This is a genomic window from Microbacterium sp. RU1D, from assembly GCF_900156435.1.
In the GTDB taxonomy this organism is placed as follows: Bacteria; Actinomycetota; Actinomycetes; order Actinomycetales; family Microbacteriaceae; genus Microbacterium.
In genome coordinates this window covers 1,141,730-1,591,991 of sequence record NZ_FTPQ01000001.1, presented here as the reverse complement: position 1 = coordinate 1,591,991, position 450,262 = coordinate 1,141,730, and the positions used below count along the sequence as shown (strand labels likewise).

Annotated in this window: 424 protein-coding genes, 2 tRNA genes, 1 pseudogene and 2 riboswitches (2 of these 429 cut by a window edge); of the genes and pseudogenes, 183 read left to right on the top strand and 244 right to left on the bottom strand. The window is 71.1% G+C overall.

Going from position 1 to position 450,262, the window contains the following annotated elements; translation table 11 throughout:
• The 8 genes from B0B15_RS07300 to prmC all read right to left on the bottom strand — a co-directional run.
• On the bottom strand, positions 1-562 hold the 5' portion of the coding sequence (locus B0B15_RS07300) for a F0F1 ATP synthase subunit delta (protein ID WP_076674609.1). The gene continues 227 nt to the left of window position 1, outside the view; only the first 562 of its 789 coding nucleotides appear in the window; the start codon lies at positions 560-562; the stop codon falls past the left edge of the window.
• Entirely contained in the window at positions 562-1,122 is a 561-nt protein-coding gene (locus B0B15_RS07295; protein WP_076674607.1) for a F0F1 ATP synthase subunit B, read from the bottom strand. Before B0B15_RS07295 ends, B0B15_RS07300 begins: the two co-directional genes overlap by 1 nt.
• A 34-nt stretch (positions 1,123-1,156) precedes the next feature.
• Positions 1,157-1,390: a F0F1 ATP synthase subunit C gene (gene atpE / locus B0B15_RS07290; protein ID WP_043360904.1), complete on the bottom strand. Its 234-nt coding sequence runs from the start codon at positions 1,388-1,390 to the stop codon at positions 1,157-1,159.
• A gap of 45 nt (positions 1,391-1,435) precedes the next feature.
• Positions 1,436-2,248, bottom strand: coding sequence for a F0F1 ATP synthase subunit A (atpB, locus tag B0B15_RS07285; RefSeq protein WP_083708905.1), 813 nt, complete (start codon positions 2,246-2,248; stop codon positions 1,436-1,438).
• A gap of 212 nt (positions 2,249-2,460) precedes the next feature.
• Entirely contained in the window at positions 2,461-2,949 is a 489-nt protein-coding gene (locus tag B0B15_RS07280) for a Cg1360 family ATP-synthase-associated protein (RefSeq protein WP_076674604.1), read from the bottom strand.
• Positions 2,946-4,121 carry an MraY family glycosyltransferase gene (locus B0B15_RS07275; protein WP_076674603.1) on the bottom strand — a complete coding sequence of 392 codons (1,176 nt, stop codon included), beginning with the start codon at positions 4,119-4,121 and terminating at the stop codon, positions 2,946-2,948. The genes B0B15_RS07280 and B0B15_RS07275 overlap by 4 nt, the downstream gene beginning before the upstream one ends.
• Positions 4,118-4,861, bottom strand: coding sequence for an L-threonylcarbamoyladenylate synthase (locus B0B15_RS07270; protein ID WP_076674601.1), 744 nt, complete (start codon positions 4,859-4,861; stop codon positions 4,118-4,120). The genes B0B15_RS07275 and B0B15_RS07270 overlap by 4 nt, the downstream gene beginning before the upstream one ends.
• Positions 4,862-4,912: 51 nt before the next feature.
• The gene (prmC, locus tag B0B15_RS07265) at positions 4,913-5,806 is read right to left on the bottom strand and encodes a peptide chain release factor N(5)-glutamine methyltransferase (RefSeq protein WP_076674599.1); all 894 of its coding nucleotides are present in this window, start codon (positions 5,804-5,806) and stop codon (positions 4,913-4,915) included.
• A 161-nt stretch (positions 5,807-5,967) separates the two neighbouring features.
• On the opposite strand from prmC, the gene cysK reads away from it, so the two are divergent.
• From cysK to B0B15_RS07250, 3 genes are all read left to right on the top strand, one after another.
• Positions 5,968-6,906 carry a cysteine synthase A gene (cysK, locus tag B0B15_RS07260; RefSeq protein ID WP_076674598.1) on the top strand — a complete coding sequence of 313 codons (939 nt, stop codon included), beginning with the start codon at positions 5,968-5,970 and terminating at the stop codon, positions 6,904-6,906.
• A gap of 1 nt (position 6,907) precedes the next feature.
• On the top strand, positions 6,908-7,477 hold the full coding sequence (gene epsC, locus B0B15_RS07255) for a serine O-acetyltransferase EpsC (RefSeq protein WP_076674596.1): 570 nt from the start codon (positions 6,908-6,910) through the stop codon (positions 7,475-7,477).
• Between the two features lie 188 nt (positions 7,478-7,665).
• The gene (locus tag B0B15_RS07250; protein ID WP_076674595.1) at positions 7,666-9,066 is read left to right on the top strand and encodes an amidase; all 1,401 of its coding nucleotides are present in this window, start codon (positions 7,666-7,668) and stop codon (positions 9,064-9,066) included.
• A 3-nt stretch (positions 9,067-9,069) separates the two neighbouring features.
• Here the strand turns inward: B0B15_RS07250 and B0B15_RS07245 are convergent, their stop codons facing one another.
• The 7 genes from B0B15_RS07245 to lysA form a co-directional block, all read right to left on the bottom strand.
• A complete protein-coding gene (locus B0B15_RS07245; RefSeq protein ID WP_076675270.1) occupies positions 9,070-9,666 on the bottom strand; it encodes a GrpB family protein in 597 nt (198 codons plus the stop codon).
• Positions 9,667-9,735: 69 nt separating this feature from the next.
• A complete protein-coding gene (prfA, locus tag B0B15_RS07240; protein ID WP_076675269.1) occupies positions 9,736-10,812 on the bottom strand; it encodes a peptide chain release factor 1 in 1,077 nt (358 codons plus the stop codon).
• 32 nt (positions 10,813-10,844) lie between these two features.
• Positions 10,845-13,028, bottom strand: a complete 2,184-nt coding sequence (gene rho, locus B0B15_RS07235; protein ID WP_076674593.1) for a transcription termination factor Rho — start codon at positions 13,026-13,028, stop codon at positions 10,845-10,847.
• Positions 13,029-13,180: 152 nt separating this feature from the next.
• Positions 13,181-14,113, bottom strand: coding sequence for a homoserine kinase (thrB, locus tag B0B15_RS07230; protein WP_076674591.1), 933 nt, complete (start codon positions 14,111-14,113; stop codon positions 13,181-13,183).
• On the bottom strand, positions 14,110-15,192 hold the full coding sequence (gene thrC, locus B0B15_RS07225; protein ID WP_076674590.1) for a threonine synthase: 1,083 nt from the start codon (positions 15,190-15,192) through the stop codon (positions 14,110-14,112). Before thrC ends, thrB begins: the two co-directional genes overlap by 4 nt.
• Position 15,193: 1 nt before the next feature.
• On the bottom strand, positions 15,194-16,561 hold the full coding sequence (locus B0B15_RS07220) for a homoserine dehydrogenase (protein ID WP_076674588.1): 1,368 nt from the start codon (positions 16,559-16,561) through the stop codon (positions 15,194-15,196).
• Positions 16,558-17,988 (bottom strand): diaminopimelate decarboxylase, encoded by a 1,431-nt coding sequence (gene lysA, locus B0B15_RS07215; RefSeq protein WP_076674587.1) that lies wholly within the window; start codon positions 17,986-17,988, stop codon positions 16,558-16,560. Before lysA ends, B0B15_RS07220 begins: the two co-directional genes overlap by 4 nt.
• Positions 17,989-18,293: 305 nt before the next feature.
• Here lysA and B0B15_RS16490 point away from each other — a divergent pair, with 305 nt between their 5' ends.
• Entirely contained in the window at positions 18,294-19,397 is a 1,104-nt protein-coding gene (locus tag B0B15_RS16490; RefSeq protein WP_076674584.1) for a P-loop NTPase family protein, read from the top strand.
• Between the two features lie 114 nt (positions 19,398-19,511).
• Here B0B15_RS16490 and B0B15_RS07200 read toward each other — a convergent pair whose 3' ends face one another.
• From B0B15_RS07200 to B0B15_RS07175, 6 genes are all read right to left on the bottom strand, one after another.
• Complete coding sequence (locus B0B15_RS07200) at positions 19,512-20,282, bottom strand: LmeA family phospholipid-binding protein (RefSeq protein ID WP_076674582.1); 771 nt, start codon at positions 20,280-20,282, stop codon at positions 19,512-19,514.
• 2 nt (positions 20,283-20,284) lie between these two features.
• Positions 20,285-21,949, bottom strand: a complete 1,665-nt coding sequence (gene argS, locus B0B15_RS07195; RefSeq protein ID WP_076674581.1) for an arginine--tRNA ligase — start codon at positions 21,947-21,949, stop codon at positions 20,285-20,287.
• Between the two features lie 128 nt (positions 21,950-22,077).
• Positions 22,078-22,887: a transglutaminase-like domain-containing protein gene (locus B0B15_RS07190; RefSeq protein ID WP_076674579.1), complete on the bottom strand. Its 810-nt coding sequence runs from the start codon at positions 22,885-22,887 to the stop codon at positions 22,078-22,080.
• Positions 22,888-22,965: 78 nt separating this feature from the next.
• The gene (locus B0B15_RS07185; protein WP_076674577.1) at positions 22,966-23,445 is read right to left on the bottom strand and encodes a hypothetical protein; all 480 of its coding nucleotides are present in this window, start codon (positions 23,443-23,445) and stop codon (positions 22,966-22,968) included.
• Positions 23,442-24,587, bottom strand: a complete 1,146-nt coding sequence (locus B0B15_RS07180; RefSeq protein ID WP_076674575.1) for a serine/threonine-protein kinase — start codon at positions 24,585-24,587, stop codon at positions 23,442-23,444. The genes B0B15_RS07185 and B0B15_RS07180 overlap by 4 nt, the downstream gene beginning before the upstream one ends.
• Before the next feature lie 33 nt (positions 24,588-24,620).
• Complete coding sequence (locus B0B15_RS07175) at positions 24,621-24,875, bottom strand: DUF6458 family protein (protein ID WP_076674574.1); 255 nt, start codon at positions 24,873-24,875, stop codon at positions 24,621-24,623.
• Between the two features lie 280 nt (positions 24,876-25,155).
• On the opposite strand from B0B15_RS07175, the gene B0B15_RS07170 reads away from it, so the two are divergent.
• Entirely contained in the window at positions 25,156-25,353 is a 198-nt protein-coding gene (locus B0B15_RS07170) for a DUF2188 domain-containing protein (protein ID WP_076674572.1), read from the top strand.
• Positions 25,354-25,406: 53 nt separating this feature from the next.
• On the opposite strand, the gene B0B15_RS07165 is transcribed toward B0B15_RS07170, so the two are convergent.
• The 3 genes from B0B15_RS07165 to B0B15_RS07160 all read right to left on the bottom strand — a co-directional run bounded on the left by B0B15_RS07165 (position 25,407) and on the right by B0B15_RS07160 (position 26,282).
• Positions 25,407-25,479, bottom strand: a tRNA-Arg gene (locus tag B0B15_RS07165).
• Positions 25,480-25,581: 102 nt separating this feature from the next.
• Positions 25,582-25,752, bottom strand: a complete 171-nt coding sequence (locus B0B15_RS16485; RefSeq protein ID WP_176776586.1) for a hypothetical protein — start codon at positions 25,750-25,752, stop codon at positions 25,582-25,584.
• Positions 25,753-25,832: 80 nt separating this feature from the next.
• On the bottom strand, positions 25,833-26,282 hold the full coding sequence (locus B0B15_RS07160) for a hypothetical protein (protein WP_076674570.1): 450 nt from the start codon (positions 26,280-26,282) through the stop codon (positions 25,833-25,835).
• A 99-nt stretch (positions 26,283-26,381) separates the two neighbouring features.
• Here B0B15_RS07160 and B0B15_RS07155 point away from each other — a divergent pair, with 99 nt between their 5' ends.
• A complete protein-coding gene (locus B0B15_RS07155; RefSeq protein ID WP_076674568.1) occupies positions 26,382-26,777 on the top strand; it encodes a DUF5684 domain-containing protein in 396 nt (131 codons plus the stop codon).
• 17 nt (positions 26,778-26,794) lie between these two features.
• On the opposite strand, the gene B0B15_RS16190 is transcribed toward B0B15_RS07155, so the two are convergent.
• The 4 genes from B0B15_RS16190 to B0B15_RS07135 all read right to left on the bottom strand — a co-directional run bounded on the left by B0B15_RS16190 (position 26,795) and on the right by B0B15_RS07135 (position 28,444).
• A complete protein-coding gene (locus B0B15_RS16190; protein ID WP_076674566.1) occupies positions 26,795-27,187 on the bottom strand; it encodes a hypothetical protein in 393 nt (130 codons plus the stop codon).
• A gap of 102 nt (positions 27,188-27,289) precedes the next feature.
• Positions 27,290-27,643 carry a hypothetical protein gene (locus B0B15_RS07145; protein ID WP_076674564.1) on the bottom strand — a complete coding sequence of 118 codons (354 nt, stop codon included), beginning with the start codon at positions 27,641-27,643 and terminating at the stop codon, positions 27,290-27,292.
• 70 nt (positions 27,644-27,713) lie between these two features.
• Positions 27,714-27,851 carry a hypothetical protein gene (locus tag B0B15_RS16480; RefSeq protein ID WP_176776585.1) on the bottom strand — a complete coding sequence of 46 codons (138 nt, stop codon included), beginning with the start codon at positions 27,849-27,851 and terminating at the stop codon, positions 27,714-27,716.
• Positions 27,852-27,889: 38 nt separating this feature from the next.
• On the bottom strand, positions 27,890-28,444 hold the full coding sequence (locus B0B15_RS07135; RefSeq protein ID WP_076674561.1) for a MarR family winged helix-turn-helix transcriptional regulator: 555 nt from the start codon (positions 28,442-28,444) through the stop codon (positions 27,890-27,892).
• 115 nt (positions 28,445-28,559) lie between these two features.
• Here B0B15_RS07135 and B0B15_RS07130 point away from each other — a divergent pair, with 115 nt between their 5' ends.
• From B0B15_RS07130 to B0B15_RS16475, 3 genes are all read left to right on the top strand, one after another.
• Positions 28,560-28,937 carry a DUF7882 family protein gene (locus B0B15_RS07130; protein ID WP_076674559.1) on the top strand — a complete coding sequence of 126 codons (378 nt, stop codon included), beginning with the start codon at positions 28,560-28,562 and terminating at the stop codon, positions 28,935-28,937.
• A gap of 1 nt (position 28,938) precedes the next feature.
• On the top strand, positions 28,939-29,280 hold the full coding sequence (locus B0B15_RS07125) for a hypothetical protein (protein WP_076674557.1): 342 nt from the start codon (positions 28,939-28,941) through the stop codon (positions 29,278-29,280).
• 169 nt (positions 29,281-29,449) lie between these two features.
• The gene (locus B0B15_RS16475) at positions 29,450-29,599 is read left to right on the top strand and encodes a hypothetical protein (protein ID WP_176776584.1); all 150 of its coding nucleotides are present in this window, start codon (positions 29,450-29,452) and stop codon (positions 29,597-29,599) included.
• Between the two features lie 60 nt (positions 29,600-29,659).
• Here B0B15_RS16475 and B0B15_RS07120 read toward each other — a convergent pair whose 3' ends face one another.
• The 5 genes from B0B15_RS07120 to B0B15_RS07100 all read right to left on the bottom strand — a co-directional run bounded on the left by B0B15_RS07120 (position 29,660) and on the right by B0B15_RS07100 (position 34,843).
• Complete coding sequence (locus B0B15_RS07120; RefSeq protein ID WP_076674556.1) at positions 29,660-30,724, bottom strand: spore photoproduct lyase family protein; 1,065 nt, start codon at positions 30,722-30,724, stop codon at positions 29,660-29,662.
• Between the two features lie 15 nt (positions 30,725-30,739).
• The gene (locus tag B0B15_RS07115) at positions 30,740-31,564 is read right to left on the bottom strand and encodes a DNA-formamidopyrimidine glycosylase family protein (protein WP_076674554.1); all 825 of its coding nucleotides are present in this window, start codon (positions 31,562-31,564) and stop codon (positions 30,740-30,742) included.
• A gap of 2 nt (positions 31,565-31,566) precedes the next feature.
• The gene (locus tag B0B15_RS07110; RefSeq protein WP_076674552.1) at positions 31,567-33,048 is read right to left on the bottom strand and encodes a phytoene desaturase family protein; all 1,482 of its coding nucleotides are present in this window, start codon (positions 33,046-33,048) and stop codon (positions 31,567-31,569) included.
• Entirely contained in the window at positions 33,045-33,548 is a 504-nt protein-coding gene (locus B0B15_RS07105; RefSeq protein WP_076674551.1) for an SRPBCC family protein, read from the bottom strand. The genes B0B15_RS07110 and B0B15_RS07105 overlap by 4 nt, the downstream gene beginning before the upstream one ends.
• A 137-nt stretch (positions 33,549-33,685) precedes the next feature.
• On the bottom strand, positions 33,686-34,843 hold the full coding sequence (locus tag B0B15_RS07100) for a sensor histidine kinase (protein ID WP_256334217.1): 1,158 nt from the start codon (positions 34,841-34,843) through the stop codon (positions 33,686-33,688).
• A gap of 129 nt (positions 34,844-34,972) precedes the next feature.
• Between B0B15_RS07100 and B0B15_RS16470 the strand changes: the two genes are divergently transcribed.
• On the top strand, positions 34,973-35,254 hold the full coding sequence (locus tag B0B15_RS16470; protein WP_176776582.1) for a hypothetical protein: 282 nt from the start codon (positions 34,973-34,975) through the stop codon (positions 35,252-35,254).
• Between the two features lie 64 nt (positions 35,255-35,318).
• Here B0B15_RS16470 and B0B15_RS07090 read toward each other — a convergent pair whose 3' ends face one another.
• From B0B15_RS07090 to B0B15_RS07065, 5 genes are all read right to left on the bottom strand, one after another.
• Positions 35,319-36,635 carry a hypothetical protein gene (locus tag B0B15_RS07090; protein WP_083708902.1) on the bottom strand — a complete coding sequence of 439 codons (1,317 nt, stop codon included), beginning with the start codon at positions 36,633-36,635 and terminating at the stop codon, positions 35,319-35,321.
• Positions 36,636-36,764: 129 nt separating this feature from the next.
• Positions 36,765-37,088, bottom strand: a complete 324-nt coding sequence (locus B0B15_RS07085; RefSeq protein WP_076674545.1) for a DMT family transporter — start codon at positions 37,086-37,088, stop codon at positions 36,765-36,767.
• Between the two features lie 13 nt (positions 37,089-37,101).
• A riboswitch (guanidine-III (ykkC-III) riboswitch) is annotated at positions 37,102-37,165 on the bottom strand.
• Between the two features lie 328 nt (positions 37,166-37,493).
• Positions 37,494-38,354, bottom strand: a complete 861-nt coding sequence (locus B0B15_RS07075; RefSeq protein WP_076674541.1) for a CPBP family intramembrane glutamic endopeptidase — start codon at positions 38,352-38,354, stop codon at positions 37,494-37,496.
• A complete protein-coding gene (gene trmB, locus B0B15_RS07070; protein WP_076674539.1) occupies positions 38,351-39,076 on the bottom strand; it encodes a tRNA (guanosine(46)-N7)-methyltransferase TrmB in 726 nt (241 codons plus the stop codon). Before trmB ends, B0B15_RS07075 begins: the two co-directional genes overlap by 4 nt.
• Before the next feature lie 104 nt (positions 39,077-39,180).
• Positions 39,181-40,014, bottom strand: a complete 834-nt coding sequence (locus B0B15_RS07065) for a DUF3097 domain-containing protein (RefSeq protein WP_076674537.1) — start codon at positions 40,012-40,014, stop codon at positions 39,181-39,183.
• 131 nt (positions 40,015-40,145) lie between these two features.
• On the opposite strand from B0B15_RS07065, the gene B0B15_RS07060 reads away from it, so the two are divergent.
• The 4 genes from B0B15_RS07060 to B0B15_RS07045 all read left to right on the top strand — a co-directional run bounded on the left by B0B15_RS07060 (position 40,146) and on the right by B0B15_RS07045 (position 44,426).
• Positions 40,146-42,251 carry a TPM domain-containing protein gene (locus B0B15_RS07060; protein ID WP_091366356.1) on the top strand — a complete coding sequence of 702 codons (2,106 nt, stop codon included), beginning with the start codon at positions 40,146-40,148 and terminating at the stop codon, positions 42,249-42,251.
• Between the two features lie 89 nt (positions 42,252-42,340).
• Positions 42,341-43,096, top strand: a complete 756-nt coding sequence (locus tag B0B15_RS07055) for a PspA/IM30 family protein (protein WP_076674533.1) — start codon at positions 42,341-42,343, stop codon at positions 43,094-43,096.
• A 65-nt stretch (positions 43,097-43,161) separates the two neighbouring features.
• Positions 43,162-43,974, top strand: a complete 813-nt coding sequence (locus B0B15_RS07050; protein ID WP_076674531.1) for an arginase family protein — start codon at positions 43,162-43,164, stop codon at positions 43,972-43,974.
• Positions 43,971-44,426 (top strand): Fe-S oxidoreductase, encoded by a 456-nt coding sequence (locus tag B0B15_RS07045; RefSeq protein WP_076674529.1) that lies wholly within the window; start codon positions 43,971-43,973, stop codon positions 44,424-44,426. The genes B0B15_RS07050 and B0B15_RS07045 overlap by 4 nt, the downstream gene beginning before the upstream one ends.
• A 255-nt stretch (positions 44,427-44,681) precedes the next feature.
• Here B0B15_RS07045 and B0B15_RS07040 read toward each other — a convergent pair whose 3' ends face one another.
• The 3 genes from B0B15_RS07040 to B0B15_RS07030 form a co-directional block, all read right to left on the bottom strand.
• Complete coding sequence (locus tag B0B15_RS07040; protein ID WP_076674527.1) at positions 44,682-45,146, bottom strand: SIP domain-containing protein; 465 nt, start codon at positions 45,144-45,146, stop codon at positions 44,682-44,684.
• A gap of 69 nt (positions 45,147-45,215) precedes the next feature.
• Positions 45,216-45,929, bottom strand: coding sequence for a tyrosine-protein phosphatase (locus B0B15_RS07035; RefSeq protein WP_076674525.1), 714 nt, complete (start codon positions 45,927-45,929; stop codon positions 45,216-45,218).
• On the bottom strand, positions 45,926-46,510 hold the full coding sequence (locus B0B15_RS07030; RefSeq protein WP_076674523.1) for a carboxymuconolactone decarboxylase family protein: 585 nt from the start codon (positions 46,508-46,510) through the stop codon (positions 45,926-45,928). The genes B0B15_RS07035 and B0B15_RS07030 overlap by 4 nt, the downstream gene beginning before the upstream one ends.
• 171 nt (positions 46,511-46,681) lie before the next feature.
• Here B0B15_RS07030 and B0B15_RS07025 point away from each other — a divergent pair, with 171 nt between their 5' ends.
• From B0B15_RS07025 to B0B15_RS06990, 8 genes and pseudogenes are all read left to right on the top strand, one after another.
• On the top strand, positions 46,682-47,632 hold the full coding sequence (locus B0B15_RS07025) for an alpha/beta fold hydrolase (RefSeq protein WP_076674521.1): 951 nt from the start codon (positions 46,682-46,684) through the stop codon (positions 47,630-47,632).
• Between the two features lie 155 nt (positions 47,633-47,787).
• On the top strand, positions 47,788-49,299 hold the full coding sequence (locus B0B15_RS07020; RefSeq protein WP_076674519.1) for an ABC transporter substrate-binding protein: 1,512 nt from the start codon (positions 47,788-47,790) through the stop codon (positions 49,297-49,299).
• On the top strand, positions 49,296-50,246 hold the full coding sequence (locus tag B0B15_RS07015) for an ABC transporter permease (RefSeq protein ID WP_076674517.1): 951 nt from the start codon (positions 49,296-49,298) through the stop codon (positions 50,244-50,246). Before B0B15_RS07020 ends, B0B15_RS07015 begins: the two co-directional genes overlap by 4 nt.
• Positions 50,243-51,112, top strand: coding sequence for an ABC transporter permease (locus tag B0B15_RS07010; RefSeq protein WP_076674515.1), 870 nt, complete (start codon positions 50,243-50,245; stop codon positions 51,110-51,112). Before B0B15_RS07015 ends, B0B15_RS07010 begins: the two co-directional genes overlap by 4 nt.
• A pseudogene (locus B0B15_RS07005) lies at positions 51,109-51,882 on the top strand (ATP-binding cassette domain-containing protein); the annotation flags it as partial. The gene B0B15_RS07010 and the pseudogene B0B15_RS07005, both read left to right, overlap by 4 nt.
• Before the next feature lie 194 nt (positions 51,883-52,076).
• A complete protein-coding gene (locus B0B15_RS07000; RefSeq protein ID WP_076674513.1) occupies positions 52,077-52,868 on the top strand; it encodes an ABC transporter ATP-binding protein in 792 nt (263 codons plus the stop codon).
• 117 nt (positions 52,869-52,985) lie between these two features.
• Positions 52,986-54,044, top strand: coding sequence for a M4 family metallopeptidase (locus B0B15_RS06995; RefSeq protein WP_076674511.1), 1,059 nt, complete (start codon positions 52,986-52,988; stop codon positions 54,042-54,044).
• Positions 54,031-54,366 (top strand): protealysin inhibitor emfourin, encoded by a 336-nt coding sequence (locus tag B0B15_RS06990; protein ID WP_076674509.1) that lies wholly within the window; start codon positions 54,031-54,033, stop codon positions 54,364-54,366. Before B0B15_RS06995 ends, B0B15_RS06990 begins: the two co-directional genes overlap by 14 nt.
• Positions 54,367-54,399: 33 nt before the next feature.
• On the opposite strand, the gene B0B15_RS06985 is transcribed toward B0B15_RS06990, so the two are convergent.
• The 4 genes from B0B15_RS06985 to B0B15_RS06970 all read right to left on the bottom strand — a co-directional run bounded on the left by B0B15_RS06985 (position 54,400) and on the right by B0B15_RS06970 (position 56,876).
• Positions 54,400-55,011 carry a GNAT family N-acetyltransferase gene (locus B0B15_RS06985; protein WP_076674507.1) on the bottom strand — a complete coding sequence of 204 codons (612 nt, stop codon included), beginning with the start codon at positions 55,009-55,011 and terminating at the stop codon, positions 54,400-54,402.
• A gap of 67 nt (positions 55,012-55,078) precedes the next feature.
• Entirely contained in the window at positions 55,079-55,765 is a 687-nt protein-coding gene (locus tag B0B15_RS06980) for a uracil-DNA glycosylase (RefSeq protein WP_076674505.1), read from the bottom strand.
• Positions 55,762-56,247: a phosphoribosyltransferase gene (locus B0B15_RS06975; RefSeq protein ID WP_076674503.1), complete on the bottom strand. Its 486-nt coding sequence runs from the start codon at positions 56,245-56,247 to the stop codon at positions 55,762-55,764. The genes B0B15_RS06980 and B0B15_RS06975 overlap by 4 nt, the downstream gene beginning before the upstream one ends.
• Positions 56,248-56,327: 80 nt before the next feature.
• On the bottom strand, positions 56,328-56,876 hold the full coding sequence (locus B0B15_RS06970; RefSeq protein WP_076674500.1) for a hypothetical protein: 549 nt from the start codon (positions 56,874-56,876) through the stop codon (positions 56,328-56,330).
• 346 nt (positions 56,877-57,222) lie between these two features.
• Between B0B15_RS06970 and B0B15_RS06965 the strand changes: the two genes are divergently transcribed.
• Positions 57,223-58,308, top strand: a complete 1,086-nt coding sequence (locus B0B15_RS06965) for an AAA family ATPase (protein ID WP_076674498.1) — start codon at positions 57,223-57,225, stop codon at positions 58,306-58,308.
• Positions 58,309-58,338: 30 nt separating this feature from the next.
• Here the strand turns inward: B0B15_RS06965 and B0B15_RS06960 are convergent, their stop codons facing one another.
• From B0B15_RS06960 to B0B15_RS06790, 35 genes are all read right to left on the bottom strand, one after another.
• Positions 58,339-58,647 (bottom strand): HU family DNA-binding protein, encoded by a 309-nt coding sequence (locus B0B15_RS06960; RefSeq protein WP_176776581.1) that lies wholly within the window; start codon positions 58,645-58,647, stop codon positions 58,339-58,341.
• Positions 58,648-59,104: 457 nt separating this feature from the next.
• The gene (locus B0B15_RS06955; RefSeq protein ID WP_076674493.1) at positions 59,105-59,533 is read right to left on the bottom strand and encodes a flagellar assembly protein FliW; all 429 of its coding nucleotides are present in this window, start codon (positions 59,531-59,533) and stop codon (positions 59,105-59,107) included.
• Positions 59,530-60,417: a flagellar hook-associated protein FlgL gene (flgL, locus tag B0B15_RS06950; protein WP_076674490.1), complete on the bottom strand. Its 888-nt coding sequence runs from the start codon at positions 60,415-60,417 to the stop codon at positions 59,530-59,532. Before flgL ends, B0B15_RS06955 begins: the two co-directional genes overlap by 4 nt.
• Positions 60,418-60,431: 14 nt before the next feature.
• Positions 60,432-61,838 carry a flagellar hook-associated protein FlgK gene (gene flgK / locus B0B15_RS06945; RefSeq protein WP_076674488.1) on the bottom strand — a complete coding sequence of 469 codons (1,407 nt, stop codon included), beginning with the start codon at positions 61,836-61,838 and terminating at the stop codon, positions 60,432-60,434.
• A gap of 4 nt (positions 61,839-61,842) precedes the next feature.
• Positions 61,843-62,325: a flagellar export chaperone FlgN gene (gene flgN / locus B0B15_RS06940; protein WP_076674485.1), complete on the bottom strand. Its 483-nt coding sequence runs from the start codon at positions 62,323-62,325 to the stop codon at positions 61,843-61,845.
• Positions 62,326-62,457: 132 nt separating this feature from the next.
• Complete coding sequence (gene csrA, locus B0B15_RS06935; RefSeq protein WP_076674483.1) at positions 62,458-62,706, bottom strand: carbon storage regulator CsrA; 249 nt, start codon at positions 62,704-62,706, stop codon at positions 62,458-62,460.
• 92 nt (positions 62,707-62,798) lie between these two features.
• On the bottom strand, positions 62,799-64,859 hold the full coding sequence (locus B0B15_RS06930; protein ID WP_076674480.1) for a flagellar biosynthesis protein FlhA: 2,061 nt from the start codon (positions 64,857-64,859) through the stop codon (positions 62,799-62,801).
• Between the two features lie 43 nt (positions 64,860-64,902).
• Positions 64,903-66,006, bottom strand: coding sequence for an EscU/YscU/HrcU family type III secretion system export apparatus switch protein (locus tag B0B15_RS06925; RefSeq protein WP_076674477.1), 1,104 nt, complete (start codon positions 66,004-66,006; stop codon positions 64,903-64,905).
• Positions 66,003-66,764 carry a flagellar biosynthetic protein FliR gene (locus B0B15_RS06920; RefSeq protein ID WP_076674475.1) on the bottom strand — a complete coding sequence of 254 codons (762 nt, stop codon included), beginning with the start codon at positions 66,762-66,764 and terminating at the stop codon, positions 66,003-66,005. Before B0B15_RS06920 ends, B0B15_RS06925 begins: the two co-directional genes overlap by 4 nt.
• Positions 66,761-67,039, bottom strand: coding sequence for a flagellar biosynthesis protein FliQ (gene fliQ, locus B0B15_RS06915; protein WP_076674472.1), 279 nt, complete (start codon positions 67,037-67,039; stop codon positions 66,761-66,763). The genes B0B15_RS06920 and fliQ overlap by 4 nt, the downstream gene beginning before the upstream one ends.
• Positions 67,036-67,860, bottom strand: coding sequence for a flagellar type III secretion system pore protein FliP (gene fliP / locus B0B15_RS06910; RefSeq protein WP_076674470.1), 825 nt, complete (start codon positions 67,858-67,860; stop codon positions 67,036-67,038). The genes fliQ and fliP overlap by 4 nt, the downstream gene beginning before the upstream one ends.
• Before the next feature lie 116 nt (positions 67,861-67,976).
• The gene (locus B0B15_RS06905) at positions 67,977-68,408 is read right to left on the bottom strand and encodes a flagellar biosynthetic protein FliO (protein WP_076674467.1); all 432 of its coding nucleotides are present in this window, start codon (positions 68,406-68,408) and stop codon (positions 67,977-67,979) included.
• The gene (locus B0B15_RS06900) at positions 68,405-69,061 is read right to left on the bottom strand and encodes a FliM/FliN family flagellar motor switch protein (RefSeq protein ID WP_076674465.1); all 657 of its coding nucleotides are present in this window, start codon (positions 69,059-69,061) and stop codon (positions 68,405-68,407) included. The genes B0B15_RS06905 and B0B15_RS06900 overlap by 4 nt, the downstream gene beginning before the upstream one ends.
• Positions 69,058-69,954, bottom strand: a complete 897-nt coding sequence (locus tag B0B15_RS06895; RefSeq protein ID WP_076674463.1) for a flagellar motor switch protein FliM — start codon at positions 69,952-69,954, stop codon at positions 69,058-69,060. The genes B0B15_RS06900 and B0B15_RS06895 overlap by 4 nt, the downstream gene beginning before the upstream one ends.
• 29 nt (positions 69,955-69,983) lie before the next feature.
• On the bottom strand, positions 69,984-70,796 hold the full coding sequence (locus tag B0B15_RS06890) for an OmpA/MotB family protein (RefSeq protein WP_076674460.1): 813 nt from the start codon (positions 70,794-70,796) through the stop codon (positions 69,984-69,986).
• The gene (locus B0B15_RS06885; protein ID WP_076674458.1) at positions 70,793-71,596 is read right to left on the bottom strand and encodes a motility protein A; all 804 of its coding nucleotides are present in this window, start codon (positions 71,594-71,596) and stop codon (positions 70,793-70,795) included. The genes B0B15_RS06890 and B0B15_RS06885 overlap by 4 nt, the downstream gene beginning before the upstream one ends.
• A 5-nt stretch (positions 71,597-71,601) precedes the next feature.
• Positions 71,602-71,820 carry a flagellar FlbD family protein gene (locus B0B15_RS06880; protein WP_076674455.1) on the bottom strand — a complete coding sequence of 73 codons (219 nt, stop codon included), beginning with the start codon at positions 71,818-71,820 and terminating at the stop codon, positions 71,602-71,604.
• A gap of 104 nt (positions 71,821-71,924) precedes the next feature.
• Entirely contained in the window at positions 71,925-73,088 is a 1,164-nt protein-coding gene (locus B0B15_RS06875; RefSeq protein WP_076674452.1) for a flagellar hook protein FlgE, read from the bottom strand.
• Between the two features lie 37 nt (positions 73,089-73,125).
• A complete protein-coding gene (locus B0B15_RS06870; protein WP_076674449.1) occupies positions 73,126-73,569 on the bottom strand; it encodes a flagellar hook assembly protein FlgD in 444 nt (147 codons plus the stop codon).
• An 11-nt stretch (positions 73,570-73,580) separates the two neighbouring features.
• Positions 73,581-75,851: a flagellar hook-length control protein FliK gene (locus tag B0B15_RS06865; RefSeq protein ID WP_076674447.1), complete on the bottom strand. Its 2,271-nt coding sequence runs from the start codon at positions 75,849-75,851 to the stop codon at positions 73,581-73,583.
• The gene (locus B0B15_RS06860) at positions 75,848-76,228 is read right to left on the bottom strand and encodes a hypothetical protein (protein ID WP_076674445.1); all 381 of its coding nucleotides are present in this window, start codon (positions 76,226-76,228) and stop codon (positions 75,848-75,850) included. Before B0B15_RS06860 ends, B0B15_RS06865 begins: the two co-directional genes overlap by 4 nt.
• The gene (locus tag B0B15_RS06855) at positions 76,225-76,650 is read right to left on the bottom strand and encodes a flagellar export protein FliJ (protein ID WP_076674443.1); all 426 of its coding nucleotides are present in this window, start codon (positions 76,648-76,650) and stop codon (positions 76,225-76,227) included. Before B0B15_RS06855 ends, B0B15_RS06860 begins: the two co-directional genes overlap by 4 nt.
• A complete protein-coding gene (locus B0B15_RS06850; protein WP_076674440.1) occupies positions 76,647-77,972 on the bottom strand; it encodes a FliI/YscN family ATPase in 1,326 nt (441 codons plus the stop codon). The genes B0B15_RS06855 and B0B15_RS06850 overlap by 4 nt, the downstream gene beginning before the upstream one ends.
• Positions 77,969-78,595 (bottom strand): FliH/SctL family protein, encoded by a 627-nt coding sequence (locus tag B0B15_RS06845; protein ID WP_176776580.1) that lies wholly within the window; start codon positions 78,593-78,595, stop codon positions 77,969-77,971. The genes B0B15_RS06850 and B0B15_RS06845 overlap by 4 nt, the downstream gene beginning before the upstream one ends.
• 130 nt (positions 78,596-78,725) lie before the next feature.
• Positions 78,726-79,820 (bottom strand): flagellar motor switch protein FliG, encoded by a 1,095-nt coding sequence (gene fliG, locus B0B15_RS06840; RefSeq protein ID WP_256334212.1) that lies wholly within the window; start codon positions 79,818-79,820, stop codon positions 78,726-78,728.
• A complete protein-coding gene (gene fliF, locus B0B15_RS06835) occupies positions 79,817-81,454 on the bottom strand; it encodes a flagellar basal-body MS-ring/collar protein FliF (protein WP_076674435.1) in 1,638 nt (545 codons plus the stop codon). The genes fliG and fliF overlap by 4 nt, the downstream gene beginning before the upstream one ends.
• Before the next feature lies 1 nt (position 81,455).
• Positions 81,456-81,782, bottom strand: coding sequence for a flagellar hook-basal body complex protein FliE (gene fliE / locus B0B15_RS06830; protein WP_076674432.1), 327 nt, complete (start codon positions 81,780-81,782; stop codon positions 81,456-81,458).
• Entirely contained in the window at positions 81,782-82,174 is a 393-nt protein-coding gene (flgC, locus tag B0B15_RS06825) for a flagellar basal body rod protein FlgC (protein WP_076674429.1), read from the bottom strand. Before flgC ends, fliE begins: the two co-directional genes overlap by 1 nt.
• Complete coding sequence (locus B0B15_RS06820; RefSeq protein WP_076674427.1) at positions 82,171-82,518, bottom strand: flagellar basal body rod protein FlgB; 348 nt, start codon at positions 82,516-82,518, stop codon at positions 82,171-82,173. The genes flgC and B0B15_RS06820 overlap by 4 nt, the downstream gene beginning before the upstream one ends.
• A gap of 104 nt (positions 82,519-82,622) precedes the next feature.
• Positions 82,623-82,898 (bottom strand): hypothetical protein, encoded by a 276-nt coding sequence (locus B0B15_RS06815; protein WP_076674424.1) that lies wholly within the window; start codon positions 82,896-82,898, stop codon positions 82,623-82,625.
• A 5-nt stretch (positions 82,899-82,903) separates the two neighbouring features.
• Entirely contained in the window at positions 82,904-83,287 is a 384-nt protein-coding gene (gene fliS / locus B0B15_RS06810) for a flagellar export chaperone FliS (protein WP_076674421.1), read from the bottom strand.
• A gap of 34 nt (positions 83,288-83,321) precedes the next feature.
• Positions 83,322-84,686: a flagellar filament capping protein FliD gene (gene fliD, locus B0B15_RS06805; protein ID WP_076674418.1), complete on the bottom strand. Its 1,365-nt coding sequence runs from the start codon at positions 84,684-84,686 to the stop codon at positions 83,322-83,324.
• 102 nt (positions 84,687-84,788) lie between these two features.
• Positions 84,789-85,613 (bottom strand): flagellin N-terminal helical domain-containing protein, encoded by an 825-nt coding sequence (locus B0B15_RS06800; protein ID WP_076674415.1) that lies wholly within the window; start codon positions 85,611-85,613, stop codon positions 84,789-84,791.
• Positions 85,614-85,759: 146 nt separating this feature from the next.
• The gene (locus tag B0B15_RS06795) at positions 85,760-86,584 is read right to left on the bottom strand and encodes a sigma-70 family RNA polymerase sigma factor (RefSeq protein ID WP_076674413.1); all 825 of its coding nucleotides are present in this window, start codon (positions 86,582-86,584) and stop codon (positions 85,760-85,762) included.
• A 137-nt stretch (positions 86,585-86,721) separates the two neighbouring features.
• Entirely contained in the window at positions 86,722-87,462 is a 741-nt protein-coding gene (locus B0B15_RS06790) for a hypothetical protein (RefSeq protein WP_076674410.1), read from the bottom strand.
• Positions 87,463-87,567: 105 nt separating this feature from the next.
• Between B0B15_RS06790 and B0B15_RS06785 the strand changes: the two genes are divergently transcribed.
• On the top strand, positions 87,568-89,061 hold the full coding sequence (locus B0B15_RS06785; RefSeq protein ID WP_076674407.1) for an MFS transporter: 1,494 nt from the start codon (positions 87,568-87,570) through the stop codon (positions 89,059-89,061).
• A 140-nt stretch (positions 89,062-89,201) separates the two neighbouring features.
• On the opposite strand, the gene B0B15_RS06780 is transcribed toward B0B15_RS06785, so the two are convergent.
• Positions 89,202-89,972, bottom strand: coding sequence for an SDR family oxidoreductase (locus tag B0B15_RS06780; protein ID WP_176776579.1), 771 nt, complete (start codon positions 89,970-89,972; stop codon positions 89,202-89,204).
• Between the two features lie 148 nt (positions 89,973-90,120).
• On the opposite strand from B0B15_RS06780, the gene B0B15_RS06775 reads away from it, so the two are divergent.
• Positions 90,121-91,443 (top strand): bifunctional o-acetylhomoserine/o-acetylserine sulfhydrylase, encoded by a 1,323-nt coding sequence (locus tag B0B15_RS06775; RefSeq protein ID WP_076674401.1) that lies wholly within the window; start codon positions 90,121-90,123, stop codon positions 91,441-91,443.
• Positions 91,444-91,577: 134 nt separating this feature from the next.
• Here the strand turns inward: B0B15_RS06775 and B0B15_RS06770 are convergent, their stop codons facing one another.
• Positions 91,578-92,276, bottom strand: a complete 699-nt coding sequence (locus tag B0B15_RS06770; RefSeq protein ID WP_076674398.1) for an SDR family NAD(P)-dependent oxidoreductase — start codon at positions 92,274-92,276, stop codon at positions 91,578-91,580.
• 116 nt (positions 92,277-92,392) lie between these two features.
• Between B0B15_RS06770 and B0B15_RS06765 the strand changes: the two genes are divergently transcribed.
• The gene (locus tag B0B15_RS06765; protein ID WP_076674395.1) at positions 92,393-93,598 is read left to right on the top strand and encodes a homoserine O-acetyltransferase MetX; all 1,206 of its coding nucleotides are present in this window, start codon (positions 92,393-92,395) and stop codon (positions 93,596-93,598) included.
• A 154-nt stretch (positions 93,599-93,752) separates the two neighbouring features.
• Here B0B15_RS06765 and B0B15_RS06760 read toward each other — a convergent pair whose 3' ends face one another.
• The gene (locus B0B15_RS06760) at positions 93,753-95,000 is read right to left on the bottom strand and encodes an MFS transporter (protein ID WP_076674392.1); all 1,248 of its coding nucleotides are present in this window, start codon (positions 94,998-95,000) and stop codon (positions 93,753-93,755) included.
• A 238-nt stretch (positions 95,001-95,238) separates the two neighbouring features.
• Between B0B15_RS06760 and B0B15_RS06755 the strand changes: the two genes are divergently transcribed.
• Entirely contained in the window at positions 95,239-95,598 is a 360-nt protein-coding gene (locus B0B15_RS06755; RefSeq protein ID WP_143016342.1) for a hypothetical protein, read from the top strand.
• Between the two features lie 7 nt (positions 95,599-95,605).
• Here the strand turns inward: B0B15_RS06755 and B0B15_RS06750 are convergent, their stop codons facing one another.
• From B0B15_RS06750 to B0B15_RS06740, 3 genes are all read right to left on the bottom strand, one after another.
• Positions 95,606-95,941, bottom strand: a complete 336-nt coding sequence (locus tag B0B15_RS06750) for a thiamine-binding protein (protein ID WP_076674386.1) — start codon at positions 95,939-95,941, stop codon at positions 95,606-95,608.
• 145 nt (positions 95,942-96,086) lie between these two features.
• A complete protein-coding gene (locus B0B15_RS06745; RefSeq protein ID WP_091366354.1) occupies positions 96,087-97,394 on the bottom strand; it encodes a glycosyltransferase family 87 protein in 1,308 nt (435 codons plus the stop codon).
• Positions 97,395-97,469: 75 nt separating this feature from the next.
• On the bottom strand, positions 97,470-98,318 hold the full coding sequence (locus tag B0B15_RS06740; protein ID WP_076674383.1) for an ADP-dependent NAD(P)H-hydrate dehydratase: 849 nt from the start codon (positions 98,316-98,318) through the stop codon (positions 97,470-97,472).
• 28 nt (positions 98,319-98,346) lie between these two features.
• Between B0B15_RS06740 and B0B15_RS06735 the strand changes: the two genes are divergently transcribed.
• Positions 98,347-99,405 carry an NADH:flavin oxidoreductase/NADH oxidase gene (locus B0B15_RS06735; protein ID WP_076674380.1) on the top strand — a complete coding sequence of 353 codons (1,059 nt, stop codon included), beginning with the start codon at positions 98,347-98,349 and terminating at the stop codon, positions 99,403-99,405.
• Positions 99,406-99,659: 254 nt separating this feature from the next.
• Here the strand turns inward: B0B15_RS06735 and B0B15_RS06730 are convergent, their stop codons facing one another.
• Entirely contained in the window at positions 99,660-100,715 is a 1,056-nt protein-coding gene (locus B0B15_RS06730; protein ID WP_076674377.1) for a hemolysin family protein, read from the bottom strand.
• Positions 100,715-102,055 carry a hemolysin family protein gene (locus tag B0B15_RS06725; protein ID WP_076674374.1) on the bottom strand — a complete coding sequence of 447 codons (1,341 nt, stop codon included), beginning with the start codon at positions 102,053-102,055 and terminating at the stop codon, positions 100,715-100,717. The genes B0B15_RS06730 and B0B15_RS06725 overlap by 1 nt, the downstream gene beginning before the upstream one ends.
• Positions 102,056-102,211: 156 nt before the next feature.
• On the opposite strand from B0B15_RS06725, the gene B0B15_RS06720 reads away from it, so the two are divergent.
• A complete protein-coding gene (locus B0B15_RS06720; RefSeq protein WP_083708899.1) occupies positions 102,212-103,246 on the top strand; it encodes a glycoside hydrolase family 76 protein in 1,035 nt (344 codons plus the stop codon).
• Here the strand turns inward: B0B15_RS06720 and B0B15_RS06715 are convergent.
• Positions 103,236-104,696: a GMP reductase gene (locus tag B0B15_RS06715; protein WP_076674370.1), complete on the bottom strand. Its 1,461-nt coding sequence runs from the start codon at positions 104,694-104,696 to the stop codon at positions 103,236-103,238. The genes B0B15_RS06720 and B0B15_RS06715 overlap by 11 nt on opposite strands.
• Before the next feature lie 163 nt (positions 104,697-104,859).
• On the opposite strand from B0B15_RS06715, the gene B0B15_RS06710 reads away from it, so the two are divergent.
• Positions 104,860-108,549, top strand: a complete 3,690-nt coding sequence (locus B0B15_RS06710; protein WP_083708951.1) for a multifunctional oxoglutarate decarboxylase/oxoglutarate dehydrogenase thiamine pyrophosphate-binding subunit/dihydrolipoyllysine-residue succinyltransferase subunit — start codon at positions 104,860-104,862, stop codon at positions 108,547-108,549.
• A 336-nt stretch (positions 108,550-108,885) separates the two neighbouring features.
• Here B0B15_RS06710 and B0B15_RS06705 read toward each other — a convergent pair whose 3' ends face one another.
• Genes B0B15_RS06705 through B0B15_RS06685 form a run of 5 tightly spaced genes read right to left on the bottom strand, consistent with a single transcriptional unit; the run spans position 108,886 to position 114,933 of the window.
• Entirely contained in the window at positions 108,886-110,187 is a 1,302-nt protein-coding gene (locus tag B0B15_RS06705; protein WP_076675261.1) for an alpha/beta hydrolase, read from the bottom strand.
• Positions 110,184-112,694: a bifunctional lysylphosphatidylglycerol flippase/synthetase MprF gene (locus tag B0B15_RS06700; protein ID WP_076674369.1), complete on the bottom strand. Its 2,511-nt coding sequence runs from the start codon at positions 112,692-112,694 to the stop codon at positions 110,184-110,186. The genes B0B15_RS06705 and B0B15_RS06700 overlap by 4 nt, the downstream gene beginning before the upstream one ends.
• 36 nt (positions 112,695-112,730) lie before the next feature.
• On the bottom strand, positions 112,731-114,035 hold the full coding sequence (locus tag B0B15_RS06695) for a GNAT family N-acetyltransferase (RefSeq protein ID WP_076674368.1): 1,305 nt from the start codon (positions 114,033-114,035) through the stop codon (positions 112,731-112,733).
• Positions 114,036-114,088: 53 nt separating this feature from the next.
• Positions 114,089-114,331 (bottom strand): zf-HC2 domain-containing protein, encoded by a 243-nt coding sequence (locus B0B15_RS06690; protein ID WP_076674367.1) that lies wholly within the window; start codon positions 114,329-114,331, stop codon positions 114,089-114,091.
• Positions 114,328-114,933 (bottom strand): sigma-70 family RNA polymerase sigma factor, encoded by a 606-nt coding sequence (locus B0B15_RS06685; RefSeq protein WP_076675260.1) that lies wholly within the window; start codon positions 114,931-114,933, stop codon positions 114,328-114,330. Before B0B15_RS06685 ends, B0B15_RS06690 begins: the two co-directional genes overlap by 4 nt.
• Positions 114,934-115,045: 112 nt before the next feature.
• Between B0B15_RS06685 and aroA the strand changes: the two genes are divergently transcribed.
• The 3 genes from aroA to bcp are packed head-to-tail and all read left to right on the top strand — an operon-like array spanning position 115,046 to position 117,927.
• On the top strand, positions 115,046-116,392 hold the full coding sequence (gene aroA, locus B0B15_RS06680; RefSeq protein WP_076674365.1) for a 3-phosphoshikimate 1-carboxyvinyltransferase: 1,347 nt from the start codon (positions 115,046-115,048) through the stop codon (positions 116,390-116,392).
• A gap of 3 nt (positions 116,393-116,395) precedes the next feature.
• The gene (gene rsgA / locus B0B15_RS06675) at positions 116,396-117,457 is read left to right on the top strand and encodes a ribosome small subunit-dependent GTPase A (RefSeq protein WP_076674362.1); all 1,062 of its coding nucleotides are present in this window, start codon (positions 116,396-116,398) and stop codon (positions 117,455-117,457) included.
• Positions 117,454-117,927 (top strand): thioredoxin-dependent thiol peroxidase, encoded by a 474-nt coding sequence (gene bcp, locus B0B15_RS06670; protein WP_076674359.1) that lies wholly within the window; start codon positions 117,454-117,456, stop codon positions 117,925-117,927. Before rsgA ends, bcp begins: the two co-directional genes overlap by 4 nt.
• 63 nt (positions 117,928-117,990) lie before the next feature.
• Here bcp and B0B15_RS06665 read toward each other — a convergent pair whose 3' ends face one another.
• Positions 117,991-118,371, bottom strand: coding sequence for a histidine kinase (locus tag B0B15_RS06665; RefSeq protein WP_076674356.1), 381 nt, complete (start codon positions 118,369-118,371; stop codon positions 117,991-117,993).
• 212 nt (positions 118,372-118,583) lie between these two features.
• Here B0B15_RS06665 and B0B15_RS06660 point away from each other — a divergent pair, with 212 nt between their 5' ends.
• Complete coding sequence (locus tag B0B15_RS06660) at positions 118,584-118,832, top strand: WhiB family transcriptional regulator (protein ID WP_013583608.1); 249 nt, start codon at positions 118,584-118,586, stop codon at positions 118,830-118,832.
• Positions 118,833-119,056: 224 nt separating this feature from the next.
• Here the strand turns inward: B0B15_RS06660 and B0B15_RS06655 are convergent, their stop codons facing one another.
• The gene (locus B0B15_RS06655) at positions 119,057-120,553 is read right to left on the bottom strand and encodes a sensor histidine kinase (RefSeq protein ID WP_076674353.1); all 1,497 of its coding nucleotides are present in this window, start codon (positions 120,551-120,553) and stop codon (positions 119,057-119,059) included.
• Between the two features lie 227 nt (positions 120,554-120,780).
• On the opposite strand from B0B15_RS06655, the gene B0B15_RS06650 reads away from it, so the two are divergent.
• Together B0B15_RS06650 and B0B15_RS06645 are read left to right on the top strand one after the other, a co-directional pair.
• The gene (locus B0B15_RS06650; RefSeq protein ID WP_076674351.1) at positions 120,781-121,062 is read left to right on the top strand and encodes an excisionase family DNA-binding protein; all 282 of its coding nucleotides are present in this window, start codon (positions 120,781-120,783) and stop codon (positions 121,060-121,062) included.
• Positions 121,063-121,199: 137 nt separating this feature from the next.
• Complete coding sequence (locus tag B0B15_RS06645) at positions 121,200-121,628, top strand: Rv3235 family protein (RefSeq protein WP_076674348.1); 429 nt, start codon at positions 121,200-121,202, stop codon at positions 121,626-121,628.
• A 141-nt stretch (positions 121,629-121,769) separates the two neighbouring features.
• Here B0B15_RS06645 and B0B15_RS06640 read toward each other — a convergent pair whose 3' ends face one another.
• A complete protein-coding gene (locus B0B15_RS06640) occupies positions 121,770-122,996 on the bottom strand; it encodes a pyridoxal phosphate-dependent aminotransferase (RefSeq protein ID WP_076674346.1) in 1,227 nt (408 codons plus the stop codon).
• A 135-nt stretch (positions 122,997-123,131) separates the two neighbouring features.
• Positions 123,132-125,933, bottom strand: coding sequence for a preprotein translocase subunit SecA (gene secA / locus B0B15_RS06635; RefSeq protein WP_076674343.1), 2,802 nt, complete (start codon positions 125,931-125,933; stop codon positions 123,132-123,134).
• A gap of 184 nt (positions 125,934-126,117) precedes the next feature.
• Here secA and B0B15_RS06630 point away from each other — a divergent pair, with 184 nt between their 5' ends.
• On the top strand, positions 126,118-127,431 hold the full coding sequence (locus B0B15_RS06630) for a coiled-coil domain-containing protein (protein ID WP_076674340.1): 1,314 nt from the start codon (positions 126,118-126,120) through the stop codon (positions 127,429-127,431).
• A gap of 61 nt (positions 127,432-127,492) precedes the next feature.
• Here B0B15_RS06630 and hpf read toward each other — a convergent pair whose 3' ends face one another.
• From hpf to mtrA, 5 genes are all read right to left on the bottom strand, one after another.
• The gene (gene hpf / locus B0B15_RS06625; protein ID WP_076674337.1) at positions 127,493-128,155 is read right to left on the bottom strand and encodes a ribosome hibernation-promoting factor, HPF/YfiA family; all 663 of its coding nucleotides are present in this window, start codon (positions 128,153-128,155) and stop codon (positions 127,493-127,495) included.
• A gap of 93 nt (positions 128,156-128,248) precedes the next feature.
• Positions 128,249-128,914 (bottom strand): ComF family protein, encoded by a 666-nt coding sequence (locus tag B0B15_RS06620; protein ID WP_076674334.1) that lies wholly within the window; start codon positions 128,912-128,914, stop codon positions 128,249-128,251.
• Positions 128,915-129,001: 87 nt separating this feature from the next.
• On the bottom strand, positions 129,002-130,660 hold the full coding sequence (locus B0B15_RS06615; RefSeq protein WP_076674331.1) for an LpqB family beta-propeller domain-containing protein: 1,659 nt from the start codon (positions 130,658-130,660) through the stop codon (positions 129,002-129,004).
• Positions 130,657-132,342 carry an MtrAB system histidine kinase MtrB gene (gene mtrB, locus B0B15_RS06610; protein ID WP_076674328.1) on the bottom strand — a complete coding sequence of 562 codons (1,686 nt, stop codon included), beginning with the start codon at positions 132,340-132,342 and terminating at the stop codon, positions 130,657-130,659. The genes B0B15_RS06615 and mtrB overlap by 4 nt, the downstream gene beginning before the upstream one ends.
• A gap of 7 nt (positions 132,343-132,349) precedes the next feature.
• A complete protein-coding gene (gene mtrA, locus B0B15_RS06605) occupies positions 132,350-133,030 on the bottom strand; it encodes an MtrAB system response regulator MtrA (protein WP_076674325.1) in 681 nt (226 codons plus the stop codon).
• A gap of 163 nt (positions 133,031-133,193) precedes the next feature.
• Here mtrA and B0B15_RS06600 point away from each other — a divergent pair, with 163 nt between their 5' ends.
• The 8 genes from B0B15_RS06600 to B0B15_RS06565 all read left to right on the top strand — a co-directional run bounded on the left by B0B15_RS06600 (position 133,194) and on the right by B0B15_RS06565 (position 143,620).
• Positions 133,194-134,597 (top strand): DUF7847 domain-containing protein, encoded by a 1,404-nt coding sequence (locus B0B15_RS06600; RefSeq protein ID WP_076674323.1) that lies wholly within the window; start codon positions 133,194-133,196, stop codon positions 134,595-134,597.
• The gene (locus B0B15_RS06595) at positions 134,594-135,250 is read left to right on the top strand and encodes a DUF4129 domain-containing protein (RefSeq protein ID WP_076675258.1); all 657 of its coding nucleotides are present in this window, start codon (positions 134,594-134,596) and stop codon (positions 135,248-135,250) included. Before B0B15_RS06600 ends, B0B15_RS06595 begins: the two co-directional genes overlap by 4 nt.
• Positions 135,247-136,416 carry a DUF4350 domain-containing protein gene (locus tag B0B15_RS06590; RefSeq protein ID WP_076674320.1) on the top strand — a complete coding sequence of 390 codons (1,170 nt, stop codon included), beginning with the start codon at positions 135,247-135,249 and terminating at the stop codon, positions 136,414-136,416. Before B0B15_RS06595 ends, B0B15_RS06590 begins: the two co-directional genes overlap by 4 nt.
• A gap of 158 nt (positions 136,417-136,574) precedes the next feature.
• Positions 136,575-137,504, top strand: coding sequence for an AAA family ATPase (locus tag B0B15_RS06585; RefSeq protein WP_076675257.1), 930 nt, complete (start codon positions 136,575-136,577; stop codon positions 137,502-137,504).
• Positions 137,504-138,805 carry a DUF58 domain-containing protein gene (locus B0B15_RS06580; RefSeq protein WP_076674317.1) on the top strand — a complete coding sequence of 434 codons (1,302 nt, stop codon included), beginning with the start codon at positions 137,504-137,506 and terminating at the stop codon, positions 138,803-138,805. Before B0B15_RS06585 ends, B0B15_RS06580 begins: the two co-directional genes overlap by 1 nt.
• Positions 138,806-138,930: 125 nt before the next feature.
• Positions 138,931-139,953, top strand: a complete 1,023-nt coding sequence (locus tag B0B15_RS06575) for a 3-oxoacyl-ACP synthase III (RefSeq protein ID WP_076674314.1) — start codon at positions 138,931-138,933, stop codon at positions 139,951-139,953.
• Between the two features lie 11 nt (positions 139,954-139,964).
• Positions 139,965-142,664 carry an alpha/beta fold hydrolase gene (locus B0B15_RS06570; RefSeq protein WP_256334203.1) on the top strand — a complete coding sequence of 900 codons (2,700 nt, stop codon included), beginning with the start codon at positions 139,965-139,967 and terminating at the stop codon, positions 142,662-142,664.
• Positions 142,661-143,620 carry an NAD-dependent epimerase/dehydratase family protein gene (locus B0B15_RS06565; protein ID WP_076674312.1) on the top strand — a complete coding sequence of 320 codons (960 nt, stop codon included), beginning with the start codon at positions 142,661-142,663 and terminating at the stop codon, positions 143,618-143,620. The genes B0B15_RS06570 and B0B15_RS06565 overlap by 4 nt, the downstream gene beginning before the upstream one ends.
• A 336-nt stretch (positions 143,621-143,956) precedes the next feature.
• Here the strand turns inward: B0B15_RS06565 and katG are convergent, their stop codons facing one another.
• From katG to B0B15_RS06550, 3 genes are all read right to left on the bottom strand, one after another.
• Complete coding sequence (gene katG / locus B0B15_RS06560; protein ID WP_091366349.1) at positions 143,957-146,215, bottom strand: catalase/peroxidase HPI; 2,259 nt, start codon at positions 146,213-146,215, stop codon at positions 143,957-143,959.
• Positions 146,212-146,673, bottom strand: coding sequence for a Fur family transcriptional regulator (locus B0B15_RS06555; RefSeq protein WP_076674309.1), 462 nt, complete (start codon positions 146,671-146,673; stop codon positions 146,212-146,214). The genes katG and B0B15_RS06555 overlap by 4 nt, the downstream gene beginning before the upstream one ends.
• Before the next feature lie 255 nt (positions 146,674-146,928).
• Positions 146,929-147,924, bottom strand: a complete 996-nt coding sequence (locus tag B0B15_RS06550) for a stage II sporulation protein M (protein ID WP_076674306.1) — start codon at positions 147,922-147,924, stop codon at positions 146,929-146,931.
• Between the two features lie 16 nt (positions 147,925-147,940).
• Here B0B15_RS06550 and B0B15_RS06545 point away from each other — a divergent pair, with 16 nt between their 5' ends.
• On the top strand, positions 147,941-148,771 hold the full coding sequence (locus B0B15_RS06545; RefSeq protein WP_076674304.1) for an RDD family protein: 831 nt from the start codon (positions 147,941-147,943) through the stop codon (positions 148,769-148,771).
• A 145-nt stretch (positions 148,772-148,916) separates the two neighbouring features.
• Here the strand turns inward: B0B15_RS06545 and B0B15_RS06540 are convergent, their stop codons facing one another.
• Entirely contained in the window at positions 148,917-149,123 is a 207-nt protein-coding gene (locus B0B15_RS06540) for a DUF3499 family protein (protein WP_076674301.1), read from the bottom strand.
• A gap of 100 nt (positions 149,124-149,223) precedes the next feature.
• Positions 149,224-149,721: a MarR family winged helix-turn-helix transcriptional regulator gene (locus B0B15_RS06535; protein ID WP_076674298.1), complete on the bottom strand. Its 498-nt coding sequence runs from the start codon at positions 149,719-149,721 to the stop codon at positions 149,224-149,226.
• Positions 149,722-149,809: 88 nt separating this feature from the next.
• On the opposite strand from B0B15_RS06535, the gene B0B15_RS06530 reads away from it, so the two are divergent.
• Both B0B15_RS06530 and B0B15_RS06525 read left to right on the top strand, forming a co-directional pair.
• Positions 149,810-150,739, top strand: coding sequence for an NADP-dependent oxidoreductase (locus B0B15_RS06530; protein ID WP_076674296.1), 930 nt, complete (start codon positions 149,810-149,812; stop codon positions 150,737-150,739).
• A 99-nt stretch (positions 150,740-150,838) separates the two neighbouring features.
• The gene (locus tag B0B15_RS06525; RefSeq protein WP_371113248.1) at positions 150,839-151,270 is read left to right on the top strand and encodes a hypothetical protein; all 432 of its coding nucleotides are present in this window, start codon (positions 150,839-150,841) and stop codon (positions 151,268-151,270) included.
• A gap of 33 nt (positions 151,271-151,303) precedes the next feature.
• Here B0B15_RS06525 and B0B15_RS06520 read toward each other — a convergent pair whose 3' ends face one another.
• The 4 genes from B0B15_RS06520 to manA form a co-directional block, all read right to left on the bottom strand.
• Positions 151,304-152,695 carry a DUF5719 family protein gene (locus B0B15_RS06520; RefSeq protein ID WP_076674291.1) on the bottom strand — a complete coding sequence of 464 codons (1,392 nt, stop codon included), beginning with the start codon at positions 152,693-152,695 and terminating at the stop codon, positions 151,304-151,306.
• The gene (locus B0B15_RS06515) at positions 152,692-155,535 is read right to left on the bottom strand and encodes a glycosyltransferase (RefSeq protein WP_076674288.1); all 2,844 of its coding nucleotides are present in this window, start codon (positions 155,533-155,535) and stop codon (positions 152,692-152,694) included. The genes B0B15_RS06520 and B0B15_RS06515 overlap by 4 nt, the downstream gene beginning before the upstream one ends.
• Positions 155,536-155,653: 118 nt before the next feature.
• Positions 155,654-155,977, bottom strand: a complete 324-nt coding sequence (locus tag B0B15_RS06510; RefSeq protein ID WP_058232110.1) for a WhiB family transcriptional regulator — start codon at positions 155,975-155,977, stop codon at positions 155,654-155,656.
• Positions 155,978-156,120: 143 nt separating this feature from the next.
• Complete coding sequence (manA, locus tag B0B15_RS06505) at positions 156,121-157,284, bottom strand: mannose-6-phosphate isomerase, class I (protein WP_076674285.1); 1,164 nt, start codon at positions 157,282-157,284, stop codon at positions 156,121-156,123.
• Between the two features lie 61 nt (positions 157,285-157,345).
• On the opposite strand from manA, the gene B0B15_RS16775 reads away from it, so the two are divergent.
• Genes B0B15_RS16775 through B0B15_RS06485 form a run of 4 tightly spaced genes read left to right on the top strand, consistent with a single transcriptional unit; the run spans position 157,346 to position 163,052 of the window.
• Positions 157,346-158,746: an O-antigen ligase family protein gene (locus B0B15_RS16775; RefSeq protein WP_076674283.1), complete on the top strand. Its 1,401-nt coding sequence runs from the start codon at positions 157,346-157,348 to the stop codon at positions 158,744-158,746.
• Entirely contained in the window at positions 158,743-160,119 is a 1,377-nt protein-coding gene (locus B0B15_RS06495) for an O-antigen ligase family protein (protein ID WP_076674280.1), read from the top strand. The genes B0B15_RS16775 and B0B15_RS06495 overlap by 4 nt, the downstream gene beginning before the upstream one ends.
• A 51-nt stretch (positions 160,120-160,170) precedes the next feature.
• Entirely contained in the window at positions 160,171-162,084 is a 1,914-nt protein-coding gene (locus B0B15_RS06490) for a glycosyltransferase (RefSeq protein ID WP_076674277.1), read from the top strand.
• A 2-nt stretch (positions 162,085-162,086) separates the two neighbouring features.
• On the top strand, positions 162,087-163,052 hold the full coding sequence (locus B0B15_RS06485) for a glycosyltransferase (protein WP_083708894.1): 966 nt from the start codon (positions 162,087-162,089) through the stop codon (positions 163,050-163,052).
• Between the two features lie 10 nt (positions 163,053-163,062).
• Here B0B15_RS06485 and B0B15_RS06480 read toward each other — a convergent pair whose 3' ends face one another.
• From B0B15_RS06480 to glf, 4 genes are read right to left on the bottom strand one after another with little or no spacing between them, the layout of a single operon-like run.
• The gene (locus B0B15_RS06480; protein WP_076674274.1) at positions 163,063-163,803 is read right to left on the bottom strand and encodes an ABC transporter ATP-binding protein; all 741 of its coding nucleotides are present in this window, start codon (positions 163,801-163,803) and stop codon (positions 163,063-163,065) included.
• Entirely contained in the window at positions 163,803-164,594 is a 792-nt protein-coding gene (locus B0B15_RS06475; protein WP_076674271.1) for an ABC transporter permease, read from the bottom strand. The genes B0B15_RS06480 and B0B15_RS06475 overlap by 1 nt, the downstream gene beginning before the upstream one ends.
• 22 nt (positions 164,595-164,616) lie before the next feature.
• Entirely contained in the window at positions 164,617-166,659 is a 2,043-nt protein-coding gene (locus B0B15_RS06470; protein WP_083708893.1) for an acyltransferase family protein, read from the bottom strand.
• A gap of 7 nt (positions 166,660-166,666) precedes the next feature.
• On the bottom strand, positions 166,667-167,803 hold the full coding sequence (gene glf, locus B0B15_RS06465) for a UDP-galactopyranose mutase (protein WP_076674268.1): 1,137 nt from the start codon (positions 167,801-167,803) through the stop codon (positions 166,667-166,669).
• 164 nt (positions 167,804-167,967) lie between these two features.
• Between glf and B0B15_RS06460 the strand changes: the two genes are divergently transcribed.
• The 5 genes from B0B15_RS06460 to B0B15_RS06440 are packed head-to-tail and all read left to right on the top strand — an operon-like array spanning position 167,968 to position 174,631.
• A complete protein-coding gene (locus tag B0B15_RS06460; protein WP_076674265.1) occupies positions 167,968-169,884 on the top strand; it encodes a DUF6541 family protein in 1,917 nt (638 codons plus the stop codon).
• Position 169,885: 1 nt separating this feature from the next.
• The gene (locus tag B0B15_RS06455; protein ID WP_076674264.1) at positions 169,886-171,082 is read left to right on the top strand and encodes a glycosyltransferase family 4 protein; all 1,197 of its coding nucleotides are present in this window, start codon (positions 169,886-169,888) and stop codon (positions 171,080-171,082) included.
• Positions 171,079-172,275 (top strand): glycosyltransferase family 2 protein, encoded by a 1,197-nt coding sequence (locus B0B15_RS06450; RefSeq protein WP_083708892.1) that lies wholly within the window; start codon positions 171,079-171,081, stop codon positions 172,273-172,275. The genes B0B15_RS06455 and B0B15_RS06450 overlap by 4 nt, the downstream gene beginning before the upstream one ends.
• Positions 172,275-173,402 (top strand): glycosyltransferase family 4 protein, encoded by a 1,128-nt coding sequence (locus tag B0B15_RS06445; protein WP_076674261.1) that lies wholly within the window; start codon positions 172,275-172,277, stop codon positions 173,400-173,402. Before B0B15_RS06450 ends, B0B15_RS06445 begins: the two co-directional genes overlap by 1 nt.
• Positions 173,399-174,631: a lipopolysaccharide biosynthesis protein gene (locus tag B0B15_RS06440; protein ID WP_076674258.1), complete on the top strand. Its 1,233-nt coding sequence runs from the start codon at positions 173,399-173,401 to the stop codon at positions 174,629-174,631. Before B0B15_RS06445 ends, B0B15_RS06440 begins: the two co-directional genes overlap by 4 nt.
• 216 nt (positions 174,632-174,847) lie before the next feature.
• Here B0B15_RS06440 and B0B15_RS06435 read toward each other — a convergent pair whose 3' ends face one another.
• Positions 174,848-175,846 carry a glycosyltransferase gene (locus B0B15_RS06435; protein ID WP_076674255.1) on the bottom strand — a complete coding sequence of 333 codons (999 nt, stop codon included), beginning with the start codon at positions 175,844-175,846 and terminating at the stop codon, positions 174,848-174,850.
• Positions 175,847-176,052: 206 nt separating this feature from the next.
• Here B0B15_RS06435 and B0B15_RS06430 point away from each other — a divergent pair, with 206 nt between their 5' ends.
• Positions 176,053-177,027 (top strand): glycosyltransferase family 2 protein, encoded by a 975-nt coding sequence (locus B0B15_RS06430; protein ID WP_076674252.1) that lies wholly within the window; start codon positions 176,053-176,055, stop codon positions 177,025-177,027.
• A gap of 85 nt (positions 177,028-177,112) precedes the next feature.
• Positions 177,113-179,317, top strand: coding sequence for a glycosyltransferase family protein (locus B0B15_RS06425; RefSeq protein ID WP_076674249.1), 2,205 nt, complete (start codon positions 177,113-177,115; stop codon positions 179,315-179,317).
• A 45-nt stretch (positions 179,318-179,362) separates the two neighbouring features.
• Here the strand turns inward: B0B15_RS06425 and B0B15_RS06420 are convergent, their stop codons facing one another.
• From B0B15_RS06420 to rfbA, 5 genes are all read right to left on the bottom strand, one after another.
• Positions 179,363-180,571: an ABC transporter ATP-binding protein gene (locus B0B15_RS06420; RefSeq protein ID WP_076675248.1), complete on the bottom strand. Its 1,209-nt coding sequence runs from the start codon at positions 180,569-180,571 to the stop codon at positions 179,363-179,365.
• A 5-nt stretch (positions 180,572-180,576) separates the two neighbouring features.
• Positions 180,577-181,443 (bottom strand): ABC transporter permease, encoded by an 867-nt coding sequence (locus tag B0B15_RS06415; protein ID WP_256714467.1) that lies wholly within the window; start codon positions 181,441-181,443, stop codon positions 180,577-180,579.
• Positions 181,444-181,539: 96 nt separating this feature from the next.
• Positions 181,540-183,468, bottom strand: coding sequence for a rhamnan synthesis F family protein (locus tag B0B15_RS06410; RefSeq protein ID WP_076674244.1), 1,929 nt, complete (start codon positions 183,466-183,468; stop codon positions 181,540-181,542).
• The gene (locus B0B15_RS06405; protein ID WP_076674242.1) at positions 183,465-185,432 is read right to left on the bottom strand and encodes a rhamnan synthesis F family protein; all 1,968 of its coding nucleotides are present in this window, start codon (positions 185,430-185,432) and stop codon (positions 183,465-183,467) included. The genes B0B15_RS06410 and B0B15_RS06405 overlap by 4 nt, the downstream gene beginning before the upstream one ends.
• On the bottom strand, positions 185,416-186,291 hold the full coding sequence (rfbA, locus tag B0B15_RS06400) for a glucose-1-phosphate thymidylyltransferase RfbA (protein ID WP_076675246.1): 876 nt from the start codon (positions 186,289-186,291) through the stop codon (positions 185,416-185,418). Before rfbA ends, B0B15_RS06405 begins: the two co-directional genes overlap by 17 nt.
• An 81-nt stretch (positions 186,292-186,372) precedes the next feature.
• Between rfbA and rfbB the strand changes: the two genes are divergently transcribed.
• From rfbB to B0B15_RS06385, 3 genes are read left to right on the top strand one after another with little or no spacing between them, the layout of a single operon-like run.
• Positions 186,373-187,371, top strand: coding sequence for a dTDP-glucose 4,6-dehydratase (gene rfbB, locus B0B15_RS06395; RefSeq protein WP_076674239.1), 999 nt, complete (start codon positions 186,373-186,375; stop codon positions 187,369-187,371).
• Between the two features lie 4 nt (positions 187,372-187,375).
• Positions 187,376-188,797 (top strand): sugar nucleotide-binding protein, encoded by a 1,422-nt coding sequence (locus B0B15_RS06390; RefSeq protein WP_076674236.1) that lies wholly within the window; start codon positions 187,376-187,378, stop codon positions 188,795-188,797.
• Positions 188,794-189,252 (top strand): GtrA family protein, encoded by a 459-nt coding sequence (locus B0B15_RS06385; protein ID WP_083708889.1) that lies wholly within the window; start codon positions 188,794-188,796, stop codon positions 189,250-189,252. Before B0B15_RS06390 ends, B0B15_RS06385 begins: the two co-directional genes overlap by 4 nt.
• Positions 189,253-189,292: 40 nt before the next feature.
• Here B0B15_RS06385 and B0B15_RS06380 read toward each other — a convergent pair whose 3' ends face one another.
• Positions 189,293-189,697 carry a DUF2304 domain-containing protein gene (locus B0B15_RS06380; RefSeq protein ID WP_076674234.1) on the bottom strand — a complete coding sequence of 135 codons (405 nt, stop codon included), beginning with the start codon at positions 189,695-189,697 and terminating at the stop codon, positions 189,293-189,295.
• On the bottom strand, positions 189,694-190,425 hold the full coding sequence (locus B0B15_RS06375; protein ID WP_076674232.1) for a glycosyltransferase family 2 protein: 732 nt from the start codon (positions 190,423-190,425) through the stop codon (positions 189,694-189,696). The genes B0B15_RS06380 and B0B15_RS06375 overlap by 4 nt, the downstream gene beginning before the upstream one ends.
• Before the next feature lie 154 nt (positions 190,426-190,579).
• On the opposite strand from B0B15_RS06375, the gene B0B15_RS06370 reads away from it, so the two are divergent.
• On the top strand, positions 190,580-192,088 hold the full coding sequence (locus tag B0B15_RS06370) for a DUF2142 domain-containing protein (protein WP_076674229.1): 1,509 nt from the start codon (positions 190,580-190,582) through the stop codon (positions 192,086-192,088).
• 109 nt (positions 192,089-192,197) lie between these two features.
• On the opposite strand, the gene B0B15_RS06365 is transcribed toward B0B15_RS06370, so the two are convergent.
• The 9 genes from B0B15_RS06365 to B0B15_RS06325 all read right to left on the bottom strand — a co-directional run bounded on the left by B0B15_RS06365 (position 192,198) and on the right by B0B15_RS06325 (position 202,497).
• Complete coding sequence (locus B0B15_RS06365; RefSeq protein ID WP_256334257.1) at positions 192,198-194,912, bottom strand: hypothetical protein; 2,715 nt, start codon at positions 194,910-194,912, stop codon at positions 192,198-192,200.
• Complete coding sequence (locus B0B15_RS06360; RefSeq protein WP_076674227.1) at positions 194,912-195,445, bottom strand: hypothetical protein; 534 nt, start codon at positions 195,443-195,445, stop codon at positions 194,912-194,914. Before B0B15_RS06360 ends, B0B15_RS06365 begins: the two co-directional genes overlap by 1 nt.
• Positions 195,446-195,506: 61 nt before the next feature.
• Positions 195,507-196,457, bottom strand: a complete 951-nt coding sequence (locus B0B15_RS06355; RefSeq protein ID WP_076674225.1) for a glycosyltransferase family 2 protein — start codon at positions 196,455-196,457, stop codon at positions 195,507-195,509.
• A 59-nt stretch (positions 196,458-196,516) separates the two neighbouring features.
• Positions 196,517-197,620 (bottom strand): glycosyltransferase, encoded by a 1,104-nt coding sequence (locus B0B15_RS06350; protein ID WP_076674222.1) that lies wholly within the window; start codon positions 197,618-197,620, stop codon positions 196,517-196,519.
• The gene (locus tag B0B15_RS06345; RefSeq protein ID WP_371113238.1) at positions 197,617-199,083 is read right to left on the bottom strand and encodes an LCP family protein; all 1,467 of its coding nucleotides are present in this window, start codon (positions 199,081-199,083) and stop codon (positions 197,617-197,619) included. The genes B0B15_RS06350 and B0B15_RS06345 overlap by 4 nt, the downstream gene beginning before the upstream one ends.
• On the bottom strand, positions 199,080-199,547 hold the full coding sequence (purE, locus tag B0B15_RS06340) for a 5-(carboxyamino)imidazole ribonucleotide mutase (protein ID WP_076675240.1): 468 nt from the start codon (positions 199,545-199,547) through the stop codon (positions 199,080-199,082). The genes B0B15_RS06345 and purE overlap by 4 nt, the downstream gene beginning before the upstream one ends.
• Before the next feature lie 119 nt (positions 199,548-199,666).
• The gene (locus B0B15_RS06335; RefSeq protein WP_076674219.1) at positions 199,667-200,800 is read right to left on the bottom strand and encodes a 5-(carboxyamino)imidazole ribonucleotide synthase; all 1,134 of its coding nucleotides are present in this window, start codon (positions 200,798-200,800) and stop codon (positions 199,667-199,669) included.
• A gap of 278 nt (positions 200,801-201,078) precedes the next feature.
• Positions 201,079-201,633 carry a PH domain-containing protein gene (locus B0B15_RS06330; protein WP_076674216.1) on the bottom strand — a complete coding sequence of 185 codons (555 nt, stop codon included), beginning with the start codon at positions 201,631-201,633 and terminating at the stop codon, positions 201,079-201,081.
• Positions 201,634-201,714: 81 nt separating this feature from the next.
• Positions 201,715-202,497, bottom strand: coding sequence for a biotin--[acetyl-CoA-carboxylase] ligase (locus tag B0B15_RS06325; RefSeq protein ID WP_076675239.1), 783 nt, complete (start codon positions 202,495-202,497; stop codon positions 201,715-201,717).
• 148 nt (positions 202,498-202,645) lie between these two features.
• Here B0B15_RS06325 and B0B15_RS06320 point away from each other — a divergent pair, with 148 nt between their 5' ends.
• On the top strand, positions 202,646-204,235 hold the full coding sequence (locus tag B0B15_RS06320; RefSeq protein WP_371113237.1) for an acyl-CoA carboxylase subunit beta: 1,590 nt from the start codon (positions 202,646-202,648) through the stop codon (positions 204,233-204,235).
• Complete coding sequence (locus B0B15_RS06315) at positions 204,232-204,465, top strand: acyl-CoA carboxylase subunit epsilon (protein ID WP_076674210.1); 234 nt, start codon at positions 204,232-204,234, stop codon at positions 204,463-204,465. The genes B0B15_RS06320 and B0B15_RS06315 overlap by 4 nt, the downstream gene beginning before the upstream one ends.
• Before the next feature lie 303 nt (positions 204,466-204,768).
• Here the strand turns inward: B0B15_RS06315 and B0B15_RS06310 are convergent, their stop codons facing one another.
• The 4 genes from B0B15_RS06310 to B0B15_RS06295 all read right to left on the bottom strand — a co-directional run bounded on the left by B0B15_RS06310 (position 204,769) and on the right by B0B15_RS06295 (position 209,073).
• Entirely contained in the window at positions 204,769-205,806 is a 1,038-nt protein-coding gene (locus B0B15_RS06310; RefSeq protein WP_083708949.1) for an MFS transporter, read from the bottom strand.
• Entirely contained in the window at positions 205,803-207,071 is a 1,269-nt protein-coding gene (locus tag B0B15_RS06305) for a sensor histidine kinase (RefSeq protein ID WP_143016338.1), read from the bottom strand. The genes B0B15_RS06310 and B0B15_RS06305 overlap by 4 nt, the downstream gene beginning before the upstream one ends.
• A complete protein-coding gene (locus B0B15_RS06300; protein ID WP_076674207.1) occupies positions 207,052-207,717 on the bottom strand; it encodes a response regulator transcription factor in 666 nt (221 codons plus the stop codon). Before B0B15_RS06300 ends, B0B15_RS06305 begins: the two co-directional genes overlap by 20 nt.
• Positions 207,718-207,810: 93 nt before the next feature.
• Positions 207,811-209,073, bottom strand: a complete 1,263-nt coding sequence (locus B0B15_RS06295; RefSeq protein ID WP_076674204.1) for a class I SAM-dependent RNA methyltransferase — start codon at positions 209,071-209,073, stop codon at positions 207,811-207,813.
• A gap of 246 nt (positions 209,074-209,319) precedes the next feature.
• Between B0B15_RS06295 and B0B15_RS06290 the strand changes: the two genes are divergently transcribed.
• On the top strand, positions 209,320-209,967 hold the full coding sequence (locus B0B15_RS06290) for a Maf family protein (RefSeq protein WP_076674201.1): 648 nt from the start codon (positions 209,320-209,322) through the stop codon (positions 209,965-209,967).
• A gap of 77 nt (positions 209,968-210,044) precedes the next feature.
• Positions 210,045-211,811, top strand: coding sequence for an ATP-binding protein (locus tag B0B15_RS06285; RefSeq protein ID WP_076674199.1), 1,767 nt, complete (start codon positions 210,045-210,047; stop codon positions 211,809-211,811).
• Positions 211,812-212,350: 539 nt separating this feature from the next.
• On the opposite strand, the gene B0B15_RS06280 is transcribed toward B0B15_RS06285, so the two are convergent.
• The gene (locus B0B15_RS06280) at positions 212,351-213,811 is read right to left on the bottom strand and encodes an NAD(P)H-quinone dehydrogenase (protein ID WP_076674196.1); all 1,461 of its coding nucleotides are present in this window, start codon (positions 213,809-213,811) and stop codon (positions 212,351-212,353) included.
• Positions 213,812-213,919: 108 nt separating this feature from the next.
• Here B0B15_RS06280 and B0B15_RS06275 point away from each other — a divergent pair, with 108 nt between their 5' ends.
• The 3 genes from B0B15_RS06275 to B0B15_RS06265 all read left to right on the top strand — a co-directional run bounded on the left by B0B15_RS06275 (position 213,920) and on the right by B0B15_RS06265 (position 217,631).
• Positions 213,920-214,753, top strand: a complete 834-nt coding sequence (locus tag B0B15_RS06275; protein ID WP_076674193.1) for a purine-nucleoside phosphorylase — start codon at positions 213,920-213,922, stop codon at positions 214,751-214,753.
• A complete protein-coding gene (locus B0B15_RS06270; RefSeq protein WP_076674190.1) occupies positions 214,750-216,450 on the top strand; it encodes a phospho-sugar mutase in 1,701 nt (566 codons plus the stop codon). Before B0B15_RS06275 ends, B0B15_RS06270 begins: the two co-directional genes overlap by 4 nt.
• Before the next feature lie 227 nt (positions 216,451-216,677).
• Positions 216,678-217,631 (top strand): type IV toxin-antitoxin system AbiEi family antitoxin domain-containing protein, encoded by a 954-nt coding sequence (locus tag B0B15_RS06265; RefSeq protein WP_076674187.1) that lies wholly within the window; start codon positions 216,678-216,680, stop codon positions 217,629-217,631.
• A gap of 406 nt (positions 217,632-218,037) precedes the next feature.
• Here the strand turns inward: B0B15_RS06265 and B0B15_RS06260 are convergent, their stop codons facing one another.
• A complete protein-coding gene (locus B0B15_RS06260) occupies positions 218,038-219,966 on the bottom strand; it encodes a BglG family transcription antiterminator (protein ID WP_176776578.1) in 1,929 nt (642 codons plus the stop codon).
• A gap of 258 nt (positions 219,967-220,224) precedes the next feature.
• Here B0B15_RS06260 and B0B15_RS06255 point away from each other — a divergent pair, with 258 nt between their 5' ends.
• From B0B15_RS06255 to B0B15_RS06225, 7 genes are all read left to right on the top strand, one after another.
• Complete coding sequence (locus tag B0B15_RS06255; RefSeq protein ID WP_076674184.1) at positions 220,225-220,551, top strand: PTS sugar transporter subunit IIB; 327 nt, start codon at positions 220,225-220,227, stop codon at positions 220,549-220,551.
• Positions 220,552-220,567: 16 nt separating this feature from the next.
• The gene (locus B0B15_RS06250; protein WP_076674181.1) at positions 220,568-220,843 is read left to right on the top strand and encodes an HPr family phosphocarrier protein; all 276 of its coding nucleotides are present in this window, start codon (positions 220,568-220,570) and stop codon (positions 220,841-220,843) included.
• Positions 220,844-220,857: 14 nt separating this feature from the next.
• Positions 220,858-222,543, top strand: coding sequence for a phosphoenolpyruvate--protein phosphotransferase (ptsP, locus tag B0B15_RS06245; RefSeq protein WP_076674178.1), 1,686 nt, complete (start codon positions 220,858-220,860; stop codon positions 222,541-222,543).
• A 101-nt stretch (positions 222,544-222,644) separates the two neighbouring features.
• Entirely contained in the window at positions 222,645-224,309 is a 1,665-nt protein-coding gene (locus B0B15_RS06240; RefSeq protein ID WP_076674175.1) for a PTS mannitol transporter subunit IIBC, read from the top strand.
• 103 nt (positions 224,310-224,412) lie between these two features.
• Positions 224,413-224,850 carry a PTS mannitol transporter subunit IIA gene (locus B0B15_RS06235; RefSeq protein WP_076674172.1) on the top strand — a complete coding sequence of 146 codons (438 nt, stop codon included), beginning with the start codon at positions 224,413-224,415 and terminating at the stop codon, positions 224,848-224,850.
• Complete coding sequence (locus B0B15_RS06230; RefSeq protein WP_076674169.1) at positions 224,847-225,998, top strand: mannitol-1-phosphate 5-dehydrogenase; 1,152 nt, start codon at positions 224,847-224,849, stop codon at positions 225,996-225,998. Before B0B15_RS06235 ends, B0B15_RS06230 begins: the two co-directional genes overlap by 4 nt.
• Before the next feature lie 96 nt (positions 225,999-226,094).
• Entirely contained in the window at positions 226,095-226,862 is a 768-nt protein-coding gene (locus tag B0B15_RS06225; protein ID WP_076674167.1) for an alpha/beta hydrolase, read from the top strand.
• Positions 226,863-227,041: 179 nt separating this feature from the next.
• On the opposite strand, the gene B0B15_RS06220 is transcribed toward B0B15_RS06225, so the two are convergent.
• From B0B15_RS06220 to B0B15_RS06185, 8 genes are all read right to left on the bottom strand, one after another.
• A complete protein-coding gene (locus B0B15_RS06220; protein WP_076674165.1) occupies positions 227,042-228,154 on the bottom strand; it encodes an adenosine deaminase in 1,113 nt (370 codons plus the stop codon).
• A 26-nt stretch (positions 228,155-228,180) separates the two neighbouring features.
• Positions 228,181-229,470, bottom strand: a complete 1,290-nt coding sequence (locus B0B15_RS06215) for a thymidine phosphorylase (RefSeq protein ID WP_076674164.1) — start codon at positions 229,468-229,470, stop codon at positions 228,181-228,183.
• Complete coding sequence (locus B0B15_RS06210; RefSeq protein WP_058231121.1) at positions 229,467-229,868, bottom strand: cytidine deaminase; 402 nt, start codon at positions 229,866-229,868, stop codon at positions 229,467-229,469. Before B0B15_RS06210 ends, B0B15_RS06215 begins: the two co-directional genes overlap by 4 nt.
• A 43-nt stretch (positions 229,869-229,911) precedes the next feature.
• Positions 229,912-231,207 carry an ABC transporter permease gene (locus tag B0B15_RS06205; protein ID WP_076674162.1) on the bottom strand — a complete coding sequence of 432 codons (1,296 nt, stop codon included), beginning with the start codon at positions 231,205-231,207 and terminating at the stop codon, positions 229,912-229,914.
• Entirely contained in the window at positions 231,204-232,568 is a 1,365-nt protein-coding gene (locus B0B15_RS06200) for an ABC transporter permease (RefSeq protein WP_218123542.1), read from the bottom strand. Before B0B15_RS06200 ends, B0B15_RS06205 begins: the two co-directional genes overlap by 4 nt.
• A complete protein-coding gene (locus B0B15_RS06195) occupies positions 232,565-234,085 on the bottom strand; it encodes an ABC transporter ATP-binding protein (protein ID WP_076674160.1) in 1,521 nt (506 codons plus the stop codon). Before B0B15_RS06195 ends, B0B15_RS06200 begins: the two co-directional genes overlap by 4 nt.
• A 164-nt stretch (positions 234,086-234,249) precedes the next feature.
• Entirely contained in the window at positions 234,250-235,356 is a 1,107-nt protein-coding gene (locus B0B15_RS06190) for a BMP family lipoprotein (RefSeq protein WP_256334199.1), read from the bottom strand.
• 194 nt (positions 235,357-235,550) lie between these two features.
• Positions 235,551-236,669, bottom strand: a complete 1,119-nt coding sequence (locus B0B15_RS06185) for a mannose-1-phosphate guanylyltransferase (protein WP_076674157.1) — start codon at positions 236,667-236,669, stop codon at positions 235,551-235,553.
• 228 nt (positions 236,670-236,897) lie between these two features.
• Between B0B15_RS06185 and sdhC the strand changes: the two genes are divergently transcribed.
• The 16 genes from sdhC (at position 236,898) to B0B15_RS06105 (ending at position 253,800) form a co-directional block, all read left to right on the top strand.
• The gene (gene sdhC / locus B0B15_RS06180; protein WP_074615813.1) at positions 236,898-237,332 is read left to right on the top strand and encodes a succinate dehydrogenase, cytochrome b556 subunit; all 435 of its coding nucleotides are present in this window, start codon (positions 236,898-236,900) and stop codon (positions 237,330-237,332) included.
• Positions 237,332-237,790, top strand: coding sequence for a succinate dehydrogenase hydrophobic membrane anchor subunit (locus B0B15_RS06175; protein WP_076674155.1), 459 nt, complete (start codon positions 237,332-237,334; stop codon positions 237,788-237,790). The genes sdhC and B0B15_RS06175 overlap by 1 nt, the downstream gene beginning before the upstream one ends.
• A gap of 46 nt (positions 237,791-237,836) precedes the next feature.
• Complete coding sequence (sdhA, locus tag B0B15_RS06170; protein ID WP_076674153.1) at positions 237,837-239,666, top strand: succinate dehydrogenase flavoprotein subunit; 1,830 nt, start codon at positions 237,837-237,839, stop codon at positions 239,664-239,666.
• Between the two features lies 1 nt (position 239,667).
• Positions 239,668-240,453 (top strand): succinate dehydrogenase iron-sulfur subunit, encoded by a 786-nt coding sequence (locus B0B15_RS06165; RefSeq protein WP_076674151.1) that lies wholly within the window; start codon positions 239,668-239,670, stop codon positions 240,451-240,453.
• 201 nt (positions 240,454-240,654) lie between these two features.
• Positions 240,655-241,854 (top strand): YihY/virulence factor BrkB family protein, encoded by a 1,200-nt coding sequence (locus tag B0B15_RS06160; RefSeq protein WP_083708888.1) that lies wholly within the window; start codon positions 240,655-240,657, stop codon positions 241,852-241,854.
• Between the two features lie 73 nt (positions 241,855-241,927).
• Positions 241,928-242,776: an exodeoxyribonuclease III gene (locus B0B15_RS06155; protein WP_076674149.1), complete on the top strand. Its 849-nt coding sequence runs from the start codon at positions 241,928-241,930 to the stop codon at positions 242,774-242,776.
• A gap of 103 nt (positions 242,777-242,879) precedes the next feature.
• Complete coding sequence (gene trpS / locus B0B15_RS06150; RefSeq protein ID WP_076674147.1) at positions 242,880-243,884, top strand: tryptophan--tRNA ligase; 1,005 nt, start codon at positions 242,880-242,882, stop codon at positions 243,882-243,884.
• 190 nt (positions 243,885-244,074) lie between these two features.
• Positions 244,075-244,671, top strand: coding sequence for a GNAT family N-acetyltransferase (locus B0B15_RS06145; RefSeq protein ID WP_076674145.1), 597 nt, complete (start codon positions 244,075-244,077; stop codon positions 244,669-244,671).
• 12 nt (positions 244,672-244,683) lie between these two features.
• A complete protein-coding gene (locus B0B15_RS06140; RefSeq protein WP_076674143.1) occupies positions 244,684-245,547 on the top strand; it encodes an Fpg/Nei family DNA glycosylase in 864 nt (287 codons plus the stop codon).
• Positions 245,548-245,969: 422 nt separating this feature from the next.
• The gene (ribD, locus tag B0B15_RS06135; RefSeq protein ID WP_076674141.1) at positions 245,970-247,028 is read left to right on the top strand and encodes a bifunctional diaminohydroxyphosphoribosylaminopyrimidine deaminase/5-amino-6-(5-phosphoribosylamino)uracil reductase RibD; all 1,059 of its coding nucleotides are present in this window, start codon (positions 245,970-245,972) and stop codon (positions 247,026-247,028) included.
• A complete protein-coding gene (locus tag B0B15_RS06130; RefSeq protein WP_076674139.1) occupies positions 247,028-247,684 on the top strand; it encodes a riboflavin synthase in 657 nt (218 codons plus the stop codon). Before ribD ends, B0B15_RS06130 begins: the two co-directional genes overlap by 1 nt.
• A complete protein-coding gene (locus B0B15_RS06125) occupies positions 247,681-248,949 on the top strand; it encodes a bifunctional 3,4-dihydroxy-2-butanone-4-phosphate synthase/GTP cyclohydrolase II (RefSeq protein ID WP_076674137.1) in 1,269 nt (422 codons plus the stop codon). The genes B0B15_RS06130 and B0B15_RS06125 overlap by 4 nt, the downstream gene beginning before the upstream one ends.
• On the top strand, positions 248,949-249,422 hold the full coding sequence (gene ribH, locus B0B15_RS06120) for a 6,7-dimethyl-8-ribityllumazine synthase (protein WP_076674135.1): 474 nt from the start codon (positions 248,949-248,951) through the stop codon (positions 249,420-249,422). The genes B0B15_RS06125 and ribH overlap by 1 nt, the downstream gene beginning before the upstream one ends.
• Before the next feature lie 242 nt (positions 249,423-249,664).
• Positions 249,665-250,018 carry a Fe-S protein gene (locus B0B15_RS06115; protein ID WP_076674134.1) on the top strand — a complete coding sequence of 118 codons (354 nt, stop codon included), beginning with the start codon at positions 249,665-249,667 and terminating at the stop codon, positions 250,016-250,018.
• A gap of 273 nt (positions 250,019-250,291) precedes the next feature.
• Positions 250,292-251,743, top strand: a complete 1,452-nt coding sequence (locus B0B15_RS06110; RefSeq protein WP_076674131.1) for an MFS transporter — start codon at positions 250,292-250,294, stop codon at positions 251,741-251,743.
• Positions 251,744-251,934: 191 nt separating this feature from the next.
• Positions 251,935-253,800, top strand: a complete 1,866-nt coding sequence (locus B0B15_RS06105; RefSeq protein WP_083708887.1) for an ABC transporter ATP-binding protein — start codon at positions 251,935-251,937, stop codon at positions 253,798-253,800.
• A gap of 285 nt (positions 253,801-254,085) precedes the next feature.
• On the opposite strand, the gene B0B15_RS06100 is transcribed toward B0B15_RS06105, so the two are convergent.
• Positions 254,086-255,975, bottom strand: coding sequence for a phosphoenolpyruvate carboxykinase (GTP) (locus tag B0B15_RS06100; RefSeq protein WP_076674127.1), 1,890 nt, complete (start codon positions 255,973-255,975; stop codon positions 254,086-254,088).
• 118 nt (positions 255,976-256,093) lie between these two features.
• Between B0B15_RS06100 and B0B15_RS06095 the strand changes: the two genes are divergently transcribed.
• The gene (locus tag B0B15_RS06095) at positions 256,094-257,533 is read left to right on the top strand and encodes a helix-turn-helix transcriptional regulator (protein WP_076674125.1); all 1,440 of its coding nucleotides are present in this window, start codon (positions 256,094-256,096) and stop codon (positions 257,531-257,533) included.
• Between the two features lie 157 nt (positions 257,534-257,690).
• Here B0B15_RS06095 and B0B15_RS06090 read toward each other — a convergent pair whose 3' ends face one another.
• Together B0B15_RS06090 and B0B15_RS06085 are read right to left on the bottom strand one after the other, a co-directional pair.
• Positions 257,691-259,163 carry an NAD-dependent succinate-semialdehyde dehydrogenase gene (locus B0B15_RS06090; RefSeq protein ID WP_076674123.1) on the bottom strand — a complete coding sequence of 491 codons (1,473 nt, stop codon included), beginning with the start codon at positions 259,161-259,163 and terminating at the stop codon, positions 257,691-257,693.
• Between the two features lie 351 nt (positions 259,164-259,514).
• Entirely contained in the window at positions 259,515-261,359 is a 1,845-nt protein-coding gene (locus B0B15_RS06085; protein WP_076674121.1) for an FAD-dependent monooxygenase, read from the bottom strand.
• 96 nt (positions 261,360-261,455) lie between these two features.
• Here B0B15_RS06085 and B0B15_RS06080 point away from each other — a divergent pair, with 96 nt between their 5' ends.
• From B0B15_RS06080 to B0B15_RS06065, 4 genes are all read left to right on the top strand, one after another.
• Positions 261,456-262,160 carry an IclR family transcriptional regulator gene (locus tag B0B15_RS06080; RefSeq protein ID WP_076674119.1) on the top strand — a complete coding sequence of 235 codons (705 nt, stop codon included), beginning with the start codon at positions 261,456-261,458 and terminating at the stop codon, positions 262,158-262,160.
• 189 nt (positions 262,161-262,349) lie between these two features.
• Positions 262,350-264,389 carry a primary-amine oxidase gene (locus tag B0B15_RS06075; RefSeq protein ID WP_076674117.1) on the top strand — a complete coding sequence of 680 codons (2,040 nt, stop codon included), beginning with the start codon at positions 262,350-262,352 and terminating at the stop codon, positions 264,387-264,389.
• A gap of 131 nt (positions 264,390-264,520) precedes the next feature.
• Positions 264,521-265,114: a TetR/AcrR family transcriptional regulator gene (locus tag B0B15_RS06070; RefSeq protein WP_076674115.1), complete on the top strand. Its 594-nt coding sequence runs from the start codon at positions 264,521-264,523 to the stop codon at positions 265,112-265,114.
• 117 nt (positions 265,115-265,231) lie between these two features.
• Positions 265,232-266,188, top strand: coding sequence for an AraC-like ligand-binding domain-containing protein (locus B0B15_RS06065; protein WP_076674113.1), 957 nt, complete (start codon positions 265,232-265,234; stop codon positions 266,186-266,188).
• A 144-nt stretch (positions 266,189-266,332) separates the two neighbouring features.
• On the opposite strand, the gene B0B15_RS06060 is transcribed toward B0B15_RS06065, so the two are convergent.
• Both B0B15_RS06060 and B0B15_RS06055 read right to left on the bottom strand, forming a co-directional pair.
• The gene (locus B0B15_RS06060) at positions 266,333-267,136 is read right to left on the bottom strand and encodes an SDR family NAD(P)-dependent oxidoreductase (protein ID WP_076674111.1); all 804 of its coding nucleotides are present in this window, start codon (positions 267,134-267,136) and stop codon (positions 266,333-266,335) included.
• Positions 267,137-267,153: 17 nt separating this feature from the next.
• On the bottom strand, positions 267,154-267,885 hold the full coding sequence (locus tag B0B15_RS06055) for an SDR family NAD(P)-dependent oxidoreductase (protein ID WP_076674109.1): 732 nt from the start codon (positions 267,883-267,885) through the stop codon (positions 267,154-267,156).
• 156 nt (positions 267,886-268,041) lie between these two features.
• Between B0B15_RS06055 and B0B15_RS06050 the strand changes: the two genes are divergently transcribed.
• The gene (locus tag B0B15_RS06050) at positions 268,042-269,523 is read left to right on the top strand and encodes an APC family permease (RefSeq protein WP_076674107.1); all 1,482 of its coding nucleotides are present in this window, start codon (positions 268,042-268,044) and stop codon (positions 269,521-269,523) included.
• Positions 269,524-269,634: 111 nt separating this feature from the next.
• Entirely contained in the window at positions 269,635-270,453 is an 819-nt protein-coding gene (locus B0B15_RS06045; RefSeq protein ID WP_076674105.1) for a MoaF C-terminal domain-containing protein, read from the top strand.
• 378 nt (positions 270,454-270,831) lie between these two features.
• Here the strand turns inward: B0B15_RS06045 and B0B15_RS06040 are convergent, their stop codons facing one another.
• The 5 genes from B0B15_RS06040 to B0B15_RS06020 form a co-directional block, all read right to left on the bottom strand.
• Positions 270,832-271,836 carry an ABC transporter permease gene (locus tag B0B15_RS06040; protein ID WP_083708886.1) on the bottom strand — a complete coding sequence of 335 codons (1,005 nt, stop codon included), beginning with the start codon at positions 271,834-271,836 and terminating at the stop codon, positions 270,832-270,834.
• Entirely contained in the window at positions 271,833-273,395 is a 1,563-nt protein-coding gene (locus B0B15_RS06035; protein WP_076674103.1) for a sugar ABC transporter ATP-binding protein, read from the bottom strand. The genes B0B15_RS06040 and B0B15_RS06035 overlap by 4 nt, the downstream gene beginning before the upstream one ends.
• Positions 273,396-273,452: 57 nt before the next feature.
• Complete coding sequence (locus B0B15_RS06030; protein WP_076674101.1) at positions 273,453-274,454, bottom strand: sugar ABC transporter substrate-binding protein; 1,002 nt, start codon at positions 274,452-274,454, stop codon at positions 273,453-273,455.
• A 74-nt stretch (positions 274,455-274,528) separates the two neighbouring features.
• A complete protein-coding gene (locus tag B0B15_RS06025) occupies positions 274,529-276,178 on the bottom strand; it encodes an amidohydrolase (protein ID WP_076674099.1) in 1,650 nt (549 codons plus the stop codon).
• A gap of 205 nt (positions 276,179-276,383) precedes the next feature.
• Positions 276,384-277,856 carry an aldehyde dehydrogenase family protein gene (locus B0B15_RS06020; RefSeq protein ID WP_256334197.1) on the bottom strand — a complete coding sequence of 491 codons (1,473 nt, stop codon included), beginning with the start codon at positions 277,854-277,856 and terminating at the stop codon, positions 276,384-276,386.
• Between the two features lie 398 nt (positions 277,857-278,254).
• Between B0B15_RS06020 and B0B15_RS06015 the strand changes: the two genes are divergently transcribed.
• Entirely contained in the window at positions 278,255-279,913 is a 1,659-nt protein-coding gene (locus tag B0B15_RS06015) for a thiamine pyrophosphate-binding protein (RefSeq protein ID WP_076674097.1), read from the top strand.
• A 165-nt stretch (positions 279,914-280,078) separates the two neighbouring features.
• Positions 280,079-280,591 (top strand): hypothetical protein, encoded by a 513-nt coding sequence (locus B0B15_RS06010; RefSeq protein WP_076674095.1) that lies wholly within the window; start codon positions 280,079-280,081, stop codon positions 280,589-280,591.
• An 83-nt stretch (positions 280,592-280,674) separates the two neighbouring features.
• On the opposite strand, the gene B0B15_RS06005 is transcribed toward B0B15_RS06010, so the two are convergent.
• Positions 280,675-282,057 carry an MFS transporter gene (locus B0B15_RS06005; RefSeq protein ID WP_076674092.1) on the bottom strand — a complete coding sequence of 461 codons (1,383 nt, stop codon included), beginning with the start codon at positions 282,055-282,057 and terminating at the stop codon, positions 280,675-280,677.
• A 118-nt stretch (positions 282,058-282,175) separates the two neighbouring features.
• Here B0B15_RS06005 and B0B15_RS06000 point away from each other — a divergent pair, with 118 nt between their 5' ends.
• From B0B15_RS06000 to B0B15_RS05975, 6 genes are all read left to right on the top strand, one after another.
• Complete coding sequence (locus B0B15_RS06000; protein ID WP_076674090.1) at positions 282,176-283,711, top strand: fumarylacetoacetate hydrolase family protein; 1,536 nt, start codon at positions 282,176-282,178, stop codon at positions 283,709-283,711.
• Positions 283,711-284,403, top strand: a complete 693-nt coding sequence (locus B0B15_RS05995; RefSeq protein ID WP_076674088.1) for a GntR family transcriptional regulator — start codon at positions 283,711-283,713, stop codon at positions 284,401-284,403. The genes B0B15_RS06000 and B0B15_RS05995 overlap by 1 nt, the downstream gene beginning before the upstream one ends.
• Positions 284,404-284,495: 92 nt before the next feature.
• Complete coding sequence (gene hpaE / locus B0B15_RS05990; protein WP_076674086.1) at positions 284,496-286,016, top strand: 5-carboxymethyl-2-hydroxymuconate semialdehyde dehydrogenase; 1,521 nt, start codon at positions 284,496-284,498, stop codon at positions 286,014-286,016.
• A gap of 217 nt (positions 286,017-286,233) precedes the next feature.
• Positions 286,234-287,379, top strand: coding sequence for a 3,4-dihydroxyphenylacetate 2,3-dioxygenase (gene hpaD, locus B0B15_RS05985; protein ID WP_076674084.1), 1,146 nt, complete (start codon positions 286,234-286,236; stop codon positions 287,377-287,379).
• A gap of 88 nt (positions 287,380-287,467) precedes the next feature.
• Complete coding sequence (locus tag B0B15_RS05980) at positions 287,468-288,253, top strand: FAA hydrolase family protein (protein WP_076674082.1); 786 nt, start codon at positions 287,468-287,470, stop codon at positions 288,251-288,253.
• Complete coding sequence (locus B0B15_RS05975; protein ID WP_076674080.1) at positions 288,238-289,053, top strand: HpcH/HpaI aldolase family protein; 816 nt, start codon at positions 288,238-288,240, stop codon at positions 289,051-289,053. Before B0B15_RS05980 ends, B0B15_RS05975 begins: the two co-directional genes overlap by 16 nt.
• A 97-nt stretch (positions 289,054-289,150) precedes the next feature.
• Here B0B15_RS05975 and B0B15_RS05970 read toward each other — a convergent pair whose 3' ends face one another.
• The 3 genes from B0B15_RS05970 to glyA form a co-directional block, all read right to left on the bottom strand.
• On the bottom strand, positions 289,151-289,633 hold the full coding sequence (locus B0B15_RS05970) for a hypothetical protein (protein ID WP_076674078.1): 483 nt from the start codon (positions 289,631-289,633) through the stop codon (positions 289,151-289,153).
• 220 nt (positions 289,634-289,853) lie between these two features.
• Entirely contained in the window at positions 289,854-290,735 is an 882-nt protein-coding gene (locus B0B15_RS05965; RefSeq protein ID WP_076674076.1) for a bifunctional methylenetetrahydrofolate dehydrogenase/methenyltetrahydrofolate cyclohydrolase, read from the bottom strand.
• Positions 290,736-291,011: 276 nt separating this feature from the next.
• A complete protein-coding gene (gene glyA, locus B0B15_RS05960; protein WP_076674074.1) occupies positions 291,012-292,286 on the bottom strand; it encodes a serine hydroxymethyltransferase in 1,275 nt (424 codons plus the stop codon).
• 57 nt (positions 292,287-292,343) lie between these two features.
• Positions 292,344-292,429, bottom strand: a riboswitch (ZMP/ZTP riboswitch).
• Between the two features lie 215 nt (positions 292,430-292,644).
• Between glyA and B0B15_RS05955 the strand changes: the two genes are divergently transcribed.
• The 3 genes from B0B15_RS05955 (at position 292,645) to B0B15_RS05945 (ending at position 295,965) form a co-directional block, all read left to right on the top strand.
• Complete coding sequence (locus B0B15_RS05955) at positions 292,645-293,031, top strand: YrdB family protein (protein ID WP_083708885.1); 387 nt, start codon at positions 292,645-292,647, stop codon at positions 293,029-293,031.
• 65 nt (positions 293,032-293,096) lie between these two features.
• Positions 293,097-294,440 (top strand): FAD-binding oxidoreductase, encoded by a 1,344-nt coding sequence (locus B0B15_RS05950; RefSeq protein ID WP_076675223.1) that lies wholly within the window; start codon positions 293,097-293,099, stop codon positions 294,438-294,440.
• A 124-nt stretch (positions 294,441-294,564) separates the two neighbouring features.
• Positions 294,565-295,965 carry a L,D-transpeptidase family protein gene (locus B0B15_RS05945; protein ID WP_076674072.1) on the top strand — a complete coding sequence of 467 codons (1,401 nt, stop codon included), beginning with the start codon at positions 294,565-294,567 and terminating at the stop codon, positions 295,963-295,965.
• Positions 295,966-296,302: 337 nt separating this feature from the next.
• On the opposite strand, the gene B0B15_RS05940 is transcribed toward B0B15_RS05945, so the two are convergent.
• Together B0B15_RS05940 and B0B15_RS16770 are read right to left on the bottom strand one after the other, a co-directional pair.
• Positions 296,303-298,522: an NADP-dependent isocitrate dehydrogenase gene (locus tag B0B15_RS05940; protein ID WP_076674070.1), complete on the bottom strand. Its 2,220-nt coding sequence runs from the start codon at positions 298,520-298,522 to the stop codon at positions 296,303-296,305.
• 114 nt (positions 298,523-298,636) lie between these two features.
• Positions 298,637-298,765 (bottom strand): hypothetical protein, encoded by a 129-nt coding sequence (locus tag B0B15_RS16770; RefSeq protein WP_256334196.1) that lies wholly within the window; start codon positions 298,763-298,765, stop codon positions 298,637-298,639.
• Between the two features lie 130 nt (positions 298,766-298,895).
• On the opposite strand from B0B15_RS16770, the gene B0B15_RS05935 reads away from it, so the two are divergent.
• Positions 298,896-299,348, top strand: a complete 453-nt coding sequence (locus B0B15_RS05935; protein ID WP_076674068.1) for a GNAT family N-acetyltransferase — start codon at positions 298,896-298,898, stop codon at positions 299,346-299,348.
• 313 nt (positions 299,349-299,661) lie between these two features.
• On the opposite strand, the gene B0B15_RS05930 is transcribed toward B0B15_RS05935, so the two are convergent.
• The 4 genes from B0B15_RS05930 to B0B15_RS05915 form a co-directional block, all read right to left on the bottom strand.
• Complete coding sequence (locus B0B15_RS05930) at positions 299,662-301,479, bottom strand: ABC transporter ATP-binding protein (RefSeq protein WP_076674066.1); 1,818 nt, start codon at positions 301,477-301,479, stop codon at positions 299,662-299,664.
• Entirely contained in the window at positions 301,476-303,440 is a 1,965-nt protein-coding gene (locus B0B15_RS05925) for an ABC transporter ATP-binding protein (protein WP_256334195.1), read from the bottom strand. The genes B0B15_RS05930 and B0B15_RS05925 overlap by 4 nt, the downstream gene beginning before the upstream one ends.
• Positions 303,441-303,725: 285 nt before the next feature.
• Complete coding sequence (locus tag B0B15_RS05920; protein ID WP_076674064.1) at positions 303,726-304,223, bottom strand: methylated-DNA--[protein]-cysteine S-methyltransferase; 498 nt, start codon at positions 304,221-304,223, stop codon at positions 303,726-303,728.
• Positions 304,220-306,031 carry an AlkA N-terminal domain-containing protein gene (locus B0B15_RS05915; RefSeq protein WP_256334194.1) on the bottom strand — a complete coding sequence of 604 codons (1,812 nt, stop codon included), beginning with the start codon at positions 306,029-306,031 and terminating at the stop codon, positions 304,220-304,222. The genes B0B15_RS05920 and B0B15_RS05915 overlap by 4 nt, the downstream gene beginning before the upstream one ends.
• A gap of 212 nt (positions 306,032-306,243) precedes the next feature.
• On the opposite strand from B0B15_RS05915, the gene B0B15_RS05910 reads away from it, so the two are divergent.
• On the top strand, positions 306,244-307,671 hold the full coding sequence (locus tag B0B15_RS05910; protein ID WP_076674062.1) for a dihydrolipoyl dehydrogenase family protein: 1,428 nt from the start codon (positions 306,244-306,246) through the stop codon (positions 307,669-307,671).
• Positions 307,672-307,720: 49 nt separating this feature from the next.
• Entirely contained in the window at positions 307,721-308,236 is a 516-nt protein-coding gene (locus tag B0B15_RS05905) for a DUF1697 domain-containing protein (RefSeq protein WP_076674060.1), read from the top strand.
• On the opposite strand, the gene B0B15_RS05900 is transcribed toward B0B15_RS05905, so the two are convergent.
• The 10 genes from B0B15_RS05900 to B0B15_RS05855 all read right to left on the bottom strand — a co-directional run bounded on the left by B0B15_RS05900 (position 308,217) and on the right by B0B15_RS05855 (position 320,450).
• Positions 308,217-309,167, bottom strand: coding sequence for a DMT family transporter (locus B0B15_RS05900; RefSeq protein WP_076674058.1), 951 nt, complete (start codon positions 309,165-309,167; stop codon positions 308,217-308,219). The genes B0B15_RS05905 and B0B15_RS05900 overlap by 20 nt on opposite strands.
• Positions 309,168-309,465: 298 nt before the next feature.
• Entirely contained in the window at positions 309,466-311,076 is a 1,611-nt protein-coding gene (gene purH / locus B0B15_RS05895) for a bifunctional phosphoribosylaminoimidazolecarboxamide formyltransferase/IMP cyclohydrolase (protein ID WP_076674056.1), read from the bottom strand.
• A 65-nt stretch (positions 311,077-311,141) separates the two neighbouring features.
• On the bottom strand, positions 311,142-311,741 hold the full coding sequence (gene purN / locus B0B15_RS05890) for a phosphoribosylglycinamide formyltransferase (protein WP_076674054.1): 600 nt from the start codon (positions 311,739-311,741) through the stop codon (positions 311,142-311,144).
• Between the two features lie 90 nt (positions 311,742-311,831).
• Entirely contained in the window at positions 311,832-313,316 is a 1,485-nt protein-coding gene (locus B0B15_RS05885; RefSeq protein WP_076674052.1) for a cell division protein PerM, read from the bottom strand.
• 40 nt (positions 313,317-313,356) lie between these two features.
• On the bottom strand, positions 313,357-314,217 hold the full coding sequence (locus B0B15_RS05880) for a sirohydrochlorin chelatase (RefSeq protein WP_076674050.1): 861 nt from the start codon (positions 314,215-314,217) through the stop codon (positions 313,357-313,359).
• Positions 314,214-315,353: a uroporphyrinogen-III synthase gene (locus B0B15_RS05875; protein ID WP_076674048.1), complete on the bottom strand. Its 1,140-nt coding sequence runs from the start codon at positions 315,351-315,353 to the stop codon at positions 314,214-314,216. The genes B0B15_RS05880 and B0B15_RS05875 overlap by 4 nt, the downstream gene beginning before the upstream one ends.
• Positions 315,350-316,582, bottom strand: a complete 1,233-nt coding sequence (gene cobA, locus B0B15_RS05870; protein WP_076674046.1) for a uroporphyrinogen-III C-methyltransferase — start codon at positions 316,580-316,582, stop codon at positions 315,350-315,352. The genes B0B15_RS05875 and cobA overlap by 4 nt, the downstream gene beginning before the upstream one ends.
• Complete coding sequence (gene nirD / locus B0B15_RS05865; RefSeq protein ID WP_083708883.1) at positions 316,579-317,028, bottom strand: nitrite reductase small subunit NirD; 450 nt, start codon at positions 317,026-317,028, stop codon at positions 316,579-316,581. Before nirD ends, cobA begins: the two co-directional genes overlap by 4 nt.
• A complete protein-coding gene (gene nirB / locus B0B15_RS05860) occupies positions 317,025-319,556 on the bottom strand; it encodes a nitrite reductase large subunit NirB (RefSeq protein ID WP_371113247.1) in 2,532 nt (843 codons plus the stop codon). Before nirB ends, nirD begins: the two co-directional genes overlap by 4 nt.
• A 456-nt stretch (positions 319,557-320,012) precedes the next feature.
• The gene (locus B0B15_RS05855) at positions 320,013-320,450 is read right to left on the bottom strand and encodes a nitroreductase family deazaflavin-dependent oxidoreductase (RefSeq protein WP_076674042.1); all 438 of its coding nucleotides are present in this window, start codon (positions 320,448-320,450) and stop codon (positions 320,013-320,015) included.
• A gap of 76 nt (positions 320,451-320,526) precedes the next feature.
• Between B0B15_RS05855 and B0B15_RS05850 the strand changes: the two genes are divergently transcribed.
• The gene (locus B0B15_RS05850) at positions 320,527-321,978 is read left to right on the top strand and encodes an NCS2 family permease (protein ID WP_076674040.1); all 1,452 of its coding nucleotides are present in this window, start codon (positions 320,527-320,529) and stop codon (positions 321,976-321,978) included.
• 295 nt (positions 321,979-322,273) lie between these two features.
• Here the strand turns inward: B0B15_RS05850 and sucD are convergent, their stop codons facing one another.
• Both sucD and sucC read right to left on the bottom strand, forming a co-directional pair.
• Positions 322,274-323,176, bottom strand: coding sequence for a succinate--CoA ligase subunit alpha (sucD, locus tag B0B15_RS05845; RefSeq protein ID WP_076674039.1), 903 nt, complete (start codon positions 323,174-323,176; stop codon positions 322,274-322,276).
• Between the two features lie 17 nt (positions 323,177-323,193).
• Complete coding sequence (sucC, locus tag B0B15_RS05840; protein WP_076674037.1) at positions 323,194-324,357, bottom strand: ADP-forming succinate--CoA ligase subunit beta; 1,164 nt, start codon at positions 324,355-324,357, stop codon at positions 323,194-323,196.
• Positions 324,358-324,535: 178 nt separating this feature from the next.
• On the opposite strand from sucC, the gene B0B15_RS05835 reads away from it, so the two are divergent.
• The 3 genes from B0B15_RS05835 (at position 324,536) to B0B15_RS05825 (ending at position 326,683) form a co-directional block, all read left to right on the top strand.
• Entirely contained in the window at positions 324,536-325,426 is an 891-nt protein-coding gene (locus B0B15_RS05835) for an aminoglycoside phosphotransferase family protein (RefSeq protein WP_076674035.1), read from the top strand.
• Positions 325,427-325,514: 88 nt separating this feature from the next.
• A complete protein-coding gene (locus tag B0B15_RS05830; protein ID WP_076674033.1) occupies positions 325,515-326,210 on the top strand; it encodes a helix-turn-helix transcriptional regulator in 696 nt (231 codons plus the stop codon).
• Between the two features lie 95 nt (positions 326,211-326,305).
• On the top strand, positions 326,306-326,683 hold the full coding sequence (locus B0B15_RS05825; RefSeq protein WP_076674031.1) for a VOC family protein: 378 nt from the start codon (positions 326,306-326,308) through the stop codon (positions 326,681-326,683).
• A 39-nt stretch (positions 326,684-326,722) separates the two neighbouring features.
• Here B0B15_RS05825 and B0B15_RS05820 read toward each other — a convergent pair whose 3' ends face one another.
• The 3 genes from B0B15_RS05820 to B0B15_RS05810 form a co-directional block, all read right to left on the bottom strand.
• Positions 326,723-327,325 carry a response regulator transcription factor gene (locus B0B15_RS05820; RefSeq protein WP_076674029.1) on the bottom strand — a complete coding sequence of 201 codons (603 nt, stop codon included), beginning with the start codon at positions 327,323-327,325 and terminating at the stop codon, positions 326,723-326,725.
• Entirely contained in the window at positions 327,322-328,482 is a 1,161-nt protein-coding gene (locus B0B15_RS05815; protein WP_256334193.1) for a sensor histidine kinase, read from the bottom strand. Before B0B15_RS05815 ends, B0B15_RS05820 begins: the two co-directional genes overlap by 4 nt.
• 66 nt (positions 328,483-328,548) lie before the next feature.
• Positions 328,549-328,764, bottom strand: coding sequence for a hypothetical protein (locus B0B15_RS05810; protein WP_076674025.1), 216 nt, complete (start codon positions 328,762-328,764; stop codon positions 328,549-328,551).
• Positions 328,765-328,898: 134 nt separating this feature from the next.
• On the opposite strand from B0B15_RS05810, the gene B0B15_RS05805 reads away from it, so the two are divergent.
• The 7 genes from B0B15_RS05805 (at position 328,899) to B0B15_RS05775 (ending at position 335,618) form a co-directional block, all read left to right on the top strand.
• On the top strand, positions 328,899-329,972 hold the full coding sequence (locus tag B0B15_RS05805; RefSeq protein WP_083708881.1) for a phosphodiester glycosidase family protein: 1,074 nt from the start codon (positions 328,899-328,901) through the stop codon (positions 329,970-329,972).
• Positions 329,973-329,975: 3 nt separating this feature from the next.
• Positions 329,976-331,112, top strand: coding sequence for a bifunctional glycosyltransferase family 2/GtrA family protein (locus B0B15_RS05800; protein ID WP_076674023.1), 1,137 nt, complete (start codon positions 329,976-329,978; stop codon positions 331,110-331,112).
• Positions 331,109-331,762: a DUF4956 domain-containing protein gene (locus tag B0B15_RS05795; RefSeq protein ID WP_076674021.1), complete on the top strand. Its 654-nt coding sequence runs from the start codon at positions 331,109-331,111 to the stop codon at positions 331,760-331,762. Before B0B15_RS05800 ends, B0B15_RS05795 begins: the two co-directional genes overlap by 4 nt.
• Positions 331,759-332,583, top strand: coding sequence for a polyphosphate polymerase domain-containing protein (locus B0B15_RS05790; RefSeq protein ID WP_076674019.1), 825 nt, complete (start codon positions 331,759-331,761; stop codon positions 332,581-332,583). The genes B0B15_RS05795 and B0B15_RS05790 overlap by 4 nt, the downstream gene beginning before the upstream one ends.
• Positions 332,568-334,133 (top strand): carbohydrate-binding domain-containing protein, encoded by a 1,566-nt coding sequence (locus tag B0B15_RS05785; protein ID WP_076674017.1) that lies wholly within the window; start codon positions 332,568-332,570, stop codon positions 334,131-334,133. The genes B0B15_RS05790 and B0B15_RS05785 overlap by 16 nt, the downstream gene beginning before the upstream one ends.
• Positions 334,134-334,311: 178 nt before the next feature.
• Entirely contained in the window at positions 334,312-334,959 is a 648-nt protein-coding gene (locus B0B15_RS05780; RefSeq protein WP_076675218.1) for a hypothetical protein, read from the top strand.
• Entirely contained in the window at positions 334,956-335,618 is a 663-nt protein-coding gene (locus B0B15_RS05775; RefSeq protein WP_256334191.1) for a hypothetical protein, read from the top strand. Before B0B15_RS05780 ends, B0B15_RS05775 begins: the two co-directional genes overlap by 4 nt.
• 101 nt (positions 335,619-335,719) lie before the next feature.
• Here the strand turns inward: B0B15_RS05775 and B0B15_RS05770 are convergent, their stop codons facing one another.
• Positions 335,720-336,085 carry a hypothetical protein gene (locus B0B15_RS05770; RefSeq protein ID WP_076674015.1) on the bottom strand — a complete coding sequence of 122 codons (366 nt, stop codon included), beginning with the start codon at positions 336,083-336,085 and terminating at the stop codon, positions 335,720-335,722.
• A 225-nt stretch (positions 336,086-336,310) separates the two neighbouring features.
• On the opposite strand from B0B15_RS05770, the gene B0B15_RS05765 reads away from it, so the two are divergent.
• The 4 genes from B0B15_RS05765 (at position 336,311) to B0B15_RS05750 (ending at position 339,282) form a co-directional block, all read left to right on the top strand.
• Positions 336,311-336,811 (top strand): small multidrug efflux protein, encoded by a 501-nt coding sequence (locus B0B15_RS05765; RefSeq protein WP_076674013.1) that lies wholly within the window; start codon positions 336,311-336,313, stop codon positions 336,809-336,811.
• Between the two features lie 195 nt (positions 336,812-337,006).
• Positions 337,007-337,570 (top strand): hypothetical protein, encoded by a 564-nt coding sequence (locus B0B15_RS05760; protein WP_076674011.1) that lies wholly within the window; start codon positions 337,007-337,009, stop codon positions 337,568-337,570.
• A 133-nt stretch (positions 337,571-337,703) separates the two neighbouring features.
• On the top strand, positions 337,704-338,435 hold the full coding sequence (locus B0B15_RS05755) for a histidine phosphatase family protein (RefSeq protein WP_076674009.1): 732 nt from the start codon (positions 337,704-337,706) through the stop codon (positions 338,433-338,435).
• The gene (locus B0B15_RS05750) at positions 338,428-339,282 is read left to right on the top strand and encodes an ADP-dependent NAD(P)H-hydrate dehydratase (protein WP_076674007.1); all 855 of its coding nucleotides are present in this window, start codon (positions 338,428-338,430) and stop codon (positions 339,280-339,282) included. Before B0B15_RS05755 ends, B0B15_RS05750 begins: the two co-directional genes overlap by 8 nt.
• Before the next feature lie 40 nt (positions 339,283-339,322).
• On the opposite strand, the gene B0B15_RS05745 is transcribed toward B0B15_RS05750, so the two are convergent.
• From B0B15_RS05745 to B0B15_RS05715, 7 genes are all read right to left on the bottom strand, one after another.
• A complete protein-coding gene (locus tag B0B15_RS05745; protein WP_076674005.1) occupies positions 339,323-340,222 on the bottom strand; it encodes an ATP-grasp fold amidoligase family protein in 900 nt (299 codons plus the stop codon).
• A 106-nt stretch (positions 340,223-340,328) separates the two neighbouring features.
• On the bottom strand, positions 340,329-340,697 hold the full coding sequence (locus tag B0B15_RS05740; RefSeq protein ID WP_076674002.1) for a hypothetical protein: 369 nt from the start codon (positions 340,695-340,697) through the stop codon (positions 340,329-340,331).
• A gap of 109 nt (positions 340,698-340,806) precedes the next feature.
• Positions 340,807-341,571: an alpha/beta fold hydrolase gene (locus tag B0B15_RS05735; RefSeq protein WP_256334190.1), complete on the bottom strand. Its 765-nt coding sequence runs from the start codon at positions 341,569-341,571 to the stop codon at positions 340,807-340,809.
• A gap of 97 nt (positions 341,572-341,668) precedes the next feature.
• On the bottom strand, positions 341,669-341,965 hold the full coding sequence (locus B0B15_RS16765; protein ID WP_076674000.1) for a hypothetical protein: 297 nt from the start codon (positions 341,963-341,965) through the stop codon (positions 341,669-341,671).
• Positions 341,966-342,108: 143 nt separating this feature from the next.
• Positions 342,109-342,567 (bottom strand): HPP family protein, encoded by a 459-nt coding sequence (locus tag B0B15_RS05725; RefSeq protein ID WP_083708880.1) that lies wholly within the window; start codon positions 342,565-342,567, stop codon positions 342,109-342,111.
• Between the two features lie 62 nt (positions 342,568-342,629).
• The gene (locus tag B0B15_RS05720; protein ID WP_076673996.1) at positions 342,630-343,088 is read right to left on the bottom strand and encodes a hypothetical protein; all 459 of its coding nucleotides are present in this window, start codon (positions 343,086-343,088) and stop codon (positions 342,630-342,632) included.
• Complete coding sequence (locus B0B15_RS05715; protein WP_076675213.1) at positions 343,085-345,562, bottom strand: molybdopterin oxidoreductase family protein; 2,478 nt, start codon at positions 345,560-345,562, stop codon at positions 343,085-343,087. Before B0B15_RS05715 ends, B0B15_RS05720 begins: the two co-directional genes overlap by 4 nt.
• A 169-nt stretch (positions 345,563-345,731) precedes the next feature.
• Here B0B15_RS05715 and B0B15_RS05710 point away from each other — a divergent pair, with 169 nt between their 5' ends.
• The 3 genes from B0B15_RS05710 to B0B15_RS05700 all read left to right on the top strand — a co-directional run bounded on the left by B0B15_RS05710 (position 345,732) and on the right by B0B15_RS05700 (position 347,169).
• Entirely contained in the window at positions 345,732-345,941 is a 210-nt protein-coding gene (locus B0B15_RS05710; protein WP_076673994.1) for a DUF1653 domain-containing protein, read from the top strand.
• A gap of 35 nt (positions 345,942-345,976) precedes the next feature.
• Entirely contained in the window at positions 345,977-346,579 is a 603-nt protein-coding gene (locus tag B0B15_RS05705) for a hypothetical protein (protein ID WP_076673993.1), read from the top strand.
• 188 nt (positions 346,580-346,767) lie between these two features.
• Complete coding sequence (locus B0B15_RS05700) at positions 346,768-347,169, top strand: four-helix bundle copper-binding protein (protein WP_076673991.1); 402 nt, start codon at positions 346,768-346,770, stop codon at positions 347,167-347,169.
• A gap of 87 nt (positions 347,170-347,256) precedes the next feature.
• Here B0B15_RS05700 and B0B15_RS05695 read toward each other — a convergent pair whose 3' ends face one another.
• A complete protein-coding gene (locus tag B0B15_RS05695; RefSeq protein ID WP_256714466.1) occupies positions 347,257-347,469 on the bottom strand; it encodes a nuclease in 213 nt (70 codons plus the stop codon).
• 157 nt (positions 347,470-347,626) lie between these two features.
• Positions 347,627-348,091, bottom strand: coding sequence for a MarR family winged helix-turn-helix transcriptional regulator (locus tag B0B15_RS05690; protein WP_256334189.1), 465 nt, complete (start codon positions 348,089-348,091; stop codon positions 347,627-347,629).
• A 46-nt stretch (positions 348,092-348,137) separates the two neighbouring features.
• Between B0B15_RS05690 and B0B15_RS05685 the strand changes: the two genes are divergently transcribed.
• Positions 348,138-349,394: a multidrug effflux MFS transporter gene (locus B0B15_RS05685; protein WP_076673987.1), complete on the top strand. Its 1,257-nt coding sequence runs from the start codon at positions 348,138-348,140 to the stop codon at positions 349,392-349,394.
• A gap of 31 nt (positions 349,395-349,425) precedes the next feature.
• Here the strand turns inward: B0B15_RS05685 and B0B15_RS05680 are convergent, their stop codons facing one another.
• Positions 349,426-350,229, bottom strand: a complete 804-nt coding sequence (locus B0B15_RS05680) for a formate/nitrite transporter family protein (RefSeq protein ID WP_076673985.1) — start codon at positions 350,227-350,229, stop codon at positions 349,426-349,428.
• A gap of 255 nt (positions 350,230-350,484) precedes the next feature.
• Here B0B15_RS05680 and B0B15_RS05675 point away from each other — a divergent pair, with 255 nt between their 5' ends.
• The 7 genes from B0B15_RS05675 to B0B15_RS05645 all read left to right on the top strand — a co-directional run bounded on the left by B0B15_RS05675 (position 350,485) and on the right by B0B15_RS05645 (position 359,778).
• A complete protein-coding gene (locus B0B15_RS05675) occupies positions 350,485-350,736 on the top strand; it encodes a hypothetical protein (RefSeq protein WP_076673983.1) in 252 nt (83 codons plus the stop codon).
• Positions 350,737-350,878: 142 nt separating this feature from the next.
• The gene (locus tag B0B15_RS05670) at positions 350,879-351,967 is read left to right on the top strand and encodes a type I restriction endonuclease (protein WP_076673980.1); all 1,089 of its coding nucleotides are present in this window, start codon (positions 350,879-350,881) and stop codon (positions 351,965-351,967) included.
• Positions 351,968-352,061: 94 nt separating this feature from the next.
• Positions 352,062-353,645 (top strand): DUF6119 family protein, encoded by a 1,584-nt coding sequence (locus B0B15_RS05665; protein ID WP_076673978.1) that lies wholly within the window; start codon positions 352,062-352,064, stop codon positions 353,643-353,645.
• 254 nt (positions 353,646-353,899) lie between these two features.
• Positions 353,900-355,324 carry an MFS transporter gene (locus tag B0B15_RS05660; protein WP_076673976.1) on the top strand — a complete coding sequence of 475 codons (1,425 nt, stop codon included), beginning with the start codon at positions 353,900-353,902 and terminating at the stop codon, positions 355,322-355,324.
• An 11-nt stretch (positions 355,325-355,335) separates the two neighbouring features.
• Complete coding sequence (locus B0B15_RS05655; protein WP_076675210.1) at positions 355,336-357,414, top strand: molybdopterin oxidoreductase family protein; 2,079 nt, start codon at positions 355,336-355,338, stop codon at positions 357,412-357,414.
• Positions 357,407-358,984, top strand: coding sequence for an FAD-dependent oxidoreductase (locus tag B0B15_RS05650; RefSeq protein ID WP_076673974.1), 1,578 nt, complete (start codon positions 357,407-357,409; stop codon positions 358,982-358,984). The genes B0B15_RS05655 and B0B15_RS05650 overlap by 8 nt, the downstream gene beginning before the upstream one ends.
• Before the next feature lie 161 nt (positions 358,985-359,145).
• Positions 359,146-359,778, top strand: coding sequence for a LysE family translocator (locus tag B0B15_RS05645; protein WP_076673972.1), 633 nt, complete (start codon positions 359,146-359,148; stop codon positions 359,776-359,778).
• A gap of 98 nt (positions 359,779-359,876) precedes the next feature.
• Here the strand turns inward: B0B15_RS05645 and B0B15_RS05640 are convergent, their stop codons facing one another.
• Positions 359,877-361,361: an FAD-dependent oxidoreductase gene (locus tag B0B15_RS05640; protein WP_091366334.1), complete on the bottom strand. Its 1,485-nt coding sequence runs from the start codon at positions 361,359-361,361 to the stop codon at positions 359,877-359,879.
• 141 nt (positions 361,362-361,502) lie between these two features.
• Here B0B15_RS05640 and B0B15_RS05635 point away from each other — a divergent pair, with 141 nt between their 5' ends.
• Positions 361,503-362,171 carry a TetR/AcrR family transcriptional regulator gene (locus B0B15_RS05635; protein WP_076673967.1) on the top strand — a complete coding sequence of 223 codons (669 nt, stop codon included), beginning with the start codon at positions 361,503-361,505 and terminating at the stop codon, positions 362,169-362,171.
• 122 nt (positions 362,172-362,293) lie between these two features.
• Here B0B15_RS05635 and B0B15_RS05630 read toward each other — a convergent pair whose 3' ends face one another.
• Genes B0B15_RS05630 through B0B15_RS05615 form a run of 4 tightly spaced genes read right to left on the bottom strand, consistent with a single transcriptional unit; the run spans position 362,294 to position 365,763 of the window.
• Entirely contained in the window at positions 362,294-363,145 is an 852-nt protein-coding gene (locus tag B0B15_RS05630; RefSeq protein WP_076673965.1) for an amidohydrolase family protein, read from the bottom strand.
• Entirely contained in the window at positions 363,142-363,900 is a 759-nt protein-coding gene (locus B0B15_RS05625) for an SDR family NAD(P)-dependent oxidoreductase (protein ID WP_076673963.1), read from the bottom strand. Before B0B15_RS05625 ends, B0B15_RS05630 begins: the two co-directional genes overlap by 4 nt.
• The gene (locus B0B15_RS05620; RefSeq protein WP_076673961.1) at positions 363,897-364,745 is read right to left on the bottom strand and encodes a fumarylacetoacetate hydrolase family protein; all 849 of its coding nucleotides are present in this window, start codon (positions 364,743-364,745) and stop codon (positions 363,897-363,899) included. The genes B0B15_RS05625 and B0B15_RS05620 overlap by 4 nt, the downstream gene beginning before the upstream one ends.
• A 49-nt stretch (positions 364,746-364,794) precedes the next feature.
• Positions 364,795-365,763, bottom strand: coding sequence for an aldo/keto reductase (locus B0B15_RS05615; RefSeq protein WP_076673959.1), 969 nt, complete (start codon positions 365,761-365,763; stop codon positions 364,795-364,797).
• A gap of 58 nt (positions 365,764-365,821) precedes the next feature.
• On the opposite strand from B0B15_RS05615, the gene B0B15_RS05610 reads away from it, so the two are divergent.
• On the top strand, positions 365,822-367,063 hold the full coding sequence (locus tag B0B15_RS05610; RefSeq protein WP_256334188.1) for a mandelate racemase/muconate lactonizing enzyme family protein: 1,242 nt from the start codon (positions 365,822-365,824) through the stop codon (positions 367,061-367,063).
• A 9-nt stretch (positions 367,064-367,072) separates the two neighbouring features.
• Positions 367,073-367,837 (top strand): FadR/GntR family transcriptional regulator, encoded by a 765-nt coding sequence (locus B0B15_RS05605; protein WP_083708878.1) that lies wholly within the window; start codon positions 367,073-367,075, stop codon positions 367,835-367,837.
• 19 nt (positions 367,838-367,856) lie between these two features.
• Here B0B15_RS05605 and B0B15_RS05600 read toward each other — a convergent pair whose 3' ends face one another.
• The 4 genes from B0B15_RS05600 to B0B15_RS05585 form a co-directional block, all read right to left on the bottom strand.
• On the bottom strand, positions 367,857-368,180 hold the full coding sequence (locus B0B15_RS05600) for an L-rhamnose mutarotase (protein WP_256334187.1): 324 nt from the start codon (positions 368,178-368,180) through the stop codon (positions 367,857-367,859).
• A 2-nt stretch (positions 368,181-368,182) separates the two neighbouring features.
• The gene (locus B0B15_RS05595; RefSeq protein WP_256334186.1) at positions 368,183-369,127 is read right to left on the bottom strand and encodes a carbohydrate ABC transporter permease; all 945 of its coding nucleotides are present in this window, start codon (positions 369,125-369,127) and stop codon (positions 368,183-368,185) included.
• On the bottom strand, positions 369,114-369,956 hold the full coding sequence (locus B0B15_RS05590; RefSeq protein WP_256334185.1) for a carbohydrate ABC transporter permease: 843 nt from the start codon (positions 369,954-369,956) through the stop codon (positions 369,114-369,116). The genes B0B15_RS05595 and B0B15_RS05590 overlap by 14 nt, the downstream gene beginning before the upstream one ends.
• Positions 369,957-370,085: 129 nt before the next feature.
• Positions 370,086-371,453: an ABC transporter substrate-binding protein gene (locus B0B15_RS05585; RefSeq protein ID WP_076673951.1), complete on the bottom strand. Its 1,368-nt coding sequence runs from the start codon at positions 371,451-371,453 to the stop codon at positions 370,086-370,088.
• Positions 371,454-371,643: 190 nt separating this feature from the next.
• Here B0B15_RS05585 and B0B15_RS05580 point away from each other — a divergent pair, with 190 nt between their 5' ends.
• The 4 genes from B0B15_RS05580 to B0B15_RS05565 are packed head-to-tail and all read left to right on the top strand — an operon-like array spanning position 371,644 to position 374,952.
• Positions 371,644-372,624 carry a zinc-dependent alcohol dehydrogenase gene (locus B0B15_RS05580; protein ID WP_256714465.1) on the top strand — a complete coding sequence of 327 codons (981 nt, stop codon included), beginning with the start codon at positions 371,644-371,646 and terminating at the stop codon, positions 372,622-372,624.
• Positions 372,621-373,382, top strand: coding sequence for an SDR family oxidoreductase (locus tag B0B15_RS05575; RefSeq protein WP_218123541.1), 762 nt, complete (start codon positions 372,621-372,623; stop codon positions 373,380-373,382). Before B0B15_RS05580 ends, B0B15_RS05575 begins: the two co-directional genes overlap by 4 nt.
• On the top strand, positions 373,379-374,005 hold the full coding sequence (locus tag B0B15_RS05570) for a bifunctional 4-hydroxy-2-oxoglutarate aldolase/2-dehydro-3-deoxy-phosphogluconate aldolase (protein WP_076673947.1): 627 nt from the start codon (positions 373,379-373,381) through the stop codon (positions 374,003-374,005). The genes B0B15_RS05575 and B0B15_RS05570 overlap by 4 nt, the downstream gene beginning before the upstream one ends.
• The gene (locus B0B15_RS05565; protein WP_076673945.1) at positions 374,002-374,952 is read left to right on the top strand and encodes a sugar kinase; all 951 of its coding nucleotides are present in this window, start codon (positions 374,002-374,004) and stop codon (positions 374,950-374,952) included. Before B0B15_RS05570 ends, B0B15_RS05565 begins: the two co-directional genes overlap by 4 nt.
• 60 nt (positions 374,953-375,012) lie before the next feature.
• Here B0B15_RS05565 and B0B15_RS05560 read toward each other — a convergent pair whose 3' ends face one another.
• On the bottom strand, positions 375,013-378,195 hold the full coding sequence (locus B0B15_RS05560; protein WP_076673943.1) for a hypothetical protein: 3,183 nt from the start codon (positions 378,193-378,195) through the stop codon (positions 375,013-375,015).
• Positions 378,196-378,392: 197 nt separating this feature from the next.
• Here B0B15_RS05560 and B0B15_RS05555 point away from each other — a divergent pair, with 197 nt between their 5' ends.
• The 3 genes from B0B15_RS05555 (at position 378,393) to B0B15_RS05545 (ending at position 382,015) form a co-directional block, all read left to right on the top strand.
• Positions 378,393-379,634, top strand: a complete 1,242-nt coding sequence (locus B0B15_RS05555) for an acyl-CoA dehydrogenase family protein (RefSeq protein ID WP_076673941.1) — start codon at positions 378,393-378,395, stop codon at positions 379,632-379,634.
• Positions 379,635-379,784: 150 nt separating this feature from the next.
• The gene (locus tag B0B15_RS05550; protein WP_076673939.1) at positions 379,785-380,966 is read left to right on the top strand and encodes an AI-2E family transporter; all 1,182 of its coding nucleotides are present in this window, start codon (positions 379,785-379,787) and stop codon (positions 380,964-380,966) included.
• Positions 380,967-380,971: 5 nt separating this feature from the next.
• Entirely contained in the window at positions 380,972-382,015 is a 1,044-nt protein-coding gene (locus B0B15_RS05545; protein ID WP_076673937.1) for an ATP-dependent DNA ligase, read from the top strand.
• A gap of 23 nt (positions 382,016-382,038) precedes the next feature.
• Here B0B15_RS05545 and B0B15_RS05540 read toward each other — a convergent pair whose 3' ends face one another.
• Complete coding sequence (locus B0B15_RS05540) at positions 382,039-383,319, bottom strand: MFS transporter (RefSeq protein ID WP_176776577.1); 1,281 nt, start codon at positions 383,317-383,319, stop codon at positions 382,039-382,041.
• Between the two features lie 55 nt (positions 383,320-383,374).
• On the opposite strand from B0B15_RS05540, the gene B0B15_RS05535 reads away from it, so the two are divergent.
• The gene (locus tag B0B15_RS05535; RefSeq protein WP_076673935.1) at positions 383,375-384,331 is read left to right on the top strand and encodes a DUF5937 family protein; all 957 of its coding nucleotides are present in this window, start codon (positions 383,375-383,377) and stop codon (positions 384,329-384,331) included.
• Positions 384,332-384,444: 113 nt separating this feature from the next.
• Here B0B15_RS05535 and ligD (B0B15_RS05530) read toward each other — a convergent pair whose 3' ends face one another.
• The gene (gene ligD, locus B0B15_RS05530; RefSeq protein WP_076673933.1) at positions 384,445-385,470 is read right to left on the bottom strand and encodes a non-homologous end-joining DNA ligase; all 1,026 of its coding nucleotides are present in this window, start codon (positions 385,468-385,470) and stop codon (positions 384,445-384,447) included.
• 114 nt (positions 385,471-385,584) lie between these two features.
• Between ligD (B0B15_RS05530) and B0B15_RS05525 the strand changes: the two genes are divergently transcribed.
• Entirely contained in the window at positions 385,585-386,211 is a 627-nt protein-coding gene (locus B0B15_RS05525; protein WP_076673931.1) for a DUF1684 domain-containing protein, read from the top strand.
• Between the two features lie 78 nt (positions 386,212-386,289).
• Here B0B15_RS05525 and B0B15_RS05520 read toward each other — a convergent pair whose 3' ends face one another.
• The 3 genes from B0B15_RS05520 to B0B15_RS05510 all read right to left on the bottom strand — a co-directional run bounded on the left by B0B15_RS05520 (position 386,290) and on the right by B0B15_RS05510 (position 390,707).
• Positions 386,290-387,402 (bottom strand): SseB family protein, encoded by a 1,113-nt coding sequence (locus B0B15_RS05520; RefSeq protein WP_076673929.1) that lies wholly within the window; start codon positions 387,400-387,402, stop codon positions 386,290-386,292.
• 171 nt (positions 387,403-387,573) lie between these two features.
• Positions 387,574-390,006 (bottom strand): ATP-dependent helicase, encoded by a 2,433-nt coding sequence (locus B0B15_RS05515; protein ID WP_076673927.1) that lies wholly within the window; start codon positions 390,004-390,006, stop codon positions 387,574-387,576.
• Positions 390,007-390,230: 224 nt separating this feature from the next.
• Positions 390,231-390,707: a YflT domain-containing protein gene (locus tag B0B15_RS05510; protein WP_076673925.1), complete on the bottom strand. Its 477-nt coding sequence runs from the start codon at positions 390,705-390,707 to the stop codon at positions 390,231-390,233.
• Between the two features lie 140 nt (positions 390,708-390,847).
• Between B0B15_RS05510 and B0B15_RS05505 the strand changes: the two genes are divergently transcribed.
• Entirely contained in the window at positions 390,848-391,255 is a 408-nt protein-coding gene (locus tag B0B15_RS05505; RefSeq protein ID WP_076673923.1) for a YccF domain-containing protein, read from the top strand.
• A gap of 153 nt (positions 391,256-391,408) precedes the next feature.
• On the opposite strand, the gene B0B15_RS05500 is transcribed toward B0B15_RS05505, so the two are convergent.
• Both B0B15_RS05500 and B0B15_RS05495 read right to left on the bottom strand, forming a co-directional pair.
• On the bottom strand, positions 391,409-392,347 hold the full coding sequence (locus tag B0B15_RS05500) for a hypothetical protein (protein WP_143016337.1): 939 nt from the start codon (positions 392,345-392,347) through the stop codon (positions 391,409-391,411).
• 188 nt (positions 392,348-392,535) lie between these two features.
• Positions 392,536-392,904, bottom strand: a complete 369-nt coding sequence (locus tag B0B15_RS05495; protein ID WP_076673919.1) for a VOC family protein — start codon at positions 392,902-392,904, stop codon at positions 392,536-392,538.
• A gap of 55 nt (positions 392,905-392,959) precedes the next feature.
• Between B0B15_RS05495 and B0B15_RS05490 the strand changes: the two genes are divergently transcribed.
• The 5 genes from B0B15_RS05490 to B0B15_RS05475 all read left to right on the top strand — a co-directional run bounded on the left by B0B15_RS05490 (position 392,960) and on the right by B0B15_RS05475 (position 395,411).
• Positions 392,960-393,397: a MarR family winged helix-turn-helix transcriptional regulator gene (locus tag B0B15_RS05490; protein ID WP_076673917.1), complete on the top strand. Its 438-nt coding sequence runs from the start codon at positions 392,960-392,962 to the stop codon at positions 393,395-393,397.
• 32 nt (positions 393,398-393,429) lie between these two features.
• Complete coding sequence (locus B0B15_RS05485; protein WP_076673915.1) at positions 393,430-394,335, top strand: DMT family transporter; 906 nt, start codon at positions 393,430-393,432, stop codon at positions 394,333-394,335.
• Positions 394,316-394,966: a GntR family transcriptional regulator gene (locus B0B15_RS05480; RefSeq protein ID WP_076673913.1), complete on the top strand. Its 651-nt coding sequence runs from the start codon at positions 394,316-394,318 to the stop codon at positions 394,964-394,966. The genes B0B15_RS05485 and B0B15_RS05480 overlap by 20 nt, the downstream gene beginning before the upstream one ends.
• A gap of 81 nt (positions 394,967-395,047) precedes the next feature.
• A tRNA-Met gene (locus tag B0B15_RS16465) sits at positions 395,048-395,120 on the top strand.
• Between the two features lie 66 nt (positions 395,121-395,186).
• The gene (locus B0B15_RS05475) at positions 395,187-395,411 is read left to right on the top strand and encodes an RNA-binding S4 domain-containing protein (protein ID WP_076673911.1); all 225 of its coding nucleotides are present in this window, start codon (positions 395,187-395,189) and stop codon (positions 395,409-395,411) included.
• A 76-nt stretch (positions 395,412-395,487) separates the two neighbouring features.
• Here the strand turns inward: B0B15_RS05475 and B0B15_RS05470 are convergent, their stop codons facing one another.
• The 3 genes from B0B15_RS05470 to B0B15_RS05460 are packed head-to-tail and all read right to left on the bottom strand — an operon-like array spanning position 395,488 to position 398,278.
• Positions 395,488-396,657 carry a zinc-dependent alcohol dehydrogenase gene (locus B0B15_RS05470; protein WP_076673909.1) on the bottom strand — a complete coding sequence of 390 codons (1,170 nt, stop codon included), beginning with the start codon at positions 396,655-396,657 and terminating at the stop codon, positions 395,488-395,490.
• Positions 396,654-397,124 (bottom strand): hypothetical protein, encoded by a 471-nt coding sequence (locus B0B15_RS05465; protein WP_076673907.1) that lies wholly within the window; start codon positions 397,122-397,124, stop codon positions 396,654-396,656. Before B0B15_RS05465 ends, B0B15_RS05470 begins: the two co-directional genes overlap by 4 nt.
• A 2-nt stretch (positions 397,125-397,126) precedes the next feature.
• Positions 397,127-398,278 (bottom strand): glutathione-independent formaldehyde dehydrogenase, encoded by a 1,152-nt coding sequence (locus tag B0B15_RS05460; protein ID WP_076673905.1) that lies wholly within the window; start codon positions 398,276-398,278, stop codon positions 397,127-397,129.
• Between the two features lie 230 nt (positions 398,279-398,508).
• Between B0B15_RS05460 and B0B15_RS05455 the strand changes: the two genes are divergently transcribed.
• Both B0B15_RS05455 and B0B15_RS05450 read left to right on the top strand, forming a co-directional pair.
• Positions 398,509-399,516, top strand: coding sequence for a helix-turn-helix transcriptional regulator (locus tag B0B15_RS05455; RefSeq protein ID WP_076673903.1), 1,008 nt, complete (start codon positions 398,509-398,511; stop codon positions 399,514-399,516).
• Positions 399,517-399,570: 54 nt separating this feature from the next.
• Entirely contained in the window at positions 399,571-400,200 is a 630-nt protein-coding gene (locus B0B15_RS05450) for a DUF1345 domain-containing protein (protein ID WP_076673901.1), read from the top strand.
• Positions 400,201-400,243: 43 nt separating this feature from the next.
• Here the strand turns inward: B0B15_RS05450 and ykgO are convergent, their stop codons facing one another.
• Positions 400,244-400,366: a type B 50S ribosomal protein L36 gene (gene ykgO / locus B0B15_RS05445; protein WP_056226526.1), complete on the bottom strand. Its 123-nt coding sequence runs from the start codon at positions 400,364-400,366 to the stop codon at positions 400,244-400,246.
• A 78-nt stretch (positions 400,367-400,444) separates the two neighbouring features.
• Between ykgO and B0B15_RS05440 the strand changes: the two genes are divergently transcribed.
• Genes B0B15_RS05440 through B0B15_RS05430 form a run of 3 tightly spaced genes read left to right on the top strand, consistent with a single transcriptional unit; the run spans position 400,445 to position 402,518 of the window.
• Complete coding sequence (locus B0B15_RS05440; protein WP_076675202.1) at positions 400,445-401,440, top strand: GTP-binding protein; 996 nt, start codon at positions 400,445-400,447, stop codon at positions 401,438-401,440.
• Between the two features lie 59 nt (positions 401,441-401,499).
• The gene (locus B0B15_RS05435) at positions 401,500-401,691 is read left to right on the top strand and encodes a hypothetical protein (RefSeq protein ID WP_076673899.1); all 192 of its coding nucleotides are present in this window, start codon (positions 401,500-401,502) and stop codon (positions 401,689-401,691) included.
• On the top strand, positions 401,688-402,518 hold the full coding sequence (locus tag B0B15_RS05430) for a DUF72 domain-containing protein (RefSeq protein ID WP_076673897.1): 831 nt from the start codon (positions 401,688-401,690) through the stop codon (positions 402,516-402,518). Before B0B15_RS05435 ends, B0B15_RS05430 begins: the two co-directional genes overlap by 4 nt.
• A 43-nt stretch (positions 402,519-402,561) precedes the next feature.
• Here B0B15_RS05430 and B0B15_RS05425 read toward each other — a convergent pair whose 3' ends face one another.
• Both B0B15_RS05425 and B0B15_RS05420 read right to left on the bottom strand, forming a co-directional pair.
• Positions 402,562-403,491, bottom strand: a complete 930-nt coding sequence (locus tag B0B15_RS05425) for an NAD(P)/FAD-dependent oxidoreductase (RefSeq protein WP_076673895.1) — start codon at positions 403,489-403,491, stop codon at positions 402,562-402,564.
• A 149-nt stretch (positions 403,492-403,640) separates the two neighbouring features.
• Entirely contained in the window at positions 403,641-404,633 is a 993-nt protein-coding gene (locus tag B0B15_RS05420; RefSeq protein ID WP_091366331.1) for a glycerophosphodiester phosphodiesterase family protein, read from the bottom strand.
• Positions 404,634-404,775: 142 nt separating this feature from the next.
• Between B0B15_RS05420 and B0B15_RS05415 the strand changes: the two genes are divergently transcribed.
• Positions 404,776-405,645, top strand: coding sequence for a Bax inhibitor-1/YccA family protein (locus B0B15_RS05415; RefSeq protein WP_076673891.1), 870 nt, complete (start codon positions 404,776-404,778; stop codon positions 405,643-405,645).
• A 361-nt stretch (positions 405,646-406,006) separates the two neighbouring features.
• Complete coding sequence (ligD, locus tag B0B15_RS05410) at positions 406,007-407,236, top strand: non-homologous end-joining DNA ligase (RefSeq protein WP_076673889.1); 1,230 nt, start codon at positions 406,007-406,009, stop codon at positions 407,234-407,236.
• Here ligD (B0B15_RS05410) and B0B15_RS05405 read toward each other — a convergent pair.
• Positions 407,203-407,760, bottom strand: a complete 558-nt coding sequence (locus B0B15_RS05405; RefSeq protein ID WP_076673887.1) for a TetR/AcrR family transcriptional regulator — start codon at positions 407,758-407,760, stop codon at positions 407,203-407,205. The two genes, ligD (B0B15_RS05410) and B0B15_RS05405, sit on opposite strands and share 34 nt — an antisense overlap.
• A 70-nt stretch (positions 407,761-407,830) precedes the next feature.
• Here B0B15_RS05405 and B0B15_RS05400 point away from each other — a divergent pair, with 70 nt between their 5' ends.
• On the top strand, positions 407,831-408,544 hold the full coding sequence (locus B0B15_RS05400; RefSeq protein WP_076673885.1) for an MBL fold metallo-hydrolase: 714 nt from the start codon (positions 407,831-407,833) through the stop codon (positions 408,542-408,544).
• A gap of 2 nt (positions 408,545-408,546) precedes the next feature.
• On the opposite strand, the gene B0B15_RS05395 is transcribed toward B0B15_RS05400, so the two are convergent.
• The 7 genes from B0B15_RS05395 to guaB all read right to left on the bottom strand — a co-directional run bounded on the left by B0B15_RS05395 (position 408,547) and on the right by guaB (position 416,817).
• Entirely contained in the window at positions 408,547-409,914 is a 1,368-nt protein-coding gene (locus B0B15_RS05395) for a glycosyltransferase (protein WP_076673883.1), read from the bottom strand.
• A gap of 500 nt (positions 409,915-410,414) precedes the next feature.
• Positions 410,415-411,995, bottom strand: a complete 1,581-nt coding sequence (gene guaA, locus B0B15_RS05390; protein WP_076673881.1) for a glutamine-hydrolyzing GMP synthase — start codon at positions 411,993-411,995, stop codon at positions 410,415-410,417.
• A complete protein-coding gene (locus B0B15_RS05385) occupies positions 411,992-412,513 on the bottom strand; it encodes a DUF3817 domain-containing protein (RefSeq protein WP_076673879.1) in 522 nt (173 codons plus the stop codon). The genes guaA and B0B15_RS05385 overlap by 4 nt, the downstream gene beginning before the upstream one ends.
• A 10-nt stretch (positions 412,514-412,523) precedes the next feature.
• Positions 412,524-413,408 carry an SURF1 family protein gene (locus B0B15_RS05380; protein ID WP_083708876.1) on the bottom strand — a complete coding sequence of 295 codons (885 nt, stop codon included), beginning with the start codon at positions 413,406-413,408 and terminating at the stop codon, positions 412,524-412,526.
• A gap of 13 nt (positions 413,409-413,421) precedes the next feature.
• Complete coding sequence (locus B0B15_RS05375; protein ID WP_076673877.1) at positions 413,422-414,537, bottom strand: GuaB3 family IMP dehydrogenase-related protein; 1,116 nt, start codon at positions 414,535-414,537, stop codon at positions 413,422-413,424.
• Between the two features lie 15 nt (positions 414,538-414,552).
• The gene (locus B0B15_RS05370) at positions 414,553-415,239 is read right to left on the bottom strand and encodes a TMEM175 family protein (RefSeq protein ID WP_076673875.1); all 687 of its coding nucleotides are present in this window, start codon (positions 415,237-415,239) and stop codon (positions 414,553-414,555) included.
• Positions 415,240-415,314: 75 nt separating this feature from the next.
• Positions 415,315-416,817 carry an IMP dehydrogenase gene (gene guaB / locus B0B15_RS05365; RefSeq protein ID WP_076673873.1) on the bottom strand — a complete coding sequence of 501 codons (1,503 nt, stop codon included), beginning with the start codon at positions 416,815-416,817 and terminating at the stop codon, positions 415,315-415,317.
• Between the two features lie 310 nt (positions 416,818-417,127).
• Between guaB and B0B15_RS05360 the strand changes: the two genes are divergently transcribed.
• From B0B15_RS05360 to B0B15_RS05340, 5 genes are read left to right on the top strand one after another with little or no spacing between them, the layout of a single operon-like run.
• On the top strand, positions 417,128-418,420 hold the full coding sequence (locus tag B0B15_RS05360; protein ID WP_256334184.1) for a branched-chain amino acid ABC transporter permease: 1,293 nt from the start codon (positions 417,128-417,130) through the stop codon (positions 418,418-418,420).
• 11 nt (positions 418,421-418,431) lie between these two features.
• On the top strand, positions 418,432-419,412 hold the full coding sequence (locus tag B0B15_RS05355; RefSeq protein ID WP_076673869.1) for a branched-chain amino acid ABC transporter permease: 981 nt from the start codon (positions 418,432-418,434) through the stop codon (positions 419,410-419,412).
• Positions 419,405-420,337 carry an ABC transporter ATP-binding protein gene (locus B0B15_RS05350; protein ID WP_076673867.1) on the top strand — a complete coding sequence of 311 codons (933 nt, stop codon included), beginning with the start codon at positions 419,405-419,407 and terminating at the stop codon, positions 420,335-420,337. The genes B0B15_RS05355 and B0B15_RS05350 overlap by 8 nt, the downstream gene beginning before the upstream one ends.
• Entirely contained in the window at positions 420,337-421,116 is a 780-nt protein-coding gene (locus B0B15_RS05345) for an ABC transporter ATP-binding protein (RefSeq protein WP_076673865.1), read from the top strand. Before B0B15_RS05350 ends, B0B15_RS05345 begins: the two co-directional genes overlap by 1 nt.
• 38 nt (positions 421,117-421,154) lie before the next feature.
• Positions 421,155-421,958: a hypothetical protein gene (locus B0B15_RS05340; RefSeq protein WP_076673863.1), complete on the top strand. Its 804-nt coding sequence runs from the start codon at positions 421,155-421,157 to the stop codon at positions 421,956-421,958.
• A 189-nt stretch (positions 421,959-422,147) separates the two neighbouring features.
• Here B0B15_RS05340 and B0B15_RS05335 read toward each other — a convergent pair whose 3' ends face one another.
• The 3 genes from B0B15_RS05335 to groES form a co-directional block, all read right to left on the bottom strand.
• The gene (locus tag B0B15_RS05335) at positions 422,148-423,431 is read right to left on the bottom strand and encodes an ABC transporter substrate-binding protein (protein WP_076673861.1); all 1,284 of its coding nucleotides are present in this window, start codon (positions 423,429-423,431) and stop codon (positions 422,148-422,150) included.
• Between the two features lie 304 nt (positions 423,432-423,735).
• A complete protein-coding gene (rarD, locus tag B0B15_RS05330; RefSeq protein ID WP_076673859.1) occupies positions 423,736-424,677 on the bottom strand; it encodes an EamA family transporter RarD in 942 nt (313 codons plus the stop codon).
• Between the two features lie 154 nt (positions 424,678-424,831).
• Positions 424,832-425,128: a co-chaperone GroES gene (groES, locus tag B0B15_RS05325; protein WP_013583903.1), complete on the bottom strand. Its 297-nt coding sequence runs from the start codon at positions 425,126-425,128 to the stop codon at positions 424,832-424,834.
• A gap of 133 nt (positions 425,129-425,261) precedes the next feature.
• Between groES and B0B15_RS05320 the strand changes: the two genes are divergently transcribed.
• Positions 425,262-426,449, top strand: a complete 1,188-nt coding sequence (locus B0B15_RS05320) for a THUMP-like domain-containing protein (RefSeq protein WP_076673857.1) — start codon at positions 425,262-425,264, stop codon at positions 426,447-426,449.
• A 21-nt stretch (positions 426,450-426,470) separates the two neighbouring features.
• Here B0B15_RS05320 and B0B15_RS05315 read toward each other — a convergent pair whose 3' ends face one another.
• Genes B0B15_RS05315 through tsaB form a run of 4 tightly spaced genes read right to left on the bottom strand, consistent with a single transcriptional unit; the run spans position 426,471 to position 429,188 of the window.
• Positions 426,471-426,920 (bottom strand): hypothetical protein, encoded by a 450-nt coding sequence (locus B0B15_RS05315; protein WP_143016336.1) that lies wholly within the window; start codon positions 426,918-426,920, stop codon positions 426,471-426,473.
• Positions 426,917-427,999 carry a tRNA (adenosine(37)-N6)-threonylcarbamoyltransferase complex transferase subunit TsaD gene (gene tsaD, locus B0B15_RS05310; RefSeq protein ID WP_076675199.1) on the bottom strand — a complete coding sequence of 361 codons (1,083 nt, stop codon included), beginning with the start codon at positions 427,997-427,999 and terminating at the stop codon, positions 426,917-426,919. Before tsaD ends, B0B15_RS05315 begins: the two co-directional genes overlap by 4 nt.
• Positions 427,999-428,556, bottom strand: coding sequence for a ribosomal protein S18-alanine N-acetyltransferase (gene rimI / locus B0B15_RS05305; RefSeq protein WP_076673853.1), 558 nt, complete (start codon positions 428,554-428,556; stop codon positions 427,999-428,001). The genes tsaD and rimI overlap by 1 nt, the downstream gene beginning before the upstream one ends.
• Entirely contained in the window at positions 428,556-429,188 is a 633-nt protein-coding gene (tsaB, locus tag B0B15_RS05300) for a tRNA (adenosine(37)-N6)-threonylcarbamoyltransferase complex dimerization subunit type 1 TsaB (protein WP_076673851.1), read from the bottom strand. Before tsaB ends, rimI begins: the two co-directional genes overlap by 1 nt.
• 74 nt (positions 429,189-429,262) lie before the next feature.
• Between tsaB and B0B15_RS05295 the strand changes: the two genes are divergently transcribed.
• The gene (locus B0B15_RS05295) at positions 429,263-430,216 is read left to right on the top strand and encodes an alpha/beta fold hydrolase (protein WP_083708875.1); all 954 of its coding nucleotides are present in this window, start codon (positions 429,263-429,265) and stop codon (positions 430,214-430,216) included.
• A gap of 18 nt (positions 430,217-430,234) precedes the next feature.
• Here B0B15_RS05295 and tsaE read toward each other — a convergent pair whose 3' ends face one another.
• The 5 genes from tsaE to coaA all read right to left on the bottom strand — a co-directional run bounded on the left by tsaE (position 430,235) and on the right by coaA (position 435,347).
• The gene (gene tsaE / locus B0B15_RS05290) at positions 430,235-430,738 is read right to left on the bottom strand and encodes a tRNA (adenosine(37)-N6)-threonylcarbamoyltransferase complex ATPase subunit type 1 TsaE (RefSeq protein WP_371113236.1); all 504 of its coding nucleotides are present in this window, start codon (positions 430,736-430,738) and stop codon (positions 430,235-430,237) included.
• Complete coding sequence (gene alr, locus B0B15_RS05285; RefSeq protein WP_076673849.1) at positions 430,735-431,856, bottom strand: alanine racemase; 1,122 nt, start codon at positions 431,854-431,856, stop codon at positions 430,735-430,737. The genes tsaE and alr overlap by 4 nt, the downstream gene beginning before the upstream one ends.
• Positions 431,853-432,299 (bottom strand): holo-ACP synthase, encoded by a 447-nt coding sequence (locus B0B15_RS05280; RefSeq protein ID WP_083708873.1) that lies wholly within the window; start codon positions 432,297-432,299, stop codon positions 431,853-431,855. The genes alr and B0B15_RS05280 overlap by 4 nt, the downstream gene beginning before the upstream one ends.
• 133 nt (positions 432,300-432,432) lie before the next feature.
• Positions 432,433-434,283, bottom strand: a complete 1,851-nt coding sequence (gene glmS, locus B0B15_RS05275; RefSeq protein WP_076675196.1) for a glutamine--fructose-6-phosphate transaminase (isomerizing) — start codon at positions 434,281-434,283, stop codon at positions 432,433-432,435.
• A 110-nt stretch (positions 434,284-434,393) separates the two neighbouring features.
• Complete coding sequence (gene coaA / locus B0B15_RS05270) at positions 434,394-435,347, bottom strand: type I pantothenate kinase (RefSeq protein ID WP_076673847.1); 954 nt, start codon at positions 435,345-435,347, stop codon at positions 434,394-434,396.
• A 70-nt stretch (positions 435,348-435,417) separates the two neighbouring features.
• Between coaA and B0B15_RS05265 the strand changes: the two genes are divergently transcribed.
• Complete coding sequence (locus B0B15_RS05265; RefSeq protein ID WP_076673845.1) at positions 435,418-436,347, top strand: Ppx/GppA phosphatase family protein; 930 nt, start codon at positions 435,418-435,420, stop codon at positions 436,345-436,347.
• A 227-nt stretch (positions 436,348-436,574) separates the two neighbouring features.
• Here B0B15_RS05265 and glmM read toward each other — a convergent pair whose 3' ends face one another.
• The 5 genes from glmM to B0B15_RS05240 all read right to left on the bottom strand — a co-directional run bounded on the left by glmM (position 436,575) and on the right by B0B15_RS05240 (position 440,858).
• Positions 436,575-437,930: a phosphoglucosamine mutase gene (gene glmM, locus B0B15_RS05260; protein ID WP_076673843.1), complete on the bottom strand. Its 1,356-nt coding sequence runs from the start codon at positions 437,928-437,930 to the stop codon at positions 436,575-436,577.
• A gap of 14 nt (positions 437,931-437,944) precedes the next feature.
• Positions 437,945-438,415, bottom strand: coding sequence for a 30S ribosomal protein S9 (gene rpsI / locus B0B15_RS05255; RefSeq protein ID WP_058597862.1), 471 nt, complete (start codon positions 438,413-438,415; stop codon positions 437,945-437,947).
• Positions 438,416-438,439: 24 nt separating this feature from the next.
• Entirely contained in the window at positions 438,440-438,886 is a 447-nt protein-coding gene (gene rplM, locus B0B15_RS05250; protein WP_076673841.1) for a 50S ribosomal protein L13, read from the bottom strand.
• A 185-nt stretch (positions 438,887-439,071) separates the two neighbouring features.
• On the bottom strand, positions 439,072-439,833 hold the full coding sequence (locus B0B15_RS05245) for a CPBP family intramembrane glutamic endopeptidase (RefSeq protein WP_083708872.1): 762 nt from the start codon (positions 439,831-439,833) through the stop codon (positions 439,072-439,074).
• A 188-nt stretch (positions 439,834-440,021) separates the two neighbouring features.
• A complete protein-coding gene (locus tag B0B15_RS05240) occupies positions 440,022-440,858 on the bottom strand; it encodes an alpha/beta fold hydrolase (protein ID WP_076673839.1) in 837 nt (278 codons plus the stop codon).
• Positions 440,859-441,010: 152 nt separating this feature from the next.
• Between B0B15_RS05240 and B0B15_RS05235 the strand changes: the two genes are divergently transcribed.
• Together B0B15_RS05235 and B0B15_RS05230 are read left to right on the top strand one after the other, a co-directional pair.
• Positions 441,011-441,496 carry a hypothetical protein gene (locus B0B15_RS05235; protein ID WP_076673837.1) on the top strand — a complete coding sequence of 162 codons (486 nt, stop codon included), beginning with the start codon at positions 441,011-441,013 and terminating at the stop codon, positions 441,494-441,496.
• 167 nt (positions 441,497-441,663) lie between these two features.
• On the top strand, positions 441,664-442,962 hold the full coding sequence (locus B0B15_RS05230; protein WP_076673835.1) for a hemolysin family protein: 1,299 nt from the start codon (positions 441,664-441,666) through the stop codon (positions 442,960-442,962).
• Between the two features lie 76 nt (positions 442,963-443,038).
• Here B0B15_RS05230 and B0B15_RS16460 read toward each other — a convergent pair whose 3' ends face one another.
• The gene (locus tag B0B15_RS16460; RefSeq protein ID WP_176776576.1) at positions 443,039-443,176 is read right to left on the bottom strand and encodes a hypothetical protein; all 138 of its coding nucleotides are present in this window, start codon (positions 443,174-443,176) and stop codon (positions 443,039-443,041) included.
• 110 nt (positions 443,177-443,286) lie between these two features.
• On the opposite strand from B0B15_RS16460, the gene B0B15_RS05225 reads away from it, so the two are divergent.
• Positions 443,287-443,766, top strand: coding sequence for a MarR family winged helix-turn-helix transcriptional regulator (locus tag B0B15_RS05225; protein ID WP_076673833.1), 480 nt, complete (start codon positions 443,287-443,289; stop codon positions 443,764-443,766).
• A 36-nt stretch (positions 443,767-443,802) separates the two neighbouring features.
• Positions 443,803-444,222: an organic hydroperoxide resistance protein gene (locus B0B15_RS05220; RefSeq protein WP_076673831.1), complete on the top strand. Its 420-nt coding sequence runs from the start codon at positions 443,803-443,805 to the stop codon at positions 444,220-444,222.
• Positions 444,223-444,359: 137 nt separating this feature from the next.
• On the opposite strand, the gene B0B15_RS05215 is transcribed toward B0B15_RS05220, so the two are convergent.
• Positions 444,360-445,445, bottom strand: a complete 1,086-nt coding sequence (locus B0B15_RS05215; protein WP_076673829.1) for a PIG-L family deacetylase — start codon at positions 445,443-445,445, stop codon at positions 444,360-444,362.
• A 252-nt stretch (positions 445,446-445,697) separates the two neighbouring features.
• On the opposite strand from B0B15_RS05215, the gene B0B15_RS05210 reads away from it, so the two are divergent.
• From B0B15_RS05210 to B0B15_RS05200, 3 genes are all read left to right on the top strand, one after another.
• A complete protein-coding gene (locus tag B0B15_RS05210; RefSeq protein ID WP_076673828.1) occupies positions 445,698-445,979 on the top strand; it encodes a hypothetical protein in 282 nt (93 codons plus the stop codon).
• A gap of 70 nt (positions 445,980-446,049) precedes the next feature.
• Complete coding sequence (locus B0B15_RS05205) at positions 446,050-446,574, top strand: YbhB/YbcL family Raf kinase inhibitor-like protein (RefSeq protein ID WP_076673826.1); 525 nt, start codon at positions 446,050-446,052, stop codon at positions 446,572-446,574.
• A 9-nt stretch (positions 446,575-446,583) separates the two neighbouring features.
• Complete coding sequence (locus tag B0B15_RS05200) at positions 446,584-446,805, top strand: three-helix bundle dimerization domain-containing protein (protein ID WP_076673823.1); 222 nt, start codon at positions 446,584-446,586, stop codon at positions 446,803-446,805.
• On the opposite strand, the gene B0B15_RS05195 is transcribed toward B0B15_RS05200, so the two are convergent.
• Positions 446,806-447,921, bottom strand: a complete 1,116-nt coding sequence (locus B0B15_RS05195) for a PIG-L family deacetylase (RefSeq protein ID WP_076673820.1) — start codon at positions 447,919-447,921, stop codon at positions 446,806-446,808.
• A 410-nt stretch (positions 447,922-448,331) separates the two neighbouring features.
• Here B0B15_RS05195 and B0B15_RS05190 point away from each other — a divergent pair, with 410 nt between their 5' ends.
• Both B0B15_RS05190 and B0B15_RS05185 read left to right on the top strand, forming a co-directional pair.
• Entirely contained in the window at positions 448,332-449,780 is a 1,449-nt protein-coding gene (locus B0B15_RS05190; protein ID WP_083708944.1) for a sugar transferase, read from the top strand.
• A gap of 76 nt (positions 449,781-449,856) precedes the next feature.
• A protein-coding gene (locus B0B15_RS05185; protein ID WP_076673818.1) for a UDP-glucose dehydrogenase family protein crosses the window boundary here: on the top strand, positions 449,857-450,262 show its beginning. It continues 920 nt past the right edge of the window; the window shows 406 of its 1,326 coding nt (coding positions 1-406); it begins with the start codon at positions 449,857-449,859; its stop codon lies off the right edge, out of view.

The following is a 450,262-nucleotide window of genomic DNA, read 5'->3' as shown; positions in this document are numbered from 1 at the left end:
GGTCGGCCACGATGCGCTCCGCGCGACGGAGGAGAGCGCGGACCCGGCGACCGCGCGCGTGCTCGACGAGCGACGACACGATCAGAGCGGTACCGGCGCTTGCGCGACCGTCGAGCAGCGTCGAGACGAGCGTTCCCTTCGCCGACGCGTCACCGAGGCGACCCCCGAGCGCGAGCTCGAGTTCGCCGTTGGAGGCGACGGTGCGGGAGAACGAGAAGAGCTCCGCCTCGATGTCGCCGGACTCGGCGACCGAGGTGGCCCGCACGGCAAGCTCCTCGAGCCCCTCGACGAACTCCGCGGCGCTCGACCAGCGCTGCTGAGCGGCGCTGGAGAGCAACGCCACCGTGGCGGGGCGGTACGAGGGGCCGAATACGGCGGAGACGAGCCCCGCCCGAGCGTCCGCCGGCACCGACGAGTCGGACAGCGCGCCGCTCAGCTGCGCCGATCCGCTCACGGCGGCCACGGCAGCGAACAGCTCGCGTGCGACGTCGAGATCGACACCCGACGCGGAGGCCAGGGCCTCCGACGTCGCGGTCCGGGCCTGAGTGGTCGCGCTGCCCATTACTTGGCCGCCTTCTCGGAAGCCTCGAGCTCGGCGAGGAAGCGGTCGACCACGGCGTTGGCGCGTGCGTCGTCCGACAAGGTCTCGCCGATCACGTTGCCGGCGAGGTCGACCGCGAGGGTACCGACCTCGGAGCGCAGCTGCACGAGGGTCGTCTGACGCTCGGCCTCGATCTGCGCGTGAGCGCTGGCGGTGATGCGGGCTGCCTCGGACGCGGCGGTCTCCTTGGCCTCGGCGACGATCTTGCGACCGTCCTGAGTCGCGGACTCGCGGATCTCACCGGCTTCGCGGCGCGCCTCGGCGAGCTGCGCGGTGTACTCCTCGAGGGCGGCCTCGGCCTGTCGCTGAGCCTCGTCGGCCTTGGCGATGTTGCCCTCGATGGCAGCACTGCGCTCGTCGAGCAGCTTCGCCATGCGGGGCAGGGCGACGCGCCAGACCACGAAGAGGATGACGACGAAGCACACGAGCGACCAGATGATGTCGTACGCGGCGGGAAGAAGCGGGTTGTGCGCTTCCTCCCCCGCGGGCTCCGCGGCGAGTGTGACAAGAGCGTTCAGCATCCTGTCTCCTTACAGTGAGTCGAGAGCGGCCGGTTCAGGTGAAGATGAAGCCGGTCGCGATACCGATGAAGGCGAGCGCCTCGGTGAAGGCGATACCGATGAACATCAGGACCTGCAGGCGGCCCGCGAGTTCGGGCTGACGGGCGACGCCCTCGATGGTCTTGCCGACGACGATGCCCACGCCGATGGCGGGGCCGATGGCCGCGAGGCCGTAGCCGATCGTGGCGACGTTACCGGTGACCTGGGCGAGAACCGTAGTTGCGTCCACGGGTTTTTTCCTTTCGGTTGGGTGGCTCGGCGTGCGCCGGGCCGCTCAGTGCTCTTCTGCGACCGCGAGCTGGATGTAGACCGCGGTGAGGATCGCGAAGACGTACGCCTGGAGGAAGGCGACGAAGATTTCGAACAGGGTGAAGGCGAGGCCGAAGGCGAGGGAGCCGGCGCCGAGAGCCGTCCACCATCCGCTCAGACCGACCACGAAGAACTGCGTCGCCGAGAAGAACAGCACCAGCATGAGGTGGCCGACGACCATGTTCATCAGCAGACGCAGCGTCAGCGTGACGGGGCGGATGATGAAGGTCGAGAGGAACTCGAGCGGGACGATGATGATGTAGAGCGGCCACGGCACGCCCGAGGGCAGCAGAGCGTTCTTGAAGAAGCCGCCCGGGCTCTTCTTGATACCCGCGTAGATGAAGGTCACATAGGCGACGATCGCGAGGATCAACGGCACCGCGATGACGCTGGTGCCGGCGATGTTCAGGAACGGGATGACACCCGTGATGTTCATGAACAGCACCATGAAGAAGATCGTGGTGAGGATCGGGAGGAAGCGCTTGCCGTCCGTGCGACCCAGGATGTCTTCGGCGATGTTGACGCGGACGAAGTCGAGGCCCATCTCGGCGACGCTCTGGAAGCGGCCGGGGACGATCTTCATGCGGCGCGTGCCGAGGACGAGGAACAGGACCAGCGCGAGCGTCGCCAGCATCTGCGTGAGGTTGATGCGGGTGATCGCGAAGATCGTGCCCTCGAACAGGACCGCGTCGGGGAAGAACTCGGAGATGGAGGGCGGGTGGAACTCCGCACCCGCAGACGCGAAGTTCGTGATCAGGGTCGCAGCTTGAGTGGACAGCGCTGGCTCCAGCTTCGGGGCATCGGTGTGAACCGTTGCGACGATGGTCGGTGACGGTACCCGAAGTGCGAACCTGGAGAAGATTTCCCATCGCGGGCGGGTACTTATGCCACCCTATCAAACTCCCGGCGAATCCATGAGTCCGCAGGGGGTGATCGTCTCGCCGCCGGACTAACGTGCGCGGCGGGGCGGCCGGGTGGGTTATGGGCCCGTCAGGCCCGCAGGTCACCGGCGTCGGGGTCGGTGGGGAGCGTGATGTCGCTGACGCTCGGGATCCGCATGCGCAGCAGCACGACGACGTCGACCGCGAGCGACGCGATGACGCTGACGACCAGGGCGACGTAGAACACCACCGGGTCGACCCAGTCCTGTCCGCGCAGCACGACGATCGCCACGATGAACAGGATGAGCTTGAGCAACCATCCGCCGAGGACGATTCCGAAGAAGATCGGGACGTAGAGCGGGTCTCCGAACCAGCGGTTGGCCACGAGGATGCTCGTCGCGGTGACGGCGAGGAAGATCGCGCTCACGGCCACCCCCGCGAGGGCGCTGCCGAGGCCGCCCGCTCCCCCGACGGCGAAGCCGACGACGGCGCCGACCACTAGGAGCACGGCAGTGACGACACCGCCCCACACCAGGGCGGTGCGCAGGACGGGGGTACTGGAGAGGGGTCGGCGGGGGGCGGGAGGGACGCTGCTCATAAGGGGGACTCCGGTCGGGTGGGTCGGACGCGACGGGAGAACCGTCGCAGACGGTGCGTAGAGGGAAGGAGGGTCAGGACGGCGCACGCGATCACGCCGGTCACGCCGAAGGCGATCCCGAAGGCGTAGTCGCCGGGCCAGCTCTGCTGGGTGCCGATGTACATGAGCAGGAACGCGAGGCTCACCACCGCGGTCCAGCTGTAGAAGATGAGGACGGCATCCCGGTCGGTGTGCCCCATGTCGAGCATGCGGTGATGGAGATGCTTCCGGTCGGGCGAGAACGGCGAGCGACCGGCCCACTGGCGCCGCGCGACGGCGAGACCGAAATCGAGCAGGGGCAGCAGCACGATGACCACCGGCAGCAGGATCGGGATGAAGGCACCGAGCAGCTGGGAGCGACCGATTTTCTCGGGGTCGAGGACCGCCGGATCGAGCTGCCCCGTGATGGCGACGGCTGAACTGGCCATCAGCAGGCCCAGCATGAGGGCACCGGCATCCCCCATGAAGAGTTTGGCGGGCGTCCAGTTCATCGGCAGGAACCCCAGGCACGCACCGACCAGGACGGCCGCGATGAACGACGCCAGGTTGAAGTACGTGCTGGCACCGGTGTCGCGCACGAGGAGGTAGGAGTAGGCGAAGAACACGCCGTTGGCGATGAGGCAGACCCCCGCGACGAGACCGTTGAGCCCGTCGATGAAGTTGACGGCGTTCATCACGACGACGAGGGCGAACACGGTGAGCAGGAAGCTCACCCAGCTCGATCCCACCGTGAGCGCTCCGATGGGGAGCGAGAGGATCTGCAACTGTCCGAACCATGCGATGATCCCGGCGGCGATGAATTGCGCGCCGAGTTTGATCATCCAGTCGAGGTCCCAGAGGTCATCGGCGACCCCGACCAGCACGATGAGCAGTACGGCCCCCAGGAGCGAGAGCACCGGGACCGGGTCCGTCCAGAAGATCGAGAAGTACGGGTTGCGGCTCGACAAGGCGAAAGCCGCGACGACCCCGAGGAACATCGCCACTCCGCCCAGGCGCGGCGTGGGCGTCTTGTGCACATCGCGGTCGCGGATGCCGGGATAGAGCTTGAACCGCAGAGCGAGCTTCCACACCACCCACGACAGCGCGAGCGTGACCGCCGCCGTGAAGAGGATGGTGAGGAGGTACTGGGTCACGGACCCGGAGCCTCGTCATCCGGGGTCGCATCGGCGGGCGCGTCCGCCGGGGTCGGTGCGTCGCGGTCGTCGACCGGGTCGGACTCGAGCAGATCGCCGAGCACCGCGCGGAGCTGTTCGCGCGAGACGGCCCCCTCGCGGAGGACGCGCACCACGGGGTCGGCCCCGCCGACCAGCAGCGTGGCGTCGACGATGGTCGAGGCGACCCCCGTCTCGCTCACGCCGGCGTCGAGGTAGGCGGCGACGCTGTCGCCCAGCATGTCGCGCGCGGCGTCGATGTCGACGGCGGCGGGCATACCGGTGAGGTTCGCGCTCGACACCGCCAGCGGCCCCGTCTCCTCCAGGAGCTCCAGGGTCATCTTCTGCGCGGGCATGCGCACGGCGACGGTCCCGTGGGTGTCGCCGAGGTCCCACGACAGCGAGGGCTGCGCGGGCAGGACGATGGTCAGGCCGCCCGGCCAGAACTCGCGCACGAGGTCGTCGACCGCGGGAGGGATCTCCGCGACCAGGGCGCGCAGCGTGCTGACGCCCGCGACCAGGACGGGCGGCGGCTGCTGTCGGCCCCGCCCCTTCGCTTCGAGGAGGCCCGCGACGGCGCGCGCGTTGAACGCGTCGGCGGCGATTCCGTAGACGGTGTCGGTGGGGAGCACGACGAGTTCGCCTCGGCCGATCGCCTGACGCGCGTGGCGCATCCCGGACAGCAGCTGCGACTCGTCACGGCAGTCGTAGACGGGTGACATGTCGCGCGCCAGTCTAGTCGCGCCGTGCGTGCTGTGCTGTCACCCGGCGCCTCAGGGGCGGATCGCCGTCGTGGCGCGGTCGCGCGTCGTCAGGTCGGGATGAGTGGATGCCGAGCGCCACCCGTCCGCGGTGAGGATGTCGCGGATCGCTGCGCCCTGCCACTCCCCGTGCTCGATCACGATAACGCCGCCGGGGTGCGCGAGGCGCAGTCCCACCCGGCTCAGCTGCCGCACGGCATCCAGGCCGTCGGGTCCGCCGTAGAGGGCCGCGGGCGGGTCGAACAACCGCACCTCGGGGTCGCGCGGAATGGCGTCGTCGGGAACGTACGGCGGGTTGGAGGCGACGACGGAGACCGTGCCGTCGAGTTCGGGGAACGCCTCCGCGAGGTCGATGAACGCGAGGGAGAGATTGTCGGCACCGATCAGGGCATGGTTCTGCTTCGTCCAGACGAAGGCGTCGACGCTGTTCTCCGCGGCGTAGACGCGTGCGTGCGGCACCTCGGTCGCCATGGCGAGCGCGATCGCGCCGCTGCCGGTACCGAGGTCGACGGCGATCGGCGCGTCGGAGGGGACCGCCCGCAGCGCGTCGATCGCCAGCTGGGCGACCATCTCGGTCTCGGGTCGCGGGACGAACACGCCCGGGCCGACGGCCAGCTCCATCGAGCGGAAGGGGGCGCGGCCGGTGAGGTGCTGCAGCGGCTCGCGCGCGCATCGGCGGTCCACGAGGGGGGCGAGGGCAGTGGATGCCCACGCGGGCATGCGGTCCCCGCGGACGGCCGCCGCCTGCACGCCCCCGCGCGACGACTCCAGCACGTGCGCCACGAGCAGCTCGGCATCCACCTGGGGGTCGGTGATGCCGGCGCTGCGCAGGCGGGCGGCGGTCTCACGGACGACGTCTGCGACCAATGCGGCCGTGGGTGCGGGGAGAGGGGCGGTCTCAGGCATGACGGAAGCCCAGCCTAGTCCGGCGCGGTGCCCGCCCCGGCCGCCGTGCGCACGACGGGTGAGGCGATGCGGAACGCGTTGTCAAGAGTCGTCATACGGGCCGCCGTGTTGGAGGGCTCGCCTAAAATGATCGCGTCCCGACCGACGGCGAAAGGCGAGCCATGCCCGGCATCCACTCCGACATCACCTCTGCATTCGGCGACACGCCGCTCGTGCGGCTGAACCGCGTGGCCGAGGGCGCCGGGGGACAGATCCTTGCGAAGCTCGAGTTCTACAACCCGGCCTCGAGCGTCAAAGACCGCCTCGGCATCGCGATCGTGGATGCGGCGGAGGCGTCGGGCGAGCTGAAGCCCGGCGGAACGCTCGTGGAATCGACGAGCGGCAACACCGGCATCGCCCTGGCCATGGTCGGCGCTGCGCGCGGGTACAAGGTCATCCTGACCATGCCGGCATCGATGTCGAAGGAGCGCCGCATCCTGCTCAAGGCGTTCGGCGCCGAGCTCGTGCTCACCGATCCCACCAAGGGGATGTCGCACGCTGTCGACGAGGCCAAGCGGATCGTCGCCGAGACGCCGGGCGCCGTGTGGGCCCGTCAGTTCGAGAACGAGGCCAATCCGGCCATCCACCGCAAGACCACCGCGGAGGAGATCCTCCGCGACACCGAGGGCAAGGTCGACTACTTCGTCGCCGGCATCGGCACGGGCGGCACCATCACCGGTGTCGGCCAGGTGCTGAAGGAGCGCAACCCCGACGTCAAGATCGTCGCCGTCGAGCCCGCCGACTCCCCCGTGCTGACGAAGGGCCACCCCGGACCCCACAAGATCCAGGGCATCGGCCCGAACTTCGTGCCCGCGATCCTCGACCGCGACATCATCGACGAGGTCATCGACGTCGAGTTCGACGACGCGATCCGGCTGGCGCGCGAAACGGCCGCGAAAGACGGCATCCTGGTCGGCATGTCGTCGGGGGCGGCCATCTGGGCCGCTCTCGAGGTCGCCCGTCGCCCCGAGGCGGCCGGCAAGAACGTCGTCGTCATCATCCCGTCGTACGGCGAGCGGTACCTCTCCACGGCGCTCTACGAGCACCTGCGCGAAGACTGACGTGGGGCTCCTCTCCCGCATCCGAGAAGACATCGCCTCCGCCAAGCTCCGCGACCCCGCGGCGCGCGGCGGTCTCGAGATCGCACTGCTGTATCCCGGGCTCCACGCCGTGTGGGCGTACCGGGTGGCCAACCGCCTGTGGCGGCGGGGGCTGCGGTTCCCGGCGCGCGCTCTGTCGCAGGTCACACGCTGGCTCACCGGCGTCGAGATCCACCCGGGGGCGACGATCGGTCGGCGCTTCTTCATCGACCACGGCATGGGCGTGGTGGTGGGCGAAACTGCCGAGGTCGGCGACGACGTGATGCTGTATCACGGCGTGACCCTCGGCGGTCGCCAGCGCGAGGGCGGCAAGCGCCACCCCACCCTGCACGACGGCGTCGCGATCGGCGCGGGAGCCAAGATCCTGGGGCCCATCACGCTGGGCGCGCGCTCCGTCGTGGGGGCGAACGCCGTCGTGACCCGCGACGCCCCCGCCGACAGCGTCCTCGTGGGCGTCCCGGCCACAGCGCGCACGCGGCGCAGCGGCGAGGACACCCGTGCCCTCCTCACGACGCCCGAGTACTGGATCTGATCGCTCCGCTGCCCGGAAGTCGGCCCGTGCGGCGACGCGACCATTGGGCGTTCATGTTCTCCTGGGCTCGTCGCCTCGGTGCACCCCGTCGGGCGGTATCGGCGCCAAGGCCGGAGACCGGACCGCGGGTGTGATCGGCTCGGTGACCTGACGGCGGTCACGAACAGCCCGCGCCGTAGGCTCGGAACATGACCCGACTGCACGATCTGTCGCTCGTCGCCCAGGTCGACGCCCTCCGCCGGGGCGACCTCGCACCGGCGGCACTCACCGCGCACTATCTCGACCGGGCCGAGCGATTCGCCGGTCTCGGCGCGTTCGCCGAGATCTCCCCCGATGCGGCGCGGCGGCGGGTCGCGGAGCTGCCGTCCGCGCCGGACGGAGCGCTCTGGGGCGTCCCCCTCGCCGACAAGGACCTCGTTGCGCGCGCGGGTACGCCCACCCGCTACGGCTCCCGGTCACGTGCCGACCACGTACCCACGGCATCCGACCCCCTCGCGGCCGCGCTCGACGCCGCCGGGGCCGTGAACATCGGCAAGACGTCCACGTCGGAATTCGGACTCACCGGCTTCACCGAGCCGCTCATCCACGCACCGGCGCGTGACCCCTGGCGCCTCACCGCCGGCGCGGGCGGGTCGAGCGGGGGCGCGGCCGTCGCCGTGGCCGCCGGTCTGCTGCCCGCGGCGGTGGGTTCGGACGGCGGAGGGTCCATCCGCATCCCCTCCGCCACCGTCGGCGTGCTCGGCCTCAAGCCCTCGCGCGGGCGCCTGCCCATCGGATCCGGCTTCGACTCCCCCGACGGACTGTCGGTCACCGGGCCGATCGCCCGCAGCGCCGAAGACGCGGGGTTCCTCCTCGACGCACTCGTCGGCCTTGAGGCCTTCCGCTACGCGACAGCGGCGCCGGGCGACGGGCCCTTCGTCGAGGCGGCCCGTCGGGAGCCGCGGGAGCTGCGCATCGGCGTCACGACCGTCTCCCCGTGGGATGACACCGAGCACATCGAGCTCGACCCCGACGCGCGCGCCGCGGTCGACACGGCGACCGCCTGGCTCAGCGACGCCGGACACGCGGTGGCGGATGCCGACTGGCATCCTCGGGGTTACGCGGAACTGTTCCCCGTGCTCTGGCGCGCCAGCGCCGCCCGCCTCCCCCTCACCGACGACGACATGGCTCTCGTCGAGCCCCTCACCGCGTGGCTCGTGCGGGAGGGTCGACGACTGTCGACCCTCGACCTCCTCGACGGTCTGACCGCCGCGCGGGCGTTCGAACGGCGGACGATCGCCGACTTCTCGGCCTTCGACGCCGTGCTCACCCCGGCGCTCGCGCAGTCGCCGCAGCCCGTGGGGTCGTACGCCGGCCACTCTCCGGAGCGGACCTTCGCGATGCAGGTCGAATACGCGCCGTACTCGAGTTTCGTCAACGTCGCGGGGCTCCCGGCGCTGACGCTCCCGGTGACCACGGATGCCGACGGCCACCCCGTCTCGGTGCAGCTCATCGGGCGTCCCGGCGGCGAAGCGGCGCTGCTGTCGCTCGCGGCGCAGCTCGAGCAGCAACGCGGACCGCTCCCCCATCCGCCGATGTGGAACGGATGAGCCTTACCCGGGGAGCAGACCGGCCGCCGCGAACGCACGGGCGTAGATCGCGCGGACGGCGGCCTGCTTGCGCTCGTTGTACGCGCTCATGAGGCCGTCGGCCGCGACCTCGCGCTTGACGCGCGCGTAGAGCGCCCGGTCGGCCGCGTCGGCGCGCAGGTGGTCCCGGAAGAGGCGGTGCCGCGCCGCCTCGGGGCTGTCGAGGGGCCAGACGTGCAGGTGGACGGCCGGCTCGCTCGCGACGAGCATCCGGTGCCCGAGCCACCACGGTTCGCGCACCCGGAGCGTGAAACCCGCGGCTTCGAGAGCGGGGACGTACGCATCCTCGTCGTCGGTGTCGGCGACCGTGAGATCGACGTCGATCACGGGCTTGGCCGCCAGGCTGGGCACCGCGGTCGAACCGACGTGGTCGATGCGCAACGCCCGGTCGTCGAGCGTCCCCAGGATCCGGTCGCGCACCGCGGCGAAGAGCAGCGGCCATGCGGCATCCGGTTCGACGATCTCGATGCGCCGCGCCTGCTCGGGCTCCCCCACCCACGGCGAGGCGCCCGGCGGCGGGGACGTGTCGTCGAACGAGACGATCTGGGCGGCGGTGAGCACCACCCGACCCTACGGCAGCCGAGCCGACCGGCCGCCGCCGCTGTGGGCTCCGTTCGCGCGTGCCGCCGGTCAGCCGTCGGCGAGGGCAGCGAGGCGCGCTTCTTCATCGGCCGTGATCGCCGAGTCGATGATCGGGCCGAGGGCACCGTCCATCACCTGGTCGAGGTTGTAGGCCTTGTACCCCGTGCGGTGATCGGCGATGCGATTCTCGGGGAAGTTGTACGTGCGGATGCGCTCGGAGCGGTCCATTCCGCGAATCTGCGAGCGCCGCGCGTCAGCGGCGACGGCGTCGCGCTCCTCCTGCTGCTTGGCGAGCAGTCGGGCGCGCAGAACGCGCATGCCGGCCTCGCGGTTCTGCAGCTGCGACTTCTCGTTCTGCATCGACACGACGATGCCGGTGGGCACGTGCGTGATGCGTACCGCCGAGTCGGTCGTGTTGACCGATTGCCCACCCGGACCGGAGGAGCGGAAGACGTCGATCTTGAGGTCGTTCGGGTCGATCGCGACCTCTTCGGGCTCGTCGACCTCGGGGAACACGAGCACGCCGGTCGTCGAGGTGTGGATGCGCCCCTGCGACTCCGTCGCGGGGACGCGCTGCACGCGGTGCACACCGCCCTCGTACTTCAAGTGCGCCCACACGCCCTGCGCCGGGTCGGTGGAGGAGCCCTTGATCGCCACCTGGACGTCCTTGTAGCCGCCGAGGTCGGACTCGGTGCGCTCCAGCAGCTCCGCCTTCCACCCCATGGATGCCGCGTACTGCAGGTACATCCGCAGCAGATCGGCCGCGAACAGGGCGCTTTCCGCACCGCCCTCGCCGCCCTTGATCTCCATGATGACGTCGCGGGCGTCGTCGGGGTCGCGCGGGATGAGCAGGCGGCGCAGGCGCTCCTGCGTCTCCGTCACGCGCTCCTCGAGCGCGGGGACCTCCTCGGCGAAGGCGGAGTCCTCACGGGCGAGTTCGCGCGCGGCTTCGAGGTCGTCGGACGCCGCGGTCCACGCCTCGTGGGCCGCGACGATCCGCGACAGTTCGGCGTAGCGCCGATTGACGCGCTTCGCGCGCGCGGCGTCCGCGTGCACGGCCGGGTCGGAGAGCTCCTCCTGAACGGCCTTGTGCTCCTCGAGCAGTCCACGGACCGACTCGAACATCGCGGGCTCCGCCATCGCGCCAGCGCCCCGGGTCAGCGGATGCTGTTGTCGTCACCGCCGCGCGCGGGCGCCGGGATCGACTTCTGCATCTGCACGAGGAACTCGACGTTCGACTGCGTCTCCTTGAGCTTGCCGAGAACGACCTCGAGGGCCTGCTGGGGCTCGAGCCCGGCGAGGGCGCGGCGCAGCTTCCAGGTGATCTTGACCTCGTCGGGCGAGAGCAGCATCTCCTCGCGGCGGGTGCTCGACGCGTTGACGTCGACGGCCGGGAAGATGCGCTTGTCGGCGAGCTGGCGGTTCAGGCGCAGCTCGCTGTTGCCCGTGCCCTTGAACTCCTCGAAGATGACGTCGTCCATCTTCGAACCGGTCTCCACCAGCGCGGTGGCGAGGATCGTGAGCGACCCGCCGTTCTCGATGTTCCGCGCGGCGCCGAAGAAACGCTTGGGCGGGTACAGCGCCGACGCGTCGACGCCGCCGGAGAGTACACGGCCCGAGGTGGGGGCGGCCAGGTTGTAGGCACGACCGAGGCGGGTGATCGAGTCGAGCAGCACGACGACGTCGCGGCCCAGCTCGACGAGGCGCTTCGCGCGCTCGATGGCCAGCTCCGCGACCGTGGTGTGGTCCTCGGCCGGACGGTCGAACGTCGAGGCGATGACCTCGCCGCGGACGGTCCGCTGCATGTCGGTGACCTCTTCGGGCCGCTCGTCGACGAGCACGACCATGAGGTGGACCTCGGGGTTGTTCGTCGCGATCGCGTTGGCGATCTGCTGCAGCACGATGGTCTTGCCCGCCTTGGGAGGCGCGACGATGAGGCCGCGCTGACCCTTGCCGACCGGGGCGACCAGATCGATGATGCGCTGCGTGAGCTTCTCGGGACCGGTCTCCAGGCGCAGGCGCTCCTGCGGGTAGAGCGGGGTGAGGTTGTTGAACTCGACGCGCGCTGCGGCGTCATCGACGGACAGACCGTTGATCGAGTCGACCTGAACGAGGGCGTTGTACTTCTGACGCCCCTGCTGCTCGCCCTCGCGGGGCTGCTTGATGGCGCCGACGACGGCGTCGCCCTTGCGCAGGTTGTACTTCTTCACCTGGCCGAGCGAGACGTACACGTCGCTCGGGCCGGGCAGGTAGCCGGTGGTGCGGACGAACGCGTAGTTGTCGAGCACGTCGAGGACACCCGCGATGGGCACGAGCACGTCGTCTTCGCCGATCTCGGTCTCGAACTCGTCGCCGGTGGTGTTCTGGCCACGACGCTTGTTGCGCTGACGGTTGCGGCTGTTCGCCGACCCCTGCTGCTGCTGGGCCTGCTGGCCGTTCTGCGCGGCGTTGTCGCGCTGGTTGCCCTGCGAGCCGGCGTCGCGCTGACCGCTCTGCGCGGGGGCCTCGGCCTCGTCGGCGGGGGCGGCCGCGGCAGCGCCGTCGTTCTTCTCGGCGGCGTCGGCCTTGTTGCGGTTGCGGTTGCGCGAACGGCTGCGGCCGCGGCCGCGAGCCGGGGTCTCGTCCGCCTGATCGCTCGAGTCGGCGACCGCGTCGGACTTCTCGGCCGCCGTCTCGGCGTCGGCTTCGGCGGGCGTCGCGTCGGCGGCGACGTCGGCCGCGGTCGTGACGGGGGTGGTCGGCTCCTCGACCGCGGCGTCGGCGGCGTCGGGGTCGGCAGCATCGGATGCCGCGGCGTCGGCGGCGGGAGCGTCGGACACCGCAGCCTCGGCCGCGAGGTCCTCTGCGGTAACGGCCTCCGCAGCGGCGTCGGCGGCAGCAGCGGCGGCCTCGGAAGCGGCGGCGTCCGCCGCGGCCTTCTCTTCCGCCGTCGCGCTCTTCGCACGGCGCGGCGCGCGCTTGCGGGGGGCGCGCGCGGGCTTCTCGGCCGGCGCCGGCTCGTCCGCAGCGGGCGCCTCGGCGACCGGAGCGGCGGATGCCGCGGCATCGGCAGCGGGGGCGTCGGCGGCCGGGGCGTCGGCGGCGGCCTCCTCGGCCGGCGCCTCGACGGCATCGGCGGGGAACAGCGCCTCGGGCTGCGCGTCGACGGCGGGCTCCTCCGCGAGGGCCGGGGCCTCAGCGCCATCGGCCTCGGGCGCCTCGTCGGCCTCGGGGGTCTCGGCGGCGGGCGTCTCGGCCGCCGCGGTGTCGGTGCCGTCCGCCGCAGCCGTGGGCTGCTCCTCGGCGGGGTTCTCCGCGCTCTCGGGCGCGTCGACGGGCTGGGTCTCGGAGATGGACTCCACGAGTGCTCCTCAGAAATGAAACGTGATCAGATCGCGCTTCGCCATGCAGAACGCAGACGAAGAGACACCAGCGGTTCGGAAGACTGCAGCCGATACCGGGTTCGCGATGTGTTGCGGATTTCGCAGGTGTGCAGAGGCTCAGATTCGCGAATCTACGCGGAACCCTCTGCGTTTTTCACTGTACCACCCTTGACGTCGACGGCGAGCATGAGCGCCTGCCACGGGGTGTCGACGACGGATGCCATAAGATCTGCCGCCTCGAGTCGCTGTCCCGGCCCGTCGGCGAGCACGAGCACGCTGGGCCCGGCGCCCGAGACGACCGCCGCATACCCCTCGGCGCGCAGCGCCCGCACGAGCCGGTCGGTCTCGGGCATGGCCTGTGCACGGTAGTTCTGGTGCAGCTTGTCCTCGGTCGCCGCCATCAGCAGCTCGGGGCTCTGCGTCATCGCCGCGATCAGCAGCGCCGAGCGCGAGACGTTGAAGACCGCGTCCTCGCGCGGCACCTGCAGCGGCTGCAAGCTGCGCGCGACGGCGGTGGACATCGTGAAGCCCGGCACGAGGACCAGCGGCGACACCCCGCGGTGAACGATGAGCTGCTTGTGCTGGGGGCCCTCGGCATCCATCCAGGCGATGGTGAGACCGCCGAACAGGCCGGGGGCGACGTTGTCGGGGTGGCCCTCCATCTCGGTCGCCAGGCGCAGCAGGTCGACGTCGCCGAAGGCGACCTCTCCCTCGAGCAGACCCTTCGCGGCCAGGATGCCGGCCACCACCGCCGCTCCGGACGAGCCCATGCCGCGCCCGTGCGGGATGACGTTGTGCGCCGTCAATCGCAGCCCGGGGAGGGTGCGACCGACCGAGGCGTAGGTGTGCGCCATCGCGCGGACGACGAGGTGCGACGCGTCGCGGGGGACGTCGGCCGTCCCCTCCCCCGCGACCTCGATCTCGAGGCGGTCGCCGTCGAGCTGCTCGACGACGAGCTCGTCGTAGACGCTCAAGGCCAGGCCCAGGGTGTCGAAGCCGGGACCGAGGTTCGCGCTGGTGGCGGGAACGCGGACGGCGACCCGGCGACCGGGGCCTGAGCTCACGCGGTCACCGGCTGCAGGTCGAGCACGGAGGCGACCTCCGAGGTGGTGGCGTCGACGACGGTCGGCTCGACGGTCGTGCCGTCGGCCTGGCGCAGGGCCCACTGGGGATCCTTCAGGCCGTGACCGGTGACGGTCAGCACGACCTTCGCCCCCGCCGGCACGACGCCCGCCTCGGCGCGGCTGAGCAGACCCGCGACGCTGATCGCCGACGCCGGCTCGACGAACACGCCGACCTCGCCCGCGAGGATCTTCTGCGCCTCGAGGATGCCCTCGTCGTCGATCGCCCCGAACCAGCCGTCGGTGGCATCCCGCGCCTCGAGCGCGAGGTCCCACGAGGCGGGGTTGCCGATGCGGATCGCGCTGGCGATCGTCTCCGGGTTCTTCACGACCTCGCCGCGCACGAGGGGCGCGGAACCGGCCGCCTGCAGACCGAACATGCGGGGCACCTTCGTCGCGACGCCGCGCGCGGCCTCTTCGCGGTAGCCGCGCGAGTAGGCCGTGTAATTGCCGGCGTTGCCGACGGGGATGAAGTGGAAGTCGGGGGCGTCGCCCAGCTGCTCCACGACCTCGTAGGCCGCCGTCTTCTGCCCCTCGATGCGGTCGGGGTTGACCGAGTTGACCAGGTGCACCGGGTAGTGGTCGGCGAGCTCGCGCGCGATCTCGAGGCAGTCGTCGAAGTTGCCGCGGATCTGGATGAGGCGCCCGTTGTGCGCCACGGCCTGGCTGAGCTTGCCCATCGCGATCTTGCCCTCGGGAACGAGGACGGCCGCGGTGATGCCGGCGTGGGCGGCGTAGGCCGCGGCGGAGGCCGAGGTGTTGCCGGTGGAGGCGCAGATGACGGCCTTGGCACCGTGCTCGACGGCGCGCGAGAGCGCGACGGTCATGCCGCGGTCCTTGAACGAGCCGGTGGGGTTCATGCCCTCGAACTTGACCCACACGTCGGCGCCCGTGCGCCGCGACAGCGCCGGGGCGGGGATGAGCGGCGTGCCGCCCTCGCCGAGGGTGACGACGGTGGAGGCGTCGGTGACACCCAGACGGTCGGCGTATTCGCGGAGGACTCCGCGCCAGAGGTGTGCCATGTCAGTTCCCTTCCACGCGCAGCACGGAGACCACGCGCTCGACGACGCCGCTCGCGGCGAGACGCTCGACGGTCTCGCTCAGGTCCTGCTCGCGGGCCTTGTGTGTTCCGATGACCAACCGGGCGGATCCCGCTCCGGTCGTTGAGCCTTCCGCTTCGGTCGCCGAGCCCGTCGAAGCGACGGCATCCGTGGATGCCTCGATGACGGTCTGCTCGACCGTCGCGATCGACACGCGCCCCTCGCTCAGGATGCCGGCGACCGTGGCCAGCACGCCCGGCTGATCGTCGACCTCGAGCGTGATCTGGTAGCGCGTGATGACGTGACCGATCGGTACGGCCGGCAGGTTGGCGCGCGTGGACTCGCCCACGCCGACGCCGCCGGCGATGTGCCGTCGCGCGGCGGAGACGACGTCGCCGAGCACGGCGGAGGCCGTCTGCACGCCGCCGGCACCCGCGCCGTAGAACATGAGGTCGCCCGCGGCCTCGGCCTGCACGAAGACGGCGTTGTTGGCGCCGTGCACGCTGGCCAGGGGGTGGGTGCGCTCGACCAGGGCCGGGTACACGCGCACCGAGATGGACTCGGTGCCGCCCTCCTCGGCGGCCAGGCGCTCGCAGACGGCGAGCAGCTTGATGACGTACCCCGCGTGGCGCGCGGACTCGATCATCGCGGCGTCGATCGAGGTGATGCCCTCGCGGTGCACGGCATCCAGGGGGACCGTGGTGTGGAAGGCCAGGCTCGCGAGGATCGCGGCCTTCTGCGCGGCGTCGTAGCCCTCGACGTCGGCCGTGGGATCGGCCTCGGCGTAGCCGAGCGCCTGAGCCTGGGCGAGGACGTCGGCGAAGTCGGCGCCCTCGGTGTCCATGCGGTCGAGGATGTAGTTCGTCGTGCCGTTGACGATGCCCATGATGCGCACGACGCGGTCGCCGGCGAGGGAGTCGCGCAGCGGCCGGATGATGGGGATGGCACCGGCGGCGGCGGCCTCGTAGTACACCTCGGCGCCGACCTGGTCGGCGGCCTCGAACACCTCGGAGCCGTGCGTGGCCAGCAGCGCCTTGTTGGCGGTGACGACGTCGGCGCCCGACGCGATCGCGTGCAGCACCTGCGTGCGGGCCGGTTCGATGCCGCCCATGAGCTCGATGACGATGTCGCTGCCCACGATGAGCGTCTCGGCGTCCGTGGTGAACAGCTCGCGCGGCAGGTCGGCGTCGCGCTTCGCGTCGACGTCGCGCACGGCGATGCCGGCGAGTTCGAGCTTCGCGCCCGCGCGATCGGCGAGCTCGTCGCCGTGCTTGAGCAGCAGGTCGGCGACCTGCGAGCCGACGGCGCCGGCGCCGAGGAGCGCCACGCGGAGCGTGCGGTAGTCGGTCATTCGGTGTCTCCGTGGGGTGTTGCGGTGGAAGCGGATGGCGGGATCCCGGCGTCGCGCGCGAGTAGATCGGCCACGGTCTCGCCGCGCACGATCACGCGGGCCGCGCCGTCGCGGACCGCGACGACGGGGGGACGTGGCGTGTAGTTGTAGTTGCTCGCGAGCGAGAAGCAGTACGCGCCGGTGGCGGGGACGGCCAGCAGATCGCCCGGGGTGACGTCGGCGGGGAGGTACTCGGCATCCACGACGATGTCGCCGGATTCGCAGTGGTGGCCGACGACGCGCGAGAGCGCCGGGGTCTCGGAGCTCGTGCGCGAGACGATGCGCGCCGAGAAGTCCGCGCCGTAGAGCGCGGGACGGGCGTTGTCGCTCATTCCGCCGTCGACGCTGACGTAGGTGCGCTCGAGGCCCTCGGCCGCGGTGACGGTCTTGACCGTCCCGACCTCGTAGAGCGTCACCCCCGCCTGACCGACGATCACGCGACCCGGCTCGGTGGCCACGTCGGGCATCGGGATGCCGCGCACCGCGCACTCGTCGGCGATCGCGTCGAGGATGCCGTCGGCGATCTCCTCGATGGGCTTGGGGTCGTCCACCGAGGTGTAGGAGATGCCGAAACCGCCGCCGACGTTGAGCAGGGGGATCTCTCCCCCGGCCAGCAGGTCGGCGTGCAGGTCGACCAGGCGCGCGGCGGACTCGCGGAAGCCCGACGAGTCGAAGATCTGCGAGCCGATGTGGGCATGCAGCCCGACGAAACGCAGACTGGTCAGCTCGCGGATGCGCGCGACGGCCGCGTCCGCCCCCTCGAGCGAGAAGCCGAACTTCTGGTCTTCGTGCGCCGTGGCGAGGAAGGCGTGGGTCTCGGCGTGCACGCCGGTGCGGACGCGGACGAGCACGGACTGCACGGCGCCGCGGCGCTCGGCGATCGCGGCGAGCCGCTCGATCTCGATGGGGCTGTCGACGACGACCGACCCGATGCCGACCTCGACCGCGCGTTCGAGCTCGCGCACGCTCTTGTTGTTGCCGTGGAACCCGAGCCGCGCGGGGTCCGCGCCGCCGGCGAGGGCCACCTCGAGCTCGCCGAGGGTGCACACGTCGACCGCGAGGCCCTCATCGACGACCCAGCGCACGACCTCGGTCGACAGGAACGCCTTGCCCGCGTAGTACACCCGGGCCCGGACGCCGTGACGCGTCGCCGCGGCGTCGAAGGCCGCGCGGGCGCGTCGGGCGTGATCGCGCACCTCGTGCTCGTCGAGGACGTAGAGGGGCGTGCCGAAGCGGGCGCGCAGGTCGAACACCGAGACCCCGCCGATCTCGACGGAACCGTCGTCGACGCGACGGGCGGAGGACGGCCAGACGGGCGCGATGAGCTCGTTCGCTTCGGTCGGGGCGGTGAGCCACTCGGGCACGAGCGCGGAGTGCGAGGCGGACACGGAGGAACCAATCGGGTTTTGCGGCGACGCGACGGCCGCGGATCACGGCTCCCACCCCCGCGGAGAGTCACGCGGCGGGCAGTCCCTGCAGTCTACGGTACGGGTTTCGTCCCCTCGGACGACGCGACGTGGAGCACCGCGCCCCGGAGGCCGTGCAACGATGCGATCGGGCGCGCTTCCCGGCGTGCGAGGAGGCGAAGGAGCCGGGCGTAGAGGGTGATGCCGCGGGTGATGAGGGCTCGACGGACCCTGCGCAGCATCGACGAGGGCACGGTCTCCGCCGCACGGGGACCTATGGTGCGGAGGTGCCAGCCCAGACACTGTCCTCGATCGTCGTCGACGCCGTCGGCGCGCCCATCCGCATCGATCTGTCGGGCCTGTCCGCGACCGACCGCGACGCCGTCGTCGGCGCCTGGGACGCCGCCACCCTGACCATCGTCGACGGGGTGGACGCCACCGTGTCGCCGGTCCGGGGCGGCGAGGACGACGAGATGCTGTCGGGTCTGTCGTCCGCGGTGACCCAAGCCGCGATCGCGGCGCGGAGCGGGACGCTGTGGATGCTGCACGCGGCGGGGCTCGCCGCGCCCGATGGCGGCGTCGTCGCACTGGTGGGCCGGTCCGGCGCCGGCAAAACCACCGCCGCACGCGCACTCGCGCGGTCGTGGGGCTATGTCTCGGACGAGACGATCGGTGTGGAGTGCGACGGCCGCGTCCACGCCTACCGCAAGCCGCTGTCGATCATCTCCGGCGACCGCCCGTTCAAGCAGCAGCACTCCCCCGTCACGCTGGGGCTGCGTCCGCTCCCTTCTGCGCCCCTGCGACTCCGACGCGTCATCGTCCTCGACCGCCGGACCCGTCCGACCCCCGCGCGGCTCGTCCCCCTCGACCTGCCGGACGCGCTCGTCGCGTTGGCGCCGCACTCGAGCGCGCTGGCCGCCCTGCCTCGGCCGCTGCACACCGTGGCCACGCTCCTCACGAGGTCGGGTGGGGTGCTGCGGGCCGAATATCACGACGCCGAAGACCTCGTGCTCCTCGTCCGTGGACTCATGACGCAGCAGCCCGGTGGGGCGCCCGGACCCACCACGGGGGAAGACGACGCACTCCCGACGGTGCCGGCGCCCGCCCGCGTGGACACTGCGGCGATCCGTTACCGACGCGTCGCGGTGGTGGACTCGCTCGCTTTCAGCGACGGCCGCGTCGCGGTCCTCACCGCGGAGCACGACGGCCGCGGCACGTTGCGCATCCTCAGTGCGGCCGCATCCGTCGTCTGGCGAGCGGCCGCCGATTCGACCCGCGACGAGGTGTTCGACGCCGCCACCCTCGGACGCCCCGACGCCGAAGCGACCCGGTCGATCGACGGCCTGCTCGCTCAGCTGGTCGAGGCCGGTTTGCTCACCGTCACCGTGTGACACGCATTCCGGGACCCGTCACATCGTGCGACTCGGGCGTTCCCGTGCGGCCCGCCCCGTCATGGAGACGCCACGGGCACGGGCGTCGCGGCGAAAGGGAGAGACCCGACGCGTTCAGCCGCAGGTGCCGTTCGCCTGCAGAGCGGGATCGTTCAGCACACCGCCCGCGACATCGAAGGCCGCGACGAGGGTCTGGCCCTGCACCGTCGCCGAGGTCAGGGTGAGCGCGGAGGGCAGCCGATCGGCGATGCACAACGTCTGCGTGCCGACGACGGCATCCGCCACCGCGCCGAACTGCGCCCGCAGCGTGTCGGCGTCGATCACGTTGCCGGCGAGCTCGAACGACGCCGGGGTCAGCGCGATGTCGCCGTCGGAGGCACCCGGGGTGACCGTCACACCCACCGGGATGCCGACGCCGAACAGCGACAGCTCGCTCGAGAACGTCACGTCGGGGGCCGCGAGCCCGACGGTGCCCGAGGGGAAGTCGGGGATCTGGGCGAGCAGGGCGCGCAGCTGCTCCTCGTCGAGCCGCACCGAGGCGGACCCGCTGTCGGCCGAGGCCGTGCCCGAGACCGGCACGCCCTGCATCTCGACGAGCACGTCGCCGGTCAGCGGGCCGAGAGTCACGTCGTCGGAACGCACGGTGACGTCGTCGAGGCGCCCACTGATCACCTGCGGCAGGACGATGCCGGCCACCGACACGTCGACGTCCTGGTCCTCGGGGATGCCGACGTTCTTCACGACGAGCGATCGCACGGTGTTCGTCACGATCGAGCGGGCGATGAACTCGGCGGCCACGACCGCACCCGCCAGCAGCACCACGATCACGATCAGGACCGCGATCCATCGACCTGTCCTGCGGCGGGGGGCCGTGGCATCCGTCATGGTCACATCCGTTCCGGAGCGCTGACGCCCAGCAGATCGAGACCGTTGCGCAGCACCTGACCCGTCGCGTCGTTGAGCCACAGGCGGGTGCGGTGCACCGGCTCCACGGGGCCGTCGCCCAACGGGATGACGCGGCAGTTGTCGTACCAGCGGTGGTACAGGCCGGCGAGTTCTTCGAGGTAGCGCGCGACACGGTGCGGCTCGCGGACGTCGGCGGCGAAGGCGACGATGCGGGGGTACTCCTGAAGAGCGCCCAGCAGGGCGGATTCCGTCTCGTGATCGAGCAGCTCGGGTGCGAACTCCGACCGGTCGACGCCGGAATCGGCGGCGTTGCGCGCGACGTTGAAGGTGCGGGCATGCGCGTACTGCACGTAGAACACCGGGTTGTCGTTCGTGCGCTTCTGCAGGATCTCGGGGTCGAGCGTCAGCGGCGAGTCGGCGGGGTAACGCGCGAGGGAGTACCGCAGCGCGTCGGTGCCGAGCCACTGCTGGAGGTCGTCGAGCTCGATGATGTTGCCCGCTCGCTTGGACAGTTTGGCGCCGTTGATCGACACGAGCTGCCCGATGAGCACCTCGATGTCCTTCTCGGGGTCGTCGCCCGCAGCGCCCGCGAGCGCCTTGAGGCGGTGCACGTAGCCGTGGTGGTCGGCGCCGAGCAGGTAGATCTTGTGCGCGAAGCCGCGATCGCCCTTGTTCAGGTAGTAGGCGGCGTCGGCGGCGAAGTAGGTGTACTCGCCGTTCGAGCGACGGATGACGCGGTCTTTGTCGTCGCCGAAGTCGGTGGTGCGCACCCACACGGCGCCCTCGTCGTCGAAGACGTGTCCCTGCTCGCGCAGGCGATCGACCGCCTCGTCGACGAGACTCGGCTGTCCGTCGATGTGCGCGTGCAGATCGCGCTCGGAGAACCACACGTCGAAGTGCACGTTGAAACGCGCGAGCGACGCCTGGATCTCGCCGAGCTGAAAGCGGTACGCCAGCTCGGTGGCGACGGCGGTCTGCTCCTCGCGGTCGAGCTCGCGCAGGTCGGGCCGCTCGGCCACGACGCGCTCGGCGAGCGCGGCGATGTAGGCCCCGCCGTAGCCGTCGTCGGGGGTCGGCTCGCCGTGCGCCGCGGCCACGACCGAGCGACCGAAGCGCTCCATCTGGGCGCCGGCGTCATTGATGTAGAACTCGCGCACGAGCGTCGCCCCGCTGGCCAGCAGCACGCGGGCGATCGCGTCGCCGAGGGCCGCCCAGCGAGTGTGGCCGATGTGCAGCGGACCGGTCGGGTTCGCGCTGACGAACTCCAGGTTGATCGTGTTGCCCCGCTGCGACTCGTTCGTACCGAACGCCGCGCCCTGCTCGACGATCGTCTTCGCGAGCGCGCCGGCCGCTGCCGCGTCGAGACGGATGTTGATGAAGCCGGGACCGGCGACCTCGACGCTCGCGACGCCGTCGACGGCCTCGAGCCCCTTCGCGATGTCACCGGCGAACTCGCGCGGGTTGGCGCCCACGATCTTCGACAGCTTCAGCGCCGCGTTGGACGCCCAGTCGCCGTGGTCGCGGTTCTTCGGCCGCTCCAGCGGGAGGTCGGCGGCGGTGAGCCCCGCCGAGGAGCCCTCTCGTCGCGCCTCGGCGAGCGGGGCGATGACGGCGAGCAGGGCTGCGGAGAGGGCTGCGGGATCCATAACCCTGCAATTCTAGGCGGACAGCGATGACCCACCCTGCGTGCCGGCGGAACGCGGGTCGCCGGATGCCGCAGCGCCTGACCGGTCGGCATCCGCTCGCCGTCGAGCGGCGGCCGCGGCGACCCCGCTCAGCCGATCTGCACCAGGGCTTCGTGGTCGTCGGGGGTCGCGGCATCCGGGATCTCGCCGTCGAGCACGGCGTCCACGTGCATGCGCTCCAGGCCCACGTATCCGCCGTGGTAGCTGAGGAAGGCGCAGTCCGCGGCGTCGCGGCCCGTGGCGATGCGCACGAGCGAGCGGCGGTCGGCGAGGCGGGTCGCGTCGACGACATACCAGGCGCCGTCGATGTAGGCCTCAGCGACGGCGTGGAAGTCCATCGGCTCGAGCCCGGGCGCGTAGCACGCGGCGTAGCGGGCGGGCATGTCCATCGCGCGCAGGAGCGCGATGACGACGTGCGCGTAGTCGCGGCAGACGCCCTGCCCGGTCATGAGGGTGGTGACCGCGCTGTCGGTGCCGAGGCTCAGACCCGGGGTGTAGGTGACGGTGGATGCCACGAACGTCGACACCGCGGCCAGCAGTTCCTCGCCCGCGAGCCCGCGGAACTGGCGACGCGCCTGCGCGAACACCTCGTCGGACTGGCAGTACCGGCTGGGGCGCAGGTAGGTGATCGTCTCGAGATCGCTCGTGCGGGGGGTGGGCGCAGGACCGACGACGAGCGCGTCGTACCGCACCGTCAGGGGTCCGGGCTCGCCGGTGATGCGGTGCAGACGGCTGCCCGACTGGTCGACGATCTCGGTGGGCGTGTAGACGCGATCGCCTTGCGCGAACGTCAGGTCCTCGCTCAGAAGGGGGACGCCCTGAGCGGTGGAGATCTGGAAGATGAGGTCGACGGACGCCCCGAGATCGAGGTCGAGTTCAGCGGTCACACGGCGCGGCACCGGGCAATCCTCGCATGGGCTCACGGGCGCCGGGGCCATCGCTCCGGACGGCTGCGGACCGGGGTCTCGTTCGGGCGGTCAGCCGTCTTTCTTCCCCGACCCCTTGCCGTTGCCCGGGCCCTTGTCCTCGCCCGGCTTCTTGTCGGACGGGCCCCCGCCACCACCGTTTCCGCCGTTGCCGTTCCCGGCGTTCTCGTTCCCGCCGGTGTCGTCGACGACGTCCTGCTGGTCGTCGGGTGCGGGCTCCGTCGTCTGCGCGGGCTCGGGGGTGGGCGTCGGAACGAGGCCGGTGAGATCGGCGCGTACCGTCGCAATCCGCGTCAGGATGCCGTCGGCCTCCTCGGGCGTGATCTCGCCCGCGTCGCGGCGGGAGGCGACCTGGGCCTCGAGGGCGTCCAGGCTCGCGAGTGCCGAGGCGTAGTCGCCGGTGGATGCCTGCTCCGCGATGGTCTGCACGTTCTGCTGCCACGCGGTGGGCGCGGCGGGCGGCGCACAGCCGGTCAGGGCGAGGGCTGCGGCCAGCGTCAGGGCGGCGGCGAAGGCGGGACGACGGATCACTGCCCGACCTCCTTCCACAGGTCGTCGATATGCTGGTCGAGCGGCTGGGGCAGCGAGGGCAGGTCCACCTCGGCCGCTCCCCCGGTGCCCGCCGCCACGGCGGCGGTGATTCCGCCCACGGCGAGGACGCCGGCGACGACGGATGCCACGACCACGGCGCGTCGCGGGACGCGGCGCCGGCGGCCCGCCGAGGCGGATGCCCCCGACGTGGGCGCTGCGAGGATGCGGGTGGGGCCGGTGGACCCCGGAACCGCCGACATCCGAGAGGTCGTCCCCTCGCCCGGGGCGGGGACCGGCAGGTCCGACAGCGTCCGCAACGCGACGATGACGCCCCCGGCATCCGGTCGCTCGGCGGGGTCGATGGCCGTCATCCGCTCGAGCACATCGCGCCATGCGGACGGGATGTGCGCGGGGATCTCGGGGGAAGAGACGAGCCGGGCGGCGAGCGCCTCATGCGGGGTGCGGGAGCCGAACGGACGCGACCCGGTGAGGGCCTCCAGCAGCACGAGCCCGAGGGCGTACACATCGCTCGCCAGTGCGGCCGGCATCCCGCGCGCCTGCTCGGGACTCAGGTAGGCGGCCGTGCCGATCACCGTGTCGGCCCGCGTCACCCGGGTCGCCCCGACGAGGGAGGCGATGCCGAAGTCAGCCAGGGTCGCCCGCGGGGAATCCCCCGCGTGCGCGGCGGGTCGCATCAGGATGTTCGACGGCTTCACGTCGCGGTGCACGATCCTCCGGCCGTGGATCACGGCGAACGCTTCCGCGACCTCACGGCCGACACGGGCGGTCTCGGGGCCGGTGAGGCGGCCGCGCGCGATGAGGTCGGTGAGCGTGGGCCCCGCAATGAGTTCCATCGCGAGATACGCGGGCGTCGCGTCCAGTCGCGCGTCGTAGAGGGTGACGAGCGACGGATGCGAGAGCGAGGCGAGCAGGCGGATCTCCGACCGGACGCGGGCCACGTCGGAGGGGTCCGCCCCGTCTCCGTCGATGACCTTGATCGCGAGCGTGCGCCCGAGAGCCGTGTCGACCGCCTCGTACACGCGCGCACGACCGCCCCGGCCGAGGAGACGGCCGAGGCGGTAGCGTCCGTCGAACAGGTCGCCGGATGAGTCGGAGGCGACGGTGCGCGTCGGTTCGGTCATGGGTGTCCTTCCGGGGTGGCGACCCCGGGGAACTCAGACGAGGTCGTCGTTGGACGAGCGCGTGGTCGAGCGGGTGACCTGGGCGCCCCCCGCTCCTTCGGTACGGGTGACCGTATCGGTTTGCCGACGACGCACGAGCAGGACGACGCCGATCAGGAACACGACGACGCCGGCTCCCATCATGATGTAGCCGATCATGCTCAAGCTGACGTAGTCGTTGGGCAGGTTGACGGCGAAGGCGAGGATGGCGCCGATGACGAACAGCGCGATGCCGGCTCCGATGCTCATGGCAGGTCCTTTCGAAGGGGATTTCAGCATCCCAACCGGGGACCGAAGAGCCCGATGGTCTTGACATCGGCCCCGGACAGGGGTTCGTCTCCGGGTGTCGAGGATCGCTTCCCGGGGCGCGGCTCCCGGGACGCCGCGCTTTCTGCGCGGTCGGGGATGGCTCGAGCACGGCGGCGGGCGTTGAGAACCGCCGAGCACGGCCGAGCGCGCGAAGGCCCCGCCGATGCGGCGCCTGTCAAGCCGGTCCGCCGTCCGACGGAGGGGGTGTCTGCTGGATGCCATGAGCCAGAACGACGTGACGACCAGATCGAACCGGGGCCAGTGGGAGAACGCCGTGGAAGGCCGCCCGGAACTGTCGGCGAGCTTCTCGAGCAAGGAGGAGGCGATCGATCAGGGTCGTGTCACGGCCGATGAGCTCGGCTCGCAGCACATCGTGGAGGACGCCGAGCCGACGGGCGCCCCGACCGACGAGGGCTGAATCCACCGGGGAACGTTGGAGACCGCGGTCATCGACCGCGGCCTCGTCACATGTGCCCCCGACAGGAATCGAACCTGCGACCTTTGGTACCGGAAACCAACGCTCTATCCCCTGAGCTACGGAGGCGGACCGGTCCAGGCTATCACCGCACCGGCGGTCGTCCCGACGGACGGGCCCGGGGCCGTGGACCGGTGCTGCGCAGTGCCACCCCGGTCCACGGCATCCGGATCACTCGTCGCCGATGACGCCGATGCCGCTCGCCTGGTGGTCGGCGTTCGGGTCGTCGGAGGACGGCGCCTTCGAGGCCTCGTCGACGTCGTTCTCCTGGCTCGGCTTGACCGTGGGGTCGTCTCCGAGGTCGGACGCGTCGTCGGCCGGGGTGTTCTGCGGGTCGCTCATGGTGTTCCCTTCGTCGAGAGAACCAGCGTCGCAATCCGGCGCGACCCGGCGCACCGGGTTGACCGGGCCCGCGCGGCGTCCTAGTGCCGGAACATGCCCCGGACGCGGCGTGCGAGAGGCAGGTGCAGCAGCACCTCGCGTCCGTCGACGTCGACCGCGACGACGGACCCGCCGAGGCCCCGACCCGGCGTGGGCACGGCCTCGGAACGGACATAGGCCTCGGCGACGTCGACGTAGACGGCGAGCAGCTGTGCGCTCTGGTCCTTCGACGACGACGCATCGACGAGTTGCATGCGGTGGCCGGTGTCGGTCTCGACGGAGAACCAGCGCGATCCGGGCGTCGACACGAGAGCCCACCGCGGACCGCGCGAGAAGCGCGCCCACGCGGCGCCGTCGCGCAGCTCGGTCGACACGTCGAGATCGGCCTGCGCGACCACGAGCACTTCGAGCATGGCGAGCGCCTCGGCGGCCGTGACGTAATCGGCGCGGTCAGCGCTCAAGCCGCCCCACTCGAACCTGCGCTCACCCATGTGCCGGCCTCCTCGTTCAGAGCGTAGACCCGAGCGCTCGCGAGTCGCCGCGTGGGGGAGCAACCTGAGCGTCGACTGGGAGAGCCCTACGATGAGCGCATGCTGACCTCTTCGCCCTCGTCGATCACCGATCAGACCTCGATCTTCGCGCTCGGCGCAACCAACTCCTTCATCGCCCTCGCGGTCTACGTCCTCATGGTGGTCGCCCTCTGGCGCGTGTTCACCAAGGCCGGGCATGCCGGATGGCTGGCCATCATCCCGATCGTCAACCTCGTCGTGACGGTGCGCATCGCCGGCTTCTCGGGGTGGCTGACCCTGCTGTACCTCGTGCCGATCGTGAACATCGTGTTCCACGTCATCGTGCACATCCGCGTCGGCCGCGCCTTCGGCCACGGCTGGGTGTTCTCGCTGTTCCTGCTCGTGATCTTCTACGTCATCGGATATCTCGTCATCGGGTTCGGCGACGACAAATACCGCCCCGAACGCCTGGCCTGAGCCGGGCGGTCGAGCCGTCAGGCGAACCGCAGGCGGTCGTCGGGGTGGAGGCTGCGCAGTGGCACCGAACCGTCGGCGATGGCCCGCAGCGCTCGGGGACTGACCTCCAGCTCGGCCGAGACGCGTTCCACTCCCGCCCCCGACGAGAGCGCGCTGCGCAGTGCCGCCTCGGCCGCGTGGGCGGCCTCGGCGACGTCGTCGGCCGAGCTGCGCACGAACGCGGCGAGCTGCGCCTGCGCATGGCGGATGCTCCGGCGCTGACGCTCCCGGCCGTCTGCGGCGGCGGTCGGGGCATCGATCGTGGGGGCGGTTCGCGGCTGGTCGGGCGACATGGTCTCCACTCCGGGGAAGCGTCCGGCTCGCACGGCCGCGAGCACCTCTCCAGCCTCGCCGAAGGCCGGATGACCCACATCATCCCTGAGGACTATTTCGCTCCTGTGAACGACGGATGCCGCTTCCGCTCGATGGGAGAGAACGCCCCTCCGGGCGACCGGTCATCGCCCGCCCCGCGATCAGGCCCGCGTGGGCTGGTCGAAGTCCCAGTCGATGGGCTCGTCGTCACCGTCGGGGTCGGGCTCGACCGCGCGAAGGTGCGGGCGGGGAAACAGGCGGTGGTTCTTCAGCTCCGCCGCGGCGTGGGCGAAGTCGGGCTCCTCGTCGTCCCAGGCGACGGGCGCGGAGAGGACGTCGTTGCCGACGCCGATCACGAGCTCGGCCTGAGCGACCTTCTTGCCGTCTGTGACGATCGGGATGCTGACGGCCTCGGCCTGACCCTCCTTGGCCACCGCCGCGGTCAATTCGACGAGCGACGCGGCGACGTCGTCGGTGGTCATCACGGTCTCACCGGCATAGGTCACGCATCGCATGACTCCACTGTGCGGTCCGGAGTCATCGGCGCGGGGGTGGGTTGCCCCGGCATCCGCTGTGGGATACGGATCAGTCGCGCCGTCGGACGGAGCCGAACATCGCCTCGTCGAGCTCGAACCAGATCGCGCGAACGGTGTCGAACTCGGCGAACGGTTCCGGCTGAGGGTCGGTGAGGGAGAGGCGGTAACCGCGAGGAAGATCATCCACGTGCTGTCCGTCGCGCGGGCCGCCGACGAGCACGTAGATCACGGAGAATCGACCGCCTGCTTGTCGACGGCGACACCGTCGACGGCGTCACTCATACGGTGCAGGAAGGCGACGACCGCCGCGGACTCCTCCGGCGACATGTCGATGACGGCCGCGAGCATGCGGTCGTGCATGTTGCCGAGGGTCTGCCGCACCTCGGCGTCGGCTCGGGGCGTCGCCGTGATGAAGATGCTGCGTCGGTCTTCGGGATTCGCGGCGCGGGTGATGTGCCCGGTCCGTTCGAGCCGGTCGAGGATCGCGGTGGTCGAGGCCGTCGAGAGCCCGAGGTAGCGCGTGAGCTCACCCGGCCGCACCTGACGGGACGGATCCCGCAGCAGATAACGGAGGACGAGCAGTTCGTTCTCCCCCATCGACATCGAGTCGCGGGTGCGGCGACGCATCGCCACCTCGGCGGCACGATAGATGCGAAGTGCCTCGAGAACGGCTTTGCTCCGTCGCCGACGATCGGTCGGCTCGTCGCCGTACCAGTAGGTGACTTCTTCGTTCGACCCCGTGGGCGCGAGTCCGCGGGACGTGGTTTCGACGTCTGTCATGACACACTCCTCCCCGCTCTTGGTCCCGACTATACAGCGGAAATAATAGTTCGACAAACTAGTTACTAAGCGAGTATGTTCTACACAAAGCTAATCGCTAACGAAGGGAGTTCTCATGGGCCACCTGTTCTATGGCACGTCGACCGAACCGATCCGCATCCCGGACCGTCTCCTCTCGCACCTCAAGGTGGTCATGACGACCAAGCTCCGCCGCAGCGAGAGTTTCACCCTGAGCTGGACCCACGTCGACGGCACCCCCGGCCGCTCCACCCTCTGGCTGCAGCCGGCGATCCCCTTCCGCTTCGTGTTCGACTCCGCGGAGCCCGAGACGCTCGACGCGGCCACCCTGAAGAACATGGCGGACATGGCGAACTCGTCCGCCGGCCTCATCGTCGACCTGCAGGCCGAGATCCCCGCGGCAGGCGCCGCCCGTCCGGCTCCCTCCCGCTCCACTGCCTCTGCACGTGGCCGCTCCCTCTCGGTAGCCGCCTGACATGAGCGCCTCCACCCTCACCCCTACGCCGGTTCCCTCACCGGCCCGCGTCCTCTGGGCGAAGGTCGACACGGGATTCTGGGTCGCCCACCGCGGCGGCGAGTACGACGGTTGCATCGACGCCGTCGCGGGCGGGTTCGTCTCGCGCGACGCCCACGGCGTCCCGATCGGCCGATACGACAGTCTCGACGCCGCGAAGGCATCGCTGCGCTCGACCACGCACCCCGCGAACGTGTCGCGTCGCCGCCGGATGGAACGTGCCTCCGTGGTCGCCGCGACCGCCGTCGGGGGCACGGCCCTCGCGTTCGCACTGACCGCGGGCGCCCTGGCGCCGTACCTGTGAACGGCATGACGGAGGTCGAGCTGCGCGACGACGCCGACGACTTCGAGGACGCGGCGAGTGCGGAATTCGCTGCTCGCTACGGCGTCACTCCCCTCTGACGTCGTCGACCCCCTGGACGCACGGGCCCGGACATGACACTGTCGGCGGTCCACCAACGGATGGAGACCCCATGACGATCGACAACGGACGAGCCGACGACGCTCCCGACGAGCAGTCCAACGGCGCGGGCAGCGAATCCCCCGAGGAAGGCGCGGCCGCTCAGCGTGACGCGGACGAGGCGGCCACGACGGACGACTCCCCCGCCGGCGATATCGGCTGACACGGCGGCACGGTCGGCGCGGCTCCCGGTCGGGAGAGCGCCGGCCGTTGCGTTGTGGTCTCAGAACGCGTAGCGCACCCGGCAGTAGGGCAGTTTCCGGGCGATGAGATCGGACAGCGCCGCGACGCTCTGGGCTTTGAGCGGATGCCGGTATCGCACGTTGACCGCGCCGTTCTGCGACCGCTTCTCCTCCTGGACCGTGGGCGTCCACAACAGTTCCTCGCCCTTGGGATGCCATCCGAGGTTCACGTCGTGCAGGCCCTCGTTGTGCGTGAGGAAGATGACCTCGCACGCGAGCTGAGCCTTCGCCCGCGCGTGCAGTGCCGCGTCGAGCTGGTCGAACAGCTCGCTCCAGTCGGCGAGCCAGGTGGGCGTGAGGATGACCGGCGAGAAGTTGACGTGCACCTCGTATCCGGCGTCGACGAAGTCGTTGATCGCCGCGATGCGCTCCACCATCGGCGACGTGCGCAGGTCGGTGACCCGCGCGGTGTCGGCGGGCATGAGGGAGAAGCGGATGCGGGTGCGGCCCGCGGGGTCCCACTCGAGCAGGTCGCGGTTGACGAACTTCGTCGCGAAGGAAGCCTTGGCCGTAGGCGTCATGCGGAACAGATCGCACACGTCGCGGACGTTCTCGCTGACGAGTGCATCGACGGAGCAGTCGCCGTTCTCGCCGATGTCGTACACCCACGCGTCGGGATCGCACTGGTTCGGCTCGGTCTTCGGCCCCCTCGCCGCGACGTGTCGCGCGAGATGGCGGGTGATCTGATCGATGTTGGCGAAGACCGTGATCGGGTTGCTGTACCCCTTGCGCCGCGGCACGTAGCAGTAGGCGCAGGCCATCGCGCAGCCGTTCGAGAGGGAGGGGGCGATGAAATCCGCCGAGCGGCCATTCACCCGCGTGGCGACGCCCTTCTTCACCCCCAGGACGAGCGCCTCGGTCTTGATGCGCACCCACCGGGCCACGTTGGTCTCGTCGCCGTGCACCTCGGGGATCTGCCAGTGCGAGGCGATCGGCACGATGTCGGCGTCGGGCCAGCGCGCCACGATCTCCCGCCCGCGTTCGAGCTCGAGGGCCGCGTCCTCCGCGTAGATGCGGGTGATACGCAGCAGGTTCTCTCGTTCCACGGCCATCGTCCCGTTCTACTCCGGGGTTCCGACATCGGCGCCCGCAGGCGCCGGCTGGCACCGGGGACACCACCAGGTGCGCCGCTGCTCGGGATCGTTCGCCACCTCGTCGCGCACCCGGACGCGGGTTCCGCAGCGCACGCACGGTCGTCCCGCCCGCCCGACCACCCAGTGCGACGAGCCCTTGCGCCGGTCGCCCGTGGTGACCTGATACATCCCCGGCACCGTCGCCGACACGCGCAGGCACCGCGCGGCGAGCGACACGAGGGCGTCGAGATCGGTCGCGCCGATCGGCGCGAAGGGATGGATGCCGCGCAGGAAGGCGAGTTCGTTGACCCACAGGTTGCCGAGTCCGGCCATCCCGCGCTGATCCAGGAGCGCGGCCACGACGGGGCGGTCCGGGCGGGAAGCCAGTCGACGCACCGCCTCCGCGGCATCCCAGTCCGCGCGGAGGGGGTCGGGACCGAGGTATCCGACGACGTCGTGCTCGTGCGCGGTCGGGACGAGCTCGACGACCGGCAGGTCGAGACCCCACACCTCGCGGCCGTCGTCGAGGCGCAGCCGGACGCGCGCCTTCTCACGCGCCGTGGTCGGGAGGGAGCGACCGGCGCGTGTGATCGTCCACGATCCCTGCATGCGCAGGTGCGTGTGCAGGGTCTCACCGGAGTCGAAGCGCGTCAGCAGGTGCTTGCCGTGCGTGTCGTAGCCGAGGATCGTGCGGTCGGCGAGAGGAAGACCGGCCGCGTTGCCCGCGCGCAGCTCCCCGTCGCGGACGCGGGCCCCGGTCGTCGCGGCATCCAGGCGCTGACGGAGGCGGTAGACGCTGTCGCCCTCCGGCACGGCTAGCGCGCCGCGGGGAGGATCTGGTCGTCGCGCGGCGCGAGGCCGGGACGCAGCCGTGTCCCGAACTCGTGCCGCAGGGCGCTCAAAGCCGCCTGCCACCCGGCGAGGCCGTGGACGCCGGGGCCGGGGCTCGTCGACGAGGAGCACAGGTACACGCCCGTCATGGGCGTGCGCCACGGGTCGGGGCTGTACACGGGCCGCCCGAGCAGCTGGTTCAGGGTGGGCGCCCCGGCCGAGATGTCACCGCCCGGGAAGTTGGGGTTCCACGCGGCGACGTCGACCGCGCTGCGCGAGGTCGAGGCGAGGATCGTGTCACGGAACCCCGGCGCGAACCGCTCGATCTGGCGGACGACGGCCTCCTCGCGATCGGCCGGGCTTCCCGATGGCACGTGCGTGTAGGCCCAGAGCACGTGCGAACCCCCGGGCGCGCGGGTGGAGTCGAACAGCGTGGGCTGAGCGGCCAGGACGTAGGGGGCGTCAGGGAGCTCGCCCCGCGCGACGGCGTTCTCGGCCGCGGCGATCTCGGCGCGCGTGCCGCCGATGTGGATCGTCCCCGAGAGGGCGACGTCGGGATCGGCCCACGGCACCGGCTCCGACAGCGCGAAGTCGACCTTGGCCACACCCCCGCCGTACCGGAACCGCTCCAGCACGCGACGGTAGGCCATCGGCATCCGCTCGCCGGCGAGGCGGATCAGTGCTCGCGGGGTGGTGTCGAGCAGGACCGCACGCGAAGGCGGGAGCTCGTCGAGCGAGGTCACCTCGACACCGGCGTGCAGCACGCCGCCGTGCGCCCGGATGTCGGCGATCATCGCGTCGGCGATCGACTGGCTACCGCCGACCGGGACGGGCCACCCGCGTCCGTGCCCGTAGGTGGCCAGCACGAGACCCGCCCCGCCGGCCGCCAGGCTCGGCTGGTGCAGGATCGTGTGCGCGGAGACGCCCGTGATCATGCTCGGCACCGCTTCCTCCCGGAAGCGCGCGTTCCACCACGGACCGCCCTGCTCCAGAGCCCGGATGCCGAAGAAGAACGCCGCGAGGGGATCACCGGGGATGCGCAGGAGCGCATTCCCCGTGAAGTCGGCGACGCCGCGCAGGTGCTCGACGAGCGGGCGCATGAGCCGCTCGTAGGCGGGACCGTCGACACCCAGTCCCTCGGCCGCGCGCGCGAGGTCGCGGTACGCCAACGCCGCCCGCCCCCCGTCGAGCGGGTGCGCGTACGAGACATCCGGAACGACGAACGGCACCCGGCGGTCCAGTCCGAACTCGCGGAAGAACCACGACTCGAGGGCGAGGGGGTGCACCGCCGACCCCACGTCGTGGAGGAAGCCCGGAAGGGTCAGCTCCGCGGTCGAGGCCGCTCCCCCGAAGGTGGCCGCCCTCTCGTAGACCGCGACCGACAGGCCGGCGCGGGCCAGCGTGACGGCGGCGGCGAGGCCGTTCGGGCCGGAGCCGACGACGATCGCGTCGTACTGTTCGCTCATCGCTGGATCGGCTCCCTCTCGGCGGTGGATTCGCGACCGATCGCCTTAGCGCCGCCGTGAGTGCCGGGGGCTCCGCCTTCCGCCAGGTAGGCGAGGCGGTGCAGCGTCTCGGCGTTGCGCCAGCGGGTGATGGCGTCGAACAGGGTGTCGGGCAGGATGCGGGTGGGGCCCGTCACGGGCTCCTCCTGGATGCGCACGACGCACCCGTCTCCGCGCGGCTTGACGTCGATCGCGACGCGCGCGACGCCGATCGGACCGCCGTGCGGCTCGAGGACGGCGCGGTGCGGCGGATCCCACACGCGCATGATCGTCGTGTCGTTGACCAGCAGCGGCCATGACCCGAACGAGTGGTGCAGCGTCGCGCCCTCCTCGGGCCACGACTCCCCCACGTCGCGCATGCGCGAGGCGCCGACCACCCACAGCGGATACAGCCAGCCGTTCTCGAGCACACGGAAGACGTCTTCCGGCGTGCAGTGCAGCAGACGGACGTTGCGGGCCATGGTCGCTCCTCGTCATCGTCCCGGGACGGGCGGATGCCGGGGGACGACCCCCGACCACGCTTACGGTACGGCCCGTCTCCGACGTCGGTCGCGGTGGTTGCGCCCCGGCGCCTCGGCCGGTATCGCCCCCGGCCGCGTCACGCCGCGGTGGGCAGGACGAACCAGGCGCGCGTCCCACCCGCCGGGGAGGCGTCGAGACCGATTGATCCGCCGTGCGCCTCGACGATGCGGCGGCAGGTCGCGAGACCGATGCCGATACCCTGCACGTCGGCGCCGTGCCCGCGCTGCAGGGGCTCGAAGACCCGCTCGCGCAGGTCTTCCGGCACCACGTCGCCGTTGTCGTCGACGCGGATGCGCCACCCGTCGGGCAGCGTCTCGACGCTGATGCGGACGTCGGGGGTCTTCTCGGACGCGACGGTGAACTTCACCGCGTTGGCGATGAGGTTCTGCAGGAGGACGCGCAGCAGCGTGTCGTCAGCCCGCACGAAGGTCGAGGCGTCGACGGTGACCACGGCACCCGTGTTGACGAGGGCGCCGTCGAGGTCTTCCAGCACCGCGTCAACGGTCTCGGCCACGTCGACCTGCGTCATGTGCGGGCGCGCGCCGCCCATCCGCGCGAAGTCGAGCAGGTCGGTGACCATCGACGTCATGCGGCCCGCCGCCGCCTCGGCGCGAGCGAGGGATTGCGCCGCGCGCGGGGCGTGCGCCATCTCGGGGCTGTCCGCCGCGAGCTCGAGGAAGCCGGTCAGAGCCGTCAGCGGGTTGCGCAGGTCGTGGCTGACCTGCGTCGCGAAGCTCTCGAGCTGCTGGTTCGATTCGAGGAGGTCGCGCTGGACGCGGCGCAACTCCAGCACGTCGATCACCTGATGGGCGAGAAGGTCGAGGGCGTGAGCGCTGGCATCCGAGAGCTCCCCCACCTCGTCGTCGAACACGCACAGCGTGCCGATCGCGACACCCGACGGCGTGATGAGCGGGCTGGAGGCGTAGAAGCGGACGTTCGCGATCTCGCCGGTGACGAAGGCGTTGCGGGCGAAGCGGCCGTCGAGCCGGGCATCGGCCACGACCACGCGGCCCGGGTCGGAGATGACCGCCGCGCACATCGAGTCCTCGCGCTCGCACGAGGCCGCCTGGATGCCGACGGCGGCCACCTGGTGCTGCATGCGGTCGTCGATGATGTTGATGACGGCGGTCGGCACTCCGCACACGGTCGCGGCCAACTCGACGAGTCCCTGGAGGTCGGGTTCGGACGGCTCGCCCACGAGACGGTACTGGGCGATCGCGTCTCGCCTGGTCACATCGTGCGCAGTCGACACGGCATCCCCCCTGGTGTTCCCGCCGAAGAGCCTAGCGGCTGAGGGTTACACCGGGACGGCCGGGAGAGGAAGGGGCTCGCGCGCATCGACCGCGTGGCGCAGAGTCGGCTCATGAGCACCCCGACCTTCCCCCAGACACCGTCCGAGCCCACGGCGCCCACCCCCGCCGAGCCGACCACGCCGGCGCCGTCCGAACCGACCGTGCCGCTGCCGCCCGAGACGCAGCCCGCCCCCGCAAGCGGGACCGGCGACGCCTCGACCACCGGTGACGACGGGGCGGGAGCCTTCGCCGCGGACGACGGCGAGGCGATCGGCTCCGCCGAGACGGTTGCCGACAATGCGGTCGAGGAGGCCGTGGTCGACGCGGTGGACCCGGGCGGCCGTCCCGATTGATCCGGAAGCATGCGAAGGGGGCGATGCCGCATCGGCACCGCCCCCTTCGGCGTTCAGGTGAGGATCACGGGTTGCCGCGCGTCCACAGCAGGAGGATGGCGACGGCCTGCAGCACGAGGCAGCCCACCAGGATGGCGGTCCTGCGCCGCGGCGTCGACGACCACCGCTCGTCGCCCATGAGCGGGGCCATGGGCATGAGCAGGCGGAAGGTGCTCTGCTGCGGCAGGAACACCGCGAAGATGTAGACGCCGTAGCTGAAGCCGTAGGCGACGACCATCAGGCCGAGCTTGCGGACGGGACGCGACCACATCAGCGCCACGAACGCCACGACGAGGGCGATCACCAGCACGATGCCCACGACGCCCAGGTGCGTGCCGGCCTGCCGGAACCACGGGGTGAAGGGCGTGAACTCGTCGTTGCCGACGTAGTCGAGCCACCACCCGAGCTCGGTGCGGATGTACGCGTTGTGCGTGCCGGTGACGAACTGCGCGATGTGGTTCCACGACAGCCCCGCGGCGGCGATCACGAGACCGGATGCCATGAGCGAGGCCCATTCGCGCACCGGGAACGGGTCGACCCGGCGGCGGAAGAAGCGCACGAGGAACACGATGCCCAGGGCCAGACCCAGGGCCAGCACTCCCGGACGTGTGTACGCCGTGATGAGGCCGATGGGCAGGATCCACAGGTAGCGACGCTTGATCGCCAGCAGCATGCCGGCGAACATCAGCAGCATGAACAGGCCCTCGCTGTAGCCGATCACGAAGAGGAACGACATCGGCGCGAAGGAGAAGAACACGACGGCCCACCAGGCCGGCTGCGGCTTGGTGACGGTGCGCAGCAGCACGAAGAGCAGCCAGGTGGCGCCCAGGCTCGCCCCGAGGCTGAGCAGGATCGCGACCGGCTGCCACCCGAGACCCGTCGCCCCGGAGATCACGCGGACCATCGTGGGGAACACGGGCAGGAACGCCCAGTTGTTGGGGAGGATGTCGCCCGAGACGTTCATCGGCAGCGACATCGGATAGCCCTGCGCGGCGATCTGCCCGTAGCGATCGGCATCCCACCCGGTCAGGTAGTCGAAGAAAGTGCCGAGGCGCTCGCTGTCGGGCCCGAAGCCCCACCGCGCCGCCTTGGCGATCGAGTAGAAACCCCACAGGAGGCCGAAGTTCACGGTGCGCGCGATGGCCCACAGGATCAGGATGCGGGTGAACGCCCCGCGTTCGAGGGGGACGATGCCCTCGGGCGTGCGCAGCACATCGCTGGCGTACTGTCGCAGCGCGCGACCGATGCGGGACTCGCGCAGACGATCGAGGCGTCGCGACGGACGCCCGATGACCCTCGACGGTTGCGTCGGGGTGACAAGCTCGCTCGGCGGTGCGCTCACTCGGAACCTTTCACGGGGGAAGACGAGGGCGAGTGACGACGGTGTCTGGCCCGGGGAAGTGCAGTAAGGCGAGATGGTACCGGATCAAACTGACCGTTCCATCCGGTTGACATCCGAGGAAACCCCAGGTCAGTGGGTGTCGCCCACGAGCTTCAGACCGACGACGCACCCGACGAGACCGAGCACCAGCAGCACTTTCACCACCGAGATCGCCTCGGTGCCCGTGACCATGGCGACGACGACCGTCAATGCGGCCCCGATCCCCACCCAGACCGCGTACGCCGTACCGGTGGGGATCTCGCGCATGGCGAGGGCGAGCCCACCCATGGATGCCACGAGCGCCACGCCGAAGATCACGCTGGGCCAGAGCTTGGTGAAGCCCTCCGATCGCCCGAGCGCGGTGGCCCAGACGGCTTCGAGGACGCCGGAGAGGATGAGGATGATCCACGACATGACGGTGCAGCTCCTTGGCCAGTCTTGTCGCTGTCCGGGTACTGATCCCTCGTCCGGGGACGCGGTGGGCGTCCGGTGTCGAGGGTAGCGGGCGCGGCTGGGCAGAACCCGGGCAGTCGATCCGCCTCCGCTCCCGCACCGGCCCCGGCCCGGCCCGGCCCCGGCACGCGATAAACGCTCTCCGTGTCGAGACACGCCGTCGCGCCGCGTGTCTCACGAGAATCGCCGTTTATCGCGGACCACGCGGAGCAGCCGGGCGTCAAGGGCGAGCGGGACACCGGGGGCATCCGGCATCCGGCATCCGGCATCCGGCATCCGGCATCCGGCATCCGGCGTCCGGCATCCGGCATCCGGCATCCGGCATCCGGCATCCGGCATCTGGCATACGGGATCCGGCAGCCGGCGTCAGATCAGGAAGATGGATGCCGCGCCGGGGTTGTGGGCGTGGACGAGCACGCCGAAGACCACGGCGTCGAAGAGCAGATGCACCGTCACGACGTACCAGAGCGAACGGGTCTTGAGGAAGAGGAAGCCCTGCACGATCGCGAACGGGACGGTGAGCAGCGGCCCCCACGCCTGGTAGCCGAGCTCCCAGAGGAACGAGACGAAGACGATCGCCTGCAGCAGGTTCGCGGTGAGGTCGGGGAAGTGCCGCCGCAGCAGCACGAAGACCGTGCAGATGAAGAACAGCTCGTCCCAGATGCCGACGGCGCCGACGCCGACGAAGAGCCGCGCGATGAGGTCGGGCGTGGTCACCGCGGGCCAGTTCATGTAGACGCCGGAGGTGATGAAGTAGAACGGCAGGATCAGGTAGCCCAGGACGATCACGCCGCCCAGCCACGCCCACTGCCACCACGTCCAGCGGCCCCCGCCGCGCCACGGGAAGCGGATCGCGTGGTCACGGTAGACGAACCGCGAGACGACGTAGGGCACGACCACCGCTCCGCCGAGCGCGAGCGTGAAGCGGACGAACGCCGCATCGTCGAGCTCGGCGTGCAGCGGGATCAGGCTCACGATGAACTGGCCGATCGCGACGAGCGAGACGTCGCGGGCGATGCTCGGCTCCTCCCCCCGCGCGAGGGGGACGCCGGCGCGCCGGTCGACGATGACGGCGGATGCCACGGCGAGGGCGAGCAGGACCCACCCGAGCCAGACGATCTGCACGACGAAGAGCGCCGGGGCGGCGAGGCACACCGCGAGCGCCGGGACGAGCTTGGGCGTCCACGTCGAACGCCCGCGGACCGGCGCCGCGGTGTGCGCGGTCACGGTGAGACCCGCGCGTAGGTGAGGTCGCGGATGTCGCGTCCGACGCGCAGGCCTTTGCGCTCGAAGGCGGTCAGTACGCGTCCCTCGAAGCGCTCGGCCCACTCCCCTTCGAACGCCCGCTCGAAGTCGGGGGCCTCGTCGAGCACGTCGCGCATCTGGTCGGCGTAGTCCTGCCAGTCGGTCGCCAGACGCAGGGTCCCGCCCGGGCGTAGCGCCAGGGCCGCGATGCGGGCGAAGTCGGGGGCGACGAGGCGGCGCTTGGTGTGCTTGTTCTTGTGCCAGGGGTCGGGGAAGAAGACCCACAGCTCGTCGACGGATGCCGCCGGCAGCAGGTGCTCGAGCGCCTCCGGCGCGTTGGCCTCGACCAGTCGCAGGTTCTTCACGCCCTCGCGGTCGGCGTCGAGCATGGTGCGGGCAAGGCCGGCGGTGAACACCTCGACGGCGAGGAAGTCTGTGTCGGGGTCGGCGGCCGCGGCCGAGACGATCTGATGACCCTGACCCGACCCGATCTCCACCACCAGCCGGCTCGTGCGGCCGTACACCTGCTCGAGGTCGACGGCCGTCCCCGCCTTGACGCTGGTCGCGGCGGCTGCGCGCTCGACCGGGAGCAGGTAGAACGGCGAGAGCTCAGCCCACGCGCGGTCCTGCGCCTCCGACATGCGGCCGCTGCGGCGCACGAAAGACACCGGCTTGTCGCGGAACACGGGGGCGGTGGCATCCATGTCGTCCAGGCTATCCGCCGTGTGAGGGGTCAGTTTCCGTCGCTCAGCCGACGCCGAGGCGCCAGTTTCCGACCCCTCACGCGAGAGCGAACGCTTGCGGCCGCTCACGGGACGGTCACGAAGTCGATGAGTTCCTCGACCCGGCCGAGGAGGGCGGGCTCGAGGTCGCGGAAGGTCGTCACCCTCGACAGGATGTGCTGCCATGCGCGGGCGGTGTCGGCCTGCTCCTCGGCGGGCCAGCCGAGGGCGCGGCATACGCCCACCTTCCAATCGATCCCCCGCGGCACCTCGGGCCACGTGGCGATGCCGAGGGCGCGCGGGGTGACGCACTGCCAGACGTCGACGAAGGGATGGCCGACGATGCGCACGTGCGCGCCGTGCCGGCCGCGCGCGATCTTCTCCGCGATGCGCGACTCCTTCGAGTTCGGCACGAGGTGGTCCACGAGCACGCCGTATCGGCGCTCGGCGGTGGGGGGCTCGGCATCCAGCTTCTCTTCGAGCAGGTCGACGCCCTCGAGGAACTCGACCACGACGCCCTCGGCGCGCAGGTCCGCGCCCCAGACCTTCTCGACCAGCTCGGCGTCGTGCTTGCCCTCGACGAAGATGCGGCTGGCGCGGGCGGTGCGCGCGCGCTGGTCGGTGACGGCGAAGGATCCGGATGCCGTGCGCGTGCGCCCCTTCGGAGCGGAGGTGGGAGCGGTGAGCACCACGGGCGTGCCGTCGACGAGGAAGCCTCCGCCGAGCGGGAAGAGCCGGCGCTTGCCGAAGCGGTCCTCGAGCTCGACGTTCATCCCGTCGATGCGGGTCACCGCGCCGACGTAGCCGTCGCCCGCGACCTCCACCACGAGATCGGCGGATGCCGCGACCCGAGCCGGGGCGGTGCGTCCGGCCTCGCGCCAGCCTCGCGCGAGCACGTCGGTGCCGTAGCGGTCGTCCATGTGCTGTACCTCCGAGCGTTCGAGCCTAGGCGGCGCACCTGTGCGCTGACAGCGGACGCGCCGCTCCTACCCCGGTGTCGGCGGTCGTTTATAGGGTGGATCCGTTGCGCACCGAAGGGGGATGCATGCGGATGCCGAGAGTGGCCCGGGCGATCGTCGTCGTCTTCCTGACGCTCGTCGCGATTCTGGGGGTGCCGCTGACCGCGGCCGCCGTCCCCCCTCCCTCGCTCGGATCGAGCTACGTCGTCGACCGGGTCGACGCGCTCACCGACGCCCAGGAGGCGGAGGTGCAATCGCGCCTGGTGGCGCTGTCGGAGCAGACCGGCCTCGATCTCTGGGTCGTGTACGTCGACGCCTTCACCGACCCCGCCGACGCGCAGGACTGGGCGAACGACACGGCCAATCAGAACAGGCTCGGGCCCGACCAGTACGTGCTCGCGATCGCGATCGACGGCGACACCTTCTCCTTCTACCTCTCCGGCGACGTCGACGACGGGGAGCTGTCGGCCGCCCAACTGTCGTCGATCGAGCAGGACCGCATCCAGCCGGCGCTGGAAGCCGGAGACGATGCGGGCGCGGCGATCGCCGCGGCCGACGGCATCCGCACGGCGCACGCGCAGTCCGGTGGCAACCTGCCCGCGCCTCCGCCGACGCCCGCCACGGACGGCGGTCCGGCCCTCGGACCGATCGTCGTCGTCGCCGTGCTGCTGCTCGCCATCGCGGGCGTGCTGCTGTGGCTGTTCCTGCGGCGGCGCCGCGCAGCGGCCTCCGCGACGTCGGCGTCCACCGAGACCGTCGCCGACCTCGCCCGCCGCGCCGGCTCCGCCCTCGTCGCGACCGACGACGCCGTGAAGACCAGCGAGCAGGAGCTCGGTTTCGCCCGCGCCCAGTTCGGCGACGAGGCCGCCGCGCCGTTCGCCGACACGCTGGCGCAGGCGAAGGCCGACCTCGACCGGGCCTTCGCCCTCCAGCAGAAGCTCGACGACGACACCCCCGAGACCCCGGACCAGCAGCGCGCCGGGTACGCCGAGATCCTGCGCCTGTGCCAGGCCGCCGACGCGGCCCTGGATGCCAGGGCCGCGGCGTTCGACGAGCTCCGCGCTCTCGAGGCCGACGCCCCGGCTGCACTGCGAACCGCCCGCACCCGCCGCGAGGCCGTCGCCTCGGCCCTCGCCGCCGCGGAGGAGGAGCTCGAGCGCCTGCGCGCTCGGTTCGCCGATGACGCGCTGAGCCCCGTCGCCGACAACCCCGCGCAAGCACGGTCGCGTCTCGATCTCGCCGCGGGGCAGGAGACGGAAGCGGAGGGCGCCCTGGCGGCGGGCCGCACCGGCGAGGCGGCCGTGGCCATCCGCGCAGCTCAGGCAGCCGTCGCCCAGGCCGACACCCTCGAACAAGCCGTCTCCACGCTCGGCACCGCCCTCGACGACGCCGCCCAGCGCGCGGGAGCGCTCGTCGCCGAGATCGAGGGCGACCTCGTCGCGGCCCAGGGTCTGCCCGACCCCGACGGGAGGGTCGCCGCGGCGGCCGCGTCGGCGCGCTCGCAGCTGGACGCCGCGCGCGCCCTGCTGACCGGCGAGCGTCCGAGCCCGCTGCGCGCGGTCGACGGGCTGCAACAGGCGAACGCGACCATCGACGGCGTCCTCGACGCGGCCCGCGACACCGCGGAGCGCGACCGCCGCGCCCGAGCACAACTCGACACCGTGCTCGCGCAGGCGCGCGCCCAGGTCAGCGCCACGGAAGACTTCATCGCCGCCCGGCGCGGAGCCGTCGGCCCGGCCGCCCGTACCCGCCTCGCCGAGGCCGGAGCGGCCCTGGTGCAGGCCGAGCAGTTGCAGACGACCGATCCCGTGGCGGCGCTCGCGGCGGCGCAGCGCGCCGCGCAGAAGGCGGGCGAAGCCGCCTCGCTCGCGCAGAACGACGTGGGCTCTTTCGGGAGCGGCGGCGGTGGTGACCTCATGGGGGCGATCCTCGGCGGCATCGCCATCAACGCGCTCTCGGGCGGCGGGCGGCGCGGCGGGTTCGGCGGCGGGGGCCTCGGTAGCCTCGGCGGCCTGGGTGGCCTCGGCGGCGGCTTGGGCGGGGGACGCTCGCGCTCCGGCGGCGGCTTCGGCGGAGCATTCGGCGGCGGCGGGCTCTCCGGCGGCGGCCGGTCGCGCACCGGCGGGGGACGCGGGTTCTCGGGCGGGGGCGGCGGCGGTCGCAGCCGAGCCGGGGGCGGAGGAGGCCGACGCCGCTGACCCCCTCGCGGCACAGCCGCCGATCACAGAGAATTCGTAGCATTCGACACCAGACTCGACATCGTCGCCCTCAGGAAGGAACACCCCGCATGGCCAAGCAGTCCATCTTCGGTCGCATCTCGACCCTCGTCCGCGCGAACATCAACGCGCTCCTCGATCAGGCCGAGGACCCGCAGAAGATGATCGACCAGCTCGTGCGCGACTACTCGAACTCGATCGCCGACGCCGAGTCGGCCATCGCCGAGACCATCGGCAACCTGCGTCTGCTCGAGCGCGACCACCAGGAAGACGTCCAGGCCGCGGCCGAGTGGGGCAACAAGGCCCTCGCCGCGAGCCGCAAGGGCGACGAGCTCCGCGCCGCGGGCAACGTCGGCGAGGCCGACAAGTTCGACAACCTCGCCAAGATCGCCCTGCAGCGTCAGATCACCGCCGAGGGCGAGGCCAAGGCCGCCGCTCCCACCATCGCCGCGCAGACCGAGGTCGTCGACAAGCTCAAAGACGGCCTCAACGGCATGAAGACCAAGCTCGACCAGCTGAAGGCGAAGCGCAACGAGCTCACCGCGCGCGCCAAGGTCGCCGAGGCGCAGAACAAGGTGCACGACGCGGTCAAGTCGATCGACGTGCTCGACCCGACCAGCGAACTCGGCCGCTTCGAGGACAAGATCCGTCGCGAAGAGGCCCTCGCCGCCGGCAAGCAGGAGCTCGCCGCGTCGAGCATCGACGCGCAGTTCAACGCGCTCGAAGACGTGGGCGAGCTCACCGAGGTCGAGGCCCGTCTTGCCGCCCTCAAGGTCGGCGGCCCGCAGCGCGCGGCGATCGACGCCCCCAGCCCCGACCAGCTCTGATCGACTCCTGAGCGCGCCGTCCGTCCACCGGGCGGCGCGCTCCCGTCTCCCGGCGAGGACACCCCATGGCCCGATTCATCGTCGCCCCGCAGTGGCAGGGCTCGTCGTCGTCGCGCGCGATGCAGCTGATCGACGGGGCCGAGGCCATCGCCGGCGATCTCCCCCGCACCTCGACCACGGTGCTGGCCGCACCGACCGAGGCCGGCGACGCGCAGGGCACGCGGGTCCACCGTCTCAGCGCGCTCGTACGCATGCGCGAACGCATCGAGGAGGCCGTGCGCAGCGCCGACGACCCCGCGATCGTGATCGGGGGCGACTGCGGCGTCGCGCTGGGCGCCGTGTCGGCCGTCGCGGCAGACGATCTCGCCGTGGTGTGGATCGACGCGCACGCCGATCTCCACACCCCCGACTCCTCCCCCAGCGGAGCCTTCCACGGCATGGTGCTGCGCGCCATCGCGGGCGAGGGCGAGGCCGTCCACCGCCTGGAGCCCGGACTCGCCCCCTCCCGCCTCATCCTCGCGGGCACCCGCGCCCTGGATGCCGAGGAGCAGCGGTTCATCACCGAGCACAACGTCCGCGTCGTCGCTCCAGCCGACCTGGCCGATCCCGACGTCCTCGCCGACGCCGTCCTCGCGACCGGCGCTGCGCGGGTCTACGTGCACGTCGACCTGGACGTGCTCGACCCCTCGGAGATGACGGGCGTCGCGCTCGCCGAGCCCTTCGGTGCGCGGACGTCCGATGTCGTGGCATCCATCCGCCGCCTCCGCGAGCGTCTTCCGCTGGCGGGCGCCACACTGACCGAGTTCTCCCCCGCGTCCCCCGCGGCGGCCGTCGACGACCTCGGCACCATCCTCCGCCTGATCGGGGCGCTCGCGTGAGCCCGATCCCCCGCCCGCCGTCCGACTGGCGCGAGCGCGCCGACCGTGCGGTCGCCCGCGGCCGCCGTCTCGATCGGTTCATCCCCGGCTTTCTGCTCGACTCCCCGATCAGTCGCGTCGGCTACTGGTACGGGTGCACCGTGGGTTGGGTCTGGGGGTCGATCTGGAGCACCGGGCGCGTCGAGAAGCGCCAGGGTCTCTGGGTGTTCCGCGGCCTCCCGGCCTGGGCCTTCCCCCGCGGCGGCGTGTGCGTCGGCGGATGCTTCCTGACCGGCGACGACCGACCCACCGACGTGGTCCTCGGGCACGAGGCCGTTCATCGCCGCCAGTGGCGCCGCTACGGCTTCCTCATGCCGCTGCTGTACGCGCTCGCGGGCCGCGATCCGCTGCGCAACCGCTTCGAGGTCGAGGCGGGGCTCATCGAAGGCAATTACGTGCCCCGCGGCACCTGACGCGCGCGCCCCTCTCTCCCGCGCGACCCCGCCTCGCTCACGTCGAGTGTCCAAGACATGCCGCTCGGGCGTCCGGCACTCGGCGTTTCCCGGACACTCGACCCCGTGGGTACGCGCGGCGCCGCAACCCGCGACGGTCCCCGGCACGGCGAGTCCCCATCGAGTGTCCAGGACACGCCGCCGGGGCGAACCCGCCCGTGGCGTGTTCCGGACACTCGACGTCGAGGATGCGGGGGCGCGGGCGCGGGCGGGGCGTCAGCGGGCGGTCGCGAGGCCGAAACGCTCGGGGGTGTGGATCGCGAGCGGCTCGACACCGTGACGCGAGACGAGGTCGTCGACGATCTCGGCGGTGCCGAGGTAGCCCCCGAGCAGGATGACGCGGGTCGCGTCGTCGTCGCAGCAGAGCATCTCGCCCGCCCACCCCGAGACGGCGCGCGCGAGAGCCTGGCCCGGGGCGCAGGCGCGACCCGTGCCGGGGGCGCCGCCGCGGCGCGAACGGTCGAGCCACGCGATGGTCATGCGCGCGGGCGCGGCGACGCGGCCGATCCACGAGGCGTCGGGGACCTCGATGAACACGCGCCCGGTCGAGCAGATGGGCAGCGTCGCGAGCAGCGTCTCGAGCTCGGCGAGAGAGGTCTCGTCGGCGGTCACGAGGTGCTGCACGCGGGTGTGCCGCGACGCGCGGCAGGCGGCGTCGTTGTGCTCGGAGGAGGTGGGCATGATGAGGTCGAGTATACCCCCGACGTAGGGTTGCCTAACCTGTGTTCGTGCTGGTGGTCCACGCGTGGATCACTCCACCAGCACCTCGCGCAGGTGCTCGATCTCGGCATCCGTCATGCCGTGGGCGCACAGATATCCGGCCGCGGACCCGTAGGTGTCGTCGAGGTGCGTCAGCAGGGCGCGCATGGCCCGCGCGGGCGAGCGGGTCGCCAGATCCTCGGCGTGGACGTTCTCGGGGTGCAGCGCGCGGATGGCGGCGAGCACGCGCGCGTTGCGGCCGGCGGGGAGAAGAGCCTCGGTCCGCGCGTAGTCCGCGACGACCGCCTCGGGGTCGACCCCCGCCGCGGCGAGCGCGATACCCACCGTCACCCCGGTGCGGTCCTTGCCGATGGTGCAGTGCACGAGCACGGGCTGATCCACCAGGATGCCGCGGATGGCCGAGACGACGCGCTCGGCGGAGGCGTCGGCGATCTCGGCGTAGAGCTGCTCCAGGCTCAGGTCGCGCGCGAAGAACGACGCCACCGACCCGAGGAAGAGGGGCTCGTGCTGCACCTGCACCGGCAGGTCGTCGAGCCGGCTGGGGTCGTGCGCGAGCTCGCTCTCGTCGCGAAGGTCGACGACCCGGCGGAGGCCCATCGAGCGGAGCGTGTCGATGCCGTCGTCGTCGACCGCGACGAGATTGCCCGAGCGGAACAGCACGCCCTCCCGGGTACGGCTCCCGCCCGCGGGGAGGCCCCCGACGTCGCGGAAGTTGACCGCGCCCGACACCAGCGACCCGCTCACGCGGTGCCGTCCGCGTGCACGTGCGGGGTGCGAGGGGCCGTCGTCGCTGCAGGGGCCGCATCCGTCGCGATGACGGCCGCGGCAGGGGCCGCATCCGTCGCGATGACGGCCGGCGCCGTGCCGCGCGGCGGAACCGGGTAGCGACCCGCGATGGCGACGCGGTTGAAGGCGTTGATGGCCACGAGCACCCAGCTGAGCGCGACGTACTCGGCCTCGCTCAGGATGCCGCCCGCCTGGTCGTACACCTCGTCGGGGATGCCTTCCTCGTGGATGAACGTGAACGATTCCGTCAGCTCGAGCGCCGCGCGCTCGCGCTCGTCGAACACCCCGGATTCGCGCCAGGTCGCGATCTGGGCGATCACGTCGGCATCCAGGCCCGCCTTTACCGCGCCGTCGACGTGCACGCGCACGCAGTAGGCGCAGCCGTTCAGTTGCGACGCGTGGATCTGGACGATCTCGCGCAACCGCGCGTCGATCCCCGCGTCGGTGGCCAGCCGGCCCACCGTCGTGGAGAAGGCGCGCAGCGCCGCGTACGCCTCGGGAGCCGACCTCGACAGGTGCACACGCCGTTCCTCGCCCATGGCGACAGCCTAGGACCGCGCCGGAGGAGCGGCGCGGGAACGCTCGACGACGCCTCGGCATCCGTTCCGCGGGCGATCGCCTCGAGGGCACCGACGAAGAACACGGTGCGTGGTGACGCCGCGCGGCGACGCGGTGGCGATATCCGGACGCCGGATGACAGGCTGGATGCCATGCCCGAGCTCGACGAGTTCTCCTTCCTCCCCGCCCAGGCCGCCGCCCTCGGCGCCCCCGTCCCGACCGTCTCGCGCGTCGATCTCTCGCTCGCGGACGGCCGCCGACTCAGCGGGCTGCGGTGGGGCGACGCTCCCCCGGCGGTGACGCTGTTGCACGGCGCGGGGCTCAACGCGCACACGTGGGACACGACCCTGCTGCACCTCGGGCTCCCGGCGCTCGCGCTCGATCTGCCGGGTCACGGCGACTCGTCCTGGCGCGACGACGCCGCCTACGTCGCGCGCGTCCTCGCCCCCGACGTGGTGAGCGCCCTCCAGACGTGGGCCGCGGGCCCGCAGGTGCTGGTCGGCCACTCGCTCGGCGGTCTCACGGCGGCGGCCGTCGCGGCATCCCGTCCCGACCTGGTGTCACGACTGGTCGTGGTCGACATCACGCCCGGCGTCGACCCGAGTGCCGGGCCGGCCCAGATCCGCGCGTTCTTCGCGGGGCCGACCGACTGGGCGACGCGCGACGAGTTGGTGGAGCGGGCCCTGTCGTTCGGGCTCGGGGGCTCCCCCGAGGCCGCCGCGCGCGGCGTCTTCCTCAACTCGCGCGTGCGCGAGGACGGACGCGTCGAGTGGAAGCACCACTTCGCGCACCTCGCCGCCGCCGCCGCGAACGCGGCCCAGGACGACACGGCCGCGCACCCAGCCGCCGACCCCACCCCTCCGGATGCCGTCCGCGCGGTGCTCGCGAGCACGGGCTGGGACGACCTGGCACAGGTCGAGGCACCGGTGACCCTCGTCCGCGGCGAGCGCGGTTTCGTCACGGCGGCGGATGCCGACGAACTGCGCCGTCGGGTGCTTGGAGCAGACGTCCGCACCCTCTCGACCGGCCACAATGCGCAGGAGGAGGACCCCGCCGCCCTCGCCGCCCTCGTCCGCGAGGTGGTCACCGACACCGCACTCTGAGGCATTCCTACCGACGCGCCGGCACGCGATGTCATACGACGTCGCGCACCGTCACACGCGGCGGTGAGGGAATGCGGGTGAAAGTAGGCTGTTGGCACTCCTGCACGGCATCCACAGCACTCGGATGCCCTCGGCCTGCGAAAGGACACCCCGCAATGCTGCGCCGCACCGCCCTCGCCACGAGCACGCTCCTGATCGGAGCCCTCATGCTCACTTCGTGCACCGGGCCCACCGCCTCGCCCGGACCCACGGGCGACCCCGACCCGAACGCCACCCTCACCGTGCGCCTGTCTCTCGAGCCGTCGAATCTCGACATCCGCCACACCAGCGGCGCTTCGTTGGAGCAGGCGCTCATCGACAACGTCTATCAGGGCCTCGTCACCCGCGACGGCGACCAGGACAACGCGATCGTGCCCGCCCTCGCCACGGCGTGGGAGGTCTCGCCCGACGGGCTCACCTACACCTTCACCCTGCGCGAGGGCGTGACCTTCCACGACGGCAGCGCGCTCACCGCCGACGACGTCGTGACCTCGCTGCAGACCGCCAAGGACGACGCGACCATCCAGAACAGCGCCGACCTCGCCGGCGTCGCCTCCATCGCCTCCCCGGATGCGACGACCGTCGTCGTCACGCTCGCGCAGCCGAACATCGACTTCCTGTTCGCCCTCACCGGTCGCGCCGGGCTCGTCTTCAAGAACGGCGACACGACGAACTTCCAGACGTCGGCCAACGGCACGGGTCCGTTCCGCGTGGAGAGCTGGAACACCGGCCAGAGCCTGACGCTCGCCCGGTACGACGAGTACTGGGGCGAGAAGGCCGGTGTCGCCGAGGTGGTCCTCGACTACATCCCCGACCAGAGCGCCGCCACGAACGCCGCCGTCAGCGGAGACATCGACGTGGCCTTGGAGATCGACCCCGAGCTGCAGAGCCAGATCGAGGGCACCGGGGACTTCACGATCGAATCGGGCCTGACCACCGATAAGGGCACCCTCGCCTTCAACAACGCGAAGGCACCGCTGAGCGACCAGCGCGTGCGCGAAGCGCTGCGGCTCGCGATCGACCACAGCGCCCTCGCCGAGACCCTCATCACCGCGCAGCCGCTGAACGGTCCGATCCCCCCGCTCGACCCGGGATACGAAGACCTCACCGGCAGCATCTCGTACAACCCCGACCGCGCGCGCGAACTGCTCGCCGAGGCCGGCGCCGAGAACCTCGACCTGACGTTGACCATCCCCAACGTCTACCCCGGCACGCTCGCGACGTTCCTCGTGTCGTCGTTCGCCGACGTGGGCGTGACGCTGAAGGTCGACCAGGTGGACTTCTCCACCTGGCTGACCGACGTCTACACCAATCACGACTACGACCTGAGCTTCGTGCGCCACGTCGAGGCGCGCGACTTCGGCAACTGGGCCAACCCCTCGTATTACTTCGGCTACGACAACCCCGAGGTGCAGAGCCTGTACGCCCAGGCGCTCGCGACCACCGACGAGCAGCAGTCCTCCGACCTGCTCGCCGAGGCCGCCCGCATCGTGGACGACGAGGATGCCGCCGACTGGCTGTTCCTCTCGACCCCGCGCACCGCGATCGCGAACGACGTCGCGGGCTTCCCGAAGAACTCGCTCAACGTGCGTCTGCCGCTCGCGGGCGTGACGGTCGCGGCGGAGTGATCCGCTACACGCTGACACGGCTGGGCCTGCTCGTGCTGGGCCTGGCCGTGGCCAGCGTGCTGATCTTCCTCTCGCTCCGGGTGCTCCCAGGCGATGTCGCGCAGTTGGTCGGGGGGACGCAGGCGAGCCCGGAGCAGGTCGCCGCCCTCCGGGAGAGCCTCGGCCTGAACGCGCCGCTCTGGCAGCAGTACGCCGACTGGATCGGCGGCCTGTTCCGCGGCGACCTCGGCATCTCTCTGCTGACGGGGACGTCGGTGGCTTCCGAGCTGCTCGACAAGGCGCAGGTGACCGTACCGCTCGCGGCGATGTCACTCACGGTGGCGCTGGTCGTCGGCATCCCGTTCGGGGTCCTGTCGGCGCTCGGCCGTCGGCGTGCCGGGGGGACGGCGCTCAGCGTGGGCGCCCAGGCGCTCGCCGCGGTCCCGGTCGTCTGGGCCGGCATGATGCTCGTCGTCGTTTTCGCGGTGTGGCTCGGGTGGCTGCCGCCGCAGGGCTTCCCACGCGCCGGGTGGAACGATCCGGCAGCCGCGGTACGCGCCCTCGTCCTGCCCGCACTCACCATCGGCGTCGTCGAGGGGGCGATGCTGCTGCGCTTCGTGCGGAGCGCCACTCTCCAGGCCCTCGGTCAGGACTACGTGCGCACGGCCGCCGCGAAGGGGCTCACCCGCACGCGCGCGCTGCTCAGTCATGGCCTGCCGAACGTCGGACTGTCGGTCATCACGGTGCTGGGCCTGCAGATCGCGGGCATCATCGTGGGAGCCGTGGTCATCGAGCAGCTGTTCACCCTGCCCGGGGTGGGCCGCATGCTCGTCTCCGACGTCGCGGCGCGCGACCTGCCGAAGGTGCAGGGCGAACTGCTCGCCCTGACCGGGGTGGTGCTGATCATCGGCTTCGTGGTCGATCTCGTGCACCGCCTGATCGACCCCCGACAGCGGGAGGTCGCGTGAGCACCCTGAGACGTCTCCTCGCCATCGGCACCGGCCGTTTCGGCATCCTGGTCGTGGGCCTTGTCGTGCTGACCGCCCTCGTCTCCCTCGTGTGGACGCCGTTCGACCCGGGGGCCGTCGACGTGCGGAACCGGTGGGCGGACCCCTCGTGGTCGCACGTCCTCGGCACCGACAACAGCGGACGCGACATCGCCAGCCTCCTGATGGCCGGGGCGCGCACGACGGTCGTCGTGGCGATCGGCGCGGGGATCGTGGCATCCGTCCTCGGCATCGCGCTCGCCGCGCTCGGGGCGCTCACCACTCGATGGATCCGCGAGAGCGTCGCGGTGCTGGTCGACATCCTCGTGGCGTTCCCGGTGCTGATCATCGCGATGATGATCTCCGCGGTGTGGGGCGGGTCGCTCGCGGTGGTGATCTGGTCGGTGGGCATCGGGTTCGGCGTCAACGTCGCCCGCGTGACGCGCCCCGAACTGCGGCGTGTGCTGCACAGCGACTTCGTGCTCGCGGGGCGGGCCGGCGGCCTGTCGACGTGGCAGAACCTCACCCGGCATCTGCTGCCGAACGTGGCGCCGGTGTTCATCGTGCAGCTGTCGTGGGGCATGGCGGTCGCCGTGCTCGCGGAGGCGGGCCTGTCGTACCTCGGTTTCGGCGCTCCGGTCACGCAGCCCTCCTGGGGCGTGCTGCTCAGCGACCTGCAGGCATACATCGCCGTGCACCCCCTGACGGTCGTATGGCCGGGATTGGCGATCACCCTCACCGTGCTTGGACTCAATTTGCTCGGCGACGCGCTGCGCGAAGCCGCCGACCCGACCCTCGCCGAGCGCGCCCCCTCCGCGCGCACGCCGGTACCGGGAGTGGTCGCGTGAGCCTCGCGGTGCACGACCTGCGCATCGAGATCGGTGGCCGTCCCGTCGTGGACGGCGTGACGTTCGACGTGCCCGACGGCGCCCGCGTCGGCCTCATCGGCGAATCCGGTTCCGGCAAATCGCTGACGGCCCTCGCGATCCTGGGGCTGCTTCCCGACGGCGCCCGTGCCACCGGCAGCGTGCGGTGGAACGACCGCGAGATCCTGAACCTCCCCGACGCCCAGCTCGCAGCGCTGCGCGGCGACGACATCGGCATCGTGTTCCAGGAGCCCCGCACCGCGCTGAACCCGATCCGCACGGTCGGTCGTCAGATCGGCGAGTCGGTGCGCATCCACGAGGGCGTCTCGCGCCGGGAGGCCCTCCGTCGGGCGGTCGCCGAGGCCGAACGGGTCGCCCTGCCCGATCCGGACCGGATCGTCGCCCGCTACCCGCACCAGCTCTCGGGCGGCCAGCGCCAGCGCGTCGCGATCGCGATGGCGCTCGCCTGCCGGCCGCGCCTGCTCATCGCCGACGAGCCGACGACCGCCCTTGACGTGACGATCCAGGCCGGCATCCTGTCGCTGCTGCGAACGCTGGTGCAGGATGCCGGCATGTCGCTCGTGTTCATCACGCACGATCTCGCGGTGCTGGCCCAGGTCGCCACCCACGCCGTCGTGCTCGAGCACGGGCGCGTGGTCGAGCAGGGTGCCGTCGACGAGCTGCTGCGCGCGCCGTCGTCGCCGGTCACGCAGGCTTTGCTGCGCGACGCGACGGCGACGCTCTGGCATCCGGAACGATCCGTGCCGCGCACGCCGGCGTCGCCGGTCCCGGATGCGGAGACCCCGGCCGCGCCGGCGGACGGCACCGACTCCGGAACCGGCCCCGGCCGCGGCTCCGGCTTTGGCCGCGGCTCCAGCTCCGGTCCCGGCCCCGGCACCGATTCCGGCTCCGGCTCCGGCTCCGGCTTGGGGACGGTGGGGGCGCCGTGAGCGAGACGCTGATCCGCGCGCGGGGGCTCTCCCGCGACTACCTCACGCCGCGCACCCGGGGCTTCGGCCGCGCCGAGCGCACCGCCGGACTCGTCGACGTCGACCTGTCGGTCACGGCCGGATCCGCGGTGGGGATCATCGGCGAGTCGGGCTCGGGCAAGTCGACGCTCGTCCGCCTGCTCCTCGGCCTCGACGTGCCCAGCGCCGGGAGCGTCGAGGTGGAGGGCCGCGCCGTCGACGCCCGCGGTTCCGCGCGATCGCTGCACTGGCTGCGACGGGCGACGGGCATCGTCTTCCAGGACCCGTACGCCTCCCTCGACCCGCGCATGAGCGTGGAGCGCATCGTCGGCGAACCGCTGTGGGCGCTCGGGATCGACGGCGACCGTCGTGCGCGCGTGCGCGAGGTGCTCGAGCAGGTCGGGCTCGACGCCGAGATGGCGACGCGCTTCCCCCACGAGTTCTCGGGGGGTCAGCGACAGCGCATCGCCCTCGCGCGCGCGATCGTGCATCGCCCGCGCATCCTCGTGGGCGACGAGCCGCTCTCGGCCCTCGACGTCACCGTACGCGCGCAGATCCTGCGCCTGATCGCGCGCCTGCGCGCCGAGGAGCAGCTCACGCTCGTGCTCGTCTCGCACGACATCGGCGTGGTGCAGAGCGTCTGCGACCAGGTGATCGTGATGAAGGACGGCCGCATCGTCGAGCAGGGGCCCACCGAGAAGGTGCTGCTGCAGCCGCAGGCGGCCTATACCCGACGATTGCTCGCGTCGATCCCGACGCTGCCCGCCTGAGGCCCCGCCCCGGACTCCCGTCCGAGGCTCCTCCCCTGCCCGTCTCGAGTGGGAATCCGCCCCCAGGTCGCCCACAAGGGATGCCGCGATGTCGGAGGTCGGCGTTAGCCTCGCCCCATGACCCCCGGTATCGTCCCCCCGTTCCTGCTCGACCGTCTCGCGCAGACCGACGACCCCCGCCTCGCGCGGGCGGCCGCCGCGGCGCGGAAGACCCTGGCCCTGCCGCGCCCACCGCGGCCCACGCGCACGCGCCTGCGCCTCTCGATCGAAGGCGACGCCCTGATCGCCGAAACCGGACCGGCCCCCGATCGCATCGTCTCCGACGCCGCCAACACCGAGAATCTGCCGGGGCGTCGCGTGCGCAGCGAAGACGACGCCCCCACGGGCGACAGCGCCGTCGACGAGGCCTACGACGGACTGGGCGAGACCTACGACTTCTTCTGGGACGCCTTCGCCCGCGACGGCATCGACGCGTCGGGCGGGTCGCTCCTGGCCACGGTGCACTACGGCGACGACTACGACAACGCGTTCTGGAACGGCGAACGGATGGTGTTCGGCGACGGCGACGGCGACGTGTTCGTCGGTTTCACGCGTTCGCTCAGCGTCATCGCCCATGAACTCGGGCACGGCGTCACCGAGGCCGCGGGCGGGCTCGAGTACCAGGGGCAGTCGGGAGCCCTCAACGAGTCGCTGTCCGACGTGTTCGGCGCTCTCGCGGAACAGCATCACCTCGGCCAGCGGGCAGACGAAGCCTCATGGCTGATCGGCGAGGGCATCTTCGCCGCCGCCGTCCAGGGCGACGCTTTGCGGTCGATGAAGGCACCGGGCACCGCCTACGACGACGACGTGCTCGGGAAAGACCCGCAGCCCGGGCACATGCGCGACTACGTCGAGACGGAAGACGACAACGGCGGCGTGCACATCAACTCCGGCATCCCCAACCGGGCCTTCTTCCTCGCGGCGACCGCGCTGGGCGGTTTCGCGTGGGAACGCGCGGGCCTCATCTGGTACCGCACCCTCACCGGCGGTCTGCTCTCACCGACGGCCGACTTCCTCGCCTTCGCGTCGGCGACTCTGCGTACCGCCGCCACGGAGTACGGTGAGGATTCCGAGGAGGTCGCCGCCGTCCGCGCCGCATGGGCCGGCGTCGGCGTCGTGAAGGATGCCGCAGCCTGACACCGACACCGTCGATGACGACGGGCGTCTCATCGTCGTCGTGGTGCGCTCTGGCGGTATCGCGGGCCTGTCGAAGCAGTGGCGCGCCGAAGCCGCGCCCGAACGCGAACCGCACTGGCGGGAGCTCGTCGAAAGCTGCCCGTGGGACGCCGCACCGGCGCCCCCGACAGGAGCCGACAGATATCAATGGCGGATCGAGGTGCACCGGGGCGACACCGCCGTGCATCGCGCCCGCCTCGGCGACGGCCAGATCGACGGGCCGTGGCGCGCGCTCGTCGACGAAGTGCGTCGCGTCGCAGCGGAGCAGCCGTCGGCGCGCTGACCGCGCAGCGCCGCGACCGGTTCGCGGCACCGTTCAGCCGAACAGTTTCCGCCGCTTCTTCTTCGACGGGATGCTCTTCTGCAGGTAGACCACGCCGAGCCAGCGCCCGAACTTGAAGCCCACGCGTCCCATCCGGCCCACCTCGGTGAACCCGAGCTTCTCGTGCAGGGCGATCGAGGCGTCGGCGCCCTTGTCGCTGATGGCGGCGACCATCTCGCGGATGCCGAGGTCCTGACACGCGCCGATGAGCGCCTCCAGCAGCGCCCGGCCGAGACCCTTGCCCGCCGCCGCCTGCCCCAGGTAGATCGAGTTCTCGACCGTATACCGGTAGGCCGACTTCGACTGCCAGGGCTGAACGAGCGCGTAGCCGAGGATCTGGCCGCTGGGCGACTGGGCGACGAGGAAGGGGAGACCGAGCTTGTGCAGGGTGGCGAACTTGTCGCGCCACTTGGCGATCGACCAGGCCTTCTCGTCGAAGGTCACCACGGAATTGCGCACGTAGTAGTTGTATATCTCGCGGATGTCGGGGATGTCGGCCTCCGTGGCCGGGCGGATCTCGAACGAGAACGGCCGCTCGGGTTCGGGCGCGCGCCGCAGATGAGCGGGCAGCCGCCGACGGCTCTTCTCGTACTCCTCTTCCAGCACCCCGCCACTCTACGGGCGCGTCGGTTTCCGGCGTGTGTCCGCCGTCCGCGCCGACGGCGCGCCGTCCTCAGGCCGGGATCCGCCAGTCCACGGCATTCGCCCCCTGCTGCTCCAGCAGGGCGTTGACCTGCGAGAACGGACGCGAGCCGAAGAAGCCGCGGCTCGCCGACAACGGCGAGGGGTGCGGCGACGACACGGTCGCCGTCGAGCCGAGCAGGGGCGCCAGGTTCATGGCATCCCTTCCCCAGAGCACGGCGACCAGCGGCCGATCGCGCGCGACGAGCACCCGGATGGCGTGCTCGGTCACCCGCTCCCATCCCCAGCCGCGGTGGGATGCCGGTTGCCCCGGGGCCACGGTCAGCACCCTGTTGAGCAGCATGACGCCCTGCGCCGACCAGGCCGACAGGTCGCCGTGCGGCGCGGGGGCGATACCGAGGTCGTCGTGCAGTTCGCGGTAGATGTTGGCGAGGCTCCGCGGGAGCGGCCGCACGTGCGGGTCGACCGCGAACGACAGGCCGATCGGGTGCCCGGGGGTCGGGTAGGGGTCCTGCCCCACGATGAGGACGCGAACCGCCTCGAGCGGAGTGCGGAAGGCCCGCAGCACGAGATCTCCGGCCGGGAGATAGGGCGCTCCCTCGGCGCGCAGGCGCTCGCCCAGCGCCGCGATGTCATCGGCGACCGGGGCGAGGGGCTGCACCCACGAAGCGTCGATCAGCCCGGCATCCGCCAGTCCGGCCAGCGACTTCGCCGTCACGCGGCGTCTTCTTCGTGCACCGACCCCTGGTGCGACCACGGGAAGTCGATCCAGAGCGAGGTGTCCTTCCAGGCGTAGTCGGGCTGCACCACGGTGGTCGGCTTGGTGTAGATCACGGCCGAGCGCGCCTCGGCTCCGTGACGATCGAGCAGCTTGATGGCCAGATCGAGGGTGCGGCCGCTGTCGGCGACGTCATCGACGAGCAGCACGCGACGTCCCGTCAGATACGACAGGTCCAGGGCCGGGGGCAGCACCTCGGGGGCATCGAGCACCGTGCCGACACCGGTGTAGAACTCGACGTTCAGCGCACCGCAGTTCTTCACGCCCAGACCGTAGGCGATCGCCCCGCCGGGCAGCAGACCTCCGCGCGCGATGGCCACGACCACCTCGGGGTGGAATCCGTCGGCGACGATCGCGCGGGAGATATCCCTCGTCGCGACCCCGAAGTCGTCCCAGCTCAACCGTTCGCGTTCGTCAGCCACTCGCGGGCCCCTCTCATCGTCTCCCCCACCCTAGAGCGCAGGGGATACCGCTCCCGCCGACGACGCAGGCGTGGGCGCCCCTACGGGCGTGAGCCCACGGGGAGCAGCATCGCCGCGGTTCCGGGGATGTCGACGAAGCCGATGCTCGCCCAGTGGGCCCGACGGGCGGCCAGATCGGCGGGATCGACCACCGGCCCGCCGGCCGAAGGCGGGAACGCCCCCGCGAGCAGGATGGCGATCGTGTCGCCGTCGAAGACGCGCGCGACACCGCGCACGAGCGCGTGACTCACGAGCGATCCGACGGCGGCGTCGTCGACGTCGACGGAGGAGATCACGCACAGGCTGTCGGTGAACAGCGACGACTCGTCGATCATCGAGATCAGCTCGCGATCCGCGAACGCGGATCCGATCGACGACAGGTCGGGCACGGCCTCCCGCAGCTGTTCGGCCCACGACGGGTCGGCGTAATGGACGCGGTGGAGCGTCGCGGCCGTCAGGACACGCGCGCCCGGGTCCGTCTCATCTCCAGAGCGGATGACCGCGTGCCAGACCTCCGGCTCGACCCGTCGCGCGTCGACCCGGACGGTGAGGTGGAGCGCCGTCGCTCCGATATCGGCGTCATCGTGCATGGGCCCCCCAGGGGTCGTCGCGCGTCATCCGGTCGCCGCCCCTCGTCAATCGATCCATCTTCTTCGTTCATCACGCCGCATCTCGCCGGGAAGTCTCGCGGAATTATCCGCATCGTCGGCCGCGCCACTCGGCCCGTTCCCGGCGTCGCCGCGTTTCCTCTCTTTTTCGAGTCGATTCGCGCCCCCCGCGCTCCGCCGACTCGGCAACGCGCCGTCCCGCATTCCTTTACCGCGAATGGTCTCGCGGCGCGCCCACCAAGGCTTACATTAGAAAGTACTCATCTCATTCTTAGGGTATTGACAGCCCTTTCGGAACGCCCCTTCCCCCCTAGAGGAGCACGACCACGTGAGCAGCACTTACATCGAGACCGGCGGTCAGGTCCGGGTCTACGATTCCGCCGTGAAGGCTCACGACCGCCTTCCCCTGGGCACCTATCGCGTGCGTTTCAGCAGCAAAGAGGGTTTCAGCCTCGTGCGCACGGCGGATCTCGCGGTCGGTGCGGAGAAGGTCTACGGACAACGCGAGGCGAAGGTCGACAAGATCTTCCGCACCTATGCCCGACTCGACCGCAACCTGGGCGTGATGCTCTCGGGCAACAAGGGGCAGGGCAAGTCGATGTTCCTGCGCATGGTGGCGGAACGGGCGATCGCGCAGGGGCTCCCCGTGGTGCTCGTGACCGAGGACGCCGACGGCATCGTGGACTTCCTCGACACCCTCGACGAATGCCTCGTCATCTTCGACGAGTTCGAGAAGGTCTTCGCATCCGGTCGTGGCCACCTCGCGGAGCCGAACCGCCAGAACCAGTTCCTCACGCTCTTCGACGGCATGTCGTCGGTCCGACGCATCTACTGCGTGACGGTCAACGACGTGCAGGACGTCAGCCATTACATCGTCAATCGGCCGGGCCGCTTCCACTACCACATGCGGTTCGACTACCCGGGCCCGGACGAAGTGCGGGAGTACCTCGCCGACCAGGCGCCGCACGCCGCGGCGTCGGAGGTCGAGAACGCTGCGCTGTTCTCGCGCCGGGTGAACCTCACGTACGATCACCTGCGCGCGATCGCCTTCGAGATGAACCACCCCGAGGCGAAGTTCTCGGAGATCGTGGAGGACCTCAACATCAAGGCGATCGAACCGAGCACCTACCGCGTCGAGGCGAAGTACCTCGACGGGACCGTCCTGGCCGACGAGTCGGTGCTCAACCTGCACGAGCGCAGCGACGTACAGCGCACGATCGAACTGCGCGGCACGCAGCGCGCGCTGTTCTTCTCCTTCGCCCCGCGGGACGTCGTGTTCGAGGACGACGGGAGCATCTCGATCCCCGTCCACACGATCGACGCGATGGACGAGGACGAGGAACTGCCCGACGAGCTGCCCGCGCGCATTACGCTCACCCTCGTCGGCCAGACCAGCTACTCGTTCGATCGATGACCACGACAGGCAGCCCTCGCGGGCTCCGGGCTATCCGTCCTCGCGGGAGCGGGCCGGGACGGTCACCTTCTTGTTGACCTCGCGGGTCGCGGAGAACTTCAGCACCGCGTAATCGTCGACCTGACCGCGCGCGTGGGCGTCGGCGCGGATGTTCAGGACGACGTTGTGCCCCTTGTGCGGTTGGGCGTAGAACTTGCCGAACCCGGTCAGGGTGACGCGGTTGCCCGCGTTGACCAGCTCGAGGATCTCCTCGAAGATCGCGTCGTAGGCGAGCTGGGTCGTCCGCAGGGACAGACCCGCGCGCTTGGATACTCGCTGGACGAACTCGCGCTTGCTCACCTTGGGCTCTTCGGACCTCGTGACAGGCATATCTCACCATCCATTGCTCTTGCTCGTGAACGAGCGTATGTGTCGATCTCGTGATCGGCCTCGGGGTTGCCAATCACGGACGACGGGTGGACCGTGCTGCGACGCGGACTCGGATCCTTCGGGTGAAGACGCCGGCGGTACGCGTCGTCGCCCGCCGACGCGGCCGTCTCCGCGAACGGGACGGTCGGTCCGGCGGCGCGTGCGCGACGCCGAGCTCGCCGCCGTCGCCCCCTCGGAGTGAGGTCGCCTCCAGCGGGCTGACTCCGCCCCGCGCCCCTTCGGGAGGGCGCACACCGCGTTCGGGTCGCGGTGCTGGGTCGGTTTCTGCTCGTTTTCGTGATGATCCTAGCGCCTGACGGCGCCGCGCGGGGGATTGTTTCCGTTCGGGTTCCCTCCGCGGCGCGAGGGGCTCACGAAGAGTCGGCGATCAGGCCGCACCGAGCTGCGCGCGCAACGGATACGACGTGTCCTCGAAGATGATCTGCGTCGCGGCTCCCGTGCGCTCGTTGACGAGGATGGGCGCGCGCAGGTTCACGAACACCCCCTCCTCCGAGGGATTGGCCACCACGAGCATGCGGACGGCATCCTCATCGGCGCCGATCTCGGCACGCATCCCGGCGGTGATGCGCGGGTGGTAGTCCGCGACCACCGTCGAGGGGTCGACGAGGAACACCCGCACCTCGTCACCCGTCGAGCGCAGCGCGTACAGCCCCTCGGCCCCCTCGATGCGCACGAGACGGAAGGCGGTGAACGGGCCGAGCCCCGGGAGGGATGCCGCGAACTCGACGTCGAGGTCGGTGACCTCCGCGGGGGTTCCGGCGGCGGTCTTCGTGGCGGTCGTCGTCGCGGTGGTCATCGCAGGAACTCCAGGAGGTTGGTCTGCAGGCTCTTGGCCGTCACCTGCAGGGCGGATTGGTAGACGAGCTCGGCGGACTGCAGCGCGATGTAGACCTCGAGGGTGTCGACGTTCTCGACCTCGGCGCGGCGCGCCTCGAGGTCGACACTGACGCTGGTGTTCGCGGCGGACGCCCTCTCGATCTGGGCCTGGCGGGCGCCGGCGACACCCCGGGCCGTCGCGAGGTCCTTCAGGTGCGCGTCGATCGTCGCGAGTCGCGGGCCGACCTCCGCCCCCGCGCGCAGATCCGACGCGATTCCGCGGAGCGCCGCGAAGACGCTGTCGGCACCCTCTCCGAAGACCTGCGCGCCGTCGAGGTCCACGCGCACCTTCTCGCCGTCGGAGACGCGCCGCTCGACCCCCGCGCCACCGGCACCGGAGAACGCGAACGTCGTCGCATCGAAGGCCGAACCGCTGTCGTCCGTCCCCGCGAAGACCGTGCGTCCGAGCACCGTCGTGTTCGCCTGCGCCAACAGCTCGGTGCTCAGGCTGTCGAGCTCGGCGGCGATCGACTCCCGGGCCGACGCGCTCAACGCCCCGGAGTTGGCGCCCTGCGCGGTGAGGTCGCGCGCACGGTTGAGCAGATCGATGCTCGCCCCCAGCGCCGTGTCGGCGGTGGTGACCCAGGCGAGGCCGTCGCTGATGTTGCGGGCGTACTGCGACACCCGCGCCTGCTCGCCGTGCACCCCGAGGATCGCGGCCGCGGCCGCCGGATCGTCGCTGGAGGTGCGGATGGCGCGTTGCGAGGTCGCCTGGTCCTGCAACCGCGCCCGATCGGCGAGGCCGGCCTGCAGGGTGCGCAGCGCCTGCTGATTGACGGTGCTGCTGGTGATGCGTCCGATCATGGCCACTCCGGAAGTCAGCGGCCGACGAGGCCGACGCGGTTGATGAGCAGGTCGAGGGCTTCGTCCACCGCGGTCAGCACGCGGGCCGCGGCCTGGTAGGCGGTCTGGTACTTGAGGAGGTTGATCGTCTCCTCGTCGCCGTCGACCGACGCCTGCGACTGCTGCCCGCTGATCGCCGCGATGGCGCTGCGATCCGCCGTGTCGGCGCGCTGCACGTCTCCCCCGACCGCGACGCCGAAGCCGGTCACGAAGCTCGACCACGTCGCCGACGGACCGGTCGCGGAGGTCCCGAGCACGGAGATGCGGTCGGCGATCGAGGTGTCCAGCGCCCCCGCTCCGGGGGCCGCGAGAGCGAGCTGAGCGAGACCCGTCGGGACGACCCGCAGTCCGCGCGCGGCCGGGCCCGTGGCATCCAGGGAGAAGAAATCCCCGCCGCCGGCGCCCGTCGCGGTCTGCCCGGATCGGTGGATGCCGTTGACGGCGGTGGCGAGCGCGGTCGCCACCGCGTTGTAGGCGTCGGCCACGGCGGCCAGGGTGCCGCCCTCGGATGCCGGCGCGAGCACGCTCAGCGCACCTCCGACCGACCCGCCGGTCACGGCGACCGGGACGTCGGGGCGGTCGGTCCACGAGACGGTCATGCGCGTCGGATCGGTCATCTCGCGCGGTCCCGTCACGGTCAGGGCGCGGCTGGAGTCGCCCGCGACCAGCGCGTTGCCGTCGAGGCGGAGCGTCATCGTGCCGTCGTCTTCGAGGCGCCCGGTGGCGCCGACGACGGTGGACAGCTGCTGGGCGAGCACGTTGCGCTGGTCGATGAGCTCGTTGGCGGAGCGCCCGGACTGCAGAGCCGTGCGGATCTGCCCGTTCAGGGTCGCGACCTGGGCCGCGGTGACGTTGACGTCGGCGATCTGCCGGTCGACCTGGGCGCGCAGGTCGGTCCACTGCCCCACCACGGTGTCGTAGCCCGACGCGATCTGCGCGGCGAGCACTGAGGCGTTCGTCAGGACCACCTGGGCCGCCGCGGGCTCGGGCGTGTTCGCCAGGTCGGACCATCCCGCCCAAAAACGGTTGAGGTTCGCGGCCAGCCCGTCTTTCGTCGGCTCGGCGAGCACGGCCTCTGCGGCGCCCGCCGCCGCGGCGCGTGTCGCCCAGAATCCGGATGCCGACAGCGCGTCGCGCACGCGTGCATCCAGCACCTCGTCGCCGAGCCGCGCGATCCCCGTCACCGCGACCCCGCCACCGACGCTCAGGCCCGACCCCCACGCGGTGAGGGTGCCGGGAGCCGCCACCGACGTCTGATCGATGCGCTGACGGGTGTACCCGGTCGTGGTCTCGTTGGCGATGTTCTGCCCGGTCACGTTCATGCCGGCGCGCGCGGCGGCGAGGCCGGAGGCGGCCACCTGGAGTCCCGCGAAGGTCGACATGCGCTCAGACCTGCACGTCGAGGAGACGGGATCCGCGACCGCCGACGAGCGAGCCGCTCGCGGCGTACTCCCCGGTGGGCTCCCCCAGTCCGGCGATGGTCTCCTGCGTCACGCGCAGAGCCGTGCGCAGATGCTGGTTGACGGTGTTCCTCTTCTGGGCGATCTCCTCGGCCAGGCCGGTCATCACCGCGTGGTGGGAGCCCATGACCTCGCGCCAGGCGTCGGTCGGCGCGATCTCGACGAGCTCGCGCAGCGTGGTGGCCTCCGGAGCGCCCCACTCCGTCGCGACGTCGACGAACATCGTGTCGCGCAGCATCGCCCCGGATGCGAGAGCTTTCGCGACCCGCTCGACCTCAGTCGTGGCGTGCTGGACCCAGCGCGTGCGCCCGGTCGTCACGAGCATCTCGAGCTCCTCGAGCTTGAACAGCATCAGCTCGAGCAGTTCGCGCTGACGCAGCAGCTGCATGCTCAGGTCGGTGGCGGCCACGGGGTCTCCTCGTTCGGGTCGAGTCGTCGTGACAGGTGCACCCGTCACGACAGCCACTATCGCGACGATGCCGTGCGCCAGTAACCGGCGGCGCATCCGACCCGCACCGCGTCGGAGCCGCCGACCGGTGATCTACTCGGCCGGCGTCGACGTGCGCAGCGCCGTCAGCAGAGCGGTCTGCGCGTCGTCGGATCGGGCCGCCGTCAGGGCGTCGTGGTTCTCGGAACCGACCGCGACCACGATCTCGCTGCGGTGGATGCGGGTGTCCCGGGGAGCGTCGATGCCGATGCGGACGCCGGTCGCCGTCACCCCCAGCACGGTGACGGTCACGTCGTCGCCGATCATGATGCTCTCGTTGGGTCGTCGTGTGAGTACGAGCACGTCGGAATGACCGCCTTCCCTGGCTTCTGCGCGGAGCGCCGTCCTGCCGACGAATATACCTTTTCCACTCGATGACGAGCGGATTCAGCGCATCACGCGGAGCCGATTGCGACCTGCTCGAGCCGCACGACGCCCACGACGTCGGTCGCGAACCCGCCGATGGCGGCTTCGTCGTACGACAGGATCGGCATCCCCGCGACCTGCCCCGACACCAGGGCACGTACTCCCTGGCGCAGCGACGGCGCGCACACCAGGATCGGTTCGGCGCCCACGGGATCGAGCTCGCCGACGGTGCGGCGGACGCCCTCGAGAAGCTGCATCGTCGCCTCGGCGCTCAACACGATCTGCGGGCGCCCCTCCACCTGGCGGAGCCCCTCGAGCATCTGCTGCTCGAGCACCGGGTCGAACATGACGACCCGCAGGCGACCGTCGCGGGCGAATCGCGCCGCGATCGCCGGGCCGAGGGCACTGCGCGCGGCCTCGACGAGGGAGGGGATCTCCGTCGAGGACTTCGCACGGAGCGCGAGCGCCTCGTAGATGCGCCCGAGGTCGTTGATCGACACCCGCTCGGCCAGGAGGCTGGCCAGCACCCGCTGCACCACGGCCAGGGGAAGGAGGGTCGGGGTGAGCTCGTCGACGGCCGCGGGATTGGACTGCTTCAGGTGCTCGGTGAGCTGGCGCACGTCCTCGAGCGAGAGCAGCCGGTGCGCGTGCGCGTGCACGATGTCGGAGAGGTGGGTGATGATGACGCTCGAGCGGTCGATGACCGTTGCGCCGGCGAGGTCGGCCGCGTGCGACATCTCGGTGCGCACCCACTTGCCCTCGAGGCCGAACACCGGATCGACGACCGTCGTGCCCGCAAGGCCCTCCAGCCCCGTCCCGAGCGCCAGGACGTGCCCGCGCGGCACGATCCCCCGTCCCGCTTCGACGCCCGCGACGAGGATGGCGTAGGTCTCCGCCGGCAGCTCGACCTTGTCGCGCGTGCGGACCGGCGGCATGAGGGCCCCGAGATCGAGGGCGACCTTGCGTCGCAGCGCCTTCACCCGGGTGAGCAGGTCGCCCTGTCCTCCCGCGGCCAGGTCGACGATGTCGGGCGAGAGCGAGATCTCCAGCGCGTGGACGCGCATCGTGTCCATGAGGTCGTCCGGCCGCTCCGCCGCGGCCTCGACCGCGAGCTGCGCCTGCGCGTCGGCCTCGTCGGCCGCGGCGCGATCCGCGTTCGCCTTGACCCGCGACGCCGCGAAGAGCAGCACGGCGCCGATCGCGAGGAAGGCCAGGAACGGCATCCCCGGGATCAGCCCCATGCCCAGCGCCGCCAGGGCCGTGATGATGAGCGCATTGCGCGACTGGAGCAGCTGGCGCCCGGCGGCGCGACCGAGCTCGGCCTCGGCGTTCTCGCGCGTGACGATCATGCCCGTCGACACGGCCATCAGAAGCGCCGGGACCTGCGTCACGAGCCCGTCGCCGATCGTCAGCAGGCTGTAGGTCTCGAGCGCCTTGTCGATGCTCATGCCGTGCATGGTCATGCCGATGACGATGCCGCCGGCGAAGTTGATGACGAGGATGACGATGCCGGCGATCGCGTCGCCCTTGACGAACTTGCTCGCCCCGTCCATCGCACCGTAGAAGTCGGACTCCGCGGCGACCTCCGCGCGCCGACGGCGGGCCTCCTCGTCGGTGATGAGGCCCGCGTTCAGGTCGGCGTCGATCGCCATCTGCTTGCCCGGCATGGCATCCAGGGTGAAGCGCGCCCCGACCTCCGCGACGCGCTCCGCACCCTTCGTGACGACGACGAACTGTATGACGGCCAGGATGAGGAAGATCACCGCGCCGATGACCAGGGATCCGCTGATGGTGATCTGACCGAAGGCCGCGATGACCTGGCCGGCGTGCGCCTCGCTGAGGATCAACCGCGTGGATGCCACGTTCAGACCGAGACGGAAGAGGGTCGCCACCAGCAGCAGGCTCGGGAAGACGGAGAAGTCGAGCGGTTTCTTGATGAACATCGCCGTGAGCAGGATCAGCAGCGCGAATGCGATGTTCGACACGATGAGCACGTCCAGCAGCGGCGCCGGGATCGGCACGATCAGCAGCAGGATGATCCCCACGACGCCGAGGGGGACGGCGCCCTTCGACAGCACTCCACCGATCATGATCTCCGCTTCCTCCTGGTGTTCCGGTGTCGGCGCGGCGCCGTCACAGGTCGCGCCCGACGAGGGCCGCGGGGGGCATCGTGTGCGTCCCCGCGCGCGAGCCCCTCTTGTTCAGCTGCTGGACGAACGCGAGCACCTGCGCGACCGCGGTGTAGAGGTGCTCGGGGATCTCGTGCCCGACCTCCACCGCCGCGTGCAGGGCGCGCGCGAGCGCGACGTCGCGCACCATCGGCACCTTCTCGCTCTCCGCGCGTTCGCGGATCTTCTGCGCGATGACCCCGGCGCCCTTCGCGACCACCCGCGGAGCGGATCTGCCCGGCTCGTAGCGCAGCGCCACGGCGATGTGCGTCGGGTTCAGCAGCACGACGTCGCTGTCGGCGACGGCCGCGATCATGCGGTTGCGACTCACCGCCATCTGGCGCGCTCGACGCTGCGACTTGATGAGCGGGTCGCCCTCGCTCTTCTTGTGCTCGTCGCGCGCCTCCTGCTTGGTCATGCGCGTGTGCTGGCGGTTGCGCTTCATCACCACGAAGACGTCTATCGCCGCGAGCAGCAGGCCCACCGCCACCGCCACCTGCAGCAGGGTCGCCACTCCCCCGCCGGCGAGCTCCAGGAGCCAGCCGACGGTGTGGCGCCCGCTTCCCATCAGCACCGGGACGAGTCCGGCGACGACGATCCACAGGGCGGCGCCGATGGCGGCCGTCTTCAGCAGCGCCTTCGCACCCTCCCACAGCGCCGCCTTGCCGACGATGCGCTTCAGCCCCGCCACGACGTCGAACTGCTCGACGCGCGTCGGGATGCCGCGGAGGTGGATGCCGCCCTGCGCGATCGCCGTGGCGGTCGTGGCGACCAGCACGACGACGAGCAGCGGAGCGAGCACCTCGCCGACCGTGCCGACGGCGGCGCCGATCGCCTCGACCGCCCGCGCGGGATCGGGGTCACGCGCCACGGCCGCGAGGGCCGCCAGGGGTGCGGACACGGCCCGGGACGCGGCATCCACCGTGGACGGGATCATCACGCCCGCGGCGCCGATGCACACCCACGCCGTGAAGTCCTGGCTGCGGCCGATGTGCCCCTTGCGGATGGCTTTGCGCAGGCGCTCGGGCGTCGCCTTCTCGGTGCGTTCCCCGCTGTCGGTCCCGCTCATCGCGTCACCCCGATCAGCACCTGCGCGGCCTCGCCGGCGAGGGAGGAGACGATGGCGGGCAGGGCGGTGAAGACGAACCCCACCAGCAGCAGGGTCAACGCGATCTTGATCGGGAACCCGAGGGCGAAGGCGTTCAGGGCCGGCGCGACGCGCGAGACCAGCCCCAGTCCGACGTCGGCGAGGAACAGCACGATGAGCAGGGGCCCGGCGATCTGCACGGCGCTCACGAGCATCTGACCGACCGCGTCGGTGAGCACCTCGGCGGGCCGTCCGAGATCGATCGTCCCCGTGACGGAGACGGCGTCGAACGAGCGGAAGAGACCGCCGAGCACGAGCTGGTATCCGTTGGAGGCGAACAGGAGCAGGATCGCGGTCATCTGGAACAGACGGGTGAACTGGGCGCCGTTGACGTTCATCCCGGGGTCGTAGGCCTGGGCGAGCTGGAAGCCGCCGAAGGTGTCGACGAGAAAACCCGCGCTCTGGACCGCGCTGAAGAGCACCAGAACGAGGAAGCCGAGAAGGCTCCCCACGAGCACCTGGCCGGCGAGCGCGAGCAGGAACCCGCCGGTGTCGAGGCGCTGGTACCCGGCGACGACGACGGGCGAGACGGCCAGGCCGAGGCCGACGCCGAGCATCGCGCGGACGCGGAGCGGGATCGCCCCATGGCTGAAGGGTGGCGCGATGACCAGGAACGCCGTGATGCGCACGATCGCCAGGGCCGTGGCCTCGAGCCAGACGAAGTCCAGGGGGATGTTCATCCTCCGCCGTTCAGCAGCGACGGGATCCGCGCGAACAGTTCGTTCGTGAACGCGATGCTCTCGGCGATCATCCAGTTGCCGCACACCAGCAGCGCGATGCCCACGGCGATCAGCTTGGGCACGAACGACATCGTCATCTCCTGCACCTGCGTGATCGACTGCAGCAGCGAGATCGCGAAGCCGACCACCAGCGCGGTGATGAGCAGCGGCGCGCTCAGCTTGGCCGCGAGCATCAGGGCGCTCAGGCCGATGTCCATGACCGCCTCGGGCTTCATCCGGCGCCCCGATACGACTGCACCAGCGAGGTGATGACCAGCCCCCACCCGTCGACGAGGAGGAACAGCAGGATCTTGAAGGGCAGCGAGATCATGACCGGCGGGAGCATCATCATGCCCATCGACATCAGGGCGCTCGAGACGACGAGATCGATGATGAGGAACGGGATGAAGACGATGAAGCCGATCACGAACGCCGCCCGCAGCTCGCTCAGCATGAAGGCCGGGATGAGCGTGTACAGCGGGATGCTGTCGGGCGCGGTCGGATTGTCCATCTGCGCCGCGCGGTGCATCAGGGCGATGTCCTCCTCGCGCGTGAAGTGCAGCATCCACGTGCGCAGCGGCTGCTGGGCCGCGTCGAAGGCCTGACCGAAGTCGATCTGCCCCGAGGTGAAGGGCGTGACGGCCACCTGATTGATGTCGGCGAGCACCGGCCACATGATGAACAGCGTCAGGAAGAGGCTGAGTCCCGCGAGCACCTGGTTCGGTGGGATGGACGGCAGCGACAGCGCGTTGCGGGTGAGCGCGAGCACGACGAAGATCTTCGTGAAGCTCGTCATCATCAGCAGCAGCGCCGGGGCGACGCTGAGCACCGTGATGCCGAGCAGGGTGGTGATGCTGTCGGACGGGGATCCGTTGATCCCGTTGATGCTGATGCCGCCCGAATCCCCCGTCGACGCGGACGCGGCCCGGGCCGTGGCCAGATCGAGAACGCCGGCGAGCACGAGCGCCCCGACGGTCCCGACCGCCCGCTGCGCGAGACGTCGACGCCGCGGCGGGTCGACGCGCGCCGCGACGGCACGGGAGACGGATGCGGGCACGACGGCACTTTCGCGAGGGTGTCGAGGCCGATCCGTAGCCAGGGGTGCGAGCGATCCGTGCTCGCGACCCACTATCGCGACGGTGGCGGCGGGCGTAACCGACGACGCCGCCCCGGTCACGCCGCGGTGCTCGCCCCGGCATCCTCTCCGCGGGTCGCGCCCGCCTCGGCGAGCGAGATGACGTTCTCGGACGCGTCGCCCTCGGCCGCCGGGACCTCCTGGGTGTCGACGACGTCGATGCCCTTCTCGCTCACGCCCAGGACGTACCGGATGCCGCCGAACTCGGCGACGACGAGCTGGGCCTTGGCGCCGAGGGTGGTCCGGGCGACGAGCGTGATCTTCTCCGTCTGGGAGCGCGGGGCCGCCCCGACGCGCGCGCCGGCGAGCTCCCGCAGACGCCCCAGACGGCGCGGCACGAGCGCCGCGAAGGGGCTGCCGCCGGCCGCCTGGCCCTTCTGCAGCCGTCGGCCGAGGAACAGCAGCAGTCCGATGACGGCCGCGAGCGAGACGATCGTGCGCAGCGCCAGGAGCAGTTCGTCGCCGCTCATGCGCTCTCCGCCTGGTCGATGATGCGCTCGACGCGCACGGCGTAGTCGCCGTCGGCCACCACGACGGTGCCGTGGCCGATCAGGCGTCCGTTGAGGGTGATGTCGGCCGGCGAGCCGGCGGCACGGTCGAGTTCGACGACCCGGCCGGGTTCGAGCGAGAGGACGTCTCGCACCGCCATGCGCGTGCGGCCGATCTCGACGACGAGCTCCATCTCGACCCCGGCGATGCGGCTGATGCGCGTGGGGGCCGCCGGCGCGGACGCCGCGGCGTCGTCGATGCGGACGGCCGCGCGCGCGACGACCGAGCCGTCCTCGCGCACGAGATCGAACACCTGGGCGCCGGCGACCGTGAACACCCCCGCCGCGTCGACCTCCTCGCCGTCGCCGAGCGTGCCGGCCCCCAGCACGGCGACGGCCGCTTCGAAGACCGGATGCAGACGGTCGGCGAGGGCGCTCCCGACGGATCCGTCGTCGAGGGTTGCGACGTCGGCGATCTGGATGGCGACGGTGGCTCCGGGGGCCCCGGTGAAGGCGACCGCCACGGCGCGGCCCGTGGCACCCGGGTCGGTGGAGGGGGCGGGGAGCACCGGGAACGCGAAGGGGAGCTTCGCCGCGATCGCGGCGGCCATGGCGGCGGCGTGGAAGGTGCTCATCGGGTCTTCTCCTCGTGGATGGTGGTGATGGTGCAGGCGAGGCGCGAGCCCTGCGCGCCCGGCACCGCGCGGGCGATCGGGGTGCCGCCCACGACGAGTTCGAACGGCTTCGTCTCGGGATGGGCGAAGCGCAGCAGGTCGCCGGGGGCGAGGTCGAGCACCTCGCCGGCGCCGATCACGCGCGGCGTGACGCGCAGCGACACCTCGAGGGGCGTGTCGTTCACCTGGTCGCGCATCGCCCCCTCGCGGTGGGCCGTCGCGGCGTGTCGGTCGCTCTCGGCGAGCTGGTCCACGACGATCGCGGCCGGGAGCATCACCGTCGCCGTGCTGCGCGCCTCGCCCGCGCTCATCGCGAAGCGCGCCACGATGACGGCCTCGCCCGGCGAGATGACCTGCATGTACTGCGGGTTCTCGTGCAGGCCCGAGAAGGTGACGGCGCCCGGCAGCAGCGGGCCCAGGCACGCGCTGAGCAGCTCGAAGGTGCCGTCCATGAGCTGCAGGATGAGCGCCGTCTCGATCGGCGTGAGCGTGCGCGCCTCGATGTCCGCCGCGGGCTTGCCGCCCAGCATCTGCACGACCCACATCAGCGCGCTGTCGAGACCGAACTGCACGACGCAGGGCTCCTCGCGGTCGGCGGTGGAGCCGGCCACCATCGCCGTGGTGGTCGGGAGGGTGTCGGCGTACTCCTGGTACGACACCAGTTCGAGCCCCGCGGGGACGAGGTGGGTGCGCAGGCGCACCTTGGCCGTCAGCTGGGAGGCCCACTGACGCGCGAAGGTCTCGAACGCGGCCTCGAGCTGGCGCGTGTGCTCGCGACCCAGCTGCGCCGGGCGGCTGAAATCGTACGCGGGATAGCGACGGAGGGGGTCGTCGCGAACGGCCGCTGTCGTCATGGCGTGTCCTCCAGGAAGTTCTTCACGGGTCAGCTCTGCGTGCCGGCCTGCACCAGACCGGGGATGAGGGAGCGCACCTGCTCGTCGGCGCCGGAGAGCACGACGATGTCGACGCGACGGTTGGCCGCGAGGTCTTCGGGGCTGTCGCCGGCGACGATCGGCCGCTGGTCGGAGAAGCCCACCGCCTGCACGCGGGTGCCGGCGATGCTCTTCTGCTCGACGAGGTAGCGCGCCACCTTCGTCGCGCGTCCACTGCTCAGCTCCCAGTTGCTCTCGAACGGAGCGACGGCGGCGCGGTGGTCGGCGTGACCCTCGATGCTGATCTGGTTTCCGGAGGCCGCGAGCACGTCACCGATGAGGGCCAGGACGCGATCGGCCTTCTCACTCAGGTCCGCCCGGTTGTCGGCGAAGAAGGTCTCGGCCCCCACCAGCCCGATCTTCAGACCGCGATCGTCGATGACGAAGTCCACCGTGTCCTGCAGACCCTGGGATGCCAGGGCGTCGGTGATCTGCTGACGCATCTTCTCCAGGCCGTCCAGCTCCTGCGCCGCCCGGGCCGCGACGTCGCGCACCCCGTCGTCGTCGAGCAGCTCCGGCGGGATCACCAATCCCTCGGTGAGATCGCCGCCGCCCTCCACCTGGGACTGGCCGAACGCGGCCGCCAGGCCGTTCTTGAGCTGGTCGTACTTCGTCTCGTCGACGACCGAGACCGCGTACAGCACGATGAACAGGCACATCAGGACGGTCACCATGTCGGCGTACGACACGGCCCACCGTTCGTCGGGCTCGTCGTGCGCGGCATCCTCGTGTCCGCGTCCGCCCGCGCGTCGGGCGCTCGTCACGCCGCGTCCTCCCCCGCGGGAGCGGGGTCGGGGCGCGGTTGCTTCTTCTTCGCCGGCGGGGAAGTCGTCATGGCCAGCAGACGCTCCTCGAGCAGGCGGGGCGGGCTTCCCGCCTGGATCGCGAGGATGCCCTCGCACACGAGCGTCATCCGCTCCTGCTCGAGGGTGGCCATGCGGTTGAGGCGACCCGCGATCGGGTTCCAGATGAAGTTGGCCGAGAGCAGGCCCCAGAGGGTGGCGACGAAGGCGGCGGCGATCATGTGACCGAGTTCGTCGGGCTTGCTGAGGTTCTCGAGCACGTGGGTGAGCGAGACGACGGTGCCGACGATGCCGATCGTGGGGGCGTAGCCGCCGAGCGAGGCGAAGAACTTCGCCGAGACCCGGTTGCGGGCCGACTCCGAGTCGATCTCGTCGAGCATGAGGGTGCGCAGGTCTTCGGCATCCACCCCGTCGGCGAGGGCCTGCACGGCGCGACGCGTGTAGTCGTCGGGAGCGGTGTCGAGCTCCTCCTCCAGGCGCAGCAGGCCGTCGGTGCGGGCCTTCTCGGCGTAGCCGACGAGGACCGGGATGACGGCGGCGGGGGTGGAACGCGGGCCGCGCACCATGCGCCCGAGCGAGCCGAAGGCGGTGATCGCGTCACGGAGGGTGTGACTGGCGATGCCGACGCCGATGGTCGATCCCAGCACCAGGATCATCGGCGCGGGCAGGAAGAGCGCGCTCAGCGACGCGCCCTCCATCGTGATCATGGCGTAGAGCGCGCCGAAGGCGGCGACCACGCCGAGGATGAATGCGATGTCCACGTCGGTCAGTCCTGGGCGGCGGATGCCGTGAGCGCGGACGCCGCCGCGAGCACGCGCGCCCGGTAGGCCACGATCCGCGAGATCAGCTCGTCGAGGCTCTCCTCGACGTTGTACACCCGACCGTCGACCATGTGGAGGGTCGTGTCAGGAGACTCGTGAACGCGCTCGATGAGATCGGGGTTCACCGCGAACCGCGTGCGGTCGAGGCGGGTGAGCGTGATCATCGGGGACGGTCTCGGCTTTCACTGCGGGAGGGGACGGTGGGGACTATCGCGACGCGGCCCGCCCGGGGTAACCCGGGCGGGCCGCGTCGATCCGGACCTCGGGGTCAACGCTTGAGGTTGGTCAGCTCCTGCAGCACCTCGTCGCTCGTGGTGATGACGCGCGCGCTCGCCTGGAATCCGCGCTGCGCGACGATGAGGTTGGTGAACTCCTGGGAGAGGTCCACGTTGCTCATCTCCAGCGCGCCCGACAGGAGGGAGCCGACCCCCGCTCGTCCCGCCTCGCCGATCTGCGCCTCGCCGCTGTTCACGCTCGCGCGGTAGGCCGTGCCGCCGACCTTCTCGAGCCCCTCGGCGTTGGCGAAGGTCGCCATGGCGATCTTCGCGAGCGTCTCGGTGCGTCCGTTGCTGAAGGTGCCGACGATCGAGCCGTCGGCCGTGATCGCGTAGGACTTCAGCGTCCCCGCGGCGGCGCCGTTCTGGCCGGTGAGGGCGACCGTGCTCATGTCGGCGAAGCCCGTCACGGCACCGAGATCGACGGCGATGCCGCCGGCGTTCAGCGTCAGACCGGCGGTCTGGCGTCCGTCCGTGAAGACGAGCGCACCGGTGGCACCGCTGACGGGCTCGGTGACGTCCCAGCCGGCCGCCGTGCGCGTGAACGTCAGGCTCAGCGAGGTCTCGGTGCCCTGGGCGTCGTAGACCGCGATGTCGCGCACGAGCTGCGTGCCGACCGCGGCGGTGGAGGGCAGGTTGCCCGTGGCGGTGGAGGCGGTGGTGGCGCGGGCAGCCGAGACGAGGTCCTGCGGGATCGAGATGGTGCCGGGCGCCTGACCGGTGTCGACCACCCCGTTCTGCCCCGACCAGCCCTGCACGAGCGAGCCGTCGGCGGTGACCATCTTGCCCTGGCCGTCGAACGAGAACCCGCCCGCGCGGGTGTAGAGGGTCTCGCCGCCCGAGCGGACCGCGAAGAACCCGTCGCCCTGGATCATCAGGTCGCTGCCACGGCCGGTCGTCTGCGCCGCACCCTGGGCGAAGTTGGTGCGGATGCCGCCGACCTGCACGCCGAGACCCACCTGCGCGGGGTTCTGACCTCCGTTCGCGGCATCCGGGATGCCGGCTTCGCCGACGACCTGCGAGAGCGAGTCCTCGAAGAGCACCGAGGAGCCTTTGAAGCCCGCGGTGTTGACGTTGGCGATGTTGTTGCCGGTCGTGTCGAGCATCGTCTGGTGCGAGCGGAGTCCGGAGATCCCGGAGAAGAGCGAACGGAGCATGGAGGTCTCTTTCGTGTGGGTGGTCGAGCGGTGGAGGTCAGGGGGTGGCAGGGGTGACGGAGGTGATCGCGTCGAGGGCGACGGTGACGTCGCCGATCGTCACCTGCGGGACGGAGCCCTCGAACGACACCTTCGAGACGATCCCCGATGCGGGGGCGCCGGTGGCGTCGAGGTAGCCGGCTCGCTGGCCGATGAGGGCGGTGGCCGCCTGCCGCATGTTGAGGGCGAAGGCCTCGGAGCTGTTGCGGCTCATGGCGGTGAGCTGCTCCATCATGGCCAGCTGGGTCGTCTGCGAGATCATCTGATTGGTGTCCATGGGGGTGGACGGGTCCTGGTTCGTCAGCTGCGTGACGAGCAGCTTCATGAACACCTCGCTGTCGAGCTCCTTCTTCGGGCTCGCGGCACTGGTCGCGGCGCCGGTGGCACCGGTGGTCGCGGTCGCGAACGGGGTCGCTGTCGCGGTGACGGCGTCGACGGTCATGGGGGGTCCTCTCAGGCGAAGATGTCGAGCCCGCCGCCGGCGTCGGCGCGGGGGGTGTCGATGGGCGCGGGCGCGCCGACGAATCGGGGGCGGGTGTCGGCGGACGGGGAGGCGGCGGCGCGGTCGCGCTGGTCGCTGGGGGGATCGCCGGGCGCACCGCCCGACCCGCCGGACGCTCCGCGGTCGGCGGCCCCGCCGTCGCCGGTCCCCACCGCGAGCTGGGCGTGGGGCACGATCGCGGCGAGGTCGCGGCGCAGGTCGGACGCCATCGTCCGCAGGATCTCGCGTGCCGCGTCCGTCGCGCCCGAGAGCTCGACGCGCACCTCTCCCCCTGCGCCGATACGGGCGCGGACCGTGACCGGACCGAGCGCGTCGGGCCGCACGGTGAGGATGAGCTCGTGCGCCCCCGCCGGGCGCTGGGCGAGATGCACGACGGCGGGCACGATCTGCGCCGCGACCGCGCGCGGGGTCGCGGCCTCGGGCGGCACCGGAGGCGTCGCGGCCGACGTCGCGGCGGACGCGGGGACCCACGCCGCGGCTGCGGGGCTCGCGTTCTCGGCGGCGGCGACGGCCGATGCGTGCGGGGTCGGCGTCGCGGAGCCCGTCGCCGAGCGCGGGTCCGCGGGCACGGACGCCGGCGCGGCGGCGGTCGGCGCGCCGGTGCCGCCGGTGGGCGGGGCCGGGGTGGCGTGCGGCCTCGCCGTCGGTTCCGCTGACGGGGCGGGGGGCGGGTCGACGGTGCCCGAGGCCGAGGACGCCGCCGTTCGCCCGGTGGGCGCGGCGTTGTCAGCGGGGGCCGGGGCCGCGGGCCGAGGCGCGGCCTCGCCCGCGGAGGGAGGCGCGGTGGATGCCGGCACGGCGGCGGACGCGACGGATGCCGGAACGGCGGCTGCCGGCGCGGGTCGAGCCGCGGTCTGGCCCGCGGAGGGAGGCGCGGCGGATGCCAGGACGGCGACGGATGCCGGGACGGGCGCGGCCGACGCGCCGGAGGCCGAACCGCCCGAGGCGGAGCCGCCGGACGCCGCGATACCGGGAGCGGCGCTGCCGGACGCCGCGGCCGCGGACGTTGCAGCCGCGGAGGGGCCGGCGGCGGTGGCGGCCGTGGCGGCGGAAGCCGGGGTGCCGGGCGCCGAGGCAGCGGCGGCTCCCCCGCCCGAGATCGCGCCGAGGGGAACAGTGGTCGACGGGAGTCCGGCCGCGTCGATCCCGACCGAGGGGGTGGAGGCCGGCATCCCCGAAGCTGAGCCGTCGGCGCCGGAGGATGCCGTCGACGGCATTCGCACGGACGGGGGCACGGGCTGCGCGACGGCCGACCCGGACACGGAGGCCGCCGTCTCCGCGGATCGCGCCGGGGCGACGGCCGTCTTCGCGGGCGGCGGTGCGGCGGCGGCCTCCCCCGCCGGGTTCGCCGCGGATGCGATGCCGCCGGTGGCGGGGGTGGCGGGGCCGTCCCGGAGCGGACCCGCGTTCGGAGATGGAGCCGGCGGCGCCGCGGCATCCACACCGACAGCGGCATCCCGCGGGAGCGGGGCGAGAGTCGCCTCGGCCGGCATGGTCCGCAGCACCGACGGCCGCCCTCCCTCCGTCGGTGCCGCATCGGGCAGCGCGCGGTCGACGCGGCCCGGCATCGTCCAGAGCACGGGGGGTGCGGTGGCGGCCGCAGCCGACGCGGGATCGGCGGGCGTCGTGCCCCCCGCGGTCCCCGCGGCAGTCGGCCTCTCCGGGATCGCGCCGGCCGTCGTCTCGTCCGGGGTCGATCCGCCTTGGTCCGTCCCCGCGGGCGAGGTCCGGGCAGGCGAGGACGGGACGGGCGGGATTCCGGCGGGCGACGTCCCGGCGGGCGACGCGGCGGGCACCGGCTCGGGCGTCGGCATGACCCACACCGCCGGCATCGTCCGCAGCACCGGGCGTGCGGTCGCCCCCTCCGTCGGGCGCGGACCGCCCGTCTCCGGATCCCCGGCCGACGGGGCGGGAGGTCCGCCCGTTGCGGCCGCTGACGCCACCCGAGCGGATGCCACCACCTCGCTCGCCGCCGGACCGGTCGACGCCGTCGCCGTGCGCGCGCGCTCGGACGTCTCCTCCCACGCCGGGCCCCCGGCATCCGTCGACGGCACGCGCGCGGGTCGCGCGTCGGTCGCCCGCGCGAGCGCGTCGGCTGCACGCGAGAACTCCTCGCCGAAGGCCGATGCGCTCGCTGACGCGGAGCCCGGGGCGGTCGGAGCGGCCGCTCCCGCCGCAGGAGCCGCCGCCGAGGGGGAAGCCGGCGGCACGAGGAGGGTCATGCGCTGCGCCCCGTCGATGTCGCGAGGGCACCGAGCCCACCGGTGCCGGCCGTGCCCGCGGCGAACAGCGTCTGCAGCGCCGCCGCGAGCTCGGCCGGGTTCTGGGCGCGGGGCGCGGCGGACGCGGCGGCGGAGGTCGCCGCCGCGACCGGCGTCGTCGGCGCGGCGAGCTCCCGTGCGGCCGCGGCGGCCTGTTCGAGGAGGTCGGCGAATCGCGTCGCCGCGGTCGACGAGGTCGTCGCCGTCGCGGTGGTCTCCGCACCGCCGGCGACGCCGGTGGTCGGCGCCGCGGCGGTCTTCTCCGCGGCCGCCGGCTGCAGCGACGAGATCTGCCCCGAGATCGCCTCGACGCGCCCCATCACGGCGTCGACGCTCACGCGGCGCTCCCCTCGCCGCGACCCGCGCGCGTGGTGGCGATCTCATCGAGGGCGTTCTGCTCGGTGCGCGCCTCGGTCTCGCGTTCGCGCGCCCGGTGCGTGCCCTCGAGCCGCTCGAGCCCCTTGAGTTCGCGCCGGGCCTCGACGTGCGCCGCCTCGGCGGTGGCCGCGTCGCCGCGCCGCAGGCTCGCGAGCACCTGCAGGTCGGCCAGCGACGCCTGGCCCGCCGCGCGGGCGGCGGCCATGGCCCGTAGGGTCGCGGGATCGTCGATGCGGGTCGACACGGCGGCGAGGCTCGTCACCGCGTGCTGCGCGGCCGACTCCGCCGCGCGCGCCTCGGTGCGCGCCCGGGCGGCGTCCTCCGCCGCGACACGTTCCTGGACGCCGCGCACGCGCAGCAGGCCCGCCAAGGGAAACGTCATGCGTTCATGCCTCCGAAGGTCTCGGTCAAGGCGGTCAGCTGCCGCCAGGATTCGTCGGTCGTCGAGTGCTCGTCGATCGACTGTGTGAGGAACGCGTCGATCGCGCGCTGGTGCAGCAGCGCGGCATCCACCAGGGGGTTCGCCCCGTGCGTGTACGCCCCGATGTCGATGAGGTCGTTCGCCTGACGGCGCGCGGCGAGGACGCTGCGCAGGGTCACCGCGCGCTGCCGCTGGACGGACGTGGTCACCTTGCCGACCACGCGCGAGACCGAACCGAGGACGTCCACCGCGGGGAAATGGCCGCGCACCGCGAGAGAGCGGTCCAGCACCACGTGACCGTCCAGGATGCCGCGCGCGGCGTCCGCGATCGGTTCGTTGTGATCGTCTCCGTCGACGAGCACCGTGTACAGCCCCGTGATCGATCCGTCCGCTCCGGTGCCGGCGCGTTCGAGGAGGGCGGCGAGCACCGAGAACGTGGACGGCGGGTAACCGCGCGTCGCGGGCGGCTCCCCCGCCGACAGACCGATCTCGCGCTGGGCCATCGCCACGCGGGTGAGCGAGTCCATCATCAGCACGACGTCGCGCCCGTCGTCGCGGAACGCCTCGGCGATGCGCGTGGCGAGGAACGCCGAGCGCAGACGGGCCATCGCCGGCTGATCCGAGGTCGCCACGACGACGACCGACCGGGCGAGGCCCTCGGGGCCCAGGTCGTCCTCGAGGAACTCCCGCACCTCGCGGCCGCGCTCGCCCACGAGCGCGATGACGGTGACGTCGGCGGTCGATCCGCGCGCGATCATCGACAGCAGCGACGACTTGCCGACACCCGATCCCGCGAACAGGCCGAGGCGCTGACCCACCCCGACGGGGGTCATGGTGTCGAGCACGCGCACCCCGAGCCCGAGCTGACGATCGATGCGCCGGCGACCGAGCACGCTGGGGGCGTCGTTGCCCAGCGCGACGCGCCGCGCGCCCACGAGCGGCCCCCGACCGTCGATGGGGCGTCCGAGACCGTCGAGCACGCGCCCGAGCAGGGCCGATCCGGTGGGCACGAGCGCCGCGGCGCCGACGTGGTGCACCGACGCTCCCGCCCGAATTCCGGTGAGCGGCGCGAGCGGCATGCAGCGCGAGGTCGCCCCGTCGACCGCGACGACTTCCGCCTCCACGCGTCGACCGCCCTCCGCGCCGATGCCCACGCGATCGCCGACCGCGGCCCGGATGCCGAGCACCTCGACCCCGAGACCGACCACGGCCGTGACCGTGCCCGCGCGCTCCGGTCGCGCGGCGGTCAGCACGCGTCGCCACGACGCGGTGGTGCCGCTCATGCGGACTCTCCCCCGTCGTCGGCGCGCAGCGCCGCGCGGGCACGGGCGACGGCCGACGAGATCCGCGCGTCCACGCGGGCGTCCGCCAGCTCCACGACCGCCCCGCCCGCATCGACGTCCGTCGAGACGACGACCTCCGCCTCCGTCAGGATCGGCGATGCGCCGTCGCGGAGAGTGCGCGCGTCGCGATCGGAGAGGTGCACGCGCACCCACGTCGACACGGGGGCCTCCGCCACGGCGCGGCGCACCGCGTGCGCAGCCGAGCGAGTGGCATCCGAGAGCTCCACGTCGAGGATCGCCTCGGCGAGACCGATCGCCAGCTCCTCGACCCGCTCGGCGTCGGCGGCCACCAGTCTCGCGAGATGCCCGTCCAGGTCGGAGCGGACCGCATCCAGCGCCGCGAGCGCCGTGCGCAGCGCCTCGCGCGTCGCGGCGTCGTGCTGTGCGGTGCGCGCCTCGAGCGCGGCGCGGGAGCGCGCGAGCTCCTCCTCGGCGCGCCGGCGTCCCTCGGCGAATCCGTCGGCGTATCCGCGCACGCGCGCCTTCGCGCTGATCGCGCGGGCATCCGGCGTGCTCCCGCCGAGGCGCGGCGGCACCAGCGGTGTGAAGGTTGCATCGGTCACGGCGGTCACCCGGGGGGTTCTGGGGAAGCCGATCCGTGGCCACGTCGACGAGCGATCCCTGCTCGTGCCCGACTATCGCGACGCGCGCGCACCTGCGTAACCGACGGTGCGGCGGCGGGCACTGGCATCCTCACTCGATGAGCTCGTCGTCGTCTTCGCGCGCGATCGTGATCTCCTCGGCGGCCTCGAGCTCGCGGATGATGCGGACCACCTCGGCGCGCGCCTCGTCGACCTGCCGCATGCGCACCGGCCCGAGCGCCGACGCCTCCTCGGCGAGGTTCTCCCGGTTGCGTTCGGTCATGTTGCGCCGGATGACCTCGCCGACCTGCTCGTCGGCGCCCTTCAGCGCCAGGGCGAGCACGCGCAGGTCGATGCCGCGGAGCACGCGCTGGGCGTCGCGGTCCTCGAGCCGGGAGATGTCGGCGAAGGTCACCATGCGACTGCGCACCTCTTCGGCGAGGTCGTGGTCGCGGTCCTCGAGGCTGGCCAGGAGCGCCTTCTCGAGCACGGTGTCGGAGCGGTTGATGATGTCGACGAGGGGTTGCACGCCCCCGGTCGCCTCGTGCGCCTCGCGCATGCCGAAGATGCCGGTGCGGGCGCGGAGCGACTCGGCGACGACCGCGATCGCCTCCTGCGATGCGGTGCCGAGGGTCGCGATCGCCTGGGCGACGTCGGTGCGCAGCGGGTCCTGGAGCGCCGCGAGGACCGCGGCGGCGCGCTCGGCGCGCAGGTTCGCCAGCACGACGGCGACCGTCGTGGGCATCTCGCCGTCGAGGATCGTCGCGAGCTGGGTCGGGTCGGCGCTGTTGAGGAAGTCGAACGACACGACCCCCTGCGACATCACCCGACCGACCATGCCGACCGCCTTCTCCCGGCCGAACGCGGTCTCGAGCAGCCCGGTGGCGAACTCCTGGCCCCCGCGGCTGACGGCGGATCCCCCGGATGCGATGCGGCGGAAGTCGGCGAGGGCTGCGGCGATCGCCGCCGTGTCGACACCCCCCAGCTGGGCCAGTTCCGCCGCGAGCAGTTCCGCCCGGGCTTCGCCGAGGTGCCGGAGAACTTCGGCGCTGACGTCTCGGTCCATGTTGAGCATGACGATCGCTGCCTTGCGCAGCCCCGACATCGCCGCGACGGCGGGGGCGACCGGCATCACCTCGGTGGCCGCCGTGGGGCTGGCCACGGGCGCGCCGTCCTCCGCGGGTACCCGCGTCTGCAGCAGGCTCATGCCATCGCCTCGTCCATCATGCTCGCGAGGGCCTTGGCGGCGTTCTGTGGGTCGCTCTTGGCCAGGTGCTCGACGTCACGGCGGCGCTGCTCCACGAGCACCTGTGTGGCCTCGGGTTCCTCCTCGATGTCGAGGAGGGTGGGGAGCACCTTGGTCGGCGGGGCGGCCGCGGGCAGCGGGATCGGGTCGGCGAGGCCCTTGAGGCTCTTGAGCTTCTGCTCCTCGGTCTCGGTGATCGTCGAGAAGTATTCGATCGGCCCTTCATCCGTGTAGAGGGTGCGGCGCTTCATCCTGCGCCTCACCAGTAGGGCGACGACGAGGATGATGGCCGCGAGCACGATCGAGCCGCCGATGATCGCCGCGCGCAGCAGGTCGGCCTGCATCTGCGCGGCCTTCTCGGCCTCGGCCGCCTCGAGGGCCGCTTGCGCCGCCGCGGCGCCGGTCTGACTGAACTCCACCATCTCGACCGTGACGGTGTCGCCGCGCTGGGCGTTGATCCCCGCCGCGGTGGACACCAGCGCCTGCACCTGCTCCGCGGTCACGCCGTTCACCGCGCCCCGGTCCAGAGCGACGCTGATCGTCTGGCGGGTGACCTCGCCGGCCGGGGTCATGGTCTTCTCTGTGGTCTTGTTGACCGCGTTGTTCCGCGTGGACTCCTCGGCCTCGTAGTTGCCGCCGCCCGCCGCGTTCGGCACCGCGATGTTGTCGGGGCCCAGGACGCCCGTTCCGGTCCCCTGACCGCCCGTGTAGGTCTCTGTCTTCGTCTGCTCGTTCGACATCACGTCGCCCTCCGGCGCGGTGTAGGTCTCGTCCATCCGCTCCGAGGTCGAGTTCGCGACGTCCGCGGCAACGCTCACGGTGGCGTTGCCCGGACCGACGATGGTCTCGAGCATCTTCGTCACCGTCGAGGCGACCTTGGCCTCGTATTCGGTGGCCTGCGTGTTCGCCGACCCGGTGAGTCCGGTCCCCACGGCGGCGAGCACCTTGCCCGACTGGTCGGTGACCGCGACGTCCTCGGGCGTCATCCCCGGGATCGAGGCGCTGGTGAGGTGCACGATCGCCGCCACCTGGTCGTCGGCGAGCGATCCCCCGCCCTGCGTCTTGACGAAGACCGAGGCGGTGGGATGCCGCTCCTCGGCGACGAACACGCTCTGCTCCGGGATGGCCAGTTGCACGGATGCGGCGGTGACCCCCGACATCGCGCCGATCGTACGGGCGAGCTCCCCCTCGATGGCGCGCTTGTAGGTCACGGACTGTTGGAATTCGCTCGCGGTCACGCCCATCTTGTCCAGCAGCGTGTACCCGCCGCTGGTGTCGCTGGGCAGCCCCGCCGCCGCCGCGGTGAGCCGCTGCGGGTAGACCTGCTCGTCGGGGACGAGGATGGTCGCCCCGCCCTCGGTGAGCTCGTAGGGCACGCCCGCCGACTTGAGCTGCTCGACCACCGCCGACGCGTCGGTCGCGCTCAGCCCCGTGAACAGCGGGCTCATCTGCGGCTTCGACAGCCACGTGCCCAGGGCGATGACGCCCATCACCAGCAGGGCGGCGCCGATGACGGCGATGGTGCGCTGCGCGACCGTGAAGCCGCCCGCGATCTGCTTCGCGCGACCGATGGTCGTCGCAAGGAACGGGGGCATGTCAGGCCTGCATCCTCATGATGTCGTTGAAGGCAGCGACGCCGCGATCGCGCACCGCCACCATCAGGTCGAGGGTCACGCCCGCGCGCGACGATGCCAGCGTGGCCCGGTGGATGTCGTCGAGGTCGCCCGTGACAGCCTGCACGGCGAGCTCGTTCGAGGTGGACTGCAGCTGCTGCAGGTTCTCGACCGCCGCCGTCAGCGAGGCGGCGAACGGTTGCGCCCCCGCGGTGGCGCCCGCGCTCGTCGGCGCGGGGGTCGCCTCGAAGCTGAGAGAGGCGAGTGGGCTCACGCCCCACGCCGCGACGGGGTCGATCGGGGTGCTCATCACGACCGCCCGATCTGGAGCGCGGACTCGTAGGTCGTCTTCGCGCGATCGACCACCGCGGCGTTCGCCTGGTAGCCGCGCTGCGCGAGGATCAGCATGCTCATCTGGTCGCCGAGGTCGACGTTGGGGTACTGCACGTAGCCGTCCTCGTTCGCGTACGGGTGCTCGGGCTCGTAGACCAGGCGCCCCTCGGCCGTCGACTCCTGCACGCCGGTGACGTAGACGCCCGGGCTGCGCGTGCCCTCGGCCACGGTGACGTACTTCTCGCGGAACATGTCCTGCCCCGCCGGGGTGGCGGTGTTGACGTTGGCGATGTTGTCGCTCAGGGCGTCCATCCACTTGCGGTGCGCGGTCAGCCCGGTGCCGGCGATGCCGATGGTGTCGAAGGTCATGCCGAGGCCTGCCCGATCGCCTTGGTGATGGATGCCGCCTGACCGCTCAACGCCTGGGCCGCGAACTGGTAGCGCAGCACCGTGTCGATGTTCGACAGCGTCTCGGTGTCGAGGTTGACGTTGTTGCCGTTGCGCCGGGTGGGCTCGAGCGAGCGCTCCACCGTCGGTGCGACCGTGCCCGCTCCGCTTTCGACGGCGCTGCGCAGGCGCTCCTCGAACAGCACGCGCTTGGCCTGGTAGTCGGGGGTGTTGACGTTGGCGATGTTCTCCGCGATCGAGCGCTGGCGCAGAGCGAGGCCGTCCAGCGCGCTGGACAGGGCGGTTGAGGTGACGGAATCGAGCACGCGGCACTCCGGTCGAAGGGGCGAGCCGATCCGTGGCTGTGTGGTCGAGCGATCCGTGCTCCCCCGCGACTATCGCGACGCGGCGGCGTCGGCGTAACCGGGGATCACCCCTCGACGTCGAGATACACCGGGGCGTCCGGGTGGACCGAGGGGATCCGCCGGATCGCGGCGAGTTCGCGGGCGACGTTCTCGCGCGCGGCCATGAGACCGCTGATGCTGGCGCGCTGGCGCTCCAGCACGAGTCGCACGCGCTCGACGACCTCGGGCGGCGGCGGCCCGGGCGGCTCCTCGACGGGGCCGTCGGCGGGGTCGTCGGCAGCGTCGAGCGAGCGTTCGAACGCGTCGAGCAGCCGGTTCCACGCCGCGAGGTTCGTCGTCACGGGTGTCAGACGGTCGAGACGGCGTCGGCCGCGGCGTGCCAGGCGTCGCGGAGCGGGGCGATGAGGTCGCGGCACTCGCGGGTCGCGTCGGCGTCGTGCGCGACGTTGGCGACGATCAGGCGCCCGGTGATGTAGGTGTACAGCGCCCGCAGCCCGTCCGCGCCGTCCCAGGTGTTCTCGAGCGATCCGCTGAGCTCGGCGACGATCGCCTGCGCGTGCGTGAGGTAGGTGCCGGCGGAGGCCATGTCTCCCCCGGCCTGCGCCGCGGCGGCGCGCTCGACGTCGACCAGCAGCCGGTCGTACAGCATGGTCACGAGGCGCTCCGGCGTCGCGGCGTTCACCTGCTGCTCCAGGTACTCCTGCTTGGCGCGTTCGAGGGCGGTGGGCATGAGGCGTTCTCCTTCTCGAGGGACGGGATGCTGACTACTTCGACGACGGCGTCATCGCCGACAGCTGCGAGGTGAGCCAGTCCGACCGCGACTGCAGGCCCGACAGGCGCACCTCCATCGCGGCGTAGGTGCGCTCGAGGGTGGCCCGCCGCATGTCGAGGCGCAGGTCCATGCGCTCGACCTGCTTCTCGAGCGTCTTGACCTCGCTCTGCTGGCCCGTGATGCGCTGGGTGACGAGACCGTCGTACTTGTCGGAGTACTGCGTCGTGGTGGCCTGCACGCGCGCCGAGACCGCGGCGAAGGCCGCTTGCACGGCCTCCGGGTCGTCGGCCATCGCCTCCGCGAACCGGTCCGCGTCGAACGAGAGCGCCCCGGCCTTGTCGATGCTGATGCCGATGCTCGAGGGCGAGACCCCGTCGACCGGGCTCTGAACGGCCGAGGCGAGGGCCGCGCGCAGCGACCGCACGGTGCTGTCCCCGGTGAAGACCCCGAGCGTCGTCGTCTTGCCGGGTTCGGCGACCGTCGCCTTCGAGCCGTTGTCGATCCGGGTCAGCAGCGTCGCGATCTCCTTCACGAAGGCCGCGGCGGCATCCGACTGCGCCTTCGCATCGGGCGTCACGGTCACGGTGACCGGGTCGGCCGAGACCTTGCTCACCGTGATGTCGATGCCCTCTCCGACGTCGGTGAAGGTGTTCGACGCGCTCGTCACCACCTGCTCGGCGGCCGTCCCGGCGAACAGCCGGATGACGGCATCCGTCCCTTGCGCGAGCACGGCGGCGCCCGGTTCGGTGGAGACGTCGATCGAGGTGGATGCCGCGACCTCGGCCGCGGTGCCCCGCTGCAGGCTGAAAACGCCCTCCGCACCGGTCCGGGTCGAGGTGATCTGGATGCGCGAGAGCGCCGCGCCCTGCGCGTCGCGTCCACCGGGCACGACCGTGGCGGTCACCCCGGCCTTCGCGGCGTTGATCGCCGCGGCGAGCTGCGCGGCCGATCCGCCTCCCGGCGCGAGCTCGGTGACGCTGCCGTCGGCGGCGACCAGCGAGAACGTCCCCCCGAACGCCGAGTCGCCGCCCGCGGCCGTGACCACCGCGTGCGCGCGCGCGAGCGTGTCGACGACGACGTCGGTCGAGAACGCCCGCGCCGTCTCCCCCGCGACGACGGTGACGGCCTCCGCCGAGCTCGTCGCGGTGTACCGGGCGAGGGAGGTGGAGGATGCCGCAGCCTTGGCCTTGTCGGTGAGGGCCTGCAGCGCGGTGTTGAGCGACTGCAGGTTGGAGATGACGCTGTTGCGGTCGGTGATGCGATTCGCCACGAGCGTCTTCGGGATCGCCGCGACGTTGATGAGGGCGTCGATGAGCTCGGCGGTCTTCAGTCCCGAGGCGATGCCGTCGATCTGCATGATCCTGCGTCTCTCTTCCGTCGAGGTCGTGGGGGGTTATGCCAAGACGCCCGGGCGGGAGGTCTCCCCCGCCCGGGCGCCCGTGGCCATCAGCGCTGCGACTCAGCGCAGGAGCTGGAGAACGCCCTGGCCCGACTGGTTCGCCTGCGCGAGCATGGCGGTACCGGCCTGCTGGAGGATGTTCGAGGCGGTGTACTTGACCATCTCGGATGCCATGTCGGTGTCGACGATGCGGCTCTTGGCGGCGGAGAGGTTCTCGGCCGAGACCTGCAGCGAGTTGATGGTCGACTCGAAGCGGTTCTGCACGGCACCGTAGCCCGAGCGGGCGGTCGAGACGTTCACGATCTCGGCGTCGATCGCGGCGATCGAGGTCAGCGCGTTGGCGGCGCTGTCGACGTCGAGGGCCTTGACCGTCGCGCCGAGGCCCGAGAAGTCGGTCAGCGCGACCGCGATCTGGTCCTCGGCCGCCGTGGAGCCGGCGCCGACCTGGAACGTCAGGGTGTCGCCGCCCGAGAGCAGCTTGATGCCGTTGAAGTTCGTGCTCTCCGCGACGCGGGTGAGCTCGTCGCCCAGCGTGTCGAGCTCGGTCTTGATGGCGGTACGCGAGTCGGCGTTGTTCGAGTCGTTGCCCGCCTGCACCGCGAGGTCGCGCACGCGCTGCAGGATCGAGTGCACCTCGGTCAGGGCGCCTTCCGCGGTCTGGATGACCGAGATGCCGTCCTGGGCGTTGCGCGCGGCGACGTTGAGGCCGTTGACCTGCGAGCGCAGGCCCTCGGAGATGGCGAGACCGGCGGCGTCGTCCGCGGCCCGGTTGATGCGCAGACCGCTCGAGAGCTTCTCGAGCGACTTCGAGACGTCGGCCTGGTTGGCCGACAGGTTGCGGTACGCGTTGAGAGCACCGACGTTGGTTGCGATCTGAAGACCCATGTTGTTCCTCCGTGGATGGGATTGTCGTGCGGGGGCCGTCCGTGGCCCTCCATCCCCCACCTTCGCGACGGGTCGGCACCGCCGTAACCGGCGTCGCGGTTTTCCTTCCGCTCGAAACGGGAACCCCCGTTGCGGTCGTCCGCGCGTCAGGCGGGCACGGCGACGACGGGAGCAGCAGCGGCCCCGAAGACGCCGTCGAAGAACGCGGCCTTGGCCTTGGTCGAGCGGTCCGGTTCGGTGCCGTTCTCCCAGGCGTCGAGGGCCTCGCGCATGAGGGTCAGTCCGATGCGGCGCAGTTTCGAGACGTAGGCGTGACTGACGTCGAGGTCGAGCGCGACGTCCTTGACCATGCGCTCCTCGAGGTAGACCCCGCGGATCACCTGGCGCATCTGATCGGGCAGGGCCGCGACGATGCGCTCCAGCATGCGCTGGGTCTCCGCCTGCTCGGCGGCGTGTTCGGGCAGGATGACGCTGTCGGTGAGGTCGACCGCCTGGCGCCCGTCGTCGCCCTCGAAGCGCGCCTCGAAGCTCGTCGCGGTGCGCACCATCTCGTCGAGCAGCTGCATGCGGGTGACGGTCTCGGCATCCAGTCCCGACTCCGCGGCCACCTCCGCAAGGGTGGCGGTGCGTCCCGTGCGCACGCGCACGAGTTCGGTCGCCACGCGGACGCGCTCGATCTTGTCGCGGCTGCGCTCCCCGGCCGGGTCGGCCGCGCGCATCTCGCTGAGGATGGCCCACGTGATCTTCGTGCGCGCGTAGGCGCCGAAGGGCACGCCGCGCGAGGGGTCGTATTCGAGGGATGCCACGGCCAGGCCGAGGTAGGCCGCCGACAGCAGGTCGTCGAGGTCGACGTGCAACGCGGTCCGCGCTTTCTCGACCGCGAGGTACTTCGCCAGGGGAAGGTTCTCCCGCGCGAGTCGCTCGGCTGAGAGGGGCACGTCGGAAACGGCGGCAAGGACGGTGCTCGACATCACGACTCCTGCTGTTTTTGCTTGTTTATGAGCAGAAACTAACACAGAAAGACGAATCGACCGCATCTCGGTTCGCAAGGGCGCCGGACGCCGCGACGCGCGTCGCCGGGAGCACGGACCCGATGCGACGCGACCCGTCAGCGCCGGCCGACCACGCGCAGCTCGACGGTGGCCGTGCTCGCACCCACGAGGGGCATCGCCGTGGCGGCCGGATTCCAGATCACGACCGGCGTGACGGGCGTGACGGCGATCTGGTCCTCCTCGAGCCCGAACCGCGCACGCAGCCCGTGGCGCCGCAGAAGAGTCGCGAAGCGCTCCCACTCGATCCAGCGCCACGGCCGGTCCGCGCTCAGGTGCACGCCCGCCTGCTGCCACGGACGCGCCGGATGCGAGAAACCGCGCAGACCATCCCGACGGGCGCTCGAGGCGCTCCCCGACAGCAGATCCACCCCGAGCGCCTCGCAGCCGCGACGCAGGTCGTCGTCGAGCCGCATGAGCTCGGTGCGGGTGCGCAGGCGCGCGACCGCGGCCAGGGTCAAGACGATCGGATGGTGCCCCAGCGTCCGCACGCGCGTCCAGGTCACGCCCCTGTGGGCGATGAACCCCCGCGCCGCCAGCCACCGGTCGAAGAACGGGTCGGCGAGGGCGGCGTCGAAGCCGCGGCCGGGCGCGCCGCGCTCCGCCGCGAGGCGGTCGGCGACGAGACGGGCACGCAGGTACGGCGACGGCGAGGTCGCGTCGGCGATATGCTGCATCGCGTCACGCGGATCGAGATCGTTGAGCCGCGCGAAACGCTCGAGCATGTCCGCGGTGCTCATTCCGGCCCGCAGGCCCGCCTCTCCCCCGCGCACGGAGGCGCGTCGCGCGTCGAACGTCACGGCGCCTCCTCGAAAATGCACGTTTACGAGTGAAAATAGCACGACCCTGGTGGCCTCGAGAACTACCGCCGAACGTGCGCACGGGCCCGGTGCTACTCTCGCGCCATGTCGCGCGTCTCCGGCGCGGTCGCGAGGGTGCGCTCGTCCGCCCTCGGCGTGACCGCGGGGCTCATCGGGTGGTTCGTGCTGGTCGAACTGGCCAGCGGCATCCTGCAGGGGTTCTACGTGCCGCTGCTACCCGACATCGTCGTGCACCTCGGCATCCGCGACGCCGACGTCAACTGGTTCGAGGCCGCGCAGCTGCTGCTCTCGTCGCTCGTCCTGCCCGTGCTCGCCAAACTCGGCGACATGTTCGGGCACAAGCGCATCCTGCTCGTCTCCGCTCTGGCGACGGCCGCGGCGAGCTGGTGGCTCGTCTTCGCCGACTCGTTCGCCACCTTCCTCGCCGCCTGGGCGCTCCAGGGCTTCTACGTCGTGTGGCTGCCCCTGGAGATCGCCCTCATCTTCGACCGGGGCCGACGCGCCGCGCGCGGGGTCTCGCGCACCCGGCGCGCGGCGGGCCTGCTCGTGGTCGGTCTGCAGGTGGGCGCGATCCTCGGCGCCCTCGCGGCCGGGCGAGTCTTCGCCGCAACCGGGGGCGACCTGCGACTGTCGCTCGCGATCCCCGCGGTCGTGGTCACCCTCGTCTGCGTCGTGATCTGGCTGGGCGTCCCTGAATCCGAACGCGCGGGAGGTGAGCGCCGCCTCGACGTGGGCGGCTTCGCGATCCTCGCCGGGGCGCTGCTGTGCGTCACGGGAGCGCTGTCGTTCGTACGCCTGCCCGACGGCCCGGGTCCCGCCGTCATCGTCGCCCTGCTGCTGGCGGGTGGAGCGTTGGGGGCGGTGTTCGTGCGCCACGAACTGCGTCAGCGCGACCCCGCGATCGACATCCGCGTGCTCCGGCGGCCCGAGATGTGGCCGGTCCAGGCCACGGCCTTCCTGGTCGGCATCAGCCTCCTCGGCGCGCAGGGCCCGCTGGCCACCTACGCCGGAACCGATCCCGCGCTCGGCTACGGACTGGGATTGGATGCCACCGACCGTTCGAACGTGATCGGGGTGTATCTCGTGTCGCTCATCGTCGGCGCGATCCTCTTCGCCATCACCTCGCGACGCGCGAGCCCGCGCATCGTGCTGATCGGGGCGGCCGCCCTCGTCGGCATCGGGTACGCGCTCTTCCTCCCGCTGCACACCACGCTGTGGCAGGTGCTGTTGTGCCTCGGCATCGCCGGCCTTGGGTCGGGCGCCCTCGTCGCCGCGATGCCGGCCGCCGCGGCGGCAGCCGCCCCGCGCGGCCAGACCGGCGTGGCATCCGCCCTCACCAACACCACGAAGACGGTGGGCGGCACGATGTCGTCCGCCATCTTCGGCGTCGTGCTCGCCGGCGGTGCGGGGGCCGCGATCGGCACGGCCGCCCCCTTCGCCGGATACGTCACGGTCTGGATCATCTGCAGCGTAGGAGGGTTCCTCGCCGCGATCCTGCTGTTCTTCGTCCCCAAGGTGGCGTTCGCGGATGCCGAGACCGACGCCCGGGCCACCGCCCCGCGCGGCGACCTCGCGTGACGCTGCTTCGTGCGCACGGCCGGACTTCGCATGCCACTATCCGGCTCGCGCGGGTCACCACAGCTCGTCACGGCACCCCGAGTCCCGCTCCGCGCGGGTTCTCCGCGTCAGCGGGAGTCCGCGCCAGCGGGGAGTCCGCGTCAGCGCGTCGCCAGCGGACCCCGCGCGAGCAGGTGCTGCGCCGACTGCGCGACGGGACGCATCGTCACCAGGTCGAGGTTGACGTGCCCGGGCGCGTCGAGCGCGTAGGCGATCACGTCGGCCACGTCGTCTGCGACCAGCGGGGCCTCGACGCCCTCGTAGAGCTTGTCGGCGGCATCCCGATCGCCGCCCAAGCGGTTGAGGGTGAACTCCTCGGTGCGCACCATGCCCGGGGCGACCTCGATCACGCGTAGCGGCTCGCCGTTGAGCTCCTGCCGCAGCGCATGCACGAGCATCGCCTCGCCGGCCTTCGCGGCGTTGTAGCCGCCACCGCCCGGGTACGCCGTCTGCGCGGCAGTGGAGGTGACGAAGAGCAGATCGGCGTGCCCCTCGGCGTCCGCCGCGCGCCGGAGCGCCGGCAGCAGGGATGCCACGAGCCGCTGTCCCGACAGCACGTTCGCCTCGAACATCCAGCGCCAGTCCTCGGGGTCGCCGTCCTCGACGCGGTCGCTCCCGCGCGCTCCGCCGGCGACGTGTACCAGCGCGTCGACGCCGCCGGTCTCGTCGATCCAGGCGGCGAGCGCCGCCACAGCGTCGGCGTCGGTGAGATCGGCGGCATGGGCGACCACGCCCGTCTCGGCCTCGAGCGCCGCGAGACGCTCGGCGCGGCGGGCGACGCCGACGACCTCCCACCCTCTCGCGCGCAGCAGTCGCGCCGTCGCCTCCCCGATTCCCGAACTGGCCCCGGTCACCACTGCACGTCGCGTCATGGCATCCACGCTACTGCTCCCCTCCGACACGGACGGGCGGCGGTTGTGTGACGGCCCGTGTCCTCCGTGCTTGTCCTGGAATTCACCCGTCTCTACGCTCGCAGCAGGTCAGGGCGTTCGCCCGGCCTCCGGAACCTGAGGAGCAGCAATGTCGGCACCCGAGAACTGGCGTTTCGAGACCAAGCAGATCCACACGGGCGCTCAGCCCGACCCGGTCACCAAGGCGCGCGCCACGCCGATCTACCAGACGACCTCCTACGTCTTCGACAACGCCGATCACGCGGCGAACCTGTTCGCGCTGTCCGAGTTCGGCAACATCTACACGCGCATCCAGAACCCCACGCAGGACGTCGTCGAGCAGCGCGTCGCGGGCCTCGAGGGCGGCACCGGCGCCCTCCTCGTCGCCAGCGGACAGGCGGCCGAGACCTTCGCCGTGCTCAACATCGCCCAGGCGGGCGATCACATCGTGTCGTCGAGCTCGATCTACGGCGGCACCTACAACCTCTTCAAGTACACCCTGGCCAAGCTCGGCATCGAGACGACCTTCGTCGAGAACCAGGACGACCGCGAGGCCTGGCGCGCGGCGGTGCAGCCGAACACCAAGCTCTTCTTCGCCGAGACCATCGGCAACCCGAAGATCAACGTGCTCGACATCCGCGCCGTCGCCGACGTCGCGCACGAGGCGGGCGTCCCGCTCATCGTCGACAACACGATCGCCACCCCCTACCTCATCCGCCCCTTCGAGCACGGCGCCGACATCGTCGTGCACTCGGCGACGAAGTTCCTGGGCGGCCACGGCACCGTGATCGGCGGCGTGATCGTCGACGGCGGCACCTTCCCGTGGTCCGAGCACTCCGACCGCTTCCCGGGCCTCACGACGCCCGATCCCTCGTACCACGGCGCGGTCTACACCCAGGCGGTCGGCGACGGCCTGGCGTACATCATCAAGGCCCGCGTGCAGCTGCTGCGCGACCTGGGCGCCTCCATCGCCCCGCAGAGCGCGTGGCAGCTCATCCAGGGGATCGAGACGCTGTCTCTGCGCATCGAGCGCCACGTGCAGAACGCGCAGGAGATCGCGGAGTGGCTCGAGTCGCACCCCGACGTCGCGAGCGTGAACTACTCGGGCCTGCCCACCTCGCCCTGGTACGCCGCCGCGAACAACTACGCCCCCAAGGGCGTCGGCGCCGTGCTGTCGTTCGAGCTCAAGGGCGGTGTCGAGGCGGGCCGCGAGTTCGTGAACTCCCTCAGCCTGTTCAGCCACCTGGCGAACATCGGCGACGTGCGCTCGCTCGTCATCCACCCGGCATCCACCACGCACTCGCAGCTCACCCCCGAGCAGCAGCTGACCGCCGAGGTCACCCCCGGGCTCGTGCGTCTGTCGGTGGGCCTCGAGAACATCGACGACCTCAAGGCCGACCTCGACCAGGCCCTCGCGGCCGCGCGGCGCCTGTCGGAGGCCGCTCGCGCCTGACCCCATCCGTTCGGACGCCCCGCCCCGGTCTGCCGGGTCGGGGCGTTCGCGCGTATGCCGCGCGCGTGAGGGGTCGAGAAGTGTCGCTCAGCCGCGCGCTCGGCCACAGAAAGCGACCCCTCACACAGCGGCGGTCAGATCTTCTGACGCGGGCGCAGGCTGCCGAGGCCGCCGTCCACCCCGATGACCTGCCCCGTCATCCACGCATTCTCGGGGGCGAGCAGGAACTCCACCGCGCGCGCGACGTCGTCCGGCTCGCCGAGTCGACCGAGCGGATGCATCGCCTCCGACACCTTGCGCGACATGTCGCTCGAGGTGAGCTTCTCCGTGAGGCGCGTCTGCACGAGCCCCGGGGCGACCGCGTTCACGCGCAGCCCGTGCGCCGCGTAGCTCGCCGCGGCCGACAGCGTCAGCCCGATCACGCCGGCCTTGGCCGCCGCGATGCCGTCGTGGTTGGGCAGCCCCGCCAACGCCGCCGCCGACGACACCAGCACCACCGCACCGCCGTCGCGCATGTGGGCGCCCGCCGCCCGTACCGCCGCGAAGGCGGTGGTGAGCGAGGCCGCGATGAGCTCGTCGTACTGCGCGCGCGAGGTCAGATGGGCGGGCTTGAGCAGCATCGAGCCCGCGAACACCGCGATGCCGTCGAGCTCCCCCGCCTCAGTGACGACCTTGTCGACCGCGTCGAAGTCGGTCGCGTCGAGGGTGAAATCCGGGTCGATGCGCGAGGAATCCCGCGCGGTGGTCACGACGCGGTGTCCCGCATCGCGCAGTCGTGTCGCCGTCGCCTGACCGATGTCGCTGGAGGCCGCGATGAGAAGGAAGTTCGCCATGCCGGGATCATGACCACCCCACTCGGGTGCGAACGGGGGCTGGACAACCGGCCTCCGAGTCCTGCGTCGTCGTAACAGACCGCGTGCGTCCACGGACACCGGAGAGAATGGATGCCATGGACTGGCAGATCTCCGAAGACACCGTGCCCTCGGCGCCGGTGACGGAGGCCGATGCCCGCTCACTGCTCGGTCGACCCCCCGCCACCGGCGCGTGGCGCGACGGCGACCCCGTCGGCGACCGCAGATTCGTGTCGTTCGGTCCGTTCGAGACCGAGAACGGCGAATCGCTGCCGCACGTGCGCCTCGCCTACGAGACGTGGGGCGATCTGTCCCCCGCGCGCGACAACGCCGTCCTGATCCTCCACGCCCTCACCGGCGACAGTCACGTTCGCGGCGCCGCGAGCCCCGGGCACGCCACGGCGGGCTGGTGGAGCGACCTCGTGGGCCCCGGAGCCGCGATCGACACCGACCGGTGGTTCGTGGTCGCTCCGAACATGCTCGGCGGATGCCAGGGCTCGACCGGGCCGGCCAGCATCGCGCACGACGGGTACGAGTGGGCCTCGCGCTTCCCCTACCTCACCATCCGCGACCAGGTCGCAGCGCAGGCGGCGCTGGCCGACACTCTCGGCATCGACCGCTGGTTCGCGGTCGTCGGCGGGTCGATGGGCGGGATGCACGCTCTGGAATGGGCGGTGGGGCACCCCGACCGCGTCGCCCGCTCGGCGATCCTGTCGGCCCCGCCGATCACGACCGCCGACCAGATCGCGCTGAACTCCGTGCAGCTGGACACCGTCCGCATGGATCCCCGCTTCGCGGGCGGCGAGTACTACGACGCCGGCGATGGCGACGGCCCCCACCGCGGTCTCGCCCTCGCGCGCCGCATGGCGCTGCTGAACTACCGCAGCCCGACCGAGTTGAACTCGCGCTTCCAGCGCTCGTGGCAGTCGGGGGTCAGCCCGCTCGGACGCGGGGGGCGCTTCGCGGTGGAGTCGTACCTCGATTTCCACGGCAACAAGTTCACCCGCCGCTTCGACGCGAACAGCTACCTGACGCTCGTCGAGGCCATGAACTCGCACGACGTCGGACGCGATCGCGACGGCGTCGAAGACGCCCTCCGTCGCGTCACGGCAACGACCCTCGTCCTGGGCATCGACAGCGACCGCCTGTTCCCCATCGACGGGCAGCACCGGATCGCGCGCGGCATCCCGAACACGCTCGACGGCGACCAGTCCGTCGTCCTGTCCAGCGACTTCGGGCACGACGGCTTCCTCATCGAGACCGCCGCCGTGGCCACGCACCTGCGCCGCCTCTTCGCGACCTGATCGTCCCGGATGCCGCTGCCCCGGCATTCACCCCGTTCCGCCGCCGCCCCACGCCGCCCCCACACCGTCGAGTGTCCGGGACACGCCGGACCCGGTCGGGTCTCCGCGGCGTGGCCTGGACACTCGACCCGGGACGGCGTGGTGCGCAGAGGACTCAGCGCTGCGTCGGGATCGAACCCGTGATGGCGGTCTGCGCGGCCTCGGCCGCCGGCATCCGGTGCGCGGGATGACGGCCGGAGCGGTCCTCGACACGGTAGGACGCGAAGGCCACCGCGAGTCCGCCCAGGGCCAGGACGGCGCCGACCCATGCCGGGGCCACGAGTCCGAGACCCGCGGCGATCGCGAGACCGCCGAGGAACGCCCCGAGGCTGTTGCCGATGTTCAGCGCGGAGTGATTCAGCGCCGCTGCGATGGACTGATTGTCCTCCGCGACGTCCATCACCCGGGTCTGGATCGCGGGGCTCAGGGCTGCCCCGCAGAACGCGACGAGGAAGGCGAACAGCACGAGGCTCACGATCCAGGCGGCGGTCAGAGCCAGACCGACGGATGCCACGCCCAGGGCGACGAGGCCCGCGTACAGCCAGAAGCGCAGATCTTTGTCGGCGAGCGCGCCGCCGACGATGTTGCCGACGGTCATCCCGACGCCCACCAGGACGAGAACGAGCGAGACCGCCCATTCGGGCTGCCCCGCGACGTCGGTGATCATCGGCGCGATGTAGCTGTACATCGCGAAGAACCCGCCGAAGCCGACCGCGCCGATGCCGAGCGCGAACCACACCTGACCGATTCGGAAGACCCGCAGCTCGTCGCGCAGGCGCCTCCCCGGAGATCCCGGGTGCGCCGGGACGAACAGCGCGATGCAGACGGCCGCGAGGGCGAAGATCGCGGTGACCACGGCGAAGGCCGCGCGCCAGCCGACCTGCTGCCCGAGCAGCGTGCCCAGCGGCACGCCCACGACGTTCGCGATCGTCAGGCCGGTGAGCACGAACGCCACGCCCTTCGCGCGGTTGCCCGGTCCGAGCGCGTCGGCGGCCACGAGGGCGCCGATCCCGAAGTAGGCACCGTGCGGAAGCCCGGCGAGGAACCGGGATGCCGCGACCAGCTCGAAGGTCGGGGCGATGACCGTCAGCAGCGTGAAGAACGCGAGCGCCGCCGCGAGCACGATCATGACGCGGTGCCGCGGGAACCGCGCCACCGACCCGGCGATGGTGGGTGCACCCACGACGACGCCAAGGGCGTAGAGCGAGATGAGCCAGCCGGCCTGGGCGATCGCGTCGTCGGGAGACGACGCCCAGACGCCGGGGACGAGCTCGCGGGCGATATTGGGCAGCAGGCCCATGACGACGAACTCGGTCATGCCGATGCCGAAACTGCCGATGGCGAGAGAAAGGAGCGCCCGCATCGCCGCACCTCTCGAGGGAGTCGAAGAGGTCACCCGACGATGCTAGCCGGGTTCGCCCGGTCGACCGAATCGTTTCGAGGCCCGCTCGGAAGGCCCTGCGCCGGTCGGCGGCGCGGGCACCCTCCTCCCCAGACGACGGATCGGCCCATCTCTCCCCCGTCGTGGCGGCGGAGGAATTTCACCCGCTCCGAAGATGGCACTCTCGAACCCCTCACCGCACAATGAAGGGATGCCGGAGATGACCGAACCGCAGGTCTGGGTGCTGATCGGGACCTTCGCTGCCGCCGTCCTGGGAGGCATGACGTTCAGCACGAACCTCATCATGGGCTCGCTCACGAAGGTGATCACCGCGAACACCGACCGCCTGGAGGCGCGCATCGATTCCCTGCGCGCGGAGACGATGGCCGAGAGTCGCGTCACCCGTATGGAGCTGCACAGCGTCGAAGCCGGACTCAACGCCAAGATCGACAGCGTCGAAGCCGGACTCAACGCCAAGATCGACAGCGTCGAGAGCCGCTTGCGCGGTGACCTCGCGCGCATCGACGCCGACGTCGCGGCCCTCACCAAGCGCGTCTGGGCCGACCCTCCCGCGATCTGATCCGATCTCAGTCCGTTCGGTCTTCGCGGCGCTCGAGCGCCTGCTCGAGCCGCTCGACCTTGGCGTCAATCTCACCCGTACGCCCCGGCCGGATGTCGGCCTTGAGCACGAGCGACACCCGCGATCCGTAAGGCATCACGGCATCCGTTGCCGCTTTGACGACCGCGAAGACCTCGTCCCACTCCCCCTCCACCTCAGTGAACATCGAGGTGGTGCGGTGGGGCAGGCCTGACGCGCGGACGACGGCGACCGCCGCGGCCACCGCGTCGTGCACCGAGGCGTCGGGGTTCTCGGCAGCGGCGGTGCCGACGCCGGACGGGGCGACGGAGAAGGCGATGAGCATGTCTCGAGACTACGACGCGGCAGCGGGTGGCGGAACGGAGCGCGGCGGGCTGGATGGCCCAGCGCCGCGGACCGCAACCCGAAATCGGCGCCCGAACGCACCCGCGGCGGCCTGGACGGCCAGCGCCGCGGACGGCACCCCGGGGTCAGCGCCCCGAACGCACCCGCGGCGGGACGGGCCGGCGCCCGGTCACGATCTCGCGCAGACCCGCGGGGGGCCGCACGCGACCGACCGAGACGCGCGCGACGCGCACGATCGCCCACACCAGCAGCACCAGACCGAGGACGTTGCGCACCTCGAGGACGACGACCGGGAACGGGTTGGGGTGGGTGGCCATCAGCCCGTCGTACAGCAGCGGGTACATCCACTGCGTCAATCCCGCGATCACGAGCGTCAGGGCCGCGAAGCCGAACCACCGGCGACGGTCGATCATGAGGCCGAGAACCACCGGCGCGAACAGCCACACGTAGTACTGCGGCGAACCGACCTTGTTCAACGCGATGAACGCCGTCACCAGCGCCAGCGACAGCGGCGGGAACAGCGAGAGGAACGTCGCTCCGTGTCGCAGCTTCCAGACGCCCAGGGCGGCGACCCCCACCATGGTCAGCAGCATGACCGGGGTCATCGCGGCGATGACCGCCTCGGCACCCGGTCCGGTCACCTGGAACGTCAGCACGTCGCCGTCGTAGTAGACCTCGCTCCCCGGGACGTAGAACGCCGCGAGGAACATGTAGAGCCCCCCGACCGGCGCCTCCATCTGGATGCCGCGGGAGGTCTGATCGCCGACGAACCCGAAGACGAAGGGTGCTCCGCCCAGGGCCACCACGGGGATGATCGTCGCGAGCGACACCGCCACCGCGCCCCAGACGAGGGCCAGACGTCGGCGGATGACGACGAGACCGGCCGCGAGGATCGCCGCCGGCCACACCTTCATCCACACCGACACCGACAACAGGACGGATGCCAGGAAAGGGCGCCGCAGCATCCAGATCCCGCCGAGGATGGCGAAGGGAACGGTGATGCCGTCGATGCGGTAGATGCCCACCGGGCCGATGAGCAGGATCGCCGCCAGCCAGAACCACGCGGCGAGCACCCGCCCCCGTGAACGCCCGTCGCCCACGAGCACGACGAAGGCGATGAGGTTGAACAGGGCGACGGTGATCGCCCACGCCGGGGTGTACCCGACCGCCCAGGCGAGGAGCCAGGCGAAGGTCATCGGCAGGAAGGCGAGCTGCGGGTAGATCCACTTCTCGGTGATCCCCGGCCACTGCCAGGTGTCGCTGCGCGTGCACGAGGTCACGTCGATGCCGCCGAAGAGCGCGCAGCGCGACCACGGCTCGTACACCAGGTACACGTCGCCCATGGGTTCGTTCGGCTGCTGGTAGCCGAGGACCCCCACCACGACGTGCACGGCGACGAACACGATCAACAGGGGAATGACACGCCTCAGCACCCCCCGATCCTAAGCGGGCCGCCCGACCGGCCCCCGCCGCGCTCCCCCGCCCGAGCGGCGGGGGAGCATCAACCGTTATGCGATCGAGTCCCGCAGGAGTTCCGCCACGACGCGCGGGAGAGCCCCCGCGACGTCCAGGGCGGTGATCGGACCGCCCCCTTCACCCGCTGCGAGCGAGGCCACCGCACCGGCGCGCCCGTGCAGCCAGGCGGCGGTCGCCGCGCACGCCGCGAGATCGTCGAGACCGGTGCGCCCGGCCGCGATCGATCCGGCGGCGAGCGCACCCAGGACGCCGCCGAGGACGTCGCCGGTGCCGGCGGTCGCGAGCCACGGCGTCCCCGCCGACACCCGGCGGACCCACCCGCCCGCCGCCGCGACCACGGTGACGGCGCCCTTCGACAGCACCACCCCGCCGAAGGCGTCGGCGGTCTCCCGGGCGATGCGCTCGCGATCGTCGGTGGCCGCCTGCGGCAGCCCCAGCGCATCGCGCAGCCGGTCGAGCTCGCGTGCGTGGGGCGTCACGATCACCGGTGCGATGGCCGCCGGGACGAGGTCGAGCGCGCCCGCATCGACCACGACCGGGAGGTCGCCGCGAAGGATGCCGCGCAGCGCCGCGGTCTCGGCGGCGTCGCGCTCCGCGGCATCCGTCCCCGATCCCATCAGCCACGCCTGGACGCGCCCGTCGGCCGTGACCGTCTCGGGGCGACGCTGGAGCACGAGGTCCTGCGCGCGGGCCGGTCCGAGGTAGCGCACCATCCCCGTGCCCGTGCGCCAGGCCGCCTCCACCCCCAGGACCGCCGCTCCGGGGTAGCGGGCCGACCCGGTGCGCACGCCCACGACGCCGCGGGAATACTTGTCGTCGTCCGCCGTTGGCCTCCGCAGTACGCGGGCGGCATCGTGTCCGTCCCAGTCCGTCGCCGTCATGGCGTCACCCTAGAACGCAAAGGTCTCCATGAGCGCCCTCTTCACTCCCCTGTCCATTCGCGGTATCGAGATGCGCAACCGCCTCTGGGTCTCGCCCATGTGCCAGTACAGCGCAGTGGAGGGCGTCCCGAACGACTGGCACCACGTCCATCTCGCGCAGTTCGCCGCGGGAGGGGCCGGCCTGGTGATCGCCGAGGCAACGGCCGTCTCACCCGAGGGGCGCATCTCCCCCCAGGATGCCGGGTTGTGGACCGACGCACAGGCGGAGGCATGGCGGCCCGTCGTCGCCGCCATTCGCGCCCGTGGAGCGGTCGCGGGCGTGCAGCTCGGTCACGCCGGCCGCAAGGCCTCGACGTCGGCGCCCCTCTCCGGCGCGCGCGGCTCGGTCGCCGTCGCCGACGGCGGATGGGGCACGGTCGCTCCCTCCGCCGTCGCTTACGCCGACTTCGCCGCGCCCGCGGCCCTCGACGCCGACGGGATCGAGAAGGTCGTGACCGACTTCGCCGAGGCCGCCCGCCGCGCCGTCGACGCGGGATTCCAGGTGCTCGAGCTGCACGCGGCGCACGGCTACCTGCTGCACCAGTTCCTCTCGCCCCTGACCGACCACCGCGACGACGAGTACGGCGGCTCGTTCGAGAACCGTGCGCGCCTTCTCGTGCGCGTGACCGAGGCCGTGCGCGGCGCCGCACCCGAGGCGGCGGTGTTCGTGCGCTTCTCCGCGACCGATGCCGCCGAGGGCGGCTGGAGCGTCGACGACACCGTCGCCGCGTCCCGACTCGTCGCTGCAGCCGGCGCCGACCTGATCGACGTCTCCAGCGGGGGGCTCGTCCCCCACCAGCGCATCGTGCCCGGGCCCGGCTACCAGGTCGAGTACGCCGCGACAGTACGCCGCGAGACCGGACTGCTCGTCAGCGCGGTCGGCATGATCGACGACCCGGCCCTCGCCGAGAACGTGGTCGCCGACGGGCGCGCCGATGCCGTCATGTCGGGACGGGAGTGGCTGCGCGACCCGCACTACGCCCTGCGCGCCGCCGCCGCCCTCGGTGCCGACTCCCCCGCCCCCGCGCAATACCTGCGCGCCTACTGAGGCTCGTCCTCAGGCAGGGCCCCGGTCCCTTCGACGGGCGCGTCCGGAGTGACTGAACCTGTCGAAGTCATCGACGACGGGCCCCGTGAGCACGCCGACAGAGCAGAATCCGTCCGCGCCCGCAACCAGACGCCGCGCGCACCGGGTGGTCGCCAGTGATCCAGCTGATGTCCATCACCGTCGACGCCGGCAACGAGAGCACCGGATGCCAGGTGGCCGAGGGCCCGTGGCATCCGGTGCTCCGTGCGACGGCGTCAGACGAAGCGGCGTCGTTCCGTGGCGTCCTGTACCTCGCCGACGAGCTCCTCGATGACGTCCTCGAGGAAGAGGATCGCCCGCACGTCGCCGTCGTCATCGCGCACCTGCGCGAGGTGTCGGCCCGAGCGGCGCATGAGCGCCAGGGCGTCCTCGAGGTCGGTGGTCTCCAGCACCGACACCATGTGATGGATGCGTTTTGCCGGGATCGGCCGCGCCATGTCGGCCTCCGCCCCCTCCGCCGCGCGCAGCACGTCCTTCAGGTGCACGTACCCGGTCGGGATGCCCGCAGCGTCGACGATCACGTAGCGGGAGTATCCGTGCTGGGCGACGGCCCGCTCGATCTCGGCGGGGGTCGTCGTCTCGGGCAGGGTCACCAGATCGGCCACCGGAACCGCGATGTCGGCGGCTTTCTTCTCGGTGAACTCGACCACCGCCGTCACCGTTCCGGCGGCGTCGTCGAGCACGCCCTCGCGGCGCGACTGCGTCACGATGGTCGCGACCTCGTCGAGCGTGTAGGTCGACGCGGCCTCGTCCTTGGGCTCCACGCGGAACAGCCGCAGCACGTGGTTGGCCGTCCAGTTCAGCGCCACGATGATCGGGTGGAACGCCTTCGACACCGCCACGAGCGGCGGGGCGAGCATGAGCACGGCACGGTCGGGCAGCGAGAAGGCCAGGTTCTTCGGGACCATCTCGCCGAACACGACGTGCAGGTACGACACCAGCAGCAGCGCGACGACGAAACCGATGACCCCGACCGCGGCCTCGGGCAAGCCGGTGAGCCCCAGCGGCCCCTCGAGCAGGTGGTGGATCGCCGGTTCCGACACGTTCAGGATCAGCAGCGAGCAGATCGTGATGCCGAGCTGGCATGTCGCCAGCATCATCGTGGCGTGCTCCATGGCGTACAGCGCAGTCCTGGCCGCGCGGGACCCCCGGTCGGCGTGCGGTTCGATCTGCGAGCGTCGCGCGGAGATGACCGCAAATTCGGCACCGACGAAGAAGGCGTTTGCCACCAGCAGCACCACCAGCCAGGCGATTCCGGCCCAATCGTTCATCACTGATCACCGCCCTTCGCCGCGCGGACGAGGTCGTCGACGTCCTGCTCCTCCGGGGTGGGCGTGAATTGCACGCGGTCGACGCGGCGCCCGTCCATGCGCTGCACCGCGAGGACGCCGTCGTCGAGGGCGACGGTGTCGCCGACGACGGGGATGCGCTCGAGCGCCGCCATGATGAACCCGCCCACCGTGTCGTAGACCTCGCCCTCGGGCACGCGGACGCCCGCGCGGTCGAGCACCTCGTCGGGACGCAGGTCGCCGGGGAAAGTGACCGACGCGGCCGAGCGAACGACGCCGGCGCGCGAACGATCGTGCTCGTCGAGGACCTCGCCGACGATCTCCTCGACGAGGTCTTCGAGCGTGACGACCCCGGCCGTCCCGCCGTACTCGTCGACGACGATCGCCATCTGGTAACCGCGCGAGCGCAACTCGGACACGAGCGTGTCGAGGTGCACGGTCTCGGGCACGCGCAGCGGTTCGGTGGCGAGAGCGGCCACCGGCACGTCGCCGCGGCGGTCGCGCGGCACGCCGATCGCGGCCTTGAGGTGCACGACGCCGACGATGTCGTCCATCGACTCCCCGTAGACCGGGAACCGGCTGTGGCCCGTTCGCCGCGCAAGCTGCACGACATCGTCGGCGGGGTCGCCCGCGGCCAGCGCGTGCACGCTCGGCCGGGGCGTCATGACGTCCGCGGCGCTCAGGCGCGCGAAGGTGAGGCTTCGATCGAGCAGCGACGCTGTGTCCTTCTCGAGCATCCCGGCGCTCGCGGAGCGCTTCACCAGGCTCGACAGCTCCTCGGCGGAGCGGGCGCCCGACAGCTCCTCCTTGGGCTCGACGCCCATGGCGCGCAGCACGCCGTTCGCACTGCCGTTGAGCACCAGGATCGCGGGCTTGAACACCGCCGTGAAGGCGACCTGGAACGGGATGACGAGCTTGGCCGTCTGGCGCGGGATGGCCAGGGCGAAGTTCTTCGGCACGAGTTCACCCAGGATCATCGACAGCACGGTCGCGAAGCCCACGCCGATGACGGCGGCGAGGCCGACGACGAGCGCCTCGGGCAGCCCCCACGCCTGGAAGGCCGGCCGCAGCAGGTTCGAGATGGCCGGTTCCATCGTGTAGCCGGTGAGCAGTGTCGTCAGGGTGATCCCCAACTGAGCGCTCGAGAGGTGCGTCGAGGTGATGCGCAGGGCGTCGATCGTGAGCGACAGGCGGGACTCCCCGGCGGCGCGACGGGCCTCGAGGTCGGCACGGTCGAGATTGACGAGGGCGAACTCGCTCGCGACGAAGAGTCCGGTCCCCACGGTGAGCAGGAGCCCCACGGCCAGCATGACGAAATCCATCAGGCATCACCCCCGCTCGGGCGTGCGGCGGGAGAGGGTCGTCGGGGCCAGGGTCTACAACTGGGAGGGTCGTCCATCGTGCCGACGATTCTATGGCAGCGGGAGGGTGGCGGTACCCGCCTGCGCAAGACGGCCGGCCTGGGGAGGATGGGAGACATGGATGCCACGTCCCCGGCGCAGACGCGCGCCATGGCGGCCGAGTCGGCCGTCGTCCGCCGCTACGTCCACCGCTACGGCCCGCTCGCGTGGGCGCACGCCGCGACGCCGGGCGTCGACGGCGCCCGAACCTGGCACTACTGGTGGCACGCGCACCTGCTCCACGTCCTCCGCGACGCGCAGGAGCACCGCCCCGACCCGCGCCGCGCACGCCTGCTACGCCGGCTCCACCACGGGATCACGGTCCGGACGCTCGGACGCTGGACGACGCCGTTCTACGACGACGTCGCCTGGATGGCCCTGGCGCTGCAGCGGTACGACGTGCACGACCGCCGTATCGACCACCTCACCCGCCGTCTCGACGACGCGGTCGACCCCGCGGTCGGAGCGCTCCCCTGGGCGGTCGGCAGCGCCCTGTACAACGCCCCCGCGAACGGTCCCGCGGCGATCGCGCTCGCGTGGTCCGCGCACCGCGGTTCGGCCGTCGATCTCGACGCGTGGGTCGCGGCGACCCTCGACGACCCCGAGACGGGGCTCGTGCGCGACGGGGTCGAGCACGGCGTCGTCCGCCCCGAGCTGTGGACGTACAACCAGGGCGTCGCCATCGGATCCGCCCTCGCCCTGGCCGAGGGGGCGCCCGACGCCGACGCCCGAGAGGCGCACGAGGCGCGGGCCGCGTCGCTCGTGCACGCCGTCGCTCGGTGGTGCGCGGCCGACGACGGGCTCTTCCCCGCGGCCGGCGGCGGCGACGGCGGCCTGTTCGCCGGCATCCTTGCCCGCTATCTCGCCGAGGCCGCGCTCTGGTTCGCCGACGATGTGTCGAGCGAGACCCACCGGCCGGTCGCGGACGTCGCCCGCGAGCTCGTGCACCGCAACGCGGAGGCGCTGTGGAACGGCCGCCGCGGCGGAATCTTCCCTGCCGACCCGCGACGCGCCGCGCGCGCGAGCGGCGACGACCTCGACCTGTCCGTGCAGGTCGGTGCGTGGATCACGCTCGAGGCCGACGTCGACCTCGAGCGGGCGTTCACCAGCTGACCGGGAGCGCCTTCCCCTCTTCGTAGCCGGCGGCCGACTGCAGGCCCACCCGCGCCCGGTCGTGGAACTCGGCGACGGTGGCCGCCCCCGCGTAGGTGAACGAGGAGCGCACGCCCGAGGTGATCATGTCGAGCAGGTCCTCCAACCCCGGCCGCTGCGGATCGAGGTAGATGCGCGACGACGAGATGCCCTCGGCGAACAGCTCCTTGCGCGCCCGCTCGAACGGATCGAGCCGCCCGAAGCGTCCCTGCACCGCCTTGGTGGATGCCATGCCCCGCGATTCCTTGTAGAGCAGGCCCGCGTCGTCGCGGCGCAGCAGGCCGGGGGCTTCGATCGTGCCCGCGAACCACGAGCCGATCATGACCGAGGCGGCTCCCGCCGCCAGGGCGAGGGCCACGTCGCGGGGATAGCGGACGCCGCCGTCCGCCCACACGTGGGCGCCGGCGCCGCGCGCGGCTTCCGCCGTCTCGAGCACGGCGGAGAACTGGGGCCGACCGACCGCGGTCATCATGCGGGTCGTGCACATCGCTCCGGGGCCGACGCCGACCTTGAGGATCGTCGCTCCGGCGTCGGTGAGGTCGCGCACGCCCTCGGCGGTGACGACGTTGCCCGCGGCGATCGGGATGCCGAGCTCCAGCGCCGCGACCTCGCGCAGCGCGCGCAGCATCTGCGCCTGGTGGCCGTGCGCGGTGTCGACGACCAGCACGTCGACGCCCGCGGCGGCGAGCGCCCGCGCCTTGCCCGCCACGTCGCCGTTGACGCCGACCGCGGCGGCCACGATCAGGCGACCGTCGGCATCGACCGCGGGGCGGTAGACGGAGTCGCGGAGGGCGCTGCGAGCCGAGAGGGTGCCGACGACGCGGTCGCCGTCCACGACGGGCACGATGTCGACGCGCGCCTCCTCGATGAGCGCGAAGACCTCGCGGGGATCGCCGATGCGCTCCACCGCGATGAGCGGGGCGTCGCGGCGGGCGATGTCGCCGAGCGTGGCATCCGGAAGGGCGGTCGACAGCCGCCGGGCCGCGACGATCCCGCGGAACGCGGCCACGTCGACGACGCCGTCCTCCCGCGCGTCGGCGACGACAATGCCGCGGCCGGCGACCGGGGGCAGCACGAGACGCGCGTCGGCGACGGTCGCGGTGGGGGGCAGCACCAGAGGGGCGTCCCAGGCGACCGGCTGGGACTTCACCCACTCGACGGCCTCGATCAGCTGCGGGAGCGCGAGGTCCTGCGGAAGGACGCCGAGCCCGCCCCGACGCGCGAGGGTGGCCGCGAGGCGCGTCCCCGTCACCGAGTTCATGTTCGCCGAGACGAGCGGGATCGTCGCCCCGCTGCCGTCGCCCGGGGCCAGATCGACGTCGAGGCGGCTGCGCACCTCGGAGTGGCGGGGGACGAGGAAGACGTCCGAGTACGTCAGGTCGACATCGGGCTGCGCGCCGGAGAACTCCATAGCATCCACTCCATCACACCATTCGGAGGGAAAGGCCCCGCCGGAGCCGTGGCCGTCCGCAGATCCTCGGCTAGGCTGGAAGATGCGTTGGACGTTCGACGTCATCGACGGCGACGTCGGCGCATCCACAGGAATCTTCATCGAGGAAAGCAGGCGATCGACTGTGTCGAGCCAGGTGACGGGCGTCGGTACTTCGAGCGAGGGCGAGTTCGGCGCGAACGAGTGGCTCGTAGACGAACTCTACGAACAGTTCAAAGTCGACAAGCACTCCGTAGACAAGGCCTGGTGGCCGATCCTGGAGGCGTACCACCCGGTCGTCGACGGATCCTCGGCCGCCGCTCCACCGCCCGCCGCTCCGCCGTCGGCGTCGGCGTCCGAGCCCAAGCCGGTGACGGCCCCGATCCCCGTGGTGGGGCAGGCGCCCGTCGCCCGCACCACGGCCAAGCCGGCGGCGCCGCAGCCCATCCCGGCGCAGGCCCCGAATGCCGTCCCCTCCGCGGGCTCCGAGAGCACCGAGGAAGACCGCGTGACGGTCCTGAAGGGGATGCCGAAGGCCCTGGCATCCAACATGGACGACTCGCTCACGGTCCCCACCGCGACGAGCGTGCGCACCGTCCCCGCGAAGCTGATGATCGACAACCGCATCGTCATCAACAACCACATGTCGCGCACGCGCGGCGGCAAGGTGAGCTTCACGCACCTGATCGGGTGGGCCCTCATCCAGGCGCTCAAGGAGTTCCCGAGCCAGAACGTCTACTACGCCGAGATCGACGGCAAGCCGTCGGTGGTGGCCCCCGCGCACGTCAACCTCGGCATCGCGATCGACATGCCCAAGCCCGACGGCTCGCGCGCCCTGCTCGTCCCGAGCATCAAGCGCGCCGACACCCTGTCGTTCGGCGAGTTCCTCGCCTCCTACGAAGACCTCGTGCGCCGCGCCCGCACCAACAAGCTGACGCCCGGCGATTTCCAGGGCACCACCGTCTCGCTCACCAACCCCGGCGGCATCGGTACGGTCCACTCGGTCCCCCGCCTGATGCGCGGTCAGGGTGCGATCATCGGCGCCGGTGCGCTGGACTACCCCGCGGAGTTCATGGGTGCGAGCGAGAAGACGCTCAACGAGCTGGCGATCGGCAAGACGATCACCCTCACCAGCACCTACGACCACCGCGTCATCCAGGGTGCGGGTTCGGGCGAGTTCCTCAAGAAGGTGCACGAGCTGCTCATCGGTCAGCGCGGCTTCTACGACGACATCTTCGCCGCCCTGCGCATCCCCTACGCGCCCATCCATTGGGCCGCCGACATCAGCGTCGACCTGTCCGAGCGCATCGACAAGAGCGCCCGCGTGCAGGAGCTCATCAACTCGTACCGCGTGCGCGGCCACCTCATGGCCGACATCGATCCGCTCGAGTACGTCCAGCGCACCCACCCCGACCTCGAGATCGAGTCGCACGGCCTGACCTTCTGGGACCTCGACCGCGAGTTCGTCACCGGCGGTCTGGGCAACAAGCGCGTGGCCAAGCTCCGCGACATCCTCGGTGTGCTGCGCGACTCGTACTGCCGCACCATGGGTGTGGAGTACATGCACATCCAGGATCCGGTCCAGCGCCAGTGGTTCCAGCGCAACATCGAGGTCAAGTACACCAAGCCCGGGCACGACGAGCAGCTTCGCATCCTGTCGAAGCTCAACCAGGCCGAGGCGTTCGAGACCTTCCTGCAGACCAAGTACGTCGGGCAGAAGCGCTTCAGCCTCGAAGGCGGCGAATCGCTCATCCCGCTGCTCGACCAGATCCTGCAGGGCGCGGCCTCGGCGGGTCTCGACGGAGCCGCCATCGGCATGGCCCACCGCGGTCGCCTGAACGTGCTCACCAACATCGCGGGCAAGACCTACGGTCACGTGTTCCGCGAGTTCGAGGGCGCCGTCGCCGTGGGCAGCAAGCGCGGTTCGGGGGACGTGAAGTACCACCTCGGCACCGAGGGCACCTTCGTCGGCGACGCCGGCGACGAGCTCCCCGTGTACCTCGCCGCCAACCCGTCGCACCTCGAGACCGTCGACGGCGTGCTCGAGGGCATCGTGCGCGCGAAGCAGGACCGCAAGCCCATCGGCACCTTCTCGTGGCTGCCCATCCTGGTCCACGGCGACGCCGCGTTCGCGGGTCAGGGCGTCGTGGTCGAGACGCTGCAGATGTCGCAGCTGCGCGGCTACCGCACGGGCGGCACGATCCACGTCGTGGTCAACAACCAGGTCGGCTTCACCACCACGCCGACCGACGCCCGCACCTCGGTGTACGCCACCGACGTCGCCAAGACGATCCAGGCTCCGATCCTGCACGTCAACGGCGATGACCCCGAGGCCGTCGTGCGTGCCGCGGAGCTGGCGTTCCTGTACCGCGAGGAGTTCCACCGCGACATCGTCATCGACCTCGTCTGCTACCGCCGTCGCGGTCACAACGAGGGCGACGACCCCTCGATGACGCAGCCGCTGATGACGAACCTCATCGAGGCCAAGCGATCGGTGCGCCGCCTGTACACCGAGTCGCTCGTCGGCCGCGGTGACATCACCGAAGACGAGTACGAGCAGGCGAAGCAGGACTTCCAGAACCGCCTCGAGGTGGCCTTCGCCGACACGCACGAAGCCGAGACCGGCACCAACCCCGTGATCGCGACCGACGCGGCCGACGAGCCCGCGGTCGGAGCTCCCGAGACCACCGGTGTCTCGCGCGAGGTCGTGCAGCACATCGGCGACGCCTTCGTGAACAAGCCCGACGGCTTCACCGTGCACACGAAGCTCCAGCAGCTGCTCGACAAGCGTCTGGACATGAGCCGGAACGGCAACATCGACTGGGCCTTCGGCGAGCTGCTCGCCTTCGGCTCCGTGCTGATGGAGGGCACCCCGGTGCGCCTCGCCGGTCAGGACTCGCGCCGCGGCACCTTCGTGCAGCGCCACTCGGTGCTGCACGACCGCGACAACGGTCAGGAGTGGCTGCCCCTCGCCAACCTCAGCGAGAACCAGGGGCGCTTCTGGGTCTACGACTCGCTGCTCAGCGAGTACGCCGCCATGGCGTTCGAGTACGGCTACTCGGTGGAGCGCTCGGACGCGCTCGTCCTCTGGGAGGCGCAGTTCGGCGACTTCGCCAACGGCGCGCAGTCCGTCATCGACGAGTTCATCTCCTCGGCCGACCAGAAGTGGGCGCAGCAGTCGAGCGTCGTGCTGCTCCTCCCACACGGCTATGAGGGCCAGGGCCCCGACCACTCGTCGGCACGCATCGAGCGCTACCTGCAGATGTGCGCGCAGGACAACATGATCGTCGCCCGCCCGTCCACCCCGGCGTCGTACTTCCACCTGCTGCGTCGCCAGGCGTACCAGCGTCCCCGCCGCCCGCTCGTGGTGTTCACGCCCAAGGCCATGCTGCGCCTGCGCGGCGCGACCAGCCCGGTCGAGGACTTCCTCGAGGGCCGGTTCGAGCCCGTGCTCGACGACGACCGTGGCAACGACCGTGGCGCCGTGAAGCGCGTGCTGCTCCACGCGGGCAAGATCCACTGGGATCTGCGCGCGGAGCTCGACAAGAACCCGAACCCCGAGATCGCCCTCGTGCGCCTCGAGCAGTACTACCCGGCCCCCGTCGAGGAACTCGCGCGCGTTCTCGCGCAGTACCCGAACGCCGAGCTGGTCTGGGTGCAGGACGAGCCCGAGAACCAGGGCGCGTGGCCGTTCATCGCGCTGGAGTTGGCCGACCAGCTCGACCGCCCCGTGCGTCGTATTTCCCGGGCTTCGGCGGCGTCGACGGCGACCGGTTCGCCCAAGGTGCACGCCGGCGAGCACGCGGCAATCATGAAGGAAGCGCTTTCACGCTGACATCCCGCAGCGCTGACACCCGCTGAGGAGGGGCCCGATCGACGAGAGTCGGTCGGGCCCCTTCGGCGTCGACGCTCGCACGGCCCGCGGGCCGGCGGTTCCCGCGTCGGCCCGCGTGACGAGCGGGACGACTCCCCGTCCGCCCGGCAGCGCACGAGCGACCGCCCCATCCGCGTAGCAGCGCACGAGCGACTGCCCCATCCGCGTGACAGCGCACGAGCGACCGCTCCATCCGCTTGGCAGCGCACGAGCGACCGCCCCATCCGCTTGGCAGCGCACGAGCGACCGCCCCATCCCGGGGGCGCCGCGGCGACGACGCCCCCGGTCGACGACCCGTCAGGGCGACGGCGCCGCGAGGCCGAGGACGGGCGCCATCGCCGGAATGGCGTACGCCAGGCTGCCGTCCAGCGCCTCGCCCGTGTGCCCGGCGCCCTCGACGACGTGGGTGAGCACCGTGAAGCCCGCCGCCTTCGCCGCGTCGGCGTTCGCCTGCTGGCCGGGGCCGTACGTCGTGTCGGCGCTGCCCCAGGTGAAGACGGCGAGGTGCCCGGTGTACGTGCCCGAGGGGGCGGCGGCCATGATCACGGACGGCTTGTTCGCCTGGAAAGCGTTCGCGTCGCCGTTGTAGACGTCGGCCACGGTCTGCGCCACGTGCTCGGAGCCGGGGAACTCGTTGCCCATCACGTCGAGCAGCTGGCCCCACGTGTCGGGGTGCTTCGTCCCGTAGAGCGCGGCGCACGAACCGCCGTTGGAGAACCCGCCGATCGTCCAGTACCGGTGGTCCGTGACGATGTTCAGGTTCTGCTCGGCCCACTGCGGCACGAGCTCGTTGACGTACGTCGACACGGCGCCGTACTTCGCCGAGTCCACGCACGCGGGGTCGAGGTCGGGGGCGGTGAGTTGATCGACGACGATGGCGATGGGGGCCAGGCCCTTGTTCGCCGCCGCGAAAGCGTCGAGCGCCTTCGCCAGGACGGTGGGGTCGGGCGACCCGGGTTGCCCCATCATGAACACGAGAAGCGGGAGAGCCGGAGGGTTCGCGACCTGCGCGGCGGGCGGGAGGTAGAGCGACGCATCCCGCGCGGCGTACTGCCCCGTCGGGATCCTGCTGCTCCCCGTCAGCGCGCTGACGGACCCCTTGGCGGGCATATCGGCCGGGGGCTCCCACGTCTGATACAGCGTCGACGGATCCCCGGCGGCGTCGCCGCGCTGCGGCAGGGATGCAGGATCGAGCGCCTGCACCCCGAGGATCGCGGCCAGATTGTGCGTGACGCCGTAGGAGGCGTTCACCCCGAGCGCGCCGGCGAGCAGAGCGGAGGTGATGGTGAAGACGCCGATGACGCGCCGCAGCCAGGGCCCACGACAGACTCCGACGACTCCGACGGCCACTGCCGCGGCCGCTCCTGTGGCCCACCAGATGGCGCCCGCCGGCAGGGGCCCCTGGAAGGTGTCCATCGCCTCGAGGATTTTCGCGACGACGAACATCACGACCCCCGCGGCCACCGCGATGATGGCGGTGCGGATGATGCGGCGCGGTACCCACAGGGTCACCCCGACGACACCGAGCCCCGCGATCACGGCCGTCATCCAGAGCAGGGGCGAATCGATCAACTCGAACGACAGGATGAATCTGTTCATCGACGCCCCTCCCACGCGGTCTTCGCCAGAGCGACAATCTCACGGCGAGAGGCATCGGGGAGGTATGCGCGGCCGACGGCCGCACCGATCGCGGGGAGTTGCAGCGGGTCGCGGTAGACGAGGGCCAGCGGACGGTAGCGCGGACGGAACTTGCCCTTGAACCGGAACAACGACGCGAACCCGTAGGCCGGCTCGAGCACCTCGGCGAGCCAGCGCAGCAGGGAGCGCAGCGGAGCGGGGTCGCCGTCGACGGGCTCGTCCGGGTCGTCGGCCAGCGGCGCCCCCGACAGACTCAGCACGACGGCACCCTCCGCCTGCAGTTCCAGGGCCGCCTTGGCGATGAGGAACTCCATCATGCCGTTCGGGCCGTCGCTGCGACGACGCATGAAGTCCAGCGTCCACCCGGTGATCTCGCCGTCGGTCCAGCTCGGCATCCAACTGGTGACCGCCTCGATGCGGTCGTCGGGCCCGACGGCCAGCAGGAGTCGCACGTCGCGGTCGCGCAATTCGTCGAGCGACCCGAGCGTGAAGCCCATCTCGGGCAGCGCCCGATCGGCGACCCACTCCTCGTCGATCGCGACGACCTGCGAGGCCTGCGCCACGGTGAGCTCGTGCCAGCGCGCCCACACGGCGGTGTATCCCTCGCGCTCGGCGCGGGTGAGCGGTTGGCGCACCTTCTGCCATGTCTTGCCCGCGAAGGCCAGGCCCGGCAGGTCCATGACGGTCTCGACTCCCACCGGCACGTGCCGCCAGCCCAGCTCGACCAGATCGTCGAGCGTCTCCGCGTGCACGCTGTAGAACGCCGGCGTCCAGCCATGCTCGACGCAGTAGTCGGAGAATCCGCGCAGAGCCTCGGGCCGGCGCCCCGCGGGTGCCAGCGGGTCGGCGACGGCCAGGGCGACGTCGCCGGCCAGGCGGTACGCGACAGCGCACTCGCCGTCCTCCGAGTACCAGTGGCGGTTGCCCTCCCACGTGCCGAGGAACCCGAGGGTGTCGCTGCCGCGACGCAGCAGTTCGCGGTAGTGCGCTGCTCCCCCGGCATCCGGTCGGCGGGCCCGGCGGTACAACCAGAGGATCGCCGCCACCACGATGGCCCAGAACAGCACGCCGATCCACTGGTAGGCGAACAGCGCCGGGCCGTGGTGCGGGAAGGCCGTCCCGCCGCCGGGGTTGGTGAACGCGGGCGGGAAGAAGCGGCGCAGCGTGAGACCGAGCAGGTCGAGCACCGAGAGCTCGCGATCGAAGCTGCGTCGCCCCACGGCTTCGACGACGAACAGCGTCGTCGCGCACGCGAGGAACGCCAGCACGATCACCGCGGCCACGGTTCGCGCCGCGGTCCGGGTGGCACGAACGGTGAAGCGCCCGCGCGCGAGGACGAGGGCCATGGCGAGGGCGAGCGGGATGACGATGGATGCCACCGCCCACAGCACGTATTCCGCGCCGCTGCCGTCGACCCAGGGATCGATGCGCAGCCGCCCGTCCAGCAGCGAGACGAGGGGGAGGACGGCGGAGGAGACGAGGACGAAGAGCGCGAGGATCCACGCAGAGCGACGGCCCTGGCGCAGGCCCCACGCCGCGACCAGCAGGAGGACGAGCGGCGTGATCGCCAGCAGCGCGGGTCCCGCGCCGCGGGTCATGAGCAGCGCGACCTGCTCGTCGCACACCGCCTGCGCCACCGACCCGCACCGGCTCAACAGCTCGTCGTCGTACTGCGTGTAGGCGTCGACCACGAGCGACAGCGGGCCGCGTCCGCCGCCGCTCACAAGCGCGACGATCGGGCCGCTGCCCACCACGGCGGCCAGGAGGGCGAGGAGCGTGCGCGTCTCGCGCGTGGAACTGCGGTGCCACGAACGCCGTTCGCGACCGCGCGCGAGCACGGCCCCCACGCCGAGACCGATCACCGCGGCGGTCAAGCGGTACCAGGAGTCGGCGTCACCCGCGTACAGCGCGAAGAGCGCGAGCAGGGCGAAACCCACCAGGCGCAGACGACGGCGCCAGAGCGTCGGCGCGAGAGCGGAGGCCGCCATCACCACTCCCGCGATCGGCGTCGTGGGGTCGAGCACCGGGACCTCGGCGGCGACGACCGGACGCAGGTCGGTCAGCGTCCAGGCCGCGGCGTGCAGGCCGATGCCGACCGACAACCCGGCGACGCCCAGCGACACGAGCAGCACGCCCGTGCGCCGGGAGCCGAGAAGGCGCTCCGCGTACGCCAGCACGGTGAGCGCCAGCAGCACCGACGACACGGCATCCACCGGGGAATCCGGGATCGCCAGCGCGGTGAGCAGGGTCCACCATCTCCCGCTCGCGAAAGTGGCGAGAGGGCCAGCCCCCCACGCGGATGCATCCTCACCCCACAGCGACCCCGTGGCCGCCGCAGCGGCGATCACGATGACGCCCGCGACGAGGGCGACCGGGTTCTCCCGCGTGTAGCGCCGCAGGATCGCACGCAGGGCATCGAGCCGCGTCGATCCGCGCGGAGCCGTCGGGGAGGGGGCTGCTTCGGACATCGGCGGAATCGTACGGCGGGATTCTATGAAAAAGCGTCAGTACCAGATGTCGAGCAGCGGGATCGCCGCCGGGGCGAAGGCGGCGTCCACAACGGCGATCGCCGACGCCCCGCCGCTCACGAGACCCGCGGAGGCCAGCTCCGTGGCCCGCACCCCGCCCAGCAGGAGCGAACCGAGCGCCCCCACGGTCAGATCGACGTCGACCCTTGCATCCGCGGAGGCGGAGGTGACCTCGGCCTCCCCCGCGTCGTCGATGCGGACGCTCCAGCTCCCGTCGGCGAAGCCGAGCGGGTCGTCCACCCGCAGCACGAGCTCGAGGGGTGCCGCGTACGACCGCGACGACAGGGCACCGGCGACGTCGAGCACGCGCAGCCAGTGATGGTCGGTGAGCGTCGCGGTCACGGCCCGGCGGTCGGCGACCATCCATTGCACCGGAGGCACGGGGGCCTGAAGCCACGCCTTGACCTTGCCCACGAGGTCGTGCTCGATCGCGAAGCGCCACAGCGCGGCGTAGGCCTCGTCACCGTCGGCGAAGATCGCCCGCACGGAGAGGTCGTGGGCGGCGTATTCGTCGGTCTCCGCGAGGGTGTAGACCAGGATGCCGCGCTCCACGTCGTCGACGTCGCGGTAGACGACGGCCCGTACCTTCTCGGCCTCCTTGTCGCCGGGAGCCACTCCTGCCACCCCGCGCCACCGTCCGTCCCACCCGGGAACGGAGCCGGGACGCAGGACCCGGACCCGCTCGTGGATCGCCCGCAGGCGCTCGACGATGCCGTCACGGGCGATGAAGTCGAGCCGGCCCGGTGCGGTGGGCCCCGTCCACCGGGCGCGTCGGGTGTCGACGACCACGTCCGATGCCCAGGCGGCGGGTGAGAAGCCCCAGCGCCCGTAGATCGTGGCCTCCGTGACGGTCAGTCCCGCCAGCGCGAAACCGGCCGCCGCCGCCGTCCGCAGCTCCCCGCCGATCATCGCGCGGGCGATGCCCCGACGACGGTGGGTCGGGGCGACGGTGACCGCGCTGATCGACCAGAGGTCGGCCGTGCGGCCGGGCGAGGTCGTCAGGGTCGACGCCCAGGAGTCGATCGTGCCGACGGGGACCTCGGGCTCGCTGCCGGAGCGGTCGAACACGCCGGTCAGGCGTCGGGTGCGCAGGGTCTTTCGCGAGTGTGCGGCCTCGTCGTCGGTGGACTCCCCGCCGAGGAAGCCACGGGCGACCGCGCGCTGGAACGGACGGAACCCGTCTCCGTCGGCGTCGACCCGGGAGTACTCGAGACCGACGGCCGCGAGGTCGGCGGCGGAGGTGGGGTCGGCGGGCAGCGTCAGGGTGTCGATGGATGCCATGACCCCAGCCTAGGGACCGCCCCCGACACGCGCCGAGCGCTCGCCGGCCGCCGTCAGTGGGTGGACTGAATGGCGCGCAGGCGCGAGAGCACCTGATCGCGCAGTTCGTCGGGAGCGGTCTCCTTGCACGCCCGCGCGACGACCTCGGTCAGGGTGCGCGCCACGAGCGCCTCGTCCTGGCATCCGGGGCAGTTCTCGAGGTGGTCTCGGATGTCCTTGGCCTCGGTCTTGCAGACCTCGTTGCGCAGGTACTCCTCGAGGTCGCGTCGCGCCTTGTCGCAGCCGCAGTCGCTCATTTCGTCTCTCCCGTCGCGGCCTGGATGCCGCGCTCCTTGGCGTAGTCCGACAGCAGGTCACGCAGAAGGCGTCGTCCGCGGTGCAGACGGCTCATGACCGTGCCGATCGGGGTTTTCATGATGTCGGCGATCTCCTGGTAGGCGAAGCCCTCGACGTCGGCGAGGTACACCGCCATCCGGAAATCCTCGGGGATCGACTGCAGGGCGTCCTTGACGACGGAGGCCGGCATGTGGTCGATCGCTTCGGCCTCGGCCGAGCGGGCACTGCTGGCGGTGGTGGACTCCGCCCCGCCGAGCTGCCAGTCCTCCAGGTCGTCGATCGCGCTCTGATAGGGCTCGCGCTGCTTCTTGCGGTACGTGTTGATGTACGTGTTCGTCAGGATGCGGTAGAGCCACGCCTTGAGGTTGGTGCCCTGCGTGAAGGTGGCCCACGAGCCGAAGGCCTTCACGAAGGTCTCCTGCACGAGATCGGCCGCATCGGCCGGGTTGCGCGTCATGCGCATGGCCGCGGCGTACAGCTGATCCATGAAGGGCAGAGCCTGCTCCTCGAACTGTGCGCGGGGCTCCACCTCGAGCGGGCCGGCGTCTGCGGTGTCGTTCATCGCGCGCCAGTCTACGTCGAGTGCCTCGACGGCCACCGGGATGGTCGTCGCGGTGCGGTCGCGCTCCAGAAGTGCGGTCACGTGTCGTCCCCTTTCAGTAGAGTTGGAACCGATGACTCCCCTCGGGTATTCCCCCTCCGCCGCCACTCCCCGCGGCGCGTGGGACGCGCCCGTCGCCGCCCACCCCGTGGATGCCGCGGTCACGGTGCCGGGGTCCAAGTCGCTCACCAACCGCGAGCTCGTGCTCGCCGCCATCGCGGACGGTCCGGGAACGCTTCACGCCCCGCTGCACTCCGACGACTCGGCGCGCATGATCGACGCGCTGCGCGCCCTCGGGGTGGCGATCGAGGAGATCGAGACCGAGTCCCCGTTCGGCCCCGACCTGCTGGTCACCCCGCCGTCGACCTTCGCGGGCGACGGCGAGATCGACTGCGGTCAGGCGGGTACCGTGATGCGCTTCGTGGCGCCGCTGGCGGGCCTGGCCCGCGGCGACGTGCACGTCACGGCGCACGAGAGTGCTCTGCACCGCCCCATGGGGGCGATGATCCGCGCCCTCCGCGACGTCGGCGTCGACATCGACGACGGCGGCCACTGGGCCCTGCCGTTCTCGGTGCGCGGGCACGGTCACGTGCGCGGCGGCGAGGTGGAGATCGACGCCAGTCAGTCCAGCCAGTTCGTCTCCGGGCTGCTTCTCGCGGCGCCGCGTTTCGACGTGGGTCTGCACCTGCGCCACGTCGGCTCCCGCCTGCCGAGCATCCCCCACATCGACATGACGGTCGAGTCGCTCGCCCACCGCGCCGTGCACGTCGAGCGGCCCGCCCCGGGCGAGTGGATCGTTCCGGCCGGGCCCGTGCGCGCCAAGGACGTCCACATCGAACCCGACCTCTCGAACGCGTCGTCGTTCCTCGCGGCGGCGATGGTCACCGGCGGATCGGTCACGATGTCGGGCTGGCCCCTGCACAGCACGCAGCCCGGCGCGCTCCTGGTCGACATCCTCGCCGAGATGGGCGCCCGCGTCAGCCGGCGCGGCGGCGCCCTCACCGTGGCGGCCGGCGACGACGGCATCCTGGGGGTCGAGCTCGACCTCTCCGCCGCAGGCGAGCTCGCCCCGACGCTGTTCGGCCTCGCGGCTTTCGCCGACGGCCCGACCACCCTGCACGGCATCGGTCACATCCGCGGGCACGAGACCGACCGCATCGCGGCCCTCGTCGGTAACCTCCGCTCGCTCGGCGGCGAAGCGCACGAGCTCGAGGATGGCATCCGCATCGTTCCCCAGCCGCTGCACGGCGGCGAGTGGAAAGCGCACCACGACCACCGTCTCGCGACCACGGGCGCCCTCATCGGGCTCCGTGTCCCCGGCGTGCAGATCGACGACATCGGCACGACGGCGAAGACGCTCCCCCAGTTCGCGGACCTCTGGCACGCCATGCTGGGACGGGATGCCGATGCCCGGGGCTGACGCGTGAGCTGGCTCGACGACGCCGACGACGACGATGACTTCGGATTCGACGAGTCGTCGATCCGGATGCGTCCCAACCCCAAGGCCAACCGTCCGCGCACGAAGCGCCGTCCGGCCCACGCCGACGCTCAGATCGCGCGCGTCCTCGGGGTGGATCGCGGCCGATACACCGTTCTCGTCGACGAGGACGGCCCGGACGAGCGGCGCGTTCTTGCGACCCGGGCGCGGGAACTGCGCAAACAGCCCATCGTCAACGGCGACCGGGCCCGCGTGGTCGGAGACCTGTCGGGAGACGAGGGCACGCTCGGCCGCATCGTCGGTATCGAGGAGCGCACGTCGCTGCTGAGACGCAGCGCCGACGACACCGACCAGGTGGAGCGCGTGATCGTCGCCAACGCCGACCAGATGCTCATCGTCGTCGCCGCGGCCGACCCCGAGCCGCGCGAGCGTCTCGTGGACCGGTACCTGGTCGCGGCGCTGGATGCCGGCATCCGGCCCCTCCTCGTGGTCACGAAGACCGACCTGGCCGACCCTGCCGAGTTCCTGTCGCACTTCGCCGGACTCGATCTCCGCGTCTTCACGAGCGCGCAGGGAGACATGCCGCTCGAGACCATCGGCGAGGCGCTCGCCGGTCACGCCACCGTCTTCGTCGGGCACTCGGGCGTGGGCAAGTCCACCCTGGTGAACGCCCTCACCGGCTCCGAGCGGGCGACCGGACACGTCAACACCGTCACCGGCCGCGGCCGACACACCTCGTCGTCGGCGGTGTCGCTGCGGTACCGGGGCCCCGCCGGTTCGGGATGGGTCATCGACACCCCCGGCGTCCGGTCGTTCGGCCTCGGTCACGTCGATCCCGCGCACGTGCTCGGCGCGTTCACCGACTTGGCGGAGGTGGCCGAGGACTGCCCCCGCGGGTGCACCCACCTTCCCGACGCCCCCGACTGCGCGATCGTCGAGGCCGTGGAATCGGGGCGTCTGGGTCCGGGCGCCGCGGCGAGACTCGACTCCCTCCAGCGCCTCCTGACGACGTTCCAGGGCATCGAGCGCTCTAGGCTGGACGGGTGACGAACCTCGACAAGGGCGACACCGCGCCCGATTTCACCCTTCTCGACCAGGACGAACACCCCGTCTCGCTGAGCGATTTCCGCGGGCGCCGCGTGATCCTGTACTTCTACCCGGCCGCGCAGACCCCCGGCTGCACCACGCAGGCGTGCGACTTCCGTGACAGCCTCGCCTCGCTCCAGGGCGCGGGGTACACCGTCCTCGGCATCTCGCGCGACACCCCCGAGAAGCTGCGGGCGTTCCGCGACAGCGACGGTCTCACGTTCCCGCTGCTCAGCGACCCCGACCACTCGGTACACGAGGCGTACGGCGCCTGGGGCGAGAAGCAGAACTACGGCAAGACGATCACGGGTGTGCTCCGCTCGACGTTCGTCGTCGATGAGGACGGCGAGGTCGTCGAGGCGCTCTACAACGTCAAGGCCACCGGCCACGTCGCGCGCCTGCGCAAGACGCTCGGACTTGCCGCCGCCTGATCCGCGCGACTCGACGGCCCCGCCCCGCTGCCCGCGGTCGGCGGGGTCTTCCCGTGTCGGGCATCAGTCTTCGTCGCGGCGTCGCGGCGCCGCAGCGCGCACGGCGAGCACGAGCAGCACGAGACCGATCACGGCCGGTAGCGCGATGAGCAGGGCGATCCCCGGAGAGGCCCACTCCCCCGTGATCGCACCGATCGCAACAGACAGCACGAGCAGCTGCGTGACGATACCGCCCGACCGGCCGGCCGACACGTCGCGCGCAGTGGCCACCGCGAAGGCGGCGACGATCGCGGCGCCGATCACCGTCAGGACGATCAGGGCGATCGAGCTGACCACCGAGTCGGTGTCGCCGCCGATGAGGGCGACGGTCTGCCATCCGGCGAGGGCCAGGATGCCGACGGCCTCGAGGCCGAGAAGGACGGCGGCCGCAAGGCGAATGGGCATCCGAGAGCCTCCCCTACGGGCGCGACCGCGCCCGTTACGATCCGGAAACCTGCCGGTTACCTCTTGATCAGGCGGAATCGCTATGGGAGCATGGAACAAGCCGTGTGCTCCCACAGCGAAGTGGGGCGAGCAATCGCTCGCGTTCCCACCAGGGTACCGGACCCGAATCCCGGTGCCGAATCGTCGAAATTTCTGTTACAAGGAGCACCCCTATGGATTGGCGCGACAAAGCAGCCTGCCTGACCGTCGACCCCGAGCTGTTCTTCCCCGTCGGCAACACCGGCCCCGCGGTCGACCAGATCGAAAAGGCGAAGTCGGTCTGCGCGCGCTGCACCGTCACGGAGGTCTGCCTGCAGTACGCCCTCGAGTCCGGCCAGGACTCGGGCGTGTGGGGCGGTCTGAGCGAAGACGAGCGTCGCGCGCTCAAGCGCCGCGCCGCCCGTGCGCGCCGCGCCTCCTGACGCCGCCTCATCGAAGACGCCCGCCCCTTCGGGGGCGGGCGTCTTCGCGTTGCGGGGAGCCTGATCGGACGCTCCCGCCGCGCCGGGCGTGGCTCGCCGATCGGTACCCGGATCCGGCCGGATCGCGCCGTTGCGGCACTGCTGCGAGCCTGCCCCGCTCGAGACTCCGTACCGCCCGCCCCGAGCCCGCGGCATCCGGAAGAGGATGCCGCGCCGCGGGCGTCTCAGCCGGCAGAGCCGCCGATGTAGCGCAAAGGGATCTCGATGGTCACCTCGGTACCGCTACCCATGAGGGTGTGCCAGTCGATGGTCCCGCCGAGCTCGCCCTGGATGAGCGTGCGCACGATCTGCGTGCCGAGACCGCGACCCACCTGGCCTTCGGGCAGTCCCACGCCCGTGTCGCGAACGCTGACCTCGAGCATTTCGCCGGTGCGCTCGGCGGCGATCTCGACGTCGCCTTCCTGACCGGCGAGACCGTGCTCGACCGCGTTGGTCACGAGCTCGGTGAGAGCGAGAGCGAGGGGGGTGGCGAACTGGCTCGGCAGCGTGCCGAACTTCCCCGTGCTGCGCGTGCGCGCGCGGGTGTTGGGGGCGGCGGCCACCTCGGCCACCAGCTTCAGCACGCGGGCGAAGACGTCGTCGAAGTCGACGTTCTGAGCGAGGCCCTCCGACAGTGTGTCGTGCACCACGGCGATCGCCGACACTCGTCGCATCGCTTGCGTGAGCGCGTCGCGCGCCTCGTCGGAGTGGGTGCGCCGGGCCTGGATGCGCAGGAGCGACGCCACCGTCTGCAGGTTGTTCTTGACGCGGTGGTGGATCTCGCGGATCGTCGCGTCCTTGGTGATGAGCTCCTGCTCCTGATGGCGGATCTCGGTCACGTCGCGGCTGAGCACGATCGCGCCGATCCGCGTGCCGCGGTCGCGCAGCGGAATGGTGCGTAGCGACACCTGAACGCCCCGGGCCTCCATGTCGGCGCGCCACGGCGCGCGGCCGCTCACCACGACGGGGAGGGACTCGTCGACGTCCTGCCGCTTGGCCGGCAGGATGCGCGCCGTCACCTCGGCGAGCGACTCCCCCTCGAGCTCGTCGTCGAAGCCCATTCGGTTGAACGCTGAAAGCGCGTTGGGGCTCGCGAAGGTCGTGATCCCGTCGACGTCGAGACGGATCAGTCCGTCCGACGCACGCGGGGCTCCGCGGCGAGGGGCCGTGGGTGCCGACAGATCGGGGAACTCCGCCGACGAGATCATGCCGAAGAGGTCGTCGGCGCAATCGTTGAAGGTGATCTGCTGCCGCGAGGGCGTGCGCGTCTCGCCGAGGTTCGTGTGCCGGGTCAGCACGCCGACGGTCGTGACGGCGTCTCCCTCGCGAGAGAGCTCGCGCACGATCGGCACCGCGCGCACGCGCGTGGGGGTCTCTTCGAACCAGTCGGGGGATGCCGAGTCGACGATGCGTCCGCTCTGGAACGCCTCGCGCACCTGGGTGCGCCACTGCGGACGGACGCGGTCCCCCACGATGTCGCGGTAGAACAGCGTCGCCGCTCCGCCGGGCCGGGTGTGCGCGACGGCGACGAACGAATCGTCGGGGGTCGGCACCCAGATGACGATGTCGGCGAAGGCGAGGTCGGCGAGCAGCTGCCCGTCGCCGGCGAGGCGGTGCAGCCACTCGACGTCGGCCTCGCTGGAGCGGCCCTGGGCGTAGACGAGTTCGCTGAGTGTCGACACCCCTCCACCCTAGGGGCCGCCCCGCGCCGTCGCGCGTCTCCCCACCCGGGCGCGACCGCGCTGGGTGATCCGGTGTGCGAATGTCTCACGGCTCGGCTGCGGAAGGCTGGCGAAACCCGCTCGCCGACGGCCCCCCTGGAGTCGTCATCGACCCGACGGTCGACCGTCCTGCCGCCTGAGTGCGGGTGAACTCCTAACGCCCGCGGAAAGGGGGACATAATGAGGGGATGCCGGTTGATCCCTCACCCGTAGAGAGATTCGTCGAGCTCGAGCATGTCGCCTCCGCTCTGGCGCTCTCGCCCGATGACGTCGTCGCCCTCGTGCACGAGGGACACCTGCGCGGGGCCGCCATCGGCTCACCCGCTCGATGGCGAATCGACCGCGACAGCGTCGACGCGTACGTCGAGGCCCGGACGGAAGAGGCCCGCCGCGCGGCTCTCTGGCGGCAGTCGCAGGCTGCGAGCTTCCCTGAGCTGTGGGGCCGGGGCGAGGTTCGTCACGGCGACTGAGGATTCCTCCTCCCCACCTCACCCGCCGCATCGGTCATCCACAGCCGACGCATAAGCGCCGCGGCGTATGCCCGCACTCCCCTACTGTCGGCCGCACGTTGATCCGTACACGCCGAATGCGCACGAATGAGGGGACCATGTCATTCGCACCCGATCCCGAGCCGATCCGCCCATCGAGACCCCGTGGCGAGGAGTACTTCGCCCGGCAGAAGACCTCGACCGCCCAGCTGCCGTCGCCCGAGGTCTTCGTGCGCAACATCGTGCGCGGCATCCTCGAAGTCCTCGCCGGGGTGCGCGAGGTCGAGCAACTCGCACGCTGGCTGTCGGAGGAGGTCTACCGCTCGCTCGTGACCCGCGCCAATCTCGCGGCCCGCGCCCGCAGCGCCCGGCGCGTGCCCGCCCGCCGCGACGTGCACGAGATCCGCAGCGTGCACATCTCCTCGCCCGCCGACGGCGTCGTCGAGGCCACCGTCACCGCGTCCGCGCGGGTGAGGACGCGCGCCATCGCCGTCCGGCTGGAGGGGATGGACGGACGCTGGCGCGTGACGGCCCTGGCTCTGCTCTGATCCGCGTCGGCCCGCGTGGCATCCGTCACGATCGTCGACAACCCTCCGCGGGCGCCGCGAGCGCGACGGTCATGGCGCTCCGTCCCGCGAGAAGCGGTCAGCCCCCGTGTTGCCGCGCGGTGCTGACGCTCCTCGACTGCGTCACGGCCGCCAAGACGCGAGGAAGTTGCCGAGCCGTTCGATCGCGTCGCTGATCACGCGAGCCTCGGGCAGCGTCACGATGCGCACGTGGTCGGTGGCCGGCCAGTTGAAGCCCGACCCCTGCACGAGCAGCACGTGCTCGGCGAGCAGGAAGTCGCGCACGAACTGGGCGTCGTCGGGGATCTCGTACACCTCGGGGTCGAAACGCGGGAACGCGTAGAGCGCACCGCGCGGCAGCACGCACGACACCCCGGGGATCGCCTCGAGGCCCTGCCAGGCGGCATCCCGCTGCTCGTGCAGACGACCGGTCGGGGCGATGAGCGCGTCGATGGACTGCACCCCCGACAGCGCCGCCTGCACCGCGAACTGCGCGGGCACGTTGGGGCACAGACGCGTGGATGCCAACAGGTTGATGCCCTGCAGGAAACCCTGCGCGTGCTCCTTGGGGCCCGTGATCGCGAGCCAACCCGAGCGGTAGCCGGCGACACGATACGTCTTCGACAGACCGTTGAAGGTGAGCACGAGAAGGTCCGGTGCGACCGTGGCCATCGGGATGTGAACGGCGTCGTCGAAGAGGATGCGGTCGTAGATCTCGTCGGCCAGGACGAGCAGCGAGTTCTCGCGGGCGATGTCGGCGATACCCTCGAGGATCTCGCGCGAGTACACCGCGCCGGTCGGGTTGTTCGGGTTGATGACGACGATCGCCTTGGTCCGCGGCGTGATCTTCGACCGGATGTCCTCCAGGTCGGGCTGCCACTCGCGCTGCTCGTCGCACAGGTAATGCACGGGCGTGCCGCCGCCGAGGCTCGTCATCGCCGTCCACAGCGGGTAGTCGGGCGCGGGGATGAGCACCTCGTCGCCCTCGTCGAGCAGCGCCTGCATCGTCATCGTGATGAGCTCGGAGACCCCGTTGCCGAGGAACACATGGTCTGGGTCGAGGTGCGGGAACCCGGGCTCCTGCTCGTAGCGCGACACGACCGCGCGCCGCGCCGACAGGATGCCGCGGCTGTCGCTGTACCCGTGCGCATTCGGCACGGACGCGATCATGTCGCGCACGATCTGGTGCGGCGCCTCGAAGCCGAAGATCGCGGGGTTGCCGGTGTTGAGCTTGAGGATCGAGTGCCCCTCGGCCTCGAGTCGGTCGGCCTCGACGAGGGCCTCCCCGCGGATCTCGTAGAGGACGTCTTTCAGCTTGGACGACTGGTCGAGAGGGCGAAGCGGGCTCATCGGTTCAGGATATCCCCGGGCCGATCCGGCCAATCGACACCGGGTGGACCGCCCGCGCCCCGCTCTGCGGACAGTTCGCCCCGGAACGGCGGATGCCGTGCCCCGGCGGGGACACGGCATCCGGGCGGTGCGGGGTTACTTCTTCTTCGCGGCGCGGCGGTCGGCGCGGTTGCCGGGTGCGGCGTCCGCGGGAGCGTCGGTGCGCTGGCCGAAGGCGCCGCGTGCGCCGCCCGCCGGGGCGGCCTCGGCTGTGGGCGCCGACGGCTGCGCCTGACGGAGACGGCTGGTCGCCGCCTGCTGCACCTGACCGCGGTCGTTGCGCACCTCGACCTCGCCCGCATCGTTGGCCGCGGAGTACTCGAGGCGCTGCGTCTCGACCGGCGCGGGCGCCAGGCCCTTCGCCTCGACCTGGGCCGCGGGCTCGCCCTCCACGCTGCGCACCTCGACCTCGAGGTTGTAGAGGAAGCCGACCGACTCCTCCTTGATCTGCCCCATCATCGACTGGAACATCTGGTAACCCTCACGCTGGTACTCGATGAGCGGATCGCGCTGAGCCATCGCCCGCAGGCCGATGCCGTCCTTCAGGTAGTCCATCTCGTAGAGGTGCTCGCGCCAGCGGCGGTCGAGGACCTGGAGCACCACGCGGCGCTCGAGCTCACGCAGGGCCTGCTCGCCGAGCGCCTTCTCGCGGTTCTCGTACGCGATGCGCGCGTCGGAGATGATCTCGCGCTTCAGGCCCTCGGGGGTGATGCGGCCCTTGTTGCCACCCGCCTCGGCGACGACCTCGTCGATCGTGACGCTCACGGGGTAAAGCGTCTTGAGCTCGGTCCACAGGGCGTCGAAGTCCCACGACTCGGTGTGACCCGATCCCGTGTGGTCGTCGATGACGGCGGTGATGGCGTCTTCGATGAAGTGCTGCACGCGGTCGGCGATGTCGTCGCCCTGGAGCATGTGACGACGGTCGGCGTAGATGGCCTCGCGCTGGCGGTTGAGCACGTCGTCGTACTTGAGGACGTTCTTGCGCATCTCGGCGTTGCGCGCCTCGACCTGGGACTGGGCGCTCTTGATGGCCCTCGACACCAGGCCCGACTCGATCGCGACGTCGTCGGGGAAGTTGGTGCGGGCGAGGATCGCCTCGGCGGCGCCCGACTGGAACAGGCGCATGAGGTCGTCGGTGAGCGACAGGTAGAAGCGGCTCTCGCCGGGGTCGCCCTGACGGCCGGAGCGACCGCGCAGCTGGTTGTCGATGCGGCGCGACTCGTGCCGCTCGGTGCCGAGCACGTACAGGCCGCCCGCCTCGGTGACCTTCGCTGCCTCTTCGGCGACGGCGTCGCGCATCGCGGTGTACACGCCGTCCCACTCCGCCTCGTAGGCGTCGGGCGTCTCGACCGGGTCGAGGTTCTTCGCCTTCATCTCCTGGACGGCGAGGAACTCGGCGTTGCCGCCGAGCATGATGTCGGTGCCGCGACCGGCCATGTTGGTGGCGACGGTGACGGCGCCGAGGCGACCGGCGCGGGCGACGATCTCGGCCTCGCGCGCGTGGTTCTTGGCGTTGAGCACCTCGTGGCGCACGCCCTTCTTGGCCAGCAGGCGGGAGAGGTACTCGCTCTTCTCGACGCTCGTCGTACCGACGAGGACCGGCTGGCCCTTCTCGTGGCGCTCGACGATGTCTTCGACGACCTGGGCGAACTTGGCCGTCTCGTTCTTGTAGACGAGGTCGGCCTGGTCCTTGCGGATCATGGGCTTGTTCGTCGGGATCGGGACGACGCCGAGCTTGTAGGTCGACATGAACTCGGCGGCCTCGGTCTCGGCCGTACCGGTCATGCCCGAGAGCTTGTCGTACAGGCGGAAGTAGTTCTGCAGCGTGACGGTCGCCAGCGTCTGGTTCTCGGCCTTGACCGGCACGCCCTCCTTGGCCTCGATGGCCTGGTGGATGCCCTCGTTGTAGCGGCGACCGACCAGGATGCGACCGGTGTGCTCGTCGACGATCATCACCTCGTCGTTCATCACGACGTAGTCGGTGTCGCGCTTGAACAGCGCGATCGCCTTGATCGAGTTGTTGAGGAACGAGATGAGCGGGGTGTTCGCCGACTCGTAGAGGTTGTCGATGCCGAGGTAGTCCTCGACCTTCTCGATGCCGGGCTCCAGCACGCCGATGGTGCGCTTCTTCTCATCGACCTCGTAGTCGACGCCGGCCTCGAGGGTGCGGGCGAGCTTGGCGAACTCGGCGAACCAGCGGTTGGCCTCCCCGGATGCCGGACCCGAGATGATCAGCGGCGTGCGCGCCTCGTCGATGAGGATCGAGTCGACCTCGTCGACGATGGCGAAGAAGTGACCACGCTGAACGAGGTCCTCCTTGCGCCAGGCCATGTTGTCGCGCAGGTAGTCGAAGCCGAACTCGTTGTTCGTTCCGTAGCTGATGTCGGCCTCGTACTGCTCGCGACGCACCTCGGGCGTCTGACCCGCGACGACCGTGCCGGTGGTCATGCCGAGCGCGCGGTAGACGCGACCCATGAGCTCCGACTGGTAGCTCGCGAGGAAGTCGTTCACCGTGATGACGTGAACGCCCTTGCCCGCGATCGCGTTGAGGTAGGCCGGGAGGGCCGCGGTCAGGGTCTTGCCCTCACCGGTCTTCATCTCGGCGATGTTGCCGAGGTGCAGGGCGGCGCCGCCCATGATCTGCACGTCGTACGGACGCTGGCCGAGGGTGCGCTTGGCCGCCTCGCGGACAGCGGCGAACGCCTCGGGCATGAGCTGGTCGAGCGTCTCGCCGGCGTCGTAGCGGGCACGCAACTCGATGGTCTCGTTGCGCAGTTCGTCGTCGGTGAGCTGCTCGTAGTCTTCTTCGAGGGCGCCGGTCGCCTTCACGACGCCCTGCAGGCGGCGCAGGATGCGGCCTTCGCCGGCGCGCAGCAGTTTCTCGAGCGGATTTGCCACGAAGAATCTCCATCTGTCGGGTGCGGCGCCCGCGCGGACGCCGGCCTGCGAACAGGCATACGTTCCTCATGCTATCCGTGTTACCCGTTCGTGACCTGCGAGCATGCCGCAATCCGAAAGTCTCTGTGCGCGCCCGTAGCGAACACACGGCGACGCCCGGGAAACCGCCGCCTAGGATCGAGCCATGGCCGGTTTCTGGGGCAAGAGGAAGCGCGAAGAGCAGGACGCGGCGGACGCCGATCTGGCACGTCGAGCGGAGCTCGCGATCGTCGCCGCCGACGAGCGGGTGCGACTCACCTCCGACGAGCTCGACTTCGCCCGCGCCGAGCTCGGCGACAAAGCGACCGAGGATCTCGCGGCCGCCCTCGACTCCGTCCGCACGCATCTCGCCGAGGCCTTCCGGCTGCACCAGCTGAACCACGACGAGATCCCCGACACCAAGGAGGAGCTGCGTACGCGCAACGCGCGCATCATCCAGCTCTCGGAGTGGGCGGAAGACCTCCTCGAAGAGCGCACGCAGGTGCTGCAGCCGAAGATCGACGCGGTGCGTCGCGCGCCGGAGACCCTCGCGCGCGTGCGCGCCGACCGCGAGCGCCTCGCCGCTCGCATCCCCGGCGCCCGAGAGGTCGTCGATCGCCTCTCCCGTCGGTACAGCGACTCCGCCCTGGCCCAGATCGGCGGCAACCCCGACGAGATCGAGCAGCTCCTCGACTTCGCGGTGCACACCGCGGGCGTCTCGGAGCGTCGCCGTGAAGCCGGTCAGCGAGAGCAGGCCTCCGTCGCCCTCGAGGCGGCGACCGAGGCGGTCCGTCGGGCCGAGTCGCTGCTGGACGCCGTCGACACGTTCGAGATCGAGGCGCTGCGCGCCGAATCCACCCTCGCCGCCGTCGTCGACGACTCGCGCAACGACCTCGTCGAGGCGCGACGGGGGGCGCAGACCCCCGCCGTCACGGCCGCCATGGCGACTCTCCAGCAGGCGCTGTCCGCCTTGCCCGCGTCGGGAACGCGCAGCGATCCCTTCGCCGCCCTGTCGTCGCTGCGTCAGGCCAACGCCGATCTCGACCTCGCCCGCGAGCGCGCCGCCCGCCCGGTGCCGTCGCAGCTGCAGGTCGAGCACGCGATCGACGACGCCGACCGGCAGCTGGCCGTCGCGCGCGGCCTGATCACCGGTCACCGCGGCTGGATCGGGGCCGACGCCCGAACCCGCTTCGTCGAGGCCGAGCGCCTGCGCGCCGGTCTCCCCCTCGGCCCCGTCGCCGAGGACCAGCGCGAGACGGTGCTCGCCACCGCGCGTCGCGCCGGGTCGCTGGCATCCGAGGCCCTGCAGATCGCCCAGCGCGACATCGAGCAGTCCCGCCCGAACGACTGGGGCGGCAACGGGTACGGTCAGGGCGGTGGATACGGCCGGGGCGGCGGCATGGGCGGTGGAAACATGGTCGGCGGCATGCTCGGCGGTCTGGTCATCGGCTCGCTGCTCGGCGACATCTTCGACGGCTGAGCCGTCTCCTGTCACGACGACGCCCCCGGCCTTCCGGCCGGGGGCGTCGTTCCTGTGTGCGTCAGGATGCCGCTGAGACCATCGGCGACGCCTGCGTCGTCAGCTCGATCACGCCGTAGTCCCAGCCCTTGCGGCGGTAGACGACGCTCGGGTGGTCGGTGCGGGCGTCGATGAAGAGGAAGAAGTCATGACCGACCAGTTCCATGCGGTCGACCGCGTCTTCGACCGTCATCCACTCGGCCTCGAATTCCTTCTGCCGGATGACGACGGGGCAGTAGTCCTCCTCCTCGGCGGCGTCCGCCTGCACGGGGACCGATCCGGTGGCGACGGCGCGGAGCACGTCGACGGAGGCGGGTTCGACGTCGATCCCCGCGAGCTCCCCGGTGCCCTTCTCGAACTTCGCGCCGCGCGGGTGGTTGCGGGCGTCGACGCGCTTGTCCTTCGCGCGACGCACCTGCTCCGAGATCTTGTCGACCGCGAGGTCGAGAGCGGCGAACTTGTCGGCATCCGTGGCCTCGGCCCGCACGACAGGGCCCTTGCCGTCGAGCGTGAGCTCGACCGTATCGTCTTCCATCCGGCCGTTGCGATAGGAGCGATGCGTGACCTTGACCTCGAGCATGTTCGCGCGGGGCGCCAAGTGCTCGATTCGGCTGACCTTCTCTTCGACCACCGAGCGGAAACGATCGGTGATTCCGACTCCCACGCCGACGATGTTGGTGTCCATCCGTGACCTCCTTGTTCCGGGTTCCGCCCGGTCTAAGGGCGGAACGTCCGTCGCCTTCAGTCATCCCCACGCTAGTGCCGCAGCACCGCCCTGTCACGTGTCAATCACCTTCGGTTCACCTCCGAGATCGCCGCAACGCGGCGTGTGCGCCAGCGTGACGGCGGAAACCCCGGTCGCGCCCGCCGCGCGCAGCGCCCGGGCCGCCTCGAGCAGGGTGGCTCCCGTCGTCACCACGTCGTCCACCAGGACGACGGGAACCCCCGCGACAGGGCGAGCAGCGAACGCTCCCCCGACGTTCTGACGGCGCGCGTCGCGATCGAGACCGCGCTGATCCCGCGTGGCACGGCGCAGTCCCACGAGCCGCCGGTCGCGGTGGCCCGCGCGGCGAAGAACCAGTTCGACCGGTCGATACCCGCGTCGCCGCAGGGCCGCGCGGGTCGACGGCACCGCGGTGATGAGGGCGTCCGGCGGCACCTCGTGCAGGACCGCTCGGAGGGCGGGAGCGAGAGCGCCGGCGAGCGGGGTGCGCCCCTCCTCCTTCAGTGCCCGGATCACCCGGGCCACCGGCCCGGCGAAGGCGAGGGCGCTCGTCACGGTCAGATCCGGCGCGAGGACGCGGCTCACCGGCCGCGGGACGAGGGCGGCGCGGCATCCGTCGCACACGTCGATGTCGAGGGCCCCGCATCCCGCGCAGGAGACGGGAAGCCAGAAGGTCAGGGCATCACGGACGGAGGACGCGAGCAGGGATGCGAGTTCCATGCCACGATGCTGACCTACGCCGCCACCCCGCGGAGCCCGCAGCGCCTTTTCGTGCAGAGATCGCCGCCTGGGGAGGAGCCGCTGCTCTCAGGACGTGGTGCCCTGCTGCGCCGCCAGGACGCGGATGCCGGAAGCCACGAGCGTCCACGAGCTGCCGCGACGGCTGTAGAGGCGACCCTGATCGTCGAGGACGCGCACGCTGGTGCTGCCAGCCGCGAGGGTTCGGGCACCGTCGGGGGCGGTCGCCTCGGTGCCGCGACCGCCGACGTTCAGTTCGCGCAGCTTGCTCACCCCGTCGACCGTGGCCAGCACGCCCACTGTGGTGTCGTCGAGCCACGCGAGGTCGAAAGCGCCCTGCTGGCTGAAGGACAGCACGTGGGGCGGGCCGAGGTCGACCTCGGTGCCCTCGCGTTCGATGCCGGCCACCCACACCTCGCGCACCCCCGACACGGTGACGATCGCCGCGACCCGCGTGCCGTCGCGGGACACCTGCATCGACACGATCTCCGCGGCATCCGGCCAGGCGTTGCCGACCTCGCGGGGAACCCCCTCGGGGGTGATCGCGCGGACCTGCGTCGGAGCGGCGGCCGGAACGCTCCAGATCTCGCCCTCGCCGTCGATCGAGGGAGCGATGAGACCGGCGCGGTCGTCGAGCAGGAAGGTGCGACCGTCGCTCAGGGCGCTCGCGACGGTGCCCTGCTGCGTGCGAACGGCGGCCAGGCTGCGGTCGGCTTCGAGCTCGACGGCCGTCGGGCTCAGCGACTCCACCGCGTCGGAGAGGCGGTCGATCGGTTCCACCGCGTCTCCGGCGAGCGCTCCGAACACCCCGACCGCAGTGAGCACGGCCGGCGACGGGTCGACGCGGGTGACGCGGACCGGGACCTCGGAGGCGGCGATCGGGGTGCCCTCCACCGTCATCTGCACCTCGTTGATGCCGGCGGTGGTGAGGCTGCGCACCAGTTGGGTCTGCATGCGATCGAGCGTCGTGCGGTCGAGGCTGAGGGCGGCGCGCGGCAGCTGCACCTGCGCGATGCCGTCGGACGACAGCGTCACCGAGCGTCCCACCAGCGACAGCTCGTCGGGGAAGGCGCTGCGGACCGCTCCGGCCAGCCACGCGCTGGGCTGCCCGTCGACGAGCGCGGTCGCGACGCGACTGGCGACCAGGGGGCGCGGGAACCAGCGAACGTCGGGGACGATGAAGCTGTACGAGGGGTCGAAGTACGCCACGGATGCCGACTGGTACACCGTCGGGAAGACCTCTTCGTACAGCACGACCCCGTCGGGCGCGGAGGAGATCCGCCATTGGTCGTCGACGCGCGTCAGCGTGTAGCTCAGGGTCTCGGCCGCACCCGCCGCCGTCGGGGCGTACGCGCCGTCGGCATCCACCGCGGCGATCGCGGTGAGGGCGACCGCGACCGACGTGCCGTCGGCGTTCGGGGTCGCCCGCCGGTCGGCGAGACGGTCGATCGTCACGCGCGAGCGGGGGTCCCACTGCGTGCCGGGAGCGAGGAAGAGCTTCGCGGTGGCCCAGTCGTCGGCGGGGCCGGAACCCGCGCGCAGGAAGCCCTCGACGATCTCGGCGGGGGTCGCGTCGTCCTGCGGACCGTCGGGCACGAAGGCGAACGCCTGAGTGTCGTCGACCTGCGGACCGCGACCGGGGTTGACGTAGCCGGAGGTCGGCAGGCCGGTGCACGCGGTCAGGGCGAGCACGAGCATCAGGCTCAGCAGCGACAGAGCGCGTCTCATGTCGTCCTCCGGATGCTGGGGCGGGTGGAGATCGGCTGCGTGAGGCCGAGCGCTTCGAGCGCCCCGCCCTGCTCGTCGTCCGGCACGAGAGGGAGCGGCGAGCCGGTGACCGGCCTGTCGTCGCGCGGGAGCGTGAGCACGAAGTTCGATCCGCGCCCTGGCTCCGACCAGACCGCGAGGGTCCCGCCATGCAGGCGGGCATCGCCGAGGGCGATCGACAGGCCGAGGCCCGTCCCGCCGATCGTGCGCACGCGCGAGGGGTCCGCGCGCCAGAACCGGTCGAACACGCGCTCGACGTCCTCGTGCTTCATGCCCAGGCCGAAATCGCGCACGCCGAGGGCGACGGCATCCCGGTCGCTGTCGACGGAGACGACGATCGGACGCCCCTCGCCGTGCTCGATGGCGTTGCCGAGGAGGTTCCGCACGATGCGTCGCACGCGGCGCGCGTCCATGTCGACGGGCGTGTAGCCGCCGGGGGCCACCAGCCGCACGTCGGATCCGTGTCCCTCCGCCAACTGCTCCATCGACTCGATCACGTCTTCGGCCAGGTGGGCGAGGCTCGTCGGCTCGCGTTCGAGCTGAACCGAACCGGCGTCGTACCGGCTGATCTCGAGCAGGTCGGTGAGCAGCACCTCGAAGCGCTGCACCTGCGCGTGCAGCAGTTCGGCAGCGCGGGCGGTCACGGGGTCGAACTCCTCGCGCTGGTCGTTGATCATGTCGGCCGCGAGCCTGATGGTCGTCAGCGGCGTGCGCAGTTCGTGCGACACATCCGAGACGAAACGCTGCTGCACGAGCGAGAGGTCGGCGAGCTCCTTGATCTGCGACTCGATGCTGTCGGCCATGGCGTTGAACGAGCGGTTCAGCGTCGCGAGTTCGTCCTCACCGCGGACGGGAAGACGCACGCCCAGGTCACCCGCGGCGAGCTTGGCACTGGTCTCCGCCGCATCCGCGATCGGCGTGGTCACCGACCGCAGCACGAACCAGGCGATCGCGCCGATGAGCACCACCAGCACCAGGCCCACCACCCACAGCAGCACCTGCACGAACGCGAGCGTCTGCGAGGCGCTCGAGAGGTCGTATCCCATGTAGAGCTCGTAGGAATCGACCCCGTCCTCGGCGGGGAAGCGCAGCTGATGGCCGACCAGGATGCCGGGCACGTCACGCCCGTTGTCGGAGGGCAGGGCCACCGACTGCCACCATTGCAGGTCGGGACTCGACTGCACCTGCGTGCGCAACGCGTCGGTGACCAGGCCCGATTCGAACGCGGGGGAGATGAAGGGCTGGGGAGCCAGCGGTGACGGCGGTCCGATGCGGTAGAGGGCGATCAGGTCGCTCGAGGACTGCTGCGAGAGGCGGGTGGCGATGCCGTTCATCAGCGTCTGAGCGGCCGCGGGGTCGGTCGAGTCGACCGCGGCGTCGAGGGTCGCCTGGGCCGCCGCGGTCGCACGCTGCGCTTCGAGGAGCACCTGGTCCTTGCGCGCGGTGAACAGCTCGTTCTGGATGACGAGGGCCATCGCGACGCAGGTGACGAGGATGGTCGCCGCGGTGAGGGTCACCGTGATGACGATCGTGCGGAAGCGCAGCGATCGCCGCCAGAGCGTGGCGAGGCGGTCGCGCGTGCGGCGCCAGTCGCGCCAGTCGCCCAGCCGCGACGGCGAGACGGTGCGCACCGCGCCCGTCATGCGGGCCTCAGGCCACCGCGCCGGCGCGGTAGCCCACGCCGCGCACGGTGGTCACGATCCGCGGGTTGTCGGGGTCGGCCTCGATCTTGGCGCGCAGGCGCTGCACGTGCACGTTCACCAGTCGTGTGTCGGCCTTGTAGTGGTAGCCCCACACCTGCTCGAGCAGCATCTCGCGCGAGAACACCTGCTGCGGCTTCTCCGCGAGCGCCACGAGCAGCTCGAACTCGAGGGGGGTCAGGGCGATCGGCGCGTCGCCGCGGCGCACCTCGTGCGCGGCGACGTCGACGGTGAGGTCGCCGATGCGCAGGGTCTCGTCGGCCGGGGCCTGGGTGGGGCGCAGGCGCGTGCGGATGCGCGCGACGAGCTCCTTCGGGTTGAACGGTTTGACGATGTAGTCGTCGGCCCCCGACTCGAGGCCCTTGACCACGTCGGCCGTGTCGGTGCGGGCGGTGAGCATGATGATCGGGATGCCGGATTCCGCGCGCACGCGCGTGCAGATCTCGATGCCGTCGACCCCGGGCAGCATGAGATCGAGGAGGATGAGGTCGGGCCGCTCCGTGCGCCACGCGTCGACGGCCTGGGCTCCGTCGGCGCAGAACACGGTGTCGAATCCCTCGGTGCGCAGCACGATGCCGATCATCTCGGCCAGCGCGGTGTCGTCGTCGACAACCAGGATCCGTGAAGTCATTCGGGTGTACGTCTTCCGTCTCGAACCCGCTCGGGGACGGGTATGACGCCCCGGATCGGGGCACGTCGTATCGAGAGTAGTCGACCTGCCTGCACGCCAGGCGTGCGTGTCGGAGGTCTGTGACACGATGAGGGCACCGCCATGTGACGAGGAGGGGCCCCACATGACCGCGTACCCGGCTTGGACTCCGGCATCACGCCCGGGGATCGTTCCGTTGCACCCCTACGGGTTCGGCACCATCCTGGGCCGCTCGTTCGTGGCGCTCCGTCACAACCCCAAGGTGCTGCTGGGCTTCGCTCTCATCGTGCAGGCCGTCGCCTACGTCGTGCTCACCGCCGCGGTCGGCGGGGTCGCGATCGCGAGCTTCTCGCGCCTCGACACCGTGCCGGTCGGCGGCGACGACTACGACGCGATCCTCGCCGGCTCCGCCGTGATCACGGCGGCGACGGCCTTCGTCCTCGGCATCGCGACCGGGGCGCTGAGCATCATCGTCCAAGGCGTCGTGGTGGCGGAGGTGGCCCACGCCGTCGTCGCCGAGAAGCCGACCCTCGGGGCCGTGTGGGCGCGCGTGAAACCGGTCGTGTGGCGTCTCATCGGCTACAGCGCGCTGTACCTGTTGGCGACGGTGGTCGTCATCGGCGTGCTCGCCGGAATCGTCGCGCTCCTGGTGATCAACGTGCTGTGGGTGGGCGTCGCGGTGGGCGTCCTGTCCCTGCTGGGGCTCATCGTCCTCTACCTCTGGCTCACACCGAAGCTCTTCCTCGTGCCGTCGGTCATCATCCTCGAGCGCGCGCGCATCTTCCCCGCGATCGCCCGGTCGTGGCGGCTCACGCGGGGCCGTTTCTGGTCGACGCTCGGCGTCGTCGTCATCATCTCGGTGGCCTTCAGCATCGTCGCCCAGATCATCTCGGTGCCCTTCAGCCTGGTCGCGGGCATCGTCCCCGGCATCCTCGCCCCCACCGGCGAAGACCCGACGGGGGCCCTCGTAGGCGTCATCGCCGTCCAGGTCGTCGGGCAGTTCGGCATCCTCCTCGTCCAATGCATCGCGCTGGTGGTGCAGTCCACCTCGGCGGTGCTCGTCTACGTCGACGCCCGCATGCGGGTGGAGGCCCTCGACCACGACCTCGCCACCTACGTCGAACAGCGCGACGCCGGTGCCGCCGACCTCGCCGACCCCTACTTGGTCGGCGTGGGGCGCATCGTGGAGCGTCCGGCTCCGACGCCCGTGGGTGCTCCCCCGGCCTACGCCGGTTACGCCGCTCCGCCGGGTGCGGCGCCGTATCCCCCCGCTCACGGGGTTCCGCAGCCGTACGGTGCTCCCGCCGCGACGCCGGCGCCGCAGCCATACGGTGCTCCCGCCGCACCTCAGGCCCCGCAGCCGTACGGTGCTCCCGCCGCCGCACCGGCCCCGCCGGCATCCCCGGCGCCGTCCGCGACGCCCGGCGTGGACTCGGGGGCACCGAATTCGCCGTCGACCGACGTCCCGCCGCCGACCTCGAATCCGGATGCCGCTTCGAAAGATGCGCCGACCACGTGGGCGGCGCCGGGCTCGAGCGGCGACGCGTGAGCCTCGCCGCGCTCGCCGCCGCCTTCTCGCCCCTGCTGCCCGATCCGGACCAGGCGCGGGAGTGGGCGGAGCGCGAGCTCGCCGACCCCTCGTACCAGGCGGCCGAGCCGAGCATCATCGACCGGGCGGCTCAGGCCGTCGTCCGCTTCCTCGACGACCTGCTGCGCATTCCGAGCACCGACGGGTGGGGTCCGGCCGCGCTCGTCGTGCTGGCGGTGCTCGTCGTGGCGGCGATCGTGGTCGGCATCCTGATCTGGGGTCGACCCCGTCGGAGCGTGCGCGCGGCTCCGGCTGCTCGGGCCCTGTTCGACGACGACGACACCCGGTCGGCCGAACAGCTGCGGGCCGAGGCCGAGGCGGCCGCCCGACGCGGAGCATGGGACGACGCCGTCGTGCTGCGCTTCCGCGCCGTCGCGCGAGGTCTGTCGGAACGGGGTCTGGTCGACCCGCCGCCCGGGGCGACGGTGCGCGCGTTCGCCCGTGAGGCCGGCACGGCCCTGCCCGCCCTCGCGGCCGGGCTCGAGACGGCCGCGACGACCTTCGACGACGTGCGCTACCTGCGCCGTCCGGGAACGGCGGAACGCTACCGCCTCATCGTCGACCTCGACGACGCCGCCGTGCGCACCCGCCCGTCACCGGTGGGCACCACGTGAGCGCCCTGATCGCCGCCCGACCGCGGTCCCGTCGACGCGCCGCGCTCGGGTGGGTCGCCCTCGTCGTCGGTCTGCTGCTCGTGTCGCTCGTCGGCGGGCTCTTCGTCTACGGCGGTTACACCCAGCGGGCGATCCTCGACCCCGAGTCCGCCGGCCCCGACGGCACACGGGCCGTCGTGCGCGTGCTCGAGCAGCAGGGCGTGCGGGTGGTCGTCGCGCGCGACCGAGCCGCCGCGGAACGCGCGCTGGCCGACGGCGAGGCGACGCTCGTGATGCGGGACGCGCCGATGCTCTCCGACGACACCCTGCGCGAGATCGCCTCCCGTGCCCGACACGTGGTGCTGATCGAGCCGCGTTCACGTGCGCTCGACGTCCTGATGAACGGTTCATCGCTCGGCGGGTTCGCCGACGACACGGCCGTCGCCGCCGACTGCGTGACGCCCGCCGCCGCCAACGCCCGGAGCGCGCGGGTCGGCGAGCTCCTGATCGCCGGCGACGACGTCACCGGCTGCTTCCCCGTCGGCGACGAGTTCGGTCTGCTGACCCTCGACACCGGGGGCCGCTCGGTGACCGCCCTCGACGGCCTGTCGACGGTGACCAACGCGGCCCTGCCGCGCGACGGCGACGCCGCCCTCGCGCTCAGCGTGCTGGGCGGGAGCGCCACCCTCGTCTGGTACGTCCCCGCCCCCGGCGACGCCGACCCCGGCACGGCTCCCCCCACGCTCGGCGAACTGACGTCGGACTGGGTGACCCCCGCCATCGTGCTGCTGCTCCTGGCCGCACTCACGGCCGCCGTCTGGCGTGGTCGACGCTTCGGTCCGCTCGTGACCGAGCGCTTGCCCGTGACGGTCCGCGCCAACGAGACCACCGAGGGGCGCGCCCGCCTCTACGCCGGAGCGCGCGACGCCCCGCACGCCCTCGACGAACTCCGCCGCGCCAGCCGCGCGCGCCTCGTGCGATTGCTGGCACTGGCGCCGCGCACCTCGCCCTCCGACGTCGCCGATGCGGTCGCCGAGCGCCTGGGAACGGACCGCTCCCGAGTGCGCGGCATCCTCGTCGACGACATCCCCCGCACCGACCGCGACCTCGTCGCCGCCGCCGATCGACTGCGCGACCTCGAGGAGAGCGTCCGCGTCGCCGTCCGAACCGAAGGGACACCCCGATGACCGAGAGCCCCGAGAGCCCCGAGAACCCCGGCAGCGAGCCGGCGCCCGGCACGACCGCGGCCCCCTCGTCGACCGCGACCCCTCCGGTCGCCGATGACCGCTCGTCCGGAAGCGCCCGCATCGCCTCGACCGACGACCACACGGCCCTCCGCGAGGCCATGCACCGCGTGCGCCTCGAGGTGGGCAAGGCGGTCGTCGGACAGGACGGCACGGTGACCGGACTGCTCATCGCCCTGCTCTCTCGCGGACACGTGCTGCTGGAGGGCGTGCCCGGCGTCGCCAAGACGCTCCTCGTGCGCTCCTTCAGCCGCGCGCTCGGTCTCGACACGCATCGCGTGCAGTTCACGCCCGACCTCATGCCGGGCGATGTGACCGGGTCGCTGGTCTACGACGCCCGCGCGGGCGGATTCGAGTTCCGCCCGGGACCGGTGTTCACCCACGTGCTGCTGGCCGACGAGATCAACCGCACTCCCCCGAAGACCCAGGCGGCCCTGCTCGAGGCGATGGAGGAGCGACAGGTGTCGTCCGACGGCGTGAGCCGTGCCCTGCCCGATCCGTTCCTCGTCGCCGCGACGCAGAACCCCATCGAGCACGAGGGCACCTACACCCTGCCCGAAGCGCAGCTCGACCGCTTCCTGCTCAAGCTCGTGGTCGACCTGCCCGGCCGCGACGCCGAGGTCGCCGTGCTGCGCCGCCACGCGCAGGGCTTCGATCCGCGACGCCTCGACGAAGCGGGGGTCGCGCCGGCCGTCTCGGCGGGCGACATCCTCGCCGCGCAGCGGGCCGCGGCATCCGTCGCCGTCGCCGACGACGTGCTCGGGTACGTCGTCGACCTCGCCCGGGCCACGCGGCAGAGCCCGTCGGTGCAGCTGGGCGTGAGCCCGCGCGCGACGACGGGTCTGCTCGCCGCCGCGAAGGCGTGGGCCTGGCTGGGCGGGTACCCCGCGATCACCCCCGACCACGTGCAGACCATGCTCGTACCCGTGTGGCGCCACCGCATCCGGCTCCGCCCCGAAGCCGAGATCGAGGGTGTCTCGGTGGATGCCATCCTCACCTCCGTTCTGCAGCAGACCCGCGTCCCGATCTGATGTTCGTCACCGGCCGCCTCGCCCTCCTCGTCGCCCTCGGCGTCGTCCCCCTCGTGCTGCTCAGCACCGCGGGGGTGCCGGCGTGGATCGCCGCGGGCGGCTGGGTGCTGCTGTGCGCGCTCGCGATGGTCGTCGACGTGGCGACGGCGGCCGACCCGCGCCGGGTCGAGGTCACGCGCACCCTCCCCGAACGCGCCCTGCGCGACGAACCGGTCGCGGGCGAGCTGCGCGTGCGCAACCTCGGGAGCCGGATGCTGCGGGCCCGCGTGCGCGACGCGTGGCAGCCGACGGCGGGCGCGCCCGAGCAGCGGCTGCGCCTCACCGTGCCGCCGGGCGAGAGACGCGGCGCCCCGCTGCCGCTCCTTCCCCGCCGGCGTGGAGAACTGCGCAGCGCGTTCGTCGTGGTCCGCGCGACCGGGCTGCTGGGCCTGGCGGGTCGACAGGCGAGGATCGACGCCCCCGGACGCATCCGCGTGTTGCCGCCCTTCACCTCGCGGCGGCACCTGCCCTCGCGCCTGGCCCGTCTGCGCGAGCTCGACGGCAACACCACGCTGCAGGTCCGCGGGCAGGGCACCGAGTTCGACAGTCTGCGCGAGTACGTGCGCGGCGACGACGTGCGCTCGATCGATTGGCGTGCGACCGCCCGCGCCGGAACGACCATGCTGCGCACCTGGCGTCCCGAACGCGACCGGCACGTGGTCATCGTGATCGACACCGGCCGTACCGCCGCCGCGCGCGTCGGCGACGGCGTGCGACTGGACGCCGCGATGGAGGCCGCCCTGCTGCTCTCCGTGCTCGCGACGCGCGCGGGCGACCACGTGCACCTCGTGATGTTCGACCGCGTGGCCCGCGCCCGTGTCACCCGCGTCGACGGCGCGCAGCTGCTTCCCGCTCTGGTGGATGCCATGACCCCGGTCGACCCGCAGCTGATCGACACCGACTGGGACGCCGCCTTCGCCCAGGTGCGCAGCCTGTCGGTGCGCCCGGCGCTCGTGGTGCTGCTGACCGCGGCCGACGACCCGGAGGCGGCCCGCGCGTTCCTCGCGTCGTTGCCCGCTGTCGCCGCGCGCTCGCGCCTGCTGGTGGCCACCGCGACCGACGGCCCGGGCGTCGTGCCCTCGCACCGCGACGCCGCCGACGTCTACGCCGCCGCGGCGATCGAACGCGCGCGCCACGACGCCGACCGTGTGCGCGAGGCCGTCATCCGGGCCGGTGGCGACGCGGTCGCGGCATCCGCCGACGACCTCCCTCCCCTCGTCGCGGACCGGTATCTCGCCCTCAAGGCAGCGGGACGGCTTTAGCACACCCAGCCCTCATGCAGCCCGCGACATACGACGCGGCTTATTCTGGGGGGTACCCTTCCGGTCGTCAGCGTGTCCCCTCCGCGCGCGGCCTCGCCGTCTATGCACAGGATGCGGGAGCTCTCTTGCCAGGTAACGCCACCACGCACTTCGACGATGTGGCCCTCGTGTCGGTGGCGAGCGTCTTGCCCAGCCGCGTCACGACGTCGGATGACATCGAGGAGCGTCTGGCCCCGGCGCTGAAGCGTCTCAAGCTCAAGCCGGGACTACTGCGCCGCGTCGCGGGCGTGAACGAACGCCGTAACTGGGCCGAGGGCGAGTCGTCGGACGAGGCGACGATCGCCGCCGGCAAGCAGGCCCTCGCCGAAGCCGGGGTCGATGCCGGTGAGATCGGCCTCATCATCAACACCTCGGTCACGCGCAAGCACCTCGAGCCGTCGGTCGCCGTGCGGCTGCACCACGGCCTGGGTCTGCCGAGCTCGGCCATCAATTTCGACGTCGCCAACGCCTGCCTCGGCTTCATCAACGGCATGAGCCTGGCCGCCGGGATGATCCAGTCCGGTCAGGTGAAGTACGCCCTGATCGTCAACGGCGAGGATGCCGACGAGATCCAGGTGAACACCATCAACCGCCTCGTGCGCGAAGACCTCGACCGCGACGCCTTCATGCAGGAGTTCGCCTCGCTGACCCTGGGGTCGGGCGCGGCCGCGGCCGTCCTCGGTCGCGCGAGCGACCACCCCGAGGGCCACCGCATCGTGGGCGGCGTGACGCGGGCCGCGACGCAGTTCTACGACCTGTGCGTGGGAAGCGTCGACGGCATGTTCACCGACGCCAAGGCCCTGCTCAAAGGCGGACTCGACCTCGTCGTCTCGGCCTGGAAAGAGGCCAAGGGAGAGTTCGACTGGACGGGTATGGACCGCTACGTGACGCATCAGGTCTCGTCGGTGCACACCAGCGCGATCGTGCGTGCCGCGAAGCTCGACCGCGACCGGGTCCCCGTCACCTACCCCGAGCTCGGCAACGTCGGTCCGGCATCCATTCCGATCACCCTGGCCGCCGAGCAGAAGACGCTGCGCCGCGGGGACCGCGTGCTGCTGATGGGAGTGGGCTCCGGCTTGAACACCGGCATGCTGGAGCTGGCCTGGTGAGGTCGGCCCGCGTGACCGGACCCCAGGCCACCCTCCCCCCGGCGGGCCTCCCCGGCCTCGACCCGGCCCTGTCACGCCTCGTGAGCGTGGACGGCGTCCTCGCCGACCGCGGCGCCTCGCGCCTCTGGCACGTGCTCGACACCGGAGACGCCCTGGCCGAGCACGGCGTCGAGCCCCTCGGCACGATCATCGCCGTGCACGGCAATCCGACCTGGTCGTACCTGTGGCGCGCGCTCGTCACCGCCTCGCTCGACCGCGCGCTGGACGGCCGCTCCGCGTGGCGCGTCGTCGCCGTCGACCAGCTCGAGATGGGCTTCTCGGAGCGGTCGTCGCTGCGGCGCACGCTCGCGCAGCGCATCGCCGACCTGGACGCGCTCGTCGAGGCGCTCGGCATCCGGGGGCCCGTGGTCACCATCGGTCACGACTGGGGCGGACCCGTGTCGCTCGGGTGGGCGGTCGAGAACCGCGAGCGCCTCGCGGCCGTGATCGCGCTGAACACCGCCGTGCACCACCCCGAGGGCGCGGACCTGCCGTTCGCGCTGCGCGTCGCGACCGCCCGCGGCATGCTCGCGGCGGGGACGACCGGCACGACCGCGTTCCTCGACGTCACCCTCGCCCTCGCCGACCTCGACCCCGCCGTGCGCTCCGCGTTCCGCGCCCCGTACGCGACCGTGGCCCGCCGCCGGGGCATCGGCGGGTTCGTCGCCGACATCCCGGCGACACCGGATCACGTCAGCACCCCCGCCCTGCACCGCATGTCGGCGGGGCTGCGCGACCTCGAGGTGCCGGCGCTCTTGCTGCGCGGTCCCAAGGACCCCGTCTTCGGCGAGGACCACCTGGACGACCTCACGGAGCGCCTCCCCCACGCCGACGTGCACCGCTTCGAGGGCGCCGGCCACCTGATCGCCGAGGAGCGCCCCTACGCCGACGTGGTGCTCGACTGGCTCGACGAGAAGGTCGTGGATGCCGGTACCCCGGCGCCCGGCGCGAGCCCGGCGGTGACGCGGGGATCTGCAGCGACGCGAGGCGGCGCCCCCGCGCCGCGCGACGCTCCTGCCCCGGCGTCCGACGCCGCCCCCACGCCCACCGGCCGCCTCTGGGACGCCCTCGATGCCCGCCGCGACGACGACGACACCGCGGTGATCGACATGACCACGGCCTCGAGCGACGGGGAGCCGCTGCGCGTGAGCTGGCGACAGCTCTCCGCCCGGGTCGACGAGATCGCGGCGGGACTCGACGCGTTCGGCGTCCGCGCCGGCGACCGCGTCTCGCTGCTCGTGCAGCCCGGCCCGACCCTCACCGCCGCGCTGTACGCGTGCCTGCGCATCGGCGCCGTGGTCGTCGTGGCCGACCGGGGCCTCGGCATCCGGGGTCTGTCTCGCGCCGTCCGCGGTGCCGTGCCCGACGTCGTGATCGGCGAGGTCGCCGGTCTCGCCGCGGCGCGCGCCCTGGGATGGCCGGGGCGCCGCATCTCGTCGGCGTCCCTGCCCGCCGCGACCTCGCGCGCCCTGGGGGTCGAAGCGAGCCTGTCCGATCTCGCCCGCGCCGGTCGCGGACGCACGCTCCCCGCGCCGCCCGCCGCCGAGGCCGAGGCCGCCGTCCTGTTCACCTCGGGTTCGACGGGCCCCGCCAAGGGGGTCGTCTACACGCACGCGCAGTTGACGGCGCTGCGCGACACCCTCGCCGCGCACTTCGCGGTCTCCGCCGACACGGGGCTCGTCACCGGCTTCGCCCCCTTCGCCCTGCTCGGGCCCGCCCTCGGCACCCGCTCGGCGACGCCCGACATGGACGTCTCGGCCCCGCGCACCCTCACCGCCGCCGCGGTGGCGGCCGCCGTGCGCGCCTCCGACGCGAAGATCGTCTTCCTCTCCCCCGCGGCCGTCGCCAACGTCGTCGCCACCGCCGACCGGCTGACGGATGCCGATCACGCGGCGCTCGCGCGCGTGCACACGTTCCTGTCGACCGGGGCGCCCGTGCGCGTCGAGCTCCTACGGGCCGCCCAGGCGCTCATGCCGAACGCCGTCGCGCACACGCCCTACGGCATGACCGAGTGCCTGCTCGTGGCCGACGTCACGCTGCCCGAGATCGAGGCCGCCACGGGCGACCGCGGCGTCTGCGTGGGGCGACCCCTCGGAACGGGCGAGGTGCGCATCTCGCCCCTCGACGCCCGGGGCCGCGCCGCGGACGAGACGACGACGGATGCCGGGGTCACCGGCGAGATCGTCATCTCGGCGCCGCACCTGAAGCGAGGGTACTTCCGCCTCCACCTCACCGACCGCGACGCCCGCCGCGGCCTTCCCGACCGCTGGCACCGCACGGGCGACGTCGGTCATCTCGACGCCGAGGGCCGCCTCTGGGTCGAGGGGCGTCTCCCCCATGTCATCACCACCGCCGACGGGCCGGTCACCCCGGTCGGTGTCGAGCAGGACGTCGAGACCGTCCCCGCGGTCACCCGCGCCGCCGCCGTGGGCGTGGGCCCGATCGGACGACATGTCGTCGTCGCGGTCGTCGAAACAGACGTGCGTCGCCCCGCGCTGGCGTCCCCCGATCTCACCGACGCCGTCCGCGCCGCCACCGCGCAGCCGATCGCGGCCGTGCTCGCCGTCCCGGCGCTGCCGACCGACATCCGCCACAACTCCAAGATCGACCGCTCCCGCGTGGCGGCCTGGGCCGAGCGGGTGCTCGCAGGCGAGAAGACGTCGGCGCTGTGAAGGTCCTCGCCACCGGCGCGTCCGGGTTCCTCGGCCGTGCGGTCGTGCGGGCCCTGCAGCAGGGCGGACACGACGTCCGCACTCTGCAGCGCCGCCCCTCGGGCGTCGACGGCGCCGAGGACCACCTCGGTTCGGTGACGGATGCCGGTGCCGTGGCATCCGCTCTCGAGGGCGTCGACGGGGTCGTGCACCTCGCCGCGAAGGTCTCCCTCGCGGGCGACCCGGCGCAGTTCCGCGCGGTCAACGTGGAGGGCACGCGCACGCTCCTCGACGCCGCGGACGCGGCGGGCGTCTCGCGCATCGTGCACGTGTCGTCGCCGTCGGTCGCGCACGCGGGTCACGCCCTCGCCGGCGTCGGCGCCGAGCCCGCGGATCCGGATGCCGCGCACGGCGAGTACGCCCGCACCAAGGCCGAGGCGGAGCTCCTGGCCCTCGCGCGCGCCGGCTCCGGCACCGCGCTCGTCGCGATCCGGCCGCACCTGGTGTGGGGGCCGGGCGACACGCAGCTCATCGCCCGCGTGGTCGATCGCGCGCGGCGCGGCACGCTGCCGCTGCTCGACGGCGGCACGGCGCTCATCGACTCCACGTACGTCGACAACGCGGCATCCGGGATCGTCGCCGCCCTCGACCGCGTCGACGACGTCAGCGGTCGCGCCTACGTGCTGACCAACGGCGAGCCGCGGCCCGTCGGCGACCTGCTCGCCGGGATCTGCCGCGCCTCCGGCGTCACTCCGCCGCGGTTCAGCGTGCCGGCGGGACTGGCGAAGGCCGCGGGGTCGCTCATCGAACGGGTGTGGGCCGTGCGTCCGGGGCAGGACGAACCGCCCATGACGCGCTTCCTCGCCGAGCAGCTGTCGACCGCGCACTGGTTCGACCAGACCGAGATCCGCCGCGATCTGCGCTGGCGTCCCGCGGTGTCGATCGACGAGGGCCTGCGGCGCCTGTCGCGCGCCTGAGTCCGCGGCATCCGTCCCGCTCGATTCCGCCCTCGTTCTCGCGCCCGTCCTCACCCTCGCGCTCGCCCCTCGCCCCTCGCCCCTCGCGCCTCGCGGATGGCGCGTCCCATGACGTGCACATCCACGCCCCACGCGCAGCACGAGGGGGACACCCCCCCACACCGGCACCCCGACGCTCTACCCCGCCCGCGGACCATGTCCCACAACGTGCGACCCCACGCCCCGCGGGCAAGCACGAAGTGGGACATCACTCATGCCCCGGACGCAGGAAGGCCCGCCCCGCGAGGGGACGGGCCTTCCGGTTGCCGCGACGACCGAGCCGCAGCGGATCCGGACTCAGACCAGGTCGAACCGGTCGAGCTCGGTGACCTTGCGCCAGGCGGCGACGAAGTCGCGCACGAACTTCTCCTTCGCGTCGTCCGAGGCGTAGACCTCGGCGAGCGCGCGCAGCTCGGAGTTCGACGAGAACACAAGGTCGACGCGGGTGCCGATGCCGACCGTTTCGCCCGAACCGTCCTTGGTGCCCTGGAACGCGTGCTTGCCGCTGTCGAGCGGCTTCCACGTCGTGCCGAGGTCGAGGAGGTTGGCGAACACGTCGTTCGTCAGCGCACCGGGGGTGTCGGTGAACACGCCCCAATCGCCGCCGTCCCAGTTCGCGCCGATCGCGCGGAGGCCGCCGACGAGCACGGTCATCTCGGGCGCCGTGAGGGTGAGCAGGTTGGCCTTGTCGAGCAGCAGGAACTCGGCGGGCAGCCGCGCCTCGCGCGAGGCGTAGTTGCGGAACCCATCGGCGATCGGCTCGAGCCAGCGGAACGACTCGATCTCGGTCTGCTCCTGCGACGCATCGGTGCGGCCGGGGGTGAAGGGCACCTCGACCTCGACGCCCCCCGCGAGGGCGGCCTGCTCCACACCGGCGTTGCCCGCGAGCACGAGCAGGTCGGCGATCGAGACCTTCTTGCCGCCCTGCGCCTGCGCGTCGAACTCGGCCTTGATCTTCTCGAGCACCTCGAGCACGGATGCCAGCTGCTCGGGGTTGTTGACCGTCCAGCTCTTCTGCGGCTCGAGGCGGATGCGCGCGCCGTTCACGCCGCCGCGCTTGTCGCTCCCGCGGAACGTGGATGCCGCGGCCCACGTCGTGGTGACGAGCTGCTGCACCGTGAGGCCGCTGTCGAGGATCTGCTGCTTGAGGGCAGCGGCATCCGTCTGATCGATCAGGGGGTGATCGACGGCCGGCACGGGGTCCTGCCACACGAGCACCTCGGCGGGCACCTCGGAGCCGAGGTAGCGCTCACGCGGGCCCATGTCGCGGTGGGTCAGCTTGAACCAGGCGCGGGCGAAGGCGTCCTGGAACGCAGCCGGGTCCTCGGCGAAGCGTCGCGAGATCTTCTCGTAGGCCGGGTCGACGCGCAGTGCCAGGTCGCTCGTGAGCATGCGGGGCTCGCGGCGTCCGGCCGAGTGCGCCTCGGGGACCATGTCGGCTCCCCCGCCGTTGACGGGGCGCCACTGGTGGGCGCCCGCGGGGCTCTGAAAGAGCTCCCACTCGTAGGCGAAGAGGATGTGGAAGAACTCGTTGTCCCAGCGGGTGGGGTGGTAAGTCCAAGTGACCTCGAGGCCGCTGGTGATGGTGTCGTCGCCCTTGCCGGTGCCGTGGCTGTTCTTCCAGCCCAGGCCCTGGTCGTTGATGTCGGCGGCCTCGGGGTTGACGCCCACGTGCGAGTCGCTCGCCGCGCCGTGCGTCTTGCCGAAGGTGTGGCCACCGGCGATGAGGGCGACGGTCTCCTCGTCGTTCATCGCCATGCGGCCGAACGTCTCGCGGATGTCGTGGGCCGACAGCTGCGGGTCGGGGTTGCCGTTGGGGCCCTCGGGGTTGACGTAGATCAGACCCATCTGGACGGCCGCGAGCGGGCGCTCGAGCTCGCGGTTGCCCGTGTAGCGCTCGTCGCCGAGCCAGGTGGTCTCGGGGCCCCAGTACACGTCGTCGTCGGGCTCCCACACGTCGGTGCGGCCTCCGGCGAAGCCGAAGGTCGGGAAGCCCATGTCCTCCAGCGCGACGTTGCCGGCGAGGATCATCAGGTCGGCCCACGAGATCGACTGACCGTACTTCTTCTTGACCGGCCACAGCAGACGGCGGGCCTTGTCGAGGTTGACGTTGTCGGGCCAGCTGTTCAGCGGGGCGAAGCGCTGCATGCCCGCGCCCGAGCCGCCGCGACCGTCGGTCACGCGGTAGGTGCCGGCGCTGTGCCACGCCATGCGGATCATGAGGGGGCCGTAGTGGCCGAAGTCGGCGGGCCACCAGTCCTGCGAGGTCGTCATGACCTCCTTGAGGTCCTGCTTGACGGCGGCGAGGTCGAGCGCCTCGAAGGCCGCCTTGTAGTCGAAGCCCTCGTCGAGCGGGTCGCGCAGGGCGTTGTTCTTCGCGAGGATCTTCACGTTCAGGGACTCGGGCCACCACACGCGGTTCGCGGACCCCTGGGTCGGGTGCGGCAGGGCGCCGGCGGGCTCGCTGTCGGCGGGGGCCTCGCCCACCGGCAGTCGGTTGTCGTCGGGGGCGGCGCCGTCGTGGAAGACGGGGCATCCGTTCAGAGTGTCGCTCATCGGGATCCTCTCGGTTTTTCGGCTTCGGACTTCGCCCGGCAGTCGGGGCACACACCCCAGAACGTCACCTCGGCGGTCTCGATGACGAAACCGCTCCCCTCCGGCACGTGCAGGCACGGCGCCGCGCCGACGACGCAGTTCACGTCGTCGATGCGCCCGCATCCGGTGCACACCACGTGGTGGTGGTTGTCGCCGACACGCAGCTCGAACGTGCCGGAATGACCGGCCGGTTCGATGCGACGGGCGAGACCCGCGTCGGCGAAGTCGCCGAGCGCGTTGTACACGGATTGCTTGCTCGTGCCGGCGAGGGTGCCGCTGACGCGTGAGAACACGTCGTCGGCGGTGGCGTGCGGCCGGGCGCGCAGGGCCTCGAGCACGGCGACGCGCGTCGCCGTGACCCGCAGACCCGCACCGCGGATGAGGGCATCCGCGGGGGCGTCCGGCTGACTGTCGAGCATGCGTCCAGCCTATCTAGTTTTGAGTGAATCAAAAATGACACGCGGGAGAACGCCCGAGAAAGCCGAGACGGCGGCTCGCGCGACGCACCCGTCACGGCCGGGGAGAGCATGCGGATGCCGTCGGCACCGCGAAGCAGGCACTCCCCGGCGGCCGGCCGCAGCACGGCGTCGTGGCCGTCGAACCACGGAGAGGCCCGCGTCGCGCTACCGGCCTCGGGATATCCGCGGCCCCGCCGCCGCGGCATCCGGATGCCGTCAGCCGGCCGTGAGGGTGGGAGTGCCCGCCTCGTACTCGGTGAGGTCGCCGGTCTCGCCCGCGCGGACAGCGCGACGCCCGACCCACAGCATGTAGAAGAGGAAGACGCCGAGGGCCGCAGCACCGATCGCGATCTTGACCGGCCACGGCCACTCCCGCGGCGTGACGAACCCCTCGACGACGCCCGACAGGGCCAGGGCGAAGACGAGCCCCACCGCGACGGTCGCGAGCGAGCGCCCGGCCGCGGCGAGCGCCGCCGCGCGCGTCCGGCGTCCCGGAGCCACCCAGGCCCAGAAGATCTGCAGCCCCGCGGCCCCGGCGACGAAGATCGCCGTGAGCTCCAGCAGGCCGTGCGGGAGGATGAATTGGAAGAACACGTCGGCCCGGTCGAAGGCGATCATGATCGCGGCCGAGGTGCCGACGCCCACCGCGTTCTGCATGATCACCATGAGCGGCCAGAACCCGGTCACCCCGAACAGCACGCACTGCGCGGCGATCCAGGCGTTGTTGGTCCACACCGTGCCGGCGAAGATCGCGTTGGGGTTCTCGCGGTAGTAGTCGACGAACTGCTCGTCGGCGTACCGCTGCAGGTCGCTCTGCGCGCCGAGGGCCGCGACGGCCTGCGGGTCGCCGGAGATCCACAGGGCCACGAGGGTGGCCACGACGAGGAAGAAGACGGTCACGGCCAGCGTCATCCACCGCACGCGGTACAGCGCCGCCGGCAGCTGCAGCAGGAAGAAGCGCGGCAGCTGCTTCAGCACGTTCTCGCGCACGCCGGTCAGGCGCAGGCGCGTGCGCGCGAGCAGGATCGAGACGTAGTCGCCCTGGGGGGTGCGGCCGGCCGAGGTCTTGATGTCGGCCAGGTCGGCGGATGCCGCCCGGTACCGGGTGACCAGCTCGTCGACCTCTTCGCCGCGCAGGCGCCGCCGGCGGCCCAGTTCGTCGAGCCGCTCCCACTCGCGGCGTCGCGCGGCCGTGAGGGCGTCGAGGTCCATGTGGTCAACTGTACGCATGGCATCGACCCCGGTCCCCTCCTCCGCGGTCTCGCTCGTGCACACCACCGCCGAGGAGACGCTCACCGGCGAAGCCGTCGCCCTCGACGTGCAGCCGATCGGTTTCTTCCTCCGCGCGGTGGGCGCCGTCATCGATGTCGTCATCGGGGCGGTGCTGCTGCTGGGCGGCGCCCTCCTGCTGGCCACCCTCGCCGTGCAGGGCTCGCTCCCGGAAGCGGCGATCGGCATCGGCGTGATCACGCTGCTCGTGCTGGTGATGGTGGCGGTGCCGACCACGGTCGAGACGCTGTCGCGCGGGCGCAGCCTCGGCCGCCTCGCCGTGGGGGCGCGCATCGTGCGCACCGACGGCGGCGCCTCGGGCTTCCGTCAGGCGCTCATCCGCGCGCTCACGGGCGTGCTCGAGATCTGGTTCACCTTCGGCGCGATCGCCGCGGTCGTGGGGATGTTCACCCCGCGCGCGCAGCGCCTCGGCGACCTCCTCGCCGGCACCGCCAGCGAGCGCACGCGCACCCCGCGCCTGCCCCTCGAGGCCCCCGGCATCCCTCCGGGGCTCGAGGCGTGGGCCGGGGTCGCCGACGTCTCGCGCCTGCCGGATCGCCTGGCCGCGCGCCTGTCGCAGTTCGTGCGCGGCGCGGACGCGCTCACGCCGGCCGCTCGCGAACGCGTGGCGGCCTCGCTCGCCGAGTCGGTGAGGCCCTTCGTGTCTCCGGTCCCCCCAGTGGATGCCGAGAGCCTCGTGCGCGCCGTGTCGGCGGTGCGGCGCGATCGCGAGTACCGCGCCCTCATCCTCGAGAACGAACGCGCCGCGGCCCTCACCGAGCGCAGCTGAGCCCGTCGGGAGCCACGCTCACGGGCCGCGCCGTCGGGCGTTCGGGGCGCGTTTGCCCTTTCGAGGCGCGAATCTCACGCCCCAAGGAGCAGAACGCGCCCCGCACCCGGAGAACGATGCCGAGCCGCGAAGCGCGCAGCCGACTTCAGGCGCGCAGCGTCTCGTGCCGCACGACGACCCAGCCCTTGGGGACCGACAGGCGGTCGGCGTGGATCGCGCAGAGATCGTGCGCGTGCGGGTCGCTCGCGGGACCGAGGGGGCCGAGGGCCGCCATCTGGTCGCCGTAGTCGTAGGTGAGGGTGCTCATCGCCTCGCGGGCGCATCCCACCTTCGAGCAGAGTCTGTCGCGCATCGCGGTCAGCCTACTCAGCCCCTCCGACACGGCGGCGACGCCGCGCCGCGCATCGCCCGGCGAGCAATCGGCCGCGGGCGCCGGTCGATCGCCGCAAACGTCACGCCCTGCGTCGACGCGGAGCCGCGGATCGCGGCGGATCCGCCCGCAGGTGGTCGGCAGCCCGCTGCAGGATCCGCGCCAGGTCGGCGATGTCCGCGTCGCTGAGCGACGAGAAGAGCAGGCGGTGCAGCGCGTCGATATGCCCGGGGAACACCGCGCCGAGCACGTCGCGTCCCGCGGACGTGAGGACGACCACGACACTTCGCTCGTCGTCGGGCGACGGCGCCCGCGTCACCAGTCCCCGCCCCTCGAGCACCTGCGCCTGGTAGGTCAGGCCGCTGCGGCTGTAGACCACCCGGTCGGCGAGGTCCGTCATGCGCAGGCGCCCGTCGGGACTGTCGCCCAGGGTCGCGAGCAGCTGGAACTGCACGTAGCTCAGATCGCCCGAATCGCGGAGCTGCTTCTCGACCGCGTGCCGCAGCAGGCCGCTCACCTCGGTGAACGCGAAGTACGCCTGGAGCTGGGTGGGGGTGACCTCGGCGGAGTTCCGATCCATGGGGAGATCCTATCTTGCTTCGAGTTCGTAGCAGTGTTACCGTCGGCGTACTGCTTCGAATCCGAAGCAAAAACGGAGAGGACACCCCATGAAGGCCATGCGATTCCATGAAGTAGGCGGACCCGACGTCCTGCGACTCGACGACGTCGAGGTGCCGACACCCGGCCCCGGGCAGGTGCGGATCAAGGTGGCGGCATCCGCCTTCAACGCCGCCGACAACGGCATGCGCGCCGGGTTCCTCCCCATCCCCGTGCGACTCCCCCACGTGCCCGGCTACGACGTCTCGGGCACCATCGACGCGATCGGCCCCGGCGTCGACGGTCTCGAGATCGGTCAGGCGGTGGTGGGCTTCCTCGCGATGGAGACCGACGGCGGCGCCGCGGAGTACGTCGTGGCGCCGGCCGACGCCGTCACGGCGGCTCCCGCGACCGTCGATCTCGTCGATGCGGCGGCCCTGCCCTCGGTGGCACTGACCGCGTGGCAGGCGCTGTTCGACGACGGTGGGATCCGATCCGGCCAGCGAGTGCTGATCGTCGGCGCCGGAGGGGCCGTGGGCGGCCACGCGGTGCGTCTCGCTCGCCGCGCGGGGGCGCACGTCATCGCCACGGCGAGCCCGCGCAGCCTCGAGACCGTGCGTGCAGCGGGGGCCCACGAGATCGTCGACCACACCCGCTTCGCTCTGCTCGACGTCGTCGACGAACCCGTCGACGTCCTGGTGAACCTGGCCCCGCTCGAGCCCGAGGACTTCGCCGCTCTGGTCGACCTCGTGCGCGACGACGGGGTCGTGGTCAGTACCACGGCGTTCATGGCGACCCCCGGCGACGATCGCCGCGGCGTCGACGCCAGGACGGTGTTCGTCCGCCCGGACACCCCGCGGCTCACCGAGATCGTGGCGCTGGTCGACGCGGGGGAACTCTCCGTCGCGGTCGACCGACGCATCGACCTCGTCGACCTTCCTGCGCTCCACGCCGAGGCCATGACCGGGCGCATCGCCGGCAAGGTCGTCGTCGTCCCGTGAGACGACCGCGGGTCGGATTCGGAACCGGCCCGACCCGCGGGGCGTCCGGCGTCCGCCGGATGACCGGGGGTCGGCCGGCGAACGTAGGATGGGCGGATGATGCGTCGTCGATCCCGCGAAGCGCGTCCGGTCGTCCGCCCCTCCCGCCACGGTCGGCACGGCCGCGAGAACCGCAGCCCGGTCGTCCGCCCGCCGCTGCCCCCGATCGACACCCGCGTCGAGCGGTTCGACGTGGCCGTCAGCACGGCGGCGGAGTTCCTGCGTTCTGCGTGGCCCGAGCTGCGCGAGGTCTCGTTCGAGATCGGAATCATGCCCCCGGCGGCGGCCGACGGCATCCCCCGCTGGACGGTGCTGCGCGACGAGAAGCGCATCATCCTGTACCGCGTGCCGATCGAACGCCTCGGTCACCCGCACCACGACGACGACCTGCACCGCCGCATGATGATCGAGGGCGCGGTCTTCCGCGCCGCGGCCGAGTTCCTCGACCGCGACCCCTGGGATCTCGGGCCCGAGCGCTTCCGCTTCCTCTGACCCGCCGAAGCCCGGCCCCGGGTCGCAGGCGGCCTAGGGCAGGACCGTGACCGCCGAGGCCGCGGCATCCGCCGGCCACAGCGGGTACGACGCGAGTGCGCCGTCCGCGGAGTACGACACCGCGGCCCGCACGGGCGCGTCGGTGTCGAGCCGGTAGACCCCGGCACCCACCGGGAGAGCGATGCTCGCCCCGGCGCCCACCGTCGCCGTCAGCGGGTCGCCGCCGTCGGCGGGGGTCAGCGTCACGGTCGCATCGGCCGTGTCACCGGCGATGACGACGGAGGCCCCGACGCCGGACGCGACGGCGACCACGCCGGACGCCGAGAACGCCGGCGCGGCGGCGTACCAGGCGAAGTCCGCGCCCTCGCCGAAGCCCGTGGTCGACCAGGCGGCGCCGACGACGGGCGCCGCGGCCGACACCTCGAGGGTGTACGCCCCGGCCGCCACTCCCGACAGGTCGAGCGAGGTCGGATGCCCCGCCGTAAGTGGGACCGAGCGCGGCTCGGGCGCCGCGGAGGCGGCATCCAAGGGGATCATCGCCACCGTGGCCGTGGTGTCGGCGCCGGGTGAAAGCAGGCGCAGCACGGTTCCCGCCTGGCCCTCCCCGGTCGTCAGCACCTGCACACCGGGGATGACGAGTCGCGCGTCGGCCTGAGCGAGAGGGGCGACCTGATCGCTGCCGCCGGGCAGCAGCACGCGCGTCAGGCTCGCCTGCAGCGAGGCGTGCACGGGGGCACCGGATGCCACGACCCGCACGACCGGGCTCTCCTCGCCCAGCAACAGGCCGGCCAGGGGCACGACGCGCCGTTCGCCGGGCGGGACGACGAGGTTGCTGCCGCCGGGCGGATTGGAGACGCCCTGGGCGCCGTACACCGACAGCTGCACGGTGGCCGGCACGGTGCCCGGATTGGCGAGCACGACGAGGTCGTTCGAGCCGGTCGTGGAGGCGCCGCCGACCAGCCACGACTCCGCAAGAGGCGCGCGGCAGGCGGAAGCGGCGAATCCGGTGAGGTCGTCCGAGACCGCGGTCGCGGATCCGGCCGCAGCCAGCGGCGTCTGCACCGCGTCCTGGGGCGCCGCACGGAAGGCATCGGCGGAGCCGTCGTCGCCGCCCGTCGCCCCGGTCAGCGACGACGTCTGGGCGGAAGCGGAGGCGGGACCGCTCACCACCTGCTGCGCGGCCGCAGCGCTGAGGCTGTTGGCGGCGTCGGCGCTCCTGCCCAGCGCGAGCAGGGGGCCGTCGCAGGCGAGGACGGTGTCGGAGGGAGCCGGGGTGGCCTGCAGCCGGACGGGCTCGGCGGTGTACGCGGGCCAGGGCGCCGCGATGCCGGCAACGGTGCCCACGACGGCCGCGGTGGCCACGGCGGCGCCCGCCACGACGCGGGCGCTCGTGGCGGCGAAGCGGACGAGACGACGATCGCTCATCGTGATCCTCCCGAGATCGGACCGACGGTGCGCGGGGTGCGCCGGGCGACCCGGCGCGACGCGGCGGTGGGCACGGCGAGCAGGAGCGCCACGAGCACCACACCCAGGGAGCCGAGGGTCACCAGCCGCTGCAGTCCCATCTGATGGTCGTCGATGGAGGCGCGGGGGACGACGGTCGTGTTCAGGCGCCACAGGTCGCCGCGCGAGGTCGCGCCCACGGGGTCGAGCAGATCGCGCTGATCGAGCGCGGTCGCCGCCCCCAGGCGCGCTCCGCGGATCACGTCGTCCTCCCCCGCGGGCGCCGACGCCAGCAGCACGAAACCGATGCCGCGGTCGGCCAGGCGCGTCACCACGTCGTCGGCGGACGGGGTGACGAGGTCGGCAGCGAGCGAGGCGAGCTCCTCGTCGGCGACAGAGGCGGCGGTTCGCGTGGCCTGCACGGTGCTCTGCCCCGACAGGGTGGCGCTGTCGCCCCAGACGACGTCGACGCGCATGCCGTCGGCGCGGGGATCGAGCACGATCGTCGCGATGTCTGTGGACCCCCGGCCCTCGGCGGCGACAAAGGCCGGCAGAGTCGACACCGGACCGTTGGTCAGCACCGACCGCCCGCTGTCGGCGGCGGCCGTCTGGGCGGTCAGCGCCGGGGCGACCGCGACGAGCAGAGCCGCCAGCGCGGCCAGGGCGCCGATGGGCCGGAGCACCCGCACGCGCTCCACGATGCCGGCGTCGAGCGCCACGACCGCGGCCCCGACCAGGCCGATCCAGGCGAGGCTCAGCCCGGAGCCCGCCCACACGGGCACGGCGGTCGCGTCGCGGAACGACACGGCCACGCCCACGGCCGCGAAAGCCGTCGCGAGCCCCGCGACCGTGATGACGAGGAGGGCGGATGCCGTGACCCAGCGCGGTGTGAGCACGGCCAGCAGCGCGAGCACGGCGAGGGGTGCGACGAGCAGACCCACCCACCACACGGGCCCGTCGAACACGCCGGCCCAGCCGCCCGGATCCGAGGTCGGGAAGCCCGCGGCCAGGAGCGCCCGACCGAGGGGGTCGGCCGTGGCCTCGGCCCCGGCGTAGGGCACACCCGGATCGGCCAGGAGGGCCCATGGCGTCCCCCGGCGCACCTGCGTCCACACCAGCGGCGCGAAGATCACGGCGGAGGGCACGAGGAGCCACACCACGCGAGCGACGCCGCGACCGGCGACGAGCGCCACCACGATGAGAGCCGCCGACCACAGCACGACGACCGCCGGCGCGAGGGAGGGGGCGCACGCGAGCACGGCGACCAGCAGCAGGGAGGCCGCTCCCGCCGGCGCCCACGAGCGGTGGGCGACGCTCGCGGCGAAGAACAGCCACGGCAGCAGGAGGTGCAGCAGCAGGGCGGCGGGCCGGCCCTCCACGATCGCCGCGAGGAAGGTGGGGGCCAGGGCCCACGCGAACGCGGCGGTGATGCGCAGCAGCGACGACTCGGTCACCCGCGTGGCGGCGAACCACCCCCCGAGAACGGCCAGCGGGAGCGCGAGCACCCACAGCACGACGAACGCCCGCGAGGGATCGCCGGGCGACAGCGTGCCGAGGAGTGCGACGAGCGCCGAGAACGGATCCGCCGGGCCCACGGCATCCAGCCCGAGAGGCCGGGCCCCCCACGCGGCGTCCTGCCAGAGCTGGGCGACGTCGGCGCGGAGCGGCAGGAGCGCTCCCCCGCCCAGGACGGGCCAGGCCAGCAGTGGGGCGAAGAGCGCCGCCGACACGGCGAGCGCGCCGAGGACGGCCCACGCACCGCCGCCGACGAAGAATCGCAGTTCCGAGCGCACGGGCGCGTCGGGGTCGGCACCGTCGGCGTCGAGTCGCAGGCGCATCTGGGTGCGCGAGATGCGCAGCGGCGCGATGCGCGACCACCCCACGGTGCGCACGCTACGGATGCGTCGGCGGGCGCGCGCGACGGCGGCGGGCCGGAAGAGCACGAGGAGCGTCGCCCCCCACTCGGGCAGCACCCGGTACGGCATCTTCGTCACGAGGTGCATCACGGTGCGCCACAGCGCGAGCGGCAGGAACGACAGCCAATGCAGGAAGACCGTCGACGACGGCGCGTACGCCAGTCGGCGGTGCAACTGGGCGGTGCGGGTGGCGAAGGCCCGACGCCGGGCGCGACGGCGACCGCGGGCCATCGCGGCCACACCGTCGCCCGCGACGGCGACGCGCGCCGCCGGCACGAGGGAGACGAGGTGCCCCGCCAGCCGCGCACGCACACCGAGATCGAGGCCCTCGTCGGCGCCGCCCAGGGCGGGGTCGAGCCCTCCCAGCGTCGACCACGCCTCACGGCGCACGAGCATCCCGCGCACGTCCGCGCCGAGCACGTCGGCGTCGCCGTCGTGCTGACCCTGGTCGAGCTCGCCCGCGGCCAGCTCCACCGTGCCGCCGTAGCGGTTCATGCTCACGCCCAGCGACACGATCTCGTCGCGGTCGTCCCACGACACGAGCTTCGGCGCCGCGACGGCGAGCGATGACGACAGCTCGAGCGCTCCGGCGAGGCGCACGAGGGCGTCGGGGTCGGGCGCGGTGTCCTGCGCGAGCAGCCACACGGCGTCGCCGGTGAGCCGCGGGGTCGCGAGCGCGGTCGCCGCGGCGAAGGGGGTTCCGGCCGGTGCGGTGATGACCCCCTCGGCCCCGGAGGAGGCGGCGACCTGCGTCAGGGCGGGGTCGGCGCCGCACAGCACGATGGTCAGCGCGTCGACCGGACGGGTCTGGGCCGCGAGGGCTGCGAGCGTGCGCTGCAGATGGTTCGCGGCGGGCGTGCGTCCTTCGGGACGCACGACGAGGATGGCGTGTACACGGGCGGGCATGACCGGATCAGCCTAAGTGGGCGTCTCCCCGATCGAGGACGCCGCGCCGTCGGCGGCGGGATCGCTCACCGTCGGGTGATCTGCCGCGCGGTTCGCACGCGGCAAGGGCGCGCCGTGATCAGGCGCGGCGCTTAAGCTTGCGACGCTCGCGCTCGCTGAGGCCGCCCCAGATGCCGAAACGCTCGTCATTCTGCAGGGCGTACTCGAGGCACTCGGACTTGACGTCGCACGAGGTGCAGATCCGCTTCGCGTCGCGCGTCGATCCGCCCTTCTCGGGGAAGAAGGCCTCGGGGTCGGTCTGCGAGCAGAGGGCGTCGGTCTGCCAGGCGAGGGTGTTCTCCTCGGTGGCGTCGATGTCTCGGCGGACGCCCGGAACCCCCAGGTCGACCGGATCCACGAACCAGTTGTCCGGGACACCGGACCGGTACTGCGACGTCGCCATATCGTCCTCCGCCTCGTTCAAGCCCCCATGACGCGGTTCCGCGTAGACATAATTACACCCGTGTGATTCGGATTGGTCAAGTCGCGGATCGTAAACCCTCAAGGCCGAGGTGAACCTTTACGATCGCCCACGGCGTGTCGCGGTCACGCCCCCGGCATGGCCACGAAGACCTCGCCGCGACCGTCGCTGGACAGAGGGGTCTCGTCCGGCGTCACGAGCGCGGCCTGTCCGGGCTGCACGCTCACGTGCGCGCCCGACGCGCCGGTGATCGTCGCCTCCCCGGCGACGCCGAGGACGAGCGCGACGCCGCGCAGGTCGAGCGCGCCCGACGCGCCCGCGGCCAGGTGGCCGAGGGCGAAGTCGGCGATCCCCGGCGCGAACACCTCGGCGCCGTCACCCGTCGCCGTCGGCCGCAGGAACGGCGGCTCGGCGGGACGGAAGTCCACGAGCGCCAGCAGCTCGTCCACGTCGATGTGCTTGGGCGTGAGGCCACCGCGCAGGACGTTGTCGCTCGCGGCCATGATCTCCACGCCCAGACCGTCGACGTAGGCGTGCAGGACGCCCGCCGGCACGAAGATCGCCTCGCCCCGGCGCAGCTCGACGAGGTTCATCAGCAGCGCCACCACGATCCCGGGGTCGGCCGGGTAGGCCGTGTGCAGCGAGCGCGTCAGCGCCAGCTCGGCCGCGAACTCCCCCGCATCGGCGGATGCCGCGGCATCCACGATCTCCTGGATCGCGGACGCGTCGGCCTCACCCAGGAGCCACCCGATGCTCCCTCGCAGCGCGTCGGCGGCGTCACCCGTGGACAGGAGGGTCCGCAGGGTCCGCACGGCCGGGGCATCGCCCAGGGCCGCCACCAGGGCGCGGGTGCGCTCGATGTCGCGGAGCCCCGCGAGCGCGGTGAACGTGTCACTGAGCGCGACGATGACCTCGGGCTTGTGATTGTCGTCCTTGTAGTTGCGCTCGCCGGCGTCGCGCGGGATTCCCGCGGTCTCCTCGCGGGCGAAGCCGTCGACGGCCTGCTCCTTCGAGGGGTGCACCTGGATCGACAGCGGCGCCCCGGCGGCCAGCAGCTTCAGCAGGTAGGGCAGCTTCGCGGGCACGCCGTGCTCGGCCGCGAGGGCGGGGAGCCACTGGTCGAGCGTGCGCTCCGAGCCGTCGTGCACCAGGGCCGGCGACCCGGGGTGATCGCCGAACCACACCTCGGCCTCGGGGGCGCCGGAGGGCTCACGACCCTCGAGGTCGGCGATGAGCGTGGGACTCCCCCAGGCGTAGTCGCGGGGGGTGTTGGAGATCGGGATGAGCACGGCGTCAGCCTAGTGGTCCGACCCGGCGGCCCCGGATGCCGCCCGGTACCCTGAGAGCACCATGGCGATGCACACGAACCACCCGGTGTCGGCGCTGCCGACCGCGCCCCCGCGCGAGACGACCGGGCACCTGCTGCTGCGCGCCTGGTGCGTGTTCGTCCTCGTGCTGGCGCTGGGCGGCGTCGGGCTGATCAACGCCGTCGGTCCCGTCGTGACCGCGGCCGTGGTGATCGCCTCCGCCGTGGTCTCGGCCGTCGTCTGGCTCGTGAGCCGGCCTCCGCTGGCCGTGCGCCGGCTGCCGTGGCTGGCCTTCGGATACGTCGCGTGGGCGACGGCGTCGTTGGCGTGGAGCGCGTGGCCGGCGGCATCCGTGCTGACCTGGCTCCTCCTGGCGATCACGACGTTCCAGGGCCTGTTCGTGGGAGCCGTGCTCACCTGGCGCGACGTCGTGCGCGCCGTGGCATCCGCCGCGAAGTGGATCGTGGGGCTCTCCCTCCTGTTCGAGCTGGTCGTCTCGGTGTTCGTGCGCGGACCGGTGCTGCCCGGCTTCGTCATCCCCGACGAGCGCATGGACCCGATCGTCTACTGGTCGCGCGACAACCTCTTCGACGGGGGCCGCATCCAGGGCGTGTTCGGCAACGCCAACCTCCTCGCCGCCGTCATGCTCGTGGCGATCATCGTCTTCGCGGTGCGGCTCGCCGCCGGCGCTCCGCGGCGGGTGCTGTTGGTCGCGTGGATCGCCGTCGCGGCCTTCCTGTTCGTGCGGGCAGGATCGGCCACCGCCTTCCTCTCCGCCGCCTTCGTGGCGCTCGTGCTGGGCACCGTGCTCGTGATGCGCACGGCCCGGCGCCCCGGCGAGCGCACCCGCTGGTACCTCCTGTACGCCGCGATCGGCCTCGGCGGGGGCGCGGTGCTGTGGTTCGGGCGCGACGCCCTGTTCGGCCTGCTCGGCCGCGGCGCCGACCTGACCGGGCGCGAAAGCATCTGGGCCGACGTGATCGCCCGCGCCGACCAGCATCCCCTGATCGGATGGGGCTTCTCGACGCCGTGGATCGCGTCGGAGCCGCTCATCGACGGATGGATCGTCGACCACGGTCAGACCGTCGTGCAGGCGCACAGCATGTGGCTGGACGCCTACCTGCAGCTCGGGGGGATCGGCGTCGTCCTCCTCGCGCTGGTCTACCTGGCGTACGTGTGGCGCTCGTGGTTCTTCGCCGTGGACCGCCCGCGGTGGGACCTCCGCGACGACCGCCCGCACTCCCCGCTCACCCTCCTGCCCACGCTCATCGGCGCGCTCCTCGTCGTGCAGGGGCTGACCGAGTCCGGCCCGCTGCTGCTGTGGGGCTGGATGTTCGTGGTGCTCTTCGGCGCCAAGATCAAGCAGACGCCGCTGGTGGGGGTCGGCCCCGGCGAGCAGAGCATCTCGATGGAGCGCGGCGAACTGCAGAGACCGACCCCGTGAACGCGGAGCCCGACGCGCTCCGCCCTCGCCTGCTCGCCCTCCTGTCCTCGGCGGCGCTCGCCCGTGCGTTCACCCTGACGGTCTTCGCCGCGGTGTTCGGCGGCTTCGCCGTCACCGCCGTCGCGGGTGCTGTCACGCTCGCGACCATCGTCGCGGGCCTGTGCGTCCTGGGCGGGGCGATCCTGTTCGCGCGACGCGCCGAGATCGAGCCGGTGCGCCTGGCCCCCACGACCCTCGTCCTGGTCGTGGCGTGGGCCGCCGCCAGCGTCTTCTGGAGCGGGGCGCCGAGCGTCGCCCTCGCGGGCTGGGCGCAGCTGGCGGGCCTCGCGCTCCTGGCCGTCGTGATCGGCCACGTGCGCGACGCGCTGCAGACGGTGCGCGCGCTCGGCGACGTTCTGCGCTGGCTGCTCGGGATCTCGCTCGGCCTCGAAGTGCTCAGCGGCATCCTCCTCGATCTGCCGATCCCGTTCCTCGGCATCCAGGGGGCGATCGCCGAGCTGGGTCCGATCCAGGGGCTGTTCGGCACGCGCAACGCGCTGGGCTTCGTCACGGTGATCGCTCTCATCACCTTCCTCGTGGAGTTCCGCACCCAGTCCGTCGGCGGCGGCGTTGCGATCGGTTCCGTCGCACTGGGCGGGGCGATGGCCGCGCTGAGCGGGTCGCCGACCGTCATCGTGGTCGCCCTCGTGACCGCCGCCGCGGCGCTCGCGCTGTGGGGCGTACGGCGCGTGCCGGCCGAGCGGCGCCGAGCGGTGCAGGTCGCCCTGGGCGCGGTCGTGGCGGTCGCGGTGGCGGTCGCCTACGCCGCTCGCGCCCCGCTGGTCGCCGCCCTCGGCGCCGAAGACGACCTCGAGGCGCGCACACGACTGTGGACGCGCGTGCTCGGCATCGTCGACATCCGCCCGGTCCAGGGCTTCGGGTGGTTCGGTGCGTGGGACCCCGACGCCGTCCCCTTCGCCCTCGTCGACCTCGCGGACGGGGCCACGCACGCCTCGGCCCTGAACGCCTATCTCGACGTGCTGCTGCAGCTCGGATGGGTGGGTCTCCTGCTCTTCCTGGCGCTGGGCGGCCTCGGCCTCGCGCGGGGGTGGCTGGTCGCCGGCGAACGTCGGGCGGTCGTGCACGCGTGGGCGCCGCTGACCCTCGTCGCCCTCCTCACGGTGTCGCTGTTCGAGAGCTTCACCCTCACCGGCCCCGGGTGGCTCCTGCTCGCGCTGTGCGCCGTGCGGGCGGGGCAGTCCCGCTCGTGGCGCGAACGCCTCGAGCAGCGGATGACGGATGCCGCGGGCCCCGCGATCGACGACCGTCCCGGCCTCAACGACGGGCGTGGTCGCGCGCCCGGCGCTCAGGGCGGTGCCGGTGACGGCGGGTAGACTGCGGGCGGCCCCGCCGAGGCCCCCTCGCCTGAGACGAAAGACCTCTTCGTGACGTACACCTTGCAGAACGCCGTGCTCCCGCTCGACCGCGATCCCGACCTTCTCCCCCTGTACGTCGACCCCGAGACGTGGTCGACGATCGACGAAGAACCGGTGCGGGTCACCAACGTCGCGCAGCTGGGCAACATCCTCGACCGTACGCGCGCACGCATCGTCGCGGGTCGGCGCGTGTCGTTCGGCACCTACTTCAACGCCTTCCCGGCGTCCTACTGGCAGCACTGGACCGCGGTCCGCCAGGTGCGCCTTACCGTGCGCACCTCGGGAGACGCCACGATCCTCGTCTACCGCTCCAACGGAGGCGGGACGAAGCAGCGCGTGGACACACGCGAGGTCCGCGGCGAGGCCACCGAGTCCTCGTTCGACCTCGTGCTCGACCAGTACAGCGACGGCGGATGGATCTGGTTCGACGTCGCCGCCGACCGGGCCGACGCGATGTTCGAGGGCGCCGAGTGGACCACCGAGCAGGAACCGGTGCGCGCGGGCAAGGCGAGCATCGGCATCACCACCTACAACAAGCCCGACTACTGCGTCGAGACGCTCACCGCCCTCGCCGACGCCCCGGGCGCGCTCGAGGTGATCGACCGGGTCTTCCTGATCGATCAGGGCACCGACCTCGTCGCCGACCAGGACGGCTTCGGCGAGGTCGCGGGGCGCCTCGGCGACACGCTGAACGTCGTGCGTCAACCGAACCTCGGCGGCTCCGGCGGCTTCGCCCGCGCCATGATCGAGACCCTGGCGCGCGAGGGCAGCGACTTCGTGCAGCTCCTCGACGACGACGTGCGCATCGAGCCCGAATCCATCCGCCGCTCGGTCGTCTTCGGCCGCTACGCCTCCGTGCCGACCATCGTGGGCGCGCACATGTTCGACCTGCTCGACCGCCCGAAGCTGCACGCGTGGGCCGAGGTCGTCGACGACGCCCCGTTCATGTGGCGCGCGCTCTTCCAGGAGCGCCTCCCCCACGACTTCAGCGTCGCCAATCTCCGCCAGACCCCGCTGCTGCACATGCGCCTCGACGCCGACTACAACGGGTGGTGGATGTGCCTGATCCCCACCAGCATCCTGCGCGAGATCGGCCTTTCGCTACCCGCGTTCATCAAGTGGGACGACGCCGAGTTCTGCGTCCGGGCACGGGATGCCGGTTATCCCACCGTCTCCGTTCCGGGCGTGGCGCTCTGGCACGTGTCGTGGCTCGGCAAGGACGACTCGATCGACTGGCAGGCCTACTTCCACGCCCGCAACCGCATCGTGGCAGCGCTCCTGCACTCGCGCTCCCCGCGGGGCGGGTCCCTCATCCGCCACAGTCGACGCGTCGACCTCAAGCACCTCATGATGATGCAGTACTACCCCGTGGAGCTGCGCCATCGCGCGCTGCGCGACGTCCTCTCCGGTCCCGACCACATGCGGGCGAACCTCGCGACGGCGATGCCCGCGGCCCGCGCCGTCGCGAAGAAGCATCCCGAGACGGTCATCCACAAGGACTCCGGTGTGCCCCTGCGCTCGCGTCGCGGACGACAGGTGTACAAGCGGCTGAAGAGCCACCAGTTCGACAGCCCGACCGGCATCGCCCTGCGCACCTTCACGGCCCGCACCCTCCTCTCGCACTGGTTCCACACCCCGCGCCCCGAGAACGTCGCGCAGCCCGAGGTCGAATTCGGCAAGGGCGATGCCAATTGGTGGCGCGTGCCGCTGTACGACAGCGCCCTCGTGAGCGCCGCCGACGGATCGGGCAAGAACATCTACACCCGCGACCGTGCGATGTTCCGCCGCATGCTCGTCGACAGCTGGCGCCTGCACCGTCGTCTGCAGCGCGAGTGGCCCTCCCTCTCGCGCCGATACCGCCGCGCCCTGCCGGACCTCGTCTCCGAGGCGCAGTGGTCCGCCACCTTCGAGGAGCGTTCCTGACCGTGGCAGCCTTCGACCCGACGACCGCGACCATCGTCGTCGTCACCTACAACCGCACGCCCCTGCTCACGCGGCTGCTCGAGAGCATCGAGCAGATGGACCCCGCGCCCGGCCACCTCGTCATCGTCGACAACGCCTCGACCGACGACACCACCGCGGTCGTGGAATCGTTCCGCGACCGTCTGCCGACGACCCTGGTCTACCGGCGTCTCGAGACGAACACGGGCGGATCGGGCGGGTTCAGCGAGGGTATGCGCGTGGCGTACGACCTCGGATCCGAGTGGATCTGGCTCATGGACGACGACGTCGAGGTCGTCTCCGACGGCCTGGCGCGCATGGGTCGCTGGGCGCCGCGGTTCCGCAGCATCCAGGGTCGTCGCTACGACTCCGACGGCAGCGAGTTCTACTGGCAGTACCGCGTGGCCGAGGCGATGGCGATCCCCATCCCCTTCGCGCCGGCCGGCTTCGACTCCTCGGGCTACAAGCCGATGAACTCGGGATGCTTCGAGGGCATGTTCATCCATCGCGACATCGTCGCGAAGATCGGCCTCCCCGATCCCCGCTTCTTCATCTACTGGGACGACCAGCTCTACGGGTGGCTCGCCTCCCGGCAGACGCCGTCGGTGATCGTGAACGAGTTCGTACTGCGTCGCACCCGCGAGATCAAGCAGTGGGACATGGGCATCCGGCACATGAACGCCTCCAGCGACGCCTACCGGTACTTCATCATGCGCAACCGCGCGTACCTCGCGAAGTACTACCGCGAGCTGGGGGTGTACCGACCGCTGCCGTTCACCACCGGCACCGCGCTCACCTTCGCCAAGGAGCTCATCCGCCTCGTCGTGGTCGAGCGCAAGCTGCGCGGCACGAGCCACCTCTTCCGGGGGCTCCGCGACGGGCGGGCAATCGCGCGCGACACCTCGTGGAAGCCGATGCCCCCGCTCGAGCAGGCGCAGCCCGCCGCGTGAGCGGAGCAGATCACCGCGTGGAGTAGTCGGCGTTGTAGCGGTCGAGGACCTCGGCGATCGGGGCGTCGAGCTTCAGGGCGCCCCCGTCGAGGTAGAGCCCGCGGGTGCAGAAACGGCGCAGGTCCTTCTCGTTGTGGCTGACGAAGAAGAGCGTGCGGCCCGCGGCGAGAAGCTCGTCGATGCGGCGATAGCACTTCTCGCGGAACGCGCGGTCGCCCACGGCGAGCACCTCGTCGACGAGCAGGATCGGCTCGTCCAGCTGCGACACCACCGAGAAGGCGAGGCGCACCTTCATGCCGTTGGAGAGGTGCTTGTAGGGGGTGTCGACGAAGTCGCCGATCTCGGCGAAAGCGATCATCTCGTCGAACCGACGCGCGACCTCGGCGCGCGGCATCCCGTGCAGTCCCGCCGTGAGGCGGACGTTCTCGCGCACCGTGAGGTCGCCGACGAAGCCCCCCGTGATCTCGATGAGCGGAGCGACGCCGCCGTCGACCACGACCCCGCCCTCGTCGGGGAGGAGCACGCCGGCGACGAGCTTCAGCAGCGTCGACTTGCCCTGGCCGTTGCGGCCGACGACCCCGATGGACTCCCCCGGCTGAACGCGGAACGACACGTCGCGCAGCGCCCAGAATTCGTCGGGACGCGAGCGTCGCGCGGATCCCGCGAACAGGTCCTTGAGGCTGCGGCTGCCCCGACGGTTGCGCCGGAAGCGCACGCCCAGCCCGTCGACCTCGATGGCGGGTCGCGTCATCACAGCTCCTTCAGCACGGGACGCTCGAGCCGCGGGAACACGATCAGACCGACGGTCAGGATGCCGAGGCTCACCGCCGCGCCCACGACGACGGTCAGAGGGTCCCACTGGTCGGGGAAGAAGCCCACGCGGTAGAGGGTGAAGATGCCGGCGAGCGGGTTGAACGCCGCGATGTCGGCGAAGGCGCCGGGGAGGTTGCCGACTCCGTAGATGATCGGCGAAGCGTAGAACAGCGCGCGCAGCACGAGCCGCGTGGTGCGCTCGAGGTCGCCGAACATCACGCAGAGGGGAGCGACGATCAGCCCGAGTCCGATCAGCAGGGTCGACTGCAGCAGCACGGCGAGGGGGAACGCGAGCAGCGCCCACGACACCTGAGCCCCGCCGAAGACGGCGAACAGGGCCAGCACCGGCAGCGCGAACAGGAACTCGATGCCCTTGCTGAGCACGATCCGATTCACCCAGATCCACCGCGGGATCGCGGTCGAGCGCACGAGACGGGCGTCCTTCTTGAACGCTTTGGTGAAGTCCGTCACGGCGGAGTTGAACCACACCCACGGCAGCAGCGCCGTGATGAGGAACACGATGTACGGGTCCTCCCCCACCGAGCGGTGGAAGACCTGGGTGAACACGAACCAGTAGATGCCGGTCATCACCAGCGGGTCCAGGACCGACCACAGGTAACCCAGCGCACTCGTGGAGTACCGCACGCGCAGGTCGCGCGCCGACAGCAGCCACAGCGAGTGGAGCGAGCGCCGCACCGATCCGGGGGCGCCGACGGCGGCGGTAGTCACCTCGAAATCCTATGCGGCCGCATCATCCGAGGCTGGACGGAAGCTGCTCGGCGAGCGACGGGCCGAGGGTGCGGGCGTAGGTACGGCTCAGGTGATTGTCGTCCCGGTACACGACCACGTTGCCGACCACGCCGACGCACAGGTCGTCCGGGCAGATCCACGGCGTCAGATCGAGCAGGTCCACACCCGGACGTTCGAGCACGGCAGCCGGATTCTCATCGGCCAGCGAGGCGGCGCGCGGGGTGGCGCACTCGAGCGGGTCGTCGGCGGCGATGACGCAGCCGTACATGTCGAAGGCGAACCGGGGATTGTCGCGCACCGCCAGAACCGGGATGCCGGCATCGCCCATGCGGTCGAGGAACACCTCGATGCCGGGGCGCAGCACTTCGTCATCCTCCCCCGCGTCGGAGCGGGTGACCACGGTCAGCACGGCGTCCGGCACGACCCGTTCGACGAGATCGATCGCCTCCTCGCGCCACGCGTCGCAGCGCTCGTCCATTCCGGGCTCGGCGAGCCCCATCGAGCAGCCACCCTTGATGAGACTGACGACCCCCCAGCCGTTCTCCTCCGCCACGGGCAGAAGCGCCCCGGTGAGCTGCTGCGCGTGCGAGTCGCCGATGACCGCGATCGTGAATCCGGCGCGGGCCGTCCGCGACGTCTCGAAGCACGTCCCGAGCAGGATCTCCGTGTCGACGCTCCAGCGACCCGCGCACGGGTTCTCCAGCTGCACCCACTCGTCGTCGAGCAGGGTCGGCAGGGGCAGCAGTTCGGCATCGGCCGGGATCTCGGCCAGCGACGGGTCGCGCAGGACCGCGGCGCCGGGGTTGTCGCGCAGAGCCTGCGCCTCGATCGCACGCTCCTGCGCCCACGTCGACACCTGCCAGGATCCCAGCGGCACAGCCACCACGCTCGCCGCGACGGCGACGACCGCGACCGGCACCAGGGGCGAGCTGTCCGTCCGACGCCACGCCCGCACGGGACGATCCACCGCCCAGGTGAGGGCACGCGCGAGCAGGAGCGACAGGGCGATGATCGCGGCACCGCCCACGAGGCCGACCTCGGTGCGATCGTTGACGACCAGGAAGGTGACCAGGATCGGCCAGTGCACCAGGTACAACGCGTACGCGTCACGTCCCACCGCCTGCAGCGGGCGCGAGGAGAGCAGACGCGCGGGCCCTCGACCGCCGTCGTCACCGGAGCCCGACACGACGATCGCCGCGGCGCACAGGACCGGCCAGAGCGCGAGGAACCCCGGGAAGCCGCCGCGCACGTCGAGGACCGCGCCGAGGATCAGCAGGCCGGCGAGCCCGGCCCATCCGAGGACGGCCCGCGCGAGTGCGCCGACACGGACATGCGGGAGTGCGACCACCAGGAGCGAGCCGGCGGCGAACTCCCACAGACGTGCACCGGTGTCGAAGTACGCCAGTTCCTGCGCCGTCGCCGTTCGCGCGATTGAATAGGCGAACGACACCGCGAAGACGACGCCGAAGACGACGCCCACGACCCGGTCGGGCGACAGGCCGCGCCGACGCACGATGAGCTGGCAGAGGCCCAGCAGCACGACCCAGAGCACGAACGCCTGCCCCTGGACCGACATCGACCAGAAGTGCTGCAGCGGGCTCGGGATCTCGGTGCGGGCGTAGTAGTCCACCGCATCCGCCGCGAGTACCCCGTTCTGGACGTAGGCGAGGGAGGCCCAGGTCTGGTCCCAGAGGGCGCGCCAGGCGGTGGGCGGATAGGCAATCCAGACGAGAGCGAGGACACCCGCCAGCGTCACCGCCGCGGCGGGCAGCAGTCGACGGAAGATGCCGAGCAGGTGCGGAAGCGGTCGCACGGGGTCCGGCCCCGCCATCCGCCGCACGAAGCCGCGGGTGAGGAAGAACGCCGACAGCATCAGGAACACGTCCACGCCGCCCGAGACGCGACCGAACCACACGTGGTACGTGACGACGAGGAGGATGGCGACGGCGCGGAGACCGTCGACGTCCGCCCGATACGCCCATCGCCCCGCGACCGCCCGTCCGTCGACCGACGGGCGGGTCGGCTGACGCAGCGTCAGACGCACGGACCGGTCACGCGAGCTGGTTGTTCCACATCGACAGCGCCGACCCGATCGCCATGTGCATGTCGAGGTACTGGTACGTGCCCAGACGTCCGCCGAAGTGGACGTCGCTCTCGCCCTTGGCGAGCTCGCGATACGCCAGCAGCCCCGAGCGGTCGTCCGCGGTGTTGACGGGGTAGTACGGCTCGTCGGCCCGCGTGGCGAAGCGCGAGTACTCGCGGACGACGACCGTCTTGTCGGTCGGGTAGCGATCCGCGCGCTCCGGGTGGAAGTGCTTGAACTCGTGGATGCGCGTGTACGGCACGTCGGCGTCGGCGTAATTCATCACGCTCGTGCCCTGGAAGTCGCCGATCGGCAGGACTTCCTGCTCGAAATCGAGCGTGCGCCACGACAGCTCGCCCTCGGCATAGTCGAAGTAGCGGTCGACCGGTCCGGTGTAGACCACCGGCACCTGGCCCACGGTCGCCTTCTTGTTGAGCGGCTGCGACTCGTCGAAGTAGTCGGTCGACAGCTTCACCTCGATGTTCGGGTGATCGGCCATCCGCTCCAGCCACGCGGTGTACCCGTCGACGGGGAGACCCTCCCACGTGTCGTTGAAGTAGCGGTTGTCGTAGGTATAGCGCACGGGCAGCCGCGAGATGACCTCGGCCGGCAGGTCCTTCGGATCGGTCTGCCACTGCTTGGCGGTGTAGTCGCGGATGAACGCCTCGTACAGGGGGCGACCGATGAGGGCGATGCCCTTCTCCTCGAGGTTCGCGGCATCCTTCGCGTCGAACTCGCCGGCGAGTTCCTGCACCAGCGCCTTGGCCTGGTCGGGCGTGTACGCCGCCTGGAAGAACTGGTTGATCGTGCCGAGGTTGATCGGCAGCGGGAACACCACACCCTTGTGGGTCGTGTAGACGCGGTGGACGTACGAGGTGAAATCGGTGAAGCGGTTGACGTACTCCCACACCGTCGGGTTGGAGGTGTGGAACAGGTGCGCACCGTACTGGTGCACCTCGATGCCCGTTTCGGGTTCGTTCGCGGAGTAGGCGTTGCCGCCGATGTGATGACGACGATCGATGACCGTCACCTTGCGGCCCGCGGCGGCCGCGCGCTCGGCGATCGTGAGACCGAAGAAGCCGGAGCCGACGATGAGGAGATCCATGGAGAAGCGGGCTTTCGTGTCGGTGGTGGGGCACGGCCCCGCGGAAGACGTCCATCGATACTACCCGCGCCCCCTGCGCCCACCCGCGGCCGCGCTCAGGGGGCGCGCAGTGACCGTCCGATACGATGACGTGTCGAAAAAGCTGCGGACGGGAACGGAATTCGATGGGTGTGTGGATCGGCGTGATTCCGTCGTACGTGACGGTCGCTCTGGTCCTCCTCGTCCCCGGCCTCGCCGTGATCGCCGCGGGATGGGGCGTCCGCAGCCCCCAGCGGCTCCTGCTCGCGCCGGCCGTCTCGACCACGATCGCGGCGGCGGCGGCATCCGTTGCTCCGCTCGTCGGTCTGCGATGGGGGCTGATCCCCCTTGCGATCATGACGGTCGTGGTCACCGCGATCGCCGTGGTGCTGCGCCGCTTCGCCGGGGCCGAGCCCGGTCCGACCGCGCGGCGGACCGCTCTCGTGGTCGGCGCATCCCTCGCCGTCACCGCCGCGGCCACGGCCATCGTCTACGCGCGTGCCTTCGCCTCGCCCGAGAACATCGCGCAGCGCTTCGACAACATCGTCCATCTGAACGCGATCGCCCTCGCCGTCGAGGCGGGAAGCGCCTCGCCGTTCCAGATCGGATCGACCTCCGACATCGGCTTCTATCCGAACGGGTGGCACGCGCTGACCACCCTCGCGGTCGAGCTGACCGGCGCCACGGTCCCGGTCGCGGTGAACGGTTCGAACCTCGCGATCGTCTCGCTGCTGTGGCCCGCCTCGACCATGGCGCTCGCGGGGGCGCTGTTCGCCCAGCGGCGCACGGCCTACGTGGTCTCCGCGGCGCTGTCGATGGGGTTCGGAGCGTTCCCCGCACTGTTCTTCAACTGGGGCGTGCTCTACCCCAACCTCGTCGGCTACGCGATGGTGCCGGCGGGTCTCGCGGTCGTCGTGACCGCGGTGACCGAGCGCGCTCGCCCGCAGCTGACTCGTTCGCTCCTGTTGATCGCGTTGCTGTCGGGCGGCGTCTTCCTCGGGCACCCCAACGCGTTCCTCAGCCTGCTGGCCTTCGCGGCCGTCTACGTCGTCACCGCCCTCGCCCTGAGCGCCGCGCGCGAGCGCACCCGACGCGCGGTCATCGCCCTCGGCGTCGCGATCGTCGGCTTCGGCGCCGCCGGCACAGCGACCTGGGCGGTGTTCCGCACCAACGCCGAACACTCGGGGTGGGTGCCGTGGCAGGAGCTCGCCCAGTCCATCGGCGAGGGACTGCTCGCCTCGCCGCGGGGGTACACCCCCACGGCCGCCATCACCGTGCTCCTGATCGCGGGATTCGTGACGGCGGTCCGTCGCCCCCGCTGGATGCCGGTGGTCACGACCTTCCTCGTGGCCGTGGCGTTGTTCGCGATCTCGTCGGGGCTGCTCATCGACGACCCCCTCCGCCAGGTCCTGACCAACCCCTGGTACAACGACTCGAACCGCCTGGCCGCTCTGCTGCCGCTCGTCGCCATCCCCGTCGCGACCCTCGGCGCCCTCGCCCTGGTCGATCTCGCGCGAGCATGGGCGCGCCCTCGCCGGGTCCCCCGGTGGATCGCCCCCGTCGCCACGGTGATCGCCGTCGCCACGGTCTTCTCGGTGGTCGCCGGCCCCAACGCCCGCATCGCCCTGCGCCAGGTGACCGAGGCCTACGCCTACACCGACAGCTCGATCCTGCTGACCAGTCAGGAGTACGCCCTGTTGGAGCGGCTGGACGACGAGACGCCCGCCGACGCGCTCATCATCGGCAGCCCGCGCACCGGTACCTCCCTGGCCCTCGCCCTGGCCGATCGCGAGGTCACCCAGCGTCATGTGTTCGGCTCCCCCTCCCCCGAACTGCTCTTCCTCAACACCCGGCTGCGCGACATCGACAGCGATCCCGCCGTGTGCCGCATCGTCGACGACCTCGGCATCGACTACGTCCTCGACTTCGGTCGCCAGGACGTGATGGACCCGGCTGGAGCGGTCGACTACGACGGCATCCAGGACCTCACCCCCGGCGCTCATCTTGAGCTGGTCGACGAGCAGGGGCCCGACGCCCGCCTCTTCCGTATCGAGGGATGCTGACATGGCCCGCGCCACGACCGTCGCGGTCGCCTACGACTGCCTGTTCCCGTACTCCACCGGCGGCGGCGAGCGGCAGTACCGCGCCATGGCCGACGAGTTCGGGCGCGCGGGCCTCGACGTGGACTATCTGACCGCCGTGCAGTGGGACGGCCCCGCGCCGGTCGAGGAGCGCTTCCGCATCCGTCCGATCACGGGTCGGCTGCGCCTCTATTCCGCGGGGGGTGTGCGCCGGATCCCGGCGGCGCTCCGCTATGCCGCCGCCCTGTGGCGCACCCTGGTGCGTCGGCGACGCCGGTACGCGGCGGTCATGGTCAGCGGTCTGCCGATCTTCAACGTCTTCGCCGCCCGCGCGGCGCTGCTCGGGTCGGGCACGCGGCTCGTCGTCGACTACCTCGAGGTCTGGCACCGCCGCCAGTGGGTCGAGTACTCCGGCCCCGTCACCGGCACGATCGCCTGGGTGCTCCAGCGCGCCGCGATCGCGATCACGCCGCTTGCGACGTGTCACTCCCAGCTGAGCGCCTCCCGGCTGCGCGCCGAGGGGCTGCGCAGTGCTCCCCTGGTCAGCCCCGGGCTCATCGACGGCGCCGTCGAGGTCGCCGAGCCCGCTCCCGCGAGCGTCCCGCCCTACGCGCTGTACGTCGGCCGCCATATCCCCGACAAACAGGTGGAGGTCATCCCCGCGGCCGTGGCCACCGCGCGTGAACGCATCCCCGACCTGCGGCTGGTGATCCTCGGCACCGGTCCCAGCTCCGACGCGGTCCGGGCGGAGGTTCGCCGAGTGGGCGGCGAGGCGTGGACGGACTTCCCCGGTTTCGTCTCGGATGCCGAACTCGACACCCTGCTGCATGGCGCCCTGTGCCTCGTGCATCCCTCCCGCCGCGAGGGCTACGGTCTCGTCGTCGTCGAGGCCAACGCCCACGGGACGCCGGTCGTCCTGGTGGCCGGCGAGGGCAACGCGGCCACCGAGCTCATCGACGAGGGAATCAACGGCGTCGTCTCCCCTACCACCGGCCCCGACGACCTCGCTCGCGCGATCCTCGCCGTCGCCGACGAGGGCGACGACCTGCGCCGCTCCGCCCGCGCCTGGTACGCAGACGCCGTGGGCACCCGCACCATCCGCCGCACCGTGGAGGGGATCATGTCGGCGCTGTCGCTGCCGACCCCCGCCACGGTGAAGACGAAAGAAGACACCCCGTGACCACTCCCGCATCGACCGACGTCGAGTTGACGATCCTCATGCCGTGCCTCAACGAGGCCGAAACGCTCGAGGTCTGCATCCGCAAGGCGCAGGGCTTTCTCCAGCGCAGCGGCATCCGGGGCGAGGTCCTCATCTCCGACAACGGCAGCACCGACGGTTCGCAGGCCATCGCCGAGCGCCTCGGCGCCCGCGTTTCGCACGCTCCCCGCCGCGGCTACGGGGCGGCGCTCATCAACGGGATCGAGCAGGCGCACGGCACGTACGTCATCATGGCCGACGCCGACGACAGCTACGACTTCGAGAACCTCGAGCCTTTCGTCGAGCGCCTTCGCGCCGGGGCCGACCTCGTCATGGGCAACCGCTTCCGCGGCGGGATCGCACCGGGGGCCATGCCTCCGCTGCACAAGTACCTCGGCAACCCGGTGCTGTCGTTCATCGGCGAGCTGTTCTTCCGTCCGGGCATCCGCGACTTCCACTGCGGGCTGCGCGGGTTCAACCGCGCGCGCATCCGCCGCCTCGACCTGCAGACGACCGGCATGGAGTTCGCCTCCGAGATGGTCGTACGCGCATCCCTCGCGCGCTACCGCATCGAAGAGGTCCCGACGACCCTGAAGAAGGACGGGCGGTCGCGCCCGCCGCACCTGCGCAGCTGGCACGACGGCTGGCGGCACCTGCGGTTCCTGCTGCTGTTCGCCCCCCGCTGGCTGTTCGTCTACCCGGGTCTGGTGGCGTTCTTCCTCGGCGCGATCGCGGTGGCCGTGCTCGCGTTCGGCGGCGTGAACGTGGGCGGGGTCGGCTTCGACGTAACGACGATGGTCTACGCCAGCGCCCTCTGCGTCATCGGATTCCAATCGCTGTTGTTCTTCTGGCTGACCAAGCTGTACGCCACGCAAGAGGGCTTCCTGCCCACCAGCGAGCGATACCGGCGCATCGTCGCCCGATGGTCCGCCGAGCGCGGCCTGCTGATCGGCGTCGGCCTGTTCCTGCTCGGCGTCGTCATCGGCATCGTGCAGGTCATCCTGTGGGGCTCGCTCGACTTCGGACAGCAGAACGCCGCTCAGGCTGTGCGCATCGCGGTTCCCAGCGCCCTGCTGATCATCCTCGGCTTCCAGACCACGATGATGAGTTTCTTCTCCGGTGTGCTCACGACGCCGCGGCGCGAACAGCGCCCCGAAGCCGTCATCGAGAGCTGATGTCCGAACGACGCGTCCTCGTCGACCTGCTGGGTTTCACCGGGTCGCGCGGCGGCACTGAGACCTACGTGCGCGAGCTCGTGCCGCGCCTGGCGGATCGGATGCCGCGCACACGGTTCGCCGCGATCACCGGTCGCGTCGGCGCGGACCGCGTTCGCTCCTTCTTCCCCGGACAGGTGCAGACACTGTCGTGGGTGGGGGCCGACCCGGCGACGTGGGCGCTCGGCGCCGTCGCCGCGACCGATCCGCTCGCCCGGCGCGCGAGGGCCGACCTGGTGTGGGCCCCCGCGAACTTCGGTCCCGTCCTCCGGGGGATCCCGCGGGTCGTCACGGTGCACGATGCGATCTACGACGAGGTGCCCGGCGGGCTCGCCGAGCGCGCGCAGCGCGTGGTGACCTCGACCCTCATGCGGCGCTCGGCGCGCACCGCCGATCACGTGCTGACGGTCTCTCATGCCGCCGCCGCGAGCATCGCGGACCACCTCGGGGTCTCCCCCCACCGCATCCACGTCGTGCACAACGGCAGCGCCGAACCGCGTCCCGTGACCGACCCGGGCGGCATCCTGGCTCTGTTCGAACTGCCCGTCGCCCGCCCCCTGCTTTTGAGCGTCGGCAACCGCATGCCGCACAAGAATTTCCCCGGCCTCCTCGCGGCTCTCGCGGCGCTGCCGGCCGCCGCTCGCCCGGTCGCCGTCATCGCGGGCAGCCGCCTCCCCGACCCCCTCGCCGCCGATGTCGCCCGCCTTGGTCTCGACGACGACGTCGTCCTCCCCGGATGGGTGAGCGACGAGCAGCTGGAGGCACTGTTCCAGGTCGCGGACCTGTACGTCTGCCCCTCCCTCGTCGAGGGTTTCGGCCTTCCCGTCGTCGACGCGCTGCGCCGAGCGGTGCCCGTGCTCGCGAATGACGTCCCGGTGCTGCGCGAGGTGGGCGGCGACGCCGCCCGCTACGCCGATGCGACGGATGCCGCGGCGTTCGGCGCCGCGATCGCCGATGCCCTGCAGCGGCCGACGGATGCCGCCACCCGCACCGCCGCGCAGAGCTGGGCGTCGCGTTTCACGTGGGACGACGCCGCCGACGCGACGGCTGAGGTGCTGGAGCGCGCGTTGTCGGAGCGGCGCCGGTGAAGGTCCTGCTCGCGCGGCTGATCGGCTTCGGTGTCGCGCCGATGATCGTGGCGGTGGTGCCGCTGCTGGTGCTCCCGATCGCGGCGCGCATCCAGGGCGCCGAGGGGTGGGCGGCGATCGGCACCGGCCAGGCCCTCGGGAGCCTCCTGGCCATGATCTCCAGTTACGGCTGGAACGTCGCCGGCGGCGCGCGCATCGCGATGGCCGAGCACGACGATGCTCGTCGCGAGGTGTACGCGCACAGCTTCTGGTCGCGCCTGGCGGTGTTCGTCGTCGGCGGGGCGGTCACAGCGTCCGTCGCCGCCGCCCTGGTGGGCGGGGCTTTCGGTGGGGTCGCCGCACTCGTCGTCCTGGCGACGGGCCTCACCGGCCTGACCATGTCGTGGTACGCCGTCGGCACCGGCCGCGCGCGCATGGTGCTGTGGTACGAAGCGGTGCCGATGGCCGTGTTCACCGCCGCGAGCGCCGCGGTCATGTCGATCACCGGTCAGCTGATCGCTTACCCCCTCATGATGATCGTCGGGGTGCTGACCGGCCTCGCCGCCCTCCACTTGCACCTCTTCGGCCGCATCGTCCCGCCGTTCCACGCCGCGGGCATCGGACGCAGCTTCCGGCAGAACCTCCCCCTCGCCAGCGCCGACGGTCTGGGCGGCAGTTATACCACCGCTCCCGTCCCGATCGCTCAGGGGGTGGTGGGCACTCAAGCCGCGGCGGAGCTGACCTCCGCCGACAAGCTGTACCGTGTCGGTCTGACCGCGATCCTCATCGTCGGCAACACCCTGCAGAAGTGGGTCCTCGAAGCCTCCTGGGAAGCCGGTCGCACCCGTCGGCACCTGGTGGCCCTCGCGTTGCACCTGGTGGTCGGGGTCGTCGGGCTGCTGGTGCTCGTGCTCCTCGGCCCCTGGCTGACGGCGGCGTTCCTCGGCGCCGAGGTCGCCCCTCCGGCATCCATGTTCCCCGCCTACGGGGTGACGTACCTCATCATCTCGCTGACGACGCCCCTCATTCGCAACGTGCTCGTGCCCGCGGGGCGCAATCGCATCGTGCTCACGGCGATCGTCGCGTCAGCCGCTGTCGGGCTTCCGGCCATGTTCGTCCTGGGCGCGTCCCTCGGCGCGACGGCGATCGTCTGGGGCCTGGCCGTCTCGGAGATCGTCGTGCTCACCGTCGTCGGCACCGCCGCCCTCCAGGAGATCCGGCGACAGCGAGCGCGCGCGGCACGCGGCTGATCCCCCGCCCTCCGCGGCCCCGGGACCGACGGGCCCGGGTCGGGCCGCGCTGCTCCCCCGTCTCGACCGAACCGCCGGCGGATACGGGTCCGCCCGCTTCACGACCGCGGCACCGGCGCGGCGGGCTGTGCTGCTCTGATCCGTCGTCACGCCGGTGGCGCCGGAGGCGGGGGCTCGCGGGCCCGTCCGCACTGTTCTCCAGCGCGACGGCGGGCGTCACGCGCGCCGTCCGCCGGTGAGCTTCCACAAGGCGGCGCCGCTCACGTGGACGATCGCCGTACGGGGCGTGACCTCGCCTCTGCGCACCGCGCCGAGCACGGCGCGCAGAGTCGTCATCGCGCGCCGACGTGCGCCGTAGGCGGCGGCGAGCTCTCGCGCGACGTCGGAGTCGAGGCGGGAGCGCAGCGCGTCCGCCATGGCTTCGGCCCACCCGGCGTTCACCGTGTAGATCGAGCGCGCGAGGGCCCGCGGGCCGCCACCCTCGGCGCGCAGCGCGGCCCGGCGACGACGGATGGTCTCACGCCAGCCCAGGCGCGCGGCATCCGCCTCGCCGAGCACATTCGCCCCGTGCTGCACGTAATCCTGCACGACCCGGTCGACGACGTCGGTTCCGGCGGAGGCGGCCGCGCAAACGGCCAGCCAGTGATCGTGCACCTGGGCCGGGCCCGGGTACGCGGGAAACGGCAGGGCGACCCCCAGCAGTTCGCCGCGGAACACGCACAGGGCCCCCGAGAACTGATTCTCGAGCACGAGCGCCGGAGCGCTCACGACCCGCCGATCCGTGGATGCCGAGACCACGGCACCATCGGGATAGGTCACCACGCGCGCCTGCCCGCTGACCAGGCTGACCCCCTCGAGGGCGGCCACGAGAGTGGCGAGCTTGTCGGGCATCCAGTCGTCATCCTGGTCGCTCAGCGCGACCCACGGCACCCCTGTCGGAACGGCGGCCAGTCCGCGCTCGAAGTTGCGGTAGAAGCCCACGCGCTCGTCGAACCCGATGACGCTGAAGCGCCCGTCGTCGCCCACAGCCGCCGTCGTCTGCGCCCGCACGGCGTCTCTGTCGCCGTCGGCGACGATCAGGCACCGGAAGGTCTGAAGCGTCTGCGCTTGGATCGAGCGCAGCTGCCGCGCGAACAACTCCTCGGGCGGCCGATACGCCGCGAGCACGATGTATCCCTCGGCGGCGGGGGGAACGAAGGAGTCTGCGGAGGTCATGGGCGGCGTGGTCGGGATCCGCTCCATGCTACCGGCGCGGCCGCCCGACGGCCGGACGTGCGAATCCCGGATCGCTGGACACGCGCCCCCCTCCGAGGTGGGCGGTGCTCGTCTCCCCGGCCGGCATCGCCCCCCCGGTAAACTGGACGCTCCCCACCGACCGCACCCCTCGCCCCGGTGGCGTCCCGAGGAAAGGCCGGTCCCGCATGGGCGTCGAACCCGAAGTCGACATCGTGATCCCCGTCCACGGCGGGTGGGAGTTCGTGCGCACCTGCGTGCGTGCCGCCCTGGCGCAGACCGTCCCCGTGACCATCACCGTCGTCGACGACCGCTCCCCGGACGACACCGCCGACCGCATCGCCGAGGCCTTCCCCGAGGTCGAGCTCGTGCGCAACGACGTCAACCTCGGGTTCGCCCGCAGCTGCAATGTGGGCATCTCGGCGGGGAGGGCACGCTTGGTCATGCTCGTCAACAGCGACGTCGTCCTCCGACCCGACGCGGCGGCGGCCGCGATCGCCGCGCTGCCGGACTCCACGGCATCCCGCCTCGGCAGCGGAGCGACCCTGCTGCTCGCACCCGACGGCACCGTCGACTCCTACGGCATCGTCGCCGACGTCACCGGCGCCGGATTCGTGCGCTTCCACGGGGCCGCGCTGTCGGCAGCCGACCCCGTCGACCCGCCCGTGCTCGGCCCCTACGGAGCCGTCGCCGTCTACGACCGCGCCGCCTTGGACGAGGTCGGCCTGTTCGACACCAACATCTTCATGTACGGCGAGGAACTCGACCTCGCGTTCCGGCTGCGCGCGGCGGGATGGGACTGCGTCGCGATCGAAGGTCCGCTCGGCACGCACCTCGGTGGCGCGAGCGCGGGCCGGGAGTCGGCTCGCCAACGCCGCCTGTCGGGCTTCGCGCGCGGATACCTTCTGCGCAAGTACGGCGTCCTCCGCTCGCGCTGGGCGCTGCGTGCCCTCGCCGTGGAGATCGTGGTCAGCGGCGCACGACTCGTCCTGCGCCGCGACATGCTGTCGCTGCGGGGACGGTGGGAAGGGTGGCTCCGCGGCGCCGAGGCGCCCCGCACGGCCCTGCCGCTCGACGCGGTCGACGGCACGATCGGCCTGCGCGAATCGATGCGAATGCGCGGCGACCGGTACTGGGCCGAGCGTCCCACCGCGCCGCGATGACGGCATCCGGATGCCGTCTCGGCGAGACCGACGCGGCATCCGGATGCCGTCTCGACGGGACCGACGCCCTGCCTATAGTCGAAGAGTGCTGACCGCCCTCCGCTCGCGCGTGCGCGCCGCGCGCGATCTTCCTCTCCTGCGACCGCTCGTCGCCCGCGCCGACCGGCTGTGGTGGGCGCGGGTCATCCGTCGCGCCGGCGTCGTCGATCTCGAGTACGTGCGTGCACAGGTGGGACGTCCTCTCGGCGAGGCGGCTGCCGTCCGCCGGTACGTGGACGGGGGCTTCCGCGAGGGGCTGCGTCTGTCGCCGCTCTTCGTCGACACGGCGGTCGGCGACCACCTGCCCGAAGCGTGGCGCGTCCCCGCGCTGTACGCCTACCTCGTCGCCGACCCGCGGGGCCTACAGGTGAGTCCACTTTGGGATGCGGTGGCCTACGGTGCCGCCCACCCGGAGGCGTGGGACGCCCCCGGTGGGCCCCTCGGTCACGCCTGGCGTCGTCGTGAGACGCACTCGCTCCCCCTCGGTCCGCGATCGGAGCCCGCGGCGGCATCCTGGCCCGAGTTGTCGCGGGTCATCGTCGAAGCTGCGCGTCGTGCGCGGGTGGGCGGGGAGGTCGACCCGGCACCGGAGGGTGAGCCGCTGGATCGCGAACTGATCCTCGCGATCGGCCCCGAGGAATGGGATTTCGACGAATCGTTCGCCGAGGCGGTGGCCTTCTCGGACGCGCCCGGCCAGGGCGTCGCGATCGCCGTGCTCGACGACCGCGCGGAGGATTGGACGCTGGCGTCGATGCTGGCGGCCGGACGCCCCCGCGTCCGGATCAGTCGCCGTCGCCATGACGACGCGTCCCTCGCGCTCGACGAACTCGTCGCCTCCTCGCGCGCCGAGGTCGTCGTCGTGCGCGGCCCCAATCAAACGCTCACCGCCGTCGACGCCATGCGTCTCGCCGAGCGCGTCGAGCAGCGTCCCCCCGGCACGCTGCTCGGCCCCGTGTGGCGGGACGGCGACGGCACGATCGCCGCAGCGGGAGCGAGCGCCGACGGACGCTTCCTCGCCGGACATCCGATCGAGGACCTCACCGCCCTCGCTCCCACGACCGACCTCCACGTCCCCGCCCTGGCCGGGAGCACGTTCGCCGCCCGCCGCGCGGACGTCAGCGTCGCCGTCCGGGGTCCCGACGCCGCTGCCCGCCTCGGCGGCCCTGCGATCGTCGCCCTGGACATCGAGACGCGCACGCGCTCGCATGCCGCAGCAGCAGATCTCCCCGCGGACCTGCCCGGCGGCGATGATCTGCTCCTCCGCGCGGGCTGGGAGCGGCTCGACGACGGCCCGCTCCCCCGTGTGCGGCGCCCCCAGCGCCTGATCGAACTGCCCGACGGCGGCCGGGTGCCCGCCCTGCGTTGGGCACTGCGAACGGCAGCGCCCGTGGGTCCCCGCGCCGAGGGGTGGGGCGACACCCACTTCGCGCGCGCCCTGGCCGACGCCCTCCGGCGCCTCGGGCAAGAAGTGGTCATCGACTCCTACGCCGCCCGCACCCGCCCCACACGTCATCTCGACGACGTGACCGTGGCCCTGCGAGGCCCCGAACCGATCGAGGCCTGCGCCACCGGCATCTCGCTGTTGTGGGTCATCAGTCATCCCGACCAGGTCGGCCCTCGCGACGTGGCCGGATTCCACGACGTCTTCGCCGCCTCCGCGCCGTGGGCCGAGGCGACCGGCCGCGACCTCGGCGTGCCCATCACCCCCCTGCTGCAGTGCACCGATGCCACACGGTTCCACCCGGCGGGGCGCCCGCGGGGCACCGATATCCTCTTCGTCGGGACGGCGCGCGGCATCCTCCGCCCGTCCGTTGTCGAGCCCATCCGAGCGGGCATCCCCGTCACCGTGATCGGCCCCGACTGGCGCGGGTGGATTCCCGCCGAGCGCATCGCCGCGACAGGGGTGCGCAACGACGAGCTTCCCGCGCTCTACGAGACCGCCGGCGTGGTGCTGAACGACCACTGGCCCGCCATGCAGGAGCGGGGGTTCATCGGCAACCGCCTCTTCGACGTCGTCGCCGCGGGCGGTCGCGCGATCAGCGACCGGGTCGAGGGCATCGACGAGCTCTTCGGCGGCGCCGTCCGCACGTGGGATACCGTCCCCGACCTGCTCGCCCTGCTCAGCGGCGACCTCGACGCCGTGTTCCCCTCGTCGGCAGACCTGGATGCCGTGTCGGCACGCATCCGCGCCGAGCACTCGTTCGACGCCCGCGCACGGACCCTGCTCGAGGCGGCGCTGCGGCACCGCTGACGCGGTCGTCCCGCCGGCCGCACGCGGGGTGGGGTCTTCCCGCAATTAGCGGAAGCGCACCTCGGCGGGGACGGAGCCGAGCGAGTCGGACCGCCCGTGGACGGTGAATTCCGCGCCCTGCATGAGGGCGTGCGAGGTGGACTCGCTGATGCCGTGCAGGTTGGCGTTGATCCAATAGCTGCCGGGGTTGAAGCGGGCGCCGTCGACGTCGACCTCGATCGTCACCGTCTCGCCCGCGCGGAGAGCCGGGACCGAAGCGCCCAGCATGCTCGTGTTGGAGGCGAGGGCGAGCACACCCGACGACGTGTCGATGCTGAACCCGAGGGCCCACTCGTCGAGCTGGCGGAGCCCTCGCACGGCGATCGCGACGCGGAACGACTCGCCGCTTTGGAAGTCGTTCGAGCGGCGCCCGTCGGCGGCGCGGACGTCGACCGAAACGATCTCAGCGGCCCGGGTGATCTGCTCCGGGCGGTTCGAGACCTTTCCGGAACCCTCCTCGAGCAGTTCGCGGAACCGCTCGACGGCCGCATCGGCCAGTCCGTCGAACGCGACGCGGCCCTTGTCCATCAGGATGACGCGGTCGCAGAGTTCCTCGATCTGGTCGAGCGCGTGCGAGACGATGATGATCGTCCGTCCCTGCCGCTGGAATTCCTTGATCTTGTCGAGGCATTTGCGCTGGAACTGCTCGTCGCCGACGGCCAGCACCTCGTCGACGAGCAGGATGTCGGGGTCCGTGTGGACCGCGATCGCGAAGGCGAGGCGAACGAACATGCCCGAGGAGTAGAACTTCACCTGGGTGTCGATGAAGTCGCCGACGCCCGAGAAATCCAGGATGTCGTCGAAGCTCGCCCGCGTCTCTTCGCGACTCAGCCCGAGGACGGAGGCGTTCAGGTAGACGTTCTCGCGACCGGTGAGATCCGGGTGGAAGCCCGCACCGAGCTCGATGAGCGCTGCCACGCGGCCGCGCTGGCGCACATCGCCCGAGGTCGGCTGGATGATGCCGCCGATGACCTTCAGAAGCGTGCTCTTCCCGGACCCGTTGTGCCCGATGAGGCCGATGGTGTTGCCCGCGCGGATGTCGAGGCTCACATCGCTCAGCGCCCAGAAGTTCTGGCGGTGGCGACGCCCGGCACGACCGAGCGTGACGATGCGCTCCTTGATGGAGGTGTCGCGGCGCACGACGAACCGCTTGGACACATCGGTGAGCACCACGACCTCGGGGCGCACCGCAGGGACATTCACGTCGAACGACATATCGATCACAGTTCCTGAGCGAAGTTGCCCTGCAGGCGCACGAAGACCCGGTGGCTCAGGACGAGCAGGACGAGACCGATGAGCAGAGCGACCGCCATGCGCAGCACGAGGTGCGCGGGCCCCTCCAGACCATAGCCTCCGAGCCAGAACGCCCGTTGGAAGCCGAGCACGGCGAGGGTGAGGGGGTTGTTCGTGTAGACCTCGAGCAGGGTGGGGCTGGTGATGATCTGCTTCGCGAGGTGCCAGGCGTAGAGCACGGGCGAGAGCCACATCAACAGCATCGTGACGACCTCGACGAGGTATTGCACGTCGCGCAAGTAGACGTTCACGGCGGCGAAGAACAGTGCGAACGCCAGGCCGTAAACGAGGATCAGCAGGAGCGAGGGGATCGCGTACACGATCTGCCAGTGCAGCGGCGGCTTGCCCGCGATCACGGTCGCCACCAGCAGCACGCCCAACTGGATCATGAAGTTGAACAGGGCGGACCCCGTCGCAGCGAGCGGGAAGATCTCGCGGGGCATGTAGACCTTCTTCACCACCCCGCCGTTGGCGATGATGGATCCCGTCCCACCGACGGCGATCTCCTGGAAGAGGCTCATGGCGGTCAAGCCGGTGAAGATGAAGATCGCGAAGTCCGGGATGCCCCGCGCCGCGCCTAGGAACTGCCCGAGCACCACGAAGTAGATGCCGAGGAGGATGAGCGGGCGGATGAGCGCCCAGACGAAACCGAGGGCCGAGTCCTTGTACCGAGCCTTGATGTCGCGCTTGACGAGGAGGTCGAGCATCTCCCGACGGGCGAAGATGTCCCGGAGGGTCGTCCACAACGACGCGAACCCGAGCCCCGGGGTGACGCCGACCGTACGCATCGGCATCTCCGCGAGCCGAGCGAAGCGCGCGTTATCCCCGGAGGGTGAAGGACTGGGCATGAGGTCCGATTCTAGTGGGCTGTTCCTGCGGGACGTCTGTGCTCAGCGACGGCGCAGCCGCTGACGTGCGCGCCACAGACGACCGCGCATGCCCTCGCTGCGCGCGAACAGCCGATCGATGCGCGCTGCGGAATCGGGGCGGTGCAGGCGCACCCACATGTCGACGAAATCGCGGAAACGGCCCCACCCGATGTAACCCGCGCGACGCAGGAACTCGATCTGATGCTGGGTGTCCTCCGGCATGGTGGCCGACATCTGATCGAGGTTGTAGTCGAAGGCCGTGTAGCTCTTGGCCAGATAGTCGGGCGTCGCGATGGTCATCGAATGGAAGCCCAGCTCCCCCGCCGCGTACACCGGCATGCGTTCGAGGACGTGGGCGAGACCGCCGTCGACGTAGGCTTCCGCTCCCCCGAACTCGTCGTACGTCCACTCTCGTTCCACCAGGAGGCGCAGGGCCTGCGGCCGGGCGAAGAACATCGACCCGAAAGGTGCGAGCGGCGAGACCTCGTCCAGGGGGACCCGGATGCCGAGTTCCCCGCAGAGCTTCTCCACGCCCGGGCGGTTCGCCCACCAGGCGTGGCCCATCGTGGGGTGACCGAGGTGGACGGTCGGCGGAAAGGCGAGCCCGAGGCCGGGCTGCTGCTGGAACAGCGCGACGACATTGGCAGCCTCGTGCGGACCGTGAAGCAGGTTCTCGAACTGATGGCGGCGGAAGTGCCGACCGACGTTCGCCCCGTCCTGCGGCGTCTTCTTCGAGTGGATCTTGACGACGAGGTCGTACTCGTCCGACAGCAGGATGTCGCGGCATCCGATCAGGAACGCGGCCTGATCGCGGCCGTTGTTGGAGGCCACGACCCGCACCTCGGTCCGGCCCGGCAGGTTGCGCGCGGCGATGATGTCCTCGATGGCGCGTGCGCGTTCGGCATCCGGCGTCGTCACGATGAGATCGGTCACGCCGGGCAGGTATCCCGCGCGGTCGAGGATCTCGTCCGTCATCTCGACGTAGAAGATGTGCGCGAAGACCGCCGTCCGCAACGGCGCCGCCGGGTCGTAGTCGTCATCGGTCGGCGAGAGGACGCGCAGGAGCGCGGCGTCCGCGTTCAACACGCGCGGTTCCACGTTGCGCGCGAGGTCGTCGAAGATGAGCCGCACGGGGTAGCCGCTGCGTTCCGCCGCCTCCAGGGTCCACTTGCCGACCACGGCGACGCGGTCGAGGAAGACCGGCCACTGGAAGAACGGCCGGCGCTTCAGAGTCGGGCACCCCGCCTCGATCAGTTGCTCGGCATACAGCACCGCGTGGTTCTCGATCTTGTCGGTCAAGGTCGGGAAGGCGACCTCGCCGGAGAAGCCCTGCTGCGTGAAGTGCTCCGTGAACACGCCCTCGTGCTTGGTCACGGCGTCGGAGTACGACGTCATCTTCGGCAGGTCGCGCCAGTACGCCACCCACTCGGGCGAGAGGAACATCTGTCGACGCACGGCGACCCAGTACGACTGCAGGTGGTAGGGCAGGTAACCCTCCTGAGTGAAGGGGTGCGGCTCCACGCGCAGGTGGTCCGTCATGCCCCAGAAGTGCAGAGGGTGCCCGTTCATGCGCTCGAACAGCGGCGCGAAGGGCCGGATGGGCCCGAACCAGGTGTCGTTGACGAGCAGAAGCTCGTCGAACTCCTCGAGGCGGTCGTGCATCGCGTCGAGGCCGTGCTTGTAGCCCCAGATGTCGTAGCCCTCGTTGGGGCGCTCGAGCACCACGTCCCCCAGCGCCTCCAGGCGCTTCCGTCCCCCAGCCGTCAGCGGGCCGTTGGAGACGACCACGATCGTGTCGCAGAACTCGCGCATGCGCTCGAGTGCGTACACGACGAAATCCCCCACCTCGCCACGCCGGTCGTAGACGACGTAGACGAGGAGGCGCTTGCCGTCGTCGGGGAAGGTGTCGGCCGGTCGCGTCCAATCGCCGATGAGCTCCGCGGTCTTCACGATGACGCCTCTCGTTCTTTCTCACCGCGTTCACTGCGCAAGCGGGATGCCACTCGGCGAGCGGACGACAGCACACGGTGCCCCCGCAGGGCGATCCGGTACACGGGGCGGAACGCGTCGGCCACGCGGGGATGGTTCGTGCGGACGTACATGCGCACCAGGGCCACAGTCCCGCCGTATCCGGTGTAGCCCGCCCTGTGCAGGAACCCGATCTGCTCGACGGGCCATCCGCGCGTCGTGGAGAACATCTGGTCGACCTTGTACTCCAGCGCCGTGTAAGCGATCTCGGCGTGGGCGTGAGTGAGGACCGTGCGGCAGTAGTAGCCGGACTCCCCCGCCGACGCGCTCACGAGCCGCTCCTGCAGGTGGGCGAGGTGACCATATCGACGCTCGCCCTTCCAGCCGTAGTCGCCGAAGGTCCACCGGCGTTGCGTGAGCGCACGGAACGCCGCGGGGCGTCCGACCCACATGCCGCCGTACGGGGCCAGCGGCGACACCGTGTCGAGGGGAACGCGGATTCCGAGCTGTGTCGCCAGGCGCTGCGCGTGCGGTTCGAGCAGTGCCCACCCACGGCCCATCGTCGCGTAGCCCACGTGGATCATCGGCGGGAAAACGATGCCCAGCCGTTCCTCCTTCTCGAAGAGGGAGAGCAGATTGCGCACGTATCCGGGGCTGTCCAGCAGGTTCTCGAACTGGTAGCGACGGAAATACCGCAGCCGGTTCATGGTCTTCCACGGCGCCCGGCGCATGTGGAGCTTGACGATGAGGTCGAACTGGTCGGACTGGATAACGTCTCGGCATCCGACGAAGTAATCGGCCATGTCGCGACCCGGGCTCTGCGGAGTCACGCGCAGTTCATAGGTGTGCGCGTTCGTCGCCGCCCAGGTCTCGAGGAGGCGTTCCAAGCGCGCCGCGGTGACGCCCTCCGTCGTGGTCACGAAGACGGAGGCGCCCGGCGGGAGGAATTGCAGGCGTCGCAGCACCTCGTCGATCTCTTCGAGGTCGCTGACGTGCACCACCGCGGCCAGCTTCAGCGACGACCCCGCCTCGGGATCGACCGCGCGGCCCGGCAGCACCGAGAGCAGTCCGAGGGTGGTGTTGAGCGCCTTCGGCGGGACGCACCTGGCGAGGCTCGAGCGCAGGACGTCGACGGGGAAACCGCCCTCGCCCATTGAGTGCTCGATCTCGCTGCCGATGATCGCGAAGCGATCGAGGAACGGGGGATAGCTCGTGAACACAGCTCGATCGACGAACGGCACGCCCATGTCGAGCAGGTCCACCGGGGCGAACAGTCCCGGATCGTGCGCGTGCAGATGGGCGGTGTCGTATGCGCGCGCGTGCCGGAAGCCCGCGCGCTCGACCTCGCCGGCCAGGGCGCGCTCGCGCTCGCCGGCGGCCACGCCGTTCCCCCACCAGCGGTGCCACACCGAGCTGTCGAGAAGCGGGCGGCGGATCACGGTCAGGAACCACGGTCGATCGCTCACGGCGGGGAACCCCTCGCCCGGAAATGCCTCTCGCGGAGCGGCGGGCGGCAGCACGTCCCAGACGTCGGCCTCGATCGACGACATCCGATCGAAGAGGGCGGCCACGTCTCCGACCGGGCCGAACCACGAGTCGCCGGTCAGCACGATCTCGTCGACCGTCGGAACCCGGTGACGCACGCGGTCGATTGCGACGGTGTAGGCGTCGGAGGAGAACTCCTCGGACTCCGTCTCAACCGTGTCGTCCACGAGCGCCGCGACGCGACCACGAACATCGGATGCCAGAGCGCCGGGGTGCACGAGGACGATCGTCGACGCGACCCGACGCAGGGCCCGGAGTGCGTGGACCGTCGTCTCCTCGACGCGCCCCGCGGCCCGGACCGCGAACACCACGGCACGCTCGACGGAGGCGCCCGCCGCGCGAGCTTCGGTCGGACCGGCGCTCAGGTGCGTCTCGGCGCCCGCCTCAGCGCTCGGCGCCATGCTCGAGGGCGCTGAGGAGGTAGCGGCCGTAACCGCTCTTGACCAGGGGCTCGGCGCGCTCCCGGAGCTCGTCATCGCTGAGGAAGCCCATGCGCCACGCAACCTCTTCAGGGCATCCGATCGACAGACCCTGACGCTTCTCGACGGTGCGGATGAACTCGGTCGCCTCGCTGAGCGAATCGAACGTCCCGGTGTCGAGCCATGCCGTGCCGCGCGGCAGCAGCTCGACCCGCAGTCGGCCCTGCTCGAGGTAGGCGCGGTTGACGTCGGTGATCTCGAGCTCGCCGCGCGGCGAGGGGGTGAGGTTCCGGGCGATCTCGATCACGTCGTTGTCGTAGAAGTACAGACCGGGGACCGCGTAGTTGCTCTTCGGGTGCTCGGGCTTCTCCTCGAGCGAGACCACGCGCCCCGCGGCGTCGAACTCAACGACCCCGTACGCGGTCGGGTCGGCGACCCGGTAGCCGAACACGACGCCACCGTCGAGCTCGCTGTACTGGCGCAGCCGCGTGCCCATGCCCTGCCCGTAAAAGATGTTGTCGCCCAGTACGAGGGCCACCGACTCCGAGCCGATGTGCTCCTCGCCCAGGAGGAAAGCCTGGGCGAGGCCGTCGGGCGAGGGCTGCACCTTGTAGGTGAGCGAGATGCCGAATCGCGAACCGTCGCCCAGCAGGCGCTGGAACTGCTCGGAATCCTGCGGCGTCGTGATGATGAGGATGTCTCGGATGCCGGCGAGGATCAGGGTCGACAGCGGGTAGTAGATCATCGGCTTGTCGTAGACGGGCACGAGCTGCTTCGAGATGCCCTGGGTGATCGGGTGGAGTCGGGAGCCCGTGCCGCCCGCAAGAATGATTCCGCGCATGGAGGTCATTTTCCCCTATGCGGCTGTGCGCGCCAATCCGCCCCGGAAGAGGCGCAGGAGGACCCCGCTAATCTGGAGCGCATGAGTCGTCTTCTCGTGACCGGTGGCGCCGGTTTCATCGGATCCAATTTCGTGCACCACGTCATCGCGCACACCGACCACTCGGTGACCGTCTTGGACAAGCTCACCTACGCCGGCAACGCGTCGTCGCTGGCGGGGCTTCCCGAGGACCGCGTGCGTCTGGTCGTCGGCGACATCGCCGACGCCGCCGTCGTCGACCCCCTCGTCGCCGAGGCCGACGCCGTGGTGCACTACGCGGCCGAGTCGCACAACGACAACTCGCTGCACGACCCCCGCCCGTTCCTCGACACCAACATCATCGGCACCTACACGTTGCTGGAAGCGGCTCGGCGCCACGACGTGCGGTTCCACCACATCTCCACCGACGAGGTCTACGGCGACCTCGAGCTCGACGACCCGGCCCGCTTCACCGAGAGCACGCCGTACAACCCCTCGTCGCCGTACTCGTCGACCAAGGCCGGTTCCGACCTCCTCGTGCGCGCGTGGGTGCGCTCGTTCGGGGTGCGCGCGACGATCAGCAACTGCTCGAACAACTACGGGCCGTACCAGCACGTCGAGAAGTTCATCCCCCGCCAGATCACCAACGTGCTGCGCGGCATTCGCCCGAAGCTCTACGGAACGGGCGAGAACGTCCGCGACTGGATCCACGCCGACGACCACTCCTCCGCCGTCCTGACGATCCTCGACAAGGGCGAGATCGGCGAGACGTACCTCATCGGCGCCGACGGCGAGAAGGACAACAAGAGCGTCGTCGAGTTGATCCTGCAGATCACCGGGCAGCCCGTCGACGCCTACGACCTGGTCGCGGACCGCCCAGGTCACGACCTCCGGTACGCCATCGACTCGACCAAGCTGCGCACCGAACTCGGGTGGAAGCCGACCTACGGCGACTTCGAATCCGGCCTCGCCGCGACGATCGACTGGTACCGCGAGAACGAGGCCTGGTGGGCTCCCACCAAGGACGGCGTCGAGGCGTTCTACGCCAGCAAGGGGCAGTGACGCGGTGTCGATCGACTTCGGAAAGGCGCTCTCCGCACGGGAGACGACCATCCCCGGCCTGATCCTGCTCGACCTGCCCGTGCACGGCGACTCCCGCGGGTGGTTCAAAGAGAACTGGCAGCGCGAGAAGATGACGGCGTCGACCGTGGATCTGCCCGACTTCGGGCCCGTCCAGAACAACATCTCGTTCAACGACGCGGTGGGCACCACCCGCGGCATCCACGCGGAACCGTGGGACAAGTACGTCTCCGTCGCCACGGGCCGCATCTTCGGCGCCTGGGTCGACCTGCGTGAGGGCGATTCCTTCGGCGCCGTCTTCACCGCCGAACTCGACCCCTCGACGGCCATCTTCGTGCCGCGCGGCGTCGGCAACTCATACCAGACGCTCGAGGCCGATACCGCGTACACATACCTGGTCAACGACCACTGGTCTCCCGACGCCACCTACACCTTCCTCAACCTCGCCGATGAGACGGCCGCGATCGAGTGGCCGATCCCCCTCGCGCAGGTCGAGATCAGCGCCAAAGACAAGGATCACCCGCGGCTCGCCGACGTCATCCCGATGCCGCCGAAGAAGATCCTCGTCACGGGCGCGAACGGCCAACTCGGGCGCGCGCTGCGGGAGGAGTTCGGCGAGCACCCGTGGATCGAGTACGCCACCCGCTCCGAACTCGACCTCACTTCCCCGGGCCTGGACACCGCGCGGCGCTGGCGCGATTACGGCGCGATCGTCAATGCCGCCGCGTACACGAAGGTCGACGCAGCCGAGACGCCCGAGGGCCGTAGCGAGGCGTGGGCTGCGAACGTCACGGCGGTCGCCGCCCTGGCCCGTATCGCGACGGCCAACGGCATCACCCTCGTCCACGTCTCGAGCGACTACGTCTTCGACGGCACGAAGAGCGACGCCTACGGCACCGAAGACGCCCTCTCCCCCCTGGGCGTCTACGGACAGACGAAGGCCGCGGGCGACGCGATCGTTCAGACGGTGCCGCGCCACTTCGTGCTGCGAACGAGCTGGGTCATCGGCGACGGCAACAACTTCGTGCGCACCATGGCGTCGCTCGCTGCCCGCGGGATCGATCCGCGCGTGGTGGACGATCAGATCGGCCGGCTGACGTTCACCTCCGACATCGCCCGCGCCATCCGGGTCGTCCTCGACGCAGACGTGCCGGCCGGGGTCTACAACGTCACCGGACAGGGCGAGCCCGCCTCCTGGTTCGACATCGCCCGCCGCGTCTTCGAACTGGCCGGTCACGACCCCGCACGCGTCACGGGCGTCAGCACCGACGAGTACTTCGCCGGGGCCACCGTTCCCGTCGCTCCGCGTCCGCGCAACAGCGTGCTCGACGCCGCGGGCACGATCGCCGTCGGCATCCCCCTCGGAGACGCCGACGCGCAACTGCGCGCCTACCTCGATCGCGCGTGAGCGGCGACGAGCGCCGGGGGGCGCGGCGCCCCGGCGTCGTCGCCCGGGCGGCTCGCCGCGTGTGGTCGCACAGCGCGGTGCGTTATCTGGTCGTGGGCGGCGGCGCGTTCCTCATCGACGTCGGCCTGCTCGCCCTCCTTCATGACGTCATCGGAGTGCCGCTGGTCGTCGCGACCCCGACGGCGTTCCTCCTGAGCTTCGCCGTCACCTATCTGCTGCAGCGCACCTTCACGTTCTCCTCCGACACCGGTGTGGCATCCAGCGCGGTCAAATACACCGCGCTGGTGGCCTTCAACACGGTGGCGACCACCGGCATCGTCGCCGGCGTCGCCGCGCTGGGACTGCCATGGGTGGTCGGGAAGGTCGTCGCGGTGGGCTCGACGACCGTGTGGAACTACTTCGCCTACCGGTACTGGATCTTCCCCGCGCCACGGCCCGACACCGACGCGTCCTGATAGGCGAGGGCGCGGCATCCCGTCGCCCGGGCGGGGCCGGTCACGGGAGATCGGACTCGATGTGCGGGGAGTCGTCGGCGGCCCGCGCGGATTCGAGATGTGCGATCCGGCGGGTCAGGGCCTCGAGGTCGGCGCGGTTGATGGCGGACTCCTCGGCGAGGCTGCGGATCTCCTCCTCGGCGCGCGAAAGCTCCCACGAGAGGTGCAGAGCGACGCCGACGAGAAGAGCGATCGAGATCGCGAAGATGAGGTTGGCGGGGACCTCGACACCGAGCAGATGCGTCAACTGCACGAGGAGGCCCGGGAAGATCGAGATCACGAGCAGGGCCAAGCCGACGACGAGCCACAACGTCGCGTACTTCTCGCGCAGCTGACGACGCAGAAGCAGGACGACGATCAACCCCAGCACCACGACGGCGAAGGTGACCCCGGCGGCGACGATCACGCGCGCACTCCCGTCTTCGACGCGGCACCGCGCATGATCGCCAGGGACAGGGCGAACACGGAGCGCAGAAGGTAGAGCGAGGCCCCCAGCGGATTCTGGCTGGGGCGGCCCGCGGCGCGCGGACGCATCGCGACGGGGACCTGGACCACGGTCAACCCCGCGTGCACGGCGTTGACGAGCGAGTCGACGGTGTCGCCGAGATACTCTGCGGGGTAGTAGTCGACGTACTGGTCGATGGCCCGGACGTTGGCGGCACGGAACCCACTTGTCACATCGGTCAGCCGGGTGCCGGAAATGCGGGTGAGGACGCCGGCGAGCATGCGCATTGCCCACCGTCTCGGGCCACGCGCGGAGTAATCGCCGACCTCCGCGAATCGAGCGCCGATCGAGATGTCTGCTCTCTCGAGACCGTCGAGCACTGCCGCGATGTCGCGCGGGTTGTGCTGGCCGTCGGCGTCGACCTGGATCGCCCGCGTGTACCCGTGGCGCTGGGCGTAACGGAACCCCGCCCGCATCGCCCCGCCGACGCCGAGATTGAACGGCAGCGACAGGATCGTGGCCCCGGCTTCGCGGGCTCTGACCGCTGTGTCGTCCCGAGAACCGTCGTCGACGACGAGGATGTCCCAGGCTTCGGGCTGGGCCAGGATCTCCCGGATCGTGGGGCCGACGCTCTCGCCCTCGTTCCATGCTGGAACGATGACCAGAGTGCTCGATCGTGCCGCAGACATCGCCCTCATCGTAGCAGCGCCCCTCGCCGCGTCCGCGGGGCGCCGCCGCTGTTCGAGGGGCGATCCGGGTGGTGAAAGCGGCGGCTTGTAGGATCACACGGGTCGTCACCGCCTCCACCCCGACGGCGCAGGGACGCCCAGAAGGATCCACCTCATGTCTGCACTCCTCGCCCGCCTCGCCCTCCCCCGGCGTCCCCTGGTGGACGTTGCCGTCGTCTTCATCGCCCTGCTGGCGATCCTGCTGTCGGGCGCCGCGTTCCTGCCCATCGCCTCCGGCGCCGACGAGGCGGCTCACTACGTCTATGCGGCGGCCGTGGTGCGCGGCCAGGCGGGGACATTGGAGCCCACGCTGCCGGCCCGGTTCTCGAACATGGACGTCTTCGCCGGTTGCATCGCCTTCCATCCCGACGTGACGGCCGCCTGTCAGGGACCGCTCCGCATCAGCTCCACCGCCGAGGTGCTCTCGCAGACGAACGCCGGCCTCTACAACCCCGTCTTCTATCTGTGGACGGGTCTCGGCACCCTGGTCGTGCCCACCGAGTACGGTCTGTACCTCTCCCGGGTCCTGGCGGCCGTTGTCACGGCCCTCTTCCTGGCCTGGGGCCTCTCGCTGCTGCGGCGGTCCTCCCGCTCCCCCCTGCCCGCGCTCGCAGCAACGTTGTTCCTGACGCCGATGACGCTCTACGTCGGGATGGTGCTCAACCCGAGCGCGTGGGAGATCGCCACCCTCTTCGCCGCCACGGTCGCCGGTTTCGCCGTCGCGTGCGGTCCTTCGACGACCGGATGGCGTGAGGCGCACTCCCTCCTGCTCGCCGCCTCGTGCGTGCTCGTGGTCACACGCGGGCTGTCGCCGTTGTTCCTCGCGGTGACCGCTGTCGCGCTGCTCGTCGTGGCCGGAGTCGAGCGCACACGGCGTCTGCTGACCGACCATCGGGCGTGGATCCTCGCCGGCGGCGTCGCCGCGGTCACCGCCTTCAGCGTCCTGTGGGTGCTCGGACACGGGACGAACTACGTCGGGGTCGAGAAGCCGGCCTCGCTCGCGGACGGACTCACGGGCATCTCGGTGTTCTATTCGAACTACCACGAGCAGGTCACGCAGATGTACGGGAACCTCGGCTGGCTCGACCTGCGCAGTCCCAACATCCTGTCGACCTCGTGGGTCCTGCTCCTCGGCGGCGCCCTCGTGTTCTGCTTCGGTCTCGCGACGCGGCGCGCCCGATGGGCCATCCTGATCGCGTTCGGCTCCGCCACGCTCATCCCGGGCGTGCTGTCAGGCCTGCAATGGTCGGGCTACGGCTGGCAGGGGCGCTACACCATGCCGCTCGTCGCCGCCCTCCTCGTCATCGCCGCCTTGGCCGCGGATGCGGGCCCGAGCACGACCCCGATGGATGCCGGCACCCGACGCGTCGTGGGAATGTTGCGCTGGCTGCTGCCGACATTCCTCGTCATGGGAGTGACGATCACGGCGGTGCGCACCGGTCACCGCTATCTGGCCGGCGACACGAGCGCTCTGACGGCCGCCTGGCAGTGGACGCCTCCCCTCGCCGTCCCCGTCCTCGCCGTGGCGTTCTTCGGCGGGCTCCTCGTGCTCACCGGCACCCTCGTGCGGCGCGGGAGCGACCTCGTCGAGCGGGCCCCGAGATCGAGCGTCACCGCACGGTGACCGACCGGCCTGACCGACTGCGCCGGCCGCGGGACGCCGCACAGACCGGGAGGGCCGCTTCGCGGCGCACACGAGCCCAGTGCGAACCGGGGGACGCCGGTCGAGCGATTCAGCGCACGGTGACCGAGAGGCAGCCGAGCGACACCGTGAACCCGCCCTTGTCGTCCACCACGGTCGCGCAGACCTGACGCTTCCCCTTCGTCGCGGTGTATCGCTGTTCGAAGCCGTGGGCGGAACCCGCCGCGGGGAAGGCCGCGCCTACGTCGGGGCGCGATCGATCAGCGCGGACCGTGCGGACCGATCCGTCGATGGAGATCTGCACCGAGACCGGGCCGGCCACGTCGGGGTCGAAGGCCCATCCGCGCACCGTGAGCGCCCCCGTCGCGGCGCTTACCGCGTCGAGCCGCCCGATGGGCGCCCCGGCGACGCCGGTCACCGTCCGGCAGCCGAGCAGCGGGTTCGCCCCCGAGGTGTTGATCGCGTAGATGCACAGGCGAGAGGTGCCCACCGGGATGGGCACCGACGACTGGTACCCGTGTCCGGAACCGTACAGCGGGTAGGCCGCGCCCACGTCGGGACGGCTGGCGTTGGCTGTGAGCACCGACGCCGATGCCCCCACGTAGACGTGCACATCGATCGGTTTGGCGGTGTCGGGGTCGATCGCCCACCCGCGGACGTTCGCGGTCGTCCCGGACACGGTGACCTCGTCGACCGCGCCGATGGGCGTCTTGCCCTCGTCGGGCGTCGTGATCGACCGGCAGCCGAGATCAGTGTCGGGCCCACTGGTATTGACGGCCGTCACGCACACCGTGGAGGGGCCGATGGGGATGTCGACGGTGCGGGAGTAGCCGTGCGTCGCGCCGTACACCGGATAGGCGGCGGCGACGTCCGGCCGCGACGTCTGCGCGGTGACACGCGTGGACTTCCCGTCGACCGAGATGCGGACGGCGATGGGGCGGATCGTGTCGGGGTCGATGGCCCAGCCCGTGACGGTCGCGCTGCGCCCCGAGACGCTGACCGACTCGTAGTTGCCGATGGGTGCGCGGCCCTGATCTCCGCCGGTGACCGAGCGGCAGCCAAGGGTCGTGTTGTCGCCCGAGGTGTTGATCGCGTAGGCGCACACGGTCGTGTTGCCCGCGGGGAGGTCGACGACCTCCGAGAAGCCGTGCTTGTCGCCGTAGGCCGGGTAGGCCTTGGCGATATCGGTCCTCTTGTCATCCGCCGTGAAGGCGCGCCCGACACCACCGACGTAGATGTGCACGGGGATGGGCTTCTGCGTGTCGGGGTCGATGGCCCATCCCCGCACGCGCGCGGTGGTGCCGGCGACGTCGATGCCGTCGATGTAGCCGATGGGCGCCCGACCGATGTCGCGCGAGGCGGGGGTCATGATGCTGCGGCATCCGAGGGTGGTGTTGTCGCCACCCCCGGTGTCGATGCCGTAGACGCAGACCTGTCGGGCATCCAGAGGCACCTTGAGGGTCGTGCTGTACCCGTGCGCCGTGCCGTGGACCGGATAGGGCGTGGCCAGGTCGGCGCGGACGCGACGCGCGGTAACCGCCGTTCCGACACCGTCAACGTAGACGTGCACGGCGATCGAAGCGGCGGTGTCCGGGTCGATGGCCCACCCCGTCACCGTGATCGAGCCCGACGATACCGCGACGGAATCGAGCGCACCGACGGGCGAACCGGTGTAGAACGGCATGTCACGGCATCCGAGCCCGACGTCGCCCCCCTGGCCGGTGTTCACCGCGGTCAGGCACACCTGCCCGCTGCCGCCCGTCGTGACAGGGATGCGGGTGTCGAACCCGTGGCGACTGCCGCTCCCGGGATACGCGGCGCCCACGTCGGGCCGATCGGCGTCGGCGGTGAGAGTCGTGACGGCCCCGGCAAGCGAGACGCGGACCTGGATGGAACCGGACGTGTCGGGATCGATCGCCCACCCGCGTACGCGAATGCCCCCCGGGTACGCCTCGATCGCGTCGATCGAGCCGAAGGGCCGACCGCCCGCCTTGGTCGAGCCGAACCAGTCGGTGAAGGTGCGCCAGAAGTTGCGGTTCCCGTATGCGCTGCACCCGTCGCCCTCACCGTAGAGGTTGCGCAGCGCGGCCTGGTTGGGCACGTACGGGGTGTAGATGTAGAGACCGGCCGTGGCCTGGTTCTCGATGTAGACGCGCTGCGTGCCGCAGCTGGCGGACGGGTTGTACAGGATGTTGTTCCACCGGCCGGCCTGATACCCCCACCAGGTCGGATTGAGGCGGTAGACCTCGAACTGACGGGCGCCGTAGTAGACCTGGTAGAAGAACCCCTGGGTCGAAGGATCGCACGGAGCGGTGTCGGGGCAGCCCTGACCGGTTGCCGCGGAGTAGTTCCATGCCGACGGAGCGGTCGAGGTGACCAGCCCCTGCTCCTTCTGCAGGAGCACGAGGAGCGCTTTCTGGCTGATGCCGCAGGAGAGGGCCACCTTCGCGATGATGGTGGCGGCGCTCTCGTTCGCGGCACCCGCGTAGCCGTTGCAGTACTTGTCGGCCGGGCGGTCGTCGGTGCTCTGCCGATAGTCCTTCAAGCAGGTGTAGCCCGACTGACACGAGCGGACCTTCCCGTCGAGGAAGGTCTGGATCTCCCCCGCCGACATCGCGGCGCCGTCGTAGAACACCGCATCGTCGATGATGCTGCCGGGGTTCCAGTCCGACGCGTCCGCGGCCGCCGCGGCCGGCGCGGGCGCGACCGTGGCCGGGAGCGCGAGCGGCGCTGCCGCGAGGAGAGCGATGGCGCACGCCCAGGAGGCGACGACCGCCGCGACGCTGCGGCGGCGGGAACGACGCATCACGGCGCCGTCTCGATGGTGGTGAGGGCCGATTGCGCCCGGAGGTTCGCGGAGGTGTACGAGACGGTGAACGCCGCGTCCTCACCCTCGGCGACGGGGATGGACATGAGACCGCAGTAGGTGACTTCCTTGCCTTCGTTGGCGGACACCGACACGGTCCGCTGCGACTTCTCGAGGGTCAGGGTGCAGGTGCCGCCGGACTCGGAGATCCCGGGGACCATCGCGGTGACCTCGAGCGACCCGTCGATCACCTCCGAGGTGATGACGAGGATCTCACCGTTGTACGGCGAATCGGTCGCGCTCTCGCTCGGCGCAGGAGAGGGGTCAGCGGTGGCCGTCGGAGAGGGAGAGGCCGTCGCGGGCGCGGAGGGGGACGCACTCGGTGACGCCGTGTCGGACGCGACGGGCGCGGCTCCGGGCGCCGGGGTCGCGCACGCGGACAACGAGATCAGCGCGAGGACGAGGAGTGAGGTCGACGCGACACGCGCGCGCCTCGCGGGAGACGTGACGACGGTGCCGTGGAGGTGCTTCACGCGTTCATTATGCGTTGCCCGAGTGACGGATGGGAATATTGTGAAGGAAGGGGGGCATATGTTAACGCCACCCGAGCCTCCGCCGCAGTCGCCGCATCCGCGACATCACCGGCTGATGCGCATCGATCTCGCGGCGGACGTCGGACGCGATCTCGGTGCGCAGGCGCTTCACGATCCGCTCCGCAGCGTTGTCGAGCGAGCGGTCGACGTGGGCCGCCAGCTCGGCCTGCGACGCGGCGACGAACAGCGGGAGTCCGGCGCCCTCCCGACGCACCCACTCCGCGAGGGCCCGGTCGCGGACGACGGCGTCGTCGCGTGCGTGCTCGGCGGCGAGACTGAACATGCTGTTGGCGTCGAGGCCGTCGGCATCCGGTCGCTGCGTCCAGTAGGCGAGAGCCTCGCCGGGGAGGAAGCCGATGTCGCCGTGGCGCAGGATGCGCAGGTAGAGGTCCCAGTCCTCGACCGCATCGAGGGTCTCGTCGTACCACCCGACCTCGGCGTGCACCGCGCGGCGGTACAGCACGGCGATCGGCACCATCCGGTTGATGCTCATCATCTCGGTGAGCGAAACCCGCTGCATCCCGGCCCAGAACGGGGCGCGGCCCACCTCGACCCAGGCGCCGCCGCGGTCCTCCTCGTACACGATCTCGGTCGGCACCGCGACCGCGGCGTGGTCGGGGTGCCCGTCGAGCCAGGCCACCGTGCGTGCGAGGAAATCCGGATGCCACCGATCGTCGTCGTCGTGGAGCACGACGTAGTCGGTGTCGAGCGCGCGCACGCCCGTGTTGGCAGCGATGCACCGACCGCCCTCCCCGTCGGCGATGTGCACGACCTCGACGTCGGCGAGCCCCGACTCGGCCACGACGCGGTCGACCTCCGCGGCATCCCCGCCGTCGTCCACGACCACGATCCGGCGGTCGGTGTCGGTCTGCGCGGCGATGTCGGCGAGCGCCCGGCGCAGGAACGCGGGGCGCTGACGGGTGCGGACGACGATCCCGACGCGAGAAGGCATGCGTCGAAGCTTAGGGTCGATGCCGCCGCCGCCTCGGGAGCCTCGCGGCACCCCGTCGATCACAGCTCCGCGTGCAGTGCCCAGACGCGCTCGGCCGCGGCGCCCCAGGCGAAGCCCTTCGCCCGGTCCCCGGCGAGCACGCGGAGGCGCTCGGCCTCGTCGCCGAGGGCGCGGGCGAGGGCGTCGCCCAGGTCGCCCGCGGGCCCGTAGGCGGCGGCGTCGTCGAGCACCTCACGGTGCGCGGCGGTGTCGGCGGCGGCGACGGGCACGGCGAGGGCGAGGGCGTCCACGGCCCGCCAGGGCCAGTCGGTGCGCGCGCAGGGCGCGAGGAACGCGGCGGCGTGCGAGAGGACGGCGGCGCGGTCCCAGCGGTCGAGCGAACCGCGGGCGTGCACGCGCGCCTCGGCGAGGCCGGCCGCCGCAGCGATGTCGGCCACAGCGGGCTCTTCCCCCTCGGGCACGTCGAGCACGACCACGTCGCCGTCCCAGCCCGCCGCGACCACGGCGGCGAAGGCCTCGGCAAGCCCATCGGATGCGGCGGTACCCCCGGAGGTCCCGACGAATGTCGAGGGGAGATCGAGGGCGCGCAGGCGCCCGACGGCGTCGGAGGGCACGCGGAGTCCTGCCGCGGGGGCTCCGCCGATCACGCGGACTTTCTTGACCAGCTTGGCCTTGGCCGTCTCGGCGAGTCGATCGGCCATGGCGTGGGTCGGCACGATCACGGCATCCGCGTGCTTCGCCACGCGTGAGAGCAGGGCCCGCGCGGCGAGGCTCTCGGTCTTCGGCAACTCGTCAGGGGTCTCGAACGCCCGCAGGTCCCAGAGCGTCACGACGATCTGATGCGTCTCGTTGACCCGGTCGTGGCGGACCAGCGGCGCGAGTGCCGTGGGCGAGTGGATCAGTCCCTTGCCGATGCCCGGAGCCACGCCCAGCTGCCACGAGGCCGCGAGTTCGCGGCGTCGCACGGCCAGTCGTGTCTCCGACGTCAGCCCGGCGATCGCCTGATCGTCGGCGAGTCCGGGGGCGGGCACGATCGCCGCGACGTCGCATCCGCGCGGAGCGGTCGCGATCAGGGCTTCCGTCAAGGATGCCGAGGCCTCCGCCAGGTCACGGGAGGTCGGGGTGACGAGTTGGTCGAGGACCACACGGAGGGTGACGGTCACGGCGCGGGGCTCTCCGTTCCGGTCGATGGGTGCAGGGCGTCCTTCACCATCTGCTGGACCTGGGCGTAATCGGGGTCGAACTCGTCGACGCCGCCCTCGGGCGTGAGCTCGAGGGTGTTGACCGGCTGATCCTTCGCCTTGAGGGCGAGGCCCACGAGGGTCGGGGCGATGAGGCTCTGCGGCAGGTCGGTCTGGATGATGTTCGTGGTCGACGTGGCCACCTGCTGGAAGTGGGCGAGCACGTTCTGCGGCGTGAACTGGGCGAGGATCGCCTCCTGAAGCTCGCGCTGGCGGCGCATGCGGTCGAAGTCGCTCGTCGTGTAGCGCGAACGGGCGTACCACTGGGCGGTGTCTCCGTCCATGTGCTGCTGACCGGGCTCGATCCACCCGAAGGCCCAGTCGTCCACCGGCTGGCCGTCGTAGGCGGGTCCGCCCTTGGGCAGGCGCTCCTGGACGGTGATGTCGACCCCGCCGAGAGCATCGATGACGTCGGCGAAACCCTTCATGTCGATGAGCACGTAATAGGGGATCTGGATGCCCATGATCCCCTCAGCGGCATCCTTCGTCGCCTCGATCCCGGGCTCGGAGTCGTGCGCCTCGGCGTCGGGGTAGAGGGCGTCACCGTCCTGGCAGATCTCGACCTCGGTCTTGAGCTGGTTGATGCCGCTGCCCCAGCCGCACGTCGCGTTGGCGTAACCGGTGTGCCCGTCGGGGTACTTGTCCTGCATCGGTCCCGGCGCGAAGGGGAAGTGCGGCATGTCGCGCGGGATGCCGGTGATGGTCGTCGCGCCGGTGGCGGCGTCGATGGAGACGACGGAGATGCTGTCGAAGCGCATCGAGTCGCGACCCTCGCCGGAGTCGGCGCCGAGCAGGAGGATGTTGTAGTACCCGTCGGAGGGCGGCACGACCGGCGCCGACTGGGCGAAGATCGTGGAGAACGCGTCGCGGGTGCTGCCCGCGACCTGCGCGGCCCACGCGGCTCCCGAGCCGGTGAGCACCAGCATCCCCACCGATACGACGGTCAGCGCCACGCGCGAGAGCGGTCCGACCTTGACCAGGCGGATGAGGCGCAGGGTGTCGATCGTCAGCACGATCCACAACACGACGTAGCCGACGAGCACGATCTGCACGAGGGTCAGCGGCAGAGGGCGGAACCACGACAGGAAATCAGGGAAGAACGATCCGGTCGCGAGGGTGAACAGGCCGGTGGGCCACAGGATCGCGCCGAGTCCCGCGAGCACGAGCAGCGTCCACAGCGCCAGAGTGGCCCCCAGCCCGAATCGCCCGAGCCGCCGGTTGCCCGCGAGCACCTGGGCCGACCCGGGGATGAGGACGTTCAGCACGACGAGCCACCAGCCGCGGCGGGTCATGACTTCGACGGACGACGCGTCGGGGGTGCGCAGCGGCCGCGCCTCGATCATCGGCGCGTGCGCGCGCGGACGTGCGGGGGCCGCCAGGGTCACAGGGAGTCCTTCAGACGCCGGTTCTTCTCCTCGACCTGAGCCTCGAGATCGCGGGCGTAGGCCTCGACGCGCTCCGCGAGCTCGGCGTTTCCGCTGCCGAGGATGCGCGCTGCCAGGAGACCCGCGTTCTTCGCCCCGTTGATCGAGACCGTCGCGACGGGGATGCCCGCGGGCATCTGCACGATGCTGAGCAGGGAGTCGAGCCCGTCGAGGGTGGCCAGCTGCACCGGGACGCCGATCACGGGAAGGGCGGTGACGGATGCCAGCATGCCCGGCAGGTGCGCCGCTCCCCCGGCCCCGGCGATGATGGCGCGCAGCCCGCGGGCCCGTGCCTCACGGCCATAGCGCACGAGCTTGTCGGGCGTGCGGTGCGCCGAGACGACCTCCACCTCGTGCGGGATGCCGAACTCGGTCAGCACCTCACTGGCGGCGTCCATGACGCGCCAGTCGGAGTCGGAGCCCATGACGACGCCGACCACGGGCGTCTCGGAGGAATGCAGCGGCCGGGTCACCGGTCCAGGCTAGGGCGGCTCGCTGGAAGATCGCGGAACGGCGCGCTCAGGAGTCGCGCTCCGCCGTTCGCTCAGTCGAAGAACGCCGCCGCCGCCCGCCCCTCGTAGACCACGTCGTCGAGATCGTCGCCGACGACGTTGACGTGCCCGACCTTGCGGCCCGGCCGGGGCGCCTTCCCATAAGTGTGGATCTTGGCCGAGGGGTGCGCCGCCATGGCGGCGGGGAACCGCTCCTCGAGCGTGCCCTGCGCCGGCCCGCCCAGGACGTTGATCATGACGGTCCACGGGGCCACGGCATCCGTCGACCCGAGAGGGAGGTCGAGCACCGCGCGCACGTGCTGCTCGAACTGGCTCGTGACGGCGCCGTCCTGCGTCCAGTGGCCGCTGTTGTGGGGGCGCATGGCGAGTTCGTTGATGAGGATGCGCTCGTCGGTGGTCTCGAACAGCTCGACGGCGAGCATGCCGGTCACTTCGAGGCCCTCCGCGACCGCGACGCCGATCTGGGCGGCCACGCGCTGCACGCGCTCATCGGCGCGCGGGGCGGGGGCGACGACCTCGGCGCACACGCCTCCGCGCTGGACGGTCTCGACCACGGGGTAGGCCCGCACCTCGCCGGACGGGCGGCGGGCGACCTGCTGGGCGAGCTCGCGCGTGAAGTCGACGAGTTCCTCGACCAAAAGCGATCCGCCGTTGCCGTCCTCGGCGAGGGCGGCGAACCAGTCGTCCGCCTCGGTCGCGGCCGACACGACACGGACGCCCTTGCCGTCGTAGCCGCCCCGCGGCGTCTTCACCACAGCGCGGCCGCCGTGGGCGTCGAGGAAGTCCTGCAGCCCCGCGGAGTCGGAGACGGCGGCCCAGTCGGGCTGCGGCAGACCCAGCTCCGCCATGCGGGCGCGCATGACGAGCTTGTCCTGGGCGACGCCGAGCGGGGCAGGACCGGGGTGTACGACGACGCCCGCGTCGACGAGGGCGGCGAGGACGTCCTGCGGGACGTGTTCGTGATCGAAGGTGATCACGTCGACGTCGCGCGCGAAGGCGAGCACGGTCTCGGCATCGCGGTAGTCGCCGACGGCGGTCGCCGCGAGACCCGCCGACATGCCCTCCTCCTCGGCGAGCACGCGGATCTCGACGCCCAGCTCGACCGCCGGCGCGATCATCATCCGCGCCAGCTGTCCGCCACCGACCACTCCGACTCGCAGCGCCATGCCGCTCCTTCCGTCGGCATCCATTCTGTCGGGCCTCCCGGGCGGGCGCGAGCCGTGCGTCGGTGCGGCAACGCCCTCGGACGCATCAGCGCTGGCGCCGGTAGCTTCGACGGGCGCGGGCACCCCTGCGCCCCGCCGCCGCAACGGAGGTGCCTGAGCCCGGTGGGTTCGACAGGCTCAGGCACCTCCGTCTCGCCGTCGTGCCCCCGCGTGCCGTGGAGGTCCCTGAGCCGGTCGAAGGGGCCGGGACGCACGTTCGGAGCCCGCAAGCCCCGCCGTCAGAGCCCGACGGAACCCGAGCCGAAGGTCTGGGAATCGCGGTGGGCGAGGATCTGATTGACCTCCACCTGGTCGACCAGCGTCTCGTGCACGAGAACGGCGTGCGGGATGTTCTTCATGCGCAGCGGCGGCTCGACGCCGTTCGACAACGACAATGTGCCCGCTCCCCACAGGCGCTGGAGGATGCCGCGGCGCATCTGGATCGCGTACCCCCGCACGTGGGAGATCTCGCGGTGGGTCGACCCGAAGGGCCCGGAGCGCTCGATGACGCGACGCGTCGTGATGGTCCACGTGTGCGAGAGCCACACGAGGAACGGGATGACGACCAGCAGCAGCACAACGACCGCGGCCGCGGTCAGCAGCATCCAGTTCTCGTACGGGGCGGGGAGGTTGTCGTAGAAGTAGGCCGTCGCCCCGGCGGCCGCGATCAGAACGAGAGCGGACCAGAACAGCCCTCGGGCGTGGGCGTGCAACCGGGCGATGCGCAGTTCGGGCGCGTTCGTTCCCGGCGCCGGCATGCGCGGGCGCCCGATCGAGCTCGACGGCTGGGTCACCCTCTCATTGTGCGACCCCGGGCCCGGCGAGCGCGGCGCACACGCGGGCGGCCGTCGCGACGACCCGCGCCGACGAGCGCGTCAGCGCACGTGGACGACGTCGCCCGCGGCCACCACCGTCTGGAGCGTGCCCGCCGCGACGACGAGGCGGCCGTCGTCGTCGAGACGCTCGGCGCGCCCCTCGAGCGTGGTGCCGTCCGGCATCGACACGGCCACGTCGCGCCCCACCGTCGCGCAGAGCTCCTCGATGTCGCGATGCACGCTCGCGACGTCGCCGGACGCGAGGGCGGAGAGGGTGTCGCGGAGGTGACCGAGGTAGTCGGCCAGCAGGCGGTCGTCGTCGCATTCCGCGCCGATCGCCGGGAACGACGTCGCGGTCGTCACGGGCAGATCGGCGCGGCTCATGCGCGTGTTCACCCCGGCTCCGACCACCACCGTGTCGAACGTCCCCGGCACCGCCTCGGCCAGGATGCCGCAGATCTTGGCGCCGTCGACGAGCACGTCGTTGGGCCACTTGAGCTCGGCGCTACCACCGTGGCCGGTCAGCTGCGCCCGCACCGCGCGCGTCATGGCGGCACCCGCGACCAGCGGGATCCACCCCCGGGACGACATCGGAATGCTGGATGCGTCGACCACGACCGACACGGCGAGCGCCGTACCCGCCGGCGCGGTCCACGTGCGATCGAGGCGCCCGCGGCCCGCGCGCTGGTCGTCGGTCACGAGCAGCGACAGGTGCGGCCACCCGGCAGGATCGGCCGTGACGGCGGCGACGACGTCGGCGTTGGTCGAGTCGGTGGTCGTCACCACCTGGACGCGGGGGCTGATGTCGGCGGTGCGAGGGTATCCGGACGCGGGGATCGGCATGTCCACACCCTAGAGAACCGGCCGCTCGTCGGCATCCGGTTGCGCGCGTCGCCCGAGGTGCTCAGTGGCCGGATGCCACAGCCCGGCGGCGATTCGCTTGTGCGCACCCTCCAACGCCGGTGCCGGTGCGGTCGCTAGGGTGGAAAGCGTGACCGACCAGCCCGATCTCTTCACCACCGCCGGCAAGATCGCGGACCTGCGCAGCAGGTTCCAGGAGGCGGTCGTCGATGCCGAAGCCGCCGCGCGCCAGAAGCAGCACGCGAAGGGCAAGCTCACCGCCCGCGAGCGCCTGGAGATGCTGGTCGACCCGGGCTCCTTCGTCGAGCTCGACGAGTACGTGCGCCACCGCACCACCGCGTTCGGCATGGACAAGTCCCGCCCCTACGGCGACTCCGTCGTCACCGGCACCGGCACCATCCACGGCCGCAACGTGGCCGTCTACGCCCAGGACTTCTCCACCTTCGGCGGGTCGCTCGGCGAGGTGGCCGGCGACAAGATCATCAAGGTCATGGAGCTCGCGCTGCGCAGCGGCATCCCGATCATCGGCATCCTGGACTCCGGTGGAGCGCGCATCCAGGAGGGTGTCGTCGCCCTCGGCAAGTACGGCGAGATCTTCCGCCTGAACACCGCAGCCTCGGGCGTGATCCCCCAGATCTCCATCGTCATGGGACCCGCCGCGGGCGGCGCGGTGTACTCCCCCGCCCTCACCGACTTCGTCATCATGGTCGACAAGACCAGCCAGATGTTCGTCACCGGCCCCGACGTGATCAAGACCGTGACCGGCGAAGACGTCGGCATGGAGGAGCTCGGCGGCGCCCTGACCCACAACACCCGCTCGGGCGTGGCGCACTACCTCGCCGACGACGAGGACGACGCGATCGACTACGCGCGCGGGCTCATCGGGTATCTGCCCGACAACAACCTCGCCGAGATCCCCGTCTACGACACCCCCTTCGAGTTTGAGACGACCGACGCCGACCGCTCGCTCAACTCCGTCATCCCCGACTCCCCCAACCAGCCGTACGACATCCACACCGTCATCGACGGGATCGTGGATGCCGGGGACTTCCTCGAGGTGCAGCCGCTGTTCGCACCGAACATCGTCATCGGGTTCGGACGCATCGAGGGACGCACCGTCGGCATCATCGCCAACCAGCCGTCGCAGATGGCCGGCACGCTCAACATCGACGCGGGCGAGAAGGCCAGCCGCTTCGTTCGCTTCTGCGACGCGTTCTCGGTGCCGATCGTCACCCTCGTCGACGTGCCCGGTTACCTCCCCGGCACCGACCAGGAGTGGACCGGCGTCATCCGCCGCGGCGCCAAGTTGCTGTACGCCTACGCCGAGGCGACCGTGCCGTTGGTCACCGTCATCCTGCGCAAGGCCTACGGCGGCGCCTACATCGTCATGGGCTCCAAGCAGCTCGGCGCCGACATCAACCTCGCCTGGCCGACCGCCGAGATCGCCGTCATGGGCGGTCAGGGCGCGGTGAACATCCTCTACCGCGGCGAGATCAAGCGCGCCGAGGAGGCGGGCGAAGACGTCGCCGCCGTGCGCGCGCGCCTGGCGAACGAGTACACGTACAACGTGGCATCCCCGTTCCTGGCGGCTGAGCGCGGCGAGCTCGACGGCATCATCGAGCCGGCGCAGACGCGCGTATCGATCGCCAAGGCGCTGCGGGCTCTGCGCAACAAGCGCGCGAGCCTCCCCGCCAAGAAGCACGGGAACATCCCGCTGTGAGCGCCGCACCCGACTCCGACCTTCGGCCCGTCGTGGCCGAGGTCGTGCGCGGCACGCCCACCGAGGAGGAGTTGGCCGCGGCGATCGTCGTCGTCAGCGAGGCCTACGTGCGCGAGGTCGCCGAGGCGACGGCGCCCGACGACGCCCCGCGGTCCCGTTGGGAGCTGTCGGCGCGCGGCCTGCGGACGCCCCTGAACCGCGCCGCGGGCTGGAACGGCTTCACCGGCTGACCGTTCGGCCGGGAAGTGTCCCCCGAAATACCTACAGACGGCGGGACGCACCTCGCGAATACTGGAGGAGCTGGAACGCATCACGCGTTCGGTCGGACCGCTCCTTCGAGCCGGATCCGGCCGCACGAACGGTTTTCGGGTAACCGTTCGTCCGGGTGGGGGGCAGGCGACATCGCCGCCCCTCACCCCTCACTCCCCGGTAGCGTCGACGAATCCCCCCATCTGCGTCGGTCAGTCCGACGGGTGAGGGGTGGGGCCGCGGCCGCCCCGCGCACGCGCGGAGTCGAGCAGACGTGCGCGAGGTCAGCGCGGTCGGCGGATCTCCCGCCAGAGGTCGACCTCGTCGTCGTCGCCGCCCGCTCCGTCGCCGCGAGAGCGACCCACGATCGTCACCGCGATCTCGTGGTGGGGCGAGGTGCGGATGATCACGCGCTGAGAGACGGCCTCGCGGAGGACGGATGCCAGCTCGGTGCGGATGACGTCCAGGTCGGCGGCGCGAAGCCCCTCGAGGCCGCCCTCGTCGAAGAGGCTGACCGCCGTACCGCGACGACGAGCCGCCTCGATCTCCGCCCGGACGCCGTCGTCGAGGAGTCGGTTGCCGCGCAGTTCGTCGCGCAGACTGGCCTCGGCCCGACGGGCCGCCTCCTTGTCGGCGGCGCGAAGGTTGCCGCCGTTCTCGATGGTGCGCCCGAGGATCGGCCCCGCCGCTTGCAGCGCACGCTGCACGTGCAGTCGGCGCTCGCGCTGACGCCCGCTCTGGGACGCCTGCCACGCGGAGGCCGCCTGCTGCAGCTCCGCGAGCCGTTCGGCATCCCGCGCGGCGCGATCGAGCGCGATGGTCACGAGCTGCGCCGCGGTGACCCACACGAGCGAACCCACCAGACCCAGGCTGAGGGCCTGCAGGGGGCCCAGCCAGAACGAGGCGGACAGGGTCAGGAGAGCCATGCCCACCCAGGCCACGATCGTGCGGCGGCGCACCATCACGATGGTCATCAGCGCGCCGATCGCCCCGATCACCCACGTGACGAAGGGCTGCGAACGGCCTGCTTCGGTGACCGCGAGGAACGGCGCGTTGGGCACGATGACGGCCGCCAGCAGGGCGAGCGCGACACCCCATCCCGGCAGCTTGGCGGGCGAGCCCACGGGAGAGGAGGAATCCGTGCGCTCGCGGGCACCGATGGCGAAGATCCACAACCAGGTGACGGGGAGGTAAAAGACCAGGGCCGCCACGATCAGCCACCCCCGCTCCACCGTCTCGGGCGAGGTCCAGATGAGGCCGCGCGCCGCGAGGTAGGCGGTGAACGCCAGCCCGATGATCGAGAGCACGGAGCGAACGGTCACCAGCGGTCCCCGCTCTCCCACTCGAGCGTCACCGTCGTGCCGGCGGAGGTCGAGTCGATGTCGCTGCGCCCACCCACGGCCGCCAGGCGCGCGTTGATCGAACCCCGGATGCCCAGACGATCCGCCGGGATCGCGGCCACGTCGAACCCCGGGCCCGTGTCGCGCACGCGGACGGCGACGCCACCGGGGGCACTGTCCCCGGTGAGCTCGACGGTGAGGCCCTGGGCGTCGGCGTGCTGCACGGCGTTGGCCACGGCCTGCATCGCGGCGAGGACGAGCGCTCGCGCCACGCGGCCCGGGACGCGCGGCGTGCCCTCCTCGACCGTGCGGGTCACGACGAGATCGATGCCGAGCTCCCGAGCGGCGACCTCGATGTCGTCGGCGAGGCGCAGAGCGGGCACGGGCTCGTCGCTGCCCTCGAGGGAGTCCTTCTCGGCGTTGGCGAGACGCGTCAGCGCCTCGCGGGCCATGCTGACCGCCAGGGTGCGTTCGCGCGGACTGGACGCGCGTTCCGCGGCGAGGAGGGCTCCCAGCACGCTGTCGTGCATGAGGGCGGCGACGGCGACGCGTTCGTGCTCGGTGGCCGCCGTCGCCGCCGCCGACGCATAGCTGGAGACCGCGACCGCGCGGGCCTGGTCGACGTTGGCGGCGATGGAGCGGTACATCCACCCGAGGGTGAGCAGCACGCTGCCGAGGATGAGGGCGAACGTGACGTCGAGGGCGACCGGCAGCACGAAGTCGGGCTGCCCGCCCGCCTGCAGCAGGCGAACGACGCCGAACAGCAACGGTGTGGCGACAGTCCACACGATCTGCAGCACCAACGGGAACGCCACGATCGTGGAGACGGTGGCGACATTGATCAGGTAGAAGATCCACGGGTTCTCGGTGGGCGCGGGCGCCGGTCCACCGGCCGTCGCAACCGGCCACACCATCAGCGCCAGCACGAAGACGATGGCGAAGACGCCGGAGAACACCCGCGCGAAACGCCCCACGCTGCACGCGATCACCATGGCGAGAAGGGGGAGGAACACCGCCAGCACGAGCGGCGTGTGCCACCCCTCGGCCTCGTCGCCGGGCCCGAAGGCCGCGACGAACGCCTGCGCACCGAGCACGAGGGACCCGGGCCCCACGATGAGGGTGATGACCCGCTCGATGCGCGTCTGGGTGAACGTGCCCTGGTCGGCCTGGCTCTCGCGCGTATGCGGGATCCGCCCCCACGCTTCGCCGAGCACCGACCGCTCCGTCTCAGCCACGGCTGCTGTCATCTGGCGCATCCTGCAGGATGCCGTCTTCCATCGCGCGTCGCAGCAGATCGACCTTGGTGGGGGCCGGACGCCCGACCTCCACGTACTTCACCCTGACCCGGGTGATGTTCTCCTTCGCGGTGGAGTAGGCCACCCCGAGCCGCTCGGCGACCGCCTTGAGGGGAAGACCGGCCGCGTACAGCCGCAGCACCTCGCGCTCGCGCGCCGACAACTGGGCGTCGGCGAAGTCGCGGTCGCCCTCGACGGCGCTGGCCCATTCGACGTTGTCGAGCAGCTCGCCGCGCGCGACGGTGGTGATGGCGCCCAGCACCTCGTGCGTCGGCGACGACTTGCTGACGATGCCGGCGGCGCCGGCGGCGAGGGCCTCGCGCACAGCGCCGGCACGGTCGGCGACGCTGTGGATGATGACGCTCGAACCGTCGCGGACGACGCGATCGACGTTCTCGGACACCGTGGTGCCGTCGCCGAGGGTGAGGTCGAGGACCACGACGTCCGCCGGCGTCTCGGCCGCGGTCTGCCGCCACGACAGGTAGGCCGCGACGTTGGCGCCGGAGAAGACGACCTTCGTGGCTTCCGTGCGCGCGAGGGCGGCCTCCAGCCCGAGTCGGACCGACTCATGGTCATCGATGAGGGCGACGCGCGTCATTGTGTCATCGTATCGGCGCGGCAGCCCCCCGCGCCGGAGGACCTTCTCGGCACGGCGCGTCCCGTCGTCACCGCCCCGGGTCCGGGCTCGGGCTCAGCGCCGCAGGACGGCGACCGCCTCGACGTGGTGCGAGTTCGGGAACAGATCCACACCCCGGATGCCGCGGTCCGCGCGGTAGCCGAGCTCGGCGAAGCTCGCCAGATCGCGCGACAGGGCGACCGGGTCGCACGCGACGTAGACGACCGCCGTCGGTTCGAGGGCGGCGACTCCCTCGACGACGACGCGACCGGCCCCGGCGCGGGGCGGGTCGAGGAGGACGACACCGCGGGCCAGGCGCTCCCGCTCGCGGGCGGAGGCGTCCGCCGTGAGCTTCGCGACGAACCGGTCCACGCGCGCCGTCTCGGCGCGGGCCCCGATCCACTCCGCGAGGTTCTCGCCCGCGTGCTCGGTGGCGCGGGGGTCGCTCTCGACGCTCACCACGCGCGTGCCACTGCCGCCCATCTCCCCGAGGGTCGCCGCGAACAGCCCCACGCCCCCGTACAGGTCGAGATGAGCGGCCTCGGGGTCGAGTCCGCCGAGGGATGCCGTCAACTCCGTCGCGACGAGTGCGGTCAAGGTGCGCGCCGCCAGACGGTGCACCTGCCAGAACCCGCCGGCGTCGACGCGGAACACGCGGTCGCCGACGCGCTCCTCGATCACCTCGGGGGCTGCGGCCGAACGCTCCCCGTCGGGGCGGGGCAGGACGCGGACGCGACCGTCGGCGGGTTGGACCAGATCGATGCGCCCGGGGCGGGCACGACCGGCTCGCACCTCGGCCGCCGCGCGCGCGACGGCGTCGGTGGCCAGGGGCAGATCAGGGGTCTCGACGACGTGGTGCGAACGCGCGGCGAAAGCGCCGACGCGGCCGGCGTCATCGACGTGCAGGCTCACGCGGGTGCGCCATCCCGTGCCGTCGGGTGATTCCGTCTGCGACGCGTCTCCGGCGGCCGCGACGTCGACCGGCAGGTCGAGCCGACCGACGCGCTCGACCGCTTCGCGGATCACCCGCTCCTTCAGCGCGCGCTGGTGCGCGAGGGCGATGTGGCCGAACTCCGCGCCGCCGACGCGCTGGGCCGGATCGACCTCGATGGACGCAGCGCTCCACACGTGCGGCCGCCGCTCGGGCGCGGGGTCGAGCACGTCGATCGCCTCGGCCCGCCAGAACGCCTTCTTGCGGGTGTCGGTGAGCCGGGCGCGGATACGCTCACCCGGCAGAGTGTCGGGGACGAAGACGACGCGCCCCTCGTGCCGCCCGACGAAGACACCGCCGTGGGCGATGCCGGTGATGTCGAGTTCGATGAGGTCGCCGTCGTGCATCCTCCGAGCCTGTCATACGCGGCCGGGAAGCAACCGGGGGCTTCACTGCCGGGCCCGGGGCTTCTCGGCCGGGCCCGGTGGCTTCGACGGGCTCAGCCGCCTCCCGACCCGAGGACCCCGAGCCCGTCGAGGGGTCCGGGACCCACGCAGCGCCCAGTGACTTCGACCGGCTCAGCCACCTGAGGTCTCCGAGTCCGTCGAGGGGTCGGGGCGGTCGGGGCCGCCTCGCGTCGGTAGCGTGGACGCATGCGCGTGTGCTTGGCATCCACTTCCCCCGCCCGACTGATGCTGATGCGCCAGGCGGGGATCGAACCCGAAGCGCGCGCGCCCCGGGTCGACGAAGAAGCGGTGATGGCCGAGGTCGAGGCCGCCGAGGGGCGACGCCTGCCCGCTCCCGAGCACGTGCTCCTGCTCGCGCGCCGCAAGGCGGCGGACGTGGCCCGTCGTCTGCGCGCGGAAGAGCCCGACTTCGACGGATTCGTGATCGGGGGCGACTCGATGTTCGCCCTCGGCGACGAAATCCTCGGCAAGCCGTACACCGCCGAGGCCGCCACGGCGCGCTGGCGCGGGATGCGCGGTCGCACGGGCGTGCTGCACTCGGGGCACAGCGTGTTCCGCCTCTCCCCCGGTTCCGAGGCGCGGGAGGCGTTCGCCGTGGCCGAGGCGTCGGTGACCTTCGCGGCGGACGTCGACGACGACGAGATCGCAGCCTACGTCGCCAGCGGGGAACCGTTGCTGGTGGCGGGCGCCTTCACGGTCGACAGCCTCGGCGGCGCGTTCATCGAGAAGGTCGAGGGCGACCCGTCCACGGTCGTGGGGATGTCGCTGTCGACCGTTCGCCGCCTCGTTCGCGAGCTCGGCGGATCCTGGACGTCGCTCTGGAACCGTTCGTAGACACCCGCACACGTTTCTCGGCGTTTCTTGTCGAGGAGTGTCAAAAGGCGCGCCGTCGCCCTCGCTAGGCTGGACGAATGCCGAAGATCGCCAAGGTCCTTGTCGCCAACCGCGGCGAGATCGCCGTCCGTGTCATCCGCGCCGCCCGCGACTCGGGCAAGGCCTCCGTCGCCGTCTACGCCGATCAGGACCGTGACGCCCTCCACACCCGCCTCGCCGATGAGGCGTACGCGCTCGACGGCGCCACCAGCGCCGACACCTACCTGTCGATCGAGAAGATCCTCTCGGTCGCCCGCCGCTCCGGCGCCGACGCGGTTCATCCCGGATACGGCTTCCTCGCCGAGAACGCCGACTTCGCCCGCGCCGTCATCGGTGCGGGACTCATCTGGATCGGCCCCTCGCCCGACGCGATCGAGGCGCTCGGCGACAAGGTCACCGCGCGCCACGTCGCCGAGAAGGTCGGCGCCCCGCTCGCGCCCGGAACTCCCGGCCCCGTCTCCGGAGCCGACGAGGTCATCGCCTTCGCCGAGCAGGTGGGCCTGCCCATCGCCATCAAGGCCGCCTATGGCGGCGGTGGACGCGGCCTGAAAGTCGCGCGCGAACTCGACGAGGTCGCCGAGATGTTCGAGTCGGCCACCCGCGAGGCCGTCGCCGCCTTCGGCCGCGGCGAGTGCTTCGTCGAGAAGTACCTCGACAAGCCGCGCCACGTCGAGACCCAGTGCCTCGCCGACGCGGCCGGCAACGTCGTCGTCGTCTCCACGCGCGACTGCTCGCTGCAGCGCCGCCACCAGAAGCTGGTGGAGGAGGCCCCGGCCCCCTTCCTCAGCGACGAGCAGAATGCGATCCTCTACTCGGCATCCAAGGCCATCCTCAAGGAGGTCGGCTACGTCGGCGCGGGAACCTGCGAGTTCCTCATCGGCGCCGACGGCACCATCTCGTTCCTCGAGGTCAACACGCGCCTCCAGGTCGAGCACCCCGTGTCGGAGGAGGTCACGGGCATCGACCTCGTGCGCGAGCAGTTCCGCGTCGCCGAGGGCGAGGAGCTGGGCTACGACGACCCCGCCCCCGTCGGCCACTCGATCGAGTTCCGCATCAACGGTGAGGACCCCGGCCGGGGCTTCCTCCCCCAGCCCGGCCCGATCCACGTGTTCAAGACGTTCGGGGGCCCCGGCATCCGTCTCGACTCCGGCGTCACCGCCGGCGACAGCGTCTCGGGGGCGTTCGACTCACTGCTGGCGAAGATCATCGTCACCGGCCGCGACCGCGCCGAGGCGCTCGAGCGCGCCCGCCGCGCCCTCGACGAGTTCGAGGTGGCCGGGATGCCGACCGTGCTCCCCTTCCACCGCAAGGTCGTGCGCGACCCCGCCTTCACGGCCCAGGACGGCGCCTTCGGCGTCTTCACCCGCTGGATCGAGACGGAGTTCGTCAACGACATCCCCGCGTGGGACGGCGAGCTCGACGCCCCCGCCGCCGAGACCGGTCGCCACACCGTCGTCGTCGAGGTCGGCGGCAAGCGGCTCGAAGTGAGCCTGCCCGACCGCATCACCGCCGCGGCCCCGCAGGCCGGCCGTCCGGCCGCCGCTCCCCCGTCCCGTCGCTCGCACGCGGCCTCTCCCGCCGCGGGCGCCACGGGCGACGCGGTGAAGTCGCCGATGCAGGCCACGATCGTCAAGGTCGCGGTCGAGGAGGGCCAGCAGGTCGTCAAGGGCGACCTCGTGGTCGTGCTCGAGGCGATGAAGATGGAGCAGCCCATCCAGGCGCACAAGGACGGCACGGTCGCCTCCATCGATGCGAACCCCGGCACCACCGTCTCGGCCGGGCACCAGCTGCTGCTGATCAGCTGACTGCTCGCTTCGTCACGACGCCGCACTCCTCCGGGGGTGCGGCGCCGTCGTTCGTGCGGGCCGCGCCCGCTCGGCGGGCTACGACGGGCTACGGCGTAGCGGGGGCGGCGGAGCGGCGGGCGGCGGAGGGGCGGAGGGGCGAAGCGGTGATAAACGGCATCCGTGCCGAGACACGCTACGACGCCGCGTTCCTCAGCAGAAACAGCGTTTATCGCGACGGCGGGGCGCGGTCCGGCGGGGCGGAAAGCGGTCCGGCGGGGCGCGGTCCGGCGGGGCGGGACGCGGTCCGGCGGGGCGGGACGCGGTCCGGCGGGGCGGGGCGCGGTCCGGCGCGGCGGGGTCCGCCGCGGCCGAGCGGCGATAAACGGCATCCGTGCCGAGACACGCTACGACGCCGCATTCCTCAGCAGATACAGCGTTTATCGCGTGGGCGGGGCCGCGTCGCCGTCCGGGCCTCGCCACGCGCGTACCCGGAGCCGCCGGGCCGTCGGACGGATGCCGCGAGGGGGCGGCATCCGGAATCGCGGCATCCGGAACGCTCAGTCCTCGCCGGGGTCGTCGCGGTCGACGATGTGCATCGCGCGCGCGGCGTCGGTGATGCTCGACGTCAGCGACGGGTACACCGCGAAGACGCGGGCGACCTGGTCGACCGTGAGACGGCGCTCGACGGCGATCGCGATGGGGTAGATCAGCTCCGAGGCCTTCGGGCCGACGATGACGCCGCCCATGACCGTGCCGCTGCCCTCGCGGGCGATGAGCTTGACGAAGCCGTCGGTGATGCCCTGCATCTTGGCGCGGGGGTTCGCCGAGAGCGGGAGCTTGCGCACCTTGCCAGCGATGCGACCGTCGATGACGTCCTGCTCGCTGAAGCCGATCGTCGCGATCTCCGGGGCGGTGAAGATGTTGGCCGTGATACGGCGGGTCTCGAGCGGGATGACGATGTCGCCGAGCGCGTGGAAGATGGCTTGTCGCCCCTGCATCGAAGCCACCGACGCGAGGGGATAGAAGTTCGTGCAGTCGCCGGCGGCGTAGATGTTCGGCACGGACGTGCGCGCCACGCGGTTCACGCGGATGTGCCCGGATGCCGTCATCTGCACCCCCGCCTGCTCGAGGCCGAGTCCCGCGGTGTTCGGGATCGAGCCCACGGCCATGAGGCAGTGGCTGCCCTCGATCGTGCGCCCGTCCGACAGGGTCACCGTGACGCCGTCGCCGGTGTTGACGACCGAATCGGCACGCGCCTTCGCCAACAGCGTCATGCCACCGCGCTGGAAGACGCGCTCGAGGACGGCCGCGGCATCCTGGTCTTCCCCGGGCAGCACCTGATCGCGGCTCGAGACGAGCGTGACCTTGGCGCCGAGGTTCATGTAGGCGGAGGCGAACTCCGCGCCGGTGACGCCCGAGCCGACCACGATGAGGTGCGCGGGCACGGACTTCATGTTGTAGAGCTGCGTCCAGGTGAGGATGCGCTGCCCGTCGGGCTTGGCCGAGGGCAGCTCGCGGGGCGACGCGCCCACCGAGACGACGAGGGTCTCGGCTTCGACGCGGTCGAAGTCGGTGCCGCCGGCCTCGGTCGACACCACCACGGCGCCGTTGCCGTCGAGACGACCGTGCCCGGAGATGATGCGGACGCCCGCCTCCAGCAGCGACGCGCGCATGTCGTCGGACTGCTGCCGCGCGAGGGAGAGCAGACGCTGGTTGACCGCGGCGAGGTTGATGGCGACCTCGGGAGTCAGCGGCTTGCCGCGGTCGTCCTTCGCGAACAGCTGCACGCCCAGGTCGCTGGCGTTGCGGATGGCGACGGCCGCGTCGGCCGTGGCGATGAGGGTCTTCGAGGGGACCACGTCGGTGATGACGGCCGAGCCGCCGACGCCAGCGCGCTCGACGAGGGTGACGTCGGCGCCCAACTGCGCCGCGGAGAGGGCCGCCTCGTACCCGCCGGGGCCGCCGCCGACGATCGCGACGGACTGCTTGCGCTCGAAGCTCTGCACCATGGCATCCATTCTGTCAGCGCTGGGCGGATGCCGATGCGACACCCGGCTCCCCACGACACGCTGGACGTCGGGAGGCGCCATCTGGCCCGCGGGCGCCGCAGTTTCTAGAGTGGGGGGATGTCCAACAGCACATCTCACCCGCTCGACGACCCGGCCGTCGACCCGTTCGAGGTCGCCGCGGCCGCAGCGGCCGACATCGCCCGACTCTCCGGGGTCGAGCACCACGACATCGCTGTGACCCTCGGGTCGGGCTGGGGCCGCGCCGCCGGACTCATCGGCGAGGAGACGGCGTCGTTCCCCGCGACCGAGGTCACCGGCTTCAGCAAGCCCGCTCTCGAAGGGCACGTCGGCACCCTCCGCAGCGTCCGCACGCCCGGCGGCAAGAACGTCCTCGTGATCGGTGCGCGCACGCACTACTACGAGGGCCACGGCGTGCGTCGTGTCGTGCACAGCGTGCGCACCGCTGCCGCGACGGGTGCGACCACGATGATCCTGACCAACGGCGCCGGCGGCATCCGCGAGACGTGGAAGCCCGGCCAGCCGGTGCTCATCAGCGACCACATCAACCTCACCGCCGACTCGCCGCTCGAGGGCGCGACCTTCATCGACCTCACCGACCTGTACTCGAAGCGCCTGCGCGAGGTGGCGCGCTCGATCGACCCCTCGCTCGACGAGGGCGTCTACACGCAGTTCCGCGGGCCCCACTACGAGACGCCCGCCGAGGTGCAGATGGCCAAGACCATCGGCGGTCACATCGTCGGCATGTCCACGGCGCTCGAGGCGATCGCCGCCCGCCAGGCCGGCATGGAGATCCTCGGCTTCTCGCTCATCACGAACCTGGCCGCCGGCATCCAGCAGACCCCGCTGAGCCATGAAGAGGTGCTCGAGGCCGGCCGGGAGGCCGAGCCCGTCATCTCCGCGCTGCTGGCGCGCGTGATCGGCGCACTGTGAACGCCCACCTCGACGCCGCGCGGGCCTGGATCGCGCAGGATCCGGATGCCGTGACCCGGGCTGAGCTGGAGGAGCTCGTTGCCCGCGTCGAATCGGGGGATGCCGAGGCCGCGGCGGACCTGGAGGATCGCTTCTCCACCCGCCTGGCGTTCGGCACGGCGGGTCTGCGCGGCACGCTCGGCGCCGGTCCCAACCGCATGAACCGGGTACTCGTCGCCCAGGCGGCAGCGGGCTTCGCGGCGTACCTGCGCGAGCGGTCGTCGGGCACTCCGACCGTGGTCGTCGGGTACGACGGGCGGCGCAACTCCGACGTCTTCGCGCGCGACTCCGTGGAGATCTTCGCCGGGGCGGGCCTGAACGCGATCCTGCTCCCCCGGCTGCTGCCCACCCCCGTGCTCGCCTTCGCCGTGCGCCACCTCGGCGCCGACGCGGGTGTGATGGTCACCGCCAGCCACAACCCGCCCGACGACAACGGGTACAAGGTCTACCTCGGCGGCACCGACGAGGGCGCGCAGATCGTCTCGCCCGCCGACGCGGAGATCGCCGCGCACATTCAGCGCATCGCCGACGAGGGAGACGTCACCGTGCTGCCCCGCTCGGTGGGCTACGCCAACGCCCCCGAGTCCGTCGTCGAGGCCTACGTCGCCGCCACGGCATCCGTCGCCCCCGCTCCCGCGGGCGCCGAGGGTCTGCGCTGGGTGTACACCGCCATGCACGGAGTCGGGTGGGAGACCGTCTCGCGGGTGCTCTCGGCCGCCGGATACCCGGAGCCGGTGCTCGTCGAGGCGCAGGTCCACCCCGACGGACGCTTCCCCACCGTGGCGTTCCCCAACCCCGAGGAACCGGGGGCGATGGACCTCGCCTTCGAGACCGCTCGGGCGGCCGACGCCGAGCTCGTGATCGCCAACGACCCGGATGCCGACCGCCTCGCCGTCGCGATCCCCGCCGCCGACGCCGAGGGCGAATGGCGCCGCCTCACCGGCAACGAGATCGGGCTGCTGCTCGGCTGGCGCGCGGCGCGGGACGCGGCGGCGGCGCGGGACGCTGTGGCCGGCCCCGGCGCGGACGCCGGGGACCCGGCATCCCTCGCCTGCTCGCTCGTGTCGTCGCCGGGGCTGCAGGCCGTCGCCGAGCACTACGGACTCGATTTCCACGCGACGCTCACCGGGTTCAAGTGGATCTCGCGCGCGCCCGGGATCGTCTTCGGCTTCGAGGAGGCGCTTGGCTACCTCGTGAACCCCGGAACCGTGCGCGACAAGGACGGCATCTCCGCCGCCGTGGCGCTGCTCGGCATGGCGTCCGCGGCCCGGGCCGAGGGCCGCACGGTCGCCGACCTGCTGCAGGAGTTCCGCGACACGTTCGGCGCGTTCGGGAGCGACCAGATCTCGACTCGGGTGAGCGATGTGAGCGAGATCGCCGGGATCATGGCATCCCTTCGCGCACAGCCCCCGACCGCGGTCGGGGAGGTCGCCGTGGCGAAGGTCGACGACCTGCTGCGCGGTGTCGACGGCCTGCCGCCGGGCGACGTGCTCCGACTGTGGCTCGACGACGGCTCCCGCCTCATCGTGCGCCCGAGCGGCACCGAGCCGAAGCTGAAGCTGTACCTCGACGTGCGCGGCTCGTCGGCCGAGGAAGCCGCGCGGCGCCTCTCCGCGCTGCGCGCCGGCGCCGAGGAGTTGCTGGCGTCGCTGCGCTGAGGCGGGATCGGCTGTGATGCGCTGAGACGGCGGCGGGTGATCCCGGTTTGGGGCGCGATCCGCAGTTCGGGGCGTGAATTTCTCGCCCCGGAGTGCGGAATGCGCCCCAAACCCCGGAATGGTCGCTTTGCGGACGACTCCTCCCCATCGGTGAATGATGCGTACGTCTCCACGGGGCGAACAGTCGAGCGGATGCCGGAGGCCGAACGTCACGCACACTCGAGTTCATGTCCGCGCGTCCTCCGCTCTTCTCCCGCGAGGAGCTGCGGTCGGCCGGGATCGGGCCTGGGCCGATGCGGCGGATGCTGGTGTCCGGCGACCTCGTTCGGCTCCGCCCCGGCGTCTACCTCCGCGTCGACCCCGAGCGGCCACCGACCCCGGAGGAGTGGATCGTCGCACGGGCGCGGGCTCTGGCCCGGACGAGTGCTGAGCCTCCGCTCTTCTCCCACCTCACCGCCGCCGCCCTGCACGGGCTCCCCGTACGGGGTCCGGCCTCACCGAAGGTCCACATCACCGTGCCCCCGGAACGGCCAGGCGCGCAGGCGCTCGTCATCAGACACCGCGGCGAGGTTCCGGAGGAACAGCAGCTGGAGCGCCTCGGCATCCGCTTCACCAGCCTCGAACGCACGATGGCCGATGTCGCGCGCACGGCGCCGTTCGACGTCGCGGTCTGCACGCTCGATGCCGCGTTCCGCCCGGTGACTGCCCCGAAGCCGGGGGTGCACGACCTCACCGCGGCAGAAGGACTCCGCGAAGAAGTGCTCGAGATCGCCGCTCGCTCGGCCCACGGGCGCGCGCGTGCCGCCCGTGCGCTCGGGTTCGCCGACGGCCGCGCCCAGCTGCCGGGCGAAAGCATCAGTCGCATCCGCCTCGTGGAGCTGGGCTTCGCCCGTCTCGACCTCCAGGTACAGGTCGCCGGGCCCTCCGGACAGAAGTACTTCGTGGACTTCGGCCTTGACGATGTGAAGGCATGGGGTGAGTTCGACGGCGAACAGAAGTACCGCGACGAGGCGATGCGGTCGGGTCTCACGCTCGAGGAGGTCCTGCTGCGCGAGAAGCAGCGGGAGGACTGGATCCGAGGGGTCACTCAGCGGCCCTTCGCCCGATGGAAGTGGGCGCACCTGCGCTCGGCTGATGCGCTCGCCCAGCGACTCGCGAGCTTCGGCATCCGCCCGCGTTGAGCCCGGATCGCCCGACGTACCGGGTTTGGGGCGCATTTCGGCGTTCGGGGCGTAAATTCCCCGCCCCGAGATGCAGGATCCGCCCCGAAACGGATGCGTCCAGCGCCCATCCCTCTCCCGCGCCGACGCATCGCGCGGCGCCCTCTCGCCGGGTTTGGGGCGCATTTCGCCGTTCGGGGCATGATTTTCCCGCCCCGAGGTGCAGGACCCGCCCCGAAACGGATGCGTCCAACGCCCATCCCTCCCGCGCCGACGCATCGCGCGGCGCGCTCTCGCCGGATTCGGGGCGCAGTTCGCCGTTCGGGGCGCGAATATCCCGCCCCGAGATGCAGGATCCGCCCCCAACCGCGAGCGGCGGCCGCGGCCGCGGCCGCGGCGGCGGCGGCGGCGGACGACCCGACCCGCGTCAGCCGTCGATCACCGCGACCAGCTCGTCGAGGAACGCGGGGAAGTCCGTCGCGCGGCGCACGATGCGCTGCACGCTGTCGCGCTCGCTGAAGACCTCGACGAACTGCTCGAACACCGTCTGGAAGGCCTCGCGGTCGGTCTCGCTGAACGCCACGAGCGCGACCACCTGCACGCGTCCCTCGCCCCAGGCGATCGAGGGGTCGGCGATGCCGATGGCGATGCGGGTCTGCGTCGCGGTCATCCCCATCGCGTGCGGCACCGCCAGCGCGTCGGTGAACGCGGTCGACGAGATCGCCTCGCGCTCCACCGCGCGGGCCACGTAGGCCTCGTCGATGACCCCCTGCTCCACGAGCAGACCGCCCAGGCGCCGGATGACGCCGGCCTCGCCGTCGGCGGCATCCAGGCCCCGCACGAACGCGCCCGGCGCGAAGTAGCGCTCGAGCTCGTCGCGCAGTCGCGCCAGGCGCCGTCCGCGGCGGATGCGTCCCGCGGCGGCCTGCACCCGCTCGACGTCGGCGCCGGTGAGGAACGGCTGGATGCGCACGAACCGGTCGCCGGGCCGCGGCGGGTCGATGGTGGTGAGCACGAGGTCGGTCTCGATCGCATCCCACGCCGGATCGATGCGCGTCTCGACGCCGACGACCTCGATCGCCTGCCCGAGGGAGCGGTCGACGCTCGAGCGCAACAGCTCGTGCAGCTCGTAGTATCCCGGGCACACGATGGTCGCCGTGAGCAGCTGGTCGGCGCGGCGGCTGCGCTCGAGTCGGCCGCCGACGTGCATGGCGATGTAGGCGATCTCGTCGTCGAGGATCGGGATGCCGAGGCCGTCCTGCAGGCCCTTCGCGATGTAGACGGCGACCTCGAAGATCATCGGGTACGTCGACTTCAGCGAGCGCGTCAGCGGGTTGCGCGACCACGCCTGCTCCCGCGAGCGCGCGAGGAGGTTCTGCACGTGCAGCGCCAGGCGCAGGATGAAGTCGTCGTGCGCGATGTCGACGAGGAACTCGGATGCCGCGTTCTCGACGACCAGCCGCACGGCCGCCTCCACCGCGGGGTCGAGGCGCGCGCGCACGTCGTCGCCGCCCGGCGACCCCGGGGCGACGATGCGCGTGAGGACGAGGGTGGCGAGATGGCGGAGGTCGCCCGAGCCGAGCTGCACGCCGATGTGCTTGACGGTGAGGCGGTCGAGCAGGGCGACGACCGCCGCCGCGGCGTCGGAGGAGTCGCCGCCGGGAGAGCCGAGGGCGCGGTCGCGGGTGGTGCGGTCGGCGGCGATGGCGATGTGCATCACGACGTCGCCGATTCCGATCTCGTTGACGTAGTACCCCAGCGCCCCGAGCTCCGCGACCAGCTCGGCCTTGAACGGACCGAACGCCCGCGCTCCGACCGAGCGCTCACCGAGCGTGCGCCGCAGCGCGTCGAGGTCGAACAGGCCGGCATCCATCTCGTCGTGCGCGAGCTTCGACAGCAGGCGCCGCTGGGCGACCTCGGTTCCGCGCAGACGAGCGGTGGATGCCGAGCGCTCGAGGGTCAGCTCGGTCCCACCCAGCAGGCCACGCACGCGCGACAGGTCGGCCTCGAGCGTGGCGGTGCTCACGTGCAGCGCGTCAGCGGTCTCGAACACGTCGATGCCCTCGGCGGAGTCGAGCAGGCGCCGCACGAGGGTGTGCAAGCGGTCGCGCGGGGTGCCGGCATCCGATCCCGACAAGGAGCGCAGCGCTGCGGCGGCGTCGCCGCCCGCGCGATACCCGAGGGGCCCCGACTCGATCGCGGTGCCGGAGGAGACACGGGCGTTGATCGCGGTGACGTAGGAACGGACGCTGCGCGGCGTGACCCCCAGGGCGTCTGCCAGCGATGCGGCGGTCGACCATTCCCCGTCCCGCAGCAACAGGGCCAGCAGCCGGTCTTGGCGAGCCTTCGTCGTCACGATCCGTCCTCCGCGCCGCCCCCGTGGGCGGTGATCCGTCCATCCTTTCACGCCCTCCCGCGACGGGCGCGGGCGCACGCGATCCGGGTGCGCAAGCGCGCGCATGCACGGGGCAGGCGCGGGAGCACCCGCACGAGCGAGCAGGGTGCGCTCGCGACGGGGCGGGGGCGCGGCATCCACGTTCCGGGGGGTGGGAAACGAACCTGGTTGTCTCCTGTGAGCGAGGTGCGGACAATCGAGAGGAAGAAAGGCCGGTCGATGAGGATCCTCGTGGTGTGTGGAGCGGGTGCGTCGAGCACGTTCGTCGCGCAGCGCGTTCGTCGTGCTGCGCAGGAACGCGGCCTCGATTACTCCACGTCGGCCGGGACCGCCCGGTCCCTGCCGGTCGACCTCGACACCGCCGACGTCGTCCTCGTCGGTCCGCATCTGGCCGCCGACCTGGAGCACATCCGACGGGATGCCGCTCCCCGCGGCGCGACCGTCGTTCTCCTGCCCGACGACGTCTTCGCCGACCTCAGCGGCGCCCGAACCCTCGCCCTGGTCGAGGACGCCCTGCGTCCGCGCCAGACGGCCGACACGACCTGAGCTCGACGGAGAGACCATGCCCCATCTGACCCGCACCGTCCGCATCGGTTCATCGCACGGCCTGCACGCGCGCCCCGCGAAGCTCTTCGCGCAGGCGGCCAAGGAATCCGGCATCCCGGTGACCCTCGCCAAGGACGCGGGCTCCCCCATCAACGCCGCGAGCATCCTCGGGATCATCGCGCTGGGACTGGAGCAGGGAGACTACGTCACCCTCACCGCCGACGGCGACAACGCCGACGCCACGCTCGAGCGCCTCGCCGAGCTGCTGACCACCGACCACGACGCCGAGTAAGGAAGACAAGCACCATGACGGAACTCCGTGGAGTCGGAATCGGACTGGGCGTCGCCCAGGGACCCATCGCGCGCATGGCCGAGCCCCTGCCCGCCCCGAAGGATGCCCAGAGCGAGCTCTCGGTCGACGAGGAGACGGCGCGCGTGCGCGAGGCCGTCGGCGCCGTCGCCCGAGAGCTCGAGGCCCGCGGGGCCCAGGCGGGCGGCGCCGCCCGCGACGTGCTCGAGGCGCAGGCGATGATCGCCGAGGACCCGACCCTCGAAGCCGAGGTCGACAGCCGCCTCGCGGCCGGCAAGACCGGTGAGTTCGCCGTGCACGACGCCTTCGCCTCGTTCCGCGAGCAGCTGGTCGCCCTCGGCGGCTACCTCGGCGAGCGCGCGGCCGACCTCGACGACGTCGCCCAGCGTGTCATCGCCCGCCTGCGCGGCGTCGCGGCCCCCGGCATCCCCGATCCCGGTCACCCGTTCGTGCTCGTGGCGAAGGATCTCGCCCCGGCCGACACCGCCCTGCTCGACCTCGACAAGGTGCTCGCGCTGGTCACCACCGAGGGCGGCCCCACCTCGCACACCGCGATCCTCGCCCGCGAGAAGTCGATCGTCGCCGTGGTCGGCGCGAGCGGCGCGAAAGACCTGGTCGACGGCCAGACGGTGATCGTGGATGCCGCCGCGGGCGTCGTCACGGTCGACCCCAGCGACGACGACCTCGAGCGGGCCAAGAACCGCGCCGACGCCCGCGCCGCCGCGGCATCCGCCCCCATCACCGACGGCGCCCTCGCCGACGGCACGAAGGTGCCGCTGCTCGCCAACCTCGGCAAGCCGGGCGGCGCCGCCGAGGCCGTGGAGCTCGGTGCCGAGGGCGTCGGACTCTTCCGCACCGAGTTCTTGTTCCTCAGCTCCAGCTCGGCCCCCACCGTCGAGGAGCAGCGCGCCGCCTACATCGAGCTGCTGAGCGCGTTCCCCGGCAAGAAGGTCGTCGTGCGCGTGCTCGACGCCGGCGCCGACAAGCCGCTGCCCTTCCTCAACGACGCGCACGAGGAGAACCCCGCGCTGGGCTTGCGGGGGCTGCGCGCCCTCCGCGCCAGCGAGGACATCCTCCGCGAGCAGCTCACCGCCCTCGCCGAGGCGGATGCCGCGACCCGCGCCTCCGAAACGGGCCCCGCCGACCTGTGGGTCATGGCGCCCATGGTCTCCACGGTCGAGGAGACCCGCTACTTCACGGCCCTGGCCAAGGACTACGGCCTGAAGACGACCGGCGTGATGGTCGAGGTGCCCTCCTCCGCGCTTCTCGCCGACCGCATCCTGCAGATCGCGGACTTCGCCTCGATCGGCACCAACGACCTGACGCAGTACACGCTCGCCGCCGACCGCCTGCTCGGTTCGGTCGCGTCGTTCCAGGACCCGTGGCATCCGGCCGTGCTCCGCCTCATCCGCGAGGTCGGGGCGGCGGGTCGTGCCCACGGCAAGCCCGTCGGCATCTGCGGCGAAGCGGCGGCCGACCCGCTGCTGGCCGTGGTGCTCGTCGGTCTCGGCGCCACCACGCTGTCGATGGCCCCGACGGCCCTCGCCGACGTGCGTGCCACGCTTCTTTCCCACACTCTCGACGACGCCCTGCGCATCGCCGAGGCCGCCCTGGCCGCGGATGACGCGGCCTCCGCCCGCGAGGCTGCCCAGGCCGCCTCGTCTCTCGTTCCCACCCCGTAACCCCTTGGGGGTCGGCTCTCGCCGCCCCTCCCGTACGGCGGCGTCAGCCGCTCACCGCCCACCGCGGCCCCGGCCGCATCGCCAGTCAAGGAGACACAGCAATGACGACGACGTCACCCGCCAAGAAGCCGGGAGGAGCACGGATCGCCGTACAGCGGTTCGGCACGTTCCTCTCCGGCATGATCATGCCGAACATCGCGGCATTCATCGCATGGGGATTCATCACCATGCTCTTCATCCCCGCCGGGTTCTTCGGTGCCGACAGCCCCTTCGGCTGGCACTGGGCCCCGGTCGCCGAGATCATCGGCGGTGGCGGTGACGCCGCCGCCATCGGATGGCCCGGAGCGGCGACGGCGCTGACCGAGAACGCCGACGGCGGCACCTACCAGGGCTACGTCGGTCTGGTCAGCGTCATGATCACGTACCTGCTGCCCCTGCTCATCGCCAACACCGGTGGACGCATCGTCTACGGCGCGCGCGGTGGCGTGGTCGCGACCATCGCCGTCATGGGCGTGATCGTGGGTACCAACATCCCGATGTTCCTCGGTGCGATGATCATGGGCCCGCTCGCGGCCTGGATCACCAAGCAGATGGACAAGCTGTGGGACGGCAAGATCCGCCCCGGCTTCGAGATGCTCGTGAACAACTTCTCCGCAGGCATCCTCGGCATGATCCTCGCGATCGTCGGCTTCTTCGCCTTCGGTCCCGTCTTCCTCGGCATCAGCGCGGTCCTCGGCAGCATCGTCGCGTTCCTCGTGCAGTTCAACCTGCTCCCCGTGCTGTCGATCATCGTCGAGCCGGCCAAGGTGCTGTTCCTCAACAACGCCATCAACCACGGCGTCTTCACCCCGCTCGGCATCGAGCAGGCGGCCGACACCGGCAAGTCGATCCTGTTCCTCATCGAGGCCAACCCCGGCCCCGGCCTGGGCCTGCTCCTCGCCTTCACCTTCTTCGGTGTCGGTGCGGCGAAGGCGTCGGCGCCCGGCGCCATCGTCATCCAGTTCCTCGGTGGCATCCACGAGATCTACTTCCCCTACGCCCTCGCCAAGCCGATGACGATCCTCGCGCTCATCGCCGGTGGCGCCTCGGGTGTCGCGGTCAACATGATCTTCGGCGGCGGTCTGGTCTTCCCGGCCGCTCCCGGCAGCATCATCGCCGTGACGGCCGCCGCGGCCGGTGGCGGCGTGGCGAACGTGCTCGTGGTCTACCTCTCGGTGATCGTCGCGGCCGTCGTGACGTTCCTCGTCTCGGGCGTCATCCTCCGCGCCTCGCGCAAGCGCGACCAGGAGGCCGAGGGCGACAGCTTCGCCGCCGCCATCGACCAGACCGCGGCCAACAAGGGCAAGGAGTCCTCCACCCTCGGAGCCCTCCGCACCCGCGCCGCCGGCACCACCGGTTCGGGCACGACCGAGTCGGCCGACCACGACGTCGACGCCGCCCTGGGCGGCCTCGAGGGCGGGGTCGCCACGAAGCAGCTGAACACCATCGTGTTCGCCTGCGACGCCGGCATGGGCTCCTCGGCCATGGGCGCGAGCGTCCTGCGCAACAAGATCAAGAAGGCAGGCATCGACGGCGTCACGGTCACCAACCAGGCGATCGCGAACCTCGACGGCTCGGCCGACCTGGTGATCACGCAGAACCAGCTCACCGACCGCGCGAAGGCGCAGTCGCCCGACTCCGTGCACGTCTCGGTGGACAACTTCATGAACTCGCCGCGGTACGACGAGGTCGTGGAGATGGTCCGCGCGCAGCACGAAGCCAAGTAACCCCTAGCACGCCAGGGGCCGGAGCGTCAGCCCGGCCCCTGGCGTCTTCCCGTCCGGCCCGTGTTTTGCGAGGCTGGACAGCACGACGAGAAAGGCGAGAACCATGTCGAACGTCCTCCGCATCGAATCCGTCCGCATCCACCCCGGAAGCGCCACCCGCGAGGAGGCGATGAAAGAGGCCGCCGACCTGCTGCAGGCCACGGGATCGGTGACCGCCGACTACTTCGCCGCCATGCAGCAGCGCGAAGAGACGGTGTCCACCTACATGGGCAACGAACTCGCCATCCCCCACGGCACCAACGAGACCAAGCAGGCCATCCTCGAGTCCGGGCTGTCGGTCGTCCGCTACGACGGCGGCGTCGACTGGGGCGGGGAGCCCGTCACCTTCGTCATCGGCATCGCCGGCAAGGGCGACGAGCACCTCGAGATCCTGTCGCAGATCGCGATCCTGTTCTCCGAGGAGGACGACGTCGCACGGCTGAAGGCCGCCTCCTCCCCCGAGGAGCTCTACGAGGCCCTCGCGGGTTCCGTCAACGCATGAAGGCCGTCCACTTCGGCGCGGGCAACATCGGCCGCGGCTTCGTCGGCCTCCTGCTGCACGAGGGCGGCTACGACCTCGTCTTCTCCGACGTCTCCGCGGCGCTGGTCGCCGCCATCAACGACGCCTCGTCGTACACCGTGCACGAGGTGGGCGAGGGCGGCGTCGACAAGCAGGTGACGAACTTCCGCGCGATCGACAGCTCGGTGGATGCCGAGTCCCTGGTCGACGAGATCGCCACCGCCGACGTGGTGACCACCGCCGTGGGTCCCACGATCCTGAAGTTCGTGGCGCCGCACATCGTCGCCGGCCTCGCCCTGCGCGACCCGTCGCTCGCGCCCCTGCAGATCATGGCGTGCGAGAACGCCATCGGCGCGACCGACCAGCTGCGCGAGCACGTCATCGAGCTCTCCGGCGAATCGTGGGACGCCCTGGCATCCCGGGCCGTCTTCGCGAACACCGCGGTCGACCGGATCGTGCCCGCGCAGGCCCAGGGCGGCGTCGACGTCACGGTCGAGCCCTTCTACGAATGGGCGATCGAGCGAGGACCGTTCGGCGACGCCCCGCCCCACATCCCCGGCGCGCACTTCGTCGACGACCTCGAGCCCTACATCGAGCGCAAGCTGTTCACCGTCAACACCGGACACGCCACCACCGCGTACTTCGGCGCCCAGGCGGGTGTCGAGCGGATCTCCGACGCCCTCGCCGACCCGGCGATCGCGGCGAAGGTGGAGGCGGCGCTGGAGGAGACCAGCGCCTTGCTGGTGCAGAAGCACGAACTGGATGCCGGCGTGCAGGGGGAATACCGCGCCACGATTCTCCGCCGTTTCCGCAACGACGCCCTGCCCGACACCGTGTGGCGCGTCGGCCGTCAGCCGCTGCGCAAGCTCTCGCGGCACGAGCGCTTCGTCGGCCCCGCGGCCGAGGCGATCGAGCGGGGCCTGAGCGTCGACGCGCTCGTCGCCGCGATGGCCGCCGCCCTCGAGTTCCAGGATGCCGAGGACGCCCAGGCCGTCGAGCTGCAGCAATTGCTGCGCGAGCGCGACGCCGAGGCCCTCACCGCCGAGGTGACCGGTCTGGACGCCGGGCACCCGCTCTTCGGTCGGATCGTCGAGATCGTCGCCGCGCGACAGGCGGCCCTCTCCGCCTGAGCACCTCGACACCGCCGACGTGGTCGCCCCCGGGCGGAGCGTCGGCGGTGTCGTGTTTCCGCGCGGCACGACGGGCCCGGAGATACGCTCGAGAGCGTGAACGACAGCACCGTCCCCTCCCCCGCTCCGCGTCGCCGTCGTCGATGGCTGCGCTGGACCCTCGGCGGCGTGGGCGCTCTCGTGGTGCTGCTGGTCGGCGGCATCCTGATCTACAGCCAGGTCGGGGTCATGGCCGCCGAGCCGGGCCCCCTCGCCGAGGCCGAGGCGGACCCCGGGCTGACGATCACCGACGAGGGCGCGGGGATCGTTCTCTCCCCCACCGCCGGTGCGACCGGCCAGGGACTGGTGTTCATCCCGGGCGCCAAGGTGCAGGCCGAGGGCTACATCGCCACCCTCGCCGGCACGGTCGTCGACGACGGCGTCACGGTCGTGATCACGAAGCCGTGGCTGAACCTGGCCTTCTTCGACCCGCGCCCGCTGTCGACCTTCACCGACCTCGCGCCCGACGTCTCGACCTGGGCGGTGGGCGGGCACTCGCTCGGCGGGGTGCGCGCCTGCCAGCTCGCGACCGACGCCGACGCTCTCGTGCTCTTCGCCTCGTACTGCGCGAACGACCTCTCGGCATCCGGGCTCCCCGTCCTGAGCCTGTCCGGTTCCGAGGACGGCCTGTCGACGCCGCAGAAGATTGCGGATGCCAAGGGCGAGCTGCCCGCCGGCACCACCTTCGTCGAGATCCCCGGCGCCTCGCACGCGTCGTTCGGCGCCTACGGCCCGCAGCCGGGCGACGGCACCCCCACCGCCGATCCGGCGGAGGTCGACCGCGTGATCGCCGAGGAGCTCGCCGGTTTCCTGCCGCGGCCGTAAGGGGCCTGCCCCGTCCCTCGCCCTTCCACGACCTCGAGTGTCCAACACACGCCGCGAACCGGGTGCGTCGAGCGGCGTCTCGTGGACGCTCGGCACGCAGGGCGGCAGCACGGGGACAGGACCCCGAGGACGACGAAGTGGCGCGCACCCGCGGGTGCGCGCCACTCGAAGCCCGCGCGTCAGCGCTGGAAGCCCTCCGAGATGATCTCGATGAGCTCCTCGCGCTCCTCGACGGGGAGGAAAGCACCCGCGGCGGCGTTGAGCTGGAACGCCTCGAGATCGTCGAGGTCGTACTCGAACGCCTGGGCCAGCAGACCCAGCTCGCGGGTCAGCGTCGTCGCGCTCATGAGGCGGTTGTCGACGTTCACGGTCACCGAGAAGTCGAGCTGATACAGCAGGTCGAACGGGTGGGCGTCCATCGTGTCGCCCCACGCGGTGACCGCGCCCGACTGCAGGTTCGAGGTCGGAGACAGCTCGAGCGTGATCTCGCGGTCGCGCACCCAACGCGCCAGGTCACCGAAGGTGACCTGCACCTCCTCGCCCTCGCGCGAGACGACGTCGAGGTCGTTGGCGATGCGCACGCCGTGTCCGAGACGCAGGGCGCGTCCGTCGATCAGCGCGGAGCGGATGGATGCCAGGCCGGCCCCTTCCCCCGCGTGCACCGTCGTGGGGAAGAACTGCTCGGCGAGGTACTGGAACGCGTCGCGGTGCCTCGCCGGGAGGAATCCGTCCTCGGGGCCGGCGAGATCGAATCCCACGACCCCGCGCCCGCGCCACGAGACCGCGAGTTCGGCGATGTCACGCGCGTTGTCGTTGTGCCGCAGAGCCGTCAGCAGTTGTCCGACGCGGATGTCGTGCCCGCGGGCGTCCGCGGCATCCTCGCCCTCTTCGATGCCCTCCTGCACGGCGTCCACCACGTCATCGAGGCTCAGACCGCGGGTCAGGTGCTGCTCGGGCGCCCACCGCACTTCGCCGTAGACCACGCCGTCAGCGGCGAGGTCCTCGACGAATTCCTTCGCGACGCGCACGAGACCCTCGCGCGTCTGCATGACGCCCACCGTGGCGTCGAACTTCTCGAGGTAGTCCTCGAGCGAGCCACCGTCGATGTGATCGGAGAACCAGGCCCCGAGGCTCTTCGCGTCGTCGACCGGGAGGTCCAGACCGATCCCGTCGGCGAGCTCGAGCACGGTCTGCGGGCGCAGTCCCCCGTCGAGGTGATCGTGCAGCGACACCTTCGGGAGGTTCTTCACCTTCACGCCATCGACGCGGAAGTCCTCGGCGGCTGTGACCATGGGGGTGCTCCTCTTGCTGGATGTCATCACGCGGTGATGCGCTCGCGCACGATCGACGTCGCCGCCGGGGCGGTGTCACCGATCTCCCACGCGCCCTCGACGGCGTCCAGGGCGCGCTCGAAGCGCGACTCGTCGTCGGCGGACAGGGTGAACAGGGGCTGACCGGCGGCGATGGCCTGACCGACTGTGACATGCAGGTCGATGCCGGCGGCGTGCACGACGGCATCCTCCGCCCGGGCACGGCCCGCGCCCAGGCGCCAGGCGCCGATTCCGAACGGCAGGGCCTCGATGCGCGTGACGACGCCGGACCGGTCGGCGACGACCGTGTGCGTCTCGCGCGGGGTCGGGAGGGCGGCATCCGGATCGCCGTCCTGGGCGCGGATCATGCGTTTCCACACGTCCATCGCGCGACCGTCGCTGAGCGCGGCCTCCACGTCGGCGTCGGGCCGGCCAGCCAGCGTCAGCATCTCGCGGGCGAGCGCCACAGTCAGCTCGACCACGTCGGCGGGGCCGCCTCCGGCGAGCACCTCGACAGACTCGCGCACCTCGTTGGCGTTGCCGATGGCGAGGCCCAGCGGGGTGTTCATGTCGGTCAGCAGAGCCGTGGTGTTCACCCCCGAGTCGGTGCCGAGGGCGACCATCGTCTCGGCGAGCTCGCGCGCGCGGTCGATGTCCTGCATGAAGGCGCCGGAGCCGAACTTGACGTCGAGCACGAGGGAGTCGGTGCCCTCCGCGATCTTCTTCGACATGATGCTCGACGCGATCAGCGGAATCGCCTCGACCGTGCCGGTGACGTCGCGCAGTGCATAGAGCTTCTTGTCGGCGGGGGCGAGTCCGGTGCCCGCGGCGCAGATGACGGCGCCCACGTCGCGCAACTGCGCCATGATCTCGTCGTTCGACAGCGCCGCCCTCCAGCCGGGGATCGACTCGAGCTTGTCGAGCGTGCCCCCGGTGTGGCCGAGCCCGCGGCCGGAGAGCTGCGGAACGGCGACACCGAAGGCGGCCACGAGGGGCGCGAGAGGCAGCGTGATCTTGTCGCCCACTCCGCCCGTCGAGTGCTTGTCGACGGTGACCTTGCCGAGGGAGGAGAAGTCCATGCGCTCGCCCGACGCGATCATCGCATCGGTGAGCACGCGGATCTGGTCGCGCCCGAGGCCGTTCAGCAGCACGGCCATGGTGAACGCCGACATCTGCGCGTCCATGACGTACCCGCGCGTGTAGGCGTCGACGAGCCAGCGGATCTCGCCCTCGGTGATCGCGCGCCCGTCGCGCTGCGCGCGGATGATGTCGACCGCGTCGTACTGCTCCGCGCTCACCGCGCCGCCTCCTCGAGGTCGCGCGGACCGAAGGCGTCGGGAAGCACCTCGTCGATGGTGCGGATGCCGCTGACGGTCTCGAGCAGCATCCCGGGGATGGCGTGCTCGAACAGCAGCTGCCGGCAGCGGCCGCACGGCATGAGGGTGCGCCCCTCGCCGTCTACGCAGACGAAGGCGACGAGCTGGCCCCCACCCGACATGTGCAGCTCGGACACCAGCCCGCACTCGGCGCACAGCGTCACCCCGTAGGAGGCGTTCTCGACGTTGCAGCCCGAGACGATGCGCCCGTCGGCGACCAGCGCCGCGGCGCCCACCTTGAAGCGGGAGTAGGGCGCGTAGGCGCGGTGCATGGCATCCGTCGCGGCGGAACGGAGTTCGTCCCAATCGATGTCGGTCATCGTGGTGCAGAGGGTCCTCTCGTGAAGGGGGAAGCGGGCCTGGTCAGCCCTTTATGTACGGTTTGCCGGCAGCCGCGGGACCGCGGACCTTTCCGACGAGACCGGCGACGGCGAAGATCGTCACCACGTACGGCAGCATGAGCATGAACTCGCTGGGCACGGGCGATCCGATGACGCCAAGGGTGTTCTGCAGGTTCGACGCGAAGCCGAACAGCAGGGCCGCGAGCGTCGCGCGGATCGGGTCCCACTGCCCGAAGATGACCGCCGCGAGGGCGATGTATCCGGCGCCGGCCGTCATCTCTTTGTTGAACGCGCCGACCGATCCCAGCGTGAAGAACGCGCCGCCGAGGCCGGCGATCGCGCCGCCCAGCGAGACGTTCCAGAAGCGGGTCTTGGCGATGTTGATGCCGACGGTGTCGGCGGCCTGCGGGTGCTCTCCGACCGCGCGCAGGCGCAGGCCCCAGCGGGTGTGGAACAGCCCGACATAGACCAGCGCGACGGTGACGTACATCAGGTAGACGATCACCGTCTGGTTGAACAGCATCGGTCCCAGGATCGGGATGTCGGCCAGGAACGGGATCGGAAGGCGCGGGAAGCGGGGCGGCGAGTTCAGGGTCGCGGCGTTGGGCGCGAGCACCTGCGAGAACAGGAAGCTCGTCAGACCCACCACGAGCACGTTGAGCACGACACCCACGATGACCTGATCGACGAAGTACTTGATCGCGAATGCGGCGAGCACGAACGACACCAGCACGCCGGAGACACCGGCGGCCAGCAGACCGATGAACGGGTTGCCCGTCGCGGTGGCCACGATCGCCGAGGTGAACGCGCCCGCGAGCAGCTGACCCTCGATGGCGATGTTGACCACGCCCACACGCTCGCTGAGCACGCCCGCCATGGCACCGAAGATGAGCGGCACCGAGAGGCTGAGGCCACCGGCGAGCAGGCCGGTCAGCGGGATGACGGAGGTGGTCGCACCCGCGGCCGCCCAGGTGAGGAAGCCCACCATGAACACCAGCGCGAAGATCACCGCGAGCCAGATCGGGGGGCGGCGCCATGCGCGCACCATGAGCACGCTCGCAAGCGTGATGAGTGCGAGCAGCACCGTGCAGACGATGCCGGTGACGACGCCCCCGAGGACCACCTCGGGCAGCTGCAGGAACTCACCGGGGCTCGAGATGCGGAAGACGGCGTCGCCGTCCTGACGGGCGATGACGAACAGCACGGCGGCCAGCACCGTGATGACGCCGTAGACGATGGGCGCCTTCCACCCGACGACGACGGCGGTGTCGAGCGCCTCCGGGGCCGTGGCCTCCGGGCGTGCGGCGGTGGTGCTCACCGGGCCGCCTCCTTCTTCTTGGCGGCGCGCACCCTGGGCTGGCGCGCTCCGGGAGCCGGCAGACGGAAGATCGCACGCACCAGCGGCGGCGCCGCGATGAAGAGCACGATGAGCGACTGAACGACCAGGACGATGTCGACGGGAACGCCGTTGGCGGCCTGCATGGCGAAGCCGCCGGCCTTGAACGCGCCGAACAGGATGCCGGCGACCAGCACGCCGACGGGGGTGGAGCGTCCGAGCAGGGCCACGGTGATCGCGTCGAAGCCGATGCCGGCGTCGATGCCGCTGGAAAAGCCGGTGGTCACCGTGCCGAGCACCTGGTCGACGCCGGCAAGACCCACGAGGCCGCCCGAGATGAGCATGGCGTACACGTACATCGACTTCACGTTGATGCCCGCCACGCGTGCGGCATTGGGGTTGAGACCGACGGCGCGGAAGCGGAAGCCGAGCGAGGAGCGCTCGAGGATCCACCAGACCACGACCACGGCGACGAGCGAGAGCACGAAACCGAAGTGGAGGTTGTACCCGGAGCCGAAGAGGTCGGGGAACACCGCGGTGTCCTTCATCGGCGGAGTGGTCGGATTGTTGGACCCGGGCGCCTGCAGCAGCCCCGGGGTGCGCAGCAGGTAGTAGACGACATAGAAGGCGACGTAGTTCAGCATGATCGTCACGATCACCTCGTGCGCCCCGGTTCGGGCCTTCAGCACGCCGGCGATGCCCGCCCACACGGCACCCGCCACGACACCCGCGACGAGCGCGACGATCATGTGGATGCCCCAGGGCAGGTCGAACGCGAAGGCGACCCAGCCGCCCGCGGCCGCGGCGACGAGCATCTGCCCGCGGCCGCCGATGTTGAACATGCCGACGCGGAACGCCAGGGCGGCACCGAGACCGGCGGCGATCAGCGGCGTGGCGAAGGTGAGCGTCTCGGTCAGCGGACGGATGCCGGTGGCGAACTCGGGACGCCGGAAGTTGTAGATCGCGCCCTGGAAGAACGACGAGTAGGCGCCGGAGACCGACTGCCAGATGGCCGCGAGGGTGTCGCCGGGACGGGCGAAGAAGTACCCCGCCGCGGCCTGCACGTTCTCGTCGGTGGCGGCGATCATGATGGCGCCGACGATCAGCGCCAGGATGACGGCCAGCACCGAGATGATCGCGTTTCCCGTGGCGATCTCGCGGAACGCGCGGCGCCAGCGGTTCTCGTCACCCGCCGGTTCGGAGGCGACCACGCGCGCCTCCGCGGCGGGATCGACGCGGGACTCGCCCTCGAGGGCGAGGTCGGCCTGACCGGCCTCGGCGACCTCGGCGGCCCGGTCGGCGCGTGCAGCGGTCGGGTCGTGCGGGCTGTGCGGATCGCTCACGCCGCGACTCCTTCGTTCTGGGGCGCTTCGCCGGCCATCATGAGGCCCAGCACGTCGCGCGAGGTGTCACCGGGGACGATGCCCACGACGCGGCCGCGGTACATGACCATGATGCGGTCGGCCAGGGCGGTCACCTCGTCGAGCTCGGTGGAGACGACGATGACGGGGACACCGGCGTCGCGCGTCTCGACGACCCGCTTGTGGATGAATTCGATGGACCCGACGTCGACGCCGCGGGTCGGCTGCGCCGCGACGAACAGACGAAGGTCGCGGCTCAGTTCGCGCGCCAGCACGACCTTCTGCTGGTTGCCGCCCGACAGGCGTCCCACGGGGGTCTCGATCGAGGGCGTGCGCACGTCGAACTCGCTGACCTTGTCCCGCGCGAAGTCAGCGAGGGTGGACAGCTGGATGGCCCCGCCCTTCACGAACGGGGCGCCGTCGGCGCGGTCGAGCATGAGGTTCTCGGCGATGGAGAACTCCCCCACCAGGCCGTCTTCCTTGCGATCTTCGGGCACGAAGCCCACCCCTGCGTCGAGGACCGCGCGCACGCTCTGCCCCTTCAACTCGGTCCCGTCCAGGACAATGGAGCCCTCGACGCGGTCCTGCAGCCCGAGGAGCGCCTCCGTGAGCTCGGTCTGGCCGTTGCCCTGCACACCGGCGATGGCGAGCACCTCGCCGCGACGCACGTCGAAGCTCACGTCGTTGACCACGAGCTGGCCGATGGGGTCGACGACGGTGAGATTCGACACCGACAGACCGACCTCGCCGAGCGTCGGCTCCTCCTTCTGCACGGTGAGCTCGACCGCGCGGCCGACCATCAGAGAGGCGAGCTCGGCGTTGGAGGCGCGGGGGTCGGCCTCGCCGACCACCTTGCCGAGGCGGATGACCGTGATGCGGTCGGCGACCTCGCGCACCTCGCGGAGCTTGTGGGTGATGAAGACGATCGAAGTCCCCGAGGCCTTGAGCTGGCGCATGATCGCCATCAGCTCGTCGGTCTCCTGCGGGGTGAGCACGGCCGTGGGCTCATCGAAGACGAGCACCTTGGCGTCGCGCGAGAGGGCCTTGATGATCTCGACGCGCTGCTGCACGCCGACGGGGAGATCGTCGACGAGCGCGTCGGGATCGACGTCGAAGCCGAAACGGTCGGAGATCTCGCGGACCTTGGCGCGGGCTGCGGCGAGGTCGAGACGCCCGCCGACCTTCGTGGGCTCGTGGCCGAGCATGACGTTCTCGGCCACCGTGAAGACGGGGATGAGCATGAAGTGCTGGTGCACCATGCCGATGCCCGCGCGCATGGCGTCGCCGGGGCCGGAGAAGTGCTGGACGGCATCGTCGAGCAGGATCTCTCCTCCGTCGGCCTGGTAGAGGCCGTAGAGGACGTTCATCAGGGTGGACTTGCCGGCACCGTTCTCGCCGAGCAGGCAGTGGATCTCTCCGGCCTCGACGGTGAGGTCGATGTGATCGTTCGCCACCAGGGACCCGAAGGTTTTCGTGATCCCGCGGAGTTCGAGCTTCATGTTCCCGATCCTAAGTTCTGTGGCATCGGACGCGGGAGGCGTCCGACGAGACCGGCCCGCCTCGTGAGCGGATCGGCGTCTGGGGAGGAGGGGGCGCTGACCGCCCTTTCCATGAGGAGGGGAGGCCGGCAGCGCGCCGGCCTCCCCAGGAGAGTGGAGTTCTCTCAGCCGGCCAGGTAGGACTCGACCTTGATCTCGCCGCTGACGATGTCGGCCTTCAGAGCGTCGACCTTCGACGACAGGTCGGCCGGCACGCGGTCGGACCAGTCGTGGAACGGGGCCAGGCCCACACCGTCGTTCTCGAGCGTGCCGATGAAGGGGGCGGTGTCGAACGAGCCCTCGCCCGCGGCGACGATCGCGTCCTTGGTGCCCACGTCGATGCCCTTGAGGATCGAGGTCAGCAGGAGGTCGCCGATGGACGGGTCGGTCTCGTACACGTCGGCGTCGACACCGACGAGCGCGATCTCACGACCGGAGTCCTGGATGGCGACGGCGGCCGACTGGTAGATCGGGCCGCCGACGGGCAGCAGCACGTCGACGTTCTGGTCGATGATCGCCTGCGCGGTCTGGCGCGCGGTGTCGTTGGCCTCGAAGCCACCGGTGAACGAGCCGTCCTTGGCGGTGCGGTCCCAGCCGACGACGCGCACGGATGCGTTGTTGTCGGTGTTGTACTTCTCGACGCCCTGGGCGAAGCCGTCCATGAAGATCGTGACGGTCGGGATGTTCATGCCGCCGAAGGTGCCGACGACGCCGGTCTTCGAGGTGCCCGCGGCCAGGTAGCCGGCGAGGTACGCCGCCTGGGCGGTGTCGAAGATGATCGGCTTGATGTTCGGGGCGTCGGTGGTGCCGTCGAAGTCCTGGTCGACGGTGTCGTCGATCGAGACGTACTGCAGGTCGGGGTTCGCCGTGGCGGACTCCAGCGCCGCGGGGGCCAGCAGGAAGCCGACGGTGATGATGGTGTTGCAGCCCTGGTCGACGAGGTTCTGCAGGTTCGATGCGAAGTCGGTCTCGGACTGCGACTGCACCTCGATGGGCTTCTTCGAGCCGAGTTCGGACGCGGCGGCGTCGAGGCCCTCCTTGCCGAGCTGGTTGAACGACTTGTCGTCGAATCCACCCGAGTCGGACACCATGCAGGGCAGGTAGTCGCTGGCGCCGGCGGCGGCACCACCGGATGCGCCGTTGCTCTCGGGTGCGGCGCCGCAACCGGCGAGCAGCGCCGCGGCGCCGATCATGGCGAGGCCGCTGACGACGGCCTTCTTCGTGGTCTTCACGAATGGTCCTCCAAGACGGATGCCCCCAACGGGTTCGGGGGACGATCCCGTCACGTTACCTACTGTGTCGGCGCGCTTGCGCGCCGGACGGGCTCGCGCGCAGCAATGGTTACAAAGACGCAATCTCGCGTCACGCGACCGCCATACGCGACCGGGAGGTAGACACTGGATGCCACGCGCAGCGGCATCCGGTGTCAGAGGACGTCGCCGCGACCGGTGAGCTTGAGGGCGTCGACGACGCCCTTCACACGCTGGGCGTTCTCGCTGGTGGTCACCAGGAGGGCGTCGGGGGTGTCGACCACGACGATGTCGCGGACGCCGATGAGGCTGATCACGCGCTTGGTCTGCGAGACGACGATGCCGCTGGAGGCGTCGGAGAGCACGCGGGCATCCTCGCCCAGGATGGCAAGCTCGTTGCGACCGCCCGAGGAGTTGAGCTTGGACAGGCTCGCGAAGTCGCCCACGTCATCCCAGTCGAAGTGACCGGGGATGACGGCCAAGCGCCCCTTCTCCGCGGCGGGCTCGGCGACGGAGTAGTCGATGGCGATCTTCTTCAGGCCCGGCCAGATGCGGTCGACCGCGGGGCCGCGGCGGTCGCGGTCGTCCCACGCTTCGGCGAGCTCGAGCAGGCCCGCGTGCAGCTCCGGCTCGTTGACGGCGAGCTCGGCCAGCAGCACGTCGGCGCGGGTGATGAACATGCCCGCGTTCCACAGGTACGCGCGGTCGGAGAAGTACTCCTTCGCGGTGTCGAGGTCGGGCTTCTCGACGAAGCGCTCGACCATGTAGGCCTCGGGGGCGTCGTCGACGATCAGTTCGTCGGACTGCTTGATGTACCCGAAGCCGACGGAGGGTTCGCTGGGCTGGATGCCGATGGTGCAGATGTATCCGGCCCGTGCGACCGCCACCGCCTGTCGGACGGCGAAGTCGAACTGGCGGGTCTGGCGGATGACGTGGTCGGCGGCGAAGGAGCCGATGATGACGTCGGGCTCGCGACGAACGAGGATCGCGGCGGCGAGGCCGATCGCGGCGGAGGAGTCGCGCGGCTCGGACTCGAGGAAGACGTTGTGGTCGGGGACGCCGGGCAGCTCCCGCTCGACGGCGGCGCGGTGCGCACGGCCGGTCACGACCGCGATGCGGTCGGCGCCCGAGAGCGGGGCGAGGCGGTCCCACGTGTCGCGGAGCAGCGTCTGCCCCGACCCGGTGAGGTCGTGGAGGAACTTCGGCGCGTCGGCGCGAGAGAGGGGCCACAGGCGGCTGCCGATCCCTCCGGCGGGGATCACGGCGTAGAAGTCGTCGATAGCGATGTCGGCCATGGCCTCGACCCTACTGGTCGAGCGTCGGGGCGCATTTGCGGCTCATGGCGGGTGAAGGACAGCGTCCCGACGGCCGGGTCGACGGCATCCGAAGATATCTCGATGTCGAGAGAGTCTTAGGCCGCCCTAATCCCCGCCGTTCATAGGCCGGACGTAGTATTCGATGGCGCCCGTGTGACGCTCGGACCCGCGTGGGTCCCACACCGTGTTCGATCAGGGAGGACGACCGTGTCAGCACCAGCACGTGCCACGCCGTCGGTGAAAGAGACCACTTCGAAGAGGCCTCGCGGCACTCTCTACCGCGGCCGTGAGGGCATGTGGTCGTGGGTCCTTCACCGCATCACCGGTGTGGCGATCTTCTTCTTCCTCCTCGTGCACATCCTCGACACGGCGCTGATCCGCGTCTCACCCGAGGCGTACGACGCCGTCATCGGCACCTACAAGAACCCCGTCATGGGTCTCGGCGAGGTGGCGCTGGTCGGTGCGATCGCCTACCACGCGTTCAACGGCCTGCGCATCATCCTGGTCGACTTCTGGCCGTGGGCCACGCGCCACCAGCGTCAGCTGTGGTGGGGCGTGCTCGGCCTCTGGGTCGTCACCATGCTCGGGTTCACCCCGCGCCACCTCATCAACGTCTTCAGCGCCGTCACCGGGAGCCACTGATGTCCGTCGCCCAAGAAGCCGCCACGATCCCCGCCCCGCGCACGCCCGCCGTCCGCAAGAAGGGCGCCAACTACGAGAAGTGGGGCTGGATCTACATGCGCGCCTCCGGCGTGCTGCTGATCGTCCTGATCTTCGGCCACCTGTTCGTCAACCTCATGACGGGCGACGGCATCCACCAGATCGACTTCGCATTCGTCGCGGGCAAGCTCGCCTCGCCGTTCTGGCAGTGGTGGGACGTCCTCATGCTGTGGCTGGCGCTCATCCACGGCGCGAACGGCATGCGCACGATCGTGAACGACTACGTCACGAATGCGAAGATCCGCACGATCCTCGTCGGTTCGCTCTGGGTGTCGGCCGGGTTCCTGATCCTCCTCGGCACGCTCGTCGTCTTCACCTTCGACCCCTGCCTCGGCGTGACCGAGAGCAGCTCCCTGTGGGACGTGTGCCAGGCGGCGTGAGCCGACGGCATCCCTTCCTTCCCCTGACAGCAGAGGTATCTCGCCCGTGAGCACTCAGACCAGCTCGGACTCCATCGTCAAAGACGGCGTCCACTACCACCAGTTCGACGTCGTCATCGTCGGCGCCGGCGGCGCGGGCATGCGCGCGGCCATCGAGGCCGGCCCCGGCGCGAAGACCGCCGTGATCTCGAAGCTCTACCCCACGCGTTCGCACACCGGTGCGGCGCAGGGCGGTATGGCGGCGGCTCTCGCGAACGTCGAAGAGGACTCCTGGGAGTGGCACACCTTCGACACCATCAAGGGCGGCGACTACCTCGTCGACCAGGATGCCGCGGAGATCCTCGCCAAAGAGGCCATCGACGCCGTCATCGACCTCGAGAACATGGGCCTGCCGTTCAACCGCACGCCCGAGGGCAAGATCGACCAGCGTCGCTTCGGCGGCCACACGGCCGACCACGGCAAGACCCCCGTGCGCCGCGCGTGCTACGCCGCCGACCGCACCGGCCACATGATCCTGCAGACGCTGTTCCAGAACTGCGTCAAGCTCGGCATCAACTTCTTCAACGAGTTCTACGTCCTCGACCTCATCACGGTGAAGGATGCCGCCGGCAAGACCCTGGTCGCCGGCGTCGTGGCGTACGACCTCGCCACGGGCGAGCTCCACGTCTTCCAGTCCAAGGCTGTCGTCTTCGCCACCGGCGGCTTCGGCAAGATCTTCAAGACCACCTCCAACGCGCACACGCTCACCGGCGACGGCGTCGGCATCGTGTGGCGCAAGGGCCTGCCGCTGGAGGACATGGAGTTCTTCCAGTTCCACCCGACCGGTCTCGCCGGTCTCGGCATCCTGCTCACGGAGGGCGCCCGCGGTGAGGGCGCGATCCTGCGCAACGCCAGCGGTGAGCGCTTCATGGAGCGCTACGCCCCCACCATCAAAGACCTCGCGCCCCGCGACATCGTCGCGCGCTGCATGGTGCAGGAGGTGGCCGAGGGCCGCGGTGCCGGCCCCCACCGCGACTACGTGCTGCTGGACTGCACGCACCTGGGCGCCGAGGTGCTCGAAACCAAGCTCCCCGACATCACGGAGTTCGCGCGCACGTACCTGGGCGTCGACCCGGTCGTCGAGCCGGTGCCCGTGATGCCGACCGCGCACTACGCGATGGGCGGCATCCCCACGAACATCAAGGCCGAGGTGCTCGCCGACAACGACACCGTCGTGCCGGGTCTGTACGCTGCCGGCGAGTGCGCGTGCGTCTCGGTGCACGGCTCGAACCGTCTGGGCACCAACTCGCTGCTCGACATCAACGTCTTCGGCAAGCGCGCCGGCCGCAACGCCGTCGAGTACGTCAAGACCGCCGACTTCGTGCCCCTGCCCGAGGACCCCGCCGCCGAGGTGCGCGGTCTCATCGAGGGCCTGCGCAACAACAGCGGCACCGAGCGCATCGCGGTCCTGCGCAAGACGCTGCAGGACGAGATGGACAAGGGCGCGCAGGTGTTCCGCACGCACGAGTCGTTGGCTCACGTCATGGACGTGATCGCCGACCTGCGCGAGCGCTATAAGAACATCCACGTCGACGACAAGGGCAAGCGCTTCAACACCGACCTGCTCGAGGCCGTCGAGCTGGGCTTCCTGCTCGATCTCGCCGAGGTCGTCGTCTACTCCGCGCAGAACCGCGAGGAGAGCCGCGGCGGCCACATGCGCGACGACTTCCCGACGCGCGATGACGAGAAGTTCATGCAGCACACCATGGCGTACCTGTCGGGCGACCCCCACTCGTCGCACCCCGCCGATCACATCGAACTCGGCTGGAAGCCCGTGGTCTTCACCAAGAACGAGGCCGGGGAACTGCGTTACCCGCCGCTGGAGAGGAAGTACTGAGATGGCATCCACCGTCATCGAACAGGTCGACACCTCGGACGAGGTCGAGCAAACCCCCGAAGACACGGGGATCCAGTCGTTCCTGGTCACCTTCAACATTCGCCGCTTCGACCCCGAGGTCGACGACGAGCCGCGCTGGGTCGACTACGACGTGGAGCTGTACTCCACCGACCGCGTGCTCGACGCCCTGCACAAGATCAAATGGGAGGTCGACGGCTCGCTGTCGTTCCGCCGCTCGTGCGCGCACGGCATCTGCGGTTCGGATGCCATGCGCATCAACGGCCGCAACCGCCTGGCCTGCAAGACGCTGATCAAGGATCTCGACATCTCGCAGCCCATCTACGTCGAGGCGATCAAGGGCCTGCCGCTGGAGAAGGACCTCATCGTCGACATGGAGCCGTTCTTCGCCTCCTACCGCGAGGTGCAGCCCTTCCTCATCTCGAACTCGAAGCCCGAGGCGGGCAAGGAGCGCATCCAGTCGATCGTCGACCGCGAGGTCTTCGACGACACCACGAAGTGCATCCTCTGCGCCGCGTGCACCTCGTCCTGCCCCGTGTTCTGGACCGACGGGCAGTACTTCGGCCCCGCCGCGATCGTCAACGCGCACCGCTTCATCTTCGACTCGCGCGACGACGCGGGAGATGTGCGCCTCGACATCCTCAACGACAAGGAAGGCGTGTGGCGCTGCCGCACCACCTTCAACTGCACCGAGGCATGCCCCCGTGGCATCGAGGTCACCAAGGCCATCGCCGAGGTCAAGCAGGCCGTCCTCCGCGGCGGCCGCTGACCCCTCCCCTCTCGAACGGCGGGTGCGCTTCGGCGCCCCGCCGTTCTGCGTTCGCGCCGACCTTCTTCCGCGTGAGTCGCCAGAGATCGTCGTTTCTATACCCGCAGATGCGACCGATCGTGGCGACTCACGCGGGGGCGGGCGGATGCCGTGGCCCCGGGCGACGCCGAGCCCTCGGCATCCCTTCAGTAGGCTCGACGGGTGACCGAGACGCACGCCGACCCGCGACCGCTGCCCGCGGTGCGTGACGACGACACGTCGCTGCGCGACCGGCTCGAGGCGGCGCAGGTCGCCGTGCGCGAGCGCCTCGACCAGCCCATCGCGCGGGCTGCCAAGATCGCGCGGTGGTTCCCCATCCGGGTGTGGCGGCACTTCCTGCAGCACAACGGATTCCTGCTCGCCGCGGGGATGAGCTACCAGGGACTCTTCGCGGTCTTCTCGGCGCTCTACCTCGCGTTCGCGGGCGTCGGGATCTGGCTGGGGGGAAGCAAGGCCGCCATCGACGGTCTCATCCGGATCGTCAACAGCTACATCCCGGGGTTGATCAGCGAGAACGGTCTCGTCGATCGCGATCAGGTCGAGGCGGCGGCGCAGGACAGCGGGCGCCTGCTGACGATCACCGGAATCGTCGCCGTGATCGTCGTGGTGTGGACGGCCATCGGCTTCGTCACCTTCACGCGACGCGCGGTGCGCGACACGTTCGGCCTGCCCTTCGACATGCGCAACTACGTGATGCTCAAGGCGCGCGACTTCGTGGCCTCGGTGCTCTTCGGGGTGTCCCTGCTCATCGGAGCCCTCCTGGGATCCATCACCACGGGTGCGGTGGATCTGGTGTTCGGGCTCATCGGCTGGGACAAAGAGACCCTCGGGTGGTCGATCGGAGCCCGCCTGATCTCGCTGATCGTGGCGTTCGGGATCAACACCGTCGCCCTGGCCGCGCTGTTCCGCTTCCTCACGGGAACGACCCTCAGCTGGCGACGCACCTGGCCGGGTGCTCTCGTCGGCGCGACGGGGATGGTGGTCCTCCAGATCGGGGCGGGTTTCCTCTTCGTCTACACCCCGTCGAACCCGCTGCTGTCGACGTTCACGGTGCTCATCGGCTTCCTGCTGTGGTTCCGGTTCATCGGCATCGTCATCCTCGTGTCGGCCGCCTGGATCGCCGTGGCCGCGGGCGACCGCGATGTGCCCCTGCGCTCCCCCGAAGACCGCCGGGCTATGGAGCAGGCGGCGCTGGTCATCGCCGCGCAGGTGGGGGTGCGCGAGGCCGAAAAGGCGCTCGCCCTGTCGCGCTGGCCGTGGCGGTGGCGCGCCCGTCGGCGCCTCGCGGCGGCGGAGAAGGTGCTCGCCCGCGCCGAGGCCGACGTGCCCGCGCCGCGTCGCACCTCGCTCATCCTCGACTGAGGGCCCGCGCGATCGCACGGCGCTGTGCCGTCCAGCCCGGGGCGATGTCGGAGGTCGCGGTTAGGCTCGTCGGGTGGCTCGTTCCGTGCGTATCGTCTCCGTCAACGTCAATGGCATCCGTGCCGCCGTCCGCAAGGGCATGACCGAGTGGCTCGACGCCTCCGGCGCCGACATCGTCGCGCTGCAGGAGGTGCGCGCGTCCGCCGAGCAGCTGGCCGAGGCGCTTCCCGGGTGGGAGATCGTCAACGACGAGGCACTGCAGAAGGGGCGCGCCGGCGTCGCGATCATCAGCCGGCTGCCGGGCGTCGCCACGCGCACGCACCTCGGCCCCGAGCCGCTCGATGCCTCGGGCCGCTGGATCGAGACCGACTTCGACATCGACGGCGAGACCGTCACGATCGTCAGCGCCTACGTGCACAGCGGCGAGGTCGACACCCCCAAGCAGGATGCCAAGTGGCTCTTCCTCGACGCCATGGAGCGCCGGCTCGGCGAGCTCGCGGCCGAGCGCGACCTGGCCCTGGTCGCCGGTGATCTCAACGTCGGCCACCGCGAGCTCGACATCAAGAACTGGCGCGGCAACCGCAAGAACGCGGGATTCCTGCCCCGTGAGCGCGCCTACTTCGACCGGTTCTTCGGCCCGGCCGGCGAGCAGGTGGAGGGCGTCGACGGCTCGACCGGCACGGGCCTGGGGTGGATCGACGTCGGCCGCCGCGCGATGGGCGAGGTCGACGGCCCGTACACGTTCTGGTCCATGCGCGGAAAAGCGTTCGACACCGACAGCGGCTGGCGCATCGACTACCACGTCGTCACTCCGGTCCTCGCCGAGCGGGTCACCGCGTACCGGGTCGATCGCGCACCGTCGTACGACACCCGATGGAGCGACCACTCCCCCGTCATCGTGGATTACACGCTGGGGGTATGAGCGACGGGCGGGCGGGATGCCGCCCGCCGGCTCCTCGGGGACGCGCGCGTTGCCCACGTCGGCCCTGACGTGGGCGGCCCGCCCCGACGCCTAGGATCGAACGGTGACCACCGAGCGCCTCTACTCCGGAATGCAGCCCTCCGCGGACAGCCTTCAGATCGGCAACTACATCGGGGCCCTGCTGCAGTGGCGCGACCTGCAGGACGAGTACGACGCGTTCTTCTCCGTCGTCGACCTGCATGCCCTCACGCAGCCCGGCGACCCCGCCGAGCGTCGCGAGAAGACCCGCCGCACCGCCGCCCAGTACATCGCCGCGGGCATCGAGCCCTCGCGCTCGACGCTGTACGTGCAGTCGCACGTGCCCGCGCACGCGGAGCTGCAGTGGGTGCTGTCGACGCTCACCGGCTTCGGCGAGGCCGGGCGGATGACGCAGTTCAAGGACAAGTCGGCCCGCTACGGCACGGATGCCACCAACGTCGGCCTCTTCACCTACCCGGTGCTGATGGCCGCCGACATCCTGCTGTACCAGACCGACGTCGTCCCCGTCGGCGACGACCAGAAGCAGCACATCGAACTCACCCGCGACCTCGCCGAGCGTTTCAACCAGCGCTTCGGCGAGACGTTCACGGTGCCGAAGCCGGTGATCCAGCGTGAGACGGCGCGCATCTACGACCTGCAGAACCCCACGTCGAAGATGTCGAAGTCGGCCGAGTCCGACGCCGGCGTGCTGTGGCTGCTCGACGACCCCAAGGTCTCCGCGAAGAAGATCATGCGCGCCGTCACCGACTCCGAGGGCGCGGTGCGATTCGACCGCGACGAGAAGCCCGGCGTCTCCAACCTCCTCGTCATCTACTCGGCGCTGACCGGTCGGGAGATCACCGCGATCGAGGACGAGTACGCCGGACGCGGGTACGGCGACTTCAAGAAGGGTCTCGCCGAGGTCGTCGTGAGCGAGTTCGAGCCGGTGCGCGAGCGCGCCCTCGAGCTGCTGGCCGACCCCGCCGAACTGGACCGCGTGCTGGCCGTCAACGCCGGGAGGGCGGCATCCGTCGCCGAGAAGACCCTCACCGACGTCTACGACCGCATCGGGCTGCTCCGCCGCGGCTGATCCCGACCTGCGACGCCCGCCCGCTCCTTCGAGCGGCGGCGGGCGTCAGCGTTCCGCCGGGCGCGAGCGCAGCGGATCCGGAACGCGGCACCGGATCAGGATGCCGTGGCCGATGGCATCCTGGTCCGCGGCGCTTCCGCTGGTCTGCGGCGCGGCTTGCCGGGGTGATGACTCCCGCTAGCGTGGCCGGATGGAGCCGCCGACCCTGCACACCGCCCGCCTGAAGCTGTCCGCGCCTCGGAAGGACGACGTCGCCGCGGTCCACGCCGAGTGCCAGGATGCCGCGATCCAGCGCTTCACGACGGTGCCGTCGCCCTACCTGCGGTCCGATGCCGAGACGTTCGTCGAGCTGACGCGAACATGGTGGGCGGAAGGGTCGGAGGCGACCTGGGCGATCCGGCTCGACGGCCTGCTCGTCGGGATGATCGGCCTCGCGAAGCTCGCGAGCGGTGGTCCCGAGATCGGTTATTGGGTGTCGTCCCGCGTGCGCGGGCGGGGCGTGGCCTCCGAGGCCGCCCGCGCGGTCGTCGAGTGGGCGTTCGCGCCCGATTGCCCCTCGATCGAACGCATCGAATGGCGGGCCGTCGTGGGCAACGTCGGCTCGGCCCGCGTCGCGCGATCGGTGGGCTTCCGCTACGAGGGGCTGCTGCGACGGGCGCACGTCAACTCTCTCGGACGGGCCGACGTGTGGATCGGCGGGCTGCTGCGCGACGACGAACGCACGCCGGTGCCCTGGCCGGCCCTCGGCTCGGGCGCAAGGCCCGTCGCCGATATCGGAGGGGCGTGACACCATGGGCGCATGCCGGAGATGCCTGAGATCGAGGGACTCGTCGAGTTCCTGCGGGATCGCATCACGGGGCTGCGCATCGACAAGGCCACCGTGTCGGCGATCAACGCGCTGAAGACGTTCGATCCGCCGCACTCGGCGCTCGTCGGCGCGTCTGTCACCGGGGCCGAGCGGCACGGCAAGTTCGTCGACGTCACGACGGATGCCGGCATCCATCTCGTCTTCCATCTCGCCAAGGCGGGGTGGCTGCGGTGGTACGACGCGCTGCCCGCGACAGTCATCAAGCCGGGCAAGACCCCCATCGCCCTGCGTGCGGGCTTCGATGACGGGTCGGGCTTCGACCTCACCGAGGCGGGGACGAAGAAGTCCCTTGCCGTGTACGTGGTCCGTGCGCCCGACCAGGTCCCCGGCATCGAGCGCCTCGGGCCCGATCCGCTCGGCGCGGGCTTCGACCGGGCCGCGTTCGGAGGGCTGCTGCAGGGCCGGCGCACCCAGATCAAGGGCGTGCTGCGCGACCAGTCGATCATCGCCGGGGTCGGCAACGCCTACTCCGACGAGATCCTGCACGCGGCGAAGATGTCGCCCTACGCCCTCGCGGCGACCCTGTCCGACGACGAGGTCGACCGCCTCTTCGCCGCAATGACGACGACGCTCACCGAGGCGGTCGAGGCCGCAGGCGGCAAACCGCCGGCGGAGCTGAAGGATGCCAAGCGCCGGGGCATGCGCGTGCACGGTCGACGGGGCGAGGCCTGCCCGGTCTGCAGCGACGAGGTGCGCAGCGTCTTCTTCGCCGACAACTCCCTGGAGTACTGCCCCACCTGCCAGACGGGCGGCAAGCTGCTCGCGGATCGCCGGTTGTCGCGCCTGCTGAAGTGACGGGTGCGATGCACGAGGTCGAGGGCCCTGCGGTCGGGCTTCGACAGGGGGCGGTGACCGAGAGCCGGCGATCGCCGACCTCTGGAAAGGCCCGAGAACGGGCGGTGCGCTGTGGCGGCCTGATGCCGTCAGGCCGGCCGACCTCTCTCGAAACGTCGCCGCATGACGGGGAATGAAACCGCGGATGCCGCGTTGACTAGACTTCGAAGAGCAAACAACGTGCTCCGGGGTCGGTGAGAATCCGAACCGGCGGTGACAGTCCGCGAACCCCTCCGCATCACGCGGCGGGGCCGATCCGGTGGAATTCCGGGACCGACGGTGATGCGAGGGTCTCCCCTCGCTAGTCCGGATAGGAGGCAGCACGGATGGCGCGTCGCGCCTTCCCGCTGGCCCTGCCCCGACGGTGCGGGAAGGACAGGGAAATGGCATCCGCCGTCGAGATCGACGCCATGCGGCGAGCGCTCCAGCTCGCCCGGCGCGGCCCGCGCGGGCTCAACCCGCAGGTGGGCGCCGTGATCCTCTCCCCCGCCGGTGAGGTGCTCGCGCAGGGCTTCCACCGCGGCGCCGGCACCCCGCACGCCGAGGTCGACGCGCTCTCGCAGCTCACACCCGGAGCCGCCCGCGGCGCCACCGCCGTGGTGACCCTGGAGCCGTGCAACCACACCGGCCGCACCGGCCCGTGCGCCCTCGCCCTCATCGAAGCCGGGGTGGGCCGCGTCGTCTACGCGCTCGATGACCCCACCGACGACGCCGCCGGCGGTGCCGACCGTCTGCGCGCGGCGGGCGTCGACGTCGAGGCGGGCGCGGAAGCGGATGCCGCGGAGGAGCTCATCCACGACTGGATCGCCCTACAGCGCACCGGTCGCCCGCACGTCACCGTCAAGTGGGCGCAGAGCCTCGACGGCCGCGCCGCCGCCGACGACGGCTCGAGCCAGTGGATCACCGGGCCCGACGCCCGCCGCGACGTGCACGCGCGTCGCGCGGCGGCCGACGCGATCGTCGCCGGCACCGGCACCGTGCGCGCCGACGACCCGGCCCTCACGGCCCGGGCGGACGACGGCACGCTGCTCGAGTCGCAGCCCGTCCCGGTCGTAATCGGCGCGAGCGAGACGGCTCCGGATGCCGCCGTGCGCCGCCACCCGCGCGAGGCCCTGTTCTACTCGACCCACGACCTCGCATCCGTCCTCGCCGACCTGGCCCGCAAAGGCGTGCAGCGCGTCTTCGTCGAGGGGGGTCCCACGCTCGCGAGCGCCTTCATTCGCGACGGCCTGGCCGACGAGCTGCTCGTCTACGTCGCCCCCGTGCTGCTGGGCGGATCGCGCCTCGCGCTCGGCGACGTGGGCGTACCTTCCATCGCGCACGCGCGGCGGCTGCGCGTGGCATCCGTTCAGACCCTCGGCGACGATCTGCTGTTCGTCGCCGCGCCCCACCCGACCGGCTCGGAAACCGCCGGCACCCACGAGAACAGAGGAGAAGCCTGATGTTCACCGGAATCGTCGAAGAGATCGGCGCCGTCACCGCCGTCGAGCCGTCGGGAGACGGCGTGCGGCTGACGCTGCGCGCCCCGTTGTCGGTCTCGGATGCCGGGCACGGCGACTCGATCTCGGTCAGCGGCGTGTGCCTGACGGTCGTCGACCAGGGCGACGACTGGTTCACCGCCGACGTGATGAAGCAGACCCTCGACATGTCGACGCTCGCTGACGTGGCCGCCGGTCGCGCCGTCAATCTCGAGCGGGCCACCGCCGCCCACGGGCGTCTGGGCGGCCACATCGTCCAGGGCCACATCGACGGTACGGGCGTCGTGCGCGAGGTACGCCCCGGCGCGCAGTGGAGCGTCGTGCGGGTCGGAATCCCGTTCGAGCTCGCGCCGCTCGTCGTCGACAAGGGCTCGATCGCGATCGACGGCGTCTCGCTCACCGTCAGCGCCGTGAGCCCCGCCGACGAGGCCGAGCCGTGGCTGGAGGTGTCGCTCATCCCCGAGACGCTCGAGGCGACGACCCTCGGTCGCGCCGAGGCCGGCACGCCCGTCAACCTCGAGACCGACATCCTGGCCCGTCATGTTCAGCGCATGCTCGCCTTCCGTACGACAGAGAACCCCGCGGCGCCCGCCGCACAGACCGAGAGGGGCTCCGCATGAGCCTGTCCCCCATCCCCGAGGCTCTGGAGGCCCTGCGTCAGGGCCGCCCGATCCTGGTCGCCGACGACGAGAACCGCGAGAACGAGGGCGACGTCATCATCTCGGCTCAGCTTGCGACCCCCGAGTGGCTCGCTTGGACCGTCCGCTGGTCGAGCGGCTACGTCTGCGCGCCCATGCCCGCCGAGTGGGCCGACCGGCTCGACCTGCCGCCCATGGTCGAGGTCAACCAGGACGCCCGCGGCACCGCCTACACCGTGAGCGTGGATGCCGCGTCGGGCGTCACCACCGGCATCAGCGCCGCCGACCGCGCGCGCACGCTGAACGTCCTGGCCGACCCCGAGTCCGTCCCCACGAGCCTGATCCGCCCCGGGCACGTGCTGCCGCTGCGCGCGGTCGACGGCGGCGTGCGCGAGCGCGCCGGGCACACCGAGGCAGCGGTCGACCTCATGCGCCTCGCGGGGCTCGAGCCCGTCGGCGCGATCGCCGAGGTCGTCGCCGAGGACGGCAGCATGATGCGCCTGCCCGGACTGTTCGAGCTCGGCGAGCGCGACGGCATCCCGGTCATCACGATCGAGCAGCTCATCGCGCACCTGAACGACACCGACCCGCTGCCGGCCACGGCGGCGCCGAAACGGCGCGTGAGCCTGCGCGCCGAGTCGAACGTGCCCACCTCGCACGGGACGTTCCGCTTCCTCGCGTACAAGGACCGCGTCACCGGCACCGACCACCTGGCCGTCGTCTCGGGCGACCTGACCGAGGAGGCACCTCTCGTGCGGGTGCACTCGGAGTGCCTGACCGGGGAGGCTTTCGGCTCGCTCAAGTGCGAGTGCGGACCTCAGCTCGACGCGGCCCTCGACACGATCGACCGCGACGGCGGCATCGTCATCTACATGCGCGGGCACGAGGGACGCGGCATCGGCCTCATCAACAAGCTGCGCGCGTACAACCTGCAGGAGCGCGGCATGGACACGGTGGATGCCAACCTGGCCCTGGGCCTGCCCGCCGACGCCCGCGACTACGCCGCGGCCGCCGGCATCCTCACCGACCTCGGTGTCGAGAAGGTGCGCCTGCTGACGAACAACACCGACAAGGTCGCGCAGCTGCGCGGCTTCGGCCTCGATGTCGTCGAGCAGGTTCCGCTGCTCGTGGGCGTCGGCCCGAACAACCACCAGTACCTCGAGACGAAGCGCGACCGGATGGGTCACATCATCGCCGAGGACGACCTGCGCGACGCCCTCGCGCACATGAAGGAAGAGAGCGCCTGATGGCCGGCAGTGGAGCACCCGAAACCGGCGGCGTCGACGCGTCGGGACTGAACGTCGTCGTCATCGCCGGCACCTGGCACGAGGTCATCACCGACGGACTGATCGCCGGGGCGAAGCGCGTGCTGGATGCCACCGGCGCGACCTACCGCGTCGTGCGCGTGCCGGGCTCGTTCGAGCTGCCCGTCGCGGCCAAGGCCGCGCTCGACGCCGGGGCGGATGCCGTGGTCGCGCTCGGCGTGATCATCCGGGGCGGGACGCCGCACTTCGAGTTCGTCTCGTCGGCCGCGACCGACGGCCTCACGCGCGTCGCCCTCGACACGGGCAAGCCCGTCGGGTTCGGCGTGCTGACCCTCGACGACGAGCAGCAGGGCCTCGACCGCGCGGGCCTCGAGGGCTCCAAGGAGGACAAGGGCGAGGAGGCCGCCGACGCGGCCATCCGCACCGCCCTCGTGCTGCGGGAGCTGCGGGGCTGAGACGCTCTGACGACGGGCCCGGCGACCAGTGCGGTCACCGGGCCCGTTCCTGTCGGCGGGAGGGATGGATGTGGCTGAGCCTGTCGAAGCCACCGGGCGTCCGCGGGTCGGGGGGCAGGCCCTTTGACAAGCCCAGGGACCGCGCGCGAAGCTCAGGGACCACACGCGGGGCTCGGGGAGGACCCGCGCGGTGAGGTCTTCCTTGCTGGCGGCGGGGGTGTGGCATCCCTAACCTGACGGGTATGGAGATCCTGCGGAACGTCGTCGTCCTCGTCCACCTCGTCGGGTTCGCCGTGCTGTTCGGCGCATGGGTCGTCGAGGCGGTCGCGCGCCGCGTGCGGGTGACGCCGCTGATGAACTACGCCCTCGTGATCTCGCTCGTGACCGGCCTCGCCCTGTCGGCGCCGTGGGGCCTGGACCACGACCTCAACTACGCCAAGATCGGCATCAAACTCGTCGTGCTGCTCGTGATCGGTGCGCTGCTCGGAATCGGGTCGGCGCGCCAGAAGCGCACCGGCTCCCTCTCCCCCGCGATCTTCTGGCCGATCGGCATCCTGACGCTGCTCAACGCGGGTCTCGCGGTCATCTGGCGGTAAGCGCGGCGAGACGCGGGCGGCGGCGAGCTGCGGCGAGGAGCCGACGCGAAGGGGTGACGGTTCTCAGTCGGCCGGCGGTCGACGCGGAGGGCCACGGCGCGGGACGGACCACGCTCAGCGCGCGCATAGACTGGAGGGTCTAGACGCCCCTCACTCGGGGACGTCGCCGGTGCCCCCGCCCGCGCGCTCTCTCACCACCACCCCCGTGACCGCTGCGTGCCACCGCTGCGCCCCACCCCGGACGCGAACGAAGAATCTTCCCGTCAGGCAGTCATGACCACGTCATCCCCCTCCACCCGTCCGGCTTCGGCCCCGGCGAATCCCCGCTCGCGCGTCATCACCGCGAGCCTCATCGGCACCACGATCGAGTTCTACGACTTCTACGCGTACGCGACCGCGGCCGTGCTCGTCTTCCCGATCCTCTTCTTCCCGACCGGCAACGAGACCACCTCACTCCTGCTGTCCTTCAGCGTCTTCGGCGCCGCAATGGTCGCGCGCCCCCTCGGCGCCGTCGTGTTCGGTCACTTCGGCGATCGCTTCGGCCGCAAGGCGACCCTCGTGGCATCCCTGCTGACGATGGGTGTCGCGACCTTCCTCATCGGTCTGCTCCCGACGTTCAACGAGATCGGCGTGTGGGCGGCGATCCTGCTGCTCATCATGCGTCTCGCGCAGGGCTTCGCCCTCGGCGGCGAGTGGTCGGGCGCGGCCCTGGTGGCCACCGAGAACGCCCCGAAGGGCAAGCGCGCCCTGTTCGGCACGTTCCCCCAGCTCGGCGCCCCCATCGGGTTCATCATCGCCAACGGCATCTTCCTCATCATCAACTTCGCGCTGCCGCACCCCGACGGCACGGCGCAGCGCTCCGCCGAGTTTCTCGCGTGGGGCTGGCGCGTGCCGTTCCTCTTCTCGGCCGTGATGGTCATCGTGGGCCTGTGGGTGCGCCTCAAGCTCGTCGAGAGCGAGTCGTTCTCGAAGGCGGAGAAGAGCGGCGCGATCCGCAAGTTCCCGCTCGGCGAGGTCATCCGCCGCAACTGGAAGCAGCTCATCCTCGGCACGTTCATCATGCTGGCGACCTACGTGCTCTTCTACCTCATGACGAGCTTCACCCTCTCGTACGGCACGAAGCCGACCGCCGAGGGCGCGGCCGCCGCCGCAGAGAAGGCCGGGACCGCCTTCGACGCAGCCGCCTACGTACCGGGCCTCGGGTTCGGCTACACCGACTTCGTGATCATGCAGATCATCGGTGTCGTGTTCTTCGGCGTCTTCACGATGCTGTCGGGCCCGCTCGCCGACCGCTTCGGGCGCAAGCGCCTGCTCATCGTGGTGACCGCGGCGATCATCGTCTTCGGTCTGACCTTCGCGTTCTTCCTGCTGCCCCAGGCCGACGCGACGCTGACGCACGTCTACGTGCAGGCGTTCCTCATCATCGGGTTCCTGCTGATGGGGTCGACCTTCGGGCCCATGGGCGCGGTGCTGCCCGAGCTGTTCCCGACGAACACGCGCTACACGGGTTCGGCGATCTCGTACAACGTCTCGTCGATCCTCGGCGCGGCCCTCGCTCCGATCGTCGCCGTGGCGCTGTGGGCCGCGGGAGACGGCAACCCCTGGCTCGTCGGGGTCTATCTCTCGGCGATGGGCGTGCTGACCCTCATCGCGCTCGTGCTCTCGCCCGAGACGAGAGACGTCGACTACGACGACAACATCGCCGCCGGGGCGACGGCGCCGTAAGGCGGTTCTCGGCGGAACGACGGATGCCACGGGGCCTGGGCCTCGTGGCATCCGTCGTTCCGGGGGCAAGCACTCCTCCTCCCCACGGGCGCTGTCCTCCGGTTTCTCCCCCGCGGTGCTCCGCGGGGGCGAGGCGCATAGCCACGGAAGGTACGGTCGAAGTACCCCGATCCCTTCCTGCGAGGATGAGCATGTCTTCTCCCGTTCCCGCGCGCGGTCGGCGCGGTCGCCGCGTGCCCGAGGGTCCGCGCGCGTCGTTCCGTCAGCTGCTGCCGTTCCTGCTCGAGCACAAGCGGACGCTCGTCGTCGTGGCGGTGCTGAGTATCCTCGGCGCCGGAGCGACACTCGCCCAGCCGCTGCTGGTCGGGCAGGTCATCACGCGCGTGCAGGACGCCGTTCCGCTCGGCGCCCTGGTCTGGCTGCTGGTCGCCTTCGTCGTGCTGTCGTCGGTGATCTCGGGCTTCCAGCACTACCTCCTGCAGCGCACCGGCACGGCGGTGGTGTACTCCTCCCGCCGGCGACTGATCGCCCGCATCCTGCGCCTGCCCGTCAGCGAGTTCGACGCGCGTCGCACGGGCGACCTCGTCTCGCGCGTGGGCACCGACACGACCCTGTTGTACGCCGTCCTGACCCAGGGGTTCGCGGATGCCGTCGGCAACGCGCTCATCCTCGTCGGTGCCGTCATCGCCATGGCGTTCATCGACCCCCTCCTGCTGGGTTTGATCATCGTGGTCGTGGGGGCGTCCCTGGCGCTGGTCGTGCTGCTCAGCACCCGCATCCGATCCGCGTCGGCCGATCAGCAGGCCAAGGTCGGCGAGCTGTCGTCGGGCGTCGAGCGCGCCGTGGGGTCCATCCGCACCATCCGCGCCGCGGGGGCGACCGAGCGCGAGATCGCCACCGTCACCGAGAACGCCACCGCGGCCTACGCCGCCGGCGTGCGGATCGCCCGGGTCTCGGCGCTGATCGTGCCCGTCGCGTTCGTGGCCCTGCAGGTGTCGCTGCTCGTCGTCCTCGGCGTCGGCGGATACCGGGTGGCATCCGGGGCGATCGACGTCGCCTCGCTCGTCACGTTCGTCATCTTCCTGTTCCTCCTCGTGCAGCCGCTCGCCTCGACCATCGGTGCGATCACGTCGGTGAGTCAGGCGCTCGGCGCGCTCGGACGCATCCAGGAAGTACTCGACCTGCCCCTCGAAGACGATGGCGATCGGCCGACCTCGGCCACGCCCGCCCCGGATGCCGCGGCGATCGCGTTCCGCGACGTGCGGTTCCGCTATCCCGACCACGTCGTCAAAGCACGCGAAGCGGCGGCGGCCGAAGCGAGGTCGGTGCTCGCGGGCGCGCACCTCGACTCTTCGGGGCCGTCAGCCGAGACCGACCACGAAGTGCTGCGAGGAGTGTCGTTCACCGTGCCGCGCGGCGCGCGCGTCGCTCTCGTCGGCCCGTCGGGCGCCGGCAAGAGCACCATCCTGTCGCTCGTCGAGCGCTTCTACGACCCCACGGGCGGGGTGATCCTCGTCGACGGCGTCGACGCCCGAGACCTGCCGCGCGACGACCTGCGCGCGCGCTTCGGCTACGTCGAGCAGGACGCCCCGACGCTGGCCGGAACGATCGCCGACAACCTGCGTCTCGCCTCGCCCGACGCATCCGACGCCGACTGCGAACGTGTGCTGCGCGCGGTCAACCTCGGCGACGTGCTCGAACGCAGCCCGCTCGGCGTCGACGCGCCCGTCGGTGAGGACGGCGTGATGCTCTCGGGTGGCGAACGGCAGCGCCTCGCGATCGCTCGCGCGCTGCTCGCGGCTCCCCCGGTGCTGCTGCTCGACGAGTCGACGTCGTCGCTCGACGGCGTCAACGAACAGCGCATGCGCGAGGCGATCGACGCCGTCGCGACCGGGCGCACGCTGCTCGTCATCGCGCACCGCCTGTCGACGGTCGTCGACAGCGACCTCATCGTCGTGCTCGAGGACGGTCGCGTCGTCGGCCAGGGCACGCACAGCGAGCTCGTCGCATCCACTCCCCTGTACCGCGACCTGGCGAAGCACCAGCTGCTGGTGTGAGCTGCTGCGACGGGCCGGGCGCTCCCCCGTGCCGAGCAACCCGACGCGTCGCTCGTGAGCCGTCGATAAACGCCCGGTGCCCCGAGAAACGCCTTCCGAACGCGTTTCTCAGCGCAGCGGGCGTTTCTCGGTGGGAATTGGGTCCGGCGCAGCGGCCGCGCGCCGCGGCGGACCCGCGTTGCTTGCCGGAGACGCACCGACGCCCCTCCCGCGCGCCAAGAACGGGAGGGGCGTCGATTCGAAGGCTCGCCCCTCTGCGCGACACGGCGCGGGGGCGAGCCGGTCTCAGGAGCGCTGCAGGCGGTAGCGCAGCGAGGCGAGCTCGGCGCGCAGTGCGGCCGGGAGGTGCGAGCCGAAGGTGTCGTAGAACTCCTCGGTCAGTTCGGCCTCGGCCAGCCACGAGTCGCGGTCGATCGCGAACAGCTCCTCGAGGTCGGCGGCGGGCAGGTCGAGGCCCGACAGATCGAGGTCTTCGGTGCGCGGCAGGCGTCCGATCGGGCTGTCCACGGCATCCACCTGTCCGTCGACGCGGCGGATGATCCAGTCGATCACGCGGGCGTTGTCACCGAAGCCGGGCCAGAGGAAGCGGCCGTCGTCGCCCTTGCGGAACCAATTGACCTGGAAGATGCGCGGTGCGCGGTCGAAGCGCAGCTTCTCACCGACCTTGAGCCAGTGAGCGAAGTAGTCGCCCATGTTGTAGCCGCAGAACGGAAGCATCGCGAACGGGTCGCGGCGCAGCTCGCCGACGGTGCCCTCCTGCGCCGCCGTCTTCTCGCTCGACACGGTCGAGCCGAGGAAGACGCCGTGCGACCAGTCGGTGGCCTCGAGCACGAGGGGCACATTGGTCGCGCGGCGACCGCCGAAGAGGATGACGTCGAGCGGCACACCGTCGGGCGTCTCCCAGTCCTCGGCGATCTGGGGGCACTGCGCCGCACCGACGGTGAAGCGCGAGTTGGGGTGCGCGGCGGGGCGGCCCGACGCGGGCGTCCAAGGCTTGCCCTCCCAGTCGATGAGGTGCGGGGGCGCCTCGTCGGTCAGTCCCTCCCACCACACGTCGCCGTCGGGACGCAGCGCCACGTTCGTGAAGATCGTGTTGCCCCACAGCGTCTCGATCGCGGTGACGTTGGTCGACTCGCCGGTGCCGGGAGCGACGCCGAAGAAGCCAGCCTCGGGGTTGATCGCCCAGAGGCGCCCGTCCTCACCGGGGCGGATCCAGGTGATGTCGTCGCCGAGCGTCTCGACGCGCCAGCCCGGGATCGTCGGCCGCAGCATCGCCAGGTTGGTCTTGCCGCACGCCGAAGGGAACGCGGCAGCGACGTGGTACGCCTTGCCCTTCGGGTCGATCACGCGAATGAGCAGCATGTGCTCGGCGAGCCAGCCCTCGTCGCGACCGATGACCGACGCGATGCGCAGCGCGAAGCACTTCTTCGCGAGGATCGCGTTCCCGCCGTAGCCCGAACCGAACGACCAGACCTCAAGCGTGTCGGGGAAGTGCACGATGTACTTCTCGTCGTTGCAGGGCCACGCCACATCGTCCTGCCCGGGGGCCAGAGGTGCGCCGACCGAGTGCACGGTCTTCACCCACGGCGCGCCCTGCGCGATCTGCTGCGTGACGGCCGTGCCGACGCGGGTCATCACGCCGATGGATGCCACGGCGTAGGCGCTGTCGGTGATCTGCACGCCGATGTGGCTGAGGGGGCCGCCGACCGCGCCCATCGAGAAGGGGACGACGTACATCGTGCGTCCGCGCATCGAGCCCTCGAAGACGCCGTTCAGCGTCGAGCGGATCTCGGCCGGGGCGATCCAGTTGTTGGTGGGACCGGCATCCTCCTCGCGCTCGGAGGCGATGTAGGTGCGCGACTCGAGACGGGCCACGTCGCCGGGGTGCGAGCGGGCGAGGTACGAACCGGGTCGCCATTCGGGGTTCAGCTTGATGAGCTTGCCCTCGTCGACCATCTCGCGCAGAAGCGCGTCGTTCTCGGCGGCGGAGCCGTCGACCCAGTGGATGCGGTCGGGCGTGGTGAGGGCCGCGACCTGGTCGACCCACGCGGTGAGGGCGGCGAGGCCGGGACCCTCGACGGCCGGCTTCACGCCGTATCCGGCGCAGGCGGGGGCGGCGGCGACCGCGGCGGCGCGGCCGGTGGAGCGGGAAGCGAAGATGTCGGCGAGTGCCATGTCGTTCTCCTCGGTTGAGAGCGAATTCGATGTTCTTCCCCCATGATGCGCGTCTTGTGCCGCGTCTTTCGGAGCAAATCCGGTGTAAGAATTGCGCTTCTTTCGATATGGTCAAGGAATGGCCTCGTCCTTCGAACTCACCACGCTCGGTCATCGCATCCGGCATCACCGGCTCGCGCGCGGGTACACCCTCGACGAGCTCGGCGCGCTGGTCGGCGTGGCGGGGAGTCAGCTGAGCCTGATCGAGAACGGCAAGCGCGAGCCCAAACTCTCGCTGCTGCAGGAGATCGCGCGGGCGACCGAGACCGAGGTCACCGAGCTCCTCTCCCGCGAACCCCCGAACCGGCGCGCGGCGCTGGAGATCGAACTCGAACGGGCGCAGACGAGCCCGTTCTTCCGCCAGCTCGGCATCCCGCCCGTCAAAGTCACCAAGGGCACCAGCGACGAGACCATCGAGGCGGTGCTCGGACTGCACCGCGAACTGCAGAGGCGCGAGCGCGCGACCATCGCGAGCCCCGAAGAGGCCCGTCGCGCCAACACCGAACTGCGCCTGCGCATGCGTGAGACGGCGAACCACCTGCCCGAGATCGAGCGGCTCGCCGAGAAGCAGCTCAAGGCCGCGGGCCACTCGACCGGCGCCCTCACCCACCGCACCGTGAGCATCATGGCCGAGCAGTTGGGCTTCGAGCTCATCTACGTCGCCGACCTGCCGCACTCGGCGCGCTCGGTCACCGACCTCGAGCACGGCCGCATCTACCTGCCCCCGGCATCCATCCCCGGCGGCCATGGCCTGCGGTCGATGGCGCTGCAGGCGATGGCGCACCGCCTGCTCGGACACCGCCCGCCGACCGACTACGCCGACTTCCTGCAGCAGCGGCTCGAGATCAACTACTACGCGGCGTGCTGCCTCATGCCCGAGACCAGCTCCGTGGCGTTCCTCGCGCAGGCGAAGAAGGACCGCAACCTCGCCGTCGAAGACTTCCGCGACGCGTTCGGCGTCACCCACGAGGCCGCCGCGATGCGCATGACCAACCTCATGACGACGCACCTCGGCATCCATCTGCACTTCCTGCGCGTCGACGGCGACGGGGCGATCTCGCGGGTGTACGAGAACGACGGGCTCCCGTTGCCCACCGACGTCACGGGCAGCGTCGAGGGACAGGTCGTGTGCAAGAAGTTCTCGGCGCGATCCGCCTTCGCGGAGCACAACCGCACCACCGAGCACTACCAGTACACCGACACCCCCGCCGGGACCTTCTGGTGCTCGACCCAGACGGGGACGACGAGCGATGGCGACTTCTCGATCACGGTCGGCGTCCCCTTCGACGACGCCCGGTGGTTCCGCGGACGCGAGACCACCAAGCGCGGCATTTCGCACTGCCCCGACGAGTCGTGCTGCCGCCGCCCCGACACCGAGGCCGCGGAGCGCTGGCAGGGCAAGGCCTGGCCGAGCGCGCGCGTGCACCGGCACATGTTCTCGCCGCTGCCGCGCGGCATGTTCCCCGGCGTCGACGACGCCGAGGTGTTCGCGTTCCTGGATCGGCACGCGGACGGCTGACGTCCTCCTCGCGTGAGTCGCCATATCCTGTCGCTTCGCACGGCCCGGGAGCGACAAGATCCGGCGACTCGCACGAGACGGCGGAACGACGGATGCCACGACCCCGGGCCCGCGCGGGGCGCCGGGGGCGTGGCATCCGGTGTGTGCTGCCCCGCGGTCAGGCGTAGGGGTTCGCCGTCAGCGTGTACTTGGTCTGCAGGTACTCGTGGATGCCCTCGTCGCCGCCCTCGCGGCCGAGGCCCGACTGCTTCCAGCCGCCGAAGGGGGCGGCGGCATTGGAGACGACGCCGACGTTGAGGCCCATCATCCCGGTCTCGAGCTTGTCGATCATGCGCTGGCCGCGCGCGAGCGACTCGGTGAAGACGTACGAGACGAGGCCGTACTCGGTGTCGTTGGCGAGGCGCACGGCGTCGTCCTCGTCGTCGAAGGGGATGATCGCGAGCACGGGTCCGAAGATCTCCTCGCGGAGGATGTCGCTGCCGGGCTGCACACCCGCCACGACGGTGGGCTCGAAGAACGTGCCGGGGCCGTCGATGGGCGATCCGCCCGTGGTGACCGTCGCGCCGCGCTCGACGGCATCCCCCACCAGGGTCTTGGCCTTGTCGACGGCGCGGTCGTCGATGAGGGGTCCGATCTGGACGCCGTCCTCGGTGCCGCGGCCGATCTTCATGCCCCGCACGCGCTCGGTGGCACGGCGAGTGAACTCCTCGACGACGCTGCGCTGCACGATGAATCGGTTGGCGGCGGTGCAGGCCTGTCCGATGTTGCGGAACTTCGCGAGCATCGCGCCCTCGACCGCCTTGTCGAGGTCGGCGTCGTCGAACACGACGAACGGCGCGTTGCCGCCGAGCTCCATCGAGGTGCGCAGCACGCCCGGGGCGGCCTGCTGCAGCAGCTTCACGCCGACCGGCGTGGAGCCGGTGAACGAGAGCTTGCGCAGACGCGGGTCGGAGATGATGCGCTCCGACACGGGGCCGGTGTTCGTGGTGGTGACGACGTTGACGACACCGGCGGGGAGTCCGGCATCCTGCAGGATCTGCGCGAAGAACAGCGTCGTCAGAGGCGTGAGGGTGGCGGGCTTGATGACGACCGTGCAGCCGGCGGCGAGCGCGGGGGCGATCTTGCGGGTGGCCATGGCGAGGGGGAAGTTCCACGGGGTGATGAGGTAGCAGGGCCCGACGGCGTGCTGCGAGACGATCATGCGACCGGTGCCCTCGGGGTTGGCGCCGTAGCGGCCCTGGGTGTGAGCGGTGACCTCGCTGAACCAGCGGAGGAACTCCCCGCCGTAGCCGACCTCGCCGCGCGCCTCGGCGAGCGGCTTGCCCATCTCGAGGGTCATGAGCAGAGCGACGTCTTCCTTGCGCTCCTGCAGCAGGTCGAAGGCGCGGCGGAGGATCTCGGCGCGCTCGCGCGACGGGGTCGTCGACCATGACGGGAAGGCGTCCGCCGCGGCATCCATCGCCGCGACGCCGTCGTCGATCGACGCGTCCGCGATCTCGAGTAGGACGTCACCGGTGGCGGGGTCGTTCACGGCGACGGTCTTGCCCGCCTCGGCGGAGCGCCACTCCCCGTTGATCAACAGGCCGGTGGGTACGGATGCCAGCAGTTCGCTCTCGCGCGAATCGGTCATGAATCCTCCTGGATCGGTGTGCGGGGTTCCCCGCCATTCTGCTCAGCCCGCGAAGCGGGGCCGATATACGTCGTGTACAAACCGGACAGCCCGACCGCCGCCGCGGACGGGGCGGTGGCCGCGGGGCGGACGTCGGCGTGTCCGGTCGGGGTGATGCCGGGCGGTCGGGGCGGAGTCCACGGGGAACGGGCACCGCGGCCGACGCGGGCGTGACCGGTGGGGCGCCACGCCACCGCCGATAAACCCTCTTTCTCGCCGGAAACGGGGCAAGGCAGCGTTTCTCGCGACGATCGGCGTTTATCGCGGGGTTCCGCGACGACTCGCGGGGCGGGGGGGGGGGGCACCGGACGCTCAGCTCGCCGGGGCGACCGCGGGCACCGCCATCACCCCGGCGAGGAAGCGCTCGAGGCCGGCGGGGTCGCCGAGCGGCAGCACGTGCGCCACGTACTGGTCGGGACGCACGACGACCACGGCCCCCTCGGCGGCGATGCCGCGCTCGGCGAAGATGTCGGCGCTCGTCCAGGCCGACGGCGCAGCGGCGAACACCTTCTCGAGGTCCGTGAGCCCCAGGGGTCCCGAGCGCGGGCGGAAGAGCGCGGGCACGTCGACGACGTCTTCCCAGCGTCCGGGGAAGATCGCCTTCGCGTCGAACACCGCGTCGAGGTCGGCGCCGTCGGGGGTGAAGCGCTCGACGATGGACCTCGCGGCGGCGGCCCACTCCCCCAGCGCCGAGCCGTCGGCATCCGCGAAGGCGTAGATCCGCCACCGCCCGTCCGCCCGGGCGTGATGACCGAGGTGCACGGCGTTGCCGTCGCACACCCGCACGACCTCGACGCTCTTGAAGCGCTTGCCGACGGGGAATCCGGATGCCAGATCCTGGGCGGGCGCGTCTGCAACGATCGCGGAGGGGGCGTACTGCGTCATGAAGCCGGACGGGAACTCCGCGGTGGCCAGGTAGTAGGTGGCGAGTTCATCGGGGTCGGTGATCTCGCCCGGCTTGCGCGCCATGAGCGAGGACCACTCCCGGTCGAAGTCGATGAGCTGCTGGGCCACCGGTCGACGCTCCTCGTCGTAGGTGCGCAGCAGATCCGCGGATGAGAGGCCCGTGAGCACGTGGCCGAGCTTCCAGCCGAGGTTGAAGCCGTCCTGCATCGAGACGTTCATCCCCTGACCGGCCTTGGCGCTGTGCGTGTGACAAGCGTCGCCGGCGAGGAACACGCGCGGGGCGTCGAGGTCGTCCACGAACCGGTCGGTCACCCGGTGACCCACCTCGTACACACTGTGCCACGCGACCTGCTTCACATCGATCGTGTAGGGGTGCAGGATCTCGTTCGCCCGTCGGATCACCTCCTCGATCGGGGTCTGCCGCACGCGGTGATCGTCGTCGGCCGCGACCTCGCCGAGGTCGATGTACATGCGGCTGAGGTACCCGCCCTCGCGCGGGATGTGCAGGATGTTGCCCGCCGCCGCGTTGATCGCGCACTTGATGCGCCAGTCCGGGAAGTCCGTCTCCACCAGCACGTCCATCACACCCCAGGCGTGGCGAGCGGCCGCCCCGACGTGCGTGCGGCCGATCGCCTGGCGCACGCCGCTGCGGGCACCGTCGCACCCCACGACGTACCGCGCGCGGATGAGGCGCTCGCCCGTGGCATCCGCCACGCGCACCTCGACGTCGTCGTCGTGCACCTCGAGCCCGAGGAACTGCACCCCGTAGTCGGGCACGATGCGCCCGGGACCGTGCGCCGCCGCCTCGGCGAAGTAGTCGAGCACCCGCGCCTGGTTGACGATGAGGTGCGGGAACTCGCTGATCTTGAGGCCGTAGTCCTCGGTGCGGGTCGTCCGGACGATGCGGTCGGGATTCTCGGGGTCGGGTGCCCAGAAGTTCATCCAGCCGATGTTGTACGCCTCGGCGGTGATGCGGTCGGCGAACCCGAAGGCCTGGAAGGTCTCGACGCTGCGGGGTTGGATGCCGTCGGCCTGTCCGAGGGCGAGACGCCCGTCGCGCTTCTCGATCAGACGCGTGGTGAGCTGGGGGAACTGCGACATCTGCGCCGCGAGCAGCATTCCGGCGGGGCCCGATCCGACGATGAGGACGTCGACCTCGTCGGGCAGGCCGGCGGGCCGGTCGACGCCGGTGCCCGCGGCGTTCTGCACGCGCGGATCGCCCGAGACGTAGCCGTGGTGGTGGAACTGCATCGTTTCTCCTGACGTCGATGTCGGGTTGCGGCGCCGTCGGTGCTGTTCTATATTCGAACGTGCCGTTCAGCTATCGAACGAGAGGCTAACCGACACATGCCGCCACGGCAAGACGCCGCTCCGGCCTCGCAGACGCTGAGCCGCGGCATCCGCCTGCTCGAAGAGCTCGCCGACGCGCGCACGCCGCTCTCGATCGACGACCTCGCGGCCCGCGTCGATCTGCACCGCTCGGTGACGTACCGGCTGCTGCGCACCCTCGAGGACCACGGTCTGATCAGTCGGGATGCCGCGGGCGCGGTGCGCCTGGGGACGGGCCTCGCCGCGCTGGCCGCGGGTGTCGCCGCCGACCTGCAGGCAGAGGCGCTGCCCGAGCTCACCGCGGCCGCGAACGACCTCGGGATGACGTGCTTCCTCGTCGTGCTGGACCACGACGAGTGCGTGACGCTCACGAGCGTCGAGCCGCGGCACGCGACGACGACGGTGGCGCAGCGGCCGGGGGCGCGGCATCCGGTCACGCGGGGCGCTCCGGGGCGGGCCATCCTCGCGCAGCTGCCGCCGCGCCGGTGGCCCGACGCCGTCGACGCGCGACTCGCCGCCGAAATCGCCGACGCCGCCGATCGCGGGTGGGCGACGAGCCACGACGAAGTCGTCCCCTCGCTCCGCGCGGTCGCGGTCCCGTTGTCGGTGCGGGGTCGCGAGCCCGCCGCGGTGGCCGCGGTGCACGTGGCGACCGCCCTCGACGATGCGGCGATCGCGGCGCGGTTGGGGGCCGCGGCCGAGGCGATCCGCGGGGCGTTGTAGCCCGCACGAGTCGCCGCAGAGGGGCGCGGCCCTTTTCCGCGAAGCTCGCAGGCCACGTCCGACATCGCCGGCGAGGGCGCGGCGTCACCAGACGGCCGGGGTCGCGGTGCACGCACGGACACGCGGTGTGCGCGCGCAGACAACGCCCGGACGCACGCGCCGGGCGAGAGTGGATGCCGGAGGTCCACCATGCACGATCACGTACACGCTGTCCCCGACCAGGCGATGGAGAACCCCGACCTCGAGCGCGCGGCCGAGGACGCTCCCCCGCAGCCCGCCGGCGCCAGCACGGTCCACCCGCTCGACCCCCTCACCGCGGAGGAGATCGAGCGTACGCGCGACATCCTCGTCGCCGCGGGACTGCTGGGCGAAACCGCGCGGGTGCCCATGCTGCTGCCCGCCGAACCCGATAAGAGGGCCGTGGCCGCGTGGCATCCGGGAGACCCGATCGACCGCCGCGCCGATGTCACCCTGCTCGACTCAGTGACCGGCGAGGTGACCGAGGCGATCGTGTCGATCACCGCAGGTGAGGTGCGCGACTCTCGCCGGTACCCCGCCGACGCCCCGCCGTACGGCCAGCCGCAGTATCTGTTCGAGGAGTACGAGCGGGCCGCCGAGCTGGTCAAGGCCTCCCCCGAGTGGCGCGCCGCGATGGAGCGACGGGGCCTCACCGACCGCATCGACCTCGCGTTCTGCACGCCGCTCGCCCCCGGCTTCATCGGGCGCGAGAACGAGGTCGGGCGCCGCGTCATCCGCTCTCTCACCTTCCTCCGCGACAGCGAGGACGACATCGCGTGGGCGCATCCCGTCGAGGGGCTCATCGTGCACATCGACCTCACCGCGAACCGCGTGATCGGGATCGAGGACGAGGGCGACGTCCCCGTTCCGGCCGGTAGCGGGCGGTACGACCCCGAGGCCATCGGCCCCGCGCGCACGACGCTGAAGCCGATCGAGATCATCCAGCCTGAAGGACCGAGCTTCCACGTCGCGGGCTCTCACGTGACATGGGAGAACTGGACACTGCGCATCGACTTCAACGCCCGCGAGGGGCTCGTGCTGCACGACGTCCGATTCGACGATCGCCCCGTGCTCTCGCGGGCGAGCGTGCCCGAGATGGTCGTGCCCTACGGCGACACGAGCAACACCCGGTTCTGGATCAGCTACTTCGACGCCGGCGAGTACCTGCTCGGCAAGAACGCGAACCACCTCGAACTCGGATGCGACTGCCTCGGCGTCATCCACTACTTCGACGGGCACGTCGCCGACGATCACGGACACGCGGTGCGCATCCCGAATGCGGTGTGCATGCACGAAGAGGACTACGGCGTGCTGTGGAAGCACACCGAACCCGGGCCTGTCGGCTCGCACGTGCGACGCTCGCGCCGGCTGGTCGTGTCGTACTTCGCCACCATCGGCAACTACGACTACGGCTTCTTCTGGTACTTCTACCTCGACGGCTCGATCCAGGTCGAGGCCAAAGCCACCGGCATCGTCTTCGTCGGCGGCGGCGAGCCCGGATCGGTCAACCGGCACGCGCCCGAGATCGCCCCCGGAGTCTTCGCCCCCGTGCACCAGCACCTCTTCTCGGCGCGCCTCGACATGGCGATCGACGGCGACGAGAACCGCCTTTTCGAGGTGGATGCCGTGCGCATCCCCATGGGCGAGGACAACCCCTTCGGCAACGCCTTCACGTGGTCGCACACCCCGCTGCGCACCGAGCGGGAGGCGCAGCGCGAGGCGGATACCTCCGTCGCCCGCGTGTGGGAGGTGCAATCGACGAGCCGCGCGAACTACATCGGCAAGCCCACCGCGTACCACCTGATCCCCGAACCCACGGCCCTGCTGATGGCCGACCCGGCCTCCACCGTCGCCGCCCGCGCGACCTTCGCGACGAAGCACCTGTGGGGCACCGCCTACGACCCCGACGAGCGCTGGCCCGCGGGCCGCTACCCCAACGCGCACGCGGGAGGAGCCGGACTCCCCGCGTACACCGCCGACGACCGCTCGATCGACGGCGCCGACCTCGTTCTCTGGCACACGTTCGGGCTGACCCATGTTCCGCGACCCGAGGACTGGCCCATCATGCCGGTCGACTACGCCGGGTTCTGGCTCAAGCCGTACGGCTTCCTCGACCGCAATCCCACGCTCGACCTGCCGGAGTCGTCGCAGGCCCATTCCGCCGGCGACGACGGATGCTGCGGCGGCGGCGCCTGCCACTGCGCGCACTGACCGTCGCCCGCGGCTGCCCCGTGGCATCCGGACTCCGCTCCCGGACCGGATGCCACGGCGGGTGCGCGCATCGCGGAGCGCGTGTCACGGCCCGGTAGGGTCGGGACGGTCGAGCGAGAGGACGGACGAGCGTGCCCCGACGCGTGGACCACGAAGCCCGACGCCACGAGATCGTGCTGGCCACGTGGCGTCTGATCGCCGAGCGCGGCATCGAGGCCACGACCATGCGGGAGCTCGCCCGCGAGCTGGGACTCGCCAACGGCAGCGTCACGCACTACTTCCCCGACAAGAGCGCGATCATCACCGCCGCGTTCGCGCACGTCTTCGACGCCACGACCGCACGCTTCGAGCAGGCTCGCGCACGGACGGGCGGCACGGGGCTCGCGGCATTGCGGGCGTTCCTCCTCGAGGCGGCCCCGATCGACGAGGAGCGCGCCCTCGAGGCACGGATCGTCATCGCCTTCCTCGAGTACGCCGCCGCCGACTCGGCCCTGGCCGAGATGTTCCGCGGGCTGATGCGGCGGTGGCAGGAGGCGTTCGCGGCCATGGTGGTCGAGGCGCAGGAGCGCGGGGAAGTGCGCGACGGCCTCGACGTGGAGGCCGTGAGCGACGCCATCCTGCACGCGGTGAACGGCATGCAAGCCAACGGGGTGCTGCTTCCCGAGACCGCGCGCGAGGAGCGCATGCGCGCGACCGTCGACGCGCTCGTCGACATGCTCCGCTGAACGGGGCTCTCGCGGCATCCGATACATCGGGGTAATATTCGGGAAACTTTGGTTCTACAAGCGTCGGATAAAAATGATGCGGGAGCCGAATGTCGAGGGAAACGAGGAGGTCTCCCCATGTCGATCGTCACCATTCCCGCCCGATCGGGCGTCACCGCCATCCACGCCGCCGACCTGACCGCGTTCCGCGCCGCGGTCGACGACAGTTTCGTGCCGCTGCACGTCACCGCACCCGACCCCGACCGCTTCCGCGGCACGATCCGCGCGGCGTCGGCCGATGGCATCCACGTGAGTACGGTCGCCGCTTCCCCCCACGTGGTCGAGCGCACACCCGACCTGATCGCGCGCGCCGACGGCCCCGCCGTGAAGATGAGCCTCATGCTCGCCGGAACCGGCCTGCTGATCCAGGACGGCCGCGAAGCGCTCCTGCGCCCGGGAGACTTCGCCGTCTACGACACCTCGCGGCCATACTCGCTGTGCTTCAGCGGCGACTTCCGCACGATCGTGACGATGTTCGCACCCAGCGCCCTTCCCCTGCCGTCGTCGGCCCTCGCGCAGCTGACCGCCGTGCGCGTGCCGGGGGACGGCGGGCTGGGCGGGGTCGTCGCCCCCTTCCTCGCGCAGCTCGGGACCCACCTCGATCAGGTCGCCAGCCCGTCTGGATCGCGGCTGGTGCACACCGCTCTCGACCTGCTCACGACGGTCTACGCGCACGAGCTCGGCAGCGACGTCGCGGCGACCGATCCGCACGCCGCCCTCCGCCGCCGCGTCGAGGAGCACATCGACACCCACCTCGCCTCCCCCGCCCTGGGGCCGGGGACGATCGCCGCTGCGCACTACATCTCGACGCGGCACCTGCACACGCTGTTCCAGGGCCAGGGCACGACAGTGGCCGCGCTCATCCGCTCCCGCCGCCTCGAACGCTGCCGACGCGATCTGACCGATCCGCTGCTCGCCGATCAGTCGGTCTCGGCGATCGGCGCGCGCTGGGGATTCCCGGATGCCGCGCACTTCAGCCGCACGTTCAAGTCGGCGTTCGGGTTCTCACCCAGCGAGTGCCGCGGTGGGCGCTGAGGGCACCACGTCTCCCCTCTGAGGGGGCATGTCGCCCCCCTGTCGCACTTCTGCGGGGCATGTCCCAGGAATGGTCGGCTACGGAAGATCCGGTCGACCAGAAGTGACACGGTCGACCGGCGAGTGTTGATACCGCCCGCGCGATCACATCCCCGCGTGATCGAAAGCGATCGTGGGAACGTCGACGATGTGCGCCCCGCCGTCGGCGACGATCGTCGCGCCGGTGATGTACGACGAGTCCGGGGACGCGAGGAAGCGCACGACCCCGGCGATCTCGTCGGGCTGCGCCGGACGCCCGAGCGGCACGTCGGTGGTCACCGCGGCGTAGGCCGCCGCGCGACCCTCGAGGCCGGCAGCTCGGGCGAAGGCATCCATCTCCTCATCCGCCATGGGCGTGGCGACCCAGCCCGGGCAGACCGTGTTGACCCGGACTCCCTGCCTGCCGTAGTCGCGCGCGAGGGAGCGGGTGAGCCCGATCAGCGCGTGCTTGCCCACGGTGTACCCGGCGACCGAGGGCCCGGCGGCGAGGCCCGCGATCGATGACATCACCACGACTCGCCCTCGGGCCGCGATCAGGGCCGGAAGGGCGGCGCGGACGATGACGAACGCCGTGGTGACGTTGGCGCGCAGCGCCGCCTCCCAGGCGTCGTCGTCGGTGTCGGCGACGGTGGCGAAGCCGTGCCCGCCGGCGTTGGCGACGACGACGTCGAGCCGCCCTCGCTCGTCGAGGATGCGCGCGACCAGCGCCGCGACGTCGGCGGCGCGGGCGGCATCCGCGGCGATCGCGGTTCCCCCGATGTCCGCCGCGACTCGCTCGAGGGGCTCGATCCGTCGACCCGTCACGACGACGTGCGCACCCTCACGCGCGAGTCGTCGTGCGACCGCCTCGCCGATCCCCGTGCCGCCGCCCGTGACGAGCGCTACCTGTCCCCGCAGTTCGTCGTGCATCGTTCCTCCTTCTCCGCTCACGCCGGGAATCCCGACCGCGCGCTCATGCCGAAATCCGACACCCATGTCGCCGCCGACACCGGCCGCAGGCGGGCGGAGGCCAACAGCACGATCTGATCGGCCACCTCGGCCGCCGTCTGCACCGGGTACTCCGCAGCTGCGAAGCCGCTCGGCATCCCGAGATCCCCGCGGCTCATCGGGGTGTCGACGATCGAGGGGCATACAGCGTTGACGCGAATTCCCTCGGGGGCGAGCTCCACGGCCGCGGCACGCGCCAGGTGCAGCAGGGCGGCCTTCGAGGCGCCGTACGGCACCATGCCGGGAGTGGCGACGAGCGCCGAGTCACTCGCCACGATCACGACGGCGGGGGCGTCCGACCGGCGCAGCCACGGCAGTGCCGCGCGCAGGGTGAGGAAGGCGCCCGTCACATTGACGGCGAAGACGCGCTCCCAGTCCGCCGGCGCGGTCTGTCCGAGCGGGGTGCCGACCGGACCGGAGATGCCGGCTGCGAGCACCAGCGCGTCCAGTCCGTCGAGCTCCTGCGCGCACGCGTCCACCGCGGCGGCGGCGGCGTCGGCATCCGTGAGGTCCGCGACGACGCCGTGGTCCCCGATCTCCCGCACCCGCGGGTCGAGGTCGATGGCTCCGGTCAGCGCTCCCTCGGCGGCGAGCGCCTGCACGCAGGCACGGCCGATTCCCCCGGCGGCGCCGGTGACGAGCGCTCTGCGCGCGGTGAGGTGAAGGTCCATGCCGCCATCCTGTTCGCGTCACCGGCGGGCGGCATCCGTCCCTGCGCGGACGCAACAGGCCCCCTCACCGGCGGTCAAGTCCGAAGCAGGTGAGCGGAGCAAGATCGCTGCAACGGGCACCGCTGCCCGCTCGGAACCCGAACCGAAGGACACGCCATGACCGACTCGACCACCGCCGGCTCCTCCACCGCGTTGCAGCGCGGTGCCCTGGGGGTCGCCGGCATCGTCTTCCTCGTCCTCGCCGCCGTGGCACCGCTGACGGGCATCGTCGTCGTCGCGTCGATCGCGATCGCGCTCGGCAACGGCGGCGGCACGCCCGCGTCGTTCCTGATCATCGCGGTGATCCTGTTGCTGTTCGCGGTCGGCTACGCGCAGATGTCGAAGCAGCTGGTGAACGCGGGCGGCTTCTACGCCTTCGTGGTCAAGGGTCTGGGTCGCACGGGCGGACTCATCGCCGGCCTGATCGCCACCGTCGGCTACAACTTCTTCGTCGTGGGCACCATCGGCACGAGCGGCTTCTTCATGCAGTCGATCATCGCCGGGCTCACCGGCTTCGACCTTCACTGGTACGTGTGGGGACTGCTGTCGATCGTCGTGTGCTTCCTCATGGCGCGCACGGGCGTCGACTTCTCGTCGAAGGTGCTCGGTGTCGCCCTCGTGCTCGAGGTGCTGATGCTCGTCGTGTTCGACATCTCGGTGCTCGTGCAGACGGGGTACGACCTCGGCGCCTTCTCCCCCGAGGCCGTCTTCTCGGGCTCCCTGCCCATCGGCCTGCTGCTGGCGGCGACCGGGTTCCTGGGCTTCGAGGCCACCGCCCTGTTCGGCGAAGAGGCGCGGAATCCGCTGAAGACCATCCCCCGGGCGACCTACACCGCGATCGTCGCGATCGGCGTCATCCTCGGCGTCACCACGTGGGCCGTCGTCAGTGCGACCGGCGTCGCCCAGGCGCAGGGCACCGCTCAAGATCACCTCGCCACGGGTGACCTCATCTTCAGCCTGGCGGCCACCTACCTCGGCCCCCAGCTCACCGTCGTCATGCAGGTCCTGCTGCTGGTGAGCCTGTTCGCGGCGATGCTGGCATTCCACAACTCCGCCACGCGGTACCTCTACGCCCTCGGGCGCGCCCGCGTGCTGCCCTTCGCCCTCGCCCGCACCCGTGCGACGGGCGCTCCGCAGCTCGCCGGCATCGTGCAGGCCGCGTTCGCGGCGATCGTCGCGGGACTCTTCGCCCTGGCCGGCCTCGACCCGATTCTCAACCTCGTCCCCGCGATGCTCGGGTTCGGCACGCTCTCGGTGATCGTGCTGCAGGCGCTCGCGGCCCTGTCGATCGTGGTCTTCTTCCGCCGCCGCGGCGACCGTCGGTGGTGGAGCACCGTGATCGCACCGGGCATCGGCTTCGTCGCGCTGTCGATCATCGTGGTGCTGGCCGTCGTCAACTTCGACATCGTCGCCGGTTCCGACGAACCCGCGATCCGCCTGATGCCGCTGCTGCTGGTCGCCGCCGTGATCGGCGGCATCGGCTACGCCGCGTTCCTGCGTCGACGCAAGCCCGCCGTCTACGCCGGGCTGTCCGACGACCTCGAGGCCTTCAACGTGGTCACGGCCGAGAAGGGCAAAGACCCGGTCCCCGGCCTCTGACCCCGGATGCCGCACCCCGCACGTCCGTCCCCGTCGGCCGCACGCGCCCGACCGGGCGGGGGCCACGGCATCCCTCCCCCTCCCCCCTGCCCTCCAGAGAAAGAGATCGCAATGACGACCGACACCCTGAACCTTTCCGACACCCGAACCTGGCTGCCGCTCGACGGGCTCGCTCCCGGCTTCGACGCGGCCAAGGCCGAGCTGACCGACGCCCTCGCGGGGCGCACGTTCACCACCGTGGACGACGAGGGCGCGCGAACGGCGTACCGCTTCGAGACGGATGCCGTGGAGTGGACCGCGACGTCCGAGGCCGGACGCGACGACGTCGAGGTGATCGAGGTCGACGACGAGCTGTACTACGCGCAGTACACGCCCGGGGCTCACCCGGACGTGGCCGTGACCCTCATCCTCGACCTGCGCAGCGGGCACGCGCTGACGGTGGTCAGCACTCTGGGGACGGCGGCGCCCGGGCGCACCGCGGTGCAGATGAGCTTCGCGCCGTCCACCATCGCCGAGCTCGAGGTGCGCGGGGACGCCCCGGCGCCCACCGACGAGCTGATCGGCCGTCGCGTGCTGTGGGTGTACTCGACCGTGCACGCGTACGAGCACGTGTACCTCTCGCCGCACTGGTACTCATGGCACTGCCTCGCGGGCCCCGAGCAGGGCCTCGCAGACACCGACGAGAACACGGTGTGGCGCGTGCGCCCCGGCATCTACGTCTTCTCCTGGCGCGAGAAGGTCATCCCGTGCGGCTCGGTGACGATCGCCGACCACCGCGACCAGAAGGCGCTGCGCGCGCACGGCGTGCTGTTCGGCACCGACGAGTCGGGCTCCGGGGCCACGCACTTCACCTTCGGCGCGCACGGGCGACTGCTGTCGAACACCGTGCACCCGGTCGAGTACGACCCGGCGCGTCCGTTGGAGCGCTGAGGCGCCACCGCTCGAGAGCCGCGTCCCCTCGGGGGCGCGGCTCTTTCGCGTGCCGGGGGGCGGTCGGGGGGGCGAACGGAATCGGGCGCGTTCAACAGAACCGGATGCCACCCCGGCATCCATCCGAATCCGATACGCCGCACCGGTTCCACGGCGCACGACCAGCGGAGGAAGCCTCACGAGCATCGCGTCGGCGACGCACGGCGGAAGCGCAACAGAATGGAATGCACCTCGCAGAATCGGATGCCACCCCGGCATCCATCCGAATTCGATGCGCCGCACCGAACCCCGGTGCACGACGGCGGCGCGAAACCGCCGGAAAGGACTCCGGACACGCGAAAGCCGCGCCCCCTGGGAGCGCGGCTTCGCGAGGACCGGTCAGGCGGCCAGCGCCACCAGCTTCCGCGCTCGGGCGGTGGCGAGCCGCACCCGGAGCACGTGGGTCAGAGCGCTCAGGCCGATCGCCGCGACGAGGGCGAGGCCGCTGGCCACCGCCTGCCAGAACGTCGTGACGCCCAGCAGCACGAGCGAGTTGTTCAGCGCGCCGTAGAAAAGCACGCCCACCACGACGCCGAAGATCGTTCCCTCGCCGCCGGTGAGCGCGACGCCCCCGAGCAGGACGGCGGTCAGGACGACGAGCTCGAACCCGGCGCCGAGCTGCCCGGCCGGGGCGCTGTTGAGGCGGGCCGCGACGATCGTGCCGGCGAATCCCGACATCGCCCCCGACAGCACGAAGAGCGCGAACGGGAGGCGCCGGACCGGGACACCGGAGAGGTACGCCGCCTGCCGGTTGACGCCGACGGCGTAGACGTGGCGACCGGTGGGCGTCAGTGACAGGAAGATCCCGGCGGCGATCAGCAGCAGCGCCGCGATCCACACCGACAGCGGCACGCCCGCGATCGTTCCGACGCCGAGCAGGCCGAACTGGTCGCCGAAGTTGTTCCGCGGCGTCGGGCTGATGAGCTGCGCCACCCCGCGCACCGCCGTCAGCGTGCCCAGGGTGGTGATGAACGAGTTCAACCCGAGCACCGTGATGATCACGGCGTTCACGAGCCCCACCACCGCCCCCGAGAGGATCGCGAGCACGACGGCCACAGCCGGTTGTCCGGCGCCCTTGTCCATGACCAGGGATGCCACCACCCCGCCGAGCGCGAGACTCGAGCCCACCGAGAGGTCGATGTACCCCGCGATGAGCAGCATCGCCACGGGGATGGCGACGATCGCGATGACGGCGCTGTCCTGCAGGATGCCGCGGATGTTCTGCCACCCGAAGAAAGAGTCCGTCGCGATCTGCACACCGATCACGAGGACGATGAGCACGATGAGCAGCGGGGTGCGCACGACGCCCTCGACAGCGGCGCGCAGGAAACGGTTCTCGATCACGGGCGGGGTCCTTCGGTGAGATCGGCAGGAGCGGGGTGGGCGACCGGTCCGGTCGTGGCCTCCGCGGCGGCGGGAGCGGAATGGACGGCCGACAGCAGACCGTCCGCGGTGGCGTGGGCGCCATCGATCTCGTCGATCACCGCCCCCTTCGCGAAGATGAGGCAGCGGTGCGCGAGGTCGACGACCTCTTCGGGCTCGTTCGTGGCGACGATCACACCCATCCCCTGCTCGGCGGCGAGAGTCTTGATCGCGTCGTAGATGTCTTTGCGGGCACCCACGTCGACGCCCTGGGTCGGGTCGTCGAGCAGGATCACCCGCGTGCGGGCGGCGTCGTTGACCCAGCGGGCGAGCAGGATCTTCTGCTGGTTGCCACCGCTGAAGCGACCGGCGGGCAGGTCGGCCGCACGCGGGCGCAGGGCGAGACCATCGGCGATGCGGTCGAACACCCCCCGTTCGGCGCGCAGCGACCGCAGCCCCCACGACCCGAGGCGGCGCATCGCGTCGATGACGGTGTTGTCCTGGGCGGGGAGCGCGGCGAACAGTCCCTCCCGCGCCCGATCGGCCGGCACGAGGGCGATCCCGGCACGCAGCCCCTGCGCGGGTGAGCGAGTCTCGCGCGGCGTCCCGTCGATCAGGAGCGCGCCGCCGGTGCGCGAGATGCGCCCGTACACCGTGCTGAGGAAGCGGGTGCGCCCGGAGCCGACCAGGCCGTAGCAGGCGACGATCTCGCCGGGCGCGACGGAGAGGTCGATCGGCGTGAGCCCGGGTGCCACGAGACCCCTGACCTCCAGCACGGGCGTCTCGCCGCGGCGCGCGGGCACGGGACGCTCGTTCGTCGCGCCGTGACCGTCGCTGATCGCCGCGACCAGCGCGTCGCGCGTGATGGCGGAACCCTCCGCCGACCACACGGTGCGCCCGTTGCGCATCACGGTCGCGGCATCCGCGAGCGCGAGCACCTCGCCGAGCAGATGCGTGACGTACAGGATCGCGATCCCTCGGCCGGCGAGGTCGCGCACGAGGTTACCGAGGCGCGCGGCCTCCGCCCGCGACAGAGCGGCGGTCGGCTCATCGAAGACGATCAGCCGCGCATCGCGCCGCACGACCTTCGCGATCTCGACGAGTTGCCGCTGGCCGATCGGCAGGGTCGACACCTTCGCGTCGGGGTCGATGCCGGTCGCGCCGACGGCGTCGAGAGCCGCGCGCGCGAGCCGGCGCTGCTCGCCGCGGCGGATGAGACCGACGGCCGTGAGCTCCTGACCGATGAAGAGGTTCTCGGCGACCGTCATGTTCTCCAGCAGGCTCAGGTGCTGGTAGATGACGGCGACGCCCGCAGCGATGGAGGTCCGCGGGGTGAGGGCGTCGTGGGCGGCGCCGTCGATGTCGATGGTGCCCTCGGTCGGCGCGACGCCGCCGCCCAGGCACGCGATGAGGGTGGACTTCCCGGCTCCGTTGTGGCCGAGCAGCGCGTGGATGCGCCCCGCCGGGATGTCGAGCGTGACGTCGTCGAGGGCGAGGGTCGCCCCGTACCGCTTCGTCAGGCCGCGCACGGTGACAGACATGTCGATTCCGTTCTCGTCGGAAGGGGGCGGGGCGGGTCACCCCGCCCCGCCGAGAGGTCAGCCGCCGAGCTCGGTGATGTAGCTCGACAGGTTCGGGTCGGAGACCGTGACCACCTGCACGGGGAGGTCCACACTGGCATCCGTCTTCCCCTCGCCGAGGGCGACGGGGATGTCGATGACGTTGTCGACGAGGTCTTTGAGCGAGAAGTAGGTCGCGGCCCGGAAGAAATCCCCCTCCTGCATCTTCTGCAGCAGGAAGAGGTTGGGGTCGAGTCCGCCGACGTACGTCTTCGCGTCGTTCTCGGGCCGTCCCGCTGCCACGAGCGCTTGGTACGCCCCCTGCGCGGCATCGCCGACGGCCGAGACCACGACGTTCACGTTCGGATGCTGCGCGAGCAGCGTCGTGGTCACCGAGAGTCCGTCGTCGGGGGTCACCGCCTGCTGCTCACCGACGATCTGCAGGTCGGGGCCGGTTTCCTTCAGGCCGTCCAGCAGCCCCTGTGTGCGTTCCTGCCCGATCTGGCGCTCGGTCTCGCTCAGCACGATGACCTCGGCGTTCGGCCCGACGTTCTTCAGCGCCCACTCCGCGGCATCCTTCCCCAGGTCGTGACCCGACTGGTAGAAGCTGAATTGCAGGGTGGCGTCCTGGTTGGTCATGTCCCCGCCGTACGTCACCCAGTACTTCCCGGCGGCCCGGTACTGCTGGGCGACCGACTCGAGGCTGGCGGGGTCGACGGGGAACGACACGACCGCGTCGACGTCGCTGCCGAGGTTGGAGGTGAGCTGGCTGACCTGCTTCTGCAGGTCCATCTCGTCGTTGGTGAAGCTGACCTCGACGCCCTTCTCGGCAGCACGCGCCTGGACGATGTCGGTGATGGCGCCGTAGACCGGCAGGGCGGTGAAGGGGTAGTCGAACAGGATCTTCTTCACGGGCCCGCGGTCGGCCGAGGCGGTGGCGCCGGTGCCGGCGTCGTCGGCGGCCGTGGTGCTGCAGGCCGAGAGGGCGAGGCCGGCCAGGGCGACCGTGGCGAGGGCGGTCAGGCGGAGACTGCGCTTCATGATGCTCCTTGCGGTGGGGTGAGTGCTGCGTGGTGGTGCAGGGGGAGGCTTTCGAGCGAGACGGATGCCAGGGGTCAGGGCGTCCACACGCGTCGGCCCGCGAACCACGTCTCGACGGCGCGGGTGTCCACGACGCGCTCGATGTCGACGGCGAAGGGGTTCTGGTCGAGCACGACGAAATCCGCCGACTTGCCCACGGTGAGCGAGCCGGTGACGTCGCCGAGACCCATCGCTGTCGCCGCGTTCACGGTGAAGACCGCGAAGGCCTCCGCGAGGGTCAGCGCCTGCTCGGGCCACAGCGTCCCGGGCGCCCGGCCGAGCGGATCGGCGCGCGTGACGAGCCCCTGGATGCCCTCCCACGGGTTGGGTGAGATGCTGACCGGCCAATCGGACCCGCCCGCGACGAGCACTCCGCGGTCGACGAGGTCGCGGTTGGGCTGAAGGTGCGCGGCCTCGGGCTGGGGGCGGACCTGGGCGATGGCATCCGGGATCACGCCCGGGAACCACAGGAACGGCGAGATGTCGGCCGACACGTCAAGGTCGACGAAGCGCTGCCGGTCGTCGGGGTGCACGAACTGGCCATGGGCGATCTGATACCGGGCGGTCATGTCGCCGCTCGCACGGACGACGGCGATCGCATCGAGCGCGACGCGGACGGCGGCATCTCCCGTGCAGTGGATTTTGGCGCCGAGTCCCTGCGCCGCGGTGCGGGTGAGCCAGTCGGTGAGTTCCGCGGGGTCCATCGTGGTCACGCCGCAGTGCGGGTGGCCGTGGTCCGCGCTCGGCAGATAGGGGGTGAGGAACGCCCCGGTGCGGGTGGGCGGCACGCCGTCGAGCGCGACCTTCACGAAGTCGGGGCGGTGGTGCGGGGTGCGGAACTCCTCGCGCCGCGCCACGAGGGCGTCGCCCACGGGGGTGTTGGCGAAGAGGAATTCGCTCGACAGCAGCGAGGACACGACCCAGGCGTGCAGGTCGCCGTCGACGTCGAGGTCGCGGAGCGCCCCCATGATCTCGACCGTGGCGGCGGCATCCTGGAACGCGGTGATCCCGAAGGAGTGCAGGATCTCGATCGCGCGGGCACTCGCCCGGCGGTAGCGCTCGGGGGTGCGGGCGAGGCTCCGGTCGAGCGCCTCGGTGACCGGCAGGGTCGCCGACTCCATGAGGAGGCCGGTCGGCTCCCCCGTCTCCGCGTCACGGACGATGCGCCCCTGGGCCGGGTCCGAAGTGTCGGAGCGGATGCCGGCTGCCGCCAGAGCCGCGGAGTTCGCGAAGCGATTGTGGTGGCTGTCATCGGTGAGGACCAGCGGACGTCCGCCCGCCGCCACGTCGAATCGCTCGCGGGTCTCGGCGCGGGCGAAGTCGTCGAGCAGCACGCTGCCGAACGCCTCCCCCACGATCCACTCGTCGGGCCCGAGCCCGGCGGCGTACGCGCGGACCGCCTCGAGCACCTGGTCGAGCCCCGCCGTGGGCGCGAAGGCGAGCTGGAAGAGGTCGGCCTCGCCGGCCATGAGGTGGTGGTTGTGCACGTCGACGAGACCGGGCACGACCGTCGCGCCGTCCAGATCGCGGATCTCGGTCGCGGGCCCCGCGGTGGCGAGTACCTCGTCGTCGGTGCCGACGGCGAGCAGGCGCCCGTCCTCGACGGCGAGCGCGGTGGCGCGAGGATGCGAGCGATCGGCCGTGTGGATCACGGCACCGTGCAGGATGAGGTCGGCGACGGTCATGATGCTCCTGGATGTTCGGGTGCCGTCGCGGACGGCGGCGCACGGGATGGAACGGGTCTGGCAGGGCGGATGCCACGGTGCCGGGTGGAGCGGGTGAGTACATCTTCCGCGCACCCGGCGTTTCCGGCTTGACCGCCGATGCCCGGAGGTTGACGCAGGACGCACGACCGCGGCCCGGGCGGGAACAGTCCCGCCCGGGCGCGCGTCAACCGTTGATGACCTGCGGCACGCCGAGCGCCTTGAGCCCCTCGATGCCGAACTCGAGGCCGTAGCCCGAGCCCTTGACCCCGCCGAACGGGATCATCGGGTGCACGCCGCCGTGCGAGTTGATCCACACGGTCCCGGCCTGCAGACGTGCGGCCACGCGGCGCGCCGCGTCGCGATCGCTCGACCACACGGAAGCGCCGAGCCCCACGTCGAGGCCGTTCGCGCTCGCGATGGCCTCCTCCACATCGCTGTATCGGATGACGGGGAGCGCCGGTCCGAACTGCTCTTCGTCGACGAGGGCGACGCCGTCGGCGACGTCGGCAACGATCGTCGTGCGGTAGAACAGCTCGCCGAGATCGGTGGCGGGCTCTCCCCCGAGCACCACCCGCCCGCCGGAGGCCTTGGCATCTTGGACCAGTCGGTCGACGATGTCGAACTGCTGCTTGTTCTGCAAAGGGCCCAGCACCGTGCCCTCGTCGAGACCCCGCCCCATGGGCACCTGCGCGGCGTAGTCGGCGAGCGCCTCGACGACCACGTCGTACACATCGTCGTGCACGTACAAGCGCTTGAGCGCGGCGCACGTCTGGCCCGTGTTGATGAACGCCCCCCAGAAGAGTCCCTCGGCGATCGCGACGGGGTCGACGTCGGGCAGCACGATGCCGGCATCGTTCCCGCCGAGCTCGAGGGTCAGTCGGGCGAGGTTGCCCGCCGAACTCTCGATGATCTTCCGGCCGGTCGCGGTGGAGCCGGTGAACATGACCTTGTCGACGTCGGGGTGAGAGACCAGTCGCGCGCCGGCGTCGCGATCACCCGAGACGGCGATGAGCACGTCGTCCGGCAGCATTTCGGTGATCACGTCGATCAGCGCGAGCACGCTCAGCGGCGTGTACTCGCTCGGCTTGACCACGACGGTGTTCCCCATGCGCAGAGCGGGGGCGATCTGCCAAACGGTGATCATCATGGGCCAGTTCCACGGGCCGACCGCCGCGACGACGCCGAGCGCGCGGTAGTGCAACTCGGCGTACACCTGGCCGTCGTCGACGACCACCTCGGGCTTCAGCTCGGTGGCCGCGGCCGTGCGCAGCCACGCGGCGCACGCGCCCACCTCGAAGCGGGCGTTGGGGCCGTCGAGCGGCTTGCCCTGCTCGCGGGAGAGCAGGCGGGCGAGCGGCTCCGCGTTCGCCTCGATCCGGTCGGCCGCGGCCCGCAGCAGACGGCTCCGCTCCTCATGTCCGAGGGCGTCCCACGCGGGCTGCGCCGCACGGGCGCGGGCCACGGCGGCGTCGACATCCGCCACCGTGTGCACCGGGGCCCGGCCGATCACCTCGCGAGTGGCGGCATCCGGGATCTCCCGGCCCTGCCCCTCCGGGGCCTGCACACGAGCGAGAAGGGCCGCGTCGTCGGCGTCCGTCGACGCGGAGGCGGAGGCCTCGACCTCGGGATCGACCAGGGCGGGGGTGGGGTCGGACATCTCGGCTCCTTCGGTTCGAGTCCAGGGCCGTCGTGAGGGCCCGTTCCGTCAGCTTCCGCCCGCCGTGCGCGAGGCGCTTGACCGCGCGCGCGCGACCCATGACCCGGCGCGCCGGGTTGCCGGTGCACCGGGCGGATGCGCGGTCGTGGGCCGCCGCCGCGAACGCCCCGGAGCGAGCAGACCGGCCCCTCGCGTCCGTCGCGGAGAGCCGGTCGGCATCGTGCGAGCAGCGCGCACCGCCATCGCGGTCGACGCGCGGCGACGACAGGCTGCCCCTATACTCGATCCCGTCAGGCGCACGAGGTCGTGCGTCGCTGCTCGAAAAAAGGGCACGTAGCGGGTTTCCGCGAGACACATACGGCATCCCTCCGTCTCCGTCTCGAAAGGCCTCCTTCGTCATGCCCACCGTCTCCGCGCACGTCGCGCACACCCTCGCCCGCCACATCGACACCGTCTTCGGTGTCATGGGCAACGGCAACGCCTACTTCCTCGACGCGCTCGGCCGCGACACGACGTCGGGTTTCATCGCGGTGCGTCACGAGGCCGCCGGGGTCGTCGCCGCCGACGCGCACTATCGCGCGTGCGGGCGCCTCGCCGCCGCCACCGCGACCTACGGCGCCGGCTTCACGAACACGCTGACGGCCCTGGCCGAGGCCGTACAGGCGCGAACGCCCCTCGTCCTCATCGTCGGCGACGAGCCCACCTCGGGGCCCCGACCCTGGGGCGTCGACCAGATCGCCCTCGCCGCCGCCGTCGGTGCGCGCACCTACACCGTGGGCCACCGCGACGCCGCCGCCACCATCGTCATCGCAATCGAGCACGCGCTCACCTACCGCCTGCCGGTCGTCGTCGGCATCCCGTACGACGTCGCCACGCGCGAGGCCGGTCCGATCCCGGATGCCACGGTCCCCGGCGCCGCGCCCCAGGTCACGCCGGAGCATCCGCCGCTCGACGCCTACGCCGACGGCGTGATCGACCAGATCGTCGAGGCCCTCGCCGCCGCGGAGCGCCCCATCCTGCTCGGCGGACGCGGCGCCTGGCTCGCCGGCGCCGGCGCGACGCTCGACGACATCGCGGCCCTCACCGGAGCCCTCACGACCACCAGCGCGCTCGGGCGCGGCCTGTTCTCCGACCCGGCGCGCGATCTCGGCGTCGCGGGCGGGTTCGGCGCCCCGGGGGCCATGGCGCTCGTGCACGACGCCGACGTCGCCGTGGTCTTCGGCGCGGGACTGAACCAGTTCACCATGCGCTTCGGCGAGCTCTTCGCCCCGGGTGCCCGGGTGTTCCAGGTCGACCTCGCGGCCACGGCCACCCACCCGCATGTGGGGGGATACGTGCGGGGGGATGCCGCCGACGTCGCCGGCGAGATCGCCCGACGTCTGCGCACGCGCGGCGCGACCCCGTCGACCTGGGGCAACGGTCTCGACCTCGCCGCCGCTCGGCGTCAACCTGAGGGCCAGGGCCTCGGCCCGGACGGACGCCTCGACCCCCGCACGGCCGCCGCCCGCCTCGCCGACCTGCTCCCGGAGGACCGGGTCGTCGTGCACGACGGCGGGCACTTCATGGGGTGGTCGAACATGTACTGGCCGGTCGAATCCCCCGACCGCATGCTCATGGTCGGCACCGCGTACCAGTCGATCGGACTGGGTTTCCCCAGCGTTCCGGGCGCGGCGATCGCCCACCCCGAGTCGACCGTCGTGCTCAGTACCGGCGACGGTGGCGGTCTCATGGCCCTCGCCGACCTCGAGACGGCGATCCGCGTGGCCGGCGGCCGCGGGATCGCGGTGGTGTGGAACGACGCGCAGTACGGCGCCGAGGTTCTCAACTACGGCGTGAAGGGCCTGCACCCCGACCCCATGCTCATCCCCCAGGTCGACTTCGCGGCCGTCGCACGCGGGTTCGGCGCCGAGGGCGTGGTGGTCGAGGATGCCGACGACCTCGAGGCCCTCGCATCCTGGGTCGCCCGCGGGCCCGAGGACCGCGGCTTCCTGCTTCTCGACCTGCGCGTGAGCGCGGCCGTGGTCGCCCCGTTCTGGGAGGAGATCGCAGCGCGCTGACCAGCGGGACGCCTCGCTCATGCGTGCGCGCGCCTGTGCTGCGCGCGCATGATCGAGGTCCGCCTCTGTCGCGCGGCGGGCGACGTTTCCTACGGTCGACCGCATGCGCACAAGCCGACCGTCCCTCTCGGACATCGGGCACCATCCGGATACCGGTGCCCGGCGATGACGGCGCACCTGCTCCTGCACGCGGCAGCCCTCGTCTGCTCTGTCATCGCCTCCTGCTGCGCGACCTCGGGTCCGCTGCCGCAGCGTCGGGAGCGCGTTCTCGCGTCGGTGCTCATGACCGCCGCGATGCTCGATGGGGCTGTGCTGCACGTCGCTCCGCCGATCGCGTGGGCGGGCGTTCTCGTGGCAACCGCGATCATCGTGAGCGCCGGCCGCCGGGTGCGCGCAGGGCGCGGCGGAGACGGCGTATACGGTCCTTCGGGGCTCGTCGTGATGGCGGCCCTCGTCGCCTCCTCCGCACACGGTGTCGCCGTCCCGGTCGCTGCCCACCCCGCCCACGCACCGGCGTCCGGGCCGGCCGCTCTGCTCGCGGTGTGCGCGGCCCTCGCCGTCGTCCACGTCGCGGTATCCGTGCAGCGCGCGCGCCACAGAACGGCGCGCCGAGACCGCGCGCATCATGCGGCGATGGGCGGGTCGACGGCCCTGATGACGATGACGGCGCTGCTGTGAACGGCCCGCTTCGCGGCGGCCTCGCCGCGAACGCCGAACGGCCCCGCCGCGCCGGAGCGCGACGGGGCCGTGTGAAACGGAACTCAGACCTTCGACAGACCCCGTACCGGGCTCACCGCCTGCTCGGCCTCGTGATCGGGACCGAGCGGGATGCCGCTGCGGTCGCGCAGCAGCAGGGTGGCGATCGCACCGAGCACGACCATGCCCGCGAGGTACCACGTGACCGACATGGTCGACCCGGTCGCCTTGACCAGCGCCTCGGCGATGGTGGGCGCGAACGCCCCGCCCAGGATCGCGCCGAGCGCGTACGAGATCGACACTCCCGAGAAGCGGTTGGATGCCGGGAACAGCTCGGCGTACAGCGCCGCCTGCGGCCCGTAGGTGAGACCGAGCCCCACCGTGAGCACCACGAGTCCGAGCGTGAGCAAGGCGATGTTCGCAGTGTTGACCAGGGGGAACAGCAGGAAGACGCCGATCAGCAGCGCGGCCCATCCGATGAGGTAGGTCGTACGACGGCCGATGACGTCGCCGATCCAGCCGCCGACCCAGGTGAAGACGAGCCAGGACACCGCCGAGATCGTCACCGCGCCGAGCACGTCGGCGGTCGCGAGGGCCACCGGACCGTCCGGGTTGGTGGCATAGCGCTGGATGTAGCCGCCGGTCGTCATGTAGCCCACGGCGTTGTTCCCGGCGAACACCAGGGCGGCGATCACCACGAGCAGCGCGTGCGTGCGGAACAGCTGCACGATCGGCATCCGGGTCTTCTCCTTGCGGTCGGCGAGTTCGACGAACACCGGGCTCTCCTCGACCTTCCGTCGCACGTAGAAGCCGATCAGGATCAGCACGAACGACAGCAGGAACGGCACGCGCCAGCCCCACGCCAGGAACGCGTCGCCCGGGGCGATCACCGCCATGAGCGCGAGCATGCCGCTCGCCAGCAGCAGACCGAGTGGAACGCCCAGCTGCGGCGACGCGCCGAAAAGACTGCGCTTGGTCTTGGGGGCGTGCTCGACGGCCATGAGCACCGCACCGCCCCACTCGCCCCCGGCCGAGACGCCCTGCAGCACACGCAGCAGGATCAGCAGGACGGGGGCCGCGACGCCGATCGCCTCGTAGGTCGGCAGGACGCCGATCAGCGTGGTCGACGCGCCCATGAGGATGAGCGTGATCATGAGCACGACACGGCGGCCGTACTTGTCGCCGAGGTGCCCGGCGAGGAAGGCGCCCAGGGGGCGGAACAGGAAGCTCAACCCCACCGTGAGGAACGAGAGGATCTGCGCGATGCCGGGCCCGGCGGGGGCGAAGAAGAGCTGCCCGAACACGAGTCCGGCGGCCGAGGCGTAGAGGAAGAAGTCGTACCACTCCACGGTGGTGCCGACGACGGTGGCGAAGACCACGCGGCGCCGGTCACCGGCGGTGGAGATGGTGCCGGTGGGGGTGAATCCCGGGGATGGGGGGCGAGACATGGAGAGCTCCTTTGACGGCGTCGTCGAACCGCGACGTCTCTGTCGGGGGTGAGAACGGGATGCTTGCTCCCGCCGTTCGGGTCATATACGATTTCGAATACGACGCAAGGGAGCTTCCATGACCGACACCGACCCCCGGTTCGCCGCCCTCGGCGCCCGTCCGGGCAAGATCGTGGCCGTCCATCTCTCGTACGCCTCGCGCGCCGACCAGCGCGGACGCCGCCCCGCCGCCCCCTCGTACTTCTTCAAGCCGTCGAGTTCCCTCGCCGCCTCGGGCGCCGAGATCGAGCGTCCCGCGGGCACCGAACTGCTCGCCTTCGAGGGCGAAATCGCGCTCGTCATCGGCGAGCCCGCGCGGTGGGTGACCCCGGATGCCGCCTGGTCGCACGTGGCATCCGTCACCGCCGCCAACGACTTCGGCCTCTACGATCTCCGCGCGAACGACAAGGGCTCGAACGTGCGCTCGAAGGGCGGCGACGGGTATACCCCGCTCGGTCCCGTACTCCTCGACGCGCGCGAGGTCGACCCCTCCGACCTGCGGCTGCGCACGTGGGTCAACGGCGAGGTCGTCCAGGACGACACCACCGCCGGCCTCATCTTCCCGCTCACCCAGATCGTGGCCGACCTCTCTCAGCACTTCACGCTCGAGACCGGCGACGTCATCCTCACCGGAACCCCCGCGGGATCGTCGGTCGTCTCGCCCGGCGATGTCGTCGAGGTGCAGGTGGATGCCGGCCCCCTCTCGACCGGACGCCTGCGCACCACGGTGATCGAGGGCCGCCGCTCCTTCGACGCCGCGATCGGATCGCTCCCCGCGGTGGACGACACCCAGCGCGTCGAGGCGTGGGGATCGGCGGATGCCGCGGCGGCCGGCACGAGCACCGGGGATCGTCCAGAGGCAGGACGATCCGAGGACGCACCCCCTGTCCTCGCCGGATCTTCTGTCCTCGAAGGCCGCTCCTCCCTCTCCCCCGCGCTGCGCGAAAAGCTGTCGCGCGTCCCCGTCGCAGCCCTCAGCGGCCAGCTGCGCAAGCGCGGCCTGAACGACGTCACGATCGACGGCGTTCACGCCCTCACCCCTGGCAGCCACTTCGTCGGCACCGCGCGCACGCTCCGCTTCCTCCCCCACCGGGAAGACCTCTTCGCGGCGCGCGGCGGCGGCCAGAACGCCCAGAAGCGCGCGTTCGATGCGGTGGAGGAGGGCGAGGTGCTGGTCATCGAGGCCCGCGGCGAGCGCGGCTCGGGCACGCTCGGCGACATCCTCGCGATTCGCGCCCATGCCCGCGGCGCCGCCGCGATCGTCACCGACGGCGGCGTGCGCGACGCCGAGGCCGTGGCCGCGGTCGGCATCCCCGTCTTCACCGCCGGCCCGCACCCCGCTGTGCTCGGCCGGCGTCACGTGCCGTGGGAGACCGACGTCGCCGTCGGCTGCGGCGGCACCACGATCGAACCCGGCGACATCCTCGTCGGCGACGGCGACGGCGTCATCGTCGTCCCGCCCGCGCTCGCCGAGGAGGTGGCCGACGCCGCCCTCGCTCAAGAGGAGGAAGACGCGTGGATCGCCCGCCAGGTGGCATCCGGTCACCCCATCGAGGGGCTGTTCCCGATGAACGCGGCCTGGCGCGCCCGTTTCGAGAAAGAGGGCGACGCCTGATGCATGCCGACACGTCGACGCCCTCGCGCAGCAAGTCGCAGCAGGCCTACCACTGGATCAAGCAGCGCATCGCGTCGCAGGAGTTCACGCCGGGTTACCGCCTCGTGCTCGGCTCGATCGCGGGTGAACTCGACATGAGCGTCGTCCCCGTGCGCGAGGCCATCCGCCAGCTCGAGGCCGAGGGCCTGGTGATGTTCGAGCGCAACGTCGGCGCGCGCGTCTCGATGGTCGACGACACCGCGTACCGCTACAGCATGCAGGCGCTCAGCCTGCTCGAGGGGGCCGCGACCGCCTTGTCGGCGCGCGCGCTCACCGCCGACGACGTGCGCCGCGCGCGATCGGTCAACGAGCTCATGGTCGAGACGCTCGAGCACTTCGACCCGCGAGCGTTCACCGCGCTGAACCAGGAGTTCCACGCGATCCTGTTCGAGAAGTGCGCGAACCCGCGCATGCTCGATCTGGTTCAGGCCGAGTGGGCGCGTCTCGGTCACCTGCGCGACTCCACCTTCAGCTTCGTGCCCGGTCGTGCCGCCGAATCCGTGCGCGAGCACGAGAACATCCTCGTGCTCATCGAGACCGGCGCCCCGCTCGCCGAGATCGAGAAGGTCTCGCGGCGCCACCGCTCGGCCACCCTCGACGCCTACATGATCCACGAGCACCCCGACCAGGTGCTCGGCCTCCCCGCATTCTGAACCCGGATGCCGTCATCCCCGCGCCCCGACGACACCGACGTCGCGGACCGCACTCCACCCGGCATCCACCCCTCTTCACCGAAGGAGCACCCATGACCACTCCGCTCACCACCGCCCGTCGCATTCCGGCGGATCTGCCCGAGCACATCCAGCACTACATCGGCGGATCCTTCGTCGATTCCGTCGACGGCGACACCTTCGACGTGCTCGACCCGGTGACGAACCAGACGTACCTGCGCGCCGCAGCCGGCAAGAAGGCCGATATCGACCTCGCCGTGGCCGCCGCCCGGAAGGCGTTCACCGAGGGTCCCTGGCCCCGGATGCTTCCGCGCGAGCGCTCACGCGTGCTGCACCGAATCGCCGACATCGTGGAGTCACGCGACGAGCGTCTCGCCGAACTCGAGTCATTCGACTCCGGCCTTCCGATCACGCAGGCCCTCGGTCAGGCCCGCCGCGCGGCCGAGAACTTCCGCTTCTTCGCCGACCTGATCGTCGCCCAGACCGACGACGCCTTCAAGGTGCCCGGCCGTCAGCTCAACTACGTCAACCGCAAGCCGATCGGTGTCGCGGGCCTCATCACGCCGTGGAACACGCCCTTCATGCTCGAATCGTGGAAGCTCGGACCCGCGCTCGCGACCGGCAACACCGTGGTGCTCAAGCCGGCCGAGTTCACCCCCCTGTCGGCATCCCTGTGGGCGGGCATCTTCGAGGAGGCGGGACTGCCCGAGGGCGTGTTCAACCTCGTCAACGGCCTCGGCGAAGACGCCGGCGACGCGCTCGTGAAGCACCCCGAGGTGCCGCTGATCTCGTTCACGGGCGAGAGCAGCACCGGGCAGCTGATCTTCGCCAACGCCGCGCCCTTCCTGAAGGGCCTGTCGATGGAGCTGGGCGGCAAGAGCCCCGCTATCGTCTTCGCGGATGCCGACCTGGATGCCGCGATCGACGCGACCATCTTCGGGGTTTTCTCGCTCAACGGCGAGCGCTGCACCGCGGGCAGCCGCATCCTCGTGCAGCGCTCGGTGTACGACGACTTCGTCGCGCGGTACGCCGCGCAGGCCGACCGTGTGAAGGTCGGCTTCCCCGACGACCCGTCGACGGAGGTCGGCGCGCTCGTGCACCCCGAGCACTACGACAAGGTCATGTCGTACGTCGAGCTCGGCAAGACCGAGGGGCGCCTGGTCGCCGGTGGCGGCCGCCCCGAGGAGTTCCCCGAGGGGAACTTCGTGCGCCCGACGGTCTTCGCCGATGTCGCGCCCGACGCGCGCATCTTCCAAGAGGAGATCTTCGGGCCCGTCGTCGCGATCACGCCCTTCGACACCGACGAGGAGGCTCTCGCCCAGGCGAACAACACGCGGTACGGCCTCGCGGCCTACGTGTGGACGAACGACCTGAAGCGCGCGCACCTGTTCGCACAGAACGTCGAGGCGGGCATGGTGTGGCTGAACTCGAACAACGTCCGCGACCTGCGCACCCCCTTCGGTGGGGTGAAGGCCTCGGGCCTCGGCCACGAGGGCGGCTACCGCTCGATCGACTTCTACACCGACCAGCAGGCCGTGCACATCACCCTCGGCGGCGCCCACAACCCGACATTCGGCAAGGCGTCGGGGCACTAGGACCGGTCCTGCGACCTCGCGGTGGCTGAGCTCGTCGAAGCCACCCTGGTCCCTTCGACTGACTCACGGAACCCCCGCCAGCACGGTGGCTGAGCCCGTCGAAGCCATCCCGACCCAAAAGAACCCCCGGTCCCTTCGACAGGCTCCGCCGCCACCGGCGGCCGAGCCTGCCGAAGCCACCCCGACCCACCGACTTCCCCACGCAAGGACGCGAGCCATGACGAAGCACACCGAAGAACAGAAGACCTCCTCCGGCTTCTGGGTGACCCAGGAGGCCCCGATCGTCTCCGACCACCCCATCCCCACCCCGACCGCCCCCGCGCCCGACATCCTGCGCTGCGCCTACATGGAGCTCGTGGTCACCGACCTCGCGGCATCCCGGGTCTTCTACGTCGACGTGCTCGGCCTGCACGTCACCGAAGAGGACGACGAGGCGATCTACCTCCGCTCGACCGAGGAGTTCATCCACCACAACCTCGTGCTCCGCAAGGGGGAGGTCGCCGCGGTCGCGGCGTTCTCGTACCGTGTGCGCTCGTCCGACGACCTCGACAAGGCCGTCGCCTTCTACACGGAGCTCGGCTGCGACGTGCGCCGCGAGCCGAACGGCTTCACCAAGGGCATCGGCGACTCGGTGCGCGTGGTCGACCCCCTCGGCTTCCCGTACGAGTTCTTCTTCGACACCGAGCACCAGGAGCGCCTCTCGTGGCGCTACGACCTGCACTCCCCCGGCGAGCTCGTGCGTCTCGACCACTTCAACCAGATCACGCCCGATGTGCCCCGCGCGGTGAACTTCATGCAGTCGCTCGGCTTCCGCGTGACCGAGGACATCCAGGACGAGGAGGGCACCGTCTACGCCGCGTGGATGCGCCGCAAGCCCACCGTGCACGACACCGCGATGACCGGCGGCGACGGCCCGCGCATGCACCACGTGTGTTTCGCGACGCACGAGAAGCACAACATCCTCGCCATCTGCGACAAGCTCGGCGCCCTCCGCCGATCGGATGCCATCGAGCGCGGCCCCGGCCGGCACGGCGTCTCGAACGCGTTCTACCTGTACCTCCGCGATCCCGACGGCCACCGCGTCGAGATCTACACGCAGGACTACTACACCGGCGACCCCGACAACCCGGTCATCACGTGGGACGTGCACGACAACCAGCGCCGCGACTGGTGGGGCAACCCCGTCGTCCCCAGCTGGTACACCGAGGGGTCGCTCGTGCTCGACCTCGACGGCATCCCGCAGCCGGTCCGCGCGCGCGAGGACTCGAGCGAGATGGCCGTGACGATCGGCGCGGACGGCTTCAGCTACACCCGCGCGCCCGAAAGCCGCAGCGACGAGTTCAAGCTCGGTAACCAACTTTGACCCCCGCGAGTCGCCAGAATACGTCGCCCGAACACGCCCGAAGGCGACACTTTCCGGCGACTCGCGCGTCACCCGACGGAGGAGACACATGCTCACCGACGCACAGATCGACGCCATCGCCGCCGAGCTCGCCGAGGCCGACCGCACCCACGCGGTGATCCCGCGCATCACAGCGCGGTATCCGGATGCCGTGGTGGAGGACTCGTACGCCATCCAGGGCCGCTGGCGCGACACGCAGATCGCCGCCGGTCGCACGCTCGTGGGGCGCAAGATCGGCCTCACCTCCAAGGCGATGCAGCAGGCGACGGGTATCACCGAGCCCGACTACGGCGTGATGTTCGACGACACCGTCTACCGCTCGGGCGATGAGATCCCGGTCGCGCTGTTCTCGAACGTGCGCATCGAGGTCGAGCTCGCCTTCGTGCTGAAGACCGCGCTCGAGGGCCCCGACTGCACGCTCGACGACGCCCTCGCCGCGATCGACTACGCCGTCCCCGCGCTCGAGGTGCTCAATTCGCACATCGAGCTCGAGGGTCGCACGATCGTCGACACCATCAGCGACAACGCCGCATACGGCGCGATGGTGCTCGGCGATGCGCGCAAGCGCCCCGACGAGATCGACCTGCGATGGGTGCCCGGCGTGCTGAGTCGCAACGGAGAGATCGAGGAGACCGGGGTCGCGGCGGGCGTCCTGGGCCACCCGGCCACCGGAGTCGCGTGGCTCGCCAACAAGTTCCACCAGCACGGCGCGCGACTGGAGGCGGGCGAGATCATCCTGGCAGGATCGTTCACGCGCCCGATGTGGGTGTCGCAGGGCGACGACGTGCTCTGCGACTACGGACCGATGGGAACCATCTCGTGCCGCTTCGTCTGAGCCCGACCTTCCGCGCCGCCCTCGCGGCATCCGACCGGGCCCTCGCCGGGATGTGGGTGTGCTCGGGCAGCGCGACCGTGACCGAGATCGCGGCCGGGGCGGGCCTGGACTGGCTGCTGATCGACATGGAGCACTCGGCGATCTCGCTCGAGACGGTGCTGGTACAGCTGCAGGTGGCCGCCGCGTACCCGGTGGCCCCGGTCGTGCGCGTGCCGTGGAACGACCCGGTGCTCATCAAGCAGGTGCTCGACGCGGGAGCGCAGAACCTCATCGTGCCGATGATCTCGTCCGCCGACGAGGCTCGGGCCGCCGTCGCGGCCACGCGCTATCCGCCGGCCGGAATCCGCGGGGTCGGCAGCGCCCTCGCCCGCAGCGCCCGCTGGAACCGCGTCGACGACTACCTCGCCACCGCCGCGGAGCACGTCTCGCTCACCGTGCAGATCGAGACGGTCGCAGGCGTCGCCGCCGCGGCCGACATCGCCGCCGTCGAGGGTGTGGATGCCGTCTTCGTCGGCCCCTCCGACCTGTCGGCGTCGATGGGGCTCCTCGGGCAGCAGTCGCACCCCGACGTGGTCGCGGCGGTGCACGCGGTGTTCGCCGCCTGCCGGGATGCCGGGACCCCGGTCGGCGTGAACGCGTTCGACCCGGCCGTGGCCGAGGCCTATCTCGACGCGGGCGCCGACTTCGTCGCGGTGGGCGCCGACGTGGCGCTGCTCGCGCGGGCGTCGGAGGCGCTCGCGACGCGCTTCGTCACCTCACGCGCCTCCACAAAGCCCGCGGGTGAGCGCGAGAGCTACTGAGCGACGCTCGACCGAAGCGGCTCGGCCCCCGAGCTCGCACGGCTTACGGCGAACGCGGAAGGGCCGGACGATCCCGTCCGGCCCTTCCGTCGTGAGGTCAGTCCTCGTCGTCGTCGTCCTCGTCGTCATCGCCGACGATCTCGATGTCCTCGACGTCGAGCTCGGGCGTCAGCTGCACGTGCACGAGAGCGTCGGGGAACGACGTCTGACCCGCGAAGACGACGATGATCGCGTCGGCGAACACGCCCACGCCGATCGCCTCGAGGTCGGTGCGCAGATCGACGTCGGCGTCGAGCTCGCCGTCGTCGAGGGCGTCCTCGATGTCGCTCGCGACCTCTTCGACGATGGCGCGCCAGCGCTCCTCGCTCACCGAGAGGATGTCTTTGAGGCCGGTCATGATCGCGTCGAGGTCGGGCTCGTCGTCCTCATCGATCTCGGGGTCGAGGTCGACCTCGACCTCCACACCGGCGGCGTCGAGGTGACCCGCGCCGATGACGCTGTCTTCGTCGATCTGGGCGTCGTCGAGAAGGCCGCTCTCGGTGACGCGGCGGAGGAGGTCGTTCAGCACGGACTCAGTCATACGAGAACTCTGACACGTCCCGACGGCCCGCGCCTCCCCCATTGCGCGCGACGCTCCGTGTGTTCAACCGGCGGCACGCCGTGGTTCACCGTTCGGCGGTGGCGGGGGGCCTTTGCGGATGCCGTCCGCCCACCTGACCGCGCCCACCGGCCCGCTGGGAACCGGGCCGCACCCGACGGCCGGCCCGGTCCGGCTGCACGCGGGCCACCCCGCGACCGCGTCAGGCCGAAACGCGCTCCGCCGCCTCGACGACGTTCGTCATCAGCAGCGCCACGGTCATCGGCCCCACCCCGCCCGGGTTGGGTGAGAGGAAGCCGGCCACCTCGGCCACGTCGGGGTGCACGTCGCCGTACACGCGCGACTTCCCGGTATCGGGGTCGGTCTCGCGCGTGACGCCCACGTCGAGAACGGCCGCGCCGGGCTTGACGGCCTCGGCGCGCACGACGTGCTTCACGCCCGCGGCGGCCACGATGACATCGGCCTCGCGCAGGTGCTTCGCGAGGTCGGTCGTGCCGGTGTGGGTCAGGGTGACGGTCGCGTTGATCTCGCGGCGGGTCAGCAGCAGGCCGATCGAGCGGCCGATGGTGACGCCGCGGCCGACGACGACGACCTCCTTGCCCTTCAGGTCGTAGCCGTTGCGCAGCAGCAGCTCGATCACGCCGCGCGGGGTGCAGGGCAGCGGGGTGTGGATCGGCGCGTTGACGTTGAGCACGAGACGGCCGAGGTTCGTGGGGTGCAGGCCGTCGGCATCCTTCGCCGGATCGATGCGCTCGAGCACGCGATCGGTGTCGATGTGCTTCGGAAGCGGCAGCTGCACGATGTAGCCGTGGCAGTCGGGGTCGGCGTTGAGGCGGTCGATGACGGCCTCGACCTCCTCCTGCGTGGCCTCGGCGGGCAGCTCGACCTGGATCGAATTCATACCGATCGCCTCGGACTGCTTGTGCTTCATGCCGACGTAGAGCTGCGAGGCGGGGTCGGCCCCCACGAGCACCGTCGCGATGCCCGGGACGACGCCGCGCTCGCGCAGAGCGGCCACCCGCTCGGTGAGCTCGGCCTTGATCGCCGCGGACGCGGCCTTTCCGTCCAGAATCGTCGCCGTCATGGCATCCCTCGTTCTGTATCTGTCGTTGGTGTTGTGGCTGTGACGCCGCCGCTCCGCACCGCTGCGGCCTCCGCCCCCGCGATAAACGCTGATCCTGTCGAGACACGCGGCGTCGCACCGTGTTTCGGGAAGATGAGCGTTTATCGCGTCCTGTGCCACGCAAATGCCGGGCGTGGACCCGCGGCGGGAGGCGGGGCCCGGATGCCGGGACCCCGGCGCCGCGCGGCGCCGGATGCCGGGGCGGAGGCGCACACGCGACCCCGCCCCGGCCGGGACTCACTGCTGCAGGTCGGGGTACAGCGGGAAGGCCTCGGTCAGCGTCGCGACGCGCGCTCGCAGCGCCTCGACGTCGGCGCCGGGGATCAGCGCGAGGGCGATGATGTCGGCGACCTCGGTGAACTCCGCGTCTCCGAAGCCGCGGGTCGCGAGCGCCGGGGTGCCGATGCGCAGACCCGAGGTCACCATCGGCGGGCGCGGGTCGTTGGGCACGGCGTTGCGGTTGACGGTGATGTGGATGTCGTGGAGGAGGTCTTCGGCCTGCTTGCCGTCGATCTCGGCCTCGCGCAGGTCGACGAGCACGAGGTGCACGTCGGTGCCGCCCGAGCGCACGGCGATGCCGGCGTTCTTCACGTCGTCCTGGGTGAGACGGTCGGCGAGGATCGCGGCTCCGCGCAGGGTGCGCTCCTGGCGCTCCTTGAACTCCGGGGTCATCGCGAGCTTGAACGCGGTCGCCTTGGCGGCGATGACGTGCATGAGCGGGCCGCCCTGCTGGCCGGGGAAGACCGCGGTGTTGATCTTCTTCGCCAGGTCTGCGTCGTTCGTGAGGATGAGACCCGAGCGGGGGCCGCCGATGGTCTTGTGCACGGTGGTCGAGACGACGTGCGCGTGCGGGATCGGGCTCGGGTGCACGCCCGCGGCGACGAGACCGGCGAAGTGCGCCATGTCGACCCACAGCAGGGCGCCCACCTCGTCGGCGATCGCGCGGAAGGCGGCGAAGTCGAGCTGGCGGGGGTACGCCGACCAGCCCGCGATGATGACCTTCGGCTTGTGCTCGACGGCGAGGCGACGCACCTCGTCCATGTCGATGACGCTGGTCTCGGGGTCGACGCCGTAGGCGACGATGTCGTAGAGGCGCCCCGAGAAGTTGATCTTCATGCCGTGCGTCAGGTGACCGCCCTGGTCGAGGGCGAGGCCGAGCAGCGTGTCTCCGGGACGCGCGATCGCGTGCAGCACGGCGGCGTTCGCCGAGGCGCCGGAGTGCGGCTGGACGTTGGCGAACTCCGCACCGAACAGCGCCTTGGCCCGCTCGATGGCGAGGGACTCGGCGACGTCGACCTCTTCGCACCCGCCGTAGTAGCGGCGACCGGGGTAGCCCTCGGCGTACTTGTTGGTCAGCACCGAGCCCTGCGACTGCAGCACCGAGACGGGGACGAAGTTCTCCGACGCGATCATCTCGAGGAAGCCGCGCTGGCGGTCGAGCTCGCGCTGGAGCACCTGGGCGATCTCGGGGTCGACCTCCGAGAGAGGGGCGTTGAAGTACGGATCGGTCATGCGATCTCCTTGACGATGGTTCCGGATGCCGCGGACTCGGCGAGTCCGCGGAGATACCGCATCGACCCAGGCGTGCGGTCGAATACCGTCAAGCGGTCGCTCCCCGGTGGTGTCCCACCTCAACGCCAGTCGCGACGGTGCCACTTTAGCGGGAAAAGCCGTCGCCGCTCAGCGTGTCCCGGCATCCACCGTTCCTCCACAGGTTCCGTCGGCAGCGGAGGTGGCTGAGCTCGTCGAAGCCACCGGAACCCGCGCAGTCCGGATCCTTCGACGGGCTCAGGGACCCGGTTGCGCCCCGTCGGCTCGACACCGAACGATCCCGGATGCCGCCGCCCGGGCCCCCGCGTAAAATGGCGGGGTGACCGACTCCCCCCACGTCCGCGCGCAGGCGCCCCTCGCTCCCGGCATGCGCCCGCGGCCGACCGCGGTCGAGATCGGCAGCGTCGTCTGCGGGCTCTTCGCGTTCGTGACCCTCGCCATCTGGGGCTTCACCGCGTGGCCCCTGCCGTGGAACATCGTGGCCGGTATCGGCGCGCCCGCTCTGGCCGTGATCGTATGGGCGCTGTTCGTCTCGCCCCGTGCCGTGCTCGCCGTGCACCCCTTCGTGCGCGCCATCGTCGAGTTGTTCGTCTACGCCGCGGCGACCGTGGCGTGGTGGAGCATGGGCCAGGCCTGGATCGGGCTCGGCTTCGCCATCGTCGCCGTGGTGTTCGGCGCCCTGAACGGCCGTCGGCGCCTGGCGTGACCTCCGCGACGGCGGGTTCCGAGCCGTCTCCGCGCGGGCAGAGCGCGGCTGAGCGCACTCTCGCGCTGCTTCGTGCCGAGCTCGGCGCGCGCGTCGACACCTCTCCGGGAGCGCTCGAGGCCGCTCGGGCCGACAAGTCCGGGCACGCCGCGGACGGCCTGCCACTGGCGGTCGTGCATGCGGCATCCGTCGCCGACGTCCAAGCGGTGATGCGCATCGCGACCGCCACGCGCACGGCCGTCGTGCCGCGCGGAGCGGGGACCGGGCTCGCCGGCGGCGCGAACACCGGCGGCGGGGAGATCAGCCTGTCGGTGCGGGCGATGGACCGCATCGTCGAGGTGCGCCCCGACGATCTGCTCGCGGTCGTCGAGCCCGGCATTCTGAACGCAGATCTCAACGCCCAGCTCGAAGCCCACGGCGTCTGGTGGGCGCCCGACCCGGCGAGCCGGGCCATCTCCACCGTCGGCGGCAACATCGCCACCGGCGCAGGCGGTCTGCTGTGCGCCAAGTACGGCGTGGTGCGCGACGCGGTTCTCGGCGTCGACCTCGTGCTCGCCGACGGACGCCTCCTCCACCTCGGCCACCGCAGTGTGAAGGGCGTGACCGGGCTCGACCTCACCTCGCTCGTCATCGGGTCCGAGGGCACCCTGGGCGTGGTCGTGGGTGCGACGCTCAAGCTCCGCCGCCTCGTCGAGGGCGAGCGCGTGACCCTGACGGCCCTGTTCGACGGCGTGCGCGCCGCCGCCGTCGCGTGCGCCGCGGTCACGGCATCCGGAGTGCAGCCCGCGATCATGGAGCTGATGGATGCCAGGAGCCTCGCGGCCGCGCATCGCCTGCTGGCGCTCCCGGCTCCGCCCGCGGGGGCTGCGCAAGTGACGATCCAGACCGACGGCCCCGTCGCCGTCGACGAGGCACGCGAGATCGCCGCGGTGCTGGCCGGCGCGGGCGGACGCGTGTCGGTCGCCGCCGACGCCGCCGAGGGCGAGGAACTCCTCGCGGTGCGACGGTCGATGCACCCCGCGATGGAGACCCTCGGCACCACCCTCATCGAGGACGTGTCGGTTCCGCGCAGCGCCCTCCCCGACATGTTCGACGAGATCGCTCGCATCGAGCGGCAGTACGGCCTCGTCATCCCCGCCGTCGCCCACGCCGGCGACGGCAACCTGCACCCGAACTTCGTCTTCGAGGGGCCGGAGGTTCCTCCCGTGGTGTGGGAGGCCGCGGAGGATCTGTTCCGTTCCGCCCTCGCCCTCGGCGGGACCCTCACCGGCGAGCACGGGATCGGCGTGCTCAAGCGGCGGTGGCTCGCCGATGAGCTGGGCGACGATCAGTGGGCCCTGCAGCGCGACATCGCCCGCGTCTTCGACCCGCTCGGCATCCTGAACCCCGGCAAGGTCTTCGCGCGCTGATGCGCGTTTCCCGGCCGGCGCGGCCGCGTCGCGCCGGGGGCGTGATCAGACCGTGATATTGCTCAGGGCAGACGCGCAGCGCGCGCCCTTAGCATGGGAAGACTGACTTCCGGGGGGTTTGAAGATGACCGACGGCGCACCTGGCACCGACGGCGCGACGTACGCCTGGGCTCCCGCCGAGCCCAAGCCGCGCAAGAACCGCTCCGGCCTGTGGATCGGCATCCCCGCCGGTGCCACGGCCGTGGCTCTGATCGCCGCCTCGCTCGTGCTGATCGCCCCCGGGGCCTCGGTCGCCGGCGTGCAGATCGGCGGACTCACGGCTGGCGCCGCCGCCACGGCCATCGAGTCGCGTCTCGCGCAGACGGCCGTCACGGTCGAGAGCCCCGCGGGTGAGGTCGTCGTCACCGGCGCCGACCTCGGCGCGACCGTCGACGCGGCCGCCCTCGCCGACAAGGCGTTCGCCGACAACCCGATGTGGAAGCCGTCGTCGTGGTTCCCCCAGGGAACGGGCGTCGCGGTGCAGATCGACGAGGAGGAGGCCGCCGCCGCATTGCGCGACAAGGCTCCCGGCGCGTACCGCGCACCCGTCGACGCGACCGTCGCCTACGACGCCGGATCGCAGGCGTACGTCACCACTCCCGCCGAGGCCGGCGAGGGCATCGATGGCGCCGCGATCGCCGCGGCCCTGCAGTCGGCCTTCGACGCCGGCACCCCTACGACCACCGTCGAGGCCACGCTGGTGCCCGTCGACGCCCCCGTCTCCACCGACGAGGCGGCCGCCGCGGTCGGCACGCTCAACGGCATCCTGGACTCGGCCGGCTTCTACGTCGGCGACGAGCGCACCGTCACCGTCGACCGCGCCACCGCCGCCTCGTGGCTCACCGTCACCCCCGACGGCAAGGGCGCGTTCGCGATCTCGGCCGACGAGGCCGCCATCCAGAACACGGTTGCGGGACTTCCCGCGGCGGTCGACCGCGGCGCTGTCGATGCCGACGTGATCGTCGACACCGCCGGCGACGTCATCCACACCATCACCGAGGGTCAGACCGGCCGCTCGCTCGCAGACACCGCCGGCGTCGCCGCGTCCTTCGCGTCGCAGCTCGCCGAGGGCAACGGACGCTTCGCCTTGACGGTGGACGAGACGCCGTTCGAGACGACCAAGACCGAGCGACGCATCGACGTCAACCTCAGCACGCAGACCACGACGCTCTGGCAGAACGGGCAGGTGTACCGCACCTACACGATCTCGTCGGGAGCGGGCGACCACGCCACCCACACCGGCGAGTTCCGCATCGGCTGGAAGACCGCGATGCAGGACATGGGCTGCGTCCCCGGCTACGACTACTGCACGAAGGACGTCCCCTGGGTCGCCTACTTCAACGGCGACGAGGGCTTCCACGGCACGTACTGGCACAACAACTTCGGCACACCGATGAGCCACGGCTGCATCAACATGACCATCCCGCAGGCCAAGGAGCTCTACGACTGGGCGTACCGTGGCACCGAGGTGTCGGTCCACTACTGAGCCCGGATCCCTTTTCGAGGGGCGGATGCCGATCGGCATCCGCCCCTCTTTCTCCGCGTGAGTCGCCAGATTCCGTCGCTTCGGGGTGCGCCCAGGCGACAATCCCGGGCGACCCACGCGCATCACGGGTCTGTGCGAGGGGTCACGAAGTGCTGCCCCAGTCGCTGCCGAGCGACACTCGTCGACCCTTCACGCTCAGGCGGGACGGCCGGGAGCAGGCGTGAGGTGCCAGGAAGTATCGCCTCGGACACTGCCCGGCGACACTTCGTGACCCCTCACGCGGGCAGAGAAGAAGGGGCGGATGCCGGGTGGCATCCGCCCCTTCCGGGTTCGGGGCTCAGCGCAGGGCGTCGACCACGGCGTTCAGCGTGGCCGAGGGGCGCATGACCTTCTCGACGAGAGCGGTGTCGGGGCGGTAGTAGCCGCCGATCTCGGCGTGGTGACCCTGGACGGCATTGAGCTCGGACACGATGGTCTGCTCCTCCGCTGCCAGCTTCTCCGCGACCGGGGCGAAGACGGCGGCCAGGTCGGCATCCGTCGTCTGCTGCGCCAGCTCCTGCGCCCAGTACAGGGCGAGGTAGAAGTGGCTGCCGCGGTTGTCGATCGTGCCGAGGGCGCGTCCGGGCGACTTGTCGTTCTCGAGGAACGTGCCGGTCGCGGCGTCGAGCGTCTGCGCGAGCACGCGGGCGCGGTCATTGCCGGCGGTGTCGGCGAGGTGCTCGAGCGAGGCCGCGAGGGCGAAGAACTCGCCGAGCGAGTCCCAGCGGAGGTAGTCCTCCTCGACGAGCTGCTGCACGTGCTTGGGAGCCGAGCCTCCGGCTCCGGTCTCGAAGAGGCCGCCGCCCGCGAGCAGCGGGACGATCGAGAGCATCTTGGCGCTCGTGCCCACCTCGAGGATCGGGAACAGGTCGGTGAGGTAGTCGCGCAGCACGTTACCGGTGACCGAGATCGTGTCCTCGCCGCGACGGATGCGCTCGAGCGAGTACCGCGTGGCCTCGGCCGGAGCGAGGATCTCGATCGTGAGGCCCTCGGTGTCGTGGTCGGCGAGGTACTCGTGCACCTTGGCGATGAGGTTGCGGTCGTGCGCGCGCGTCTCGTCGAGCCAGAACACGGCCGGAACACCGGTCGCGCGGGCGCGCGTGACGGCGAGCTTCACCCAGTCGCGGATGGCTACGTCCTTGGTCTGCGTCGCGCGCCAGATGTCGCCCGTGCCGACCTCGTGCTCGAGCAGCACGTCGCCGTTCGAGGCGACGACCTGCACGCGACCGGGGGCCGCGATCTCGAAGGTCTTGTCGTGGCTGCCGTACTCCTCGGCCGCCTGCGCCATGAGGCCGACGTTCGGCACGGAGCCGATGGTGGCCGGGTCGAGCGGGCCGTTGGCGATGACGTCCTCGATGGTGGCCTGGTAGACACCGGCGTAGGAGGAGTCGGGGATGACGGCGAGGGTGTCGTCCTCTCCCCCGTCGGCGCCCCACAGCTTGCCGCCGTTGCGGATGAGCGCCGGCATCGACGCGTCGACGATGACGTCGGAGGGCACGTGGAGGTTGGTGATGCCCTTGTCGCTGTTGACGTACGACAGGCGGGGGCCGTTCTCGAGCGCCGAGCGGATCTCGGCCGCGATGGCGTCGCCGCCCTCGACGTTCGACAGGCCCGCGAGGATCGAGCCGAGGCCGTCGTTGGGCGTGAGACCCGCGGCGGCGAGGGCGTCGCCGTGACGATCGAACACGTCGGCGAAGAACGCCTTCACGACGTGACCGAAGATGATCGGGTCGCTGACCTTCATCATCGTGGCCTTGAGGTGCACCGAGTAGAGCACGTCGTCGGCCTTCGCCTGCTCGAGCGTGTCCGCCAGGAACGCATCGAGAGCCGCGGCCGAGAGGAAGGTGGCATCCACGATCTCGCCCTGGAGGACCTTGAGGCCCTCCTTGAGCGTCTTCACGGTGCCGTCGGCGGCGATGTGCTGGATCGTGAGCACGTCGTCGTCGGCGATGACGACCGACTTCTCGTTCGAGCGGAAGTCGTCGTGGCCGAGGGTCGCGACGCGGGTCTTCGAGCCCTCGCCGAACGCCTTGTTGCGGTGCGGGTGCTTCTTCGCGTAGTTCTTCACCGCGAGGGGCGCGCGGCGGTCGCTGTTGCCCTCGCGCAGCACGGGGTTCACGGCCGAGCCCTTGATGCGGTCGTAGCGGGCCCGCACGTCCTTGTCTTCGACGCTCGACGCCTCGTCGGGGTAGTCGGGGATGTCGTATCCCTGCGACTGCAGTTCGGCGATCGCGGCCTTGAGCTGAGGGATGGATGCCGAGATGTTCGGCAGCTTGATGATGTTCGCCTCGGGCAGCGTCGCGAGACCGCCGAGCTCGGCGAGGGCGTCGCCCACCTGCTGCTCGGGGGTGAGGCGCTGCGGGAAGGCCGCGAGGATGCGGCCGGCGAGCGAGATGTCGCGGGTTTCGACGTCGACGCCCGCCTGCTTCGTGACGGCCTGCACGATGGGCAGGAACGACGCGGTGGCGAGTGCCGGCGCCTCGTCGGTGTACGTGTAGATGATGGTGGAATCGGGCACGTCAGATCTCTCCGTAGAGGCGGCCAGGGTTGCCACCCAGCCTATCGCACCAGGGCAAAGTCTCTTGATGTCGAGATAGTTCTGCGCCGTGAGCCTCCGTCGCGTGCACCCCGTTCAGGCGCGGATGCCGTGCTCCGGGGCCGCCTTCGGGTGCGCCATGGTGTCGCGGGGAAGGTCGGCGACGCGCATCCACCCCGGCCCCTCGATCCGAGGGCGCGCGGGCGGCGGGGTGGCGGCATCCATCGATCCACCCTACGGCGGGTGATCGGGGCGGGACGGATGGAGGGCGGGCGGGCTCGGACACCGTGACACCGAACGCATGCGGTGGCATGCGATCTTGGGCGCGGGAGGACGGTGCCGCTAGCCTGGGCGCATGGCTGACCTGCGTCTCGTCGAACTGTCCGCCGCCACCATCGTGGCCGTGAACAACCTCTCGCTCAAGCCCGGCCAGGAGCAGTTCCTCGCTCCGGTCAGCTACGGCATCGCCGCGACCGTGATGAACCCGTCGACTTCGTGGCAGCGCGTGGTCCTCGACGGTGACGAGGTCGTCGGCTTCGTCAGCGCCAACTTCGACAGCGAAGCGCCCGAGGAGCACTTCCGCTCCGTGCTGTGGCGCATCAACGTCGACGCCGACGACCAGGGCCGCGGTGTGGGCAGCTTCGCACTCGGGCAGCTCCTGGAAGAGGCGCGCCGTCGCGGCATGGACCACGTCGACGTCATCTACGAACCCGGCGTCGGCGGCCCCGAGGCCTTCTTCCAGCGCGTGGGGTTCGAGCCCGTCGACGAGACGGAGTACGGCGAGGTGATCGCGCGCGTCCGCGTGTGAGGGGAAGGATCTCTGCTTCTCGGGTGAGCGTCGAGCTCCCGGGCGCTCCTGGAGCACGCTGGTTCTGAGGGTGTTCCCATGACCGGACCGTGGTTCTCCATCGCCTTCGGAGTCGCGCTCGCGGCTCACAGCCACGTTCAGCGGGGCTCACCCCGCCGTGGGGGAACATCGCCACCACGACCATCCTGCTTTTGGCGGCCGCGGCATCCATCCTGCGGGGCGTCCTCGACCTGCGAACTCGCCGCCGCACTCCGCGTGACTGACGACGGATGCCACGCCCCGGCGGGGACGTGGCATCCGGTGCGCACGCGGGTCAGACGAGCGATTCGCGCCAGGCCGCGTGCAGCTGGGCGAATTTGCCGGTGCCGGCGATGAGGGCGGCGGGGGCGTCGTCCTCGATGATCTGGCCGTGCTCCATGACCAGCACGCGGTCGGCGATCGCCACCGTCGACAGGCGGTGGGCGATGATGATGGCCGTGCGGTCAGCCAGCAGCGTCTGCAGCGCGTCTTGGATGAGACGCTCGCTCGGGATGTCGAGCGAGGCCGTGGCTTCGTCGAGGATGAGCACCGCGGGATCGGCCAGGAACGCGCGCGCGAACGAGATCAGCTGGCGCTGACCCGCCGAAACGCGGCCTCCGCGCTTGTTCACGTCGGTCTCGTAGCCGTCGGGGAGCTTCTCGATGAACCCGTCGGCACCGACCGCCCGGGCGGCGGCGCGGATCTCGTCCATCGTGGCGTCGGGCTTGCCGAGCGCGATGTTGTCGGCGACCGTGCCGCTGAACAGGTACGCCTCCTGCGTGACCATCACGATCGCGCGACGCAGATCCTTCGGGTGCAGGCGACGCAGATCGACGTCGTCGAGCGTGACGGCGCCCTGCGTCGGGTCGTAGAAGCGCGAGATGAGCTTGGCGAGCGTCGTCTTCCCTGCCCCGGTGGTGCCGACGAGGGCGATCGTCTGGCCGGCGGGGATGTCGAGCGTGAAGTCCGGCAGGATGACGCGACCCTCGGTGTATCCGAAGGTGACCTGGTCGAAGCGGATGTGCCCGCGGGCGCTCCACAGGTCGACGGGGTCGGTCGGGTCGGGAACCGTCGGTTCCTCCTCGAGCACGCCCGACACCTTCTCGAGGGCGGCCGTGGCGGACTGGTACGAGTTCAGGAAAAATGCGACCTCCTGCAGCGGCGAGAAGAAGTTGCGCACGTACAGCACAGCGGCCGTGAGCACACCGATCTCGAGCGGACCGGCGATGACGCGACCGCCACCCCACAGCAGGACGACCGCGACCGACACGGCGGCGACCGCCATGATCCCCGGCTCGAAGGTTCCGAAGAGACGGATCGACCGCATGTTCACGTCGCGGTAGTCGCCGGCGAGCTTGCCGAACTCGGCGTCGTTGCGGGGTTCCTTACGGAACGCCTTCACCGCGCGAATGCCGGTCATGGTCTCGACGAACTTGACGATGACCTGGGCACTGATCACGCGCGACTCGCGGTAGATCACCTGCGAACGCGAGTAGAACCACCGCATCAGCAGGTACATCGGGATGCCCATCACGGTGAGGATCAGACCCGACTGCCAGTCGATGAGGAAGAGCGCGCCGAGGGTGAACAGGCCGTAGAGCACGCCGGACACCAGCTCGTTGAGGCCGCCGTCGAGCAGTTCTCGGATGGTGTCGAGGTCGCTCGTCTGGCGCGAGATGATGCGTCCCGAGGTGTACGACTCGTGGAACTCGAGGCTGAGCTTCTGCGTGTGCAGGAAGATCCGCTTCCGCAGGTCGAGCATGATCGCCTGCGTCAGGCGCGCGGCGACGACGACGTACCAGCCGATCAGCACGGCACCGCCGATACCGGCGAGCAGGTACACGCCGACGACGCCGTAGGTCGGCATCCAATCGCTGCGGTCGATGACGGCGGGCAGGGCATTGTCGATGCCGTAGGCGATCAGCGCGGGGCCCGCCACGCGAAGCGCGGTGGAGACGACGAGCACGGCCGCGGCCAGCACGAGCTGCCACCGCAACGGCGAGACGAGAGATCCCAGCAGACGGAGGGAACGCTGCCGGATGGCCTTGCTCTCGGCGCGCGTGTAGTCGGAGCGATCTTCGCCACTGGTTCCCGAGACGGTCGCGGTGCTCATCGGGTCGCCTCCTTCTCGGTGAGGGCGTCGGCGGACTGGTCGGCCGCGGCGGCGCCGACGGCGGAGTCGGGCGGGGTGGGGGCGTCTCCGGCGGATGCCGCGGGGCGGCGCGAACGTGCCGGGGAGACGGTGTCGTCGGACGGGATGACGGGGATGGCACCCGTGCGCGTTTCGCGCTCGGCCTCTTCGAGACTCGAGATGACGTACCGGTAGTGCTCGCTCTCGCGCAGCAGGTCGGAGTGGGTGCCGACGGCGGTGACGCGCCCGTCCTGCAGCAGCGCGACGCGGTCGGCCAGGGTGACCGTCGACGGACGGTGCGCCACGACCAGCGCCGTCGTCTCGCTGAGGACCTCGCGCAGGGCGTCTTCGACCAGGGCCTCGGTGTCGACGTCCAGCGCCGACAGCGGGTCGTCGAGGACGAGCACGGCGGGGCGGGCCGCGACAGCGCGGGCGAGCGCGAGTCGCTGGCGCTGGCCGCCCGAGAGGCTCAGTCCCTCTTCGCCGATGATCGTGTCGACGCCGTCGGGCAGGTCGTGGACGAAACGGGCCTGCGCGACCTCGAGGGCTTCGCGGAGGATCTCCTCCGCCTCGGGCGAGCCCGGGGCGAGGTCTTCCCGACCGAGGAGCACGTTGTCGCGCACCGTCTGCGAGAACAGCGTCGCGTCTTCGAAGGCCATCCCGACGTGGCGCCGCAGCTCGGCGAGCGACAGATCGCGCACGTCGACGCCGTCGAGCAGCACGCGCCCGCCCGTCACGTCGTAGAGCCGGCCCGGCAGGGTGGTGAGCGTCGTCTTGCCGGAGCCGGTGAGCCCGACGAGGGCCATCGTCTCGCCCGGACGCAGGGTGAGGTCGATACCGTCGAGCAGATCGGGCTCGGTGGCGGCGGCATCCTGGTACCGGAAATGCGCGTTCTCGAAGGTCAGCTCGCCGCGGGGGGTGGCGATCGAGCGCGGATCCTCCGGGTCGACGATCGTGTTCTGCTCGTCGAACACCTCGAAGATGCGGTCGGTCGCGGTGCGCGCGTCGAGCAGGAACGAGAAGAGGAAGCCGATCGACTCCATCGGCCAGCGCAGCACGGTCGCCATGGCGAAGAAGGCGACGAGCTCGGCCACCTGCAACTGCTCGAGCTGCGTCAGCACGATTCCCGCTCCGAGGCACACGGCGAAGGCGATGTCGGGCAGCAGCACCAGCCAGAACCAGATCCAGCCGACCGCGCGGGCCTTGTCGATCTCGGTCTCACGCAGCGACTCGGCCTGGCGCGTGAACTTCTGCAGCGCGTGCTTGCCGCGGCCGAAGGCCTTGAGCACGCGGATGCCGTGGACGCTCTCTTCGACGGAGGTCGCGAGGTCGCCCGCCTGGTCCTGGCTCTGGCGGGTGAGGGCCCCGTAGCGCTTCTCGAAGCGGAATCCGACGTAAATGACGGGGGCGGACGTGACCAGGAACAGCGCACCGAGCAGCCAGTGCCAGCGGAAGAGCAGCACGGCGCCGATCGCGATCGTCAGGAGGTTGACGACGAGCAGGATGACACCGAAGGCCAACCACCGGCGAAGCATGCTGATGTCCTGCATCATGCGCGAGAGGAGCTGCCCCGACTGCCAGCGGTCGTGGAAGGCGACGGGCAGGCGCTGCAGGCGTGAGTAGAACGACTGACGCAGGTCGTACTCGACCTTCGTCGCCGGCGCGAGCACGAACCAGCGGCGCAGCCACACCATGGCCGCCTCGGCGAGACCGAGGGCGAGTACGACGAGCGAGCCCCATACGAGCGCTATCGGGTCGAGGGAGGCGATGGGGCCGGCGACGATCTGCTCGAGGACGAGCGGGATGGCGAGGGCGAGCAGACTCGCGATCAGCGCCGTGACGGCGCCGGCGATCAGCCGCGGGAGGACGGGCCGAGCGATCGGCAGCAGACGCGCGAGCGCGCGCGGAGTGGACAGACGGGGTGTGGACGAAGAGGGTGTCATGATCCTCGTGGGGTCGAAGCGGGCGCCGGGATCGGGCGCGGACAGGGAAGCCGAAGGCGCGACGAAGACCGTCGGTCGGGGCGCAGCGGAGGCGCCGGAGCGCGGACGCGGGCCCTAGGGGCGTCGGCCGGGACGCGCAGCGACGGAGGACGCGGCGGCCGGGGCGACGGGGGCGTCGATCTGGTCCATGGCATCCTCCTTGATCTGGTGAAGCCATCGCCGGGGGAACGACAGCCCTCCAGAGTAACCCTGTGAGAACGCTGAAGGCAAGGGTGTCTTCGGCGCTCAGGCCGCCGCTTCGCGCGCGAGCAGGCGCCGCTTCACGTCGGTGCCCCACGCGAAGCCGCCCATCGTGCCGTCGCCCCGCAGCACCCGGTGGCACGGGACGAACAGCGCGACCGCATTGCGGGCGCAGATGGATGCCGCAGCCCGCACCGCGGTGGGAGAACCCAGCGCCGTCGCGAACCCGGTGTAGGTGAGGGGCGCACCGGGGGCGATGCGGCGCAGGCCCTGCCACCCGGCCAACTGCAGGGCCGTGCCCTGCTGGGCGACCTCGACGTCGTCGATCGCTGCGAGGTCGCCCGCGTAGTACGCCCCAACGGCCTCGGCCGCGGCGGTCCGCCCCTCGGACACCTCGTCCGGTCGACGGTCGGGTCGGAGGCGCGCGAGGACGGCCTCGGGATCGTCGGTCCAGCCGGACACGATCACGCGGTCGGCGTCGTCGGCGAGGATCGCGAAGGCACCGTCGGGGGTGTCGACGAACTGCAGGGTGGCCGTGGTCATGCGGGGGTCTCGCTTTCTGCGTCGGGGAGGGTGGTCGAGCCGGGGCGGGGTGCGGGTGCCGCGCGCACGGCCTCAAGGCGGGGTGTCGCGGAGGCGGATGCCGCGCGCACGGCCGCCGCGGACGCGGACGCTGCATCGCGGGCCGCGGTTGCGCGGGGACCGTGCGGCGCGGGCGCCCCGGACGCGCCGGGCGCGGGAGCCGCGGCATCCGGGGCAGGGGCGACGTCGTCGAACGCCACGGTGATGCCGTTCGCGACGACGTCGACGGCCGCCGCGCGGCGACGCGGCCGGGTGACAGCCGCCGTGGCAGCCGTCTCGGCGGGCGAGCGCCACGCCTGCGTCACCGGGGCGGCGTACCAGTAGTGCGCCATCGCGTAGCTGCGCCAGGGAGCAAGTCGCTGCGACCACGCGGCGAATCCGGCCGGGTCGGAGGGCAGGCCGAGCTGCGCCGCGCCGGCGCGCGCCGCGACATCGCCGGGCAGGAGCACGTCGGGGTCGCCGAGCACGCGCATGCGCACGTAGTCGGCCGTCCACGGACCGATCCCCCGCATCGCGAGGAGGCGCTCCCGCTGCTCGGCGCCGTCGTCGCCGGGACCGATCTCGAGCGATCCGTCGGCGAGGGCTCCGGCGGTCTCGACGATCGCGCGCATGCGCGCCGCGGGTCCGCGCAGGACCTCGAGGCCGCGCTCGGCGATGACCGCGGGCGGCGGGAACAGCGTCATCGGCTCGGGCGCCACGCTCGCGGGCTCGCCGAGCTCCGCGGCCAGTCTCCCCTGCATGGTGCGGGCCGAGGCGACGCTGATCTGCTGGCCGATCATGGCGCGCAACAGCATCTCGTCGGCATCCATCGCCCCGGGGACGCGGACACCGGGGATGGCCGCCACCGCGGGGGCGAGTTCGGGATGCCGCGCCAGAGCGCCGTCGATCGCGAGCGGATCCGCGTCGAGATCGAAGAGTCGCCGGACCCGCGCGATGAGGGTGCCGAGGTCGGCGAGAGCCGTCAGGCGCGCGCGCAGACGCAGCTTGCCGTCATCGGCGCGGCGTACCTCGAACCACGCGGGCCCGCCGGGCAGCCTCAGCACCCGGGCGAAGGACCGGTCGTCGCCGACCTCGACGCCGGGGATCGCGTGTGCGCGCATCCACCCGAAGAGCCCGACCGTGTCGATGGGGCCCCGCACCGGCAGGGCCAGGTCGATCTCGCCGGCCGCTGCCTCGCTGCGCGCGGTCGCGGACCGCCGGGAGCGCAGGGCGCTGGGTGTCATGCCGAACACCTCGCCGATCGTGTCGGTGAACTGACGGATGCTGGAGAAACCGGCCGAGAAGGCCACATCGGCCGACGACAGATCGGTGCCCACGAGCAGGGCCCGCGCGGTGTGGGCGCGGTGAGCCCGCGCGAGGGCGAGGGGCCCCGCGCCGAGCTCGGCGGTGAGGAGCCGCGTGAGGTGTCGCGACGAGTAGCCCAGGCGACGGGCGAGACCCGGAACGCCCTCGCGGTCGACCACCCCGTCGGCGATGAGGCGCATGGCCCGGGCCACCACGTCTTGGCGGACGTCCCACAGGGGCGAACCCGGAGCGGCCTCCGGAAGGCACCGCTTGCACGCGCGATAGCCCGCCTCGTGCGCCGCCGCGGACGTGGCGTAGAAGGTGACGTTCTCCTCCTTCGGGGTGCGCGCGGGGCAGCTCGGCCGGCAGTAGATGCCCGTCGATCGCACAGCCGTCACGAACTGCCCGTCGAAGCGGCGGTCGCGAGACTGGATGACGCGGTAGCGCTCGGGGAAGTCCGGCGCGTCGACGGCGGTGGGGGTCATGGCATCCACCCTGCCACCGACCTCCGACATCGGCTGGCGGAAATCGGACACGGCCGTTGGGAGTTGTCGGATGCCGTGCGGGGTGGGCCGGTGAGCTGCGGCCCGTAGCCAGGGCGACGGACGAAGGCCGGGACCACCATGCACGTCTCGGGACCACCGGGCCACCACCGCAACCCCTCCCCGATGTCGGGGGCCCCCGCTAGCGTGAGGGCATGAGCGAACGCGAATACGACCTCATCGTCATCGGTGCGGGCCCGGTCGGCGAGAACGTCGCCGACCGTGCCGTGCAGGCGGGCCTCACCGCCGTCATCGTCGAGTCCGAGCTCGTCGGCGGCGAGTGCTCGTACTGGGCGTGCATGCCGTCGAAGGCACTGCTACGCAGCGGCGCAGCCCTGCGCGCCGCGCGCGACGTCGACGGCGCGAAGCAGGCGGTCACGGGCGGCCTCGACGTCGAGGCGGTGCTACGACGCCGCGACACGATGACCAGCAATTACGACGACTCGGGCCAGGTGCAGTGGCTCCAGGGGGCGGGGATCGACCTCGTCCGCGGTCACGGAACCCTCACCGGCGAGAAGACGGTGCGCGTCACCGCCGTCGACGGCAGCACCACCGACCTCGTCGCCCGGCACGCCGTTGCGGTGTGCACCGGGTCCGCAGCGCTCCTCCCCGACATCCCGGGGCTCGCCGACGTCTCCCCCTGGACCAGCCGCGAGGCTACGGCCGTCGAGCAGATCCCCGGCTCCCTCGCGATCATCGGCGGCGGGGTCGTCGGCGCCGAGATGGCCACGGCCTTCGACAGCCTCGGCGCACAGGTCACGATCATCGCCCGTTCCGGGCTGCTGGGCGGCAACGAGCCGTTCGCGGGTGAGCTGGTGGCGTCGTCGCTCCGCGACCGTGGGGTGGTGGTGAAGACCGGCGCCGACACGACGAACGTCCGCCGCGGCGACGACGGACAGGTGGTACTCGAGCTCTCCGACGGATCGACGGTCACAGCCGACGAGGTGCTGGTCGCGATCGGACGCACACCCCGCACACAGGACCTCGGACTGGATGCCGTCGGCCTCGCCCCCGGCGAGTGGCTCGACGTCGACGACACCCTCCGCGTACGGGGCTCGGACTGGCTCTACGCGGTCGGAGACGTCAACCACCGTGCGCTCCTCACTCATCAGGGCAAGTACCAGGCACGCGCCGCCGGTGACGTCATCGCCGCCCGCGCGAAGGGCGACGAGGTCGACGACGCCCCGTGGGGTGCGCACGTCGCCACGGCCGACCACGACGCCGTGCCCCAGGTCACGTTCACCGATCCCGAAGTGGCATCCGTCGGTCTCACCGCCGCGAAGGCTGAGGAGAAGGGCCTGAACGTCAAGCTGCTCGACTACGACCTGGCGAGCATCGCCGGTTCGAGCGAGCAGTCCGACGCCTACGTCGGCAAAGCCCGCGCGATCGTCGACCTCGACCGGGGCGTGATCGTGGGGGCGACCTTCGTCGGCCCCGACATCGCCGAGCTGCTGCACTCCGCCACGATCGCCGTCGTGGGCGAGGTGCCCGTGAAGCGACTCTGGCACGCGGTGCCGTCGTACCCGACGGTCAGCGAAGTGTGGTTGCGGCTGCTCGAGACGCTGGGCCGCGACTCGGCATGATGAGGGGCCGCCCGTCCTCCGTCGTCGTTCGGGCAGGGAGGGTCGCACCGTGCCGCGTGCCGTCGCGTTGATCCGCGGAGTCGGTGGTCCGACGGCGCTGAAGATGCCCGCGCTGCGCGAGGTGTTGGCATCCGCCGGTCTGGGCGACGTCGAGACGCTGCAGGTCGCGGGCAACGTCGTCCTCGACGACGGTGGCCGCTCCTCCGGCGAGCTCGCCGAGACGATCCGCGACGCGGTCCGGGGCGCCTTCGGCTTCGACCTGCCCGTCATGGTGCGCACGCACCGCGAACTCGCCGACGCACGGGCTCGCAATCCCTGGGCCGAGGCCGCGGAGGGGCGGTGGGTGCAGACGGTGTTCCTCGACGTCGCGCCGACGACGCCGCTCGAGCTGCCGCCGGGCATTCCCGAAGACGCCGTCCTCGACGGCCGCGAGGTCTTCGTCCGCTATCCGGAGGGCATCGGCGGCTCGAAGCTGCAGGCGGGATGGTTCGAGAAGCGACTCGGTGTCGTCGGCACCGCGCGCAACAACAACACCGTCGCGAAGCTCATCGAGATGAGCGCGTGAGCGCAGCGGCATCCGTCACCTCGTGAGGCCGCGCGGCCGTGCGTGCGGTGGAGCGCTGGCGGACCGTCACGGCGATCGCCGCGCACACGATCACCGCGAGGCCGCCCCCGACCGTGACCGCGGTGAGTCGCTCGCCGAGCAGCAGAGCCGCCCAGGCGAGGGAGAGTACCGGCTGGGCGAGTTGCAGCTGACTGACGCGGGCCATCGGCCCGATCGCGAGACCTCGGTACCAGGCGACGAAGCCGAGGAACATGCTGACCACGGCGAGGTACGCGAACGAGCCCCACGCAGCAGGATCCGCGGTGACCGGCGTGCGCATCGCGGAGACGACCGTGAGGCCGACCATCACGGGGCTCGACAGCACCAGGGCCCACGAGATCGTCTGCCAGGCGCCGAGTTCGCGGGAGAGCACTCCCCCCTCGGCGTACCCCACCGCGGCGGCGGCGACCGCGCCGAGCAGCAGCAGGTCGGAGGCGTGCAGGCCACCGGCTCCCCCGGCCACAGCGAAAGACACGGCGACGACGGCCCCGATCACCGCCGTGATCCAGAACGCCCACCCCGGGGACTCCCGCGTGCGGATCACCGCAGCCACCGCGGTGGCCGCGGGGAGCACGGCGATCACGACGGCACCGTGGCTGGCCGGTGCCGTGGTCAGGGCAAACGAGGTCAACAGCGGAAAGCCCAGCACCACTCCCCCGCCCACGATCGCGAGGCGCGCGACCTGTCGGGATGACGGGATCCGCGCCCGTGTCACCGCGAGGGCGACGCCCGCGATCATCGCGGCCACCACCGCGCGCCCCGCTCCTACGAAGAGCGGATCGAGCTGCGCGACGGCGATACGGGTGAAGATGACCGTGAACGAGAAGGCGAGCACGCCAAGGCCGCCCCACGCGAGGCCGCGGCGGGCCACGGATCCGGACGCTTCCTGCATGCGACAACTCTGGGGTGTGCGTCTTCCGCGGCGCGCGGTCCACTCGCCGTCGCGTGGCATCCGCCGGTCGGTGATCCGCCGGCGCGGTGCCGTGCGCTACGTCCCGTCTCCGAGTGCGCGGGAGTGTTTTTTGGGGCGCGTTTCCGAGTTCGGGGCGGTATTCTCACGCCCCGAACGGCGAAATGCGCCCCAAACCCGAGCTCGCGCACCTCGCCCCGCCCCGCGCACGCGACGGCGCCGCCGCAACCGACGTCACTACGGCGCCGGAACGCTCGACCCGCGCGCAGGGCCCGGTGCGTCAGTGGAAGAAGTGACGCTCCCCCGTGAAGAACATGGTCACCCCGGCGGCGCGCGCGGCGTCGACGACCTCGGCATCCCGCACCGATCCGCCGGGCTGGATGATCGCCGAGATGCCGGCGTCGATCAGCACCTGCGGGCCGTCGGCGAAGGGGAAGAAGGCATCGGATGCCGCGATCGAACCGTGGGCGCGGTCGCCCGCGCGCTCGACCGCGAGGCGGCACGAGTCGACGCGGTTGACCTGACCCATGCCGATGCCGACCGTGGCCGAGGCCTGGGCGAGCACGATCGCGTTGGACTTCACGGCGCGGCACGACTTCCACGCGAAGATGAGGCTCTCCATGTCGGCCTCCGCGGGACGCTCGCCCGAGACGAGCTCCCAGTTCTTCGCGACCGACTCGATGTCGTCGGGGAAGCGGTCGGCATCCTGCAGCAGCAGACCGCCCGAGACCAGGCGCACGTCCATGCGCTCCTGCTGCCAGTCGGTGGGCAGCTGCAGGACGCGGAGATTCTTCTTCAGCTTGAACACCTCGAGCGCCTCGGGCTCGAAGTCGGGCGCGATGATGACCTCGGTGAAAATGTCGCGGAGGTTCTCCGCCATCTTCAGCGTCACCGTGCGGTTGGCCGCGATCACGCCGCCGAACGCCGAGACGGGGTCGCACTCGTGCGCACGCAGGTGAGCCGAGGCGATCGGGTCGAGGGCGTTGGGGGCGGCGACCGCGATGCCGCACGGGTTGGCGTGCTTGATGATCGCGACGGCGGGCTTGACCATGTCGAAGGCCGCGCGCAGCGCCGCATCGGCGTCGACGTAGTTGTTGTACGACATCTCCTTGCCCTGCAGCTGCGTGGCCTGGGCGATACCGTGTCCGCCGACGCGCGTGTAGATCGCCGCGCGCTGGTGCGAGTTCTCGCCGTAGCGCAGCGTCGACAGGCGCTCGGCCTGGATCGTGAGGTGCGCGGGCAGGTCGATGTCGTCACCGAGCGTGCCCTCGGCGAACCACGTCGACACCGCGGTGTCGTACGCGGCGGTGTGCGAGAAGGCGCGCGCGGCGAGCTCGCGGCGCTGCACGAGGCTGGTGCCGCCCTGGGTCTGCAGCGCCTCGATGATCGCGGGGTACGACTCGGGCGAGACGGCGATCGCGACGTTGGCGTGGTTCTTCGCCGACGCGCGCACCATCGCGGGGCCGCCGATGTCGATCTGCTCCACCACGTCGTCACCCTCGGCACCGGATGCCACGGTCTCGACGAACGGGTAGAGGTTCACGACCACGAGCTCGAAGGGGCGGATGCCGAGATCTCCGAGCTGCGCCTCGTGCGAGGCCAGGCGCAGGTCGGCGAGGAGACCGGCGTGCACGTTCGGGTGCAGCGTCTTCACGCGCCCGTCGAGCGACTCGGGGAACCCGGTCACCGCGGAGACGTCGGTGACCTCGTACCCGGCCTCGCGCAGCAGCGTGGCGGAGCCGCCGGTCGAAACGATCTCGACGCCCGCGGAGGCGAGGGCCTCGCCGAGGGCGAGCAGACCGGTCTTGTCGCTCACCGACACCAGCGCGCGGCGGATCGGGACGATGTCGCGGGGACGGTAGTCGGCGGGGTCGTGGCGGGGTCCGGCCATGGCGTTCGGCTCCTGTGTCTCGAGTCGGATTCGGGTGCGAGACGGGCCGGCGCCCGCCACGCGGGTCAGGCGGTTCGGGATGCCGCGACGGCGAGGTCGAGCTCGCCCTCGGCGATGCGGCGCACCACGTCGATCAGCAGTCGGCGTTCGACGGGCTTGATGCGCTCGTGCAGGGAGTCCTCGTCGTCGCCGGGCAGCACGGGGATGCGCTCCTGGGCGAGGATCGGGCCGGTGTCGACGCCGGAGTCGACGACGATGACGCTCGCCCCCGTCTGCTCGACGCCGGCGGCGAGCGCGTCGCGCACGCCGTGCGCGCCCGGGAATTCGGGCAGGTAGGCGGGGTGGGTGTTGATGATGCGCGGTTCCCACGCCGCGACGAGGTCCGCCGGCAGCAGACGCATCATGCCGCTGAGCACGACGAGGTCGGGGTTCCAGACGGCGAGCTGGGCCCCGAGTTCCGCGCCCCATTCCTCGCGCGACGCGAAGGTGCGGAACGGGACGAGGAAGGTGGGGGTGCCGAAGTGCTCGGCGTGCGCGAAGCCCTCGGCCTCGCGATCGGCACCGACCGCGACCACGCGCGCCGGGAAGTCGGGAGCGGAGGCCGCCTCGAGCAGGGCGCGGAGGTTGGAGCCGGTGCCGGAGATGAGGACGGCGACCGTGAGCACGGAGGTCAGTCTACGCAGGTGCGCCGGAGCGCGCCGAGCGCGGGCGAGAGCCCGGGGAGTGCCGGCCGCACCTCATGGTCACGGGTCGGCTCAGCGCCGGCGTCCGTCGCCGTCGGGATCGGCCCACGCGGCGCGGATGCGCGCCCGCACCTCGTCGTCGCCGGCCGCGGACGGGTCGGCGTCGTCGGGACCGCGGTAGGCGCTCGGCCACACGTCATGCGCGATTCCCGTGCCCGGGGCAGACAGGGCGGGGGTGGGGCCCGTCGCGTGCTCGTCGTGGTCGAACGGCATCCGTTCGCGCGAGGGGAACGAGAAGGCGGGGACCTCGTCGCGCCGGTCATGGGCGACGCCGATGTCGTCGACCTCGTCGGCGGCGGCGCCGAAGCGCGGGCTGAGCAGCAGGATCGCGAGGCCCACGAGCACCTCGATCCCGAGTGCGAGGGCGAGGGGGCCCGGCTGCGGACCCGTGTCGGAGAGGCGACCCGGCCCGATCGCTCCGCGGGAGGCGAGAGCGGCGAGCGCGCCGACGCCGCCGGTGAGGACAGCGACGGAGAAAGCCACGACCAGCCGCGGCGCCATCGGCTCGGGGTCGACGGTCGCTGGCATGCGCGAGCGGAGGATCCATCCGGCCAGCGCCCCCACGGCCACCGGGAGCAGCACGAGCAGAAGAAGCCACGACGACGTCGAGTCGGGCACGGCCCCGAGCACCGGGATGCCGGGCAGGGCGCCGACCTGCGTCGCAGCCGGGGTCACGGCGGTGTCGGTTCCGAGTGCGAATCCCGGGCCCGCCGTGAAGGCGACGGCCCACAGCACGAGCGTGGGGAGGTACACGAGCTGCCCGAGCGCGATGACGGTCGCGCCGATGCCGTCGGCGTTGCTGGCCTGGAAGAGCCCGATGACCTGCGTGGAGCGCGCGATGAGACCGGCGACCACGACGACGCCGCCCACGGCGACCAGGCCCAGCGTGGTGAGGGCGAGTCCGCGCAGCACGAGTCCGGGCACGGGCGCCCACGCCGTCGGCATCCGTTCGATCCATCCCCTGACGGCGTCGACGGGGCCGTCGTCGCCCACGCGCCAGGCGCCGATGACCGCGCCGATGAACGACGGGACGAGGAACAGCATCGCCGGCAGCAGGATCGACAGCCACGTCTCGGATGCCACGAGGTCGGCGTTCGAGGTGAGCGCGACGACGCTCGCGAGGGCGGCGAACACCAGTGAGCCCGACACCCATCCGGTGAGGGCGGCGCCGGCCTCGCCCGCGCGGACGCCGGAACGGGCGGCGAAGAGGGCGGTGAAGGCCGCGAACGCCAGGGGGGCGAGAGAGAGGGTGAAGGTCGCGAACGACGGGTCGATCCCAGTGGCGGCGAGGTACGCGTCGGGCAGGGTCACCGTGACGGGCACGAGGTGGCCGAGGTGCCACACCGCGGCTGAGGCCGGCCACAACGCGCCCCAGTCCGGGGCGCCCAGGCCGAAGACCCACAGCAGCGTGAGCGGGGCGAGCACGACGGCGATACCGCCCGCGGCGGCCAGGACGGCGTCGAGGGCGGCCAGGAGGGCGACGAGGAGGCGATGCATGGGCGAGAGCGACCCTACCCGCGCCGTCTCGGAGCGCCGCTCAGGCGCGGCGGCGAGCGCGCGAGAAGAGGTTGCGCATCCGCGCGAGCAGGCCGCGCGGCGAGCCCGCCGAGGATCCTGAGCCCGTCGAAGGGTCCGCACCCGCCGTACCACCGGAGGCTCTGACAGGCTCAGCCACCTCCGGGGCGTCGCGCACGGCGGCCTCCGCCACCCCGGACGCGCGCACCGCGCCGCGCGCGGCAGCCCACCGCTCCCAGACGACCGTCGCCAGGCGCGGGTCCGCGCCGATCGGCGCCGAGGTCAGGTCGGCCTCCGCCTTCTCGATCACGCGCGAGAAGTGCCCGGGCGCCAGCACGTAGCTCGCGGCCACCGTGCGCCTGCCCTCCGCGCGCGCCGCGTGCACGGCATCCGGGATCCGGGGCTCGGATGCTGCGGCGTACGCCGTGACGACGGGACCGGTGATCCCGGCATCCGTCATCAGCTCCGCCATCCGCTCGACGTCGACGACCGCGCCGGGGCGCGTCGACCCCGCGGCGGCGAGGACGACCGTGTCGCCCTCCGCGGCCCCGGTCGCGCGGACCCTGTCGACGAGGATCTGGGCCAGCACGGGGTGCGGCCCCAGAGCGGGAGCCACCGGCAGGCCGCCGGCGGCCTCCACGAGGTCGACCTCGGTGTGGTACCCGGTCGACAGCAGCAGCGGCACGATGACGATGTCGTCGGTGCGCTCGCGCGCGGCGGCGACGACATCGGTGACGAAGGGGCCGTGCACGTCGACGTAGGCCTCGTGCACCTCGACGCCCGCGGGGGCGGTGGCTCGCAGCACGGCGAGCAGCTCGCGCACGACGACGCGCCCCTCCTCGAACCTCGATCCGTGGGCGCAGGCGATGAGCACAGCGGTCACGCGTCCTCCTCATCGATGATGTCGAGCCGGTATCCGCGCTTGTAGACCGTGCGGATGAGATCGATGCCCCCGAGCGCCTCGCGGGTGCGCGCGACGGCGACCTCGACCGCGTGCCCGCTCGCCTCGGCGTTCGGCAGCGCGGCGATCAGGTCGGCGCGCGAGACGACCGCCCCGGGGTTGCGGGCGAGTGCCCGCAGGATCTCGACACCCGTACGCGGCAGAGCGGTGAAGACACCGTCCAGCACGATCCCCGTCGACCGGATGCCGAGCCGCCCGACGCTCGTGCGCAACACGTCCGCGCCGGGACCGCCGTAGTGCGTCACGACGGCGCGCACGAGAGCGCCGAGGCGCCCGCGGTCGGGCACGAGCGGCTCGATGCCGACGTCGCGCAGGGGACCCGCGGTGATCGGGCCGACGGCGGCGACGAGCACGCGACCGTCGGCCGCGCGGGCGGCGACGCCCTCGAGAGCCTCGGCGCGGTCGGCGGCCAGGATCCACTCGCGCGCCGCGGGCGCCGACGTGAACAGCACGGCATCGATCTCCCCGCGCGCGACCTGACGGGTGGAGGCGGCGACGACCTCGGGATCGGGCGGTGGCCCCCACCGGTAGATGGTCAGGCTCGTGACGCGTGCGCCGGCGGCCTCGAACGCCTCGTCCAGGCCGTCGGCCCCCGAGCCGTGGTGCTGCACGGCGACGTGCAGCCCCTGCACGCCCTCGGCGACAAGGAAGTCGCGCAGTTCCGCCGAGGTCTCGCTCTCGGCGACCCAGTCGGCGTCGAACCCCGCCTGCTGAATCGCTCCGCGCGCCTTGGGACCGCGGGCGACGATGCGCGCACGGTCCATGACGACGCTGAGCTCGTCGTGCAGCCCCGCTTCGTCGGCCGTCTCCATCCATCCGCGGAACCCCACGCCGGTGGTGGCGACGACCACGTCAGGCGGGTCGGTGACGAGCCGCCGCGTCTGGGCGATGAGGTGCTCGTCGTCGACGTGCGGCACGATGGTGAGCGCCGGCGCGACGCGCACGCGCGCCCCGTGCCGTTCGAGCGCGGCCGACAGCTCCCCCGACCGGCGGTCGACCGGAAGCAGCACGGTGCAGCCCTGCAGCACCGTGCTGATCGTCCGCGCGGGCGTCGTCACCCGATGCCCTCCCCGTGCGCCACCGCGACGGGCAGCAGCAGGTCGGCCCGGGCGACTTCCCCGAACACGAGCACCGCGGGGTTGGCGAGGCGGTAGGTCTCGGCATCCTGGATCGCGGTTCCGAGGGTGGTACGAATCGTCCGCTGCGCGGGCGTGTGGCCGTTCTCGACGAAGGCGACGGGGCGGTCGTCGGGAGCCCCCGCGGCACGGGCAGCCGCAACGAACCGCGGCAGGGCGCTCACCCCCATCAGCGCGACGACGGTGGCGGTGTCGTCGCGCAGGGCGGCGAGCGTGGCCTCGCCGGGCGTCTCCTGACCGTTCACGAGGTGAAGGGTACCGGCCACGCCACGATGCGTCACGGGGATCCCGGCCGCCGACGGCACGGCGATCGCGCTCGAGATGCCCGGCACGACCTCGACCGGGATGCCGGCTTCGCGGCACGCCACGACCTCTTCGCCGCCGCGGCCGTAGACGAACGGGTCGCCGCCCTTGAGCCGAACGACACGCAGGCCGCGCGCGGCCCGCTCGACGATCAGGGCGTTGATCTCGTGCTGCGGCACGGGGTGGTGCTGCGGGCGCTTGCCGACGTCGATGAGCTCGACGTCGTCGCCGAGCTCGGCGAGCACCCCCGTGGGCCCGAGCCGGTCGTGCACGACGACGTCGGCTTCGGCCAGCAGCGCACGCGCGCGCACGGTGAGCAGGTCGATCGGACCGGGGCCGCCGCCGACGAGCGCCACACTCCCCACAAGCGGGCGGCGTCGGCGGCGGAGCGGAAGGGCGCCTTCGGCGAGGCGCTGGGCGATCGCATCGCGCACGGCGACGCTGCGGCGGGGGTCGGCGCCGACGGTGGAGACGACCCCGACCATGACGTCGCCGCTCGTGGTCTCGGCCGCAAGGCGCGCGCTGCCCTTGCCCCCGTGGCCCGCGTTGACGCACCACACGCGGCGGGCCTCGGCCGCGGCGACGACGTCGGCATCGACGGATGCCGACCCGGTGGCCGTGTGGCAGAACCAGGCGTCGTCGAGGTCGGCGGCGGCGAAGTCTCGGGCGTGCCACTCGATGTCGCCCGCCGCGGCGAGAGCGGCGAGGCCGTCGGTGGCGACGGGGGCGACCAGGCGCACCCGGGCGCCGGCGGCCCGTAGGCGCGCGATGCGCTTTTCGGCGACCGCGCCGGCGCCCACGCACACGACGAGCCGGTCGGTGAGGTCGAGTCCGGCGAGAGCGATCATCGGGGGTCTCCTTCTGCGGTCACGAGCTTCACGAACACGTCGCCCTCGGCCACGGCCACCGGGTGCACGGCGACCGTCAGCGGCTCCTTGCCCTGCGTGTCGAGGCACGCGCCGGTGCGCAGGTCGAACACCTGCTTGTACATCGGGGAGGCCACGGTGGGCACGCCCCCGCGGTCGCCGACGATTCCTCGGGAGAGCACGGCCGCGCCGCTGAACGGGTCGATCTGGTCGGTCGCGTACAGGCGCCCGTCGAACGTGCGGAACAGCGCGATCTGCCGGCCGTCGACGAGGGCGGCGGCCCCGCGCTCGACCAGCAGGTCGTCGACGCGGCAGACGCGGGTCCAGCCTCCCGGCGCCTCCCCCGCTGCCACGGGCACTGCGGGCGCGCGGCCGGTCGTCGCGGCGGGAGTCTCGGCATCCATCGTCACGGTCTCCAGGATCGTCATGAGCGCACCGCCAGGGTCGTGCCGCCGATGAAGACTTCGCCCGACGACCGCTCCTGCGCGGTGGCGGGGCGGGCCTGGCCGCGCTCGGCGACGTAGGCCAGCGAGGGGTCGGGCGTCTCGGGGGCGTTGACGAAGCTCTCGAAGCGCCGCAGCTTCTCCGGGTCGGCGAGGGTCGCGGCCCATTCGTCCTCGTACGCGTCGATGTGGGATGCCATCGCCCGGTCGAGGTCGTCGGCGATGCCGAGCGTGTCGTCGAAGACGACGCCCCTGAGCGCCTCGAGCCCGCCCTCGTATTCCGCGGCCCAGGGCGCGGTGCGCTGCAGCCTGTCAGCGGTGCGGATGTAGAACATGAGGAAGCGGTCGATGGCCCGCAGCAGGCCCGCGTCATCGAGGCCCTCGGCGAACAGCACCGCGTGGCGCGGGGTGAAGCCGCCGTTGCCGCCGACGTAGAGGTTCCAGCCGGCCTCGGTCGCGATCACCCCGATGTCCTTGCCGCGGGCCTCGGCGCACTCGCGCGCGCAGCCCGAGACGCCGAACTTGAGCTTGTGCGGCGAGCGGAGACCGCGGTACCGCAGCTCGAGCTGCACGGCCATGCCGACCGAGTCCTGCACCCCGTAGCGGCACCACGTCGACCCCACGCACGACTTCACCGTGCGCAGCGACTTGCCGTAGGCGTGCCCCGACTCGAATCCGGCGTCGACGAGGCGCTTCCAGATGTCGGGCAGCTGGTCGAGGCGCGCGCCGAACAAGTCGATGCGCTGACCGCCCGTGATCTTCGTGTAGAGCCCGAAGTCGCGCGCCACCTCGCCGATGACGACCAGCCCCTCGGGCGTGATCTCCCCGCCCGGGATGCGCGGAACGACGCTGTAGCTGCCGTCGCGCTGGATGTTCGCCATGACGTGGTCGTTCGTGTCCTGCATCGTCGCCAGCTCGCCGGCGAGCACGTGCTCGGAGTACAGGCTCGCGAGGATGCTCGCGAGCGCCGGCTTGCAGATGTCGCAGCCGCGGCCGATGCCGAAGCGCTCGACGATCGCGGTGAAGGTCTTCAGACCCGACACCCGCACGGCGTCGAAGAGCTGCGCGCGAGTGAACGAGAAGTGCTCGCACAGTCCGTTCGACACGTCTTTCCCGGATGCCGCCAGCTCGGTCGCGACCAGCTTCTTCACCAGCGTGAAGCACGAGCCGCACGCCGCCCCGGCCTTTGTGCACGCCTTCACCTCGGCGGCATCCGCGCAGTCGTGCTCGGTCACCGCGCCGCGGACGGTGCCGGCCGTGACGCCGTTGCACGAGCAGACGATCGCGTCGTCGGGGAGGTCGCCCTGCGGGGCGGGGGCGAGGTCGGACGGCATGAGGTACGCGGCCGGGTCTCCCCCGAGCGCCCGGCCGACGAGGGGGCGGAGCGAGGTGTAGGCCGAGGCGTCGCCGACCAGGATGCCGCCGAGCAGCGTCTGCGCGTCGTCGCTGAGCACGAGCTTCTTGTAGACGCCCGACACCGGGTCGGCGTAGGTGACGTCGAGGGCGTTCGGGGTTTCGGCGAACGCGTCGCCGAAGCTCGCGACCTCGACGCCCGAGAGCTTGAGCTTCGCGGAGGTGTCGAAGCCGTCGAACACAGCCTCTCCGCCGAGCAGGCGGGTCGCCGCGACCTCGGCCATCGCGTAGCCGGGGGCGACGAGGCCGATGCACTGGCCGCCGAAGCTCGCGACCTCGCCGATCGCGAGGATCGCGGGGTCGGACGTGTCGCAGCCCTTGTCGATGACGACGCCGCCGCGCGGGTCGACGGCGAGGTCCGCGGTGCGCGCGAGCTCGTCGCGGGGTCGGACGCCGACGGTGAACACGACGATGTCGACGGCCTCCCACGTGCCGTCGCGCAGCTCGAGCCCGCAGACGGCGCCGGAGGTGTCGGCATCCACCCGGGTCGTGACCGAGCTCGTGCGCACCTCGATGCCGCGCGCCTCGATGAGCCGCTGCAGTGCCTTCGCCCCGCCGAGGTCGAGCTGCGCGGACATGAGTCGCTCGTTGGACTGGAGCACGAACGGCGAGACGCCCTCGGCCTGGAGGGCACCGGCGGCCTCGAGGCCCAGCAACCCGCCGCCGACGACCGCGCCGCGCAGGGGGCGACCGAGCTGCGCCGAGCGCTTCGCGACCCACGCGCGCATGCCGGCGACGTCGTCGAGCGTGCGGTAGACGAAGCAGCCCCTGTGGTCGAATCCGTCGAGGGCGAGGCGCGCAGCGTAGGAGCCGGTGGCGAGAACGAGGCGGTCGTAGTCGTAGGTGGAACCGGCGGCGGTGGTGACGGTGCGGGCCGCGCGGTCGATCTTGACCACTCGCGCGTCGGTGCGCACAGACACCCGCTCGTGGTCGAGCACGGCGGGGTCGAGGGCGAGGTCTTCCGGCGTCTTGCCGCCGAAGATCCCGGTCAGACCGACCCGGTCGTACGGGCTACGGGTCTCGTCGCCGAGCACCGTGATGGACCAGCGGCCGTCGGTGTCGCGGCTGGTGAGGCTCTCGACGAAGCGGTGGGCCACCATGCCCGCGCCGACGACGACGACGGAGCCGGATGACGCGGGGTGGAGCACGTCGTCACCGTATGCGGCGGACTTTGCGCGGCGGTCAGCGGCGTGTTTCGTTCCGGTTGCGGGGTTCGAGCGGGCCATGCCCCGACGCTAGGCAGCCGAGGTTTCCCCCGCCCGCGCCGCGGCGTTACCCCCGGCGAACGTTTCCCTCACGCGGCGGCGAGGGCGGTGTGAGGTTTGGGTCACGGCATCCGCCCCCACCCGTACCGGGCTTTCATCGAGTGTCCAAAACACGCGGACGATGTGTGGGAACGTCCGGGTTTCGTGGACACTCAGCGTTGCGTCGGTACCCCGCAGGGCGCCCCGAGCGCACGGGAACGACGCCCGAGTATTCAAGACACCCGAGCGCATTTCAGAACGTCGGGGTGTCTTGGACACTCGATGTCACGCGGGCACCCTGCGCGCAAGGTGTCAGTCCACCGGCTCCAGCACGAACAGCTCGATGCGCCGCTCGGTCTTCTTCTGGTACTCGTCGTAGTCGGGCCAGACCTCGGTCGCGTAGCCCCACCACTCCTCGCGCTCGGCCCCCTCGGCCTGGTGCGCGTCGTATTCCTTCTTCACGTCGCCGTCCTGCAGGGCGACGCGAGGGTTCTTCACGAGGTTGTAGAACCACGCCGGGTGCTCCGGAGCGCCACCCTTGGATGCCACGACCGCGTACTTCCCGTCGTGCTCGACGCGCATGAGGGCGGTCTTGCGCAGGCCCCCCGTTTTGGCGCCGACGGTGGTGAGGACGATGATGGGTACGCCCCGCAGTTCGGCGGACTCCTGGCCTCCCGAGGCCTCGAACGTCTCGGCCTGCTGGCGGGCCCACTCGCTGGTGCTGGGCAGATACTCTCCTGAGAGCGACATGTCTCCCACGATACGTCGGCGTCTTCCCCTCCGGTCCTCACCCTCCCCTGTTTCCCTCCCGTTTCCTGGAGCCTTCATGAGCGCTTCCGCTCCCGAGACCACGGCCGCCCCCGCACCGAAGAACCGCCTCGACAGGTTCTTCGAGATCACCGCCCGCGGCTCGACCGTGAGCGCCGAGGTGCGCGGCGGCGTCGTCACCTTCGTGACGATGGCGTACATCGTCATCCTGAATCCGATCATCCTGTCGGGTACCCCCGACGTCTCGGGCAACGCACTCGGGTTCCCGCAGGTCGCAGCCGTCACCGCCCTCACCGCGGGCGTGATGACCATGCTGTTCGGCCTGGTGACGCGCCTGCCGTTCGCCTTCGCCGCGGGCCTGGGCATCAACTCGTTCCTCGCCGTCGGCATCGTCGGCGAGGTCACCTGGCCCGAGGCGATGGGGCTGGTCGTCATCAACGGCCTCATCATCGTGCTGCTCGCCGTCACGGGCCTGCGCCGCATGATCTTCGAGGCGGTGCCCCTCGCGCTCAAGACCGCGATCACCGTCGGCATCGGCCTGTTCATCGCCTTCATCGGCTTCGTCGACAGCGGTCTGGTCACCTCGACCGGGCTCAGCTCTCCCCCGGTCGGTCTCGGCGTGGGCGGCTCGATCGCGACGATCCCCACCGCCCTCTTCGTGCTCACCCTCGTCATCACCGCCGTGCTGCTCGTACGCAAGGTCAAGGCGGCGCTGCTGATCGGTCTGCTCTCGGGCACCGTGATCGCCGTCATCGTGGAGGCCGTGATGGGCCTCGGCGCCAAGGCCGACGGCAACCCCGGCGGCTGGGGCCTCAGCGTGCCGACGCTGCCCTCGCAGTGGGTGAGCCTGCCCGACCTCTCGCTCGTCGGCCAGGTCGACCTCGCCGGATCCTTCGGCCGCATCGGCATCCTCGCCGCCCTCATGCTCGTGTTCACGCTCGTCTTCACGAACTTCTTCGACGCGATGGGCACGATGACCGGCCTTTCGCGCGAAGCCGGGCTCGCCGCCCCCGACGGCACCTTCCCGCGCCTGCGCTCCGCGCTGGTGATCGAGGGCATCGGCGCCGTGGCCGGGGGCGCGACCTCATCGTCGTCGAACACCGTCTTCATCGAGTCGGGCTCCGGCATCGGCGAGGGAGCCCGCACGGGACTGGCGAACGTCGTCACCGGCGGACTGTTCCTGCTCGCGATGTTCTTCACTCCGCTGACGAGCATCGTGCCCACCGAGATCGCCGCCGCGGCCCTCGTCATCGTCGGCGCGCTGATGATGGCGCAGATCCGTCACGTCGACCTCAGCGACATGTCGGTCCTCATCCCGGTGTTCCTCACCGTCACCGTGATGCCGCTGACCTACTCGATCGCGAACGGCATCGGCGCGGGCTTCGTCAGCTGGGTGCTGATCCAGGCGCTGTCCGGCCGCGCCCGCCGCGTGAGCCCCCTGCTGTGGATCGTCGCCGCCGGCTTCGTGATCTTCTTCGCCCGCGGTCCGGTGGAGGCGTTGCTCGGCTGAGCGTTGCTCACAAGGGGGGCCCGGATGCCATGGCATCCGGGCCCCCCTTGCGTCTCTGCTGCCGCGGGCGGCGCGGGGGCACCAGACGGCGCAGACGGCACCGAGACCGCATCCGCTCGCCGAGACCGCACCCGCTTGACGCCCATCCCGTGCGTGCTCGGCAATCGCCTGCGGTCTCCGACGTCGTAGCGCGGGGCGCCGGGCGCGGCGCCGGCAGCCGACGGACGCCCAGCCCGGCCCGGGCAACGCGAAAGGGCCCGGATGCCATGGCATCCGGGCCCTCAGAAACGAAACGTCAGAGCGCTTCGATGATCTCGCGCATCAGCGACGCGGTCTCGGACGGCGTCTTGCCGACCTTGACGCCGGCGGCCTCGAGGGCCTCCTTCTTCGCCTGGGCGGTACCGGCGGAGCCGGAGACGATGGCGCCGGCGTGGCCCATGGTCTTGCCCTCGGGGGCGGTGAAGCCGGCGACGTAGCCGACGACCGGCTTCGTGACGTTCTCGGCGATGAACGCGGCGGCGCGCTCTTCGGCGTCTCCACCGATCTCGCCGATCATCACGATGGCCTTGGTCTCGGGGTCGGCCTCGAAGGCCGCGAGGGCGTCGATGTGCGTGGTGCCGATGACCGGGTCGCCGCCGATGCCGATGGCGGTCGAGAAGCCGAGGTCGCGCAGCTCGAACATCATCTGGTAGGTCAGGGTGCCCGACTTCGACACGAGGCCGATGGGTCCCTTGCCGGTGATGTTCGCGGGGGTGATGCCCACGAGCGCCTCGCCGGGGGTGATGATGCCAGGGCAGTTCGGGCCGATGATGCGGGTCTTCTCGCCCTTCGACTTCGCGTACGCCCACGCCTCCGCTGTGTCGCCGACGGGCACGCCCTCGGTGATCACGACGAGGAGGGGGATCTCGGCGTCGATGGCCTCGACCATCGCGTCCTTCGTGAAGGCCGGGGGCACGAACGCGATCGACACGTCGGCGCCGGTCTCGCGGATGGCCTCTTCGACCGAGGCGAAGACGGGGAGCTCGACGTCGTTGCCGTCGGCATCCTTGTGCGAGACGGTGGTGCCGGCCTTGCGGGCGTTCACGCCACCGACGACCTGGGTGCCGGCCTTGAGCATGAGGGCGGTGTGCTTGGTGCCCTCACCACCGGTGATGCCCTGGACGATGACCTTGGAGTCCTTGTTGAGGTAGATCGACATGTTTCTGTCCCTATCCCTTACGCGTTGGCCAGTTCGGCGGCCTTGTCGGCGCCCTCGTCCATACCGGCGGCGAGGGTGACGAGCGGGTGGTTGGCGGCGGCGAGGATCTCGCGACCCTCTTCGACCTGGTTGCCGTCGAGGCGGACGACGAGCGGCTTGGTCGCGGTGTCACCGAGGATCTCGAGGGCCTTCACGATGCCCTCGGCCACGGCGACGCACGAGGTGATGCCGCCGAAGACGTTGACGAAGACGCTCTTGACCTGCTCGTCGCCGAGGATGACGTCGAGACCGGCGGCCATGACGGTCGCCGAGGCGCCGCCACCGATGTCGAGGAAGTTGGCGGGCTTGACGCCGCCGTGCTTCTCACCGGCGTAGGCGACGACGTCGAGGGTGGACATGACCAGACCCGCGCCGTTGCCGATGATGCCGACCTGGCCGTCGAGCTTGACGTAGTTGAGGTCGTGCTGCTTGGCCTTGGCCTCGAGGGGGTCGGCGGCATCCTTGTCTTCGAGCTCTTCGTGCTCGGGGTGGCGGAAGCCGGCGTTCTCGTCGAGCGAGACCTTGCCGTCGAGGGCGATGATGTCGCCGTCCTCGCTCTGGATGAGGGGGTTCACCTCGACGAGGGTGGCGTCCTCGCCCTTGTAGACGTTGAAGAGCTTGACGAAGACGTCGGCCACCTTGGGGGCCAGCTCGTCGTCGAACTTCGCGGCCTTGGCGATCTCGAGGGCCTTCTCGGGGGTGATGCCCTCGAGCGGGTCGACCTCGACGCGGGCGAGGGCCTCGGGACGCTCGACGGCGAGCTCCTCGATCTCCATGCCGCCCTCGACGCTGGAGAGCGAGAGGTAGGAGCGGTTGGCGCGATCGAGCAGCACCGAGAAGTAGAACTCCTTGGCGATGCGAGCACCGGCGGCGACCATCACGCGCTTGACGACGTGACCCTTGATGTCGAGGCCGAGGATGGCCTGGGCCGCCTCGAACGCCTCGTCGGGGTTCTTCGCGACCTTCACACCGCCGGCCTTGCCGCGGCCTCCGGTCTTGACCTGGGCCTTGACGACGACGACACCGCCGAGCTTCTCAGCAGCCGCCTTCGCCTCCTCAGGGGTGTCGGCGATGATGCCGGCGAGCACCGGCACCTCGTACTTTTCGAACAGATCACGTGCCTGGTACTCGTAGAGATCCACGGACAATCCTTCGCTGGGCGATCGGTGGTGGGAGGAGGCGAAACTCTCTCGATATCAAGAGATCTGCGCCAATCGTCCACCCTACCCGACGGGGGTGAAAGGCCTCGACGCCTGCCCCGTCGAATGGAGGGATGCCGGATGCCGTGCCCGACGGAACGGTCTGTGAGAGGTTCGACGCATGCATCCGCCACGTCGTCCGTTCCCCGCCCGGGACGCCATCGACGCAGCCCTCGTCGGGGCGCTCCTGCGCGAGCAGATGCCCGCCTGGGCGGAGCTTCCCGTCGTCGCGATCGCTTTTCCGGGCAACGACCACCGCACCTTCCGCGTCGGGGACGGCCTGATCGCGCGTCTTCCCGCGGACCTCGACTACGTGCCGCAGGTGACGAAAGAGCAGGCGATCCTGCCCCGTTTGGCCCCGTCTCTGCCGTTGCCCATTCCGACCGTCGCCGGTGTCGGTCGAGCCTCGGCGCTGTTCCCTGCGCCGTGGTCGGTCTACGAGTGGATCGACGGGGAACGGCCGGATGCCGAGCGCGTCCGCGACGACGTGATCCTCGCGGAGGACCTCGGCTCCTTCCTCTTCGCGCTGCAGCGCATCGACACCGCAGGGGGACCCACCCCAGGGCAGCACAGCGCGTTCCGCGGGGATCCCGTCTCGCAGTGGGATGAACAGGTGAGTCGTCGTCTCGCGTTGCTCGATCCGTCCGCGAGGGACCGGGCGGTCGGCCTATGGCGGGACGCCCTGGCCGCCGAGTTCTGCGGGCCTCCGGTGTGGGTGCACGGCGACGTCGCCATCGCGAACCTCCTCGTCGACGATCAGCTCGTCCTCTCCGCCGTGATCGACTTCGGGTGCGCCGCGGTCGGCGACCCCGCGTGCGACACCGTCATCCACTGGACGCAGTTCCGCGGCGCCGCGCGACGAGCGTTTCGCCGTGTGCTCGACGTCGACGATGCGACGTGGGCGCGCGGAGCGGGGTGGACGCTGTGGAAAGGTCTGATCATGCTGACGAACAACACCCCCGGCGAGAGGGCATTCGCGGCACGGGTGCTGGAGGAGGTGCTCGCCCCCTGAGCGGAGACGGCCCGCGGTCGAGAAGGAGCGCGGCCCAGGCGGTCATCTCGACGCGAGCGACACCTCCGGATCGGCGGATGATGGGTCAGTGAACCGAACCGATCGTCTCTACGGCTTGGTGGAGGAGCTCCGGGCGGTCTCGCCGCGGCCGCGGAGCGCTCGGCGTCTCGCGGAACGGTTCGAGGTGTCGGTGCGGACCATCGAGAGGGACCTCGCGGCGCTCCAGCGGGCGGGGCTGCCGATCTGGGCGGAGCCGGGCCGGACCGGGGGGTACGTCATCGATGCGTCCGCGACGCTGGGCCCGGCCGGCTTCACCCTCGATGAGGCCCTCGCGGTGCTCATCGGGCTCGGTGCGCTGGGACGCAGTCCGTTCCGTCATTCCGCCCGCACCGCCGCTCGGAAGGTGCTCGCCATCATGCCGGACGACGAGGCGGCACGAGCCCGTGCGCTCGCGTCGCGGGTACATGTCCTCGAGGGCGAGGACGACGCCGACGTCACCGCGGCGTTCGCCGCTGCCCTCCGCTCGGACCGGGTGGTGCGCCTCCGCTATCGGGATGCGAGCGGCGCCGAGTCGACACGCGACGTCGAACCTCTGGGGTCGGTCGCCAAGGACGGGCACTGGTACCTCATCGCGTGGTGCCGGCGGCGCGACGGGGTCCGGGCGTTCCGGGGCGACCGGATGCTGTCGCTCGACCTGACGGATGAGCGGCCGCCGCGCCGCGCTCTCCGTGCTGCCGACCTCGAGATCTCGTACGGGCGTCTGCGATCCGTCATCGACGATTGATCCGCGACGCGAATTCCGCAAACACCGACAGGACGGTGTCGCCACGGTCGGCGAGGGTGGTGCTGTCATCCCATCGACTCCCCCGAAGGATTCCCATGTCATTCGCCTCCATCCGTATCGTCACCGACGACGTCGACGGTCTCGTCGCCTTCTACGAACGGGTCATCGGTCGGCCGGCCGAACGCCCCTCCCCCGTCTTCGCGCAATTCAGCGGCTCCGGCGCGAATCTCGCGATCGCGAGCGCGGAAACGGTCGCGATGCTCGGCGGCGCCCTCACCCCCGCGGCGAACCGTTCCGTCATCGTCGAGTTCGAGGTCGCCGATGTCGGCGCCGCGTTCGCCGCCCTCGCGCCGACCGGCGACGATGTCGTCCTCGAACCGACCACGATGCCGTGGGGCAATCGGTCCGCGCTGGTCCGCGACCCCGACGGCAACGTCGTCAATCTGTTCAGCAGGCCCGCTCCCGCCGCGTGAGTCGCGGCCCCTTGTGGACGCCGACCCTCGCGGCATCCTTCAGACCCACCCCCGCTCGCGCGCGTGGATCGTCGCCTGCTGACGGCTCGCGAGCCCGAGCTTGCCGAGCACCGACGAGACGTGATTGCGCACCGTCCCGGGTGACAGGTGCAGCACGGCCGCGATCTCGGCGACGGTCTCGCCACGGGCACCGGCGCGCAGCACGTCGAGCTCCCGATCGGTGAGGGGGCTGCGCTCGTCGCTGAGCGCGTCGGCCGCGATCTCGGGGTCGACGTAGCGGCGGCCCGCCGCCACCTCGCGGATGACCGCGGCCACGTCATCCGCCGGTCGCGACTTCGGGAGGAAGCCGTCGACACCGGCCCCCAGCGCGCGGCGCAGGACGCCGGGTCGCGCGTGCCGCGTGACGATGACGCACCGCGAGGGCACGCGGCGGCGGATGCGTGCGGCCGTGTCGACGCCGTCGAGCCCGGGCATCTCGAGGTCGAGCAGGCAGACGTCGGGGCGCAGGCGTTCGGCCTCGGCGAGCGCGGTCTCCCCGTCCCGGCACTCGGCGACGACGTCGAGGTCGTCCTCCAGGCGCAGGAGGGCGGCGAGCGCGGTACGGATCATGTCCTCGTCGTCGGCGATGAGCACGCGGATCATGCGGAGACCTCCTCGGGCACCCGGACGGTGAGACGGAAACGGTCGTCGAGGCGGGTGGCATCCATCGATCCGCCGATGGCTCCCACGCGCTCGGCGATCCCGGACAGGCCGGCCCCGTCGCCCACCGTCGAGGTCGACGCGCGAGCGTCGTTCTCGACGACGAGCACCCATGCCCCCTCGTGACGGGCGAGGGAGAGGGATGCCGAGACCCCGCCGCCGTGCTTGAGCACGTTGGTGGTGGACTCGCGCACGACGGGACCGAGCACGTCGGCGGGGGCGCGGTCGGCGGCGGTGTCGACGAGCAGCTCGACGGTCAGACCGGCGGCGCGCAGCAGGTCGGCGGCGTTGGCGAGCTCGTCGGGCAGCGGCACCCCGCGGAAGCGCGCGGCGAGGTCGCGCGTGCCCCGGCGGGCGTCGTCGACGCTGGCGCGGGCCGCGCGCACCTGCTCGACGGCGGCGTCGGGGTCGCGCGGCATCATCTTCTCGGCGAGCTCGAGCTGCAGCGCGATGACCTGCAGGTGGTGGCCCTGCAGGTCGTGCAGGTCGCCCGCGAGGCGCAGGCGTTCCTGCGCGGCGGCGAGTCGCCCCTCGGCGCGACGGGCGCGGTCGAGCTCGCGCACGATGTCCCACCACCACAGCGACGTCGCCGTGAGCACCGGGAGCAGGGCGACGAAGAACGGCAGCGTGAACACCGCGATGTAGCCTTGCGGGTTGACACGGGTGGCCTCGATGAACCACACCACGACGATCACCACGATCGACAGCACCGCGAGCCGCAGGCGCACCCCACCGTGCCATCGGACCAGGCACAGCGTCTGCGCGACGAGGCCGACGCCGAGCAGCACCGACCCGGCCGATACGGCCATCGCGACCGCCGCCGCGACCCCGAGCGCGAGGAGCGGCCAGACGGGCCGGCGCACGGTGTCGTCGGTGTCGTCGAGCGGCTCGCGGCGGTAGCGCACGAGAAGCAGCACTGCGGAGGCCGTCGACCCGGCGACCCCGGCCAGGTTCAGCGCGAGGGCTGCCGGGGTGCCGCCGACGAACACCGCGAACGTCCAGATGAGCGCCGCGAAGACGTGCAGGAACAGGATCGACGACGCGGTGTACCACCACGTGACGCGCACGTCTCGGGTGTAGGCGGCGGTGGGGGTGCTCACCCCGGCCACTGTACGGCCGTGACATTCGTCACGGGTGCGGGCGGCCCCCATCGGCCGGTGGCGCGGTCAGCGCGTCGACCGCGGCCCGCCGCTCCGGCGGTTGATCGCGTAGACGATCGGGGTGAGCACGGCCAGGATGGCGAGCGCCCCGAACAGGATGAACGAGGTGTCGTGCTGCATGATCAGCTCGGCGATGATGTAGCCGATGGCGGCGGCAAGGGCGCTGTAGAACGCCTTCAGCCACTGACGCGCGGTGGACGGGGTGGCGAGGTGGTCGGTCACGGCGGACTCCTTCGGTAGGTGCTGCGAACCTATCGGGCTTCCGAAGGATTACTCACAGACCTTGCATAACTGTTCTTGGCGGCGGATAGGGGCAGCCCCAGGCGCGGTGAGGGCGCCGCGCCTTTCCTTGAGCCATGCACCCCGCAGACCGCTCCCCCGACACCGACCCGATCGGCACGGCGACCGACACCGGCGCGACCGACGCCGGCGCGACCGGCACCGGCGCGACCGACGCCGGCGCGACCACCGCCCCGCCCGCCCGCCGGGTGGCCCGGCGCACGTTCCTCACCGCCGGACTCGCCGCCGTCCTCGGCGCGGGCGGCGCGGCGTGGTGGGCAGCCGATCGCTTCCTCATCCCCCACGTCGAGGTGACCGACGTCGCGGCCTATGAGGCCGAGCACTCGAGCGTCTCGACGAGTACCGGAACGACCGCCGGCGATACGTCCGCGACCGCCCCGGTCGTCACCGACTCCACCTTCGACGACGGTTCCACGTCGGTGACGCTCGCGACCATGACGACGGGCACGGGTTCGAACACGGTCACGTACTACGTCGCCGACGTCATCCTGAGCGATGCCACCGCCCTGCGCTCGGCCTTCGCGAACAACCAGTTCGGCGAGAACATCACGCAGACCACGAGCGAGATCGCCGCGGCCAACGGTGCGGTGTTCGCGATCAACGGCGACTACTACGGCTTCCGCTCCACCGGCATCGAGATCCGCAACGGCGTGGCCTACCGCGACGAGGGGGCGCGCGAGGGTCTCGCGTTCTACGCCGACGGCCGCGTCGAGGTGTACGACGAGACGCAGACCTCGGCCGCCGAGCTCGTGGCATCCGGGGTCTGGAACACACTGAGCTTCGGCCCCGCGATCGTCGAGGGCGGTCAGGTCGTCGACGGCATCGACAGCGTCGAGGTCGACACGAACGTCGGCAACCACTCCATCCAGGGCGACCAGCCCCGCACCGCGGTCGGCGTCATCGACGATGACCATCTCGTCTTCGTCGTCGTCGACGGCCGCCAGGAGGGCTACAGCGAGGGCGTGACGCTACCGGAGCTGGCCGACATCATGCTCTCGCTCGGCGCGACCACCGCCTACAACCTCGACGGCGGCGGCTCCTCGACGATGTACTTCAACGGTCGGGTCGTGAACTCGCCCTCGAACGGCGGCGAGCGCGGCACCAGCGACATCCTCTACGTGGCGGGCTGAGCGGTGTTCGTGCTCATCCCGGCGTTCGAACCCGGACCGCGTCTGCCCGATCTGGTCGCCGCGCTGCGACGCGCCGACCCCGACCTCGAGGTCGTCGTGGTGGACGACGGCAGCGGCCCCGTCTTCGCCCCGATCTTCGAAGCGAGCGGCGACGCGGGCGCTCGCGTGCTGACCCACACCGCGAACCGCGGCAAGGGAGCGGCCCTGAAGACCGGTCTCGCGCACATCCGCAACCGGGACCCGGATGCCGACGTCGTCACCGCCGACGCCGACGGTCAGCACACGCCGACCGACGTGTGCCGGATCGCCGATGCCCTTCGCACGGATGCGGCCACCGGGCGCAGCGCGCTCGTGCTCGGAGTGCGCGCCTTCGACGGCGCGGTCCCGCTGCGCAGTCGCCTCGGCAACGCGGTCTCTCGCGGTCTGTTCCGTCTCGCCACCGGCCGTCGGCTGAGCGATACGCAGACGGGTCTGCGCGGCATCCCGTCCGACCGCATCGCCTGGGCGCTGCGCATCCCGGGAGAGGGTTTCGAGTACGAGCAGCGGATGCTGCTGCGCCTCGCCCCCGATCTCGTCGCGACGCACGAAGTACCCATCGACACCGTCTATCTCGACGACAACGCGTCGAGCCATTTCCGTCCCGTGCGCGACTCGCTGCGCGTGCTGCTGCCGGTGCTGCTGTTCGCGGCGTCGTCGCTGGTCGCGTTCGCGGTCGACACCGTGGCGCTGCTGGTACTGCAGGCGCTGACCGGGTGGCTCGTGCCCTCGATCATCGCGGCGCGCGTGCTGTCGGCGACCGCGAACTTCGTGGTGAACCGCCGCGTCGTGTTCCGCGCGCGGGGCGGGCCGATACGCGGGCAGGCGGTGCGGTACGGCGTGCTGGCCCTGGCGCTGCTCGCCTCGAACATCGCCTGGATGTCGTTCCTCACCGACAACGGCCTGGCGTTGCTCCCCGCAAAGGTCGTCACGGAGGGCGTGCTGTTCATCCTCAGCTACGGCGTGCAGCGATCGCTCGTCTTCCCCCGGCCGGATATGGATGCGGATGCCGTGGACCGCGGCGACCCGCCGATCTCGCGGCCCGACGGCGCCGGGCACCCGGCATCCGTCTCCCCCCTCACCCCCACAAGGAGTTCCTCATGACCGCCACCGCCCTGATCCTCGCCGCGGCCGACCTCGTCGCCGCCGTCCTGCTGAGCGCCGTGTATTTCCAGCGCCATCGGCGTCGCGACCTCGTCGTCGCCTTCCTCGGCGTCAACGTCGGCGTGCTGGCCGTCGCCTCGGTGCTCGGCACCGCCGAGGTGGCGCTGGGCCTCGGGCTCGGCCTGTTCGGCGTGCTGTCGATCATCCGTCTGCGCTCGAGCGAGATCACCCAGCGCGAGGTGGCGTACTACTTCGCCGCCCTCGCGATCGGGCTCATCTGCGGCCTGCCGCACACCGACCTCTCGACGCCCCTGCTGCTGGTCGGTCTGATCGTGGCCGTCCTCGCCGTCGCCGATCACCCGCGCCTGCTCGCCCGCGCCCGCCACCAGACCGTGCACCTCGACCGGGCGATCGCCGACGAGGCCGAGCTGCGCGTCGAGCTCGAGCGCCTCCTCGGCGGCGAGGTCACCGCGCTCACCGTGCAGCAGCTCGACCTCGTCGACGACACCACCCTTGTCGACGTCCGCTACCGGGTGCGCCCGGGCTCGACGCCTCGCGCGGTCGACACGGGTCTCGCATCCCGCCTCGAGACGACCCCGAGCGCACACGGCGACTCGAGCTTCGCCGACCTGATCGGGGGCACGCGATGACCGCCCGCGACCGCGCCGGTGCGGCCATCGCCGCCCTCCCGGCGATCGGGCTCGACGCCCTCACCACGGACGCCGCCCTCCTCACCCGCGTCGACCGCAAATACGTCGTCCCGCTCGAGGCCACGGCATCCCTCCTCGAGGCCCTCTCGCAGGATGCCGGGGCGCCGGCCGCCCTCGAGATCGGCGGCGAGCGCGAACTCGCCTACCGGTCGGTGTACTTCGACACCCCCGACCTGCTGAGCTTCCGGCTGGCCGCCCACGGCCGACGGCGCCGCTTCAAGCTGCGCACCCGCACCTACGTCGACACGGGCGCCGCCTACCTCGAGATGAAGACGCGCGGAGCGCGCGGCCTCACCCGCAAGGAGCGCGACGCCTACGACCTCGATGCCGCCGATCGGCTCACCACCGCCGCGCGCGACGAGGTCGCCGATGCCCTCGAGGCGATCGGGGTGGCACCGTCACGTGCCGACGACCTCGACGCGCGCCTGCAGACGCTGTACCGGCGCACGACGCTGCTGCTGCCCGGCGACACGCCCTCCCGCGCGACGTTCGACCTCGACCTGCGCTGGATCGACGCCGACGGGCCGGGGTTCACGCTCCCGCGCTTCGCGATCGTCGAGACCAAGTCGCCCGGCCCGGCCGGCGCCCTCGACCGCGCCCTGTGGCGCGCCGGCCACCGCCCGCAGCGCGTGAGCAAGTACGCCACGGGCCTCGCCGCGCTGCGCTCCGACCTTCCCCGCAACCGCTGGACCCGCGTGCTCTCGGGTCCCTTCGCTTCCGCCCGCACCTCCCGAAAGGACCGCCCATGCGCCGCCGTCTGATCCCCCTCGCCCTCCCCCTGGCCCTCGCGGGCCTCGTGCTCGCCGGGTGCGCCGTCACCGCGCAACCCGGCCCGACGACCTCGACCACCACGGACTCCCGCGTCGAGTCGAGCGCCGAGACCATCGCCGACGTCGATTCCACGATCCCCGCCGCGGCCGCCGAGCTGCTTGCTGCGAACGCGGACGGCACCGTGGTGCGCGACGACGAGTGGAGCATCGACGATGCCGAGACGGTCACCCTCGCCGGATCCACCGCGTCGAGCGATTCCGCGGGCGTCACCGTCGACGGCTCGATCGTCACCATCACCGCCGCGGGCGTCTACCGCCTGACGGGCGCGCTCGACGGGCAGGTGGTCGTGGCCGCGCCCGACGACGCGCAGGTCGTGCTCGTGCTCGACGGCGCCGAGATCGAGAACGTCACCGGTTCGGCGATCCAGGTGGTCACGGCCGACGACGTCGCGATCGACCTCGCCGCGGGCTCCTCGAACACGGTCACCGCCGCGAGCTCCGCCGACGCCGACGCGAGCGCCGCGATCTACGCCGACGCCGACCTGACGATCTCCGGGTCGGGCTCTCTCGTCGTCACCGACACCGGCAACGACGGCATCTCGGCCACCGACGATCTCGCGATCATCGGCGGCACGATCACAGTGGATGCCGCCGACGACGCGCTCCGCGGAAAGGACTCCCTCATGGTCGAGGACGGAACGCTCACCCTCACGGCCGGGGGTGACGCCCTCAAGAGCGACCAGGAGGAGGACGCCACCCAGGGCTACGTCTGGATCGCCGGCGGCATCATCGACGCCACCGCGGCCGACGACGGCATCGACGCGTGGACCGACGCCCTGATCACGGGCGGCACCCTGTCCCTGGCGACCGAGGATGACGGCATCCATTCCGAGACGGCGCTGGCGATCTCCGGCGGCGAGGTGACGATCAGCCGGTCGTACGAGGGCATCGAGTCGGCCGACATCCGCATCGCCGGCGGGGTCACGCGCGTGACCTCGTCCGACGACGGCGTGAACGCGTCGGGCACCGCGACCTCCGGCGTCGGCATGGGCGGCGGCATGCAGGACTCGGGCGAGACCGTCTCGATCTCGGACGGCACCCTGGTCATCGACGCCGACGGCGACGGCCTCGACTCCAACGGCTCGATCGAGATGACCGGCGGCGACGTCACCGTCTTCGGCCCCACCGCCCAGAACAACGGCGCGCTCGATTCGAACGGCGGCATCACCGTGACCGGCGGCACCCTCGTGGCGATCGGCAGCACCGGCATGGCCGAGTCCCCCGAGGAGTCGTCGGCCCAGGGGTGGCTCGCCGCGACCGCCTCGGGTTCCGCGGGTTCGACGGTGCAGATCCAGGATGCCGACGGCACCGTCATCGCCGAATACACCGCGACGAAGGCCTTCGGATCGGTCGTGTTCTCGTCGTCGGCCATCACCGACGGCCAGTCCTACACAGTGACCGTCGACGGCACGTCGACCTCGGTCACCGCCGGCGAGGCCGCCACGGGTGGGATGGGAGGCGGCATGGGCACACGACGCTGAGACGTCACGGTCGAGGGCCGCGACCCGGGGTTTCCTCCCCGCGGGTCGCGGCCCTCGCTCGTCTCCCGCCGATCCGCTGCGCGCCTCTCGCGTCAGCCACCCACCCCTGACCGATGTCATGCCGGGTCGTGACACCGCGACACTGCCGCTCCGGGCCGTCGGCGAGTGCGATGGGAGCATGTCCTCCCCCACGTCTGCGCGCACGTCGTTCTGGCGTCGCCCGTTCGCCCTGATCCGCGCGCACCGCCGCGCCTACGCCACCATCACCGCCGCGACCTACGGGCTGCTCGTCGCCGGCTTCGTCGCCGGTCTGCTGTTCCCGGCGCTTCCCGCCGCCCGCGCGGCAGCGCTCGAAACCGATGGGACCAGCGACCTCGTGACCGCGGTCGCCTCCTCGGCGCCGCTGTTCGCCCTCGTCATCCTCGCCGTGAACGTGCTGCGGCTGAGCCTGCTCACCATCGTCGTCCCCTCGCTCGTCGTGCCGTTCGCGGGGCTGGCGTTCTTCGGCTTCTGGGTCGCCCAGACCGGGATCACGCTCGTGCAGAGCACGCCCGTGGGCTGGGTGGCGATGATCCCGCACACCCTCACCGTGCTCATCGAGCTGCAGGCGTACGCCCTCCTCGCTCTCGGCGCCTTCCTCCTCGGCCGCGCGTGGCTCCGCCCCGCTCACGTGGGCGCGCCGACCCGCCGCGCCGGCTACCTCCACGGGTTGCGCGAGCTCGGCATCCTGTCGCTTCCGGCACTCGCCCTGCTCGTGATCGGAGCCGTGTGGGAGGCGTACTCGCTGCGGTACCTGGTCTTCCCGCTGAGCGAGATCCTGCTGTGACCGTCTCGCGCCGCCGTTCCTTGCGCGCACGCCTCGTCGAGCGACGCGCGCGGGCCGGAGACGGCCGGCCCCTCGCGCCGTTCCGGTGGTGGCAGGTGCTGAGCCGCTCGCAGCTGTCGATCTCGATCCCGGATGCCGACGGCTCCACGCCCGTCTACACGGTGGACGTACGTCAGCTCGGCGACGGCGCCGACGGCGTCGTCCGCGCGCGCCTGTACCGCGACGGCGCCCTGTCCGCTGTCTCGCGTCTGCCGGCGCGGTTCGCCGTGCCCGGCGGCCACATCGAGGTCGCCGCCGGCACCTACGGCCTGCGCCGCTGCCATCTCGTCCCGGCCGTCGGCCCGAAGCGCCAGCTCACCCCGCATCCCCGCTCCGCGGAGGGGCGCCGGGCGTCGTTCGACCGCGATCATCCCCGCGCGAGCCGTGTGGTCGGCATCCTGTCGCTCGTGCTCGTGGTCGGAGGGGTGGGCATCGCCGTCCCGCAGCTGCTCGAGACCCTCTCGCAGCTTCCGGTGATCGTCGAGAACGTCGGCACGTTCACCGCGCCGCTGCGTCTTCCCCCCGCGGTGAACGTGGGCGTCACCGTCGTGGTCGCGCTGGGCAGCGTCGAACGCGCGCTGCGCCTGCGCTCGTCGTGGCTCGACGATCTGGCCACCTGAACCCGAGCGCCGGCGCTCGTCTCCACGCCCACGGCATGGCCCGGCCGTCGAGGTGCCGGCCTCACGCGCGGCCGACGGACGGGCTCACAGGAACGTGCGATTCAGCTCGCCGTGCCCGAGTCGCCGGTCGAACCGTCGGTGCTGCCGTCGGTGCCCTCGTCGGTGCTGCCGCCCGGGCCGCCCTCGCCCATCTCGGGAGGCGTGCCGTCGCCGAAGTCGGGGCGCTCGCCGCCCATCTGCGGAGGGGTGCCCGTGCCGAAGCCGGGCATGTTCCCCGAGGTCGCGGCGCTCGCGGCGGCGGCGTTGCCGATCGCGAAGCCGGCGCCGCCGCCGACGACGAGGCCGACGACGAGCGCGCCGGCACCGATGCCGGCGACGAGACGTCGCGTGAAAGGGGGCCGACGCTTCGTCGGCGCCTGTGCGGCGTCGGCGGGCGGCGTGGTCGGAACGGGGTCGATGGTGCTCATGCCGCCGAGTGTGGACGGCGCACCCTCACGGCGCCCTGCGCATCGCTATCGGTTCGCTATGGCTGCGCATCGGGCAGGTCGCGCGGCGCATGACATTCGTCACGGACGCCTCCGCGCATCCTCCCGAGCTGTCGTGACACCGCGACACTGCCGCGGCGAGACCGTCGCGAGTGGGATGGGATCACCGCGGAACACCCCGCGGACCCGTCCCCCCAGGAGTCCCCGATGTCCCATCCCGTCACCGACCTCGTCCTCGGCTTCCAAGGCCTCGTCGCCGATGTGCCCGACCTCGTGCAGCCGCTCATCGTCGCGCTGGCGGGTGCCGTGCCGTTCATCGAGGGAGAGGGGGCCGCCGCGATCGGGATCATCGGCGGCATCCATCCCGTCATCGCCGCCCTGGCCGGCGCGATCGGCAACCTGCTGTGCGTCGCGGTCGTCGTGCTCGCGACCTCGCGCGTGCGCACCGCCGTCACGACCCGTCGCGGTGCCCCCGAGAAAGCTCCGACAGCGCGTCGGGAGAAGTTCGAGAAGGCGTACCACCGCTACGGAACGCCCGGGGTCAGCCTGCTCGGCCCCCTGCTGCTGCCCACGCAGTTCACCGCTGCGGCACTCACCTCGACCGGGGTTCCGCCGCTGCGTGTGCTCGGGTGGCAGGCGCTCGCGATCGCGCTGTGGACGACGGTCATCACGGCGATCGCGCTCGGCCTCATCCGTATCGCCGCCTGAGTCGCCGATCGCTGCGGACGGATGCCGGGCCCCGCTCCCCCGCCGCGACCGCCGCGCGAGGTCATCCTCCAGACGTATCCGGCCGCGACTCGCGGCCGATGGCAGGCGGTCGCGGCGGAATGAAGCTGATGGAGGGCCGGGAACGAGCCCGGTCGACGTCGCCCGCCGGGCCACGCATCAGCTCCAGGAGGAACCATGAACACCCGACGCATCATCGCCGCGATGTCGGCTCTCACGCTCGCGACCGGTCTCGCGGTCGTCACGACCGCCGCGTCCGCCGCACCCAGCGCCGAGCCGACACTCCCCGCGATGGACGCCCCGTTGCTCTCGCAGAGCGCGGGCCCCTACACGGGTAAGTGGAAGGTCGCCGGCGGGTCGCTCGAGGAGTCCTTCGAGCTCGACGGCGCCACGATCGCGAACGGCACCACCGCCCTGCGCGGCGATCTCGCCGCCGACCAGGTCGTGTCGTTCGGCTATGTCGCTGGTTTCGGTGACCCGGCGACCGGCGCCGAGTACGCCCAGCTCAGCGGCCAGGCCGGCTCGGACATCACGGGAGTGAGCGTCGTGAGCGCCTCGGGCGTGCGCACTGCGGCGAGCCTCGTCGACGGCGTATGGGGCGCCGTCTGGCCGGCCGGTGACAGCACCGACGAGTTCGGCGCCGCGCGCATCGAAGTCAGCACCCCCGCGGGCACCACGACCGTGTCGACCGACGACGTCGACGTCATCGCGGCCGACCAGCGCGCCGCCGACCAGGGCTGAGGCCGGAGGTCCCGATCGCCCGCGCGGCGGTCGGGACCGCGCGGTGCGGCGGCTGCAGCACCTCTGCAGTCACCGCGCCCCACCGCTGTCAACGCCCGCGCGCCGATCGCCCTGTTCGACCTACCGTGCCGCCATGGCAGTGAATCGACTCTGGCTCGTCCGACACGGGGAAAGCGAAGGAAACGTCGCCGCATCGAAGGCGGAGCGCGAGGGCTCACCGGTCATCGCGCTCGACGCCCGCGACGCCGACGTCGAGCTCTCGCCCATCGGCCGTGAACAGGCCGAAGCGCTCGGTACCTGGCTGCGCGGCGTCGGATCGACCGTCGATGAATACTGGGTCTCGCCCTACCGCCGTGCCCGGCAGACCCTGGCGATCGCCCTCGCCGACGAGCGGGCGGCATCCCGCGCCCTCGTCGATGAGCGCCTGCGCGACCGCGAGCTCGGCATCCTCGACCTGCTCACCTGGAAGGGCGTCGAAGAGCTGCACCCGGAAGAGGCCGCGCGTCGACGCCACCTCGGCAAGTTCTTCCACCGCCCGCCGGGCGGGGAGTCGTGGGCCGACGTCGCCCTGCGGCTGCGCTCGTTCCTCGGCGAGGCCCTCGACCGGCCGGGATCGACGGCGGTCGTCGTGGCCCACGACGCCGTCATCATGCTGATGTTGTACGTGCTGCTCCCCCTCGACGAGGCGAAGCTGCTCGCCTTCGCCTCCACCCACACCGTGCGCAACGCGTCGGTGACCGAACTCGTGCGCGGCGACGACGGGTGGGAACTCGTCACCTTCTCGGTGGTCGACCACCTCGAGAGCCAGGGCGCCGATGTCACCGTGCACTCCGGAGAAGACGAGGCGGGAGAACACGATGCCTGACAAGACCGCGCCCGAGAAGACCACGCCCGAGCCCGTCACCTTGGCGTTCCTGCGCGAGTGGGGCGTGCCCGACCCGGGCGGATCGAAGAAGTCGCGCGGGCAGCTCGTCGTGGTCGGCGGGTCGCGCCGCTCCCCCGGCGGCGTGCTGCTGTCGGCCGAGGCGGCCCTGCGCGTGGGCGCGGGTCGCGTCGGCATCGCGGCGCCCGCCGAGATCGCCGCCACCCTGGGACCTGCGATGCCCGAGGCCGGCGTCTACGAGCTCCCCACCGGTTCCGATCCCGTCGACGAGTCGCTGGGCTCGGCGATCGAGGCGGCGGATGCCGTGCTCCTCGGCCCCGGTTTCGACGACCCGGATGCCACCCGCGCGGCGCTGCACGCCGTCGCCGCGGCCGGGGTTATGCGGCTCGTGCTCGATGCGTTCGCGCTCGGCATCCTGCCCTCGTTCGATCGGGGCGTGCTGCCGTCCGACCTGCTGATCAACGCGAACGAAGAAGAGGCCGAACTCCTGCTCGAGCGCGCCCTCGACCGCGATCGAGCTGCCGACGTCTGCGAGATCGCCGAACGCTACCACGCCGTCGTGCACTGCTTCGGCACGGTCGCTCACCCCGACGGGCGCTGCTGGCAGGCCGAACCCGGCGGGTCGGGCCTCGGCACGGCGGGCAGCGGCGACGTCCTGTCGGGCGCCATCGTCGGCTTCGCCGCGCAGGGGATGGGTGCCGAGCGCGCGGCCGTCTGGGGCGGATGGACGCACGCACGCGCCGGTGACAGGCTGACCGATCGCGTGGGCATCGGCTTCCTCGCCCGCGACCTGCTCCCCGAGTTGACCGCCGTCGTGCACGAGAGCTGATCACCGCATCACTCCGGCGACGTGCAGGCGTGTCTGCCCGTCAGGTGTAGCGGCGGGGAACGGTCCAGGGGCGACCGAACTCGGTGTCGTAGGCCTCGGGGTCGAAAGGGCTGTCTCCCCCGGCGGGGAAGCTGGTCAGTTCGCCGAAGACGATCCGGCCCTCGACGTCGTACAAGTCGACGCGCACGAAGTCGGTGGCCTCTCCCAGCTTCTCGGCGAGGCGGATCATCTCGTCCCAGTGCGCCGGGCGCTCTCGCTCCGGATCAGCCCAGGGCGGGCCACCGCTCAGGGGAATCCGTTCCCCGTCGGGGCGATAGAAGTCCTGGGTTCGGCGGCCGAAGCGGCCGCTGTCGACCTGGATGAAATGGCACCGACCGTGGAAGACGAAGAATTTGACGTCGTCCGGGATGCCGCCGTCGGAGCCGGCGAGGAACTCTTCCACGATGATCCGCCGCGGAACACGCCCGTACACCCATTCCCTGTTCGGGCCCTGGCCGTACAGCTTCGTGAGCCATCCTTCCGCGATGGCGGCGATCTCCCCCGGGGTGACGACCCCAGGTCGCACATGCCGGTAGACCCATCCCCAGCGCGCCGCGGGGAGACGGGCGTCTGACGACGCCGTGGGAGAGACGACGATCGCGGCACCGCTGCCGTGGGTGGGTTTCACCACGTACGCCCCCGGCCAGTCGACTCGAAGCAGCTCACGGGCGTCGTCGACGATGGCGTAGGCGCGAGGAAGATACTGTTCGCCGATGACCTCGGCGACGTAATCGCGCACAGCCGCCTTGTCGGCGAAGGTGACGACGATCCCGCGATGATCGCGCAACATCTTGTAGCGCACTTTCTCGCGGAACGTCACGGGCCGACGCGTCCTCCACAGCCGTACTGCCCGCACGAGCCGACTGCGTTCGCGCCACTTCACACCGTCTACGTTCGCCATCTTCGATATCTCCGCGGGTCGTCCAGGGGCGATGACGGACCTTCCCGCCGGCGCGGGCGGACAGGACCGCACCCGCTCGCCTCGCCCTCGCCGACGGTCGGTGCCGTCAGTGTCGACCGCTCTCGCGGTCCCACTCGAGCGATCGGTACTGAAGGTAGGTGCAGAGGTTGGCGGCGACAACGATCTCAGCCCCGAGCGCGCCCATCTCATGCGGCGGAGCCGTCAGATCGTTCGGTCGAGCGGTAAGGGTCATCTCCCACGACGGGTCGTCGAAGCCGCGCGGCTCCATGTAGATGCTGGCGTTGGCCTTGCGCAGCCGCATGATGACGAGGCCGGTGTCGTTCGTGCGTTCACCGTCCTGCTGAGCGACGACGACGTCGGCCCCATTGCTGTTGCCCGCCGCGAGGAAATCATCGACCCATTCCTGGAGAACGGCGGCGTCACGGCGAGGCGGGAAGGGTATTTCCTCAGTCACACTTCATCCTCGCATCGAAACCAGTACGACGGAATTTCCGGGGCAGAAAGCCGCGACCCGCGAATCATCTCGAGGCGAAAGCCACGGGGTGGCGTCCGGGGCGGACCGTTCACCGCAGAGGGGTGCTCACCTTCGCCGCGACGAAGGCCCGAATCCGCTCCGCCGATGCCGCGGGCGCGGTGAACTGCGCCAGGTGACGGTGGCCCGGGACCACCGCCACCACGCCATCGGCCGCCCGCGCGGCCAGCCGCTTCGCCCAAGCTTGTCGCGCGATCGGGTCCGTTCCTCCCCGCAGGACGAGAAGGGGCACCGTCAGCGTCGCGACGCGGTCTTCGATGGGGTAGCTCAACATGTGCCGGGTCTGGCGAACGTACCAGGCGGGTCCGCAGCGCGCATAGTCGGTGAAGACGATGCCGTTCACGCGCGGCGGTTCGAGCGCGGAGTCCCGGAACAGCAACGCCGCCTGCGTCAGAGGACCGCGCCGTTCGCTGTCGGTCACGGGCCCGAACGTGACGACACCGGCGACGAGATCGGGCCGCCGTACCCCCAGCTCGACCGCCCACTGCGCCCCCATCGAGTGTCCGACGACTACCGCGTCCTGCACGTCCAGCCGATCCAGCACGAGGCCGAGGGCCTCCGACACCTCCCGGATGCCGGGATTTCCGCGCGGCTTGGGGAGCCCGGCGTAGCCGGGCAGGTCGATCGAGTGCACCTCGGCATCCGCCGCTAACTCCGCGTGCAGCCGCGCGAGGTAGCGGTGCGACATGCCGATGCCGTGGAGGAGGACGTAGGTCGGCGCGTTCGCGCGAGGGGTGGAGAGTGCTCGGAAGGCGAGGTCGTCCACCGCGTGAAGCAGGGGGGCGGGGTGGGTCACGCCGGTCAGCGTATGGCCGATGGATGCGACCTTGTGCGAGGGTTGCGTCGCAGCCCCGCTCTCCCTTTCGGGCGTCCCGGCCGGGCGGTTACCGTGTTCAGGCGAGATGGCGCTCGCGCGCGACGCGGATCGACCGGCGCCACCACGGCTCCTCGCCCGCGGGCGCGCAGTGGTCGTCGTGCGCCGCGATGTGGCCGTCCCACAGCGCCTCGGAAACCGCCCGCAGGTCGGCACCCACCGCGACCACCCGCGCATCCTCATCGAAAGCGCTCCAGACGCCGTCTGGATCCTGACTGACATATCCGAACAGTCGATGCGCGCACGCGCCCATCACGAAATCGTCCTCGACGCGCTTCCACGTCGGACGCAGGTGTGCATTGGTCAGCGAGAACATCGGCCGCTCCTTCGCGTGCCAGGGTCTGAGGTGTCCAGAATCCTGTCACTCAGGAAACGCACAGGTAAGCGAAGCTGCGCATTCCGGTCCATTCATTTCTTTCTGCGGCCGGGTCTGCGCGGCGCGGGTCAGGGAGGTGCCCGTCACCCGTCCGTTCGCCGCCCCAGCAGCACCCTGTTCAGCCCCCACCCCGCCACCGTGACAAGGACGATCGCGCCGGCCATGGCGAGCAGTTGCGACGGTTGGGTCAGGATGCCGAGACTCACGATCAGCGTCGTGGCGCCCGCCGGCGGGTGCGGGGTTTTGAGCAGCGTGAGAATCGCCGTGGTGATCGCGACAGAAAGGGCCCCTGCAGCGAGGGAGGTCGGCGTGAGACCCCCGGAGGGCGCCGGCGGCTGCCCGTTCAACCCGAGGACGTAGAAGCACACGGCGCCGACGACGAGCCCCACGGCGTGACCCACCAACGCGTTCCGCGGTCGTGACGACGGAGACTCCGGTGACTCGAAGAACAGCATCACGGTCGGGCCCAGGCTGGGAAACAGCCAGGGCTGCCGGGTGGCGAGGCCGACGGCCCCGGCGAGCGCGAGGACGACCAGTGACATCGCTCCTGCGTAAAGGGCCGCACCGCTCGGCCGCTTCCGCAGCCGGGAACCGACGGGCTTGCTCACGACGCCACCAGCAACGCCTGCGGGGCGGCCTGCTTCAGACGGGTCGAGAGCCAGTCCTGCTGCGTCTTCGTCTGCGCCTCGCAGTCGTCGATGATCGCCAGCAGGTCCTCGTCGCGCAGGGCGAGTGCGGCCTGTTTCACCACCGTCCACGTCGTGTCGACGAAAGCGACGAGAGCGTGCAGGTCCTGCAGGTCGCGAAGGAGCCCGAGCGGGCCGCCGCGACTCTCGCTCATGGCCTCGGCATGGAACCGTTCCGGCTCGGCATCCGGTTCCTCGCCATAGCGCTCGACGACCGGTGCGAGCCTGCGGACGTGATCGTCGCACTGCTGCGCCAGGGTGTGCGAGAGATGGAAGACGTCGGGTTCGTCGCCGTGGCCGTCGGCGAGTTGCCGGAACGACTGCGCGAGCACGTCCTCCCCGGCGTGCAGCAGCCCGAGATATGACGCGAGGTTCATGACTCCTCCCCGGTGGCGATCTGCGGCGGCTCGACAGGGTGCAGCGATTCATGCGCCTCTCCCTCGGCTCCGCCGATGGTGGCAGGGACCAGCGACGGATCGGCGGGACGCGACGCCGTCGTCGTCGGCGCGGGTGCCGGGCCCGTGGCATCCGCGATTTTCTCGACCTGCACCGCAGCGACCTTGAAGATCGGCTGCTTCGAGACCGGGTCCCATTCGGTCATCGTCAGCTCGTTGGCGGCGGTGGGCTGCCCGTCGGGTCCGGTGCGCCCGTCCTCCCAGTATCCGTAATGGAACGGGGCGAAGACGCAGCCGTCGCGCACCTGGCCGACCCGCGCGGGAACGACGATCTCCCCGCGCGCCGACCGGACGCGCACGAGATCGCCCTCGTGGATGCCACGCTCCGCGGCATCCGTCCTCGACAGTTCGAGCCATGCCGAGGGGGCCGCCTTCTGCAGCTGGCGCGTCCGTCCGGTCTTGGTGCGGGTGTGGAACTGGTAGACCGTGCGACCGGTCGAATACTGCAGCGGGTACTCCTCGCTCGGCGTCTCGTGCGGCGGGTTGTAGGCGGCGGCCTTGAGGATCGCGCGGCCGTCGACGCGCATCGCCTCGTAGTTCGTGGCGCCGACCGTTGCGCCGGTGAGCAGGTCGTGACCGAAGGTCTCGGCACGGTCGACGTCGGTGGGGAAGACGCCGTCGCCGTACAGGCGCACGGTTCCGTCGGGGTGCTCGTCGTTGCACGGCCACGGCACGCCGCTTCCACCCCGGAGCTTGTCGTAGCTGAGGCCGGTGTAGTCGCAGAGCCGCCCGCGAGTGCACTCCTGCCACGCGCGGAATCCGTCTTCGGGCCCGATCCAGTCCAACAACGGGGCACCGTCGAGACGGCGGAAGTCCATGCGCCGGGCGTAGTCGAGGAAGATGTCGAGGTCGCTGCGCGCCTCGCCCGGCGGCTCGACGGCCTTCTCCGACAGGTGCACGGTGCGGTTGACGTTCGTGAACGTCCCTTGCTTCTCGCCCCACCCTGCGGCGGGGAGCACGACGTCGGCGAGCATCGCCGTCTCGGTGAGGTAGAGATCCTGCACGACGAGGAAAAGTTCGGGCTTCGCGAGAATGCGCCGGATCCGCTCGGACTGCGGCATCGAGACGGCCGGGTTGGTGGCCTGCACCCACAGGAACTCGATGCTGCCCTGCTCGGCGTAGCGGAAGATCTGCATCGCGTGCGTCGGCGGCGACCAGTGCGGGATCGTGTCGACGTGCACGCCCCACAGCTCGGCCAGCTGGCGCACGTGCTCCGGGTTCTCCCAGTTGCGGAACCCCGGCAGGTCGCCGTCCGCGCCGGCCTCGCGCGCGTTCTGCGCGGTCGGCTGCCCGTTCATCTGCAAAATGCCGGCCCCCGGCCGCCCGATCCTGCCGGTGAGCAGGTGCAGGTTGTTGACCTGGCACGCGGATGCCGTGGCATCCGACGCCTGATAGAACCCCTGCAGCACGGTCGACAGCACGCGCGGCGAGTCGGCGAAGATCCGGGCCGCGGCGCGGACGTCGTCGGCATCCACCCCGCACGTCTCGGCGACGGCCTCGGGCGTCCACGGCTCGACGGTGGTTCGCAGGTCGTCGAAGCCGATCGTGTGGGCGGCGATGTAGTCGTCGTCGATCCGGTCGTTCACGACCAGTTCGCGGATGAGCCCGTTCATCAACGCGAGGTTGGTGCCCGGGCGCACGGCGAGGTGCACGTCGGCGCGCCGGGCGACCTCGGTCAGCCGCGGGTCGACGCACACCACGCGCGGCGGGTTCGGCCCGGCGAGCCGGTCGAGCACCCGCGTCCATAGCACGGTCTGCGTCTCGGCCATGTTGTGACCGAAGAGGAAGATGGCGTCGCACTCGTCGATGTCGGCGTAACTGCCCGGTTGCCCGTCCGACCCGAAGCTTTCCTTCATGGATGCCGCCGCGGTCGCCGTGCAGAGCCGCGTGTTGCCGTCCATGTGGGGCGTGCCGAGGCCGGCTTTGCCGACGATGCCGAGGGCGTAGTACTCCTCGAGGAACAGCTGGCCCGAGCTGTAGAAGCCGTGGGTGAGCGGGCCCTTCTCTTCAAGAAGTCCTTTGCTGCGCGCGACGATGCGCGACATCGCCGTGTCCCAGTCGGTCTCGACGAGCTCGCCGTTCTCGCGGACCAGCGGGCGGGTGAGCCGGTCGGGGTTGTCCATCCCCTGCCAGCTGCCGAAGAGTCCCTTCGGACCCAGGCGCCCGTGGTTGACGATGTCCATCGGGCGACCGCGCACCCCCACCATCCGCCCGTCCTTCACGGCGATGTCGGTGCCGCACCCGTTGCTGCACAGCACGCACGCGGACTGCACCCACCGGTCGACGTCACCCTCCGTGAGCTCGTCGGCCAGCTTCAGGTCGACGCGCACGGGCCACCGCTCCCCCTGCGCGAACGGCGTGCGCGTGCCCCAGATGTGTTCGATGCGATCGATCATGATCACGTCCTCCCGGTCGGCGGCGACGGTAGGACCGCTTCGACGAACGACGCAGTGCCTCGACAGGGGGTGGAGGCCGTGCCAAGGTTCGCTCGTGTCGGCAGGGCCGCTCCCGCTGGCAGACTCGGATGCCGGAACCGTGCGCGCGGCGCGGGGAGAGAGGGGCGGAATGGATATCGAACCCGGCATCTACGAACATTTCAAAGGGCAGCGCTACGAGGTGTTCGGCATCACCCGGCATTCCGAGACGGAAGAAGTCTTCGTCTCGTACCGCAAGCTCTACGACGACTATTCGCACTGGGTGCGACCGGTCGAGATGTTCACCGGGTCCGTCGAGCGCGACGGGTATTCCGGTCCTCGATTCCGGCGTATCGCGTAACGCTCCGCGGCGACCTCCCGTGCGAGAGTGACGACGTGAAACTGTATTCCGACTTCGCGGCGCAGCGTGTGCGTCAGGTGACGGTCGACGTCGTCGCCCTCGTCCTCATCGCGGTGAGCGTCGCGACGGGGATCGCCGTCTTCTCCGCGGTGAATGAACTCGCGCGATTCGGCCGCGACATGCAAAGCGCGGGAGCGGATTTCCGTTCGTCGATGACCGATGTCGGCGACCGGCTGAGCGGCGTCCCCCTCATCGGGTCGGGTATCAGCGCCCCCTTCGACACCGCCGGATCCGCGGGCGACACCCTCGCGTCGGCCGGTCAAACGCAGCAGGACCTGGTGCTGCAGGCCGCGACGGTGCTCGGCATCGGCGTCGCGGGCCTGCCGATCCTGATCGTGCTGCTGGTGTGGCTCCTGCCCCGCCTGCGCTTCATCACGCGGGCCACCCGCACTCGCGCGCAGCTGCGCGCCGGTCTGGACTCCGACCTCCTGGCACTCCGGGCACTCACCCATCAGAAGGTGGCCGCCATTGCAAAGGTCCATCCCGACGCTCTCGGCGCCTGGCGGCGCGGCGACCGCGAGGTCGTGCAGCGGCTCGCCGGCATGGAGCTGAGGTCGGTCGGCATCCGGGTTCCGTGAAGGCATCCTCTGCCCGCCTCGCATCGCCCGCACGACGGGGCTCGGCTTCTCCGTGAAGAGCCCGTACACGACCTGATGAACCCGCTGCGGGTGCTGTCGACCGCCGCGGCGCTCGGCGTAGCATGCGGTAACGCCGGAGTCCTCCACGGCATCCGGTCCTCCGTCACGACGAGCACACGGGAGAAGCAATGGACACCATGGAAATGATGAAGTCGATGGACATGGGCGAGATGACCATGGACATGGATGCCATGCAGGAATGCATGCAGTCGCTGAACGCCTGCGCGATGGCCGCGGCGATGTGCGCCGGCAGCGACATGATGCACGGGGCCGAGATGGCGACGTGCTGTGCCATGTGCTCGAACATGGTCGAGATGGCGCAGGCGACGATGCACATGATGATGCGTCCGGCCGGGATGAACATGGACGTGATGAGCGCCATGATGACCGCCTGCATGACCATGGGCAAGGCGTGCGCCGCCGAGTGCCGCGCTCACGCCGACATGGACGAGATGTGCCGCTACTGCGCGATGGCCTGCGACGACATGGTTATGAAGTGCGAGGCCATGATGACCTCGATGAACGCCTGAATCGTCTTCTTCGCGCGGCCGCTGACGTCTCGTCGGCGGCCGCTCGGCTATCTGGCGGTCGCGGTCGAGGACGACGCCGCCGACGCCTTACGCGACGCGCGCGGTCGTGGTGATCGCGGCCGCGCTGAGCAGTTCTGCGACCGGGTGGTAGGCCACCGGCTCCCCCACCGCGATGTCGACCGCGGGACCGACGACCCGCAGTTCCGTCGTCGCGCCGTTCAGCAGCGCGACGGTCACGGATGCGCCGTCGGCGGCGATGACGAGGCCGTCCCACCAGGCGGAGGGGTTCGAGGCTGCCATGCAGCGCTGGATCGGGTGGACTGTCGACGAGATCGTGCGGGACATGGCTTCACCTGCCTTCGGAGGGGTTGGTGAATTGAAGCTACGGGATGCCGCGGGGGCGGGCGATCCGGGACGTAGCGGGGCGTAACACCGGGGCGGCGCCTCCCCGGGGGCCTCAGTGGGGGGTCGGCGTCGCGTCGTCGCCGCGCCGTAGTCCGCCCTCCACGCGCGCGAGCAGGGCGGCCGCCGCCTCCACCCCGGCGTCGTCGCCATCGAGTGCCGAGCGCAGGCGGTCGACCCAGAACGCGTGGAGCTTCCGCACGCTCTCATCCGCCAAAGCGGTGGGCAGCAGTCGTACTGCGCGCGCGTCATCCGGCGCGGTCTGACGCTCGATCATGCCCTTCGCGACGAGCGAGCGCAGCGCGACGCTGCAGTTGCTGCGCTGCAGCGCGGTGGCCCTGGCGACGGCGCTCGGCGAGGCGCCGGGGTTGTGGTGCACCCACCGCATCACGAGGGCTTCCGTGCCGGTGAGCGGAACGATATCGGGCGCCTGCGGACCGTTCGGGTCGATCTCGCGGGCGATGCGCATCACGACGTCGGCGAACTCGGCAAGGGCACCGTCGGAGATCGCGGGAGGCACGGGCCGACTGTACCAGCCGCGCGCAGTCAGTTATGCTTTCATAACTATGACGACTGACACCGACTCCGTGCGCACCGAACCGGCATCCCCGTCGAAGGGCATCACGACGCCGCTCCTGCTGGTGCTCGGACTGTTGAGCGCCGTCGCCCCCTTCGCCACCGACCTCTACCTGCCGGCCTTCCCTCAGATGACCACGGAGCTGGCAACGTCGGCCACGACTGTGCAGCTCACGCTGACGGCGTTCCTCCTCGGTGTGACAGCCGGGCAGCTCGTCTTCGGCCCCCTTTCCGACCGCTTCGGTCGCGTCCCGCCCCTCGTCGCCGGAGCCGCGCTGTGCGTGCTCGCGAGCGCGGTCGCCGTCTTCGCGCCGAACGTCGCCGTCCTCGTCGCCGCCCGCCTCTTCCAAGGCCTCGGCGGAGCCGCCGGGATGGTGATCGGCCGCGCGGTCATTTCCGACCTGTCGACCGGCAAAGCCGCCGCGCGCGCCTTCTCGCTCATGATGATCGTCGGGGGCGTCGCCCCGGTCGTCGCTCCGCTCCTCGGGGGTCTGCTCACTGCACCGATCGGCTGGCGCGGTCTGCTCGCGATCGTCCTGGGGCTGTCGGTGGCGATGCTCGTCGCCGTCCTGGCGGTGGTGCGCGAGACGCTCCTGCGCAGCCGCCGTGACGCGCTGCGCGCCGAGCGGGTGGCATCCGGATCTCCCCTCCGCGCATTGCGGTCGCGGACGATCCTCGGCTACACGGCGGTGTTCGCGTTCGGGTTCGCGGTGATGATGGCGTACATCTCGGCGTCGCCGTTCGTGTACCAGAACATGCTCGGACTCGATACGGCCGTCTACGGGCTGCTCTTCGGCCTGAACGCACTCGCCCTGGTGGTCGTGAGCGCGCTGTCGTCGAAGCTCACCGCCACCCGTTCGGTCGAGAGCGTCCTGACGCTCGGAATCGCGCTCGTCACCGCGTCGACCATCGCCTTCGCGCTCCTCGTCTTCTCCGGAGCCCCGGCGTTCTGGCTCACGGTGCCGCTCTTCACCGCCGTCGGGTCACTGGGTCTGGTGTTCGGAAACGCCACCGCTCTGGCGCTCAGTGCCGTTCCGCAGATCGCCGGCAGTGCCTCTGCCGTGCTCGGAGCGCTGCAATTCGGGCTGGCCGCGCTGGTGTCACCGCTGGTGGGTCTGGGCGGCGAGACCACGGCGGCGCCGCTCGCGATCGTCATGGTTGCGGCCGCGGCGATCGCGGTCGTCGCCTTGGCGGTGACGCGACTCGCGGAGCGGTCGGCCAGGACGCACAGCGCGACGGCGCAGTGACCCTTTGGGGGAACGGGGATGCCGCCCTACCTCACGACGCGCGACGGTCCTCCAGCAATTCCTTGGTGCGCAACAGACGGAGAGCCGTGACGAGCACGAGCCCGCCGAGCACGTTGAAGAGCAGGACGTATCCGAACCATCCCAACCACTGCAGGTAGGTGATGTCGGCGCCCGACTGGATCGCTCCGAAGATGAGCAGCGAATCCAGGATCGAGTGGAACAGCTGAAGACCGGCGAGCAAAAAACCGCCGATGATCGTCGCGACGATCTTGGCGGGATCCGACTGCGTGCCCTGCTGCATCCGCGTCATCAGTGTGATGGTGCTGCCGCCGAGCACGGCGAGGACGATGCTCTGCCACCCGAACGGAGCGTCGACGTAATGGTGCGCGGACTCGGCGAGCGTGTCGTGCCACTCGGGGAACGCGGTGGTGAGCAAGCCCATGAACACCCACCCGCCGACGAGGTTCGCCACGAGGGTCCCGCCCCACAGCCGCGCCAGCTGCCAGATGGTGCCTTCGCGGGCGACCAGGGCGGCGATGGGCATGAGGAAGTTCTCGGTGAATAGCTCGCTGTGGGCGAGGAAGAGCGCGATCAACCCGGCGCTGAACGCCAGGCCCGCAAGGAGGTGATCCCCCGTGTGGTGCAGCACCGCAAGATAGGCGGCGACCCCCAACCCCACCTCGAGGCCGCCGAAGAAACCGGTGATCAAGACGATGCGCCACGGTCTGTTGAGTCGCTCGGCGCCCTCCGTGATCGTCGCGTCGAAAGACTCGGCCAGTTCGTCTTCGACGACCTCGTCCGAGTCGCCGATCTCGCGCCGGCGTTCGTCGCTCACGGGAGCATCCGTCGTGTGTTCATGCCTCACCGTCGCTGATGCGGGGATGCCGCACAACCCGGGGGCGCGCGCGGTCAGGTATTGATAGGAGCCGGCTCCTTCGACGAGAAGCAGACGTCAGCACGCTGTATGTCGTCCCGCGGCATCCGGCACCGCACGTGCCGCCGCCGCTCTCGCCGTCGGAACTTGTTTTGGCAGATGGGCTCACCGCAGATCGCCCGCACGCCTCGCGACCATCATCGGTACGATCGGCGCATGCGCCGGGATGAACAACCAGTCGTGGCGCGGACGACGGCGCAGCTCGTCATAATCGTCGGGTCAATGATCCTATTCTTCGGACTGATTCTCCTGACGATTTTCCTCAAGATAGGGGATCCGGACGTCACCAACTACCGCGGCGTTCCTCTCTGGTTGTCCACGTCCCTTGTTTTGTCGATCGGCACGGCGGTGATCACTGTCGGGGCGGTGGTGTATCCCCGCCGTCGCTCTAATGATTCGGCGGAGTGATGAGCGCAGCCGACTCGTTACGCGGGCTGCGACGGTCCCCGATCTACCTGGCACTTGGGGTCGGGAGCAAGCGGGCGAGCCCTCAGCGCTTTCTCTGTATTTCCGCTATGGTCTCCACATATTCGTCACTGTGGGGGGACCAATGGAGTTTCACGACCGCATCGCCGCGCTCGCGACAAAGGTGAGTAATCAGGCCTCGGCGATCGGAACGGAGGAAGCTACGAAGAACGCTTTCGTCATGCCCTTCATCTCAACGATCCTGGGATACGACGTCTTCGACCCCCTTGAGGTCGTACCTGAATTCACTGCCGACGTCGGCATCAAAAAGGGCGAGAAGGTCGACTACGCCATCATGCGCGACGGCGAGGTGCAGATCCTTATCGAGTGTAAGGCCTCCACCGGCACGCCCAAGATCGAGCACGCGTCTCAACTCTTCCGCTACTTCTCGACGACGAATGCCCGGATCGCTGCGCTCACGAACGGCGTCATCTGGCAGTTCTTCACTGACCTCGACGCGCCTAACAAGATGGATGCTAAGCCGTTCCTGGTGCTCGACCTGCTCGACATCGACGACACGCTGATCCCCGAGGTCCAGAAACTGAGCAAGGACACCTTCGACCTCGAGTCGATCATCAGTGCCGCCGAAGAATTGAAGTACGTGGGCGCCCTGAAGCGCGAGATCGCCGGCCAGTTCCGCGAGCCCAGTGACGAGTGGATCAAGTTCTTTACCCAGCGCGTATACGAAGGTTCGTACACCGCGCGCGTCCGCGAGCAGTTCAGCGCACTAGTACGGAAGGCCTCCCGCCAGTTCCTCACCGAGAGCGTGAACGATCGACTGAAGACCGCGCTGGGCGCCGGGGCGGGGATAGTCGTCCCTACCGCCGAACCTGCCGCCGTGTCGAGCGAACCTGTCGCACAGGACGATCTCAACCGCGACACCGAGATCGAGACGACGCTCGAAGAACTCGAGGGCTACCAGATCGTAAAGGCTATCGCCTGCGGCGAAACCAAGCCGCAGCGAATTACTCACCGCGACGCGAAGAGCTACTTCGCCGTGCTCCTCGACGACAACAATCGCAAACCGATCGCGCGCCTGCACTTCAACGGCCGCCAGAAGTACCTCGGGCTTCTTGACGAGCAGAAGGTCGAGGTACGGCACCCGATTGACGAACTCGACGAGATCTATCAGTACGCGGACGCGATTCGCGCGGCGGTCGTGCGCTATCGGTAGGTGGTTGCAACCCGTCTCGCGTACGTGGGCCTGACAGCATCGCCTGATAGCCAGATTTGGGGGAGGAATGGCAACACAGCGCCTCACAGTCTTCATGCTCGACGACGTCGCCGAAGCCGACGATGCGATCGAGGAGGACACGCGCGGGTCCCTGGCGGTCAGCGAGCTCACGGCGTCGTCTGGATTGTCGGGCCGGTTTTACTCCCGAAGAAACACCGCCCACGCGCCGACTTGGGCGAAGTACCTCTCTCCGGCCGTCGAGGGTGGCATCCAAGGAGTCACCTCGGCTTCAGCATCTGGACTGCTCGTGCTCTTCGTGGACAACCAAGCGTACGCGCTGACCTTCGGCTACGGCCGGAGCTTCCTCGATCAGTCGAAAATATCGCGCAGGTTTGGACTGAAAGTCGCCCTGAATTTAATCGACGAGAAGCAAATCCGCAGCCTCGACACCAAGCTCTTCGATGAGATGGTGGTGTCCAGGAACACGCAAACAAGCCGGACCGCCGAACTGCCCTCGTTCGGAGTGGACATTATGCGCGACATCGTCAGGGCGGTCACCGGGATTGCCCCAATTTCGAGTGGATACAAGAGCGTGAGTGGCGCCGACGCTCTAGTCCTGGGTGTTGCCTCACCTGTCGAGGACCTACCGGAACTCCTTCGCGATCTACATAGTCACTACGAAAGCGATAAGTACAAGGGGTCCTTCGGCTGGGTAGACCATCTCGCCGAGGTGAAGGATCCTGTGCTCAAGTCAACTCTTGACGATCAGATCGTCGAGCAGCTGCGGGCGAGAGAGACAAAGTCTACTCACCTCGCCATGCCTGAAAACCTCGACTGGGAGGACATCGAGCATTTCCTGATCGCGCCGACTCGACGGCAGCAACAGTTCACCGAACTAGATCTCGACGCGTACTTGAGTCACAGTGCCGCGAGAATTGACGAACTCACCATCGATCAAGTGAAGCGTCGCAAAGTGGCCGTCAAGTTCAACAGCAGCGCGAGCGCGGTGGACAGGTGGTCGCTATATCAGTGCATAGTCTCCGAGCAGAAAATTGACAACAAGCTTTACGCACTCGTCGAAGGACGCTGGTTCGAGGTCGCGAATTCACTGGTCAGTCAAGTCGATCAGGTTGTACAAGCGATCCCACCCATGCCTCTTGCGCTGCCGCCTGCGAAGGTCGGCGAGTGGGAAGGTAACTACAACGCCAGAGTGGCGAAAACCGACGAGAGTTTCGCTCTTCTAGACAGACAGCTTGTTGCCCCCGCCGGCGCGAACTCCAAAGTCGAATTCTGCGATCTCATCGCCACGGACGGATCCCTAGTTCACGTAAAACGAAAATCAAGATCCTCTACCCTTAGTCACCTTTTCGCTCAAGGTCACGTCTCCGCGGAAGCGCTCGTGGACGAGGAGATGCGCGAGCAGGTTCGAGCAGCCATTGTTCAATCTGCAGGGGAGAAGGACCCGGCCCAGTGGCTATCATTCGTCCCGCCACGCGGCGACGCACCTGCACGAGACTCCGTCACGGTCACCTACGCCATCATTACGGACTCGACCGCAAACGGCGTCGAATGGCTGCCCTTCTTTAGCCGCCTTGCGTTGATGCAAACGGTCAGAGACTTGAACCGGCTGGGCTTCATGAACGTTGCACTCACGCGCGTACCGATCGAGAAGACTTAAGGTCTCCTGGTGGGGATGTCTGTCCCACCGCGATCGTGTCGTTCGTGGTCAGCTACCACGATGCCATCCGCGATCCTTCCCGTGTAACGCCCACGTAAACTCCCCCTCTCCCCCACCTCCTCCCCGGGTGAGACAACCGTTACCTCCCCGCCCCTCCCGACGCGGTCCCGGGTAATCCCCCCTCCCTACGCTGACGGCACGCCCCGCCCATGCGAGGCGCTGCACCTCCCCCGCATCGCCCACCGGAGGACCCCGTGACCGTCACCGACCCGCGCCCCGAAACCGCCCCGGCCCAGCCCACCACCCGAGCCGAAGCGGCGAGCGCAGAAGCTGCAAGCGCGGAAGCCGCAGCACAGCTCGCCCACCGCCCCGGCCGCTGGATCGACAACTGGAACCCCGAGAACGCCACGCAGTGGGCCAACGAAGGCAAGGCCATCGCCTCCCGCAACCTGCGGTGGTCGATCTTCGCCGAGTTCCTCGGGTTCGTCGTCTGGCAGCTGTGGTCGGTCGTCGTCGTCTCGCTGCCCGCGGCCGGCTTCCAGCTCTCGACGGGTGAGATCTTCTGGCTGATCTCGATGCCGAGCCTTGTCGGGGCGACGCTGCGCATTCCCTACACGTTCATGGTTCCGCGCTTCGGCGGCCGCAACTGGACGATCGTCTCCGCCGGCCTGCTGCTCATCCCGAGCATCGGCCTCGCGATCGCGGTGTCGAACCCCGCGACCCCCTTCGGCCTCCTGCTGCTCATCGCCGCATTCGCCGGTTTCGGGGGCGGCAACTTCGCCAGCTCCATGGCGAACATCACGTTCTTCTACCCCGCCGCGCAGAAGGGCTATGCGCTCGGACTCAACGCCGCCGGCGGCAACCTCGGCGCCTCAGTCGCCCAGTTCGTCGTCCCGATCGTCATCACCGTCGGCGCCGCCGCCACCCTCAACCTGCCGCTCGCGGGCCTCATCTGGGTGCCGCTCATCATCGTCGCGATGGTCGGCGCGTACCTGCGCATGGACAACCTCTCCAGCGCCAAGGCCGACATGACGGCATCCCTCGCCGCCCTCAAAGAGCCGCACCTGTGGGTCATGGCCGTGCTCTACATCGGCACGTTCGGTTCGTTCATCGGCTTCGCGGGCGTCTTCCCGAAGCTGCTGGCCGACACGTTCCCCGACTTCAAAGGCTTTACGATCGGCACCGCGACCGTCACCCTCGCCTTCCTCGGCGCTCTCGTCGGCTCGCTCGCCCGCCCCTACGGCGGCAAGCTCGCCGACCGCTTCGGCGGCACCGTCATTACGATGGGCGCTTTCACGGTCATGGGTCTCGGCATCCTGGGTGTCATCCTGACCCTGCCGATGCAGAACTTCGCGGTCTTCCTGCTCTGCTTCCTGGTGCTCTTCGCCGCCGCGGGCATGGGCAACGGGTCGACGTACCGCATGATCCCGACGATCTTCGCCCTCAAGGCCAACGGCGGCATCGGCGCACAGCGCAAGGCCGCCGCGGCCCTCGGCCTCATCTCGGCGATCGGCGCGTACGGCGGCTTCTTCATCCCGCAGCTGCTCGGCTTCTCCAAGACGACGTTCGGCTCATACACCCCCGCCCTCGGCTGGTTCGCCCTCGCGTACGTGGCGTTCCTCGTCCTCGTCGGCGGCGTCTACCTGACGATGTCGAAGAAGACCGGCACCCGCATCTGATGCACCACCCCATGAGCTCCGCCGACACCCACTGCCCCTACTGCGCGCTGCAGTGCGCGATGACCGTCCTGCACGACCCCGTCACGAACGGCGGAGAGTCGGCGGTCACCGGCCGCGACTTCCCCACCAACCGGGGAGGCCTCTGCGCCAAGGGCTGGACGTCGGCGGAGCTCCTGGCATCCCCCCACCGGCTCCGGATGCCACTGGTCCGGCGATCCGACGGAACCCTCGCCGAGACCACCTGGGACCACGCGCTCGACCGGGTCGCCGAGGCTTTCCGGTCGACGCGGCAAGACCACGGACCCGACGCCAACGCCATCTTCGGCGGCGGCGGACTCACCAACGAGAAGGCCTACCAGCTCGGCAAGTTCGCCCGCGTCGCCCTCGGCACCTCGCGCATCGACTACAACGGCCGGTTCTGCATGTCGTCGGCGGCGGCGGCATCCAACCGGGCATTCGGCATGGACCGCGGCCTGCCCTTCCCCGTCGCCGACCTCGACGACGCCCAGACGATCCTGCTGCTCGGCTCGAACGTCGCCGCGACCATGCCGCCATTCCTCGCCCACCTGGCCGGAGCTCGCGCCGCGGGCGGCCTCATCGTCGTCGACCCGCGCCACTCGGCCACCGCGCGCCTCACCGAGGACGGCGCCGGCACCCACCTGCAGCCCGCGCCGGGCACCGACCTGCCGCTGCTGCTGGGGCTCACGCACGTCGTCATCGCCGAGGGCCTCGTCGACCGCACCTATATAGAGGAACGCACGACCGGCTTCGACGCCGTGCGACGGTCGGTCTCGGCGTGGTGGCCCGAGCGCACGTCGGCGACCACCGGCGTTCCGGTCGCGCTGCTGCGGGCGACCGCTCGCCGCCTCGCCGCCGGACGCGCGTACATCCTCACCGGACGCGGCGTCGAACAGCACGTCGACGGCACCGCCACCGCGACCGCCGCGATCAACCTCGCTCTCGTGCTCGGTCTCGTCGGCCGCGACGGCTCGGGCTACGGCACCCTCACCGGACAGGGCAACGGCCAGGGCGGCCGCGAACACGGCCAGAAGGCCGACCAGCTGCCCGGCTACCGCTCCATCCGCGACCCCGAAGCCCGCCGCCATGTCGCCGGGGTGTGGGGCGTGGATGCCGATGACCTGCCGGATGCCGGCATCCCCGCGACCGCGCTGCTCGGCGAACTGGGTGGGCCGGTGAAGACGCTGCTGGTCGCGGGCTCGAACGTCGTCGTCTCGGCTCCCGACGTGGACGCCGTGCGTTCGCGGCTCGCAGCCCTCGACACCCTCATCGTCTGCGACTTCTTCCTCAGCGAGACCGCGGAGCTCGCCGACATCGTGCTGCCCGTTCTGCAGTGGGCCGAAGAGGAGGGCACGATGACCTCGCTCGAGGGTCGGGTGATCCGCCGCCGCCGCGCCGTGACCCCGCCCGACGGCGCCCGCAGCGAGTTGTGGATCCTCGCCCAGATCGCGCGGCGCGTGGGCGCGGCATCCACCTGGCCGACCGATGCGAGCGAGGTGTTCGACGAGCTCGCCCGCGCGTCGGAGGGCGGCATCGCCGACTACTCCGGCCTCTCGCACGCCCTGCTCGACACCGGCGTCGAGGCGTATTGGCCGTATCGCACGGCGAGCACGCCGCGTCCGTTCACCGAGCGTTTCGCTCACGCCGACGGCCGCGCCCGTCTCGTGCCGGTGGATGCCACTCCCCCGACGCCCAGCGACCGCAGCGGTGAGCTGACCCTCGTCACCGGCCGGTACCTGCAGCAGTACCAGTCCGGCACGCAGACCCGTCGCGTCGGCGAGCTCAACGCGGCCCGCCCGGAGGCGCGGCTCGAGATCCATCCGGCGACGGCGTCGAGCCTCGGCATCCGGGAAGGGGAGCTCGTCGCCGTGTCGAACGAGCGCGGAACCGTGCGGGCGCGGGCGACGGTGACCTCCGACATCCGCCACGACACCGTCTTCCTGCCCTTCCACTACGCGGGTGACGAGTGCGCCAACCGGCTCACCGAGGCCGTGGTCGATCCCACCTCGGCGATGCCGGAGTTCAAGCGCACGCGCGTGCGCCTGTCGATCGAGGAGGGCGCGCATGCCTGAGCGGGTGGTTCTGATCGGATACGGACCCGTCGGAGCACGGCTCGTCGAGGGGCTGCTGCCCGCGGTGCGCAACGGCTCCATCGACCTGACGGTCGTCGGCGCCGAACCGCACGACGCCTACAACCGCGTGCTGATCGCCGAGTATGCCGTCGGGCGCATGGACCGCGTCGGGCTCGACCTCGGCGACCGGCGCGTCGCCGAGGACGCGGGGGTGCGGTTCGTGCTCGGCACCGCCGTGGCCGGCGTCGACCGCGCGCTGCGCTCGGTGCGCCTGGCGGATGGCATCCGTCTGCCCTACGAGCGACTCGTGCTGGCGACGGGGGCGCGCGCGAACGTGCCGACGCTGGGTGGGGTGCCGCGTTCTTCGGGTGTCGAGGGGGATCTGCCGCGCGGGGTGGTCGCGCTGCGCGATCTCGCCGACGCCGAGGTGGTGCGCGCGGCGGTCACGGCCGGTCGGCGGATCGTCGTCCTCGGCGCGGGCGTTCTGGGTATGGAACTCGCCCTCGCTGCGGCCGAGGCGGGCGCCGAGGTGGTGGTGGCGTACCACTCCGCCGCCCCGATGAACCGCACGCTCGACGAGAACGGCGGGCGCGTGCTCGCCGCCGCCGCCGTCGCCGCGGGCGTCGAGATGATGCACCACGCGCGGGCCGAGAGCATCGTGCACCGCTACGACGACCACGGCCAGGCGTGGTTCGACGGCCTGGTCTGCGCCGACGGACGCGTGCTTTCCGGCGACCTGCTCGTGCTGTCGTGCGGGGTGGGCGCGCGCACCGAGATCGCCGCGATGGCGGGGCTCGCCGTCTCAGCGGGCGTGCTCGTCGACGGCGCCTCGCGCTCGTGGACCGACCCGAACGTCTTCGCCATCGGCGACTGCGCCCACGTCGCCGACCCTGCGGATGCGGCACCCGACGGACGCGTCGCGGGAGGTCCGAGCGGCCTCATCGGACCGGGGTGGCGACAGGCCGATCGCCTCGCGGGGCTGCTGAGTCGCGAGGCCGAGGTCGCGGCATCCACCGCCCCCGCCGCGCGGGTGCGTGCAGCCGACGGAGGCCCCGCCGCCATCGCCGCGGAGCGCCCGGGCGTCGTCATGCTCAAGGCCGAGGGCATCGACGTGGTCGCCGGTGGCGCCGTCGACGCCGACCCCTTCGCGCACGCCCCCGGATGCCACGGCCCCCAGGTCACGATCTGGGCCGATCCGGCCCGCGGCGCCTACGTCAAGCTCGTCACCGTCGAGGGAGTGCTCACCGGTTTCGTCGCCGTCGGGATGCCGCGCACCGGCGCCGAACTCACACTGCTGTTCGAGCGGGGATCGGAACTCCCCGCGGATCGGTCCTCGCTCCTGCGGCTCGACGCGCCCGACGCCGGCATGGCCGCGGTCGCCGACCCTTTCGCGGCCGACGCGACCGTGTGCTGGTGCAACGGCGTGAGCGCGGGGGCGATCCGCGAGGCCGCCGCCGCCGGGGAGCCGACGGTGGGGTGCGTGAAGGCCATGACCCGCGCCGGCACCGGCTGCGGCGGCTGCGTCGGCCGGATCACCGAGCTGCTGGCGCGCGAGTCCGTGCCGGCGTAGTGCGCGCCCGCGCGTGCTCCGCGCGTGAGGGGTCAGGAATTGTCGCCTGGCGACCGCGGAAGCGACAGTTCTTGACTCCTCACGCGCCTCCCGCGGGCGCGGGCGCGGGCGAGAGGTGGGGATGCCACGTCCGCGATGCGCAGGAGCAGTACGCTTCACGCGTGCCTCCGCTCGCCACCCTGCCCGCGTTCGTCCTGGCGTCGCTCGTGCTCATCGTCATCCCGGGGCCGGGTGTGCTGTTCGTGATCGGTCGGTCCATCGCCCTCGGCCGCCGCGCGGGCGTGCTCAGCGTCGTCGGCAACGCGATCGGCAACATCCCGGCGATCCTGGCGACGGCTTTCGGGGTCGGCGCGATCGTCGCCTCTTCGATCGTGGCCTTCACCGTGCTGAAGATCGTGGGCGCGATCTACCTCGTGTGGCTCGGCATCCAGGCCATCCGCCATCGCCACGCGCACCTGTCGGCGGTCCGCCCGGCTGCGCGATCACGGTGGACGCTGCTGCGGCAGGGCTTCGTCGTCGGCGTGACCAACCCGAAGACCATCGCGTTCTTCGTCGCCGTGCTGCCGCAATTCGTCGACCCGCACGCGGGAGCGGTGTGGTCGCAACTGCTCGTGCTCGGCCTCATCTTCCAGGTGCTCGCGCTCATCTGCGACAGCACCTGGGCCCTGGCCGCCGGCACCGCCCGCACGTGGTTCGCCCGCTCACCGAAGCGCCTCTCGGCGCTGTCGGGAACCGGCGGCGTCATGATGATCGGCCTCGGCGGCGCGCTCGCGCTCACCGGCGCGAAGAGCTGACCGCCGCGTCGGCACAACTCCTGCAGACGGCGGCCGAACGGGTCGATCCCGCGTACGAACGACCGATTCGCCGGAGTCGTGCTCGCCCAGAATCGTCTTCAGCCGCGAACGGACGCGCCCAGATCGGCCGACGCGGCACCCTCCACCCGCGTGCCGTCGGGCGCGTAACGTGACCCGTCGACCGGGCTGTCCCACGTGCGTTCGGCGTCGTTCCACGTCAGCGGAGCCGGCGCGGTGACGGCGCGCGTGCGCCCGTCGATCGTCGACACGGCGGCGGTGCGCAGCCCCTGACGGGCCACGAGTCCGGCGCCCTCGGCGGGCCTCTTCGTCGGTGCGGGAACGGCCCCGGCGAGTGCCGACGCGGCGACGCGAGCACGCCGTGCGGCCTCCCCGATCCCCCGGCCGAGGTCGGCGGGCACCGTGAGCCGCGTGCCGATCGTCCGCATCCACTCGGGACGGTCGCTGCGCGAGACACCGCGGATCTCGGCGGTCAGCCGCATCGCCGCCGCCGGGGCGTTCGTGAGCCCCCACCCCGCGTAGCCGGTGGCGAAGCGCAGGCGGCCGAGGCCGCGCGGCATCCCTCCCACGAACGGCACGAGGTTGTGCGACTGGTAGTCCTGCCCCGACCAGCGGGCGATCTCGGCGCCCACGGGGAGCGAGCGGCGCGCCCACGCGGCGAGCCCCTCGGCGAGCGCGACCTCCGACGACGCCGACCCGACCGGATGCCGCGCCCCGGTCACGATGAGCGCGGGACGCCCGAGCGACGGTGGCGCCGCCAGCACGCTGCGTCCGTCGGCGCCGACCTCGCTCCACATGCCGCCGGGGGCCTCGGCATCCCCCTCGAGCTCGAAAGCGATCGCCCACGACCGCAGGGCGCGGGTCTTGAGGTCGTACAGGCCACGGCGGGTGATGGGGGTTCCGGTCGCCAGCACCACCGTGTCGCCGAAGAGGGCGCCGTGATCGGTCTCGATGCGACCGGTCGGGAGCGCGTGCACGTCGGTGACGCGCACGCCGGTGTGCAGGGTCGCACCCACGTCCACCGCGGTGCGAGCGAGCGTTCGTGCCAGCATCACGGGGTCCAGGGCCAGCTGATCGTCGAGAGCGAGGGCGCGCACCGGGGTGCGGCCGCCGAGATCGGCGGGAGCGTCTTCGCGCAGGGTGAGACCGGCCTCCCGTGCCGCGTCGCGTACGGCGTCGAGGGCGGGATCGGCGGCGATCCCCCGCCCGAACGTGAAGGCGGTGCGGCGGTCGGCGGCGTCGGCGGCGCGCTCGGCCAGCCAGTCCAGGCCCGCGCGATTCGCGTCGACGTAGGCCCGCACGAGCCCGGCCGGGTGATGCTTGCGCAGCGACGCGAGGGTCGTCCCCTGCAGCAGGGATGCCATGCCGACCGCGGTGCCGGTGGCACCCTCACCCACGGCTCCGGCGTCGACCACCGCGACGTCGACGCCGGCCTCGGCCAGCATGACGGCGGTCGACAGACCCGTGACGCCGGCGCCGACGATCACGACGTCGTGGCGCGCGCCGGACTCGAACGGGGTGCCGTCGATGGACGACGGATCGCGATGCCAGAGAGAGGTCGACATGGGTTCCATCCCACCGCGGGCGGTGTCGGTCCGGCATCCGGTTGCCCGACGACGCGGGATCGACTACGGGCCCGGGATTCCGCCGCACCATCGGGCTCGACGAGCGCGAGGAGGATGCCGCCCCGCCGCTAGGCTTCCCGTGTGAGCGACGCCCCTGCCCCGCCCAGCCGCACGGCCGTGGTCGCCGCCGCCATCGACCTCTTCGTGCAGCACGGCTACGACCAGACCTCGGTCGAGCAGATCGCGCAGGCGGCGGGCGTGTCGCGCTCGACGTTCTTCCGGCAGTTCGGCGGCAAGGAAGACGTCGTCTTCGCCGACCACGAGGTGCTGCTCGCCGAGACGCGCGCCTGGCTGTCGCAGCCGCACGACGACCCGTGGGCCGCGGTGTGCGAGGCGTCGGTGCGGGTGTTCCGCCACTTCGCGGCCGACCCCGAGCTCGCCCGTCGCCGCTACGTGATCGTGCGCGAAATCCCCGACCTGCGCGACCGCGAGATCGTCACGGTGTTCCGCTACGAACGCCTCTTCGACGAATACCTCCGCGAGGCCCTCCCTGGCCTCGACCCGCTGGATGCCGTCGGCTTCGCCGCCCTCGTCACGGCCGTGCACAACCACGTGCTGCGCCGGCTCATGCGCGGCGCCCGGGTTCCGGCATCCGTCTTGCGTCGCGCGCTCGACGACGTGCTGCGTCGCTACGGCGTGCACGCCGACGGCGACGACGCCGCAGGCGACGACCTCATCGTCGCGGCCTTCCCCCGCCGCATGCCGGCCGCCGAGGTGACGCGGCGGCTTCGGGCACGCCTGCCGGAGTAGGGCGGGGCGCGCGGAACCCGACCGAGTGTCCGAGACACCCCGCTCGACGGCCCCTCTTAGGCGTGTGTCGGCCCCTCACGCGACCTCGTGGAATACGGGGACCGCGATCGCATACCCGCGCGCTACACGCCTCTCGCGAGCGCCGGCGCGCCGCCCGGCAGGTAAGCCCGCCGGACCGCCCCCTCCGCGACCTCGTCCCAGCCCTCCGCCGGAACCACGTCCCGCACCATCTCCACCCAATCAGCGAACGACCCGCCGGCGCCGAAGTACGAGCTCACGGGCCAGTCGCTGGCGATCATCGACCGCTCGGGGCCGAAGACCTCGACGGCGTGGGCGAGGAAGGCGGGTGCGTTGCGCTTCACCTCCGTGGTGTCTCGCGCTTCGCCGGTGAGGCCTGAAAGCTTCACGAAGGTTCGAGGCCGCTCAGCGAGGAGCGCCAGCGAACGAGCCCACGCCGCCCCTGCAGCACTGTCGATGCCCTCACCCATGGGCGGCTTCGCGACGTGGTCGACCACGACGGTCAGCTCGGGCGCCTCGCGCAGCAGCTCGATCAGCGCCGGCAGTTGCGCGTGGCGGAGGCAGGCGTCGAACGTGCCGCCGCGGGCGGCGAGTGCCGCGAGCCCCGGCGCGAGCGTCGGGAAGGTGTCAACCGTCAGATCCTGCAGCAGATGCCGCACCCCGGCCACGCGGGGAATCGCCGCGAGGGCCTCGAGATGCTGGTCTACGGCACGGGCCCCGAGATCCGCATCCGCCACGATCGCCAGCAGCTCCGGCCAGTCGAGGGCGTCGACCCACCGTGCTTCGACCACGGGATCGGACGGCCCGTCCGCGGCCTGTACGAAGACCGCGCCCTCGACCCCTACGCCCCCGCGGTCGAATTCCGCAGGCAGCATCGGGCGCCGCAGCTCCGACCCCTCGAGCCACTGGTAGGTCAGCACCGCGGGATCCCAGAGGTGGACGTGGGCGTCGATCATGCCTCGGCCCGCACGCGCAGCCGAGTGACGCCGCCGTCGACGTCGAGGATCGTGCCCGTCGTCGACGTGGCATCCGGGTCGACGAGATAGGCGACCGCCCGGGCTACCTCGTCCGGCTGCACCAGGCGGCGCGTCGCCTGGCGCGCCTCGAGGGCTCGACGTTCGGAAACCGGGTCGGCGAAGCCCTGAAGCATCCGCGTGACGAACGGTGTCTCGACGGTTCCGGGACTCACGGCGTTCACTCGGATGCCCTCGCGCACGTGATCGGTGGCCATGGCCAGCGTCAGCGCGTAGACGGCTCCCTTGGATGCCGAGTACAGGGCGCGCTCGGGAAGACCGTTCAGCGCCGCGATCGAGCACACGTTCACGATCGCCGCATGCTCCGACCGTCGTAGCCACGGCAGGCACGCGGCGCTCATGCGCGCCATGCCGACGACGTTGACGTCGAGCACGCGCGCCCACTCGGCGTCGTCGAATGCCTCGACGGTGCCGACGGCGCTGATACCGGCGTTGTTCACCAGCACATCGATCCGCCCGCGCGAGGCCGCCACCTGGGCCACCGCGGCGGCGACCGACGCGCCGTCGCGAACGTCGCACCGAAGGCGATGGATGCCGGGCGCGGCATCGCCCTCCGCCGCATCGAGGCACCACACCTCGGCGCCGCGATCGCGCAGCAGCTCGGCGGTCGCGAGGCCGATGCCCGACCCCGCTCCGGTGACCACGGCAACGAGTCCATCGAGCGGCCCGCCGGTCATGCCTGCACCATCCGCTGGCGGGCGGTGCCGAGACCGTCGATCCCGAGCTCCACGACGTCGCCCTCGCGGAGGTAGACGGGTGACGGCATCCCGAGACCCACCCCGGCCGGGGTTCCGGTGTTGATCAGGTCTCCCGGGCGCAGCACCATGAACTGCGACAGATACCGCACGATCTCATGCACGGAGAAGACCATGTCGGCGGTCGTGCCGTCCTGACGCATCTCGTCGTTGACGCTCGCCCAGAGCCGCAGTGCCTGCGGATCTCCGATCGCGGATGCCGGGACGAACCACGGTCCGCACGGGTTGAACGTCTCGCAGCTCTTGCCTTTGTCCCACTGACCTCCGCGCTCCAGCTGGAACTCGCGCTCGCTCACGTCGTGCGAAAGGACGTACCCCGCGATGCAATCGGCGGCGCTCTCCACCGAATCGAGGTAGCGCGCAGTGCGACCGATGACGACGCCGAGCTCGACCTCCCAATCTGTCTTCACCGAGCCGCGCGGGATGAGGACGTCGTCGAACGGCCCCGTGACGGTCGACGGATCCTTCATGAACACGACGGGTTCCGCCGGGATATCGGCGCCGGTCTCGGCCGCATGGTCGCGGTAGTTGAGCCCCACGCACACGATCTTGCCGGGCGTGGCGATCGGCGCCGCCCACCGCTCGTCGCCGGTCAGGTCGTACGGGCTGAAAGTCGAGGCATCCATCCCCGCCAGGCGTTCCAGCCCGCCATTTTCGTGGAAGCGACCGTTCAGATCACCGAGTTCGGCGGGGACGATGTACGCCTCGCCGTCGATCTCGACGATCAGTCGTTCGGAGCCATCGACTCCTCGTCGGGCGAATCTCATGCGTCAGCGTCCTTCCGTCGGGTCGTCGCGTGCGCCCGCCGCGCACGCGTCATGCCGCGACGAGTCCCGCCGCGGAGAGCTCTCGCCACATCTCGTCCGGCGCCGTGGCGAGATAGCGCTGCAGCGTCGATTCGGCCTGCGCCCGCGTTCGCACACCCACGACGACCGAAACCACTTCCGCACGTTGCAGGGGGTACGCCAGCGCGGCGGACGGCAAGTCCACGCCGTAGCGCTCGCAGATGTCCGCGATCCGGTTCGCGCGTTCGATCAATTCGTCGGGTGCGCTCGTGTAGTCGTAGCTCGCGCCCCGTGCCGGGCGGGGGACGCTGAGCAGCCCCGAGTTGTAAACGGCCGCCGCTACCACGCCGACGCCCCGTTCGACCGCGAGGGGCAGCAGACGATCCGCCGCCGCGTCATCGATGAGTGTGTATCGACCGGCAACCATCACGATGTCGACGTCGCACCGCTCGACGAAGTCGGCGAGCATCCCCGCCTGATTCATGCCCGCGCCGATCGCCGACACGACGCCCTGGTCGCGTAGCTCGATGAGCGCGCCGACGCCGGTGGTCGAGGCGGCATCCCAGTGCGCGTCGGGATCATGCAGATACGCGATATCGATGCGATCCAGGCCGAGGCGCGTCAGACTCTCCTCGACCGAGCGCAGGATGCCGTCGCGTGAGAAGTCCCACCGCCGCACGACCGTGGCGGGGACGGCGAACCCGTCGTCGTCCCGGCGGTCGGCGGTTCCCGGTGAGCCGATGAGCAGGCGTCCCACCTTCGTCGACAGCACGTACTCGTCGCGCGGGCGATCGCGCAGCGCCGCCCCGAGACGACGCTCCGAAAGCCCGAGTCCGTAGTGCGGAGCCGTGTCGAAGTACCGGATGCCGGCATCCCAGGCCGCGTCGACCGCGCCGCGCGTCGTGGCGTCGTCGACTTCGCGGGAGAGGTTGCCGATCTGCGCCCCACCGAAACCGATCTCGGTCAGGACCGGCGTCCTCGCCGTTGATCGCGTCTGCATCTTCGCCTCCGTCGGGGAGCCCGGCCTGTCGGTTACTCCGTTTGAACACTAACATATGATGTATGTTCTTTGTGGGCTCGCCTCGAGCCCCATCCAGCAGGAAGTCAAGGGCGATATGAAGGTCACCGGTTACCGCGTGCTCCGCACGTTCCGCGAATGGGGACGCCCCATCGGCGACGTGAACGGGCACATCGCGTCGGGCATCACCGAAGAAGCCGTGGTTCTCGTCGACACGGACGCGGGTATCACCGGTGTCGGGACCGGCCACGTCGCCGATCTGGCACGGCTCTTCCCGGCCATCGACGGTCAGGACCCCCGCGCGGTGACCGCCCTCTACGACCGCATGCTGGCCCGCGTGTTCAAAGCCGGGCACGCCGGCGCGACCTTCGGCAGCATCGGCGCCTTCGACATGGCGCTGTGGGACATCAAGGCAAAGGCCGCGGGCGAACCACTCTGGCGACTGCTCGGCGCCCGCGACCGCTTCGTCACCGGATACGCCTCGGGCCTCGACATCGCCCTTTCCGACGAGGAACTCGCCGCGTTCTACGCCCAGATGGCTGACCTCGGCTTCAGTAGCGGCAAGCTCAAGGGCGGCCGCGACCTCGACGCCGACCGCCGCCGCCTGCACATCGTGCGCGACGCCATGGGTCGCAACTCCCGTCGGCCCGCGGTCATGTTCGACGCGAACGAATCGTGGAATCTCAAGCAAGCCGTCCGGTACGTCAGCGAACTCGAGCGCGAGATCGACCTCACCTGGGTCGAAGAGCCGCTTCGCCGATGGGATGCCGAGGGGCATGCGCGCCTGTCGCGCAGCATCCGCGCCGCCGTCGCCACGGGCGAGAATCTCACCGGTCTCGAGCAGTTCCGTCCGATCATGGATGCCGGGGGTGTCGATGTCGTGCAGGTGGGGTGCACGTGGGGCGTGACGCACTTCCTTCGCGTCGCGATCCTCGCCCACGGACGCGATCTGCCGATCAGCCCCGTCGGCGTGACCGCCAATCAAGCCGTCGCCCACGCCGCGATCGCGGTCCCCAATCACCTCAGCGCCGAAGTGCAGGACCTGGGCGCCCCCTTCGGTCTGCACATCGACCAGCACTTCGCCGACGGCGGAATCGTCCTCGGCGACACTCCCGGGCACGGAGTGAGCGTCGACGAGGCCCTCATCGCCGAGGGTGGCGACCGGGGCGCGAGCTGGCTCGTGGGCGCGGGCCCGCACGTGCGCCCCGACCGCGCGGGACTCCGACTCGTCCCTGAGGCCGACCGGCACGAGCGACCCGATGGCGAGATCGCGCGCGACTAGGCTGACCGCATGAGTGAGGAGAGCGTCCCCACCGGCATCGGGTCGGCCCTGCGCAGCTCGTCGCCGCGCACGCCGACCGCCCGACTCGGGGTCGCCGTGGTGCACGACCTGGTGGAAGCGATCGTGAAGGGCGACGTCCCCCCGGGCGACACGCTGCCCCCCGAAGAGAAGCTGGCTCAGCACTTCGCCGTCAGCCGGACCGTCATCCGCGAATCGGTGAAGCGGGTCGAGGAGAAGGGGCTCATCAGCGTGGCCCCGGGACGCGGCACGACCGTGCAGCCCAAGACCTCGTGGAACGTCCTCGACCCGGTGGTCCTCGCCGTCCTGCTGGAGAATGATTCGTCGCTCGGCGTGCTCGACGAGATCTCGGTGATCCGCGCCGCCCTCGAGGGGTCGATGTCGGCGGCGACCGCTCAGCACGGCACACCCGAGCAGATCGCCCAGGTCACGGCATCCCTCGCGCGCATGGAGGAATCGGTCGAGGACCCCGAGGTCTTCCCGGACGCCGACCTCGACTTCCACTTCCTCGTGATGACGCTGTCCGGCAACGAACTGGCCAGCAGCATCACGAAGATCCTGTTCACGCGTGCGCGCCAGTCGGCCCGCTTCGTCGGCAACCAGTCGACCGATGCATTCCACCTCACCCTCGAGGAGCACCGACGCGTGCACGACGCCATCGCCGCGGGCGACCCCGTCGAAGCCGAGGCCGCGATGCGGGCGCACATCCTCGACGCCTGGCGGCGGCGCCGTTTCCCCACCGCGCGCGAGCGCTGAGCGCCGGCGGAATCATGTGTCAGTCGAGGTGCCAGGCCTCGGTCATGATCTGCCAGTTCGGCTCCGATCCGTCGTCGTCGAACGGCACCTGGCACGGTCCGGTCCGTGCCCACCACTCCTGCGTCACGGGGTCGGCGGCCATCTTGGCGTCGTCGGCGGCGAGATCGTCACCCACGTACTCGTAGGAGCCGAACAGCACGTCGCCGCGCACGAAGATCGTGAAGTTGCGGATGTTCCCGTCGCGCAGCGTCTGCTCGACGCCCGGCCACACTGCACGGTGCAGCGCGAGGTACTCCTCGCGCTTCTCGGGCACCATCCGGCAGACCATCCCCACCCGCAGCACGCTCACTCCTTCGTCCCGCCGGCGGTCATGCCGGTGACGAGGAACCGCTGCGAGAACAGGAAGATCAGCAGCACGGGGAGAACCGAGACCAGGGTCGCCAGCGCGAGCACCGGGAGCTCGATGGTGACCGAACCCGCGGACGTCGGGTTGAACAGCGGCACGTTCGAGAGCAGCTCGGCGAGGCCGACCTGGATCGGCGCGCGACGCCCCGGGACCATGACGAACGGCAGGAAGTAGTTGTTCCAATTGCCCACGACGTTGAAGAAGCCGACGAGCGCGATGACCGGCGTCGCCAGTGGCATGGCCACGCGCCAGAAGACTCGCCACTCCCCCGCGCCGTCTATGCGGGCGGCATCCAGAAGGTCCTTCGAGATGCTCGTCGAGAAGTAGATGTACGTCAGGTACACGCCGAACGGGAAGAACGAGAAGGGCAGGATGACGGCCAGCGGATTACCGATCAGCCGCACGGCGCTCAGCTCGAGGAAGGTCGGCAGCACGAGGGCGGTACTCGGGATGAGCATGACCACGAGGGTCACCGCCAGCAGCGTCTGTCGGAGCCGGAAGTCGATCATAGCGAGCGCGTAGCCGGCGGGGATCGTCAGGAGCAGCGTCAGGACGAGCGCGCCACCGGTGTACAGGGCGGCGTTGCCGAGCCATGTCCACACGATGCCGTTCTGGAAGGCCATCAGGGCGTTCCAGTTCTCGGCCAGCGTCGAGAACGCCCCGAAGTCGAACGGACCGTTCACCAATAGTTCCCGCGGGGTCTTGGTCGGGGCCAGCAGCAGCCACGCGAGGGGCAGCAGGAAGAAGACGACGAAGAACAGGGCGACCACGACGACGAACGCTCGGCCGAGCCATTCGCCGGGCGTCATCCGCCGACGACGCGTGCGGGCGGCAAGGGCCCGCTCGTCGGCGCGCAGCAGGGTGGCGGTTTCAGTCGCGCTCAAAGAGTCCTCCTCGGAAGACGAAGAAGGCAGCCAGGATCAGGGCGACGGCCAGAAGGATGAGGGAGATCGCGGCCGAACCGTTGAAGTCGTTCTGCCGGAAGGCGTAGAGGTAGGCGAGCTGGTTGAGTGAGTAGTCCTGCGGCACGACGCCTTTACTCGCCTGAGAGAGCACGCGGGGCTCGACGAAGAGTTGGCTTCCCGCGGCAATCGACATCACGACCATGTACGAGATCCACTTCCGCAGGAGGGGCAGCTGGATGTACCACGCCGTCTGAACGGGGCCGGCGCCGTCGATGCGCGACGCCTCCATGATCTCGGGGCTGATGTTGTTGAGAGCGCCGTACATGATGACGATCCACTGCCCCGCACCCGTCCAGAACGACACGATGGTGAAGATCACGGGCAGGTTGTCCAGCGAGACGGTGGCCACGAAGGAGTCGAAGCCGAGCCCTCGCAGGATGCCGGACACCGGGCTCACGCTGGGGTCAAGCAGGAACAGCCACAGCAGGACGCTGGATGCGCCCGCGAGCGCCCCGGGGATGTAATAGACGAACCGCACCGACGTGGAGAGCCATCGCGACGCGAAATTGTGCACGATCAGCGCGAGCAGCACGACGAAGACGATTTGGAAGATCAGCCAGATCACCAGGTACGCCGAGACGTGCTGGACCGCGGGCCAGAAGCGGTAGTCGCCGAAGACGCGAGCGAAGTTGTCGAAGCCCGCGAAGCTCCCGGCTTTGGTGAACGCGAGATAGACCGCGTACAGCGCCGGACCGAGGCCGAACAACAGCAGCAGGATGCCGTACCCCGAGCTGAAGGCGTACGCCATCGCCGATTGGGAACGGTTCGGGTTTCGACGCCGTTGCTGGCCTCCCCGCCGGCGCGTTTCAGCGCCGGCGGAGAGGGGCGTCATCGTTGAGGTGACGATGGCCTGGCCTTTCGTGGAGGAGCGGGCGGATCAGCGAGCGACGTTGTAGCCCTGAACTTGAGCTTCGTTCAGGATCTCGGCCTGCCAGTCAGCGGTGACGTCGCCGATGGACTTGCCCGCGGCGAGCGCCGGCAGAACGACCTTGCTGTAGGCGGTCTCGGCGCTGAAGCTCGGGAACCCCCATCCGCTCCACACCTGGCCGCCGGCGTCGATCACGTTCTTCTCGAAGTCGCCGACGAAGTAGCCGTCAGCTGCCTGCTGGGCGATCCACTTCTCGCCGGCCTCGGCATACGCCGGGTACCCGGGTGCGAGGTCGACCTGGTACTCGTCCGAGCTCGTCGCGAACTCCATGAAGGTCTTGGCGGCATCCAGATTCTTGGAATGACTGGATGCGAGCCACGTGCCACCACCGACGTTGCCGGTTCCGATGTCTTCACCCTCCCAGTGCAGCGGAGTGCCGGCTCCGAGCTGACCGGCGGGGACATTCAGGCTGTCCGGGTTCTGGAACAGCGCGCCCGTGAACCATACGGGCCCCGGCATGCCGAGGACCTTGCCCTGCGCCTGCTGAATGAAGTCGGATCCGAAGACCGAAGCCGTCGACAGCGTCTCGTTCGCCACCATGTGGTCGAGCAGGTCGGTCATCTTCTGCGCGTTCTCGGCTCCGAAGTCAGACGTGAAGTCGTTGCCATCGAGCTGGAAGATCGGCGCCTGCGCACCCCAGTAGTAGACGTACGACCCGAGGAAGCCGTCACCGACCGAGCCCAGCAGGTATCCGGGGTGCTCCTGGGCGACGCGGTCGCTCAGCTGCTCGTACTCTTCCCACGTGGTGGGCACCTCGTAGCCGAACTGGTCGAAGAGGCTCTGGTCGTACCAGAACACGACCTGCGCGAGGTCGTTGCGCAGACCGTAGGTGGTGCCGTCGATGGTGAGCGGATCCAACGATCCGGGGGTGAACCCGGCGAGGAAGTCCTCGTCGAACCACCCCTCGTTCACAGGAGCGGCGAACGCCTGCTGACCGTTGGACTCCTTCGAGGCCCACGACGCGTCGTTGTTCTGCGTCGAGAACACCACGTCGGGCCATCCTTCACCGGCCTGATCGAACAACGCGATGCGCGTCTGGAGGCTCGCCGATCCGCTGGCGTTGCCGTCGTAGGTCTCGGCGTTGATCTGGATGTCGGGGTGCGCCGCCTTGAAGGCGTCGATGATCGGTTCGCGGGTGGCATCCACCCACACCGTGATCGGGCTGCCTGCCTCCTGCTCCGCTTGCGCGAAGCCCAGGGAGGTGTCTCCACCGCCGGCGTCAGAGCTGCAGGCGCTGAGAGCCAAAGCGGTCGCCCCCGCCAGGGCCAGGGCTCCGAATCGGGCGAAACGGATGAAGCGACGGTGCTGTGTTGCCATTTCCAGTCCTCACATGGTCGACGTCGTTGACGACTCACCGCGGTGCGGCGTGAACTCATTAGATCATACATGTGACCTATGAGGAAAACCCTCGTACAGTGAGGGGGCGGATGTCGACCTCATCCGCTCTCACTGGAGAGGACTCATCGTGCGCGCACTTCACTACACCTCGGCTCGGACCGTCGACCCCGTGGACATCCCCACGGAGGCTCCCCCCGCGGGACAGGTCCAGATCCGCGTGGCGTACACCGGCCTGTGCGGCACCGACCTCCACGTCTTCCACGGCGACATGGATGCCCGCGTCGAGCGACCGCTCGTCTTCGGTCATGAGATGAGCGGCGTGATCGCCGCCGTCGGCGACGGGGTGGACGAATGGATGCCGGGAGACCGCGTCACCGTGATGCCGTTGGACTGGGACGGCACGTGCCCCGCCTGCCGCGCCGGCAACGAACACATCTGCCAGAACCTCGACTTCATCGGCATCGACTCCCCCGGCGCGCTGCAGGAGCTGTGGAACGTTCCGGGCTCCACCGTCGTACGTCTGCCCGACGACCTCGACCTGCGCGAGGGAGCGCTCGTCGAGCCGGTCGCCGTCGCCGTCCACGACGTGCGTCGCTCTGAGCTCGCCGCGGGAGACACGGCGGTCGTCATCGGCGGCGGCCCCATCGGCGTCCTCATCGCGAGCGTCGCACGGCACACCGGAGCGGACGTCGTCGTCATCGAGCCGGATGCCGGTCGCCGAGGCACGATCGAGGACCTCGGCTTCCGCACGCTCGACCCTCGCGCGACCGACCAGACCGCCTGGGTGGAGGAATGGACGGGCGGTGCCGGCGCGGACGTCGTCTTCGAGGTGTCCGGAGCCGCCGCAGCCGTCCGTGGAATGACCGCGCTGGCGAAGGTCCGCGGCACCGTCGTCGTGGTCGCCATCCATTCGCAGCCGCGCGAGATCGACCTGCAGCGCGTCTTCTGGCGCGAGCTGCGCCTCCTCGGGGCGCGTGTCTATCAGCGCCGCGATTTTGAAACCGCCGTCGAGCTGCTCGCGGGTGGCGCCATCCCGACGGACACGCTGATCACCGATGTCGTTCCGCTGGAGAAGACTGGTGACGCGTTCGCCGCGCTCGAGGCCGGCCAGGCCCTGAAGCTGCTCGTCGCGGTCGGAGGCGACCAGTGAGCGCCAGGCTGTTCGACCTCATCGGCCGCACCGCTCTGGTGACGGGCGCGAGCCGCGGTATAGGCCTGGCGATGGCATCCGCTCTCGCCGACGCGGGTGCCGACATCATCGCCGTCAGCACGAAGGATGCCGAGCCCGACAGCACCATCGCGACAGCCGTGCGCAACCGCGGGCGGGAGTTCACGTCGTTCGCGTGCGACTTCTCCGACCGGACCGCCGTGCTCGCGCTCATCGATGACCTGCGCGGGCGTCGGATCGACATCCTCGTCAACAACGCCGGCACCATCGAGCGGGCGCCGGCGGTCGAGCACCCCACCGCCCTGTGGGAGCGCGTCGTCGAGGTCGATCTGACGAGCCCGTTCCTGCTGACCCAGGCCGTCGCGGCGGGGATGCTCGAGCGCGGGTCGGGCAAGGTCGTCTTCACCGCCTCACTCCTGAGCTTCCAGGGCGGCATCAACGTGCCCGGCTACGCCGCGGCGAAATCGGGGATCGCGGGACTCACCAAAGCCCTTTCCAATGAGTGGGCCGCTCTGGGAGTCAACGTCAACGCGATCGCCCCCGGGTACATCGCCACCGACAACACCGCGCCCCTGCGCGGAGACGCCGACCGTTCGCGCAGCATCCTCGAGCGGATCCCGGCGGGGCGGTGGGGCGAGAGCTCGGATCTCGCCGGGGCGACGGTGTTCCTGGCATCCGCCGCCTCGGATTATGTGAACGGCATCGTGCTGCCCGTCGACGGCGGGTGGCTCGGCCGATGAACGGGTGGCTCGAACCCTTCCCCATCGTTCCGGTGATCGTGTGCGACCGCCCCGAGCTCGCGGCCGACCTCGCTCACGCCCTGCACGACGGCGGCGTCGAGTGCGCTGAGATCACACTGCGGACGCCGCGGGCTCTGGAGGTGCTGGCGGCGATGGTCGCAGACGCACCGCCGGGGTTCGTCGTGGGCGCTGGCACGGTGCTCGAGGTCGCACAGGTCGACCATGTCGCCGACGCGGGCGCGGCGTTCGTCGTCAGCCCCGGGTTCGACGACGACGTCGTCGACCGCGCGCGCACGCGGGGCCTCGAGGTGCTGCCCGGCGTGGCCTCTGCCACCGAGGTGCAGCGCGCGCGGCGCGCCGGCCTGTCTGCGGTGAAGCTCTTCCCGGCGGACCTCCTCGGCGGGCCGGCGGCGGTCGATGCTCTCGCCGCAGTCTTCGCCGGCACCGGATTCGTGCCGAGCGGCGGCGTCGGTCCGCACAACGCGGGTGAATACTTCGCGCGCCCCGCGGTGCCGTCGGTGAGCGGAAGTTGGCTGGCCCCGCGGGCCGAGATCGCCGAGGGAGACCTGTCCCGCGTGAGCGAGCGGAGCCGGGCCGCCATGCAGCTGCGGGCGGCGACGTGAGCGCCGCGGTCGTCACGCTCGGCGAGACCATGGCGCTGTTCCGCCCAGCGGACCCGACCGAGGGCGAGAACGCCTCGGACTACCGCTTGTCATTCGGCGGCGCCGAGAGCAACGTGGCCGTCGGGGTGGTGCGCCTCGGTGGCCGCGCGGTGTGGATGGGACGTGTGGGTGACGATGTCGCGGGGCGACGGATCCTCAGGGAACTGCGCGCAGAGGGCGTCGACCTCCACGTCACCGTCGACGCAGAGGGCTCGACCGGCTCGATGATGAAGACCGAGATCGCTCCCGGACGCGTCGCCGTGCAGTATTGGCGCGAGCGCAGCGCCGGGAGCCGACTGCGCTCCGACGACCTCGACCTCTCCATGCTCACCTCCTCGACGGTGCTGCACGTGACCGGGATCACCCCCGCCCTGTCGGCATCTGCGTCCGAAACCATCGATGCGGCGGTGTCGGCCGCCCGCTCGGTCGGCGCGACCGTGTCGTTCGACGTCAACCACCGACCGTCCCTCTGGCGCGGTCGCGATGCACGCCCGGTCTACCGGCGGCTCGCCGCACAGTCGGACCTGGTGTTCGCGGGGCGAGAGGAGGCGGCACTCATCGTCGGCGAGATGTCCGATGACGACCTCGTCGACGCGATCGCAGCCCTGGGCCCCTCGACCGTGGCGCTCAAGCGCGGCGCCGAAGGTGCCACGGTTCGCGCCGAGGGACGACTCCTCGAACGACCTGCCTGGCCGATCCATCCCGTCGACACGGTCGGCGCGGGCGACGCCTTCGTAGCCGGCTACCTCGCTGAGCACCTGAAGGGCGCCCCCCTCGAGAGCCGCGTCGACACAGCCGTGGCGGCGGGAGCGTTCGCCTGCCTCGGCCGCGGCGATTGGGAGAGCCTGCCGCACCGCCGTCAGCTGGAACTCCTCGCAGCGGGAGACGGCGACCCCGTCGTGCGCTGAACCGCCTCCGGCCAGGACCGTGCCCCCTCGCTCCGCAGAACGAGGGTGCACGGTCGTTCGTCAGTTCAACGTGAACGCCGTCGACTGGCTGTTGCCGGCGATGTCGATCACGACGAGCGTGTTCTCTCCGCGGACGGCCCCGAATACGCCCGGCGTCACGAAGTTCACATCCGACCACGGCGCGTTCGTGAGGTCTTTCACGACGCCGTTGAGCTCGACCCGGTCGATCCGACCGGCGTCGTACAGCTTGAAGCTCACCCGGTCGTACGAGTCCCCCGTGGCGACGGTGAAGTTCTGTCCGTCTTTCACCGTCACCGTCGGCGGGGTCGCGTCGATCGTGAAGGCGAACGCGCCGGTCGCCGAGACGTTACCCGCACGGTCGTGCGCGTTGTACTTCACCTGGTAATCCCCATCGGGCAGCCCGACCGACGCCGTGTGCGTGGCCTCGCGCTCCCCGTTCGCGAGCGTCGTCTGCGTGCTGCGCACGAGCGTGCCGCCCTGGTAGACGTTGGCCACGATCTGCGACAGACCCCGGTCGTCGGTCGCGTCGACCCGGAGATCGAGCGTGCGCGACGGGCCCGCCTCGGTCGGCGAGACGAGCGTCGCCGTCGGCTTTACGTCATCGCGGTCGAGGCGCAGGTCGCTGAACACGTTGAGCGCCGAACGGCTCACGTCGTGCGATGACGAGAAGATCCCGGCATCCTGTACCGGCGCTGCGCCCGTGAGCGTAGCCGCGGAGCCGATCTGCGCGTAGTTGGTCCCGTCGAACGAATACCAGGCGCTGACCTGATCTCCGTCGCGGTCGAGCTTGACCCACACCGGGCGGAACGTGTCGACGTTCGCCGCGGCCGAACTCTCGACGTACCCGTCGCCGTCGGCGTCCCAGTGGAAGACGACTCCGTTGCGCGGGGTGACGGCCACGAGCGCGTACCCGGCGGACGCCCCCGGCTGATCGATGTCGTTGCGGATCATCACGCCCGACTTCGCCCAGGCGTTCGCGTCGCCGACGGTGTCGACGCGCGCGGACACGCGGGAGTCGGCGTTCACGGCGTCCTTCTGGAAGATGGAGCCGTACGCGTCGTCACGCTGACCGCCCCCACCCCACACGTCCGCGCCCTGCGCACGAATGGCGAAATGGCCGTCCGACTGAGCGAAGTGCGAACTCGCGGCCGACGCCGCCGTGGTCGTGAACGGCGCGCCCACCTGCTCGCCCGTGTTGCCGCAGGCGGCGTCCTCGGTGAACAGGGTGGCGTTCAGCGCCGTCCGCCGCTCGGGAGCGACCCCGGCCTCGCAGATGACCTGGCGTGCGGCATCCGGCCAATTCAGTCCCGACACCTGCACGTTGTCGACGAGCTGATTGCGGTTCGCCTCGAGGTTCGGCGTCTGGGTGCCGCCGGAGTTGTACCAGTTCTGCGTGATGAGGTTGTCGCTGGTGTTCGTGGCGTTGTAGGCATTCGTGAACACCCACGGGTTGGTCCCCTGCAGCACGTTCTGCCGGTAGGTCGTCGCGCGCGTGCCCTCGTCGAGGTAAAGCCCGACGCCCGACACGTTGTAGAGGTAATTCCGCTCGGTCACCGACCCGGGGCTGGCCGACAGGTTGTAGATCGAGCCGCCGTCGGCGAACTGCGACTTGGTGTTGTGCACGAGGTTCCCGGCGACGAGGTTGTCCTTCAGCGTCGTGGGGGTCTCGTAGCGGGTGTTCCAGTTGTAGTACCCGCGGTTGGTGTACTCCCCCGACCCGCCGGCATCGTTCATGCCCCAGCCGTAGCCGGTGTCGATGCCGTCGTAGGCGACGTTGGCGACCTCATTGTTCTGGATGCGCGCGTTGGTCACGTAAGTGCTCAGGATGCCGGAATTGTCCTTGTACTCCACGGCGGCGCGGGTCACGGTGTTCTGCTCGACCGTGATGTCGCGATTGATCATGCGCTCGTCCTCGGGGTGATGCGCCTCGGGACGGTTGCCGCCCACGAACACCCCGTGGCCGCCCACCTCGGTGAAGCGGTTGCCGATGACGTCGATGTTCTGCGCCCCGAGACCGACGCCGCTGAGTGCGGCGTTGGTGTCATTGCCGATCCCGAGCGCCGACGATCCGAGCCCGACGAACAGGTTGTTCTCGAATCGGACACCGGATGCCGCGGAAACCTGCACCGCGGCCGGTTGCTGGTACCAGCCGGTCCGCGCGCGCTCGAACTGTTCGCATCCGCGCGAGCAGCTGGTGAAGGCATCGGCCGGTCGGTAGTCGTAGTGGCCCTTGATGTAGGAGCCGTTCTGCTGCGTGGCGTAGCCGTCGGTGCTCGGTCCGAGCCACGACGTGCCCGTGAACGTGATGCCCTCGAACGCCAGGTTCTTCACCGGCTGGTCGTACGTGCCGCCGATGCTCAAGAGCACCTCCACCCGCGGGAGTTCGATGTCGAGGGTGTTCGGGTCCACCCCTGCGCCGGGCTTGTAGTAGAGCTTCCCGCCGTCGGGGTCGATGTACCACTCGTTCATCTGGTCGATGAACGCCAGGGAGTTCGACAGCCAGTAGGTGGAGCCGCCGAGGAGGGCGAACTGCGGGGTGTCCCATCCCCACGTGTTGTTCTCCCACGCCGGCTGGACCATCGTCAGCTTCGAGTTCGCGATGCTCGCCACCGGCGAGTACCGATAGGTGAAGTCGCCCTTCGCCTCGAACTCGATGCGGTCGGGCTGCGGCACGTCATTGAGGAACGCGAGGTCGGGGTTCTTCAGCGTGATCCCGGACTCGTCCAGCGCGAGATCGGCCCCGGCGACCTGGCGCTGCGCGCGCTGGGCGTACACGCCGTTGACGTAGAGCTGGCGTGTGTCGACGCCCTGCGGGGTGTCGGCCACCCAGATGCCGGCGTCACCGTCGTGCACGCGCCATCCCGACACCCGGTCGGCGCCCGAGATCACGGGGTGGGCGCCGGCAGCAGCGGTCCAGCGCACAGAACCGCTGTCACCGCCGGCGTCTTCCGGGCGGAACTGCAGCGGCTCGTCGATCCGGTACTCGCCGTCGGCGAGCTCGACGACGACATCGGGGCGTCCGTCGGCGACGAGCTCGCGGACGCGTTCCTTCGCCGTCCGCAGGTCGCACGGTTTGCCGGGGGAGCAGACGGAGCCGGAGCCATCCGGCGAGACGTGGAGAGTGCGGGCTTGGGCGGCGACGGCGGGACTGGCGACGGCGAGGGAGGCCGCGAGGGCTCCGATCACCGCCAGTGCGCCGCCACGGAGGTGGCTTGTCTTCACGGGGGGTCCTGTCAGGAGGGGGGATGTCCCGGACGCGCGACTCGCGGTTTCGATCACGGCCTTGTGAACGGGGTGTGCGGCTGCACTTCGAAACATCATACGAATGATGAATTGAAATGCAAGACCCCCGGTCGACGGCAACGAGCTCTCATCCTCGAGGATGACACCGGGTCCCACCGTGAGCGATACTGGGAACCATGACCATCGACGCCGATGCCCGCGCCCTCCCCGGAGAGCGCGTCGCCCACTACGACCTGCTGGGCCGCCGCGACACCGACTACTACGCGGTGTTCGCCGACATCCCCGACGCCGACCGCGCCGCGTGGGATGCCGCCAAGTCCTTCGCCGACGAGGTCGGCACGCGCATGCAGGGGGAATGGGATGCCGCGACGTATCCGATCGACCTCGTGCGGCGCATGGGCGAGCTCGAGCTGTTCACCGACGGCATCGAGCACCCCGATCTTCCGCGCACCTCTCCTTTGGCCGCAGGACTGGTCAACATGGAGATCTCGCGGCACGACGGCTCGCTCGCGACGGCTCTCGCCGTGCAGGGCGGCCTCGCGCTGCGGACGCTGGCGTTCTACGGCTCCCCCGAGCAGCAGCAGCGCTGGCTGAAGCCCCTTGCCGACGGCATCGTCCTCGGCGCGTTCGCCCTGACCGAGCCCGACCACGGCTCCGACTCCGTCTCACTCGAGACCACCGCCACCCGCACCGCCGAGGGATGGTCGCTCAGCGGGACGAAGAAGTGGATCGGCAACGGCGCCTCCGGCGGGATCACGTTCGTCTGGGCGCGCATCGACGACGAGGGCGGCGACGACCACGGCAACGTGCGCTGCTTCCTCGTCGAGCAGGACACCCCGGGCTACACGGGCACCGTCATTACCGGGAAGGTGTCGCTGCGCGGCATCCATCAGGCCCACATCGCGATGGACGACGTGCGTCTTCCCGCGGATGCCGTGCTGCCGGGCACCCGCACCTTCAAGGACGCGTCGGTCGTGCTTTTCGCCACCCGCTCGGGTGTCGCGTGGTCGGCGCTGGGTCACGCCACCGCCTGCTACGAGATCGCGCGGACGTATGCCACCGAGCGCATGCAGTTCGGGAAGCCCCTCGCGAAGTTCCAGATGGTGCAGGAGCGCCTCGCCCAGATGCTCGACGAGCTCACCGCGATGCAGCTGTACTGCCGCCGCCTCGCCGACCTCGAGACCTCGGGGGGTCTGCGCCCCACCCAGGCCTCGCTCGCGAAGTACCACAACACCCGCGCAGCCCGCCGGGTGGCGGCGATCGCGCGCGACCTGCTGGGCGGCAACGGCATCCTCCTCGAGAACGGCGTCATGCAGCACATGGCCGACATCGAGGCGATCCACACTTACGAGGGCACCGAGAGCGTGCAGGCGCTGCTTCTCGGCCGCGACATCACCGGGATGAGCGCGTTCGTCTGACCGCGGATGCCGCGGGGGGCGGCCGCGCGCGCCGAGCCCCCGCGGGGCCGCGCGGGATCCTGCGCCACGGGTGACACGGAGCCCTAATCCGCAGCCCTGAGCCGCGCAACCCGCGCGGGCGATGTCGGAACCTCCCGCTAACGTCATCGCATGGGCCTCTTCTCTCGCCACCCCGCGCCGCGCAACGCCGTCACGTCCGTCGCGCAAGCGGTGCAGCCGCCGCCGAAGAGCCTCTGGGCCGACGGATTCGGGCGCCTCGCCATCCGGGCCGTGCAGATCATCATCGTCGTCGTGCTCGTCGCGGGCGTGATCTGGGGCATCCGTCAGGTGACGCTCGTCATCATCCCGCTGATCCTGGCACTCATCTTCGCGTCGGCCTTCGGGCCGGTCACGATGTGGATGCGACGCAAGGGCGTCCCCGCCGTGGTCGCCACCCTGCTGACGCTGCTCGCGGTGGTCGTCGTACTCGCCGGTCTCGGATGGCTCGTCGTGAACGCCGTGATCAACCAGTGGGACACGCTCAGCTCGCAGGCCGTCGAGGGCTTCCAGAAGGCCCAGGACTGGTACCACACCCTGCCGTTCGCGATCTCGCCCGACCAGATCAACCAGGCCGTTGAGGGCATCACCGACTTCGTCACGAGCGCGCAGTTCGGCACAGGGGCGCTCGCGGGCGTCAGCGCCGTCGCGTCGTTCGTCACGGGCTTCGTGCTCATGGTCGTCATCCTGTTCTTCTTCCTCAAAGACGGACCCCGCATGTGGGAGTTCGTGCTCCGTCCGTTCCGCGGGAGCGACTACGACCGCGCGCGCCGCATCGGTGACAAGACGGTCACCGTCCTTGGCTCCTACGTGCGCGGTACCGCCTCGGTCGCCGCCGTCGACGCCATCGGCATCGGCATCGGGCTCGCCATCCTCGGCGTTCCGCTGGCGCTGCCGCTGGCGGTGCTCGTCTTCCTGCTCGCGTTCATCCCGATCGTCGGCGCCGTGACGGCCGGCATCCTGGCCGCGCTCGTCGCCCTCGTGACCAACGGATGGGTCGTCGCCCTCATCGTCGTCGGCATCGTCGTCCTCGTGAATCAGCTCGAGGGCAACTTCCTGCAGCCCGTCCTCATGGGGCGGTCGATGAAGCTGCACTCGTTCGTCGTGCTGGTCGTGCTCGCCGGTGGAACCGCGATCGGCGGCATCCTCGGCACCCTGCTGGCCGTGCCCCTCACGGCGGTCGTCTGGGGCATCATCACCGTGTGGAACGGCCCCGACGAACCGGCCGAGTGGGCGCGGCGCAAGAGGCGCCGGAAGCCCGTGCCCCTGTCAGGCAACGAGGGCGGCGAGAGCTGACCGCGATGGCCCACGACATTCCCGCACCGATGCTGGCGAAATCGGTGCCAGAAGTTCCCGACCACGCCAAGGTCGCCGGGGGCTTCAGCTACGAGCCCAAGTGGGACGGCTTCCGCGCACTCGTTTCCTGGGACGGCACCGACGTCGAGATCGGCAGCCGGGGCGCGAAGCCCCTCACCCGCTACTTCCCCGAGCTCGTCGAGGCCTTCGCCCGCCTTCTGCCCGAACCGTGCCTCATCGACGGCGAGGTCGTCGTGGCGCGCGGTGAGGCCGGGGCACAGCGGCTCGACTGGGAGTCGCTGTCGCAGCGCATCCACCCCGCGGCCTCTCGGGTGAACATGCTCGCCGAGGAGACGCCGGCGATGTTCATCGCCTTCGACCTGCTCGCCCGCGGCGAGCGCGACCTGCAGGGAGAGCCGTTCGCCGAGCGTCGTGCGCAGCTGGTCGACCTGCTCGGAGACGTGCCGCACCCGGTGCATGTCACCCGCACCACCGACGATCCCGACCTGGCGCGCCGGTGGCTGGCCGAGTTCGAGGGCGCCGGTCTCGACGGGGTGATCGCCAAGCCGCTCGCGCAGCCCTATGCGCCGAACAAGCGCACGATGTTCAAGATCAAGCACGCCCGCACCGCCGATGTCGTGCTGCTCGGGTACCGCATCCACAAGTCGGGCGAGGGCGTGGGCTCGCTGTTGCTCGGACTCTACGACGACGACGGTCGCCTGCACGGTGTCGGTGGCGCGTCCGCCTTCACCGACAAACGCCGCCGCGAGTTGATCGACGAGCTCGAGCCGTACGTCGAACGCGATGACGAGGGCGCCGCCGTCACCGGCGAGACCGATCGTTCGCGCTTCTCGGCCTCCAAAGACGTATCGTTCGTGCGGCTTCGTCCCGAGCGCGTACTCGAGGTGCGTTACGACCAGCTCGAGGGGATGCGTTTCCGCCACACCGTGCAGTTCGACCGGTGGCGTCCCGACCGCGACGCCCGCTCGTGCACCTTCGCGCAGCTCGACGCGGTGACCTCCTACGACCTGGGCGACGTTCTCGACTGACGCCTCGACATCGCCGCCTCCGCTCAGCGCACCTCCGTGGCATCCGCCGCCCGCCGGGCGATCACGACGACGCCGGCCGCGGCCGCTGCGAACATCGCGGCGAGGATCGCCCACCCGGCGGTACCGAGGTCGATCGCCGTCAGGGTGACGACGGCCGGCGCGATCATCGCTCCGACCGCATATCCCGTGCCGTAGACGCCCTGGTAGCTGCCCATGCGCTCCTGCGGCGCGAGGTCGAAGCTCAAACTCCAGCCCGCCGCGCTCGAGGTGATCTCGGCCAGCGAGTGGACCACGGCCGCGGCGAGCAGCACGACGATCACCGCCGTCGCGGGCCCCCACCCTTCACCGCGGACCCACCCGGCTCCCGCCCACAGGGCGCACGCGGCGACCATGAGCCACCCGGCGCGGGTCATCGCGCGCCCCGCCCCGCGGAACGTTCCGGTCCCGCGGCTCATCCGCACCTGCAGCAGCACCACGACGACCGTGTTGACCAACAGCAGTGGGCTGACCACCACATCGGCGGCGATCGTGTGCGCGACGACCCACAGCGGCACACCGATCTCGAACACCCCGAACTGGATGCCGAAAACCCCCATCAGCACGGTCAGCCACAGGAAGCGCGGGTCGCGGTAGGGACTCCGCACGACAGCGACCGCTGCGGCGGACGGGGTCTCGGCATCCGGGACCTCACGGCGGAGGTCGACGCGCTCGGGATCGAGACCGGCGACGAGCACCGCGGACAGCAGGAAGAGCGACCCCGCGATCGTCATCGTCAAATGGAAGGCGAACGGCGTGCCGAGCGCGAGGGGGACGGCGGCGACCGCGGTGCCGACACCGATGCCGACGTTCGTGACGGTCCGCATGGTCGCGCGGATGCGCACCCGGTCCTCGCCGCGGAACGCCCGCCCGACGACCGAGGAGCGCACGCTCCCCCCGCCCTGCTGCGCGAGCAGGACGAGGGAGGCGACGATCACCAGCGTCGGGAGGTCGCGGACGAAGAGGTAACCGATAAGCGCCGCGCCCTGCACGATGTGCAGGACGACGAGCATCCTCCGCGCGCTGAGGCGGTCGGAGAGGTGTCCGAATGTCAGGGAGCTCGCGACGCCCACCGCCCCGGCGATCGTGAGGCCGATGCCGACCGTGACAGGCTCGAGGCCCACGATGAGAGTCAGGTACAGCGTCGTCAGCGTGAAGAATGCCCCGCGGCCCAGCGTGTCGACGAGGGTGACGGTGAGGAGGCGGCGCAGAGTCCGATCCGTCTGCACGAGGGTTCTCAGGGGGACGGTCGGGATCGTACTGGTCACCCCCTCATTGATCCAGGCGCGGCGCGTGCGCTCAATAGATGTAGCGTGGAGCTTCATGATCCGGTACGAGATGGAGGCCGCCGACATCTCGGCGATCCGCTTCGGCATCTCGCCGCTGTCGGAACTCGGCCTCGGGCTCCGCGCTCTGTCGCAGCCCGACGGCTTCCCCCTCCAGCGACCGTGGCTCGAGCGCATCGCGTCGGTGCGCCCTCTGCTCGACCTCGAGGTTCTGCTCGCGCTCGTCAACGACCGCAAGTGGACGGCGGACTTCGTCAACCCCCGCCCGTCGTCGCCGCTGACCTCGCTCGACGACGAACTGCTCAAGCTCGGGCGCATCCCCCGAGCGCGCTTCGTCGCCGACCTCGAGCGCGTCCACGGCGAGATTCCCCCGGTGTTCCGCGGGCGGCACGACCTCGTCATGGCCCGTCTGCAGCGCGCGCTGGCCACCGCGTGGGATCTCTGCTTCGCCCCGCACTGGGCGCGCATGAGCGCGGTGCTGCGGGCCGACATCGCGTACCGCGGACGCATCGCCGCGCAATCGGGCATGGGCGCCGTCCTCAACGGTCTCTCGGATGCCGCCCGCTATGACGGCCGCCACCTCGACGTGCGCCTGTGGAACCCCGATATCCGCCGCCGTCCCGTGCTCGGCGACGGCCTCACCCTCGTGCCCTCGATGTTCACGGTCCGCGTCTCGACCCCCATCGACGACGACCTCCCGCCCACGGTCATGTATCCCGCGCGCGGGCAGGGCGCGATGTGGTCGCGCAGCACGCAGCCCGAGCCCGACGCCGTCTCCGATCTCCTCGGGCGCACGCGCTCGATCCTTCTCGCGGCGCTGGGCGAGCCGGCATCCTCCACGGATCTCGCTCTGCGCCTCGACGTCTCGACGTCCGCGATCAACCAGCACCTGCGCGTGATGGAACGCGCCGGCCTGCTCAACCGCGCCCGCTACGGCCGGGCGGTGCTGTACTACCGCAGCGCCGCCGGCGACGCGTTGGCGTCCGGCGGCTGAGGCGGACCGCAGCGATCGCCCCCGCGGCGCCCGGCAGCGGAACGCGCGGCGCGTCGGACCGTGCCGCCCGTTGCGGAGCGACCCGGCCGTCAGGCCCGACCCGCTCCCCCGCGTCACTCCGCCGGCGTCTTCGCCCGCGACGGCTGCACGCGAGGCGGCTCGCCGGGCATCTTCGGGAACTCCGGTGGGAACGGCAGCTCGCCGAGTCCGTTGTCGACGTCGCGCTGCCACCACTCCAGCAACGTGTCGATGCGTCCGGGCTGAGCGGCGAAGTTCTCCCACGGATCGCCCATGGATGCCAACCGCTCCGGCACGGAGCGCACCGTGAACGCGAGGGGGTCGAGGCCGTCGAGTTCGTCCCAGGTCACCGGGGTCGACACGGTCGCGGTGGGCAGAGCCCGGGGCGAGTACGCGCCGGCCATCGTGCGGTCGCGGTTGGCCTGGTTGAAGTCGACGAAGATGCGTTCGCCCCGCTCCTCCTTCCACCAGCTGGTGGTCACGGCATCCGGCATCCGTCGTTCCAGTTCGCGCGCGGCGGCGATGACGGCGTGCCGCACGTCGAGGAATTCGTGCGTGGGCTCGATGGGGCAGAACACGTGCAGGCCGCGGTTGCCGCTCGTCTTGATCCAGGGCTCGAGGCCCGCCTCGCGCAGCACGACCCGCAGCTCGTGCGCCGCGGTGACGGCCTCCGCAATGCCGGTGCCCGGCTGCGGGTCGAGGTCGATGCGCAGTTCGACGGGGTGGTCGGGGTCGCTCGCGAGCGAGGCCCACGGGTGGAACACGATCGTGTTCATCTGCGCGGCCCACACGGCCGAGGCGATCTCGCCGAGGAAGAGCTGCGGATGCCGCCGCCCGCTGTTGTAGGTGACTGTCACGGCCTCGACGAAGGCCGGCGCCCCCTTCGGCGGGTTCTTCGAGAAGAACGCCTCGCCGCCCACGCCCTCGGGGAAACGTTCGAGCGACACGGGCCGGTGCCCGTTCGCCGCGATGAACGGGTCGCCCACCGCGATGAGGTACTCGGCCAGCTCGCGCTTGGTGATCGCGACCTCCGGCCAGAGCACGCGGTCGGGGTTCGAGATGCCGACCTCGCGGTCGCCGTCGGGGCCCGGCACGGTCAGGGTGATGCGAGGGGATGCCATGTGCCGACGCTAACGCGCGCGCGGGCGCCGTGTCTGCCCGTTGCGATGCGGGGTCGCCGTGGGGTCCGTGTCCACCCCGGGCCCCGGCATCCCGTCCCGTCCTACGCTCGAGACATGACCACCGCCGCCGCCCGCACCGCCCTCGACATCGCCGACTGGCGCCGCCGCGTGTTCGCGCTGTACGACGCCGTGCGCGAAGCCGACGATCCCGAAGACGCCCACGAGCTCTGGCGCATCGAGCGCGACGCGCTGTTCGCCGATCACCCCGCCACTCCCCTGCTCCCGGAGCAGCGCGACGGGTTCGAGGGGCTTCCCCTCGCCCCCTACGACGCGGTGTGGCGTTTCGAGGTGCCGCTGCTCGACGCGGATGAGGCGTCGTTCGTCGCGACCACCGGGACCGACGGCGAGGTCGGTTTCGAGCGCATCGGCCGCGTGGAGCTGCCCGACACCGGCTCCCTCGACGTGTGGCGGCTGACGTCGTACGGCGGCGGACTGTTCGTGCCCGTGCGCGACGCCGCAGCCGGCCGGCCGGGCGGCACGTACGGCGGCGGACGCTACCTGCTCGACACCATCAAGGGCGCCGACCTCGGCCGCGGATCCGCGCCCGACAGCCTCGTCATCGACTTCAACTTCGCGTACAACCCGTCGTGTGCGTACGACCCGATGTGGGCGTGCCCGCTCGCCCCCGCGGGGAATGTGCTGCCGGTGGCGGTTCCCGTCGGCGAGCTGTACGGGGTGTGACGGCCAGGCCGCTCTGCATTCCTGAGAAACGACAGCGGGCCGCTCCCCGGACGGGGGCGGCCCGCTGTCGTCGAGTGCTCAGGACTCCGCGGCGGCGGCATCCTTCTCTGCGAGGTCGATGACGGGTGCGAGCTGCTCGCGCGTGAGGCGGATCCAGGGCCCGGCCGGGTCGACCAGGATGCCGGTGAGCGCGGGGTCGCTGGCGAGGGCCTTCGACAGCTGCGCTCGGCTGATGGGCAGCGGCTGGTCGCCGCGTCCGAGGGCGAGGAGTTCGAGCGGGTGGCTGAACACCTCGAGGAAGCGCTCGCCCGCGGCCGAGCGCGATTCGGCGACGCCGATCGGTCCGCCCTCCTCGGTGCGGTTCACGGCGATCCACATCGGCGCTTCGGCGATGATGGCGTCGACGATCGCGGGGACCGTCTCGTCGGTGCGCGCGTCGCACAGGGCGGTCTTGATGCGCAGTTCGGGGTCGACCTCGGCGACCATGCGCTCGAGCAGCGCCTTCGGCAGCACGGCGCGGTTGTCGCCGGATGCCGGGTCGAGCACGATGCCGGCGTACGGGCCGGACAGGACGTGGCGCAGCAGCGCCATGACCGGCTGGCCCATCGCGGAGGTGTCGTGGTCGCCGTCGGCCTCGACGCTCGCGCGAAGCGCGAGGCCGCCGCTGTAGGCGAGCACGAGCTGCTCGTCACCGCGGTTGGCGACGGCGAGCGGGAGGTCCTTGCCCTCGGCGAGCAATGCGCGGGCGTCGCCCTTCACGCGCAGGAACACGTGTCCCTGCAAGAACTGGCGGGCGACGTTGAGCAGCTGCGCGGGCTCGGGCTGCCCCGTGATCTCGGCGAGGGCGTTGCCGAGCAGCGCGTTGTCGCGCAGGCCCTGCACCGTCTCAGGAGCCTCCGGGGCCTCCATCGGACCGGGCTGACGGGCCGAGGGCCGCGCGGCGACCGGCGGCGCGTTCGTCAGCGACGGCGCGGGCTCGGGGCCGGCACCCACCCCGCGGAACGACGACATCGAGATGCCGACCGTGGGCGTTGCGGCGTCCGGGGCCTCCGGGGTCGTGTCGGCGGCCGGAGCGGCGTCGCTGGGGCCGGTGGGATCGACGGGCTGCTCGCCCGGTTCGATCGTGGTGTCGGGCCGGTCGACCGATGCGTCGTCGGAGTCGGACTTCTTGCGGCGCGAGAAGAGAGCCATTCCGCCAGCCTATCCGGGCGGGTCGGGGGCCAGGCCCGGAGCGTGGCGGCGGGCGAGGGCATCCCCGGCGGTTTGGGGCGCGGCTTTTCGTTCGGGGCGGACGATTTCGCGCCCCGAACGGAGAATCGCGCCCCAAACCGGAACTTCAGCGCCCGGCACGATGAACGCGGGCTACAGCTTTGCGATCGGCGCGATCTTCACCAGCAGCTTCTTCGGCCCCACGGTGTCGAAGCGCACGTGCGCCACGCGCTTCGCGCCCTCGCCGGTGACGGCATCCACGCGACCCTCGCCGAAGTCGTCGTGGCGGATGCGATCGCCCGCCGCGAGCTGCATGTCGCCGTTGTCGCGGACCTTCGCCGGGATGCGGTTCGGGAACTTGCTCGGGTCGGCCGGCGCGCGCTTGGGCAGCGGGACGAGGTCGTCGCCGTAGCGGTTGCCGCCGCCGGGTTGACCGGGACGCCGACCGCGCGCGTTGAGTGCGCGCGACTGCGAGCCGCCGCGGCCGTTGACGTCGCCGGGCGACTGGCGCCAGTCGATGAGGTCGGCGGGGATCTCCTGCAGGAACCGACTCGGCATGGCCACCGTGACCTCGCCGAATTGCGCGCGGGTCATCGCGAGCGAGACGTGCAGGCGTTTGCGGGCACGCGTGATGCCGACGTAGAACAGGCGCCGCTCCTCCTGCGGCCCGCCGGGCTCGTTGGCCGAGATGCGGTGCGGCAGCAGGTCTTCCTCGACGCCGGTGAGGAACACCGCGTCGTACTCGAGGCCCTTCGCGGTGTGAAGGGTCATGAGCGAGACCGAGCCCGACGCGTCGTCGAGGTCGTCGGCATCCGCCACGAGGGTCACCTCGGTGAGGAAGTCGATGATCGTTCCCTCGGGGTTGTTGCGCGCGAATTCGCGCGTCACCGCGATGAGCTCGTCGAGGTTCTCGAGGCGCGCTTCGTCTTGCGGGTCTTTGCTGGCGCGCAGGGCGTCGAAGTAGCCGCTCTTGTTGAGCAGCAGCGTGAGCCCCTGGGTGACCGAGGTGGAGGGGGCGAGCTCTCCGGATGTCGGCAGCATGACCGCCGTGGCCTCGGTGAGCACCGCGTCGAGCTGGTCGATGGCTTTCTGCAGCTTCGGGCCGACGCCGAGCTGCGGCGAGTTGGCCAGGGCGTCGCGGAAGGTGATGTCGTGCTCGGCCGCGTACCGGGCGATCGCCGTCTCGGTCACGTCGCCGATGCCGCGTCGCGGTCGGTTCAGGATGCGGCGCAGCGCCATCGAATCGGCCGGGTTGGCGACCGCCACGAGGTAGGCGAGGGCGTCCTTGATCTCGGCGCGCTCGTAGAACTTGGTGCCGCCCATGATCTTGTAGGGCACCGCGGAGCGGATGAAGATCTCTTCCAGAGCACGTGACTGCGAGTTGGTGCGATAGAACACCGCCACCCCGGAGTAATCGACGCCCTTCTTGTGCAGCGCTTCGATCTCGTCGGCGACGAACTGCGCCTCGTCGTGCTGCGAGTAGCCGGTGAAGCCGATGATGGGGTCTCCAGCGCCGACATCGGTCCAGAGCTTCTTGTCTTTGCGATCGAAGTTGTTCGCAATGACGGCGTTGGCGGCCGAGAGGATGTTCTGCGTCGAGCGGTAGTTCTGCTCGAGCAGCACGACCTTGGCGCCCGGGTAGTCGCGCTCGAACTCGCTGATGTTGCGGATGTCGGCGCCGCGGAACGCGTAGATCGACTGGTCGGAGTCACCGACGACGGTGAGGGACGCCGCATCCTCTCCGGCCGGCTCGGCGTCGAAGATCATCATGCCGCCGGAGGAGAACGGCTCGGCGTCGGACCCCGGGGGCCGGGTCAGCTCGTGGATGAGCGCGTACTGCGCGTGGTTCGTGTCCTGATACTCGTCGACCAGGATGTGCCGGAACCGCTTTCGGTAGACGTCGGCGACTTGCGGGAACGCGCGGAAGAGGTAGACGGTCTGCGCGATGAGGTCGTCGAAGTCGAAGGCATTGGCCCGCTGCAGCTCGCGCTGGTACGACGAGAAGATCTCGACGAAGATCCGCTCGGCGGGGTCGCTCATGTTGGCGGAGCGCGCGTACGACTCGGCATCCGCCAGCTCGTTCTTGAGCTTCGAGATGCGGCTCTGCGTGCCGGCCGGGGTGAGGCCGAAGGAGTCGCCCTCGTGCTCCTTCACGAGACGCTTGATGAGCGCCCGTGAGTCGCCGGAGTCGTAGATCGTGAACGACTTGGTGAAGCCGAACTGCTCCGCCTCGCGGCGCAGGATGCGCACGCACGCGGAGTGGAACGTCGAGATCCACATGCCGTCGGCCTTCTGCCCGATCAGCTGATGCACGCGCTCGCGCATCTCGCCCGCGGCCTTGTTGGTGAAGGTGATCGCGAGGATCTGGCTGGGGTACGCCTCGCGCGTGCGCAGCAGCGAGGCGATGCGGCGGGTGAGCACGCTCGTCTTGCCCGAGCCGGCGCCCGCGACGATGAGCAGCGCCTGGCCGCGGTAGGTGACGGCCTCCCGTTGCGGACCGTTCAGCCCCTCGAGCAGATCGGCGTCGGGTCGGGCGGCCGACGGTGCGGAACCGCCGACGATGAGGGGCGTGGAGGCGTCGGTCATGGCGCGTCCAAGTCTAGGCGGGGGCTCCGACATCGGACCCGCCGGCCGGCGGCGTCGGCGCGCTCACGGCGAACAGCCCCGCGGCCACGCCCGCCGGCCCGTGCCACGCGCGGCATCCGCGACCCGGGCCGCAGAGCGCCCGACACCTCAGTACCCGGCGCGACGGCCCACTAGCGCCACCCGGACGCCTTCGTTGAGCCCGGCCCTCACCCGGGACGCCGGCGTTACGCCCGTCCCTCGCCCGCAGCGCCCGACGACAGCAGCGACTGCGCGCGCGAGAAGTGCTCGGCATCCACCGTGACGTCCCAACGCTCGGCCTCGAAGCCCTGCACCGACGAGAAGTCGCGACGCCCGCCGGTGAACGCGTGCCCCGCGAAGCCGAAGACCGCGCCCCAGACGGTGCCGAGCACGAGGCCGAGCAGCACGAAGCCGAGGAAGCCGCCCACGCTCAACAGACCGATGAGCACGCCGATCATCAGGCCGAACCAGGCGCCCGAGGCGGCGCCGAGCAGGGCTGCACGGCCTCGGGTCAGGCGTCCCGTGACCTGCTCAACAATCCGCACGCCGTGACCGACGATGGCGGTGTGCTCGACGGGGAAGCCTGCGTCGGAGAGGCGGTCCACGGCGGCCTGCGCCCCCGTGTAGTCGCTGAAGCTCGACAGGACGCGACGTTCGGGGGTGGCGCGGGTGACGTCGGACATGATCGGTTCCTTCCCTCGGAATCTCCACGCTAGACGCCCGGGGCGACGTGCGGAGGGCGCTTGCACCACCGCCGTCGCTCGATTAGGCGGGCGCTGTCAAACCCGTGGGGTACCCCGTCGCAAGCCGCGATGATGGTCGCATGCGCCTCATCCTCAACGTCCTGTGGCTCGTGCTGTCGGGCTTCTGGCTCTTCCTCGGCTACCTGACCGCGGGGGTCGTGCTCTGCATCCTGATCGTGACGATCCCGTGGGGCATCGCCTCGTTCCGCATCGGGCTATACGCGCTCTGGCCGTTCGGCCGCGAGATCGTGTCGAAGCCGACCGCCGGCCTGGGGTCGGCCCTCGGCAACGTCGTGTGGGTCGTTCTCGCGGGCTGGTGGCTCGCCCTCGAGCACGTGATCACCGGCCTCCTGCTGTGCGTGACGATCATCGGCATCCCGCTCGGCATCGCGAACTTCAAGCTCGTGCCGGTGTCGCTCTTCCCGCTCGGCAAAGAGGTGCGCGACATCCGCCGCGGCGGACCGTTCGATCAGACGCTCGGTCGCTGAGCGACAGCGAGCGACTCGCGCGCGCCCGTCATCGGAGCGCACGGCTTCGGCGTGGGGACGTCAGAACGAGAGGCCTCATCGCGCGAGGCGTCAGCGCGTGCCTGTCGTCATCGAGCCCAGCGTCAGCGAGCCCGTCGTCAGCGCGCGTGGGCGTCAGCGCGTGCGGCGCTCGTACACGCGGCGCGGCAGGGCGAGCAGGATGCCGACGACCGTGGCGATCACGCCGATCGCGGCCGCGACACCGACGAGCTCCATCGGGAACGCGCCGTCGCGCATGCCGGTGAGGCGCGCGAGATCCCACGGCAGGATGCCGACCTGTTCGTTCCAGGAGCGCAGGGCGTCGCCGGCGCCCGCCAGGGCGATGGTGCCCGCGGGCAGCGCGGTGCCGATCCCCACGCCGGCCAAGGCGATGCCGGCCGCCCGGGGTCGGCCGAGCTGCGGGGCGAGCGACCACCCCGCGACGACGAACACCCACGCCAGCAGGGCGAAGGCCACCATCAGGTAGAGGATGCGCGCGGCCGGCGCCGACCACAGCGTCGGCCAGACGCCGTCGGGGCCCGAGAGCGCCACGGCGAGGAGTGCGACGACGCAGCGCAGCACGAGCGCCCCTCCGACCGCGGCGATGATGGGCCACGGCGATCGACGCCCGAGCAGCAGCCGCACCGCGGTGGCGAACAGGAGCCACCCGAGGACCGCGATGGCGACCCCGAACAGCCCGTCGCGCGGGGTCTGGACGATGCGCGTGGTGACGAGCAGCCCGCCGGGCACGAGGATCATGAGCCAACGATCCAGCGGAAGCAGACCCAGGCTCGACTCCCGGGCACGCCACGGTCGCGTCGAGGCGATCCACGTCGCACGGGCGGCGGCGGCCCCGGGTCGGCGGACCAGGCGCGTGCGGGCCGCGAGCATGCCGATGACGAGCCACGCGACGCCGAGCGCCAGGAGGACACGCGCAAGCCATTCGGTCGTGGAATCGACCGTCGTGGGCACGCGTGTGAAGGGATCCACGAGCACGGCGATGATCGCGCCGAGGGCCAGGAGGATGCCGGCGGTGCCCAGGGCCAGCATTCCTCGCCCCGTCGTCGTCGCCATGGGTCAACGTTACCCGGCGCCGCCTGAGCGTCCGCACGGGGCGGGCGCGGCGGTGAGCGCCGCGCCGAGAAGACCCCCGCACCGGGGCCGTCGGCGCGGGATGACCTCGACGCGACGCGGCGTCGCCCCGGACCGAACCGGGCACGACGGCAACGCCGCGCCGGCTCGAGGGCGATCCCGTGTACCGTTCAGCCGCGGTCGTGGAGGGTGACGTGGTAGCCGTCGGGGTCGGCGAAGGTGAAGGTACGGCCGAAGGGGCCGTCGATCGGGTCCATGACGATGCGGTGCCCGTCGGCCGCGAGCGCGTCGTGGATCGTCTGCACGTCGGTAGCGTGCAGCCAGACCGCGACGCCGAGGCCGGGCTGTGTGACGCCGGTCAGGTCGGTACCGGGGGCGAGGTCGCGGAGCGCGAAGGCGATGGGGGCCGTGGTGAACACGACGGCGTGCGGCGGGCCGGCGGGCGAGCGTTCGAGGCCCAGGTAGCGCTCGTAGAACGCCTGGGACGCGGCGAGGTCGCGCACCTGCAGGGAAATGAAGTCGGGACCGGTGGCGGGCATGGGAACTCCTCTGTATGTCAGTTACCTGACAAGTAGCGTATGTCAAAATACTGACATGACGCAAGAGCGGATCGACCTCGACACCTCCCTCGGCTACCTGCTGAAGGAGGCGGCGAGCGCTCTGCGCGCATCCATGGAAGACGTGCTCCGCCCGCTGGGCATGACGATCACGCACTACTCGTGCCTCGAGCTGCTCGCTCAACGCCCCGGCCTGTCGAACTCAGACCTCGCGCGCGGCGCCTTCGTCACCCGCCAGTCGATGAACGTGCTTCTGCAGGCCCTCGAGAGCGACGGCATCGTCGAGCGATCCGCGACACCGCCCTCCGGCAAGGCGCTGCCGACACGTCTCACGCCGAAGGGTCGCCGCTCCCTCGAGGCGGCGAGCGCAGCGGTGCGCGAGGTCGAGCGCCGCATGCTGAGCGGGATGACGGATGTCGAACAGCAGGCGGCCCGCCACGCGCTGCGCTCGATGGTGTCCGCCCTCCGACCCTGACACCCGGCCGAGGATTGTGTAACAATCCACCCATGCTCCCCGCCCTCGCGATCCTCACTGCCGCGCTGTGCTTCTCCACGACGGGCACGGCGCAGGCCCTCGCGGGGGTCGACGCCTCGCCCATCGCGGTCGGTGCCGCGCGGATCGTGGTCGGCGGCGGCATCCTGGGCCTGCTCGCCCTCGCGCGACGATCGCCGTCGCGCCCCGCGTCGGGATCGCGGGCGTCGACAGCGACCCTGATCGCGCTCGGCGCGCTCGGCGTACTCGCCTACCAACCGCTGTTCTTCCTCGGCACGCGCGAGAACGGCGTCGCCATCGGCACGGTCGTCGCGCTGGGGTCCGCCCCGATCGCGACGGGGATCGTGGATGCCGTGCGCCTGCGCCGCGCCCCCTCCGCGCGCTGGATGCTCGCCACCGCCATCGCCCTCGCCGGCGTCGTCCTCGTGTCGGGGGTGACCGGCGGCACCGTGGCGCTCTCCCCGGGCGGCCTCCTCGGATCGGTGGGCGCGGGCGTGTCGTACGCCCTCTACACGGTGTGCGGCAAAGCGCTGATCGACAGGGGGTGGGGTTCCACGCGCGTGATGGGGACCGTCTTCGGCGTCGCCGCGGTCGCGAGCGTGCCGATCCTCGTGATTGCGGGAACGTCGTGGCTGCTCACGCCGCACGGCCTCGCGCTGGCCCTCTGGTTGGGCGTCGTCACGACCGCGATCGCTTACCTGCTCTTCGGGTGGGGCCTCGCCCGCCTCAGCGCGGTGACCGTGTCGACCCTCACCCTCGCCGAACCCCTCGCGGCCACCCTGCTCGGCCTCCTCGTGCTGCACGAACAGCTAACTCCGGTCAGCACCCTCGGCCTCGCGCTCATCGCGGTGGGCCTTGTCGTGGTGTCCGCTCCCGCCCGTCGGCGCGAGGAGGTCCCGGATGCCACGGCCCGAGCCTGACGCGTCGGCGCCGGGCCCCCGCACGGCCGACGTCGTCGCCGACGCCGTTCGCATCGGCATCCTGTCGGGGGAGCTCGCTCCGGGCACGCCCTTGCGCGAGGAGGAGCTGAGCGCGACCTACGGCGTCTCGCGGCATACGGCGCGCACGGCGCTCGCGCGGCTCACGGCCGAGCGACTCGCCACCGCCGAGCCCTACCGCGGCGTGCGGGTCTCCTTGCTCGACGACGACGCCCTCATCGCGCTGCAGCAGCTGCGGTGCGCTCTCGAGACCGAGGCGCTGCGGATCGTCCGCGACCGCGGCATCCATCCCCCCGGCGTCGACGCTGCGCTGGACGACCTCGCCGCGGCGGAGGTGTCGGGCGACTGGACGGCGACGCTCGCCGCGCACGCGCGCGTGCACCTCTCCCTCGTCGACGCCTCCGGCAGCCCGCGGATCGCCGAGGAGTACCGCCGCCTCGACTCCGAGATGCACCTCCTGCTCACGCACGTGCGGCCGGCGTACGCCCCGGGCGGACTCGCGCAGGAGCACCGCTCCTACGTGACCGAGGCGCTGCGCGACCCCGAGCGCGCCGTGCGGGCGCACCTCGAGCACTCGACGCGGGCGATCATCGACGGGCGGCGCGGGGGCTGAGCGACACACCGCGACACCTCCCGTCATGCATCGCAACGAGCCTCCGCCGTGTCGGCTGTCGGGGTTAGCGTGGGGGCACATCGCGGCGATCCGGGCGGTCCCGGGCCTCGGCTCATAACCGGAGGCGTGGCGGGTTCGACTCCCGCCGTCGCGTCCGCTTCCCCGTCGCCGGGTCCGCGCGCACGGGCGTCAGTCCCCCACCACCTGCCATGCTGGAGGAATGACCTCCCCCGCACCCCAGGACGTCTCCGTCGGCAGTGAGATGATCCGCCTCGGACCGTTCCTGAAGTTCGCGGGGATCCTCGACTCGGGCGGAGACGTCAAAGTGGCGATCATCGACGGGTACGTGCAAGTCAACGGCGAGATCGACCGCCGCCGCGGGCGTCAACTGCAGGCCGGCGACGTCGTGACCTTCGAGGGCCGCTCCTTCCGCGTGCAGGTCTGATCGGCGCGGGCTCGCGGAACGCGCGAGAGGCTCGCCTCCCCCGAATCCGAGACGGGCCCTCCGCACGCAGAGGGTGTCAGGGGCGGAAGACCGCCCGCACGCACCCGTCGGTCTTCTTCTTGAACATCGCGTACCCCTCGGGCCCCTCATCGAGCGGCAGGACATGGGTCGCGAGATGCTCGGTCACGAGTTCGCCGCGCTGCATCCGCTCCAACAGCATGGGGATGTACCGGTGCCCGTGCTGCTGCGCCGACCGCAGGGTGAGCCCCTTGTTCATCACCGCTCCCAGCGGGAACTTGTCGACGAAGCCGCCGAAGACCCCGAGGACGAAGAGGCTCCCACCTTTCCGGACCGCGAAGATCGCCTCGCGTACGGCCGTCGGCCGATCCGTCTGCAGACGCAGTTGCTGCTTCAGCTGGTCGTAGGCGAAATCCGGACCGTCGTGGTGAGCCTCCATCCCGACCGCCTCGATGCACACGTCGGGGCCGCGGCCGCCGGTCAATTCGCGCAGCTCGGCGGTGACCTCGCTCGTCTCGTAATTCAACGTCTCGGCGCCGATCACTTCCTCCGCCTGTCGCAGCCGCTCCTGGAACCGGTCGATCACGATGACGCGTTCCGCGCCGAGCAGGAGCGAGGCGCGGGCCGCCATCTGGCCCACACCGCCCGCACCCCATACCGCCACGGTGTCACCGGGCTGCACACCGCCCAGGTCCGCTCCCATCCAGCCCGTGGGGGCGGCATCCGAGGCGAAGAGCGCCCGCTCATCGCTCACGCCCTCCGGGACGGGGAAGGCCCCCTGGTCGGCGTAGGGCACGCGGATGTACTCCGCATGGCTGCCGGCCCACCCGCCGAGCGCGTGGGAGTAGCCGTAGCAGCCGCCGGGAGCTTGACCCCACAGCATCTCGGGGATGCCCGCGTTGGGATTTCCGTTGTCGCAGAGCGAGTACAGCTCGTTGCGGCAGTACCAGCACTTCCCGCAGCTGATGAAGGAGCAGACGACGACACGGTCACCGATCTTGTGCCTCGTGACGGCCGAGCCCACCTCGACGATCTCGCCGATGAACTCGTGCCCGAGCACGTCACCGGCGCGCATGGTGGGGACGTAGCCGCCGAGCAGGTGCAGATCCGACCCGCACGTCGTGCTGAGCGTCACCTTGACGACGGCGTCGTGGGCGTTCAGGATGCCGGGATCCTCGACGTTCTCGACCGACAGTTCGTTCACGCCGGTCCAACACAGAGCCTTCACAGCACACCCTCGCCCTTTGCCTCGTCCTCCGCCTTGTCGACCGCGCCACCGAGCGGGGTCGGCGGGCGTTCCCCGTGCGGTCTCGGCGTCGCGCGGAGGATCTCCCCCGTCTCGAACACCTGTTTGGCATCCCGAAGCGCTGTCCGGAGGACTCTGCCCGGGTCTTGCCCGCTCGCGAGTTCGGTGTCCGAGCGCACGCGAGCATGCACCTCGAAGCCTTTGTCGCCCGGGGCGGGTCGGACGCGGATCTCGAGGGAATCCGCTACCGCTCGAAGCGGGTCCGGATACCCGCCACTCGGGAAGTCGTCGGCATCACCGAGGATCGTGACCGCCTTCCACCCCTCGGGGTGCTCCGCATCGCCGTCGGACTCGCGCTCCTTCTTCACGAGGGTCCGCGCCACGAGGCCCGCGGCGACCCCCGCGATGCCGACCCCGACGCCGACGGCCGCAGCCGCTTTGCCCGCCATGATCAGGCCGCCTTCTCGGGCTTGAGGACGACCTTGGTCCACCCGTCGTCGCGATTGTCGAAGTGTTCGTAGGCGTCGGGCGCCTCGTCGAGCGACAACTCATGGCTGACGATGAACGACGGCGTCGCCTTGCCCGCGGCGATGAGATCGCGCAGCTGCCGGTTGTACTTCTTCACCGGCGCCTGCCCGGTCCCCATGGTCTGGCCTTTGAACCAGTACAGTCCCATGTCGAAGGCGACCTGCCCCTGCTTCGCCAGGTCGTCGGCGGCTCCCGGATCCTGCGGGATGAACACGCCGACCGTGCCGATACGGCCCGTGAACCGCACCGACTGCACCAGGCGGTTGAGCGTGAGGTTCGGCTGCTCGTCACCGCCCGAGTCGTGCGCCTGATAGCCGACGCACTCGCAGCCGTTGTCGGCGCCCAAGCCCATCGTCTGGTCGAGCACCGCCTGCACCGGGTCGACCTGAGAGTCGTCGATCGCGATCGCCCCGATGGACTCCGCCAGACGCAGCCGATCCGGATGCCGATCCACGACCATCACCTTTGCGGCGCCCTTGATGGTGGCCGAGAGCGCCGCCATCAGTCCCACCGGTCCCGCGCCGTAGATCACCGTCTGATCCCCCGGCTTCACCCGGGCCATCTCCGTGGCGTGGTACCCGGTCGGGAAGATGTCGGCCAGCATCACGTAGTCGCTCGACCGCTCTTCGGCATCCTCCCCCAGGCGCAGGCAGTTGAAATCGCCCCACGGGACCCGCAGCAGCTCGGCTTGACCGCCGGCCCACGGCCCCATGTCGGCGAACCCGTATGCCGCGCCGGCAAACTCCGGGACGGGTTGGGCCGTGAGGCAGTAGTTCGTGAGTCCGCGCTCGCAGTTCTTGCAGTGCCCGCACGCCACGTTGAAGGGCAGCACCACGTGATCGCCGACTGTGACCTTGTCGACGCCGGCGCCGACCTCGATCACCTCGCCCATGTTCTCGTGACCGAACCACCGCCCCGTCTCGAAGCTGGTCCGCCCCTCGTACATGTGCAGATCCGATCCGCAGATGTTGGTCGTCGTGATGCGCACCAGGACGTCGGTGGGGCGCTCGATACGCGCATCCGGAACGTCTTTCACCGTGACCTGCCGCGGCCCGTCGTACACGACTGCTTTCATGTTCGTTTCCTCCCGTGAGTGACGTGTCTTCGGATGAGCCGCGAGCCGTGCGCCCGACGACATCTCCATGTCACTCCCGGCGCGCGGGCGCCACCATCGGCAGATCGACCCATCCGGACCGCGCGCCAGGCCGTGGTCAAAGTCGGGGTGCGCGTGGTACCTCGGTCACAAGAGCCGCGGATGCCGCCGCGGTCTCCGCTCCTCGATGACGCGAAGGTGGTCGACCCGTGATGCGAGACGCCGCACTCCACCTCGCCGAGATCGCAGCGCGTCCGGGCCGCGTGCACGAACGGGCCCAGGCGATGCTCGACGAACTGCACCATCACATCCCGTTCGACGGCGCGTGGATGGCCCTGGCCGAGCCCGGGGGAACCGGGTGCACGTCACTGGCGAGCACCGATCTCGACGCGTCGAGCGTCCGATATCTGAGCGGTCCGCAGATGGCGCGCGACATCGAGTTGACCGGAGCCGACCGCGTTCGACCGCCGACCAGCCTGTCCGATCTTCCGCCCTCGGCGAGGGATCTGCAGACGTGGGCCGAGTGCCTCACCCCCGCGGGGTTCCACGAGGCGCTGTCCGTCGCTCTCTTCGAGGACGGCGGGCGGCACGTCGGATTCGTGACGGTCCTGTTCCGGGGTACGGAACCGCCCTCGCCGACGCTGCGGCGGCAGCTCGGCCGCCTGCTTCCCGAGCTCGCCGCGGGCATCGACCCGGTCCGGTCGCTCGCGGCGTCCGTCGCGTTCGTAAGCGGAGCGCATGCGGGCGTGATCCTCCTGCCCGACGGCGGCGTCGCTCCGCTTCCGGGCCTCTGCGGAGACGACCTCCTCCACGCCCGGTCCGATCTCGTCGACGCGGCGCGCGACGCTCTCGACGAGGGGCGCACGTACGCCGCCTTCCTGTGGCCGCGCGGATCCCGACACGCGCCCGACGGGTATGAGCGGGTCACCGTGCTGGCCTGCGAGCAGGACCTCGACTCCATCGCGTGCGGGGTCGTGGTCCTCTCCCCCGCGCGACACCTGCGGGGGCTGACGCCGCGCGAACTGGAGGTGCTGGGCCATGTGATCGAAGGATGCTCGAATTTCGAGATCGCTCGTGCCCTCGGGGTCGCTCCCCGCACGGTCGCCGCGCACCTCGAGCACATCCTGTTCAAGCTCGATGCCACTTCCCGCGCGCTGGCGGCGGTGCGCGCCGAGCGGGCCGGGCTCTACATCCCCCTCACCCCGGCTCGCACGCCATGAGGGCCGAACAGCGCGTCCGCGCGAACCACCTGGAACCGAACCGGAGGCCCTGACATGTCCCACCTCTCGATGAAGGCCGGTATCGGCGCCATCGCCGGACTGCTGGTCGCCCTGGGCGCCGTCCTCCTCGGCGTCCCCGAGCTCTCACCCCTCCTCGGGTGGGTTACCGCCGCGGCGGTGTTCCTCGTCTGGGCGTGGTCGCGGGCCTGGCCGGCCGACAGCGCGCGCACGCGCTCCCTCGCGCAGCACGAGGACCGGTCGAGGAAGCTGGTCGACGCCCTCATCATCACGGCCACTCTTCTGAGCGTGATCCTCGTGGTCTTCGCGCTCATCCGCAGTCAGCAGCAGGACCTCGTCGGGGCGACGGCCGCGATCCTCGCCGTCGTCGGCGTCGTCGCCGCCTGGGCGCTCGTCAACACCGTCTACGCGTTCAAGTACGCCCGCATGTACTACATCGACGACACCCACCGCTTCGATTTCGACCAGGACGAAGACCCGGCGTACAGCGACTTCGCCTTCACCGCCTTCTCGATCGGGATGGCCTACAGCGCCAGCAACATCACGCAATCGTCGACGCCCTCCCGCCGCATCGCGATGGGGCACGCACTTCTGTCCTACTTCTTCGGAACCTTCGTGGTGGCTGTAGCCATCAACCTCGTCACCGGGCTCACGCAGAGCGGGTGAGGATCCTTCCCGTCCTCCTCGCGCGGGCCCCCGGCAGGCCCGCCTACCCCTGGCGCCCCTTGAACCGCGGGTTCAGCTTGTTGATCACGAAGACCTTGCCGCGCCGGCGCACGACCTGCGCGCCGGGCTGCTTCTTCAGGGACTTGATCGATGCGCGAACCTTCATGGCATCCTCCTTTTGATAACCGTTCTCAATAACAGGCTAGGGTGTTGCCCATCCCGAGACAAACGAGAGGTGGATGCCATGCCCCGCACGATCGCCATCATGGGCGTGTGCGCCCCCGAACGTCGGGCGTACGCGGAACGCACCGCGGTCACCCTGGAGCGCCCGCTTCACCTGCTGCGCTTCGCCGACCTGCGTGCCGCCCACGCCCTGCCCACCCCGCGACCGCGCGCATCGGACGCGCACGCGGTCGTCGACTTCGGTACCGACGTCGACCTCATCCATGCGCTAGTCGCCCGCGGCGGAGCCGAGGTCGAGGCCGTCTGCATCGTCGACGCTCGCCACATGGTCGGCGATCTGCTCGACGACGCCGCCCTGGCGGCATCCGTCACAGCCGGCGACACCCGCGGCGACGTCGGCGCCCGAGCCCGCCAGGCCGCGCTCGCGCTGGAGCTGGCGACCCGCATTGTCTGGATCAACTGGGACCAGGTCCCCACGCATGCCCTCGCCGTGCAGATGGCGCTGGCCTCGCACCTGAACCCCACCGCCGTGCTGCGGCTTTCGCGGGACCCGCTGGCCGACCTGCGATCGCCGGCGTCGCACGAGGGCGAGCTGCTCGAACGCGCGGGGTGGGTGAGCGCCCTCAACGGTGCGCACGACCCCTACATGCGCGACAACCGCGTCGCCACGCTCGTCTACGAGCAGGTGCGACCGTTCCACCCGCAGCGCCTGTCCGCCGCTCTCGACCGGCTCGACGACGGAGCCGCCGGGCGCCTGGTCCGCTCGGCGGGGTTCTGCCGTCTCGCTTCGCGTCCCGGCATCCTGGCCCGCTGGGAGCACGTCGGCTCCGCGATGTGGATCGAACCCCTCGGCGCCGATGACGGCCGTATGGGCCTCGGCCAGGAGATCGCGTTCACTGGTCTCGACCTGTCGGCGCCGCGCCTCGCACACCTCCTCGATGCGGCCGCCCTGACGGACGGCGAGCTGGCCGCCGGGCCGACGACGTGGGTGTCTTTCGCCGATCCCCTTCCGGCGTGGCCGGCGGTGCAGTCCTCGATCCCGGATGCCGGCGACTGACGCGACCGTGTCGTGTCAAGCCGGTTCGTCCGACCGGCGCGGAGGAGCACCGTGGAGACATGAGCACTCCTGACATCCCCTCCCGCCACGCCGACGACGCCCGCGCCGACTCCGCCGCGCCCACCGACGCCGTCACCGACGAGGTCCGTGAAGACGCCGCCGAAGCCGAGGAGCACGTCGACCTCGACGACCACACCGGCGACGCCGTCAAGCCCGACTCGGGCTTCCCCGCGGCGGACGGTCACGCCTGACCGCGACCGCGTACGTCGGCATCTCGGGGTGGCGCTACCCGCGGTGGCGCGGCGACTTCTACCCGCGCGGGCTCGTGCAACGGCGCGAGCTCGCGTATGTCGCCGAGCGCCTGCGCAGCGTCGAGCTCAACGGCTCGTTCTACTCGCTGCAGCGCCCCTCGAGCTACCAGCGGTGGCGTAGCGAGGTGCCCGACGACTTCGTCTTCGCGGTGAAGGGGTCGCGCTACGTCACGCACATGCTCCGCCTGCACGGCGTGGGCACGGCGCTCGCGAACTTCTTCGCCTCGGGGGTGCTCGCGCTCGGCCCCACGCTCGGTCCCTTCCTCTGGCAGCTTCCGGAGCGCGTCGAATTCGACGCCGCCGAGCTCGACGCGTTCCTGGCGCAGCTGCCCCGCACCACCGGCGAAGCCCTCGCCCTCGCCCGGCAGCACGACGAGCGCCTCGAGGGGCGCACCTTCCTCGAGGTCGATGCCGAGGTGCCCCTCCGACACGCCCTGGAGCCTCGCGCGCAGTCCTTCGCCGACCAGCGAGCGGCCGACGTGCTGCGCGCGCACGGTGTCGCGCTGGTGCACGCCGACACCGCGGGGCGGTGGCCCGCCTTCGATACGGTGACCGCCGACCACGTGTACATCCGCCTGCACGGCTCGCGGGAGTTGTACGCCAGCGGCTACACGGCCGAGGAGCTCGATGCGTGGGCCGAACGGATCCGGGGCTTCCTCGACGGCTCCCCGGACGGCATCCCCCGCGACGTGTACGCGTACTTCGACAACGACGCGCGCGGCCGGGCTCCGCACGACGCGATGGATCTCGCGGCCCGTCTCGCCTGACGCACCCGCCGACTGCCGCGCTTCCGGCTGCTCCGATCGCCAATCAGGATGCCGCGAGCGCGCGGCCCAGGGCATCGCCCGAGGTCCACGCGGTGCGCACCGCCGCGCTCTCGCCCCAGGCGTCGCCGCAGGCCGACAGGCCCGGCGAGCGGAAGAACGGCCGCCCCGTCGTCTCGGCGGGGCGCGCGAAAGTCCACCGGTGCGCGTACATGGCGACCGGGTCGTCGTCGAGGCGCAGCAACCGCTTGGTCGCGGCCACGACGGGTGCGATCGCGGCGTCGGGGTCGTCGAGGTGGCGGTGTGCGCGCTCGGCCGTCGTGTGCACCACCAGCACGGGGGCGCCGTCGCCGCGCCGGTCGCCGTCGTCGGCGAGGAACGACACGTCGGCGTCGTCGGCGGCGAAGGCGCCGTGCAGGTCGGCATCCCACCGCCGTTCGTCCCACCGCAGCACCACGGCGATCACGGGCTCCCACTCGTGCTCGCCACCGGGGGCCTCGCCCGTCAGACGCGCGGCCTGCGGTGCGGGCATGGCCAGCACCGCCTCGCCGGCCTCGTCGCCGTCGACGCGGAAGGGCTCGACGCGCTCCACCACGCGCTCGGATTCGACGTCGAGCCCTTCGGCCAGGTCGAGCGCGAGGGAGCGCAGTCCGAGCGGGGCGGCCCACCGCATCGGTCCGGGCTTCGGGGTGTGCGAGCCGTCGGGCTGGATCACCTGGAACGTGTCGGTCCAGGGGCGCGCGAGCTCGCGCTCCTCCCAGTCGGCCACGACGTGGGCGAAGCCCTCCGCCTCGCCGACGACGAAGTACGAGGCGCCGAGGTCCGCTGCACGCCCGTCGATCGTGCGGCTGGACAGGCGCCCGCCCACGCGGCGACCGCGGTCGAGCACGCGCACCGTCCGACCGGCATCCTGAACCGCCCGCGCGCACGCGAGACCCGAGAGACCGCCGCCGACCACCGTCACGTCCACCGTCATGACGTCATCCTCGCTCGCACGAGTCAGCGGGCCGGCGGGGTTGCGCACCGCACCTCGCGGGCTCCGGACGACGCCTGGGCGCGGCACCCCTGAGGAACGGAGCCCGAACGCGGCGGGACAGGAGGGTCCCTCCCGACGGCGCCGCGGAGTCAGGACTTCTGCACGGCGCCGAAGAACTCCACCCCCAGATCGGGATGATCGACGAACACCCCGTCCAGCCCCGCCTCGCTCAGCACGCTCCACTCGCCGCGGTAGTCGCCGAACGCGGCCCTCCCTCCACCGCGGCGGTACGCCGGGAGGAGGAAGGCGTTCTCGGGACGACAGGTCCAGGTGAACACGCGCAGCCCGCGCTCCTGCGCCGCGCCGACGAACGCCGCCGGTCCTTGCCCGCGCCCCCACTGGTCGGGGGCGAGGATCAGCCGCTTGTCGGGGCTGATCCCCTCGACCTCGTCGGCGAGCGCGTCCATGCCCTGCGTGGTGAGCATCGACGCATAGGTCGCCGCGTCGGAGCCGTCGCGCTCACGCAGGTCCCACGGCGCCCCGTCGGCCTCGATCAGCTGCACGAGCGGAACCCGGATGCCGAGATCCCGCAGCCGCGCGAGCACGAGAGGCTCGAACGACTCGATGACGAGCGCATCCACGGCATCCGCCCAGCCACTCTCGCGCAGCTCGGACACCGCGAGCTCAGCCATGTCGAACCCGAGGCGGGCGAAGGCCGCGGCGTGCTTGATCTCGAGGACCACCCCGACGCCACCCTGGCGCGCGACGTCGAGCACGTCGCGCAGGCGCAGCACGGGCTCGGCGTCGTCGTGCGCGGCGCTCAGGGGCCGGATCGCCGGGATCCGTTCGCGGCAGCGCAGGGTCTGCAGCTCCGGCCAGGTGAAGTCCTCGGTGAACCACCCCGTCAGGCGCTCCCCATCGACGGTCTTCGACGTGCGGCGGTCGGTGAACTCGGGCCGGCTCGAGACGTCGGTCGTCGTGGAGATCTCGTTCTCGTGCCGCACGACGAGCACGCCGTCCTTCGAGGGCACGACGTCGGGTTCGACGGCATCCACCCCCGCTGCGATCGCACGGAGGTAGGACGAGCGGGAGTGCTCGGGGAGGTACCCGGGGGCACCGCGATGACCGATGACGACAGGCACCTCGTCACGGTAGCGAGCGCGGGTGAACAGGACGTCCGCTCAAAGCAGAATCCCAGTCAGCACAGGGATTCTCGCGGGCCCCTCGGCTAGTGTTGTGTGACAGCACGGTGCTGTGATCACCATCTTTGGAGTGTGAGTTCCCGTGGCCCTCAACAACCCGGCATTCAACAACCCGGCGTTCCAGGACCCTCGAGCCGGTGGCGCCCAGACGCGCTACAGCCCGCCCCCGGCCGTCGATCCCGCCGCCGCCGCCTCGATCGAAGGCGCGTACGCCGCCCCGTCGGCGAGCGCCGTCGACACCGGCCGCATGACCGTCGAAGACACGGTGATGAAGACGCTGGCCCTGTTCGGCATCCTCGTCGTGACCGCCGTCGTCGGCTGGATCTGGACGATGAGCGGCGTCACCGCCACCAACCCCTCGCCGAACGTGCTGCCGATGGTCGTAGGCGGTCTCGTCGGCTTCGTGCTCGCGATGGTCGCGACCTTCAAGAAGAAGCCGTCGGTGCCGGTTTTCGTCGCCTACGCGGCGTTCGAGGGTCTGTTCATCGGCGGTATCTCGGCCTTCTTCGAGTTCCAGCTCCCGGGCATCGTCGTTCAGGCGACTCTTGCGACGCTCGCGGTTGTCGGCGTCACCCTCGCCCTGTTCGCCAGTGGCAAGATCCGCGCGTCGAAGCGCGCGACGAAGATCTTCCTCATCGCCATGGTCGGCTACCTGGTCTTCAGCCTGCTCAACGTCGGTCTCATGCTCTTCGGCGTCCTGCCCGAGGGCATGGCGTTCGGCCTGCGCAGCGCCACCATCGCCGGCATCCCGATCGGCCTGATCCTCGGCGTCCTCGTGGTCATCATGGCCGCGTACTCGCTGGTGCTCGACTTCGACCAGATCCAGCGCGGCGTCCGCAACGGCGCTCCCCGTGTCTACGGCTGGGTCGGCGCCTTCGGCATCATGGTCACCGTCGTGTGGCTGTACGTCGAAATCCTGCGCATGATCGCGATCGTCCGCGGCAACAACTGACGCACCGCGTCTGACGCACCGCGTCGACGCACCGCGTCGACGCACGAAGGGCCGTCCCGTTCGGGGCGGCCCTTCGTCGTCCCCGCTCTCTTCCGCCTCGATCGAGTGTCCAAAACACCCGGACGCCTCGAGAAGCCGTCCGGGTTTCCTGGACGCTCGATATTTCATGGGCCCCCGTCGTCGCTCGCACCGCAGCCGGCGAGCCGCACGTCGTCACGCGTCCCAAATGTCCAAGACACCCGGACGCCTCAGACAGTCGCCCGGGTGTCTTGGACACTCGCCCCCGGTCGGCGTTCCGCACCCACCCCGTCCCTTGCGCAAGGGGTGCCGGCTCCGGATGCCGCGGGGCTAGCCTCCCGGCATGAGCCCCGCGAAGACTCCCGCCGAGATCCTGGACGTCGACGGTCACGAGGTACGCGTGACCAGCCCCGACCGCGTCGTCTTCCCCGAACCCGGACTCACCAAGCTCGACCTCGTGCGGTACTACCTCTCCGTCGCCGACGGTGCCCTACGCGGGGCGGGCGGCCGCCCGATGGTCTTGAAACGCTTCTCGAAGGGCCTCGACCAGGAGCCGTTCTTCCAGAAGCGCGTACCCGAGAAGCACCCCGACTACATCGACACCGCGACGCTGCACTACGCCTCCGGCACGTCCGCCGAGGAGACCGTCATCCGCGATGCCGCGGGCCTCGCGTGGGTCGTCAACCTCGGCTGCCTCGACCTCAACCCCCACCCCGTGCGGGCGGAGGATCTCGACCACCCCGATGAGCTCCGTGTCGATCTCGACCCCATGCCGGGCGTGGACTGGTCGCAGATCGTCGACGTGGCGTTCATCGCGCGGGACGTGCTGACCGACCACGGCCTCACCGGGTGGCCGAAGACCTCGGGGTCGCGCGGACTGCACATCCTCGTGCGGATCCGACCCGAGTGGGAGTACGCCGACGTGCGGGTCGCCGCCGAGACGCTGGCCCGCGAGGTCGAGAACCGCGCCCCGGGGCTGGCGACCGCCCGGTGGTGGAAGGAGGAGCGCGGCGAGAGCGTCTTCGTCGACTTCAACCAGAACGCGAAGGACCGCACGGTCGCCTCGGCGTACTCGATCCGCGCCCTGCCCGACGCGCGCGTCTCGACGCCCCTGACCTGGGACGAGGTGCGCTCGCGCCGCCCGGAGGAGTTCACGGTGCTCACGGTGCCCGAGCGTTTCCGGACGATCGGCGACCCCCACGCCGGGATCGACGACAGCGACGGATCCCTGGACGCCCTCCTCGCCCTGGCGAAGCAGCTCGGTCCCGCCGACAAGCCCCCGCGCGGCTCCGACGGCTCGGGCCGCCGCACGTCGACGATGCCCCTCATCGAGGTCGCCCGCACCAAGACCAAGCCCGAGGCCCTCGACGCGCTCGAGACGTGGAAGACCCGGCACCCCGACGCGGCCGCCGAACTGCACCCCGCCGACGTGATGGTCGACGGCATGCGCGGCTCGAGCTCGCTCTGGTACCGCGTGCGCGTGAACCTGCAGCACATTCCGGATGCCGACCGCCCGGCGCAGGAGGATCTGATCGCCGACTACGACCCCTGGGCCGGCCGCTCCGGCTCCTGAGCGGTCTGCAGGGTGCCCATCAGGTGGCTGATCCCGTAGCGGTAGGCCTCGTCGAGATCGCCGCCGAGACGGAAGGCCCCGGCGAGCTCCATCGTGACGAAGCCCGTCGCCCACGCCGTGAGCAGGCGCGCCGCGTCGAGGGCGTGGGCCGGCCCGACGGCGGCCTCGGTCGCGCGCAGCACGGGCGCACTCGTGGCAGCGAGCCGGTCGGCATCCACCAGGTTCGTGAACAGCAGGCGGAACGCCTCGGGCCGCTCGCGGCCGAAGTCCCGGAACGCGAGGAGGGCATCATCCAGTCGACCGGATGCCGCCTCGAGTCGCCGGGTGAGGTCGTCGGCGGCCTCCTCCCCCACCAGCCGCAGCAGGGCATCGCGGTCGCGGACGCGCTTGTAGAGCGAGGGCGCCTTGACCCCTACCGCGTTCGCGACGGCCTGCATCGTGACCGCAGCGGGCCCGCCGTCCTCGAGCAGGCGGACGGCCGCGCGGACGATCCGTTCGGTCGATGTTCTCTCCGGCGTCGGCATGACCCCTCCCTATGGCTATGCACATAAGCTATCATGGCTAACGTTCATAGCCATCGACGAGGAGATCCCCATGCAACTCGGCCCCGCACTCCACCGCATCGGTAACGACATCGTCGCCGCGTACCTCATCGTCGAGCCGGAGGGCATCACCCTCATCGACGCCGGCCTCCCCGGCATGTACGCCGACCTCCGCCGAGAACTGGATGCCATTCGCCGACCGATCGACGACATACGCGGCGTGGTGCTCACCCACGGCGACAGCGACCATATCGGCTTCGCGGAGCGGCTGCGCCGCGACCACGGCATCCCCGTCTACATCCACTCCGCCGACGCCGACCGCGCGCAAGGCGGCGACAAGCCGCAGACCCCGGCCGGCCCGATGCGCTTCGGGCCCCTCCTGCGCTTCGCCGCCTTCGGCATCCGCAAGGGGATGCGACCGCAGTGGCTGACCCAGGTGCGTGAGGTCGCCGACGGCGACACGCTCGACCTGCCCGGGGAGCCACGCGTGATCGGCATGCCCGGCCACTCCGCCGGGAGTGTCGCGGTGTTCTCGCCCGCGGCCCGCGCGGTGTTCGTCGGCGACGCGCTGACCACCCGTCACGTCCTCACCGGCCGTACCGGCCCGGGCCCCGCACCGTTCACCGACGATCCCGCCGAGGCCGTGGCGTCCCTCTCACACATCGAACACCTGGATGCCGATTGGGTGCTCCCCGGGCACGGCCCGGCGTTCCACGGCTCTCCCGCGGCCGCCGTGCGCGCCGTCCGAGGGGCCGCGCGCGCCTGAGCTCAGCGGCGGCGCGGCCGCGCCAGCGCGTCGCTACACGCGGCGGCCAACGTCCGCATCGCGCGCACGGGGCTGAGGGTGGCCGCCGCGTGCACCGCTTGGGACGACAGTCGCTCCCGCGTCTCGGCGTCCGTCAGCACGCGTACGAGGGCGGAGACGAGCGCGTCCTCGTCGCCGTCCGGGACCAGGATGCCGCCCCCCGCGGCCAGCATGTCGCGCGGGCCGTAGCGGATGTCGTAGGCCACCACGGGAGTCCCGTGCGCCAGGGCTTCGGCGAGCGCGAGTCCCTGTCCTTCGAAGGCCGAGGTGGTGAGGTAGGCCGCAGCGCGATCGAGAACGGCGCCGGCGTCGTTCGTGAGCCCCGGAAGGATCACGGCATCCGCCAGCCCGAGCTCGGCGACGAGGGTCTCGAGTTCGTCCCGCTGGGCGCCGGCACCCCACAGCTCCAGTCGCGCCGCGGGTACCTCGGTGACGACGCGCGCGAACGCCCGCACGGCCGCCGGAAGACGCTTGCCGGGAGCCAGACGCCCGAGCACCACGACGCGACCCGCGTCGCGATCCCCCGCGGGGACGACTTCCGCGGGGCCACGGACGGCGTGCGGAGCGACGAGATCGTTCGCCGAGCCGCCGAAGCGTTCGCGCACGTCGTCGCGCTGCTGCGCCGTCGGCCACAGCACGGCATCGAAGCGTGGCGCGATCTCGAACCAGCGCGTCCAGAGCGCGTTCAGCGCCGAATCGGGACGGTACGGGGCGTCGAGGTGGATCGTGTGCACGGTGTGCAGGATCCGCACGTCGTCGTCGCCCCATCCCACGATGAGCTCCCCGAGCTGTCGCGATTCGCAGATGATCACGACGGGACGCCGTTCCTCCTCCCGCAGCTGCGTCGCGACGTGCGCGAGCCACGCACGGTAGAGCGCTCCGAACCCGTCGATCACGCCCACGGGTTCGCCCGCGGCATCCCTCACCACGATGGGCGCCGCCGACAGGTGCCAGTCGGGGTCCATGACGTTCGGCAGCGAGACCGCGCCGCCGGCGACGTCACGGTACTCGAGGGCCGGGTCGGGCCGCCCCTCGTGCACCGCCCCGCGCAGCCACGGCGCCGCTCCCCCGTCCGGCGCGACGGCCTCATCGAAGAGGTTGCGGAAGACACCGGATGCCGCTGCGGCCCCCCGCTCGACGAAAGTCCGTCGATGCGCGGCGTGGGCGTCGGCGTCGCCCGGGTCGACGGTCAGCAGGAGCGGTGTCGCCCCGGCATCCGCCATCTGCCGAGCCCGCGCGAGCGTGGAGATGGTGTACCCGCCGTCGAGGTCGGGGATGAGCCTGCTCGAGAGGATGAGGTACCAGGCATCGGGGAACTCAGCGTCACTCACGCCCCCATCCTCCCCCACGAGCGACGGCGGTCCCGCTGCCCGCACTCCCCGCGCGCCCACGCCCCGGGTGTGGGACGCGATCCGTCGTTCGGGGCGCGGAAATCATGCCCCCACGAGAGAATCACGCCCCAACCCCCGCGCGCCGCAGGCGCGCTGTACCCCCATCGGCGGACGGCAGAGCAGCGACGCCGCCGCCCGGTGGAGGGGGTCGTCTTCGGGTCGATCGGGGAAGGAGACCCGCTCTCGACCCATACCTCCCGGCCGGGTCGGCGGAGCGCGCACGCCGCCGCGAACGCGAGGCGAAGGGGCACCGTCTCCGGGTCGATCGGAGAAGGGGCCCCACTCCACACCCCCACGCTGAGGACAGAGCAACGACGCCGCCGTCCGGTGGAGGGGTATCGTCTTCGAGTCGATCGGGGTAGGGGCCCCGCTCTCGACGCGAAGATGACACCCCGGAGCCGGACGACGGCGCCGTTGCGGGGTCAGGAGTCAGCCGAAGCTCACTCCCACTCGATCGTCCCCGGCGGCTTCGACGTCACGTCGAGCACCACGCGGTTGACGTCCTTCACCTCGTTGGTGATGCGGTTCGAGATCTTCGACAGCACGTCGTAGGGCAGACGCGTCCAGTCGGCGGTCATCGCATCCTCCGACGACACGGGCCGCAGCACGATGGGGTGACCGTAGGTGCGGCCGTCGCCCTGCACGCCCACCGAGCGCACGTCGGCGAGCAGCACGACGGGGCACTGCCAGATCTCGTTGTCGAGACCGGCCTTCGTCAGTTCGGCGCGCGCGATGGCGTCGGCCTCACGCAGGATCTCGAGACGGTCAGCGGTGACCTCGCCCACGATGCGGATGCCGAGACCGGGCCCCGGAAACGGCTGGCGACCGACGATGGCTTCGGGCAGGCCGAGCTCGCGGCCGATCGCGCGCACCTCGTCCTTGAAGAGGGTGCGCAGCGGCTCGACCAGCTCGAACTGCAGGTCTTCGGGCAGACCCCCGACGTTGTGGTGGCTCTTGATGTTGGCCGTGCCGGCGCCTCCGCCGGACTCGACGACGTCGGGGTACAGCGTGCCCTGCACGAGGAAGCGCACCTGCTCGCCCTCGGCCTTGGCTTCGGCGACGAGATCGGCCTGCACCTTCTCGAAGGCGCGGATGAACTCACGGCCGATGATCTTGCGCTTCTGCTCCGGGTCGCTGACGCCGGCGAGGGCGTTCAGGAACGTCTCACGCGCGTCGACGGTGATGAGCTTCACGCCGGTGGAGGCGACGTAGTCGTTCTCGACCTGCTCGCGCTCACCCTTGCGGAGGAGGCCGTGGTCGACGAAGACGGCGATCAGCTGGTCGCCGACGGCCTCGTGCACGAGGGCGGTCGACACGGCGGAGTCGACGCCGCCCGAGAGGGCCGAGATGACGCGGCCGGTGCCGACCTGCTGACGGATGCGCTCGACCTGCTCGGCGATGACGTTGCCGCTGTTCCAGTCGGCGGGCAGACCCGCCGCCTTGTGCAGGAAGTTCTCGAGCACGTTCTGTCCGTGGTCGGAGTGCTTGACCTCGGGATGCCACTGCACGCCGTACATGCGGCGGGTGTCGTTCGCGAAGGCGGCGACGGGCGTGTGCGCGGTGCGGGCGAGCACCTCGAAGCCCTCGGGCGCGCGCGAGACCTGGTCGCCGTGGCTCATCCAGACGTTCTGCTCCGAGGGCTGGCCCTGCAGCAGCGTCCCCTCGGTGACGACGGTGGCGTCGGTCGCTCCGTACTCGCGGAGTCCGGTGTTCGCCACCTCGCCGCCGAGCGCCTTCGCCATGACCTGGAAGCCGTAGCAGATGCCCAGCGTGGGCACGTCGAGGTCGAACACGTCGGTGTCGAGACTCGGCGCGCCGTCTTCGTAGACCGACGACGGCCCACCCGACAGGATGATGCCCACGGGATTCTTGGCCGCGATCTCTTCCGCCGAGGCGGTGTGCGGCACGATCTCGCTGTAGACGCCGGCCTCGCGGACGCGCCGGGCGATGAGCTGCGCGTACTGGGCGCCGAAGTCGACGACGAGGACGGGACGCTGGGACGTTTCGGTCTGTTCGGTCACCGGGTGCCCTCCGGGGCGGAGACGGGAGCCGAGGCCTGGGCGGCCTCGCGCTCGGCGAGGTAGGCGCGCACGCCGCGGGCGGTGCGCACCTCGAGGATGAAGGAGAGGAACGGCACCACGCCACCGAGGGCGAGGAAGACGAACCGACGGAACGGCCACCGCATCAGACTCCAGACGCGGAAGCACGAAATGAGGTAGACGACGTAGAACCAGCCGTGGGCGACGAGGATCGCGAGCGACACGTTCACACCGTCACCCGTGGAGAGGATCTCGCAGCCGCTGCCGCCGGGTACGAAGAGCGAGAACCACTGGCAGTCGGGGCCGGGAACGGCATCCGCGAACCACAGGAAGCCCCCGGATCCGCCGAGGAACAGCTCCACGTGAATGGGCGTGTACTTCAGGATCATCTCAGCGACCAGCAGCAGCAGGCCGATACCGGTGATGATCGAGCAGATCTGGTAGAACTTCAGGGCTCCGCGGATCGCCGGGAATGAGGCGAGCTTCGGGGCGCGGGGCATGGATGCCAGTCTAGTCGCGGGATTCCGCGGCTTCCGCCGCGAGCGGCCCGGGCTGCTCGGTCTCGAACTGTTCGTCCTCGAGGTCTTCGACCTCCTTCTCCCACGCGTCGCGCGCGAGCCGGTACCAGAGGTACAGCGCGAAGCCGGCGAAGATCGCCCATTCGGCGGCGTAGAAGATGTTGAGCCAGTTGACGCGGGAGCGTTCGTCGGGTGCGGGCGAGGCGATCGCGTCGAGCGGGCCGATCGCCGTCTGCGAGGCGACGTACTGCCGGTACACGTCGAGATCGTCGGTGTCGTGCCAGCGCCCGAGCAGCATCGCGGGCGACATCTTCACCAACGTCTGCGGGTCGGCGCCGGCGGGCGGCACGGACGGGCCCTCGTCGGAGATGAGGCGCCCGGTCACCTCGACGACGGCGGTGGGGTCGGCCTCCGCGTCGGCCTGCAGTCGCGCGGCTGCCGCGTCCGCCTGGTCTCGATCGCTGGTCCAGCCGGTCGCCACGGCGATCGAGGTCGGCTCTGCCGTGCCCGCGACGCGGAGCTGGCCCGTCACCCAGTACCCCTCGACGTCATCGTTGTAGCGCGACGACACGACGATGAAGTCGGATGCCACCCACGTACCGCTCACGTCGACCCGCTGACCGACGAGCGGCTCGGGCAGGTAGTCGCCGGGCTGAACGACATCGGCGAGTGGGCGGACGAGCTCGGTCTGCCCCGGCTCAGGCGGCGAGGTGTCGACGGCCCGCCCGAGCTGCCACTGTCCGAGCCACGCGAGCGCCCCGGCGATCACGAGGGAGAACGCCAGCAGCGCGATCCACCGCGGCCGCAGCATGACCTCCCGCAGCGTGGGCGGGAAGACCTGGGGCGGGGCGGAAGCCGTCGCGGGGGTGGACGTCATGCGGTCTCCGGTGTCAGTGCCCGTAGGGGGCGACGACGACCTCGACGCGCTGGAACTCCTTGAGGTCGGAGTACCCGGTGGTGGCCATCGACTTCTTGAGCGCGCCGATGAGGTTGGCCGTGCCGTCGGCGACGGGCGCCGGCCCGTAGAGGATCTGCTCGAGCGGACCCACGCGGTCGACCGCGACCCGGCGTCCGCGCGGCAGCTTGGCGTGGTGCGCCTCGGGACCCCAGTGGAAGCCCCGACCGGGCGCATCGGTCGCCCGTGCGAGCGCGACGCCGAGCATGACGGCATCCGCGCCCATGGCGAGGGCCTTCACGATGTCGCCGGAGGTGCCCACGCCGCCATCCGCGATGACGTGGACGTAACGTCCGCCCGACTCGTCGAGGTAGTCGCGACGGGCGCCCGCGACGTCGGCGACGGCCGTGGCCATCGGCGCGTGCAGGCCGAGGGTCGCGCGCGTGGTGGACGCCGCTCCCCCGCCGAAGCCGACGAGCACACCGGCGGCACCGGTGCGCATGAGGTGCAGCGCGGCGGTGTAGGTGGCCGCTCCTCCGACGATCACGGGAACGTCGAGGTCGTAGATGAACTTCTTGAGGTTCAGCGGCTCGGCGACGCTCGAGACGTGCTCGGCCGAGACCGTGGTGCCCCGGATGACGAAGAGGTCGACACCGGCGGCGACGACGGTCTCGTAGAGGTCGTGCGTGCGCTGCGGGGTGAGGGCGCCGGCCACGGTGACGCCGGCGGCGCGCACCTCGGCCAGGCGGTCTCGCACGAGCTCGGGCTTGATCGGCTCCGAGTAGAGCTGCTGCATCCGGCGCGTGGCGTCGGCCTCGGGGAGCGTCGCGATCTCGGCCAGGAGCGGCTCGGGATCGTCGTAGCGCGTCCACAGACCCTCGAGGTCGAGCACGCCGAGGCCGCCGAGGCGACCGAGCTCGATGGCCGTGCGCGGGCTGACCACGGAGTCCATCGGCGCGCCGAGCACGGGGATCTCGAACGGGAACGCATCGATGGTCCACGCGGTCGATACGTCTTCGGGGTTACGCGTGCGCCGCGACGGTACGACGGCGATGTCGTCGAAGGTGTAGGCGCGGCGGGCGCGCTTGGCGCGGCCGAGGTCGATCTCCATGGTCACCCGACCAGCCTACCCGCGCCCTCCGACATCCCCGTCGGATCCTCCACCGTCACGAGAAGCGGCCACAGGCGTCGACGACGGCGCATCGGCTCCCCGCAGGAGCCGCGTGAGGGGGCCGTCGAGGGCGAACAGCACGAAGCCGATCGAACCGAGCCACGGACTGAGCAGCATCGCCGCGCCGCTGATGATCACCGCACTGACGCTGGCCCGCCCCAGACGGTGGGCGTCGTCGGCCGAGAGGTCGGTGACGGCCCCGGATCGCACCGCCCGCACCCATTGCAGCCAGCCGAGCACGATCGCCAGGAAGAAGTTGACAGGCAGCAGAACACGCCCCAGAAGGAAGTCGCTGTACGTCGTGTCGAGGGATGACGTGAACGGCACCAGCACGATCAGCAGCAGGCGGACGTTGTTGATCCACATGCCCGCGTCGTCGATGCGGACGATCCACTCGAACTGGCGCACATGCGTCATCCACATCACGCACAGGATAAGGAAGCTGATGACGAAGGAGAAGAGGGGATGCGCCAGCTGCAGGAGACCCGCGACCAGATCGTCATCGGTGCGCACCGTCCCGAGCGACTGATCCGTCAGCCCGAGCACCAGCAGCGTCGCCGCGATAGCGAAGACGCCGTCGGTGAACGCCTCGGTGCGCCGTGTCGAGACCGACGACTCCGGGTGACTCCTGCGCCGGATCATGCGCTCAGCGTAGCTGCGCCACCGGAGACGACGAAGGGCCGGGCAGTCGTCTGCCCGGCCCTTCGTGAGAGCGCGTTACTTCTTGTAGTTCGGCGCCTCGACGACGATCTGCACGTCGTGCGGGTGCGATTCCTTCAGACCCGCCGACGTGATGCGGACGAACCTGCCCTTGGCCTTGAGCTCCTCGACGGTGCGCGCGCCGACGTAGAACATCGACTGACGCAGGCCGCCGATGAGCTGGTATGCGACCGCCGACACGGGCCCGCGGTAGGGGACCTGGCCCTCGATGCCCTCGGGGATGAGCTTGTCGTCGCTGGGGACGTCGGCCTGGAAGTAGCGGTCCTTCGAGTACGACGTCTTCTTGCCGCGCGTCTGCAGCGCACCCAGCGACCCCATGCCGCGGTACTGCTTGAACTGCTTGCCGCCCTGGAAGACGATCTCGCCCGGCGACTCGTCGGTGCCCGCGAGGAGCGAGCCGAGCATGACGGTGTCGGCGCCGGCGACGAGCGCCTTGGCGATGTCGCCCGAGTACTGCAGACCACCGTCGGCGATCACGGGGACACCCGCGGGGATCGCGGCCTTCGCGGCCTCGTAGATCGCGGTGACCTGGGGCACGCCGACGCCGGCGACCACGCGGGTGGTGCAGATCGAGCCCGGCCCGACGCCGACCTTCACGGCATCCACGCCCGCGTCGATGAGGGCCTGAGCGCCCTCCCGGGTCGCGACGTTGCCGCCGATAACGTCGATGTGGTCGAACGAGGCGTCGGCCTTGAGCCGGCGGACGATGTCGATGACTCCGGCCGACTGGCCGTTGGCCGTGTCGACGACCAGCACGTCGACGCCCGCGTCGCGCAGGGCCTCGGCCCGCTGCCAGGCGTCTCCGAAGAAGCCGATGGCCGCGCCCACGCGGAGGCGGCCGTGGTCGTCCTTGGTGGCGAGGGGGTACTTCTCGCTCTTGTCGAAGTCCTTGATGGTGATGAGACCGGCGAGCTTGCCGTTCTCGTCGACGAGGGGGAGCTTCTCGACGCGGTGCTTGGCGAAGGTGGCGATGACGTCGTTGGCGTGGATGCCGACGTGCCCGGTGATGAGGCCGTCCTTCGTCATGACGTCCTTGACCTTGGTGGTCTGACGCTCGAAGCCCGAGACGAAGCGCATGTCGCGGTTGGTGATGATGCCCACGAGCACGCCATCGGGGTCGACGACGGGCAGACCCGAGATGCGGTACTGCGCGCACATCGCGTCGACCTCGGCCACCGTGGCATCCGGGTTCGTGGTGATGGGGTTCGAGACCATGCCCGACTCGCTGCGCTTGACCTGGTCGACGATGCCGGCCTGGTCCTCGATCGAGAGGTTGCGGTGCACGATGCCGATGCCGCCCTGGCGGGCGATCGCGATCGCCATGCGCGCCTCAGTGACGGTGTCCATCGCGCTGGAGAGAAGAGGAGTGGCCACCGTGATGCGGCGGGTCAGCCGCGACGACGTGTCGGCCTCGCTCGGGATGACGTCGGTGTGCCCCGGCAGGAGCAGGACGTCGTCGTAGGTCAGTCCGATGAATCCGAAGGGGTCGTGCTGCTCCATGAATCCTCCTGCGCGCGCGGCGCCTGCTCGATAAAAGGACGACGTCGGCCGGTGCGCCCGGGAAGCGCTCCGCCTGGAATTCTAAAGCGTCGGCGGGCCCGGAATTGTTCCCGCCGGCCTGGCCGCTGCGCGCATGCCGGATGACACGGTTCGCTAACGACTGGGTCTGCGAAACACCGTCGACACATTACGCTCGTAGCGTCGACCGTCGAAGCTGACGGGACGACTTCGTCAGCGCTGCCGAACTGGAGACTCCGTGGGTCATTCCTCCCCCACCGCGATACGATCGCGCACCCTTTCCCGACTGGCTGTGATCGTCGCGCTCTTCGCGAGCACGATCGCCGTCCTGAGCCTGTTCTTCGCGACGCCCGCGAACGCCCAGACCACGCCCGCCCCCACCCCCTCCGCCTCGGCGGGAACGGGCGACGTCGCCACCCAGTACTCCATCGGCGGCATCATCCGCGCCGGTGACGAACCGGTCGAGGGTGTCGAGATCAGCGTCGAGGGCTCCGGCTTCTCGGAGATCGGCACCACGGGAGCCGACGGACGCTGGGCCGTCTCGGTCCCCGGGCCCGGCGCCTACACCGCGACGCTGCAGGTCGACACGCTCCCCGACGGCGTCGCCCCGCGCGACCCCGACAACGTCACGCGCGACGTGACGATCGGGACGACCAACACGGTCAACGTCCTCTTCCCCACCGGTGAGGGCACGGCCGCGTCGGGCTCGATCTGGGACACGCTGTTCTCGCGCTTCTTCTACGGCCTGAACTTCGGCCTGCTGCTCGCCCTCGCCGCGATCGGCATCTCGCTGATCTTCGGCACCACCGGCGTGAACAACTTCGCCCACGGCGAGATGCTCACCTTTGGCGCGATCATCTTCTACGTCTTCACCGCGATGGGATGGAACATCTTCCTCGCGATCCTCCTGACGGTGGCGCTCTCGGCGGCGCTCGGATGGACCCAGGATGCCGTGCTGTTCAAACCGCTGCGCAAACGCGGCGTCGGGCTCGTGCAGGTGCTCATCGTGACGATCGGTCTCTCGATCGTGCTGCGTTACCTGTACCTGTACTTCTTCGACGGCGGCACGCGCAACATCGACACCGGCATCACCGACACCGTCACGATCGGCCCGGTCACGGTCACCCTGACCTCCATCATCAGCATGGGCATCAGCGTCGTCATGCTCGGTCTCGTGGCGTACTTCCTGACCCGCACGCGCATCGGCAAGGCGACGCGCGCCGTGAGCGACAACGCCTCGCTCGCGGCCGCCTCCGGCATCAACGTCGACCGCGTGATCCGGATCGTCTGGGTGCTCGCGGGCGCTCTCACGGGCCTGTCCGGCGTACTGTACGGCCTGTACCGCGGCGTCACGTGGGACATGGGCTTCGCGATCCTGCTGCTGCTGTTCGCGGCGGTGACCCTCGGCGGTCTCGGCAGCGCCTTCGGTGCGCTCGTCGGATCGCTCATCATCGGCATCATCACGGAGTTGTCGACCATCGTCATCCCACCCGACCTGCGGTACGCGGTGGCCCTGATCGTGCTCATCGGCGTGCTGCTGTTCCGGCCGCAAGGTGTGCTCGGTCGTAAAGAGCGGATCGGCTGAGGAAGAACGACATGGACTGGCTTTCGATCTTCAACAACGCTGCGGGCGAGCTCATCAGCCCGACCACCGCGGCCTACGCCCTCGCCGCCATCGGCCTCAGCGTGCACTTCGGCTACGCGGGGCTGCTCAACTTCGGTCAGGCGGGCTTCATGGCCGTCGGTGCCTACGCCTTCGCCATCGCGACGCTGTCGTTCTCGGCCCCGGTGTGGCTCGCGATCCTCGTCGCGATCGTCGCGTCGGTGCTGTTCGCGTTCATCCTCGGCATCCCGACCCTTCGTCTGCGCGCGGACTATCTCGCGATCGTGACGATCGCCGCGGCCGAGATCGTGCGGTACGTGGTCTCCACCGTGGGTCTCACCAGCGTCACCGGTGGATCCCAGGGCCTGAACGGCTACAACCGCGAGTTCCAGGCGATCAACCCGCTGCCCGCGGGCACGTACGGCATCGGCCCGTGGACGTACTCCGCGAACGACTGGTGGGTTCGCCTGTTCGGCTGGGGCCTGGTCATCATCGCGACGATCCTCGTGTTCCTGCTCATGCGCAGCCCGTGGGGCCGCGTGGTCAAGGGCATCCGCGAAGACGAGGATGCCGTGCGCAGCCTCGGCAAGAACGTCTACTCGTACAAGATGCAGGCGCTCGTGCTCGGCGGTGTCATGGGCGGACTCGCGGGCGTGGTGTTCATCCTCCCCCGCGCCGTGCAGCCCGGTAACTACGGAACGGCCCTGACGTTCTTCATCTGGACCGCGCTCCTGCTCGGCGGGGCGGCGACGCTCCTCGGCCCGATCGTGGGCGCGATGCTCTTCTGGGTGCTGCTGTCGCTGTCGAACGGCATCATCGTGGGGCTGCGCGACGTCGGCATCCTGGGCTTCATGTCCAGCACGCAGACGGGCCAGGTGCGCTTCATCCTCGTCGGCATCGGACTGATGCTCCTCGTGATCTTCCGGCCACAGGGCATCTTCGGCAACAAGAAGGAGCTGTCGTTCAATGTCTGACACGACCGTCACCCATCCTCTCGTCAAGGGAGAGGTCCGACCCGGCTGCGAGAAGGTCGACCCGATCGTCGTCGCCGACGGCGTCACCCGCCAGTTCGGCGGCCTCAAGGCCGTCGACGTCGACCACCTCGAAATTCCGCGTGGGCAGATCACCGCCCTCATCGGCCCGAATGGCGCCGGCAAGACGACGCTGTTCAACCTCCTCACCGGCTTCGACAAGCCGAACACGGGTCGCTGGAGCTTCGAGGGCTCGAACCTCGCGAGCGTTCCCGCGTTCAAGGTGTCGCGCCGCGGGATGGTGCGCACCTTCCAGCTGACGAAGTCGCTTGGCCGACTCACCGTGCTGCAGAACATGCTGCTCGGCGCCCGCGGCCAGAAGGGCGAGAACCTGTTCCGCGCCCTCATCCCCGGCATCTGGCGGTCGCAGGAGGCCGCCAACACCGAGCGCGCCGACGACCTGCTGCGTCGGTTCAAGCTGGATGCCAAGCGTGAGGACTTCGCCGCGTCGCTGTCGGGCGGCCAGCGCAAGCTCCTCGAGATGGCGCGGGCTCTCATGAGCGACCCGAAGCTCGTCATGCTCGACGAGCCCATGGCCGGCGTGAACCCGGCCCTCACGCAGAGCCTGCTCGGCCACATCCTCGACCTGAAGAAGGAGGGGATGAGCGTTCTCTTCGTCGAGCACGACATGCACATGGTCCGTCACATCTCCGACTGGGTCGTCGTCATGGCCGAGGGTCGCGTGGTGGCCGAGGGGCCGCCGGAGACGGTCATGAGCGACCAGGCCGTGATCGACGCCTACCTCGGCGCCCACCACGACACCGACCTGGGCGACATGACCACGTCGCAGCTCGAGACCATCCAGGCCGAGGCCGCCGCGGAAGCGGAAGCGGAGCTGGTCGCCGACGAGAAAGACGGAAAGCTCTGATGACCGACACCACCGCCACGCGCACCGCGGTCCTGCGGACCGACGACCTCGTCGCCGGCTACCTGCCGGGCGTGAACATTCTCAACGGCTGCACGGTCGATGCCTACCAGGGCGACCTGATCGGCATCATCGGCCCCAACGGCGCCGGTAAGTCGACGCTGCTGAAAGCCATCTTCGGACAGGTGAAGATCCGCGGCGGCGCCGTGCTGCTCAACGGCGAGGACATCACCTCGCTGAAGGCCGACAAGCTCGTCGGCAAGGGCGTCGGCATGGTCCCGCAGAACAACAACGTGTTCCCGAGTCTGTCGATCGAAGAGAACCTGCAGATGGGGCTCTTCCAGCGCCCCAAGGTCTTCGCCGAGCGGTTCGAGTTCGTCACGGGGCTGTTCCCCGAGCTCGGCAAGCGGCGCCGTCAGCGCGCGGGGTCGCTCTCGGGCGGCGAGCGCCAGATGGTGGCCATGGGCCGCGCCCTGATGATGGACCCCTCGGTCCTGCTGCTCGACGAGCCCTCGGCCGGCCTCTCCCCCGTGCGACAGGACGAGACGTTCCTGCGCGTGGCGGAGATCAACCGCGCCGGCGTGACGATCATCATGGTCGAGCAGAACGCCCGCCGCTGCCTGCAGATCTGCCACCGCGCCTACGTGCTCGACCAGGGCAAGGACGCGTACACGGGCACGGGCCGCGAGCTGCTCACCGACCCCCGCGTCATCGAGCTGTACCTGGGCACCCTCGCCGCCGACGAGGACGCCAAGCGCGACGGAAAGGGCCCCGAGGCCTGATCCGCCGCCGATACACCGCGAGTGCGGCGCTCACCCTGGTGGGCGCCGCACTCGCGGCATGTTCGACCTCCCCGCCACAGCCGTCGCCGTCCACCGCCCCCTCGCTCGAGGTCGCCCTCGTGCAGCAGCGCGGCGACATCGCCGTCGACCGCGTGCAGCTGCGCGTGACGAACACCTCGGCGGCTTCGACGACGATCACCGCGGCATCCTTCTCCTCCCCCGTCCTCGACGGCTCCGCGGACTGGGATGCCGGGAGGCCGACGACGCTCGCTCCGGGGCGCACCGTGGATCTCCCCGTGTTCCTCCCCGCCATCCGCTGCACCGACGCCCCGGAGGCGCCCGAGGCGACGCTGACGGCCGACGGCGCGAGGACAACCGTCCCCCTCTCCGACGACCTCGACGTGCTGCAGCGCGCGAGCGCGACCGCGTGCGACCGTGCGGAGCTGGCATCCGTGGTGCAGGTCACGGCCGCGGAGGCCGTCGCAGCCCCCGACCGCTCGATCACCTTGCGTCTGGCCGTCGAGCCGGCCCGGAACGGAGAGGGGACGGCCGACCTCGTCGCCCTGCGCGGGACGGTACTGCTGCGCTTCGCCGCCGGGTCGGAGGCGCCGCTGGACGTGCGCGTGGCCGCGGGCGATGCGCCGTCCGTCGTCGAGGTCGCCGTGGTGCCGCAGCGCTGCGACGCGCACGCCATCGCCGAAGACAAGGTCGGAACGCTCTTCGACCTCGTCGCCCGCGTCGACGGACGGGAGGTCGTCGTCCCGCTCGAGCGCTCGAAGGACGTCGCCGACGCGCTGCTCGTGCTCACCGCGCAGGTGTGCGGTCTGACCCCCGCGGGCTGAGCAACCGAGGCGCCCTCGGCGGGTGTCCGCCCCGGGGCGCGATCGTCCCACCGCTCGGCACGCGCGCGGGCTGAGCGACCGAGCCGCCCCGACGGCTTTCCGTCCCGGGGCGCGATCGCCCGGCGTTGCCGCCGGGGGTATGCGAAAGGGCCCGGATCCGAAGATCCGGGCCCTTCGCGTGGCGTCAGGTCACTCGTTGAGCGAACCGAACTCCGTGTTCAGCAGGGTGTACTTGTTGTCGGCACCGTACTGGTAGATACCGATGTAGGCCTCGGTCGGGTCGCCGTTCTCGTCGAACGTGATCGGGCCGGAGACACCGTCGTAGTCGATGTCCGTGCCGTCGTTGATCAGCGCGAGGCAGTCGGCGAAGGTCGTGCACTTCTCGCCGCCCTCGGTGACCGACTGCATGTTGTCGCGGATCGCGGTACCCGAGTCGTCCTTCGCCTGCGCCGCGGCCAGGGCTGCGACGATGACCGCGTCGTAGGACTCCGGCGCGTAGCTGAAGTCGGTCAGCGCGGGGTCGATTTCCTTGAGACGCGACTGGAAGTCCGTGTCGGCGGGGTTGCCGGGCAGCGTGCCCTTCGCACCCTCGAGCGTGCCGGCCGGGAACTCGTACGAGTTCGACAGGTTGCCGTCGACGAAGTAGACCTTCGACGCCGCGTAACCCTGCGTGCTGACCAGCTGCGGGATGATCGAGGAAGTCTCCTCGAAGGCGATGACGGCGATCGCGTCGGGCTGGGCGGCCAGCAGCTGGTCGACCTGCGACGTGAAGACCGTGTCACCCGGGTTGTAGGGGACGGCGACCGAGACCTCGCCGCCGGCGGCCTCGATGGCCGTCGTCGCGTTGTCCTTCAGGCCGGTGCCGTACGGGTCGTTGATGTAGATGATGCCCACGTTGGCGGCACCGTCTCCGACCATCAGGTTGCCGAGCACGCGGCCCTGCAGCACGTCGGAGGGGGCGGTGCGCCAGTAGTACCCGTCGTCGGCGTACGTGGTGAAGTCGGGCGAGGTGTTGGCCGGCGAGATCTGGACGATGCCCGCGTTGACCAGCTGGTCGACGAACGTGAACGACACGCCCGACGACGCCGCACCGATGACGACGTCGGCCCCGGCGCTGACGAGCTCGGTCGCCGACTGGGTGGCGATGTCGGTCGTGGTGTCGCCCGAGTCGCGCTCGGTCAGGGTGGTGTCGAAGGGGAACGCGTCTCCCGTGGCCTCGATGTCCTGGATGGCGAGCTTCACACCGGCGACCTCGGGCGGGCCGAGGAAGGCGAGGTTACCCGTGGCAGGCAGGATCGTGCCGACGCTGAACGTGCCGTCGGCCTCGGACACGGCGCCACCGCCCGACGATGCACTCGGTGCAGCGGCATCGTTGCCGCCACCGGAGCATCCGGCGAGGACGAGCGCGCTGGCGCCGACCAGGGCGATGCCGCCGAGGATTTTGGCGCTGCGCGTGCGCGAAATGACGTTCATAGTGCTCCTTGCTGTGAATGAACGTTGGGCGACCCTATGGGCCACCTGGTGTCCTAAACCTAATCGGCGGCGCATTTTCCGCGTGTTGCCGTTCGTTAACGATGTGCGTCGAAGCGGTCACGGCCGCATAACGGTTCAGCCCGCGTCTTGACGGCGACCCGAAAAGAACCGGAGTCGCCGGACCCGGAACGAAAAAGCGGCCGGATCGAGCAGCGTGGACGAGGAAATGCGGTCCCGAGGTCCCCATCGTGGCATCCGTCGGTGACATTGTCTGTCGACCGAAAGGAGGACGCGACGGTGGGTGTCAGACCGGTTCGACGACGTCTTGCACCACGCGCCGATGCCGCCGCGCGGCCACGACGGAGTCGACGCTCAGCATCACCAGCGCGACCCACACCAGGGCGAACCCCACCCACCGTTCGAACGTCATGGGCTCGTGAAGCACCCATACGCCGATGACGAACTGGATGATCGGTGCGACGAACTGCAGCAGACCGATCACGGTGAGGGGCACGCGGCGAGCGCCCGACGCGAACAGCAGCAGCGGCACGGCCGTGACCGCGCCGGCGAGCAGGAGCAGGACGGTGTGCAGCACCCCCTCGGTCCCGAGCGTGATGCCGGAGAGGTTCGCGACGAACACCAGCTGGATCGCCGCGACCGGCAGCAACCAGAGCGACTCGAGGGTCAGCCCGCTGACGGCATCCACCGCTGGCCCGATCTGCTTCTTCACCAGTCCGTAGAAGCCGAACGAGAACGCCAGAGTCAGCGCGATCCAGGGGAAGGCGCCGTACCCGACGACGATCACCACGACCGCCCCCGCCGCGATGCCCACCGCGATCCACGGCAGCACCCGCAAACGCTCGCGGAGCACGATCACACCGAGCAGCACCGTCACGATCGGGTTGATGAAGTAACCCAGGCTCGTCTCGATGACGCGATCGGTGAGCGCCCCGAAGAGGTAGGTCTGCCAGTTGACGTAGATGAGGACGCCCGCCACGGCCGTCAGTCCCATGAGGCGCGGCTGCCGGACGATGGCGAGGAACGGACGCCACATGCGCAGCACGGTCAGCAGCAGCAGGCAGAAGACGAAGGCGAGGATGATGCGCCACGCGACGACCTCGAAGGGACCGGTCGGCTTCAGCTGGAGGAAGTAGATGGGCAGGAAGCCCCACAGGAGGTAGGCGCCCAGCGCGTACAGCGCGCCGCGGGTACTCCCGCCGGTCGGAGCGGAGGAAGCGGGGGTCACCGGCTCAGCCTACGCGCGGCGCGGGCGCTCGGACGGTCGCCCGTCCGCGCATTCCTGCCATCGAGCGAGGAGCACCGGTGCGCGTTCTCACCCTCGCGGGAACGACGAAGGCCCCGGATGCCGAGCACCCGGGGCCTTCGATCGAGTCACGCGATCAGCGGACGACGACCGCCAGGACGTCGCGAGCCGAGAGCACGAGGTACTCCTCGGCGCCGAACTTGACCTCGGTGCCGCCGTACTTGCTGTAGAGCACGCGGTCGCCGACGGCGACGTCGAGGGGGACACGGTTGCCGTTGTCGTCGATGCGGCCGGGGCCGACGGCGACGACTTCGCCCTCCTGCGGCTTCTCCTTGGCGGTGTCGGGGATGACCAGACCACTCGCGGTGGTCTGCTCAGCCTCGACCTGCTTGATGACGATGCGGTCCTCGAGCGGCTTGATGGAAACCGACACGGTCTACCTCTTCTTTCTCGTTACAGAAGACTTGTCAGCACTCACGCGGGGAGAGTGCTAATTCGAGTGTAGAGAAGCGCTGGCACTCATGCAACGCGAGTGCCAGCACAATCACCCACCTAGGCTGGATCGGGTGGACACCTCCGAGCTGACCGCCCTGCTCACGCCCGACGGCCTGCGCCTGCTCGACGAGGTCGGCCCGATCGCATCCACCGACGACGCCGCGCGCGCTGTGTCACGGCTGCGGGCGGCGGGCCACTCCCCCGACCTCGTGTCGGCGGTCGTCGGCCAGGCCCGGCTCCGGGTCCGCGCGACTGCGAAGTTCGGCGCCTTCGCCGAGCGCATGCTCTTCACCCGCGCCGGGCTCGAGCAGGCCACGCGCCTGTCGATCGCCGCGCGTCACGCCGGACGCTTCCGCGCGGCGGGCATCTCGAGCGTGGCCGACCTCGGCTGCGGCATCGGCGGTGACGCCCTCGGGCTGGCGGGGCTCGGCATCCGGGTGCACGCTGTCGACGCCGACGAGGTGACCGCCGCCATTGCTGCCTACAACCTCGCGCCGTTCGGCGACACCGCGACGGTCGCGCACGCGCGCGCCGAAGACGTCGACCTGACGGGGACGGATGCCGTGTGGCTCGATCCCGCGCGCCGCACGGCGGGCCACTCCGAGACGCGCCAGGTCGCATCCAGCGAGTGGTCACCCTCGCTCGAGTGGGTGTTCGAGCTGCTGCGGCGCACGCCGGGCGGGGTGAAGCTGGGGCCCGGATTCGACCGCGCGCTGATCCCCGACGACGTGGAGGCGCAGTGGATCAGCGCCGACGGTTCGACGATCGAACTGGTGCTGTGGGCGGGAGCGCTCGCCCGCGACGGCGTGCGACGCGCGGCCCTCGTCGTGCGCGGCGGCGACGCGTGGGAGCTGACGGCTCCGGCCGACAGCCCCGACGCCGAGCAGCGGGAGCTGGGCGCCTTCGTGCACGAGCCCGACGGCGCTGTCATCCGGGCGCGGCTGATCGGCGAGGTCGCCCGTGCGCTCGAGGCGGGGATGCTGTCGCCCGGCATCGCCTACCTCACCTCGGATGCCGCGCTGACGAGCCCCTTCGTGCAGTCGTTCCGCGTGAGGGAAGAACTCCCCGCCGATCCCAAGAAGCTCGGCCAGGCGCTGCGGGCGCGGGGGATCGGAACGCTCGAGATCAAGAAGCGCGGCGTCGACGTCGACCCCGCGGTCCTGCGCAAGAAGCTGTCCCTGCGCGGCGAGGAAGCCGCGACGCTCCTGCTCACCCGGGTCGGCTCCCGCCGTCTGGCGCTGCTGGCGGACCGCGTCTGACCCCCGAGGCCCCGACGTCGGTCAGCCGACGGCGAGCTGCGAGAAGCCCCAGACGAGCCACCCGGCGCTGAAGGCCACGGCCAGCAGCGACAGGGACAGCGCCCAGCCGGCCACCCGCCGACTGTCGTGCGCGCGCCGCAACGAGATCGCGGTGAGGATCGCCCCGGCCACACCGAGGGGCAGGAGCCACCCCGTGATGAGCGCCGCGGCAAGCGCGAGGATCGCCACCGCGAGCGCCCAGGGCGCCAGCGACGGCGGGGGCTTCGGCGCGGGCGGAACGTACGGGATGAGGTGATCGCCGAAGGCCGCCATCTCGAGCTGCGCGGTCGGGAGGCGTTCGGGGTCGTCATCCGCGACCTCGGGGCGCTCCCCCGCGGGCACCATCCACGGCCGACGCGGGTCGACGGGCGCCGCGGTGGGCTCGGGTGCCTCCTGGCGCGTCCTGCGCGTGGGCGGTGACGGATCCGTCATGGCGCCGGGGCCTCGGCATCCGGGTCTTCGGCGACCTGGATCTCGGTCACGGGCAGGGTGGAATCGGCACCGAACGCGAGGGTCGACGGCCGCCGACCCGACGAGATGAGCTCGGCCGCGAGGGCGGCGATCATGGCGCCGTTGTCGGTGCACAGCCGCAGCGGCGGGATGCGCACGGCGACCCCCGCGGCCGCCGCGCGCTCGATCGCGACGTCGCGCAGTCGCTTGTTGGCAATCACGCCGCCGCCCAGCAGGAGTCGCGGCACGCTGAAGCGCTCGCAGGCGTCGAGGGCCTTGGTGACGAGGACGTCCACGACGGCTTCGCGGAACGAGGCCGCGACGTCGGCGACGGGAACCGCCTCCCCCGTGGCCTCGTGCTGCTCGACCCACCGCGCGACGGCGGTCTTGAGTCCCGAGAACGAGAAGTCGTAGCGGTGGGATGCCATGTCGGAAGCGCGCGAGAGGCCCCGCGGGAAGCGGATCGCCGTGGGGTCGCCGCTCGCCGCGGCGCGATCGATCTCGGGGCCGCCGGGGTACGGCAGCTTCAGCAGACGCGCGACCTTGTCGAAGGCCTCGCCCGCGGCGTCATCCATCGTCTCGCCGAGCAGCTCGACGTCGCTCGTGAGATCGCGCACCAGGAGCAGCGAGGTGTGGCCGCCGCTGACCAGCAGCGCTACCGTGGGGTATTCGAGCTCCCCGGCCTCGGCGTCGAGGATGTCGGCGGCGATGTGACCGACGAGGTGATTGACGGCGTAGAGCGGCTTGTCGAGGGCGACCGCGAGCCCCTTGGCAGCCCCCACCCCGACCATCAAGGCCCCGGCGAGTCCGGGACCGCTCGTCACGGCGACCGCGTCGAGATCGGCGAGGGTCACACCCGCTTCGGCGAGCGCGGCGTCGATTGAGGGCTGTAAGGCTTCGAGGTGGGCGCGCGCGGCGACCTCGGGGACCACGCCGCCGTAGCGCGAGTGCTCGTCCATGCTCGAGGCGATGGTGTTGCTCAACAGCGTGCGGCCGCGCACGATGCCGATTCCGGTCTCGTCGCAGCTGGTCTCGATGCCGAGCACGAGGGGCGCGTCCATCAGCACCATCCCTTTCCGGTGGGCGACGAGGTCGCGGGGTCGGCTGACGCGTCCGACGCCGCGGCACCGGATGCCGCGATGCCGGTGGTCTCGGCGCGCCGTGCGGCCCACCCCCGCAGGTCGAGCTGCATCACAATCGCGTCGACGTCGTCGGGCTGGTAGTACCGCGGCCGGCGTCCGACCTCGGCGAACCCCTCGGACAGGTACAGCGCCTGCGCCACCGGGTTGTCGGCGCGCACCTCGAGGAAGACGTCGTGCACGCCGCGCCGGACGGCCTCCTCCAGCAGGGTGCGCAGCAGGGCCCGCCCGCGGCCGCCGCCGCGCGCGGCCGCTCCGATCGTGATGGTCTGGATGTCGGCATCCCGCGCCCCGCGCACCGCGCGCAGACCCGCGTAGCCCACGAGCCGCCCGGCCTCCTCGACGACGACGTAGAAGCCGTGCGGTGACGCGAGCTCCTCGCGCATCATGGCGGCGCTCCAGGCATCCGTGGGGAACGACGTGCGCTCCAGGTCCATGATCGCGTCGAGGTCGGCGCCCGTGGCGGCGCGCGTCGACATCAGCTGACCCGCTTCGGGGCGTGGGCGGCGACCACGTCGGGGCTGCGCAGGTAGAGCGGTTCCGCCCCGGCGAGCGTGCGGCCGGCATCCAGCGCGCGCGCGGCGACGAGCGCGATCATCGCGGCGGAGACGCTCGAGGCGTCGTACCGCCGCGCGCCGGCCTCGTCGAGACGGGCGTCGAGGCCGTCACGGGGGCTGAGCGCGGCGTCGGAGAGGCGCACGGGCAGCCCGTCGTCGTCGAGTCCGTCGTAGACGCTGAAGGCGAACTCGCGCCGTCGCGCGTCGGTGACCACGGCGAAACGCCCCGTCTCGGTTCCCGTGAGGGCGTCGGCGAGCAGGACGCCGAGGGCGATGCCGTCGTGACTCGGGACGGGCACCGTCGGGACGCCGCGCCCCAGCGCGTACACGCGGGCCGTGGCGATGCCCACGCGCAGCCCCGTGAAGGGTCCCGGGCCCATACCGACCGCGACGTGGGTGGGGGCGGGAGCGGCGACGGCGACGCGGCGCAGCAGATCCCCGATGACCTCGGCGTGCCCGAGCGGGTTGGCGCTCTGCTCGTCGGCGAGCACCTCGCCGTCACGCGCGATCGCCGCGACGGCGGTGCCGAGCGAGGTGTCGATGCCCAAGATCACCGTTCCAGGGTATCCGGCGCCTCCGACGCCCGCGCCCACGGCATCCGCCGGCCCGTCCGCTCCGAACAGAGGACATGGATGCCGCGGACCTGGGGCTTCGCCGGATGGTCGTCCCCACCGGGGTCGGCCCTCTCTCGGTGCGCGCCGGGCGGGCGTCAGGGAGCCCCGTCGCCACCGTGCTGCTGCACGGGGCCGCGGGATCGTGGGCCACGTGGGCGCCCATGATCGCCGCGTCCGACGGCATCGGGCTGCCCCTGTCGGACATCGTCGCGATCGACCTGCCCGGATGGGGCGAGTCGCCGGGCCCCGTGCCCGACCCGGCCGATCTGGCCGTGGCCGTCGCGGCGGTCGCGCGGGCGATGGGCTATCCCCGCTGGCGCGTGGCGGGACACTCGCTGGGAGGGGTGATCGCGCTCGACGTCGCGGCCCGCTTCCCCGCCGAGACCGTCGCCGTGGGCGTCGTCTCGCCGAGCGGCGCCGGTGCCCGCGCGGTGGTGCGGCGTCCCCTCGTCGGAGGGGTTCGCCTCCCCTGGCTCGCCGGGATGGTCGTGGCCATGCGAGTGCTGCGGGCGCTCGGCCCCCTCGCGCGGCCGCTGCTGCGCCTGCTCCGGCGCACGGGGGCGCTGCGCACCCTCGCCCGGCCGCTGTTCCGGCATCCGGAGCGGGTCGACCCGGCCGTGAGCGCGGCGCTCGCCGACGAGATCCGCCCTTCGGCCTTCCTGTCCGCAGCGCGCCTGTCGCGCACGCACGACGACGGCGTGTGGCGGCGCATCGCCTGCCCGGTGCGATCGGTGCGCGGAGAGCACGACGTCTTCGTCGCGGCGGCCGACGCCCGCGCGTGGGGCCGCCTCATGCGCGACTTCGACGACCGTGTACTGGAAGACAGCGGGCACTTCGCCCACGTCGAGCAGCCCGTGGAGACCCTGCGGGCGCTCCGCGAGGTGTGGGCGGCCGCGCGGACGCCGCAGGGGGAGCGAGCGCGCCGGGGGAAGAGGCCGATGCCGGGACCCGCGACGCCGACGGCGTGACGCGCGGCGCGCCCGACGTCAGGGTCGGCGCGTGATCGTGACGGTGCGCGGGGCGTCGGCGTCGAGCTCGACGGTGTGCACGGCGATCTCGCCGCAGGCGTTGTCGACGCCGCGGCCGCCGGTCTGCCGCGAGATCTCGATCTCCCACCAGGCGTCGGCAAGGTACTCGGCGACGCCGCGCCCCCACTCCACAATCACCGCGCTGTGGGCCACGTCGATGTCGAGGTCGTCGAGCTCCACCGCGGCGCCGAGCCGGTAGGCATCCACGTGCACCAGCGGCGTCCCCCCGATGAGCGAGGGGTGCGTGCGCGCGATCACGAACGTGGGGCTCTGCACGGGCCCCCGGATGCCGAGTCCCTCTCCGATGCCGCGCGTCAGCGTCGTCTTGCCCGCACCAAGCGGACCCGTGAGCACCACGACGTCGCCCGGCTCGAGCGCGCGACCGATCCGCCGGCCCAACTCCTTCATGTCGGCGGGGGCCTCGATGACCCGTTCGCCCAGCAGCGCCTCCGGAACGCTCACGCGTGCACCTCCCGTCGGGGGACGCGCGCCCCGACGCGCGTGACGATCTCATAGTCGATGGTGTCGGCGGCATCCGCCCAGTCGCGGGCCGACGGCACGCCCAGCGTCGGGTCGCCGAACAGCACGACCTCGTCGCCGACGGCCACGGGGTGATCGCCGACGTCGACGACGAACTGGTCCATCGCGATGCGCCCGGCGACCGTGAACCGACGCCCGTTGATCGACACGGGCCCGCGGCCGGAAGCCTGGCGCGGGACGCCGTCGGCGTAGCCGAGCGGCACGAGGGCCAGCGTCGTGTCGGCCGGCGTGCGGTAGTCGTAGCCGTACGAGACGCCGGTTCCCGCGGGCACGCGCCGTACGGCCGCCACGGCGCCGCGCAACGTCATCGCGGGCCGCAGCCCGAGGTCGGCGGGCGTGCGGTCGTCGAAGGGCGAAACGCCGTAGATGCCGATGCCGATGCGCACGCAGCCGAGACGTGCTTCGGGCAGGGCGATCGCGGCGTTGGTCGCGGCGATGTGCCGCAGCGGCGGCCGCAGTCCCATCGACGCCGCCAGCACGACGCCCTCCTCGAACCGGGCGAGCGCCGCACGGTCGTCGGCGAGGCTGGTGTTCGACAGGTGCGAGAACAGCCCGACCACCCGCAGTCGTCCGATGCGCTCGAGGCGCGCCGCCTCCGAGAACACCACGCGCCAGTCCGCCGGGGGGATTCCGTTGCGCGAGAGGCCCGTCTCGATCTTCAGGTGCACCGCCGCGGGACGGTCCTCCGTCGCCGCGCGACCGGCGCGCAGCAGCTGGTCGAGGTCGGAGATGCCCAGTTCGACCTCCTCGCGCACGGCCTCCGCGAACGACGCGCCCGGCGCATGCAGCCAGGCGAACAGCGGAGCCCGGATGCCGGCGCGCCGCAGCGCGAGCGCCTCCGACATGTCCGAGACGCCGATGCGCGCGGCCCCGCCGCGCAGCGCGGCGAGCGCGGCGCGGTGGGCCCCGTGTCCGTAGCCCTCCGCCTTGACCACCGCGATCACCTCGGCGCGAGTGAGCGCGCGCAGGTGCCGCACGTTCTCGGTGATCGCGTCGACGTCGATCAGCGCTTCGCGCAGGACGCCCGGTGCCATCGTCATGCGGTGTCCTCTCGGGTCGGAAGGGGAACGGATTCCGGGTCGCTCCGCTCCGCGGCGATGGCGGGTGCCGCGGGCGCTGGCGTCGAGGACGGCACCGCTTCGGCGATCACGTAGGCCGTCGCGAGCCCCGCATCGTGCGACATCGACAGGTGCAGCGCGGTGATCCCTCGAGCGGCGACGGTCGCCCCGGTCTCGCCCCGTAGCGCGAAGACGGGGCGCCCGGAAGGCTCCGAGGCGATCTCGATGTCGGTCCAGTGCACGCCGTCCGACCCGCCCAGGGCTTTGATGAGCGCCTCCTTCGCCGCGTACCGCGCGGCGAGCGATCGTGGCTTCAGCACGCGCTCCGCGGGGGCGAACAGGCGCGCGAGAAGCCGCGGCGTCCGCGCGAGGTGCTGTTCGAACCGCGGCACGTCGACCAGGTCGACGCCGATTCCGACGATCATGCGGCCTCCTCCCGGCATCGGTGTCCATTCTGCCGGTGTCCGCCGACGATGGTCGCCGCCGGGTCGCCGGTGCGCGCGCCCGAAACCGAAGGGGCCGGATGCCACGGCATCCGGCCCCGCGCGATCATCGGGCTTATTCCACCGTGACGGACTTCGCCAGGTTGCGCGGCTGGTCGACGTCGAGCCCCTTGGCCTCGGCCAGTCCCATCGCGAAGATGTGCAGCGGCACGACGGCGAGCAGCGGCTCGAACAGGGGCGCCGCCAGCGGGATGCGCAGCACCTCGTCGGCAGCGGGGAGCACGGCCACGTCTCCCTCCTCGGCGATCGCGATGACGCGGGCGCCGCGGGCGCGGATCTCCTCGATGTTCGAGACGACCTTCTTGTGCATCTCACCCGAGCCGCGGGGGCTGGGCACGACCACGAACACGGGCTGCCCGGGCTCGATCAGGGCGATCGGGCCGTGCTTGAGCTCGCCGGCCGCGAAGCCCTCGGCGTGGATGTACGCCAGCTCCTTGAGCTTGAGCGCCCCCTCGAGCGCGATCGGGTACCCCACGTTGCGGCCGAGGAACAGCACCGAGCGGGTGTCGGCCATCCAGTGCGCCAGCTGTCCGATGCGCGCCTGCTCGGACTCCAGCACGCGCGCGATCTTTCCGGGCACCGCCTCGAGCTCGGTCACGGCCTCGACGGCGGCGACGGGGTCGATGGCGCCGCGCACGCGGCCCACGTGCAGGGCGAGGAGGTACAGCGCGGTGATCTGCGCGACGAACGCCTTCGTCGAGGCCACGGCGACCTCGGGTCCGGCGTGCGTGTAGACGATGGCATCCGACTCGCGGGGGATGGTGGCGCCCTGCGTGTTGCAGATCGACAGCGTCTTCGCGCCGCGTGCGCGGGCGTACTTCACGGCCATCAGGGTGTCCATGGTCTCGCCCGACTGGCTGATCGACACGACGAGCGTGCGAGGCGAGAGCACCGGATCGCGGTAGCGGAACTCGTGCGCGAGCTCGACGTCGACGGGCACGCGCGTCCAGGTCTCGAGGGCGTATTTGCCGACCATCCCGGCGTAGGCGGCGGTGCCGCACGCGATCACGAGGATGCGGTCGATGTCGGCGAGGAAGTCGTCCATCCCGTCGAGCTCGGGGATCTCGACCCGACCCTCGTGGATGCGACCGCGCAGCGTGTTGGCGACGGCCTCAGGCTCCTCCGAGACCTCCTTGGCCATGAACGACGACCAGCCGCCCTTCTCGGCCGCCGATGCGTCCCACGTGACCTCGAACGCCTCGACCTCGACCGGGGCGCCGGAGAAGTCGGTGACCTCGACGCCCTCGGGCGTGATCGCCACGATCTCGTCCTGGCCGATGGCGAGGGCGTTGCGGGTGTGCTCGACGAAGGCGGCGACGTCCGAGCCGAGGAAGTTCTCGCCCTCGCCCAGGCCGATCACCAGCGGCGAATTGCGGCGGGCGCCGACGACGAGCCCGGGGTGGTCCTCGTGCATCGCGAGGAGGGTGTAGGCGCCCTCCAGGCGCGACACGACGGCGCGGAAGGCGGCGACGAGGTCGTTCGACCGCGCGTACTCGCGACCGATCATGATCGCGGCGACCTCGGTGTCGGTCTCGCTGCGGAAGGCGAAGCCCTCGCCGACGAGCTCGCTCTTGAGCTCGGCGAAGTTCTCGATGATGCCGTTGTGGATGACGGCGAGCTTGTCGTCGTCGGCCAGGTGCGGGTGCGCGTTGGCGTCGGTGGGGCCGCCGTGCGTGGCCCAGCGCGTGTGCCCGATGCCCGTCGTGCCGTTGGGCATCGGCGAGGACTCGAGGTCGTCGCGCAGCACGGCGAGCTTGCCGGCGCGCTTGCGCATCCCGAGCGCTCCGTCGCCGTCGATCACGGCGATGCCGGCGGAGTCGTATCCCCGGTATTCCAGACGCGCCAGACCCGCCAGAAGGATGTCCTGGCTCTGCCGAGGACCCACGTAACCGATGATTCCGCACATGGTCACCGAGTCTACGTGGCGGGCCTGGGTGAACCCCTCCGTACGGCCCGCCGCGCGGCGAGCCGAGCGTCCGGGGATGCGGATGCCGCCCGCCCGGCGCCCTCCGACCGTCAGAGCTTGCGCAGCAGCACCGACTCGACCGTGTGGTCGGCGCCCTTCTGCAGCACGAGCTTCGCGCGGTGCCGGGTGGGCAGCACGTTCTCCTCGAGGTTGGGCAGGTTGATCTCGCGCCAGTAGCCGAGGGCGCGTTCCACCGCCTCCTCGTCGCTGATGTCGGCGAAGACGCGGAAGAAGGACGTGGGGTTCGAGAAGGCGTTGTCGCGCAGGGCGAGGAAGCGGTCGACGTACCAGCGCTCGATGTGGGCGGCGTCGGCATCCACGTAGATCGAGAAGTCGAACAGGTCGCTCACCGCGACCTCGTTCGGCGACGGCGGCGGCTGCAGCACGTTCAGCCCCTCGACGATCACGACGTCGGGCCGGTGCACGCTCACGTGCGCGTCGGGCATGATGTCGTACCGCACGTGGGAGTAGAACGGCGCGCGGGCCTCCTCCGCCCCCGACTTGACCTCGCTGAGGAACTCCACGAGCGCCCGCCGGTCGTACGACTCGGGGAACCCCTTGCGGTCCATGAGGCCCCGACGCTCCAGTTCGGCGTTCGGATACAGGAAGCCGTCGGTGGTGACCAGCTCGACGCGAGGAGTGTCGGGCCAACGACTCATGAGCTCGCGTAGCAGGCGGGCGATGGTGGACTTGCCCACCGCCACCGATCCCGCGACGCCGATGACGAAGGGGGTCGTGGCATCCGGTTCGCCCAGGAATTCGCTCGTGTCGGCTCCCAGCCGGCGCGTGGCGCGGGCGTAGAGGCTCAGCAGGCGGCTGAGCGGGAGGTACACCTCGGCGACCTCGCGCGGATCGAGGCGGTCGCCGATGCCGCGCAACTGGACGATCTCGTTCTCCGTCAGCGGCTGTTCGATCCCCCCGGCCATGCGGGCCCAGTCGTCGCGGTCGATCTGACGGTAGGGGCTCAGCGACGGTGCGGGAGCTGCTGTCTCGGCGGCGGACACCCGCTCATGCTACCCGGGGGCCCTCTGCACCCGGCGATGCGCGCCCCGCGCCGTTCGCTACGCTCGGACCGTGCGCCTGGGAGTCCTCGACATCGGCTCGAACACCGTCCACCTTCTCGTGGCGAATGCCCGCGCGGGAGGACGACCCACGGCGACGAGCTCGCACCGCTCCGTGCTGCGTCTCATGCGCTACCTGCAGCCCGACGGCTCGATCTCGCCGGAGGGGGTGACGGGCCTGGTGGATGCCGTGACCGCCGCCCGCGATCGCGCCCGCGCCGAGGGGGTCGACGAGCTCCTCGCCACCGCGACGTCGGCGGTCCGCGAGGCGACGAACGGCGAGGAGGTCATCGCGCTCATCGAGGAGGCGCTCGGACAGCCCCTCCAGGTGCTCGGTGGCGAGACGGAGGCCCGCTTCACCTATCTGGCCGTCCGACGCTGGTTCGGGTGGTCCGCGGGCCAGATCCTGCTGTTCGACATCGGCGGCGGCTCGCTCGAGATCGCCGGCGGCGCCGACGAGCTTCCCGACCTCGCCGAATCGGTGCCGCTGGGCGCCGGCCGCTCCACGGTGCGGTTCCTCCCGCACGATCCCCCGAGCGACGACGAGATCGAGGCGCTGCGCCGACACGCGGCATCCGTCCTCGCCCCCGTGGCCGAGCGCTTCGCCGCCCTCCCCCGCCCCGACCACGTCATCGGCTCGTCCAAGGCCATCCGTTCGCTCGCGAAGCTCGCCGGCTACCCGGTGCCGGGATGGTCGGGCATCGACCGGATGGTCCTGCCGCGCAAGGAGCTGAAGGACTGGATCCCCCGGCTCGCCCGCATTCCGGCCGACGCGCGCGAGGCCCTGCCGGGCATCACCGCCGACCGCACGTTCCAGATCGTCGCCGCGGCGATCGTCATCGAGCGGGCGATGAAGGCGATGGATGTCGAGGAGCTCGAGGTCTCGCCCTGGGCGCTGCGCGAGGGTGTGCTCCTGCGCTACATCGAGTCGCTCGAGTACTGACCCGAGCCGCGTCGCGACCCCCCGACGTCCCGGCACCACCCGAGACCCCGCACCGACAGAGCCCCGCCCGCCCACCGGCCGAGTCCCGCACACCGGCCGAGCCCCAGCCGACCGAGGTCCCTGAGCCTGGCGAAGGGGCCGGACACCGCCTCCGGCACACGCGCCTGCGACGACGAAGGCCCGGGCACCCCGCGAAGGGATGTCCGGGCCTGTCGAATCGAAGCGGTCTAGAGCGCCAAGCGCTCGCGCACGACCTCGGCGAGACGGTCGGCGTGGGCACGGGCGGCGTCCTCCGACGCGGCCTCGACCATCACCCGCACCAGCGGCTCAGTGCCCGAGGCCCGCAGCAGCACGCGACCGGAGTCGCCGAGCTCCGCGGTGGATGCCGCGACCTCGCGCTGCACGACCTCATCGGCCACGCCGTCGCGGTCGACGCCGCGCACGTTCACCAGCACCTGCGGGTACACCGTCATGAGCGAGGCGAGTTCCGCGAGCGTCTTGCCCTGGCGCGCCATCTCGGCCACCAGGTGCAGGCCCGTGAGCAATCCGTCGCCGGTGGTGGCGAACTCGCTCATGATGACGTGGCCCGACTGCTCGCCGCCGAGGGAGTAGCCGCCCTCGTTCATGGCCTCGAGCACGTAGCGGTCGCCGACCCCGGTCTGCAGCACCCGGATGCCGTGCTCCTGCATCGCCCGGTGCAGGCCGAGATTGCTCATGACCGTCGCGACCAGGGTGTCGTCGACGAGCGCGCCGCGCTCCTTCATCGCCACCGCGAGGATGGCCATGATCTGGTCGCCGTCGACGACGTTGCCCTGGGCGTCGACCGCGAGACAGCGGTCGGCGTCCCCGTCGTGGGCGATGCCGACGTCGGCGCCGAGGCGCACCACGGCTTCCGCGAGCACGTCGAGGTGGGTCGACCCCACGCCGTCGTTGATGTTGAGCCCGTCGGGATCGGCCCCGATGACCGTGACCTGGGCGCCCGCGTCCTTGAACGTCTCGGGAGAGACTCCGGCGGCCGCGCCGTGGGCGCAGTCGAGCACCACGTGGATGCCGTCGAGCCGGTGCGGGAGCGAGCCCAGCAGGTGCAGCACGTAGCGGTCCTCGGCGTCGGCGAAGCGTCGGATGCGTCCGACGCCCGCGCCGGTGGGCTGCAGGCGCTCCCCCTCGAGGGCGCGCTCGATGCGCTGCTCGACGATGTCGGGCAGCTTCGTCCCGCCGCGGGCGAAGATCTTGATGCCGTTGTCGGGCGCGGGGTTGTGCGACGCCGACACCATGACGCCGAAGTCCGCGTCGCGGTCGGCGATCAGGAAGGCCGTGGCGGGAGTGGGGATGACCCCGGCGTCGAGGACGTCGACACCGGAGGAGGCGAGTCCCGCGGCGACCGCGGCCGCCAGGAACTCCCCCGACACACGAGGGTCGCGCGCCACGACGGCCGTCAGCCGACGACCTTCCGCCTTGCGCGCCTCCGCAGAACGGCCCTGGCCCAGGACGACAGCAGTCGCCTGGGCCAGGTGCAGCGCGAGTTCGGCGGTGAGGAGGCCGTTGGCCAGCCCCCGCACCCCGTCCGTGCCGAAAAGAGGCATACGGAGAGTCGAACTCAGCGCTTGGAGTACTGAGGCGCCTTGCGGGCCTTCTTGAGACCGGCCTTCTTGCGCTCCTTGACGCGGGCGTCGCGCGAGAGGAAGCCGGCCTTCTTCAGGGTCGGGCGGTTGTTCTCGGCGTCGATCTCGTTGAGCGCGCGGGCGATGCCCAGGCGCAGCGCACCGGCCTGGCCCGAGGGGCCGCCGCCGGAGATGCGCGCGATCACGTCGTACGAGCCCGCGAGCTCGAGCACCGTGAACGGGTCGTTGATCAGCTGCTGGTGCAGCTTGTTCGGGAAGTAGTCCTCGATCGTGCGGCCGTTGACCGTGATCGTGCCCGAACCGGGAACCAGGCGCACGCGTGCGATGGCCTGCTTGCGGCGGCCCACGGCTGCGCCGGGAACCGAGAGCACGGGGCGCTCGGCAGCGACGACGGACTGCTCGGCCGGCGTCTCGGTGCTGTAGTTGCTGGAGTCGATGTTCGACACTGTTTCGTCCTTATCCGGCGGCGCTTACTGGGCGACCTGGTCGAAGGTGTATGCCGTGGGCTGCTGAGCACCGTGGGGGTGCTCGGCGCCGCGGTAGACCTTGAGCTTCTTGAGCTGCGCCGCGCCGAGGCTGTTCTTGGGCAGCATGCCGCGGATGGCCTTCTCGACCGCGCGGACGGGGTTCTTCTCGAGGAGTTCGTCGTAGGTGACGGACTTGAGGCCGCCCGGGAAGCCCGAGTGGCGGTAGGCCTTCTTGTTCTGGAGCTTCTGACCCGTGAGCGCCACCTTCTCGGCGTTGATCACGATGACGAAGTCGCCGGAGTCGATGTGGTTGGCGAAGGTGGGCTTGTGCTTGCCGCGGAGGAGGACCGCCGCGTGCGAGGCCAGACGGCCGAGAACGACGTCGGTGGCGTCGATAACGACCCACTCGCGCGTGACCTCAGCGGCCTTGGGTGTGAAAGTGCGCGTCACAGTAGTGCTGCTTTCTTGATCGAACGGAGGAGTTCGTGAATCCCGCTCCGGTGGTCCGTTGCCCCGCCGACGACGGGGGAACAGGGCCGGTGGAGGGCTCACGTTCGGGCGACCCGCTCGCAGGGAGGCGGGCACCAAAGAGCAAGACTACGTCATCCGGATGCCATCGCCAAACGCCGACGCCGTCACGAGAGCAGGGTGCCCGCGGCCAGCAGCAGATACCCCGTGGCATTGAAGACGACGTGCATCGCGATCGCGGGCCAGATGCGTCCGGTCGCCATCACGAACGTCCCGGCCACGGCGCCGACGGCGGCGAGCGCGAGCGGATCGGCCCCGCTCGTATCGGAGACGAGCTGGTGTGCGGCCACGAAGAGCGCCGTCGAGAACGCGACGGCGGCGACCCCGGCCCCGACGCGCTCGCTCACCTCGCGCAGGACGACATAGGTGCAGACCAGGACGACACCGCGGAAGAAGAACTCCTCGACCAGCGGGGCGACGATCGTGTCGGACAGAGCGTCGACCGCGAACGACTCCGGCAGGAATCCGTCCGCGGAGAACGTCGAGGGCCACGCGACAGGGTCGCCACCGAGCCCTTCGAGCCACCCCTGCAGGCCGCGCAGGGCGACGCCGAAGACGATTCCGTAGAGCGCATCCACCGGACGCGCCCGCAGCAGGCCGCGCGGGCGGGATCGGGAGAGGGCGACGGCGACCGGCACCCCGAGAGCCACCCAGACCGCGGCTCGCACTGCCCCTCCGGCCGCCTCGGAAGGAAGCAGAACGGATGCCGCCCGCCCTGCCAGGACGCCCGCACCGAGACCGCACACGGCCCATGCCAGAAGCTCGAGGTTCCACCGGCGGGTCGTCGCCTCGCCCTGTCGCCAGGGCCGCGGCGTCCGACGCCGTCTCCGAGGCACCACCTCGAGCAAGGCGTCGGAGGCGTCGGGCATGGCGGTCACGCTAGGTGAGACCCACGACGGGCGAGCGGAGCCCCCCGCGGAGATGCGGACGCGCGGCGGTTCTATTCACCCGTTTCATCACCACGCGACGATGCCCCGCCGCTGTGAGGCGACGGGGCATCGGGACCGGCGGACGCGTCCCCCGCGGGTGCGGGCGAGAGTGGGGCGCGCGACGCGGGTCAGCGTGCGAGGAAGTCGATGAGGACGCGGTTGAACTCGTCGGCGTGGCTCACGTTGACGCCGTGCGGGGCGCCCGTGACCACGTGCAGCTCGCTTCCGGCGATCGCCTCGTGCGTGCGCTTGCCCGACCCCTCGAAGGGGACAGTCGTGTCGCTGTCGCCGTGGATGACGAGGGTCGGCACGGTGACGTGCGGCAGATCGTCGCGGAAGTCGGTGGTGGCGAACGCCTCCATGGACTTCAGAGCCGCGTGGTGATCGGCCTGGTTCGCGAGGCGCTCGGCCTCGGCCTGCTCCTCCGGCGAGACGGCGAGTTCGCCGTTCACCGAGAAGAAGTCCGTCGTGAAGTGGTGGTAGAACGCCTTCTCGTCGTCCTTCAGGCCCTGCTTCATCCCGTCGGCGGTGGCGTCGTCGAGAGGCCCCTCGGGGTTGTCGTCGGTCTGGGCCAGGTACGGCGGCACTGCGGCGGCGAAGACGACACTGCGGATGCGGTCGGCCCCGTGACGTGTGAGGTAGCGGGCCACCTCCCCGCCGCCCATCGAGAAGCCCACCAGCGTGGCATCCCGCACATCGAGCGCCTCGAGCACGGCCTGCAGGTCGTCGGCGAACGTGTCGTAGTCGTATCCGGTGCGGGGCTTGTCGCTGCGGCCGAAACCGCGGCGGTCGTAGGTCACGACCCGGTGGCCGGCGGCTTCGAGGGCCGGGACCTGGTGCGCCCACGACTCGCCCGACAGGGGCCAGCCGTGGATCAGCACGACGGGACGACCGGGGCCGCCGGTGTCGTCGACGTGGAGGTCGATGTCGGTCAGGAATCCATGGTGTGCGGTGATCTCGCTCATGCCGGTCATCGTCCGTGCGCAACCTGACCGCCGGCCCGCCATTGACGACCGCTTCCCCCCTTGGTAGAACCGCGCCCTCGACGGGGAAGGCACAGCCGTCCCCTCCACGCAACCACTGCTGCGGTGCGCGCGGGCATCGTTAGCCTCGCGCCATGGCCTCGACCCGTTCCTTCGCCGTCGCCCTGTTCGCCGCCGCGACCCTCGCCCTCACCTCCTGCGCCCCCTCCGTTTCCGGCGATGGAGACCTCACCGCCACGGATCAGGACGCCGTCCGTGCCATCACCACGGCCGAGGCCGACGCCGGCGGCCGCGCGTTCGAGCTCGACACCGACGACGGCCAGTGGCAGGTGCACGTCGCCGTCGGCGACCGGGAGGTCGAGGTCCGCGTCAGCGCGGACGGCTCCCGGGCGGAGTCGTCCGACGACTCCGACGACATCGACGCCGACGACGCCGCCGCCCTCGCGGCCACCACCACGACCCTGGCGGATGCCATCCGCATCGCGGCCACGCACGCCTCCGGTGGAGCGCGGATCGACGAGGCGACCCTCGAGCAGGACGGCGGCTCCCCCGTGTGGACGGTCGACCTCGCCGGCGGGAGCACGGTCCGCGTCTCGGGCATCGACGGCAGCGTGCGCTGACGCATCAGAACCCGGGCGGGCGCGCAAGCCCAGGAGGTGGCATCCCTGGCGCTCGCCGTCGCTCATTACACTCGGCGCATGCGCCACGCTCTCGACGCCGACGGCCATAGTCCGAACGCCCGGGCGACCCCGGGTATCGGACACGAGCAGCCCGGGGCGGTGCGGCGATGAACGACCTCGCCCTCAGCATCGTCCTCGTCGTCGTCTTCGTCCTCATCGGCGGGGTCTTCGCCGCGACCGAGATGGCCCTGGTCACCCTCCGCGAGAGTCAGGTGAATGCCCTCGCGGCGCGCGGCAAGCGCGGTCAGAAGGTCGCCGACCTCGCGCGCAACCCCAACACGTTCCTCTCCGCCGTGCAGATCGGCGTCACCGTCGCGGGCTTCGCGTCCGCCGCGTACGGCGCCTCCTCGATCGCCCCCTCCGTCACTCCGCTCTTCACCACGTGGGGGCTCGACGAGCCAGTCGCCGCCACGGTCGCCACGATTGCGTTGACCCTGGTCATCGCCTACCTCTCCCTGGTGCTGGGCGAACTCGTGCCGAAGCGGCTCGCGATCCAGCGGAATGCGGCGTTCGCGTACGGCGTCGCGCCCATCCTCAACGGCTTCGCCACCCTCATGCGGCCGGTTATCTGGTTGCTGTCGATCTCCACGAACGTGCTGGTGCGCCTGCTCGGCGGCGACCCGGACAAGACCGGGGAGGAGTTGACCGAGGAGGAGCTCCGCGACATCGTCTCCAGTCACGAGGGACTCCCCGCCGACGAACGCCGCATCCTGGACGACGTGCTGTCACTGCGCGATCGGCACGTCAGCGAGGTCATGCGACCCCGCCCCGAGGTCGTCACACTGGATGCCGGCGGCTCGATCGCCGAAGCGGTGGAGCGTGTGCGCGATCTGCCGTATTCGCGGTATCCCGTCGCCGAGCACACGATCGACGATGTCGTCGGATTCGTGCACGTGCGAGATCTGTACGAGGACACGACTCGCCCATTGACCGCCGTCATGCGCGAGATCCGGTACATCCCGTCGACGGCGCGGGTGCTGCCCACCCTCACCGCGATGCGCGCGGAGGGCAGCCACATCGCGGTCGTCGTCGACGAGTACGGCGGGACCGACGGCATCGTCACGCTCGAGGACCTCGTCGAAGAGGTGGTGGGCGAGATCTTCGACGAGTACGACGTCGCCGCGGAGCAGCCGTTGGCCGAGGGCGAGCACGGCACCGTAGAGGGCCGACTGAACCTGCAGGACTTCGAAGAGGCCACCGGAGTGTCCCTCCCCCGCGGCGCCTCCGACACCGTCGCGGGATTCGTGGTCGAGCGACTCGGTCGTCTCGCCCGGGTGGGCGACACCGTGGAGGTCGACGGCGCGACACTGCAGGTGAGCGCCGTGGACCGCCGACGCGTCGCGGAGCTGCTGGTCACTCGGCATCCGCTCGAAGACGACGGCAGCGACGCCGCGGCGCGCGACTGACCCGGCACCTCGACCCGCATTCCGCCGGCACACGCCGGAGCCCCGTCGGGGCGTCGCCCGTCGACGGGGTGGAGGCTCAGGCGAGGTCGCCTCCGAGCAGGGCGGTGGAGTCCCCCAGCTCGAAGTGATGCCCGTTGATGGCGAGCAGGTCCCGGTCGCCGTCGGGGAGGAATCCCGACGGCGCCGTGAAGCTCGCGTCGCTGCGGCGGATCATGCGCCCATCGTCGCCCGGTGAGCCGGTCGACGGCAGGGGTTGACACGGCCGCTCCCTCTTTCGCCACGAACTCAGTTGTACACAATTCGATTGTGTGCAAGAGTTCTTACATGCCCGCCGTCGACGCCCTCGTGTGCTTCGCGCTCTACGCCGCCAACCGCACGACCACGCAGGCCTACCGCGTGCTCCTCGAGCCGTGGGGTCTCACGTACCCGCAGTACATCACCCTGGTCACCCTCTGGAACGACGGCGAGCAGACCGTGAAGAGCCTCGGCGAAGCGTTGCAGCTCGACTCGGGAACCCTCTCGCCGATGCTCGCTCGCATGGAAGCGGCGGGATACCTCGAGCGGACCCGTCGCGCCGACGACGAGCGGGTCGTGTCCGTCTCCCTGACCGCACGAGGAACGGCCCTGCGCGAAGAGCTGGCCCACGTGCCCCGCTGCATCGCGGCCGGGGCGGGCCTCGTCGATGCGGACAGCGCGCGCGAGCTGATCGACGCTCTGCACCAGCTCACCGAGGCGATGAGAGACCTGCGCGACCACCCCGACACGGTGCTCTCGCTGGTGGGCGCCCCCGGCCGCACCCACTGACGCCTCGCCCCCATCCGTCCCCAGAAAGGAACACCCATGGACGTTCTCTACACCGCAGAAGCCGTCTCCACCGGCCACGGCCGCACCGGCCACGTGACCGCCGGCGACTACATCGACCTCGAGGTCGCGCCGCCGAAGGAGATGGGCGGATCCGGTGCGGGCACCAACCCCGAGCAGCTCTTCGCCGCGGGCTACGCAGCCTGCTTCCACAGCGCCCTGCACGCCGTCGCGCGCGGCCGCAAGGTCGCGCTCGAGGACTCCTCCGTCGGCGGCCGCGTCCAGATCGGCCCCAACGGTCAGGGCGGGTACCAGCTCGCGGTGCTCCTCGAGGTGGTCCTCCCGGGCATCGAGCACGAGCTGGCCCAGGAGCTCGCCGATCAGGCGCACCAGGTGTGCCCGTACTCGAACGCCACGCGCGGCAACATCGAGGTCGCGGTCACCGTCTCCGAGGACTGATCCTCCGACTCCCGGGGCGGGGCGCTGAGCCCCACGTATCGCGTCCCGTCCTGGGGCCGCCTCCGGCAGCACACGCCGCCGCCCGTCTCACACGGGCGGCGGCGTCGTGTTCCCGGCGGCACGGCCGCCGATTCGCATCAGGAGAGCTGCAGTTCCCCCTCGGTCTTGGGGTACGACCGGCGCAGCCACTGACCGAATCCGGGCTGAGCCAGACAGGCCGACGCGTCGTCGCAGGTGACGACGGGATCCTGCGCCGCGTAGACCTGGTAGACGCCGACCTTGGCATCCAGGGGGGCACCGACGACGTTCACCGGCTGCCGCTTCGACGGATAGCCGATGTAGTACGTCACGGCCTCCGCCGGCACCCCCGCCGACGGCGCGACGGCGCGCACCAGTGAACCGACGCACGAGTGGTCGGGGTGATCGCCGTGCGCGAAGACGCTCTCGTGCGGGATGTTCGTCGTGATGTGGTCGGGCCGCCCCGCGTGGATGAGCTCGGCGACCGTGTCCGACAGCCGGGCGGCGTCGAGCGTCGGACCGCCGTCGATGGGGGCGAGCACCGGGACGGTGCCGTTGATCAGCTGCGTGAGCCCCGCGTCGCCGGTGCTCGGGAACCCCTTCGCGCTCAGGTTGCCGTCCGGCAGCCGGAGAACCGTGATCGACAGGCGCGGGTCGTCGCTGGGCACGAATCGCGTGACGCGAGCCCCGCTCAGCAGCGTGATCTCACTCGTCTGCCACGACGCGGCGCTCCCCCGCATGGCGTCGTAGGCGGCGCGGATGCCCGCCTCGCGCTGCTGCGCGTACGCGAGACCGCGCCCGGCGTCGCCCGCCGTGACGAAGATCGTCCGCAGAGTCGCTCCGGACGCGATGACCTCGCTGAGATGCGGGTTCGCGAAGATGATGTCGTCGTCCGCGTGTGCCCAGACCGCCACGGTGGTGTCGACGCCCGGCTCCTCGAAGGCCGGCGACCCGTCGCGGGGCGCGTCGCGGGGCAGCGGGACGATGGGGCTCAGCTTCACCCAGGTGCCGTCCGGCCCCTCTGAACGACGCATGTCGCGGTACAGCAGGGCGCCCCCGCCGATCGCGGCGAGACCCCCCGCGGCGAGGCCGCCGAAGATCAGCGCGCGGCGCGAAAGAGACGATCGCCGGGCCGCACCCGAGCTGCTGTGCGCGTCGCTGCGGGCGGCACCGTCGCCGCTCGAAGGCTCGTCGATGTCACTCACGGCGACTCCGTCCTGTGTTGCGCCCCCCGGCGACGGATGTTCGGGTTCCCCCTCGCCCTCAGGCGTCTACCGACGGTACCGCGATGCACGCCGCTCACCGCACGCGAAACCCCGCCGCGGCGCGACGGCGCGGGCAGAGCGGACCGGTCACCGCATCAATCATCCCGTGGGTGAGCGCGCTGCGCCGGGCGGTTCAACCCACGCATGGGCGATGCTCAGCCCGCGCCTAAGAACACTCACGACACTCGCCCTATGCAGACGTCCTCACCGCCGCGGTCGCTGTCGCCCGTCGCCCTTCGCGTCCGTGCCGTCCTGAACGATTGGGACCCCATCGGCGTCCACCGCATCGGCCGCGGATGGCCCGACGACGAGTACGACGACCTCATCCTGCCGATCCTCACAGCCCTCGAAGTCCCGCCGAGCGTCGACGAGCTCGCCGCCGAGCTGCGTCAGGTCGTCGAGGTCGATTACGGACTCCCGTCGCCGGACGGATGCCACGACGCGGCGCGATCCCTCCTCGCCCTGTCGCGCTGATCGGTAACCCCCTCCGGTCGGGGACGCAAGCCCTGCCGACCGGTCAGGACCGGGTCCTATCGTGCCGAGCATGGTCGATCTCTCCCGCCCCCAGACGCCCGATCCGTACCCCCTCCTCCCCGCCACCGCGTCCTTCGACGCCGTCAGTGACGACGTGGTCGACGGTCAGCCGCTGAAGGACGACCAGGTCGCCGAGAAGGGGAACACCTCGCCCCACTTGCGGTGGTCGGGCGCCCCGGAGGGGACGAAGTCCTTCGTCGTGACGTGCTTCGATCCCGACGCGCCGACGCCGAGCGGCTTCTGGCACTGGGTGCTGGTCGACGTCCCGGCCGACGTCCACGAGCTGACCACCGGCGCCGCGGCAGGCGACCTGCCCGGGAAGGCGTTCCACGTGCGCAACGACGGTGGCGAGCCGGGCTTCACGGGTGCCGCGCCGCCGCAGGGCGATCAGCCCCACCGCTACTTCTTCGTCGTCCACGCCGTCGGCGAGGAATCCCTCGGCGTCGACGCCGATGCGACCCCCGCGGTCGTGTCCTTCAACCTGGCTTTCAAGACGCTCGGTCGCGCGATCCTCCACGGCACGTACCAGCACTGAGGATTCGCGATGACGAAGCAGAGGGACGGGTTCGACAAGGACGAGACGATCGCCGGCGTCGAGGAGCGGGTGCAGGCCCGCTTCCCCGCCGCTCCGCACGAGATCGTGCACGACGAGGCCGTGGCGGCCGTCGACAAGTACGCGGACGCTCCCGTGAAGGATTTCGTCGACATCATCGCGGAACGCGACGCGCGGGCCGCCGTCGAGGACGCCATCTCCCCCGAGGCGTGATCACCCCAGTTGCAGCTCGGCCTCGGTCTTGGGGTAGGAGCGCTGCAGCCACTCGCCGAACTTCCGGGTCTTGAGGCAGTTGGCCCGGTCCGCGCACCGGATCACCTTGTCCTGCTGCGTGTAGATCCGGTAGGTGTCCACCTTGCGGTCCAGCACGGCACCGTCCAGATTGCGCGGCAGGTTCTCGGAGGGATAGCCGAGGAAATACCGGATGCCGGGAGCCACCGCCGCATCCGGCCAGAGCGCTTCGCGCACCAGGGCGCCGACGACCGAGTGGTCGGGGTGGTCCCCGGGCGCGAACGCGCTGCCGCGCGGAATGTGGGTGAGCGTGGAGCTGGGCGTGACGGCGCCGGCGAGCTCGCGCAGCGAGGCTACGAGCTGTTCGCGCGTGACCGCCGGCCCGCCGTCGACGGGTGCCAGGGACGTGATGGAGCCGTCGAACAGCTTGCTCAGGGTCGCGAATCCGGTCGCCGCGAACCCCCCGTCCGTGATGTTCCCGTCGGGGAGCCGGACGTAGACGACCGAGATGCGCGCGTCGCCGTCCGGGCTGAGGCGGCGGAGGTGCAGGCCGCTCGCGAGCGTGATGTCGTCGGCGTGCCAGAGTCCCTCCTGCCCCCGCATGGCGTTATAGGCGCGCAGGATGCCGAGCTCCCGCGCCTGCACGTACCCCATGCCCTTGCCCGCATCGCCCGCCGTGACGAACACGGTTCGCACGCACTGACCCGCGGCGATCGCGTCCGAGATCGTGGGGTTGGCGAAGATGATGTCGTCGTCGGGGTGCGCCCAGAAGCTGAGGATCGTCGACGCCCCGTCGCAGGCCTGCGCGGCCGGAGACGTGGGTGCGCTCGGAGTCGGAGTCGGAGTCGGCGTCGGCGTCGCAGGAGGCGTAAGCATCGCAGGAGGCGTCGGCGTCGGTGTTCCGGTCGGAGTCGGCGACGCTGCGGAAGGCGCGGCGTCGGAATTAATCGCGAGAGGATCGGTCGCGGGCCGGAGGAGCGCGAAGGCGAAGATCGCCGCGACGGCGATGAAGAGCACCGCCGCGATGGCGATTGCCGCGATGAGGCCGGCCGAGCCCTCGCGTTGCGCACCGGTGAGCGGCGGCGGGACGCGGGTCATCATGTTCCTCCGGGCGGCGGGCGTCGCATCCGTCCCGCGGCGCGGGGATGATCGCGGGCGACCGCGTTCGGCCGATCCGCTGCCCGAGCTTAGGGGAAGCTCCCGCGCGAGGCCACCGCGGGCCGTCTCCCTCCCCGATCCCGACCACCACAGGGTGAAAGATGACTGGCCGACCATCGCCCGACAGGTGAGTGATCGATTGCGGACCGGGTCGTTTCGAGTTCGTGACAAGTGTCGCCGGGTGACGCGTCGGGTGATTATCGCCTGTTATCGTTCACAGGTAGGGACCCGTGCTCGCCGTGGGGGAGGAGCTGCATATCGTGACATCCGACCTGCAGGAAAGCGCCCTGTCCGTCGACGCGGATCCGCTCGATGCGCGACCGCGTCAAGAAGGCGACGCGCAGACGCCGATGTACCACCGCCATCCCTGGCGGCGACGCTACCGTCTGAACCTCGCGCTGACCGACCTGTTCTCCCTCATCTGGGTCGTGTACGGCACGCAGCTGCTCTGGTTCGGCCTCGGGAACGTCCAGGTCGCGACCGGCCGCGACACGCGCATCAGCGATCTGTCCTATTGGGTCTTCTCGGCGATCCTCATCGTCACCTGGATGTGGGCGCTGTCGTTCGTCGATTCCCGCAGCGACCGGGTCATCGGCACCGGCTCCCAGGAGTACGTCCGCATCGCCGACTCGAGCTTTCGCCTGTTCGGGACCGTCGCGATCATCGCCTTCCTGACGCAGATCGACGTCGCTCGCGGATACCTGCTCATCAGTCTGCCCCTCGGCATCCTGGTCCTCATCTTCACGCGGTGGATGTGGCGGCAGTGGCTGGTGGCGCAGCGCTCGCGGGGTCACTACTCGGCGAACGTGCTGCTGGTCGGTTCGCTGCCCTCGGTCACGCAGCTGGCCCGCGAGTTCGCCCGCTCGCCGAGCGCCGGCTACCGCGTCGTGGGCGCGTGCGTGCCCAACGGCAAGATCGCCGACGTCATCCCCGGGACCACCATCCCCGTCATGGGCCATGTCGGAGACGTCACGCGCGCCCTGCAGGTGACCGGCGCCGACACGGTGGCCATCACGAGCGCCGACGACCTGCCCGCCGACAAGGTGAAGCAAATCTCCTGGAGTCTCGAAGCCGGCCGTCAGCACCTGGTGCTGGCACCGAGCATCATCGACATCGCGGGGCCCCGCCTCCACACCCGCCCGGTGGCCGGGCTGCCCCTGATCCACGTGGAGACGCCCAAGTTCTCGCGCGGCCAGAGCTTTCTGAAGCGTAGCGTCGACCTCATCGCCGCATCGGTCGGGGTCGTCCTGCTGAGCCCCCTCCTGATCTTCCTCATCGTCACCGTGCGTCTGTCCAGCGACGGGCCCGTCTTCTTCCGTCAGACCCGTGTCGGGTTCCGCGGTCGCGAGTTCACGATGATCAAGTTCCGTTCGATGGTCGTCAACGCCGAGGACCTCCTCGAGCAGCTCGCCGCGCAGGAGCGCGACTCGGGCAACGAGGTGCTCTTCAAGATGAAGAACGACCCCCGCGTCACCCCCATCGGGCGGGTCATGCGCAAATTCAGCCTCGACGAACTCCCTCAGCTGTTCAACGTGATCGGCGGGTCGATGTCGCTCGTCGGCCCGCGCCCGCCCTTGCCCTCGGAGGTGGCGGTCTACGCCGATCACGTGCACCGCCGCTTCCTCGCCAAGCCCGGCATCACCGGTCTCTGGCAGGTCAGCGGGCGCTCCTCGCTGTCGTGGGAGGAATCGGTCCGTCTCGACCTCTCCTATGTGGAGAACTGGACGCTCCTCGGCGACTTCGTCATCCTCGGCAAGACCGCCCGCGCCGCCCTGGCGCCGGGCGAGACCGCCGCGTGAAAATCCTGCGCTCCCTCGCGGGTCCGCGAACCGGCGACCCCGGTTCGCGTCGACGTGAATCTGAAAGGCTCTGATCGTGCGTTTGTCTGTAGTGGGTTGCGGGTACCTGGGAGCCGTGCATGCGGCGGCGATGGCGTCGATCGGGCACGACGTCGTCGGCATCGACGTCGACGAGCGCAAGATCGCCGCGCTCTCCAAGGGCGAGGCACCGTTCTTCGAGCCCGGACTGCAGGAGATCCTCTCCGAGGGCATCGCCTCGGGTCGCCTGTCGTTCACCACCGACATGTCGGCCGCGCAGGGCGCCAAGGTCCACTTCATCGGCGTCGGAACCCCGCAGCAGGCCGGTGGTCACGCTGCCGACCTGACCTACGTCGACGCGGCCGTCGACGGCCTCCTCCCCTATCTGAGCGACGGCGACATCGTCGCCGGCAAGTCGACGGTTCCGGTCGGAACGGCGGCTCGGCTCGCCCCGCGGGTGGCCG

What these genes read in the sequence shown, in the direction of transcription:
- B0B15_RS07295 (WP_076674607.1), bottom strand. Translation starts at nt 1,122, where the DNA reads ATGCTGAACGCTCTTGTCACACTCGCCGCGGAGCCCGCGGGGGAGGAA.
- B0B15_RS07280 (WP_076674604.1), bottom strand. Translation starts at nt 2,949, where the DNA reads ATGAGCAGCGTCCCTCCCGCCCCCCGCCGACCCCTCTCCAGTACCCCC.
- B0B15_RS07270 (WP_076674601.1), bottom strand. Translation starts at nt 4,861, where the DNA reads ATGTCACCCGTCTACGACTGCCGTGACGAGTCGCAGCTGCTGTCCGGG.
- prmC (WP_076674599.1), bottom strand. Translation starts at nt 5,806, where the DNA reads ATGCCTGAGACCGCCCCTCTCCCCGCACCCACGGCCGCATTGGTCGCA.
- cysK (WP_076674598.1), top strand. Translation starts at nt 5,968, where the DNA reads ATGCCCGGCATCCACTCCGACATCACCTCTGCATTCGGCGACACGCCG.
- B0B15_RS07250 (WP_076674595.1), top strand. Translation starts at nt 7,666, where the DNA reads ATGACCCGACTGCACGATCTGTCGCTCGTCGCCCAGGTCGACGCCCTC.
- prfA (WP_076675269.1), bottom strand. Translation starts at nt 10,812, where the DNA reads ATGTTCGAGTCGGTCCGTGGACTGCTCGAGGAGCACAAGGCCGTTCAG.
- thrC (WP_076674590.1), bottom strand. Translation starts at nt 15,192, where the DNA reads ATGGCACACCTCTGGCGCGGAGTCCTCCGCGAATACGCCGACCGTCTG.
- B0B15_RS07220 (WP_076674588.1), bottom strand. Translation starts at nt 16,561, where the DNA reads ATGACCGACTACCGCACGCTCCGCGTGGCGCTCCTCGGCGCCGGCGCC.
- B0B15_RS07200 (WP_076674582.1), bottom strand. Translation starts at nt 20,282, where the DNA reads ATGACGGATGCCACGGCCCCCCGCCGCAGGACAGGTCGATGGATCGCG.
- argS (WP_076674581.1), bottom strand. Translation starts at nt 21,949, where the DNA reads ATGGATCCCGCAGCCCTCTCCGCAGCCCTGCTCGCCGTCATCGCCCCG.
- B0B15_RS07180 (WP_076674575.1), bottom strand. Translation starts at nt 24,587, where the DNA reads ATGACCGAACCGACGCGCACCGTCGCCTCCGACTCATCCGGCGACCTG.
- B0B15_RS07175 (WP_076674574.1), bottom strand. Translation starts at nt 24,875, where the DNA reads ATGAGCATCGGAGCCGGCATCGCGCTGTTCGTCATCGGCGCCATCCTC.
- B0B15_RS07170 (WP_076674572.1), top strand. Translation starts at nt 25,156, where the DNA reads ATGAGCCAGAACGACGTGACGACCAGATCGAACCGGGGCCAGTGGGAG.
- B0B15_RS16485 (WP_176776586.1), bottom strand. Translation starts at nt 25,752, where the DNA reads ATGAGCGACCCGCAGAACACCCCGGCCGACGACGCGTCCGACCTCGGA.
- B0B15_RS07160 (WP_076674570.1), bottom strand. Translation starts at nt 26,282, where the DNA reads ATGGGTGAGCGCAGGTTCGAGTGGGGCGGCTTGAGCGCTGACCGCGCC.
- B0B15_RS07155 (WP_076674568.1), top strand. Translation starts at nt 26,382, where the DNA reads ATGCTGACCTCTTCGCCCTCGTCGATCACCGATCAGACCTCGATCTTC.
- B0B15_RS07145 (WP_076674564.1), bottom strand. Translation starts at nt 27,643, where the DNA reads ATGCGATGCGTGACCTATGCCGGTGAGACCGTGATGACCACCGACGAC.
- B0B15_RS07135 (WP_076674561.1), bottom strand. Translation starts at nt 28,444, where the DNA reads ATGACAGACGTCGAAACCACGTCCCGCGGACTCGCGCCCACGGGGTCG.
- B0B15_RS07130 (WP_076674559.1), top strand. Translation starts at nt 28,560, where the DNA reads ATGGGCCACCTGTTCTATGGCACGTCGACCGAACCGATCCGCATCCCG.
- B0B15_RS07125 (WP_076674557.1), top strand. Translation starts at nt 28,939, where the DNA reads ATGAGCGCCTCCACCCTCACCCCTACGCCGGTTCCCTCACCGGCCCGC.
- B0B15_RS16475 (WP_176776584.1), top strand. Translation starts at nt 29,450, where the DNA reads ATGACGATCGACAACGGACGAGCCGACGACGCTCCCGACGAGCAGTCC.
- B0B15_RS07110 (WP_076674552.1), bottom strand. Translation starts at nt 33,048, where the DNA reads ATGAGCGAACAGTACGACGCGATCGTCGTCGGCTCCGGCCCGAACGGC.
- B0B15_RS07105 (WP_076674551.1), bottom strand. Translation starts at nt 33,548, where the DNA reads ATGGCCCGCAACGTCCGTCTGCTGCACTGCACGCCGGAAGACGTCTTC.
- B0B15_RS16470 (WP_176776582.1), top strand. Translation starts at nt 34,973, where the DNA reads ATGAGCACCCCGACCTTCCCCCAGACACCGTCCGAGCCCACGGCGCCC.
- B0B15_RS07085 (WP_076674545.1), bottom strand. Translation starts at nt 37,088, where the DNA reads ATGTCGTGGATCATCCTCATCCTCTCCGGCGTCCTCGAAGCCGTCTGG.
- trmB (WP_076674539.1), bottom strand. Translation starts at nt 39,076, where the DNA reads ATGGATGCCACCGCCCCCGTGTTCCGCGACAAGCCGGTGTCTTTCGTG.
- B0B15_RS07065 (WP_076674537.1), bottom strand. Translation starts at nt 40,014, where the DNA reads ATGGACGACCGCTACGGCACCGACGTGCTCGCGCGAGGCTGGCGCGAG.
- B0B15_RS07060 (WP_091366356.1), top strand. Translation starts at nt 40,146, where the DNA reads ATGCCGAGAGTGGCCCGGGCGATCGTCGTCGTCTTCCTGACGCTCGTC.
- B0B15_RS07055 (WP_076674533.1), top strand. Translation starts at nt 42,341, where the DNA reads ATGGCCAAGCAGTCCATCTTCGGTCGCATCTCGACCCTCGTCCGCGCG.
- B0B15_RS07050 (WP_076674531.1), top strand. Translation starts at nt 43,162, where the DNA reads ATGGCCCGATTCATCGTCGCCCCGCAGTGGCAGGGCTCGTCGTCGTCG.
- B0B15_RS07040 (WP_076674527.1), bottom strand. Translation starts at nt 45,146, where the DNA reads ATGCCCACCTCCTCCGAGCACAACGACGCCGCCTGCCGCGCGTCGCGG.
- B0B15_RS07030 (WP_076674523.1), bottom strand. Translation starts at nt 46,510, where the DNA reads ATGGGCGAGGAACGGCGTGTGCACCTGTCGAGGTCGGCTCCCGAGGCG.
- B0B15_RS07025 (WP_076674521.1), top strand. Translation starts at nt 46,682, where the DNA reads ATGCCCGAGCTCGACGAGTTCTCCTTCCTCCCCGCCCAGGCCGCCGCC.
- B0B15_RS07020 (WP_076674519.1), top strand. Translation starts at nt 47,788, where the DNA reads ATGCTGCGCCGCACCGCCCTCGCCACGAGCACGCTCCTGATCGGAGCC.
- B0B15_RS06995 (WP_076674511.1), top strand. Translation starts at nt 52,986, where the DNA reads ATGACCCCCGGTATCGTCCCCCCGTTCCTGCTCGACCGTCTCGCGCAG.
- B0B15_RS06990 (WP_076674509.1), top strand. Translation starts at nt 54,031, where the DNA reads ATGCCGCAGCCTGACACCGACACCGTCGATGACGACGGGCGTCTCATC.
- B0B15_RS06970 (WP_076674500.1), bottom strand. Translation starts at nt 56,876, where the DNA reads ATGCACGATGACGCCGATATCGGAGCGACGGCGCTCCACCTCACCGTC.
- B0B15_RS06955 (WP_076674493.1), bottom strand. Translation starts at nt 59,533, where the DNA reads ATGACCACCGCGACGACGACCGCCACGAAGACCGCCGCCGGAACCCCC.
- flgL (WP_076674490.1), bottom strand. Translation starts at nt 60,417, where the DNA reads ATGATCGGACGCATCACCAGCAGCACCGTCAATCAGCAGGCGCTGCGC.
- flgK (WP_076674488.1), bottom strand. Translation starts at nt 61,838, where the DNA reads ATGTCGACCTTCGCGGGACTCCAGGTGGCCGCCTCCGGCCTCGCCGCC.
- B0B15_RS06930 (WP_076674480.1), bottom strand. Translation starts at nt 64,859, where the DNA reads ATGATCGGTGGAGTGCTGTCGAAGGGCGCCGTCCCCCTCGGCGTCGTG.
- B0B15_RS06925 (WP_076674477.1), bottom strand. Translation starts at nt 66,006, where the DNA reads ATGAGCGGGACCGACAGCGGGGAACGCACCGAGAAGGCGACGCCCGAG.
- B0B15_RS06920 (WP_076674475.1), bottom strand. Translation starts at nt 66,764, where the DNA reads ATGAACATCCCCCTGGACTTCGTCTGGCTCGAGGCCACGGCCCTGGCG.
- fliQ (WP_076674472.1), bottom strand. Translation starts at nt 67,039, where the DNA reads ATGAAGCCCGAGGCGGTCATGGACATCGGCCTGAGCGCCCTGATGCTC.
- B0B15_RS06905 (WP_076674467.1), bottom strand. Translation starts at nt 68,408, where the DNA reads ATGAGCGGCGACGAACTGCTCCTGGCGCTGCGCACGATCGTCTCGCTC.
- B0B15_RS06900 (WP_076674465.1), bottom strand. Translation starts at nt 69,061, where the DNA reads ATGAGCACCTTCCACGCCGCCGCCATGGCCGCCGCGATCGCGGCGAAG.
- B0B15_RS06895 (WP_076674463.1), bottom strand. Translation starts at nt 69,954, where the DNA reads ATGACGACAGCGGCCGTTCGCGACGACCCCCTCCGTCGCTATCCCGCG.
- B0B15_RS06880 (WP_076674455.1), bottom strand. Translation starts at nt 71,820, where the DNA reads ATGATCACGCTCACCCGCCTCGACCGCACGCGGTTCGCGGTGAACCCC.
- B0B15_RS06875 (WP_076674452.1), bottom strand. Translation starts at nt 73,088, where the DNA reads ATGCTCCGTTCGCTCTTCTCCGGGATCTCCGGACTCCGCTCGCACCAG.
- B0B15_RS06870 (WP_076674449.1), bottom strand. Translation starts at nt 73,569, where the DNA reads ATGACCGTCGACGCCGTCACCGCGACAGCGACCCCGTTCGCGACCGCG.
- B0B15_RS06865 (WP_076674447.1), bottom strand. Translation starts at nt 75,851, where the DNA reads ATGACCCTCCTCGTGCCGCCGGCTTCCCCCTCGGCGGCGGCTCCTGCG.
- B0B15_RS06855 (WP_076674443.1), bottom strand. Translation starts at nt 76,650, where the DNA reads ATGACGTTTCCCTTGGCGGGCCTGCTGCGCGTGCGCGGCGTCCAGGAA.
- B0B15_RS06850 (WP_076674440.1), bottom strand. Translation starts at nt 77,972, where the DNA reads ATGAGCGGCACCACCGCGTCGTGGCGACGCGTGCTGACCGCCGCGCGA.
- fliG (WP_256334212.1), bottom strand. Translation starts at nt 79,820, where the DNA reads ATGAGCCTGCTGCAGACGCGGGTACCCGCGGAGGACGGCGCGCCCGTG.
- fliF (WP_076674435.1), bottom strand. Translation starts at nt 81,454, where the DNA reads ATGCCCCCGTTCCTTGCGACGACCATCGGTCGCGCGAAGCAGATCGCG.
- fliE (WP_076674432.1), bottom strand. Translation starts at nt 81,782, where the DNA reads ATGAGCACCCCGATCGACCCCGTCGCGGCGTGGGGCGTGAGCCCACTC.
- flgC (WP_076674429.1), bottom strand. Translation starts at nt 82,174, where the DNA reads ATGACCTTCGACACCATCGGCATCGCCGGCACCGGGCTGACCGCGCAC.
- fliS (WP_076674421.1), bottom strand. Translation starts at nt 83,287, where the DNA reads ATGCCCACCGCCCTCGAACGCGCCAAGCAGGAGTACCTGGAGCAGCAG.
- fliD (WP_076674418.1), bottom strand. Translation starts at nt 84,686, where the DNA reads ATGCAGATCGACGGCATCGCCTCGGGACTGAAGACCGCCGAGCTCATC.
- B0B15_RS06800 (WP_076674415.1), bottom strand. Translation starts at nt 85,613, where the DNA reads ATGGGTCTTCAGATCGCAACCAACGTCGGTGCTCTCAACGCGTACCGC.
- B0B15_RS06795 (WP_076674413.1), bottom strand. Translation starts at nt 86,584, where the DNA reads ATGTCGAGCACCGTCCTTGCCGCCGTTTCCGACGTGCCCCTCTCAGCC.
- B0B15_RS06785 (WP_076674407.1), top strand. Translation starts at nt 87,568, where the DNA reads ATGTCGCGCGTCTCCGGCGCGGTCGCGAGGGTGCGCTCGTCCGCCCTC.
- B0B15_RS06780 (WP_176776579.1), bottom strand. Translation starts at nt 89,972, where the DNA reads ATGACGCGACGTGCAGTGGTGACCGGGGCCAGTTCGGGAATCGGGGAG.
- B0B15_RS06775 (WP_076674401.1), top strand. Translation starts at nt 90,121, where the DNA reads ATGTCGGCACCCGAGAACTGGCGTTTCGAGACCAAGCAGATCCACACG.
- B0B15_RS06770 (WP_076674398.1), bottom strand. Translation starts at nt 92,276, where the DNA reads ATGGCGAACTTCCTTCTCATCGCGGCCTCCAGCGACATCGGTCAGGCG.
- B0B15_RS06765 (WP_076674395.1), top strand. Translation starts at nt 92,393, where the DNA reads ATGGACTGGCAGATCTCCGAAGACACCGTGCCCTCGGCGCCGGTGACG.
- B0B15_RS06760 (WP_076674392.1), bottom strand. Translation starts at nt 95,000, where the DNA reads ATGCGGGCGCTCCTTTCTCTCGCCATCGGCAGTTTCGGCATCGGCATG.
- B0B15_RS06755 (WP_143016342.1), top strand. Translation starts at nt 95,239, where the DNA reads ATGACCGAACCGCAGGTCTGGGTGCTGATCGGGACCTTCGCTGCCGCC.
- B0B15_RS06750 (WP_076674386.1), bottom strand. Translation starts at nt 95,941, where the DNA reads ATGCTCATCGCCTTCTCCGTCGCCCCGTCCGGCGTCGGCACCGCCGCT.
- B0B15_RS06740 (WP_076674383.1), bottom strand. Translation starts at nt 98,318, where the DNA reads ATGACGGCGACGGACTGGGACGGACACGATGCCGCCCGCGTACTGCGG.
- B0B15_RS06735 (WP_076674380.1), top strand. Translation starts at nt 98,347, where the DNA reads ATGAGCGCCCTCTTCACTCCCCTGTCCATTCGCGGTATCGAGATGCGC.
- B0B15_RS06730 (WP_076674377.1), bottom strand. Translation starts at nt 100,715, where the DNA reads ATGAACGATTGGGCCGGAATCGCCTGGCTGGTGGTGCTGCTGGTGGCA.
- B0B15_RS06725 (WP_076674374.1), bottom strand. Translation starts at nt 102,055, where the DNA reads ATGGATTTCGTCATGCTGGCCGTGGGGCTCCTGCTCACCGTGGGGACC.
- B0B15_RS06720 (WP_083708899.1), top strand. Translation starts at nt 102,212, where the DNA reads ATGGATGCCACGTCCCCGGCGCAGACGCGCGCCATGGCGGCCGAGTCG.
- B0B15_RS06715 (WP_076674370.1), bottom strand. Translation starts at nt 104,696, where the DNA reads ATGGAGTTCTCCGGCGCGCAGCCCGATGTCGACCTGACGTACTCGGAC.
- B0B15_RS06705 (WP_076675261.1), bottom strand. Translation starts at nt 110,187, where the DNA reads ATGAACAGATTCATCCTGTCGTTCGAGTTGATCGATTCGCCCCTGCTC.
- B0B15_RS06700 (WP_076674369.1), bottom strand. Translation starts at nt 112,694, where the DNA reads ATGTCCGAAGCAGCCCCCTCCCCGACGGCTCCGCGCGGATCGACGCGG.
- B0B15_RS06695 (WP_076674368.1), bottom strand. Translation starts at nt 114,035, where the DNA reads ATGGCATCCATCGACACCCTGACGCTGCCCGCCGACCCCACCTCCGCC.
- B0B15_RS06690 (WP_076674367.1), bottom strand. Translation starts at nt 114,331, where the DNA reads ATGAGCGACTGCGGCTGCGACAAGGCGCGACGCGACCTCGAGGAGTAC.
- B0B15_RS06685 (WP_076675260.1), bottom strand. Translation starts at nt 114,933, where the DNA reads ATGAACGACACCGCAGACGCCGGCCCGCTCGAGGTGGAGCCCCGCGCA.
- aroA (WP_076674365.1), top strand. Translation starts at nt 115,046, where the DNA reads ATGACTCCCCTCGGGTATTCCCCCTCCGCCGCCACTCCCCGCGGCGCG.
- B0B15_RS06665 (WP_076674356.1), bottom strand. Translation starts at nt 118,371, where the DNA reads ATGCCCATTCGCCTTGCGGCCGCCGTCCTTCTCGGCCTCGAGGCCGTC.
- B0B15_RS06660 (WP_013583608.1), top strand. Translation starts at nt 118,584, where the DNA reads ATGGATTGGCGCGACAAAGCAGCCTGCCTGACCGTCGACCCCGAGCTG.
- B0B15_RS06650 (WP_076674351.1), top strand. Translation starts at nt 120,781, where the DNA reads ATGCCGGTTGATCCCTCACCCGTAGAGAGATTCGTCGAGCTCGAGCAT.
- B0B15_RS06645 (WP_076674348.1), top strand. Translation starts at nt 121,200, where the DNA reads ATGTCATTCGCACCCGATCCCGAGCCGATCCGCCCATCGAGACCCCGT.
- B0B15_RS06640 (WP_076674346.1), bottom strand. Translation starts at nt 122,996, where the DNA reads ATGAGCCCGCTTCGCCCTCTCGACCAGTCGTCCAAGCTGAAAGACGTC.
- B0B15_RS06630 (WP_076674340.1), top strand. Translation starts at nt 126,118, where the DNA reads ATGGCCGGTTTCTGGGGCAAGAGGAAGCGCGAAGAGCAGGACGCGGCG.
- hpf (WP_076674337.1), bottom strand. Translation starts at nt 128,155, where the DNA reads ATGGACACCAACATCGTCGGCGTGGGAGTCGGAATCACCGATCGTTTC.
- B0B15_RS06620 (WP_076674334.1), bottom strand. Translation starts at nt 128,914, where the DNA reads ATGGAACTCGCATCCCTGCTCGCGTCCTCCGTCCGTGATGCCCTGACC.
- B0B15_RS06615 (WP_076674331.1), bottom strand. Translation starts at nt 130,660, where the DNA reads ATGAGACGCGCTCTGTCGCTGCTGAGCCTGATGCTCGTGCTCGCCCTG.
- mtrB (WP_076674328.1), bottom strand. Translation starts at nt 132,342, where the DNA reads ATGACGGGCGCGGTGCGCACCGTCTCGCCGTCGCGGCTGGGCGACTGG.
- mtrA (WP_076674325.1), bottom strand. Translation starts at nt 133,030, where the DNA reads ATGACTTCACGGATCCTGGTTGTCGACGACGACACCGCGCTGGCCGAG.
- B0B15_RS06600 (WP_076674323.1), top strand. Translation starts at nt 133,194, where the DNA reads ATGACCGCGTACCCGGCTTGGACTCCGGCATCACGCCCGGGGATCGTT.
- B0B15_RS06585 (WP_076675257.1), top strand. Translation starts at nt 136,575, where the DNA reads ATGCACCGCGTGCGCCTCGAGGTGGGCAAGGCGGTCGTCGGACAGGAC.
- B0B15_RS06580 (WP_076674317.1), top strand. Translation starts at nt 137,504, where the DNA reads ATGTTCGTCACCGGCCGCCTCGCCCTCCTCGTCGCCCTCGGCGTCGTC.
- katG (WP_091366349.1), bottom strand. Translation starts at nt 146,215, where the DNA reads ATGAGCGACACTCTGAACGGATGCCCCGTCTTCCACGACGGCGCCGCC.
- B0B15_RS06555 (WP_076674309.1), bottom strand. Translation starts at nt 146,673, where the DNA reads ATGCTCGACAGTCAGCCGGACGCCCCCGCGGATGCCCTCATCCGCGGT.
- B0B15_RS06550 (WP_076674306.1), bottom strand. Translation starts at nt 147,924, where the DNA reads ATGGACCTCGACGCCCTCACGGCCGCGCGACGCCGCGAGTGGGAGCGG.
- B0B15_RS06545 (WP_076674304.1), top strand. Translation starts at nt 147,941, where the DNA reads ATGGCATCGACCCCGGTCCCCTCCTCCGCGGTCTCGCTCGTGCACACC.
- B0B15_RS06540 (WP_076674301.1), bottom strand. Translation starts at nt 149,123, where the DNA reads ATGCGCGACAGACTCTGCTCGAAGGTGGGATGCGCCCGCGAGGCGATG.
- B0B15_RS06535 (WP_076674298.1), bottom strand. Translation starts at nt 149,721, where the DNA reads ATGGATCGGAACTCCGCCGAGGTCACCCCCACCCAGCTCCAGGCGTAC.
- B0B15_RS06530 (WP_076674296.1), top strand. Translation starts at nt 149,810, where the DNA reads ATGAAGGCCATGCGATTCCATGAAGTAGGCGGACCCGACGTCCTGCGA.
- B0B15_RS06525 (WP_371113248.1), top strand. Translation starts at nt 150,839, where the DNA reads ATGCGTCGTCGATCCCGCGAAGCGCGTCCGGTCGTCCGCCCCTCCCGC.
- B0B15_RS06520 (WP_076674291.1), bottom strand. Translation starts at nt 152,695, where the DNA reads ATGAGCGATCGTCGTCTCGTCCGCTTCGCCGCCACGAGCGCCCGCGTC.
- B0B15_RS06515 (WP_076674288.1), bottom strand. Translation starts at nt 155,535, where the DNA reads ATGCCCGCCCGTGTACACGCCATCCTCGTCGTGCGTCCCGAAGGACGC.
- B0B15_RS06510 (WP_058232110.1), bottom strand. Translation starts at nt 155,977, where the DNA reads ATGGCGACGTCGCAGTACCGGTCCGGTGTCCCGGACAACTGGTTCGTG.
- B0B15_RS16775 (WP_076674283.1), top strand. Translation starts at nt 157,346, where the DNA reads ATGGCGATGCACACGAACCACCCGGTGTCGGCGCTGCCGACCGCGCCC.
- B0B15_RS06480 (WP_076674274.1), bottom strand. Translation starts at nt 163,803, where the DNA reads ATGACGCGACCCGCCATCGAGGTCGACGGGCTGGGCGTGCGCTTCCGG.
- glf (WP_076674268.1), bottom strand. Translation starts at nt 167,803, where the DNA reads ATGGATCTCCTCATCGTCGGCTCCGGCTTCTTCGGTCTCACGATCGCC.
- B0B15_RS06460 (WP_076674265.1), top strand. Translation starts at nt 167,968, where the DNA reads ATGGGTGTGTGGATCGGCGTGATTCCGTCGTACGTGACGGTCGCTCTG.
- B0B15_RS06455 (WP_076674264.1), top strand. Translation starts at nt 169,886, where the DNA reads ATGGCCCGCGCCACGACCGTCGCGGTCGCCTACGACTGCCTGTTCCCG.
- B0B15_RS06445 (WP_076674261.1), top strand. Translation starts at nt 172,275, where the DNA reads ATGTCCGAACGACGCGTCCTCGTCGACCTGCTGGGTTTCACCGGGTCG.
- B0B15_RS06435 (WP_076674255.1), bottom strand. Translation starts at nt 175,846, where the DNA reads ATGACCTCCGCAGACTCCTTCGTTCCCCCCGCCGCCGAGGGATACATC.
- B0B15_RS06430 (WP_076674252.1), top strand. Translation starts at nt 176,053, where the DNA reads ATGGGCGTCGAACCCGAAGTCGACATCGTGATCCCCGTCCACGGCGGG.
- B0B15_RS06420 (WP_076675248.1), bottom strand. Translation starts at nt 180,571, where the DNA reads ATGTCGTTCGACGTGAATGTCCCTGCGGTGCGCCCCGAGGTCGTGGTG.
- B0B15_RS06415 (WP_256714467.1), bottom strand. Translation starts at nt 181,443, where the DNA reads ATGCCGATGCGTACGGTCGGCGTCACCCCGGGGCTCGGGTTCGCGTCG.
- B0B15_RS06405 (WP_076674242.1), bottom strand. Translation starts at nt 185,432, where the DNA reads ATGGCGCCGAGCGCTGAGGCGGGCGCCGAGACGCACCTGAGCGCCGGT.
- rfbA (WP_076675246.1), bottom strand. Translation starts at nt 186,291, where the DNA reads ATGCGCGGAATCATTCTTGCGGGCGGCACGGGCTCCCGACTCCACCCG.
- rfbB (WP_076674239.1), top strand. Translation starts at nt 186,373, where the DNA reads ATGAGTCGTCTTCTCGTGACCGGTGGCGCCGGTTTCATCGGATCCAAT.
- B0B15_RS06375 (WP_076674232.1), bottom strand. Translation starts at nt 190,425, where the DNA reads ATGTCTGCGGCACGATCGAGCACTCTGGTCATCGTTCCAGCATGGAAC.
- B0B15_RS06370 (WP_076674229.1), top strand. Translation starts at nt 190,580, where the DNA reads ATGTCTGCACTCCTCGCCCGCCTCGCCCTCCCCCGGCGTCCCCTGGTG.
- B0B15_RS06365 (WP_256334257.1), bottom strand. Translation starts at nt 194,912, where the DNA reads ATGCGTCGTTCCCGCCGCCGCAGCGTCGCGGCGGTCGTCGCCTCCTGG.
- B0B15_RS06355 (WP_076674225.1), bottom strand. Translation starts at nt 196,457, where the DNA reads ATGCCTTCTCGCGTCGGGATCGTCGTCCGCACCCGTCAGCGCCCCGCG.
- purE (WP_076675240.1), bottom strand. Translation starts at nt 199,547, where the DNA reads ATGGGCTCCGACTCCGACTGGCGCGTCATGGACGCCGCCAGTGAGGTG.
- B0B15_RS06335 (WP_076674219.1), bottom strand. Translation starts at nt 200,800, where the DNA reads ATGGCGCTGCGAGTCGGAGTGGTCGGTGGCGGACAGCTGGCGCGGATG.
- B0B15_RS06325 (WP_076675239.1), bottom strand. Translation starts at nt 202,497, where the DNA reads ATGCCGATCCCCGCGTCCGGATACCCTCGCACCGCCGACATCAGCCCC.
- B0B15_RS06305 (WP_143016338.1), bottom strand. Translation starts at nt 207,071, where the DNA reads ATGACAGCAGCCGTGGCTGAGACGGAGCGGTCGGTGCTCGGCGAAGCG.
- B0B15_RS06300 (WP_076674207.1), bottom strand. Translation starts at nt 207,717, where the DNA reads ATGACGCGCGTCGCCCTCATCGATGACCATGAGTCGGTCCGACTCGGG.
- B0B15_RS06295 (WP_076674204.1), bottom strand. Translation starts at nt 209,073, where the DNA reads ATGCACGACGGCGACCTCATCGAACTCGACATCACCGGCATCGCCCAC.
- B0B15_RS06290 (WP_076674201.1), top strand. Translation starts at nt 209,320, where the DNA reads ATGCGCGTGTGCTTGGCATCCACTTCCCCCGCCCGACTGATGCTGATG.
- B0B15_RS06285 (WP_076674199.1), top strand. Translation starts at nt 210,045, where the DNA reads ATGCCGAAGATCGCCAAGGTCCTTGTCGCCAACCGCGGCGAGATCGCC.
- B0B15_RS06280 (WP_076674196.1), bottom strand. Translation starts at nt 213,811, where the DNA reads ATGGATGCCATGGTGCAGAGCTTCGAGCGCAAGCAGTCCGTCGCGATC.
- B0B15_RS06275 (WP_076674193.1), top strand. Translation starts at nt 213,920, where the DNA reads ATGTCCAACAGCACATCTCACCCGCTCGACGACCCGGCCGTCGACCCG.
- B0B15_RS06265 (WP_076674187.1), top strand. Translation starts at nt 216,678, where the DNA reads ATGTCCGCGCGTCCTCCGCTCTTCTCCCGCGAGGAGCTGCGGTCGGCC.
- B0B15_RS06255 (WP_076674184.1), top strand. Translation starts at nt 220,225, where the DNA reads ATGAGGATCCTCGTGGTGTGTGGAGCGGGTGCGTCGAGCACGTTCGTC.
- B0B15_RS06250 (WP_076674181.1), top strand. Translation starts at nt 220,568, where the DNA reads ATGCCCCATCTGACCCGCACCGTCCGCATCGGTTCATCGCACGGCCTG.
- ptsP (WP_076674178.1), top strand. Translation starts at nt 220,858, where the DNA reads ATGACGGAACTCCGTGGAGTCGGAATCGGACTGGGCGTCGCCCAGGGA.
- B0B15_RS06240 (WP_076674175.1), top strand. Translation starts at nt 222,645, where the DNA reads ATGACGACGACGTCACCCGCCAAGAAGCCGGGAGGAGCACGGATCGCC.
- B0B15_RS06235 (WP_076674172.1), top strand. Translation starts at nt 224,413, where the DNA reads ATGTCGAACGTCCTCCGCATCGAATCCGTCCGCATCCACCCCGGAAGC.
- B0B15_RS06230 (WP_076674169.1), top strand. Translation starts at nt 224,847, where the DNA reads ATGAAGGCCGTCCACTTCGGCGCGGGCAACATCGGCCGCGGCTTCGTC.
- B0B15_RS06220 (WP_076674165.1), bottom strand. Translation starts at nt 228,154, where the DNA reads ATGGTCACAGCCGCCGAGGACTTCCGCGTCGATGGCGTGAAGGTGAAG.
- B0B15_RS06210 (WP_058231121.1), bottom strand. Translation starts at nt 229,868, where the DNA reads ATGACCGACATCGATTGGGACGAACTCCGTTCCGCCGCGACGGATGCC.
- B0B15_RS06195 (WP_076674160.1), bottom strand. Translation starts at nt 234,085, where the DNA reads ATGAAGCTCGAACTCCGCGGGATCACGAAAACCTTCGGGTCCCTGGTG.
- B0B15_RS06185 (WP_076674157.1), bottom strand. Translation starts at nt 236,669, where the DNA reads ATGGCCGACATCGCTATCGACGACTTCTACGCCGTGATCCCCGCCGGA.
- B0B15_RS06175 (WP_076674155.1), top strand. Translation starts at nt 237,332, where the DNA reads ATGTCCGTCGCCCAAGAAGCCGCCACGATCCCCGCCCCGCGCACGCCC.
- B0B15_RS06165 (WP_076674151.1), top strand. Translation starts at nt 239,668, where the DNA reads ATGGCATCCACCGTCATCGAACAGGTCGACACCTCGGACGAGGTCGAG.
- B0B15_RS06145 (WP_076674145.1), top strand. Translation starts at nt 244,075, where the DNA reads ATGGAGCCGCCGACCCTGCACACCGCCCGCCTGAAGCTGTCCGCGCCT.
- B0B15_RS06140 (WP_076674143.1), top strand. Translation starts at nt 244,684, where the DNA reads ATGCCGGAGATGCCTGAGATCGAGGGACTCGTCGAGTTCCTGCGGGAT.
- ribD (WP_076674141.1), top strand. Translation starts at nt 245,970, where the DNA reads ATGGCATCCGCCGTCGAGATCGACGCCATGCGGCGAGCGCTCCAGCTC.
- B0B15_RS06130 (WP_076674139.1), top strand. Translation starts at nt 247,028, where the DNA reads ATGTTCACCGGAATCGTCGAAGAGATCGGCGCCGTCACCGCCGTCGAG.
- B0B15_RS06125 (WP_076674137.1), top strand. Translation starts at nt 247,681, where the DNA reads ATGAGCCTGTCCCCCATCCCCGAGGCTCTGGAGGCCCTGCGTCAGGGC.
- ribH (WP_076674135.1), top strand. Translation starts at nt 248,949, where the DNA reads ATGGCCGGCAGTGGAGCACCCGAAACCGGCGGCGTCGACGCGTCGGGA.
- B0B15_RS06115 (WP_076674134.1), top strand. Translation starts at nt 249,665, where the DNA reads ATGGAGATCCTGCGGAACGTCGTCGTCCTCGTCCACCTCGTCGGGTTC.
- B0B15_RS06110 (WP_076674131.1), top strand. Translation starts at nt 250,292, where the DNA reads ATGACCACGTCATCCCCCTCCACCCGTCCGGCTTCGGCCCCGGCGAAT.
- B0B15_RS06105 (WP_083708887.1), top strand. Translation starts at nt 251,935, where the DNA reads ATGTCTTCTCCCGTTCCCGCGCGCGGTCGGCGCGGTCGCCGCGTGCCC.
- B0B15_RS06100 (WP_076674127.1), bottom strand. Translation starts at nt 255,975, where the DNA reads ATGGCACTCGCCGACATCTTCGCTTCCCGCTCCACCGGCCGCGCCGCC.
- B0B15_RS06095 (WP_076674125.1), top strand. Translation starts at nt 256,094, where the DNA reads ATGGCCTCGTCCTTCGAACTCACCACGCTCGGTCATCGCATCCGGCAT.
- B0B15_RS06090 (WP_076674123.1), bottom strand. Translation starts at nt 259,163, where the DNA reads ATGACCGATTCGCGCGAGAGCGAACTGCTGGCATCCGTACCCACCGGC.
- B0B15_RS06085 (WP_076674121.1), bottom strand. Translation starts at nt 261,359, where the DNA reads ATGCAGTTCCACCACCACGGCTACGTCTCGGGCGATCCGCGCGTGCAG.
- B0B15_RS06080 (WP_076674119.1), top strand. Translation starts at nt 261,456, where the DNA reads ATGCCGCCACGGCAAGACGCCGCTCCGGCCTCGCAGACGCTGAGCCGC.
- B0B15_RS06075 (WP_076674117.1), top strand. Translation starts at nt 262,350, where the DNA reads ATGCACGATCACGTACACGCTGTCCCCGACCAGGCGATGGAGAACCCC.
- B0B15_RS06065 (WP_076674113.1), top strand. Translation starts at nt 265,232, where the DNA reads ATGTCGATCGTCACCATTCCCGCCCGATCGGGCGTCACCGCCATCCAC.
- B0B15_RS06060 (WP_076674111.1), bottom strand. Translation starts at nt 267,136, where the DNA reads ATGCACGACGAACTGCGGGGACAGGTAGCGCTCGTCACGGGCGGCGGC.
- B0B15_RS06055 (WP_076674109.1), bottom strand. Translation starts at nt 267,885, where the DNA reads ATGGACCTTCACCTCACCGCGCGCAGAGCGCTCGTCACCGGCGCCGCC.
- B0B15_RS06050 (WP_076674107.1), top strand. Translation starts at nt 268,042, where the DNA reads ATGACCGACTCGACCACCGCCGGCTCCTCCACCGCGTTGCAGCGCGGT.
- B0B15_RS06045 (WP_076674105.1), top strand. Translation starts at nt 269,635, where the DNA reads ATGACGACCGACACCCTGAACCTTTCCGACACCCGAACCTGGCTGCCG.
- B0B15_RS06035 (WP_076674103.1), bottom strand. Translation starts at nt 273,395, where the DNA reads ATGTCTGTCACCGTGCGCGGCCTGACGAAGCGGTACGGGGCGACCCTC.
- B0B15_RS06030 (WP_076674101.1), bottom strand. Translation starts at nt 274,454, where the DNA reads ATGAAGCGCAGTCTCCGCCTGACCGCCCTCGCCACGGTCGCCCTGGCC.
- B0B15_RS06025 (WP_076674099.1), bottom strand. Translation starts at nt 276,178, where the DNA reads ATGACCGTCGCCGACCTCATCCTGCACGGTGCCGTGATCCACACGGCC.
- B0B15_RS06020 (WP_256334197.1), bottom strand. Translation starts at nt 277,856, where the DNA reads ATGTCCGACCCCACCCCCGCCCTGGTCGATCCCGAGGTCGAGGCCTCC.
- B0B15_RS06015 (WP_076674097.1), top strand. Translation starts at nt 278,255, where the DNA reads ATGCCCACCGTCTCCGCGCACGTCGCGCACACCCTCGCCCGCCACATC.
- B0B15_RS06010 (WP_076674095.1), top strand. Translation starts at nt 280,079, where the DNA reads ATGACGGCGCACCTGCTCCTGCACGCGGCAGCCCTCGTCTGCTCTGTC.
- B0B15_RS06005 (WP_076674092.1), bottom strand. Translation starts at nt 282,057, where the DNA reads ATGTCTCGCCCCCCATCCCCGGGATTCACCCCCACCGGCACCATCTCC.
- B0B15_RS06000 (WP_076674090.1), top strand. Translation starts at nt 282,176, where the DNA reads ATGACCGACACCGACCCCCGGTTCGCCGCCCTCGGCGCCCGTCCGGGC.
- B0B15_RS05995 (WP_076674088.1), top strand. Translation starts at nt 283,711, where the DNA reads ATGCATGCCGACACGTCGACGCCCTCGCGCAGCAAGTCGCAGCAGGCC.
- hpaE (WP_076674086.1), top strand. Translation starts at nt 284,496, where the DNA reads ATGACCACTCCGCTCACCACCGCCCGTCGCATTCCGGCGGATCTGCCC.
- hpaD (WP_076674084.1), top strand. Translation starts at nt 286,234, where the DNA reads ATGACGAAGCACACCGAAGAACAGAAGACCTCCTCCGGCTTCTGGGTG.
- B0B15_RS05980 (WP_076674082.1), top strand. Translation starts at nt 287,468, where the DNA reads ATGCTCACCGACGCACAGATCGACGCCATCGCCGCCGAGCTCGCCGAG.
- B0B15_RS05970 (WP_076674078.1), bottom strand. Translation starts at nt 289,633, where the DNA reads ATGACTGAGTCCGTGCTGAACGACCTCCTCCGCCGCGTCACCGAGAGC.
- B0B15_RS05965 (WP_076674076.1), bottom strand. Translation starts at nt 290,735, where the DNA reads ATGACGGCGACGATTCTGGACGGAAAGGCCGCGTCCGCGGCGATCAAG.
- glyA (WP_076674074.1), bottom strand. Translation starts at nt 292,286, where the DNA reads ATGACCGATCCGTACTTCAACGCCCCTCTCTCGGAGGTCGACCCCGAG.
- B0B15_RS05945 (WP_076674072.1), top strand. Translation starts at nt 294,565, where the DNA reads ATGACCGACGGCGCACCTGGCACCGACGGCGCGACGTACGCCTGGGCT.
- B0B15_RS16770 (WP_256334196.1), bottom strand. Translation starts at nt 298,765, where the DNA reads ATGGATGCCGCCACCCCGCCGCCCGCGCGCCCTCGGATCGAGGGGCCG.
- B0B15_RS05935 (WP_076674068.1), top strand. Translation starts at nt 298,896, where the DNA reads ATGGCTGACCTGCGTCTCGTCGAACTGTCCGCCGCCACCATCGTGGCC.
- B0B15_RS05930 (WP_076674066.1), bottom strand. Translation starts at nt 301,479, where the DNA reads ATGAGCACCGCGACCGTCTCGGGAACCAGTGGCGAAGATCGCTCCGAC.
- B0B15_RS05925 (WP_256334195.1), bottom strand. Translation starts at nt 303,440, where the DNA reads ATGACACCCTCTTCGTCCACACCCCGTCTGTCCACTCCGCGCGCGCTC.
- B0B15_RS05920 (WP_076674064.1), bottom strand. Translation starts at nt 304,223, where the DNA reads ATGACCACGGCCACCCTGCAGTTCGTCGACACCCCCGACGGTGCCTTC.
- B0B15_RS05915 (WP_256334194.1), bottom strand. Translation starts at nt 306,031, where the DNA reads ATGACCCCCACCGCCGTCGACGCGCCGGACTTCCCCGAGCGCTACCGC.
- B0B15_RS05910 (WP_076674062.1), top strand. Translation starts at nt 306,244, where the DNA reads ATGAGCGAACGCGAATACGACCTCATCGTCATCGGTGCGGGCCCGGTC.
- B0B15_RS05900 (WP_076674058.1), bottom strand. Translation starts at nt 309,167, where the DNA reads ATGCAGGAAGCGTCCGGATCCGTGGCCCGCCGCGGCCTCGCGTGGGGC.
- purH (WP_076674056.1), bottom strand. Translation starts at nt 311,076, where the DNA reads ATGGCCGGACCCCGCCACGACCCCGCCGACTACCGTCCCCGCGACATC.
- B0B15_RS05885 (WP_076674052.1), bottom strand. Translation starts at nt 313,316, where the DNA reads ATGCATCGCCTCCTCGTCGCCCTCCTGGCCGCCCTCGACGCCGTCCTG.
- cobA (WP_076674046.1), bottom strand. Translation starts at nt 316,582, where the DNA reads ATGATCGCTCTCGCCGGACTCGACCTCACCGACCGGCTCGTCGTGTGC.
- nirD (WP_083708883.1), bottom strand. Translation starts at nt 317,028, where the DNA reads ATGACGATCCTGGAGACCGTGACGATGGATGCCGAGACTCCCGCCGCG.
- nirB (WP_371113247.1), bottom strand. Translation starts at nt 319,556, where the DNA reads ATGGTGGCCCACCGCTTCGTCGAGAGCCTCACCAGCCGCGACACCGAC.
- B0B15_RS05855 (WP_076674042.1), bottom strand. Translation starts at nt 320,450, where the DNA reads ATGTCGCTCTCAGGAGAGTATCTGCCCAGCACCAGCGAGTGGGCCCGC.
- B0B15_RS05850 (WP_076674040.1), top strand. Translation starts at nt 320,527, where the DNA reads ATGAGCGCTTCCGCTCCCGAGACCACGGCCGCCCCCGCACCGAAGAAC.
- sucD (WP_076674039.1), bottom strand. Translation starts at nt 323,176, where the DNA reads ATGTCGATCTACCTCAACAAGGACTCCAAGGTCATCGTCCAGGGCATC.
- B0B15_RS05835 (WP_076674035.1), top strand. Translation starts at nt 324,536, where the DNA reads ATGCATCCGCCACGTCGTCCGTTCCCCGCCCGGGACGCCATCGACGCA.
- B0B15_RS05825 (WP_076674031.1), top strand. Translation starts at nt 326,306, where the DNA reads ATGTCATTCGCCTCCATCCGTATCGTCACCGACGACGTCGACGGTCTC.
- B0B15_RS05820 (WP_076674029.1), bottom strand. Translation starts at nt 327,325, where the DNA reads ATGATCCGCGTGCTCATCGCCGACGACGAGGACATGATCCGTACCGCG.
- B0B15_RS05805 (WP_083708881.1), top strand. Translation starts at nt 328,899, where the DNA reads ATGCACCCCGCAGACCGCTCCCCCGACACCGACCCGATCGGCACGGCG.
- B0B15_RS05795 (WP_076674021.1), top strand. Translation starts at nt 331,109, where the DNA reads ATGACCGCCACCGCCCTGATCCTCGCCGCGGCCGACCTCGTCGCCGCC.
- B0B15_RS05790 (WP_076674019.1), top strand. Translation starts at nt 331,759, where the DNA reads ATGACCGCCCGCGACCGCGCCGGTGCGGCCATCGCCGCCCTCCCGGCG.
- B0B15_RS05785 (WP_076674017.1), top strand. Translation starts at nt 332,568, where the DNA reads ATGCGCCGCCGTCTGATCCCCCTCGCCCTCCCCCTGGCCCTCGCGGGC.
- B0B15_RS05780 (WP_076675218.1), top strand. Translation starts at nt 334,312, where the DNA reads ATGTCCTCCCCCACGTCTGCGCGCACGTCGTTCTGGCGTCGCCCGTTC.
- B0B15_RS05770 (WP_076674015.1), bottom strand. Translation starts at nt 336,085, where the DNA reads ATGAGCACCATCGACCCCGTTCCGACCACGCCGCCCGCCGACGCCGCA.
- B0B15_RS05765 (WP_076674013.1), top strand. Translation starts at nt 336,311, where the DNA reads ATGTCCCATCCCGTCACCGACCTCGTCCTCGGCTTCCAAGGCCTCGTC.
- B0B15_RS05760 (WP_076674011.1), top strand. Translation starts at nt 337,007, where the DNA reads ATGAACACCCGACGCATCATCGCCGCGATGTCGGCTCTCACGCTCGCG.
- B0B15_RS05755 (WP_076674009.1), top strand. Translation starts at nt 337,704, where the DNA reads ATGGCAGTGAATCGACTCTGGCTCGTCCGACACGGGGAAAGCGAAGGA.
- B0B15_RS05750 (WP_076674007.1), top strand. Translation starts at nt 338,428, where the DNA reads ATGCCTGACAAGACCGCGCCCGAGAAGACCACGCCCGAGCCCGTCACC.
- B0B15_RS05745 (WP_076674005.1), bottom strand. Translation starts at nt 340,222, where the DNA reads ATGGCGAACGTAGACGGTGTGAAGTGGCGCGAACGCAGTCGGCTCGTG.
- B0B15_RS16765 (WP_076674000.1), bottom strand. Translation starts at nt 341,965, where the DNA reads ATGTTCTCGCTGACCAATGCACACCTGCGTCCGACGTGGAAGCGCGTC.
- B0B15_RS05725 (WP_083708880.1), bottom strand. Translation starts at nt 342,567, where the DNA reads ATGTCACTGGTCGTCCTCGCGCTCGCCGGGGCCGTCGGCCTCGCCACC.
- B0B15_RS05720 (WP_076673996.1), bottom strand. Translation starts at nt 343,088, where the DNA reads ATGAACCTCGCGTCATATCTCGGGCTGCTGCACGCCGGGGAGGACGTG.
- B0B15_RS05715 (WP_076675213.1), bottom strand. Translation starts at nt 345,562, where the DNA reads ATGATCGATCGCATCGAACACATCTGGGGCACGCGCACGCCGTTCGCG.
- B0B15_RS05710 (WP_076673994.1), top strand. Translation starts at nt 345,732, where the DNA reads ATGGATATCGAACCCGGCATCTACGAACATTTCAAAGGGCAGCGCTAC.
- B0B15_RS05700 (WP_076673991.1), top strand. Translation starts at nt 346,768, where the DNA reads ATGGACACCATGGAAATGATGAAGTCGATGGACATGGGCGAGATGACC.
- B0B15_RS05695 (WP_256714466.1), bottom strand. Translation starts at nt 347,469, where the DNA reads ATGGCAGCCTCGAACCCCTCCGCCTGGTGGGACGGCCTCGTCATCGCC.
- B0B15_RS05685 (WP_076673987.1), top strand. Translation starts at nt 348,138, where the DNA reads ATGACGACTGACACCGACTCCGTGCGCACCGAACCGGCATCCCCGTCG.
- B0B15_RS05675 (WP_076673983.1), top strand. Translation starts at nt 350,485, where the DNA reads ATGCGCCGGGATGAACAACCAGTCGTGGCGCGGACGACGGCGCAGCTC.
- B0B15_RS05670 (WP_076673980.1), top strand. Translation starts at nt 350,879, where the DNA reads ATGGAGTTTCACGACCGCATCGCCGCGCTCGCGACAAAGGTGAGTAAT.
- B0B15_RS05665 (WP_076673978.1), top strand. Translation starts at nt 352,062, where the DNA reads ATGCTCGACGACGTCGCCGAAGCCGACGATGCGATCGAGGAGGACACG.
- B0B15_RS05655 (WP_076675210.1), top strand. Translation starts at nt 355,336, where the DNA reads ATGAGCTCCGCCGACACCCACTGCCCCTACTGCGCGCTGCAGTGCGCG.
- B0B15_RS05650 (WP_076673974.1), top strand. Translation starts at nt 357,407, where the DNA reads ATGCCTGAGCGGGTGGTTCTGATCGGATACGGACCCGTCGGAGCACGG.
- B0B15_RS05640 (WP_091366334.1), bottom strand. Translation starts at nt 361,361, where the DNA reads ATGTCGACCTCTCTCTGGCATCGCGATCCGTCGTCCATCGACGGCACC.
- B0B15_RS05630 (WP_076673965.1), bottom strand. Translation starts at nt 363,145, where the DNA reads ATGATCGACGCCCACGTCCACCTCTGGGATCCCGCGGTGCTGACCTAC.
- B0B15_RS05625 (WP_076673963.1), bottom strand. Translation starts at nt 363,900, where the DNA reads ATGACCGGCGGGCCGCTCGATGGACTCGTTGCCGTGGTCACCGGAGCG.
- B0B15_RS05620 (WP_076673961.1), bottom strand. Translation starts at nt 364,745, where the DNA reads ATGAGATTCGCCCGACGAGGAGTCGATGGCTCCGAACGACTGATCGTC.
- B0B15_RS05615 (WP_076673959.1), bottom strand. Translation starts at nt 365,763, where the DNA reads ATGCAGACGCGATCAACGGCGAGGACGCCGGTCCTGACCGAGATCGGT.
- B0B15_RS05610 (WP_256334188.1), top strand. Translation starts at nt 365,822, where the DNA reads ATGTATGTTCTTTGTGGGCTCGCCTCGAGCCCCATCCAGCAGGAAGTC.
- B0B15_RS05605 (WP_083708878.1), top strand. Translation starts at nt 367,073, where the DNA reads ATGAGTGAGGAGAGCGTCCCCACCGGCATCGGGTCGGCCCTGCGCAGC.
- B0B15_RS05590 (WP_256334185.1), bottom strand. Translation starts at nt 369,956, where the DNA reads ATGGCGTACGCCTTCAGCTCGGGGTACGGCATCCTGCTGCTGTTGTTC.
- B0B15_RS05585 (WP_076673951.1), bottom strand. Translation starts at nt 371,453, where the DNA reads ATGGCAACACAGCACCGTCGCTTCATCCGTTTCGCCCGATTCGGAGCC.
- B0B15_RS05570 (WP_076673947.1), top strand. Translation starts at nt 373,379, where the DNA reads ATGAACGGGTGGCTCGAACCCTTCCCCATCGTTCCGGTGATCGTGTGC.
- B0B15_RS05555 (WP_076673941.1), top strand. Translation starts at nt 378,393, where the DNA reads ATGACCATCGACGCCGATGCCCGCGCCCTCCCCGGAGAGCGCGTCGCC.
- B0B15_RS05550 (WP_076673939.1), top strand. Translation starts at nt 379,785, where the DNA reads ATGGGCCTCTTCTCTCGCCACCCCGCGCCGCGCAACGCCGTCACGTCC.
- B0B15_RS05545 (WP_076673937.1), top strand. Translation starts at nt 380,972, where the DNA reads ATGGCCCACGACATTCCCGCACCGATGCTGGCGAAATCGGTGCCAGAA.
- B0B15_RS05535 (WP_076673935.1), top strand. Translation starts at nt 383,375, where the DNA reads ATGATCCGGTACGAGATGGAGGCCGCCGACATCTCGGCGATCCGCTTC.
- ligD (WP_076673933.1), bottom strand. Translation starts at nt 385,470, where the DNA reads ATGGCATCCCCTCGCATCACCCTGACCGTGCCGGGCCCCGACGGCGAC.
- B0B15_RS05525 (WP_076673931.1), top strand. Translation starts at nt 385,585, where the DNA reads ATGACCACCGCCGCCGCCCGCACCGCCCTCGACATCGCCGACTGGCGC.
- B0B15_RS05520 (WP_076673929.1), bottom strand. Translation starts at nt 387,402, where the DNA reads ATGGCTCTCTTCTCGCGCCGCAAGAAGTCCGACTCCGACGACGCATCG.
- B0B15_RS05515 (WP_076673927.1), bottom strand. Translation starts at nt 390,006, where the DNA reads ATGACCGACGCCTCCACGCCCCTCATCGTCGGCGGTTCCGCACCGTCG.
- B0B15_RS05510 (WP_076673925.1), bottom strand. Translation starts at nt 390,707, where the DNA reads ATGTCCGACGTCACCCGCGCCACCCCCGAACGTCGCGTCCTGTCGAGC.
- B0B15_RS05505 (WP_076673923.1), top strand. Translation starts at nt 390,848, where the DNA reads ATGCGCCTCATCCTCAACGTCCTGTGGCTCGTGCTGTCGGGCTTCTGG.
- B0B15_RS05500 (WP_143016337.1), bottom strand. Translation starts at nt 392,347, where the DNA reads ATGGCGACGACGACGGGGCGAGGAATGCTGGCCCTGGGCACCGCCGGC.
- B0B15_RS05495 (WP_076673919.1), bottom strand. Translation starts at nt 392,904, where the DNA reads ATGCCCGCCACCGGTCCCGACTTCATTTCCCTGCAGGTGCGCGACCTC.
- B0B15_RS05490 (WP_076673917.1), top strand. Translation starts at nt 392,960, where the DNA reads ATGACGCAAGAGCGGATCGACCTCGACACCTCCCTCGGCTACCTGCTG.
- B0B15_RS05485 (WP_076673915.1), top strand. Translation starts at nt 393,430, where the DNA reads ATGCTCCCCGCCCTCGCGATCCTCACTGCCGCGCTGTGCTTCTCCACG.
- B0B15_RS05480 (WP_076673913.1), top strand. Translation starts at nt 394,316, where the DNA reads ATGCCACGGCCCGAGCCTGACGCGTCGGCGCCGGGCCCCCGCACGGCC.
- B0B15_RS05475 (WP_076673911.1), top strand. Translation starts at nt 395,187, where the DNA reads ATGACCTCCCCCGCACCCCAGGACGTCTCCGTCGGCAGTGAGATGATC.
- B0B15_RS05465 (WP_076673907.1), bottom strand. Translation starts at nt 397,124, where the DNA reads ATGGCGGGCAAAGCGGCTGCGGCCGTCGGCGTCGGGGTCGGCATCGCG.
- B0B15_RS05460 (WP_076673905.1), bottom strand. Translation starts at nt 398,278, where the DNA reads ATGAAAGCAGTCGTGTACGACGGGCCGCGGCAGGTCACGGTGAAAGAC.
- B0B15_RS05455 (WP_076673903.1), top strand. Translation starts at nt 398,509, where the DNA reads ATGCGAGACGCCGCACTCCACCTCGCCGAGATCGCAGCGCGTCCGGGC.
- B0B15_RS05450 (WP_076673901.1), top strand. Translation starts at nt 399,571, where the DNA reads ATGTCCCACCTCTCGATGAAGGCCGGTATCGGCGCCATCGCCGGACTG.
- ykgO (WP_056226526.1), bottom strand. Translation starts at nt 400,366, where the DNA reads ATGAAGGTTCGCGCATCGATCAAGTCCCTGAAGAAGCAGCCCGGCGCG.
- B0B15_RS05440 (WP_076675202.1), top strand. Translation starts at nt 400,445, where the DNA reads ATGCCCCGCACGATCGCCATCATGGGCGTGTGCGCCCCCGAACGTCGG.
- B0B15_RS05435 (WP_076673899.1), top strand. Translation starts at nt 401,500, where the DNA reads ATGAGCACTCCTGACATCCCCTCCCGCCACGCCGACGACGCCCGCGCC.
- B0B15_RS05425 (WP_076673895.1), bottom strand. Translation starts at nt 403,491, where the DNA reads ATGACGGTGGACGTGACGGTGGTCGGCGGCGGTCTCTCGGGTCTCGCG.
- ligD (WP_076673889.1), top strand. Translation starts at nt 406,007, where the DNA reads ATGAGCCCCGCGAAGACTCCCGCCGAGATCCTGGACGTCGACGGTCAC.
- B0B15_RS05405 (WP_076673887.1), bottom strand. Translation starts at nt 407,760, where the DNA reads ATGCCGACGCCGGAGAGAACATCGACCGAACGGATCGTCCGCGCGGCC.
- B0B15_RS05400 (WP_076673885.1), top strand. Translation starts at nt 407,831, where the DNA reads ATGCAACTCGGCCCCGCACTCCACCGCATCGGTAACGACATCGTCGCC.
- B0B15_RS05385 (WP_076673879.1), bottom strand. Translation starts at nt 412,513, where the DNA reads ATGCCCCGCGCCCCGAAGCTCGCCTCATTCCCGGCGATCCGCGGAGCC.
- B0B15_RS05380 (WP_083708876.1), bottom strand. Translation starts at nt 413,408, where the DNA reads ATGACGTCCACCCCCGCGACGGCTTCCGCCCCGCCCCAGGTCTTCCCG.
- B0B15_RS05375 (WP_076673877.1), bottom strand. Translation starts at nt 414,537, where the DNA reads ATGGAGATCGACCTCGGCCGCGCCAAGCGCGCCCGCCGCGCCTACACC.
- B0B15_RS05370 (WP_076673875.1), bottom strand. Translation starts at nt 415,239, where the DNA reads ATGATCCGGCGCAGGAGTCACCCGGAGTCGTCGGTCTCGACACGGCGC.
- guaB (WP_076673873.1), bottom strand. Translation starts at nt 416,817, where the DNA reads ATGGAGCAGCACGACCCCTTCGGATTCATCGGACTGACCTACGACGAC.
- B0B15_RS05355 (WP_076673869.1), top strand. Translation starts at nt 418,432, where the DNA reads ATGGACTGGCTTTCGATCTTCAACAACGCTGCGGGCGAGCTCATCAGC.
- B0B15_RS05350 (WP_076673867.1), top strand. Translation starts at nt 419,405, where the DNA reads ATGTCTGACACGACCGTCACCCATCCTCTCGTCAAGGGAGAGGTCCGA.
- B0B15_RS05345 (WP_076673865.1), top strand. Translation starts at nt 420,337, where the DNA reads ATGACCGACACCACCGCCACGCGCACCGCGGTCCTGCGGACCGACGAC.
- B0B15_RS05335 (WP_076673861.1), bottom strand. Translation starts at nt 423,431, where the DNA reads ATGAACGTCATTTCGCGCACGCGCAGCGCCAAAATCCTCGGCGGCATC.
- B0B15_RS05315 (WP_143016336.1), bottom strand. Translation starts at nt 426,920, where the DNA reads ATGACGGATCCGTCACCGCCCACGCGCAGGACGCGCCAGGAGGCACCC.
- tsaD (WP_076675199.1), bottom strand. Translation starts at nt 427,999, where the DNA reads ATGGACGCGCCCCTCGTGCTCGGCATCGAGACCAGCTGCGACGAGACC.
- rimI (WP_076673853.1), bottom strand. Translation starts at nt 428,556, where the DNA reads ATGTCGACGCGCGCCGCCACGGGCGCCGACCTCGACGCGATCATGGAC.
- B0B15_RS05295 (WP_083708875.1), top strand. Translation starts at nt 429,263, where the DNA reads ATGGATGCCGCGGACCTGGGGCTTCGCCGGATGGTCGTCCCCACCGGG.
- alr (WP_076673849.1), bottom strand. Translation starts at nt 431,856, where the DNA reads ATGACGATGGCACCGGGCGTCCTGCGCGAAGCGCTGATCGACGTCGAC.
- B0B15_RS05280 (WP_083708873.1), bottom strand. Translation starts at nt 432,299, where the DNA reads ATGATCGTCGGAATCGGCGTCGACCTGGTCGACGTGCCGCGGTTCGAA.
- glmS (WP_076675196.1), bottom strand. Translation starts at nt 434,283, where the DNA reads ATGTGCGGAATCATCGGTTACGTGGGTCCTCGGCAGAGCCAGGACATC.
- glmM (WP_076673843.1), bottom strand. Translation starts at nt 437,930, where the DNA reads ATGCCTCTTTTCGGCACGGACGGGGTGCGGGGGCTGGCCAACGGCCTC.
- B0B15_RS05245 (WP_083708872.1), bottom strand. Translation starts at nt 439,833, where the DNA reads ATGCCCGACGCCTCCGACGCCTTGCTCGAGGTGGTGCCTCGGAGACGG.
- B0B15_RS05240 (WP_076673839.1), bottom strand. Translation starts at nt 440,858, where the DNA reads ATGAGCGAGATCACCGCACACCATGGATTCCTGACCGACATCGACCTC.
- B0B15_RS05235 (WP_076673837.1), top strand. Translation starts at nt 441,011, where the DNA reads ATGGCCTCGACCCGTTCCTTCGCCGTCGCCCTGTTCGCCGCCGCGACC.
- B0B15_RS05230 (WP_076673835.1), top strand. Translation starts at nt 441,664, where the DNA reads ATGAACGACCTCGCCCTCAGCATCGTCCTCGTCGTCGTCTTCGTCCTC.
- B0B15_RS16460 (WP_176776576.1), bottom strand. Translation starts at nt 443,176, where the DNA reads ATGATCCGCCGCAGCGACGCGAGCTTCACGGCGCCGTCGGGATTCCTC.
- B0B15_RS05225 (WP_076673833.1), top strand. Translation starts at nt 443,287, where the DNA reads ATGCCCGCCGTCGACGCCCTCGTGTGCTTCGCGCTCTACGCCGCCAAC.
- B0B15_RS05220 (WP_076673831.1), top strand. Translation starts at nt 443,803, where the DNA reads ATGGACGTTCTCTACACCGCAGAAGCCGTCTCCACCGGCCACGGCCGC.
- B0B15_RS05210 (WP_076673828.1), top strand. Translation starts at nt 445,698, where the DNA reads ATGCAGACGTCCTCACCGCCGCGGTCGCTGTCGCCCGTCGCCCTTCGC.
- B0B15_RS05205 (WP_076673826.1), top strand. Translation starts at nt 446,050, where the DNA reads ATGGTCGATCTCTCCCGCCCCCAGACGCCCGATCCGTACCCCCTCCTC.
- B0B15_RS05200 (WP_076673823.1), top strand. Translation starts at nt 446,584, where the DNA reads ATGACGAAGCAGAGGGACGGGTTCGACAAGGACGAGACGATCGCCGGC.
- B0B15_RS05195 (WP_076673820.1), bottom strand. Translation starts at nt 447,921, where the DNA reads ATGACCCGCGTCCCGCCGCCGCTCACCGGTGCGCAACGCGAGGGCTCG.
- B0B15_RS05190 (WP_083708944.1), top strand. Translation starts at nt 448,332, where the DNA reads ATGTACCACCGCCATCCCTGGCGGCGACGCTACCGTCTGAACCTCGCG.